This window comes from Noviherbaspirillum saxi, assembly GCF_003591035.1.
Lineage (GTDB): Bacteria > Pseudomonadota > Gammaproteobacteria > Burkholderiales > Burkholderiaceae_D > Noviherbaspirillum > Noviherbaspirillum saxi.
Map to the genome: position 1 here is coordinate 230,527 of NZ_QYUO01000003.1, position 461,373 is coordinate 691,899.

Sequence of the window (461,373 nt, forward strand, 5' to 3'; positions counted from 1 at the left end):
TTGGCCGCTACGGCCACTCACAGCGTAATACGTCCGGACATACTGGTTCGATTGCGTCAGGACAGGCTTCTGCTTACCGGATCACAGATTGCGCCGTACATATTTTCGCTAAAGAGTTTTTTCTCATGCCTACTTCACCTGCCATTTCCGCTCCGGATAGCTCGGCTGCATTCTCCCCTGCACGAGGCAACAACGCATCTCATGACCCGCACACCATTTCCCATGCATCCACCTCTGACGCGATATCCGGGATAGCGCAAAGAAACCGGCGACGCGGTTCGTTGCCCTCTGCCGCCAGTAATGCACACTCAAGGGCCAGCGACCAGGATAGTCCAACCGAATCCAGCGTAATCCACGTCGAGTCCCTTAGACCTGATGGGGTAAGTGACAGTATCCTGCCAATACCGGATTGCCGAGGGCCGGCAACTCTTCGTATCCTCAAATTACTGGACGGGCCGCGGCCCCGTTTGACTATGCCCTTTGAGATGGATGGCGTAAAGACTACGCCTTTTGTCTGGGCGGCAATCGAAGGAAGTGTCAGCGTTCTCCAATTGCTACTTGAGAAAATAGGAAACCCGGATCTCTACGAACTGCAGAATGCAGTAACTGAAGCAGCTGAAAACGGCCATGCCAACGTCATTCGATTCATATATAACGCTAATTTGATTCCGCCCTATCAAACGAACGCGTGGACTAATACGTTGAATGGATGGACTGACGCTTTTCTTGCGGCCGTCAACGAGGGCCATTCCGACATAGTCCACTTTTTCATTGAGGAAGCAGGCATCGGCCCGGGCTGTCTGCACAACCTTCACTCACCGATTTTTCATTTTGCGGATAACAACAAAGGCGATAAACAGCTTGTGAAGTATCTTCTCAAGAACGCGTATGTCGGACTGGACAGCCCTGAACTCACAGCTAGAGTTCGCCTGGAGCACTTACAGAATATCCTGCCTTCGCTATATGACAACACGTGGTTCGATGACTATGAATATCTGGCAGGCGCTAAAACGCAATTCATCAATCAACTCGCCAACGCCAAATATCATGGATTAAACGAGACAGGTAGGGCAGAGTTGGCTGCGCGCTCCTTCTTCAAGTGCACCGACGTATATCCCTTCGCGCAAATCCCCGAAGATTTTCAGTTAACGACAAGAGAATCCCAATTCATCTTGCTGGCGAACGTGCTGACCCATGCCCGTTGGCAACCTCCTGGCTTTCTTTCAGGCCTTCGCGATTACTTTCATACCATTGAACTCGGTGCTCAAGAGCGGTTGGACTGGTTACATGCGGCCATTAAAGGAGAGGAATATTCAGGCCACGCGTCTGAAGGGCCTCCCGGGCATGCAGATGCTTTTCTTTTAAACGAACCTGAAAGGGCCGCTCTTGCAGCGCAGATGTGCGAACAACGGCTCGGACAAAAAGTGATAATCCATGCGTTGGATTTGTTCGCGCTACATGACGAAAAGAATCGACAGACAGCGGCGCTTGCTTATGTCAAGGAAGATCCATCCTTCCTTATGGAAGTACGAAAGGCTTTCGGGATTACCAATGAGAACTATCTATCCGAGCTTGCGGAAGAAGCATATTGTCAGATGGAAGCCGAGGGATTTTGGAGCAACGTACATGAATGGGCATTGACGGAAGAGATCGTCATCAAGTGCGCGGCGTTCTCGATCAAACGGGAAATGGAACGCTCTTCTTTAAGTCTGGACGACTCGGACGTCTCCAGCGACTCGGATGTTTCCGAGGACTCGGACGAACTGGAATACTTGGATAACCCGGATCAGCGGCTTTGGGAAGCCCTGGAATGCATCACCAAAAATCTTCCCTCTCTTATCAAATCCAGTGATTCAGGCGATGACTTTGGTGGAGTGGATAAGATCGTCAGTAAGTTACACGAGAAAGATTCCTCTGACTGCGAGATTTGGCGCCGCCAACGTAATATCTTGCGCGATCCGGAACTGAAAATGCAACTTGTTCAGGTCCAGTTGTATTTAAGCGCACGTGTCGGGCCAATCAGCGATGAAAAGACATGGGCAAAACTGGCGCCCTTATTCAAATCACTGGCGCGCTTGCACCCGTTCCCGGTGAGTCGGCAGGCTTGCGAAATATTCGCACATCGTGGTGTGAAGGACGGCACGATAACGACGGCGTTGAACAGCTTGCTTCAGCACTTTGACCGTTCTCATATGGGCCTATTTGCGATATTCGCTCTTCCGCTCTGTACAGAACAGGAAGGTCCCGGGGAATATAAAGTTCCCGAGAAAGTCCAGAACCTGGCCAAAATCCTGCGACAGGTTTATTTCAAGGATGCGGCTCGTGCAAAGGGCATCATCACCGCCTTGCGACAGATTGCAAGCATTCAAGGCATCCCAACCAAACTTCGTCTTCTTAACGCTGCCACTCCCCTGCTCGAAGACCCCAGCAAGTGCAGTCCGGAGGATCAAGAAAATCTGGTTAGTAACTTCGCTATGCTTGGATCTCTTATAGTCGTCGCAAATTTGAATACGGAAGCTGCTCTCGACTGGGAAGATGCAGACGAAGGAAAATGGAATCTTGAAAAACTGTATACCGTCGACACCCAGGCAAAGATCGCCAATGCATTTACAGACGTATTTGACCAGATATTTTCACCGGGTATTGGCGCGGCGAAATTGTCAAACCTGTTCACCGCGTATCGATCGACCGCACGCGACCCGGACGCACTGATCGTGTACGGAAACACAATCCATGGACTCAAAGATGATAGTTTGAAGCCTGCCCTCAGAAAGCTGGCTCGCCTGTTACTGCTCCCCGATGAAAGAACGGATTTTGCCAGATCGAGATATGCCCCCGACGCATCCGGGCATATTATGCATGCTTTACGCCGCGCTTCACCTGAGGTGGCGGACCTTTGGCGTCAAAGCGTATTCATCCCACAGAAAGCGATGGATGCATTGAATGCAGAAGGCGCATCAAAGCAGGTCGATGTTGCCCCCTATCTGAAACAAAAAATTGTTGATGATAGACACGTAGCCGAGAATACATTCCCGATCCTCGATGCAGCGTGAAGCGACAATGGCAACGATGGAATGGATCTTCAGCAAACGACTAAGCCAGCCAATGCCGCAGCGGAGCAAGCGCTACTAAAGTTGCTGGAGACGATAGATCCGTCGCAGCAGTTAAGAGACATCAAATCGGCCCTGCAGGCTTTGCCCGGCGATCAGGAATTCAATCAGTTGCGCGCGGACCTGAAAGACCTGCGTGCGCTGATTTCCAATGGCGGGAAGTCGCACAAGAGCACAGTCTGGAAAATCGTCGATACCGATGACGTCGAAGAGCTGTTCCTATGTGGAACCGTGGTGGCAGGCAGCTGTCAGCATACCAACGGCGACGGCACTTTCAACAGGGCATTGCTTGGGTACGTTCTGGATCCGAAATACCGCATGACAGCGGTCAAAAACGGGAATGGCATCACTGTCGCACGCCAGATGCTTCGGCTGCTGTGGGACGACTGCAATCCACAGAGCCCTCATGCGGTATTGCAGCTCGAACGGTATTATGAACGCGCAGGAACGCCGGCAGGCGCGAAAGATGCATTGCTCGAAGCGGCGAAAGCGAAAGCACGTCAACTCGGTGTGCCGCTGGTGACGGCTGAAAGCATCGAGAAGATGGCCGATAAGCTGGAAATATACCCCAACCCGCTTCAGTCATTGGCCAGCGTTGTTCCGTATGAGTATGTCGACGCGCTTCATGGTATCCAGAGCGAAAGTTACACATTGCATCAACCATATAGTGTCCCGCTATGTTGATACGCGCAGGCCTGCAAAAGTCTTTCTCGTAGTGCAGGCATGGAAGCCTGCACTACCGGCGCCATCACAACGTCAAACGACTTCCGATCGGCCTGCCTGTTCTGTTATAGCTGCTCCAGTGGAATCGCAATGCCAATCATATTGTTCTCGTTGGAGAAACTGCCCCGACGAGTCGCTTTTCCAGTGGATAGATTGATGCTGTACAAGGACGAGGCTCCACTTGCTTCCCTCAATGAAGCAAGCCCTCGCACGTCAACGGCAATGCCATCGCGCACCGTACTGTAAATATCGAATCCGGTGGAAGCGGTCGCGTCCGTACCGAGTTTTCCCGTGCCGGCCAGCGTTCCATCATTGGGCGGAGATTGCAGTGCGACCTGATCGAGGTTTGTGTCAATTGCATAGAGGGTGGTCGCCGTCGATGCGTCCAGATCGTTGTTGGTATAAGCGGAAGCCGTCACGCCGGTCGCGTTTGGACCAATACTGTTGAGCGACGTAGCCGGCGGATAATCAAGCGGATCGTCGACCAGCGTGACTCCTGCCGCATTGATGTTATGCCGCAAATTCTGCCCTGTATCGCTGACTACCCGCAGGCGGTCGGCGGCAGGGTTAAAGTCAACGCCGAAAGAACCGCCTTCCATCGCCACGGTGAGCTGGCTGACCTTTGTTGCACTGGCATTGCCGGTGTCAAGCATATAGATGCCACCGGTCTTGCTGACGCCATACAATTTTCCGTCCTGCACGCGATAGTCGATACCGACCAGCATATCCCCCGACATCAACCCGGTAACCGTGCCGATGCTGTGTGCCTTTTCCGGGCTTTTTTCGTTAAAGGAAATCAGGCGCTGATCTTCGGTCAATCCGATGACTTCCAGAGAACGGGTTTTTTGCTCGTGCGATTCGGATTTATTGCCCGTCGCTTCGGTCGCCTGAACAGAAAATACCGTGGCGAGTAATGTGACAATCGCTGCCGGACGCAAATATTTATTCATGACTATGCTCCTGTAGAGATACTGCGGTACCAATATCAATGCCACTGGATTACCGCTAGCTTATTGAATTGAACTGCATACCCTTGTCGAGGCCTCCAGCGCCGTTTGCGAGCAGTATGGCGAATCGACGGTAGTACTACACAGGAGAGGTCGTATTGGATGCAGCTGGAAGAAAAATAAGAAAAGCAGTGTAGTGTTTCACGTAGATTGAGACTTATAAAAGTGATGGATTTCGCGGCGAATCGAGGCGCACACCGCAGCAATTGCGAGCTATTGCGAGGATTTGCAACGAAGAGTCGGCGTGAAAGACGCACTTTTATGTCTCAAGAAGAGTGAAACACTACACTAGATCATTGCGACGATAGAAAGGATGTTCCCGCGTGCACTGTCATAGGGGCACTGCTTTCCCAAGCGCGAGGATCGGGCCGGTAGGACGATTAACCGGCGACCCGGACTCGGGTTCCAGCGTGACCTCGAACAGTTGGTTGGTGCTTATTCCCGGCAGCAGGCGTACAGACAATACCGTGCTTTGATCAGGCATTACCAGGCCTAGCGATGTCGGCCCTGCCGCACCTTCGGGCTTGGTCCAGAACTGAAGCGACTTACCGGCAGGAACAGACGTTTTTGTTAAGGGACGCAGGCGCAAGGTCTGGTCATTGATTTCTACGATCCAGGAAGCAGCGGCATCGCTTCCTTGCAGCACCGCGACGTAGGTCGGAGCACGGGAATCGGGCTGCATGGTGAGCAAGCTGAGGGCAAGCACAGCTGACGCGATCATGCCACCCATACTGCTGATCCGCCAAAAAGACAGACTGCTCCATATTCCATCGCCCCGGTGACTGCTCGTCTTTCTCGGCAAGTCGCGTTCGATACGCTGCCAGAGTCCCGTCGATGGTTCAACCGGCTTCGACGGTGGAGAAAGCACCAGCAAACGGTCATTCCAGTCTGCGACAGCGGCGGCCAAGCTGGGGTTACGCCGGAGTTCGCTCTCGAATACCGATTTTTCCTCAGGCGGCATCACGCCCAGCGCATACTCACCCGCCAGGATTTGCATCTCGTTCGAGTCGGAAAAGTTCATGACAAACATTCCCGAAGAAGGAGCAGCGCACGTCTTGTCCAGGCTTTCACCGTGCCTAATGGCCGCTGCAGGTGTGCAGCGATCTGCGCGTGCGTGTAGCCATCGACATATGCCAGCAAGATACAGGTACGCTTGTCGGTATCCAGATTATTCAAGCAGTGATGCAGAGCACTGGCGGCACGATGCTGCGCCAAGATCTCCAACGGGCCGGAAGCGTCTTCGACGATGTCGTCCATCATCGTTTCAGAGGCGGGAACCTCATGATGCGAATCGCGTATTGTGTTGAGTGCGCGATGACGCACAACACTGTAAATCCAGCCGCGTGCCGACCCCAGCGAAGGATTATAAGTCGATGCCTTGCTCCAGATTTGAAGAAAGGCATCATGCAACACCTCATCGGCTATTTCGCGCCGTCGGACAATGCGCAGAGCGACACCCATCAGCCAGCGGGCTTCACGATCATACAGGCGACGCAATGCCGCGCGTTCTCCACGGGCGCACGCCAGAAGTTGCGCTTCATAATCAAAATCCTCATTAGGCATAGTGATGCATGCGTCGCTTCCACTGCTGAGTTATCTACGCCGCCGCATTCGAAGTTCAGGCGTATGCGGTCACGCTTCGCCAGGATCAGGCTGCCTCAGACTAAGGCAGGCGCGTCAATGCTTAATTGATGGAAATCAATTTTGTGTCGGTTGCCTGTCTGCGCTATTGTTTATTGGCATGTGCTCTGAGTTCAGAGCTGCTCCCGAGCTGTCCGCGCGGCACAGGTCTTCTCCTCGATATCGGTCAGATCAGCGTGCGAGATCTCGAACACCTACATGTCGGCGAAACACACTGTCAAGCGCAGCGAGCGATTAAAAATTATAGGCTATGTTGACACCGCCACCCCAGTCGGGACTGCCGTCGGAAAAGCCCTTGGTTGCATACGCCTGCAGCTTGTATCCGCCGCCGAGTTTGCGTGAGTAAAAGCCCGTCAGCTCGCGCTGCGCGAAACCAATGTCGGTCGACCTGCTGCGATAGTCCAGCATCGCGCCAACACTTGCCTGTTGGTCCAGCTTATACGACAGGCCTGCATTGGCGCTGACGACGTCATTGAGCTTCAATGTTTCGGACGATCCCAGCATGCCATAACCGATGCCGCCGAACCAAGTCACATTGCCCATCTTGGTGTACGGGTCGATCAGAATCCAGTAATCGTTCTCGCCGGTGCCCAGACCTTTATCGCTGTCGGCGGTGCCGAACTTGATTTTCGCGGTGACGTCGATGCCGAACTGAGACTTTGGGTCGATCATGAACGAGTAGGTCGCGCTCGTCGCAAGATCGCCCATGCCGGAATCCGTGCGCACAGTGGCGGAGGTCTGTCGTACCGCGCCCACGCCGGCGACCACGTTGTCCGAACCCGTGATGCGCACATACGGAATGGACGCCTTTAATGTCCAGTTGCCAGTCTCGTAGGTACCGATGAACGGGATCGCTGTAATTTCAGTGTCGGTGTTCGTTCCATACTTGCCTGTGGTGTAGTCGTACCCCGTCTTCAAGGTGACATTGCTTTCGGCGAGCGCAGCCTGGGACAGGAGTACAGCTGCGAGGAGAGTCAGTTTTTTCATTCTAATAACAATCGTTGTTCCAATAAAAAACCGGGCAACGCTTGTTGCCCGGCTGGTGGGGAGGAAATGCTTAGTTTCGGCGCGTCTTCTCTATTTTTTCGGGCCGCTCGATTTTTTCAATCTTTGCGATCTTTTCCACCCTCTCCACCTTCTCTACCTTTTCCACTTTCTCTACCTTGTCGATCTTTTCGACTTTCTCCACCTTATCGACCTTGACTGGCTTTTCCGTCTTGAACACCGCGAGGGCTTCACGTTTTTCCGCCACTGCTGCGCGCTTCTCGGCGGCACGTGCCTGGCCAGCCTGTGCTGATTCAGGTAATACGACAGTGGCTCCATTGGCCTTCGCTGTTACGCCGTCGGGCACCGTTGTGCCGGGCTTGTAGACGGTTGCACCTTTCCTGGCAGTCGTCGTTGTGGCTGTATTCGGCGGCGTCACTGTTGTGGTGGTGGCCGGTGTCGCGGAAACCGTTGTCGTCGTTGTGCCAGGCGCCACATCCGTGGTTGTAGTGGCGGTCACTTGCGTAGTCGTTGACGGCGTTGCGGTGGCTGCTATGGGTGTCGAAGTTGCCGTGGTTGTCGTGACGGTAGCGTCCGTCGCGGAGGTTGTTTGTGCATAGGCGGCGCCAGTGGACAGCAGGGCTGTTGCGAGCGCGCTCAGGATGAGGGCTGGACTTGCAATCTTGGTACGTTTCATAGTGGTCTCCAAAAGGCAGATATCAGGTAGTCATTGCCAGGAGCATATTACGTACGGATCACCGAAACAGGATCGCGCGCAGGTGTATCACCTGTAAGCGAATGTTAGCCCAAAGCGACCCGGTCCACGAGGAGTGTCACTGGCGAGCAGGCAGGTCATTGGCGCAGACTCGCTACGAGTCATTGAAATTCTTAACTCAAATTCCTTCCCCGGCGATCCGCGCGCCGCAGGCAATCTACTACGCGCGCCACATCTGCGGACGGCGTCAGATGGCCGATGTAAGGCGCCGCACAGGTCTTTTCCGCGATATCGATCAGCTCAGCCTGCGAAATGTCGAACACCCGCATGTCGGCAAAGCGTACCGGCAAGCCGAGCGAATGGCAAAACAAGGCGTGACTGCGTACTTCCTCTTCCGGACGGTTTTCGGCAATCAGCTGAACGATGGTGCCAAAGGCGACCAGCTCGCCGTGCAGGAATGTACTTAATACCGGATGCGCAGTGAAGCCGCGCGTCAATGCATGCGACAGCGACAAGCCGCCGCTTTCGAACCCGAGCCCGCTCAGCAATACCGATGCTTCGACCGCGCGCTCGACCGCCTCGTTCGGCGCCGCATGCGCACGCACTTGTTCCACCGCCTGTCTGCCGAATTCGAGAATCGTTTCATAGCAGCGATCGGCAAGCAACCGGGCCGTCGCGAGCGAGGGCGTGCCAAAGAAATTCTTGCCGCCTGCAATATGGCATTGCTGCGCTTCGAACTTCTTGCTCAGCGCATCGCCGAGTCCCGCCGCAAAAAACCGGACCGGTGCGCGCGCAATGATGTCGGTATCCACCAGGACAACATCCGGATTGCGCACCATGACTTCGACCCCGGCAACCATGTGCTGTTCGTTGTACAGCACGATCAGCCGGCTGGTCGGCGAGTCGTTGGAGGCAATCGACGGCAGGATCATCAGGCGGCAACCCAGCGCCTTGGCGACACCTTTCGCGGTATCGATGGTCTTGCCGCCGCCGAAGCCGATGACCATGTCGGCACCGGCCGCCTCCGCTGCCAGTCCATCGATTGCCGCTTTCGTGCATTCGCCGGCGAAGCGCAAATGTCGTCCGGTGATGCCGGCCGATCCCAGCGCTTCCTGCAATTGCTGGCCGGCTGCCTGCCGCACGATGTCGTCCATGACGATCGCCGGAGAGGAGCTGCCGAATTCCTTGAGCAAGCCGCCGAGTTCACGTATCGCGCCGGGGCCTTGCACGTACCTGCCGGGAAAGCCGATTGTCTTGATCGCCATCTTCGATATCCTTTCAATTACCCCAATAAAAATCCCGCCTGCCACCATCCATGCAGACCAGTTCGCCATTGATGAAGCCGGCCTGCGTCGAGCATAGGAAGGTGACCAGTGCCGCCACCTCGGACGGACGACAGGTGCGGCCCGCCGGGTTCTGCCTGCAGAGACGTTCGCGCATTTCTTCCGAAAACTGAGCGATCAATTCGGTTTCGACATAGCCCGGCGCAATCGCATTGGCAGTGATGCCAAAGGGCCCGACTTCCTTGGCAAGCGTTTGCGTAAAGCCCAGTATGCCGGCCTTTGCCGCTGCATAGTGGGCTACTCCCGGCCGGCCGCCGCCGGTGAAGTTCATCGACGACATGTTGACAATGCGCCCAAACCCTCTCGCCTTCATCATTCCTACGGCCTCGCGCGACCAGAGGAAAGTGCTTCGCATGTGCACATGGATCATTCTGTCCCAGACGTCAACCGGCATGTCCTGCACCTGGTAAGCCGGCTTGACGCCGACGCCGGCATTGTTGACCAGGATATCCAGACGGCCATATCGCTGAAAGACTCGGTTCACGGTGTCCCGCGCCACATTCTCGTCGGCGGCATCGCCAACGAAAAACGTGGCGTCGATGCCGCTCTGCTGAAGCGATTCCACCGCATCGGCGGCGGCCGCTTCGTCAACCTCGTTGATGACCACGGTTGCTCCTTCCGCACCGAGCGCCTGCGCATCGCAGAAGCCGATTCCGCGCCCCCCGCCTGTGATCAACGCCACCTTCCCCGTCAATCCGAAATCCATGGCTATCCTTTCAGTGCGCCGGCCGCCAGGCCCTTGATGAAGTAGCGGCTAAGGAACATGAACATGATGAACAACGGCAATGCAATCAGCGTCGCCCCCGCCATCAGTTCGCCCCAGCGCGCATCGAAGGTGCCCAGCACCGATGCCAGTCCGACAGGCAATGTCTTGTTCGCATCGCTGTTGACCAGCACGAAGGAAAACACATAATCGGTCCACGACAGCAAGAAGGAAAATATCGCGACGGTGATGATGCCCGGCGCCGACAGTGGCAGCACCATTCTGAAAAATGCACCGGCGCGCGAGCATCCATCCACCATCGCGGCTTCCTCCAGGTCGAAGGGCATGGCCTTGAAAAACCCCCACAGCATCCAGACGCCCAACGGGATGCTGAGCGTGCAGTGTGCGAACACCACGGCGATCAGATGATCCGAAAAACCCATGCGTGCAAAAATGGACAGCAGCGGAATTGCCAGCAGCAAGGGCGGGAACATATACGCATACAGCATGCTGCCGATGATCGCGGTCTTGCCGGGCACCTTGTAGCGCGTGACGACATAGGCGATAACCACCGAAATCAGGAGCGTGATCACCACCACCGCCAGCGCCACCACCACACTGTTGGCGAACTGCACCGGGTAATCGGTCAGTTCCAGCAGATTGCGATAGGCGCTGAATTTCCAGTCTATGGTTTTGGGGATCAGCGTCGGCGGCGCGAACAGGTCGCGTTCGGGTCGCAGGCTGGACACGATCATCCAGTAAATCGGGAAGAAGGACCACAGGCCGAGAAGTGCGGCGGCAACCAGAGTAAGCGCACGCAACGGAAGAGACCGCTTGTTCATTTATTGCCCTCCTTGCCGTCGAGCGGATAGAAATAGAAGTACACCAGAATCAGTAGCGACAGTACGGCGAAGGACAGCGTGGCGACGGCGGCGCCGCCGCCGACGTCGTACTGCATGAACGCACGTCTATACGCCATGACCGGCAGGTGTTCGGTCGCCGACAGCGGTCCGCCTTTGGTCATCAGCCAGATGATGTCGAACTTGTTGAACATCCAGATGCTGCGCAGCAGGACGATGACCATCAGCATCGGTACCAGCATCGGAATCGTGACATGCCAGAAGCGGTTCCATGAACCCGCTCCATCGACACGTGCCGCTTCATACAAGGACTTCGGAATGGTCTGCAGCGCGGCCAGGAAGGAAATGGTCACGAAGGGCGTCCAGGTCCATACGCTGGCGATCACCACGACGACCATCGCCATCACCGGATCTTCGAACCATGCCGGCCGGCCGAGACCAAGCTCTTCGGCCCAGATGGTGAACAAGCCGAGACTGCCGTCCAGGAGCCACTGAAAAGCGACTGCGACAACCACGGTGGGCAAGAGATACGGCAGCACCGCCAAGCCACGGATTACCGGCCGGCCGAAGAAGGGCTGGTCCAGCAGCAATGCGCAGCCTATGCCCAACGCAACCTGCAACACGATGGTCAGCACGCTGAAGGTGACGCCGATGCCGAAGGCGCGCCAGAAGCCGGATTCCTGCAGCACTCGCAGGTAGTTTCCGGCGCCGATCCAGGTGCGTTCGGAGACGAAGGATTCGGACTGGTAAAAACTCAGCTGGATCGCGTGAACGACCGGGAACAAAATGAGCAGCAAGGTGATCGCGACGCTGGCGATGAATGCGCCAAGCAAGAACTTATCGCTGTTTGTACGAAAGGAAAGCATAGGCCTGTCTGGACGTGGGCAATCATGAGAGGGTGTCACCCGGCCTTCATGCTCAGGCCGGGCGGAACTTCGTTACAACACCGTGCGGTATTTCGCCGCCATGATGTCGACCGCTTCTGCCGGCGGCATGCCCTTGTACAGTACGTTCTGGATCGCGTCGCAAATCGCGAAGGTCTCGAACATCTTGCCGGGACGCAGGTCCACTCCCGGCCCTTCTGTGTCGATCGAGCGGATCGCCACATCCTTGCGGGTGAGCATGCTCTTCATGAAGTCAACGAGTTCCGCATGCTTTTCGATCAGCGGGTGGGCGCGCCAGCGGATGTCGTCATAGACATCCATGCGCGGCGGTTGCATATGCAGCGGCGCCGAGTGCAGGAAGTTGATGTAATGGTTGTCGACGAACCACTCCATGAACTTCAGGGATTCGTCGCGCATGGGCGTGTTCAGCACGACCCAGCCGTCATAGCCATGGTTGACCGCCTGTCCGCTTCCGGCGCTGTCCGGGTACATGAAGAAGCCGGTCTTGGCGACCAGGTCGGGTGCCTTGTCCTCAATCACTTCGATCAGCCGGCCTGCATACGGCGCATGCGCGATCTGGCCACCCGAGTATTGGCCGAGCACGGTGCCGAACAACGCCTGGGTCATCCCGGACGGCATGCTCGGTCCCATCTTCTTCATGAAGTCGAGGTAGCGCGTCACCTTTGGCTTCATCTCCGCATTATCGACGATGAGCTTGAAGTTATTGTCGAGCAGGCGCACGCCGTCGGCCCACATATAGCCGAGCGACATCCACTGCGCCGCCGCGTTCGCCCCCACCGGATGGCCGACGCCGAACTTGCCGCCTTCGGTCAGCGCCTTGCAGTTTTCCGCCATCTGGTCCCAGGTGGTCGGCACCTTCAAGCCCTTTTGCTGGTACAGGTCCTTGCGGTAATACATCCAGCAAAAGTTGTAATCGTAGGGATACCAGTAGTTTTCGTCCTTGATCGGGAACAGCACGTTCGGGCCCCATTTGTGCCGCTGGACCAGCTTGGTGAGGGGGACCAGCTTGCCTGCCTGCGCCAGCAGCAGTACGTGGCCGGCGAAAGCCAGCGTGCCTACGTCGTAAGGCGTGCCCGCCGCAATCGAACTCTGGATCTTGTTATAGGCATCGTCAGGCGGCACCGTGTCGATCACGACTTTCACGCCGAATTTCTTTTCATATTCGGCGGCGGCCACGCGCAGCGCGCGCACCGAGTCGCGCCCCGGTTCCGCATTCAGGAAGCGCAACGTTTTTCCCTGCGCCAGCACGGATGGTGCGCCAACGGCCATCAGCGCCGCCCCGGCGACCACCGACTTCAACACATCGCGCCGTCCCACCGCCGGCTTCGTTTGCGCAAGCAACGCTTCCTGTGCCAATACATCGTCTTTGTCAAACTGGTTCATGTCAGTCTCCTTCGAGTTATTGTGAATCGGAGTTGCCTTGTGATTGCCGTTACGACAGCTTCAGATTGACGCCGGATTCGGCGTCGAATAAATGGATGCGGGACATGTCGAGCGTCAGCCTGACGCGGTCTCCCACCCCGACGTCGTTGCGCCGGCCGGTCAGTACGCGCACGCGGGTTGCGGCGGATTGCTCGGAACCCTTGCCATGGTCGAGTTCCAGTACCGACAGGGTCTGCGCACCCAGCTGTTCGACCAGCACCACCGTGGCGGCGGCAATACCGTCGCTTGCCATGCCCGCATGCTCGGGACGGATGCCCAGCACGATCTCCTTCCCTGCCCTGACGCCTGCGGGAATCGGCGCGGGCAAGCCGAGCGACATGCCGGGCGCCACGAACATCAAGCGGCCACCCTGATCCTGTACATTGCCCCTGACCAGATTCATCTCCGGTGCGCCGATGAAACCGGCCACGAACAGGTTGGCCGGCGCATCGTAGACATCCAGCGGCCGCCCTATCTGCTGCACCTGCCCCTGATTCATGATCACGATCCGGTCGCCCAGCGTCATCGCTTCCACCTGGTCATGCGTGACATAGACCATGTTGGTTCCGACCCGCTTGTGCAGCTGTGCGATTTCTTCGCGCATGCGAATGCGCAGCTTGGCATCGAGGTTAGACAGCGGCTCGTCCAGCAGAAAGACTTCGGGTGAGCGCACCAGTGCGCGCCCGAGCGATACGCGCTGCATCTGTCCGCCGGAAAGCTGGCGCGGCTTGCGCGGCAGTAGTGCGTCGATGCTGAGCATTTGCGCGGCCCAGCGCACCTTGCTTTCGATTTCCGCCGCCGGCACCTTGCGCATGCGCAGCCCGAAAGCCAGGTTTTCGTAGACCGTCTTGTGCGGATACAGCGCGTAGTTCTGGAACACCATCGCGATGTTGCGTTCGCCGGGCTGCAGCATCGTCACATCGCGGCCGCCGATATGGATGGTGCCGCTGCTGACATCCTCCAGGCCCGCCAGCATGCGCAGTGTGGTCGATTTGCCGCAGCCGGACGGGCCGACCAGCACGACAAATTCGCCGTCGGCCATGTCCAGGTCAAGACTGTTCACCACCGGCTGTTCGCCATATCGCTTGCTGACCTGGGATAGAACAATATTCGTCATCGTGTTTATCCCGTAATGCGTGACAGTGCATGATTGACTTGCGCGAGACCGGCCTGCGCATCCTTGTACACCGCGAACAGCTTGTCGTAGAACGCGACGCTGGCGGGATCGGGTAGCGAACGGTCGACCACGCGCGCGCACAGTTTTGCAGCGGAGAGTTCGTCGGTGAACACTCCCACGCCCACACCTGCCAGCAAGGCCGCACCAAACGACGCGTCGGTGGTTTCCGGCAGCAGGATTTCGACATTCAGCACATCGGCCACGATCTGACGCCAGATCGCGCTCTTCGAGCCGCCGCCAATGATGCGCGCGGTCTTGACCTGCATATCCTGTGCACGGAACTGCTCCAGCACATCGCGCAATGAAAACGCGATGCCTTCATAGATCGCGCGGGAGAAATGCGCGATGTCATGGCGGAAGGTCATGCCCACGAAATCGGCGCGCAGCATCGGATCCCAGTACGGCGCGCGCTCGCCTTGCAGGTAAGGATGGAACAGCAACCCCTCGGCCCCGGCCGGAACGGTGCCGACCAGCCGGTCCATCTCGGCAAAAGCTTCACTGCCGCTTCTGCCCGGCGTCATCAGAAAGCGGTCGCGGAACCAGCGATGCGCCGACGCGCAGCTATTGGTGCCGGTGATGGTGTACCAGAGACCGGGCACCGCCAGCGGATAGTTGATCAAGGTCGGATGAACCCGCGGCTCGCGGCTGACGACGCTGACCGTACCGGCGGTCGCCAGCTTGATCGTTCCATCGTCGGGCGCGACGGAACCCGCGCCGAAGGTTTCGATCGAGGTGTCCGAGGTGCCACACACCACTGGCGTGCCTTCGGCCAAGCCGGTCGCCCTGGCGGCAGCTGCCGTGACTTTGCCGACGATGGATGTCGGCGTCACCAGCGGCGGCAAGGTGGCGATATCCCATTGCGCCAGATCGCACAGTTCGGGCGACCATTGGTCGCGCGCCGGATCGAACAGGAGCGTGCCGACCGCTTCTGTGCGGTCGGTTTCCCAAGTGCCGGTCAGCCGCGAACGCAGCCAGTCCTTCGCGACATAGACGCGAGCGGTGCGCCTGACCGCTTCCGGCTCATGACGCGCCAGCCATAGAAATTGGGGCAGCGTCCAGGTCGGCGCGGGCCGGTTCAGCCCTAGCTTTAGAATGCGTTCACCATACTTGTCCTGCAGTTCGCGCGATTCTTCGCCGCTGCGCTGGTCGTTCCAGAGAATGGCAGGTCGCACCAGATTACCCTGCGCATCTTCCAGCACCGGCGTATGCGCGCCGGCACTGAAGGAAATGCCGGCGATATCGGCGGCGGCAATGCCTGCTTCTTTCAGTGCGAGCGGCACGGTCGTGCAGACGGCCTTCCACCAATCCATCGGATCCTGCTCGCTCCAGCGCGGCTTCGGTGAATGCGTCGCGATGTCACTCGCAGCGCTGCCGCAGACCTTGCCGCTGCTGTCGATGATCATGGTCTTGAGACTGCCGGCACCGATGTCGATACCCATCAGCCAGGTGCGAGCTGCGCCGCCGCTCATGCCGGAGTTCCTTCTGCTAGCGCTGCGTCGAGGGCGACGGGAATGTTCAGCCCATAGGTGCAATGACCGATGCTGGCGTTCGCTGCGGCCCGGCGACCGAGGGCCGCGCGGGTGTCTTCATCCATCGGCAGGCGTTTCTTCAAAACCGCAAGGGTGATCAGCGACAGCGCCGACGGCGTCTGCGACTCGATCTGCACATCCTCGTTTGCCGCATAGCTGGGGCGGCAGGTATTGGGACAGTAGGCGCAGATCGTCAATGCATTGATATATTCGCTCATGCCGATTCCTTCATTTGCCAAGTTGAGCCGGTCGGCTGGCGCAGGGCGAGCTTTCCGGGGTTGATCAGATTGTCCGGATCCAGTCCATCCTTGAGGATCTGCAGCATGTTGAGCCCTTCGTTCAACTCGACACGCACCCAGGGATTGCGGAACAGTCCGGCGCCATGGTGGTGCGCAACCGACCCGCCCATTTCCAGACAGAGACGCTCAATCGTATCCCACGCCTGCTGATGCAGCAGGATCGCGTCTTGTTCAGGCATCGGCGGCAACCGCACGGTCATGTACTGGCAGGCGCCTTCGGGATAGATATGGGACCAGTGTGCGCCGAAGTGCATCTCTGGATGAATGGCCTGGGCCGCCACGCGCATGGCGGTGTACATGTCCAGCAGATGGGTCCAGGTGCCGGTGACCTCAATCGTATCCATGTAGTGGCCATCGCTTTGCCACTTGGTCGAGTACGAGTGGAAGCGCGTGGCTTCCCAGTGTTCGTAAGGAGCGAGCCCGGCAAGAACGGCGTCGTGCTTGCGGCAGATCGCCAGCGACATGTCGCGTTCGACCGTCGCAAGCTGTTCCTTGCCGGAGAACTTCATGATGCACAGGATAGGACGGTCGGCAAATTCGAGCATGCCTTCGGTCCGCTGGGCGCTTTCCTTTTCATCGTACAAGCGAATGACTTCCGGGCGCAGCTCGCTTTGCATGACTTCGCGCAAGGCCTGGAAGCCGCTTTCAATTGTCCGGAAAGCCAGTACCAAAGGCGTTGCATATTCCGGCTGGCGCCATACCCGCAAGGTGACTTCGGTGATGAAACCAAGCACCCCTTCGGAGCCGACAAACAAGTCCTTGATGCTGGGCCCTACCGCGCGCCGCGCGACTGGACGGACCTCGACCTTTTTCCCGTTCGGCAGCACCGCCTTCAGCCCGAGCACCATGTCTTCGATCTTGCCGTAGCGCGACGAGGCCTGGCCGGCGCCTCGGCAGGCGACCCAACCGCCCACCGTCGACATCGCGATGGATTGCGGCAGATGGCCGGCGGTAAAGCCGCGCTGCGCCAGTTCCTGCTCGAATTGCATGCCGTTCATGCCAGCCTGGACCGTGACGGTGCCGTCAACCGTATTCAGGTCGACGATGCGGTTAAGACGCTTGAGATCGACCATGACCTCGTCCACCAGCGGCACCGTGCCACCCAGGACGCCCGAACCGGCGCCGAACGGTATCAGCCTCAGCTTGCGCTGCCGCGCGTAGTCGACCACCGCCTGCACTTCGTCGGCGTCGCGTGGCGACACGATCGCCCCCGGCAGAGTGCCTGGCAAGCTGTCGGCGCGAAGTTTGAACAAGCCGTAGGGCATCCGGTCCCGGCTGTAGGCATAACGATCAGCCTTTCCTGTCAAGACATTCTCATTGCCGACGATTGCGGAAAAGCCTGCCAGAGTCTCATCGCTGAGCTCTGGCACAGAGCCTTCCGAAAATACGGGAGTTGCTAGATTTGCCATTGCATTCCTTTGCCACCACGTTAATTGAACATGAACAAACGATTGTTCATATTGTGCAAAAGAGTTTTTTGGCTGTCAATTGGTTTTTTACACTGTAAGTTACGAGAAAGAAATTATTAACCTTCCCGTAACCTATGATGGCTGACCTAAACGGCAATGGTTGCTGGCAAGTGCGGAGTGCAACACGTTTGAACTCCATTCACTTCATTCCGCGGTTATCTACGGGTACGGATTTTTGCCTCCAAGATTTTCACGGACAAGCTGTTCCAGGAGTTGTGGAAGGCTATCGACGCCGATAACTATGTCGATACACAGCAGTTGGTCGATGCGCTTGTACATGTGTTACGAGGAAACCAGATCTTGGCAATTAGCGCGATAAGGGAACTGATTGGCTTCGCACAAAGACGAAAATGTCAGCCGGAGATCGTACAAGCACTCACTCGGTTGCCCGGTTTTGAAACGTCCATCATGCCAATCCAGATGTGTTGATATCGTTCCCGTCACCTTCAGCTGCCAGTCATTTCGAAACACATCAAAAGAGCAAGATTCGTCTGTCGGCTGCTCATATCCGACAGCTGTGTATAGTCTTCACCTATGTCGCAGCTATGTTAATGCGCGTCGCAGTTCGGCCAAGAGCGACGCTTCTATTTCCCCGTCCAGGCGGTTCAAATGCATTGTTTGCGATGCTCACAACTGACCAATCGTTGCGGATGCTAATTCTTGCAGGTGGCGTTGAAACTGAAGCGCAGGCTCTCTTCCTGATGGAACAACACGGAGCCATACGGGCCATCGCCAAAGCCATAACCTGTGGATGGGTGCTGAGGTACCACTAGGAATCGCCGACATGCGCATGGCCGAGGTATGCCGACAGCACTGGCAGGCGCCGTTCGACGTCCTGACCTGAGCGATACCACCCGAGCAGGGTCTCGACTGCGAATCGATGGCGAAAATCGTTGGATCAACCTGGAGAAGTTGTCATGCCTTCTTGGTGTTGAGCCGGTCAGATTGAAGTCGATTTTTCCAGACCGGACCGTTTTAACCCTCGCCGGTCAACGACATACGTCCGAGTATCGACCGCGTTTCTGCATTGAGTGCATTGAGTGCCTTAAGCTTGGCTTTCATTGCAGTCTTTATGACCTTAGCACTGTTCTTACCTGTCTAGTTCATAATTCATTCTTTTCGACAGGATGCACGGGATGCGGCACAGCTAATTGCCTCAGTCGGCATGCGCAAGAAGGCAATCTATTACGTCAACCGGGAGTTCGATGCAAACACCACCCTATTCCCACTGCGATGTTTTCCCTCGCTGAGACGCCCCCTGCAGAAAGCTTCTTAAGCTATGTAAATGAGAAATGCACAGAACTCGTCGATTGGTGGGACGCCGTAACATCGGCATGTAAAGGTCAAGAGCGATTGTTACGCGGAATCTTTCATTTTGGCGCTAACTCAAAGAGGTAAGCCCCCGGATTTTCCGGGGGACTCACCAAGGTTTGAGCTTTACGACGGTCTGCGTGAATTTCTGATCTCTGCCAAGAGAAAGAGAATTCACAATGAAAGAGTATCAGAGCCTGAACCATACGAGATAGGACTGCAAATATCACGTGGTATTCATACCGAAGCGGCGAACGAAACGGATATCGGAGTGCTGCGCCGGCATTCGGGTGAAATATTTCACGAGCTGGTCTCGCACAAGGAGGCGAGGATAGTGGAAGGCCACATGATGGAAGACTACGTGCATATGTGCATCAGCATTCCACCGAAGTACGCGGTGTCAAGGACGGGCACATGGTGCGTGCATACATCCGCAATCAGGAAGACGAGAATGAGCGGTATGACCAGATGAAGCTCGAAATGGGGTAAGCCGCCAAGGGCGGCTCACGGTTTCATAAGCGCCTTTGAGGCGCTCACAATATCAAGCCACCGGCTTTGCCGGTGGTATTTGACTGTGGAATGCGATTGCTACCAGAAATACCAGACCCGTCGCGGCCTGTCGCGATCTGGGGACCGGTATGGCCCGACATCGTGAATGGAGGGGAGGGCGACGAGGCGGCAATCGTTGCCCCGCCGCTGGAGCTGGTCAGGCGACGCGGTTGACTAGCGATCCAATGCCAGGGATGCGGATCTCAACCGTGTCGCCCGGGTGGATCGGCTTGACGCCAAGTGAGGTGCCACAGGCAATGACGTCGCCGGGACGCAGGGTCATGGTGCGCGACAATTCCGCGACGATCTGGTGCGGATTGAAGGCCAGGTCGGTGACAGGGTAATCCTGGCAGCGGTCGCCATTGATGTACGACTCGATGCGCAAGGTCAGCGGGTCAACATCGGTTTCCACGCATGGGCCAAACACGCTGAAGGTGTCGTAACCCTTGCCCCGGCTGTACTGCGGAAAGGTGGAATCACGGCCCACAACGTCTTGCGCGGTAACGTCGTTGATCACCGTATAGCCGAAGATGCAATCGCCCGCTTCCTGCTCGGTCGCACCCTTGCAGCGGCGGCCGATAACAATGCCAAGCTCGCCTTCCAACACCACACGTTGGGCTTCGCCGCCCGGGATGACGATGGTGTCGCCGTCGGTGATGAAACTGCTGGCTGGCTTGAGGAACCACAGCGCCTCTTTCGGCGTTTCCCGCTTGAGCTCGGCGATCTGCTGTTTCGAGTTGTTCCATAACGCAATCATCGCACCAGGATTGGTCGGCGGCAGCAGTTTGATCTCGGCCCTTACGACTGTGACATCAGTCTCGTTACAGTCGGCAAACATGTCTCCTTTATACACCCGGACACGATCGTCGCCGTCCATCACGCCAAACCCAACAGCGCCGTTGTATTCAAATCGAACGAATTTCATTCCTATTCTCCCTTTCAGATGATTGCTTTACCGATGAGGGAGCCGCCGCTGGCGACGAGAATGGCTCCCACGAATTTCAACATTGTTTCTTTTGATATATTCAGATGGACCTTGTTGCCGAGGTACAGACCGGCCATCATCGGCAGCAACGCGGCGGCGATGGCAATCTGGGTCTCTCGCGCCAACAACAGGCCGGTGACCGCGAACAGAGTCAGGCGCAGGCCGCCGTCAATCACGAACAGCCAGGAGAACGTGGCGCGGATAGCGGTCTTGTCTTGCAGGCGGTGCGTGAGATAGATGATGTACGGCGGTCCACTGGTACCAAACAACGCTCCGGCGGTGCTGCCGATCAGGCCGGCCGGCAGCGCCCACAGCGCCGATACATGGCCTTGCGGCTGGATGCCCAACACGTTGCGCATGCCGAAGTACATCACGAATATCCCCATCGCCAGCAGCACGACGACGGAAGGAAAGCGGATCAGCGCGAACACGCCGAACGCAGCACCAATCGCGCCAAATGGCAGAAGGCGCTTGATTTCCGTCCAGTCTGCCTGCTTGGCCGATGCGCTGCCGAGCAGGAACGACGCGATGAAGTCCATGGCCAAAATCAGCGGCACCACCATTTGCAGCGGATAAGAAAAGGCCAGCAACGGCACGGCGATCAGGCCCGAGCCGAACCCAGTGACGCCGCGGATGAAATAGGCGCTGACAATGACAGCAAGCAGCAGCGCGTGTTGGGAAACGAATTCGAAAGTCATAAAAGGAGAGAGCAGGTTGAACAACTAGAATAAGGGTGACGTCAGGAAGTCCCATCGGCGTTGGCGATCATCGTCTCGACCCGGTTGGCCCAAAGGACGTCCTCGATTGGCCTCGGCCGCGAGATCAGATAGCCTTGCGCGTAGTCAACGCCGATTTTCTTGAGCATGCCGAGCGTGGTGTCGTTCTCAACCCACTCGGCGATCGTCTTGATGCCCATCACGTGACCGATGTCGCTGATCGCCTGCACCATCGCCGCGTCAATTGGGTCGTCCGCCATGTCCCGCACAAAACTGCCGTCGATCTTGAGGTAATCGACCGGCAGGTTTTTCAGGTAGGCGAACGAAGACAACCCGCTGCCGAAGTCGTCGAGCGAGAAACTGCAGCCCATTGCCTTGAGTTCCTTCATCAGCGCGACCGCGTGGGTCAGGTTGGCAATCGCCGCCGTCTCGGTGACCTCAAAACAGATGTCGCGCGGGCGCACCTTGCGGCGCGCAAACTGCTGACGCAAGAAGGCCAGCAGGTTTTCGTCGGACAGCGAAATGCCCGACAGATTGATGGACACGGTGATCGGATTGTCGCGGGCATGCTGCTCCGGCCGCCTCTCCAGCGCGTCGAACACCATCGCGATGACTTTGCGATCGATGGCATGCATCATGTTGTAGCGCTCGGCGGCCGGGATGAACGCCATTGGCAGCACCAGATTGTCGTCATCATCTAGCATGCGCAGCAACACTTCGCAGTGGCGCCGCCCCCCTTTGATCGGCGCAATGTCCTGGCAGTACAGCACCAGGCGGTCCTGTTCCAGCGCATTGGTCAGCTTGGATACCCACAGCATTTCGCTGCGCCGATGCGCCATCTCCTTGTCGTGCGGCGCGGCCTCTACCCGATTGCGGCCGTTGTCCTTGGCCTGGTAACAAGCCGCATCCGCCAGAGCCAGGATGTCTGCAGGGTTGTTGCCGTCGCCCTTGATCGCCACCACGCCGATGGAAACCCCGACGGTAAACAACTTGTCTTGCCAGGCGAACCGGAATTCGGAAACGGTGGCACGCAGGATCTCGGCCAGATCCATCGCCTGCTTGACTTTGCAATCCTTGAGCAGCACGCCGAACTCGTCGCCGCCCAATCGCGCGAGGGTGTCGGAAGTCCGGACCCGGTTGTTGAGCAGGGCGCTTAACTGGCGCAGCAGTTCGTCGCCGGCGAGATGGCCACAGGTATCATTGACGATTTTGAACTGATCCAGATCCATATACAGCAGCGCGTGCTCGCGACCTTCCTGCTCGGCCGAATCGACCATCGCATCGAGGATGCGGGCGAATTCGCGTCGGTTCACCAGCGAGGTGAGTGCGTCGTGCGTGGCTTGCCAAGTCAACTGGCGCGCCATACTGTGCGACGTGCTGACGTCGCGAAATACCAGTACCGCCCCGATCACCTGGTTGTTGCGGTCGGAGATGGAGGCTCCGGTAAGCTGGATCGGGATCTGTCCGCCCGCACTCGACACCAGCACCGCATCCTCCCGCACGCCATCGCTCGATGGATCGCGCACCAGTTTGTCGATCGAATTTTCGATCGGTTCGCCGGTCGCCTCGATGACGGGCCGGAACACCGTGCCAAGCAGCTTGCCATGGGCCTGGCGCGACGACCAGCCGAGCAGCTTCTCAGCGACCGGATTGAGGAATTCAACGTTGCCCTTGGTGTCGGTGGTGATCACCGCGTCTGCGATCGAAGCCAACGTGACTTGCGCACGCTCAGTTTCCTTGAACAGCGCCTCCTCGGCCTGCTTCTGGCGGGTGATATCGCGGATCACGATGATCTCGCCCATGTGCACGCCGTGTCCGTCATACAGCGGGGAGGTATTGGCGAAGATGTCGAGGACGCCGCCGTCCTTGGCGCGATGGCGGACCTCGATCGACCGGGATTGGTTCGCATCGTCTGACACCAGACTGCCGCCGGTCCCAGGTGGCATCAGCATGTCGGTCGATCGGCCGATCGCTTCCTCGGCCGTCCATCGGTAGAGTTCGGTGGCAGCGGCGTTCCAGCTGGTGATCATGCCGTGGCGGTCGGTGGTGATGATCGCCACGCTGGACTGTTCGACGATCAGCGCCAGCATTTTGTTACGGGCATCGGTCTCGCTGACTGAGCGCAGCAGAGTTTCGATGTTTTCCGCCATGCTGTTGAACGCCTGCACGCACGCAATCATCTCCGGCGGGCCGGATGGCGTCATGCGTACCGAGTGGTCGCCTTGGCCAAAACGCCGCGCCGCCGCGCCGAGCGCATACAGCGGCCGCAGCGCATTGCCGACGGTCGCGAGGGTGATCGCAAACAGCATACCGATGCACAGCAGCAGGACTTCAAGCTTGTCCTGCAGCGATGCCCAGACGTTGTTAATAGCCGGCACCGCGGTCAGGCGCAGTTCCACGCGGCCGTAGGTCTGTCCGCCAACGACGATATCTTCGGACTGCTCGACCGGCGGCAGATTCAACCAACTCTGGAACCACGGTGGCGCTTTCAGTCGCACGTCGTCCTCGGCACTTTCTATGCGGTTACCGCGGTTGTCGACCCAGTTGATGCGAACGATGTGGGGCTGCCTGACGCGCACGTCGAGCATTTGCTGGATCAGGCTGTAGTCGCCCACGACGGCCGGCTCGGCCAACGCCGGCGTCATGAATTTGATTTCGTAATTCAGCCGGTCTTGCAGGTCGCTGCTGTGGAACTTGATCTCGCTTTGGATCACCAGTGTGAAATAGGTGGCGCCCAGCATCGTCAGCACCAGTCCCGAAAGCAGCATCAGACGCGCGGACAGGGTGAGCCTTTGCCACAGGCGAAACTGTTTTGGATTGACCCACAGGCTCATTGGCGGCTCTCTTCTACCGGGCTGGTACGATAGAGTCGACGCACGTTATTAAATTCAGCGTCGCGCGCGGCGACGAAGCCGAATGGCGATTCCAAGTGAAACAGGCGAGCGGCTTCTGCCAAAATCTTGCGGCCCTCGGGGTCATCGGACATCGAAATCAACGCGTCCCGCACCGCGTTCACTTTGTCCTTGGGTATGCCCGGATGTGCCGACAGCGGTATATCCAGGTACTCTTCCGACCGCCACAGCACGCGATAGTTGATGTTCTGTCGCTTGGCGTAGGCCTGGGCGACCTGCGAGTTCACCCCAGCGGCCACCGCGCGGCCCGAGACCATTTGCGCAATTGCCCCTTCTTGGGTACCGGCGAAGAGCGGGTTGACCTTGACGCCGGCGCGTACGAGCATGTCCATCGGTACGGTATAGCCGACGAAAGCGACTTGCGACGGGAAGACGACTTCTCTGCTTCGCAGGTCTGCCACATCGCGAATCGGCGAGTCGGCCAGCACGATGATCTCGCCGCGGATAGCCGGCTGGTTCGGGCGGGCGAACACCGAATAGCCAACACGGTCGTTCTGGCGGGTGAAATTATGGTTCGAATAGATGAAAGAGTACTCGCCTCGGTGAACCATTTCCGCATGTTCGGGGCCGGTCTTGGCAAGTTTCAGCTCCAGCGGCACGCCGCTGCGCTTGCCGATGTAGTGCAGGATCGGGTTCCAGAATTGGGCTGCCAGCAGCGGGCTGCGCTGGCTGATTACACCAAACGACAGCGGCGTAGAGTCTGCCGCCCAAGCCGGTGCCCCAAGACAAGTAGCGAATAATAGCGACACGACTTTACAATTTGATAATTTCTTCAAAGGATCTCTCCAAACGCCTTTGCGGTGTATTTTAGCTATTTTCATTTCAGCAATTCTATACTTATCAGCAACAATTGCTTATCCTCCATTTCAGTGTAGTGCTTCGCAACTGTTGAAACCATCTAAGCGAGTCTTTGCGCGCCATACGTCGTTGCAAATCCTCGCAATAGGCTGGCTATTGCTGTGGTTTGCGCGCGGCCGGCGAGGCCTAGTCTGTCGCACAAATCCTGTGCTTCTATGGTTCCACCAATTACGAAGCACTACACTCGCCTCCGCGAGGACGACGGGGGAAGTATGCAGCATGACCAACCAGCACCAATACCCGCCCGCGAACGCATGTTGCAAAGATATGTGCATACCATAGCCCTATGAGGAGGAAGGAGTCCTACCGAGAATCGCGATCACAAGCCTGACTCGCACACTTGTGGGTAAAGATCAGGGCGATTAATGCACGGAATAAGATTAATTCACTGGTTCTTTCGGCAAGAATGGTCCGTTGTATGCTTCCTGCACACGTGGCATCAACCGACTTGTCGGAAATCAGAAGATGAAATTTTTGAGGATATTTTTGAGGATATGTACGCGAGTTGAGAGGCGCAGATATGAGATGCCCATGCCGGCCGGCATGGGCATTCTGGCGTTGACAATGACTTGACTAACTGGGATCGCCAGTCTTGGGCGACTCGGTACAAGCGGCCGAGTCCTCCAAACCCTGCGACCTTGGGTCCACCGCACTGGCCGACCCAATCAACATGGCAAATGCAACAATTGCAAACAGGAAGCGCTTCATATGTCCTCCGATATGGAATTTCGACCTATCAGTATAGGCACCACCTGACCGCTTGCAAAACGTTGCTTACTGCATAGGTGGAAGGAGGTGTCATAGCCAGCTATGGCGACGACGAGCAACGCTGCAGCGCGCCCGTTACAGCCAGAAAAATTATGCAAATTATCCCGGCGCAACTCCGGACCCGGCATCAAACATTCTGATATTTTCGTCTGGAACCGGTCGGCCCGATCTGCTTTTCTATAAGCTCAAGCATCGCTTGCGCAGCGATCGACAGTGACTGGCCTTTGCGTTTGGCAATCAGGATAGGACGCATCAAATCCTTTGCGTCCAAAGGGATCGCAACGAGATCGAGTTGCCGGAACTGGAATAAAGTGAGTTCAGGTACCAAGGTAATGCCTAAGCCCTGTTCGACCAGACCGGCTACGGTCGCCAGGTGCTCGACTTCAAAACCTGAATGCACCGTCTGCACATCGCGCAGCAGGATGTCCACATGCTGCCGCACACTGGACGATTTGGCTAAATGGATGATCTCGTGTCCAGCCAGTTTGTTGACGTGAACAATACGCTTTTTCGCAAGAGGATGGTCGCGTCGGCACACCACATAGAACGGGTCGCTGCAGAGTGTTTTCGAGTCGAATTCCAGGAAGTTCGCGCCCGGAGCGGTGAGCACCAGATCGACCTTGCCTTGCCGAAGCAGTGACAGACACTGGTCGGACAGCGCGTCGTAAAGCGTCACCGCCACCCCTGGATATAACTTTTTGTATTCAGCAATCACGGCCGGCAAACCATTGGCCGCCAACGAAGGCAGAGCCGCGACCGATACGCGCCCGCGGCGTCTTGCGACGTAATCCGACATGTCATCGAATGCGGATTCGATTTCCGATACAAGCGAGCGCGCCACTTCGGCAAACAATTCCCCTTCCGGCGTCAGCGTGACATTGCGCGTGTCCCGCTCGAACAGCTTTGCACCGACGGCCGCTTCCAGCTTTTGGATCATGACGCTAAAAGCTGACTGGGAGGTATGGCAGCGCTCGGCTGCGCGAGTGAAATGTTTCAAATCATCGAGGGCGATGAAAGCATAAAGCAGGCGGGTGGAAATATTGGCGTTCATCCGTGGCCCTTTAGCATGGCAGACATTAATCTTGAAAACAGATTAATCCATCGCAAATATGCATTTTACTAAATTATTCGAGCACGCCACAATTCATTCATCGAATCCGCATTTTCAGTGATGCCCACCCAGGAGTTTCAATGAAGCAAGTCAGAATAGGATCCGGCGCAGGTTATTCCGGTGATCGCATTGAACCTGCGGTTGAACTCGCTGAACGAGGCGAGCTTGATTACCTGATTTTTGAATGCCTGGCAGAACGCACTATCGCCATTGCTCAGCGCGCCAAGATGAAGGACCCGGAAGCAGGCTACGATCCGCTGTTGGTGGATCGCATGCGGGCGGTCCTGCGTCCGTGCAGCGAAAAAGGTATCCGGATAATCACCAACATGGGGGCAGCCAATCCTCTGGCGGCTGCCGCAAAGGTGAGGGAAATCGCGCAGTCGATGAATCTGCGCAAGCTCAGGATCGCTGCTGTGCTTGGCGACGATGTGTTGGGCATATTGCAGACCGGCGATTACACCGACGATACCGGGCTTCCGCTCAATCGCCTTGGCAACCGTCTGCTGTCGGCCAACGCTTATCTGGGTGCGCAAGCTCTGGTCGAAGCGTTGGCGCAAGGCGCCGACATAGTTATTACCGGGCGCGCCGCCGATCCCTCGTTGGTGATTGCACCGCTTATTCACGAGTTCGGCTGGGCCATGGACGACTGGCATCGCTTGGGCCAGGGCACCTTGGTCGGCCATCTGCTGGAATGCGCAGGACAAATTACAGGCGGCTATTTCGCAGATCCTGGTTACAAGGATGTCGCCGGACTCGCCCGTCTTGGATTTCCAATCGGAGAAGTGTCGGAAGACGGCACGGTCGTCATTACCAAAGTGCAAGGAAGTGGCGGCCAGGTGACGGCAGCAACCTGCAAGGAACAGATGCTGTATGAAATCCATGATCCAGCCGCATATTTCACGCCGGACGTGGTGGCGGATTTTTCAGCAGTCGAGATCGTCGAGCTTGCGCCAGATCGGGTTCGGGTCAGCGGAGCCACGGGACGTCCAAGGCCGGAAACCTTGAAAGTCTCCATTGGCTATATCGACAGCTATATCGGTGAAGGCCAGATGTCCTACGCAGGTCCCGGCGCGCTCGTGCGCGCGCGTCTCGCACTCGACATTGTTGCGGAGCGGCTGAAGATGACCGCTGTGCAGGCGAGCGAACTCCGCTATGACATTCTGGGTGTCAATGCGATGCATGGCGACGCATTAGCCGCTTCGCATTCCGAGCCGTATGAAGTGCGTATCCGTGTGGCTGGACGCACCGACAACCTGCGCGAAGCTGAACGCATCGCCAATGAAGTGGAAAGCCTGTATACCTGCGGCCCGGCCGGTGGCGGCGGCGCGACGAAGTCTGCAAAGGATATCGTCGCGGTACTCTCGACCTTCCTGCCGCGCAGCGAAATAAAAACCTCTATTCAATTCGAGGAGTCCCGACATGCTGTTACGTGACATTGCGCATTCGCGGGCCGGCGACAAAGGGAATATTTCGAATATTTCTGTCATCGCCTACGATCCGAAAGATTATCCGCTACTCGAAAAGTACCTGACTGCAGAACGTGTAAAGGAACATTTCTCGCAGATCGTGCAGGGACAGGTGCGCCGCTATGCCCTTCCGACGATAGGCGCGTTGAACTTCGTTCTGGAGCAGGCGCTGACAGGCGGGGTCACCCGATCGTTGGCACTGGATGCGCACGGCAAATCCTTAAGCTCGGCCATGTTAAGCCTGGACATTCCGGACGCGGACAAGGGGTAATCCTTCTTTGAACGTTCCGCGCTCTGCAGCACAGGCCAATTCGCAATCTATTTACCATTTATCCCAAGGAGACATGCAATGAATTATAAAAAGCTACCCAATCTTTTCCTGCTCGCCGCATGCGCGGTGGTCGCCACCGGTGCGTCGGCCCAATCGCAATTTCCTGAAAAGCCGATCCGGTTCGTCGTCCCCTTCGCTTCCGGCACAGCTACGGATCAGCTTGCACGTGCATTGGGACAAGCGGTGACACAAGAAACCAAACACCAGGTTATTGTCGACAATAAGCCGGGCGGTAACGGTTTCATCGGCGCCAGCGAGGCGGCGCGCGCCGCGCCGGACGGATACACCGTGTTCATCACGACGAATACCACCCATGCGGCGGCCGAGCATTTGTACAAAAAGCTGCCTTATGATCCGGTAAAGGACTTTGCACCGATCACGGGTCTTGGCAAAGGTGGCCAGATCATGGTAGTCAATAGTCAGTTCCCGTCTGCGACCGTGAAAGATTTCATCGCACTGGCAAAAAAGGATCCGGGCAAACTGACTTTCGGCAGCGGCAGTTCATCCAGCCGGATTGCGGGCGAACTGTTCCAGCAACTGGCTGGCGTGCAACTGCTCCACGTTCCCTACAAGAGCAATACTTTCGCCGTCACCGATCTTCTTGGCGGCCAGATCCAGATGATGATTACCGATTCGGCGACAGGTATGCCACACGTCAAGAGCGGTAAACTGCGTGCATTGGGATACTCGGCCAAGACACGTTCGCCTCTTGCACCAGACGTTCCTACGATCGAAGAAGCCGGCGTGAAGGGTTATGACATCGGTTACTGGTTCGCCGCTTATGCGCCAGCAAAAACGCCGCAGCCCATCATCGCCCGGCTCAATGAACTGCTGACCAAGGCGGCAAAGAGCCCCGCCGCGAACAGTGCATTCTATGCGACCAGCGGAACCGAAGTGTTTGTCACGTCACCGGAAGAGCTGGCGAAGTTTCAATCTTCCGAGTCCAGGAAATGGGGTGAGATCATCCAGAAGGCCGGGATTGAAAAGGAATAATTACACCTGGCAGGAGCTTGTTCTGATCATCCGCGATTCAAGCAGACAACCTCATTCCCGGCGACGGGCGGTTCACCGCAGTGGGTAGTTCAGGGTACCCGTCCTGGCGATGGCCGTTTTGTTGTTCATTGCACGCTCCTGTTCTGCTTCGCTACCGGTCACGCCGGTCCAACCAGCTTCCGGCTAATCATGCCGCTCGTCAGCATCTCCGGCTTGGCCGGTGCGGGCGTGACGTCATATTCTGCCGGTGGCTGGTGATTCGTTGCCTCCACCCGGAACACACTGACTGCGCATGCCAGCAAGCCGGCTTCCTCGCGCATGCGCTCCGCCGCAGCCGCTGCTTCCTCAACCAGCGCTGCATTCTGGTTGGTCGCCTCGTCGATCTGCGTGAACGCCTGGTTGATCTGTTCAATATCGGTGCTCTGCTCGGCGCTGGCCGCTGAAATCTCCACGATGATGTCGGTGACACGCTGCACGCTCGTCACTACCTCGTCCATCGTCGTGCCCGCCTGCCCCACCAGCTTGCTGCCGGCGTTCACCCGGTCGACCGAATCGCCGATCAATTGCTTGATTTCCTTCGCCGCGCCGGCGCTGCGCTGTGCCAGACTGCGCACTTCAGCTGCGACCACCGCAAAACCACGGCCCTGCTCGCCGGCACGCGCCGCTTCCACCGCCGCATTCAGCGCAAGGATATTGGTCTGGAACGCAATGCCGTCGATCACGCTAATGATGTCGACAATCTTGCGTGCGGATTCATTGATCGATTCCATCGTCTCGACCACCTGCCCCACTACGTCACCGCCCTTTGTCGCTACTTGCGACGCGGTGGCCGCAAGCTGGTTCGCCTGGCGCGCATTGTCAGCATTTTGCTTGACCGTCGAAGTCAGCCCCTCCATCGAGGCGACGGTACGTTCCACCGAACCGGCCTGCTGTTCCGTGCGCGACGCGAGATCCATATTACCGGTGGCAATCTCGGCGGACGCAATGCTGATGGCCTCGATGCCGGTACGGACATCGGCGACAATGCGTGCAAGGCTTTCGTTCATCTCCTTCAGCGACTGGACCAGCATGCCGGTTTCATCCTGGCTCGTCACTTCGATGGTCGCAGTCAGATCGCCGGCGGCCACGCGCTTGGCCAGTTCCACTGCCTGGCGCAAGGGCCGCGTGATGCTGCGTGTGACGAACAGGCCGATCATCACCGCCAGGACACAAGCGCCGCCTGCCAGCGCGATCATGACAATGACCGAACGCTTGGCGTCATCTATCGCAGTCCGGCTGCTGCTGACCATTGCATCGGCATGGTAGGTAATCAACTGATTCAAGGCCTGGAAATAGGCGACCTGCGCCGTTTGCACAGTGGTATAGAGAATGTCCTTGGCCTGATCCCTGTCACCCGCCTTGACGAGCTGTTTGAAGCGCTCCAGTTCCGATGTGAACTTATCCCGCGCGTCCACGAGACCTTTCTTCATCTCGAGTTCGTCGGGGGACGCGGCGGGTTTCTGGTTGAGTTCACCGATGCTCTTGTCGACGAACTCCATCGACTGCTCAACGCCCGAGAGATAAGTTTTGATTTCTTCCTGGTCGGTTGCAAACAGGATGTCGCGCATGGTTTGCACCGCGTCGAACAGATCTGACTTGATGCCGTTGGCCAACGCCGTCTGCGGGTAACGTTCATTGACCATCACCTCGACATTCCGGTTGATATGTACCAGCTTGACGGCACCGAACAGGATCACCACCACCATGACGGCAATTGCCATGCCAAAGCCGATTGTGAGCCGTTGTCCGATTTTCAGGTTTTTCAGTTTCATGTTTTCCCCTCTCCTCGTGGCTGCTCTTGATATTGCTGACCGCCGGCCAGGCCGGCGGTGGTCGCTTTTTTATGTACGCAGTGCAGCGTTGTAAGCCTTCAGGCGCGTTTTGCCTCCTGTACGACTTGTTCTACAGCTTCTCCCTGGCTTTGCGCCGCGACATTGCCAACGCCGCGCAACAGGAAGTGCGACAGCGCCGGAATCAACACCAGGGCGCCCACCATGTTCCAGATGAACATGAAGGTCAGCAAAATGCCCATGTCAGCCTGGAACTTGATCGGCGACCAGGCCCAGGTGATCACACCCGCAGCCAGCGTCACACCGACCAGCGCCACCACCTTGCCGGTAAAGCGCAATGCATGGCGATACGCATCAGCCAGCGTTGCGCCCGCGCGCTGCTGCTGCAACTGGATCGAGAGCAGATACAACGCATAGTCGACGCCGATGCCGACACCCAAGGCGATTACCGGCAAGGTCGCGACCTTCACGCCCATGCCCAGCGCTACCATCAGCGCTTCGCACAGGATCGAGGTAATCACCAGCGGCACCACTGCCACCACCACCGCGCGCCAGCTGCGGAAGGTGATGAAGCACAGCAGGATCACCGCCGCATAGACGTATAGCAACATCGTGACATTGGCCTGCTTGACCACGATGTTCGTGGCTGCTTCGATGCCGGCGCTACCTGCGGCCAGCAGGAACTGGCGCTCCGGCGTGCTGTGTTCTTTGGCGAACTGGTCCGCTGCCTTCACTATCCGGTCCAAGGTCTCGGCCTTGTGATCGGCGAGATAGGCGACCACCGGCATGACCGAGCATTCGTTGTTGAACAGGTCCGGGTTGCTGGTGGACGCGGTACGCGCTGCATAGTTCAGCACATCCTGGTTCGGCGAGATGGCCAGCCACTTGCTGCTGCCCTCGAAAGTGCCGGCAGTGATCTTGCGCACCGCATCGGGCAAGGACACCGTGGTTTGCACACCAGGAACTTGCTGCAGCATCCAGCCCAAACGGTCGGTTTCCATCAGCGTGGCGTATTCCAGGCAGCCTTCCGGTTTCGTCTTGACGATCACCGCGAACTGGTCGTTGGACAAGGAATACTTGCCGGTGATGTAGGCATTGTCGAGGTTGTAGCGCGAGTTCGGGCGCAGTTCCGATGCGCCAGGATCGAGGTCGCCGATCTTCAGGTTCAGGCTGACGACAAAGCCGGCCACCCCAATCAAGAGCGAGACGGCGATGGCACCTATGGCCCAGCGCCGCTCGGTAAAGCGTTCCAGCCATTTCCAGATGCCGCCTTCTTCGCGTTGTTCAGCCTGCAAGGCACGCTCGGCCGCCTTCTTGCTCACGCCGGTATACGACAGCAATACCGGCAGCAGCACGAGATTGGTGAACACGAGCAAGGCCACCCCCAGGCTGGCAGTAATTGCCAGATCCTGAATCACTGGAATATCGATCAACATCAATACGGCAAACCCGACCGCATCGGCCGCCAGGGCAGTCAAACCAGCGAGGAACAAGCGGCGGAACGTGTAACGTGCGGCGACCAGCTTATGCGTGCCGCGGCCGACATCCTGCATGATACCGTTCATCTTTTGCGCGCCGTGCGACACACCAATCGCAAACACCAGGAACGGTACCAGGATCGAGTACGGATCGAGCTCGTAACCGAGTGTCGTCACCAAGCCCAATTGCCACAACACCGCCACCAGCGAACAAAGCAAGACGAGGGTCGTACTGCGCGTGCAGCGCGTCCACCAGAAGATGATGGCAGCGGCGATCACAGCAGCCACACCGAAATAAATCATCATCTGCTGCAAGCCGGCCAAGAGGTCACCCACCACCTTGGCAAAGCCGACGATACGGATCTCGATCTCGGCCCCTTCGGCTTGCGCATACTTGGCGCGGATGTCTTCCAGTCGCTTGGACAGTTCTTGGTAATCGAGCGCAGCACCCGTACGCACGTCCTTGTCCATCAGCGGCACGAAAATCATGCTGGACTTGTAATCGGTACCGACCAGGCTGCCGTAGATCTGCGCGCGGGCGATGTTCTGGCGCAATTGCTCGGTGTGCTTGGGCGAACCGTCGTAGTTGTCCGGCATCACGGGGCCGCCGCTGAAACCCTCTTCGGTTACCTCGTTCCAGCGTACCACTGGCATCCACAGCGATTTGACGTTGGCGCGGTCGACACCCGGCGTCAGGAACAGTTCATCGTTGATCTGCTTCAACGCCTGCAGATACGCAGGGTCGAAAATGTCACCGTTCTTATTCTCGACTACGATGCGCAGCGCATTGCCCAAACCCTTCAGCTCATTGCGGTTCTCGAGGAAGTTCTTGATGTACGGCTGGTTGTGCGGGATCGTCTTTTCGAAGGCCGCATTCAGCGTCAGCTTGGTGGCCTGGAAGCCCAGCACCACTGTGGTCAGCACACAGGCGAGAATCACCAGCAGGCGGTTGTTGAAAATCAGCCGCTCGAAACGGCTGCCGGAGTTGCGGTCGAAATCCTTCAACTCGCGGATGGGCGGCATGTCGTCGATGTTGTTCGTTAGCATTGCATTCTTTCTTTGTTTTACTTCAGCGCTTCGACACGCACGCCACCCATGCCGGCCAGCGCAATCGCGCCGTTGCTGGCTTCAGACACAGCAAATGCCGGGCCCGTCGTCGCGACTTTCACGCGGTTGAAGCTGGTGCCGTTATCGCTGGACAGCAGCACGTGGCCTGCCTGGCTAACCAGGACGACAGAACCATCCGAGCGTACGAGGCCGCTTGCCAAACCTGCATTGACACCGGTGTCGACCTTGGTCCAGGAAGCACCGCCATCGTTGCTTCGGTACGCATTGCCACGCAAGCCGTACACCAGCACCAAATCCGCCGTACCGGCAACGCCAAACAGCGTGCCTTGATACGGCAGGTCTACGTGCGTAAAACGCCGCTGCACACGGTCGAATTTGAGCACCAAGCCTTGTTCGCCGGCGATGAACAGCGTGCCGCCGGCCGGGCGGATCGCATACAAGTGCAAGCCCTTCGGGTTGTCGACACGATCCAACCATGGCATCCAGCTCTGGCCGCCATCTTCGGTACGCAGAATCAGGTTGAATGCGCCGATGACGAAACCTCTCTTATCGTCTTCGAACCAGACATCGAGGAAGGGTTTATCGGCGCCTTGTGCGGCGAACGCCTCGGCGTCCTGCTGCAGGCGTTGTGCGACAGGATCGTTCGGATTGGCCGGCTTGCCATACTGCTTGACCAGCAAGTCGGCGGCCTGCTTGCCATCGAGTTGCTTGGTCCAGGTGGCACCGCCATCGGTGGTATGCAGGATCACGCCTTCATGGCCGACCGCCCAGCCCTTCTGCGCACTTGGGAAATACAGAGCCGTGAGGTCGGAACTGAGCGGCACTTCGGCCTGCGTCCAGTTCTGGCCGTCATCGGAATACAGGATGTGGCCGCGCTGGCCCGCTGTAACGAGGCGCTTGCCCGCCAGCGCCAATGCATTGAGCGGCGCGCGCAGCGCCAGAGAACTCTTGGCTGCCGGTAGTGCCAGCGGCGTGTGAAAGATGGGTTCAGCAGCAGCCGAACCTGCAATAATGGCAGCCCCCAGCACAAGCGGGGGCAATAAAGTTTTGTACTGCACGTCTCGCTCCGTCCAATGTTAATTCGATGTGGGCGCCCCGAGGGTGTTACACGCTCTTGGGGCGATACACGCTCTCGGGAGCGTTTGAATTTATTTGCGGCACCGAAAAGTCCGGTGCCGCACACGCATTGACTAAATTGTCTTAGCGTACGCCTGCGCCGCTGAGGCTATCCGCAGTCCAGCTACTGTCCGGCGTGAACTTGTCCGACACTTTCACACCGCCCTTACCCGGCCAGACGTTGATGCAATACGTGCCGGCGATGAGGTCGTAGTGGCCTGCAGCCGTGCTGTAAGCGCCGGATGCATCGTAATTCGGTGTGATGTAGTTGAAACCTGGACGCCACATTTGTCCACGGCCGTCATACTGGTCGGAGGCAAGCGCAGCCCAGCTATCCTCGTCCACGTAGAAGGTCCGTTTCGAATAGATGTGACGCTTGCCTTCCTTCAAAGTCGCCTCGACCACCCATACACGATGCAATTCCCAGCGCACGGACGCTGGATTGATGACCTTCGACCCGAATACCTCTTCCGGATTCGCGGCATAGGCGAAGCGGTAGGCGTTGTACGGCACATAGAATTCCTTCTTGCCGACCAGCTTGAAGTCGAAGCGGTCCATCTTTCCATTGAACAGATTGATGTCGTCGATTGTCGACATGCCGGAGGTACTGGCGTTGGGCGTGTCGTAGGCCAAGTCCGGCGCGAGGCGCACGCGGCGCTGACCCGGCAGGTACTGCCACCTGCGGCTTCCTTTTTCCGCATCAACATGGTCGTATGACAGGATTGCCTCCCCGGCACGGCGCGCCGGTCCACTGTAATTGGCGCGCGCACGCGTGAAGAGGACGGCGTCACCATCCTTCGACTCGTCATAGTATGGCGCCTCCTGCGTCCATGTACCCTGGGTGGAGACGAAGAGCTTGCCGGAAGAGTCGACGTTATACGCCGTATATTTCGGCACGACAAAACCCACACCCTGAAAACGCGTAATGTGGTTGGTCATCACTTCATTACCGTTCTTCGGGATCGGGAACGGAACGCCGGCACGCGCGCCCTGCAAGGAGAGACCGTCTTCAGAGAGCTTGGCCCGGGTCGCATTCTTTACCGAATTTTCCTGCAAGGACTTCGGGAGCGATACGGTGCGATGCGTCTTGAAGACATCGATGCGAAAGTCCGGATAGGCCTTCATCAACGCCTTGGTGCCTTCGGTCAGCTTGTCCGCGTACTGGGCCATATTCTTCGCGTCGATCGAGAACAGCGGCTTCTCGCTCGCGAAGGGATCGGGACGCACCCCGTTGGACTTGTCGAAGCCGGCGGGAGCGGTGGTCAGGCCGCCGGTGTATTCGGGAATCGAGCCATCCTTGTTGCCGGCCTTTTCCGCGCCGGTCATGGTCAGCGTGGTGCCCAACTTCTTGGCGTCCTCCGCACTTACCGCGGCATGGGCGATGCCCATTGACGCGGACAACAGGCCCGCGCCGATCAATGCTGCTGCTAATTTCTTCATGGTGTGTCTCCGTTATTTAGAACGAGGTCTTGAATGTGGCATAAAGTGCGCCGCGATCGTTCAGCAGCGCCCCTGCGCCCGCAGATGCAGCAACCGCGCCGGTCGCCGAATTCACCGTGTAATGACCGAATGCGTCAACGTACTTCAGGTCAAAGCGGTATTTGCTGTACAAGTCCAGGGCCAGGCCCACCGACCAGCTGCCCGCGTACTTGTTGCCGCCGGACGACACTGTCGAGTTACCCGACAGGCCGCGCGAGTAGTTGACCGGCATCGACAGATCCGCCCCTGGGAATATCTGGAACCAGGTCGGCGTGAAGCCCAGCGACACCCCGAAGAAGTCCTTGCTGACACGGTCGATTGCGGTGTAGCCGGTGCGGCCCTTGAACACGTTGTTGGGGTCGTTGGTTACCGACAGCAGACGGCTCCAGGCAAGTTCTGCGTTCCAGGACGCACTGTCGAACATCGGTGTGGAATTCACCGTGCCAATCACATTGAACACGCCATGCAGCGTTTCGCCGCGCGCACCCAGGACATCGCCGTGTGCCGGCAGACGCGCGAGCGAAGTAATCACGATCGAATCGCTGGCCAGCGGCATGTTCTTGCGATAGTTCAGGTCCATACCGAAGCTGACGCCAGCAATGTTTCTGGTCAGGCTGACGCCGTACATGTCGATGTCGTCTGCGTAGTTCAGGAAGTACTGGCGCGGAGCGGCCCCCATCAGGATCGTCTGGGGCAGGATGTCGGAGAAATTACGCGCATAGAAACCCAGCGTGCCGTCCAGCCATTCCGGGCTCCAGCGCGCTGCCAGGCCCCAGTCGCCACGTCCCTTGGGCCCAATGTCCCGACCATGGAGTGCGCGCACGCCCGGCGCCAGAATGAGTGACTCGCCACCGCGCTGCAGGAGGTCTGCGGCGCCGTAATAGGTGCCTGCTTCCGGCAGACGGGCCGCTTCCCACTTGAAGAAATATTGACCGGCGATCGACAGATCCGACGTAGCCTGCAGTTGTCCGGAAAGCTGTGCGCGCGGACGAGCCAATTCCTTGACTTCGACGCCAGGCGTTGCCTGGGCTTTGGCCAGATCGAGTGGCGCTTGGCCGTAATTGATGCCATGCACGGGGTTAGCCAGGGCTTCGCCCCAGTACACGTTATGGCGGCCGGCACGCACCGTCAGTGGCATGTTGCCGAGGTCCACTGTCCCGAACACGAAAGCGTCGAGCCATTCGCCGGACAAGCCGTTGTAGTAGCGGTTGGCATAGTTGCTCAAGCCGAAGGCGGGCGCGCCATTGACCAAGTGGTTGGAGGTAGCGAGGCTGGTGTTGTCGAAGTTGCCCGAGTAGGCCCGGTCGTACCAGGAGGCGGCGGACACGCGCGCGCCGAATTTTTTCTGGTAGACGACGTCGAGCTCGGATAGCAAGTCGACACGGTTCATCACGATGCTGTGGCGCTTGAAATTGCGATCACCATCATCGTTATTTGGATTCGCAAGAACGGCAGGATCCTGCTTTTCCACGCGATAGCCGAGGTTGTAGCGCACGGTGTTATCGAAGCGCACCTGCATGTCGTCATTGCCCGTATCGACCTCGAATGCGTTCGCGCCTGCGCACACACCCATGCATGCGGCAGCCACGGCAGCAGCGAGCGCCGTGCGCCGAAGGCCGCTGGACTGGGCTTGTTTGGGGTTGGTCATATTAAATCTCCTCAATCTTGGTTTTTTCCACAAATTTTTATAGGTGAGCGCATAAATGCGTCATCCCTCCCTCAAGCGCGCTCTCAACTCCGCATGTCGCCTCCCCCCATCGTCATACCCCTCTTGATTTCGTTGATTTATTTATCGGGTCGATGCAGATTGCGCAGGCATGGAATCAAGTCTTTGCCGTGTACTTCTTGCCAGTGGCAAAGATGCAGATGTAAACCAGGAATTGCACATGTGAACCATTGGAAAAATGAAACCCGCCAGGCGCCAGGCATCTGTTCACGGATCGGCCCGCAAACCTCAAAACGAGGGTAAACGACCAAAACTCCTCGCCGCCCCTCCCAAATTGGCTAGTGAGGAGGGGGCATGGTGTTTTGAGAAGGAAAACGTGAGGTCAAAATGCGGAACCACGGCGGCAGGCAGGAAGACGGCACAGAACGCGCAAGGGCCGGTTTATCGAGCTCGGTTCGGCACCCTTCTCCCGCAAGCGGGAGAAGGGGCCGTGCTCCGTGTCAAAAAAATTTTGATAACTTGCTTAGTAATGAATGTGCGATCAGCGATCCCTAACCCAATCGTTCAGGACGGCCTCGTTATCCTCGCCACGACGCGGAATGCGTCGCGGTTGTGCCAACGGCGTACCGGAAAAGCGCGGCGCCGGATTGGCCTGCAGCACACCGTCAATGTTGGTGTATATGCCGCGCGCCGCCATGTGCGGATGCGCTGCCGCCTCGTCCACGTTCAATACCGGTGCAAAGCAGGCGTCGCTTCCTTCCAGCAGCGCACACCATTCGTCGCGGGTGCGGCTGGCAAACAAGGTGACGAGGCGCTCCTGCAATGCCGGCCAGACCTTCGAATCATTTTTTTTTGCGAAATCCGGGTCGTCGGCCAGTCCTAGCTTTTCCAGCAAGATGCGGTAGAACCTTGGTTCCAGCGAGCCGACCGTGATGAATGTGCCATCGGCGCAGCGATAGCTGCGATACCAGTGCGGTCCGTCGAGCAGGCTCTGGCCACGTTCATTAACGAACTGACCCGTTGCTTTCATGCCCAACATCAGGTTCATCATGTGGGCACTGCCATCCAAGATCGCGGCATCCACCACTTGCCCCTTGCCGGTTGCACGCGCGTTCATGACACCCGCCAGCACGCCGACCGCCAGATACATCGCACCGCCGCCGACATCGCCAATCATGCCGGGCGGCGCCATCGGCGGCTCTCCGGGCAAGCTGGCATACCAGAGCGCGCCAGAAAGGCCGATGTAATTGATATCATGGCCGGCGGCATGCGCCAATGGTCCGTGCTGTCCCCAGCCGGTCATGCGGCCAAACACCAGCTTGGGATTGCGTTCCAGGCACACGTCTGGCCCGAGGCCCAGGCGCTCCATCACGCCGGGACGCATGCCTTCAAGCAGAATATCGGCGCTCTCCACCAGGCGCAGGACGGTTTTCACGCCTTCATCGGTTTTGAGATCGACGGCGATCGAGCGCTTTCCGCGGTTCTGGACCGCGTACTTGCCGAAATCAAGATCTTCCGGACCGGCCTTCAGGCGATCAACCAGTACGACATCGGCGCCCAAATCCGCCAACAGCATGCCGCAGAACGGTGCCGGTCCGAGTCCGGCAATTTCCAGAACCCGTAATCCCTTCAGCGGGCCGCTTCCATTTCGAGTCATTTCTTTCCTCATGATGAACGTCGAATGAAAAAAACGCCGCACCCTGCATCAAGCAAAGCGCGGCGTGATTCTTCGCCTCCGGTGGGCGAGCATGGGCAATAAGCGCTGCCCATTCGGAACGCACGATCAGCCCTTCAGACCCTTCATGGCGGTTTCGAAGAAGGCCGCCACTTGCTGGTTGGCGTCTTCACGCGGCACTGCCGTGCTCCAGTCGCTGATCTGCCCGAATTGCGCTGCCACGGTATCGGGCGTCAGTTCGCCGCCGAGGTACACCGGCGCCGTCTCGACCAGGCGCACCGACGAGAACACCCCGGCGCCCGCCCCCAGAATCACCTTGCTCGGCGCACCCTCGCTCACCAGGTACAGCGCACCCGGCGTCACTTGTTCCGGACGCACTGCCTTGAGCAGCGCTTCCGGCATCACGTCTTCGGTCATGCGGGTGGCCGCGATCGGCGCCAGCGTGTTGACCCGGATGTCGTTCTTCTTGCCTTCGATGGCCAGCATGTTCATCAGCCCCGCTACCGCCATCTTCGCCGCCCCGTAGTTGGCCTGGCCGAAGTTGCCGAACAGACCCGCCGCCGAGGTCGTCATCAGGATGCGGCCATAGTTCTGTTCGCGCATCGTGTCCCACACCGCCTTGGTGCAGTAAGCCGAACCCATCAGGTGCACATCGACCACCGCGCGGAAGTCGGCCATGTCCATCTTCGACAGGGTCTTGTCGCGCAGGATGCCGGCATTGTTGATCAGGATGTCGACGCGGCCGAACTCGGCTTTGGCCTGCTCGACCATCGCGCTGACTTGCTCGAAGTCCGCCACGTTGGCGCCATTGGCAATCGCCGCCCCGCCCAGCGCCTTGATTTCTTCGACCACGGCCAGCGCCGCGTCCGACGAACTGCCGCCACTCTTGCCGTCGCGGCTGCCGCCGAAGTCGTTGATCACCAACCTGGCGCCAAGCTTGGCCAATTCCAGCGCGTGCACGCGGCCCAGGCCGTTGCCGGCACCCGTCACAATGGCCACACGGCCGTCAAAGCGAATTGTCATATTCTTTTCTCCTGAAATTACTCGATACGGTTTAAGGCTACGCTGAATAAGTCCCGTGATGGCGCGCGCCTGGTTTCGGGATGGGGCGCAAGGCGCAAACCGCAGACATGGCGGGCCATGGCGAGGATTTGCAACGCCGCGCACCGCCCGAAGCCAGGATGCGCGACGCGCGAGGACTTGTTCTGCGTAGCCTTAAGCAAATTGACGCAGGATCGATTCGGCGACGCACACCGGCTTGGAGGCGCCTTCCATTTCTATGGTCATTTCGACGATCACCTGCGCGCCATTGCTTTCAATCGGTTCGAACGATTGCAGCTTGAATTGCGCGCGCAGGCGGCTATTGACCGGAACCGGTTTCAGGAAGCGCACCTTGTTCAAGCCATAATTCACACCCATCTTGACGTTACGGATTTCGAAGGCATTCGGGAGGAAGTGCGACAGCAGGGAGAGGGTCAAAAATCCGTGCGCAATCGGCCCGCCGAACGGGCCTTTGGCAGCACGCTCGGGATCGACGTGGATCCACTGATGGTCGCCTGTGGCATCCGCAAAGGTGTTGATGCGGTTCTGGTCGATCACCAACCAGTCGCTGGTGCCGAGTACTTCGCCTACGAGAGATTGCAATTCGGCCAGGGTTTCGTAACTTTTCATGTGTTTATCCAAATGGTTTGCTAATAAATCCGTGCAAGGCTATGCACGCAATTCCGCTTGCAGCGCTGCCGCACACGCCGCTTCGTGGCGGTCGCTGCTGCCCAACAGCAGATCAGCCACGATGGCACGTTTGAAATAATGGCCGATGACGTACTCTTCGGTCATACCGATGCCGCCGTGTAACTGGATGCCTTGTCCGCACACGAATTTCGCTGCGCGGCAGATCAGCATCTTGGCTTCCGACAGTGTCTTTTGCCGATTCGCTTCATCGTCGTTTTCCACCGATGCCAGTGCGACGTGCAGCATCGAACGCGCCACTTCCATCTCGGCTGCCATGTCGGCGATGCGGTGTTGCAGCGCCTGGAAGGTACCGATCGGCACGCCGAACTGCTGGCGTGTTTTCAGGTATTCGGCTGTGATTTCAATGGTCTTTTCCATCGTGCCGATGAGTTCGGCGCAGAGTGCGACGATCCCGTGCGCCAAACCAGCCTTCAATGCTGCAGAACCACCGGCCAGCACGGCATCGCCACCCACTTGCACACCATCAAAGTTGAGTTCCTCGACCCAGGTACCATCATGCAGCGGCAACGCCTGCCGCTTCAGGCCGGTGCTGTTGGCATCGACCAGAAGCAGCGTGATGTCTTTCGCGCCTGTCACTTGTGCGGACACAATGAAGGCATCTGCGCCGACCGCACCCAGCACCAGCGACTTGCGTCCTTGCAGCACATAGCCGTCGCCCTGCTTTTCCGCGCGCAGCGATACCGGGCCCGGCATGCCACGCGACTCGGGTTCGCTGTAGGCCAACGCGATACGCTTCGAACCGTCGGCGAGTTGCGGCAACAAACGCTCCTTTTGCGCTGCCGTGCCGCCGGCTACCATTGTCTGCGCTGCCAGCACCGCGCAGCCGAGATAGGGGTCCAGCACCAGACCGCGGCCAAGCTCCTGCGCAATGATCGCGGTGTCGATCAAGTTGCCGCCCAGGCCGCCGTATTCTTCGGGCAAAGCGGCCATCAGCCAGCCGTTCTCGGCAAAGCTACCCCAGGTGGCGTTGCTGCCGCCCTTGCCTCCCTTCACAAGCGCGGTACGCGCTTCAAGGCTATATGCCTTGCCGACGTAGCGGCGCACGCTGTCCTGCAACAGCTGTTGTTCCGAATTCAGATTGAAATCCATACGTGTCCTCGGTTGCTAGAGCGCTTTGATTGTCAGTGCAATGGAGGCAAGGTTGCGTCGAGGAGCGCAGGCGTACGCAAGTACGCCGAGCACCACAGACGCAAGATTGACCCATTTCACTGACAAGCAATGCGCTCTAAAGTTGGAACTGCATCTTGGCGATGATGCCTCGCTGCACCTCGCTGGTGCCGCCATAGATGGTCGACGCACGACGCAGGAACATGTCGTTGGCGATGCCACGTGCCAAATCCTGCAGCGGATAAGCTTGGTCAGACGCCGGCTCGTGCGGATGCGGATAGCAGACGGCGCCGTAGTCGCCCAGTGCCTCGATCTGGGTTTCGGTGATTCTCTGCTGCAGTTCGGTCGCGCGAATCTTCAGCATCGAGCCCAGCACGTGCGATGCGGGATTGTGTTCCTGGTCCAACTTGGCCACGCGCTGCACCAGCATGCCGATCGCCTGCAATTCAGCGTCCAGGCGTGCGAGCTTCAAGGCAAACTCCGGACGGTCGATCAGCCGCTCACCACCCGCGCGCAGTTTGGTCGCGAATTGACGCAGCTCGCGCATATAGCGATTGAGCTCCGGCAGGTCAGCGGTGGTTGCATGTTCATTGTTGAGCAGGAACTTGGTGATGCCCCACCCTGCTCCTTCGGCGCCGATCAGGTTCTTCACCGGCACGCGGACGTTGTCGAAGAAAGTTTCGTTCAGGTGATGCGCATCGTCGATTGAGCGGATCGGACGCACGGTAACGCCTGGCGACTTCATGTCCACCAGCAGGAAACTGATGCCGGCCTGCTTCTTCACTTCCGGATTGGTGCGCACCAACAGGAAGATCCAGTCTGCATGATGCGCATAGCTGGTCCAGATCTTTTGCCCGTTGACCACGTAGTGATCTCCATCGCCGCTTTTGACCAACTCGGCGCGCGTGCGCAGCGAGGCCAGATCGGAGCCGGCCCCCGGTTCCGAGAAGCCCTGGCACCACAGGCGCTCGCCACTGAAGATGGCCGGCATATGCTCGGCCTTCTGCTCGGGCGTGGCGAATGCGTTGAGCACCGGACCAAGCATCTTTTGGACAAAACCGTCCTGTGTCGGCGCGCCGGCAGCAGTACATTCGTCATCGAATACCAGGATCTGCGGCACCGACCAGCCGGTGCCGCCGTGTTCCTTGGCCCAGTACGGTGCGCCCCATCCTTGGGCATCCAGAATCTTTTGCCAGCGCATGATCTGTTCGCGCGGCGAGCGCGTGCAGCGCTGCAGCCCTTTCAGATCGGCCGGCACCTTCGTTTGCAGAAATTGCCGGACTTCCTGACGAAACGATTCCAGCCCTGGATCAGGTTGAAAATCCATTCCCCGATCCTCTGTTAAGTACGATACATGGTGACGACCGCGGCACCACCAATACCAACGTTGTGCTGCACGGCGATGCGCGCACCTTCAACCTGGCGCTTTTCGGCCTGGCCGCGCAGTTGCTGCACGAGTTCCGTGCATTGCGCGAGACCAGTGGCACCGATCGGATGGCCCTTCGACAGCAGGCCACCGGACGGGTTGACCACATATTTTCCGCCGTAGGTGTTGTCGCCGTCGTCGATGAACTTCGCCGCACCGCCTTCCGGGCACAGGCCGAGTGCTTCATAGGTCAGCAGCTCGTTCTGCGCGAAGCAGTCGTGCAGTTCGACCACATTGACGTCTTCGGCGCCGATGCCGGCTTGCTCGTACACCTTGTTGGCCGCAGCGCGCGACATGCCGAAACCGGCGAGGTGGCGCATGTCGCCGGAATTGAACGTTTCGGGACCATCGGTGGTCAGCGCCTGGCCGGCAATCCACACGCGGGAATCGAGGCCATGCTTCTTCGCATAGGCTTCGCTGCACAGCACTGCCGCAGCCGCACCGCAGGTCGGCGGGCACGCCATCAGACGCGTCATCACGCCCGGCCACATGACCTTGTCGTTCATCACGTCTTCGGTCGTGACGATATTGCGGAACACGGCGTAGGGATTGTTGGCGGCATGGCGGCTGGCCTTGGCGCGGATCTTGGCGAACGATTCCAGCGGCGTGCCGAAGCGCTTCATGTGTTCCTGGGCCGCAACGCCGAACAAACGCAGCGCCGGCGGCACTTCCGCGGGAACCACGCTGGCGCACTGCTCCTGGAACAATCCGAGCGGGGACGGCCGGTCAGTGTACATATCGCCCAGCGCGCCTGGAGTCATCTGTTCGAAGCCGAATGCCAGCGCGACATCCACCATGCCGCTGGCAATCGCCTGATTCGCCAGAAAGAGGGCCGAGGAGCCGCTGGCACAGTTGTTGTGAACGTTAATGACGGGGATGCCGGTCATGCCGACGTCGTACAGCACGCGCTGGCCACCGGTCGAATCGCCGAAGATGTAGCTGGCATAGGCTTGCTGGACCGATTCATAGCCGACCTTGGCGTCCGCCAAGGCCAGGCGTACCGCCTGCGCTCCCATGACCGGGTAGGTTTCGCTCTGGCCCGGCTTCTTGAATGGAATCATGCCGACACCGGCAACGACGACTTTTTGCGACATATCTTTCTCCTTTGATTTTAGAAAACTTACTGGCAAGAACGACTACCCCGTTCTTGCTGAGCACGATGTACCTCTTGCACTGTTGAGCTTACGAGTATCAACAATATGCGTGCGTGCCATGGATCCGCCCCTCCCCAATAGGGAGGAGGGGTAACGACCGAAAAGCTGTCCTAAACAGGCACGCAAAAGTTTTTTGGACACGGTAATGAGACCGTCCCCTCCCCTTCAAGGGGAGGGACAGGGTGGGGATGGGTTAAATGCCTCTGCTGAAACCCATCCCCACCCCCAACCCTCCCATTGAAGGGGAGGGAGCTGGAACGCACCCCGTGTTAAAAAACTTATGCGTGCCTGCTTAAAGCGGTTTGACGTCGCATGCAAGGGAGCCGAGGTCGGGTCGAGAAGCCCTTGCTACACCAACCGTACGTGAGGTACGGTGAGCATCGCAGGCCCGAGATCGGTCCCTTTCATGCGACGGCAAACTGCTCTAATCAAAAGAGGCGGTCCGAACCGGGGTAAAGCGGCGCTTCTTTCGAGAGGAAGCGGTTCAACGACTCGGCGTGATAGTTGCTGCCTGCGCAAAGTCCCTGAAATGCCGCTTCCAGTTGCGTCAGCGCATGCCGGTCGGTCTCGAACGAACGATTCAGGATGCCCTTGGCCATGCCCAAGACATGGGTCGGCGCATTGTCAAAGCGTTGCGCAAACTCGATGGCAGTCTCGCGCAAGCGTTCGGCCGGGACCACGGCCTGAACCAGTCCCATAGCCAGCGCCTCATCCGCCGCAATATCACGCGCGGAAAAAACGATTTCCTTGGCACGCGGCAGGCCAACCAGCCTGGGCAGGATGTATAGCAGCGTCAAATCCGGAACGAAACCCATGCGCGGGAAGCTCGACACAAGCCGCGCACGCTCGGACGCGATGACGAAATCCGCGGCCAGGGCGAGCGACAGGCCCGCACCAAGCGCGTAACCGTCGACGGCGGCGATGACCGGCTTTTCAAGGTCCATCAATTCTGAGTGCCAGCGATGGGCGTCGAGCAGCAAGTCGCGGACGGCGAATGACTTTTCATCATCGTCCGACTCCTTGTTTTTCAGGTCCGCTCCGGAACAAAAGTGACCACCAGCGCCCGTCAGCACCACCGAACGCACCGAGCGATCCTGCCGTACAGCTTTGATGGCGGCAGCCAATGCGTCCTTGATGGAATCATCGAGCGCATTTCTTCTTTGCGGCCGATTCAGCGTGATGACCGCCGTCTTGCCGACTTTCTCGAATACGACTGGGCTGTCACTCATGTCAATTTCTCCTTGTGCGATGAGGCCCTACCCCTGCAGGGCGATTTGCTGCCTAAAAGCCAAAAACAATGTTTATCAATAGATTTTCGAATTCACCACGAATGGACGAAATCGGCCTTTTGCCAGCCTATGGTAGGTATGCACGCGTGATGCTCACACCTCCCTTTTTGTCAGGGGAGCCATCCGCAAAGGGTGGAAAAACAGCGACAAGCCGGGCCACGCGGCTGCACTGCCACAGCCGCCCTCTCTTTGCGGGAGGGGACGAAGGCGAAAGCGCATTCCTACACTCGGTGCACCGGACCCCGAATTAGAGAAATTAGAGAAATTAGAGAAACCACGGAGACTATGATGAAATTGAACTTCGCCCGAGTCATGGGCCAGGCTGCCCTGTGCTATGCCAATCAGGATGCCCTCGTAAATATCGAGCGCAATCGGCGATACACCTTCCGCGAACTACACCTGCTGACCAATCGCATTGCCAACATGATGCGGACGCGCTTGAATCTGCGCCGCGGCGATGTCTCTCTTTGCATTCTTGAAAACGATAATCTGTCATTGATGCACGCATGGACGGCCTTCAAGGGCGATGCCGTAGTGGCCCATACGAACTTTCGCGACTCCATTGATGAGCACCGTTGGCAGGTCGAGTTCATCCGTCCGAAGGTTGTCTTCATCGAGACTGCGCTGCTGGAACGCTATGGCGACATGCTGCACCAGTACGGCACTACCGTCGTATGCATGGACCCATTGCCGGCCGCGCACGAAGGCGCACTGTACTTCTGGGATCTGCTGGAAGGCGTATCCGATACAGATCCCGACATCGAGTCCGATACGCAGACCGACATACTTATCTATCGCTTCACGGGCGGCACCACCGGCAAGAGCAAATGCGCGCAGTACACCATAGACAACTGGCTGGCGGCGCGCGATTCGATGTACGCGGATAGCGAGCAAAGCGCCGCACTGAACGACAAGACGCGCTATCTGCACATCGCTCCGATCAGCCATGGCTCCGGCCTGTCTTTGCTGCCTACGCTGTTTCGCGGTGGTTGCACTGTCACGCAGAACGCGGCCGACCTCAAGGCCTGGTGCCGCAATGTGGAAGCGGAAAAGATCACCACCTGCCTGATGGTACCCACCCTGGTGAACTGGTTGCTGGACCTGCCGGAAGCGTCCCGGCACGACTTGTCCAGCTTGCAAACTCTCTACTACGGCGCTGCGCCGATGAGCCCGGCCAAGCTCAAGCAGGCGCAGGAGCGCTTCGGCAACATCTTCTTCCAGCTCTACGGCTCGACCGAATGCGCGCAGGCCGTGTGCACGCTGACCAAGACCGATCACCTGACCGCAGTGGAAACCGGCCGCCTCGCATCGGCAGGGCGTCCCGCTATCGGCATCGAAATGAAGATTGTCGACGAAGCGGGCAACGAAGTTCCGATCGGCAGTACAGGCGAGATCTGGTTGCGCGGTCGCGGAACCATTTCCGGCTATTACAAGAATCCGGAAGGCACAGCGTCCGAGTTCGCCAATGGTTTCTGGAAGTCAGGCGACCTCGGCTATCTCGACGAGGCAGGCTATCTCTTCATCGTCGACCGCAAGAAGGACATGATCATCACCGGCGGCTTCAATGTTTACGCGGTCGAAGTGGAGGGAGCGCTCAACGCGCATCCTGCGGTATCCATGTCTGCTGTCGTTGGCGTGCCTGACGATAAGTGGGGCGAAGCGGTGCATGCCGAAGTCGTGCTCAAGCCCGGCGCGTCGGTCGATACCGACGCCCTGATTGAGCATGCCAAGGAGCGCCTTGGTCGCTTCAAGGCACCCAAGACCGTGAAGATCGTTGAAGCGCTTCCGGTCAGTGCCGTCGGCAAGGTCCTGCGCCGCCAGGTGCGTGAAAAATACTGGTCGGATCAGATGCGGCGAGTGTCCTGACGAGCGCTGCGCTCTTTCAAATTTGCTCCGGCTATACACCGGAGCTTTTTCTTTGCCTATTACCGGAGAAAAGTCCGAAAAAAATCCCGCTTCCCTTGCGGGTCGCGGGCAAAGTCAATCACACTTGGATTGGGGAGACAAAATGGCTATTAGATAAAGAGGCTGATGCCGGCTCAAGCGCGCGCGAATATCCCGACGTGTTCGGTGGATTCCTCGACACGCCACAAGCCGCCGCCATTGCCCTGCAGCGCAATGCGCGCCCCGTCGACCTGGCGCTTGCCGCAGTTGCCGCGCAACTGCTCGACCAGCTCGAAGATCTGGCCGATGCCGGTGGCGCCGATCGGATGCCCCTTCGATTCCAGGCCGCCCGACGGATTGACCGGCAGCTTGCCGCCGAGGGCGCTGTCGCCGCGCTCGGCCATCACCCCCGACTGCCCCGGCGCGCACAGGCCCAGCGCTTCGATCGACAGCAGCTCGCCGATCGCGGTCGCATCGTGCACTTCGGCCACGTCGACATCCTTGGGACTGATGCCGGCTTGTTCGAATGCCGCCTTGCCCGCCAGATGGGTGCAGCCCTGGTCGAAGTCATCGGCCGCGCGCGCCGAGGCCGACCGCACCACGGAGGCCAGCACCTTGATCGCGCGGCGCTTGTCGAAACCATATTTCTCCAGCGCCGACTCGGTGCACACGATCGCGGCCGCCGCGCCGTCGGAGATCGGCGAACACATCGGCAGCGTGATCGGATAGGTGATCGGCGGCGCGGCCAGGATTTCCTCGATGCTCATCGCGTTGCGGTATTGCGAACGCGCGTTGTGCACCGAATGGCCGTGGTTCTTCGACGACACGGCTGCCAGCTGGCGCTGGGTGATGCCGAAGCGCTCCATCAGGCCGCCACGGCCCAGGGCCGCATACACGTCCATGAACGGGCTGTACGGCTTGGGCGACTGCGAACCCTCCGGCGGCACGATGCTCTTGCCCATCGCCGCCAGGTAATGCTTGTTGTCTTCGAAGGTTTCGATGTCCCACGCCGATTCGAAGGCCGAGAACATCTTGGCCTTGTCGCTGTAGAACATCTTTTCCGCACCGACGGCAATCGCCACGTCGGCCGCACCGGCCTTGAGCTGGGTGACGGCCAGGTTGAACGCGTGGCTGGACGAGGCGCAGGCGCCTTCGAGGTTGTAGATCGGGATGCCGTCCAGGCCCAGCGGCAACAGCGCCACCTGGCCGCGGATCATGTGCTGGCCATCGAAGTGGCCTTGTGTGCAGTTGCCGTAGAACGCAGCCTGGATGTGCTTGCGGTCGCAGCGGGCATCCTGCAAGGCGTCTTCCACCGCCCAGGCGGTCAGTTGCTTGACAGTCTTGTCGGTGTGGCGGCCGAACGGCGTCATGCCGACGCCGACGATGTAAATGTTTTCCATAATGAGTCCTTGAAAAAGTTGGGACTCCCCTCTCCCGCAGGCGGGAGAGGGGTGGGGGGTGAGGGTGTTTGCAAGGGAGACTGGCTTGACAAGCCCCCTCATCCCCAACCCTTCTCCCGCCTGCGGGAGAAGGGAGCAAGAATCAATAGCCCTTGAAGTCGGGCGTGCGCTTTTCGGCGAACGCGCGCAAGCCTTCGGCCATGTCGTACGAGCGCTGGTGGTTGCGCAGCGCCAGCACTTCGTGGCGCAGCGCATCGGCCACCGACTTGTCGGCCGCTTCATTGGCCACTTTCTTCATGTTGCGCAACACCAGCGGGCTCTTCCTGGCCAGCTTGTCGCCAATCGCCTGCACGCGATCAACCAGTTCGCCATCGGCCACCACTTCGCTGACCAGGCCATAGGTTTTCATGTCCGCCGCCGGCAAGGCATCGCCGGTGAACAGCAGGTACATCGCGATGTTGTGCGGGATCTTGCGCGGCAGCACGGCCGCGCCGCCACCGCCCGGGAACACGCCGAAGTTCGAATGCGCATCGCCGAACTTGGCGCTGTGCGCCGCGATCACGAAATCGCAGCACAGCACCGCTTCCATGCCGCCAGCCAGCGCCAGGCCGTTGACGGCCGCGATCACCGGCTTGGGGAATGCGCACAGCAGGTCGAAGAACACCACGATGGTGTCCAGGAAATCCGGTTCGCCCGGCTGCGGCGCACCGCCGGCGGCTTTGAGGTCGGCGCCGGCGCAAAAGGCCGGGCCGGTGCCAGTCAGCACCACCACGCGCACGGCCTCGTCGTCTTGCCAGTTGCGCAACTGCGCAGTCATGTCGACGAACATGTCGCGGCTCAAGGCATTCATCGCCTTGGGGCGGGTCAGCGTGATCCAGCCAACCTGGCCCTTCACCTCGAAAGATACGTTTTCGCTCATTTTTCTCCTCAATCAAAATGCAGATGGCGTGTTTGTTCGGATCCCAAGGTACGCCAAGCCATCCCACCAATTCCCCTCCCCTTGCGGACGAGTAAAACCTCCGGTTCGCTTGCGGATTTATTCGGGCTGACACCGAGGTGTTGAGCTTGGGCAGAGCGAAGCGACGCGTAAGGGCGCCGATGAAAGATCTGCGGGAAGAATGAAATCAAGCCAATGGTCGACACCTTATCGATAAGGCACATTGACTCTGCACTGGGATTTTTAAGCCGACCTCAGCCCACAAGGTTTCTGATACCACCACATGCAGGTGTCCAATGCCTTGCCACTTGGCAAAGACGGTGAGTCACAGGACCACCTCGGGATAACTGATACCAATCCCATGCCATAACGCGCCATGACATTGCGTCTTTTTGCGTCTGGCGGCGTTGCACTCGTCGTCAATAGCTCGCTATTGACTCCTCTTGCGCCTTGCCAGTCGAAAAAATCCATCAATGTCATCCGGCACCTTATGGCATGGGATTGGTATGAGGCATTCCGGTCACTCTGGAATATGAAGCGCTTGGGAAGTAGACTGGATTCATTCGGAATCCTTTAAACAAACACATTGAAGGAGATCGTCGTGAACATGACCGAAACTGACACTCAAGCAGCTATCTCGGCACTCAACAAGATTCTTGAAACCGAGCTGGCCGGGGTTGTGCGCTACACACACTACGCCTTGATGGTTTATGGTTACAACCGCATTCCCATAGTCTCATGGTTAAAAGGCAATGCGGATGAAAGTCTTATGCACGCTCAACGCGCTGGTGAATTGGTCACCTTGCTCGGTGGCCACCCGTCGCTCAAGATCGGCTCATTGCTTGAAACAGAACAGCACAACATTGGCGACATCTTGCGCGAAAGCTTGGCGCACGAACAAGCTGCCTTAGTCGCCTACTACGAACTCCTTAATATTGCAGCGGGAAAAACAGTCTTGCTGGAAGAATTTGCTCGAGAAATGATCGTGCAAGAAGAACTTCACCAGGATGAGGTGAATAAGATGCTCAGATCGCCAGGCGCAATTGAACCATTCAAGCAGTGACCGCACCATAAAAGGTTGTTTTGCGGGCGGTCATTTCTGTCTCGCAACCAAGCCCAGGAAGGCGGACGCGCCCGCCTTCCTGCTCAGTTTGACCACTCTCTGAATCGGAAATTTACGCCGATTCAGACTGCACGACACCGACTGAGGCATGACGTGCCACTGCACGTTTCACTAACAAGGCAGCTGCCGAGGCCAGCACAACGCCCATCATGATGGTAAACACCGTGCTGAAGCTGAAATTTTCCTTCAACATCAGGGCGCCGGCGATCGGACCAGCGATGCCGCCGAACCGGCCCATGCCTTGCATCCACGAGATGCCAGTCGAGCGGCCGCTGGTTGGGTAGAACGCGGCAGCAAGAAAGGCCATCGAGCCTATGGCGCCGCTGATGCCAATACCTGCAATGAATATGCATGCGGCCAGCCAGGCAAGGTTGCCTGCCTGGTGCCCGGCAATCCAGACTCCTAACCCGCCCAATGCAAACGCTGCGGCGATGACGACATCCCTGTCAAAGCGTCCCATCAGCCAACCGAGCCCGAACGTGCCGATGATGCCGCCCGCTGCCAGGAGGGTGGTGACGAGCGTTGCCTGCTGCAAGGTTGCGCCCGTCCCCTGGATCAGGGTCGGCATCCATCCCAGCATGAGGTAGTAGGCCGTAGCGGCAAAGAAGTAGGAACTCCACAGCATCAAAGTGCCGGCCCTGAAACGCTTCGACAGCACCACCGATACACCAGTCTGCTGCTGCGTCTGCGGTTCTTCCGAGAGCACGAAGCGTGTATCGTCAAACGATTTGCCAGGTGCAATGCGCCGCAGTACAGCGGCGATTCGATCCGACGGCCAGCCGCGTTGCACCATGAAGCGCAGCGGCTGAGGCGTGGCGAGCAGCATGAACACGGCAAGCACGATCGGGAAAACCCCGCCGATGATGAAAATGCTTTCCCAGCCGTAGGTCGGAACCAGGGCCGCCGAAATCAATCCGCAGGCCGTTGCACCGACCAAGGCGCCGCAACCTATCGCATTGACGAGAAGCGCATTCATGCGCGCCGGCGCATATTCGAACATCAGCGTCGCCGCGCCCGGCAACGCCGCGCCCAGGCCGATTCCCGTCAAAAGACGCCATATGCCAAGCGAGGTGAGCGAGTCGGCAGTCATGGTGCCGATACTGCACACGCCAAACATGAACATCGACCAAACGATCACCGTTTTCGGACTAATGCGATCGAATAGAGGTCCGGCTATCAATGCGCCGATCGCCAACCCGAATACTGCCGCGCTCATCACCGGACCGAATGCTGCTTTCGATACACCCCACTCTTGCGCAAGGACCGGCACAACAAAACCGACTGCCACAGCGTCGTAGACGTCAATCGCGACGAGCAGAAAGCAGGATATGAGGATGCGCCATTGATACGGCGTGAAGCGTTGTTCATCGATGAATTGTTGCACGTTGAGCGTGTGGGATGTGCTCGTCATGGTGTCTCCTGAATAGGGAATAGTTTGAAATCTTTATCGCCTGCCGCAGATTGCATCGGAGGCTTATCAGTGCATTCTCATGTCTGTATGTTCTCTTAGTTCCTCATCACTTTCTTCCCTTGTTGAAATCGGTTAATTGAACATCCGGGCTAATGCGTTTTCACCAACCGGAAGCCCAGGTGCGACATGCTGTTGTACGGGTCGGTCCCGCGCCGCGCACTGGGCCGGTAACTCAGGCAGTAGTCTTCATTACAGAGAAAAGAGCCGCCGCGCGTCACGCGCCGCGGCGCGTTCTCCGGCACGCCGGGCTCACTCGGGTCCCATGAACCCGATGGCCCTGCCGGGTTGTCGAGTGTTTTGCGCGCACGCGCGTCGCGTTGGAATTGATCGGCGCGATACCAGTCGGCCACCCATTGCCAGGCGTTGCCGGTCATGTCATACAAGCCATAACCATTGGCCGGAAAGGTGCCGACCGGGCTGGTGCCCAAGGCGCCGCCGGCCTTGGGACTGATCACGGGAAAGGCTTGCGCCTGTTGTCCCTGCCAGACATTGGCCATTTGCTTGCCGCCCGGCGCGAACTGGTCGCCCCAGGCGTAGGTCGCCTGCTCCAGTCCGCCGCGTGCGGCGTATTCCCACTCCGCTTCGGTGGGCAGGCGCTTGCCGATCCACTGCGCGTAAGCCTGTGCATCCTCATACGACACTTGCACCACCGGATGATCGTCCTTGCCGTCGATGGAACTGCCGGGACCGTTCGGATGGCGCCAGTCCGCACCTGGCACATAGCGCCACCATTGTGAATAATCCTGCAGGGGCACCGGACGGGCGGTGCCGACGAACACCATCGCGCCGGCCACCAGCGCACTGTCCGGCGGCTGCAGCGTACCGGGCGGCAGCTGGGCTTTCAAGGTTTCCCAGTCCGGCTTCCTTTCCGCCGTGGTGACATAGCCGGTGGCGTCGACAAACTGGCGGAACTCGGCATTGGTGACATGATGCCGGTCCATCCAGAAGCCGTGCACGCGTACCTTATGGGCGGGACGCTCATTGGGCTGCGCAAGCTGATGGTCGCTGCCCATGCGGAACTCGCCGGCAGGAATGTAGACCATGCCTTTCAGACCGTGGATGCCATCGCCCAGCACGACCACAGGAGGATGCGTCTGCGCGGATTCAGCGTGCCAAGAGAAGAAGGCAAGCCCCCCCGCCCCTGTGCCGCATGCCAGCAGCGCCGCCAATACGCCGCGCCGGAAGCGGGACGCTCGACGCGCTTGAGGAGGTATTTTTGCTTCCATGGGCAATGACTTTTGCCTGCGTTGATGGCGCTCCATCGTTCTCCTTCGCATAAGGCGCTCCTTGTTTGTCATTTGGACTGGAACCGCAATGCGGCTGTGCCGATATCCAGGAATTCCTGCGCGTGCGCAGCCACGTCATTCCTGCTTGCGCCTTATTCCCTGCAAGAATTCCTGAACCAGGTTCGAGCGATCGAACGACTTCGAGCCTTGTACCGGCGGATAGTCCGCCAGCGACTTCAAGTGCGTGCCGATAATCTCGCCCATCGGTCCGCCCAGCCAGGCCGCCTTCTGGATCAGATGGCCGTAGGAGTCCTTGCTGTCATAGCTTTCGAACGGATCGCTGCGCAGGTTGAACAGGAGCGGCATGGTGCGCGGCACCAGGTTGGCGTAGTAGTCTTCCTTGGTCGAGAAGTGGAACTTCCATGGTCCCATCCGAATCGCGGTCAACTTGTTTTCGAAGTAGTACAGGATGTGGCTGCGCGCGCTTTCCGGCGACTTGCCCGTCCAGTAGTCGAGATTGTTCACGCCGTCGATGACTTGCTTCTTCTCCGTCTTCATCCGTTCGACCACTTCCGGCACGCCCGCGGCGGCGGAAAAAGTGGTGAACATATCCTGATGCCCCTGGATGCCGTTCTTGATCTGGCCGGACTTGATGGCGCCGGGCCAGCGCAGCATCGACGGTACCCGCACCCCGCCTTCGTAGGTCGTCATCTTCTCGCCGCGGAATGGGGTCGTGGCGCCGTGCGGCCATGAGGCATGTTCGGGACCGTTGTCGGTGGAGTACCAGACGATGGTGTTCTTGTCGAGGCCGTTCTGCTTGAGGAAATCCAGCACCAGCCCGATATCGTGATCGTGCTGTAGCATGCCGCTGCCCTGGGTGTCGTCCTCATGCGTGTGCTTCGCCGCGGCGTTGCGCCACTTGTCGTTGAGGTGGGTGTACAAGTGCATGCGCGTCGTATTCAGCCAGACGAAGAAGGGCTTGCCTTCCTTCTTGGACTGCCGCATGAAGTCGGTTGCCCTGGGAATCAGCTCCGCCGCATCGAAATCTTCCATCCGCTTCATGGTGAGTGGACCGGTATCCTCGATCGTCTGCTTGCCGATACGCCCGAAGCGCGGATCGACCGTCGGGTCGTCCTTGTCAGTCGCAAACGAATGCAACACGCCACGGGTTGCGAATTTCTGTGCGAACGCTTTGGGACCGCCGGGATACTTTTCGGCGTACGACTTGTAGTCCTGGTACTCGTGCATTTCCTCGGTGTTGAGGTGATAGAGGTTGCCGTAGAACTCGTCGAAGCCGTGCACGGTCGGCAGGTTGGGATTGTTATCCCCCAGGTGGTTCTTGCCGAACTGGCCGGTGCGGTAGCCGACCTTCTTCAATACTTCCGCCAAACTCGGCGAAGCGGCCTGGATGCCGAGCTTGTCGCCAGGCTGCCCGACGGTGGTCATGCCGGAACGGATCGGATACTGGCCAGTGATGAACGCAGCGCGGCCGGCCGTGCACGATGGTTGCGCGTAATGATCGGTGAAGCGGATGCCTTCCGTCCCGATTTTGTCGATATTGGGCGTGGTGTAGCCCATCACCCCCATGCCATAGGCGCTCACGTTTTGCCAGCCGATGTCGTCGCCCCAGATGACGAGGATGTTCGGCTTGTCCTGCTGGGCAGCATGTGCCGACAGCGGCGCTGCAAGCACGATGGCTGTTCCGAGCAGGGTCAGCATGCGTTTCATTTGCTTGATCATGGTGTCTTCCTTGATCTGTTAAACCGTGTTGGTTGCCAGTGGCGCAAGCGCTGCGCGCATTACCTCCGTCAAGGAGGCAGGGCGGCGCGTTTCGCGATCGACGTAGACGTGCACAAAGTGCCCTTGTGCCGCCGCTTCGGTCTCGCCTTCGCGGAACAGTCCGATGTCGTAGCGCACGCTCGACGAACCGAGTCGCGTCACACGCAGTCCGGCATCGATACGCTCCGGAAAAGCGATCGAAGAAAAATAATTGCATTGCGTCTCGACCACCAGACCGATCGTCGGGCTGTTGCCAAAATCGAGTACGTCGTTGCGCAGCAGGTACTCGTTGACGACGGTGTCGAAGTAGCTGTAATAGACGACGTTGTTGACGTGGGCATAGACATCGTTGTCCATCCAGCGCGTCGCGATCTGCAGGAAATGGGGGTATGCGTCGCGCAGCGCCGCTTCTGATTTTTTCATTTGCAATTACCTGTCACGTTTTCTGTCGATGTAAGGCGGGCACGCAGTGCCCTCCTTACACTTGCTAACTCCGGTCCTCAGGCCGCCTTCTTCTTGCCGTAGCGACGCACGCGGATGTCCGCCTGCTCCTTGTGGCCGGCAAAACCTTCAATCGCGCACAGGCGCGAGCAGTATTCGCCGATCATGGCCGACGCCTCATCGGTCGTCACGCGCTGATAGGTGCAGGTCTTGATGAACTTGCCGACCCACAGGCCGCCGGTGTAGCGCGCCGCCTTACCGGTAGGCAGCGTGTGGTTGGTGCCGATGACCTTGTCGCCGTACGACACGTTGGTGCGATGGCCGAGGAACAGCGCGCCATAGTTCGTCATGTTGTGCAGGAAGTAGTCCGGGTCCTTGGTCATCACTTGCACGTGCTCGGACGCGATGCGATCCGCCTCTTTCACCATTTCTTCGTACGAATCGCACAGGATGATTTCGCCGTACTCTTCCCATGCCACGCGGGCGATCGGCGCCGTCGGCAGCTTTGCCAGCTGGCGCTCGATTTCGGCGGGTACCGTCTCGGCCAGCGCACGGCTGTTGGTCAAGAGGATGGCGGGCGAATTCGGGCCGTGCTCAGCCTGACCCAGGAGGTCGGCCACCGCCAGTTCGGCGTCGCAGGTGTCGTCGGCAATGATCAGCGTCTCGGTCGGACCGGCCAGCAGGTCGATGCCGACGCGGCCGAACAACTGGCGCTTGGCTTCCGCGACGAAAGCATTGCCCGGACCGACGATCATGTCGACCGGTTCGATTTGCTCGGTGCCCAGCGCCATCGCAGCGATGGCTTGCACGCCACCCATGCAATAGATTTCATCGGCGCCGGCCAGGTGCATCGCGGCGACAATCGCCGGCGAGGGTTTGCCTTCGAATGGCGGCGCAGCGGCGATCACGCGCTTGACGCCGGCGACCTTGGCGGTCAGCACGCTCATGTGGGCCGACGCGACCAGCGGATACTTGCCGCCCGGGATGTAGCAACCCACGCTGTTGACCGGCAGGTTCTTGTGGCCGAGCACCACGCCCGGCAAGGTTTCGATCTCGATGTCGCGCAGCGCGCTTTTCTGGATCTGTGCGAAGCGCTTGATCTGCTCCTGCGCGAAGCGGATGTCGATCAACGCCTCTTCCGACAGCGAAGCGATGCAGGCGTCGATTTCTTCCTTGGAGAGACGAAAGCTGGCCGGGGTCCACTTGTCGAACTTGGTCGAATAATCGCGCACGGCCGCGTCGCCGCGCTTGGCGATATCGTCCAGGATGTTGGTGACGGTGTCGCGCACCTGGGCGTTGATTTCCGCTTTCACTTCTTGCGGCTTCGATGTTTTCAGATAGATAGCCATGTGGTTTCCTTTGGTGTTTTTGGAAGAATGTCTAATGGTGGTTTCAATGGCGGTCTAGGCGGAGCCGCGCAAGATGAGTTGTCCCGGCACTTCCTGCAGCACCGCGTGAATGCTGCCCGGCCGGTGCCCGGTGCGCAGCAGGCCGATCGCGAGATCGATCATCTCTCCCACGGGCTGACGCACCGTGGTCAGGTTGTATTCCGGATAGCTGGCGGCGCGGATGTCGTCGAAGCCGACCACGGCGACATCTTTGGGGACGTCGAGCGAAGTGTTCTGGCGCAGGTAGCCAAGCACGCCGAGGGCCATGATGTCGTTGGCGCAGAAAACCGCATCCACGAGAGGTTTACCTTTCGCAAAGAGTTCGCCGGCAGCAGCAAAGCCGCCATCATAGGTGTAACCACCCTGCACGTTTGCCAGCAGCTTCTGGCCATTTGCTGCCAAGCCGCGCTCGAATCCGCGCAAGCGGTCGACGGTAGTGGAGATGTTCATGTCACCGGCGATAAAGGCGCAGACCTTTCGATCTTTCTTGACCAGATATTCCGCGACCATGACGCCCATGCTCTCGTTGTTGCAGCACACGGACCAGACCATGGGGTCATCGACGCGCCGGTTCATGAAAACTACCGGAATCCCCTGGCGCGCGCACAGCTCGGATGTGCGCGACGACAGCTTCGCCGCAGTTACCACAATGGCATCCACCTGGTACTGCAAGACCTGCGGCATCACATCGTCCGCCTCGCCGCCCTTAGGCACGACGAACAGCAGCAACTGCCGGTGGGCCTGCTGCAGTCGCAGCGAAAACTCCTCCAGCGCTTCCGGATAAAACGGATTCGCCATATCGCCCATGACCAGCGCCACGATGCCGGAGCGCTGCTGATTCAGCGAGCGCGCAATGGCGTTCGGGCGATAGCCCATTTCATCGGCAAGGCTGATGATGCGCTGTCGCAAATCGTCTGAAATGCGCGAACCGCTATCGAAGGCGCGCGACACCGTCGAGGTCGCCACGCCCAATCGCACGGCCAAGTCTTTTGCCGTGACGCGCACACGGCCGATCGCCGGAGGATTTGCCGTTGGAGATGTATTGCGAACCATGGCGCTTTAATAGAGTGATAGGCAAGAAGGGCAACAGGATTGCGCACGGGGGCGGACAGTGCAGTCGTATGCACCTTCAAGTATTTACCTTGAGAATTTGATGACTTTATTTGTGCATACGTGTGCACACCCTGAGCAGATAGTAGTGGCCGGCGGCACGAGTTTCCCCCTCTCTTTTTGGGGGGGTATCTCGCGGGCGGCGGGTGACGCAGGCGATTAACCCTGGCCGACGGCAGTTTCTGGAGTTAGGAGCCGGCGCCGACATCGGCATGTTCGGATGACCGCAATAGCACCGCTATTGACGCCTCCTGCGCCTTACCAGGCGAAAGAATCCATCGATTTCCTCTGTCACGTTGCAGGCCGGGACTGGTATTAATCCGGAGTCGTCAACAGCGCATGCAGCATGCGGGCGAGCAGGAGCGGTGTGTCCGGCTCGCCCAGATATTCGGGCTTCATCAGACCCATCGCACGCGGCAGAGCCAAAATGGTCTGGTAGACCAGAAACCGTGCCTTTTCACGGTTGCGCACCAGGATCTCGTCAGGAAATCGCTCCATCAAGGCATTCGTTGCCACGGACGTCCAGGTGAATTCCGGCTTGACGAGATCCAGGCGGACCAATTCCTCGTAATGGGAAGAACGGGTGAAAAATTCCCGGTCGACCTGCGACCATTTGTGCAGCAGCGCAATGCCGATCTGCATGATCAATAGGACGCCGTCGAACAGCTTTGCCGAGGGCGGCAGCGCCCTAAGCTCTTCCACCAGCCGACGGCGTGCTTGCCCGCGGTAGTCCTCGAAGATCGCGGTGATCAGCGCTTCTATGGTCGGGAAGTATTCGTAGATGGAGCTGACTGCTACGCCGGAACGCAGCGATAGACGATCCAGCGACAAGGCATCGCGCCCTTCTTTCTCCAGGATGTCCCATCCCGTTTTCTTGAGGGCATCCACCAGCATGACCGAACGTTCCTGGCGCGGACGCTTGCGCGGCTTGGCAGGCAATTCGATATGCAGGATGTCATCGCCTGCAGGTTTTTTTCGGATGTACTTGGTCATGAGTCTTTATGCATGAATACAAGCAGCAAGAATAATCGAAGACAGACCAGAGAAACCTGGCTTGCCGATGTGCAATGCTGAAAATCAAATACGGAGATATGCCTTGAGCCATAGGCGAAAATTCGCAATTTCCTTTTTTATTCAAGTACTTGAGTGCTCTCCAAGCGAAGACCGAATCCGGAGAGAAATTTGCGCTTTCGCTCTCTATACTGACCTCGCAAAAACACGTTGCCGCTACGACGGCAACGACGCTGCTCTATGCCCATGCCGGCACGTCTGTTGATTGCCGGGATATCCACCACTTCGATTAGCGAGTTACCCATGTCCCTTGCGGAAATGTCAATCGAGAAAAAAGCCGAACTGCTGCTGAACAATCCGATAGCGCTGGCCGACTATAACTACCGCACCTGGCAACACTTACCGCGCGCCGAGCTTGATGCCGTCAAGCTCGAAGCCTTGAAGCAGCGCTTTGCCGCACTGCGCAACCGCATTCCGGTCCTGAAAAAACTCGCCGATGGCGAAGGCATCGAACAGATAGAGAAGTTCGACGATGTAGTGCCGCTCTTGTTCGAGCACACGGTCTTCAAATCCTATCCGCCCTCCCTGTTGGAAAAAAAGAACTTCACGCAGATCAACAAGTGGATCGGCAAGCTGGTGACGCCGGAGTATGCCGAAGCCATCGCCGCCGCCGACGTCAGCAGCTGCAAGGGGCTGGACGATTGGTTCGACACGATGGACCAGGCAGTGCCGCAAGTGCGCATCTGCCATACCTCCGGCACTTCCGGCACTCTGTCCTTCCTGCCCAACAGCGTGCGCGAATGGGAAAAGGCATGCGACGTGCGCAAGCTGTTCGTGTGGAAGATGGAGGGCCCGAACACGCCGCAACCGGACCTGCATACCGTCTACCCGTATTACCGCAAAGGCTATCTCTCTCACGTGCGCGCCAACGACTTCATGATTCAGGCGTTGCTGCCCGACGAATCGAATTTCCATGCCGCCTACCCGGCGACGCTCTCTTCCGACGTGCTGCACCTGGGCGCGAAACTGCGCGCCGCGCATGCCAAGGGTACGCTGGATCGTCTGGACATCAGCCCGGAAATGATCGAGAAGAAAAAGGCGTTCGACAAGCTGCAGGCCGAGATGCCGAAGCATCTGGCAGGCTTCTTCGAAGAGATGGCGACCAAGCTCAAGGGCAAGCGCGTGTATATCGGCGCGACCTGGAACCTGCTGCACAACATGGCCAAGGCCGGCCTCGAGCGCGGCCTGGAAGGCGTGTTCCACCCCGACTCCTACATCACCACCACCGGCGGCGCCAAGGGCGTGGTGCAGCCGGAGGGCTGGCGCGAGGATGTGATGCGCTTCACCGGCGTCAAGACGCTCAACGAGACCTACGCGATGTCGGAACTGGTGAGCGGTTCGAACCCGCGTTGCGAGCACGGCCACTTCCATTTCACGCCGACCGTGATCCCCTTCCTGCTCGACCCGGAAACCAGCAAGCCGCTGCCGCGCGAAGGCCGCGTCACCGGCCGCGCCGCTTTCTACGACTTGGGCGCCGACATCCACTGGGGCGGCTTCATCACCGGCGACGAAATCACGGTCGAATGGGATAAACCTTGCGCATGCGGCCGCCCGAGCGCCTATGTGGCCGGTCCGATCCAGCGCTATAGCGAAAAGAACGGCGGCGACGACAAGATCACCTGCGCCGCGACCGAAGGTTCGCACCGCGAGGCCATGGACTTCCTGAACAATATCGAAGGCTAAATACCATGACAAAACCCATTGCGCCGATGATCATCCGCGGCAAAGTCATCACCGACAACCTGATCGAAGTCGGCGGCCGCGGCGGTGACATCTCTTTCCTGACGCCGGATGCGCACAAGTACATCGACAAGCTACCGCTGGGCAATCCGGCCAAGCTGGCCGACCTGTACCAGCTCAGCTTCGACGACATCCTCGATTACGCGGTCGAACTGGGCAAGCATCTGGACTTCAGCAAGAACAAGTACCTGCAAGAAGCTTGCGAGCTGTCCTACCTGACCGCGCCGACCACGCCGACCATCGTCAAGGCGTCCTATATGGGCCTGCACAACATGCTGTCGCGCGAGTTCATCACCGAGATGGCGGAAAAGACGGTCGGCATCAAGTACCTGGAAGGCTGGGTCAAGGAGAAGCTGCTCGACGGCACCGAACTCGAAGTACGCTGCTTCGGCGCGCGCACCCTGCACATCGTGGCCGGCAATGCTGTCAGCCTGTCGCTCTGGACCATCATCCGCAACATGGTGCTGCGCAGCGACGCCATCATCAAGGCGCCGTCCAACGATCCGTTCACCGCGCTCGCGATTGCCCGCACCATGATCGACATGGCGCCGGACCATCCGATCACCAAGCACTTGAGCGTGGCTTACTGGAAGGGCGGCGACCAGGCCTTCGAACAGCGCTTGTACCAGCCGCAGAACCTGGAGAAGATCGTGGCCTGGGGCGGCTTCGCGGCGATGAAGCACGTTACCCAGTACATCCAGCCCGGCCTGGAACTGATCTCCCTCGATCCGAAACGCAGCGCCAGCATCATCGGCAAGGACACCTTCGACAGCGAAACGTCCATGCGCGAAGCCGCGGTGCGCCTGGCCGCCGACATCGGCGCCATCAACCAGAAGGGTTGCGTATGCGCACGCGTGATCTACGTGCAGAGCGGCACCGATGAGGAAGGCCTGGAAAAGCTGAACACCTTCGGTCGCTACGTCTACGACGCCATGATGGCCCTGCCGAATGTCCTGTCCACCAAGCCCAAGCGCTACGACCAGAAACTGAAAGCAGAAGTAGACGCGCTGCGCCTGGACGACGAGTGGTACAAGGTCATCGGCGGCAAGGATGGTGAAGGTGCCATCATCTGTTCTCAGATTCCGGAGGCCGTATCCTTCGCCGCCAGCCTGGACGATCGCACTGCCAACCTGGTGCCGGTGGATTCGCTCGACGAGATGATGGCTGCGGTCGATGCTTATACACAAACCGTCGGCGTCTATCCGGAGAGCGTAAAGGATGAACTGAAAGACATCCTGCCCTTGTACGGCGCACAGCGCATTGTGTCGCTGGGTTACGCGGCTGCGATGAAGTTTGCAGCCCCGCAGGATTCGATCGAGCCGATGCGCCGCATGGGCAAGTGGATCTCCAACCAGATTGCATCGCCGGAAACCACGGCGGCGCCCTGGTTGCGCCAGTCGATCGAGATGTAACGATCCGCTTTTATCCCTCCTCGCGCTAGCGAGCACTTTTGTTCAATTTTCCACCTCTCTCACCCCCGTCATCCCCGCGAAGGCGGGGATCCATACGGAGTTTGCTATATCCTCCGGCTTTTGGATCCCCGCCTGCGCGGGGATGACGGGGAAATTAATGTGAGAAATCGACCTCGGCTACCCGCCTCAACATTATTCAAGGATCAATCACATGACCACCTGCACAGCCTATGGCGCTTGCGAAGCGCACGCCGATCTCACCCAGATGCACATCGAGCGCCGCGCCCTGCGTCCCGACGATGTCGCCATCTCCATCGCCTACTGCGGCGTCTGCCACTCCGACGCGCACCAGGTCCACAACGACTGGGGCAACACCGTCTACCCCTGCGTGCCCGGTCATGAAATCATCGGCCACGTCACCGCCGTCGGCCCGCAGGTAACGAAATACAAGGTGGGCGACCGCGTCGCGGTCGGTTGCATGGTCGACAGCTGCCAGCATTGCGCGCCCTGCGAAGACGGCCAGGAACAGAATTGCGTCAATGGCTTGACCGCCACCTATAACGGCAAGGATCGCCACACCGGCGCAATCACGTACGGCGGCTACTCGGAAAGCATCGTGGTGCGCGAAAAGTTCGTGCTGCGCGTGCCGGACGCGCTTGACCCGCGCTATGCCGGTCCGCTCTTGTGCGCCGGCATCACGGTGTGGACACCGATGCGCAAGCACGGGGTGCGCAAAGGTTCAAAAGTGGCGGTCGTCGGCTTGGGCGGCTTGGGCCACATGGGTGTCAAACTTGCCGTCGCGCTGGGCGCCGAAGTCACCGTCATCACGACTTCGCCGAGCAAGGCCGACGATGCGCGTGCACTGGGTGCGCATCATGTGCTGCTGTCGAGCGATCCCAAGGCGATGATGACCGCGGCCAATGCCTTCGACTTTATCCTCGATACCATCCCGACCAAGCATAACGTCAACCCGTATCTGATGCTGCTGGGGCGCAACGGCGTGCTAGTGCTGGTCGGTGCCATCGAGCCGCTGGAGCCGATCCATGGCGGACTGTTGATGCGCAACAACCGCTCCATCGCCGGTTCGCTGATTGGCGGCATCGAAGATACTCAAGAGCTGCTGGACTTCTGCGCCGAGCACAATGTGTTGCCCAATTGCGAGATGGTCGATATCCGCGACATCAACACGGCGTTCAAGCGTATGCAGGCCAACGATGTGAAATACCGTTTCGTGATCGATATGACATCGCTGGGGGAAGCCGCGTCTGCCTGATGCGGCCGCGTAGCGCATGCGTTTGCCCTGTGCAAACGTCTCGGGCGATTGCCCCTCTCCAAAAGAGGGGCGCAACTGCAAGCAGGCATATATACCTTGTGATGAAATGGCCGCGAGGCGCGGTCCACATTATCAAGTCACTATCAAGAGAGATATCACAATGACACGAGACGCCATTCGCGCCGGTGTTGCCTTGTCCGCCCGCAATACCATCCTGGCAACGGCACTGGTTTTCATTTTCGGGGCCAACGCCGTTGCGGACAATGTCCCTGCGCCGCAAATGCAAACCAAGCCAGCCAGCACCTCCACCGCTGCCAGGAATGCCGCCGTATTGCAGCAGTTGCCATTCGCCGACCGCGAAGATTACGAATCGGTCAAGCGTGGCTTGATTGCATCGTACAAGGGCGAGATCAAGGCTGCCGATGGCCGCGTCGTGTGGAACATGCAGGCATACGATTTCCTTCAGGCTGACAAGAGCCCAGATACGGTGAATCCCAGTTTGTGGCGCCAGGCCCAACTGAATGCGAATGCCGGATTGTTTCAGGTCACCGATCGCCTCTATCAGGTGCGCGGACTCGACCTGGCGAACATGACCATCATCGAAGGCAGCAAGGGCTTAATCATCATCGATCCTCTGATGACGACGGAAACCGCGCGCGCGGCGCTCGAGCTCTATTACCAGCATCGGCCGAAAAAACCGGTGGTCGCGGTGATCTATTCGCACAGCCACATCGACCATTTCGGCGGCGTGCGCGGCGTGGTGGACGAAGCCGATGTCAAGGCCGGCAAGGTCAAGATCTATGCGCCGGCCGGCTTCATGGAAGAAGCAGTCAGCGAGAACGTGTTTGCGGGCACCGCGATGCTGCGCCGCGGGCAGTATCAGGGTGGCTCCCTGCTGCCGCGCGGCGAGCACGCTCACGTGGACACCGGCATCGGCAAGGGCACGCCGCAGGGCGGAACCGTCACTCTGATCGCGCCGACCGTGCTGCTGACCAAGCATTATGAAACGCATCGCATCGACGGTCTCGATATCGAGTTCCAGTTGACGCCCGGCACCGAAGCGCCAGCGGAAATGAACCTGTACCTGCCGCAGCTCAAGGCCCTGTGCATGGCCGAGAACGCCACCCACACGATGCACAATATCCTGACGCCGCGCGGCGCGCTGGTGCGCGACGCCAAGGCCTGGGGCAAGTACATCGATGACAGCCTGGTGCGCTACGGTGACAAGGCCACGGTGCTGTTTGCCCAGCACAACTGGCCGACCTGGGGCGGCGAACGCATCCGCACAATGCTGGCCGACCAGCGCGACATGTACACCTTCCTGAACGACCGCACGCTGCACCTGTTGAACCAGGGTCTCACGCCGATGGAAATCGCCGAGGCAATGCAGAAACTGCCGGGCGAGCTGGAAACCAAGTGGAGCACACGCGGCTACTACGGCACGCTCAGCCACAATTCGCGCGCGGTGTATCAGCGCTATCTGGGCTTTTATGACGCCAATCCAGCCAGCCTCAATCCTCTGTCACCGGTCGAAGCCGGCAAGCGCTATGTGGAAGCATTGGGCGGCGCGGCCAACGTGCTCAAACTGATGCGTAGCGCGATGGACAAGGGCGACTACCGCTGGGCCGTGCAGCTGGGCAATCACCTGGTTTTCGCCGAACCTGAGAACAGGGAGGCGCGTGCAGCACAAGCCGACACGCTGGAGCAGTTGGGCTATCAAGCCGAGAGCTCGCTGTGGCGCAACATCTATCTAAGCGGCGCGGCAGAACTGCGCAACGGCGTGCAGGCACAGAAAGGCATGCGCAGCACCGTCGACCTGGTCAAAGCACTGGAGCCGGGCATGTTCTTCGACTTCATGGCAGTGCGCCTGGATTCCAATAAGGCGGTGGGCCATGACATGGCGCTCAACTGGGTGTTCTCCGACCTGAAGAAGCCGTTCGCACTGACCTTGCGCAATGGCGTGCTGACCTATCGCGAGGGTAGCAAGCATGCAAAGGCTGATGCAACAATCACCATGAGCAAGGCCACGCTCGATCGCATCAACCTGCGCCAGATCGACTTGCCCGCAGCGATCAAGCAAGGCGAGATCAAGATCGAGGGCAACGGACAGAAACTGGGCGAGCTAATGGGCATGCTCGCCACGTTCAGTCCGTCCTTCAATATCGTCACGCCGTAAATTACTCCTCCTCTTTTGTCCTCCCCGCACTCCGAGTTCGGCTACGCAGCCCCTCCCTTAAGGAGGGGGGCCGCGGGGAGGGTCCACCTATATCGTTCATTCACACTTTCCGAGGTTTTTCGACCTCAGGAAACGTGCCGTCTGAATCTCGGCCCCATCCGGATGACCGAGCCAGAAGACCATAACAAGAACAAGAATAATTTTTCCAACTCAAGAGGAGCAACATGAGTCAAATCGAGCAGCTTTCGCCAGCGGCGGCGCATGCCCCAGCAACAGCAGCAGAAAACGTTTATCGCAAAGTCACCTGGCGGCTGATGCCCTATCTGCTTCTCGCCTGCGCGATCAATGCCATCGATCGCATGAATATTTCCTTCGCCAAGCTGCGCATGGCCGAGGACATCGCGTTGACCGACGCCGCTTTCGGTCTTGGCGCCGGCATCTTTTATCTCGGCTACATCCTCTTCGAAGTACCCAGCAATCTGTTTATGCAACGTATCGGTGCGCGTGCCACGCTGACGCGAATCATGATGTTGTGGGGGGCGGTCACGGTGGCAACCGCCTTCGTCACTACACCGAATCAATTGATCGTTGCGCGTTTTTTCCTCGGCATGGCCGAGGCCGGCTTCTTCCCGGGCGTGATCCTGTATCTGACCTACTGGTTTCCTGCTGCGATGCGCGGCCGCATCACCGCGGTTTTCGTGATGGCAGGGGTTGTTGCCGGCGTCGTCAGCGGTCCGCTGGCGGGCTGGATCATGACCCACTTCCAGGGCTGGATGGGGCTGCGCGACTGGCAGGTGCTGTTCATATTCGAAGGTATCCCAGCCATCGTGCTCGGTGTCTTCGGCTGGTTCTGGCTCACCGACAAGCCGGCGCAGGCTGCCTGGCTGAACGACTCGGAAAAAGAAACCATCGCTGCGGCACTGGCCGCCGAGTCGGGCAAAAGCGCAGCACACGGCGGTTTTGGCGAAGTGCTGCGCGATCCGAGGCTGTACATCGCCGGGCTGGTGTGCTTTTGCGTCTACAGCGGCATGAACACGGCCTCCTACTGGATGCCGACGCTACTGCGCAGCTTCGGCCTGGAAAGCTTGAAAACCATCGGCATGGTGTCCAGCCTGCCCTACCTCGGTGCCCTGATCGGCATGTACCTGCTCGGGCGCAGTTCCGACAAGCGCCAAGAGCGTCGCTGGCATCTTGCGTTGACCCTCCTGACGGGCGCGACCTGCTTCTTCCTGCTCGGCTTTGCACAAGGCAATGTGCCGCTGTCGATATTCCTGCTGTGTCTCGGCACTGCGGGCGCGCTGTGCGGCATTTCGCTGTTCTGGACCATTCCTCCCGCCCTGCTCAGTCCTACCAAGGCGGCCGCCGGCATCGCTGTGATCAGCAGTATCGGCAACCTGGCTGCCGCGCTCAGCCAGTTCATGGTCGGCGCCATCAAATCGGCAACGGGAAGTTTGTACCTGGCCTTCGATGTGATTGCGGCCGTGCTGGTAATCGGTGCCATCGTGCTGCTGCTCGCGATTCCGGCGCGGCATTTGCGCGAGCGCGAGCATTAACGCCAGACTGCGGCGTGCACTGATTCATTGTTTTTGTAATTTTTAATCGGGAGGAGTGAGATGCAAATAACAAAATTCACGGCATCACTATTGGCGGCGGCCGTCCTGGCCGGATGCGGTGGTGACAATACGCCGCACTTCAGTTCGATGGTGACGTTCGGGGATAGCTTGAGCGACGTCGGCAGCTACGCCGTCGGCAACATCAAGACACTGGGCGGCGGCAAGTTTACGGTGAATGCGCCCGACGCCCAGAACTGGACGGAAGTCATGGCGAACCGATTGCACGCGCTGGCCCAGTGCGCCGCGCAAACAGGTCTCGAAGGCGACGCGGCGCTGGGCTATGCGGCTCCGATCACCAATCACCCTAACTGCACCAACTATGCGCAGGGCGGCGCCCGCGTGACCAACCCGATCGGATCCGGCAACAAGGCGACGGGGACCGCCAGCCCGGTTCGCGGCATGACGGTTCCCGTAGTCACGCAGATCCAGAACCACCTTGCAAAAAATAACGGAAGTTTTAACGGATCGGAAATCGTTTTCGTGCACGCCGGCGGCAATGACGTTGGCGCCGCCCTCGTGTCGCTTGCTGCCGGAACCGCGCCAGCGACTGTGCTAACGGCGGTGGGAACCGCGGGCGCGGAACTGGCAGGCTATGTCAAGAACCAGATTGTCGGCAAAGGTGCGAAGTACGTTGTCGTCATTAATGTACCGGACGTCAGCAAGTTCCCGTTTGGCTTGGTGCAAAGCGCGCAGGCGCAAGGGTTGATGAATACCTTAGTCACCACATTCAACGCGCAATTGCAGGCCGGACTGGCTGGCACCGATGTGGTTCAGGTAGATTTCTATTCCATCAGCCGCGATCAAGCTGCCAATCCGGCGAAATATGGGATTACGAGCGCGACAACGCCAGCCTGTGACCTGTCCCCGGCGAAAAACCCGCTGGGCCATGTGCTCGTCTGCACCAAGGCAAATGTCATCCCCGGTGCAATCGACAACCTCCTGTTCGCCGACGCTGGGCATTACACGCCGTTCGGCTACAAGCTGATGGCGGACATGGTATCGGCAGAACTGGCGAAGCGCGACTTGATGTAAAGGCTATTCCTTATTGAGACGATCGGCGCACTTCAGTGTTCGGCACCGAAGCGCAAATCTTCTCCTTAACCTCCACACTCCCCCCTTTTTCGGGAGGGGCATGATTGCACACAGCCAATGAAGCCCCCTTGCACACACGGCCGTCTGCGACGGGCGGCCACATTGGAGACAAATATGCCGACAGTTAAAAAAGGAAGTACCGCAATTTTCGCCGCCATCCTCGTTGCGATGACAGGCTCATCCGTGTTCGCCCGCGAAGAAACGCTACCTTTCGGCAAAGTGCCGATGGAGGGCAATCTGCCTGCGCGCAGCGCCATTCCTCAGTTGTTTAACGAATTGGATTTTCAGCAGGCGACGCAAGCGTATCTGTGGGCGATACCTCTTGTCTCCTATGCGCAGTGGCAGAAAGAGACCTACGAGAAGTTTGGCGCGAAACCCAACGACCTGGTGATCTATACGACGTGGAAAGACAAGCTCGGCATTCTGACAGCCAATGCGACAACGCCCTACATCATCGGCTTTGCGGAACTGGACAAGTCCGGCCCGCTCGTCCTCGAATTGCCAGCGGGAGCCACCGCGGGCGGTGTCGGCGATTTCTGGCAGCGATCCGTCGTGGCCCTTGGCCAGAGTGGGCCCGACAAAGGCGCGGGCGGCAAGTACCTGATCGTCCCTCCCGGCAGCGAACCGCCGGCTGACACCAATGGTTACTACGTTGCGCAAGCCACGACCAATAACGTGCTGATGGGTTTTCGCGTGTTGGACCCGGACCCGGAAAAAGGCAAGGCCATTATCAGCAAGGTCAAGGTCTATCCCTACAACCAGCGCGCCAACGCTGCCCCGGTACGCATTCTGACTCCTGGCGGCAAGGACTGGTCCGGTACACAACCGGATGGCATGGCCTATTGGCAGCGCCTGCACGAGATCATTCAACGCGAACCGGTCGACGAGCGCGACCGCTTCTACATGGCCATGCTCGCCAGCCTGGGAATTGAAAAAGGCAAGCCATTCAATCCCGACGAGCGGCAGCGCAAGGCCTTGGAGCAAGGCGCTACCGCCGGCAAATTGCTGGCACAGTCCAACACCTTCGCCAAGCGCTTTTCCAACGTCAGGCATTGGCCGGACCGGCATTGGGAGTATGCGTTGTTCATCAAAGACTCATCACAGCGCCTGGAAAGCGTCGATCAGCTATGGGAACGAACCTCATGGTTCTATGAGGCGGTCGGCAACAGCAAGGGCATGACTTCGTCCACACCCGGACTCGGGCAAGCCTTTCTAGGCGCCTGCACCGACAAGAATGATGCATGGCTCGATGGCAGCAAGAACTATCGGTTGCGTGTCGCAGCCAATCCGCCGGCCAAACAATTCTGGTCAGTCACACTGTATGACACCGACACGCGCCGCTTTGTCGAAAATTCGAAGCAGAAGTCTGATGTATCCAGCCGCGAAAACCTGCAGAAAAACAGTGATGGCTCGGTCGACCTCTATTTCGGTCCCACGGCGCCGGCGGGGAAAGAAAGCAATTGGGTACAGACCGTACCGGGAAAACACTGGTTTGCTTACCTACGTCTCTATGCGCCCACGGAAACGTATTTCAACAAAAGCTGGAAAATGGATGACATCGAGGCTTTGCATTGAGACGCTTCGGCATTCATCCCAAAACGAAGCCTGCAAATCCGCCCTGATGTAGCGCATCGAAACAGCAGCACAACTCCAATACTTGCTTGTTTTCCCTACCCCTCCCATTGGGGGAGGGGCGTGCTCGCGCTTGACCCGCCTAGTGTTCTCCTTAGAGAGAGACTTAAGGCGACAAAGCGTTATTGGTTTCATTGACGACTTGACCGGCGCCACAAGAATCAACGCTACGCCACAGGAGGACGCCTATGTAAAGTCATTACGCCATTAACGCTGGAACTTCAATAAAACAAACCAACTTCCAATGGAGGGACTTATGAGAAAAATTACTCACTTCTTTCAGCCAACGACCCCGTCGCCTCGGCTGGCGCTTCGCCGAAGCGGCGCGCGGCATGCCTTCGCGCTAGTCGCTGCGGTTGCGCTTTCCACTACAGGCGCTCTCTACGCGCCGTCGGCCGACGCCGCCAACGGGCCGTTCACCACCACATACAGCGGCCGAACTTCGGGGGACTCCTGCAACACCTCGCGGCAGATCGTCTACTACGCACCGTCTACAGGCACAGCACCCTTCCCGCTGGTCACATGGACCCACGGCACATTGGGGATCTATAATGACGCCGCGACCCACGAGTACCTGCAGTACATGGCGGACGCGGGCTTCGTTGCAGCGTCAATCCAGTACGACAACGACACCGACGTCTCTGGGTCGGAGTTGGTGCAAAAGGCCAGATGCATCTTTGATGCCGCGAACCCGAACTCCGCCATCAATAAACTCGATGCGCTGGCTGTGGTCGATGTCTCCAAGGGTATCTTCGCGTCTGGGCTCAGCCAGGGATCCTTGATGGCGCACCTTTCTCGCAACTTTCATTCTCAAGTGCGCGGCGCTTGGCTCAGCGGAACGGGGGACACGGGGCTCTTTTCCGTGCACCTCACGGAGCTCCACTACACGAATACGGCTCTCGTGAACATCCGAGCCACGAATGGTCAGCAAGACGCGGTTTTCGGTCCAGGCTACTGCCCCGGGAATTATGCGGCCGGCAACGCCCAGCAATTGAAGCACGCGACAGGTGTGGGTTATGGCAGCGCATGCTCTGTAGCGACCTCGCATCCCAACAACACGGCCAACGTGTCTTGGTACGTCGTCCCTGGGTATATGCATACGACCGATTTCGGATTCTGGAACAAGCATGGTCAGTGCTCAGACCCGTGGAGCCGCTGCGCCGTCAAGGACTGGGCGAAGACGCTCGTGACTCCCTGATCGCGGCCGCATTGCACCGGTGGGAAATGGGGACATTGCCCATTTCCCACCCTTGCGCAATGATCTCAATGCTCGTGTCCCGAACGAGGAACGCCATGGGCGTAGCGGACATACTCAACCCGAAGTATCCGGATCAAAGCCGAGTCGGCGGTACGGTCCTACGCCAGCGATTAACATGGGCGTACAGTTGGAATAAGTCTTCCTGCTTTGATAAGCATCCTTCGCCCGGGAAGCTCATGATTTCTCGGGCGGCATTACACCAGCCTGAATCTGTTGCAGGATTTTTCAGGACAGAAAAAAGAATGGCAACCGATTGTAAATCGAGATCGATAGCCGACAAGAGGCTGACATGAAACTCAAGACAGCGCATGTAGCAGGTGGCATGGCCGCCATCTTTGTTGGCGTGGCGTGGTTCGCGCACGAAGACGAGGCGCCCGCCGCCAAGGTGGTGGTGGAAGAGAACCTATTTGCCTTCGTGCGCCCGATGGATGGCATGCAACTCGAGGCTCGGCCCAAGCCGGACGCAGCCAGGACGGTCGAAGTCCAGGCGCTGGTGGTCAATACTGATTTGCGACAACTGTTCGACCATTTCCTGGCGGAGCAAGGAGAAAAGAGCTTGAATGAGGTGCGGGCCGAAGCGGAACGCGAAATCGAGCAGCGCCTGCAACCCGGCCCGGCCGCTGAAGCCAAGCGCCTGTTGGGGCGCTACCTGGATTACCAGCGCGCGCTGGAAGACGCGGATAAGGAAGCGCTACCGGCAGACGGCACGATTGCAACCCTGCATGCGCAGGCGGAAGCGATGCGGTATAGGCGGGCCCGGTTTCTCAGCACCCAGGAAGTGCAAGGCTTGTTTGGTCCATATGACCCCTTGGGGCCGCATGCCTTGGCGAAGCTGGAACTCTATCAGGATCCCGCCTTGAGCAACGAGCAAAAGGCGGAAAAGATCGCGGCGCTGGAGGCGGACTTGCAGAAAACCGGGGAAGCGGCGCCTGACGAAGATGCTCAGGTGGAAGCCAGCAGCAAAGTGCGGTGGCAAAATCTTGCAGACGATGCGCATACGCCTTGAAGAACCTTGGGCTGTAACTGACAAGAGGCCCGAATGAAAATAACGAAATCTCTTGGTTGGTCTTTGGCGGCGGCAATTTGCGCCGCCGTTTTTTTCGGCGCAACGCGCCTTTGGCAGAGTGATGAGGTGAATACGAATGCAAGAGCGGAGCCCGACATGTTCGCCTTCGTGCGTGCAATGGAAGGCACGCATCGCCACTTACCTGGCCGAACGCAGCAAGTTGCTTAATGCCGGCGGCACGGAAGCGGATCGCCAGGCTGTCATCCAGCAATTGCGCCAATTGCGTTTTAGCCCGCAGGAGCAATTGCGTGTGCCGGTCTACGAATAAGAACATATTTCAAGATGAAAAGCGTGCGCGAAGGTGATCCGGGCCGCCACTGGTTTGCCTTCCTCCGCCTCTATGCGCCAGCAGAAGCGTATTTCGACAAGAGCTGGAAGATGGATAACATCGAAGTTATACGTTGAGCATCGACATTCTTCAGCATGGGGGCAGTTGCAGTAATCCCAGTCTGGCCTGCCAACCAGAAAAATATTGCACTTGTATTCTCTCGTGCGACACTGGATGCAGTCGGGGCGAGGACCGCTTCGCGTCGCCGGGCTGGCGTATTCGATAGTCAATAGTAAGCTTTATCTATAGATCTCGTTCCGAACATATTCAGGACCGGTGTCAATTTCTTGATCTGCTGCACCGTTGTATGGCGTTGAAACAGTAGAGTGGTCTGAACACCTCATCTGAGAAGCGGGTATTTCAGGAGACATGCCATGGCAAGCAAAATATGCATCGCACTGTTTGTCGTGCTCGCAGCAATCGCTCTGCCAAGCTGTGGCGGAAGCGACGATGCGGCGCCGGCTGCATGCCAGACACACCCACCTCTCCCCGTCGTAAAGGTTTCCTACCCGAATGATTCGGCTCCTGTCGGGGCGAATGTCAATGTTGCGCCGTCGATTGATGTAACGGCAGGCGATGGCTTGGATGGCGCGATACTGCGATTCGACCTTATCGGCGGCACACTCCCCAGCGGTCTTTCGCTCAATCCGACCACGGGGCGAATATCCGGAAGAGTCGCCGGATTTCCAGGTAGCTTCTCCTACACTGTCCGCGTGTCCGCAGATTGTTTTACTGGCTCGGTTACCACCAGTGCAGTTTTCTTTGTCAGATGAATGTACACAGCAGTGGCGGTTCTCACTTAAAGCTATTTCCCGCGAGGGACAGAGTCGATTGGTATGCCAAAAATGCCGATTCCTCTTGATTGAGCGATTCTTTCCATTGTGGCGTATTCGAATGGGGCATCAAACAAGGCAGGGTTACGGACGCCCAGCCACTCCGGTGCATTCAGCCGCGCAAGTCTTCATTCCGTTTAGGCGTTCGTTTTGTTCTGCGATTTCGAATGTGTCATCGACGGTGAATTTAGGTCCGCTGGCGGCCAGCTGACCATGGAGTGCTCGTTTTTCGGCCGGGTCCACGATCACCCAATCGATCTGGGCTGGAGCGTTCTATCGGCAGCAACGAAATAAGGGCGCTGCGCATGGGGGTTGCTGTTCGTGCGTTACCGTCCAAGTGGATCCGAATTCTTTACAAAGTCTGGAAAACAAGACAGCCATACAATGAAGCGACTTACCTGGATACATTGAAACGCCACGGCTCGCCGTTGATCGCGGTGGCCAAGTAAGCCACACAATCCCTTGACAAGTGACTCAGGGCGAAAAGCGGACAGTCGAAACAATTCTCAAAAAGAGACATTTTTGTTCTTTTTTAGTGGTGCGCCCGTCACCGCTTAGTTGCCTTGTAGACTGCTTTTGGGGTTTGAAGCACGAGATGCGTAAATTTTCTGTCTGTCTGAATCAGCAAAACACGCGATTGGCTAACCCGTAGCTCCAGATCTGATCCATCGAATTTGCACGGTCTGGCTTCAATTGCCGGCTCATTCATCTGCTGCCAATAGATTTTTCCGTCCTTGCCGCTAATTGAGAATACCAATCCTTCAACGTCGCCGTCATACGCGCCGGAGATTGCTGATGTGGTCTCGGGACTGAGCATAATCGGCTTGCGGGTAAAAACGATGTCGGGGACACCTTCTGCTAATGCCAGAGATACCGATCCGACTTCGTCGTTATCATCAATGACAAATCTTGTTTTGATTCTTTCGCTCCAATCGGAGGCGATCCATTCAAAGGTGTTCAGCACTTGGTGATTCAGCTCAGACCAAGGCATGCTCCCGACGGTACAACCATATAGCTTGCCGTTTTCCAGCTTGACGGCGAAATCCGGATATCCAGGAGAGGTATACGTGCCAGTGTACGCCTCAAGTGGATGAGACATTGGCGTCGATCCTTGACTTGCTTCGATGGAAACCAGATTTCCTTTTCCAGCTGCCGCGAAAATGGGGGCATATGTCTGATGAAACCTGGCCGACCAGTCCTGGCTTGGCAACCCGCGAGCTCGATCCATTGCCTCTCTGAGCAGAATGTGGGGGATCTGAGGTGCGTAAGCGTTCGTTAGAACAATAACGCCAATTTTCGACTCTGGAACAAAACCAACAATTGCACAGTGACCTTCAATAGTGCCGTCATGGGAAATCATCGTCCCCGCCGCATATGGATATGGGCGGATCATCCATCCTAAACCATAAGCAGACATCGTCAGGCCGGACATTGCATATCCCATGTCATTGGTAGGGATCATCATTTGCGGCATATGCATCTGCTTGAGATTTGCCTTGGAGACGAGCCGAACGTCCCCGAATTTGCCGTCACCGAGGTGTACTTTCAACCACTTGATCATGTCGGTTAACGTGGAATACAGCGCGCCAGCTGCTCCGGGAGACAGTTCCGTGTATCTGTTAAATGGTAACTGTGTCCATCGGTTGAATTTGCCTTCATCATCGCGCTCGATACGATGCCCTTTGGCCAGCGGAACGTCGGTGCCACTGAAGGCCGGACCGAAATTCGACGCTGTCATGCCCAACGGTGAAAAGATACGTTCAGCAATGAACTCGTCCCAACGCTGACCTGCGATCTTCTCAATGAGATAACCCGCTGCGTAGTACATGATATTGGTGTATTGCGCTTTCTCGCGAAATGTCGCACTAGGCTTCAGAAAGCGCATGCGCTTGATGAATTCGCTAACCGGCAAATTCAACCTCCAGGAGGCAAAATCATACCGGGGAAGGCCGGTGCGATGACTTAACATGTCGCGCACCGTGACATGGCGGGTCGCGTACGCATCATCCAGGATAAATTCCGGCATGTAGTGGAGCACCGGTTTGTCCCAGTCAAGCAATCCATCGTCCACAAGCAAGGCCGCGCTCATGGCAGTTATCGACTTCGTTACAGAGCCGAGAGGGAAGCGTGTCTCTTCAGTCAAAGGCAGTCTTTTTTCTGTATCGCGCAAGCCGAATGCCCGCTGATAAATCACCTCATCTTCTCTAATGATACAAATGGATGCGCCAGGACAATGCCACGAATCCATTGTGCTTTTAACGTAGCGGTCAAACTTATCGGTATCCATTTTGTTCTTCCAAGTCGTTTAGCGGTTTTAGGTTTGAACCGACAATTGCCGAAGACTAAGGGCCGGCCCGGTACAGATGAAAGGCGGGGCGGCGAGTTTAACAAAAAAATAACAAAATGGTAAGTTGATGCGGGCGTGCAGATTTATGGCGCTCTTGGAAGGACAGAATGGTACGTACTTCATCTACAGGAAAACCAAGAATCTGCGTGCGGTCCAGCTTCTGCTGAGTCGCACGAAGCTGGAGAGTACGGTGAGATACCTTGGCATCGAAGTTGATGATGCGCTTGAAGTCATCGAAGGGATCGAGGTCTGATGCACTGCCGGTAGGTGCTCAGGGCGATGGGCGCTGACCGGGTCAGCACCTCCCATATATATGATATTGATTTAATAACCGCCTCGAAGCAGCATACCTCGCTTTGACCTAGGATCCTGGATCATGCGAGGATTATGTTTAATGAAACGGACGGCCGACATCGTTAGGAAAGTATGTTGGATCGTTGGCAGTCTTTATGCCTTGGTAGGGATAGCAACGCCTTCACTTGCGAATGGCGCGCGTCCCTCCTGGTTGCAGGAATGTCGACTGCCCGGTTTCAAGGATCCTACCTTATGTGGCCACCATTCCGTCTTCGAAAACCGATCGGAAAAAGGTCGCCGGATCGAATTGAAGGTCGTTGTAGTGCCGGCGAAGTCCCCTAATCCGGCACCCGATCCGGTGTTTCTTATCACTGGCGGACCTGGACAGGCAGCAACAGACCTCGCACGATTCGCTAATCGGTCCCCTTTGGGCAGCCAACGTGACATCGTTCTTATCGATCAACGAGGGACTCGTGGGTCCAACCCACTTATCTGCGATTTGCCCGACTCTGATCGCAATCTTCAGTCCTATTTCGAAGATGTGTTCGAGGTTTCGACGTTTTCCCGATGCAGGGACGCGCTGGCAGATCGGGCCGACGTACGGTACTACACAACCATACAGGCAATCCAGGATCTCGATGAAGTGCGTGAGGCGCTTCAATACAGGCAGGTCAATTTATTGGGATGGTCGTACGGTACGCGGGTCGCGCTTCAATACGCACAGGCTTATCCTGAAAGGGTAAGAACGCTCATTCTAAACGGCACTGTGCCGGTCAATTTCAGGAACCCTCTTCCCCACGCAAGAAGTGCACAACAGAGTATAGATGCGATCTTCGCAGCGTGCGCTCAGGATACTGCCTGCAACAAAGCCTTTCCAAACCTTAACCAGAAATTTCAGCAAGTGCTGGCGCGCCTGAATCAGGCTGCTGCCGGAACCATCGTAAGGCACCCGGTATCCGGCGAACCGGAAAATGTCCTGATCACCAAACCTACTTTTGTCGAAGCGCTCAGAATGAGTTCGTATCATTACGATCAAATACCCTTGATCCCAAAACTCATCAACGATGCGTATCAAGGCAACTTCGCACTGTTAGCCGAAATCATCATGAAGAGAAACCGTTCAAGAGCCAAGTTCCCATGGGGAATGCTGTTGGCGGTTACCTGTTCTGAAGACGTTAGCCGCATTGCAGATGATGAGGTTGAATCGGCCACAGCCAATACTGCTCTCGGCGATTATCGAATTCGCCGGCAGATGAAAGTGTGCTCCGTCTGGCCGAAAACAACGCTGCCTGATAGCTACACACACACCGTTGCATTACCTGTTCCCGCACTCATCCTATCCGGCATCCAAGACCCGGTCACACCGACCGAATGGGGAGAGGAAGTTCGAAAAATTCTGCCCAATTCCCTACACATCGTGGTACCAGGTGGCCATATTGTTGGAGGAGGGTGTCTTACATCGGTCCAACAGGCGTTTCTTGAGGCGCAAACGGTGGACCAGCTGGACATCAGTTGCACTAGGAGCGTGAAATTGCTTGATTTTGCTGTTCTGGATTGAACGTAAGGTTTGCCATGGACATAGCGGCAGCCAGCCAACGAATTCGGGCGGTTCTAGTTTTTCTCGCCGCATGAGTCGCCGACCGTCCGCTCACGGAAAGAGCCAGCGGCCGGTTCGGGTCACGGGACATCTGACACACCTGATTGATATAGTCCCAACTTATACACGTCAGTTCACTGCCGAAATGCCGCCATCGATTGCCAAGACCTGACCAGTCACGTGTTTGTCGGCATACGATGCAAACAGCAATGCCGCACCTTTCAAGTCCTCGTCATCGCCGATGCGCTGCAGCGGCGTGCGCCGGGCGATATCGTCCTCGCCCATTTTTTCCAGCGTGTCCTTGGTCATCTTGCACGGGAAGAAGCCTGGCGCCAGCGCGTTCACCGTGATGCCGTAACGACCCCACTCCCCCACCAGCGTACGGGTGAAATTGAATAAGTCGGTTGTCTTTTCCGGGGCGGCGTGAACCTTTTTCAAACGCGTCTGTATCGATGGAAAACCGATCGCTGGCCGCTGCACGAGAAGACGACAAAACGGCTTTCCCCATCATGTGGCGCAAAACCGGATACCTCCTCATGCAATTCCCAATCGTTGCTTTGTACGATTGCCAAGGTACGACAACCTATCCCCCTCTTCACCTCCCCTTGCGGACGAGGAGGTCTGAAGCGAAGCGCGTCACCGGCCAGCGTCGCTGGAGGCACTCCGCACCCTCGCTTTTGGAGGGGGGCGTGGTAGCGTCCTCGCAGACTAGTCTTTGCATCTGGAATGAAAAGAAATGCAGGGACAATCAAATGAAAACCGTAATGAAACTGGCAGATTCTGGTTTGCTAAAGAATCGTGCATTTATTGATGGCGCATGGGTAGCGGCAGATGACGGGGCCACTTTCCCGGTGACCGATCCGGCGACCGGCGAGGTGCTGGCCAATGTGGCATCGCTCGGTGTTGCCGAAACCCGGCGCGCGATTGCAGCGGCGGAGACCGCGCAGCGGAAATGGCAGAGTAAATCTGGCAAGGAGCGCGCCAATATACTTCGCGCCTGGTATGACGCGATCATCGCCAATCTGGAAGACCTTGCAATTCTGATGACACATGAACAAGGCAAGCCGCTGGCGGAATCGCGTGGCGAAATCCAGTACGCGGCATCTTTCGTCGAATGGTTCGCTGAGGAAGCCAAGCGCATTACCGGCGACGTCTCACATCATCCACAGGCGGATAAGCGCATTATCGTGCTGAAGCAGCCTGTCGGCGTGTGCGCCGCGATCACGCCATGGAACTTCCCGGCCGCGATGATCACGCGCAAAGTAGCACCCGCACTTGCTGCCGGTTGCTCCATCATCGTCAAGCCTGCTTCTCAGACGCCGTTGTCCGCGTTGGCATTGGCAGCGCTCGCAGAGCGTGCCGGCGTTCCGCATGGCGTGATCCAGGTACTTACCGGAAACGCCCGCATGATCGGCGGCGAGCTGACTGCGAGTCCCGTCGTTCGCAAACTGTCCTTCACCGGCTCGACCGAGATTGGCCGCACACTCATGGAGCAATCGGCGCCGACCATCAAGCGTTTGTCGCTGGAGCTTGGTGGCAATGCACCCTTCATCGTCTTCGACGACGCCGACCTGCACAATGCGGTCGAAGGCGCTGTCGCCGCTAAATATCGCAACAGCGGTCAGACCTGCGTGTGCGCCAACCGCATCCTGGTACAAGACGGAATTTACGACGCCTTTGTGGACGCACTCGCGGCACGCGTCAGCAAACTTCAAGTTGGCAACGGCCTCGATCCGCAGACTGTGCAAGGACCGTTGATCGACGAAGCCGCGGTAGCCAAAGTGGAAGAGCTGATTGCTGACGCTACAGCGCTCGGCGCACGCGTGGTAACCGGCGGCAAACCGCACGCGCTCGGCGGAACCTTCTATCAACCGACTGTGCTCGCCAATGCAAGCGCGCACATGCGCGTCGCCCGCGAAGAAATCTTCGGTCCGGTTGCGCCGGTCTTCCGCTTCCATGACGAAGCCGATGCCATTACGCAAGCCAACGATACCGAGTTCGGCCTCGCTGCATACTTGTACACCCGCGACATCAGCCGATCCTGGCGTATCGCCGAGGCTCTGGAGTGCGGCATGGTCGGCCTCAATACCGGCCTGATCTCCAATGAGGTCGCACCCTTCGGCGGCATCAAGCATTCCGGCTTCGGACGTGAGGGCTCACGCTATGGCATAGACGAGTATCTCGAACTCAAATATATCTGCACGCAGTTATGATTCGGAGGTAGAGCATCATGACCGCATTCGAATTCAGCACCGTCCCCTCGATCATCGCCGAATATGGTGCTATGCGCCGTTTCGGCGTCATTCTGCGCGAACGTTTTGCACAGGAGCGCTTGTGCCTGATCACCGACCGATTCTTGCGGGACAGCGGGCTGCTTGCGCCGGCGCTCGCGAGCCTGCATGGAACCGGTTGGAAGGTGACCATCATCGACGATGTGGTTGCCGATCCTCCGGAAGAGGTCGTGCTGGCTGCGGCCGAACGTGCGCTTGCATCCGGTGCGGAACTCATCGTCGGCTTCGGCGGCGGCTCGTCGATGGACGTGGCGAAATTGATCGCCGCGCTTCTCGGATCAAACCAGTCACTACAAACGATGTATGGTGTCGGCAACATCACCGGCCCTCGACTTCCCCTCGTGCAGGTACCGACCACCGCAGGTACCGGCTCCGAAGTCACGCCGATTTCGATTGTCACCACTGGCGCAACCACCAAGGCGGGCGTCGTGTCGCCCATGCTGTACGCGGACCTGACGGTGCTCGATGCCGAACTGACCGTTGGCTTGCCGCCGCATGTGACCGCAGCCACCGGAATCGATGCGATCGTGCATGCGATCGAGGCCTATACCTCCAGGCACAAGAAGAATCCGCTATCGGACATGCTGGCGCGCGAAGCTCTTCGATTGCTCTCCACCAATCTGCTGCCAGTCTTCCGAAATGGCAGCGACCGCAAGGCACGCGAAGCGATGCTGCTGGGTGCGATGCTTGCGGGCCAGGCATTTGCCAATGCGCCGGTCGCCGCAGTGCACGCGCTCGCCTATCCGATCGGCGGCATCTTTCATGTTCCGCATGGATTGTCGAATTCGCTGGTACTGCCCCACGTGCTGCGCTTCAATGCGCCGGCCGCAAGCGCGCTTTATAGTGAGCTGGCAGAGATCGTGGTGCCCAATTGCAGCGGTAGCGATGAAGCGCGCTGCCATGCACTGATTCAAGCCCTCGAAGGACTCGCGGCCGCGACGGGTATCGAGCGCAAGTTGCGCGAGGTCGGCATCAGCGACGCGGACCTGCCACGCTTGGCCTCCGATGCGATGCTTCAAACGCGCCTCCTGGTCAATAATCCCCGCGAGGTAAGCGAAGTGGATGCCCTCGCCATTTATCTGGCCGCGTACTAATACTACTGCGTCACAAAATTTCGTCGTAAGGTTCCCTCCCCCATGCAGGGGGAGGGCTAGGGGCGCCCGGCGTAGGGTGGGGGTAGTACGGTTGAGTTATTGCAGTGATATCTCGAGCACCCTACCCCTGCGCGGGCCGCCCCATCCCAACCTTCCCCCTACGCCGGGCGCCCCTGCAAGGGGGAAGGAGCCTGACAGCGATGGACTTATGACGCAGTAGTACTAATGTCCGGCACCGAAGCGCAAAGTTTGAGACGGCAATTCGCCGAAAAACTGCCGGTAGTCGTTCGAGAAACTTCCCAGATGGAAGAAGCCCCAACGTGCCGCTGCTTCGCTGATTGTCATTTGAGAAGCGGGGATCGAGCGTAAAAGGCGCCTCACGCTGCCCAGGCGTATCTTGCGCAGATAGGAAGAAGGCGACATGCCCATGATGTGCGTGAAACTCGTTTGCAGCGTGCGCCGGCACACGCGAAGTTCCGTACATAGATCGAGTACCGAGGGCGGATCTTCAGGATTGCCCAGTACCAGGTCCTGGCTACGTTTCACGATATCGTTGTAAGTCTGGCGCGTCAGATTGGGACGCCCAGCCACTTCCGCTTCCTGCAGGGCGCAGAAGATCGCATCGAGCAACTGCTTGCGCAGCATGGCGCGCACCTGCTCGCGGTCGAGGTGCTCGACATGATTTTTCAATTCATCAATGCCCAAACGCAGTACAGAAAATGCATGACTGTCGTGCATGAACTTAATGTGCCGGCTGGCGTTTCGCTTTGTTGCGAATCCTAAAGGTTCAACAAGCCGATCGAATTCCGCAGCCGACATGGTGATGCCAGACACCTCCATGCCGCCAGCCACGCGGTACATCCAATCCCCTCCGCCGCGCTTGAATCCGGAATGCACGTGGCTGCCGTTGTTTCGGTCGCTTGCGTCCAAAGAATGCGCAGGAACGGTCCATGCCAACACGACGGCACTCGGTAAAACACCGCCGCACTGGACGATGTCGCAATTGGTGCGCTCGTGGAAGGCATGGATACCGTCGAGATCGATTTGCTGCAGGGTGCTTTGGAAACGACCCTTGTCGATTTGAAAATAATCCTGAGTGAGATTGACGACACTTCTTCCGTGCTCATTCGCATCAGAAAAACACTGCACTGAATAGTAAGTTTTCATTTCTGCATCTCGTTTGGGACTCGCCGCAGTACTTGCGTCCATGCAAAGACGGATTGAGGGTCTATACGCGGGAGTCTACACAATCTTGTGCCAAGTGCACACCGCGTCCACTCTTACACCGAACGGCTTGCCAATTTCTGATAAAGGGTTTTGCGTCCCCTGCCCTATGCTCGTTGCATCGTCCATTGAGAACTGAAACGAGAGGCAAACATGCAAGACAAAGAGCAAAACAGCAACACGCCGTTGGATTTCAATCGGCGCGACTTCATGCGCCGCGCAGGTGCAAGCGCAGGCGCGGTGGCTGCTGGCGGTGTCCTCGGCACAGCTTCCTCGGCGGCGAATGCAGGCGGTGCGCAACGCAAGGCAAAGACCAAGGGCGTCGACTACGACGTGATCGTGCTGGGCGGCGGTTTTGCCGGCGTGACGGCAGCACGCGACAGTTCCAAGAATGGTTACAAGACGCTGCTGCTGGAAGCGCGCGACCGTCTGGGCGGGCGCACCTTCACCAGCGAGTTCGCCGGTCACAAAGTTGAACTTGGCGGCACCTGGATTCACTGGACCCAGCCGTTCGTCTGGGCCGAAGTGCAGCGCTACCAGCTCGACGTGGTCGAGACGCCCAAAGGCAAGATCGTTGAGCCGGGCACGACGCTCAAGGTACTGGTCGACGGGCGCTGCGAGACGCTGGACAAGCCGGAGCAGCTCGGCCCGGTGTTTGGCGCGTTCAACAAGTATTTCGCCGATGCCAGCGCGATCTGGGAGCGTCCGTACGACACAGCATTTTGCTTGCCGGAGGTCCTCAAGCACGAAAAGCTGAGCGCGCTGGATGCTGCGCAAAAGATGAACCTCACACCGGTGCAGCGGGTCGTGCTGGAAGCTTATCTAATGGGCTTGTCGCACGGCCCGGCCAGCCAGGCAGCGTATGTCGAAGTCAGCCGCTGGTGGGCTCTGCCGGGCGGCAATATGAAAGCGCTCTTCGATGCGGGCGGCCGCTACACCTTCAAGGATGGCACGGTCAGCCTGATCAACAAGATGATCGAGGATGGCAAGTTCGAGATGCGTCTGAAGACGCCGGTCAAGTCAGTCGATGACCGTGGCGATCATGTGGTCGTAACCACGGTGAACGGACAGCGTTATACAGCCGCTGCCGTGATCGTGGGCCTGCCGATGAACGTGGTGCACAACGTCCAGTTCACGCCGGCGCTGGACCCGCGGGTGGTCGAGGCCGGGCGCGAGAAGCATGTGGGCTGCGGCATCAAACTGATGATCAAGGTCAAGGGACGTCTGGCGAAAAACAAGGTGACTGCGCTGGGCCCCGCATCGCATCCGCTGCCGATCGTCTCGACCTATGTGGCTGAAGACGACTACACCATCATGACGATGTTCGGCTCCGATCCCAAACGCATCGACTACCGCGACAAGGCGGCGGTGCAGGCCGCGCTGCGCGATTACTTCCCGGAGGCGGTCGTCGAGCAAGTCCATTTCAATCCGTGGACGGACGATCCCTACAGCCAGGGCACCTGGTGCGACTACAAGCCGGGCTGGTTCGAAAAATACCTTCCTCATTTCCAGAAGGATCGCGGCCGGGTGGTCTTCGGCCAGGGCGATCACGGCGAGGGATGGCGCGGCTTCATCGATGGCGCGATCGGTGCCGGCATGGGCGCGGCCGTTCGCGTCAAGGCACGGCTCGGCTGATTCGATCTTCATGATCTGTGCTCCTTACCCGTGCAAGGCATGGGTAGCTACACATCTCCAGGCTTTGCTCGCAGGCGGGCGCTTGAGTTGAATTTTTCTGTATTTCTACCCCCGTCGTCCCCGAGAAATCGGGGACCCATGGTGAGTTCGCGGTTCAGCGCTGGTATGGAAGGAAACGGATTCTGCAACCGGCTTATGGGTTCCCGTTTTCACGGGAACGACGGGGCTAGGTTGGTAAAAAAAATACACACAGTCACCCGCACGCGAGCGAAGGATGGAGATGTGTAGATACCCATGCCTGCAAGGTTGACGCGGCGACGGCAGTAAAGGGAGGAATTCAGTACACAACATTAGGAAAACCAGCAGGATGCCCAGCCGCATCCACGCGGCAGACAAAAACAATCCACAAGCAATTCCAGGGAGACGTGAATGAACAACAAAAAACAAGTCCGATTCGGCACACTTCGCCGCACCGCCCTCGTCATGGCGGCAGCTGCACTGTGCGCCGGCGTGTGCGGCAGCGCCGCCGCCTTCCAGATCGATACCGGCAACGAGGACTTCCAGGTCCACTGGGACAACACGGTCCGCTACAACTTCGGCAAGCGCGTCGAAGCGCAAGACCCAGCGATTCTGGCAAATCCGAACAAGGATGACGGCAACCGCAATTTCGGCAAGGGCAGCGCGGTCACCAACCGCCTCGATCTGCTGACCGAACTCGATATCGTGTACAAGGAGAATTTTGGCGCGCGCGTGTCGGCCGCAGGCTGGTATGACCAGGCGTATTCGGGCGGGTTCGACAACACCAGCGTCGCCACTTCCAACCACTTGCTCAACGGCGCGCCGGCCCTGGGTTTGTCCAACTATACCAAGCGCTATTTCAAGGGACCGTCCGGCGAATGGCTCGATGCCTTCCTGTTCGGATCCTTCGATCTCGGCACCATGCCGATGACCGTGCGCGCGGGACGGCATACGGTGTACTGGGGCGAGAGCCTGCTGGACCCGGTGAACGGCATCGCCTACGGACAGGCGCCGCTGGACCTGGGCAAGGGCCTGTCCACCCCCGGGGTCGAGGCCAAGGAATTGTTCCGCCCCATCACACAGATTTCCGGCACGCTGCAGGCCACGCCGACACTGTCACTGGCCGGCCAATATTTCCTCAAGTGGGAAGAAAACCGGTTTCCGGAATCCGGCAGCTATTTGATGGACATCGATCCGCTGCTGCGTGGCGGGGAATCGTACATTCTCGGACCAGGATTCTCGCTGACGCAAGGAAAGACCATCGAGCCGAAGAACCGCGGCGAATGGGGCCTGGCAGCACGCTGGAGTCCGCAATGGCTGGACGGCACGGCGGGCTTCTACGTGCGCCGCTTCGCCGACAAGATGCCGCAACTCATTGTGAATATGGCCACCGGCGAGTACCTGACCAACTATGCCGCAGATGTCGACATGGTTGGCTTCAGCCTGTCCAAGCAGATCGCCGGTGTGAGCGTCGGCATGGACCTGAACTACCGCAAGAACATGCCGCTCAATAACGAGGGCGCACTCGTCTTCTCGAATGCGGAACTGCCTGCACTGGGCCAAACGCTTGCTCCGCGCGGCAAGACGCTGCACGGCGTGTTGAATGCACTTGGTTCGATCAAGCAAACACCGGTGTTCGATAGCGCGAGCTGGATCGCCGAACTTTCCTGGACCCGCTTGCTGTCGGTGACGAGCGATCCGCAAGACATCTTTACCGGCCGCGCCGCATACACGGATATCGACAGGGCAACCAAGGATTATGTGGGGATCGGCCTGAAGTTCACACCGAAGTGGTACCAAGTGTTCCCGGGTGCGGATTTGTCGATGCCGATCGCCTATTCGCGCGGCTTGTCGGGTAATTCGGTGGTACTCGGTGGCGGCAACAAGGATAGCGGCAGCTATTCGATCGGGCTGGGTCTGGACGTCTACAGCAAGTACCGCTTCGACCTGCAGTATGCCGATTACTTCGGACCGTACCGGACGGAAGACGGCGCAGTCGTCACCGCCAGCGGCAATGCCGCCGTCAAGGACCGCGGCACGGTTTACCTGACATTCAAGACCACATTCTAAGGGACGAGAACATGACGAAATTAACTAAAGCAATGCTTGCTGCCGGCTTGCTGGCGGCGCAGATGGATGCCGTGCACGCTGCCGTGACTGCGGAGGAAGCGAAGAAGCTGGGTACTACGCTCACGCTTGTCGGCGCAGAAAAAGCGGGCAACAAGGACGGCACCATTCCGGAATACACTGGCGGCCTGACCACAGCACCAGCCGGCTTCACCAAAGGCAGCGCCGTGCGCCCCGATCCATTCGCCGGCGAAAAGCCCTTGTTCTCGATCGATGCGAAGAATATGGCGCAGTATGCCGACAAGCTCACCGAAGGCACGAAAGCCTTGATGAAGACCCACTCTGGCTATCGCGTCGACGTCTACAAGACGCACCGTACCGCGGCACTCCCGAAGTGGGTTCTCGATAACACGGCCAAGAACGCGACTCGCGCCAAGAGCTCCGACGATGGCCTTTCCATGCATGGCGCACAAGCCGGCGTTCCATTCCCGATCCCGAAGAACGGCAATGAAGTCATGCATAACTATCTGTCAAGCTTCCAGGGCACGGCGATCGTGATTCCGAAGTTCAGCGCCTGGAACGTCGACAGCGCCGGCAAAACCATTCTGTCCGCACAAGGCGTATGGACACAGGATTTCCCGTACTACGATCAAAAGGCGGAAGACCGCTCGGTGCTTTATCGGGCGCGTGTCACTTACACTGGACCGGCGCGCCGTAACGGCGAGGGGCTGATGATGGTGGAGCCGTTGGACTACACGGCCAACCAGTCTCGTGCCTGGGCCTATTTGCCGGGCCAGCGTCGGGTGCGCCTGGCGCCGGATCTTGCCTACGACGCGCCCAATTCGAGCACGGCCGGCATGTCGACCATCGACGACGTCAACCTGTTCAACGGCAAGCAGGACCGCTACGACTTCAATCTGGTCGGCAAGAAGGAAATGTACGTGCCGTACAACACCTATCGCTTGACCTACACCGACAAGCCGGAAGACGTTTTGCAGGCCAAGTTCATCAACCCGGATATGGTGCGTTGGGAATTGCACCGGGTGTGGGTGGTCGATGCGAAACTGAAGGAAGGACAACGCCATATTTATTCGCGCCGCACGTTCTATGTGGATGAGGACAGCTGGAACATCATCGCCGTAGATCAGTATGACGGGCGCGGCCAATTGTGGCGCCCGGGCTTTGCGTACCAGGTCCAGAACTATGACGTGCCGGCCCCGAGCAACATGACCGCAGGCCATTACGACCTTATCGCCGGCAGCTACTACCTCAACACTTGGCCCGGCGCGGGCGGCATGAGGATTGGAGACATGCTGCAACCGGCATCGTCCTGGAGTCCCGATAACCTGGCGGGCAAGGGTATCCGCTAAAACGCTGCGGCATGAAGTAACGCAAAGTAACGCAAGGTGCGTTCCGCGCGCTGGTGCTCTATGGCATCAGTGCGCGGAACGCACTTTTGCACTATGTTTTATTCCAATTCCCGGCTCGGCCGGCAACACAAGTGCACGAGGAGATAACGATGAAGGATACTCAAACTGTGAAGGCGTCCGCCGGTGGCATCCTGGCCAAACTGGTCTCTGCCGCATTGCTGGCAACAAGCACGCTTCAGGCTGCCCCCGTATCGGCGCAGCCACAGCAGAAACCTAACATCCTGTTCATCCTCGTCGATAACCTCGGCTACGGCGAACTGGGCGTCTATGGCGGCGGCGCCACGCGCGGCGCGCCGACTCCGCGCATCGACAAGTTCGCCGGCGAAGGTTTGCGCCTGACCAACATGAACATGGAGCCGCAATGCACGCCCAGCCGCTCTTCCATGCTGACCGGGCGCCACGCAATTCGCTCCGGCACGTATGCCGTGCCTTACGGCGGCATGGCAGAAGGCCTGACGCAATGGGAAGTGACGATGGCCGAGTCGCTGTCGGACGCCGGGTATGCGACCGCGCTGTATGGCAAATGGCATCTCGGCAGCGAGAACGGCCGTCTGCCGAACGACCAGGGCTTCGATGAATGGTATGGCATCCCGCGCACCACGCATGAGGTGTTGTACGCGACTACGCCCGCTTATTCGCCGCAGATCACGCCGGGGCAACCGATCCTGGAAGGACGCAAGGGCGAGAAGAGCAATGAGGTGAGGGTCTATGACGTGGAGCAGCGCCGGCTGATGGACGGCGACCTCGCGCGGCGTTCGATCGCCTTCATGGAACGGCAGGCAAAGGCGAAAAAGCCGTTCTTTGCCTTTGCCTCGCTGACGCAACCGCATATGCCGACGCTGCCCAATCCCAAGTTCGCCGGCAAGACCGGCCACGGCGACTGGGCCGACATGCTGGCCGAGATGGACGACAACGTTGGACAGATGCTCGATGCCGTGGATCGCCTGGGGATTCGCGACAACACGATTGTGATTTTTGCCAGCGACAACGGCGCGGAATTCATGAAGCCGTGGGATGGTTGGTCCGGTCCGTGGCGCGGCAATTATTTCACCGCATGGGAAGGCGGCATCCGCGTGCCCTTCATGATTCGTTGGCCCGGCAAGATTCCGGCTGCGCGCGTGTCCGACGAGATCGTGCACGGGGTCGACCTGTTCCCGACGCTGGCCAGGATTACCGGCGCCAGGCTGCCGGACGACCGTCCGATCGACGGCATGGATCAGTCGGCTTTCTTTATGGGCAAGATCGGCAAATCAGCGCGCGAAGGTATCCTGATCTGGGTCGATAACCGCCTGCAGGCGGTGAAGTGGCGCAACTACAAGCTGCATTTCTATCAACAGGACACGATGGTCTCGCCTGCCGCCAAGCTGTCCGTACCGCTCCTGGTGGACTTGTACACCAATCCGCAAGAAGACGAGAACAAGCGTGATATGGCTGCGGGCTGGGCGACGCGCCCCATGCTCAAGATGATCGGCGCCTTCGAAGCCAGCGTGAAGAAATATCCATTGATTCCAATGGGGACGCCCGATCCATATCAACCGCCTCAATCGCCTCAACCGCCTGCCACGAAGCCGTGATATCGAATTGTCGCGCCACACGATTTGCCGATTTTGAATGTCGCGTGGCGCAGACTGACACTACCAATTCTTTGACTGATCGACGCAGGCAGGCGGTCGGCACCCCCGGAAAAAGGCGCGATGTCGTGTCATGTCAAGTTATGGGTTGGGATTGGTATAAGCTGCTTCGGTACATGGTCCGGCTGAACGCAGGCAATGGCTTCCAGCGAACATGCATGCCGATGTGACGTCATGGGGGGTGCGTATTCAAAACAAATGCGTGATACCGATGGCAACAGCGCCCTGTGTCACGCCCAAGCCCTCCGCGGCGTTCGTCTTGCGCGCGAAATTGGCGCCGTTGCTCCAGTCGCTGCGATCGAGCTCGGCATATAGACTGGTTCGCTTGGATAGTGCATAGCGGGCGACAAGAACACCGACGTCGACTTTTTCCTTGCCGTCGGGCCGGAACACCGGCAGCGCCACCGTGGACAATTTCACCCGGTAATACGCGCCGGTCAGCGAGAACGCCGGCGAGAAGTGATAGGTCACGCCTGCCCATCCGCCCTTGATCGTGGTGTCGCCACCGATCGTGTCGGCCTTGTGTTCCGCGTAGCCGACGGCGAGCCGCCACGGGCCGCGGTTGTAGGCGCCGCCGAAACTGTAGTCGATCTTGTCGGCATCCAGTGCAATACCCGGGTAGTTCGGGAATGCCGGCAGATTCGGGGGGATGGCGTTGCCGGCCTTCTGTTTCGTGTAAGTGGCGCCGATCAAGAACGGACTCTGCGCGTAGTTGACGCCGATGCCGGCTGCGCTGCCCGTCTTTTCGCTGCCCGGCGCCTCGCCGAATGCGTATTCGGCACGCAGCGTCAAACCGCCGAACACGCCGGTGTATTGGATGTCGTTATCGAAGCGCGCGCAAGCGCCGGCCGTAATGGGCCGGCAACCCGGCGTCGTGCCGCCGGGCGCCAGAAAAACGGTGGGATTGACGGCAGGCAACCTGGCGCTCAGTGCATCGTAGGGTGCCATGGTCTTGTACCCAGCGCTGTATTGGTGGCCGATGTCGACCGTGCCCCAGGGGCCGCCGAAGCCCACCGTCGCGCTACGGTTGAACAAGCGACCGGCGGCATTGTCCAGCGAGCCAGTATCAGGGACGAATCCTGCTTCAAGATTGAAGCGGGCGTTCAATCCGCCACCCAGATCTTCCACACCCCTGAAACCAAGACGGTTGATGTAGTCGTAACCGGTCACCATGGCCGTCGCGGATCCGACCGGGGTGCCGAGGTCGGGCGGCGCGACCACATTGGTCTGGTGGCGCACGGCGAGATCGACGCTGCCATAAACGGAAATGGTCGTTTGGGCGCAAGCGGCACCGGTAAACGTTCCGAGAATGGCAACTACAGAAATCGACTCTTTCATTTGTTCTGTCTTTCAAGAATATTTCGTAAATTGCGGTAGGGGTAGGGACAAATGTTACCCCCCCGAAACGGAGGTAGCCGTCCAGATGATTTGATTTTATGTTAACGCCATATTTATTCATGACGCCTTGATGCATTCGCCGCCACTGGTGCAGGCGAAAGGTATGGGATAACCGTGGTAGAAAAAACGTTGTTGCATGTTAGCAACTGTTTTAATTTCAGCAAAGAAATGAAAAATTCAGTCATCCAAACAATCCTCGTATCACTGCTTGGATGCATCCTTTCTCCGCTTACCGGTTTTGCCGAAGACATCAACAACGACGAACGCCTGCTCACATTGCGCGGTTTCGGCACGATCGGCGCTCTCTATAACACTGTTGACGATGCCGATTACGTGCGGACCCTCTTGCAGCCGGAAGGCGCGGGGCGGACGCGCAGGCTGGATCTGGGAACCGACTCCATCCTTGGGGTACAGCTGGACGCCGCTCCCGAGCGCGACCTGAGCGGCATGCTGCAGATCGTCGCCCACCGCCGTATGGACAAGTCCTACCGGCCGGAAGTGACTTGGGCGTTCGCGAAGTTCAGGCACGACGAGCATACGGAAGCGCGCGTCGGACGGCTAGGGTTCGATGTATACATGCTGGCCGATTCCCGCAACGTCGGCTATTCCTACCTGTGGGTGCGTCCACCGGTCGATTTCTTCAGTCCCTGGGCACTTACCTACTTCGACGGTGCGGACCTGGTTTTCAAACACGCCTTTCACGGCGCCGAAGCAAAGGTCAAGGTCTATGCAGGCCGCCCCAAGGAAAAGTTGCTGGGCGAGACTGGAAGCTACGACTGGAGCAAGACGCAGCTGTTCGGCGTCCACGCCGAGTATCAGTCCGACAAGTGGCGTTATCGCCTCGGGTACGCGCAGATCAAGATCACGGAGGAAGCCCCCGGCGGCGACGCGATTCTGGCCATTCTGAGATCGCCGATTGCGAACGCCCTGAGCGGTTCGGCAAGCAGTGCGTTTGCCGACGACATCGCGTTGACCGGCAAGTCGATCCGGTTCCTGTCCGCCGGTGCCGTGTACGAGGATGGGCCGTGGCAGGCACAGGGGATGGTTTCGCGCATCAGGGCGGTGAGCAGCGCCTATCCCGACCTTAAGGCGGGATACATCACGCTGGGTTATCGCAAGGGCGACTGGACGCCTTATTTCACCTTGTCAGCGATTTCTCCCAGCGGCAGCCCGCGTAGCAGCGGCCTGCCGCCGGCAGGCGCGTTTGCGCCGCTCGTCGCCTGGCTCGACCGCCTGCATCCGAGCCTTGCGGCCTCGCAGACGACACAGGCTGTTGGTGTCCGCTACGACTTCGCGCGCAACGCCGCCTTCAAGGTGCAGCTGGACAGTGTTCATGTGCGCAACAACACACTGTGGACCAATGCCCAACCGGCCGACTGGCGCGGCCGGGCCACCCTGTTCAGCGTTGCTGTGGACTTTATCTTCTAGGGCCGGCGATGCGAGTATTTTTTTCCTTCCTTCTCTGCATCGCAGCCCTGGATAGCGGCTTTGCCGCGGCCGCGGATTACGTCATTATCGTCAACCCCAACAGCGGGGTGGAAAGACTGAGCAAGGACGAAGTCATCAGCATCTTCATGGGCAGGCAACGCAAGCTCACGTCGGGCGTGACGGCACTTCCCGTCGACTTGGCCGGGCCGCCAGCCGCCAAGGAACAGTTCTATGCGTCCTTGGTGGGGAAAAAGCTCTCCGAAGTCAATTCGTACTGGGCACGGGTAATGTTTTCCGGCCAGGGATCGCCGCCGCGCCAGGCCGAAAGCGAAGATGAGGTCGTCGAGATCGTCGCCTCCAGCAAGGGGGCCATCGGTTACATCGACCGGAAGAAGCTGAATAAGCAAGTCAAGGCCGTGTTCAACCTGACCAACTGAGCGGAGGATGCCGATGCTGCAATTGTTCCGCACGAGCCTGGTGTTCCGTACCACGGTGAGCGTGGTGCTGGTCGTGCTGCTGGTTGGCGTCTTCTTCACCGTCGTCGCGCTGTCCTTGCTCAATGACCGCGAGCGGTTGCAGACAGCAGCGCACCTGGACGAACTCCTCAAGACCGTAGAAAGCACGGTCAGCATCAGCTGCTTCCTGCAGGACAAGAACTTGGCATCGGAAGTGAGCCGCGGTCTGATGAAGAACCGGGTGGTCAAGAGCGTCATCATCGTGGAAGAAGGAACGGTGCTGGCGCAGGAAGGCCGACCGTCGGGCACCAGCGGTCTGCGTCGCACGATCACCTCGCCATTCGATGCCTCAAAGCCGATCTGCCAGATCGTGATGGAGCCCAACGAGGCGGTCATCGAAGAACAGGTGTCGCGAAGTTCACGCCTGATCGTCTACTTGCTCCTGATGCAGGCCGCGGCCGTGGGCCTGACGGTGGTGATCGGCGTGTGGAAATGGGTCATTGAGCCGATTAAGACCATCTCCGACCAGCTGCACCGCCTGCCGGTGGAAGCCGGGGCCAGACTGCAACTGTCGCGCAAGTATGCCAAGGACGAAATTGCGCGCATGGTCGGCGATGTCAATGCGCTCATCACCAGCCTCGTCAAGACCCTGCACCAGGAGCGGGAGTTGCGCATATGGCGCGAGCGCGAGGAAAAGCGATTCCGCACGATCTTCGAGAATGCCGAAACGGGCATCTTCGTCATCGACAAGAACGGCTATATTTTTTCGTATAACCCCGCTTTCGTACGTACCTTGGGTATCCAGGAAGGAGACCTGTCCGACAGAACAAAGACCTCGCTTCCCGTCCTGTTGGGTATGTCGATGGAAAGCGGCAATGCAATCATTGCCAGGTCGCTCACCGAGAACCGCGTGGTTGCCGAGGACGTGCGCATCGATTCCGGAGGGCGCGAGCCGAGATGGATCAGCCTGGTGCTCAACCCCGTGGAAGAAGGAATGCTGCAGGGCCTGATCAACGACATTAGCGAGCGGAAAAAGTCGGAAGAATCGGCCAACCGGCTCGCCATGACCGACCGACTGACCGGGATTGCGAACCGGCTCGCCTTCGAAACGAAGCTGGCGGACCTGGCCGAGAGGGCAGCACTGGATAGTGGCGAACCCTATATCCTGATGCTGATGGATCTGGACGGATTCAAGCAGGTGAATGACACGCATGGCCATGATGCTGGCGACGCGGTACTGCGCCATTTCGCCGGGCTGCTCGAGAGCACGGTCCGGAAATCGGATTTTATCGGCCGGCTTGGCGGCGACGAGTTTGTCATCCTCCTTGAATCGCCGATACCGCGGGAGGGCGTCGAGCGCATTGCGCAGAAGATCATCGCCTCGCTGGCTGCGCCTATCCGTATCGGCCGCGACGTCGAGGCGAAGGTCGGCGCCAGCATAGGAATCGCCTTCTCGCGAGAGGCAGCGGACAAGGACGCCGTGTTCAAGCTAGCCGATGAGGCGATGTATCGCGCGAAGCGGGCGGGGAAGAATACCTATCGCATGCATCCGGAGGATGCCGATGCCGATGCGATCGTTGGCTCGGAGTGACTAGGGCGTGTCATCAATTGATGACACGCCCTAGATATGTTCAGGTTACGTTCAGGTGTATCAGAGGCTGCGCGAAATGATCAGCTTCTGGATATGGCTGGTGCCTTCGTAGATCTTGGTTACGCGCACATCGCGGTAATACCGCTCGACCGGGAAGTCATTGACGTAACCGTAGCCACCATGGACTTGCAGCGCATCCGAGCACACTTCTTCCGCCATTTCGCTGGCAAACAGTTTCGCCATCGAGGCTTCCTTGCCGCAGGGAATGCCAGCCTCGCACAGGCGCGCCGCATGGATCATGAACTGGCGTGCCACTTCGACTTTAGTTGCCATCCCGGCGAGATCGAAAGCCACGCCTTGCAACTTGATGATCGGCGCACCGTAGGCTTCGCGCTCCTTTGCGTATTGCACCGCGGCGTCCAACGCCGCACGCGCGGTGCCGATAGCTACTGCGGCAATCGCCACACGGCCCTCGGACAAGCCACTCATGATTTTCTTGTAGCCGCTGCCCTCTTCGCCGACCAGGTTCTCCACCGGCACGCGGAAGTCTTCCAGCTGAATTGCGGCAACATGTGCCGAACGCTGGCCCAGCTTGTGTTCCACACGCGTCACGGTGTAACCCGGCTCGCTCGGATCGATGATGAACATGCTGGCGCCGTTTTTGCCGGCGGCCTTGTCGGTGACCGACAGCACGATGCCGACGCCGGCGTGGTTGCCGTTGGAGATGAATTGCTTGCTGCCATTCAAAACGTAGTGGGAACCGTCGCGCCGCGCCGTGGTGCGGAAGGCGGCGGTATCCGAGCCGGCATGCGGCTCGGTCAGCAGGAAGGCGCCGATCTTTTCGCCGGAAGCCAGTGTCGGCAGGTACTTGCGCTTCTGTTCCTCGGTGCCGTCCTTGGCGATGGCAAAGCCGGCGGAATTGTGCACGTGGATGAGCGTGGCAAAGCCGGTATCGACAGCAGCGAATTCTTCGATGGCAAGGCAATACTCGACGAAGCTTGCACCGGCGCCGCCATATTCTTCCGGAATCAACATGCCGAGGAAGCCGAGTTCGGCCACGGCGTTCAATTCGTCGCGCGGCCATTCGCCGGTGCGGTCGCGTTCGGCGGCGGTCGGCGCCACCACTTCCATCGCCACTTTGCGGGCGGAATCGCGAATCATGACTTCCTGTTCGCTCAGGAATGCTGCTGTTGTATCACTCATTCTTTCCTCTTAAATCGGGCTAATCGCATCAAGCATGGCGGTTCTCTGCGCGAGCCTGCGCCCCTCTCTTTGGGAGGGACAAGCTAATCCACTCGCTGCAGCGCAGGCCTCTTCCATTCGCCGTTCAATGCCTCAGCCTTGGGCCAATAAAGACGCAGTGCAGTGAAAAACGGTGCATTCGGTGTAGGCAGCCAGTTTGATTCCTTATCCGCGCCGGGCGACTCGTGCTGAATGTAGACCGTGATTCCGCCGTCTGCATCGCGTTTCAGGTCAGGCAGCATCGGCGAATTGATCAGGTAACGATTGAGCGGATTAGCGACAAGCCGCCGCGCCGGTAGCTCATACATGGTGAGCGACCAGAATGCGTTTGCGGGTGGCAATTGTCCCGGCGCAAAGCGCAACTTATAACGATTACTCCCACCATTGAGCTTTTGGCCTGCGGAATCGACGTAATAGATCGGATAGATAGCTTCTTCTTTCGACAAGCCCCAGATGCCGCCATGGGTCGCTCGCATGCGATAAAGATAATTGTTCTTCAGATGCGCGCGCGACCCAAAGATATCGCCACTGGTCAATTCACCAGAGTTAATCTGTTTATCCACTTCCGCAATGGCAAGCCATGCATCGGCAATACCGTCTTCGATCGCCTTGCGCGTTTCTGGCGCGAACGCTTGCGCATCGAACTTCTTGCCTGCACCGATGCCAAGTTGGGCGAAGCGTTCCATGAGCGCTTTTTCGGAGGGATGCGTCGTCGGATAGAACTGCAGGACGAAGTTCAGAATGTCAAAAAATTCGAGCGAGTTACGCTGCTGCTCCTTAGTGAGCGGCTTCATGAAATCAATTGGACGCGCAGCTGCCGGAGCAGGCTTGCCGAGGAAAGCGGAAAGCGGCTGGACCTTGTAGCCGGCCTGGACTTTCTTCACATTCTCGATGTCATCCGGCTTGAAAAGCTGAGTCCGGTAAAAAACGTAGGTCAGTTCCGTTTCGGACCGGATCACGGCCTTGATGCCTTTTGGCATCTTTCCTTTCCAGTTCGGCCCCGCGACCAGGAAATTGCCAGCGCCGTTACCGGTGGTGCGCGTACCGATATAACCGGCGATGTGGGTAAAGAGGTCATTGACTTGAAGCGTGTAGTAGCGGTTTTGTTCGACGGCAGGCACGGACAACACCATCGGTTCCGTCCGCAAATCCAGACCGAGATTCGAATAAGGCGTATCCGCGTTCGGCGATTGCATCGCCTTGTCATCAGGCGTGAACACGCGCGCATTGTTGTAGATCGTGTTCCACCCGCCCTTGTATTCAGGATCGTTGCGATCGACGAAATAGGAGTACAGGATGCGATAGCTGTCCACCGGCGAGTACCCGTAGCTATAGGCTTCCTTCGCAATGGCGCGCGCCTCGGCGGGTGTGAGCGCAACAGACTTCGATTCTGCGGAGGTGAGCTTGGTCGCGGGAGTCATTGCACTGGCGGTCGAGCCCATGACCAGACCGATGCCGGCCAGCGATGCAGAGATGGCCAGGCGGATTGCCTTGCTTGCGATGGAGCGTTGTTTGATTTTCATGCGAGCGTGTCTCCTAATTTACGATCGGTGGTGTCGTGCTACTGCTTGAAAAATGCAACGATGCACGGCCGCTGGGGAAAAACTGATCGCCAGCGGCCATGACGGACGATAGGCTCGTCAGCGTACACCTGCTCCTGCAAGGCCTTCCGGCGACCAGGCCGAATCAGGCTGGCGTTCGTCGGCGATCTTCACGCCACCCGAGCCTGGCCACAGGTTGATGTAATACGTACCGGCGATCAGGTCGAAATGACCTACCATGGTCGCAGTCGAAGCCAACATATCGTAAGACTGCGTCAAGTACGCAAAACCCGGACGCCATAGTTGTCCGCGGCCGTCGTACTGGTCGCTGGCAAGAGCAATCCAGCTATCCTCGTCCACGTAGAAGGTGCGTTTCGAGTAGATGTGGCGCTTGCCTTCCTTCAGCGTCGCCTCCACCACCCAAACGCGATGCAGTTCCCAGCGCACCATCGCCGGATTGACGAACTTGGGGCCGAAGACGTCTTCCGCCTTGTCGGTGTAGGTCAGCTTGTAGGTGTTGTACGGGACGTACATTTCCTTCTTGCCGACCAGCTTCCAATCGAAGCGGTCCATTTTGCCGGCGAACAGATTGATATCGTCGATGGTCGACATGCCGGAGGTACTCGGATTCGGTGCGTCATAGGCAAGATCCGGCGCCAGGCGCACGCGGCGCTGCCCCGGCAGGTACTGCCATCTGCGGCTCCCCTTGTCGCCGTAGACGAGCATTTCCTGAGACAGGATCGCTTCGCCTGCACGGCGCGCCGGCCCGGTGTAGGACACCTTGGCCCGGGCGAGCAGGGTGGGATCCCCTGCCTTCGATTCATCATAGTAAACGCTTTCCTGTGTCCAGACGCCCTGGGTCGACAGCACCGCCTTGCCTGAGCTGTCGACGTTGTAGGCGCGGTACTTTGGAATCGTGAACCCCTGTCCCTTATAGGCCGTAAGGAAGTTCGTCATTACCTCGGCGCCGGTTTTCGGAATCGGGAATGGGATGCCCGCGCGTGCGCCGTGCGGATCCAGATTCGCGTCCAGGCTCGCCTTGGTCGCGTTCTTTACCGTATTGTCGAGCACGGACTTCGGGTAGGCCGCAGTACGATGTGTCTTGTACACGTCGATACGATAGTCGGCATTTCCCTTCATCAAAGCCTTCGTGCCATCGGTCAGCTTGTCGGCATACTGGGCCATGTTTTTCGCATCGATCGAGAACAGCGGCTTTTCGCTGGCGAACGGGTCGGGGCGCACACCGCTCCCCTTGACGAAGCCTGCCGGCGGTGTGGTCAGACCGCCTGTGTATTCGGGAATCGTACCGTCCTTGTTACCGGCTTTTTCCGCACCGACCAGGGTCAGCGTGGTGCCCAGTTTCTTCGCTTCGTCTGCACTCACGGCTGCGTGGAGTGCTCCTGCTTGGGCAGCCAGCAAGCCGGCTGCGATCATTGCCTTTACCAAGTGCTTCATATTGCTAACTATTTCCTTTTTTGTGGTTCAACTTCAAAACTGCTTCTAAACTTGTTTCATGAGATTTTTGGCGCGACTGACTTTTTCCGGCTCACTTGGAAGGGCGTCGAATAGGACTGCATCGAGTGGTAGATAGGCGTGTCCGGAAACGCATTCGCCCATAAGGAGAGAAAACAGAAGAGCGAACTCATGCCGGTAAGGGACATGCCGGCATGAAGCGCCGCGAAGGAAGAACATTGCACATGATGATGCATGGCCTCCACACGTCTTTATTACAAAGAACGGTTAAGCAGGTTGACAGATATTCTTTGACCCGCGTCAAATGCGCCTCCCCCTCTCTCGCAGGGGGGAGGGGGCGCCCGGCGTAGGGGTGAGGGTGCTTGCAAGAGCGCGTCCCTTGACAAACACCCTCATCCCCACCCCTTCTCCCGCTTGCGGGAGAAGGGAGCACTGCGGGCGCAGTCCAGCCCATTACGGCAAGGGCTACAGAACGCCTACGAGACGCGACGCGCCCTGTCCTTCCAGTACTTTTCACGCACCTCGCGGCGCAGCACCTTGCCGACTACGCTGACAGGCAGCGCATCGACAAACACGACGGTCTTGGGCGCCTTGAAACGGCCGAGTATGCCTTTGACGTGTTCGATCAAGGCTTCGGCGGTCACTTCCTCGCCGACCTTGAGCTTCACCTCGGCGTGCAAGGCCTCACCCCATTCATCATGCGGTACACCGACCACCGCCGACATCGATACGGCTGGATGCGAGCTAAGTGCGGCTTCCACTTCGATCGCGTAGACATTGAAGCCACCCGTGATGATCATGTCCTTCTTGCGGTCGACCAGATAGACGAAGCCTTCCTTGTCGAGGTGACCAAGATCGCCCGATTTCCAGAAACCGTTCTCGAATTCTGCGGCGGTGCCTTCCGGGTTGTTGTAATAGCCGGAGATGACGCCGCGGCAGCGGACCCAGATCTCGCCGGTGACGCCGGATGGCACTTCTTTTCCCGCATCGTCGACGATCATCATTTCCACGCCCGGCTGGATTCGGCCAGCAGACCCAAGCTGATGTTCGGTCGCTGTGAGGTGATCGCTCTTGCCGAGCAGACCGATGGTCTGAAGACATTCGGTCGAACCGTAGAATTGCAGGAATATGTTGCCGAAGCGTTCTTGCGCTTGCCTGAGCTTGGTCGGGCTCATCGGCGCACCGCCGTAGGCAATGCTGCGCAGTGAAGAAAGATCGTACTTGGTCGCCTCCGGCATTTCGAGCAGGCGATACACCAGCGTCGGCAGCAGCAAAGTCATCGTGATCTTCTCCGCCTCGATGTTCTTGCACATCAACGCTAGATCCGGGATGTTCTGCGTGACGGTGCATGCGCCGCGGAACAGGGTTGCCAGCACCCCGAATCCGGAGCCGTGGCTGATCGGTGCCATGTGCAGAAAGCGCGTGTCCGGAAGCTGGAACTGATCGGGCTCCATGAACATGGAATCCCGGCATGCCAGCCAGTTGTCCATCGAGTATTGGGCACACTTGCCCTTGCCGGTCGTACCGCCGGTGAAGCGATACACCAGAATGTCGTTGCGCGTATCGCTTTCGACATCGGGATTGGCGTCCGATACGCCTTCCAGCAGATCCCAGAAGTACAGCAAGCCTTCGCGCTCGGCCGGAGGCGGATCCATGCACACCACCGTGGCGCCTTGTGCGCGCAGCCTGTCGTAATACCGATCGAGCAGCGCGGTCTCGATAAACACCACCTTGGGACGCATGTACTCGGCCTGGCGGCAGTGTTCCTCAAATGAATCGCGGAAATTGGTGTAGGCGACGGCAGCCTCGCCTTTGAGAGCGGTCCAGACATGCATCAGGGACATGTTGTCGTTCTCAAGGATACAAAGGTAAATATCGCCGCGGCGCAATTGCAAACGCTCGCGCATCATGTTCACGATGCGATTGGTGACCGACTGGAATTCGCGGTAGGTATAGCGGCGATTGCGCTCGATATTGACCAGTGCCTCGCAGTCGCCGAAACGTAGGGCGAGATTGCCCATCATGCGTGCGAAATTCGTTTTCATCCAAGTCTCCTTCCTGTATTTCCCGTCGGGCACTCCGCCCATGTTATAAGAGTAAAACCATGCCATGGTACGGATCAATGCCAATCATGCGCCCTCCCATTGTGGACGCCAAGAATATCCCTTAGTCCGAAGCTGAGGCGGCGCACCGTCGTTGTGCACCTTTCCCCGCTCTTTAAGTCGATACGCACCCGGCACCTCTGTCGCGCGAATCCCGGCCCACGCTGAAAGCCGGGATTCCAAAGCCTTACTCACCACTGATCTACATCGGCGAATATCTCAAGCCTTCAGGCCCTTCATGGCGGTTTCGAAGAAGGCCGCCACTTGCTGGTTGGCATCGTCGCGCGGCACCGCCGTGCTCCAGTCGCTGATCTGCGCGAAATGCGCTGCCACGGTATCGGGCGTCAGTTCGCCGCCAAGGTACACCGGCGCCGTCTCGACCAGGCGCACCGACGAGAACACGCCGGCGCCCGCCCCCAGAATCACCTTGCTCGGCGCATCCTCGCTCACCAGGTACAGCGCACCCGGCGTCACTTGTTCCGGACGCACTGCCTTGAGCAGCGCTTCCGGCATCACGTCTTCGGTCATGCGGGTGGCCGCGATCGGCGCCAGCGTGTTGACCCGGATGTCGTTCTTCTTGCCTTCGATGGCCAGCATGTTCATCAGCCCCGCTACCGCCATCTTCGCCGCGCCATAGTTGGCCTGGCCGAAGTTGCCGAACAGACCCGCCGCCGAGGTCGTCATCAGGATGCGGCCATAGTTCTGTTCGCGCATCGTGTCCCATACCGCCTTGGTGCAGTAGGCCGAGCCCATCAGGTGCACATCGACCACCGCGCGGAAGTCGGCCATGTCCATCTTCGACAGGGTCTTGTCGCGCAGGATGCCGGCGTTGTTGATCAGGATGTCGACGCGGCCGAACTCGGCCTTGGCCTGCTCGACCATCGCGCTGACTTGCTCGAAGTCCGCCACGTTGGCGCCATTGGCAATCGCCGCCCCGCCCAGCGCCTTGATTTCCTCGACCACGGCCAGCGCCGCCTCCGACGAACTGCCGCCGCTCTTGCCGTCGCGGCTGCCGCCGAAGTCGTTGATCACCAGCCTGGCACCAAGCTTGGCCAATTCCAGCGCATGCACGCGGCCCAGGCCGTTGCCGGCACCCGTCACAATGGCCACACGGCCGTCAAAGCGAATTGTCATGGTATTACCCTCAAAAAAATTTCGAATTGAAATCATCACGGGCGACCGCTAGTGGCCGCCCGTGCTCAAGCTTGCTTAAGCCTTTGCAAATATCCCGACGTGTTCGGTGGATTCCTCGACGCGCCACAAGCCGCCGCCATTGCCCTGCAGCGCAATGCGCGCGCCGTCGACCTGGCGCTTGCCGCAGTTGCCGCGCAACTGCTCGACCAGTTCGAAGATCTGGCCGATGCCGGTGGCGCCGATCGGATGCCCCTTCGATTCCAGGCCGCCCGACGGATTGACCGGCAGCTTGCCGCCGAGGGCGCTGTCGCCGCGCTCGGCCATCACCCCGGACTGCCCCGGCGCGCACAGGCCCAGCGCTTCGATCGACAGCAGCTCGCCGATCGCGGTCGCATCGTGCACTTCGGCCACGTCGACATCCTTGGGACTGATGCCGGCTTGTTCGAATGCCGCCTTGCCCGCCAGATGGGTGCAGCCCTGGTCGAAGTCATCGGCCGCGCGCGCCGAGGCCGACCGCACCACCGAGGCCAGCACCTTGATCGCGCGGCGCTTGTCGAAACCGTATTTCTCCAGCGCCGACTCGGTGCACACGATCGCCGCCGCCGCGCCGTCGGAAATCGGCGAACACATCGGCAGCGTGATCGGATAGGTGATCGGCGGCGCCGCCAGGATTTCCTCGATGCCCATCGCGTTGCGGTATTGCGAACGCGCGTTGTGCACCGAATGGCCATGGTTCTTCGACGACACGGCCGCCAGCTGGCGCTGGGTGATGCCGAAGCGCTCCATCAGGCCGCCACGGCCCAGGGCCGCATACACGTCCATGAACGGGCTGTACGGCTTGGGCGACTGCGACCCCTCCGGCGGCACGATGCTCTTGCCCATCGCCGCCAGGTAATGCTTGTTGTCTTCGAAGGTTTCGATGTCCCACGCCGATTCGAAGGCCGAGAACATCTTGGCCTTGTCGCTGTAGAACATTTTTTCCGCACCGACGGCAATCGCCACGTCGGCCGCACCCGCCTTGAGCTGGGTGACGGCCAGGTTGAACGCGTGGCTGGACGAGGCGCACGCGCCTTCGAGGTTGTAGATCGGGATGCCGTCCAGGCCCAGCGGCAACAGCGCCACCTGGCCGCGGATCATGTGCTGGCCGTCGAAGTGGCCTTGCGTGCAGTTGCCGTAGAACGCGGCCTGGATGTGCTTGCGGTCGCAGCCGGCATCCTGCAAGGCGTCTTCCACCGCCCAGGCGGTCAGTTGCTTGACGGTCTTGTCGGTGTGGCGGCCGAACAGCGTCATGCCGACGCCGACGATGTAAATGTTTTCCATGAATGAGTCCTTGTCTTGAGAATCGGTGTACTCCCTTCTCCCGCCTGCGGGAGAGGGGAGTAAGAATCAATAGCCCTTGAAATCGGGCGCGCGCTTTTCGGCGAACGCGCGCAAGCCTTCGGCCATGTCGTACGAGCGCTGGTGGTTGCGCAGCGCCAGCACTTCGTGGCGCAGCGCATCGGCCACCGACTTGTCAGCCGCTTCGTTGGCCACTTTCTTCATGTTGCGCAACACCAGCGGGCTCTTCCTGGCCAGCTTGTCGCCAATCGCCTGCACGCGATCAACCAGTTCGCCATCGGCCACCACTTCGCTGACCAGGCCATAGGTCTTCATGTCCGCCGCCGGCAAGGCATCGCCGGTGAACAGCAGGTACATCGCGATGTTGTGCGGGATCTTGCGCGGCAGCACGGCGGCGCCGCCACCGCCCGGGAACACGCCGAAGTTCGAATGCGCATCGCCGAACTTGGCGCTGTGCGCCGCGATCACGAAGTCGCAGCACAACACCGCTTCCATGCCGCCGGCCAGCGCCAGGCCGTTGACGGCCGCGATCACCGGCTTGGGGAATGCGCGCAGCAAGTCGAAGAACACCACGATGGTGTCCAGGAAATCCGGTTCGCCCGGCTGCGGCGCACCGCCGGCGGCTTTGAGGTCGGCGCCGGCGCAAAAGGCGGGGCCGGTGCCGGTCAGCACCACCACGCGCACCGCCTCGTCGTCTTGCCAGTTGCGCAACTGCGCAGTCATGTCTTCGAACATGTCGCGGCTCAAGGCATTCATCGCCTTGGGGCGGGTCAAGGTGATCCAGCCAACCTGGCCCTTCACCTCGAAAGAAACGTTTTCGCTCAACTTCTTCTCCTCAATCAAAATCACATGCCGTGTTGCTACCCAAGCCAAGGTACGACAAGCCATCCCTACCATGCCCCTCCCCTTGCGGACGGTCTGCCTGCTAGGTCATTTCGAGCGGACAATGCAGTGCTTAATTGCATGGTTACGTGCTAGGATAAAAAAGCGTTCCGTGTTCTTTCCTTCGAAAATTGCAATGCGATAAACAGTGCAGATGCGCACGTAACTTTTGTTGGTGTACGCAAATTAGCGCAATGCAACTCCGAGTCAGCGCCATAAGCACAAGGGCTGAAAATCCATGCAAACGTCTGTAATGAATCCCAAGAATCTTCTCGTCGCGACGAAATTTTCGCCGCCGCGCATCAATGCCCGCCATATTCCGCGTACCCGCCTGCTTGCCCGCTTGCGTGAGGCACAGCATTACACTGCTGCCTTTATCACTGGAGGTGCCGGCTTCGGAAAAACCATTTTGCTCGCGCAATGGCGGCAAGAACTCATGCGGGCGGGCATCGAAGTCGCGTGGCTGTCGCTAAGCCACGACGACAAGCAGTTCCCAAGTTTCTGCTCCTACCTGCTAGCTGCCTTGCAGCGTCTTGGCATCGACGGCGAAGGCGACATGCTGCATACGGGAGGCAGCGCCCAGTCGATGGATGCCGTGGTTGCCATCGTGGCCAGCGCTGCGGAAAAAAACGGCAAGGAGCTCTATCTTCTGATCGATGACTACCAGCATGTCGAGGCCCCGTCCTCGCACAAGTTGATGCAAAAACTGCTCGATCATTGTCCTGCCAACCTGCATATCGTTATTTCCTCGCGTACCACGCCGCCGCTCAGCCTTGGTCGCCTGCGCATGCAGGGACAAGTCGAAGAAATCGAATTCGCGGAATTGCCTTTCGAATTGGAAGAAACGCGCGCATTCTTTGAACAAAACCTCAGCACGCTGAAGCTGACTGCGGACGAGGTGCGATTGATCCACGACCTGACCAATGGCTGGCCGGCCAGCCTTCAGCCGATCGCCACCATGTTGCGGATCCGTCCGGCGAAACGTTCAAAGCTGCGCTCTCTCCTGTGGAAATCAACGGACCTGCAATCGTACCTGGCCGAGGACGTCGTTGCTTACCTGCCACCGGAACTGGTCGAATTCATGGAGCAGATCTCGATCTTCCGTCGCTTCAATGCAGACCTCGCGGAATTCGTCACGGAGAATGCGCACGCCGCCGAACTGATCAAGCGTGCAGAGGACGAGAACCTTCTGATATACCGCGTCGATTCCGACGATAGCACGCCGTGGTATCGCTTCCATCCGCTGTTCGGCGAATTTCTTGCACAACGCTTATCCCAACGAGGACAAGCCGCGGTCGACGCTATCCACCGGCGTGCCAGCCAGTGGTTTGCGGAGCACGATCTTCTTGTCGAATCCATTCGCCACGCCAATTTGGGCGGCGATCTTGATTATGCGGCCAATGCCATGGAACAAGCCGCCTCGGGAACCTGGGGCTTCGCGTATATCAGCCCCATGCTGCATCTGCTCGACCGCTTGCCGCAGGAGACATTGTTTTCCCATCCCAAACTCTTTTTTCTTGGATGCCTGACTTACGCGTTTACCGGTAGAGCCGATACGGCGGAACGATGGCTCGAGCAGATTCGGAAAACGGACGCGGCAAAAAATCCGGCCATTTCCTCCAAATTCGCCTTGATGGATGCTGCAATCGCGGTGCAACGCGAGGACATGGAGCGGGTGATTGATTTGCTCGAACCCGCCCACAAGGTGCCGCTCGAAAATCAGACCATGCGCTACGCCAGTCTGGCGGGACTCGCGACAGCATACCTATCGCTTGGCCGCTATGAAGATGCGTGCAAGCTTTACGACGACAATCCGATCAATCCCGAAAATCGCGAAAACGATATGGCATTGGTCTTCGCAAGCGTTCGCGCGCAGATGTGTTTGACGGAAGGGAATGTCAAGGAAGCCGAACGCATCGGCTCAAGCATTCTCGCCCGTTCGGAAGAAACGTTTGGACGCGTGTCAGTCCCTGCGAACATCTGCGCCGCCGCAGTCTGCGATGCGTACTATGAGCTTGATCGAATCGACGACGCACTCGAAGTCCTTGCCAATCGCACGGGCACTCTTCGGTCTTCAAACCCGGATGTGATGGGACGCGCCTCGATCTGCCGCGCACGGATTGACGTCTTGCAGGGGGCGCCAAAGGCGGCCTTCGCTTTCCTGGAAACGCAGGCAGCCCATTTCAATATTCTCGGCCTGGATCGTCCCATGGCGTATATGTTCGCCGAGCAGGTGAAGATTCTTCTTGCGATGGGCGACCATATCCTCGCCGCCGAGCGGGTGGCGAAACTCAATGCGCTTAGTTCCATTTATCGCGACGCGACCGGTTTTCTTGCCGAGATACCTGCCATTGCGGCGTTTGCGCGCGCACGGCTCGCCCTCGTTGACTGCAATCCCAAGGAAGCGCTGGAGGCGCTGTCCGAAGCGCGTCGTTTTGCCGAAAAGTACGGGCGCGGCAGAACCATGGTCAGCGCGAATCTGCTCACGGCAATCGCGCACGACAGCCTCAAGCAAGATGAAGAGACAAGCAGGTGCCTGGTTCAAGCCTTGCAAACGGGAGCAAGGCTTGGTCTTGTCCGGACCATTCTCGATGAGTGGGAACACGTTGGAGATTTGCTCGCGGGCCTCCGGGATGCAGCAAGCCTGGATCGCCCGGTTGCGCGATATCTAACTGAACTGCTGGAAAGAACTGCCCATACCAGCTTGTCGCAGGATGCAGCACCTGCGGCTCGCGGCAACCTTGACATTCAGCGAGGAACGTTGACACCGCGCGAATTGGAAATCCTTGGCCTGATGGCGCAAGCGATGTCAAACAAGCGCATCGCGCTGACGCTTAACATCACCTTTGGAACGGTGAAATGGAATGTGAAGAATATTCTGGCAAAACTGGGCGTATCGAGCCGGTACGATGCAATTGCCGTGGCCCGGCAGCGGGGATTTCTCAAATAGTAGCTCGCGCGGCCCCCTGCAAGCATGCCGTGCGACGATCAGCGTAGCCGGTTGGCCACCACGCTAGCCGGTGACGTAGTTCGATCCCGGGATGCAGAACAGATAGATGGAACCGGCTGCTTCTTCCAGCCTGCCTTGGCAGCCCCATTCCTTGGCCAGCGTTTGTGTCGCGATCCATGTACGGCGAAACCAAAGCCATAGGCTTCGCCGAGATCGAATCCCAATGCATCGTTACAGGTTGCGCGCAATGATCACTTTTTGAATGTGGCTTGTGCCTTCATAAATCTTGGTCACACGCACATCACGGCAATACCGCTCGACCGGGAAGTCGTTCAGATAACCGTAGCCGCCGTGGATTTGCAAGGCATCGGAGCACACCTTTTCCGCCATCTCGCTGGCGAACAGCTTGGCCATCGACGCTTCCTTTGCGCAGGGTACGCCCGCTGCATGAAGACGTGCCGCATGCAACACGAATTGGTGCGCGACCTCAACTTGCGTTGCCATGTCGGCCAAGTCGAAAGCGACACCTTGCAGTTTGATGATCGGAGCGCCATAAGCTTCACGCTCCTTGGCGTACTGCACCGCCGCTTCCAGTGCTGCCCGAGCCGCGCCGACTGCCACGGCAGCGATGCCGATGCGACCTTCGGACAGCGTGGCCAACAGGCGCGCATAGGCAGTGCCCTCTTCGCCGATGATGTTCTCGACAGGTACGCGGCAGTTGTCCAGCTGGATCGCCGCAACATGGGCGGAACGCTGGCCCATCTTGTTCTCGACGCGCGTCACGTTATAGCCGGGCGTGCGCGGATCGATGATGATCATGCTGGCGCCCTTCTTGCCTTCGGGCGTTTCGGTGTGCGCGGCGATAGCGAAGGCGATGCCGGCTTCGTTGCCGTTAGAAATGAACTGCTTGCTGCCGTTCAGAACATAATGCGATCCTTCGCGGCGTGCAGTGGTGCGGAATGCCCCCGTATCCGAACCTGCCTGCGGTTCGGTCAAAAGGCCCGCGGCAATCGTCTCGCCCGATGTCATGCCGCGCAGATATTGACGCTTTTGCTCTTCGGTTCCGACACGGTGCACCATGTCGGCCATGCCGTTGTGAACATGCAAGATGGTGGCAAAGCCGGCATCCGCATAAGCGAATTCTTCAATGGCCAGGCAGTATTCGACAAAGCTGAGGCCGGAACCGCCAAATTCCTCCGGAACGTGCATGCCGAGAAAACCGAGTTCGGCGGCTGCCCTCAACTCATCGCGCGGCCATGCCGCGGTGCGATCGCGCTCTGCTGCCGTCGCCGCTACCACTTCCCTCGCCACCTTCCTGGCAGCGTCGCGAATCATGACTTCCTGCTCGCTCAGGAAGACTGCTGATGTATCACTCATTTTTCTCCTCTTAATAGACCGGACATTCGATGGAATTACGGGGGTGATATGACTATGTTTCAACAGCCTGCTGAAGCGCGACCTGATCGCCAAGCAACGGGCCAGCACAGGCCTGACGATGCGCCCTTGCCTTCGCCATATCACAACGTCTCAAGCATGAGCCTCGTCATATGGATTTCGCGCCTCCCGTCTTGGGAGGGGGAACGCTAGCTCCTTCGTTGTCGATTTACAAAGGATGAATCGCGTGCGTTGACAAGCGGACGACAGAAAGAGAGTGATGTCAGCGACGAATATCGCCATCCCGGGAAAGAAACACCAAGTCGACGTAACGTGTCCCTGAATGGTCGTTCTTGCTGTAGTTGACACTATAGCCATCGAAGTCGATTCTTCCCATGGTTTCGAGCGTGTGCATGTATCGCTCGCGCGTCAAATCCCGACCGGTGCGGCGCAAGCCTTCGACGAGGAACTTGGCGTAGAGGAATCCCGCCATCGATTCCTCGGAATATTTCAGTCCACGCTGGCGCATCAGCTTCTGGTATTCCATCACCACCCTACTGGTCGCGGAGTACGGATACGGCACAATCTCTGTCGCAACCATGCCAGCACCGTCCTTACCCAAGGCCTTGCCGATGACGTGCAATCCCAATGTGCTAGTGCCAAAATACTGAGCACCGGGCGAACGTCGGTTGTAGGTCTTCACGAAATCGATGGTTTGCCTGCCAGCGGTCAGCAGGAGAACGGCTTTGGGCGCCGACTTGGCGATATACGCGCTCACCTCGTCCGTGTCAGCCCCGTTAGCCTCCAGGCTGCTCTTCGCGGTGATGGCGATCTTGTTCGCCGCAAGCGCTCGTTCGGCGAGCGCCAAACCTTCCTCCCCAAACGCGCCATTCATGTACACGACGCCTACCTTGTCGATGCCTCGGACAGCCATGTGCTCGGCAAGCTTATTGACCTCGTCCGCCATGCCGCACATGACATGAAAGACATACCGGTTGAAGGGCTTGCGTAATGCCTCCGAGGAACTTAGCGGTGCGATACTTGGGATCCCCGCGTCGGCCAGCAAGGGCATGATCGCCATATTGGCTGCTGCGCCGGCGACACCGAACAGGGCAAAGACCTTGTCCTTCTCGATCAAGCGCTTGACGTTGGCGACAGCGCGTCCGGGATCGTAGGCGTCGTCGAGCTCGAGCAGGACTATCTTGCGATCATTCACACCTCCCTGCATGTTGATATGGTCCAAATAGACGCCAACGCCGGTGAATACCTCATTCGCAATGGATGTTATCGGGCCGGACATCGGACGCGAAGTTCCCAGCAACACTTGATCGGATGTCACGCCCTGGGCAAACGCGCCCAAATGAAAACCAGTAGCCAGGACGAGCACAGCCAAGTAACGCCAAACCCCTGTCATTCCCATTCGTTCCTCCAATTTCCCATTGTGTTTGAAAACGCGAATAAGAAAAACTTTGCCTTCTCGATTGCCATCAACCGCACGAGGGCTGTCCTTGCCAGATGCGCTCCCGGTGATCGACGCACAACAATAACCATATGACAACGATGTCTCCACCTCTCCATTTGGGAGGGAAGGCGACGCGCCGGCTGATGTGAAATTCCCAACGACCACGGTGGAAACCTTGCCAGCCAGACCACTGCGACTCCCACACCCTAACCCTCCCATATCCATACCCCCCCGGAAGGTGGGGAGTCGCCGCTGTTTTGCCGCGGTACATTTACACTCTTCGCCGAAGCGGCCGCTCTGATTGGGGTTATATCCCTTGCTGGGGTTATCTCCCTTGCGCGTTTCGCTTGGTGACACCATGCCGGCAACGACCGGCTCAATCAGTTTGTGGAGAGCATGGGAATGAAAGTACTCGTACCGGTCAAACGCGTGTTGGACTTCAACGTAAAGGCGCGCGTGAAATCCGATGGCAGCGGCGTCGAGCTGGGCAATGCCAAGATGTCGATGAACCCGTTTGATGAGATCGCCGTGGAAGAAGCCGTGCGGCTGAAGGAAGCCGGCGTTGCCACCGAAGTGGTGGTCGTGTCGTGCGGCGTCAACGCCTGCCAGGAAACCCTGCGCACGGCGCTGGCAATCGGTGCCGACCGCGCAATCCTGGTGGAGTCGGATGCCGAGTTGCAGCCACTGGCCGTGGCCAAGCTATTGAAAGCCATCGCCGACAAGGAACAACCTGCCCTCGTCATCGCCGGCAAGCAAGCCATTGACGACGATGCCAACCAGGTTGGCCAGATGCTGGCCGGCTTGATGCGCCGCCCGCAAGCAACCTTCGCCAGCAAGATTGAAGTCGCCGCCGACAAGGCCAGCGCGACCGTCACGCGCGAAATCGACGGTGGTCTCGAAACCCTATCGATCCAACTGCCTGCGGTGGTCACGAGCGACCTGCGCCTGAACGAACCGCGCTATGTGACTCTACCGAACATCATGAAGGCGAAGAAGAAGCCGCTGGACGTGGTCAAGGCGGTCGATCTGGGTGTCGATATCGCAGCGCGCCTGAAGACCTTGAAAGTCAGCGAACCGCCACAGCGCAGTGCCGGCATTGTCGTGCCGGACGTGAAGACGCTGGTGGAAAAACTAAAGAACACGGCCAAGGTGCTGTAAGCGACCCGGAGAAGATGACATGACGACCCTCGTAATTGCTGAACACGACAATCAACAACTGAAGGTGGCGACGCTGAATACGGTAACCGCAGCAACACGCTGCGGCGGCGAAGTCCACGTGCTGGTCGCCGGTGCCAATTGTGCTGCCGTGGCCCAAGCCGCATCGAAGATTGCGGGCGTAGCCAAGGTGCTGTGCGCCGATGCGCCGCATCTGGGCAATGGGCTTGCGGAGAATGTCGCCGAACAAGTCCTGGCACTGGCCGGCAACTACAGCCATATCCTGGCGCCGGCAACTGCCTCCGGCAAGAACGTGCAGCCACGCGTGGCGGCCGCACTGGACGTGGCGCAGATTTCCGATATCACGCGCGTGGATGCCCCCGACACATTCGAACGTCCGATCTATGCCGGCAATGTCTTGGCGGTAGTGCAGTCGTCCGACATCGTGAAGGTGATCACGGTGCGCGGCACGGGCTTTGACACTGCCGATGCCACCAGCGGTGCGGCCACAGTTGAACAAGTTACGCCGGCCGCCGATGTTGGCCTCTCGCAATTCGTGTCCCGCGAAGTGACGAAATCGGATCGTCCGGAACTGACTGCCGCCAAGATCATCGTTTCCGGCGGACGCGGTGTCGGTTCAGGCGAGAACTTCACCATGGTGCTGGAGCCCTTGGCTGACAAGTTGGGCGCGGCACTCGGTGCGTCGCGCGCTGCCGTCGACGCGGGCTTTGTGCCGAACGATTATCAGGTCGGACAGACCGGCAAGGTGGTGGCACCCCAACTGTATATCGCCACCGGCATCTCCGGCGCGATTCAGCATTTGGCCGGCATGAAGGACTCGAAAGTGATCGTCGCGATCAACAAGGATCCCGAAGCACCGATCTTCTCGGTCGCGGACTATGGAATTGTGGGGAACCTCTTCACGTTAGTACCGGAACTCGTGGCTGAACTGGGGTAAGGCTGGGGTAGTGTTGGGGAAAGACCGGCGGCGGGTGCAACACAAGCGTGCCCGCCGACCGGCCGGTCTGGCTCTTTCAGAGGAGCCGCCCGGATTTTCAATTCGAACTGAAGAGAGCTTCAATGCTGACAGAGCAAAAGCCGACCAAGGAACAGGTTCGGCGGTACATGGAACAGCGCAAGGCCGAGCACACACCGCCTCCATCCCTGGAAGAGATTCGAAAGCGTCTTGATTGGATATATCAAAAGGACTCCAAGTGAGCCAATATCAGCCTCCTTTGAGCGACATCCGCTTCTTGCTGGACAATGTCTTCCCGCTCGCCACCCATGTGCGTGATTGCAACATGGATCTGGAGCTCGATACCGCGCTGGCAGTGGTCGAAGAAGCGGGCAAGCTGGCCGCTGATTGCCTCGATCCGATCAATCGCAGCGGCGATATGGAACACGCACAGTGGGTCGATTCGCAAGTCGCGACACCTTCCGGCTTCAAGGACGCCTACCGCGCTTTCTGTGAAGGAGGCTGGAACGGCCTGAAGTTCCCCGCTCCCTATGGCGGGCAGGAACTGCCCAAAGTGGTAGCCACTTTGGTAGAAGAGATGTGGTTTGCCACCAATCTGAGCTTTGCGATGTGCCCGTCATTGACGAATGGCGCCATCGAGGCATTGCTGATCGCGGGAAGCGAAGAACTCAAAGCGCGCTATCTCCCCAAGCTCGTGAGCGGTGAGTGGAGCGGCACGATGAACTTGACAGAACCGCAGGCCGGCTCTGATTTAGCCGCCATCAAGACCAAAGCGATGCCGCAAGCGGACGGCACCTATCGTCTCTTCGGCCAAAAGATTTTCATTTCCTTTGGCGAACATGATTTGACGGACAACATCATCCATCTGGTGTTGGCCCGCACGCCTGACGCGCCACCGGGGGTCAAGGGAATTTCGCTGTTCGTTGCGCCGAAGTTTTTGGTCAATGCAGACGGCTCGCCCGGTTCGCGCAACGATGTGCGCTGCGGATCCATCGAGCACAAGATGGGCATTCGCGCCAGTCCGACCGCAGTCATGTTGTATGGGGAAACCGATGGCGCAGTCGGGCATCTTGTTGGCGAGGAAAACCGCGGCATCGAATACATGTTCATCATGATGAACGATGCGCGCTTCGCGGTCGGTTTGCAGGGCTTGGCAATTTCAGAGCGTGCCTACCAGCACGCGTTGTCGTACGCGGAAGAGCGGGTGCAGGGCAAGCCCGTCAACGAAGATGGCAGTCTTGGCACCACCATCCTGCGCCATCCCGATGTACGCCGCTTGCTCCTGTCAATGAAGAGCCACATCGAAGCCATGCGCAGCCTGGCCATGTATGTCGCGATGCAGAAGGATATCGCGCACAGCGCTCTCTCTGCCGAAGCCCGCCGCGCGGCGCAGGAGCGGATCGAGTTGCTCACCCCGGTCATGAAAGGCTGGCTCACGGAAACGGCCCAATGCGTCACCTATGACGCGCTGCAGGTCTTTGGCGGGATGGGCTTTATCGAAGAAACCGGTGCAGCACAATACTATCGGGACGCACGCATCATCACGATCTATGAAGGTACCACGGCCATCCAGGCCAATGACATCGTGGGACGCAAAACGATTCGTGACAAAGGAGCGGCCGCATCTTCTCTGCTCGATGAAATCCTGGAAACCAGTCGCAAGTTGCAGTTGCTCGGAAGGCCGTCGGCTTCGCGCTTGGCAGATCGCCTCGTCAGCGGCTGCGCCTCTTTGCGCACTGCCATCAAATGGTTACTTGACGAGAACACCAAGAACCCGCGTGCGGTATACGCAAGCGCCGTGCCGTATCTCGAACTGTGGGGCGTTGTCTGTGGTGGCTGGATGCATGGCTTGCGACTCGTCGGCATCAACAAGGGCAAGATGCAGTCAGACGAGATAGCAGCGCGAGAAGCTTCGGCGGAATTCTTCAGCGAGCATGTGCTAGTGGGCGCCACGGCACTGGAAACGACGATTCTGCACGGTGCGAGCGCAGCGGTGGATTATCCCGATACGCAGTGGCGACGGTGATCGGTGTACGAGAGGGCGTATCGCCAGCCAAGGCGGGGTTCTGTCGCATTGAGCTGCATGACTGTCGGCATCGAGGTACAGTCAGGATAAAACTGCTCTAGCGGTTGGGATGAACTAGTACCCGCCCGTTAGGAAACCTGCGAGCCCTGCCGATGGTCGCGGACCCATTCGAGGAAGGCCGGCCCGTCGAGCGGCGGGGACAGCAGATAGCCCTGCAAGGCCCAGCAGTTCATGGCTTCAAGCGTATTTCGTTGAAGCTCGGTTTCCACGCCTTCCGCCACCACATCCAGCCCCATGTACCGGCTTATCTCTATGATCGTCCGGATCATGTGCAGGTCGCGTCCATCCGCACCGAGGTTGCGCACGAACGCTTGGTCGATCTTCAATTCCTGCACAGGCAGCCGACGCAGGTAGGACAGGGACGAGTAGCCGGTGCCGAAATCGTCAATGCTGAAACGGACGCCGAATGCATGCAAGGAGTTGATCTTTTCGATTGCGTCTTCCATGTCGCCGATAAACGCACTTTCGGTAATCTCAAGCGTCAGCCGGGATGGATTGATACCGGTATCCAGAACCTGGCGCCTGACACTCTGTTCATAATCCGTTTGCATGAACTGGCTGGCGCTGACATTGACCGATACATGCCCCGTAAATTCGGGGACGACGCGGTTGAAGGTGGCGATGTACTCGCATGCCTGCTTCAGAACCCACTCCCCGATCGGCCGGATCAGGCCGCAACGCTCAGCCAGCGGTACAAAGACGGCCGGCGGGATAAAGCGGCCCTGCTCGTCTTTCCAACGCAGCAACACCTCGGCGCCGACCACCTCGCCCGATGCCGCTACCTGCGGCTGAAAGTACACGGCGAATTCGCTGTTCTGTTGCGCCTGTTGCAGGGCTCTTTCCATGCGCATCCGCGCGGTCATCTCTACCTGCATGCTCATGTCATACATCTGTACTTCTCCAGGGCCGGCACGTTTGGCATGCTGTAGCGCGAGGTCGGCACGCCGCAAGATATCCACCTCGGTGTCGCTCGCGACAGGGAAAATCACGATGCCGATGCCGACCGTGATCTCGACGATATCCGCGTTCAGCACAAAGGGAATCGCCAGTGAGCGCATGACACCGGCCGCCGCTTGCCGTGCCCCTTTGGCCGCGTAGTCATGCTCCTGACCGAGTTTTGGCATGAGCAAGGCAAAGTCGTCGCTTCCAAGGCGGATGGCGATGCTGTCGTGACACGCAGCACTCAGGCGGAACGCCACCTCCTTCAGAATCCGATCGCCGATCCGGTGGCCGAGCGTGTCGTTAATGGTCTTGAAATTGTCCAGGCCGATTTGCAACAGCGCGCCTTTCACGTCGCTTCCGTTGTTCCGTCTGGACAGCAAGACTGCCAGACGCTCTTCGAGGTCGGCACGATTCGGTAGGCCGGTCAGGTAGTCGCGGAATGCGAGGGAATGGATGTGACGGTTGCGGTCGCGCAACTCGAGGCCAAGTCCGATGGTCATCAACAGAACCAGGCCGAGAAAGGAGAACCCGGTGAAGTAGAAGATGCGCAGGATACCCAGGTCGACCAGGACGCCGATGATGAGCACCACGACCATGAGCCCAAGCGAAGCGCCGAGAAAACCCGCAGTTCGCCGGTCACCGCGCCGGTAGACGCCGGCTGCCGTGTACAGCCCCCACGTCAGGACAAGCCCGGCATACAGGCGGACTATGGCACTCGTAACCGTCATCTTCTGGCCGGCGATCATGCCCGGCAGCCTTAGTACATCGTCGAGCGCCGGTTCGAGAACGCCCTGGCCGAACAGCGTCATGGCACTCACCGCGATCAGAACTGCGAGCCATTTCGTGTAACGCCTCCCCTGCCCTGGATGTGCGTACTGCACGATGAACCAGAATAGCGCGGGAATCAGCGACAGGCTCTGCAGCGGACGCCAGTGGACGACCTCGCGCGCGTCCTGCATTGTTGCCTGTGTGTAATACAGGTACTCGGACAGGGGAAAGGTGGATGCAAGCAGGCACAGGATGCCAAAGCTCAGGTATAACTGCCGCCGATGGCCGACCGCTGCAAGAATGAATGCTTGAATCGATGTAAAGACAACGAACCCGCTACACAAGAGGAGTGCAATCAAGGTCACGTTGGTCGGGGTCGCACTCATGTCAGGCAACGGCCGCGGGTGCACTGTTCATCGTTCAAGTATAGACATTGCAAACAAACCTGTATTGGAAGCCAGCTTTGTTGCACCACTGATATACGCGGATACGCGGCTAAGCGAAGCGCGGACGTGAGTAGTAGAGATGCAGCCGTGATTTTTTAAGCGCACCTATATGAAGCGGTTAGGTATTCTTGCCGAGTGGTACTCATGGGCCAAGTCGTTTTAATTTCGCTTCGGAACTTTAATTCACATATAGAGTTGGCGACAATGATGTTGAAAGGCAGCTGATTGATCACACTCAATTATTAAAAAAATGGCAATAGTAGAGTGTGAGAAATTCAATCGATGGAGCCCGCTTTGAACTCATCTTGTCCCCAACGCGTTTCCGGATTGCTCATTTTGCTCATCAGCAGCCTGAGCGGATGCGGCGGCGGAAGCGAACCATCCTCAGGACAGAAAGCATCTTCCTCCGCGCAGGCGCCCGAAACTTATGTCGAAAGCTGGACCAAGTGCGCGGACGAATACGGTACCTGCGTTGTGCCTGAGACGACACAGGTGCGTTACGGCCTCAACGGCACCTATGCAACGCGTCAGGTCAGTGGTTCAATCGCTTGCAGCAACGAGGTGTTTGGCGACCCCTTACCCGGTGCGGACAAGATCTGCGAGTATCGGAGCCTGACTCCTGTGCCAGCTCCAAGTCCGACACCGACACCGACTCCAACGCCTGCCCCCACGCCGACTCCGACTCCGACTCCGACTCCGACTCCGACTCCGACTCCAACGCCGACCCCGACGCCGACACCCACTCCGTCGCCTGCGCCTACGGTCTGGACCAAATGCGCCGATGAGTACGGCACCTGCACCGTTCCGGGAACAAGGCAGGTGCGCTACGGTTTGAACGGAAGCTATGCGGTGCGCACGGCAACCGGCTCAATCGCCTGTACCAACGACGTATTCGGCGACCCCTTGCCGGGAGCGGACAAGATCTGCGAATACGCTTCGTCGACTCCAACCCCTTCACCGACACCCACACCGACACCAACACCAACGCCAACACCAACGCCGACACCGACACCAACACCGACTCCTACGCCAACGCCGTCACCGGCAATTCCTGCGCCAGTCCCGTCATCGACGCCGATGACGATGTCTTGCGTCGGCGGCGCCAGTGTCCAATGCAGCGGCCCCAGCGTGATCAGGATCGACAACGGTATCGCGCTTTCCAGATCCGGCGTGCAAGTCTACGGAAAATCGACAAACGATCTCGTCAAGCCGATAGCCAATCCCTCGACGGCTTTCGGGCTTGCGCCGGCTTCCGGCGGCGTGGCGGAGATTCGCGTGACCAAGGCCGGCAACGGCACGATATCATCACCGGCCATCTTGCTGAGCAACCTCGGTATTTCATGGGATGGCAAAGTCGAACGGCCTCTGATCATCGAGACCTTCCGTACGACACAAGGCCGTGTTCAGCGCGACGCCAACGGTGCGCTTGTGTTTGGATCGCTGCCGGCCAGTTCCAACCTCGCCTTCTACGATTTCGGCACTAAAGGCTCTGCCGGCACGCAGGGCAACTACGCCAACAACCGCTATTTCCCGCGTAGCGGCAATCCGTCACGCTGCGCTCCCGACATGAATCCGTGTCCGACTACGGAAACCAGCGGCATACAGTTCCATGCCGGCACCTGGCGCACCAGCGGTATCAATCCCGATATCACCACGGCCAGTCGCCTGCATGGCGACGGCGACGTGCACGCGGGCGATGGTCCGCCGGATGCCAATGGCAACCCGACAATACTGCCGGGCGGGAATGGTATTGGTGTGCCCTTCCCCGGTTCCAAGGGATACCGTCACTTTTCCAACTGGGGCTACCAGTATGGCAACCTCGGCGCATGGCTAACCCAGGATACGGTGGACATCGTCGAATGGACCGGCGGCGCGGGCACCGATGAACATAACCAAAGTCGCAGCGGCATGGTCGCCTATGGCAATGTGACCGATCCAGCCACCGTGCCAGGCACGGGGACGGCCAGTTATTACGGCTTTGCCTATGGCTGGTATGTACCAAATGGTAGTTCGGAAGCATCGTTCTACTACGGCACTGCCACGATGAGCGTCAATTTCAGTAACCGTCAGGTCACGATATCGATTCAGAATACCCAGACCTACGACGCCGCAGCGACGCCAGTACCGGCAACCATCAACGCCATGACCTACATGGGTGCGAGCAGCAGCAATGTCGCTGGTTACCTGACCGGCGCAACGAACAATGGCATATTGAGCGGAGGCGTGAGCGGGCGTTATTTCGGACCGGTTGTGTCCGGCGGCTTGAGCGGTCCCAGCCCGGCCGAACTCGGCGGCGCGTATACGCTGTCAAGTTCGGGGAGCGGAGCAACGGTCGTGGGCGGTTTCCTTGCACGCAGGCAGTAGCCGCTAAGAGAGTCCTTAGTCTAGCGTGACACCGGTTTGCTTGACGATCTTGGACCAGCGCGCCAGTTCCGATTTCACATAGGCGCCATATTCGGCCGGCGTGGAGCCGAGTGGAATCGCGCCTTGCGCCGCAAGCTTTTTCTGCACGTCGGGATTTTGCAAAGCCTTGGACATCTCTTCATTGAGGCGCTTGATGACAGGCTCGGGAGTTTTCGCCGGCACCATCAATCCTTGCCAGGCGCTGACCTCCAGACCTGGAAAGCCGGCCTCGGCGAGCGTAGGTACATCCGGAAACAGTTCAATACGCTTTGGCGTGGTGACCGCAAGCAGGCGCATACGCTTGTCGCGCACGAAACTGGCGACCGAATTAACGGTGTCGGTCATGAACTGGATCTGGCCGCTGACGAGGTCGGCGTCGGCCGGCGCGCTGCCCTTGTAGGGAACGTGCATCGCGTCGATGCCATTGGCTTGCAGAAGCTGGTATGCGCCGAGATGCGTGATGTTGCCACTGCCTGCGGAGCCATAGGACAGCTTACCCGGATTCGTCTTGGCGTAGGCAATGAATTCCTTGGCGTTGTTGACCGGCAGCGAAGGATGGACCACCAGGCCGAGCGGCACGGTAGCGCTCAGCCCCACCGGCGCCAGATCACGCTGGACGTCATAGGTCAGGCTTTTATACAGCGACGGACTCAGCACGATCGATGAAGTGTTATACAGCACCGTATAGCCATCGGGCTGCGCCTTTGCTACCAGGGCCGAGCCGATATTGCCGTTTGCTCCGCCACGATTGTCAACGATGATTTGCTGACCCATTTGCTCCCCCATCTTTTGCGCGAGTACGCGCGCCACAAGATCGGTGGGCCCGCCTGGCGGGAACGGCACGATCAGCGTGATCGGCTTGCTGGGATAGGCCGTCTGCGCCTGGACCAGCGGTGCGACCAATGTTGCCAGGCCTATCGTCGCAGCGATGCAGGCTTGCGCGAAACGCGAGCGAAACGGATGTAATACCAATCCCATGCCATAACGCGCCATGACATGGGATTGGTATAAGCGAAATGATTTCATGCGAAGTCTCCTTTGATTAATATGTGTGGCCTTGTGAGGCGATCGACTGCGATGCTGCCTTGAAACCGGGGTTGCCGTATCTATTCCTGTTTTGCGTTTTTTCCGTCGCGAAGTCAGCCGGCCTGGTCGCGGCCGGCCAGCATCCGGCGTGCGGTATAGGTCATCACGATTTCTTCGCGCTGGTTGAATACGGTGATGGTGGAGTCGACAATCGCCCGGCCACCCTTAGAGGTGGGTCGAATACCGTCGACTTCGACAATCGCATGGATGCTATCGCCGACGAGCACGGGCGCATGGATCTTTTGCGTCAGTTCGAGCATCGCAAGGCCGGTGCCCTGAATCATGCTTTGCAATAGCAAGCCTTCGATCAGCGTGTAGGTAAGTGCCGCCGGCACCGGACGACCGGCTATGCCGCCGGCCAGCGGCTCGCTATCGATGAACATGACTTCCAGCATGCCGGTCACGCCAATGAAGCCGACCAGATCCGCTTCCGTGACGGTGCGGCGAAAGGTCTTGAAGCGTTGGCCGGGTTCCAGTTCCTGCCAGTAGTAGCCTTGTCCGAGCTGACGGATTGCTTGTGTATTGCTCATGTTGCCCTTTCATTCCTCAATTGGTGGAGCGCTTGGCGGATGAGAGACCCGCCAGGACTTCTTCGGTGTGCTCGCCGAGACGCGGCGCCATGTGCACAGGCGGACGTTCGCCGTTGAACTTCACCGGCACGCCAGGAAAGGTAAGCGCCCCCATCCCGGGATCGACAATCGTTTCAAAGAAACCGGTCTGGCGCAGATGTTCATCCTGTTGCAGTTCTTCCAGCCTGCGCATCGGCGATGCGGGAATCTCGAGCCGACTGAATGTCTGCAGCCATTCGTCGGTACTGCGGCCGGCAATGATGTCGGCCGCAATTTCGTAGAGCGCAACAATATGGCTGGTGCGGGCAGCGATGTTGGTAAAGCGTGCATCGCTGGCAAGGACCGGCCTGCCGGCTTCGATGAAGAAACGCGACCAGTGCGCATCGGTATACGGCATCGCGCAGATGTACCCGTCGGTCGTGCGGTAAGGCCGCCGCCATTGATTGAGCACGCGCGGATATCCGGGATCAGCCAGCGGCGGATCGAAGTGCCGGCCGTAAAAATGTTCGACCAGGTTGAAGGCAACCATGGACTCCAGCATCGGCACTTCGACATACGCACCCTCGCCGGTACGCTCGCGCTTGAAGAGCGCCGCGAGGATCGCATGGGCCGCGACCAGCGCACAGGTCTTGTCGCCGGCGATGGTCGGAAAATACTGCGGCGTGCCAGTCTGCTTTTCCATCAAGGCGGCACATCCGGACAAGCCCTGGATAATGTCATCGTAGGCCGGCATGCCCCCATAGGGACCGTCCTCGCTGAAGCCGAGCAGTCCGACATATACCAGGCGCGGATTGCGCGCGCGTATGACGTCGGGGTCCAGCCCGATGGCGGCCAGCTTTTGCGGCCGGATACTATGGATCAGCACGTCCGCGGTATCGACTAGCTGGAGCAGCGCTTCACGGGCTGCCGGTGTTTTCAGGTCCAGCACGACGCTGCGCTTGCCGCGATTGACGCCCAGGAAGATCGCGCTCATGCCGGGCTCGTTGGCAGGTCCTGTCTTGCGGGTCGAATCGCCTTCCGGCGTTTCGATCTTGATGACGTCGGCGCCGTAATCGGCAAGGATCTGGCTGGCATAAGGGCCGAACACCACGGTGCTCAGGTCAAGTACACGAATGCCGTTCAAAGGAAGCATCAGTTCTCCAGAATCTGTGTAGTGCTGCAAGAGGCGCAAGCCTGTCTTGCCAAAACCACCTTGCCGATGACGCCACCGTCTTCCACCAGCGCGTGCGCCTTGCGAAGATTGTCGGCAGTCATGCCGTCAAGGCAGACCTGCGTAGTGCTGCGCAGCCGACCTGCATCGACCAGCGCTGCAACACGTTCGAGTATGCGGTGCTGTTCGATCATGTCGGGGGTCGCATGCAGGGAACGGGTAAACATGCCCTCCCAGCTGAACGATGCGCTCTTGCCGCGCAATTCATTCATCGGCAACGGCGACGCACTTTCGACCAACGCACAGATATGCCCGTGCGGCTTGATCAGCCTGGCCATCGTGCTGAAGTACCGATCGGTATCGGACAGGCAAAGGATGTAATCGACGCCCGGAATATCCTTGCCTGCCAGCTGGGGAACAAGATCGGTACGATGGTCAATGATTAGTTCAGCGCCAAGCTCGCTGCACCATGCCTGCGACGCAGGACGCGATGCCGTGGCGATGACGCGCAGGCGCCCGACAATGCTGGCCAGCTGAATTGCCATGGACCCCACGCCGCCCGCGCCACCGATCACAAGCAAGGTCTTGCCCGCATCGCTGCCGGTTGTTGAAATATGCATGCGCTCGAACAATGCTTCCCATGCCGCCAGCGACGCCACCGGCAAGGCCGCGGCTTGCGCGAAGTCCAGCGAAGCCGGCATCCTGGCAACCAGACGCTGATCCGCGAGATGCAGTTCGGCATTGCTGCCTGTCCGCGTGATGCTTCCCGCATAGTAGACACGGTCACCGGGCGCGAACAGCGTTACCTCGGGACCGGTGTCGATAACGATACCGGCTGCATCCCAGCCGAGGATGCGGGGCCGGCCATCGGCTTGCGGCCGGGCGCCGCGCATTTTGATATCGATCGGATTGACCGATACCGCCTGTACGCTGACCAGTATGTCTTGCCCGCGGGCGACCGGCGCTGCGAGCTCAAGGTCGGCCAGGGCCGCCGCGTCGTGACCGGAACTTCCGGCAGGGATCCCGATCGCCTTCATGCTTATTGCTGCTCGACTTTCGCTTTGACCGCGATCTGTTTCCACAACTCGATCTCGGTCGCCTGGAAACGACGCATTTCCTCGGCACCGCCGCTCATCACTTCGGCTCCCTGGCGTTCATAGAACTCGCGGGTTTCCGGCAGGCGGGCAATCTGGGTCAGGAGGGAAGACAGTTTTTCCGTTTCCGCCTTCGGCGTCTTGGCCGAAACCATCGCACCCACCCAGACATAAGCCTGGTATCCGGGCAACCCGGCTTCAGCGGTGGTCGGTACCTCCGGCAGTGCCGGGGCACGCCGCTCGGAAGCCACGGCGAGTGCGCGCACCTTGCCGCCCTTGATCAAACCCTGTGCCGCGGTAATGTCTGCAAAGGTCAGGTCGACGGTACCGGTGGCGACGCCGGCCAGCGCTTCCGAAGCGCCCTTGTAAGGCACATGCACGGTGCTGACGCCGGCAATATCATTAAAGAGTTCGGCCATCAACTGATAGCCGGCGGAGCCGGACGCGTAGTTCAGCTTGCCCGGCTGTGCCTTGGCAGCTTTCACCAGGTCCGATACCGATTTGTAGGGCGAAGCGGGCGGCACCGCAAGGACGGCCGGCGCACGCATCATCATCGACAGCGGAGCGAAGTCGGTTTGCGGGTTGTAGGGCAGTTTCTTGAACAGCGCGACATTGACCGCCAGCGTGGAATTGCTGCCGACGAATACCGTGTAACCATCCGCGGGCGCCGACAATACGTTCTGCACCCCGATAAAGCCGTTCCCGCCCGGGCGGTTTTCCACCACGACTGGCTGTCCCGTCAGTTCGGACAGTTTCTTGCCGAAGAAGCGTGCGGAAGTATCGGTGCCGCTGCCTGGCGGAAAAGGCACGACGAACTTGATCGGGCGGGATGGAAAATCCTGCGCAACCGCCTGCAGCGCCGGCAGCAAGGCAGCGCCACATACGACAGCAGCCGAAAACATCAATCTACGATGTGACTTGTTTATCATTTTCAGTCTCCTCTGGGCGTTATCGCCCTGTAGTGAATAAGCGATGGTCAAACACTAGCCGAACGCACGAAATCAACGATCCGGTCTTGTCCGGACTGCAGCAAACTGCGCCCGACAATCTGGTTCCAGTGCGCTTCCGAACCATGCGCGATGCGCCATTCATGCAGGCGGCGGGTCAGCAACTGGAGGTCGTATTCCTCGGTTACGCCGATCGCGCCATGCACCGCATGGGAAATCGATGCAACCAGTACCGCAGCTTCGCTGGTACGCGCCTTGGCGATCGCACTTGCAAGCGGCGGCGGCGTCGGCACACCGGCAGGGAATGCCGCTTCGGCGGCGATCAGCGACGCCGCCACATGCTCGGCCATCACGCTGATCTGGTGCTGGATAGCCTGGAATTTTCCGATCGACTTGCCGAACTGGGAGCGGTCGTTGGCATATTGCAGCGTCATGTCGAATACCCGGCGCATCGCGCCTGCCAGCAATGCCGCATGCAGCGCGGCACCGAAAGCGGACAATGTGCCTGCGGCCAGGTCGGTGTGAATGCTGTCGGCGTCGATCTGCCAGCTCATCGTGGCGACCATGCTGCCGTGTACTCCGGTCGCTGTCCTTGTCGCGCTCGCGCCGGGCAGAAGCAGCAGGCGGCCTTCATCCTGCGCCAGGACATGATCGGCTATCGTGCCGAACGGCACGACCGGACATACGAGACGGCCATCGTTGAGGCGGCGCAATCCCGGCGCGAAGGTCAGCATGCCTTCCGGGATCGTCATCCTGTCCGCCAGCAGCGCGCGTGCGGCAACGCTTTGCGCCAGCGGCACGGGTATCGCGTAGCCGCCCAGCGCAATCAGAACCGGAAACAATTCAGCCAGCGACAACGCGGCGCCGCCGTCGTTTTCGGAGGCGAGCAACTCCAGGAAGCCGGCATCACTTATCGCGTTCCACAACACGGCCGGCGATCCACCGGCTTCGATGGCACGCACCACTGCCGGTGTACATTGGTCTTTCAGGATTTCTTCGATCGCTTCTGCAAACATAATGGGTTCCTTTAGCGCAAACCGAGTCCGCGCGCGATCATGCCACGCAGGATTTCACGCGTGCCGCCGCGCAGCGAATACGTCGGGGCCACTTGGCTGACATAGGCAACCGTGCGGTACAGATCGGCATCCACGACGGCCAGCGGATCGGCGGCAATCGCGGCTTCGATGACGGCCGGAATGCTTTGCTCGAATTCGGTACCGATATCCTTGACCAGTGCTGCTTCGACCACCGGGCTCGCGCCCTGCACTAGCTGGCTGGTGACCGTCACCGACATGTTGCGCAGCGTCGCTAGATGCGTGGCGAAACGGCCAATGACCGCGACATGGGCTTCGGCGTCTCCGCTGCGGCGCAGGCAATCGATCCAGTGATCCAGCAGCATGATGCTGGAGTACAGCCGTTCGGGTCCGCTACGCTCGAACGCAAGCTCGGCTGTCACCTGCTCCCAGCCGCCGCCTTCCTGACCGATTAATGCATCGTCGGCCAGTTCCACATCGTCGAAGAACACTTCCGAAAAGTGGGCGTCGCCGGCCAGATCGCGAATCGGCCGTATGGTCACGCCCGGCAGCGACAGGTCGACAATGAATTGCGACAGGCCGCGCTGACGATCTTCCGGCTTGCCCGAGGTACGTACCAGCGCAATCATGTATTGGCAGCGCGGTGCATTGGTGGTCCAAATCTTGCGGCCGCTCAGCCGCCAACCCTTGTCAGTGCGAGTGGCGCGCGTGCCGACGCTGGCCAGATCCGAACCCGAATTGGGTTCGCTCATGCCGATGCAAAAAAATGCCTGGGCAGCGCAAATCTTCGGCAGGTAAAAACGGCGTTGCGCATCGGTGCCGTATTTCAGGATCAGCGGACCGCTCTGGCGATCGGCGATCCAGTGCGCGGAAACCGGCGCGCCGGCAACCAGCAATTCTTCCACCAGCACGAAGCGTGAGAAAGCATTCAGGCTGGCGCCGCCATACTCCTGCGGCAAGGTCATGCCGACCCAGCCGCGTTCGGCCATGGCGCGGCTGAATTCGGCGGAAAAGCCCATCCAGGAACGTGCACGCACATCGGGCGGCGAATCAGGCATGTGGCTGGCGAGGAAGTCTTTGACTTCCTCGCGAAACGCTTCAGCTTCAGGCGGAAGACTGGCCAGCCGGAAATGATTGAGCAGAGCGGTCATCGCGGCGCTTTCCTTTTATGAATGGCTAACTGCATGCTGTGGTCCTTAGGCGCGGTGTATTAGCTTGTCGGGGCATCAGACGACGCCTTGTTCTTTCAGTTCGGCGATGCGTTCCGGCGACAGGCCCAAGCGCGTGCCGAGCACTTCATCGGTGTGTTCGCCCAGCGTCGGGGCGGCACGTTTATACCGGATCGGCGTATCGGAAAAGCGGATCGGATTGGCAAGGTTGGGGACCTCTCTGCCGACAGGATGCGGCAGCGACAACTTCATCTGGCGATGCTGCACATGCGGATCTTCAAATACCTGCTGCATGTTGTTGATCGGCCCACAAGGTACATTGGCCGCTTCCATTTTTTGCACCCATTCGCTCATGCTGCATGCGAGCATGGCTTCCGCGATGTGAGGAATCAAGGCGTGGCGGTTGACGTTGCGCAGCCCCACCGTGGTAAAGCGCGGATCGACCGCCAGATCGGGTCGCCCGATCACTTCGCAAAAAGCGCGATACTGCGAGTCATTGCCGACCGCCACGATCACTTCCCCTTCGCTGCAGCGAAACACCTGGTACGGCACCATGTTGGGATGGGCATTGCCCATGCGCTGAGGGATCTTGCCGGACATGAAGTAATTGAGCGCCTGGTAGCCGTTGATCGCAACGATGCAATCGAGCAGGGCCATGTCGATGTATTGCCCCTTGCCGCTCACATGGCGATGTTCGAGCGCGGCCAGAATGGCGGTCGTCGCATACATGCCGGTCAACAGATCGGAAATGGCGATGCCGCTCTTGACGGGACCGCCGCCCGGTTCGCCGTCGGCTTGTCCGGTAATGCTCATCAGCCCGCCCATGCCCTGGAACACAAAATCGTAACCCGGCAGCGACGCATAGGGGCCGGTCTGGCCGAAACCGGTGATCGAGCAATAGACCAGGCGCGGGTTGAGTGCCTGCAAGTCTTCGTATGCAAGGCCATACCGCGCCAGGGTGCCTACCTTGTAGTTTTCCACCAGGACGTCGGCGTCGCGCGCCAGTTCGCGCACGATGCGCTGGCCTTCGGCGGAAGCGAGATCGACGGTGATCGACTTCTTGCCGCGGTTCGTGCTCAGGTAATACGCCGCATCGCTGGTGTCGCGCCCTTCCGCATCTTTCAGGAACGGCGGCCCCCAGCCTCGCGTGTCATCGCCCGCGCCGGGTCGTTCCACCTTGATGACCTCCGCGCCCATATCGGCCAGATTCTGGGTCGCCCATGGACCGGCGAGAACGCGGGTAAGGTCGAGCACTTTCAGATGTCCCAAAGCCGTCTTCATTAATGTTCCCTGTATCGTTGCGCTGCTGAAAGCCGCACTGCCAATGTGCAAAGAATAGTGCTGACGCGAACCGTCAGTCCAATATTAATTTTCTGTAAATTGATATTGAATCGGTATCAAGTCTGTGTGCCATGCTGCGAAGCAGCATGATTATTTGCCGCTATATAAAGAAGCGAGCAATATCTGATCAGTATCGGATGAATCGTTTTTGATATTGGACATTCCTATCCGCCTTCAATAATCTTGTTTCCCATCCAATACCAACAGGAGATATGCATGGCCGAATTTTTACGCTACGAACAAGATGGACATATCGTTACCCTGACGATGAACGAACCGGACCGTCGCAATCCACTGACCGGCAATACCGCAGTGCCTGAGTTTCTTGCCGCAATCGCGCGCATCGAAAACGACCGCAGCGTGCGTGCAGTGATTCTTACCGGCGCCGGCAAAGCCTTTTCTTCCGGCGGCGACATCAAGGATATGGAGCGGCAGGCTTCCGGCCAAGTCACCGGCATGCAGATACGCCAGGAATACCGCCAGGGCATTCAGCGTTTGCCGCTGGCGCTGTTCAACCTGGAAGTGCCGGTGATTGCCGCGGTCAATGGTGCAGCCATCGGCGCGGGGCTTGACCTTGCCTGCATGTGCGATATCCGTATTGCATCCGGACATGCCAAGTTCGCCGAAAGCTTTGTCAAACTGGGGATCATCCCCGGCGATGGCGGCGCCTGGCTGTTGCCGCGCCTGATCGGCCTGTCACGTGCAGCGGAAATGACCTTCACCGGCCAGGTGATCGATGCCGAACAGGCGCTCGCGTGGAATCTGGTATCCCGGGTGGTCGCGCCAGAAGACTTGTTGCCGATTGCGCGCACGTTGGCTGAGCAGATCGCCGCCAATCCGCCGCATGCGGTGCGCATGGCCAAGCGCCTCCTGCGCGAAGGCATTCATGCGCGCCTCGATACGCTGCTGGAAATGTCGGCCGCGTTCCAGGCGTTGTCGCACCAGACGAGCGACCACAGAGAAGCAGTGGCTGCCTTTCTGGAAAAGCGCGAACCGGTGTTCAAGGGCTGACGCAGATTCGATGCGCGATCCTGTGGCACAGGGCAAAGCGGTTATACTGCGGGCCTACGAGAATGCCCCGACCATGGATCTGCGCCGTATCCGTCACTTTGTCGTCCTTGCCGAGACGCTGAACTTCCGGCGCGCCGCGGAAAGGCTGCACATGGCCCAGCCGCCGCTGTCCGTCTCCATCCAAAAGCTGGAAGCGGAACTCGGCACCAAGCTCTTCGTTCGCGCCCCCAACGGCGTCAGCCTGACGCCCAGCGGGGAAGCCGCCTTGGCCGAAGCGCGGCGCCTGCTGTTCCATGGCAGCCAGTTCGCGCAGATCGCCCAGAGCGCGTCCGACGGCACCGGCGGCACGCTGCAGGTCGGCTTCGTCGGTTCCACTACTTTCGGCATGCTGCAAAAGCTGGTGCCCCTGTTCCGCGCCGAATATCCCGGCGTGGAATTGATCTTGCGGGAAGCAACCTCAGCCCGCATCGTCCAGATGGTGGAAGAGGATTCGCTCGACGTGGGCCTGGTGCGCACCCCCTTGCTGCGCAGCTCGGCCGCCACTCTGGTGCCGCTGGAACGCGATCAATTCATCGCTGCGCTGCCGCGCTCCAATCGTCTGGTCAACAAGGGCCTGCTTGCCCTCGGCGACCTTGCCGAAGAATCCTTCATCATGTACGCCCGGACCGAAGCGGCCGGCCTGCATGGCGCCGCGATGCTGGCCTGCCAGCAGGCCGGCTTCCTTCCCCGCATCACGCAGGAAGCGGTGCAGGTGCAAACCGTGCTCGCGCTGGTGGAAAGCGGCCTGGGTGTCGCGCTTGTACCTTCAGTGATGCAACGCTTCGTCAATGACAAGATCGTGTACCGTGCGTTGACGGATTTTCCCGCATCGGCCGAGATCGGCCTGGCCCTGATCTATCTGCCGCAACGCGAAACCCCTGCGGCACGGCACTTCCGCATGCTTGCCTGCCGCGAGTTTCCGGTACCAGGCAGAGGGATGTGACGAACCGAACAGATGCAATGGACAGGAAAGCTGGCGGTTTGGGCTGCGGTCGCTTCGTAGCGGCGTTCATTGCTCCCTTATCCAGACCAGTTTGGTACTTGCCCCGTTGCGTTCGATCAGGGCCTGCACCTCTAGTGCAGACCGGTTCATGCGCACCTTGCTGTGGACCAGAAAATACTCGGATGCCACCGCAAGTTCGCCGCTCGACAGCTTGGCAGCCCGTCCGGGCAGGCGTTGGGAAATATCGGCTAGATCGCGAAAGCTGGCCGTCTTGCGAGCGGTGAGCAGCACATACGCGTCCGCAACAGAGAGTGTGTCAATTCTCGCAGCCAGCACCTCGGCGGATGCGGTGTTGGCATTCACCGGGGTCACGCGCGGCAGGAATACGACGAACTCCCTTAACTTGATGATCATGTCCGGCGTAAATCCCGGTACCACGAGCAGATCGTCGATCTGCCCCAGCGGCATGGGATGCGGCACGCCGCCCGCAGCCGCGCCGACCGCAGGCTTACGCTGCGAGGCAGCCATCGCCTCGGCGGTCGCCATCGCCAGCGCCGGGCTGACCTGCAGGTTGCCCAGCAGCCGCTCGAACACCGCGACCTCCTTGCGGTTGATCGACCCGCCCACCGACAGATTGGAGAGGTTATAACGGGACTGCGCATCGACGATGTTTCCCGACAAGGTAGCGCCGGACGCATCGGTGTCGGCCTTGCCGTTTTCCACGAATTGATCAAGCCGGGTCGCTGTCAGTGGCACCGCCCAAGGCTCATCGAGGGTGTCGGCCTTGGAATACCTTGCATCCTCGTGCAGAATCAACTCGGCCCAGTCCAGCGCGCCGCGCAACATCCACTGTTTTTGCAGTTGCAGCCTCTGGTTCTCAATGAAGCGCACCTGCACCTGCTGTTGCCAGAACAGGTTAGCGACAACGGTCATGGCCAGCGTCGTGAGCAGCAGCGCAGTGACCACAGCGACGCCGCGCTGACGCACGCTGCGCAGGCCCGGCTCCCGCATGCGATTGGTCCGACGCCTGACGCAGCACGAAGCGCTTTGCTTCATGGATGTCTCCTGCTGCGGAAATGAAGACCATGCCTGGAACTGCCCTTGTGCGCATTACAGGCTTCCCGAAAGGCGCAAATGGGTGAGCTGGTAACAGCCGCCCCTTATATCAATCCGGACCTTAGGGAGCGACTGCCCTAGTAAAAACTGCCTCCTTTGCCGTGGCGGGTATCGGCCACGGCGGGTAAGCCAGAGTCAAAATCAACAGAGAGGAAACGGAAATGGATTTAATGAGCACTGGGCAGGACCGTTGAACGGACGGGATTGGCCTGCGCACTGCGCCGTACAAAATGCGTTTCTGTCAGCTTCACTCATGGCTAGACAGTTGTCAAAGCAGGCATAGATGCCGAAGTCTTGCGGGTTGGGAAAAGTCGTGCATTGGCAGAATATATGATTCAGCGTAGTGCAAGCCCCGTCAGAACATATCCCGTAACAACACGTTCCATTGCAAAGCGTCGCGCCGGACGGGCATCCGCAAGCTCCGCTGATACAGGGTTGTCCCGAGGGGCAGCATGTTTGGCCACAACCCGTTTCGCCACTATTGCAACAAATGTTATTACTGCATACCTTGCCACTGGCACAGCATGTCCCGCTGCAGCAGGCAATGCCTGCGTTACAGTAGGAAGCGCCGCAGCAGGCAGCACCGCTCGGGGCACAAACAAATGCGCCGAACTGGCCGCAGATTCGATTGGTGTCGCCATTGCACTGCAGGCAGACATTCATGCATTGTTGCCGACTCCTTGGGTTGGTGGAGTTCCTGGAGCAGAAATTGCTGCAGGCTTGGTTAGCACTTCCGCCGCCGCTTCCGCCTCCACCTGGCGTTCCGGGCGGCTTGGCACCGTATCCTACGAGCGGTGTGCCGAGCAGCATGCCGCCCACTATCCCACTCAGCCATCGCAGCGCCTCACGCCGCGTCTGTTCCGTTGCCATGGCTTTGGCAACGACATCAAATTTGTGGTCCATGATGCATCTCCTGTGAAATGGACCACTCCCTGCCAATTGTTCTTTGGATCGATCTATGCTGTGCGGGCTACCTCGCGAATCACTGGCTCGCTAGCCTTCTTCAGTAAGGCCAGGATCGGCTCCACGCCCGTAGCCACGTCGCTGGCAATCACGCCATGTTCATCGATCAGGTAGCCAAGCGGCGTGGCAAACATCGCGTACAGCCTGGAAATCTCCCACTGCTTTTGCAGCACGATAGGAAACTGCAAGCCATGCTCCTTGGCCTTGGCCAGATTCGCTTCCTTGTCGCCGCGACTGACCATCAGAATCTGCACCGCCGATTTCGGCGACCACACCTCTTTCAACCGCGCCGACAACTGCTGGCACGGCCCGCATCCGGGATCGGAAAAGATCAGCAGCACCTTGCGGCCTCGGAACTCATCCAGCGCCAGTTCGCCGCCATCGAGCTGGGGTAGCCGGAACCTTGGTGCCGGTGTGCCAGCCGACAAGCCATCGCGCTTGATCTTGCTATGGGTAAGCTCGTGTCCGACCTTGGGCGCAGCCTTGCCGGCATGCGTTTGCCCAGCGTGTGACTGCGCCGCCAACTCCAGCAACGCCGCAGCGCCCGTCGCCATGTCGCTGGCGATGTTGCTCTGTTCATCGATGAGGTAACCGATGGGCGTGCCGGAGACGCGGTATTGCGACGCGACTTCCATCTGCTGTTGCAGCAGCACCGGGCAGCGGATGCTATGTTCCTCGACCATCCTGCGGTTGTCTTCTGCACTGCCGGTACTCACCAGCAAAGGCATGGGCTTGCTGTTGTCGTCCAATGGCATGGCGGCAATATCCAGAGCCATCTGTCGGCAAAAGCCGCAACCGGGATTGAAGAAGATCAATAGCAAGTGGCGGCCACGCCATGTCGACAGGCTGTGCTGCTGACCGGAGAGGTCTGGCAATGTCAAGGCAGGGGCCGGTGTACCGATCGGCAGACCAGCAGGCATGGAGGGCGCGGCTTGTGGAGCAGCGATTGCTGGCGCGGGCCGGTTTTTCAGTTCGGCCAGTTGCTGCTCCAGCGATTCCAGGTGCAGCAGGATGCGGCCATTTTGCTTGACCAACAGGTACCCGATCCAGCAGCCAATGCCGACGATGGCCCACGCCAGAACAACGAGCACCTCCATGGTGCACCTTCTTTCCCACTGGCTTCTTCGTGCCGGGGAGCCCGCAGTTGCTTTCCATCGGCTTCTGGCGGCTGGCCGAAGAAGCTGCCCATAACAGTCTATGAGCGTGATCACGCGAAACAAGAGAAGCGCAATGTATTTGTCTGCTAAATGAAAGCTTGGTTGAGCTTCCTCAAAGTTGGAAATACCGAAGTTTGCTGTAAAAGGACCCTTTTTCTGTGTTGAGTCATAGCGCAGTCACGCCTCATCCGGCACCTCTTTATGCTGGCTGGCCATGCGCTGCTGCATGCCAGGCGGTACAGGGTCGTAGTGACTGAAGCTGACGGTATAACTGCCGCGTCCGGCGGTACTGGAATGCAGCTGCGACTGGTAACCGTTGAGTTCGGACAGCGGAATCTGGCCGCTGACGATCGTCGCGTCGCCATGGCCCTTGCGCATGCCACTGATCTGTCCGCGCCGCGCCGACAAATCGGATGTCACGTCGCCCATCTTTTCTTCCGGCACCGATACTTCGATGTTCACGATCGGTTCCAGTAGCAATGGACGCGCCTTCAGCACCGCATCCCGAAAAGCCTTGCGCCCGGCCACCATGAAAGCGATGTCTTTCGAATCGACGGGGTGACTCTTTCCATCGTGCACCGTGACCCGTACATCCTGCATCGGAAAGCCCGCAACCGGTCCGCTTTCCATCGCCTGCAGCACGCCTTTTTCAACGGCAGGAAGAAATTGGCGGGGGATCACGCCCCCCTTGACCGCATCGACAAACTCGAAACCCGCGCTACGCGGCAGGGATTCAACTTTCAGAAACACTTCTCCGAATTGCCCGGCGCCGCCGCTTTGTTTTTTGTGGCGGTAATGTCCCTCGCCGCCCGCGGCAATCGTCTCGCGATAGGCGATCTTGGGCGGATGGGTGTCGACTTCGGTCTTGTAAATTTCGGTCAGACGATCAAGCACGCTGCGCAAATGGAGTTCGCCCAAACCGGACATGACAGTTTCGCCGGTGCTCATCAACCTGTCCACACGCAGGCACGGATCTTCGGCGCACAGCTTTTGCAGAATGTCCCACAGGCGCTGCTCGTCGCCGCGCTTGCACGCCTCGATGGACAAGCCATAGATGGGCTGAGGAAGAGGAGGCGGTTCAAGATGGATGTGTGCATCCTCTGCGGCATCATGCAATATGGAATCGTAGGAGATATCCTCGATTCTGGTTACCGCGCAGATATCACCCGGCACGCCTTCCGCGATTTCAATCTGTTCCTTGCCTTGCAAGCGATAAAGATGGGCAACACGAAAGGGTTTGCGGATATCGCCGATATAGAGCGTGCCGTCGCGCCGGACCGTTCCTTGATGGATGCGGAATACACTCAGTTTGCCGACATACGGGTCCATTACGGTCTTGAACACATGCGCCAGGACATGGCGCGCCGGATCTTGCACTGCCTTGATGGTCGTATGCTTGTGCGCCGCATCGGGTTCTTCCTGGTAGAAGAGCGGCGGATTGCCTTCCGTCGGGTTTGGCATCAGCCTGATGAAGATATCGAGCAATTGCGCAATGCCTGCGCCGTTGCGTGCGGAGACAAAGCAGATCGGGATCAGGTGCCCTTCCCGCAAGGCTTGTTCAAAAGGGGCATGCAGTACCTCCGGCGCAATGTCGCCCTGTTCGAGATAAGTCTCCATGAATGCGGGATCGACCTCCACTACCTGGTCGATCAGGGCCCTATGCACCAATGCCACACTGGAAAAGTCGGCGTCGCCATCCGGATTAAAGAAGCAGTCGATCACCTCGCTGCCACCAGCGGCCGGCAAATTGATCGGGAGACATTCCTTGCCGAACACTTCCTGAATACCTTTGACCAGCCCCGGCAAGTCGATATCAGGCGCATCGATCTTGTTGACGATGATCAACCTGCACATTGCGCGTTCCCGAGCCAGCTCCATCATGCGCAGGGTAATCATTTCGATGCCGTTTTGGGCGTCGATGACCACTGCCGCAGTATCGGCGGCAGGCAGCGCGCTGATCGCCTGTCCGATGAAATCCGGATAGCCCGGCGTATCCGCCAGATAAATGCGCGTATCGCGATGATCGATATGGAGCAGGGAAGAGTACAGTGAATGCTGGTATGTGCGCTCGAGCGGGTCGTAATCGGACACGGTGCTTCCACGTTCCACGCTTCCCTGAGAGGCAATCATTCCTGATGCATGCAGCAATGCTTCCGACAGTGCCGTCTTGCCACTGCCACTATGCCCGACCAGGGCAATATTACGTATTTCTTCTGTGCGGTAAGGCATAAGCAGAATCCTCCTGTGAATGACTTTCGTGCCGCTGAACCGGACTTCATCTATTATGGTTCGGGAATCGGGAACGGCAAAGGAGAAAACCGACGCCAATGCTGTAGCGAAAAACCTTAAAAAGCGAAATTGCCCTATGCGGCTCAGCCAAAATTAAACGAGGAAAATGTGCCAGAGCAAAATTCTGTCGTAGGCCGCCAAGAGTTAGCAACTGGCGATCGCTGGTTAGGGCAATTGACCTACAGCAAGGATATCGAGGCAGAAGAATGAAGGGCTAACCATTTGGTGGACTCTTCTCTTTTTCGGAAGGACAGCGTTGATAGTAAGTAGCCGCGGTGGCCGCTTACTGGTGCTTACAGGTCAACGCGCTGCATGGCAGCTACGGTACACAGAGGGGGAAGTTCCCTCCCAGCGCTTGAATGCTCGCCGGAAGTTGGCCAGATCGGAATAACCTAATAAGTAGGCAATTTCTTGTATAGTCAGATGGTCCGATTTCAAATGCCCGACTGCTATCGTATGCCGTACCTCTTCAAGAATGTCTTTGAAGGACGTGCCCTCCTCTAACAGACGGCGATGCAAGGTGCGCGGCGTCAAATGGAACAAACGGGCGACAACGCTGAGCGAAGGGAAACCGTTCTTTTTTTCCAGCATGACTCTCTGCACCTTCGCACCCAACGTATCGTTCTTCGCCAACTTGTCGAGCTCTCGCTGACAGATAGATGCTGCCTCTTTGAACGTCGTCGAATCAGCCATTTTCAGCGGCAAGTCAACCATCTCCAATGGCACCGAGAAACCGGTCCAGGGCTGGCTGAAGCGCACATCGGATTTGAAAACATCTGCCGCCAATGCAGCATAACTGGTTCTCTCGAACGGGAATGCCACCTCGCTAACCCGGCACGCCCCCATGGTCACGTAATCCAGCACGTTTTTAATAGTGAGCACCACGGCTTCAAGTACAGGGCGACGGATATCCCCCAAGGGATGTGGCTCCTCGAATTTAACCCGAAATTGCGTACCGTCGACCTCGTGGCAAATAGAGACTAGCGGCGTACGCACAGCGACATAACGCTCAAACAATTCGACTGTTTGACGTACCGTACCGCTGCTGATGGCCGCATAGCCGAGAATGCCGTGCGCATTCACCAGAAGCCGTTCTCCCACCAGCAGCCCGAATGCCGGTTCCTGCGTCATTGCCATGGCATCTAATATCAGCTTCCGGAAAGTCGCGTAAGGAAGGCGCAACTGCGCATCATCCAGTTGCGTTTCACGGACTTGATTCCCTTCCAGCCAGCGCTGCATATCACCGCCCATATCTCGGATCTGATCTGCAACTTGGCGCAAGTAGTACACCGGCACTGTGAAATCCGAGTTGTGCATTTGATATTTGTACGCTGTTGCTTGCAATAAGGAATCATGAGTGGCGCGCTGATTGTCAATAAATGACCCATGAATGTCAACTGCGGCTCTGTTTGAGATTTGATCCGCTCTGCAAACTCGAGCTCTCACAAAAAAACAAAAATTTCATCTATTCGATACAGGAGATCATATGTTGGCACTTCTCTCTCGTAGAAAGGCGACAACCGCACATATCAACCTGCGGCCAGTCACAGTCAACCCAAAGGAGACCTTGTTGCAGGCGGCGCTACGCGAAGGAATTCCCTTTCCTAATAGTTGCCGTGTAGGAGGATGTGCCACCTGCAAATGCAAGCTTGTCCGCGGCAAGGTCAAGGAACTGACCGAGTCGGGCTATATCCTTTCCGATGAAGAAGTCAGGGAGGGCTATATCCTGGCATGCCAAAGCGTGCCGCAAACTGATGTCAGCATCGATGTTGAGCTTCTTCGTCCCGCGTCGCATCGCAAGACGAGCGGACGTGTCATTGGTCAGGAAAAGCTGACGCACGATATTACCCGCCTGCGTGTGCAACTGGACGCTCCCCTTCAATACAGGGCAGGTCAATTTGCCGATATTGGTATTGCCTCTTTGCCTGGCATCAGCCGAAGTTACTCTTTTGCCGCCCCCACTCGCTCCGACGGTCAGGTCAGCTTTTTTGTCCGCAAGGTCGCGGGAGGTGAGTTTTCTTCCCTGATTAACGACAGTAAGGTTATCGGCCAGTCCGTGCTTCTGGATGGTCCTTCGGGAGATTTTTGGTTACGTCCTGGGGAAGCCCCGTTATTGCTGGTGGCGGGGGGAAGCGGCCTCGCGCCAGTGCTGGCATTGCTTCAGGAGGCGGCAGCGAACGGCGTATCGCGATCCGTCATTTTGCTTTTTGGCGCACGCGAGGAAAAGGACCTTTACGCGCTCGAGGAAATCAATCGCATCGCAAGTCAATGGCGGGGGACGTTTCGGTTTGTTCCAGTGCTTTCCGATACTCCTGCAGAGTCGACGTGGGCAGGCGAACGCGGCCTGGTTGTCGACAAGATTCCAGAGTTGCTGGAAGCCGGTTCTCATGCATACCTCTGCGGTCCGCCGCCCATGATCGATCGCGGCATTGCGCTGCTTGAAGAACACGGCATCGCACGCGAGCACATTCATGCGGATCGTTTTCTCACTCGGCACGATGCCCCCGCCGCTGTAGCAAAGGTAGCAAAGGCTTCTTCCGCGCGAGTCCTTCAACACGCTTCTACGAGTGCAGGCGTACTGCATTACCTGAAGTACTTCCTGTTCCATGCCATTGGACTGATCGCACTGGCAGCGACACTCGCAGGCGGGTCTTTTATTACCGCAGGGCTGGCGGCCATCCTTGCGATTTATCTGCTGGGAGACGCGGTGCTCGGTGATGACACCTCCACGCCGCAGTTCCGGCACCCTGGCATCTTGACCGCGCAACTATGGCTGGCCTTGCCGCTGCTGGCATTGATCGTTTTTGCGGCGGTATGGCACGTCAGTCCAGGCGATCCATTCGGCTTTGGGAACTGGATTGCGCATCTCACCGGCTATGACGTCATTGCCGCTCGCGACGCAACGTCTTTTGGCGCGCACGTGTCCTTGACCTTCCTTACAGGGCTGATGATCGGAATGGTCGGCACCATACCCGCACACGAATTGACACACCGCACCTGGGATCCCGTGTCGATGTTGATTGGGCGCTGCTTGTTGGCATTCAGCTTTGACACCGTCTTCTCCATCGAGCATGTGTATGGCCACCACCGTTACGTCTCTACCGAGGAAGATCCTGCGACTGCCCCGCGCGGACGAAACGTGTACCACCATGTCGTCGCCTCTACCGTCAAGGGCAATATCAGTGCGTGGAACATTGAACAAAAGCGTCTGGCGCGTAAAGGCTTGCGATTGTTCTCCTGGCGTAATGCGGTCATCAGAGGGCACCTGATGAGCCTGCTGCTGGTCGTCGCTGCCTGGGCAGCCGGCGGATGGCAGGCAGCGGTGTACTTTACGCTGTTCGGCCTGTGGGGAAAAAGCCTTCTGGAGATCGTGAACTATATGGAACACTATGGAATGGTGCGTAACCCGCAAGTGCCCGTGCAGCCGCGCCACTCCTGGAACACGAACAAACGCATCAGCTCCTGGACCATGTTCAACCTGACGCGGCATTCCCATCACCACGCGCAAGGCGAGGTTCCCTATCAGGATCTCAAGCCGTTTCCCGACGCGCCAATAATGATCGGCGGTTACCTGACAACCATCGTCGTCGCGATGATTCCACCGCTCTGGCACAAGTTGATGACGCCGAAAGTACTCGCCTGGGACCGCGACTTTGCCAACGCCGAAGAGCGCCAGTTGGTCGCCCGTGCCAATGCCCGAAGCGACATCCCGGCCTTTCAGCGGGTAATCAAATGACGAACATGTTTCGTATGCGAGAAGACAGGGCACAGGAGGAGTTGACTGACGCACTGACCAGGCAGCGCGACGCCCAGCGACAAGAGCCGCTGCCGACGTGGGAGGTAAGAGCCGATCGCCTTCGCCGTCTTCGTGCATTGGTCAAGGAAAGCCGTGCAAGCATTGCCGCAGCCATTCATCGTGACTTCTCCCATCGGCCGCAGGCCGAAACCGATCTGCTGGAGATATTCCCGTCGATAGGCGGCATCGACCACGCGCTGCGCCACGGGAAGAAATGGATGAAGCCGCGCCGGCGTCAAACCGGTTTGTGGTTCAAGCCTGCACGGTCGGTACTGCTCCCCCAGCCATTGGGTGTGATCGGCATCATCGTTCCATGGAACTATCCGTTGTTCCTGGCCGTGGGGCCGCTAACATGTGCGCTGGCAGCGGGAAATCGGGCGATGGTGAAACTGTCCGAGCTAACGCCTGAATTCGCCGCGCTTTTTGCGGAGCTTATCCGCGCACATTTTGATCCGGCCGAAGCTACCGTCCTCAATGGCGATGCGGATGTCGCACGCGCCTTCAGCAGCCTGCCGTTTGATCACCTGCTGTTTACTGGTTCAACCCGCATCGGACGAGACGTAATGCGTGCGGCCAGTGCGAACTTGACGCCAGTTACGCTGGAGCTCGGTGGGAAATCCCCGGCTGTCATCGGCACCAACGCTGATTTCGATGCAGCTGTAACGTCCATTTTGCGTGGCAAGCTGTTCAATGCGGGACAGACCTGTATCGCGCCTGACTATGTGCTGCTGCCCAAAGGTAAAGAAGCAAGATTCATTGAAACCGCGCGAAGAGTCTTTGACAAGCTGTATCCGCCCAGCCGGCAATTCCAGGACTACGCGAGCATCATTACCGAGCGGCACCGCAATCGTCTGTTGTCGCTTATCGATGACGCCGCTCAAGCCGGCGCTACGGTTCATCCGCTGGCGGCAAGCAGCGAACCTCCGAGCGGGCGCTGCTTGCCTCCGGTGCTGATAACGGGCGTCGCCGACAACATGGCAGTCATGCAGGAAGAAATCTTTGGGCCGATTCTGCCGGTATTGAGTTATGCCTCGCTCGATGAAGCAGTCCATTACATCAACACACGGCCGCGCCCGCTGGCGCTCTACATGTTCGATCGCGATCGCGGCAGCATTGATCGCATGATCACGCAGACCGTAGCCGGCGGCGTAACGGTCAACGATACGTTGCTGCACATTGCACAGGACGACCTTCCGTTTGGTGGAGCCGGCGACAGCGGCATGGGGGCATACCATGGAAAGGACGGCTTCGACACGTTTTCAAAACTCAAGCCGGTCGTCTACCAATCGCGCCTGAACGGCATGTGGCTGATCCAGCCCCCATATGGCAAGCGCTTCAAGCAGATGATGCGACTGATGCTCCCATAACCCGCCGACGCATGCCAACAAGACCGGCTGATAAAAAGACCGGAAATCCGAAAAACATAAGGAGACATATGTCAAAAGCTCTTTCTCGCCGATCCTTCCTGAAGGTCGGTGTTGTCGGCGGATTGGCGCTCGCTACGGCAGGCAGCATTTACCGCCTTGTTCGAGACCCCGAGACGCCACGTCGTTTTGTTCTCGATGAGCGCACGCGCAACGTTCTGGCAGCGGTCGCTCCGGTGATCCTCACGGGTGCGCTTCATCCGGGATCAGACGACGTGCAGGCCGTGATCGAGCGCATTGAGGGGGCGATCCAGCAATTACCCCTGAAGGTGCAAAAGGAAATCCAGGATCTGTTCGCGTTGCTCACGCTGGCACCCACCCGCCGCTTCCTGGCAGGCCTGCCTGATGACTGGCGTATTGCGAAGCAGGAAGAGATCGCCGCTTTTCTGCAAAGCTGGCGACTGCACCGCATCGGCATGTTGCAAACCGCATATCACGCGCTGCATGACCTCGTCGTTGGCCCCTGGTATGCCGACGAATCGACATGGGCATCCATTGGTTACCCCGGCCCGATCAAGGAACTCAGCTGAGAAAAACAATGACAACGACGATGACAACGACAATCATGAACACGAACCCCATTCCCGATCCGATCCAGGCCGGTCTTGCCTCCGGCTGGAATGTCATCGATGCGTCCGCACTCGACGCCAACCGTCAATTCGAAGTGGATGTCGCGATCATCGGCACCGGTGCCGGTGGCGGCGTGACCGCGGAAATCCTCAGCATGGCAGGCTTGAAGATTCTTCTGATCGAGGAGGGACCGTTAAAGTCGTCGAAGGACTTCAAGATGCGCGAAGCGCAAGCCTACCCGGAGCTGTACCAGGAGTCGGCTGCGCGCAAGACCAAGGACAAGGCGATCAACATCATGCAGGGACGCAGCGTCGGCGGGTCGACGACGGTCAACTGGACCTCAAGCTTTCGTACACCGGAGGACACCCTGCACTACTGGCAAAAGAACTTTGGCCTTCAGGATTATGCTCCTCAGGCGTTAGCGCCGTGGTTCGACCAAATGGAGCGGCGCTTGCATGTCACCCCCTGGGCTGCCGCGCCGAACGAAAACAACGACCTGTTGCGACGTGGTGCAGAAAAACTGGGAATTTCTACTGCCGTCATTCCTCGCAATGTGAACGGGTGCTGGAACCTTGGCTACTGTGGCATGGGTTGTCCGACCAATGCCAAGCAATCGATGCTGGTGACCACGATCCCCGCGGCACTGTCGCGCGGAGCGGTCCTGCTTACACGCACCCGCGCTGAAAAGCTGAACTTCAAGGGCGACAGAGTCGACAGCCTGTCGTGCGTGGCGATAAGCGCAGACGGCCTTGCTCCGTCCGGCAAGACGATTACTGTGCGTGCCCGTCATTATGTCGTGTCCGGCGGTGCCATCAATTCGCCCGGCCTTCTCCTGCGCTCCAATGCGCCGGACCCGCACCGAATTCTTGGCAAGCGCACCGTCCTGCACCCGGTCGTGCTGTCGGCAGCACTCTACGACCACAAGGTCGACAGTTTCGCCGGTGCGCCGCAGTCGATCTATTCCGACCATTTCCTGAACACTGATGCGATCGACGGGCCGATCGGCTACAAACTGGAGGTGCCACCGCTGCATCCGCTACTGATCTCCGCCACGCTCAGTGGCTTCGGTGAACATCACTCACACCTCATGAAGCGGTTCGCGAACCTGCATGCAATCATTGCGTTGCTGCGCGATGGCTTTCACGAACAATCGGTCGGCGGCACGGTGGAACTGCGTGACGGCGGTTCTCCGGTACTGGATTACCCGATCACCGACTTTGTTTGGGACGGTATCCGACGCGCGCTACTCACGATGGTGGAAATCCAGTTCGCCGCCGGCGCAAAGATCGTGTATCCGGTACACGAATTGGCGGATGGCTATACCAGTTGGTCCAGCGCGAAAAAGGCGATCGAGGCGCTGCCATACAAGCCGCTGTTCACGCGCGTCGTTTCCGCACATGTGATGGGTGGCTGCACCATGTCCGACGACACGAAGCTTGGTGTGGTGTCGTCCACGGGGCGCTACCATGGCGTGAGCAACCTCTCCGTGCACGATGGCTCGCTATTCCCGACGTCTATCGGCGCCAACCCGCAATTATCGATCTACGGCATCACCTGTCGTCTGGCCAGCATGCTGGCGCAGCAGTTGACTGGCAAGCCGGCGCCGGTGCTGTGATCCGCATAGTCAGCGAAACACTCATCGGTGGGAATCCTCGTCGCGAATCATCGCCGCCGAGGGGCCCGGTTTGTTGCTCGAACAGGCGCTGGGCAATGACTGGAAAGGAAAGACGTCGCTGCTTCTCTATGTCGCAGGCGTCGTTGTATCGTTCTGGCTCCATTGGCTTTCGCAGGCAATCACGTATTCGTTGCGCTGATATGGCTTATTCCAGACTGCCCGATCGAGCGCGCTTTGGCGCAACGAGAGACATGAACTGATTCTTGCGCAGTCCGGTAAGGCGGAAAGACGGAGCGCCTTCCGCCAGCCAGCTATGTGACCATACCCGGCCTTTCAAATTTGATCTGCCAAGGGGTAAAGCTCTTGGTTCTCTTTTTGTATCCGTTCGTGCAAGGCCTTGAACAAATTGTTTGCCTCTTCCTTGAAGCCCTCCGGATTACTGGACACTTTTGATCCTATCGTCCACTTGCCTGCAAATTCCATGTATGCAGCAGCGATGCCTCCCATCTCCTGCTGAAACCGTTCGCCGACCTTTGCGACAGCGGGGTTCTGTGATTTTGCAAGTGCGGGATAAAGCACACGGTCTTCAGCCGCAAGATGAAGTTTGATCACGGAGCTCATGGTTCTGATTTGCTGGGCAATCGCATCTGCATTTTTCGCAATGCCTGCTTGGGTTATTGTCCTGAGTTCGGCCACGAGCGCCAGAATCTCGTTGTGATCCTTCTTGAATTTTTCAACATTCATAAACTCCCCTCTCTCGTCGATTTTATTCAAACTGTTCCTGTCGCGATTGCACTGATTACTCAGTGGCTGATCGCGCGAAATCTATAGTACTACTATGCCACAAGACAACATCCTTGGACGATCTTCGTCATATCGAACGCCGTGCGGGGTTTCAAACCGTAGCATTTCCGGCACCAATCCGAAATCCGCTGCATTGCTAAAGACTAAAGATCTTGGTAGCAAGCTGTGCGCCGGCTTCCGTCAGGCTGACGTGGCCCCTGCCCTCCTCCACAAGATGGACTTCGACCAATCCAATCGACTGCAATTGCGTCAGCGCGCGGCGCAGTATACTCATCGGCAGGCCTGCGCGCTTGGTGAGCTTGGCGAGTGACCATGGTGTGCTGCGGGCGTCGTGGCGGGCCTCCCACAGGACCCGCATTACTTCCGGGATGGATGGGTCGATTTCAAGGTCTTGCATCGTCTTGCCTAGCGCCCCGCCGGCTGCGCGCGAGCAAAGACTCCGCCAGCTTTCCCAGCGTTTGCACAGCGGCCTCAATCTCCGGCGACCAGTCCGCACTATAGTTCAGTCGGATGCAATGCCCGTACGTGAACCCGGGCGCAAACATATGTCCAGGAGCAACGGTAATGCGGCGTTCCAGTGCCGCATGGTATAGCTCCATGGCGTCAACCCCCTCCGGCAATTGCACCCAGAGGACATATCCGCCGGCTGGCCGCGAAGTAGTCGTGCCCTTGGGGAAAAAGCGGCGCACTGCAGCGACCATGATGTTGGCCTGCTGCGCGTATGCCTTTCGTACCCGTCTCAGGTGAAAGTCGTAGCCATCGTTCTTGAGGAACTCCGCAATAGCCCGCTGTGGGATTGTTGCGGTGGTTAGTGTGTTAAGAAACTTTAGTCGCTCCACCTGCCCGTGGTAGCGACCCGGCAACGCCCAACCGATCCGATAGGCGTTTGTCAGTGTCTTGGAGAATGAAGCGCAGTGCAGGACGATTCCGGCTGTATCGTATGCTTTGAGGGAGCTCGGATGGGCGTCGCCGTAATAGAGTTCGCCGTAGACATCGTTCTCGATGACCGGGATATTTTTCTCCGTCAGTAGCGCTACAAGCTTGCGCTTCTTTTCATCGGACATCTGAAAGCCCAGCGGATTCTGGAAGTTAGGCATCACCATGCAAGCAGCGATTCCCTTTTCATCGATAAGGCGCGCCAAGGCGTCGATATCGATGCCCTCCACCGGGTCAGTCGCAACTTCGATCACGCGCATGCCGAGCCGCTCGATGGCATGCAGCATGGCATAGTAAGTCGGTGACTCTACTGCGATGGTATCGCCCGGCTTGGCCACCGCCTGCAGGCATAGGTTGATGGCCTCGGTGGCTCCGATGGTGACAATCACTTCGTTCGGGTCAATGGCATAGCCGTTCTCGAGGTACCGGCGCGAGATCTGCCGAATCAGATCCGGACTCCCTGGGGGCAGATCATCCAGCACGTTCCAATTGGCGTAGCGCCGGGCGATGTTGGCAGCATATTGGCTGATGCGCTGCCACGGAAACAGCGACGAATCAGGATAGGGAGAGCCGAGCGGGATGGCCTCACCTGAGCGGATCGAGCGCAACGTGGACAGCACCAAGGCACTGACATCGACGGCCGATGGCTTCGGACTCGGCCGGGACGGGCGGAGCTCGATCGCGGACTCGCCAGGCCGAGCGCGCACAAAATATCCGGATTGCGGCCGGCTTTCGATAACGCCGCGGCTCTCAAGCAGGACGTAGGCGCGGACCACCGTGGTGGTGCTCAATCTGTGATGCTGGCTGGTTTGCCGCACGGAGGGGATGCGCTCGCCCGGCAGCAAGACGCCCTGCTGCACCAGTGCCGCGATGTCTGCCGCCAATTTTTCATACAATTTCACGCCGCATCCCCCTTGCGAATCTTTTCATGCTTGGAGCGCGGACATCATGGCCCTGCGCCGCAAAGAGTAGCGTAACACCCACAAAGCCAGTTGCCTGTCCTAAGCAGGTCCTTAAAAGTTATTTGACAATATGCGAACCAGCTTTTCGTCGCTTGCGGGCTATTGTCTGCAAGCCTCCTCAAATTTTCCCCGTCATTCCCGCGAAGGCGCTAACCTATGCCCACATCTTTGCAAGTTTCCAGCCCTGCACGATGCTGTCGAAGCGCTGTAATCCGTGCAGCATAGTGACAGGGCCGGGTTTGGCTTCGCTGGCATATCCCATCCAGCCACCCAGGCGTGCAATTGTCCAGGCCGCCCAGGCCATAACATGACGTGGATACGGGTTCTTCTGCTTGTCCGTCTTGCCTTCAAGCTTGCCTTGCAACTGCTCCAGCACCGTGATCTCGTCGCCGTCAAACGCATCGCTGGCGCGTTGCTGTGACTGGCCGTCCCGTGCGTTGACCAACTGCAGTGTGCGAGCGGCTACCAGCACGGCCATGCTGGCCAGCTTGAGCAGGGCGCCGGCGTCTTCCAGCTGGCTGGCCTCCAGGCCAAGCCCCTGCCGCTTCAACGTGCGAAACAGCTGTTCGATTTGCCAGCGCTGCCGGTACCAGTCCACCAACCGCAGTGCGTCTTGTACGTCGGCGACCGCATGCGTACTCAGCAACCGCCAGTGCACCGGCTGCTCGCCTGGCACCACCGTATGCGTCAATTCCAGCACGTCCACTACCGACAGCTCGATGCTTGGCTGCCGGGCCCGACAGTGCTGGGGCCGGGTAATGCGTACCTGCCCAAAGCGCACTTCCATGTGGGCACAATGGGCCGTGCGTGCAGCAGAACGCGCGCCATCGGTGCTTTTGTATGGACGGCCGGCTGCGCGCGCGGGCACCTCCAATGCGAAACAGGCCACTGCCGACTGGGCAGCGAGCCATCTGCACAAGCTCCCACCCTCGGCCAGCTTGCGGTCAAAGTGCGACCGGGTGAGCAGGTGGGTGTGGCCATTCGGGATGCGGTCCCATTGCTCATAGAGGTCGCTCTCACGGTCGGCAATCACGGTCACCTCGGCGGCCTGCTCCAGACATTGCTTGGCAGCTTGTGCCGCCTGCAGCCAGCGGTACGATTCCTTCTCTTCGATGGGCAGAAGGTCATAATTGCGGGCCGCTGTCTTGGTGCGTACCCATGCCTGTTGGTGCGCGATGCCCAGACAGTCCCGATTGTCGGCATCGATGGCCAGAACCGGATGGATGAACAGCCCCGCCCCTTGCTGTTGCTGATCTTACCCAAGCCTTCGGTACGCCGCCCGTGACCGGTGTAATCGAGTTCGCTGGTGTCCTGAATGGCCAGCACATGCCGGCCGGCTGCGGCGGCAGCAGTCCTGCTGCTGCCATGGCGGATGATTTCCTGAGGTGTCACGTCGGGATGCTCCAGCAAGCGGTCGAATCGCTTCTGCGTGGCACGGTCGTCGGCCAAATGGCGAATGCAGACCGTGCCCCGTTCCAGCATTCGACCGTAAAGCAGCTTGCCGGTTTTGCAAAGACGCTTGTCGCCGAATTCCCCGATGCAATACTCATCGCCCAGCACCAGTGTTTCCTCCATGGTTGCCTCCTGCTCTCGGTCGATTCACCACCAACTACAGAATAGCCGTTGGAAAAGTTGCAAAGATATGGGCACAGGTTAGCGCGAAGGCGGGAATCCATGCTGAGGTAATGAGAGCACATGCAGTGGCTTTTCAAACTCACTACGGATTCCCGCCTTCGCGGGAATGACGAAAATTTGAGACATGATGGCTCAATACTGTCAAAAAACTTTTGCGGACCTGCTTAGCGCGGGTTCGCGGGACTGTCCTGCCCCAGGCTTGTATAGTCCACGTACCCGTCCTTGCGGCAAAAGCTGAGCAAGCGCAGGCCAGCCAGTTCTGCGATCTGAATAGCAAGCGACGTCGGGGCCGAGATGGTGGCCAGCAACTGGATATTCATGCGGGCTGCCTTGCGCACCAGCTCATAGCTGGCGCGGCTGGACAAGAAAACAAAGCCATTATCCAAGGATACGCGGCGCATCATCAGGTAGCCGACGAGCTTGTCAAGGCCGTTGTGCCGGCCGACGTCCTCGAAGACGTGCATGACCTCTCCGCTGGCATTGCACCAGGCGGCGGCATGAACTCCCCCAGTAGCCTGCATCAGCCGTTGGTGCGACGGCAATGAGGCTGCCGCGCGCTCGATCATGTCACGCGATGGCGACAGCCTGACGACGGGTTCCGGCATTCGCCTGGGCACAAGGTCGAGTAACTCAATGCTCTCGATGCCGCATACGCCGCAACCCGTCCTCCCCGCGAGAGCACGCCGCCGTTCCTTCATCGCCGCAAAGGCGCGTTGGCTGATCTCCAACTGTACTTCGGCACTGTTCTTGAGGAGGGAAACTTCCACCTCGTAAATCTCGGAAGAGTGACTTACGATGCCTTCAGTCAGCGTGAAGCCTACTGCGAATTCCTCCAGATCCAGCGGAGTAGCCATCATCACGGCGTGCGAGATGCCGTTGTAAACAAGAGCAACCGGCGTTTCCTCGGCCACGCTGTCAGTCGTAATCTGTTCGGCACCGGCCTTGTGCCGGACGATCTTGCGCGCTTGATAACCTGTGTGCTCTACCGGAACGCTGCAAAGCATGTCAACCTCACTAAGATATTTTGGAAGCATCAGGCCGCAGCCGGCGGCTGCACCGTGGACAGCCGCAGCAACACCGGTACCGACTTGGAGGTTGGCGTTCCGCAACCGTCACCAGTGCTCTCAAGGGGAACCAACGGATTGGTTTCGGGATAATATGCCCCGAGACAGCCCTGCGGGATGTCATACTCGACCAGCAGGAAATCCTCCACATGACGTTCCACGGCGTCGCCCCAGACACTGGTGATATCCACCCGCTGTCCTGCCGTGAAGCCCAGCCGAGCCAGGTCGGCCGCATTGATGAAGACCACCCGGCGCAGCCCGAATACACCACGATAGCGGTCGTCCAGGCCGTAGATCGTGGTGTTGTACTGGTCGTGGGAGCGCATCGTCATCATGACCATCAGCTTGTCGCCATATTTTTCACGGGCGCGGCGGATGGGCGACTCTTTGTCGATAGGGTTGACCAGGAACTCCGCCTTACCCGATGCAGTCTTCCACACACGCTTGCGTGACGCGGGTGTCAAGTGGAATCCGCCCGGGATCGACACGCGCTCGTTATAGTTGTCAAAGCCGTCCAGCACCTTCTCGATGGCGTCGCGAATGCGCGAATAGTCCTGCGCATACCATAGCCAATCGATCTTTTCCGATCCAAGCGTGGCAGCAGCCATGCGTGCAACGATCGCAGTCTCGGAGAGCAAGTGCGGCGACGCCGGCTCGTTCATGCCATAGGAGATATGCACCATGCATACCGAATCTTCCACCGTGACTCCCTGGGCCACGCCATTCTGCAAGTCAATTTCGGTGCGGCCCAGCGTAGGCAGAATCAACGATTCCTTCCCGTGTACGAGATGGCTGCGGTTGAGCTTGGTTGCTATATTCACCGTAAGCTCGCATTGGCGCAACGCTTGAGATGTGCGCGGGGTATCGGGTGTCGCAACGGAGAAGTTCCCGCCCAGGCCGATAAACATCTTGACCTTGCCATCCAGCATGGCGGAAATCGTGTTGACTACGTCATAACCGTGTTCTCGCGGCGGTTCAAAGCCGAAACTTGCCTGCAGGCGATCGAGGAATTCCGCATCCGGTCTTTCCTCGATGCCAACCGTGCGATCGCCCTGCACATTGGAATGCCCCCGCACCGGCAGCAGACCGGCGCCTTCGCGGCCGATGTTCCCGCGCATCATCATCAGATTGGACAGCAGCTGCACGGTTGACACCGAGTGTTTGTGCTGCGTCAGGCCCATTCCCCAACACGCGATTACCCGCTTCCCCTTCGCGTACACCTCAGTTAATGCGTGGATATCTTCGCGCGTGATCCCTGACTCGCCGACGATATCCGCCCAACTCTCCGCGCGGAGGTCATTCGCAAAGTCCTCGTAACCGTTGGTATGCTCGCGCACGAAATCAATGTCGATCAGGCGGGCCTCGCCGTGCATTACCGCTGCGTCATCCAGCTCGAGCAGCTGCTTCGCCACACCTTTGATCAATGCGAAGTCGCCGCCCAGCTTCGGCTGCACGAACATCGAGGCGATTTTCGTGCTGCTTGCGGTCAGCATCTCGACCGGGTGCTGCGGGCTCGTGAAGCGCTCCAGACCACGCTCACGCAATGGATTGATGGACACAATCGTCGCTCCGCGCCTGGCGCATTCGCGCAGTTCGCCCAGCATTCGGGGGTGATTGGTTGCCGCGTTGTGCCCGAAGATCAGGATGGTGTCGGCGTGCTCGAAATCGTCAAGCACGACCGTGGCCTTGCCGACGCCGACGGTCAGCGGCAAGCCCCGGCTGGTGGCCTCGTGGCACATGTTCGAGCAATCCGGAAAGTTATTTGTCCCGTATGCTCGCACGAACAACTGATAGAGGAATGCAGCTTCGTTGCTGGCCCGGCCTGAAGTATAAAAGCTGGCTTGATTCGGATCGTCAAGCGTTTTGAGGTGGCGCCCGATGAGCGCAAACGCCTCGCCCCACTCGATGGGATGATACTTGTCAGTCGTCCCATCGTAGACCATCGGATGCGTCAACCGACCGTGTTGCTCCAGCTCGAAGTCGGTTTGCGTCATCAGGGACGTGACAGTGTGCTCTGCAAAGAATTCCGGCGTGACCCGCTTGCTGGTCGCTTCTGCCGCTACCGCTTTGACGCCGTTCTCGCAGAACTCGAAGGTCGACGCATGTTGCCGATCCGGCCATGCGCAACCCGGACAGTCGAAGCCGTCAGCCTGGTTCTGCTTGAACAGAAGTTTGCACTTGCCTGCGGCAACTTTCTCTTTGATGAGATTGATGGCGACGTATTTCAGTGCCCCCCAGCCGGCGGCGGGGCGGGTATAAGGTGCAACGTGGCCCTTCTCGGGCGTCGGAGGATTCATGGCGTAAGTTCCTATGAAAATCGCATCGGCTCCGGCCTGCCTCGGGATGAAGCCCGGCACGCGGCGTACGCGTATATATAACGCTGATAGATTAGGTTCAGCGAGGCCGCTCAAGCACATACAGATGGCTGCATGACCGAGGAGTACAGTCTTCCGCATGGACCGTTGTTCTGGCATGGCTGGGAGCGTATGAACTGTATTCCCCAGCAGTACAGCGGACTGTACGCTGCGCGACCCTCGTCTGAGCCTACAGTTGACCTGCCGTGGCGCGTGGGTCCCTCCAGCCTCCTCAGGTTGTTCCCTGATGGCTCTTTGCACCCGCCCGCGGCACTTGTGTCCAAGGCCGGGCTGAGCGGAAAGCGACTTGCCTGCGCTCGTTTGCCACGGGCTCCCTTTCAACGGACTACGCAATGAAACTCGCTCTGAAGTCCTTTGCGGGTGTTCGTGAAGCCGTCAGATCTGGTGAGGAGATCCTCTTCGTTCCGGAGTCCGTTGAAACGGTAATCGATCTGCGCTTTTATATCGCAAATCGTGGTGGCTGAATCGCGGAGGCACGGGATACCGGAGATCGCTCAGCGCCGCAATTAACCAGATGGGAATATATCCTTTGAAATGTAATGACTATATGAATCATACGCAGTGGCTTGAACTGCAGGTGAAGGAGTGTAAGACTCTTCTACGTGACAGTCATCTCGAAACCATCTTCGCGCTCATGCGAGCATCACTCTTCAAGGACGAGGAGACTGGAGCGCACGTTCACCGGATCAGCCATTACAGTGCCCACCTGGCGACTGCTCTCGGCATGGATGCCAACTTTGTCGATACCATCTTTTTCGCCAGCGCTATGCACGACATCGGCAAGATCGGCGTCCCGGATGGAATCCTGCTCAAGCCTGGTCCGCATACTGCAGAAGAGGCCGCCGTCATGCAACGTCATCCGATCATTGGAGCAACGATCCTCGGGAAGAGCGGGTCACCTTTCGTTGCGATGGGCGCCGAGATCGCCCTGCGTCATCATGAGCGCTGGGACGGCAGCGGCTATCCGGATGGTCAAGCTGGCGAAGCGATCCCGCTGGCGGGCCGCATCATGGCCGTTTGCGATGTGTATGACGCGCTTCGATCGCGCCGTTCTTACAAAGACTCGATGACCCACACCGCAGCGGTACGCGTGATTGCCGAAGGGGATGGCCGGACAAGTCCCGCGCATTTCGATCCGGCGGTTCTTGCCGCATTTGTTCGCGATGCAGAATACTTCGAAGAAATTTTTGAGGAACATCACGACGATCCGTCAACTGCTGATTGGTTACCACGCATTCCCTGAAGGCTCTCAGCGCGATCAGTTTGTGGAAGTGCATGTCGTTGAAGACCTTGGCGAGATCCGGGTACCGCGTGCCGTTGGCGTGTACGGCGTCGACAAACTGATGAACCGCAAGACCGGACATAGCCAGCTGATGGGCGGCATCGTATGGGGCATCAGTCTGGCGCTGATGGAAAAGACGATCATGGGTACCCGGACCGGGCGCGCCGTCAATGGCAATCTTGCGGAATACCGTCTACCAGTCAATGCAGATATCGGCACAATTGACGTGTCGGTAGCGGATGAAGACGATCCGCACGTCAATCCGCTCGGTGCGAAGGGAATCGGTGACATCGGCATCACCGGCGTTGGCGCGGCGATTGCCAATGCCGTATTTCCTGCGACCGGCAAGCGGATCAGGAGTGTGCCCATCACATTTGACCAATTGCTATAACATGCTGTTGAAAACCACTCGGCCAGCCGATCTTGGGGTTTGCGGTGTTCTGCGTACATGCGTATGCGTACGCTTCTCTATTCCAACCTGCTCGCGGCCCCGTCTGAGTAGAAATCGCATCAGCGTTGAAAACTAAGTATTGCCTAAACGACTTTTAAAAAATACCTCTGCATAGAGATGCGTAAATCGCCTATTCCTTTCATCGCCGTCCTTTTAACTTTACTATTTGCATTAACAGCAACGTATGAACTCTGGAGAAACGCACGCGTTTCCGCAGACAAGTATCTTGCGGCTGAATTCGATTTCCGGGTACGCGACACGCTCACGCAAATCGTGCAAAGAATGCGTACCTATGAGCAAGTGCTGCGAGGCACGAAGGCCTTCTTGCAAGGCGCGCCGCATAAAGCGCGGAACGAGTTTCATGTCTATATCAATACGCTGCAACTGACCGAGCAATTTCCAGGCATCCAAGGAATCGGCATATCCGAAATCATTCCTCATGCGCGCTTGACCTCGCACATCGCGGAAGTTCGTCAGGAAGGATTTCCCAACTACACAGTATGGCCTCCCGGCGAACGTGACATTCTGACGTCCATTACGCAGATTGAGCCGTTTGACGAGCGTAACCAACGTGCGTTCGGATTCGATATGTACAGTCAACCTGTGCGACGAACCGCCATGGCGCAGGCGCGCGACTCCGGCAGGGCTGCATTATCGGGAAAGATCACGTTGGTACAGGAAAGCGGGACAGGCATCCAGCCCGGTTTTCTCATGTACCTCGCGGTATATCGCGCCGGCATGGATACTCATACGGTCGAGCAACGTCGTAACAGTATTGTAGGCTGGGTCTATGCTCCATTCCGTATCGCGGACTTTTTGCAGGGCCTCGGCGGTGAACGCTCCTCCGACCTGACCATACGTATCTATGATGGACCAGTGAAGTCGGAAGCAGCATGCCTGTACGGCTGCACCTCGGCGAACTCCACGCCGGCTCTGATGCATGTAACTGAATCCATACATATTGCAGGTCGCCCCTGGCTCCTGGAGATACAGTCATCACCTGCTTTGGAGCGCCGACTTTCGACAACGGCGCCAGAACTGATCGCTCTGAGCGGCGTAGTGGTCGCAGCACTGCTGTCGCTACTGGCGTGGAGCCTGGCAACGAGGCGAGCCCGGGCAACCGATCTGGCCGAAACCATGACCCGGGAACTAAAAGCATCGCATGACCGGCTTGAGGTTGAGCAAGACCGTATGAAAGTCATCCTGGAGAATTCTCACGAAGCTTTTATTGCTATTGACGAGCAAGGCGTCATTACCGACTGGAACAGGCAAGCCGAGCGCACCTTTGGCTGGACTGCTGCCCAGGCTATCGGTCGGAATCTTGCAAAAACCATTATCCCCGAAGACCAGCGAGACGCGCATAACGCCGGCTTTCAACGCTTCCTCAAGACCGGAACGGGACCGGTTATCAATCGCCGCATCGAGGTCAGCGCACTGCATCGCAACGGAACAGTTGTTCCAATCGAGTTGGCAATTGCTGCAGTCAGGAGTGAAAACGGCTACACGGCCAATGCCTTTATCAGGGACCTGACCCAGCGCAAACTGGCTGAAGCGCACGAAGCCGAGCGACAGAAAACCTTGGATGAGACCCGGCAAGCGCTGCAGCAGGCGCAAAAAATGGAAGCGGTGGGCAAACTCACCGGCGGCGTGGCACATGACTTCAACAATGTTCTGCAAATCATTTCAGGAAACATCCAGATGCTATTGTATGGCGGTGGTACCAAGGAACAGCACGAGAAGCGGCTACACGATGTAATGGGCGCCGTCGATAAAGCCGCCAATTTGTCCTCTCAGCTCCTGGCATTCGCACGACGTCAGCCATTGCAGCCTCGTGTGGTCAATGTCTGCACACTACTTGGCGCAATGGATGACATGGTGCGGCGGGTATTGGGAGCGGAAATAACGGTCGAGACGATGGTGATCGACAGCCGTTGCAATACGCTGGTCGATCCCAATCAGCTGGAGAACGTTATTCTCAACCTCGTCATCAATGCGCGAGACGCAATGAACGGCCGTGGAACGCTGACCATCGAAGTCGATCATGTCGAGATGGGCAATGACGATGTAGAGCCCTTTCCCGATCTACTGCCTGGACACTATGTACTGCTCGCGATTTCGGATACCGGCGTGGGAATGAACGCCGACGTGATGGCGCAGGCATTTGAACCTTTCTTTACGACCAAACCGGTAGGGGAAGGCACAGGCCTGGGCTTAAGCATGGTCTATGGATTTGTCAAGCAGAGCGGCGGCCACATTAAAATCTATAGCGAGATCGGACAAGGTACGTCGGTAAAAATTTACTTGCCAAGTTCGAATGAGCTGGAACAGCACACATCCGGCCCGGCGCCCAAAGATGTTGTGATTGGTGGAAACGAAACCATCCTGCTCGTGGAAGACGATCTCGATATCCAGTCCTCGGTCGGCGATATGCTGCTTGAACTTGGTTATCACGTGGTCACCGCGAATGATGGCGCAAGCGCGCTTGGCATCCTTAACCGGGGCGCAGCCATAGACTTACTGTTTACCGATGTCGTCATGCCGGGTCCTGTAAGCAGCACAGCATTGGTCGAACAGGCGAAACGGATTGCTCCCCAGATCGCCGTTCTCTTTACGTCAGGCTATACGCAGAATGCCATCGTTCATGGCGGTCGGCTTGATCCGGGAGTGCATTTACTAAGTAAACCCTATCATCGGGACCAGATGGCCCGCATGGTACGCCAGATCCTGGATCAAAGAACGACTGCACGGGCGTAACGATGCGCAAGTCTTATCAGCATGATTGCATGCCGGACCAGACAGGTGCCAATCCTGTGAATTCGCGTTCGATTGGACGAGCTCTTGAAAGCCGGGATAACTATAGGTAACTCCCATACGCGCCGGTACTATAGTGCGCTTTGGCATAAACGTTTTATGCCAGCGACAAATCGGCGAAACACCTGTCAACATCAATAAATAGCGTTGCGTGCGCGCTTTTATGTGCTAGTATTTTTCATGTTACTGACGAGTAAATAGATTTCCAAAAGTTGCAGCATGTCCGTAGTTTGTATAAAAACGAGGAGACGGCTTTGCATGCAGGAGACAACCCCATACTTGAGGTTGAGGGCGTCACGCTCGCGTTTGGCGGGATCAAGGCGCTCAACGAGGTCAGCTTTCGTGTTGCGGAAGGTTCGATTACTTCCGTGATTGGCCCGAACGGGGCCGGCAAGACGTCGGTATTCAATACCATTTCCGGTTTTTACAAGCCTGCGTCGGGCGATATCCGCTTTCGCGGACGCAGTCTGGCCGGCGTGCCGCCGCCGAAGCGCGCAGCGCTGGGACTGGCGCGCAGCTTTCAGAATATTGCGCTGTTCCGTGGCATGACCGTGCTGGATAACATCAAGCTGGGACGGCATAGCCATCTGAAGACCGGGCCGCTCGCTGCCCTGTTCTTCACGCCGGCCGCGCGGCGCGAGGAAGAACAGCTGCGGCAGGAAATCGAAGAGCGCATCATCGACTTTCTTGAAATCGACCATATCCGCAAGGCGCCTGTCGCTTCCCTCTCCTACGGTCTGCAAAAGCGCGTCGAACTGGCGCGCGCACTGGCGATGAAACCGCAGATCCTGCTGCTCGATGAGCCGGTTGCCGGCATGAATCGCGAAGAGACCGAAGACATGGCGCGCTTTATTCTCGAAGTGCGGCGCGAATGGGGCATCACGATTCTGATGGTCGAGCATGACATGGGGATGGTGATGGATCTGTCGGACCATGTGATCGTATTGAATTTCGGCCAGGTAATTGCCGACGGCAGGCCGGCGGAAGTGCAGGCCAATCCCGAGGTCATCAAGGCGTATCTGGGCTCCGGCGATGTGCTCGCGCTGCGCGCACGTTTCAGCGCTGCCGCACGCAAGGCCGAAGGTGCAACCATGCGGACCGCGGCATGAATGTCGACTGGCTGTTCTTCCTCGAGATTTCGCTGGCCGGCCTGGGCACCGGCGGTCTGTATGCGCTGACCGGCCTGGCCTTTGTCATCATTTACAAGGCGACCAGGGTGGTCAATCTGGCGATCGGCGACATGCTGATGATCGGCGCCTATCTGTTCTTTGCCTTCTCGGCCGGACTGGGATTGCCGCTCTGGATCTCGGTGCCGGCGGCACTGCTCGGCGTGGCTGCGCTGGGGGCATTGATCGAACGCACGATGATACGTCCGATGCTGGGCGAATCGCCGATTTCTTCCTTCATGGTGACAGTGGGCTTGTCGTCGATTCTGGTCGGACTGGTCGAATTGATCTGGACCGCGGATCAACGACGCTTGCCCGAGTTCCTGCCCACGACGCCGATCCAGATTGGCGAAGCCTTCCTGCCGCCGAAAATTTTCTATGGCTTCTGGATCGCCGTGTCGCTGATTGCGCTGGTGCTGCTGACCTTCCGCTTCTGGCGCGGCGGCATCGCGCTGCGTGCGACCGCATCCGACCAGGCGGCAGCCTATTCGATGGGCATCAATGTGCCGCGCGTGTTTTCGCTGTCGTGGTGCTTCGCAGCCCTGATTGCCGGCGTGGCGGGTATCGTGGTCGGTACGATCGGCGGGCTGTCGTCGACGATGGGGGTATTTGGCCTGTCGGTATTGGTCGTGGTGATTTTCGGCGGGCTGGACAGTGTGTTGGGCGCCTTGGTCGGCGGCTTGTTCGTGGGCTTGATCGAGGCCTGGGCCGGCACCTATCTCGGCGGCGAGTACAAACTGCTCGCCACATTCAGCCTGCTGGTGCTGATCCTGCTGGTCCGGCCCTACGGCCTGTTCGGCACCCACGAAATCGAGAGGCTGTAATGCGCATCGGCTCCGCCAAACAAAGCTATCGGGTCGATGAAGCCCTGTTCGACAGCACGACACAACAGACGTGGTTCGGCGTGCTGGTACTGATGCTCGCGGCCTTTCCCTTCGTGGCCAACGATTACTGGCTGTATCTGGCATGCCTGGTGTCGATCAATATCGCCAGCACCATAGGCTTGAATATCCTCACCGGCTATACCGGTCTTGTGAGCCTCGGCCAAGCCGCCTTCATGGGACTTGGCGCTTATACCGTGGCCATTTTACAGATCCGATATGGCACGCCATTTCTGCTGAACCTGCTCGCGGGCGGCGTGGTCGCGATGATAGGCGGCATCGTGGTCGGCCTGCCCTCGCTGCGTGTCAAAGGGCTGTATCTGGCCATCGCTACCATCGCCGCCGGGTTCATGACGCACTTCCTGTTTTCACACTGGGCAAGCCTGACCGGCGGCACCGGCGGGTTGACGGTGCCGCCCGCCACGTTTCTCGGCAATGAGCTTGATACCTCGTTCCGCATCTACTGGTTCGTGGTTCCCATTACCGTGCTGATGCTGTTCGGTGCTGCCAACCTGTTCCGTACCCGTATCGGACGCGCCTTCATCGCGATCCGCGACCGCGATATCTCGGCGGCCGTGCTCGGCATTCCCTTGCTGCGCTACAAACTCATGTCATTTGCCTTGTCCTCGTTCTATGCAGGCGTGGCGGGCGGCATGTTTGCCTATTTCTTCCGGCTGGTGACGCCGGAAAGCTTCCCTCTCATCATGTCGATCTTTTTTCTTGCAGCGGTCATCGTCGGTGGCATGGGCACCATTCTCGGCAGCGTGCTGGGAGCGGTTTTCATGACTCTAGTGCCGGAACTGCTGAAGCTGATTGTCGGCTGGCTGCCGCTGGGCGGCAATGCGACGCTGGTGCTGTCGCCGGTGCGCACCATTGTTTTCGGTTTGATGATCGTGCTGTTTCTGATCCTTGAACCGCATGGTTTGGCGGAGATCTGGCGACGCATCCGCCGCGTGTTCCACCTATGGCCATTCCGGACATAGGCCCTGACAAGAGGAGACGACAAGATGTTTGGCATGCAAATGAAAAAATGGATCACCGCATTGACGGCGGCCAGCGCCATGACGATGGCCGCCTCGGCCTCGGCCCAACAGGAAGACATCGTGCTCGGCGGTTCGATCCCGATGACCGGCGTATTTGCCTTTGCCGGCATTGCGATCGACCAAGGGATCAAGGACTACGTCAAGATGCTCAACGATGCAGGCGGCATCAAGGGACGCAAGGTGCTCTACGTGCCGGAAGACACTGCGTACAAGGTCGATCAATCCATGGCGGCATATAAGAAGATCACCAGCCAGCACAAGGTCAATCTGTATTATGCCGACTCGACCGGCTTTTCCAAGACCGTCAATCCCGAAATCGAAAGAGCGGGATCAATCCTGATGACTGGTGCTTCGTTCGGCAAGGAAATCAACGATCCCAAAAAATATCCGTCGCAATTCATGGTCGGTCCCGACTACACGGAAATGGTCAGCATCCTGTTGAACTACATTGCCAAAACCAAGCCGGGTGCGAAGGTCGCATTGGTCTACTCGGATACAGAATTCGGCCGCGATCCGGTGGACGAGGCGCGCGACACCGCCAAGAAGCTCAACCTGAATATGGTGGCGGAAATCGTCACGCCGCCCACCAGCGTCGACGTGTCGGCAGAAGTGATCAAGCTGCGTCGTGCCGCGCCGGATTACACGATCTTCCATGGCTATGTGCTGGCACCGATTCCGGAGTTCATCAACCAGGCCAAGTCCTTGGGCATGAAGACTGAATTCATGGGCACCTTCTGGAGCATGGACCATCAGACCGTGATGCGCATGGGCGACAATGCCGATGGTTTCATGGGTGTGATGCCATATCGCTATTACTACGATACCGAGGGCAAGTCGCCGATGCTGGAAAAGATCCGCCAACTGCGTCCGGAATACCAGACCACCGGCTATACCCAGGGCTTCCTGGCCGCGATGCTGCTGACCGAAGCGGCCAAGCGTACGCTGGATGCGGGCAAGCCACTGACCGGTTCGAACATGAAAACCGCGCTCAATTCGATCAGCAACTTCGACACTGGCGGTCTCATCGGCACACCGATTTCCATCAAGGGCAATTCCATCCCGGTCGGGCGCGTCTACAAGGCTGACATGAAGCAAAAGAAGATGGTGCCCGCATCCGATTGGATCACCCTGAAATAGCGAGGGAAGACGTGAGCGCAAGCGACGGCATGGTCCTCGAAGTCAACAACATCGAGGTGGTCTACAATAAGGCAGTGCAAGTGCTGCGGGGCCTGTCGCTGGCAGTCCCGCGCGGCAAGATCGTCGCACTGCTGGGCAGCAATGGCGCGGGCAAATCGACGATGCTCAAGGCCGTGTCCAATCTGCTGCCGCTGGAAGACGGCGCCATGACGCGCGGCGAAGTCAGTTTCGATGGCAAGGCGACCACCGGCAGCAGTCCGCACCAACTGGTGCGGTCCGGGCTGTTCCATGTGATGGAAGGACGGCGCGTGTTTGAAGACTTGAGCATCGAGGAAAACCTGGTCGCCGCCGGCTATGCGCTCACTGATGGAAGGAAACCGGATTTCGATCTGGTGTATGAATATTTCCCACGCCTGTATGAGCGGCGCAAGGGCCTGGCCGGTTATCTGTCCGGCGGCGAACAGCAGATGCTTGCGATCGGACGCGCGCTAGTCGCACAGCCGAAACTGATCCTGCTCGATGAACCGTCGCTGGGCTTGTCGCCGGTGCTGGTCGAAACCATTTTCACCATCATTGCCCGCATCAATGCCGAGCGCGGCGTGTCGATGTTGCTGGTCGAGCAGAATGCCTCCGTCGCGCTGGCTGTGGCGGACTATGGCTACATCATGGAAACCGGCAAGATCGTGATCGATGGCAGCGCCGAAAAACTGGCAGCCGATCCCGATGTGCGCGAGTTTTATCTCGGTGTCGGCACGGAAGGCGGTGCAAAGAGTTTCCGCGAACTTAAACATTACAAGCGCCGCAAGCGCTGGCTTTCCTGATATGAACACGCTCGCCGCATCCTTTGACAAGACCCAGGCGCAGATGCTGCGCCAGCAAGCGCAACTGCGTCCGGACGCACTGGCCATTCGCCAGAAGGAATATGGGATCTGGCGCCCGGTGAGCTGGTCCGCTTACTATCGACGCGCGCGGCATGTCGGGCTCGGTTACCATGCGCTCGGCCTGCGCGCCGGCGCGCATATCGGCATTCTTTCGGAAAACCGGATCGAGTGGGTGTTGTCCCAACTCGGCGCCGGACTGGTCGGCATGGTCACGGTCGGCGTCTATCCAACCAGTCCGGCCAATGAAATCGCCTATGTGCTCAACCATGCCGACGCGGAACTGGTGATATGCGAAGACCAGGAGCAGGCGGACAAGGTGCTTGCGTCGCTGGATCAACTGCCGTTGCTGAAGAAAATCGTCGTGATGGAACGCAAGGGATTCGCTGAAACCCAGGCGCTCGATCCGACGCGCATCATCGGCTTTGGCGAACTCGAAGAACTGGGTGCCGCGCATGAGCACCACTACCTGCGCTTGATCGATGACTGCCTCGATGCGCAAACGCTGGAAGACATCGCCCTCATCATCTATACCTCGGGCTCGACCGGCAAGCCCAAGGGCGCCATGATCAGCTACGGCAATATTGCTGCCATGGCGCCCGGCGTGATCGATCGCCTTGGACTGGACGGACATACCGCTCACCTCTCTTATCTGCCGCTTTGCCATGTCGCGGAGCAGATGCTCACGACTTTCGTGCCGCTGTACCTTGGTTCGCGCGTCGATTTCGGCGAATCCATTCGTACCGTGCAGGAAGACTTGCGTGAAGTGGCGCCGACCATGTTCCTTGGCGTGCCGCGCATCTGGGAAAAGCTGCACTCGGCGATCCTGATCAAGATGCAGGAAACCGGAGCTTTGCAGCGGTGGCTGTTTGCACAGGCCATGCGCGCCTGCGACGGTTTTTCCGACAAGGCAACGCATCAGCGTTCGGCATCCGAGAAGATGCTTTTTACGTTCTGGTACCTGCTGGTATTTCGCGCGTTGCAAAATTTCATCGGTTTGCGCGCCGCGCGAATCGCGCTGACCGGCGCCGCACCGATCTCGCCCGGTATCGTCCGATTCTTTCGCACGATGGGTATTCCTTTGGTCGAAGTTTATGGAATGACGGAAACCAGCGGCATGGTGCTCGGACAGAAAGTCGATGCTGCGCGTCCCGGCAATGTCGGTGTACCGACGCTGGGCGTTGACTACCGGCTCTCCCCACAGGGAGAGTTGCAGATCAAGGGTCCGGTCGTCTTCAAAGGGTATTACAAGACTCCCGAAGCCACATCGTCGACCATCGTTGACGGATGGCTGCATACCGGCGATGTGGTGGCGGAAGAATCCGGCATGCTCAAGATCGTCGATCGGTTGAAGGACATCATGATCACCGCCGGCGGCAAGAACCTGACGCCATCCGAAATCGAAAACACGATGAAGTCCAGCCGTTTCATCAAGGAATGCATCGTCATCGCGGAAGCGCGGAAATATGTATCGGCGCTGATCCAGATCGATTACGAAGCTGTCGCGCAGTGGGCGGAAGCGCGTAATATCGCATTCACGCATTTTCGGTCGCTGGTCGAGTCGCCCGAAGTACTCAAGCTGATCCAGGCCGAAGTCGATGCCGGCAATAGCCGTCTGGCGCAGGTATCGCAGATCCGGAAATTTCATTTGCTGGTCAAGGAACTCGACCATGACGATGGCGAAGTCACGGCAACGATGAAAGTACGCCGTGCGAGCATCTACAAAACTTATGCAATGGAAATTGAAGCGATGTATCGCTAAGCCGCAATCTTTTTATGAAGCGTTAACCAATGGCATCCAAAACCAGCCCGCCGGCAAAAGCGGCGGCCAAGTCATCTGCAAAAACCGCAACACGTTCCCGCGCAACGTCGCCCTCGCTGCCGTCGCCATGGAGCAAGACACGCGACATCGAGCGCGAACGGGAAGCCAAGCGCGATGCCGTGCTGCGTACTGCAGCGCAAATCTTCAATGAAAAGGGTTTTCATGCCACCTCGCTCGATGAAGTCGCGGAAAGACTGCAGATCACCAAGCCCACGCTCTACTACTACGTCAAGAACAAGGACGACATCCTGTTTCAGTGCGTCAGCCGCGGCCTCGACATGATGCAGGAAGCGATCCGCCTTACAGGCCAGTCCGGCGGCACCGCGCGGGATAAGCTGGTGGCGGCGATGCGGCAATACGCCGAAATCGTCACGATGGATTTCGGCATGTGCGTGATCCGGGTGGGTGAAGATCCGTTGCCGCCCGAAAGCCGCAAGAAGCTGCGCCAGATGAAAGGCGCCATCGATCTTGAGTTTCGCGAACTGATCCGGCAGGGCATAGAAGAAGGCACGATGGTGAAATGCGATCCGAAAATGGCGGCCTTTGCGATTGCCGGCGCACTCAGTTGGATAGGACGCTGGTACCGTTCGGACGGCCCACAAGGACCGCAGGAAATCGCCGATCAATTCATCAATCTGCTTGAGTGCGGACTGTGCAGCAATCAAAACAGCGGCAGCCAAAAGACTGCGATCGCTGATGTACCCAAGCGCACGACGCGCAGCCGGAAGACCGCCCCGGCATAGTTGACCAATCAGAAGCGAGCCCGCCATGACCGAATCCGAAACACCCGTTCTATTGCGCCGCGAGGGCGCGGTAGCCTGGATCATCCTGAACCGCCCGGCCAATCTGAATGCGCTGGATGTTCCGGCCGCCGAGGCCCTGCGCGCCTGTTGCGCCGAACTTGCCGCCGATTCCGGCGTGCGCGCCGTAGTGCTCAAAGGCGCCGGCAAGGCGTTCGGCGTAGGCGGCGACCTGTCAGCCTTGCGTACCGATTCTTCCGCCACCGCCGCCGCCCTGATCGAACCGCTGCACCAGGCGGTCCGTTTGCTCGCCGAAATGAATGCGCCGGTGATTGTCAGTCTACACGGCGCGGTCGCGGGAGGCAGCCTCAGTCTGTCCATGGCTTGCGATCTCGCACTCGCCGCCGATACTGCAAAGTTCAACCTGGCCTACGTCAATGTCGCGGCCAATTGCGATGTGTCGGGTTCGTGGAATCTGCCGCGGCTGGTCGGTCTGCGCAACGCGATGGCGATCGCCCTGCTCGGGGAAAGCTTCGATGCCCAGGAAGCATTGCGCCTTGGCTTGGTCAATCGTGTGGTGCCGGCCGCTGAACTGGATGCGGCGACCGATGCGTTGGCAAAACGTCTGGCTGACGGCCCGACGCTGGCCATTGGCCGCATGAAGCGACTGATGCGCCAATCGTTTGATAACGATCTCGCTACGCAACTCGACCTGGAGCGCGAAAACTTTCGCGCCAGCGCCGCCACGGAAGATTTCGCCGAAGCGCTGGATGCCTTCTTTTCCAAGCGGCCGGCCCGTTTTCACGGTCGTTAACAGCTTGCCTACCTACTCAGATTGAAAGAAATTGCCATGGCCGAAGCCGTTATTCTTGATGCAATCCGTACTCCCTTTGGACGTCGCAAGGGCGGTTTGCGCGACATTCGCCCGGATAGCTTGCTTGCCGGTGTCCTGCAGCAGCTCATGCAACGCAACAAGCTGGCGCCCGAGAAGCTGGACGATGTCGTGACCGGCTGCGTCAGCCAGGCTGGTGAGCAAGGCGCCAATGTGGGGCGCCTTGCAGTGCTGCTTGCCGGCCTGCCCTATACAGTCCCGGCCGTCAGCCTGAACCGCATGTGCGGTTCCAGCCAGCAAGCCGTGCACTTCGCGGCACAGGCCATCGCTGCCGGCGACAACCGCTACGCCATAGGCTGCGGCGTCGAAAGCATGACGCGCGTGCCCATGTTCCTGGACCTGACCTTGGGCAGCAATGAATTCCGAGGTTTTGCCGAACTCAATCCGGCACTGCGCGAAGCCTATCCGCTGATTCATCAGGTCGAAAGCGCGGAACGGATCGCGGACCACTGGCAATTGTCTCGCGCCGAACTGGACGCCTATGCGAAGGAAAGCCATCGCCGCGCGCACGCTGCCGCGGCCGCCGGCCTCAATCGGGAAATTGTTGCGGCCCAAGGCATCGACGCGGATGGCGCTTCGACACTGCTGTCGCATGACGAAGGTATACGCGCCGTCATCGATGACGCAAAGATGGCGTCGATGGCACCGGTATTCCGGCCGATGAATGAAGGTGTCGTCACCGCCGCCAACGCCAGCCAGATTGCCGATGGCGCGGCTGCCGTGCTACTGGCCGACGAAGCGACGGCGCGCGCCGATGGGATGCGGCCGCGCGCCCGTTTTCGCAGCCGAGTCGCCTGCGGCTCCGACCCGGTGATGCAATTGACCGGCGTGATACCTGCCACGCGCATGGCCCTGGAGCGCGCCGGCTTGTCCATCGCAGACCTTGACTGGATCGAAATCAACGAAGCGTTTGCCAGTGTCGTCGTGTCATGGGCGCGCGAGCTGCGTCCTGATATGGCCAAGGTCAATCCCTGGGGCGGGGCGATCGCTCACGGGCATCCCTTGGGCGCGACCGGCGCGGCCTTGATGGGCAAGATGCTGAACGGGCTGGAAGCCACCGATGGAGAATTCGGATTGCAGGTGATGTGCATCGGACACGGGATGGCGACCGCGACGGTTATTCAGCGCATCTGAAGTCAGTGGACTTCAAGTCCTCCTAGCGCAGAGCGCGCATCGGTGTCTATAGCGTCTGGCCATTTTCAACCTTGACGATCTGGCCGGTCATCGATTCGGCGGTAAGCAAGAGCAGTACCGTTTCAGCGATGTCGGCCGGGGTGGAAATGCGGTTAAGCGCAAGATTACCTGCGAGTGCTCTCATTTTCTCTTCCTTTCCGCTCCACCAGCGGGTCTGTACCGCACCCGGAGCCAGGCAGTTGACCCTGATCTCGGGCGCAAGGGCACGCGCAAGCGATCTGGTCAGGCCGTGCATCGCTGCCTTCGAGACGGCATACGGTAACGAGGACCCGTAGCCGGTTTCCCCAGCGATGCTGCCAATATTGACGATCGCACTACCGGTGTGCTTCTTCAGGTGAGGCGCAGCCGCCCGGCTGCAATGGAAGGCGCCCTTGACGTTCACCGCATACAGCGTGTCCCATGCCTCATCGCTTATTGCATCAAGGTCCTCAAATGTCATTTGGTGAGTAATCCCGGCATTGTTGACCAAGTAATCGATCCTTCCAAATTTGTGCAAGACCTCGTCAATCATGCTGGCGACCTCGTCATCGGCGGCAACATTTGCCCGGATGGCAATTGCCTCGCCGCCAGCCGCATCCACCTGGCGGACCGTGTCCTGGGCGTCTTGTGCGCTTCGCGAGTAGATCACTGCAACCATCGCTCCTTGCGAGGCGAGCAATAGACTTACCGCACGTCCGATGCCCGTACCGCCGCCGGTAACAATCGCAACTTTGCCTTTCACCGTCGTGCCCATTCACTTACTCCCGATATCAGTGTCGATAAGCTCCCGAATATCGCCGAACAGGACATCCCGCGATATCTCGGCAAGCTTGGGTGCGACTCGTCCCAAGTCGAGCAGCCTTCCACCATTTACTGTGTTCATTCTTCTCTCCAGGTCTCATTGACCTGATCATCCTAATGGCGGATGATGATTTCGAAAATCAGAAACTTTTTAAGAGACACTTTTGAAAATCAGGACGATAAATGCGAAAAGTTAACTTCGATCTTGATGCCCTGCGTAGCTTTGCCACTGGTATTGAACTGGGAAGCTTTGCGAAGGCGGCCGACAGGGCCGGACGTTCTGCTTCGGCCGTCAGCGCGCAATTGAAAAAACTCGAGGAGCAGGCCGGCAGGCCGTTGCTGCAGAAATCAGGACGCGGAATGGTACTGACGAACGCGGGCGAAATCCTTCTCAGTTACGCTCGCCGCATGTTGAGCCTTAATGATGAAGCGGCACTGGCGATTGCCGGCCATGAGATCGAGGGCTCCGTTCGCCTCGGACTGCAGGAAGATTTTAGCGAGCATCTACTGCCTGCAGTGTTAGGCGAGTTCGCTCGCAGCCATCCTGGCGTGCGGATCGAAGTCAGGGTGGCCAGGAATGCCGAACTCCTGGCGGGAATAGTAGATGGGCATCTCGATCTCGCTCTTGCATGGCACACCGGGGCCAATACCCTTCACATGTCGATATTGGGAAGCTATCCGTTACGCTGGATCGGGCCGGCAGATACAGCCGGACCCGCCTGGCCGGGACCGTCAGCCTTGCTGCCTCTGGTCACCTTCGAGTCGCCCTGCCAGTTGCGCACGGCGGCTACACAGGCGCTTGATGGCGCCGCGATTCCATGGCGTATTGTCTATTCGAGCCCAAGCTTGAGCGGCGTCTGGGCAGCTATCACCGCGGGTCTGGGCGTGACTGTCCGTACCGAATTCGGACTGCCCGCTACTCTGACTCCGTTGCTACCGTCCGCGGCCGGCTTGCCGGAATTACCGAGCATCGGTCTAGCGCTTCACCGATCACAAGCGGAACTAACGCCAGCTTCCTGGCGCCTTCATGAGGTTATTAAGGAACGTCTCACAACACATCAAATGCGGAAATAATACCAATCCTAATCCATAACGTGACAAATGAAATCGACGGATTTTTTCGACTGGCAAGGCGCAGGAGGAGTCAATAGCGGGCTATTGACGACGAGTGCAACGCAGGCAGGCGGCTCGGCGCCCCCAGAAAAAGACGCGATTTCATGTCACGTTATGGGTTGGGATTGGTATAAGGCTGGGCATGCCCGAATCGATGGCAGGCCTTGGGGGCAATTGCAAGCCATTAAAAGCAACTTCTTTCTCTTGGCTCGAGTAGGAAAGCCGAATGGCTGAAAACAAGCAGCTTGAACCTATCCACCAAAGACCAGTGCCCAGTATCCGACTTTTGACATGCTGTGCTGAACGAGCTTTCTTCGCCTGGAGCAATTCCCATCTAATCACGCAAGGCAGACAAAAAAGCCTGCATTCATGCAAAGGCAACGAGATTGACAGCGGAGGAAGCAATGCCTTGCCGAACCGAACCACGCCCCCTTACAAGACAGGGAACGTTATACATGCCTAGGGTAACGCGTCCCGTCGCCACGCCGCGCTGACCGCTCAACAGACAAACTGACATTGCGAGGCCGGCGTCCGGGTATCCATATTGCGTCCCCGGTTCAGATGATCGTCGATTTCGGCCGCTCCACCGATCATGCGCGCATAGAGGAACGCAGTAAATGCCGCATTCTCGATGGCTGCCTCGGTAAGCAGTCCACCTCGATAGGAATGCCAGAGTATCTTCAGCAGCAATGCTGCGATCACCGCATCAATATTGACGCAATATACGTTGCGTGACAGCCCTTGCTCGAACAGCGCCTTGACGAGCTCATGGTAATACTCGTGGAATACGTTGTAGTCGCCCCGCTGGTCAAGCAACTGCTTCAAGTGGCGTTCCCGCGGATCGTAATTGACCGGCTGGCCTTTGAACACCGGGTGATTCACGCCGGGAATCTTGCTGATGTCGGCGTCGCCCAACAGCTTTTTATCCGCCTTGTACAGTCCATACTTCCGGACATATTCGCCTGCCAGTTTTTCCAGATCGATCCCGTGCCTGGGATCTGTCGGGTCAAGCATGCCGGTATCCTGGAACTGTTCGATAAGAAACTTGATTCCCTCGTAGCCGTTGCCGCCATGCGTAAACCCGGAGTGCGTCAGGAAGCCAACCATGGCCTTGTTCAGTTGTACCCGCTCCGGGTTTTCCGGACCGTCGGCCGACACCGCGCCTTTCGCGCCTTGCGCGGAGATCGTTCCTGGGCCGTTAGTCAACAGCAGGCCGATCAATGCCTGGAACGCAAAGAGGTTTTCCGATGAAGGCGTGTTCCCGAGCAAGGCGACATAGCAGATCTCGCCTAGCGACAATCGATCCAGCATGTCTTTCTGCCTGAATCCGCAGAACTCATCCTTTTTATGACGGGCCGGATCGACCGAAGCGCCGATCATGACGCCGAACAAACGGATCCACCATGGCAGGGATGCGACGGTAAGACGCGATATCCGTTTTTGCGATAGCGGTTCCCAGGCGATCGAGGTCGTGATGGCGGCCAGAACGGCATCTGCTGTCAGCGAACCGCCCAAAGTCTGCAGGAAGCGGACAAATACCGGTTTGCTTGCTCTGGCTTCCAGCGCACTTAGCATGGCTTCCGCCTGCTCATCGGGTCGCTCTGTCACAACCAGGCGGCGCAACTGCGAATCAACGACAATCTGGTCGAACGCACATGTCTCGTCGAAGCCGTTTCGTAGCGGAGTTCTGGCAAACACTTCCATCAGGCGGAGGGAAATCGCTTTCGCACGCTCGCTGCGACCGGGCCCCAGGATGCTGCAGGCGGTCGCCAAAACGCTGTTTGGCGCGTTGCCGGCAGATCGCGCTGCGTCGACCGCGGACAGGACAGGATCTCCATACAGGTTAATTTGTGACGCGACCGCCAAACTGATCAGGCCGCATTCGGGTTCGGTACCCGGTGTACGCAGCAAGGCCAGACATATATTCGCTTCGACCGAGTACTGCGCGGCGTCGAGTACCGACACGCCATGCAAGAAGGAAATCTGGGTCTTCGCATCCATTTGCGATGCGCCTGACGCATCTTTCAACGCCTGTCGCGGAAAGACCGCGCCCAACTGCTTGTTCAGTTCAAAGATCTGGCGATCGTACGGCGCGGAAGCGGTTGCCACCGCCACATCGAGATCCACGGGCAACCGCAAACCCTGATTTGATCCGAACCAGGGTTTGAGCGCCATGTTTCCTTCCGGTGGAAAATCCGATTGTGTATCGTTCTGCCGCATCACCGCAGTCAATGCCGATGCGATATGCGCGATATTCGTCACTACCGCACCCTTTGCGGAAAAAATCGGCCGTTCCGGCGTGTATATGCCATCCACGCCAAACTTTTCCATGAACCAGCATTCCTTGGACTCTGCATCGTCACTTCCGCCTGACATTGCCCCGGCATGGCCCACGGCACGCGTGAGTTTGGACTTCCATCGCCCGACGACGCAGGCGATTACCGGCTTTGTGAAATCGGCATCCTTTTCATAGAAACCACCCGGCTCGACATAGAGCACCGCCGCCTTGCTGCGCTCGTCGGTCGACAGCGCGTAGGCAAATTCGGGCGCCGCATAGTGAATGTAGACATCCTTGCCGCTAGAAACCAAGGTAGTCGTTCCCCAGCCCATGAGCCGCAGATAGGCTGCAATGGTCGTTGTAAAACCGCCGGAATTCGAGAGAATCGCGATAGAGCCTTTTCGAAGTACGTCTTCCGGCGCATCGCCACCCAGGGCGCCGCCTATCCGCACCCGGTTCCAGGAATCCGCGACGCCGAGGCAGTTCGCGCCGAAAATATCGATGCCGTTGATCTGACCCATGGCGCGAATTTCGCGTGCATCATGCACGGAGATTTTTTCGGTGACGATGAATATTTTTTTCAACTCCGAGTTGAGCCGGATAAGCTCAGCCACTCCGTCACGCGCTCCGCTAGGCGGAAGATATACAACACCGCAATTGAATCGATGCCCATCGGCGATTCCCTCAAGGACGTTGTTGTACACAGGGATATTCCCGACCGGTGTCGCGAGCACCTGGCCGCCTCGCCCTGGTGAAGTGCCGAAAACGACATTGCCGCCCGAATACGCATGGCCAACCGGCGTTACTTCGCTTGATTCCGCGCCGAGGATGTTGAGTACGCATACGCGATCTTCCCGTGTCGCAATATCCGACAGCGACCGCATGCCTACGTAATATTTGAACTTTTCAATACCTTGCTTATACATGTGATTCTCCCGGTTTCGCGGCGATTCATGGCCGCACATCCTGTTTCCTCAAAAATTTACACCAGTCCCAACCTGTAGCGTGACAAATGCAATCGATGAATTTTTTTCGGCTGGCAAGGCGCAGGCGCAGTCAATAGCGGCGCTATTGACGACGAGTGCAAAGCGGGCAGGCGGCTCGGCGCCCCCGGAAAAAAACGCGATGTCATGTCACGTTATGGGTCAGGATCGGTATTAGCCAATCACCGTGCTTCGCTTGAGTCGCGCAGCCAATTGTTCCCTGCCTTCCGCCTTCATCCATGCATTGACCTGCTTTGCGTAGCCGACGACCTCACTCATATCGGAGTCAAAGCCGAAGATGCGATAGGGAATACCCAGACTTTCCAGGGTGTCGCGCATCGCTCCCATCCCGCGCACCAGGTTCGGACCGCCGCGGCCGATGACGACATGGAGCGGCGTGGGTCCGTACTCGCTGAAATTCTCGCGCAATGCGTCAGCCATCGCACGGAAGGTCTCATAAATATCCGTGTTATTCGACTTGCCGCCGATGATAAAAAGAACATTGGCCTGCCTTAGCCAGTGTTTGAAGCAGATTGCTGCAACCTCTTTCATTTTCCGGTAGGGAGGATTGCCGCCGAAATCGGATGAAATAATCGCGTCATCGCCAAGCAGTTCGGTAACCAGCGAATTCGCACCGCCGCCAAAGGTTGGCGCAAGGATGGTTCCTTCCGGATTGATGACGTAGACATCGCTCTGTCCCTGATGGGTCCGGAGCTGATTGATTTCATGCTCGAAATCCGAATAGTTGACTGCGAACAGATGCGCCGGCAGATTCAGTCGTTGCCACCGTGGATCATCGCGGTCAAAGGAACATTTGAAATCGCATGCGACCGGTGTCAGTCGCCCATTTTCGGCCGGACGCATGCGGATCGGATTGAGTTCGAGCGTGGTCATGCCGTAGTTGTGATACAGCTCCCACAGTTTGGGTAAATGTTGTACCAGAGGGGATATGATTTCCTTCGGTGCATCAAGCTGGGAAAGCGCATTGGCGACGACAAAGGCTTTCAACCCGGTGAGACATTCAAACGGCACCTGCACGACTTTGCTCTTGTCGAGTTCTTCAATATCCACACCGCCGAGGTGACTGAGCGTCATCGTCGGCGCGCGGTAGCGCGTAGAGTCGGTAATTGAAAAATAGACCTCATGGGTTGCGGGCACTGCGCCTTCGAAGGTGACGCCATTCGATTTCGCAAACTGGAAGCCATGCCGATGCTCGGCGAAATACAGCCGTTCTTTCTCCGTTAATGCCGTGCTTAGATTGTATGCACGTCCGACTAATCCGGCCTTTCCTTTCTTGCCTATGCCTCCTTTGAAAACGGGCTTTACGAATACTGAGCCATGATGATCGATCAAGCGTTTGATCTGGTCTTCACCTGCGCCAGGACCAAGCACTTCCGCCGCCGGGAATCCGACAAAACTTAACAGCTGCGATCCATACAGCATGCCGGTAATCTGCATATTCTTCCTTCGCGTAAGGTTCGAATGAAATTTGATGGCCAAAACGGAATAAAACAATACAACGCAAGGCCGAAATGTCTGATCAATTGCATGCACACAGCGTCAGCAAAGCTGTCGTCAGCGTCGGCTCTTTGTATTGGTATACGATACCTCGTATTTATCAATGAAACAATAAATTGGCGGCATGAAAGCATTAATAATCGCTTTGTATGACATATATCTATTGGGACACATGCATATAGAAAAATTCGATATGCATGTTTCATCGATTAAGCTCATATAAGCGAATATCTACTGAGCGTTCAGGATATAGATGACATTAGGGTTTCAGGCCAGCCTGCTTCCAAAACGATGCTATCAATCCGACGCGACGCTGCATAGATTTCAGGCGACCGCAGGCGAATGCCTTGACCTCGCCAATCGTGTTGCGACATAAGTTGCCTAGTTCCCGTTGCTTCATATAGGCCCAGATGTATTCAGAGGGATTGAGTTCAGGTGCGTAGCCAGGCAAATAGTCAACCACGACCTTTCCCGATGTTGACTTCAGATAATCGGCAACGAGCCTGCTTTTATGCTGAGGCAGACCATCCCAAATAACCAGCAGTTTCCGATGAAGCTTCTTGTGCAGCGTCTTCAGAAAATGCACGAGCTCAGGTTTTTCAATCGGCCCGTACACGAATCGGAAATAGAAATTGCGCACACCCAGCGCAGCAATCACCGTCAGCTGCTTCCAGTTGAAACTGTGCCGCAGTACCGGTGTGCATCCCACCGGTGCCCATGTCTTGATTCGAGTAGGCCTCTCACTCAAGCCGCTCTCGTCGATGAAGAGCAGGATTCTTCTCTCCCGGCGGGCTTTTTTTTGAGCATCGGCCAGCGTTTGAGTCGCCACTGCCGTATCGCCTCTTCATTGCGCTGGCTCGCACGCCCCGCAGGACGTTGACAGGAAAAACCCATTGCCTTCATCAACAACCAGATATTTGTCTTTCCATACGCGATGCCGAACTCCTGCTCGATCAGTTGCCCAATCCGACGCAGTGTCCAGGCATCATTGGGAAATCCGTTCGCTTGCGCTCCCCTGGCGAGAAGCTTGCACAGCCACCGTCGTTGCGCCGGATTCAGGCCAGGGCATGAGCCCAATGGTTTGCGACGCCATCCTTCCTTGTCGACGGCCTGCGCTTTAGCCCAGACAGACACGCTTTGCCGGCTTACATGAAGTTCACGGGCCACCTGCGCCTGCTTCATCCCTTTCGCGAGAAGCTTCGCTGCAATCTTGCGACGTTGCTCCAGTGCTTCAAAATCCCGTTTATACCGTTTCTTTGCCATGAGATAACCTCCTGCAGCAAGGTCATCCTTCTTTATACGCCATTTGCCTGTCACCTACCATCTGAACGCTCAGTAAGCAGGTATACAAAAGTCTTTTGGCAGTATTTGACCCCTCGCCTCTCAAATCATCGTTTTTCCCGCGAAGGCGGGAAAGACGGGCGAAGGGAATTTCTCATCCAACAGCCAAGCCCGCTTGCGACTTCACATCTTTGTCAAAAACTTTTGTACACCTGCTTAGTCATCGTAGTGAGCGTCATGCAGCTCTCTTTGAATGGATGATGGTGACAACGATTCGTACCGGGACCTTGACTAAAAACACTTTCCAAAATGACGATGGCAAGGCATGCCGGCGAAGACAGTACGGACGTTCGGCAAGGAGGCTTCGGCGGCCCCGCACAACGGAGAAAGCGGCATTTTTGATATGTGCACTTAGTAAGCGCTTGACGCAGAAGCTAAAGATTAGCTGGCTAGTTACATGCTAGTTGCATGCCTCAACTACGTATGTGCATCAGCTTTTGCTCAATCTGATATCGTCAATAAACCTCGCGGGCAAAAAAAACCCAGAAGGCCGAAACCTTCTGGGAAACGAGGTGCTTACCACCCCAGGAGACAACCTTTTCAAGCGGATATCCCTGCTTGATACTGCTCCATCAGCGCATCAGTTTTCCATTTTTGAGCACAATCGCCAATTCCGCATATCTTGACCCCGTATGATTCGACGGCGAGAAATCGATAATCACCCCGCCCGCATCGAAATACTTTATTGAGTTAAGTGCAGAGCATATTTTCTTTCGCGTCGGCTTTGGTCCGGCAACGCGTAACGCTTCTACCAAAACCTTCGCCGACAGATAACCTTCGACCACCGTCTGATCAATTGCAATCTCCGCCGGGCCGAATTTCTCCACATATTTGTGCAACTCTCTCACCAGCGGTATCGTCGTATTTGTCGCATCGGGTACGACTTGTGTCACGATCAAACCCTTTGCCGACGCGGGTCCTATCCGCTTGACCACTTCAGCGCTATCCACCGTTGAGAGTGCAAGGACCTGCGCGTTTTTCTCAATTTGTCGGTATTCCCTATAGAATTCCGCTGTGGCTGCGCTATTCGCGACTGCAATCACTCCTTGCGACTTGGTCATTGCGAGATTCTTCGCCGCTTCCCGTACGTCGGTGGTACCAGGTTCGTACGTCGCCTGCCCGGCGAGTTGCATTGCCGGCTTGTTCTTAATAATCCGTTGCACCAAGCCCATTCCTTCCTTTCCGAAGGAACTGTTTTCATAAAACACGCTGACCCGATTAAAGCCGATCGTGGTTAGCTGAGTTAATATCTTTTCAATCTCACCTGCATAACTGGTACGGATATGAAACAGGTATGGATTGGTCGGCTTGTGTAGCGAGACCGCACCTGTTCTGATTCCGACAACCGGCAGCCCCGATTCTGCCAACAGACCGCTCGCCACCAGCTCTTCCATCGGCCCGGTACCAACCAGTCCGAGAAGCGCGAGAGGCTCCGTCTCCTGCACCAGTTTTCGCGTCGTCGTTACAGTTTCTCCATTTCTGAGCCCACGATCTCTGGAGACCAGTTTCAATGTCATTCCGTGAACCCCACCCGCTCTGTTTATCGCGTCGAAATACACCTGTGCCCCAAGACGCAACTGGTTACCCGGAGATCCTGGAGCGCCCAGCGGCGCTACCTGACCTACCACGACGGTCTCTCCCAAAGCCCCGCCGACCATACACATTGCGGTTACAAGCGCCATTGCTCGAAACACATTCAGCCGCATATTCAATCCCCCAATTTCATTGCGTGAGCTTGCTACCGGGTTCCGAACTTCCTTTACTGCACGCCGTACCTGTAATACCTTCCTTCTGGCAGAAGCAACATTCTGTGACGCTATTTCAGATTTCTCGCGCCGATCCATATGCACGCAAAAGCCCAATAACGGAAGTAAGGCAGGCCTAGTTTCGTTAACCAGCATTCCAAGCACGATGGCCTTGCTGAAACAACAGCCCGCCGTGTGCTACATGCAGGAAGGGAGCCGGATCACGACCCGGCATTTCAATCCCTTCCTCGCCCTCAGGTTTTAGAAGTTATGCTGAATACCTGCGCTAACGACGCGAATCTTGTTGTTGGCAACATTGCTGTTCGGGTCTTGAACGTCAGCCAGCGCATACAGCGAAGTCCGCTTGCTCATGCCATGAGAAACACCAAACTGGAGCCGCTTCAGCTTGCCGTTTCTGTCGCTCTGCACATCTTTTTGCATGTAGTTAGCAATCACGCGGTTGTTGCCACCAAACGGAGCACTCACACCGACCAGCCAATAGTCAACCGAGCTGCGGCGTGTCGGCGTAGTGACGTGGTGGTTGTCATGCCCATAGAACCCGTAGGTATTGATGAATCCGAAGTCATAAGAAGCGACGGCCTGCCATTTGTTCTTGAAGTCGTTAGCCAGGAATCCGGCGCTCTTGGAGTCCTTGCCGTAACCGATTCCTGCCGTGAACGGGCCTTGCTCATAGTTCAGGCCGATATCGAACTGTTTCATGTCATCTTCTTGTGCAACGCCAGGGATGGCTGCGGGAGCGGCACCGGACAGGTAATAACGCGCACGCACATTGAATCCGCCATAAGTCGGCGACATGTAGCCGAACGCATTCGATACCCGGTTGCGAGCACGCAGCACGCTGGTACCGATCGCTGTAGCGCCTGCATCGTGAACTACGAAGTCGACATTCTTCGTTACTTGCGAATAGAGCGGCGACCCGGTCGGGTTGGCGGAGTCAAGACGGCCGAATGCGACCGCACCAAAACCACCAGTGAAGCCAACATAAGTATTGCGGAATGGATTGGTTGCGGTGGAGAACGCACCGGTGCCTGCATCGAATCCGTACTCGGCGCCAAATACCGCCTTAAAACCGCTGCCCAGATCTTCCACACCTTTGAAACCCAGACGCGAAGCGTTGTCGGCCTGCTCGGTCAGACTGCTACGTCCCTGTGTTTTTTCATGGTCAATGCTCACATCAAGGCGACCGTAGACAGTAACGCTTGTTTGCGCAAATGCAAATGCTGGCAGCAAGGCTCCTGCTACTGTAAGAATCATCAATGACTTTTTCACTTATACTCTCCCTCAAGTTTGAATCGATCCGTTACCTGTTCGGTTAAACGAAAATTTTTATACGCACCTTGGTCCTCGTCATTCAATGACTGGCCGCGATCGCGTTCCATTGCCGTTTTTTCGGCGTACAGAGGCCCCTGGCACAGGTAGCGCCATATCTGCACTCTTGTTTGATGGTCACGGCATCAAAGCATCTTCATGTCACCTCCATTGCTAAATTCCTGGTCTTGCTATTCACATTCTTCGAGTACCTGACAACTCCAATCTTGTCGTCATCGTGAGCAGTGGATTGCCGCTGCAGGTCGACTAAGGCTGCAATCGCAGATAAATTAATATCGCGCGAGACATCCTCAAGCGCACCCTTGGACTGGGCTTGGAGAAATTCCGGTATTTTTTCTGACGTATCGCGCAAGCTCGGCCAGGAACAACAAGAGGTCGAATTTCAATTTTTCAAAGCCTGCTGTTTTCTCGAAATTACTTTCGTTCATATACAGTGAACGGTTAAATTCGATTTGCAGACAATGGCGTCCGGCCGAAGGATTGCCATATTGCGTGACGATATGGCCGCCCAGGTAAGGAGAATTAATGGATACGGCATATCCGAGCCCTTTAAATCTTCCAGCGACCCATTGGGTAAATGCAGGGTCGCACGAGGTACCTTGGCGATCGCTCACAACAATGTCAGGGCGGGGACTGCCGTTGTCCACATTCATTGCATTGCCGACCGATTTCATCGAATGGCAATCGATGTGCCAGACTGCCCCAAAATCCTGATGCGCTGTATCGAGAAGTTTGCGAAGTACCCTATGATATTCGTCGTAATACTGGGAGATTCGTTGTCTGACTTCGCTTGCCGACAGTGCGTCTTTGTACATGGGAACACCTGGAAGCGCATAACGGCGAACCAGACCCATTCCGCGTTTCGAACGCTCGGTAGGAAAAAGTGGTTCATGCCATGCGTCCGCCAGCAAATCAGGATCTATATCAAGCGGGCTTCGATTCGGATCTATATAAGCACGCGGAAAGCGGGCCGCGAGTATCGAAGCGCCCACCGATGGCGCCGCACTCCACAGTTCATCTACGTAGGCATCCCAAGTCGAACGCAAGGCTGCTGCGGGCGCAACGATACCCGAATTGAGCGGATATACCGTTCCGCTATGAGGCGAATCGAACACCAATGGAATAACTGCCTCTGACGAGGCGGGCTGATGTAAGGAGTAAATCTGATTAATGGCGCGATTCATCTTAGTATTCGCTGGATAGGCTTAAATTAAAGCGCTAATCGTTCAAATGGCATGCCGAAAAATGCATCGGCGCTATTTCCTTTAACGCCGGTCTTTCTTCCTTGCATCGGCTGGTTGCATTCTGACAACGAGGATGAAACGGGCAGCCGGCTGGCGGATTCAATGGGCTTGGCAATTCCCCTTGAATTGGACGATGCTCGGCAACTTTGGCATCAAGCCGTGGTGCATCGGCGATGAGCGCCTGGGTATAGGGATGATTAGCCGATTTGAAGATCGTCTTGGTGTCGGTAATCTCGACAATCCGACCGAGATACATAATTGCCACGCGGTCGGCAATATACTCGACGACAGCGAGGTTATGGCTGATGAATAAATAGGTCAGGCCTTTGGATTCGCGCAGATCCATGAACAGGTTAAGGATCTGGGCCTGTACCGACACGTCAAGCGCGGATACGGCCTCGTCACACACCACGAATTTCGGATTCAGCGACAGTGCGCGTGCAATGGCGATACGCTGACGCTGGCCGCCTGAGAACTGGTGCGGATACCGGTTGGCATACGAAGGGTCGAGTCCTACCTGTTGCAATAGACTCGCTACGAACTGAGGCGCGTCGGCCGGTTTCAATATCCCGTGGTACTGCGCAGCTTCGCTAATCAGCTGATCTACACGCAGGCGTGGATTGAGCGAGGCATAGGGGTTCTGAAAAACCATTTGCACATTCAGATGATTTTCCACGCTTGCCCGAGTGGCGTTCTTTCCTTCAAAAGTAATCGAGCCGTTTGTCGGCGGAAGAATTCCTGCGACCATCCGTCCAAAGGTCGACTTGCCGCAGCCGGATTCACCCACGAGTCCGAGGACTTCACCAGGTTTCACGCTGAGGGACACGTTGTCAACGGCGTGGACCTTTTTCTGATTGTCCTTTGCCAGCCCTACCGCGCTTGCCGCGCGTGCGAAGGTGCTGCGCTTTAAGCCGAAGCTTTTGCTAAGGTTTCGAGTTTCGAGCATCGCATTCATAATGTATCTATCGGGTGGAAGCAACGATGCGCGCGCGCATCATCAGCGAAAACTGGGGGCACGGTGTTGCATCGGCTTGTCGCGCGAGTACATCGCGGAGAAAATGCACATCCAGCCGGCAAGGAAAGCAAAGGCGGTGTCGATCCCGGTATCGAATACAGTCGCTTGCCTCGCGTTCCCGCGTGAGGCAAAGAATCAATCAATCCCCTGGTGTAAGGATGACGTGGATTTTCAATGATTTCATCCACTGGTCCTTGCTCGACAATGCGTCCGGCATACATGACACAAATATCGTCTGCCAGATCCTTTACAACGCTCAGGTCATGCGTGATCCAGATTAATGCGGTTCCGCTTTCGCGCGTGAGGCAGCGCATCTCGTAAAGAATTTGTGCCTGTATCGTTACATCGAGCGCAGTGGTAGGCTCGTCCGCAATGATCAGATCCGGCTGATTGACGATAGCATTCGCAATGGCGACCCTTTGACGCATGCCTCCGGACAGCTCATGCGGATATGCGCGCATCCGCTCTACAGGTGCAGGAATGCCCACCCGCTTCAATGCATTTTCCACAATTTTTTCTGCAGAACTGCGTTTTGAGCGATGATGAATGAGCAACGTCTCCGAAAGCTGATCGCCGATCTTCATCACGGGGTTAAGGGACATCATAGGGTCCTGGAACACCATCGCAATGCGGTCGCCTCTGAGCTCGTTCCAGCGTTGCTTCGAGGCTGCTCTCAAGTTTTCGCCTTTGAACCACACTTCACCGCCCGCAATGTGGCCCGGTGGATCGACTAGATTCATCAGTGAATATGCGGTTACCGATTTTCCCGAACCGGATTCGCCGACAATGCCGAGAACCTTTCCCGCCCCTAGCGAAAACGAGATGTGATCGACTGCCTTCGCTGTTCCACTAGGCGTTCGAAATTCAGTGACCAGATTTTTTACTTCCAACAGTCCCATCGACATCACTCCTCCTACGATTCCAGCTTTGGATTAAGTACGGTTCTTAAATGGTCGCCAATCAGATTGATCGAGATGACGAGGATGACGAGCGCCACACCAGGAAACATGCTGATCCAGTATTTGTTTGAAAACATGTACTCGAAACCATTTGAGATCAGGAGGCCGAGAGAAGGCTTTGTCTGCGGAAGACCAATGCCGAGAAAACTCATGGTGGCTTCCAGCGTAATTGCATGTCCCATTTGCAGGGTCGCCGTAACAACCAGTGGTGCGATACAGTTGGGGAGAATGTGCCTGAACATGATCCTGGACGAAGGCAGTCCCTGTCCTATCGCCGCTTCGACATATTCTTTCTGGCGTTCCACAAGTGCCGCGCCGCGTACATTTCTGGCGAAGTATGCCCATTGGACGATAACCAGTGCGAAAAGTGTTTTGTCTACGCCCTGCCCTAACGCTGCAAGGAGAACAAGTGCAACCAGAATTGCCGGCAAACTCAACTGAAGATCCACAAGGCGCATGATGATCGCATCGATCTTGCCACCAAAATGCGCCGCGACCAGACCTACGCATGTACCCAGCAACAGAGCAAATATCGCGCTTGCGACACCGATGCCGATACTGATTCTCAAGCCGTACAGAATCGCACTCAGCATGTCGCGTCCGGCACCATCAGTTCCAAGCAAATAGCTTGTGTCGCTACCGGCGCTCGCTATCCCAGGTGGGATTTCTGCGTCCAAGATCGAAACCGAGGCAAGATCATATGGATCCTGGGGAGCGATGACAGGTGCCGCCAACGCCACAACGACGAGTAGCGCCAAGGTCAATAATGCAATGGCTGCGATCCGACTCTTCAGGTACTGTCTTACCAACCGGCGCCAAGGCGCCTCGGGTAGCGGTATCGCGGTAGCGTCGTTTACGATGGCGACGCGAGGAGTTGTATCGTTCATGGCGTCACTGTGTAACGTGATTGGTATGGCATTCTGTTTCATGATCCTGGGTGTCCCCAACGTCTTAGGGTTATCAAACGTCGGCTACGTTTACTTTCGTTCGGCGCCGTATCGTTTCACTTATGTGAATTTTTCCGCATTAAATATCGGTCTCACTTCGCAGTAGAGCGAAGACGTGGATCGAGCAACAGATACAGAACATCGACTACAAAGTTGATGAATACAAAAATCAGAAGTGTAATCATCAGGTATGCGACGACGACAGGTCTGTCGAGGTGCAGCACCGAGTCTATGATGAGCTTCCCCATACCCGGCCACGCAAATATCGACTCTGTAACTAATGAGAATGCAATCAGATGTCCAAGCTCAAGGCCCAATGCTGTAACGATCGGAATTAATACGTTCGGAGCAATGTGCTTGAGCATCAGACGCGAACCATGCACACCCTTGGCACGCGCAAATTTGATGTATTCCTGCATCGACACTTCACGAGTTCCGGCCTCGGTCAGGCGGATTACCAAGGCAATCTTGAAGAGGGACAGCGTAAGCGCGGGCAGAATAAGATATTTGAGGCCTTCCCAGCTAGTGAAACTAACGTCGATGCCAAGTACCGATGTTGTCGGCCCGCGACCTCCAGAAGGAAACCAGCCGAGGTTAACCGAGAATACGAGGATGAAAATCAAGCCGATCCAGAAAGTCGGGGCGGTGACGCCTGCGATCGAGCAACCCATAATGGCTCGGCGGATCCGGCTTTTTGGCATGAGACCGGCAATCATGCCAAGCGGGATGCCGATAACGACGGAAAAGAATAAGGCAGTGAAGGCAAGTTCAAGTGTTGCCGGAATACGTTCGATAATGAGAGAAACCGCCGGCTGGTTGAATACAAACGATTTTCCCAAGTCCCCATGGAATGCGTTAACGAGGAAACGCCAGTATTGTTCGTACGCCGGAAGATGCAGCCCAAGTGAGCGGGCCGCTTCTTCAATTTCTTGCTGCGAAGCGGTCGGACTCACCAGCAAGTAAATGGGATCACCGACCAGGTTGATTCCGGCAAAGGCAAGGAGTGACATCAGCAGAATGACAGCCGCACTTTGCAGTATCCGCTTCGTTAGCATTTCAATCATGATTTTGGCTCGTACAATTCGGGTTAGTTCTTACTTGGCACTGCTGCTTTCACGAATACCCATCGCAAGGGTGAAGCCGTCGCTACGCGGCTTGACAGTCAGCCCTTTTCGATAAGCCCAGGTCGACTTCAGGAAGAACAGCGGAACAATTCCAACATCGTCGATGACGGCCTTGGCTGCTGCTTTTTGCAGATCTTCCCGTGCTTTTTCATTCATGGTGACGGAAGCCTTGATAACGAGCGCATCGACTTCTTTGCTGCTGTAGCGACCCCGATTGTTGGCCCCCAAACCAGCTGCCTTATCGTGACTGTGTGCAACGGCAAGCAGAGGCTCGAGGGAGTCGCCGGTAACAGCGCCAATCCCGAACATGAAGAGGCTGAATTCAGGCTCGCCGGACGCTCCGCCAGCAGTCGCACGGCCGGCATAAACAGCGAACGGCATTGTCGCCACTTCTGTTTTGATGCCGATTTGGCTGAATACCTGGCCGAGCGCTTCACATACTTTCGCGTCATTAAGGTACCGGTCGTTGGAGCAATGCATGGTCATGCGGAATCCGTTCGGGTAACCAGCTTCCGCGAGCAAGGCCTTGGCCTTCGCCAAGTCATGCGCCGGAACCTTCAGTGCCGGGTCATTGCCGAAAAATCCTGCCGGAACGAACTGGCTTGCGGCTTCGGCATCGCCTTTCATCAGGCGATTAACAATGCCTTCGCGATTTACTGCCGCCATCAGCGCTTGCCGGACCTTAATGTCATTGAAGGGATTTTTCGCGAGAGGCGCACCTTCGTTGCTCTTGAGATAAGGCGAGTTGTCACGAAAACGATCGAGCTGGAGGTAGTTCAACATGTACGAGGTGGTCGAAACCACATCGATCTTGTTGGATGACTTGAAGCTATCCATTACGTTCGCAGTTGCCGCATCAATCAAATCCACCGACCCGGATAGCAAAGCGGATGCTCGGGCCGGCTCGCGCGGAATGAATTGAAACGTGACGTTGTCCCATGGCTCTTTCTCGCCCCAATAGGCGCTATTTTTTGCCAGTGATACGCGTTGACCATGCGCCCATGACACAAACTTGTAGGGACCAGTTCCGAACGTCGTTTTTCCAGTGGCGAAGTCTTCTTCGGACGCCTTGTCGCCAATCGTTTTAGGCAGGATCGCAATCAAACCGAGACTGTCGGGCAGTGTCGGGCTTGGCCCCTTGGTTTTGATGGTTACCGTGCCCGGACCGGTAACGGTAACTGACTGAACAGCTTTGAGATAGGTTCGAAATGTGCGCGGGCCAGACAGGTTCATGGCGCGCTCAATGGAAAACTTGACGTCTTCCGCGGTCATCGTTGCACCGTTGTGGAATGTGACGTTAGGCCGGAGTTTGAACTCCCATGTCGTGGAATCCACGTTCCGCCATGAAGTGGCCAGCGCAGGCTTGGCTTTAAGGTTTTCGTCTTGCGCAACAAGGGATTCGTACACGTGCACCCAGACGTTCCGGTTGTTCCCGTTCAGGACGTGGGGATCAGCAGACGTCACTTCTGCCTTGAAGCCGATCTTGAGATCGGCGGCATGTACCGTGTATGCAGGAACGGCAAGTATCAGTGCCGAGGTAACGAAATTGATTTTTGCTAGAAGTCTCCACAACATAGCGCTCTCCATTTTTGGCCACTTAGGTTATGTTTCAATGAATGATACGTCATTTCGATTGATGATACACGATATTGTTGTTGGAAACAAACTGACACAAAATTTTTTGGATGCTCATTGGGGTGCCGCAATGAACGTAGACAAGAAGCCACAGCTAAAGCACGGACGTGCTTTACTGGGAATTATCTTTGCCTGCTTAAGACGCACATCAGGCGCGGCTCTTTAACTGGAATCCCCTGGCGGATTTGTCACGCAAGCGGTTTCTTCAGAAGAGAAATATGGGCGCAACAGTTCGAAGAGGAAGCGCATCACGAACTCAGCTTTGCGGAAAACGACGCCGCTCCAGATGGACAGCCGGAGACGAAGCCGAAAACGACATCGACGTAAATGCTGGGTAAGACAAGGGGAGAAAAAGCTGCAGTGCTGGTTAGACCAGACGAGAATTAACAGCGAGGACGACCAAGCCGGCATCGCCAATATGATTAAAGGCGGCCCTTCGCTTGGACCTTGCATGCAGACTCGCCGCACAATCGCGAGCCTGAGCGGTGCCGGATACCGCCTGCCGGCTAGAACAGCCGGCTCTTATGATATTTGTGCGAATTTGCGCTTAGCCTGGCAGCGCCCGATCCAGGCCCGTTGCAATTTGGATTGATACCGGATTTAATACCGGATCATTCAGGACTATTCAATGTAGCCGAGTTCGCGTGAAAGACGACGTGCACCATCCAGAATGGTGTCAGTCAGTTTGGGCAGAATTTCTTCGCGCATTCGGGTACTCGGGCCGGTAATACTGATTGCTGCAATTACCTCTCCGGAGACGTCTCTGACGGGAGCGGCGATCGAAACGGTATCCGATGTTCTTTCGGCGAACGAGACCGCGTAGCCCTGCGTCAGGATTTTTGAAAGCTCTTTTTTTAATTTGGTCGGTGACGTAATGGTGTTAGGCGTGAATTTCTCCATGTCACCTTGCAGTACTTTTGTTTGCACATCGGCCGGTGCATAGGCGAGAAGAAGTTTTCCGGATGCGCCGACGTACAAAGGCCGTCGATTGCCGATCTCGGAATGGATGCGTACTGCGTGCGTCGAATCCCAGCGGGCGATTGACACGGTTTCCAACCCATCGCGAATCCGAATCAGGACGGTTTCATTGCTGCATGATCCAATTTCTTCAAGATGGCGCTTTGCGAGACGCGCCAGGCTCAGCTGCTCGCTGGCAGCGGCGCCAAGATAGAAGGCTTTGTAACCCAAAATGTAGGTAGCATTCCCCAATTCACGCTGTACCAGACCACCCTGCTCGAGAGTCTCTAGCAGTCGGAAAGCTCTTGCTTTGGTATTGCCCGAGCGCTTCGCTAGTTCGGTAACGCCTAATCCAGGTTGTTGTGCCACGAGAAAAAGTAATCCCAATGCCTTGTCAACCGCGTCAACGGTGTAATCCGCCATAAAACCAACCTCGTCCTTCTACGCAATCATTTTCGTTCAACCTGCCATATGCCCGGTTGCCGGCAATGAATTCAATTATACGGTGGATGCCTTCATGCAGAATGCTATGCATACGGATGCTTCAGGAAGGCAGCATGACCGGCAACGCGCTTTCCGATTCTGCAGCGGTTTGCCGGTCTGGCAGCATACATCAGCTTTTGCATGCTTCATTCACATTTACTGTTTTTTTTGTAAATATCCGCCGACTTTTCGGAGAATGCATTGCCCCGGTAATGGCAACAGCAGCGCGCACCGGGCCTACAATACTCCTTATCCCAGACGGCAAATATCTTCTTCGTCTGCGGCCGGCTCCGACGCACGCGGAACCGGTTCCATGCGTACGATATCGGACCGTAGCCCCTCCGTCTCACGCACGTGCGGTGAAAGCGAGGCTTCAAGTTCCAGCAGCCTCGCATGCTTCTGATCTTCTGGGATATGCGTACTCAAATTGATTTCAAGGCACGCAAGCAAGACCTGTTCATAGGTGCCGTCGGCGGGAAACAGGCATCGATTTCGGATCGGTTAAAAATGGCGTATCGCAGGTCGCGCAGCGTTTGCAGTTGCGTACGCAGACTGGCAACATCCTGCTCGCCGTCGATAGCAGTTTGGATAGAAATCATCCGGGCTTTGTACTGGAGATATTTCTCTAGCAGCGCCCGCGATTGCGCCATCTTCGTCGGCGCCAGCTGTCGTGCGAGTTCCTGTTCAAGCTGCTGCCCGAGTTCAGTGGTGTCAAGCCCGCCGGAGAGAATGAACACGCGGTCGAACAGGCGTCTGGACGGTGGCATCGTTTCGCCGACGGCTTCAGGAAGACCGACAGTCGGTTCTGGCACACTGATATCCGGCAAAGGACGCACGCTGCATGCGACCGCCGCGCATAAGACAGCCGCCATCCTGACCAAAATCATGGCTCTGTTCTTCATTGATTGTGTCTCTATTGATATTGGCAATTTGCCAAATATTGTGGCTCTGCGGTCACTCGTTCGTATTTGATAAAATGCATGACCTACGGCAAGAGCTGTCCGTCAAACCGCGCACACGCGGCCGTCCTATCAAGAGCGAGACGGGCCAGGCAGAAATTCGCGACGGAGATTGTCAATGCGACAGAAGCCGCATACGGCGAAACCGGTTACCACGCGCTTTCACCGGCAACATTACGCTGGACATGATCAAGGATGCGATGCTGCGCCTCATGGCATGCACGCTTGCGCCGTCGGGCTCGCTTATACAAATTCTCGCTTCGGTCCAGTCTCGTTCAACACCCTGAACAATGGCCAATGACGGCATAGCCGTCAATCGTTCTTCTGCGTAAACGCAACTTAGTGCAGACAAACTCCTCTAAGCTGAAAGTATCCAACGATTTCGGCGCGAATGAATACGATTACCAAACGTTTGCTTGCAGCGGCCCTGGGCGTAGCCGGTTCGACATGGCTGGGCGTACTGGCCACACTGACGGCGCGACAGCACAGATTCATTTTCAATCCGCTCTCCAGCCAGGTACCGCGACCCAGAAGTAACGGTCATCGTTGTCGTCCGGTCGTGCTGCGCAGCAGCGATGGCACCAGGTTATGTGGTTGGCTGTTGACACCGAGGTCTCCGGGCAGGCATCCGGCCGCCATTTACTTCGGCGGCCGCTCGGAAGAAGTATCCTGGGTGATCGGCGCGGCCGAAACCATGTTCCCCGACATGGCGGTGCTCGCAGTGAATTATCGCGGTTATGGCGACTCGCATGGACAACCTAGCGAACGGCACCTGATCGGCGATGCGCAAATGCTGTTCGACTGGTTTGCAGGACACAGTCGCATCAATGCCGAAAAGATTGCCATCATCGGCCGCAGCCTGGGGTCCGGCGTTGCGCTGCAACTGGCGGCGCAACGCCCGGTGGCGGCGATCGCGCTTCTCACGCCTTACGATTCGATTCTCGCGATCGCCCAAAGGCGTTTTCGTTCGATGCCGATTTCACTGGTGCTCAAGCATCGTTTCGAATCAATCAAGGTTGCGGAAAAAATTTCCGCACCTGTGCTGGTGCTGCGCGCGGAAAGTGACGACGTGGTGCCGCGCGCCCATACCGACGCACTGGTAGCCAAGCTGCATACTGTGCGGATCGATCAGACGATTCCGGAGTCGAACCATTTCAACATACCTTTTTTGCCGGCGACGCAACAGCGCGTCGCTTCGTATCTGACCGACCTGCTGTTCGCCAGCGAAATCGAGGTGCCGCAACCGGCAACAGCATTGGCGACCGCAGCATTTGAATGAGTGCTGCGCAAACCGGGTCATAGCCCGAGATACGAACGGCGCACTCTTTCTCCTTGCAGCAGTTCGGGGCCGGAGCCGTCCGCCACGACCTGACCCTGCTCCAGAATGTAAGCGTGGTCGCATACGGAAAGCGCCTGCCGTACATTCTGTTCGACCAGCAGGACACCGGTTCCGGCGTCGCAGATCTGCCGCAGGATGCGAAACAGCTCAGTCACCATCTTCGGCGCCAGACCGAGCGAAGGCTCATCGAGCAGCATGCACTTCGGTTTGCCCATCAGCGCCCGTCCGACCGCAACCATTTGCTGCTCGCCGCCGCTCATGGTGCCGGCCAGCTGCTTTCTGCGTTCTGCCAGACGCGGAAACAGGGCAAGCACCTGATCCAGCAAAGCACGGCGTTCAGATTGTTTGAGCAGATAGCCGCCCAGTTCAAGGTTTTCTTCCACCGTCATCTGGGCAAACAGATGGCGCCCTTCGGGAACCAGCACCAAACCGTTCGCCACGCGCCTCGATACGCCAAGAGAATTGACTTGCGTGCCAGCCAGCGTAACGCTACCGCCGGAAATCGGGATGATTCCCACCAATGCCCGCATCAGCGTCGTCTTGCCCGCGCCGTTCGGGCCGACGACGACCGTCAGCTGTCGTTCCGGCACACGCACGCTGATATCGCGGATGATTTGAAGCCGGCCATAGCCGGCGCATAGTTGACTGGCTTGCAGCAGTGTCGTCATTGCGTGACCTCGTCGCCCAGATAGGCGCTGATGACCTTGGGATCTGCCGTGACTTCGGCCGGCGCGCCATCAGCGAGCAGTTGGCCGAAATGCAGGACCGCGACGCGGTCCACGGTCCGCATCAGGGTGCGTACCGCATGTTCGATCCAGACCACCGTTAATTGATACTGGTCTCGCAGTCGCAGGATAAGCCGTGCCACTTCGTCGACTTCGCCCTCGGTCAAGCCAGCAGCGACTTCATCGAGAAGCAACAGACGCGGCGCGGTGGCCAGCGCCATCGCGATTTCGAGCTGGCGTTGACGTGCCGGCGGCAATTCGCCCGCAAGTTCCTGTCGCAACGAACCGATATGTACTTCGTCAATGACCTCATCGATCAGGCTTGCATCTCCACCGCGATTGCCGAAAGTGAATGCAAAGCGCACATTGTCATGTACCGTCATGTCCGAAAACACGCGCGGCGTCTGGAACGTGCGGGCAACACCCGCCTTGCAAAATGCATCGGCGCTCTTTCCCTGAAACTCGGCACCGTCAATGCGCACCTTGCCGCTGGTAGGCAGATAGATACCGCTGACGGCATGAAAGAATGTGGTCTTTCCCGCGCCATTCGGACCAATAATGCCAAGGAACTCGCCGCGCTCGACCTTCATCGTGACCTCGGACAAGGCCTTGAGCCCGCCGAATTGCATGCCGAGATTTTCTACCGATAGCATAGGCTGTTGCGTCATGCCGTTCCCTTCTTTCCGGAGAATACCGTACGCCATTTGATGCTGGCGATACCATTCGGAATGAACAGCACGCATACGATCAACAGGACACCCAGCAAGATCAGGTAGGCATATGGCAGATTGAGTCGCAATGCATCCGACAGCAGGCTGAGTACCACTGCGGCGATAACCGGGCCACGCCATGTCGTCGCGCCGCCGACCATTGCGATCAGCACCGTCTGAAAACCGATCAAGGGATTAAAGGCGGAATGCGGATCGATATAGGTCCATCGCACCGCCATCGTCGCACCCACTGCGCCGGCGAACCAGGCGCTCAATGCAAATCCGATCAATTTGACGGTTTTGGGATTGACCCCAAAGGTAGCCGCTCGTTGCTCGTCCGCGCCGATGCCGCGCATCGCCAAGCCGAGCCTGGATACCGATACGAACTTGTACGTCACTACCGACAACAAGGCTAGCAGCAACATGGTCCAGTACAGCAGATTGTTGGACGGCACCTCGGTCAATACGCGCCCTACCGTCCCGAATAGGCTTTTTTCGGAATACGTGACCGAATGCCGCACCAACTCGCCCAAACCAAAGGTCAATACCGCAAAGTAGGTGCCGCGCAAATGCATGACCGCCGCACCGGCAATCAACGCAAACAGGGAGGCAACCAAACCGCCCGCGAAAATCAGCACCGGCCAGGGCAAATGCTGCATCGCCATGGCAGTCGTGTAAGTGCCCAAGCCGAACAATGCGGATGTCGCCAGCGACAGATAGCGTGTCGCCCCGCTGAACATGGACCAGCTCACCGCAAGCGCGGAATACATCATGCAGGTCATCGCGAGCGATAACCAGAAGTCGGACAGCACCCACGGACCGGCTGCGAGCAATACGCCAACGGCCCCGATCGACAATAAGAATTTTTTCATTTGGCGAACAGTCCTCTCGGCCGAGTCATCAGAATGATCACGAAGATGCCATAGCTCAGCAGCATCTTGAGCGAGGGATTGGTAAAGTGCGTGCCGAAGCTTTCCACCAGCCCGAGCAGCATTGCCGCCGCAAAGCTTCCGCCTATACTGCCAAGACCGCCGAGCGTGATGACAATGAGCGCCATCACCGTGTAGGACTCACCGATGGACGGCGATACTTCATAGATCATGCTCAACAATGCGCCGGCCAGACCGGCCATCGCGATGCCGAGTGCAAACACGAAGGGATGGAGCCGTTGTGTATCGATGCCGACCAGCCATGCTCCCAGCGGAGATTGCAGCATGCCGCGCACGGCCTTGCCGAGTAGCGTACGCTGCAGCAGCAGTATCAGCCCGACGCTGGCAACCATGGCGAGAAACAATACCAGCAGGCGGTTCTGCGTAACGATCACACCTGCATACTTGACCGGTTCGCTCATGAAGTCATAGCCGCGCAGATCGGCGCCCCAGATCAGCGACGCCATGTTCTGCAGGATAAACATCAGGCCAAAGCCGACGATCAGGCTGCGTTCTTCCACCTGGTCGAGCGATTTTGACGTGGCCGACAAACGCTTGAATACCAGCCTGTGGAGCATCAGGCCGCAGGCAAAACTGATCAATACGACCACCGGCAAAAACAGCAAGGGATTGATGCCGGTGGTCGTATGCAGCGTAAACATCAGAAACGCGCCTATCATCAGAAACTCGCCATGGGCTATGTTGAGTATCCGCATCAGGCCGTATTGCATGTTCAAGCCGATCGCAATGACGGCATAGATGCCGCCGATTACCAATCCGTTGACCACCAGATCGGCAAACAAGGAAAAATCCATTTTAGTTATCCGTGACGTGAACCCGCGATGCGATTATTTCCACGCCGGCTTGGCGACCAGCTTGGCCGTGGCGCGCTGTTCCGGCCAGACCACCTCAAATTCGCCACCCTGCCACTGGCCCACCGTGCCGGGAACGCTCGCATTCTCGCCACGTTCGAAACGAAGCTTGCCCAGGATCGTATTGAATTCATTGCTAGCGATGTGATCGCGCAAAGCCTTGCGTTCGAGACCGACCTTATCGACCGCCTGTTGCAGGATTTCCAGGCCGGCCCAGGCATGGCCGCTGGCCCAGCGATCGGGTTCCTTCTTCAGCTGCGCCGCATGGGCATCGAAATACGCTTTGGCTCCGGCAGACACCTTGGGATTCCACGAACCCATGCCAAGCACGCCTTCGGTATTCGCCGCGAGCCGCTGCTTATAGAGCGGAAATGCCGTGCCGACCGATGCATAAAAGAATTTCGGATTGAATTCGATTTCGCGCGCCTGCGTGGAAGCCAGAATCGTGTCGGGCGGATAGGTGATGCCGATGAAGGCATCGGGATTCATGCTCTTGATCGATTTGAGCACCGGCGACAAATCCTTCACGCCGAGCGGATAGCTCTTGCTTTCGACGATCTGGATATTCTTGCCGCGCAATGCCAGGCGCAATGACGCGATGTTTTCAATGCCGAACAAGTCATCCATATAGATGACGGCGACCGTCTTGACGTTGTTTGCCGCCAGCATGTCGGCCAGCGCGCCCATCATCTTGTCTGGCTGCTGCAGCAGCGAGAAATAATACGGCAGCTGCATATCGATCAGTTTGCGCGACAAGGCAGTCGGCGCCAGGAAGGGGTAACCGTAGCGATTGGCCAGCGGCGCGACCGCGAAGTTCATCGCCGAACCCCATGGCGGAAGAATCAGATCGACCTTGTCGCTGCCCATCAGCTTTTCATAGGTACGCACGGCGGTTTCGATTTCGCTGCGGTCGTCGTATCCGATCAATTCGATCTTGCGCTTCTGGCCCTTGACCGACAGGCCGCCGGCCGCATTGAGCTGTTGCGCCCATAGCAGATAATTCGGTTCCTGCGATACCTGTGCGCCGGACGCATAGGGACCGGTGCGCGACATCGTGTAACCAATGCGAACCGGCTTGTCGGCGGACTGCGCGAAGCCGATAGCCGGCGCGACCATGGCGACGCCGATTGCGGCGGCAAGCGTTCTGCGTTTGGCATTGAAATCCTGTTTCATCATGTCTCCTTCTTCTTATGAATGGGCGTGACCGTTGTTTGTTTTTTGCCGATCGTTCAGAACGGGTAAGCGTTGGCTTTGTCCTGGATCGTGATCCACTGCCATTGCGTGAACTCTTCCCAGTTCGCGGGCCCGCCGTGCCGCCCGCCATTGCCGGACGCGCCCGAACCGCCGAAAGGAATCCAGGGTTCGTCGCCTACGGTCTGATCGTTGATGTGCACCTTGCCGGTATTGACCCGGTGCGCGACATACATTGCCCGCTCGAGCGATTTCGTCAGAATGCCGCAGGAGAGTCCATACTCGGTCGCATTGTTGAGCGCAATGGCTTCATCCTCATTCTCGAATGTCACCACCGACGTGACCGGGCCGAACACTTCCTCGTCGAATGAACGCATGCCGGGCTTGACATCGGTGAGCACGGTGGGCCGGTAGAACAGGTTCTCGTACTTGCCGCCGGCGCGCAGGCTTGCGCCCGCCGCGACCGTATCCTTGACGATACCGTCGATGCGCTGCAACTGTTTCTGGTTGATCACGGGGCCGAGCGCGACTTGCCCGGTGGCTGGATTACCGACCGGCAGATGCTCTGCCTTGTCGGCAAGACGCTTGATGAATTCTTCGGCAATGCTTTTTTGCACCAATACCCGGCCGGTCGTCATGCAAATCTGGCCCTGATGCAGGTAGCTGCCCCAGGCAACGTTGGATGCGGCGATATCAAGATCGGCATCGTCGAAAACGATCATGGAATTCTTGCCGCCCAACTCCAATGTGACTTTCTTCAGATGACGGCTCGCCAGTTCGCCGACACGGCGGCCAGCCTGCGTCGAGCCGGTAAACGAAATCATTGCCACATTCGGATCGGTTACCAGCGCTTCGCCCGCGTCGACGCCGCCGGGCAAAATGAACAGGCAATCCTGCGGCAAGCCCGCTTCCAGCAGTGCCGCGGCCACTGCATAACCGCCGGCATAACTGGTTTGCGGATCCGGCTTCAGTACGACCGTATTCCCTACCGCAAGCGCGGGTGCGACGGCGCGGGTCGACAAGGCCATTGGTGCATTGAAAGGCGCGATCACACCGACCACGCCATGCGGAATACGGCGCCCTATGCTCATGCGTTGCATGGTGCTCGGCAACAGCAATCCATGCGGTTGTGTCAGCATGGCGGCCGCTTCGCGCAGCATGCCTTCGGCCAGGCCGAGTTCGAAATCGACCTTGGGCGGAACGCTGCCGGTCTCGCGCACGAAGCGCGGCTTGATGGTCTCGGCATTCGCGCGCAGGATGTCGGCGGCGCGACGCAGGATCGCGGCACGCTCTTCAAACGGTGTTGCGGCCCAGCGCGGCTGCGCTTTCTTTGCCAGCAGCGCCGCTTCCGCGATGTCTTGCGGATTGGCGATGGCGATGGTGTGCAGCGCTTCTCCGGTCGCAGGTTCAAGCACCTGGTGCACGCCGCCGCCGGTTGCGCGCCAGCCATTGAACAGCGCCTTGCCTTCCCAGATCGTTGTATCGGCAAAATTATTCGTCGTCATGTCGGTTCTCCTGAAGAACGGTGTAGGTGATAGGCCAGCGGGGTGTCAGCAAATCAGTCAAGCTTGATATTGGCTTGCTTGATGATCTGGTCCCACTTGCTGCGCTCGCTCTTGATGAAACGGTCAAATTCGGCGGGCGAATTACCGACCGCACGCGTACCCAGCGAAGCCAGCTTTTGCTCGACTTCCGGTTCATGCACGGCCTTGGCGGTTTCCTTGCTCAAGCGCTCGATGATGTCGGGCGGCGTTTTGGCCGGTGCGACGATGCCGAACCAGGAAAGCACTTCGGCATTGGCAATGCCGGCTTCAGTCGTGGTCGGAACATCGGGCATCTGCGCGAGGCGGCGCGGTCCTGCGATTGCAAGGGCGCGCAGTTTCCCGGATTTCATCTGATTGATGACCGAGGGTGGCGTTTCGATTGCGCCGGTGACTTGCCCTGCAACGATGCTATTCAGCGATTCCGCGCCGCTCTTGTATGGCACATGGGTGATCTTGATATTGGCTGCCCGCTGCAGCAATTCGAGACCGAGATGCGGGGTGGTGCCGTTCCCCGGCGAGCTGAAGAAGACCTTGCCTTCATTCTTCCTGGCGTAGGTAACGAATTCCGGCAAGGTCTTTGCCTCGACAGCTGAATTCACCACCAGCACCATCGGCATATCCGCCACCAGCGATACCGGAGCAAAGCTGTTGGCCGGATCGAAACTCAGTTTCGGGTAGAGACTGCCGTTGATGGTCAGAATACCTGCCGAAGTCATCAGCAAGGTATAACCGTCAGGCTCAGCTTTCGCTACGACGTCGGCTCCGATGTTGCCGCCTGCACCTGGACGATTTTCGACGATGACGGGCGTGCCGAGCGACTTGGATAATTTATCGCCGACCAGCCGGGCCATCACATCGGCGACGCCGCCCGGCGCGAAGGGTGCGATCAGCTTGATCGGCTTGGACGGATAGTTCTGGGCCGATGCGGGTGCAACGCTGAGACTGCCCAGCGCGAATGCCGCAAGCGTCAGGGCAGCTTTCAGTTTTGTTTTCATGCTTGTCTCCTATGGTAATTTGGCCGGATGCTTCTGCGCGAAGCTCCGGCTATGCAATCAGGCTACTTCAATTTCCACCAGCATCGGTCCGGGCGAGCGCAATGCGCTGACCAAGGTCTCGCGCAACGCATCCGCCCGATCAATACGTACCGCATCGCATCCCTGCCCTTTCGCCAGCGCGACAAAATCGATATCCGGCAAATCGGTGCCCTCCAGTCTGGCATCCGGCGCGAAACCGAATACCGTAGCGAACTCTTGCAGGGCCGCATAGCGACGATTCTTCAAGATCAGGATCGTCATCGGCAGCTTCAGCTGGGCCGCACTCCACAAGGCTTGGATCGAATACATGCTCGATCCATCGCCAATCAAGCCGATCACCCTGGACGACCGCTTCGCCATCGCGACGCCGACCGCGGCGGGCAAGCCATAGCCAAGACCCCCGCTGCACATCGTATAAAAAGTTTCGCTTTGCAGGATGGGCAGATATTTGTGCATCACCGGACGCGAGCTTGGCGCTTCTTCCACAATGATGTCGGCCGGATCGCGCGTTTCGGCAAGCGTTTGCAAGACATACGCCACCGACATGCGCTCTCCTGGCGATGGCGGATCGGCGCGCGGCTGTTCGCTGCGCAATACGGGTTGCGCACGCCGCTTCGGCTCGGGCCGCGCAAGCAAGTCTTCGACGCCCAACCGGATGCTGCCGACCGCCGAGGTGCCGGTCGGCGTCCATGCAGCAATGGCCGGATCATCGATCAACTGACCCAAGGTGGCACCGGCCGGGATGTGCGGCCCCTTGCCCTCGATGTGATAGGTGAAAGCCGGCGCGCCGATCGCGAAGATGAAATCATGGCCATCAAGCAGACCGACGATCTTCTCTCTCATCGCCGGCAAAAAACCGGCAAACAAAGGATGATCCTCCGGAAAACCGCAGCGGCCAGACATGGGGGCGACAAAGACGCGGGCATTGTGCCGCTCCGCCAGGCTTACTACCGCGTTCCAGGCATCGCCCCGGTCCACCGCCGCGCCGACGACAAAGGCAGGCCGTTCGCTCGCATCCAGCGCGTCGCCGATCGTATTCAATACCGAAGGTTCGGGCCGGTAGCCGCTGCTCACGAGACGTGGCTCCACCGGTGCGGCAGGCCGGTCCCAGTCGTCCGCGGGAATCGATACCAGCACCGGCCCGCGCGGCTCTTGCATCGCGATGTAATAGGCCCGGGCAATCGCCAGCGGAACGTCTTCCGCGCGAGCGGGTTCGCAACTCCATTTGACGTAGGGCTTGGGCAGTTCGGTTGCCTGACCCGAAAACAGGAAGGGATCGAACGGCAGAATGGCCCTGGCCTGCTGACCTGCGGTAATGACCATCGGCGTGCGGTTTTTGTGCGCGGTGAAGATATTGCCCATTGCGTGGCCGACGCCGGCGGCGGAATGGAGATTGACAAAGGAAGCATTACGCGTGGCCTGCGCATAACCGTCCGCCATGCCGACGACAACCGATTCCTGCAGCCCAAGCACATAGCGAAAATCTTCCGGAAAATCCAGAAACAGTGGCAACTCGGTCGAACCCGGATTGCCAAAGATCGACGTCATGCCCAGTTTACGTAGCAGGTCGATCACCACGTCGCGTACGGTCGCGGCAGGTTGGATTGCAGGCTTGCTCTCTTCCATGGTGTTGCTTAACGACATTAACCCTCTCCTGAATCAATAAACGGCAGATATTGGCCTACCTGCGCGTTAAACCAAGCCAGCAGTATTAACAATTTTTCCTTGCCTTAGAATTGATTTTTTCGCCGCAAGTCATTACATTTCGTTATGACTTTCGACGGACGACAACTTGCTGCCTTTCTCGCCATAGTCCAGCACGGTAGCTTGGGCCGTGCGGCCGAGGAATTGCACATCACCCAACCGGGCTTGAGCCGGACCATCAAGCGGCTGGAAGAACAGCTGGGTGCACCGCTGTTCGAGCGCAATTCCAAGGGCATGCTGCTCACGCCGATCGGCGAAGCGCTGCTGCCGCGAGCCACGCTGCTCCAGCAGGAATCCGCGCATGCGATAGAAGAAATCAATGCCATGCGGGGTCTTGCAAAAGGCACCATCAAGGTGGGATCGATCGGCAGCGTCGCGAGCCATATCCTGCCCATGGCGATCGACCGCGTGCTCAATCGCTGGCCCAACCTGCGGGTGTATGTGATTGAAGGCGTGTGGGACAGGCTGGCCGAAGGCTTGAACAAGCACGAAATCGACATTGCGCTGGGCGTGGCAATGGAGGACAGCGATGACATCGTCGCCATCGCGGACTGCCGCTGGGAAGACAACAGCTACATCGTCGCGTCGCCGGCCCATCCTTTACACGCGCAAACGACTGTCAGCCTGGCGGATACCCTGCATCATCGCTGGGCCACCATGCCGCGCGGGACGGCGCCGTTCAATCACATGCGCGATATTTTTCGGGCGCATGGCATCACACCGCCCAATGTCGTGGTCGAAACGCGTTCCGTGGTCATGCTCAAGAGCCTGGTCAGCGAAGCGGGATTTCTCAGCTGGATGTCGGGGACAATGTATGAAGCGGAAAGCAAGGCCGGGCTGATCGAAGCCCTGCCGATCAAGAATATCAAAGCAACACGGAGTCTGACCGCGTTCCGGCGCCGCAAAGGGATTCTTCCGAAACCGGCGGTGAAGTTGATTGAGGAGTTGCGCTTGATTGCGGCCGGTGGGTAGTGTCGTTCACGCCTGTGAGACCATTGCGCATGCCGCCAGAAGTTCTCCCGGCGTCATCCCCATCTGTTCGCGAAAGGCGGCGATGAACGCAGACATGCTCTCATAGCCGCACGCCAGCGCCACGTCCGTCACGCGGTCTCCCCGCTCAAGCAGCGGCAAGGCACTCAGTATGCGTGCACGCTGTCGCCACAGTCTGAAGCTGAGGCCGGTCTGCTGCCGGAACAAGCGGCTCAGCGTTCTTTCGGAAAGATGAAGCCGCGCGCCATAATCGGCGAGGCTCGCGCCGCCGTCCGGCTTCGCGTTCATTTCCGTGCATATGTGCCGAAGACGCGCATCCTGGGGCCAGGGCAGTGACAAACCCAGCTCCGGTGCGCAAGCGAGCTGATCCAGCAACACCTGCACCAGCCTGCCTTCCGTTCCCTGTTCGTCATATTCCGCCGGAAATTCACTAAACGTGCGAATCAGTTCACGCGTCAACGGCGTCACTGCCAACACGCGGCATTCGGAAGCATGACGTGGCACGGCAGCCGATTCGATATAAAGGCTTCTGATTTCCGTATGCGGCGCACACCGTACCGCATGCGGCACCCTGGCAGGAATCCAGATTGCCCGAAGCGGAGGAGCCACAAATCGCCCGGTCGACGTTACCACTTCGATCACACCGTGCAGCGCATAGGACAACTGCACCCAGGAATGCGTATGCCGATGCCCGATGGGGCGATTCGGCAACCCGCGGATATGTCCGTAGACGGGACGCGGCAAGGTTCGCAGTGAGTTCAGCTCTGACTGCGGTGCCGTGAAAATGTCCGATGGGCGATGTTTCATATCCGTTTAGCGACAAACCTCATGAAAGCAACACGGTAATGTATCTCCAATCAGCCTGCAAGCAAGTCCGTTGACAAGCTCGCCGTGTTGTTGATGTTCAGTTATCAGCAAGCCGGCGGAATACAAATCATCTCTGGACCAATAACATGATGCGAGATGTCGAGATTCTCCCCGTGCACGCCAGGAACCCGGTCGAAAGCCTGTTCTTGCATCATCGACATATCCAGGCCATCAGGACAGCGAAACGTCCAGTCTTGTTGACGGATTCCGAACGCAGTCATGCTTATCGGAAAATCTTGGTCCCCGTCGACTTTACCGAAACAGCAAAAACGGCGGCGCAATTTGTGCTGGATTGCTATCCCTATGCGCAAATGGTTTTTCTTCATGCCTTGCCTGTCACTGACTACAAACTGCATGACGCTGATCTGCGATCAAAAGCTGCCCTTCCCTGCAAGGTTCAGGCATGGCAGTCCTCAAGAGAAAACTTGCGTCGCTTTATCGACGAACTCAATCCCGGTCAACAGTTGCTGTCGGGCGTAGTGCATTCCGGATCTTCGCTCACTGTCATCAGCGATTATGCGGTGCGGATGCGAGCCGATCTGATCGTTATTGGCATTGAAAGATCTTCCTGGATCGAAGCCCTTGTTCTGGGAAGCGCCGCATGGCGTCTTGCGAAAACCTTGGATACCGATGTGCTGGCCGTGCCCGCTTGCTACCGTCGGCACAACTCGGCAATATCTAAGCAAGCTGTACCAATGTTGAAGAATTCCACCTGTTTTTCGTCTGGCCGCTAAGGAATGTGTACGGAATAAGTTACCGATTTGGACGCGTCCGACGGGATGCGCTGCAAGGGGCCCGCCGAGGGGCGCGAGAAGGAGTCATAGCGAGCTATGGCGACGCCGAGCAACGCTGCAGCGCGCCCGTCAGACGTGAACCAAATCGGGAAATTATTTCGTACACATTCCTTAATACCAATCCCAACCCATAGCGTGACCAATGAAATCGATGGATTTTTTTGACTGGCAAGGCGCAGGAGGAATCGAGCGGTCGAGTTGACGAAATATCTGAAGTGTATATACTCGACTCAAACAAACCTCCCGTCATCCAAGCAATCCCGTGAACAAGATCTGCATCCTCGCGAATCGCAACTGTTCCTCCCTGGTTAAGGGAGTGTCGGCTATTGCTGGATCGATCACCCGCATTCGTCTTCAGGACCGTTCATCGTATGGCTATTCTGCCCTGAATATCTGTCGTGTCCAGTTGTCCAACCGAGACCTCGCCTGCCTTTCTTAGGCTCGGTGAGGCCAGGAAGAACCTAGCCGTTCTCTCCATCCTCCCGAGCCACGCTCTCCCGAGATTTGAATGACTTGCCGGTGCGCTGCTGCGCCTGACAAGCCTTGTCTTTTTCCATTACCGGCCATGCCTTCATCATCGGCCGAGGGGAATCTTTTGCCATGAGAACCGAACGCGTGTTGGCCGGCATTGCCGCAGTACCCATTCCTTATGGTTGTGTGCAGCACGTTGAAATTGTCGATGTGCGTGCCGCAATCCGTTGAAGTTCCAACGCATCTGGACGCAACTCCATATCAATGCATTTGCTATTGGAATCACAATAATGAAACCATCTATCACCGTATCACTGCACGACCTGGAACGCCTTGAATTATTATTGGATACGCTGCCTTCCACAGCCGGGGAAAGCAAACGTGCACTACTCGATGAACTGACCCGGGCGCACATCGTCGAATCCACGGACATTCCTTCTTCAGTAGTGGCGATGCATTCCAAAGTGCGCTTCGACATCGCGGCCACAAGAGAAGAATTTTGCCTGACGCTTGTATATCCGAAAGAAACACACACCGCGCCTGACACCATTTCAGTCCTCACGCCGATCGGCACTGCGCTATTGGGCATGTCCGTCGGAAGCAGTATTGAGTGGCCGCGACGCGACGGCCAAATGCTGACGCTCAAGGTACTGGAGATCATTTCCCGTTCCGAGCGGGAGGAAGAAAATAAGCGTTGATGGTCAACCATGAAGCACTAAACTTGTCATGATGAATACAAATACTTTTGCATATCGAGCGATTGAAATCAGCGATATACCCGACATCCTCCATATTCAGGCGGAAAACTACCCCATATCGATGCAAGAAGATGAAGGTATTGTCAGAAGCCGGATTCTTGCCGCACCGGATACCTCGCTGCTCGTGCTCGACCATCATGGCGTCTGCGGATATCTATTCGCCTATCCATCATTATTGGGGCGTGTGGCCGCCCTCAATCGGCCATTCGTCATTGCCAGGAAAGCCGACACCCTGTATCTGCATGATTTAGCCATCTCCAGGCGGGTCACCGGGGCGGGATTGGGAAAATCATTGGTCAGCGTGGCAACCGAGCTGGGCAAAATGAAAGGGTTTACCTATTCCTCTTTGATGTCGGTGCAGGATTCGCTTGGATTCTGGAAAAAGCTTGGATATCAGGTACGACCTTCGATTGACCATGCTTCTACTGCGGCCCTGCATTCCTATCCGGACAATGCGGTCTATATGGTGAAGCCGTTGGTTGTCTAAACTTGGCGTTGAGGATGTGCAAAAAGTCATACAGATCAATTACGGCTACGTCACGACGGCCGTGCCCGGACACTTACACATAGGCGTTAAACGCATCCGCTTCCGCGTCAATACGGCTCAGACCTGACCCAATACTGTTCCTGACCATTGAATTTTTCAAGGGCTTGAGAAGCCGGCTTGAACCGGATGAACAGTGAGTCATCACGTTTCAAGGGGACGGGGACAGACCACTATTAAGCTTTCGAAAACCGTGGTCTGCCCCTCTATTACGGGCTGCGCCTGCTGGGGCTTGCAGGAACCGGGAGCGGGTAAAACGACTTTGCCCAACTCAGCGATGAGTCAGTCAGACCGCGACTTTTTCAGCGCGTTTCTCGACAAAATCGCTTAATCGGCTTTGCACTTCGTCGCCGGTCTGCACCAAGGCGGCAATCAACGACTCGGTGAACAAGCCGTCCGTGGCGGACATGTCCCACACTTTGTTGATCCCCGACACAATCGCGTAGTTCGACAATGGCGCATTGGTCGCAATCTTTTGTGCCAGCGCGATGGCTTTTGCCAGCGCGCCGCCGGTCGGCGTGAGGTAATGCAGCAGACCGGTGCGCAGGCCTTCTTCGCAATCCATGACGCGGCCAGTGAGCATCATTTCGATCATGCGGTTCGGCGTGATGATGCGCGCCGTGCGGACTGTCGCGCCACCGCCGGTAAAGATGCCGCGCTGTCCTTCCGGCAGCGCGAAATAGGATGTCTGGTCGCCGACCCGGATATGGGCTGCCGTGGCAAGCTCAAGTCCGCCGCCGACCACGGCACCCTGTAACGCGGCGATCACCGGAATGCCGCCATGCTGGATACGGTCGAAGGCGCGGTGCCATCCCTGGCACACACGCATGAATTCAGCCGCTGATCGCGCCTTGACGTAATGCTCTTTCAAATCCAGCCCGGCGCAGAAGTGCGAACCCTGTGCTGCCAGCACGATCGCGCGGACCTGTTTTGGTACGGATGAAAAATAGTGTTCGATCTCGGCCACGGCTGCTTCGTCCAAGGCATTGCGCCTGTCTGGACGGTTCAGCGTGACGACGGCAATCGGGCCTTCCATTTTCAATTCGAGAGACGAATAGTTCATGAGCGCTCCATGCGTAAGCAAACAATTAGGCAGACAATAATTACCTAACCCGGCCACTGCTTGCCGTGGCCGGGCGATGTTGAAACCCTGTACCTATTCAGGTATTTACGGGTAAAGTATAGGTACCGGATCAGGGACGAGAACGCACTTTGCGCCAACTTATATGCATAACGCGCCATAATTATTTCGATGATCGAGAACCCACATCAGGTCTCCGCAACCGTGTCTGCGCATTTTCTGCATGCGATGCTGCGTCCTGTACGGCAGGTGCGCAATCATGCGGCGGTGATGGGCATACTGAGCGAAGCCCGGATAGCGCCGGAGTTGCTTGATCGACCCGGCGCCAGGATTACGCGCGAACAATTTGTGTTGCTCTACAAGCGGATTGCGTTTGAATTGGACGATGAAATGCTTGGCCTGTGGTCCAGGCCAGTACGCGGGGGAACGCTCAAATACCTGTGTCTCAGCTTGCTGGATGCACCAACGATCCTGATCGCGTTAAATCGCTTTCTTCGTTTCTGGAACCTCATCCTCGACGATTACCGTTTGCACATGTCGCGGCAAAACGGCCTGGTGCGCATCAGTCTGGCGCCACGCCATCCAGCAGTACCCGTGACGATGCTGGGCCATGAACTGATGATGAAGTTGATACATGGAATCGTGTCATGGCTGCTGGCCAAGGAGATTGCGATTGAACGCGTGGAGTTCGCATTCGATCGTCCGGCGCACGCCGCCGATTACATTTTTTTGTACCCTGGAGAAGTTACTTATTCCGCCAGAGAGTCGTGCGTCTGGCTCGCCGATGCCTACTGCCAGATGTCATTCAAGCGCGAAAAGCACCAGCTCTGGGCATTCCTGAAAAGAGCGCCGGAAGACTGGGCATTCACCATGTTTAATCGTGGCTCGATCAGTGCGCGCACACGCGAGTATCTGGAAACTCGCCTCGATCAAGCGGTGGACATCCAACACGTCGCCGACGCCTTCCATTTATCGGTGCGCACCCTGACCCGTAAATTTACCGACGAAGGTGTCACGTTTCAGTCGGTTAAGGATGCATTGCGGCGCGACGTCGCGGTACAACGCCTGAGCAAATCGACGACGTCCATTGCCGCCATCGCGATGGACCTGGGGTATGCCAATGCGGCGGCATTCTGCCGCGCGTTCAAGCAATGGACTGGGAGCACGCCGACCGCTTATCGGCGCGGCGATGATCGTCATGAAGTGTCGTGAAGGTCGAGAGAGGTGTGCCCTTATCCTGGACTCCGGGCAAACTGCGATTCCTCCATGCTGATCACGCGCCGGATTTCATCGGTCTTGAAACCAAGCGCCATCGGGCGGCGGATGTTCGGCAGCGCCACTACGTCGTACAGTTCTTCGACCACGCCTTCCATGCGAAGCCAGTGCACCACGTCGCCGGTGCGTAGGTCGATGACCTGAATCCCGCAGCGCGGCTCGGCGTTGCGTCCCCTCAGATTGCCGTCCAGCGCCAGACCGCTGAAGGTCTTGTTGTGGCGCGGCTTCGACAAGCCGACCAGCGCGAAGTCGCCATGAAAACTCAAGCCGCGCAGATAGCCGGGGCAGAAGCGCGCTGGCACGAAGCGTCCGGCAGCTAAGCAGGTGTACAAAAGTTTTTTGACAAAGATGTGAAGTCGCAAGCGGGCTTGGCCGTCGGATGAGAAATTCCCTTCGCCCGTCTTTCCCGCGAAGGCGGGAATCCATACTGAGGTTGGTCCGAGTGACTCCCTATGGATTCCCGCCGTCGCGGGAAAGACGATGATTTGAGCGGCGAGGGGTCAAATACTGCCAAAAGACTTTTGTATACCTGCTTATGGGGTCACACCCAGTATGGGGTCAGATACCGTCTTTAAAGTCAATCGCCATGCCAGGTCTTGTAAGCCAACATATGCATGATTGCAAGACCTCATCCTTCTTTCTCATCTCGGCTTCGGCGGCAATGACCTAATTACACCGCCACTACCTCCGAGATCTGCCAACGATGCATCGTTATATGCCCCTTGTGATTCGGTTCGCCCCATTGGATCAGAGTCAACATTACTTAAAAACTCATCCATCTCGATCTGTTTGGCTGCGTAATTCGATCCCCCCTTGAACACGACGGACCCGATAAACGGCATCGCCCCCGGCTCGGTGGCATTCCTCTCCCGAATCTCGGATTGTCGGAACGTGGTCAGCTCGCTTTCCTGCTGACTTCCCCTGCCGATGCCATCCACGATGGAATTCCCCAGTGCATTGCCGAACGCATTCGGCCCGACGTGAAGTCGTAGCCGCATGCCCCGCGCACGCAGAGTCGGCGCGGGTTTCGGCGGAGTGGCGTAGGCAAACATCCGGGCATTTTAACTTTTTGGCCCCGATGTGCAGTTTTCGGCCGCGCAGCGGCCGGCAGGTGGTCACGGATTGTGACCGCCTCGATGCCGGTGTTTGAGGTCACAGTCTGTGACCTCAAACCGACCAACGGCGGCTAAGGGAAGATCGCGCCGTCGCCGGCCGCCGCTCCGTCAAGGCCGCGCAGCGCCCGCAGGGCTTGGCCTTGACGGCGATGGATAAAGACACGCTGGCAAGTGCGGTGCAAGGCGGGTTGATGCCTTGCACCGCTTGCCGAACGCGGGGTTGCGTTGTTGTTGATGTGCGGCGCAGCCGCCTGACATGGGGAGCCCCTGCGGGGCGGACGGGAAGGCAGGCCCGTCCCACGGGGAACGAGCAACGCAGTGCGAGCCCGTGGGACGGGCCTGCCTGGGTGGGCGGGGGCTGGTGGTCGTTGTGATTGCGCGATAGCGCCTGACTGAAACAGATGTGCCGGCGGTACGCGGGCACACAAGCCATGCAGCTGAGCACGGCGTGGGCCTGGCCGTGCGTTGTTGTTGCGTACCCTCTGACTGCCGGCGCAGCGCGGCCGCAAGCGAGGCACGAGCGCGCACCGTAACCCTGACCAATCCCTGCGCGCTCCAGCGCACATGCCAGGGGGTGCAGCCGTGGAGGGGCGCCAGACATAACGCCCCGTTCTGCGAACCCGCAGGGCGCGAAGCGGTCGTTGCACCGAGCGCAACGAAGTGGAGCGAATGCAGCAACTTTGCAGAATGCGGCGTTATGTTAACTGCCGCAGGCAGTTACCCCGGAACGGCTGTGCCTTTGACCTTGCGTTGCTCTTGTCTGGCTAACGGCGAAGCGCGGCGGCAAGCGACGCAGGAGCGCGCTTCGTTCCCCTGACTCTGGTTTCTCGTGCGGTTCCGGTGCCACCGGCCATCGCACACCACCGGCGTCCAGCCTGGCGCGCGCCATGCCGTGCCCTGACTTTCCCCTTGCACGCCTGGCATGGCGCGTGACAGGCGGGTTAACGTCTTGCGACGTTCGCGCTTGCCTCTGATCTCAACGCGGCGCAATCCCTCGTTCCGCCAGCGCCGCGCGCACCTTCTCGCCGGCGTCCTGCATGTCGTATGCCTCTTGCTCGCTGACCGCCAGCTGCCGGTAATCGCTGTAGCCGGCGCGTTTCAGGAACTCGGCCAAGGCCCACGCCAATTCATCCGGCAGGTTCACTTCGATCAGCATGCATCCTCCTCGTCGGCTTCCGCGTCCAGCGCAGCCAACAGCGCGTCTGCGGCGTTTTCCGCATCGGGTTGAGACGTGGAGCCGTCCACGGTCATTTGATCGCCTCTGACGCGCCGTAATGCACCCGGATGCGTGCTCGCATGCACCAGTTGCAATTGCCGGATCGCCACTTGCGCGTAAATCTGCGTGGTCGACAGCTCCGCATGCCCCAGCATCGCCTGAATGAAGCGGATGTCGGCTCCGCCTTCGAGCATCAGGGTCGCCATCGTGTGCCGAAACAAATGGCAGCCGCCGTGCTTGCCCAGCTCCGCCCGCTTGACGTAGGACGCCACATGCGTGGATAGCCAGGTCGGCGACAACGCCATGCCTTCCTGCCCGAGAAACAAGGTGCTGTCCTGCTGGTTCCACGCCAGCAGCGGCCGGCTCTTGTCGAGATATTCCTGCACCCAGTGCAGCGCGCGCTCGCCCAGCGGAATCAAGCGGTCTTTTCGGCCTTTTCCCTCGCGGATCAGCACTACGCACTTGTCGGCATCGATGTCACCGATTTCCAGCTTGGCGATTTCCATTCTCCGCATACCGGTCGCATACAGCACTTCCATCATCGCGCGGTCACGCAAGCCGATCAGGCTCGCCGTGTCGGCGAGCGCCAACACGCGCTCGGTTTCATCGACGCTGAGCACATGGCGCGGCAGCCGCCGTATCGCCTTGGGCAGCTCGATTTCGGAGGCAGGATTGGCCGGAATCTGTCCGGTCTTGGTCAGCCACTTGAAGAAGCTTTTAAGCGGCGTGATCTTGCTGCGCCGGCTCGCCACCGACAGCGGCGCACCGTCCTTCTTGCGGTAGTGGTGCAGCCAGCGCTGATAGCGTTCGAGCACCGCTTGCGTCACATGTTCGGGATGCGTGACGGCCCGCGCATCGGCCCACACGATGAAGTCGCGGAGGTAACGCTCCATGCTCCACAACCCCGATTCCGTGCTGCCGATCATGGTGCGGTAGTCGATGAAGCGGCGCATCGCCGCAGTCAGGCCGCGCGCGTCGCGCGGGTCGCCTACCGGGCTATTGAACTGCCGCTTGCCGCGCGTGCGGAACGGTTGAACGCCAGCACGCATGTTCAGCCTCCCGCTACGACAGGACCGGCACCGTTCGCATGGTGTAGTGCATTTGGCGCAAACACACCGCTTTGCACGGCATCATCGTCCGCAGAGCCGCATGGAGGCTCGCTTTGCGCGTTCGGCACCATACCCCGACCGGCCCCCGACACCAAGCCGACCAAGGGCCGACCGAACCCCGACCGATGCTCATTGCCCCCGACCGCTCGCCGTCGTAGCCGTGCATCTCGCCCAATGCCGCCACGTCGATCAAGCCGCACAGGTGCTTGCCTTCATCTTTGCCGTCATACAGCAGCTCGTAATCGAATGTCGTGCCGCGCCGATGCACGGCCAGGTATTCGAGATCGACCAGCCGGCCCAGATGCAGCTTCAGTTGCGTATCGCCCCATTGCAAGGCGTCGCGCACCTGCTTGCGGGTGAAGCGGAACTCACGCGGCGGCAGTTTCTGCGCCATCGCTTCCTGATCGACCCACGCATGGAGCTGCGTCAACAAGCGGCGCGTCTGCGGCGGCAGCTCGTCCAGCGTCCTGCCCAGCACGTCGTGCGCGATGCGGTTGGCCAACGCAATGTCGGCCTTGGTCGCCTCGATATAGGCCAGCGTGCGCCCGCGATGCGCGACCGTTTTAACCGGCCGCTGGTGCTGGTGGATCAGCGCAATGGCACGAATCAGCGTCAGATACTTCATGTGGTCGCGCCGGGTGCGCGTCTTGTCGTCGAGGAATGTCAATTTGTCGGCATACGGGTTCACCACCAGCACCGGCTTCAACAGCCGTTGCGCATTCTGGTGCAAGGCAATGATCGCCTCTTTCTCGCTCGATGCCAGCAACCCTTCGAGGGTCTGCTTCATGCGCTGGCGTGCATGAATCGCCCGCGTCTGCTCGCGCGATTCGTTCACGCTCAAGACCAGGCAGCGGTTCATCAGCTCTTCGTCGATGTCGATCGCAGTCGTCGTCATCATCAGCATCACCGGCCCCTTGACCTTGTACTGTTTCGTCACGAGATTGCCGGTCGTCTCGTCCTTGCCGGTCGAGGCCATCGTCAATTCGCCGTCGGACTGCAGCAGCTTCAACGCATACGCGCCTGCCGCACGCCTTCTTCTTCCGCAATCGCGAGGATCTTGTGCTGCATGTCGTCTCGCCCAGGTAGAACAGGGATTGCCCCGTCATCGCGCTGTACTGGACGCGCTCTTCGGGCGGCACCATCGCCAGCACCGCCTCCATCAGGCTGCTTTTGCCGGCTGCGCTCGAACTCTGAATCAGGATCGCCAGCGGCGTGTCGAGTTTGCGCGAGACGGCGGCCAGATACCCGGCCAGGCAATTGTTCGACTCGCCCACCATGCCGCAGCGCTCCATGTCGGCCACGATGCGCGCGATCAGGTCGGGCGCTTGCAACAATGCCAGGGCGGTTTTTTCATCCTCGGCCGACATCAGCGGCACCGTGCTTTTCGGCTTGGTGTTTTGACGGATCGCTTCGTCCTGCAGCGTTTCCAGCTTCAACAGCACATGGCCCATATCTCTCTTGATCGTGTCGTCGGGCAACCCCAGCTCGATCGCCGCTTGCCGGATGTATGCAGCGCGGGCGCGCGCCGCGTACAGGTCGAGCGTGTCGACGTGGTAGCCGCCCGCCTCCTCCGGCGTGCGCCGCACTTGCAGGTTCACGCGCATCTGCTCGGGCGACAGGTTCTTTTTCCAGCCGCGCACCGCGCCATTGCCTATCCCCCTGCACGATCAGCAGTTCATCGCCGGCCGACTCGATCGGCGGCTCGGCGTCGGCATCGTCCGCCATAGCGGCTAAAGGAACGGCCAACGGTGCAGCGGGCGGCGGCATGGGGAAGTCTTGCGCAGCGGCGGGCACAGCCGGCACGGCGTCCGGTTGCCGCCCGCGCCCGATCCATTCGGCCTGCCGCAGCACCAGGCCCAGGCTATGGGCGGCCGGCGTCAATTTCAATGCATAACTGTTCGCGTCCATCCCTTTGGGGAACAGTACGCGCAAACACTCGATGCCTTGCTCCATCAATTGCGCCGCCAGCTTCTCGGCGGCGCGGTTGCCGGCGTCGTCGCGGTCATACGCGATCAGCACGCGCTCGGTGCCGTATTTCCTGAACGCGGCCAGGTGGTCGTCGGTGAAGCCCTCCACGCCATAGGCAGCAGTGACATTCGTAAAACCGGCGCACCAGAACGTCATCGCATCGATCAACGCTTCGCACAGGATGATTTCCTTGTTTTCCGCTAGCGCCTGCTCGTTCCACACGCCGCGATGCGGCCCCGGCAGGTACAGGTGCAACGGCGTTCCCTTGCGCAAATCGTCGCGGATTTTGCGGCCATACACCTCGGTGACGTTACCGGCGTCGTCCAGCACCGGCACCACCAGCGAGCCGTTGAAGTGTTCATGGCCGCTCTCGCGGTAGATGCCGATCTTTTGCAGGCGCGTGCGAATGTCAGCGCCGGACAGACGATTCTTTTCCGGCAGGCGCAGACCCAGCGTGCGGTTCGCATAACCCAGCACGAAACGCTCGACCAGCTCCGGGTGGTCCAGCCCGCGTGCCTTCAGATAGGCCAGCGCTTCCGGCGACTGCTTTAGCGTCTCGTGGTAGTAGCTGACGGATTGGTTCAATAATGCCTGGTCATCGGCGTCGAACGTGACCGGCGACGGCAAGGCGCGTACCGTCGCACGCTTGACTGGCGCATCGCCCTGCGCGGCTAAAGAAGGATCGGCCTTCAGCAATTCGACCGCATGACGAAATGACACCCCCTTGAATTTCATCACCCAGTCGAGCGGCCCGCCGCCGATCTGGCAACCGAAGCAGTGCCACAGGTTCTTGGCCGGCGTCACCACCAGCGACGGTTCGCTGTCGTCGTGGAACGGACAAGTGCCGATCCTGTCCTTGCCGGACTTCTTCAGCGCAATCCCGGCCGCCTCCACTAGGCACTCGACCGACACGTCGCTTTTTAGCTGCTCGATCTCCGCTGCTGGTATCCGTGCCATAAATCGCCTTTCGCTCCGAAACCTGTCAAGATACTTAACGTATATTATTATGGTATCGTATACTATACTTTCGTCAACCCCCTCCGAAACAAGGAGCTAGCATCATGGCCTGTCTTCATCACTGGTTATCCACCATGAGTTTCTCTGCAAGAGTGATCGGGCTGCGCAAGCAGAAGGGTTTGACCCAGCAAAGCCTGGCCGATGCCTCCGGCATCCACGTCCAGCAAATTAAGCGCTACGAGGCCGGTAGCGCCCAGCCTACGGCCGAAGCCTTGAAGAAGCTCGCGCTCGCACTGCATGTCACGGCCGATTTCCTGCTGTTCGAGGAAGGCGAGCGCGAGCTCGACGACGATCTGAAGCTGCGCTTCGAGGCGATCGCGGCAATGCCGTCAGAAGAACAGGCGATCGCCAAGGCCGTGCTCGATGCGATGATCGTCAAGAATCAGGTCGCCGGCGCATTGGAGCGCGTGGGTAGGCCGGCACCGGCGGCTAAAGAGAAGAAAGCAACGGCGGGAAGGAACAAGGCATGAGCAAACCTTCGACCCCACCCATCCACATTGAGCGCCGCATCCTCGTCATGCGCGGCCACCGGGTGATGATCGACGCCGATCTAGCGCGCTCTACGGCGTCACCACCAGCGCCCTGGTGCAGGCCGTCAAGCGCAATCTCGACCGATTCCCGGAAGATTTCATGTTCCAGCTCGATGCTGCCGAGTGGGATGTTTTGAGATCACAATCTGTGACCTCAAACACCGGCCGCGGCGGCCGGCGCTATGCGCCCTATGCCTTCACGGAACAAGGCGTGGCAATGCTGTCTTCCGTGCTCAACAGTGCGCAGGCGATTGCGGTCAATATCGAGATCATGCGCGCCTTCGTGCGCCTGCGCGAAGTGATCGTGTCGAACAAGGAACTGGCGCTGCGTCTGGATGAGCTGAGAACAAGGCCGAGCTGATGGAGTTAAAGCACGATACGTTTTCGCACAACACCCGCGTGCAATTGAAACAGGTGTTCGACGCCATCCGCGAATTGATGACGCCGCCGGCACCATCGCCGAAACGACCGATCGGCTTCGTTGCCCCGGAGGAGAAACCAAACAAACCGAAGGCAATCAAGAAGCGCTGATGCCGCAGTCGGCATCACCGTTCTTTAGCAGCTAAAAAGAAGCCGCTCCATCACCCATGCAGCTAGTGGGGTTGGGAGCGGCTTTCTTATTTCAAGGAAGAGAAGAAGAACGGTATATGACTTGGCCTACCGTTGCACTGACTTTGGATCGACGTCATTGCGCAGACGGAAGCTCATCGTCACTTCGTAACGCATCGTCCGGCGCTGCTCTTCGGTCAAATTACTGCCGCCGAATTCGGCAACCTTGGATACCCCAATCTCGAAGATCGCATGCTTGCCAGCATAGACACCGACGAATGCTTCAGTTGCGCCACTTTCCACTTAGTATTTCTCATTGCCGCCGGCAGCCTCTTGCGCAAACTTGGCATCCGCTTCTTCGAGCGTCCGAAGCATGTCCATGTCTTGTTGTGACTTGCGCCATTGCTTTCCACCGATCTTTTGCAATTCCGGCTCGCTGGCATTACGGTAGAAATCGCGCAGGTTCTGCACCTGCGGATTCTGCTGCTCCAGGCGGCGCATGATCTCGGTTGCCCGCTGCAAGGCCGGTTTCCAGTCGTTCAGCGGCTGGTCGCACAGCTTGATGCCGATGAAGGCCGCGCCCGGGAAGCGTGCATTGCCGTATATTCGTCGTGAATGCGCATCCCACGTCCAGCTTGATGTCGCCGTCGTCGTAATGCACGTCCAGCTTCGTCATCAGCGGTAGTCGCAATTCCTCTTGGTCGTTCAGCTTGAATTGCTTCAGATACGGATTGCGTGCCATCAGCCGCGTCGCGGTATCGCCCACCCCACATGCAGCGGCTGCGCCGGTTGGGTGTCGTCGCCCAGAATCATCCCGTTCATGTCTTTCCTCAATTTTCCATGCTCGCCCTGCGGCTGGCAGGCCGCCAACCCGGATATAGCGACGAGCACCAATCCCATCCATAGCTTGTTCATCCGCACCCCCATTTAGAACCCGAGCCGGCGGCGGACATCGAATGCCTCCGTTACACCATACGTATTTTGCAGAACATTAAACTGTTCTTGGTAAATACGTTGCGATCCGCTCAGCCAATCGCCCGAACTGCCGCTACTGTAGGTCCGCATCAGGTTGCCGGCGAGCGAATAGACGAACGGCATGCGCGCTGCTTCACGTTGCCCACGTCGTTGCCGGTGAAACTGAGCGACTGGCCGTTGATCGTCACCGTCGACATGCGCTCCGCATAGCTTTGAGCAATGCTGTCCGGCCCAATGCTCGCCATGCCCTGGATGGCTTGCCGCAGCGTCTTCGTCACCGGCTTGCCGAGCCAGTCGTTCGCGGTGTACTTGGTATCGTAATACTGCTGCAACACGACGCGCTGCTCGAAGTCGGCGGACGATTTCAGCGACTGGCCCAGCAACTGTTCACCGCGTCCAGTCTGCCCGTTCCGGAAGGCGTCCTTGGCCTGATCGCGCAACTCGAAGCTTTGAACAAGGGCATCGCTATATTCCCTGTTGTCACGATTCCAGCTTGCCCCAAAGCTCCGTGAATCGATATTCACCATCGACCGTATCGCATCGGTTCCGCCGGCCTGGTAGAACTGTTCGGCCGTGAACATACTCATGAAGATCGCGCGGTTGCCTTCCTGGAAGGCGGAACGAATGATACCCGCATCGGCCCGGCCCATGAACCGAACGTGTTGAGCTGCTGGTAAGTCTCGCCGACCTTCGACGTGGCATACGGCGCCAGGCCGAACCATCGCCGTCCGGTCTTCTCCGAACACCTTGTGATACGCCATGCCCGTGGTCAGGCTCGTCTCTTCCGGCGTCAGGTTCGTCGGCAGCCAGGTGCGGCTGTTGTCCATCGCGATACCGTAGAGCCGGCGCATTGCTTGCTCATCGGCGCGCACCGCTGGATCGCGCAGCGCGTACAACTCCTGCGGCACCATCGTCAGCTTGGCGTTGCCCGAGCTTCGCGATACGCCGCCGGCTGCGGCAACCACGCCGTCGTTTTCAAACGGATCGCCGAAATCGTAGACCGGGCGCGTGCCGTCTGCCTTGATCTCCGGAGTGAACTCGGCTGCTCTCGACAGCAGCGGATTCATCGCCTTGCGCAGCCCATATCGCCGGCGAATGTGCTGCCCAGCCCAATCTCCCGTTCGCAACAGCATCCGCATTCATCGCGCGATCTCAGCCTGCCGGAACGACGTTAGCGCGCTTTCCTGCTGGCTACCGCCCCAATCGCCGTAAGCGATGCTGTTACCCAATGCATTGCCGAACGCATTCGGCCCGACGTGAAGTCGTAGCCGCATGCCCCGCGCACGCAGAGTCGGCGCGGGTTTCGGCGGAGTGGCGTAGGCAAATCCGGGCATTTTAACTTTTTGGCCCCGATGTGCAGTTTTCGGCCGCGCAGCGGCCGGCAGGTGGTCACGGATTGTGACCGCCTCGATGCCGGTGTTTGAGGTCACAGTCTGTGACCTCAAACCGACCAACGGCGGCTAAGGGAAGATCGCGCCGTCGCCGGCCGCCGCTCCGTCAAGGCCGCGCAGCGCCCGCAGGGCTTGGCCTTGACGGCGATGGATAAAGACACGCTGGCAAGTGCGGTGCAAGGCGGGTTGATGCCTTGCACCGCTTGCCGAACGCGGGGTTGCGTTTGTTGTTGATGTGCGGCGCAGCCGCCTGACATGGGGAGCCCCTGCGGGGCGGACGGGAAGGCAGGCCCGTCCCACGGGGAACGAGCAACGCAGTGCGAGCCCGTGGGACGGGCCTGCCTGGGTGGGCGGGGGCTGGTGGTCGTTGTGATTGCGCGATAGCGCCTGACTGAAACAGATGTGCCGGCGGTACGCGGGCACACAAGCCATGCAGCTGAGCACGGCGTGGGCCTGGCCGTGCGTTGTTGTTGCGTACCCTCTGACTGCCGGCGCAGCGCGGCCGCAAGCGAGGCACGAGCGCGCACCGTAACCCTGACCAATCCCTGCGCGCTCCAGCGCACATGCCAGGGGGTGCAGCCGTGGAGGGGCGCCAGACATAACGCCCCGTTCTGCGAACCCGCAGGGCGCGAAGCGGTCGTTGCACCGAGCGCAACGAAGTGGAGCGAATGCAGCAACTTTGCAGAATGCGGCGTTATGTTAACTGCCGCAGGCAGTTACCCCGGAACGGCTGTGCCTTTGACCTTGCGTTGCTCTTGTCTGGCTAACGGCGAAGCGCGGCGGCAAGCGACGCAGGAGCGCGCTTCGTTCCCTGACTCTGGTTTCTCGTGCGGTTCCGGTGCCACCGGCCATCGCACACCACCGGCGTCCAGCCTGGCGCGCGCCATGCCGTGCCCTGACTTTCCCCTTGCACGCCTGGCATGGCGCGTGACAGGCGGGTTAACGTCTTGCGACGTTCGCGCTTGCCTCTGATCTCAACGCGGCGCAATCCCTCGTTCCGCCAGCGCCGCGCGCACCTTCTCGCCGGCGTCCTGCATGTCGTATGCCTCTTGCTCGCTGACCGCCAGCTGCCGGTAATCGCTGTAGCCGGCGCGTTTCAGGAACTCGGCCAAGGCCCACGCCAATTCATCCGGCAGGTTCACTTCGATCAGCATGCATCCTCCTCGTCGGCTTCCGCGTCCAGCGCAGCCAACAGCGCGTCTGCGGCGTTTTCCGCATCGGGTTGAGACGTGGAGCCGTCCACGGTCATTTGATCGCCTCTGACGCGCCGTAATGCACCCGGATGCGTGCTCGCATGCACCAGTTGCAATTGCCGGATCGCCACTTGCGCGTAAATCTGCGTGGTCGACAGCTCCGCATGCCCCAGCATCGCCTGAATGAAGCGGATGTCGGCTCCGCCTTCGAGCATCAGGGTCGCCATCGTGTGCCGAAACAAATGGCAGCCGCCGTGCTTGCCCAGCTCCGCCCGCTTGACGTAGGACGCCACATGCGGGATAGCCAGGTCGGCGACAACGCCATGCCTTCCTGCCCGAGAACAAGGTGCTGTCCTGCTGGTTCCCGCCAGCAGCGGCCGGCTCTTGTCGAGATATTCCTGCACCCAGTGCAGCGCGCGCTCGCCCAGCGGAATCAAGCGGTCTTTTCGGCCTTTTCCCTCGGATCAGCACTACGCACTTGTCGGCATCGATGTCACCGATTTCCAGCTTGGCGATTTCCATTCTCCGCATACCGGTCGCATACAGCTTCCATCATCGCGCGGTCACGCAAGCCGATCAGGCTCGCCGTGTCGGCGAGCGCCAACACGCGCTCGGTTTCATCGACGCTGAGCACATGGCGCGGCAGCCGCCGTATCGCCTTGGGCAGCTCGATTTCGGAGGCAGGATTGGCCGGAATCTGTCCGGTCTTGGTCAGCCACTTGAAGAAGCTTTTAAGCGGCGTGATCTTGCTGCGCCGGCTCGCCACCGACAGCGGCGCACCGTCCTTCTTGCGGTAGTGGTGCAGCCAGCGCTGATAGCGTTCGAGCACCGCTTGCGTCACATGTTCGGGATGCGTGACGGCCCGCGCATCGGCCCACACGATGAAGTCGCGGAGGTAACGCTCCATGCTCCACAACCCCGATTCCGTGCTGCCGATCATGGTGCGGTAGTCGATGAAGCGGCGCATCGCCGCAGTCAGGCCGCGCGCGTCGCGCGGGTCGCCTACCGGGCTATTGAACTGCCGCTTGCCGCGCGTGCGGAACGGTTGAACGCCAGCACGCATGTTCAGCCTCCCGCTACGACAGGACCGGCACCGTTCGCATGGTGTAGTGCATTTGGCGCAAACACACCGCTTTGCACGGCATCATCGTCCGCAGAGCCGCATGGAGGCTCGCTTTGCGCGTTCGGCACCATACCCCGACCGGCCCCCGACACCAAGCCGACCAAGGGCCGACCGAACCCCGACCGATGCTCATTGCCCCCCGACCGCTCGCCGTCGTAGCCGTGCATCTCGCCCAATGCCGCCACGTCGATCAAGCCGCACAGGTGCTTGCCTTCATCTTTGCCGTCATACAGCAGCTCGTAATCGAATGTCGTGCCGCGCCGATGCACGGCCAGGTATTCGAGATCGACCAGCCGGCCCAGATGCAGCTTCAGTTGCGTATCGCCCCATTGCAAGGCGTCGCGCACCTGCTTGCGGGTGAAGCGGAACTCACGCGGCGGCAGTTTCTGCGCCATCGCTTCCTGATCGACCCACGCATGGAGCTGCGTCAACAAGCGGCGCGTCTGCGGCGGCAGCTCGTCCAGCGTCCTGCCCAGCACGTCGTGCGCGATGCGGTTGGCCAACGCAATGTCGGCCTTGGTCGCCTCGATATAGGCCAGCGTGCGCCGCGATGCGCGACCGTTTTAACCGGCCGCTGGTGCTGGTGGATCAGCGCAATGGCACGAATCAGCGTCAGATACTTCATGTGGTCGCGCCGGGTGCGCGTCTTGTCGTCGAGGAATGTCAATTTGTCGGCATACGGGTTCACCACCAGCACCGGCTTCAACAGCCGTTGCGCATTCTGGTGCAAGGCAATGATCGCCTCTTTCTCGCTCGATGCCAGCAACCCTTCGAGGGTCTGCTTCATGCGCTGGCGTGCATGAATCGCCCGCGTCTGCTCGCGCGATTCGTTCACGCTCAAGACCAGGCAGCGGTTCATCAGCTCTTCGTCGATGTCGATCGCAGTCGTCGTCATCATCAGCATCACCGGCCCCTTGACCTTGTACTGTTTCGTCACGAGATTGCCGGTCGTCTCGTCCTTGCCGGTCGAGGCCATCGTCAATTCGCCGTCGGACTGCAGCAGCTTCAACGCATACGCCGCCTGCCGCACGCCTTCTTCTTCCGCAATCGCGAGGATCTTGTGCTGCATGTCGGTCTCGCCCAGGTAGAACAGGGATTGCCCCGTCATCGCGCTGTACTGGACGCGCTCTTCGGGCGGCACCATCGCCAGCACCGCCTCCATCAGGCTGCTTTTGCCGGCTGCGCTCGAACTCTGAATCAGGATCGCCAGCGGCGTGTCGAGTTTGCGCGAGACGGCGGCCAGATACCCGGCCAGGCAATTGTTCGACTCGCCCACCATGCCGCAGCGCTCCATGTCGGCCACGATGCGCGCGATCAGGTCGGGCGCTTGCAACAATGCCAGGGCGGTTTTTTCATCCTCGGCCGACATCAGCGGCACCGTGCTTTTCGGCTTGGTGTTTTGACGGATCGCTTCGTCCTGCAGCGTTTCCAGCTTCAACAGCACATGGCCCATATCTCTCTTGATCGTGTCGTCGGGCAACCCCAGCTCGATCGCCGCTTGCCGGATGTATGCAGCGCGGGCGCGCGCCGCGTACAGGTCGAGCGTGTCGACGTGGTAGCCGCCCGCCTCCTCCGGCGTGCGCCGCACTTGCAGGTTCACGCGCATCTGCTCGGGCGACAGGTTCTTTTTCCAGCGCGCACGCGCCATTGCCTATCCCCCTGCACGATCAGCAGTTCATCGCCGGCCGACTCGATCGGCGGCTCGGCGTCGGCATCGTCCGCCATAGCGGCTAAAGGAACGGCCAACGGTGCAGCGGGCGGCGGGGGAAGTCTTGCGCAGCGGGGCACAGCCGGCACGGCGTCCGGTTGCCGCCCGCGCCCGATCCATTCGGCCTGCCGCAGCACCAGGCCCAGGCTATGGGCGGCCGGCGTCAATTTCAATGCATAACTGTTCGCGTCCATCCCTTTGGGGAACAGTACGCGCAAACACTCGATGCCTTGCTCCATCAATTGCGCCGCCAGCTTCTCGGCGGCGCGGTTGCCGGCGTCGTCGCGGTCATACGCGATCAGCACGCGCTCGGTGCCGTATTTCCTGAACGCGGCCAGGTGGTCGTCGGTGAAGCCCTCCACGCCATAGGCAGCAGTGACATTCGTAAAACCGGCGCACCAGAACGTCATCGCATCGATCAACGCTTCGCACAGGATGATTTCCTTGTTTTCCGCTAGCGCCTGCTCGTTCCACACGCCGCGATGCGGCCCCGGCAGGTACAGGTGCAACGGCGTTCCCTTGCGCAAATCGTCGCGGATTTTGCGGCCATACACCTCGGTGACGTTACCGGCGTCGTCCAGCACCGGCACCACCAGCGAGCCGTTGAAGTGTTCATGGCCGCTCTCGCGGTAGATGCCGATCTTTTGCAGGCGCGTGCGAATGTCAGCGCCGGACAGACGATTCTTTTCCGGCAGGCGCAGACCCAGCGTGCGGTTCGCATAACCCAGCACGAAAACGCTCGACCAGCTCCGGGTGGTCCAGCCCGCGTGCCTTCAGATAGGCCAGCGCTTCCGGCGACTGCTTTAGCGTCTCGTGGTAGTAGCTGACGGATTGGTTCAATAATGCCTGGTCATCGGCGTCGAACGTGACCGGCGACGGCAAGGCGCGTACCGTCGCACGCTTGACTGGCGCATCGCCCTGCGCGGCTAAAGAAGGATCGGCCTTCAGCAATTCGACCGCATGACGAAATGACACCCCCTTGAATTTCATCACCCAGTCGAGCGGCCCGCCGCCGATCTGGCAACCGAAGCAGTGCCACAGGTTCTTGGCCGGCGTCACCACCAGCGACGGTTCGCTGTCGTCGTGGAACGGACAAGTGCCGATCCTGTCCTTGCCGGACTTCTTCAGCGCAATCCCGGCCGCCTCCACTAGGCACTCGACCGACACGTCGCTTTTTAGCTGCTCGATCTCCGCTGCTGGTATCCGTGCCATAAATCGCCTTTCGCTCCGAAACCTGTCAAGATACTTAACGTATATTATTATGGTATCGTATACTATACTTTCGTCAACCCCCTCCGAAACAAGGAGCTAGCATCATGGCCTGTCTTCATCACTGGTTATCCACCATGAGTTTCTCTGCAAGAGTGATCGGGCTGCGCAAGCAGAAGGGTTTGACCCAGCAAAGCCTGGCCGATGCCTCCGGCATCCACGTCCAGCAAATTAAGCGCTACGAGGCCGGTAGCGCCCAGCCTACGGCCGAAGCCTTGAAGAAGCTCGCGCTCGCACTGCATGTCACGGCCGATTTCCTGCTGTTCGAGGAAGGCGAGCGCGAGCTCGACGACGATCTGAAGCTGCGCTTCGAGGCGATCGCGGCAATGCCGTCAGAAGAACAGGCGATCGCCAAGGCCGTGCTCGATGCGATGATCGTCAAGAATCAGGTCGCCGGCGCATTGGAGCGCGTGGGTAGGCCGGCACCGGCGGCTAAAGAGAAGAAAGCAACGGCGGGAAGGAAAGGCATGAGCAAACCTTCGACCCACCCATCCACATTGAGCGCCGCATCCTCGTCATGCGCGGCCACCGGGTGATGATCGACGCCGATCTAGCCGCGCTCTACGGCGTCCACCAGCGCCCTGGTGCAGGCCGTCAAGCGCAATCTCGACCGATTCCCGGAAGATTTCATGTTCCAGCTCGATGCTGCCGAGTGGGATGTTTTGAGATCACAATCTGTGACCTCAAACACCGGCCGCGGCGGCCGGCGCTATGCGCCCTATGCCTTCACGGAACAAGGCGTGGCAATGCTGTCTTCCGTGCTCAACAGTGCGCAGGCGATTGCGGTCAATATCGAGATCATGCGCGCCTTCGTGCCCTGCGCGAAGTGATCGTGTCGAACAAGGAACTGGCGCTGCGTCTGGATGAGCTGGAGAACAAGGCCGAGCTGATGGAGTTAAAGCACGATACGTTTTCGCACAACACCCGCGTGCAATTGAAACAGGTGTTCGACGCCATCCGCGAATTGATGACGCCGCCGGCACCATCGCCGAAACCCGATCGGCTTCGTTGCCCCGGAGAGAAACCAAACAAACCGAAGGCAATCAAGAAGCGCTGATGCCGCAGTCGGCATCACCGTTCTTTAGCAGCTAAAAAGAAGCCGCTCCATCACCCCATGCAGCTAGTGGGGTTGGGAGCGGCTTTCTTATTTCAAGGAAGAGAAGAAGAACGGTATATGACTTGGCCTACCGTTGCACTGACTTTGGATCGACGTCATTGCGCAGACGGAAGCTCATCGTCACTTCGTAACGCATCGTCCGGCGCTGCTCTTCGGTCAAATTACTGCCCCGAATTCGGCAACCTTGGATACCCCAATCTCGAAGATCGCATGCTTGCCAGCATAGACACCGACGAATGCTTCAGTGTTGCGCCACTTTCCACTTAGTATTTCCTCATTGCCGCCGGCAGCCTCTTGCGCAAACTTGGCATCCGCTTCTTCGAGCGTCCGAAGCATGTCCATGTCTTGTTGTGACTTGCGCCATTGCTTTCCACCGATCTTTTGCAATTCCGGCTCGCTGGCATTACGGTAGAAATCGCGCAGGTTCTGCACCTGGATTCTGCTGCTCCAGGCGGCGCATGATCTCGGTTGCCCGCTGCAAGGCCGGTTTCCAGTCGTTCAGCGGCTGGTCGCACAGCTTGATGCCGATGAAGGCCGCGCCCGGGAAGCGTGCATTGCCGTCGATATTCGTCGTGAATGCGCATCCCACGTCCAGCTTGATGTCGCCGTCGTCGTAATGCACGTCCAGCTTCGTCATCAGCGGTAGTCGCAATTCCTCTTGGTCGTTCAGCTTGAATTGCTTCAGATACGGATTGCGTGCCATCAGCCGCGTCGCGGTATCGCCCACCCCCACATGCAGCGGCTGCGCCGGTTGGGTGTCGTCGCCCAGAATCATCCCGTTCATGTCTTTCCTCAATTTTCCATGCTCGCCCTGCGGCTGGCAGGCCGCCAACCCGGATATAGCGACGAGCACCAATCCCATCCATAGCTTGTTCATCCGCACCCCCATTTAGAACCCGAGCCGGCGGCGGACATCGAATGCCTCCGTTACACCATACGTATTTTGCAGAACATTAAACTGTTCTTTAAATACGTTGCGATCGCTCAGCCAATCGCCCGAACTGCCGCTACTGTAGGTCCGCATCAGGTTGCCGGCGAGCGAATAGACGAACGGCATGCGCTGCTTCACGTTGCCACGTCGTTGCCGGTGAAACTGAGCGACTGGCCGTTGATCGTCACCGTCGACATGCGCTCCGCATAGCTTTGAGCAATGCTGTCCGGCCCAATGCTCGCCATGCCCTGGATGGCTTGCCGCAGCGTCTTCGTCACCGGCTTGCCGAGCCAGTCGTTCGCGGTGTACTTGGTATCGTAATACTGCTGCAACACGACGCGCTGCTCGAAGTCGGCGGACGATTTCAGCGACTGGCCCAGCAACTGTTCACCGCGTCCAGTCTGCCCGTTCCGGAAGGCGTCCTTGGCCTGATCGCGCAACTCGAAGCTTTGAACAAGGGCATCGCTATATTCCCTGTTGTCACGATTCCAGCTTGCCCCAAAGCTCCGTGAATCGATATTCACCATCGACCGTATCGCATCGGTTCCGCCGGCCTGGTAGAACTGTTCGGCCGTGAACATACTCATGAAGATCGCGCGGTTGCCTTCCTGGAAGGCGGAACGAATGATACCCGCATCGGCCCGGCCCATGAACCCGAACGTGTTGAGCTGCTGGTAAGTCTCGCCGACCTTCGACGTGGCATACGGCGCCAGGCCGAACCAGATCGCCGTCCGGTCTTCTCCGAACACCTTGTGATACGCCATGCCCGTGGTCAGGCTCGTCTCTTCCGGCGTCAGGTTCGTCGGCAGCCAGGTGCGGCTGTTGTCCATCGCGATACCGTAGAGCCGGCGCATTGCTTGCTCATCGGCGCGCACCGCTGGATCGCGCAGCGCGTACAACTCCTGCGGCACCATCGTCAGCTTGGCGTTGCCCGAGCTTCGCGATACGCCGCCGGCTGCGGCAACCACGCCGTCGTTTTCAAACGGATCGCCGAAATCGTAGACCGGGCGCGTGCCGTCTGCCTTGATCTCCGGAGTGAACTCGGCTGCTCTCGACAGCAGCGGATTCATCGCCTTGCGCAGCCCCATATCGCCGGCGAATGTGCTGCCCAGCCCAATCTCCCCGTTCGCAACAGCATCCGCATTCATCGCCGCGATCTCAGCCTGCCGGAACGACGTTAGCGCGCTTTCCTGCTGGCTACCGCCCCAATCGCCGTAAGCGATGCTGTTACCCAATGCATTGCCGAACGCATTCGGCCCGACGTGAAGTCGTAGCCGCATGCCCGCGCACGCAGAGTCGGCGCGGGTTTCGGCGGAGTGGCGTAGGCAAACATCCGGGCATTTTAACTTTTTGGCCCCGATGTGCAGTTTTCGGCCGCGCAGCGGCCGGCAGGTGGTCACGGATTGTGACCGCCTCGATGCCGGTGTTTGAGGTCACAGTCTGTGACCTCAAACCGACCAACGGCGGCTAAGGGAAGATCGCGCCGTCGCCGGCCGCCGCTCCGTCAAGGCCGCGCAGCGCCCGCAGGGCTTGGCCTTGACGGCGATGGATAAAGACACGCTGGCAAGTGCGGTGCAAGGCGGGTTGATGCCTTGCACCGCTTGCCGAACGCGGGTTGCGTTGTTGTTGATGTGCGGCGCAGCCGCCTGACATGGGAGCCCCTGCGGGGCGGACGGGAAGGCAGGCCCGTCCCACGGGGAACGAGCAACGCAGTGCGAGCCCGTGGGACGGGCCTGCCTGGGTGGCGGGGGCTGGTGGTCGTTGTGATTGCGCGATAGCGCCTGACTGAAACAGATGTGCCGGCGGTACGCGGGCACACAAGCCATGCAGCTGAGCACGGCGTGGGCCTGGCCGTGCGTTGTTGTTGCGTACCCTCTGACTGCCGGCGCAGCGCGGCCGCAAGCGAGGCACGAGCGCGCACCGTAACCCTGACCAATCCCTGCGCGCTCCAGCGCACATGCCAGGGGGTGCAGCCGTGGAGGGGCGCCAGACATAACGCCCGTTCTGCGAACCCAGGGCGCGAAGCGGTCGTTGCACCGAGCGCAACGAAGTGGAGCGAATGCAGCAACTTTGCAGAATGCGGCGTTATGTTAACTGCCGCAGGCAGTTACCCCGGAACGGCTGTGCCTTTGACCTTGCGTTGCTCTTGTCTGGCTAACGGCGAAGCGCGGCGGCAAGCGACGCAGGAGCGCGCTTCGTTCCCCTGACTCTGGTTTCTCGTCCGGTGCCACCGGCCATCGCACACCACCGGCGTCCAGCCTGGCGCGCGCCATGCCGTGCCCTGACTTTCCCCTTGCACGCCTGGCATGGCGCGTGACAGGCGGGTTAACGTCTTGCGACGTTCGCGCTTGCCTCTGATCTCAACGCGGCGCAATCCCTCGTTCCGCCAGCGCCGCGCGCACCTTCTCGCCGGCGTCCTGCATGTCGTATGCCTCTTGCTCGCTGACCGCCAGCTGCCGGTAATCGCTGTAGCCGGCGTTTCAGGAACTCGGCCAAGGCCCACGCCAATTCATCCGGCAGGTTCACTTCGATCAGCATGCATCCTCCTCGTCGGCTTCCGCGTCCAGCGCAGCCAACAGCGCGTCTGCGGCGTTTTCCGCATCGGGTTGAGACGTGGAGCCGTCCACGGTCATTTGATCGCCTCTGACGCGCCGTAATGCACCCGGATGCTCGCATGCACCAGTTGCAATTGCCGGATCGCCACTTGCGCGTAAATCTGCGTGGTCGACAGCTCCGCATGCCCCAGCATCGCCTGAATGAAGCGGATGTCGGCTCCGCCTTCGAGCATCAGGGTCGCCATCGTGTGCCGAAACAAATGGCAGCCGCCGTGCTTGCCCAGCTCCGCCCGCTTGACGTAGGACGCCACATGCGTGGATAGCCAGGTCGGCGACAACGCCATGCCTTCCTGCCCGAGAAACAAGGTGCTGTCCTGCTGGTTCCACGCCAGCAGCGGCCGGCTCTTGTCGAGATATTCCTGCACCCAGTGCAGCGCGCGCTCGCCCAGCGGAATCAAGCGGTCTTTTCGGCCTTTTCCCTCGCGGATCAGCACTACGCACTTGTCGGCATCGATGTCACCGATTTCCAGCTTGGCGATTTCCATTCTCCGCATACCGGTCGCATACAGCACTTCCATCATCGCGCGGTCACGCAAGCCGATCAGGCTCGCCGTGTCGGCGAGCGCCAACACGCGCTCGGTTTCATCGACGCTGAGCACATGGCGCGGCAGCCGCCGTATCGCCTTGGGCAGCTCGATTTCGGAGGCAGGATTGGCCGGAATCTGTCCGGTCTTGGTCAGCCACTTGAAGAAGCTTTTAAGCGGCGTGATCTTGCTGCGCCGGCTCGCCACCGACAGCGGCGCACCGTCCTTCTTGCGGTAGTGGTGCAGCCAGCGCTGATAGCGTTCGAGCACCGCTTGCGTCACATGTTCGGGATGCGTGACGGCCCGCGCATCGGCCCACACGATGAAGTCGCGGAGGTAACGCTCCATGCTCCACAACCCCGATTCCGTGCTGCCGATCATGGTGCGGTAGTCGATGAAGCGGCGCATCGCCGCAGTCAGGCCGCGCGCGTCGCGCGGGTCGCCTACCTATTGAACTGCCGCTTGCCGCGCGTGCGGAACGGTTGAACGCCAGCACGCATGTTCAGCCTCCCGCTACGACAGGACCGGCACCGTTCGCATGGTGTAGTGCATTTGGCGCAAACACACCGCTTTGCACGGCATCATCGTCCGCAGAGCCGCATGGAGGCTCGCTTTGCGCGTTCGGCACCATACCCCGACCGGCCCCCGACACCAAGCCGACCAAGGGCCGACCGAACCCCGACCGATGCTCATTGCCCCCCGACCGCTCGCCGTCGTAGCCGTGCATCTCGCCCAATGCCGCCACGTCGATCAAGCCGCACAGGTGCTTGCCTTCATCTTTGCCGTCATACAGCAGCTCGTAATCGAATGTCGTGCCGCGCCGATGCACGGCCAGGTATTCGAGATCGACCAGCCGGCCCAGATGCAGCTTCAGTTGCGTATCGCCCCATTGCAAGGCGTCGCGCACCTGCTTGCGGGTGAAGCGGAACTCACGCGGCGGCAGTTTCTGCGCCATCGCTTCCTGATCGACCCACGCATGGAGCTGCGTCAACAAGCGGCGCGTCTGCGGCGGCAGCTCGTCCAGCGTCCTGCCCAGCACGTCGTGCGCGATGCGGTTGGCCAACGCAATGTCGGCCTTGGTCGCCTCGATATAGGCCAGCGTGCGCCCGCGATGCGCGACCGTTTTAACCGGCCGCTGGTGCTGGTGGATCAGCGCAATGGCACGAATCAGCGTCAGATACTTCATGTGGTCGCGCCGGGTGCGCGTCTTGTCGTCGAGGAATGTCAATTTGTCGGCATACGGGTTCACCACCAGCACCGGCTTCAACAGCCGTTGCGCATTCTGGTGCAAGGCAATGATCGCCTCTTTCTCGCTCGATGCCAGCAACCCTTCGAGGGTCTGCTTCATGCGCTGGCGTGCATGAATCGCCCGCTGCTCGCGCGATTCGTTCACGCTCAAGACCAGGCAGCGGTTCATCAGCTCTTCGTCGATGTCGATCGCAGTCGTCGTCATCATCAGCATCACCGGCCCCTTGACCTTGTACTGTTTCGTCACGAGATTGCCGGTCGTCTCGTCCTTGCCGGTCGAGGCCATCGTCAATTCGCCGTCGGACTGCAGCAGCTTCAACGCATACGCCGCCTGCCGCACGCCTTCTTCTTCCGCAATCGCGAGGATCTTGTGCTGCATGTCGGTCTCGCCCAGGTAGAACAGGGATTGCCCCGTCATCGCGCTGTACTGGACGCGCTCTTCGGGCGGCACCATCGCCAGCACCGCCTCCATCAGGCTGCTTTTGCCGGCTGCGCTCGAACTCTGAATCAGGATCGCCAGCGGCGTGTCGAGTTTGCGCGAGACGGCGGCCAGATACCCGGCCAGGCAATTGTTCGACTCGCCCACCATGCCAGCGCTCCATGTCGGCCACGATGCGCGCGATCAGGTCGGGCGCTTGCAACAATGCCAGGGCGGTTTTTTCATCCTCGGCCGACATCAGGGCACCGTGCTTTTCGGCTTGGTGTTTGACGGATCGCTTCGTCCTGCAGCGTTTCCAGCTTCAACAGCACATGGCCCATATCTCTCTTGATCGTGTCGTCGGGCAACCCCAGCTCGATCGCCGCTTGCCGGATGTATGCAGCGCGGGCGCGCGCCGCGTACAGGTCGAGCGTGTCGACGTGGTAGCCGCCCGCCTCCTCCGGCGTGCGCCGCACTTGCAGGTTCACGCGCATCTGCTCGGGCGACAGGTTCTTTTTCCAGCCGCGCACGCGCCATTGCCTATCCCCCTGCACGATCAGCAGTTCATCGCCGGCCGACTCGATCGGCGGCTCGGCGTCGGCATCGTCCGCCATAGCGGCTAAAGGAACGGCCAACGGTGCAGCGGGCGGCGGCATGGGGAAGTCTTGCGCAGCGGCGGGCACAGCCGGCACGGCGTCCGGTTGCCGCCCGCGCCCGATCCATTCGGCCTGCCGCAGCACCAGGCCCAGGCTATGGGCGGCCGGCGTCAATTTCAATGCATAACTGTTCGCGTCCATCCCTTTGGGGAACAGTACGCGCAAACACTCGATGCCTTGCTCCATCAATTGCGCCGCCAGCTTCTCGGCGCGCGGGTTGCCGGCGTCGTCGCGGTCATACGCGATCAGCACGCGCTCGGTGCCGTATTTCCTGAACGCGGCCAGGTGGTCGTCGGTGAAGCCCTCCACGCCATAGGCAGCAGTGACATTCGTAAAACCGGCGCACCAGAACGTCATCGCATCGATCAACGCTTCGCACAGGATGATTTCCTTGTTTTCCGCTAGCGCCTGCTCGTTCCACACGCCGCGATGCGGCCCCGGCAGGTACAGGTGCAACGGCGTTCCCTTGCGCAAATCGTCGCGGATTTTGCGGCCATACACCTCGGTGACGTTACCGGCGTCGTCCAGCACCGGCACCACCAGCGAGCCGTTGAAGTGTTCATGGCCGCTCTCGCGGTAGATGCCGATCTTTTGCAGGCGCGTGCGAATGTCAGCGCCGGACAGACGATTCTTTCCGGCAGGCGCAGACCCAGCGTGCGGTTCGCATAACCCAGCACGAAACGCTCGACCAGCTCCGGGTGGTCCAGCCCGCGTGCCTTCAGATAGGCCAGCGCTTCCGGCGACTGCTTTAGCGTCTCGTGGTAGTAGCTGACGGATTGGTTCAATAATGCCTGGTCATCGGCGTCGAACGTGACCGGCGACGGCAAGGCGCGTACCGTCGCACGCTTGACTGGCGCATCGCCCTGCGCGGCTAAAGAAGGATCGGCCTTCAGCAATTCGACCGCATGACGAAATGACACCCCCTTGAATTTCATCACCCAGTCGAGCGGCCCGCCGCCGATCTGGCAACCGAAGCAGTGCCACAGGTTCTTGGCCGGCGTCACCACCAGCGACGGTTCGCTGTCGTCGTGGAACGGACAAGTGCCGATCCTGTCCTTGCCGGACTTCTTCAGCGCAATCCCGGCCGCCTCCACTAGGCACTCGACCGACACGTCGCTTTTTAGCTGCTCGATCTCCGCTGCTGGTATCCGTGCCATAAATCGCCTTTCGCTCCGAAACCTGTCAAGATACTTAACGTATATTATTATGGTATCGTATACTATACTTTCGTCAACCCCCTCCGAAACAAGGAGCTAGCATCATGGCCTGTCTTCATCACTGGTTATCCACCATGAGTTTCTCTGCAAGAGTGATCGGGCTGCGCAAGCAGAAGGGTTTGACCCAGCAAAGCCTGGCCGATGCCTCCGGCATCCACGTCCAGCAAATTAAGCGCTACGAGGCCGGTAGCGCCCAGCCTACGGCCGAAGCCTTGAAGAAGCTCGCGCTCGCACTGCATGTCACGGCCGATTTCCTGCTGTTCGAGGAAGGCGAGCGCGAGCTCGACGACGATCTGAAGCTGCGCTTCGAGGCGATCGCGGCAATGCCGTCAGAAGAACAGGCGATCGCCAAGGCCGTGCTCGATGCGATGATCGTCAAGAATCAGGTCGCCGGCGCATTGGGAGCGCGTGGGTAGGCCGGCACCGGGCTAAAGAGAAGAAAGCAACGGCGGGAAGGAACAAGGCATGAGCAAACCTTCGACCCCACCCATCCACATTGAGCGCCGCATCCTCGTCATGCGCGGCCACCGGGTGATGATCGACGCCGATCTAGCCGCGCTCTACGGCGTCACCACCAGCGCCCTGGTGCAGGCCGTCAAGCGCAATCTCGACCGATTCCCGGAAGATTTCATGTTCCAGCTCGATGCTGCCGAGTGGGATGTTTTGAGATCACAATCTGTGACCTCAAACACCGGCCGCGGCGGCCGGCGCTATGCGCCCTATGCCTTCACGGAACAAGGCGTGGCAATGCTGTCTTCCGTGCTCAACAGTGCGCAGGCGATTGCGGTCAATATCGAGATCATGCGCGCCTTCGTGCGCCTGCGCGAAGTGATCGTGTCGAACAAGGAACTGGCGCTGCGTCTGGATGAGCTGGAGAACAAGGCCGAGCTGATGGAGTTAAAGCACGATACGTTTTCGCACAACACCCGCGTGCAATTGAAACAGGTGTTCGACGCCATCCGCGAATTGATGACGCCGCCGGCACCATCGCCGAAACGACCGATCGGCTTCGTTGCCCCGGAGGAGAAACCAAACAAACCGAAGGCAATCAAGAAGCGCTGATGCCGCAGTCGGCATCACCGTTCTTTAGCAGCTAAAAAGAAGCCGCTCCATCACCCCATGCAGCTAGTGGGGTTGGGAGCGGCTTTCTTATTTCAAGGAAGAGAAGAAGAACGGTATATGACTTGGCCTACCGTTGCACTGACTTTGGATCGACGTCATTGCGCAGACGGAAGCTCATCGTCACTTCGTAACGCATCGTCCGGCGCTGCTCTTCGGTCAAATTACTGCCGCCGAATTCGGCAACCTTGGATACCCCAATCTCGAAGATCGCATGCTTGCCAGCATAGACACCGACGAATGCTTCAGTGTTGCGCCACTTTCCACTTAGTATTTCCTCATTGCCGCCGGCAGCCTCTTGCGCAAACTTGGCATCCGCTTCTTCGAGCGTCCGAAGCATGTCCATGTCTTGTTGTGACTTGCGCCATTGCTTTCCACCGATCTTTTGCAATTCCGGCTCGCTGGCATTACGGTAGAAATCGCGCAGGTTCTGCACCTGCGGATTCTGCTGCTCCAGGCGGCGCATGATCTCGGTTGCCCGCTGCAAGGCCGGTTTCCAGTCGTTCAGCGGCTGGTCGCACAGCTTGATGCCGATGAAGGCCGCGCCCGGGAAGCGTGCATTGCCGTCGATATTCGTCGTGAATGCGCATCCCACGTCCAGCTTGATGTCGCCGTCGTCGTAATGCACGTCCAGCTTCGTCATCAGCGGTAGTCGCAATTCCTCTTGGTCGTTCAGCTTGAATTGCTTCAGATACGGATTGCGTGCCATCAGCCGCGTCGCGGTATCGCCCACCCCCACATGCAGCGGCTGCGCCGGTTGGGTGTCGTCGCCCAGAATCATCCCGTTCATGTCTTTCCTCAATTTTCCATGCTCGCCCTGCGGCTGGCAGGCCGCCAACCCGGATATAGCGACGAGCACCAATCCCATCCATAGCTTGTTCATCCGCACCCCCATTTAGAACCCGAGCCGGCGGCGGACATCGAATGCCTCCGTTACACCATACGTATTTTGCAGAACATTAAACTGTTCTTGGTAAATACGTTGCGATCCGCTCAGCCAATCGCCCGAACTGCCGCTACTGTAGGTCCGCATCAGGTTGCCGGCGAGCGAATAGACGAACGGCATGCGCTGCTTCACGTTGCCCACGTCGTTGCCGGTGAAACTGAGCGACTGGCCGTTGATCGTCACCGTCGACATGCGCTCCGCATAGCTTTGAGCAATGCTGTCCGGCCCAATGCTCGCCATGCCCTGGATGGCTTGCCGCAGCGTCTTCGTCACCGGCTTGCCGAGCCAGTCGTTCGCGGTGTACTTGGTATCGTAATACTGCTGCAACACGACGCGCTGCTCGAAGTCGGCGGACGATTTCAGCGACTGGCCCAGCAACTGTTCACCGCGTCCAGTCTGCCCGTTCCGGAAGGCGTCCTTGGCCTGATCGCGCAACTCGAAGCTTTGAACAAGGGCATCGCTATATTCCCTGTTGTCACGATTCCAGCTTGCCCCAAAGCTCCGTGAATCGATATTCACCATCGACCGTATCGCATCGGTTCCGCCGGCCTGGTAGAACTGTTCGGCCGTGAACATACTCATGAAGATCGCGCGGTTGCCTTCCTGGAAGGCGGAACGAATGATACCCGCATCGGCCCGGCCCATGAACCCGAACGTGTTGAGCTGCTGGTAAGTCTCGCCGACCTTCGACGTGGCATACGGCGCCAGGCCGAACCAGATCGCCGTCCGGTCTTCTCCGAACACCTTGTGATACGCCATGCCCGTGGTCAGGCTCGTCTCTTCCGGCGTCAGGTTCGTCGGCAGCCAGGTGCGGCTGTTGTCCATCGCGATACCGTAGAGCCGGCGCATTGCTTGCTCATCGGCGCGCACCGCTGGATCGCGCAGCGCGTACAACTCCTGCGGCACCATCGTCAGCTTGGCGTTGCCCGAGCTTCGCGATACGCCGCCGGCTGCGGCAACCACGCCGTCGTTTTCAAACGGATCGCCGAAATCGTAGACCGGGCGCGTGCCGTCTGCCTTGATCTCCGGAGTGAACTCGGCTGCTCTCGACAGCAGCGGATTCATCGCCTTGCGCAGCCCCATATCGCCGGCGAATGTGCTGCCCAGCCCAATCTCCCCGTTCGCAACAGCATCCGCATTCATCGCCGCGATCTCAGCCTGCCGGAACGACGTTAGCGCGCTTTCCTGCTGGCTACCGCCCCAATCGCCGTAAGCGATGCTGTTACCCAATGCATTGCCGAACGCATTCGGCCCGACGTGAAGTCGTAGCCGCATGCCCCGCGCACGCAGAGTCGGCGCGGGTTTCGGCGGAGTGGCGTAGGCAAACATCCGGGCATTTTAACTTTTTGGCCCCGATGTGCAGTTTTCGGCCGCGCAGCGGCCGGCAGGTGGTCACGGATTGTGACCGCCTCGATGCCGGTGTTTGAGGTCACAGTCTGTGACCTCAAACCGACCAACGGCGGCTAAGGGAAGATCGCGCCGTCGCCGGCCGCCGCTCCGTCAAGGCCGCGCAGCGCCCGCAGGGCTTGGCCTTGACGGCGATGGATAAAGACACGCTGGCAAGTGCGGTGCAAGGCGGGTTGATGCCTTGCACCGCTTGCCGAACGCGGGGTTGCGTTGTTGTTGATGTGCGGCGCAGCCGCCTGACATGGGGAGCCCCTGCGGGGCGGACGGGAAGGCAGGCCCGTCCCACGGGGAACGAGCAACGCAGTGCGAGCCCGTGGGACGGGCCTGCCTGGGTGGGCGGGGGCTGGTGGTCGTTGTGATTGCGCGATAGCGCCTGACTGAAACAGATGTGCCGGCGGTACGCGGGCACACAAGCCATGCAGCTGAGCACGGCGTGGGCCTGGCCGTGCGTTGTTGTTGCGTACCCTCTGACTGCCGGCGCAGCGCGGCCGCAAGCGAGGCACGAGCGCGCACCGTAACCCTGACCAATCCCTGCGCGCTCCAGCGCACATGCCAGGGGGTGCAGCCGTGGAGGGGCGCCAGACATAACGCCCCGTTCTGCGAACCCGCAGGGCGCGAAGCGGTCGTTGCACCGAGCGCAACGAAGTGGAGCGAATGCAGCAACTTTGCAGAATGCGGCGTTATGTTAACTGCCGCAGGCAGTTACCCCGGAACGGCTGTGCCTTTGACCTTGCGTTGCTCTTGTCTGGCTAACGGCGAAGCGCGGCGGCAAGCGACGCAGGAGCGCGCTTCGTTCCCCTGACTCTGGTTTCTCGTGCGGTTCCGGTGCCACCGGCCATCGCACACCACCGGCGTCCAGCCTGGCGCGCGCCATGCCGTGCCCTGACTTTCCCCTTGCACGCCTGGCATGGCGCGTGACAGGCGGGTTAACGTCTTGCGACGTTCGCGCTTGCCTCTGATCTCAACGCGGCGCAATCCCTCGTTCCGCCAGCGCCGCGCGCACCTTCTCGCCGGCGTCCTGCATGTCGTATGCCTCTTGCTCGCTGACCGCCAGCTGCCGGTAATCGCTGTAGCCGGCGCGTTTCAGGAACTCGGCCAAGGCCCACGCCAATTCATCCGGCAGGTTCACTTCGATCAGCATGCATCCTCCTCGTCGGCTTCCGCGTCCAGCGCAGCCAACAGCGCGTCTGCGGCGTTTTCCGCATCGGGTTGAGACGTGGAGCCGTCCACGGTCATTTGATCGCCTCTGACGCGCCGTAATGCACCCGGATGCGTGCTCGCATGCACCAGTTGCAATTGCCGGATCGCCACTTGCGCGTAAATCTGCGTGGTCGACAGCTCCGCATGCCCCAGCATCGCCTGAATGAAGCGGATGTCGGCTCCGCCTTCGAGCATCAGGGTCGCCATCGTGTGCCGAAACAAATGGCAGCCGCCGTGCTTGCCCAGCTCCGCCCGCTTGACGTAGGACGCCACATGCGTGGATAGCCAGGTCGGCGACAACGCCATGCCTTCCTGCCCGAGAAACAAGGTGCTGTCCTGCTGGTTCCACGCCAGCAGCGGCCGGCTCTTGTCGAGATATTCCTGCACCCAGTGCAGCGCGCGCTCGCCCAGCGGAATCAAGCGGTCTTTTCGGCCTTTTCCCTCGCGGATCAGCACTACGCACTTGTCGGCATCGATGTCACCGATTTCCAGCTTGGCGATTTCCATTCTCCGCATACCGGTCGCATACAGCACTTCCATCATCGCGCGGTCACGCAAGCCGATCAGGCTCGCCGTGTCGGCGAGCGCCAACACGCGCTCGGTTTCATCGACGCTGAGCACATGGCGCGGCAGCCGCCGTATCGCCTTGGGCAGCTCGATTTCGGAGGCAGGATTGGCCGGAATCTGTCCGGTCTTGGTCAGCCACTTGAAGAAGCTTTTAAGCGGCGTGATCTTGCTGCGCCGGCTCGCCACCGACAGCGGCGCACCGTCCTTCTTGCGGTAGTGGTGCAGCCAGCGCTGATAGCGTTCGAGCACCGCTTGCGTCACATGTTCGGGATGCGTGACGGCCCGCGCATCGGCCCACACGATGAAGTCGCGGAGGTAACGCTCCATGCTCCACAACCCCGATTCCGTGCTGCCGATCATGGTGCGGTAGTCGATGAAGCGGCGCATCGCCGCAGTCAGGCCGCGCGCGTCGCGCGGGTCGCCTACCGGGCTATTGAACTGCCGCTTGCCGCGCGTGCGGAACGGTTGAACGCCAGCACGCATGTTCAGCCTCCCGCTACGACAGGACCGGCACCGTTCGCATGGTGTAGTGCATTTGGCGCAAACACACCGCTTTGCACGGCATCATCGTCCGCAGAGCCGCATGGAGGCTCGCTTTGCGCGTTCGGCACCATACCCCGACCGGCCCCCGACACCAAGCCGACCAAGGGCCGACCGAACCCCGACCGATGCTCATTGCCCCCCGACCGCTCGCCGTCGTAGCCGTGCATCTCGCCCAATGCCGCCACGTCGATCAAGCCGCACAGGTGCTTGCCTTCATCTTTGCCGTCATACAGCAGCTCGTAATCGAATGTCGTGCCGCGCCGATGCACGGCCAGGTATTCGAGATCGACCAGCCGGCCCAGATGCAGCTTCAGTTGCGTATCGCCCCATTGCAAGGCGTCGCGCACCTGCTTGCGGGTGAAGCGGAACTCACGCGGCGGCAGTTTCTGCGCCATCGCTTCCTGATCGACCCACGCATGGAGCTGCGTCAACAAGCGGCGCGTCTGCGGCGGCAGCTCGTCCAGCGTCCTGCCCAGCACGTCGTGCGCGATGCGGTTGGCCAACGCAATGTCGGCCTTGGTCGCCTCGATATAGGCCAGCGTGCGCCCGCGATGCGCGACCGTTTTAACCGGCCGCTGGTGCTGGTGGATCAGCGCAATGGCACGAATCAGCGTCAGATACTTCATGTGGTCGCGCCGGGTGCGCGTCTTGTCGTCGAGGAATGTCAATTTGTCGGCATACGGGTTCACCACCAGCACCGGCTTCAACAGCCGTTGCGCATTCTGGTGCAAGGCAATGATCGCCTCTTTCTCGCTCGATGCCAGCAACCCTTCGAGGGTCTGCTTCATGCGCTGGCGTGCATGAATCGCCCGCGTCTGCTCGCGCGATTCGTTCACGCTCAAGACCAGGCAGCGGTTCATCAGCTCTTCGTCGATGTCGATCGCAGTCGTCGTCATCATCAGCATCACCGGCCCCTTGACCTTGTACTGTTTCGTCACGAGATTGCCGGTCGTCTCGTCCTTGCCGGTCGAGGCCATCGTCAATTCGCCGTCGGACTGCAGCAGCTTCAACGCATACGCCGCCTGCCGCACGCCTTCTTCTTCCGCAATCGCGAGGATCTTGTGCTGCATGTCGGTCTCGCCCAGGTAGAACAGGGATTGCCCCGTCATCGCGCTGTACTGGACGCGCTCTTCGGGCGGCACCATCGCCAGCACCGCCTCCATCAGGCTGCTTTTGCCGGCTGCGCTCGAACTCTGAATCAGGATCGCCAGCGGCGTGTCGAGTTTGCGCGAGACGGCGGCCAGATACCCGGCCAGGCAATTGTTCGACTCGCCCACCATGCCGCAGCGCTCCATGTCGGCCACGATGCGCGCGATCAGGTCGGGCGCTTGCAACAATGCCAGGGCGGTTTTTTCATCCTCGGCCGACATCAGCGGCACCGTGCTTTTCGGCTTGGTGTTTTGACGGATCGCTTCGTCCTGCAGCGTTTCCAGCTTCAACAGCACATGGCCCATATCTCTCTTGATCGTGTCGTCGGGCAACCCCAGCTCGATCGCCGCTTGCCGGATGTATGCAGCGCGGGCGCGCGCCGCGTACAGGTCGAGCGTGTCGACGTGGTAGCCGCCCGCCTCCTCCGGCGTGCGCCGCACTTGCAGGTTCACGCGCATCTGCTCGGGCGACAGGTTCTTTTTCCAGCCGCGCACGCGCCATTGCCTATCCCCCTGCACGATCAGCAGTTCATCGCCGGCCGACTCGATCGGCGGCTCGGCGTCGGCATCGTCCGCCATAGCGGCTAAAGGAACGGCCAACGGTGCAGCGGGCGGCGGCATGGGGAAGTCTTGCGCAGCGGCGGGCACAGCCGGCACGGCGTCCGGTTGCCGCCCGCGCCCGATCCATTCGGCCTGCCGCAGCACCAGGCCCAGGCTATGGGCGGCCGGCGTCAATTTCAATGCATAACTGTTCGCGTCCATCCCTTTGGGGAACAGTACGCGCAAACACTCGATGCCTTGCTCCATCAATTGCGCCGCCAGCTTCTCGGCGGCGCGGTTGCCGGCGTCGTCGCGGTCATACGCGATCAGCACGCGCTCGGTGCCGTATTTCCTGAACGCGGCCAGGTGGTCGTCGGTGAAGCCCTCCACGCCATAGGCAGCAGTGACATTCGTAAAACCGGCGCACCAGAACGTCATCGCATCGATCAACGCTTCGCACAGGATGATTTCCTTGTTTTCCGCTAGCGCCTGCTCGTTCCACACGCCGCGATGCGGCCCCGGCAGGTACAGGTGCAACGGCGTTCCCTTGCGCAAATCGTCGCGGATTTTGCGGCCATACACCTCGGTGACGTTACCGGCGTCGTCCAGCACCGGCACCACCAGCGAGCCGTTGAAGTGTTCATGGCCGCTCTCGCGGTAGATGCCGATCTTTTGCAGGCGCGTGCGAATGTCAGCGCCGGACAGACGATTCTTTTCCGGCAGGCGCAGACCCAGCGTGCGGTTCGCATAACCCAGCACGAAACGCTCGACCAGCTCCGGGTGGTCCAGCCCGCGTGCCTTCAGATAGGCCAGCGCTTCCGGCGACTGCTTTAGCGTCTCGTGGTAGTAGCTGACGGATTGGTTCAATAATGCCTGGTCATCGGCGTCGAACGTGACCGGCGACGGCAAGGCGCGTACCGTCGCACGCTTGACTGGCGCATCGCCCTGCGCGGCTAAAGAAGGATCGGCCTTCAGCAATTCGACCGCATGACGAAATGACACCCCCTTGAATTTCATCACCCAGTCGAGCGGCCCGCCGCCGATCTGGCAACCGAAGCAGTGCCACAGGTTCTTGGCCGGCGTCACCACCAGCGACGGTTCGCTGTCGTCGTGGAACGGACAAGTGCCGATCCTGTCCTTGCCGGACTTCTTCAGCGCAATCCCGGCCGCCTCCACTAGGCACTCGACCGACACGTCGCTTTTTAGCTGCTCGATCTCCGCTGCTGGTATCCGTGCCATAAATCGCCTTTCGCTCCGAAACCTGTCAAGATACTTAACGTATATTATTATGGTATCGTATACTATACTTTCGTCAACCCCCTCCGAAACAAGGAGCTAGCATCATGGCCTGTCTTCATCACTGGTTATCCACCATGAGTTTCTCTGCAAGAGTGATCGGGCTGCGCAAGCAGAAGGGTTTGACCCAGCAAAGCCTGGCCGATGCCTCCGGCATCCACGTCCAGCAAATTAAGCGCTACGAGGCCGGTAGCGCCCAGCCTACGGCCGAAGCCTTGAAGAAGCTCGCGCTCGCACTGCATGTCACGGCCGATTTCCTGCTGTTCGAGGAAGGCGAGCGCGAGCTCGACGACGATCTGAAGCTGCGCTTCGAGGCGATCGCGGCAATGCCGTCAGAAGAACAGGCGATCGCCAAGGCCGTGCTCGATGCGATGATCGTCAAGAATCAGGTCGCCGGCGCATTGGAGCGCGTGGGTAGGCCGGCACCGGCGGCTAAAGAGAAGAAAGCAACGGCGGGAAGGAACAAGGCATGAGCAAACCTTCGACCCCACCCATCCACATTGAGCGCCGCATCCTCGTCATGCGCGGCCACCGGGTGATGATCGACGCCGATCTAGCCGCGCTCTACGGCGTCACCACCAGCGCCCTGGTGCAGGCCGTCAAGCGCAATCTCGACCGATTCCCGGAAGATTTCATGTTCCAGCTCGATGCTGCCGAGTGGGATGTTTTGAGATCACAATCTGTGACCTCAAACACCGGCCGCGGCGGCCGGCGCTATGCGCCCTATGCCTTCACGGAACAAGGCGTGGCAATGCTGTCTTCCGTGCTCAACAGTGCGCAGGCGATTGCGGTCAATATCGAGATCATGCGCGCCTTCGTGCGCCTGCGCGAAGTGATCGTGTCGAACAAGGAACTGGCGCTGCGTCTGGATGAGCTGGAGAACAAGGCCGAGCTGATGGAGTTAAAGCACGATACGTTTTCGCACAACACCCGCGTGCAATTGAAACAGGTGTTCGACGCCATCCGCGAATTGATGACGCCGCCGGCACCATCGCCGAAACGACCGATCGGCTTCGTTGCCCCGGAGGAGAAACCAAACAAACCGAAGGCAATCAAGAAGCGCTGATGCCGCAGTCGGCATCACCGTTCTTTAGCAGCTAAAAAGAAGCCGCTCCATCACCCCATGCAGCTAGTGGGGTTGGGAGCGGCTTTCTTATTTCAAGGAAGAGAAGAAGAACGGTATATGACTTGGCCTACCGTTGCACTGACTTTGGATCGACGTCATTGCGCAGACGGAAGCTCATCGTCACTTCGTAACGCATCGTCCGGCGCTGCTCTTCGGTCAAATTACTGCCGCCGAATTCGGCAACCTTGGATACCCCAATCTCGAAGATCGCATGCTTGCCAGCATAGACACCGACGAATGCTTCAGTGTTGCGCCACTTTCCACTTAGTATTTCCTCATTGCCGCCGGCAGCCTCTTGCGCAAACTTGGCATCCGCTTCTTCGAGCGTCCGAAGCATGTCCATGTCTTGTTGTGACTTGCGCCATTGCTTTCCACCGATCTTTTGCAATTCCGGCTCGCTGGCATTACGGTAGAAATCGCGCAGGTTCTGCACCTGCGGATTCTGCTGCTCCAGGCGGCGCATGATCTCGGTTGCCCGCTGCAAGGCCGGTTTCCAGTCGTTCAGCGGCTGGTCGCACAGCTTGATGCCGATGAAGGCCGCGCCCGGGAAGCGTGCATTGCCGTCGATATTCGTCGTGAATGCGCATCCCACGTCCAGCTTGATGTCGCCGTCGTCGTAATGCACGTCCAGCTTCGTCATCAGCGGTAGTCGCAATTCCTCTTGGTCGTTCAGCTTGAATTGCTTCAGATACGGATTGCGTGCCATCAGCCGCGTCGCGGTATCGCCCACCCCCACATGCAGCGGCTGCGCCGGTTGGGTGTCGTCGCCCAGAATCATCCCGTTCATGTCTTTCCTCAATTTTCCATGCTCGCCCTGCGGCTGGCAGGCCGCCAACCCGGATATAGCGACGAGCACCAATCCCATCCATAGCTTGTTCATCCGCACCCCCATTTAGAACCCGAGCCGGCGGCGGACATCGAATGCCTCCGTTACACCATACGTATTTTGCAGAACATTAAACTGTTCTTGGTAAATACGTTGCGATCCGCTCAGCCAATCGCCCGAACTGCCGCTACTGTAGGTCCGCATCAGGTTGCCGGCGAGCGAATAGACGAACGGCATGCGCTGCTTCACGTTGCCCACGTCGTTGCCGGTGAAACTGAGCGACTGGCCGTTGATCGTCACCGTCGACATGCGCTCCGCATAGCTTTGAGCAATGCTGTCCGGCCCAATGCTCGCCATGCCCTGGATGGCTTGCCGCAGCGTCTTCGTCACCGGCTTGCCGAGCCAGTCGTTCGCGGTGTACTTGGTATCGTAATACTGCTGCAACACGACGCGCTGCTCGAAGTCGGCGGACGATTTCAGCGACTGGCCCAGCAACTGTTCACCGCGTCCAGTCTGCCCGTTCCGGAAGGCGTCCTTGGCCTGATCGCGCAACTCGAAGCTTTGAACAAGGGCATCGCTATATTCCCTGTTGTCACGATTCCAGCTTGCCCCAAAGCTCCGTGAATCGATATTCACCATCGACCGTATCGCATCGGTTCCGCCGGCCTGGTAGAACTGTTCGGCCGTGAACATACTCATGAAGATCGCGCGGTTGCCTTCCTGGAAGGCGGAACGAATGATACCCGCATCGGCCCGGCCCATGAACCCGAACGTGTTGAGCTGCTGGTAAGTCTCGCCGACCTTCGACGTGGCATACGGCGCCAGGCCGAACCAGATCGCCGTCCGGTCTTCTCCGAACACCTTGTGATACGCCATGCCCGTGGTCAGGCTCGTCTCTTCCGGCGTCAGGTTCGTCGGCAGCCAGGTGCGGCTGTTGTCCATCGCGATACCGTAGAGCCGGCGCATTGCTTGCTCATCGGCGCGCACCGCTGGATCGCGCAGCGCGTACAACTCCTGCGGCACCATCGTCAGCTTGGCGTTGCCCGAGCTTCGCGATACGCCGCCGGCTGCGGCAACCACGCCGTCGTTTTCAAACGGATCGCCGAAATCGTAGACCGGGCGCGTGCCGTCTGCCTTGATCTCCGGAGTGAACTCGGCTGCTCTCGACAGCAGCGGATTCATCGCCTTGCGCAGCCCCATATCGCCGGCGAATGTGCTGCCCAGCCCAATCTCCCCGTTCGCAACAGCATCCGCATTCATCGCCGCGATCTCAGCCTGCCGGAACGACGTTAGCGCGCTTTCCTGCTGGCTACCGCCCCAATCGCCGTAAGCGATGCTGTTACCCAATGCATTGCCGAACGCATTCGGCCCGACGTGAAGTCGTAGCCGCATGCCCCGCGCACGCAGAGTCGGCGCGGGTTTCGGCGGAGTGGCGTAGGCAAACATCCGGGCATTTTAACTTTTTGGCCCCGATGTGCAGTTTTCGGCCGCGCAGCGGCCGGCAGGTGGTCACGGATTGTGACCGCCTCGATGCCGGTGTTTGAGGTCACAGTCTGTGACCTCAAACCGACCAACGGCGGCTAAGGGAAGATCGCGCCGTCGCCGGCCGCCGCTCCGTCAAGGCCGCGCAGCGCCCGCAGGGCTTGGCCTTGACGGCGATGGATAAAGACACGCTGGCAAGTGCGGTGCAAGGCGGGTTGATGCCTTGCACCGCTTGCCGAACGCGGGGTTGCGTTGTTGTTGATGTGCGGCGCAGCCGCCTGACATGGGGAGCCCCTGCGGGGCGGACGGGAAGGCAGGCCCGTCCCACGGGGAACGAGCAACGCAGTGCGAGCCCGTGGGACGGGCCTGCCTGGGTGGGCGGGGGCTGGTGGTCGTTGTGATTGCGCGATAGCGCCTGACTGAAACAGATGTGCCGGCGGTACGCGGGCACACAAGCCATGCAGCTGAGCACGGCGTGGGCCTGGCCGTGCGTTGTTGTTGCGTACCCTCTGACTGCCGGCGCAGCGCGGCCGCAAGCGAGGCACGAGCGCGCACCGTAACCCTGACCAATCCCTGCGCGCTCCAGCGCACATGCCAGGGGGTGCAGCCGTGGAGGGGCGCCAGACATAACGCCCCGTTCTGCGAACCCGCAGGGCGCGAAGCGGTCGTTGCACCGAGCGCAACGAAGTGGAGCGAATGCAGCAACTTTGCAGAATGCGGCGTTATGTTAACTGCCGCAGGCAGTTACCCCGGAACGGCTGTGCCTTTGACCTTGCGTTGCTCTTGTCTGGCTAACGGCGAAGCGCGGCGGCAAGCGACGCAGGAGCGCGCTTCGTTCCCCTGACTCTGGTTTCTCGTGCGGTTCCGGTGCCACCGGCCATCGCACACCACCGGCGTCCAGCCTGGCGCGCGCCATGCCGTGCCCTGACTTTCCCCTTGCACGCCTGGCATGGCGCGTGACAGGCGGGTTAACGTCTTGCGACGTTCGCGCTTGCCTCTGATCTCAACGCGGCGCAATCCCTCGTTCCGCCAGCGCCGCGCGCACCTTCTCGCCGGCGTCCTGCATGTCGTATGCCTCTTGCTCGCTGACCGCCAGCTGCCGGTAATCGCTGTAGCCGGCGCGTTTCAGGAACTCGGCCAAGGCCCACGCCAATTCATCCGGCAGGTTCACTTCGATCAGCATGCATCCTCCTCGTCGGCTTCCGCGTCCAGCGCAGCCAACAGCGCGTCTGCGGCGTTTTCCGCATCGGGTTGAGACGTGGAGCCGTCCACGGTCATTTGATCGCCTCTGACGCGCCGTAATGCACCCGGATGCGTGCTCGCATGCACCAGTTGCAATTGCCGGATCGCCACTTGCGCGTAAATCTGCGTGGTCGACAGCTCCGCATGCCCCAGCATCGCCTGAATGAAGCGGATGTCGGCTCCGCCTTCGAGCATCAGGGTCGCCATCGTGTGCCGAAACAAATGGCAGCCGCCGTGCTTGCCCAGCTCCGCCCGCTTGACGTAGGACGCCACATGCGTGGATAGCCAGGTCGGCGACAACGCCATGCCTTCCTGCCCGAGAAACAAGGTGCTGTCCTGCTGGTTCCACGCCAGCAGCGGCCGGCTCTTGTCGAGATATTCCTGCACCCAGTGCAGCGCGCGCTCGCCCAGCGGAATCAAGCGGTCTTTTCGGCCTTTTCCCTCGCGGATCAGCACTACGCACTTGTCGGCATCGATGTCACCGATTTCCAGCTTGGCGATTTCCATTCTCCGCATACCGGTCGCATACAGCACTTCCATCATCGCGCGGTCACGCAAGCCGATCAGGCTCGCCGTGTCGGCGAGCGCCAACACGCGCTCGGTTTCATCGACGCTGAGCACATGGCGCGGCAGCCGCCGTATCGCCTTGGGCAGCTCGATTTCGGAGGCAGGATTGGCCGGAATCTGTCCGGTCTTGGTCAGCCACTTGAAGAAGCTTTTAAGCGGCGTGATCTTGCTGCGCCGGCTCGCCACCGACAGCGGCGCACCGTCCTTCTTGCGGTAGTGGTGCAGCCAGCGCTGATAGCGTTCGAGCACCGCTTGCGTCACATGTTCGGGATGCGTGACGGCCCGCGCATCGGCCCACACGATGAAGTCGCGGAGGTAACGCTCCATGCTCCACAACCCCGATTCCGTGCTGCCGATCATGGTGCGGTAGTCGATGAAGCGGCGCATCGCCGCAGTCAGGCCGCGCGCGTCGCGCGGGTCGCCTACCGGGCTATTGAACTGCCGCTTGCCGCGCGTGCGGAACGGTTGAACGCCAGCACGCATGTTCAGCCTCCCGCTACGACAGGACCGGCACCGTTCGCATGGTGTAGTGCATTTGGCGCAAACACACCGCTTTGCACGGCATCATCGTCCGCAGAGCCGCATGGAGGCTCGCTTTGCGCGTTCGGCACCATACCCCGACCGGCCCCCGACACCAAGCCGACCAAGGGCCGACCGAACCCCGACCGATGCTCATTGCCCCCCGACCGCTCGCCGTCGTAGCCGTGCATCTCGCCCAATGCCGCCACGTCGATCAAGCCGCACAGGTGCTTGCCTTCATCTTTGCCGTCATACAGCAGCTCGTAATCGAATGTCGTGCCGCGCCGATGCACGGCCAGGTATTCGAGATCGACCAGCCGGCCCAGATGCAGCTTCAGTTGCGTATCGCCCCATTGCAAGGCGTCGCGCACCTGCTTGCGGGTGAAGCGGAACTCACGCGGCGGCAGTTTCTGCGCCATCGCTTCCTGATCGACCCACGCATGGAGCTGCGTCAACAAGCGGCGCGTCTGCGGCGGCAGCTCGTCCAGCGTCCTGCCCAGCACGTCGTGCGCGATGCGGTTGGCCAACGCAATGTCGGCCTTGGTCGCCTCGATATAGGCCAGCGTGCGCCCGCGATGCGCGACCGTTTTAACCGGCCGCTGGTGCTGGTGGATCAGCGCAATGGCACGAATCAGCGTCAGATACTTCATGTGGTCGCGCCGGGTGCGCGTCTTGTCGTCGAGGAATGTCAATTTGTCGGCATACGGGTTCACCACCAGCACCGGCTTCAACAGCCGTTGCGCATTCTGGTGCAAGGCAATGATCGCCTCTTTCTCGCTCGATGCCAGCAACCCTTCGAGGGTCTGCTTCATGCGCTGGCGTGCATGAATCGCCCGCGTCTGCTCGCGCGATTCGTTCACGCTCAAGACCAGGCAGCGGTTCATCAGCTCTTCGTCGATGTCGATCGCAGTCGTCGTCATCATCAGCATCACCGGCCCCTTGACCTTGTACTGTTTCGTCACGAGATGCCGGTCGTCTCGTCCTTGCCGGTCGAGGCCATCGTCAATTCGCCGTCGGACTGCAGCAGCTTCAACGCATACGCCGCCTGCCGCACGCCTTCTTCTCCGCAATCGCGAGGATCTTGTGCTGCATGTCGGTCTCGCCCAGGTAGAACAGGGATTGCCCCGTCATCGCGCTGTATGGACGCGCTCTTCGGGCGGCACCATCGCCAGCACCGCCTCCATCAGGCTGCTTTTGCCGGCTGCGCTCGAACTCTGAATCAGGATCGCCAGCGGCGTGTCGAGTTTGCGCGAGACGGCGGCCAGATACCCGGCCAGGCAATTGTTCGACTCGCCCACCATGCCGCAGCGCTCCATGTCGGCCACGATGCGCGCGATCAGGTCGGGCGCTTGCAACAATGCCAGGGCGGTTTTTTCATCCTCGGCCGACATCAGCGGCACCGTGCTTTTCGGCTTGGTGTTTTGACGGATCGCTTCGTCCTGCAGCGTTTCCAGCTTCAACAGCACATGGCCCATATCTCTCTTGATCGTGTCGTCGGGCAACCCCAGCTCGATCGCCGCTTGCCGGATGTATGCAGCGCGGGCGCGCGCCGCGTACAGGTCGAGCGTGTCGACGTGGTAGCCGCCCGCCTCCTCCGGCGTGCGCCGCACTTGCAGGTTCACGCGCATCTGCTCGGGCGACAGGTTCTTTTTCCAGCCGCGCACGCGCCATTGCCTATCCCCTGCACGATCAGCAGTTCATCGCCGGCCGACTCGATCGGCGGCTCGGCGTCGGCATCGTCCGCCATAGCGGCTAAAGGAACGGCCAACGGTGCAGCGGGCGGCGGCATGGGGAAGTCTTGCGCAGCGGCGGGCACAGCCGGCACGGCGTCCGGTTGCCGCCCGCGCCCGATCCATTCGGCCTGCCGCAGCACCAGGCCCAGGCTATGGGCGGCCGGCGTCAATTTCAATGCATAACTGTTCGCGTCCATCCCTTTGGGGAACAGTACGCGCAAACACTCGATGCCTTGCTCCATCAATTGCGCCGCCAGCTTCTCGGCGGCGCGGTTGCCGGCGTCGTCGCGGTCATACGCGATCAGCACGCGCTCGGTGCCGTATTTCCTGAACGCGGCCAGGTGGTCGTCGGTGAAGCCCTCCACGCCATAGGCAGCAGTGACATTCGTAAAACCGGCGCACCAGAACGTCATCGCATCGATCAACGCTTCGCACAGGATGATTCCTTGTTTTCCGCTAGCGCCTGCTCGTTCCACACGCCGCGATGCGGCCCCGGCAGGTACAGGTGCAACGGCGTTCCCTTGCGCAAATCGTCGCGGATTTTGCGGCCATACACCTCGGTGACGTTACCGGCGTCGTCCAGCACCGGCACCACCAGCGAGCCGTTGAAGTGTTCATGGCCGCTCTCGCGGTAGATGCCGATCTTTTGCAGGCGCGTGCGAATGTCAGCGCCGGACAGACGATTCTTTTCCGGCAGGCGCAGACCCAGCGTGCGGTTCGCATAACCCAGCACGAAACGCTCGACCAGCTCCGGGTGGTCCAGCCCGCGTGCCTTCAGATAGGCCAGCGCTTCCGGCGACTGCTTTAGCGTCTCGTGGTAGTAGCTGACGGATTGGTTCAATAATGCCTGGTCATCGGCGTCGAACGTGACCGGCGACGGCAAGGCGCGTACCGTCGCACGCTTGACTGGCGCATCGCCCTGCGCGGCTAAAGAAGGATCGGCCTTCAGCAATTCGACCGCATGACGAAATGACACCCCTTGAATTTCATCACCCAGTCGAGCGGCCCGCCGCCGATCTGGCAACCGAAGCAGTGCCACAGGTTCTTGGCCGGCGTCACCACCAGCGACGGTTCGCTGTCGTCGTGGAACGGACAAGTGCCGATCCTGTCCTTGCCGGACTTCTTCAGCGCAATCCCGGCCGCCTCCACTAGGCACTCGACCGACACGTCGCTTTTTAGCTGCTCGATCTCCGCTGCTGGTATCCGTGCCATAAATCGCCTTTCGCTCCGAAACCTGTCAAGATACTTAACGTATATTATTATGGTATCGTATACTATACTTTCGTCAACCCCCTCCGAAACAAGGAGCTAGCATCATGGCCTGTCTTCATCACTGGTTATCCACCATGAGTTTCTCTGCAAGAGTGATCGGGCTGCGCAAGCAGAAGGGTTTGACCCAGCAAAGCCTGGCCGATGCCTCCGGCATCCACGTCCAGCAAATTAAGCGCTACGAGGCCGGTAGCGCCCAGCCTACGGCCGAAGCCTTGAAGAAGCTCGCGCTCGCACTGCATGTCACGGCCGATTTCCTGCTGTTCGAGGAAGGCGAGCGCGAGCTCGACGACGATCTGAAGCTGCGCTTCGAGGCGATCGCGGCAATGCCGTCAGAAGAACAGGCGATCGCCAAGGCCGTGCTCGATGCGATGATCGTCAAGAATCAGGTCGCCGGCGCATTGGAGCGCGTGGGTAGGCCGGCACCGGCGGCTAAAGAGAAGAAAGCAACGGCGGGAAGGAACAAGGCATGAGCAAACCTTCGACCCCACCCATCCACATTGAGCGCCGCATCCTCGTCATGCGCGGCCACCGGGTGATGATCGACGCCGATCTAGCCGCGCTCTACGGCGTCACCACCAGCGCCCTGGTGCAGGCCGTCAAGCGCAATCTCGACCGATTCCCGGAAGATTTCATGTTCCAGCTCGATGCTGCCGAGTGGGATGTTTTGAGATCACAATCTGTGACCTCAAACACCGGCCGCGGCGGCCGGCGCTATGCGCCCTATGCCTTCACGGAACAAGGCGTGGCAATGCTGTCTTCCGTGCTCAACAGTGCGCAGGCGATTGCGGTCAATATCGAGATCATGCGCGCCTTCGTGCGCCTGCGCGAAGTGATCGTGTCGAACAAGGAACTGGCGCTGCGTCTGGATGAGCTGGAGAACAAGGCCGAGCTGATGGAGTTAAAGCACGATACGTTTTCGCACAACACCCGCGTGCAATTGAAACAGGTGTTCGACGCCATCCGCGAATTGATGACGCCGCCGGCACCATCGCCGAAACGACCGATCGGCTTCGTTGCCCCGGAGGAGAAACCAAACAAACCGAAGGCAATCAAGAAGCGCTGATGCCGCAGTCGGCATCACCGTTCTTTAGCAGCTAAAAAGAAGCCGCTCCATCACCCCATGCAGCTAGTGGGGTTGGGAGCGGCTTTCTTATTTCAAGGAAGAGAAGAAGAACGGTATATGACTTGGCCTACCGTTGCACTGACTTTGGATCGACGTCATTGCGCAGACGGAAGCTCATCGTCACTTCGTAACGCATCGTCCGGCGCTGCTCTTCGGTCAAATTACTGCCGCCGAATTCGGCAACCTTGGATACCCCAATCTCGAAGATCGCATGCTTGCCAGCATAGACACCGACGAATGCTTCAGTGTTGCGCCACTTTCCACTTAGTATTTCCTCATTGCCGCCGGCAGCCTCTTGCGCAAACTTGGCATCCGCTTCTTCGAGCGTCCGAAGCATGTCCATGTCTTGTTGTGACTTGCGCCATTGCTTTCCACCGATCTTTTGCAATTCCGGCTCGCTGGCATTACGGTAGAAATCGCGCAGGTTCTGCACCTGCGGATTCTGCTGCTCCAGGCGGCGCATGATCTCGGTTGCCCGCTGCAAGGCCGGTTTCCAGTCGTTCAGCGGCTGGTCGCACAGCTTGATGCCGATGAAGGCCGCGCCCGGGAAGCGTGCATTGCCGTCGATATTCGTCGTGAATGCGCATCCCACGTCCAGCTTGATGTCGCCGTCGTCGTAATGCACGTCCAGCTTCGTCATCAGCGGTAGTCGCAATTCCTCTTGGTCGTTCAGCTTGAATTGCTTCAGATACGGATTGCGTGCCATCAGCCGCGTCGCGGTATCGCCCACCCCCACATGCAGCGGCTGCGCCGGTTGGGTGTCGTCGCCCAGAATCATCCCGTTCATGTCTTTCCTCAATTTTCCATGCTCGCCCTGCGGCTGGCAGGCCGCCAACCCGGATATAGCGACGAGCACCAATCCCATCCATAGCTTGTTCATCCGCACCCCCATTTAGAACCCGAGCCGGCGGCGGACATCGAATGCCTCCGTTACACCATACGTATTTTGCAGAACATTAAACTGTTCTTGGTAAATACGTTGCGATCCGCTCAGCCAATCGCCCGAACTGCCGCTACTGTAGGTCCGCATCAGGTTGCCGGCGAGCGAATAGACGAACGGCATGCGCTGCTTCACGTTGCCCACGTCGTTGCCGGTGAAACTGAGCGACTGGCCGTTGATCGTCACCGTCGACATGCGCTCCGCATAGCTTTGAGCAATGCTGTCCGGCCCAATGCTCGCCATGCCCTGGATGGCTTGCCGCAGCGTCTTCGTCACCGGCTTGCCGAGCCAGTCGTTCGCGGTGTACTTGGTATCGTAATACTGCTGCAACACGACGCGCTGCTCGAAGTCGGCGGACGATTTCAGCGACTGGCCCAGCAACTGTTCACCGCGTCCAGTCTGCCCGTTCCGGAAGGCGTCCTTGGCCTGATCGCGCAACTCGAAGCTTTGAACAAGGGCATCGCTATATTCCCTGTTGTCACGATTCCAGCTTGCCCCAAAGCTCCGTGAATCGATATTCACCATCGACCGTATCGCATCGGTTCCGCCGGCCTGGTAGAACTGTTCGGCCGTGAACATACTCATGAAGATCGCGCGGTTGCCTTCCTGGAAGGCGGAACGAATGATACCCGCATCGGCCCGGCCCATGAACCCGAACGTGTTGAGCTGCTGGTAAGTCTCGCCGACCTTCGACGTGGCATACGGCGCCAGGCCGAACCAGATCGCCGTCCGGTCTTCTCCGAACACCTTGTGATACGCCATGCCCGTGGTCAGGCTCGTCTCTTCCGGCGTCAGGTTCGTCGGCAGCCAGGTGCGGCTGTTGTCCATCGCGATACCGTAGAGCCGGCGCATTGCTTGCTCATCGGCGCGCACCGCTGGATCGCGCAGCGCGTACAACTCCTGCGGCACCATCGTCAGCTTGGCGTTGCCCGAGCTTCGCGATACGCCGCCGGCTGCGGCAACCACGCCGTCGTTTTCAAACGGATCGCCGAAATCGTAGACCGGGCGCGTGCCGTCTGCCTTGATCTCCGGAGTGAACTCGGCTGCTCTCGACAGCAGCGGATTCATCGCCTTGCGCAGCCCCATATCGCCGGCGAATGTGCTGCCCAGCCCAATCTCCCCGTTCGCAACAGCATCCGCATTCATCGCCGCGATCTCAGCCTGCCGGAACGACGTTAGCGCGCTTTCCTGCTGGCTACCGCCCCAATCGCCGTAAGCGATGCTGTTACCCAATGCATTGCCGAACGCATCTGTTGCAACTGTGTTCCCATCAGGTCATACACATATTGAAGAACTTCCTGCTTCTGGTCTCTGGTTTTGGCATGCCGTCACAAACCTGCATGTGCCAGGTCGTAGACGTAGATCGTGAGGTCAACGCATCTTGGTTCTTGGCTTTAAAAGAACGGATAGGCTCAAGTCACTTTCTTCACCGTTGGTACAGATCGCAACGTAGTAGAACGACTGAAAACAACTGCTTCCGCCGCAGTCGAGCAAGTCCTGCATCTGAGACGCCGGATACTGCCTGACCCGATACAGGACATCGCCGAAGTAGTCGTCGGGAGTGATGCCATGCGGCCTGCATGTCACTAGCGGACGACCCAAGAGCGGCAAGGAGCGGACTGCCTAGCTGCTAACCTCGTGTCACTTTTTTACGTTGGTACTTTAGGAGACGTGTACGGGTACTGCTATTTTTTGTCTATAACGCCGCTGCGTGGCCGCGCAATCCCTGTCGATGGAACTTCTTTTACGGCCGGAATCTCACTCCAATATTACGGCATGTGAGCAGCCAGCGCCCAGACCGTCATTCTCTTTTCCGGGAATTCTTGAGTCACTTTGCCACCTCTCGCATTGCACAAGCATCCGGTTTCTTATAGCTTATGAATTATGGATATGCATTCCTCCTTACCGTTCGCTTCGCAACCGCTGGCTGCCGTCAAGGCAACGCATGTGAAACTGTCGAAGCACTTGACCGTGGCGCAAGCGTTTCAGGAAATCGCAACGAACTGTCTCGCACAGATCCGGGCGAATGAAGCCGCCGTCGCGCAGACGCATCACGAAGAGAGTTTGCATCAGATGCGTGTTGGCTTGCGTCGCTTGCGCTCTCTACTTGGATTGTTCAACAGCATGTTGCAACTGCCTGATGAAGTGCAACACGAGATAAATTGGCTTGCCGAAGAACTCGGTATTGCGCGAGACTGGGATGTGCTGGCGGGGTCTACTCTGCCAGTGGCGGCTTCCATCGCTGCGGAAATCGAATTTGAGCCTGTCAGGCTGGCGACAAAAGCAAACGCACAGGAAAGGCATGAAGCAGTCGCGGCCGTAGTCCGATCAGACCGTTATTTCCAACTGGTTCTTTTCTTAACGAACTGGGTTCAGACCCGCAGCTGGCGTGAAGCGATCTCTCCATCGAATCGCAAGCGCATGAAGACTCCGATCATCCGCTTCGCGAAAATCTCCCTGAAGCACGCGCAACGGCGTCTGCACAAGCGCGGCAGACGGTTGAAGGAAGCGACGCCCGAGGCGCGCCACCGCGTACGCATTGCCGCAAAGAAGGCACGCTACGCCACCGAATTCTTCCAATCACTCTATCCGACCAGAAAGACCAAACCCTATGTGCGTGCACTGTCGCAACTGCAGAATGAACTTGGCTGGATGAATGACGTGGCCGTAGGCGATCGGTTACTGAAGGAATTACAAGAGGAACAAGATACCCTCGCTGGCACGGCGGCATACATTCGTGGCTACCTGGCCGGAAGTGTGGAAGCCGACAAAAAGCAGCTTGAAAAGCTCTGGAAAAAATTCAAGGTCATGAAGCTCCCTGTTTAGTTTTCGGGACCTGCGCTTCTATGCTTCAATATTTTTTCCTCCATGGTCTATAGCTTTGCCTTGATCTGTTGCTGGAGCGTCAGATAAGTTGCCAGACGCGGCCCTCCCAGCGCCACCGCCTTACTGATTGCCGCCATCGCCTCGCGATGCTGGCCCTGATCGAAAAGCACCTGTGCCAGATTATTCCATCCATCGGCAAATCCAGGATGCGACTTCACCAGCGTTTGATATGCCTGTGTCGCTTCGGTGATCTTTCCCAGCGTGTACGCGCTATTGCCGGCGCCCAATTGCAAGATTGGGTCGGCAGGCCATCGCTTGAGTGCAGTGTTGTAGGCGGTATGCGCAGCCCTGGCCGAACTGCGCTCGAGCACGGCGATCGATCTTGCATAGCCGTCTGCTTCCGCTGTGGCAGGCAGGCGGTCTGGCGGCATCGCCAGCATTGCCCACCGGTCTGCACGCTGCCAGGTGCGTTCAAAGGTATAAAGCGACATCTCCATGCGTTCGGTACGGCCGGAATGCAGGACAATGGTATTGCGATCGCGGTCGAATCCGATCACAACCGCGTAATGCCACAATGGCGCGAACTGAAAAGACAGGTTCTGCAATACGATCACAGGATGGCCGGCCGCAACTTCCCGCAGCAATGTTTCCGTATCGGGTTTGATCCGGTGTGAGACCAGCGCCAGGCGTCTGCCGGTGGCGAGCATTTCCAGCTGTAGCGAGCCTTGTCTGGCAGGCAGATACACCTGATCGACCAGTTGCTCGGGCAATACCGGCACCCCTGCAGCACTGGCCACCATCGCGAGCGCCGCAGGTCCGCACTGATAATCGCTTTGCGGGTAGAAAGGAACGCTGCCTATCATGGCAGCAGGCAATAGCGAGTCGGGCCAGCTCTGCTGCAATGTGGATACCTGGGGTGTTGCGCACCCGACCAATGCCAGTACCACAGCCGACAACACGGCCATACGCATCGATTCGCGCCAGCGGAAACTGCCTGGCCTCATCGAACCGATCGGGTAAACGGAAATACCTTCGTCAAGCCAAGGATGTCGGTAACCAGCAAGACGATGAATATCGTAAACAACACGCCCAGAATGTCACCGCCGGCCGGCAACTGGTCGATGCGACCGGCCAGCTGCTGCACTTCCTCATCGGACATTGCCTGTACGCGATCGATGGCTTCGCGGGGATCAACGCCTTGCGCTTCAATCGACTTGCGCACCTCTTCGCGCGACAAAAATCCGATTACCCGGTCCCGTTCGGCACTTGCAGCCGGTGCGGCAGCCTCCTGCGTGCCGACAATGGCTGCGCTTGCCTGCATCGGCAAGCTTGCGCCGGTCATGCAGACGACGAGCAGGGAGGCAATGAGTCGTTTGGGTCCGTTCATGTTTTTCTCCTATATTGGTAGAAGCGGCTCATGGCAGCATGCTGATGCGATGCGCGGGCACGCCCTTCCATTACTTCTACTGTATTCTGTTCGTACGGAATTGATAGCCCTCAATGGACAGCCAGCGAATACAGTACCGTGGCTTAGGATAGACACAATCTGGCCGATTTGGCCGAGGCTCATTGAACATCCAACAAAGTTAACAATGCCCTTCATCGCAGGAGAAAACGACATGCAGATCGCACTCGATCACACCATTGTTCCTTCGCGTCATCAGATTGCTTCAGCGAAGCTTTTGGGCGAGCTTCTCGGCGTGCCTTGGGAAGAAGCAGGAATTGGCCCGTTCTCGCCAGTCTATGTGAATGACGGCCTCACTCTCGATTTCATCGAGACCGCCGAGGCATATCCCGTCTACCACTTTTGCTTTCGCGTCAGCCAGGAAGACTTCGACACAATCCTCGGGCGCATCAAAGCGGCTGGCATTCCGTATCGGAGTTCGGTGCGCGGGCCGATGGATATGCAGATCAATACCGATTACGGCGGAAACTTGATCTACTGGAACGAGCCGGATGGCCACCAGTGGGAGATGCTGACTGTCAGTTATGCGCGTCAGCCTGCCTAAGAAATGCAACTGCGGTACCTGACGATGCCACCGCGTTCGGAGTAGATGAAACGACCAAAAGTTTGGCCGGTTGCCTTTTTTATCTTGGCTACCCTTCGAAGCTAGGCTGAACTGAGTGCGATAAAATGCAGGAATGCGAATGACTCGGTGCACAAGATTTCTGACGGCGTGGATGGCAATGTTTGCCATCCTGCTGGTCGCACTTGTGCCATCGATTTCTCATGCACTCGCATTAAAAAATGCCTCTTCGCCAAGGTTGACAGAAGTATGCACGTCATTTGGTATCAAGCAGCTTAAATTGCCTGCAGAAGAGGCGACCAAGCCGTTTTCGACGGTCAAACATGACCAGCACTTCGAGGATTGCCCGTTTTGCAGAATCGACGGAGATACCCCAGTGCTGCCTCCTGTAAGTGCTTTGGTCAGGCTTACAACTATTGCATCATTTCCACAGCCATTCCTCTTCTATCAGGCCCCTCAGCGATTGTTCGCATGGACGCCCGCGCAGTCTCGCGCTCCACCGGCACATTCTTAACTCCCTTGTTTATCGCTGCCATCCTGCTCATGTCGGGACGGGCAATTACACCTTTCGTGACCACAAGGTGTTTGTAAGCGGGACTTCCTGACCAATTTCTAGGCGCTGAATGCACTGCACCTGCACCTGCGTGTGCAGGTGCATGTACGCGCCGCTGTAAGCGTTTCTCAAAATTTAAGATTATGAAAAAACTAATATTTGCACTGTTATTTACGGTGGGTGCTTCAAGCGCATTTGCTGAAGTTTCCATTACAGATGCCTGGGCACGAGCGACCGTCCCAGGGCAACCGGTCGGCGCCATCTACATGAAAATTAGCAGTTCAACTGCGACTCGCATGGTTAGCGCGGAGACAGACGCAGCCAAGCAGGTCCAAGTCCACGATATGCATATGCATGACGGCGTCATGAGAATGCGGGAACACGGGCAGCTAGACGTAACGCCCGGTCAAACGGTCGAGCTTGCACCAGGCGGAAAGCATTTGATGCTGATGGGCCTGACGAAGCCCTTGGTAGCAGGGGAATCTGTGACAGTGAAAATGACATTCGAAGATGCCAAAAATAAGAAAAGCACATCTATTGTCACTGTTCCTATCCGCGCTCTGAGGAAATAAGCAATGAACACGACTATAAAAACTTTTCGCTACCTCGCAGCCTTGTTTGTTGTGTCGGCGGCCTTATTAGGGTGTGAGAAAGCGGGCACGTCAGCGCAGAAGTTCGGCACAGTGGATATCACGGGAGGTTCGTGGGGTGCCAACTTTCAGTTGACCGACCACAATGGTCAACCGCGGACGATCGCTGATTTCAAAGAGAAAGCCGTCTTGCTTTTCTTTGGCTATACCAATTGTCCTGACGTGTGTCCAACCACAATGGTCAAGCTTGCATCGGTCATGGAAAAACTCGGGAAGGACGCCGAGCGGGTACAGGTGCTAATGGTGACGTTGGACCCCAAACGAGATACTCCTGACGTCTTGAAGACATACGTACCTTCGTTCCATCCATCGTTTCTCGGCCTTCTGGGCTCCGAGCAGCAGGTAGAGAACACGGTAAAGGAATTCAAGGTAATTCGTGCCATTCAGACATCGGACCAAAACGGTTTTTATACGGTGGACCACTCAGGCGGCACGTATGCATTTGACCCGCAAGGACGCCTTCGCTTGTTAATTAGCGACTCTCATTCCGTGGACCTTATTGCGCAGGACCTGAAAAGCCTGCTTAAAACATGATGGCAAATTCTGTGGACTCAGCTAAAACGCCCGGGTGGGCTCTCCTATTCGCTTGCTGGCTTTTAGCTACTATTTCTTCCCTTGGCGCGCTGTTTTTAGGAGAGGTCATGGGGCTGACACCATGCGTATTGTGCTGGTATCAGCGTATTTGCATGTTCCCGCTCGTTCTCATTCTTGCGGCAAGCCTGTTCCCCTTAGACGTCAAGGTCGTACGTTACGCTTTTCCGTTGGCAGTCACCGGACTGGGAATTGCAATATTTCATCTGCTGGTTGCTCAGGGTTTGATTGCTGAGACTCTTAGCCCTTGCACGCAAGGAGTCCCATGCTCAGCGGAACAGATTGAATGGTTCGGATTTTTGACCATTCCCATGCTCTCTGTCGGGGCCTTCGCATTCATAACTGCATTGCTTATTACTACCCAACTCAAGGCATCCAAGTGAAACAAAAAACGCTCTTTATCGCGACCACCGTCATACTGGCAGTTGCATTCGCTCTCGGCATCAGTCTCTATAAGAGCCGGAAGGTCGAGCAAGTTACGCAGGCGACTTCGCAAAACAGTGAGGCCCTTGTGCGGTTTCATTCGCCATCGCTAGGCAACGCAAGTGCACCGGTACATATCGTCGAGTTTCTCGACCCGGCTTGCGAAGCATGTCGTGCGTTTTATCCTTTTGTAAAAGAGTTGATGGCCGCACATCCTGAGAAAATCCGACTTTCCATTCGCTATGCGCCTTTTCATCAAGGCGCAGATCAGGTCGTGAAGGTTCTTGAGGCGAGCAGGAAACAAGGCAAATACTGGCAAGCGCTCGAAGCCTTGCTTGTTGCGCAGCCACAATGGGCACCAGACCATTCCGCACATCTGGATTTAGTTTGGCCCCACCTGGAAGGATTGGGGCTGGATATGTCGCGCCTGAAGGAGGACATGAAGTCCCAAGAATTGGTGCAACTGATCGAGCAAGACCTACAAGACGTAAAAACGCTGAACGTCAAGGGGACACCGGAATTTTACGTGAACGGAAAGCCACTGCCGTCTTTCGGGCCAGAACAGCTCCAGAAGTTAGTCGAACAAGAACTTGCAAGTACCGGCACGGCAAAATAATAGAGCCCCACGCATCATATAGACGGAGCCTACGTCCGACCAGAGCGTCCCCAAAGAGTTACGGAAAAACATTCACAATAAATTTCGCGTAACTACTTGGCAGCTGTCACTCACATGCTCGATTTGCTCTGCAACGAATAGATCGCCGAATAACTCGCACTGAAATTTGGCGGCAACTCTATCGTTCCCGCTTTCACACGTGCATGGCGCGCCGGTTCGCCGCGTACCATGCGATTGCGATGCCGGCTGTCGATCACCGGCGCCATATAGGCAAACGCATCCGCTGCAGCAGTCGGATACGCAGCGACATTGAAAATGGCGCTGCATGAAACGATATGTTCACGGTGATCTTAACGTGAGCGTCGACGTAGGGATAAACATCTTCAGGCCGGGATCCCTGCGGGTACGCCTGAAGTGAATTGTTCCTGCCATCGAAGCACCGTCACGGATTGTCCGGCGACGCCCCAGTTGTCGGTATCGACTTCGTCGATGATGACAAAGGTAGTCGCCGGATTTTTATTCAACACGCGCACCAGCAGCTCGGTAGCCCCCTTGATGAGTTCGGCCTTCTGCTCGGGCGTGGCGCCTTCGCGGGTGATTTGGATATTCACATATGGCATGACAAGAATTCCTTATCGCTTTTCGTGTTGGATTTCGGTAGAAGGCGGGACGTGGGTAAACAGCTTGTTGACAATCAGCCATCGGCCCTCCTGACGAACCAGGGCGAGATAGTCGAAGTAGTTAAACCCCAGCATCTGGCAATGGGTTTTGGCATAGGCGATGTTGTCCAACACCTCGACCGCCAGGGTTTTCATGCGAAAGGACTCGCCCGATGCTTGCGGGGACTGGCGGTTTTCAACTGCGTTCAAATAGTCGGCGAGCAGCTTGAGGTAAGGCTGGCCGTTGATCTCGCCGAACAAGATGGCTTGAGGATGAAACGCGCCTTTCAGTTGCGGGACATCGCCCCTGTAGATGGCGTCGAAATAGCGATTGAGTACATCGTGGATTTCCTGATGATTGTTCATGTTTTTTCCTCGGATGAATGAGTCCACTGCTTACCACTTCCCGGAGCTCATGCCGCCATCGACCGGAAGCACGACGCCAGTGGTGAATTCCGCATCGGTGAGGTAGAGCACCGCATCGACCACCTCCCTGGTTGTTCCTATCCGTCCCACCGGTTGCATGGTGTTCAGGAAGCCGTGCATGTCGCTGGTATATAACGGCGTGTCGATGATGCCGGGGGCGACTGCGGTCACTTTGATGTTGTGCGGGGCAAGTTCGAGCGCGAGGGCCTTGGTCGCATGGTTGATGCCGCCCTTGATCAGAATAGGAAGCGCAGCGGGCACGCTCGCATTGGGCTGCAACGCGATACTTGCGGTGATGCTGACGATGTGGCCTTGCTTGTGCTGCGCCATGTGGGCAGCCGCCTGCTGGCTCGCGTGGAAGAAGCCTTTCAGATTGGTATTGACCAGACTGTCGAGTTCTGTCTCCGTGTATTCGGTAAACGGCTTGGCGTTGAAGATGCCAGCATTGTTGACCAGGATATCGACTTTCCCGAATGCGGCGACGGCGCGCTCGAACAGCTTTTTCGCGGTCGCCTTTTCAGCGATATCGCCTTCGACCAACAGAAAATTCTCGGGATTGCCGAGCTTGGCGGCTGCATGCATCAACCGCTCATGGGTGCGTGCGTTGCCAACGACATTGAAGCCGCGCTGAAGATACGCCTCGGCCAAAGCGAGTCCGATACCGCTGGATGCGCCGGTGACAATCACGGTTCTGCTGTTGCGTTCCATAGTGGAAGTCCTTTCCGATGGTGTTGATATGAATGTTTTCCACAGGCGAACAAGGCACCAATTGCCGGATTCGCCAAATGCGAAATGCAGTTTATTGATGAGCCGGGAATCAATAAATGGCTTACCATTCAAATTTGCTGATACATGATGTAATAAATTATGGCCAGACAGTTCGACGATGTTTTACTCGGCAGCATCGAGCTTTTTTGTTCAGCAGCGGAGTTGGGAAGCTTTACCGCTGCAGCGACGATGGCTGGAATAACGCCTGCAGCGGTCAGCCGTTCAATTCTCCGGCTGGAAGCCAGATTGGGCGTGCGGCTGTTCGTGCGCACGACCAGGAGCATCAAGTTGACGGAGCCCGGTCGCGCTTACTTTGAACAGTGTCGGCAAGCGCTGAATCAACTGGCCGATGCGGAGCGTGCAGTGACCGGTCAACAGAGCGTGCCTGCGGGCATGTTGCGCATCAGTTTGCCCACGCCCTATGGACACTATCGAGTCTTGCCCCTGCTACCGGAATTCGGCGCGCGCTATCCGGAGGTGCAGATAGAGGTCCATTTAAGTAACAGGAACATCGACTTTGCCGAAGAAGGCTATGACCTCGCGATACGCGCCCGTACGCCGTCCGACTCAAGCATGATCGTCCGTAAGCTGGAAGATGCGGCACTGGTCGTGGTGGCCACACCTGCTTATCTGCAGCAGGCAGGCATCCCGGAATCGCTCGAGGCCTTGCGCGATCACACTTGCATACAGTTTCTGCTGCCAAGCAACGGCCGGCAAATTCCATGGCTGTTCAGAAAAAACGGCAAAGACCTGGAAGTGACAACAGAGGGCGGCTACCGCTGCGCAGAGGATGTGTTGGGTGGCGTCACATTGGCACGCAGCGGCGCAGGACTGTTCCAGACTTACCGGTTTATTGTGGAGGATGATTTACGGCACGGGAAATTGGTCGAAGTTTTGCAGCCGTTCGCTGGTCGCTCGCGTCCATTCTCATTGCTTTATCCACATGCAAGGCTTGTCCCGCTACGGGTACGGACCTTCGTTGATTTTTTACTTGACGCGCTTGGAAACGGGCATTCCGTTCCAGCGACATGAATGGACGGCCTACAACTTTCCACAGGACCTGTTGCAAGTACGCCGGAAATCGGTGTAGGTCCGGCCCGATTTGTCCTATGTCAAATGCACCGTACGGAATCGGTAGCAAATTGAATACGTAGAGAAAGTAAGCTTGCATGTCTGCTCGCCATGAATCCTGCTTATGGCGAGCATGAAGAACCGGGACCTGTCGGATGTTTCACTGCGCATCTTGATGACGGCCCCGTTTGAAATGGTTCAAGCCGTCATGAAAACAAGTGATGATCGCGTTGCCTTTCCATTTGACAGCGAAGCGCCGGGCGGTCTGCGATTGCGCCTGAAGCCTTCAAGACCTGGTTCACGCCATTTTCCGGAAGGTGCTCAGCATTTCAGCAAGCCGCCGCGCAGCGCTTTCCGCACGGACCACGTGTCTGTACAGCCAGCATCAGCATCGCCGACGCTGCCGTCTCCCTTGAGCGAACGGAGCGCCCTCGGCTTCGAAAGCCCGGCGGCCTTTTTACGCAAGCATCTTTTTGTGATCCTGAGCATATGTGCTGCGGCTTCCGTTGTTGGCGCGGCGATGGGATTTTATTTTGCCTGGTCATTGCTTCCCCTGCCGATGCAAGCCGGTTCCACCGAAGCAGAACATGACCGTCCTGCTACTGCCCGGCCGTCTCCATCCGACACCATCGCGATCAGGATCGCTGAAATGCGGAGGATCGCATCCGAAGATTCAGAGACGCCTGCGGATCAGGAGCAATTAACGACGCCGGGTAATAGCTCCGCTTTAACGCCGCTGCAAAACAACGGTTCGCCCCAGGATGCCTCGGCGCTGCGGATGCCGGCAATTCCTGCACCCGATCGGCCCTGCACGGCTGCCTCCATGGCGCTGGCCCTGTGTGGAAAAAGTCCGCCTTGAAGACCCGCGTGCGTCAGATGCTGACTGCTGAGGATGAATTCACGGCTACCAAGGCGAGGAATCGAGATTTGCGGAACAGAAAACAGAAACTGAAAGAATGAAGAATGACAGAACCGGAAAGTTCTGATATCGACGAGAAGGGAGGCGGTCCGTGAGATACATCCAATTTGTCCTTTGCCTGTTCCTGCTTCCAGTGGTGACGGCCTATTCCCAAACCGACTACAAGATTGTCACCGCATCAGAACGTGGTACCTATATTCAGATCGGCCGGGACCTGGCGAAATGGGTGGCGCCGCCAGCAATGATCAATCTTGAAGTTCTGCCCTCGAACGGCTCGGCGGAAAACGTCAAGCGCCTGCGTTACGAAGCCGGAGTCAAGCTCGCGCTGGTGCAATCCGACGTGTACCAGGCATTTGTCGACCAGGCTGCGGCGGGTAATGCAGCCGCCGGTACGCTGATCAATCCGCTGCGCGTCGTGCTGCCGCTATACGATGAAGAAATCTATTTTGTCACGCGCGCAGATTCTCCCCTGACGTACATCCACGAACTCAAAGGCAAGAAGATCAACGTCGGCCCGGTCGGCAGTGGCACCGCGCTCAGTGCAACGACGCTCTACCGTCTGATGTTTTCGACGCCATTACCCGAATCCGATGCAAGTTATCTGTCCAATGAAGAGGCGTTGCTGAAACTGACCAATGACAAGACGCTCGATGCGGTGGTCATCGTTGCAGGACAGCCGGCGAAACTGTTTTCGGAAATGGCACCGGAAGCGCGTCAGTACATCAAGCTTTTGCGCCGGGACGACAAGGCGCCCGAAATAGCGCGGGCGGTGACAACCTACTATCCGGCCAACATACGCAGTAAAAGTTATCCATCGTGGATGACCGAGGACGTGCCCACGCTGTCGGTAAAGGCATTCCTGGTCACCTACAACTATGGTAAGGAATCGACGCAAAGCAGCCTGAAAATGTTCGCGGAATCCTTATGCGCCAACTTCGATCAGTTGCAAACCCAGGGACATCCGAAGTGGCTGGAGGTGCAATTGCAAATGCCGGTCCTGGGTAAGGGCTGGAAGTATTACCCGACCATGGAACGCGTCCTGCGCTCCTGCATCGCCAACAAGTCCCGGCCTTCCCAGGCGACCTCGCCTTCGCCGGTTATAAGGAACTGCAGCCAGCAAGAGAAGGTGCTTGGATTGTGCCGCATGTAGCCGGCATGGATGGGAAGTGCTGGCGATGACAGAGACGTTTGCGTTAAACCATGTCGTAAGCAAGGGTCTTCCATGTGATACCGAGCTGGACGTCGGTCTTGAGGTGAACCAGGTCCCGCGACAGAAACAGAAGCTCTTTTTCCTTGCGCAAGGTCTCGCCGATCCTGTCTTTCAGGATACCTGCCCCGGCCATGATGCCATCCAGGTCGCCGTAAGACTGGACGAGTTTGGCTGCCTTTTTTACACCGATGCCCGTTACACCGGGTACACCATCCGTATCGTCGCCACAAAGAGCCAGCAAGTCCGGCATGTGCAATGGAGGTACGCCATACTTTTCCTGTACCCAAGCCTGGTCGCGCCATTCGCCGGTAAAGTATTCATAGAAGAGCGCACCCTGCGCCATCAGTATGTAGGTGTCCTTGTCATTTGCGACCACCACCGCTGCGCCGCGATCTTCGCGCAGCCAGCGGGATATCACGGTCGCGATCACGTCATCTGCTTCGACGCCCGGTTGAGAGACGACATGAAGCCCCAGTTCATGGAGTCGCTCATACAGCATGGGCAACGCATCCTTCAGCGCTTGGGGCATGGGTGCGCGGTTTTCGCGGTACCGTGGATGAATTTCATTGCGCCAGGTGGTACCGCCAAAATCAAAGGCAGGCAGGACGTGGGTGGGCTGGTGCATGGACAAGAGCTTGCGCATGGCGGCAACGGTATTGCGCACCGCGGCCTCGGCCTTTTCAGGTGAGTCCGGGTCTTTATTGGCCTCGTACATTCGACGTGTGATGTACAGCCCATCTATCGCCAGCAATTTGCGCATTCCTGCCGCCCTTCTCCGTTACACTTTTTCCCTCACCATTGTAGTCGGGCGCGCTGCAGAGCATCAAGCTTTGCAAGGCGATCGCTCTCACCCGGCGATTAATACCAATCCCAACCCATAACGTGCCATGAAACCGCGTCTTTTTCTGGGGGCGCCGAGCCGCCTGGCGGCGTTGCACTCGTCGTCAATAGCACGGCTATTGACTCCTCCTGCGCCTTGCCAGACGAAAAAATCCATCGATTTCATTTGTCACGTTACAGGTCGGGATTGGTATAACTCAAACAATTTCGGATAATGCGCGACGGCACCGGAAGGTAGTACTTGCAGCGTGCCCGCATAGCCCACCGTCGGGGCTTCATATGCATACTCGGTCGCTCCGATCCGGTGATAGGTTTGCGGCAGTGTTACAAACCGCATGCCGGGAAATTTCAAATAGGCTGCCGGCGCGTCGGCGTATTCACCAACTGCCAAAGCAAGCCGGTTTAGTACAATCAGATTGGTCGACGGCGTAAATCCGAGATCGACATCGACACAACCTGTAAGGTTTTTTTGTATGTCGTCACCAACTCTCCATTGTCTGTTTCGGACTGCAGCGGCTGCGGCAATTTTTAGCCTGATTTCTTTATTACCCAGATAACCCGATACTGCGGCGCGACGCGTTCGCCACGCCGTATCCACAACAACTTCATACTGAAAGTGACATGGTCGGTTGTCCTCGTGGAACACGGCGGCGCCGGCGAGCCGCCATCCATTAGGCAGTCTGAACAGGCGGCAACTGTCGTGGCCAGGACCATCCAGCTTCCTCCAGAAAAAAGATCCTGCGGGTTTCATGTCGCCTCCGCTGTCGTAATGCCTTCTCGGTTCGTTTGCAGCGTTTGTTCTGCGATCAAGTCCACGGCTGCCATGCTGATGCGGCATATGGCGTTGCACTTATCGGCAACGCCGGCCTCAACATCCTAAGGTCGCTGCCAGGTCAACGATGCTGGAAGCGTGAAACGTGTTCTCCTGGTTCGGCGATACGTCCTTTTTCTGCGTCGCCCCCAGTTCATAAGGTCGTTCTATGTAGGCTGTCTTCAAGCCCGCAGCCCGCGCTCCGGCCAGATCGTCCTGATGCGCCGCGACCAGCATGACTTCTTCCGGCGCGACATCGAATATCTTGGCGACGCCAAGGTAGGTCGCAGGATCCGGCTTGTATTTCCCGAAGACTTCGGCCGAGAGTATGCAATCCCAGGGCAGTCCTGCATTCTTGGCCATGTTGGTCAACAATCCGATATTGCCGTTCGACAAGGTGCAGATAGTGAACCTGGACTTCAACCGCGTTAAGCCTTCTACCGAATCAGGCCATGCGTCGAGACGATGCCATACCTTGTTCAGGTGCCGTTTCTGTGATTCATCCAGGCTTGAAATGGCATACTTCGCCAGCAGCTCATCCAGCACCATGCGGTGCAAGTCATCGATCAAGGTCCAGCCGAGTTCGCCCGACATCACCCGCTTCATGGCTGGCTGATAGCCGGCTCGCCATGCCAGCGCAAACTCATTGCCATCGACGCCCAGTTGCATGCGGTCGATTTCACGCGCAATGCTGGAATGCCAATCTACTACCGTGCCGAATACATCGAAAGCCAATATTTTTATTTGCATTGATGTGTCTCCTTATGTTGAGATGAATCGGATCAGGCGCGATGCGCGAAATTCAGTTCGATTCCATTGTCCATCGGATCACGCAAAAATAGTTACCGCTGCCTGACGAGTGGAACTTCGGACAGGCGATAGCCGATTTCAAGAGATTTGAGCCAGCTTTTCATTGCATCGAAGTTTTCACAAGAAGAGGCGACATGGTCGAGGATACTCTGAGCCGCTTCGCCGCGTTGATCTGCTTCCCGTGCAATGGACAGTCTAGCGTAACGGGCTCGCCGGAGGCGGGCTCAAGTTAGCGCTCTTGTCAGGATTGCGTGCGGCGCGGTTCAATCTGTATGCGATCGACGCGCAAATCACAACCATGACAAGCACCAATCCGTACAAACTCAATCTGATATTAAGCGGCATAGGTAGTGGCTCCCATAGCCTCAAGGCATCATTTATCAAGAGAACATTGCCTATAACAATAACGCCTGTCGTTCGATAGTATTTTTTGCCGTTCTTATTTATTGAGAAGAGCGACAAAGCGAGGGCCAACAGCGCAAGCACTACACCAAACAGAGAAATAGCGCCAGGTACCAGGTTAGGGGCGATTGCGAATAACGCCACTGTGACCGCCATCCTTCCAGCCCATCTGCTCATGTTGTTGAATCCTGAGGACACGTTATATCGATCGCTGATAGTGTAAACAGCGCATTCTTTCTTAGTGCCGGTGAAATTCAATTGGCCCAGCCATTTTCGGGGTCAATATAAAGTGTGTAGGAGTCGTCATTCCATAGATGCATATCTCCCCGTTATACGGACAGACAAGAAACCGGGAAACAAGGAGAGCATGAAAGCACGACGAATTCAGAGCATTTCTATAAATCTCAAGCATCATCGATCGGAAAGCGCGAGATTGGCACCCAAGCCGGCAAACGCAGCAGCGAAACTGCGGCGTAGCCAGGTTTGAACGCGCGCCGACTCGATGACGAATTTACGAAAAGCATGTGCAAGGACCGCGTACACGACAAACACTGCGAACGTCATCGCCATGAAAACACTGCTTAATAGCAGCAGTTGCGCGAGCGGAGATGCGGCTGCAGGTTCGACGAACTGCGGCAGGAAAGCCAGGAAAAAGATCGTGAGCTTTGGATTGAGTATATTGAGAAGAAAGGCCTTGATGATGATATTTGCTGCTGTACGGGTCGGCGCCGTTCCATCGATGGAAAAAGCAGCTTTATCTTTCCATGTCATATAGGCCACATAGAATAAGTAAGCGACGCCGGCAAACTTGAGCACCTGGAAGGCGATCGCGCTCGTATGGAGCAGCGCCGCCAACCCAAGTATGGTGGCAATCAGGTGGGGCACGATACCGGCGGTGCAACCAAGCGCGGCGAATACGCCGGCTTTACGCCCTTGAATGAGGCCTGCCGACACGGTGAATACCACGCCCGTGCCAGGGATCAAAACCACAATGAGAGAAGTGATGATGAATTCCAGACTGACCATGAATGTTTTCTCCGATAGGTAGACCGAACGAATTGGCGGTCAAGATAAGATGCTTTACATGACTGTCAGGCAGCTTTTGTCCGTGCGTGACTATCGATTTTACCGAGCAGCCACTGCAGTCCCGACAAATGCTGCTGATCGTGACTACATAGGTAATGCATGAGACCTTTGACCGTAAGCCGTCCGTATCCCTCGAAATAACCGCTGCGTGCGAGTTGCTCAGGGGTTAAGTTCTGCAGCAGTTGCACGGTTTCCCTGCGGGCTGCCCGGATCTCTTCAAACATCTTGGCAGGATCGGCATCGGCATAACGCCGTTCTTTGGCCAATGCATACCCATCAATGGAATCAAGCGTCGGATTGGATTCGCTCAACAGGCGACGAAAACGGACATGGTAGCCATCGATCTCAATGTCGCGCACATGGCATACCTGCTCAATGGCTGTAAATGATTCACTAGGAATGCCGTCCCAGGATTCCGGTGCCCAGTTCCAGTGGCTTTTCGGTATCGCGAGAAAAAACTGTTCGAACTGTGCGGGAAATGCTTCCAGGGCGGATATGGTTGCCTGGTTCATGTTCCAATCTCCCTAGCGTTGGTTAATGTCAGATTGAGCTGCCTGCTGAACAGGATGGTACATCCGTTTCCCTTTGCGTTGCCATGCTTGACTTTATACGTCCCGCGACGGCACTGGGGGTGACAAAATCAAGCGGCTGGAAAACAGACGGCGAAACGCACACCTTTGCCGTCAGGTCCGGTATCGAGCTCTATCCGGGCATGATGCGCAACGGCGATGTCGTGCACGATCGCGAGGCCGAGGCCGGTTCCATTGATTTTGTCATCCAGGCGGACGAAACGCTGGAAAACTTTTTCCCGGTCTTCGAGCGCTATGCCGGGTCCCGAATCCTCGACAATGAGATGTACGTCGCCGGCGATTTCCAGACATCTGACCGTGATGCGACCATCGACAAAGCTGTAGCGGATGGCGTTGTCGACAAGGTTGTCCACCAAATCGCGCAACAAAAAACGATCGCCCATGACGCGCGCGGGTTGCAGGTCGAAACCGATGTCGATGCGTTTCTTGTCCGCTTCCTGTACGAAGTGCTGTATCGACTCGGTGACAAGCTTGTCGATCTCGACGGGTGCGAGCCGCTTGCTCTCGAATTGAGCGGGTTCCGCACGCGCTAGCGAAAGCAGCTGGTTGGTCTGGCGAATCATCCGCTCCACCGATGAACTGATGAGGCGGGTCGATTGCTCCATCTCTGCGGTTAGGCGCTGGCCGGACTGCAACAGCTCAAGCTGTGCGCTGATGCCTGCCAGCGGCGTACGCAACTGGTGCGCGATATCGGCCAGAAACGATTGACGCGCGCGACTGTCTTCCTGGGCTCTGGCCAGCAAGCCGTTGATGGCGCGCGCCAGCGGGCGCAACTCCGCCGGCATGCCCTCTTCTTCGGTCGGCGACAGATCGTTCGCATTGCGCGTATCGAGTCGCTTGCGCATTGTCTGCAGCGGAAACAAGCCTTCTGTCACGGCGAACCAGACGATCGCCAGCGATGCGACAACCAGCAGGGCTTCCAGTCCGAGCAGCGCCAGCAGGATGCGCGACTGGATCTGCCGTCGCGCCGAGAGGGTTTCTGCGGCACCGATCCATACGGCTTCCGTGCCGACCACAGTCTTCATCGCGACGATCCGGATATGATATTCGCGCAGATTGCCCATATAGGCGATGACTTCATTGTTCTTACCGCCGTACACGAGAAACGATGGAAAATCCGGGTCGCCAGCAATGAGCTTACCGGACTGATTCCGGACCGCATAAAACACCGAATCGGTCAGGTTGAAGCGCAGCATCCGATCGGCCTGATCCGAGAAATCCAAACGGACCGTGCCGTCCACCACCTTGAGGTGAGCGCGCATGTCGTACACGGCTTCTGCCAATTTCTGGTCAAGCGCATCCTGCGCCGGGGCCCAGGCCAGCATATAGATCAGCAGCGCGCCGATAAGATTGATGACCACCAGCGGCGCAATCAGCCATTTCAGGAGGTCCGAGCGTATGCTTGCCGTCATTCCTTGCTCGCTTCGAGCATGTAGCCGAAGCCGCGGATCGTGCGGATGGCAATCCCGGCGCCCGCGATCTTGATCCGGATGCGGGATACATAGACTTCGACGGCATTGAGTGTGATTTCTTCACCCCACGGCAGGATGGCGTCCAGTATCTGCTCCTTGGACACCACGCGCGAAGCCTGCTGCAACAGGTATTCGAGTACTGCCCATTCGCGTGCCGACAGTTCCACCACATTGCCATTGACGCGCGCGCGCTTGGCATGCATGTCGAGCGACAGGCCCATCATCTGCAGTTCGGCGGGACGAGGACTGCTGCGGCGTACCAGCGCGCGGATACGCGCGGCCAGCTCCGGTGCGGCGAACGGCTTGACCAGATAATCGTCGGCGCCGAGTTCAAGGCCGCGCACCCGGTCCTCGACGGCGTCGCGCGCGGTGAGGAGCAATACCGGCACATTACTGCCTCTTGCGCGCAAGCGGCGCACCACCTCGAATCCATCGATGCCCGGCAAGCCGATATCCAGCACCACGACCGCAAGTTCACTGCGCTTGAGAATCGCATCCGCTTCCGATCCATTCGACGTGACGTCGACCACCATCCCGTAACCTTTCAGGATGCGGGATATGCCGTCGGCGAGCACGGCATCGTCTTCTACCAAGAGTACATGCATGGGTCTTCAATGAGCAGGGTTTGCGGTTCGGCCGCGACGCATTTGCACGCCGCGACCTTGACAGCCTTCAATGGTATTGGAAAAGCGACTCCAATGCCGCCGGCAGACAAGATTTTCGGGCGATCGGGCACATGTGTTGTCAGCTTATTGTCAGGAATTCTTCAGCTTCGCGACAGGAGTGGGCCATATAGTCGCCACATCTTTAATAGCGATCCTTATCAATATCTGATGCAGGATCGATAACAATGGAGACTGTCGTGCCAAACTTCATCCGTAACCCGCAGGATTTCTGGTCGGGTTTTATCTTTCTATTTGTCGGCCTGGCCGCGGTGCTGATCGGCCGCGACTATGCCATGGGCAGCGCAGGACGCATGGGCCCGGCTTATTTCCCCACCATGCTGGGCGCGCTGCTCAGCCTCATCGGCGCCATGTCGGTTGCTCGTTCCATGTTTCGTTCAGGCGAGGCAATAGGACGTATTGCGTTGAAAAACCTGCTCCTGATCATCGGAGCCGTGATCCTGTTCGGCATTCTCGTCCGTGGCGCAGGCTTGGTCGTTGCCGTCATTTTCCTGGTCATGGCAAGCGGCTTTGCCAGCACCAAATTCAAGGCATTGCCCTTCCTTGCCGTCGCCATCGGTCTGGCGGTATTCAGCGCGCTGGTGTTCGTCGTCGCGCTGGGATTGCCGATGCCGGTATTCGGCCCTTGGTTCGGCTTTTAAGGAGACAACATGGAAATCCTCGGCTATCTGTCTCTCGGTTTCGATACCGCTCTTTCGCTGAACAATCTTCTTTATTGTCTGATCGGCGTTTTCCTCGGTACCGCCATCGGCGTGCTGCCCGGTCTGGGACCGGTGGCCACCATCGCCATGCTGCTGCCGGCTACCTTCGCACTGCCCCCGATCTCGTCGCTGATCATGCTGTCGGGGATCTATTACGGTGCACAGTACGGCGGCTCGACCACCGCGATCCTGGTCAACCTGCCCGGCGAATCGTCGTCGGTGGTGACCGCGATCGACGGCTACCAGATGGCGCGCAACGGCAATGCCGGCAAGGCGCTGGCGACCGCCGGAATCGGCTCGTTCTTCGCCGGCACGGTGGCCACGCTGCTGCTGGCGCTGTTCGCCCCGCCCCTGGCCGAACTGGCGCTGAAGTTTGGTCCGGCCGAATACTTTTCGCTGATGGTGCTGGGTCTGGTCGCCTCGGTGGTGCTGGCGCATGGCTCGCTGCTGCGCGCCATCGGCATGATCATCCTCGGCTTGTTACTGGGCCTGGTCGGCACCGACGTGAACTCCGGCACGCCGCGCTATACCTTCGATCTGCCGCAACTGGCCGATGGCATCAACTTCGTCGTGGTCGCGATGGGCATGTTCGGCCTGGGGGAAATCATTGCCAACCTCGACCACGAAGAGACGCGCTCGCTGCTGTCGATGAAGGTAGGCCGCCTCATGCCTGACAAGGATGATCTCAAGCGCATCGTCGCGCCAATCCTGCGCGGCACCGCGCTGGGGTCCATGCTGGGCATTTTGCCGGGCGGCGGCGCGATGCTATCGTCGTTTGCCGCGTATTCGATCGAAAAGAAGATTTCGAAGAATTCGGCCCAGTTCGGCAAGGGCGCGATCGAAGGTGTGGCGGCCCCCGAATCGGCTAACAATGCCGGTGCGCAAACTTCGTTCATCCCGATGCTGACCCTGGGCATTCCGTCCAATCCGGTGATGGCGCTGATGATCGGCGCGATGATCATCCAGGGCATCCAGCCGGGACCGGCGGTCATGACGGAACAGCCGGCGCTGTTCTGGGGCATCATCGCGTCGATGTGGATCGGCAACTTCTTTTTGATCGTGCTGAACCTGCCGATGATTGGCTTGTGGGTGCGCATGATCATGGTGCCGTACCACTACCTGTATCCAGGCATCCTGGTGTTCTGCGCGATTGGGGTGTTCAGCCTGAATAACAGCGAATTCGACGTGTTCCTGATGGCGGGCTTCGGTCTGTTCGGCTACGTCTGCAGCAAGCTGAAAATGGAAGCGGCGCCGATGCTGCTGGGTTTCATCATCGGACCGATGATGGAAGAGTATCTGCGTCGTGCGCTGCTGTTGTCGCGCAGCGATCCGATGGTGTTTTTGCAGCGCCCGATCAGCGCGACGATGCTGATTCTGGCAGCACTGGCCATGGCGGTAGTGCTGCTGCCAGCCTTGCGCAAGAAACGCGAAGAAGCCTTCGTCGAGTAAACAGCTGCGCCGGCGCAGCATCGTCGATCCAACGCCGGTATCCCGGGGTTGGATCGATAGTTCTTCGCAAGAGTGTGCGACTCTTGACTACGGTTTGAGCTGTACCCGAATCTCTCCCGCCGGGTATGCGACGCTGTGAACATTGATATACAGATTGCCGGCTTTGTAATCTGCAAACTGGGCGTCCGTCAGTTTTGCGCTGGCCGGTACGGAAAACACCTTATCCGAAGTCTTTGTCAACGGAATGATAACGGGGCCGTTTTCGCTCTTGGATCCCCGATGGATATGAGCGGCCGTTGCGCTCAGGTCGTCGATGATGACCGATCCGCTGACGGTTCTGTCGTCGGCAACGGTGATCGTACTTTTTCCCGATGCCTTGGTTGTAATCGGTGGCACCTCGTTGGCCCCGCTCAACGTCGTGGTGGGTTTGGAGCCGCCAAGACCGACCTTTTCCATCATGCCGCAGCCGCTGGACCATACTGCGATACCGGCAACGATGACGGCAGCAGCCACACGCCGGGCAGCACTATATTCTGAACGCTTCATTATTGTCTCCTTAAGCTGCAGGTTGGAATCGGTGCAGTATTGTTCTGCGGAACAGTGCATCGCAATCGCTGCATATTGAGCTTAGAAGAATGCGTTACGCGTGAACTTAAGTAATCAATAAGAATTGATTCAAATCAAGTCGTGCCGGAGAGAAGAGATATTCGCCCAACTGCAGTTCGCGTCGTAGGTGCCCTGCGCGAGTCTGCGTATTGCCTCGTTGAATGAAAACCGGGATTTTTTATTGCTTCAAGCGCACGACTCGCGCGCATCGTTAACTTTCCGGGCGTGGGCGGCATGCCCGCGACCACGCCCGATAATAGGTCTGGACCGCAGCGTCCTTAGTGGTGGCTTCCCCCATTCAAAGGTCCGGGATTCCTACTGCCGTCGTTTCCATTTCCTCCAGAGCCTATGACCGTATGATGGAGATCGTGTATCTCTCCGTCGCTTAAAGGCTCGCCAATCTTGATGGAAACATCCCCGGAACCGTCAGAATTTTCTCCTACTATGCGGCCATTTTCGATCCTAAGTCTACCACCCGAGTTTTTAACAATTTCTTCGGCATCTTTTTGGGTGAGTATTTCTCCCGGAGTAAATTCGTCCTGACTAAGGCTAACGTTGGGCAAAGTGAAAGAGACACCGGACATAGCTATTCTCCCTATAAGTATTGAAAGTCCCCAAGCACCCCATGATGCTCGCGATAGACTTAATACGTGAGTGGATCGAGCCGGAAAAATAGTTCCTATCGCTGCGGATAACACATCAAAAAAACGGTTGGGACTTGCAGCCTGCATCCCGCCACCGCATAGCTGGTGCAGTGGATGCCAGACTATCTGGCCGCTTCGGTGACAAATGCGATTTTGGTAATGCCGACGCTTTGCGCGATGGCCATCACTTCGGCAAGCTGCTCATAGTGCGTGCGGCGGTCGGCGCGCAAGTGCATTTCGGGTGACGGCGCACCCTGGGCCAATGTTCCTTTCAAGTGTCCCGCCAACGAAGCATTGCCAACTTCTTCACCGCCGACAAATATCCGGTTCCGGGCATCCAGTGAGACCTGGACCGTAAGCGCCTGATCGTTCATGCGCGTAGCGTCTACCTTGGGCAGGTCCACCGGCACCGCCTGGTTCAGCAAAGGTGCCGTGATGATGAAGATGACCAGCAACACGAGCATCACATCGACCAGCGGCGTGGTGTTGATCTCGACCATAGGTTGGCTGTGACCGCTCTTGCTGCCGTTGTAGTTGAATCCCATCGTTGCCCCCGGGTTAGCTCGCTGCGCGCAGAGCCGTCACCGCGACCGCTCTGGCCTGACCGTCGACGCGCACCCCTGCCACCAGATAGGCATGCAGGCTATTCGCAAAGCCATCCAGCTGGGCCAGCACGAGGCGATTTCCGCGGGTGAATGCGTTATACGCCAGCACAGCCGGAATCGCGACAAACAGGCCGGCGGCCGTCATGATCAGTGCCTCACCGACCGGCCCCGCCACCTTGTCGAGTACGACTTGCGTCGCTCCCGACAATCCGACCAGCGCGTGGTAAATGCCCCAGACGGTGCCGAACAGGCCGACAAACGGCGCGGTCGAACCGACCGAAGCGAGAAACGTCAACCCACGTTCGACGCGCGCCTGGGCAAGCACGGTCGACTGTTGCAAGGTGCGTCCGATAAACTCGCTTGCATCCACGCCGGCTCCGATGCCGCCCGATGACTTTTCTTCCCATGCCTGGGCGGCCAGAATCGCATCGGTGGCAAGGAGGGCAAACACGCCGGTTTTGTCCTGTGCCCGGATGGTGTCGAGCGCCTGCGCACGCGAACTCGCATTCCAGAATACGGTCATGGCGGCAGAGATGATTGAGCGATTACGCCACTGCGCGAACGCCTTGCCGATGATGATGTACCAGCTGGCAACCGACATCAGCAGCAACATGACGGCGACGGCATACGACACCGCATCGCCTTGGGCCAGGAAGTGCGCCAGTCCGAGTTTGTCATTCATGGGAAGACTCCTTGTTCAACGAGGTTGATTGTCAAAAGATCAGGCCGTCGCGGGCTTGCGCATGCGCCAATGCAGCAGCAATTCGGTAATCAGCACCAAGCCTGCCGACAGCCCCAACAAGGGCATTGCCATGCTCAGGATGATGGCCGTCACCCATGTCGCGGGAGAGGCCGATGTCCATGCGCCGGGTAGCAGGCGCGGCAGCCCGAGCGCACCGCTTTGCCGGCGCTTGAAGTACATCACCCATCCGGATACGAGCGAGAACAGGATGCCGAGTCCGAACATCAGCAGCACTGCCTGATTCCACCAGCCGAATTCGCCGCGATGGAAGGGAATGCCGATCGCCGTTGCCTTGCCAAACGCCGTTTGCCTGTCCCATCCCGCGTAGTAGAGACTGTTGCCACTGTACGCATCCAGTACCAGGTCGAACTTCTTTTCCGGCTGCCTGCGGTCGAAGCTGGCTGCGCGCCAGACGCCGTGTGCTCCTCGCGGCGCCGTCAGTTGCATTGACACATCCGGAGCCTGCCGGCGCGCGGCATCCCATGCTGATTGCCAGTTCATCGGCGTCGCGCCTTCGATCGCCGCGGATTTCAGATTCCGCGGCGCTTGCGGCGGTGCCTGCCCCGCCAGATCGCGTGCACCCCGTATCTGTTCGCCCGCGTACTTGCTCCATGTCAGTCCGGTTGCCACCATGATCAGGCTGATCAGGCTCAGCGCGATACCGATGAAGGCATGCCATTGCCTCCAGGCCGGGCGCCCTTGCGTTCCCTTTTGCGGCAACGCGTTCTGCTTCTTCGATGGCCACCACAACACGATGCCGGTGATCAGCATGATCATTAGCCAGCTCGCGGCAAGCTCGATCATCCAGCGCCAGCCGTCGCCTTGCAGCAGACTGGAGTGCAGTTTTCTCGACCAGTTGCCGAAACGCTCCGCCTCCACTTGACTACCCAGCACTTCCGCCGTGTACGGGTTGACGTACATGACCGTGGGCCGCGCCGAAATGCTGTCGGCGGCAGGCCCGTGGTCATGTCCTTCGTGTCCGGGCCTGGTGCCGACCGGTGCGAAATAAACCTTCACGCTATCGCGCTCGTTATAGGCGGGCACGACGGAGCGCAACATCAGGCCCTCCGGCATTGCGGCATTTGCCGCAGCAACTGCATCGTCGAGCGGCCGCATGGCCCCGGCAGGAACGACCCGATCCATTTTGCCGTACAACGCGCTTTCGATCTGCGGTGTGAAGATGTACAGGATGCCCGTGAATGCCGCAACCAGTGCAAATGGCGAGGCGATCAGCGCCGCCCAGAAATGGATACGCCAGAACAGGCTCCTGCGCTGGGCCTCCAGTAATTTCTCATTATTGACGGTGCTTATCCTGGTTCGAATCATGCATGCTCTCCTGATGATCAACGCCTGCCGTCTCACATACTGAACTTCAGCTCAGCGACGACAGTGCGCTGGGTATACGGATGGAAGGCCCAGTACTTGTAGTTGTTGAGGTTGTCGATGCCCAGCGCCAGGCTCCACTGCCTGGCGACGCGGTAGTGCATGCGCACATCGGCTACCAGGAACTTGCTGACGCCGGTGTAGCTGAAGCCGTTCGGATCGCTGTTGTCCAGCGTGCCGTACTGCCTTCCGCTATAGCGCAGGCCGAGCGTGTGGGTCCATTTTTCATTGGCGCGATAAGTGGCCAGCAGGTTGGCGCGCCATTTCGGCACGCGCGGCTGCCATTTGCCCACGCTCGCCGGGAACTTGGCATTCTTCGCTATCGTCGAATCGGCATAGGTCAGGCTGCTGTTCAGGTCCAGGCCGCGCAAGCCGATGTCATTGGCCTGGTAGGCCAGCTCCAGGCCGGAAGTGTGGATCTCGTCCACGTTCTGGATATTGGTCAGGCTCGGCGTGACCGTGACGTTCGTTTGCGAATACAGCGCGTCGCGCGTGTTTTCATGGAACAGCGTGGCGCGCATCAAACCGTTGCCTAAGTCGCGTTCCACGGTCCATTCGCTGGTCCAGGATTTCTCCGGCCTCAGGTTCGGATCGTTGTTGACGATGGTGCCGGTAGAAATGCTGCCCTGGTACAGTTCGGCGACCGTCGGCATGCGCACCGCGCGTCCCAACGATGCCTTCAGCGCCAGTTCGGACGATACCTGGTAGGCGATCGCCGCCTTCGGCGAAAAATGGGTTTCCTTGCGTTCCACGAACGGCAACACCGAACTTGCGTTCGCGATCTCGCCGCCATAGGCATGCCATTCTTCGAGGCGTCCACCCAGCGTAGCGCGCCATGCTGGCGCGAAGCGCCAAGTGTCTTGCAGATACAGGCTTTGCAGTGCACTGTTGCCATTGAAAGCGGAGAAGCGGGCCGCCGCGCCGCCATTGAGCCAGTCCGGCGTATCGGACACCAGCGTGCGCAGCTTGTAGTTCTCGCGCTGGTAGCCCATATCGACAATGTGCGCGCCCGCCGCGCCATCCGGACGCCAGGTGCCTTTCAGCGACAGCGCATGCCAGCCAGTGCCGCCCATGTCGGTGATGCGGCCGGCGCTGGCCGCCGGCAATGCGGTGGTCGGCGTGCGTACCTGGTCCTTTGCATAATCGTAGAGACTGGCCGCGACTTCCCAATCCCAGACACCCTGGATATTGCTCTTCACCGACAAGCCATGCATCACATGTTCCAGCTTGCCGTTGCTCGGCGCGAAGTCGGCCGGCGTCAATGCAAACTGGCGGCCGCCGATATTGACGTTGCCGCTGTAGACAGGCTTGCCGGCCGCGTCATGCAAATAGGTTTGGGAGGTGCGCTTTGCTTCGTTCTGCCACCAGCCGAGCGTATAGCTGGCGCGCAAGGTTGGTGAAAAATCATAGGCAAGCTTGGCTTTCGCATGGTCCTGGATGGTGTGCACCTGGTTCGTGGCGCCGAGAATCCACCAGTCCCGGTTTTGCGGATTCTTGTCCGCGATCGCCCCCGTCACGGGCGTGCCGGCGCCGCTCGCCGTGCCGGCACTGACCAGCCTGGTCGCGAAAACGAGCGGCTGGCCGTCGCTGTCGAGCCGGTTGACGTTCAGCCACCAGAACCAGTTGCCGTTCCTGTTGCCCAGCGACGCGCTGGCCTGGTGTCCGGAATAGGTGTCATCGGCGCCATATTGCTGGAAGCTTTGGGTGAAGCCGGTCAGCTTGGCATGGCCTTCGAATTTCGTCGGCATACGCGTCAGATAGTCCACCACGGCGCCGACCGAGTTGCCCGGATAGGCTGCCGAGAACGGACCGTACAACACATCCACGCGCTCGATCTCTTCCGGCGTTACCAATCCCCAGCGCGGCGTAAAGGAAGCGCCGTTGCCCAGCAGGTTGGACAGCAGGATGCCGTCCGCATAGACCAGCGAGCGTGCGCTGTTGCCGGTTCCCGATGCGCGGCTGGCCAGGACCGCATGGTCGTAGTCGCCGATGTAGCGCTTGCGCACCAGCAGGCTCGGCAGGTATTTCAGCGCATCTTCGCTGTCGGTTGCATTGATCGTATCCTCGACCTGTTCACCGGTCACGCCTTCGATGGTGGTCGGGATCTGCGTCGGCAGGGAAGTCGGACGCCCGCCGGTGACCGTGACCGTGCCCAAGGTCTTGACCGGACCGCCGGATACCTGCTGGGCCGATGCGCCGGTAGCCAGGGCGGCAAGCAAGGCAGCGTATAGCAGGCGGTAGCTGGATTTCATTCTTGTGTTCCCCCCTTTGTTGTTTTAAATGGCCGTATTGGCCTAACCTTCCAGTCGGAAAACAATCGGTACCATTACGTTTGCAGCCACTGTTTCTTCGCCGCGGCGCGCCGGTACGAAGCGCCAGCGCTGCACGGTATCGACAGCCGCCTCGTCCAGACGCGGAATGCCGCTGCTTTGCTTGATCTGTATCTGTTCGGGCAGGCCTGCCGTGCTTACCCGGACCTGCAGCAATACCTTGCCCTCTTCGCGCTTGCGGCGCGAAATCGACGGATAGGCAGGCGCAGGGTTTTGCAGGTAGTCCGCGTCGAACCGTGGCCCCTGTACTACTACCGGTGCGGGTGCCGGCGTAGCGGCCGGACCAGGAGCCGCAGGGAGCCCGGCTTCACTGCTCGGTGCGGTCGGCGCAGCCGGGAACATGGGCGATACCGGCTCTGCGCTTGGTACTGCTGCAAGCATCGGCTTCTGCGCTGGTACTTGTGCGTTGCGCTTCACTGACGTCGCAGCCGCCGGCAGCGGTGCAGGGGGAGTCGTCACGGATGTCGGGGGTTCAGGCAATGAAGGCGACGGGATCTCGATGGTGCGCGTTTCCAAGCGCAGCACAACTGGCTCTATCGTGTTGTGTGCCTGCGCAGACATCAGGCAGGCAATCAGTCCGGCGTGCAAACCTACGACCGCGGCAAACTGCGATGCACGTTGCGCCAGCGGACGGTGCTCCTGAGGTTCATCGGAAAACGCAGCAGTTGTCATAGGTGGATGAGATGTTTCAACGGGCCATGGAACAATCCGGGTTCGGCAGAGAATTCTCCTTTTGTCCGATATTGAGTGGCGCCTGCGAAGCGATGGTTCCAGAACGAACGAATTTTTAATCTGCTCTACAACCTGTCACTTGCAAGCGGATGCACTGGCCAGGCAGTAGATATCGAAGGAGCGGCTTCGAGAATGGGGCCACCTACGTTGATGCCGTGGCCATGAGCGATGATGATCGCGGTGACGGTCGCGCGATCTCTATCTTGATATGGTTGACCTGGGCTAAAAACGAGAACAAAACCGCATCCTGCAGGAACCTTTTGCGTTCTACTTCCACTTAGTCCACGCACAAAGACGTGACTGGCGTCGCTTGAACACGTCAGTGGCAATTCGACGCCAAAAGACGGGGCGATGACCGTCGCACCAGCCGGTTTCGTTCGGTGTATCCATGACCAGAATTCTTCCAGCGCCCTCTTCTTCGTATCACTCAGCTGACAATGGATGCGTGAAAATCAGCGAGATGCGCTCTGTCGGCAATCTGCGGCTCGATGATGTTAGTCATTTGTTACGCACTCCAGACAACGCCCACCAGGTCGGTTGTCCAGAGCCTACATCATCCCCATGCCCACCGGCCCTCGGCGGCACGCCGACACTAGATACGGTCATCAAGCAGTGGCACGACGAACAGCACGCCACTTTTAATATAGCCGTTGCACTTCAAGCAGTGCGCTGTCTCAAAAAGCAGAGTGCACGATCGAACTTCAACAACAGCAAAGAAATGGAAGAGCGTCTCCAGCAATGGCAGAATATCCCGCCAGCCTTAACGGAAACAGCGGGAACGACCGCCGGTTTATGGCCAGGATGGGACGAGCTGCGTGAAAGCATTCCGGGAATCCTGATGTCGCAGCTCGTCCCGTCCTGGTTAGAACCGGCGACATCCGATATTGCTGTGGTCGTCTCCGATATTACGTCGACCTTGAGGCAGACTGAGTGGGTGCCGCGACTTGACCAGCGTATCTCTCAAGCTCCGTGTTTTCGGGAGATCCGGAATCAATATGCGGACGTCTCGCTTGCGCTACAGCGGGCGCTGGCTGAGTTCATTTCTGCGCGCGCAGAAGTGCTTATGGCGGTACGAAAAGGGAAAGTTGAAAAAAGCACGATAGACTTATACCGGGCTAGTCATGAGACGCTCACACACTATATCGATACTGCGGGGGCGGCTCGCGTCGCGCATCAGAAAGCAGCGGGCATAGTGCGGCACCGTCTCGAGGACAACCGTGCATCGACCACAGTCAAAATTATTAGGGCAGGCGCCGCCGCAACGGCGGCGAACGTACTATCGCCTCTGTTTGAAGCTGCGCAAATGGTGGCGAGAAATAGTGATCGGGCGCGCGCTAACCGCGTCATCGACGAGTTAAACATGCGCTTTGCCGACATCCTGAATGACGGTTGTGAAGCCAAGGCTGCCAGTCAATTGAAAGAGACGGATATCGACGCGCGAAAATTGCGAAAGCAGTGGAAAGGTCCGATGGAGTCGCGGTTGGAATTGGTAGCGGAAGCGCTGGACTACGAGGCGAAGCAAGAATGCAACGAGCGGGCGCATCGACTTCTCGTTCTGCAACGGGATCTGGTGATGAAGGGGGATCTGGGCGGACTCGGTCACCAATCACGTGCGGCCGAATTGCTGGTAAATGACAGTGACCTACTTCGGGCAGCACTGAAGGCAAGACTGCTAGGCGACGGGGCAGTTGCTCGTTTAAGCAAGGCGTACTGCACGCGGGCACTGTCCGATACGCTGGGCATAGTCTCCGAGGAGGCTTCATCGGCGCTTCTCGATGGGCTCTGCAGCGATCAGGTCATCGATGCCGCAGCGTCCGCCGCCACGGCCGCCGAGACGTCACTCGTCATGGGTTCTGGCGTCATGGCGAGGCAGATCGAGCCTTCGGCATCGCATTTGGAGCGTAGACATGTGAGTACGTTAAGCTACCTCGGGCAGCTTACCAAGGTCGGGACAAGGCTGTACAAGAATACCGTTGCGACTGCGAGATCGATTCCGCAAATGTGGCATAACGCCCGCGATGGCATACATGGGGCGCAACAGGGATCTGCGATCGACAGAGACCTCGCTCAGGCGCGCGTAATGATGGCGGAGGGAATAATAGGGGCCTGTGTTGGTGACGTGATGACTGCCGCAAAATCGGATAGCGAGGTCAAGGTACAGAATAGTTTTGACGTCCTGATGCCTCTGCTATATGGCTTAAAAGGAAAAGGCCATGATTGGCATCGAAACAGGCTCAAGGACGCTAAATTAAAGATAACAACGTACATTCCAATTGCCGATGTCGGCCGCGTCAAAGAGGTCGAACAGAACAACGAAACGGTACTGCTATTGCTCAAAACCGAGAAAGCGAACCTCGTTTTTTTCAAGGGATTGAAACACCGTGGCAGCGATGCATGGTATCAAATCGATGACGATGGTTTGAATTTGCGCCATGTACCTACGATGCCACTGTCCGAGCTCATGAAGGGCCTGGAAGGTACTGTTGTGGAGGTACTGGTTGCGAGCCGGACTCTGCACGGAGAAGCTACCGATCGCCCAAAGCAGCATCTTGGGAAAGATTGCCGTCCTCTCTCTGCTTCGCTCCGATTACGGCCTGTTCTTCACCAGCGTTAGCTGCGCAGCTTTGGGGCGCAGTTATAGCCTGAAGCTGAATCGCATGGTCGAACGCTTGACATGCAATTCGACTGCTGAATTTCTTTTTTCTTACCTTGCTTAAAGTGGTCATAGCGCCATCTCGCATCATCGAGATGGCGCTATCACTTCTTAGCATTGCCTCGGCAATGATCTTTGCCTTCAAAACCACTTACTTTCCGGAAGGCTTATCGCCAAGCCAATCAGTTATGCTAATTGCAAGATTTTTAACTGGCTCAGTAAGAATTTCGACATTATCCGCGTGCCATTTCAATAGTTTTTCTATCGCCTTCTGTCGCTTCTTGTTGTTGTCCGGATCGGTGGGCATTTGGCTGAGGATATTTTGAATGATGGTCAAAGTCTCTTCTTGAAGATCGCTATCCAAAGCATGTCCGACTACCAAATCTCTTAATCGGCTTAAACATGTTCCCACCGAAGCCCAGGAAACTTCGGGCTGTGCGGTGCTGCACATGGATTCCTTGACCAAATGCGAAATCACATGCAAGGCTTCTTTTTTCTCGGCTTTATCGGTAATTTGTACAGGGACACCTGCCGCTACCTGGGTGCCTAACAAAGCGTTAACAAGGAATAGCATCACTGAATCATTTTTCACGATGGTATGCTGGCTACATTTCTTACGTAGAGCAGCTAATGCTTCACTTAATTTGGCATCTTGTTTTACGCGGCCGCTCATTTGATCAATGAACTTCTCAACAGTGGCCACTCTGTCTGTGCTGATGCGTTTCCCGCCCATCTCTTCTTGCGCATGAACCGCATATATATCACTAACTATCTGCAGGACCGTAGCGTCGTCGTACCAATCGATAGGTTGATCTTGGTTACTTAGTTCATGCTCGATTCGAGAGATAAATTTCGAGACGACTTCTTTGATAACTCGACCTCCCGGATTCCGTTTGATATCCTCATTAACGATATGCTCACGTCAATGATCGAAGACATTCTGTACCTTTCCTGCAAATTCATCGCCATGTTGAGTCTTGATTCGTTCGATGATGACGCTGAATTTCTCTGATGCCGCAGCAATTTTTTGATCCTCGGTTAGTGCCTGGAAAGTGATGATTGGAAAACGTTGGGCCAGGGCGGCGTCTTTCACAACGTCGTTTGAGGCGAAGATCAAATTGATACGGTTGAGCGGTATTTTGATATTGCAGCTTGGGACGTTTAATACGGGTGACGCCTGTAACAAAAATTTCATATACGAGGCCATGTTATTGGCGTTCAAGTTGGCTTCATCAAAAAATACCAATGGATTACTGACACCAGAACGAACAATCTCAAGCGCTAATTTTCCGACAAGCTCTTCCAAGTCCTGCTTCCCCTGTTTTACCTGGCCGGATTTTTGTTCGCCCTGAAGTTTAGCAAGCGTCGTGGAAGACATATCAATCTTGATGAAGAGAACACCAAGAAGCTCCGCAATCTTCTCAACCATTGTTGTCTTGCCAGTGCCTCCGTATCCACCCAAATAAGCAACTGCCGTCGACTCAGGAGTGTTATTCGGATTCGAATTGTGTACGGCAACCGATATGAAGTTCCCTATCGCTCCTTGAATGGCAGTATCGTATCCACTTAGAGTTTTCTGGAATTCCTGGTAAGCAGATGAGTTGAAAAGCGAGGCTGCAATATGTTTAGGAGGGCTGTTAGTACAAATGAGCCATACATAACGTAGAAAAAACGGGCGGTAGATGTCAATATGAGCTGCTGTTACGTTTTCATCTTTGTTGAATTCACCTATGCCATATTGAATGGTATTGCCAATTGCAACAGCCGTCTCTTTAACATCGTCATGGCACTCCTTTAATCGCGGAGCTAAAAAATCTTCGATACGACTCCCTGGGTCGGCACCATACTCTCGATTAGGTCCTGAACTGCTCGTTGGGTAGCAGCATTGCTATACATTTTTGATCCTTTCTATTTTGATACACATGTTCCCGATTCTGTCGCCGTCCTACGCAAAGGCGATAGTCGCTGTACTTGCGTTCAGGTTTCCCGGATACGGTTGGCCCGGAGAACATTTCTTCAAGTTGACTTAGGCGACGGCTGTACGGACGTATTTGACCGAACGAGCGCCCCGCACTTACCAAACCGTTTGCAGGCGCTGTAACACTCTTGGCTTCCGGTGGGTAGCATCGTTCGGGATTGAAGTCGTCGCTTGAACCGACTTGAAAACTGCGCTGGCGAATCAATCCCGCAGTGTTTCGGCTTTCTGCAAACGGTTTGAATTGGGTTGGTGGTGCTGACTGACAGACCGGTTCCTGCATCTGTCAGTTCTGCGGGGTATTTTTTACTTCATTGCTTGGGTTGATAGCGCCAAGTATGGGCGAAACGGTTGTCGATTACGCTGTGTTCGCTTGGTGGAAAATCATGAATTTAATACCCCTCGGCGCATCAGCAAATAAGCCGCCGGCACCACCAGCATCGACAGCAACGGTGCCGTTATCATCCCTCCCACCATCGGCGCGACGATGCGCTGCATCACCTCCGAACCAGTTCCCGAACCCGCCATGATTGGCACCAATCCCGCGATGATGACCGCCACTGTCATGGCCTTGGGACGCACCCGCAGCACGGCTCCGTCGCGTATTGCGTCGAGCAGGTCGGCATCCGACACCAGGCCGCGCATACGTTTTTCCTCCCATGCGTTCTTGATATACAGCAGCATGACCACCCCGAACTCCGCCGCGACACCGGCCAACGCAATGAAGCCGACGCTGCCGGCGACGGACAGATGATGCCCGAGCAGCCATAGCAGCCAGACGCCGCCGCAGCATGCGAAGGGCAATGCCGACATGATCAGCAGGGCTTCGTCGGTTCGCTTGAACAGGAAGAACAGCAGGATGAAAATGATGAGCAGCGTCGCCGGCACCACCAGTGCAAGTTTCGCCTGCGCCCGCTCCAGGTATTCGAACTGTCCCGACCAGGACACCGAATAACCAGCGGGCAGCGCGACCTGCGCGGCAACCGCCGCCTGCATCTCCCGCACGGCGGAACGCAGGTCGCGTTCGCGGATATCGACGTAGACCCATCCTGACAGGCGCGCATTCTCGCTCCTGAGCATGGGCGGGCCGCTGCTGATGCGGATGGTCGCGAGATCACCCAGGCGCACCTGCGCGCCGCGCTCGGTCAGGACAGGTAACTGGCGCAGCTTCTCGACCGAATCGCGCACTTCGCGCGGATAACGCACGTTGATCGGGAAGCGCTGCAAGCCCTCGACGGTTTCTCCGATATTGTCGCCGCCGATCCCGGCCGACACGAGGCTTTGCACATCGTCGACATTCATGCCGTAACGGGCGGCCGCATCGCGGTCGATGTTGACGTCGATGTAGCGTCCGCCGCTCAGCCGTTCCGCGAGCGCCGATGACACGCCCGGCAGCGTCTTGACCAGCCGTTCGATGTCGGCAGTGATGCGGTCAATTTCCTTCAGGCTGCTCCCGGCGACCTTGATGCCGACCGGGCTCTTGATGCCGGTGGCGAGCATGTCGATCCGGTTGCGGATCGGCGGCACCCAGATGTTGGACAGCCCGGGAACCTTGACCGTGCGGTCCAGCTCTTCGACCAGCTTGGTGGGCGTCATGCCCGCTCGCCATTGGTCGCGCGGCTTGAAGCGGATGGTCGTTTCCAGCATTTCCAGCGGCGCGGGATCGGTCGCGGTTTCGGCGCGGCCTGCCTTGCCGAATACGCTTTCCACTTCCGGCACAGTTTTGATCAGGCGGTCGGTTTGCTGCAGCAATTCCGCTGCCTTGCCCGCGGACAGTCCCGGCAATGCAGAGGGCATGTACAACAGATCGCCTTCATCGAGTGGCGGCATGAATTCGCTGCCGAGGCGGGACAAGGGCCACAGTGTGACGATGACGATGCACGCTGCGATGCACAAGGTCGCCTTCGGATGACGCAGCACACGCTCAAGCACCGGGCGATACAGCACGATCAGCGCACGGTTGAGCGGGTTGGCCTGCTCGTCCGGAATGCGCCCGCGAATCAGGTAGCCCATCAATACCGGAATCAGCGTGATGGCGAGCCCGGCCGCTGCGGCCATGGCATAGGTTTTGGTGAAGGCCAGCGGCGCGAATAGCTTTCCCTCCTGCGCTTCGAGCGTAAACACCGGTACGAAGGACAGGACGACGATCAGCAGCGACATGAATAAGGCCGGTCCGACTTCCACTGCGGCGTCGCCGATGACGCGCCAGTGTTCGTCACCTCGCAACTCTTCACTTGGATGGGCATGACGCCATGCCTCGATATGCTTGTGGGCGTTTTCGATCATTACCACGGCCGCATCGACCATCGCGCCGACGGCAATGGCGATACCGCCGAGCGACATGATGTTGGCATTGACGCCCTGGTAATGCATGACGATGAAGGCCGTCAGTATGCCGATCGGCAGTGTGGCGATCGCCACCAGCGACGAGCGCACATGAAACAGGAATAACCCGCACACCAGCGCCACGACGATGAATTCCTCGATCAGCTTTTCCACCAGGTTCCTGATCGCGCTCTTGATCAGTACCGAGCGATCATAGACCGGGACGATCTCCACACCCTGCGGCAATCCCGGCTTCAACATCTCGAGACGGGCTTTCACGGCATCGATGGTGTCGAGCGCGTTCTTGCCGGATCGCATGACGATGATGCCGCCAGCAACTTCTCCTTCGCCATTCAATTCCGCGATGCCGCGCCGCATTTCCGGACCCACCTGTATGCGCGCCACATCGCCGAGCCGCACCGGCACGCCCGCATCGCTGGCCGCCAGCGGAATGCGCCGAAAATCGTCCAGCGACGCCAGGTATCCGGACGCGCGCACCATATACTCCGCTTCGCCCAGTTCGAGCACCGAGCCGCCGGTTTCCTGGTTCGCCTTGCGCACCGCCTCGATCACCTTGCCATGCGTGATGCGATAGGCACGCATCTTGTCCGGATCGAGCACGATCTGGTATTGACGCACCATGCCGCCGATGCTGGCCACCTCGGCCACATTCGGTACCGCCTTCAGTTCGTATTTGAGGAACCAGTCCTGCAAGGCGCGCAGTTGCGACACATCCATCCTGCCGCTGCGGTCGACCAGCGCGTATTCGTAGATCCACCCGACGCCCGTCGCGTCCGGTCCGAGCGATGCCTTTGCCTGTGCCGGCAGGCGCGACTGCACCTGGTTTAAATACTCCAGCACGCGCGAGCGCGCCCAGTACAGATCGGTGCCATCCTCGAACAATACATACACAAACGAATCGCCGAAGAAGGAATATCCTCGCACCGCTTTCGCGCCCGGCACCGACAGCATGGTGGTGGTCAGCGGATAGGTAACCTGGTTCTCCACGATCTGCGGCGCCTGCCCGGGATACGTGGTGCGAATGATCACTTGCACATCCGAGAGATCGGGAATCGCATCGAGCGGCGCGCGCAGCAGCGCCCAGCTTCCCCATAGCGTGAGCAACAGCGCGCTTATCAGCACCAGCAGCCGATTGGCGATGGACCAGCGGATCAGCCGGGCCATCAACTGGCGCCTGCTGCTTTTCGGCCACCCGAACCGGATGCGGTCGCGCGCGAAATCGTGGTGATCTGGTACACGCCTTCTTTGGGCATGCTGAACTCGAACACGACCTTGTCACCGACGGCGATCCCTTTCGGCATGCCGCCTGCGGGCAAGGCGAACTCCATCGTCATCTCTCCCCATTTGAGCGCGGGAATTGGCGCATGTGAAATGGTGGCTTCCTCCTTGCTAATGTCCTCGACCTTGCCCTCGGTGCGATAGGTGCGGTGAGTGGCCTGCGTGACTGCGTTCATGCGCGTCGCGGTGCCTTTCAGGCTGGCTTCCGAATCGATCAGGAACTGGCCGGAAACGACCACGGTTTGTCCGGCTTCGACGCCTTTCCGGATTTCGGTCCAGCCATTGGCTTCGATGCCGGCCTGCACATCGACCGGCTTGAATGTGCCGCCTTCTTGCATCAGGATCACGACTTGCCGTTCTCCGGTCTGAATCACCGCTTCGCTCGGGACGGCAAGCACCGCCGCGCGCGGCGCGGAAGCGAGGCTGACGGTGGCAAACATGCCCGGCGTCAGTTCGCCGGAGGCATTCGCCAGCTCAATGCGTGCCTTGCGCGTGCGGGTGGCCGGATCGATCTCGGGCAACAGCTCGCTGACCTTGCCTTTGAAAACCATCCCCGGCATGGAGGAAACCTGGGCTTCGACCGCCGTACCGGCCCGCACCTGGACCGACATGTTTTCCGGGAGGTCTGCGTTGAGCCAGACGGTGCCAGTGCCGTTGAGCCGAAATAAGCTCATCCCGGGCGCGACGGTCATGCCTTCCCTGGCGGCGAGTTCCGTGACCACGCCGTCGACGGGGGCCGTCACCGCTTGGTGCGGCTGGACGTTGCCGCGCGCTTCCACCGTGCGGATCTGGTCTTCGGACATGCCGGCCAGACGCATGCGCTGCCGCGCCGCTTTGGCCAGCCCGTTCAGTCCGGTTCCGCCGCCCACGCGCCGCGCTGCCAGGTATTCCTCCTGCGCGGCAATCCACTCCGGCACATACAACTCCGCCAATGCTTGTCCCTTGTGTACCCGGGCTAGCGGTGCGCGCACATGAAGACCTTCGACGAATCCGTTGCTGCGCGCCTGTATCAGCACAACATCGCGCTCGTTATAGGCAATGCTGCCCACAGCGCTCACCACCGGCGCCAACTCCTTCCTTGCGACTTCGGTGGTGCGTATTCCCAGATTCTGCTGTACGCGCGGGTTGATGCCGACCTTGCCGTCGTCGCCCGCCGCGCCAGCCTCATCCGCGTAGACCGGCACCAATTGCATGTCCATGAATGGCGACTTGCCCGGTTTGTCGAAACGCGGGCCGGGAACCATCGGATCATGCCAATACAGCACTTTCTTTTCCGGCGCCCCGATACCCGCTTCGCGGCTCGACGTATCCTCTCCCTGCGTCATGATCACCCGGTAAAGGCCGTAGCCCGAAGCAGTGCCAAGGCTCACCGCCGCTAACGCGACCGCAATCAGTCCGCGATTCATTGCATGTTCCCCGGACCGCCGGTTGCAGCATGCGGCGCCGGGTCGGACTGGGCTGTGTAGAAGCGCAGCTGCACCCACAAGCGGGCGATGTCTGCTTCCAGTTGCAGCGCTTGGAGACGTACGTCAATTTCATTGCGGCGTGCCGCCAACACATCGGCCAACATCACCTTGCCGCCTCTATAGGCCGCCAGCGATGCCTGGGTACGTTGCTTCGCCAGCGGCAACAATTCTCGCTCGAAGCGCAGGTGGCGCTCACGGCCATTTTCCCATTCGGCCGCAGTGTTGCGGACTTCCGCAGTGACAGCCCGCAAGGCTTCTTCCCGCTCGGCCGCCGCTTGCGCACCCTTTGCGATACTGGCCGAGATTTCACGGTCCTGGCGATTCTTCGGATCGATCTGAAAAGGGATGGAGAGGCCGACCGACAGCATGTTGCCCTGCATGGAACCGCGCTGGCTGTAGGCCAGTTCCACGCTCCAGTCGGAAGATTTGTTCGCTTGCGCAAGCTGTATTTCAGTCGTACTGATTTTTTCCTGCCTGGCCAGCAACGCAATTTGCGGATGCTCATCCAGCTGGCGAAGAATTGTGGACACATCGACCGGCACGAGGTCAACGGAAGGCCGTTCCGCCAGCGGCCGGCTCGCCGCCTCGCCTATCCAGCGTGCCAGCATGGTCCTCGCGCTCCGGATCCTGCGCGCGGTCTCGCTGGCGCGGTTGTCGACCTCAGCCAGTCCGCTTTTGGCGGCAAGAATATCCGCCTGGCTACCAGTCCCGCCACGATAACTGCTTTCGGCAGCCACGATCTCCGCCTTCGCCTGCTCGCGCTGACTTGCGATGACGCTTGCCATCGTCTCGGCGTAGTAAACATCGAACCAGACAAGCGCCGTATCCCGCTCGATCGCGGCGGCCGCGAGGTCCTTTTCGGCCAGCATCTTTTCGGATTCGCGCGTGAAACGGTCCGCGCGCAAACGGCGTTTGTCGCTACCGGTGAATTCCTGCGAGACACCGATCCGACGCATTGTCATTGCGTCGCCGGTCAGGCTGAACCGATCCGCTCCGCTCACGGGAAGATTTTCGATACCGCCCCTGAGAACAGGATCGGGCAATTGACGTGCGGCGGTTGCCATTTCCAGCGATGCGGACGCCGAGCGATCCTGTGCGACGAGCTGAAGCGACCGGGCGGTCGCGTGGCGTAATGCCTCGGCCAGAGTGAGTCCGCTCGAGGTCGTGCCGACGCGCCGGCTCCTGATCTCCGGCTCCATGGGATAGCCGGCGTTGAAGCTCGTGCCGGGTGCCGGAAGGGCCGGTAGAGACGAGGGCAGCGCCGCGACATGACGCTTATCCTCCGCTCGCAGCAACGCAAACTCGGGGCGAAATGCCGGCTTGCGATTGGGATCAGGCGGCGGCACGGGGCCGGCCATGACGGGCAGGCGCTGCGCGGGATGCCCTGCCTGGAGGGCGGTATCGCCAACGCGTGCCGTCTCGGTCTGCGTCCGCCTGGCTCCGGGGACGTAGGCGATCCCGCGGTGAAGAATCAGATCGGGCAATACATCGTCTCCGGTCTCGGCGCGTCGGTCCGGAGCCGGCGGAGGAACACGCGCGGCATGCGGCTGGTTCCGCGCCTTCGCATGCGCAGCCTTCGGTGTGTAGGCAATTCCCGCGCGCAGGACGAGATCCGGCACACGACCGTCGTCAACACCCACCGTCCTCTCTTCCAAACGCGGCGCAGTCTGGTATCCACGGTCTTGCGAATCCGACGCAGCGGCAAGGGACATCACCGACAGCAGCATCGCCGCGCTGAGTGGCATCGGCAGACAAGCACGACCATCCGCTCTGATCTCCGTTGCTAGTAGAGTCGCGCCTGCCAATCGATATCCAAACATCCTCATCTCAACGGGTTCCTGAAAAAGACGTGATTCGCTACGTTGCGATTCCCTCTGATGTTCATCCTCTGAAGCAGCCGCGACCTGGATGCAAGCCGCATCGCCAACACTTCAGCATTAAACGTGCCATGCGCCATTTTTCGCACATGCCTCAAGCAGCCATCGTGGTCTGGCGAAAGACATGGAGCGAGGCTATTGCAGACTTGCATAGAGCGCAGCGACCTTATCTTGCGGCCCTGCCCTGCAAGATTTCGTGGACCGACAGATCGGGGGCCGAATGCCTGAACTGCAGCACGCTCACGCTGAAACGAACCTGATCTGTGGATATTGAGTGACCTGGATTGTCATGATGGTTCCATCCTGCGCGGAGGCGGCTTGCCCCAGCCTGCGCGCACGGGAACATCCTGCCGAGCAAAGTGCGTGATGCCTCATCGGGCACAGCTTCAGCCAGAGAAGTCGCCGATCAGCTTGGGCAGGGAAGATGCAAGCAATGCGATGCCGGATGCGGTCAACAGACCGAGGACCAGTTTTCGAAAGTTCGTCTCGCTCATGCCGATATACAGCCGTGCACCGAGGAGTGAAGGAATGAGCATCGCAGGCCCGACAATCACAAACATGGGAATCATGTCTGCGTTCACCACACCAGTGCTGACATAAATGAGCATCGTCACGAACAAAACGGCCAAGTTGAAATTCTGGATAACGGAACGCTGCTCGCTCTTGTCGAATCTCTTCAGGGTGCACCACAGCGTGGGGATGGTGCCGCTAAAGCCGCCCAGGCCACCCATCATGCCCCCCAGGACGCCAACGATTCCATTGGCGAGCGATCCCCCGGCTTCGATACGCCGCAGGCGATGCGCGAACAGCATGATGGGGCACCAGACGACAAGGATCGTTCCCAATGTTGCCTTGAACAGTTGAATGTTCAGGTGCGGCAGGATACCTACCCCGATCGGGATGCCGACCAGGCCGCCGAGGATAAAGGGAAGCAGAAGCTTTAGATCCATGCGGCGTCGCACCGTGAACACGGCCACGATCTGCCCGGTCAGTCCGCCGAAGACGGCCATTGCGGCGGCCAGCCTGGGATCGATGGCCCAGGCCCAGAACGACATCGCCACCAGTCCGAACGCGAAGCCGGAAAGGCCTTGAACGAAGCCGGCGACCACTGCGCCGAGTATTACGATCAAAATTGTTATATCCATGCGGTGTGCATTTTCAATCTGTGGTGCGGTAATGAATAGGTCCGTGGATGACGGTCGATGGCTGCCGCGCACGCGGTGCCGGTCCGATTTAGCGCGCCAGCACCAGCTTTCGCGTGGCCTCGGTGGGCTGCAGCAGATGTCCCAATGGCAGAACGTTGGTCTGCTTTATTCTCTTGAGCGTGATATTCGACTTTACGTTGACCACACCCGGTGCGCGCAGCAGGCTGCTCATCAGAAATGCCGAAAAAGACGCCAGGTCGGGCACCACAATCCTGAGGATGTAATCCGCTTCGCCGGTAACCGACAGGCACTCGAGAACTTCCGGCATGTCGGAAACCGCCCGTTCGAAAGTGTCGCTGCGTGCTTCCCCATGGCGTTCCAGCGTGACCGAGGTAAACGCCATCACGCTCAGGCCGACGATGTCGGGATCGAGCATCGCTGCATAGTGACTGATCACCTTTGCTTCTTCCAGCCGCTGTATGCGTCGGCTGACTTGCGACGTGGACAGATGAATTTTCTCGCCCAGGGTACCGTTGGTTGTCCTTCCGTCCTGCTGCAATTCGTCCAAAATCTCCAAATCATACCGATCGACATTTATCGTAGTCATTCTATTCAATCTCCGCCATAAATTTGCACACTTTGTGCATGTTGACCTTTAAATACTACACATAACGCGCACAAATTGCATGCTTCGCGCATTAGACTTTGCCTATTGTCACTAGATTACGCCGTCCGGCCAATGTGATCGATTGGCGGATTCCCGGCACTGTTTCACAGGCAGCGGATCTGAACAACAGGTGTCCGTCACTACTCTGCTCCACTCTTTTTCAGGAATACATCATGGCTGATTTGTTTGAAAACCCGATGGGCCTCATGGGCTTCGAATTTGTTGAATTCGCGTCGCCGACGCCGGGAGTGCTGGAGCCGATGTTCGAGACGATGGGCTTTACCAAGGTGGCGCGCCATCGTTCCAAGAATGTGGTGTTGTACCGCCAGGGCGGCATCAATTTCATCATCAACAGCGAACCCCACAGCATCGCCTCTTACTTTGCCGCCGAGCATGGCCCGTCCGCCTGCGGCATGGCTTTCCGCGTCAAGGATGCGCACAAGGCCTATGCGCGCGCGCTGGAGCTCGGCGCGCAACCGGTCGACATCCCGACCGGACCGATGGAATTGCGTCTTCCCGCCATCAAGGGCATCGGCGGCGCTCCGCTGTATCTGATCGACCGCTTCGAAGAAGGCAAGTCGATCTACGATATCGACTTTGAATTTATCGAAGGCGTCGACCGCAATCCTCAAGGCGCCGGCCTGAAGCTGATCGATCACCTGACCCACAACGTCTATCGTGGCCGCATGTCTTACTGGGCTGCCTTCTATGAGCGCCTGTTCAACTTCCGCGAAATTCGCTACTTCGACATCCAGGGCGAATATACCGGCCTGACCTCCAAGGCGATGACCGCGCCCGATGGCATGATCCGCATTCCGCTCAATGAAGAATCGAAGAAGGGCTCCGGCCAGATCGAAGAATTCCTGATGCAGTTCAACGGCGAAGGCATCCAGCACATCGCACTCTATACCGATGACCTGATTTCGACCCTGGACCAGTTGAAGATGGCGGGTGTCGACTTCATGCCGTCGCCGCCCGAAACGTACTACGAAATGCTGTCTGAAAGACTGCCGGGACATGGCGAAAACGTCAGCGAATTGCAGACACGCGGCATCCTGCTCGACGGCTCGACCAACGGCGGTGAAAAGCGTTTGCTGCTGCAGATCTTTTCCAAGACCGTGTTTGGCCCCGTCTTCTTCGAATTCATCCAGCGCAAGGGCGACGATGGCTTTGGCGAAGGCAACTTCAAGGCATTGTTCGAATCCATCGAACGGGATCAGGTGCGTCGCGGCGTACTGCAAACCGCTTAAGGCATAGGAACCGGCAGGCGGCATTTCTCAACGATTGAGCAACGACACACGAGCAGCGCTGTCATCCGGCTTCTGGGTTGTCGAATGAAAACATCGCGGTTGACGACAGCCCGGTGTGCGTTGCGCTATTCCCTGAACGTCTTCGCAATCACGGTACGCAACCATTGGTTGCCACTGTCCTGGTTGAAACGGCGGTGCCAGAAAATGCTTGTCTGCAGCGGCGGCAGTTTCAGCGGCGGGTAGATGAAGGCGAGCCCGAAGGGCGCGGCGGCTCGCTGTGCCAGCTTTTCCGGCACGGTCACCACCATGTCGGTGCTGCTGACGATATAGGGTACGGATGTAAAGTGCGGTACATGGAATTGCGCCCTGCTCGCCACGCCTGCCTTCTCCAGCCTGTCATTAATCACGTCATACGGGTTCTCGCGCGACGAGACGATGAGATGTCTTGCCTGAAGGAATTCGGCAAGACTGACTTTGCCGTTCGCAAAGACATGATCCTTGCGAAACATCGTGACATACTTCTGACTAAATAAGCTGCGGTGGTAGAGGCTTTCCGATGCATCGGTAAACGCCCCGATCACCAGGTCGATCTGGCCTGTCTCGATACCTTCACGCCAGTCCACCGTGTTCACCCGCACGGCACTAATCCGGACATGCGGTGCGATTTTGTTACATTGTTCCAGTAGCGTCGGCATGAAATGGATCTCGCCCACGTCGGTCATCGCGATCACGAACTGGCGGTCGCTACTCAGCGGCTCGAACTGCTGCTGCCGATTCAGCGCGCGGGAAACGTTTGCCAATGCGTTGGTAATCGGCTCGGCAATATCCTGCGCATAAGGCGTGGGCTGCATGCCCTGTGCGGTACGGACGAACAACTCATCATCGAAGGTCTTGCGTAGTCGCGCAAGCGCATTACTGATCGTAGGCTGAGACAGGCCGAGACGTTCCGCGACCAGCGATACTTGCCGCTGCTGAAATAGTTCATGGAAGATCACGAGCAGATTAAGATCGATATCGGAGGGATTACGCATTATTGATTATCTAAATATCCGAAATTTGTGTATTTGTATTTTAATTCATCGAGTATGGTCCTATAGTCGTTGCTGTCATTCTTTCGTTTCCGGTATTCCGGCACGAATTTGCCATTTATCGTTCGCACAGGAACATTTTCATGACAACCATCGACGATCTCGCCAAAGCGCCTGGTCTAACCATCAACAAGGCACGCTACCAGTCTGGTTTTGCCAATGAATTTGCAAGCGAAGCCTTGCCCGGCGCCTTGCCTATCGGACAGAATTCCCCGCAGCGTGCGCCGTATGGCCTGTACGCCGAGCAAATTTCGGGTACCGCATTCACTGCTCCGCGTAGCCATAACAGACGTTCGTGGCTGTATCGCATCCGGCCAGCCGCAGTGCATCAGCCCTTCAAGTTGGTCGAGTCGAGCACCATCGTGTCCGATTTTGCTAGCGTGCCGCCGACCCCACCGAATCAGCTGCGCTGGAATCCCCTGCCAATGCCCACCACGCCAACGGACTTCATCGAAGGCTGGGTCACTATGGCCGGTAACGGCTCACCGGACGCCATGGCCGGATGCGCAATTCATCTGTATGCCGCCAACAAAACAATGGAAGGCCGCTACTTCTATAACGCTGACGGCGAATTACTGATCGTGCCGCAGCAGGGCCGGCTTCAGATTGCAACCGAAATGGGGATGCTGGAAATCGAGCCTCAGGAAATCGCCGTCATTCCGCGCGGCGTGCGTTTCCGCGTTGCACTGCCGGACGCTCAGGCGCGCGGTTATATCTGCGAAAACTTTGGCGCGCTGTTCCGGTTGCCCGATCTGGGCATCATCGGTTCCAACGGTCTCGCCAATCCGCGCGACTTCCTGACGCCGCATGCGGCCTATGAAGACGTGGAAGGAGAGTTCGAACTGCTGGCCAAGTTCAACGGCCACTTGTGGAGCGCCGCGATCAGCCATTCGCCGCTGGACGTCGTGGCATGGCACGGCAACTACGCGCCGTACAAATACGACCTGCGCCGCTTCAATACCATCGGTTCGATCAGCTACGATCATCCTGATCCGTCGATTTTCCTGGTGCTGCAGTCGCCGAGCGACACGCCGGGTGTTGATACCATCGACTTCGTGATCTTTCCACCGCGCTGGCTCGCCGCGGAAAACACGTTCCGGCCGCCCTGGTTCCACCGCAACATCGCGAGTGAATTCATGGGCCTGATTCATGGCGAGTACGATGCCAAGGCAGAAGGTTTCGTCCCCGGCGGCGCCAGCCTGCACAACTGCATGTCGGGGCACGGCCCGGACGGCGAAACTTATGAAAAGGCATCCCGCATCGACACCACCGCGCCCAACAAGGTGGCCGACACCATGGCTTTCATGTTCGAGACACCGACTGTGATCAAGCCGACGCGGTTCGCGCTGGAGACCTCGCAGTTGCAGAACGAATACTTTCAATGCTGGCAGACCATCAAGAAAAATTTCAATCCGAACGCAAAATGAATACATCAGATATGACAACCGCGCCCGATCTCAAGAGCTGGGTGGAAAGTGCGAATGCCGCCGACAATGAATTTCCGATCCAAAACCTCCCGTTCGGACGCTTTCGCCGCGACAGCAATAGCGACTGGCTGATCGGCGTCGCCATCGGCGACCAGGTGCTGGACTTGCGCAAGGCAAAGCTGATCGACACCATCGACATGAATCACTTGATGGCGTCAACCAGCGACGAGCGCCGTCGCCTGCGCCTGGCGATTTCCGAAGGCCTGCGACATGGCAGTGCACAGCAGGCGGCATTCGCTTCTGCACTTGTGCCGCAAGACCAGGTGGAACTCGGCCTGCCCTGCCAGATCGGCGACTACACGGATTTCTATACCGGCATTCATCATGCGACAACCGTCGGCAAGCTGTTCCGCCCCGACAATCCGCTGATGCCGAACTACAAATGGGTGCCGATCGGTTATCACGGCCGCGCATCGTCCATCGGCGCCAGCGGGCAGCAATTCCATCGTCCGCGCGGCCAGACTAAAGGACCGGACGATCCGGCGCCGTCGCTCGGGCCGTCGCGCAGAATGGATTACGAACTGGAACTGGGCATTTTCGTCGCACGGCAAAACGCATTGGGCGATCCGGTCACGATGGAACAAGCGGAAGAGCATGTGTTCGGCCTGGCCTTGCTCAACGACTGGAGCGCGCGCGATATCCAGGCTTGGGAGTACCAGCCGCTAGGACCGTTCCTGGCAAAAAACTTCGCGACCACCGTATCGCCATGGATCGTAACGATGGAAGCGCTGGCACCATTCCGTATTCCATTCCAGCGCCCTGCGGGCGATCCGGCACCCTTGCCTTACCTCGATTCGGCATTGAACCGTGCAGCTGGTGGCATCGACATCAAGCTGGAAGTATGGCTGCAAACCGAAGCGATGCAGAAATCCAAGCTCGCGCCGCAACTGCTGACGACCTCCAATTACAGCGATGCCTACTGGACCGTGGCACAACTGATTGCGCATCACACCGTGAATGGCTGCAACCTGCAAAGCGGCGACCTGCTTGGTTCCGGAACATTGTCGGGTGCTGCAGCCGATCAGGGCGGTTCGCTGCTGGAGTTGACGCTCGGCGGCAAACAGGCACTGACGCTGTCCAATGGCGAAAAACGCACCTTCCTGGAAGATGGCGACACGGTGATCCTGCGCGGGTATTGTGAAAAACCGGGGGCAAGACGGATTGGTTTTGGCGAGTGTCGCGGTACCTTGCAGGGCGTAAGGAAGTAGTGAGATCGATGATGCCAACTGGCGTTGCATTGATGTGCGACGCCAGCCGATCATGTTGGCTCAGGAAACATTGCGAAATTGCAGAAATACAATGTCGACCTGCTGCCCATTGGATCGCCTGTACTCAATCCAGCGCAGCAAGTCTGGCAACCACTGCGCGACCGACGCTTGGCCAATCGGTGCTACGACAGCTACGCGCAAATCGTCGACGCCTGTTGCCGAGGCTGGAATCAATTCACACACATCCCCGGCGCCATTCGTTCGCTATGCACGCGGAGATGGACCAGCCTGACATCCGAGTTCAAGACCGGATAAAGTGGGATTGGTAGTAGCCGGTCAGGGCGATCAAGCCCATGGCCACGGTTTGCGCGAATGCGCGACGCTCATGAGCAACCTCGTCACCGTTCATTTCTGGCAGTCCTATATCGATAATCGCGATATCTGATAATTCCGCACGGGTGATCTGAATGCCGATTCTTCCGTCCGCATTTGCAACTTGGAAACAATATTGATGTTATGATAAACCGCTTCCTGAAGTACCTTCTCAAGAAGCAAGCCTATGTCCTTGATTTAGAAGCCGGATCCGCGTTGTTATTTTTTCATCACCATGCGTCCAGATTAAGCGCAAATTATGGAGACTTCGGTTCCCGACATCCAGCATCGCCTGATGGCTGCAAGCCTGCCTGCGTTACCGCAAGTGCTGGTGCAGCTGATCAGCCATTGCGAGTCGGAGGAGGGCGGCATGGCGGCGCTTGCCGAACTCCTTTCCAGGGATGCGGCACTCGCCATGAAAGTGCTGCGCGTCGCGGCCAGCCCCGTCTATCGCCGCGGTCCGGTGCCGGCGAATCTCGAGCAGGCACTGACGGCCATCGGCATCGACATGGTGCGCACCCTACTCCTCACCGAATCGGTCTACCAGACCTTCAACGGCTTTGCGGCCACGCGCGGCATTGACCTTCGGCCCTTCTGGGCGCATGCCATTGCAACCGCGATTTCTGCGCGTGCCATCGCCGACAAGCTCGGCTATGCGCAGGTCGAAGAAGCCTATCTCGCCGGACTGCTCCACGATATCGGCCGGCTGGCGCTGGTCACCGCCGCACCGGACGAGTACGCGGCCAACTTCCATGCGGAAGACGACGACGCACTGTGTGCGACGGAAGAACGCACGCTGGAAATCACGCACCCTGAGGCGGGCGCACTGCTCATCGAAGGATTGGCACTGGACTCCTTCCTCGCCGACAGCATCCGGTATCACCACGAACCGCTGGAACGCTTGCAGACATCGCATCCCTTGGTGCGCCTGACCGCCCTTGCCGATGCCTTCGCGACGCACGCCGGCAGCGCGGACGGGATCCCGCCCGCGGTGGCGCGCATGGCCGGCTTCTCGCAGGAGGAGGCGCGCGAGCACGCACAGACGCTTGCGGAGCAGATCGCGCATCTGGCGGCCTCGCTGGGCATCGAAGTGGCGAAGGAGACGCGCCCCGCATTGCTGGCCCGGCGCACCGGCCTAGCGGCAACAGCGATCCTCGGCGGTGACCGGCTCAATGAAAAGGTGCGCGATCTCATCCTCGTGTCGAAAACGGCGGAGGAACTCCGCAAGTTCCACGACGCGAACGCGTGCACCCGCGCCATCGTGAAGTCGTCGGTCGTCCTGTTCGGCTTCTCCGACGCAATCGTGCTGTCCGGATCGGCCGGCAGCGACATCCTCACGCCCGCTGCGCTGGAAGACGGCCGGATGCGCCTGTCCGGATTGTCGCTGCCGCTGGACGAAGGCAACATTGCCGGCATGGCGGCGCTGCACGGTATCGCGGCTTTCCATATTCCCCCGCGCGTGGCTTCGGTGGTCGAGGATCAGCTGCTCCGCTTTTTCAAGACGAATGCACTCGTTGCGCTGCGCCTTTCCCCCTCGGCGGAAGAGCCGGTGGTCTTGCTCGGCGCGATGAGCGCGGGGCAGGCGCAGCTCTTGCGGAACCGACAGCACCTGCTCGGCGACTTCGGCCGCCAGTCCGGCGCCATCCTCGGCCAGACGGTGCAACATAACGATAAAGCGGGCTTTCCGGATGCGGCCCTCGCCAGTGAATTCCAGCTTGCCGCGCGGCGTGTCGCGCATGAAGTCAACAACCCGCTGTCGATTATCAAAAACTATCTCGCGTTGTTGGATCGCAAGGCCGACAACAAGCAAGCGTTCGGCGACGATTTATCGGTCGTGACCGAAGAGGTTGACAGGGTGGCACAAATCGTCAATGACTTCGCCCAGGAGCACCAGGCGCGGCCGGACGACAGTGCCGACGTCAATGGCGCACTCGCGCACGCCGCCCGCATGTTTTCCGAGAGCGGTTCGTTGCATCCGGAGGTACGCATCGCGCATCACGCCTCGCGCGAACCGGTCCGCGCCGCCATCGATTCGCGCGTCTTCAACCAGATCCTGATCAACCTGGTGAAGAATGCCAATGAAGCGATGGCCAACGGCGGACGGATCGATTTGCGCAACGCCGGACTGGTTCCGCGTGACGGCCGGCACTGGATCGCCGTCAGCGTGATCGACACCGGTCCCGGCATTCCGGACACCTTGATGCCCCGGCTGTTCTCGCCGATAGCCAGTGCGAAAGACGGCCCCAACCGTGGCCTCGGCCTGTCCATCGTGCACGACCTGGTGACCAAGGCGGGCGGGCAGATCAGCTGCCGCAGCAGCAATGCCGGCACGGTGTTCGACATTCTCCTGCGCCATGCGCCCTTTCATGCCCAGCCCGAACCTGGAGAACGCGGATGAACCTACAGAAAGCACCGATCTTCGTTCCCGATTTCACCGGCCGGAATGACACGCCGGCCATCGCACCCGTCGCACCGCGCTTGCTGCTGGTGGACGACGAACCGCGTCTCCTGTCCAGCCTGGCCGCCCTGCTCGACGGCAACGGCTACGAACTGACCACCGTCGGCGGCGGGCACGAGGCGATCACCATGCTCGCACGCCGGCATTTCGACCTCGTGCTGCTCGACCTGCGCATGCCCGGCGTGAGCGGTCACGACGTCATGGACTTCATCAACGAGCGCGGCATCGACACCGATGTCATCGTGCTGAGCGGGGACAGCGGGATCGAGGCGGCGATCGGCGCCATCAACCGGCGCGCCTACGGCTACCTGCGCAAGCCCTACCGGCACGATGAACTGCTCAGCCTCGTCGGCAACGCGCTTGAGCGCCGCAGGCTGGCTGCGGAAAACCGCGACTTCGCCTGGCGGCTCGAATGCTCGGAAAAGCTGTACCGCTTCCTCATCGACAGCTCTCCCGACATCATCTATACCCTCGACCCCGAAGGCCGCTTCACGTACGTCAACCGCCGTGTGACCGAACTGCTCGGCTTCGACCGCAACGAATTGATAGGCGCCTCGTATACCGCCATCGTGCACGACGACGACCTCGAGCGCGCACGTTACGTCTTCAACGAACGCCGGGTCGGGGAGCGCGCCACGCGCAACGTGGAACTGCGGCTGAAATGCGCGGACCCGATGAAGGCACGTACTTTCGAAACCTCGCTGCGCACCATCTCGTTCAACTCCATCGGCATGTACCTGAACAACGGCAAACAAGGCACGGTCGAGTACACCGGCACTTACGGCATCGCGCGCGACGTCACCGAAAAGCGCCGCACCGAAGAGGTCATCGCCTACCAGGCTTACCACGACATCCTCACGGACCTCCCGAACCGGGCGCTGTTTCGCGACCGGCTGGAGCTGGCCATCGTCCAGACCCGGCGCAAGGAAGAGGAACTTGCTCTGATGTTCGTCGACCTCGACCGCTTCAAGACGGTGAACGATTCGCTCGGCCATCTGAAGGGGGACGAACTCCTGCGGCAAGTCGCCGTGCGCCTGAAGAGCTGCATTCGCAAGGGCGATACCCTGGCGCGCATCGGCGGCGACGAATTCGTGGTGCTCATGCCGGAGTTGCGCGAACGCTCGTCCGCCTCCGTGGTCGCGCAAAAATTCCTGCAGGTGCTGGCAGCGCCGTTCATTCTCGATGACACGACGCTCCATATCTCCGCCAGCATCGGCATCGCGGTGTTCCCCGAGGACGGCGACAAGATCGACGACCTGATTCGCCACGCGGACATGGCGATGTACAAGGTTAAAGGAGAAGGAAAGAACGGGTTCAGCTTCTACGACCGTTCACTGCTCGACGCCGCGCATGATAAGGTCCTGCTGGAGCAGGACCTGCGGCGCGGCTTCAAGGCCGGCGAACTCGAAATGTATTACCAGCCGCAGATCGATGCCAGGACCGGCGCAGTGGTCGGCGCCGAGGCCGTCATGCGCTGGAATCATCCCCAGCGCGGCGTGCTTCCAGCGGGCGAATTCCTGCCGCTGGCCGAGGAAGTCGGCTTGATGGTGCCGTTCAGCGACTGGATGGTGGACAGCGTGTGCCGCGACCTCCGGCGCCTGCGCGATGAAGGCAAGGAGGCCGTGCGGGTGTCGATCAATCTGTCGCCGACCTGCCTCATGCGGGACAACTTCTTCCGGACATTGACGAGCGCGCTCGAAGCGTACCGGATACCGGCGACGCAACTGGAAGTCGAGATCACCGAAAACATATGCATCCGCGATCCTGAAACCGCCATCAAGCATCTGAAAAAGCTGAGCAGCTTCGGTGTGCGCATCGCGATCGACGATTTCGGCACCGGCTATTCCTCGCTGGCCTATCTGCAACGCTTCCCCGTCAACACGCTTAAGATCGACCAAGCCTTCATCCGCGAGATCGGCCATGCCGACGGCCATTTCCCTGTCGTGCTCGCCGTCATTGCCATTGCGCGGGGTCTGAAACTCGATCTGATTGCGGAGGGCGTGGAATCGGAGTTGCAGGCGCGCTATCTCGAACAGGCCGGGTGCAGGATCATGCAGGGCTTCCTGTACCACAAGCCGCTTCGGCTGGAACGGTTCAGTGAACTGCTGCATGTGCAGGCGTCCACGCCCAGGCTAGGAGCGGGTTGATGGAAACCGCGGCGACAGCTGACCGGGTCGAGGCTTCGGCGCAGAGCGGCACGCCGGAAGCGCAGTTTGCGCTCGCGCTCATGTACCTGATCGGGCGCGGCGTGCCGCGCGACGAGCAACAGGGCATCGCATGGCTGGAGAAAGCTGCCACGCAGGGCCACGCCGAGGCGCAGTTCCATCTCGGTGCGCGCCATGCGACGAGCCAGGGCATTCACGGCATTAAGCAGGACATCGACAAGGCGATCGCCTGGTACCGCAAGTCCGCGGGTCAAGGACACGCCAAGGCCCAGTACAACCTTGGCCTGCTGCTGTATGGCCGGAAAGGCGCGAACGCCGAAGAGAAACGAGAGGCCATCGACTGGTTTGAGAAAGCGGCGAGCGGCGGCCACGCCGGCGCGCAGAACAACCTCGGCCTGGTCTACGCGAATGGCGTCGAGGCGCCCCGCGACTACCGCAAGGCGATCGACTTGTTCGCCCGGGCCGCGGCGCAGGGCGACGCGGCCGGACAGAACAACCTTGGCATCCTGTACAGCAGCGGCAAAGGCGTGCCGCAGAATCAGATGCAAGCCGCCGGCTGGTACGCGAAGGCGGCGGCGCTCGGTCACGCCGCAGCCCAGTACAACCTGGCGAACCTGTATGAAACGGGCAAAGGCGTCAGCCAGAACATGGACGTTGCAGCCAGGTGGTACCGCAAGGCAGCCGAACAAGGCCACCTGAAGGCCCAGCTCAGCCTGGCGCAAATCCTGGCCCGGGGCAGCCACCTGCCGAAGGACATGGTTGAAGCCATGTCCTGGTATCGCAAGGCAGCCGAGCGGGGCCATGCGGAAGCCCAGTTGCAAGTGGCGAAGATCCTGGACGCAGGTGACGGCGTCGAACGGGACACCCGGGAAGCGCTGCGCTTCTATGAGCTCGCCGCGCACCAGGATGTGGTGGAAGCCCAGTTCCGCCTCGGGATGTTCTACGACTGCGGCGTCGATGTCGATAAGAACGACGAAATGGCCTTGCACTGGTATGGCAAGGCAGCCGAGCAGGGCATCGCGCGCGCGCAATATAACCTTGGACTGATGCTTGCCTATGAACAGGGCACGCCGGCCGATCCGGTGAAGGCCTGGCAATGGCTTAACCTCGCCGAAGCCGCCGGACTGCAGCGGGCGGCCCGTCATCGCCGTGCCGTCGAAACGCGTCTTTCAGGACAGGAACTCGCTGCTGCAAAGAGTGCGGTGGCCGAATGGATGCCGCGGCACAAAAGGCAGCGTGATCGATGACCCGCGGGCGTTCCCATCGCCTGGACGTGAGCGAGGCATTTTTCTGGCGGGTAGTAGCGATCGAATATCGCTAGAACTTGGTACGGATTGACGGCGCGCACAGCCATCGACATGCGTTACCCCCCGCACGGACTTACTTCCCCGGCGCGAGCAATGCCGAATTCCTTTGTATCGCCCCTGGCGTCACCCCGGTAACACGCTTGAACGCACGATTGAAGGCCGCCTCGGATTTGTAGCCGACCCGGCTGGCGATATGCGCGAGCCGCTCATCACGTTCCTTGAGAGAGGCAAGCGCAAGGTTTATTCTCCAGCGCGCGAGGTATTGCATCGCGGGCATGCCCACCAGTTCGGTGAAGCGGGCGGCAAACGCCGAGCGCGACATGGCGACTTCACTCGCCAGCATGCTCAGCGTCCATGCGCGTGCAGGATCGCCATGGATCAGCGAGATTGCGCGTCCGATCTGCCTGTCCTTGAGTGCGCCAAGCCAGCCGGTCTGCGCCGCCGGGTCATGGTCGATCCATGAGCGTATCGCCTGGATCACCAGGATATCGGCAAGCCGCGTCATCACGGTTTCTCCACCCGGTCGCATATCGCGTGCTTCCGATGCCATCAGGCGTAGCGTGCCCTGCATCCAGTCGCTATACCGTACACCGGATGTCTCGACCACAATGGCCGGCGGCAGCAGCGAGATTAGCTGCCGTGCAACCGGATGATCGAACCGAACCACTGCACAAACAAGCGTGGTCGCCGCCCCAGTGCCGCCATGACGGATGATTTCGTAACGCTCACTGAGGGCTTCGCGCGGCAGATCAAAGAGCTCGACAGCATCGGCGCCGGTATCGCTTGTCAGCCGATGCCCTGCTCCATGCGGCACCAACGCCAGATCACCGAGCTGTAACACCTGCGCCGGCAATCCTTCGACTTCCAGCCAACAGCGCCCCGAGATGATGACATGAAACATCATGCAATCCGGAAACGGCGGTAGTGCAATACCCCAAGGTGCCGTTAATTCCGCGTGACTATAGAAAGTCCCGCTCATGCGAAGAAAATGCAGCGCTTCGCCAAGCGGATCCGTGGTGCCCCAAGTGTGGATGTCAATCATTCCTCATTTTAGCGGCTGGAGATTTTTATCGTCCAGCGGTTCTGGACGAATGAGCAATACATCGCGACTTCCAGTCATTGATAGTCCTATCTTCATACGCCACACTGGACCTCATGCAAGTTCACTCTCAACCGCACGATAAAGGAGATCGACATGAAAGTACTAGTGATTGGCGCAACCGGCGGATCGGGGATCGCCGCTGTCAAGGCATTGCTGTCTGCCGGCCATGAAGTGACCGCGTTTTCCAGGCATCCGGAAAAGCTGAAGGAGTTAGGCAACAGGATTGCCATGGTAGCCGGCGATGCCTCGAGCTTGGCCGACGTTGATCGTGCAGTCCAGGGAAAAGACGCCGTCGTCGTGACGCTAGGCATCAGCGAAAGCGCGCTGCGTGTACGCCTGTTCGGAAGCCGGAATACACCGATCAATATCCGATCAGCCGGAACTGCCAATGCCATTACGGCAATGCACAGGCACGGCCTGCGGAAACTGGTAGTGCAGACCAGTTTTGGTGTGGGCGAGTCGCGTGCAAAATTGCCGCTGTTGTACCGGTTGATATTCAAGCTGCTGCTTGCCCCGCAAATTGCGGATACTGAAGAACAAGAGCGGCTAGTACGCAATAGCAGGCTGGACTGGGTTATTGCCCAACCCGTCAATTTGACCGATACCCTTGAAGACGGATATCCGCTCGCATCGCCGGAGGGCGAAGTTAATGCCATGAAAGTGTCGCGCAAGCAAGTCGGAAGTTTTCTGGCAAACGCCATTGATACCTCGGCTTACCTGCACCGGTCGGTTGCGCTGTCAGGACAGTAATGCCGTCGCTTTGGGATGCTGATACTTATGCCGGCATTGCGCGGAAAGCACCGTTTTTAAGCGGCGCTTTCCGAAAGTGTTTGCTACTTCGGGAGTCTCAGTCAATTCCCAGTACCCGCAAGAGCACTGGCACTGCCATGGCGCTGCATGTCGGTCAGCCTTAAAGAACCAGCGGACCGTCTGGTCCGCTATCAGAATGTCAGTCGATGGCCATGCCGGACTGTTTGACCAGCGTCGCATATTTCACCATTTCGGACTGGAACAAGCCTGCCGTCACATCAGGCGTGCTGCCCACGGCGGAGAACCCTTGAGCGGCCAGGGAATCCTGGACTTCCTTGGTGGCCAGCAGAGCCTTGGTGTCGGAATACAGCTTGGACACGGTGGCCGGCGGCATGCCGGCAGGACCGATCAACGCGATCCATCCCTGCATGCTGTAATTCGGCACACCCTGCTGGGACAGCGGCAACACGTTCGGCAGAATCGATGAAGGCGTCGTCGTCGACACCCCGATCGCCTTCAGCTTACCCGACTTGATGTGCTGGGCAGCGCCGGTCACGCCCAGAAAGCCGAGCTGGATCTGGCCTCCGAGCAGGTCGGTCGTCATCTGGCCAGTGCCCTTGTACGGGATATGTTTAAGCTTGATGCCGGCCTCGTGCTGCAACGCTTCTGCGGCAAGATGCAGGATGGTGCCGTTACCGGAAGAGCCGTAGGTCAGGTCGTCGGGCTTGGCCTTGGCAAGCGCGATGAGTTCCTTCAAATCCTTGGCCGGAACCGATGGATGTGCCACCAGTACAAACGGCGATCCGGCCACGATGGTGATCGGCGTAATGTCCTTGATCGAATCGAAGGGCATCGATTTGTACAAGCTCGGGTTGACCACATGGTTATTCGATACCATGCCCAGCGCCGTGCCATCCTTGGGCGCTCGCACCAGCTGGCCGGTGCCGGGCACGCCGCCGGCGCCCGGCAGGTTTTCTATCACGATAGGACTGCCGATCGCCTTCGACAGCGGGTTACCCACGGTCCGCGCGAGCGCGTCGACACTCGAACCGGGTGCGTTCGGGACAATCATCCGGACCGGCTTGTCGGTTTGCGCCGCAGCGGGCAGAAAAGGTGTCGCCAATGCCAGCGCAACGATGGCAAGTACGGCACGGCGGGTGTTTGATGCGTGATTCATGCTGGTCTCCAATGGTTATATCGGCGGCCGTTACATGCCGGGCCGCCTTCCGTAAAATCAGGTTCAGCCAATCCGGACGAGGCGTTCCTTGAAGTCGGCGCCGCGTTCCACATAGCCGGCTGTGTTCTTGTGCATGCTCGCGATGGCGTCCGCACTCAGTTCGCGTAGTACCTTGGCCGGCGATCCCAATATCAGCGAATTGTCCGGGAATTCTTTTCCTTCGGTGATGACCGCCCCGGCCGCAACCAGGCAATTCTTTCCGATCACTGCGCCATTCAGGATCACGGCCTGGATCCCGATCAGCGATCCTTCCTTCACGGTACAGCCGTGCAGCATCGCCTGGTGCCCGATCGTCACATTGCTTTCCACCGTCAGAGGGAAGCCCGGGTCGGCGTGCAATACCGCGCCTTCCTGTACATTGCTTCCACGGCCGATCGAGATGGGCTCATTGTCGCCGCGCAGTACGGCCGATGGCCACACGCTGGTGTTTTCCTGTAGCCCGACATCGCCGATGACGGTCGCTGTCTCGGCCACGAATGCCGAGACATGAATCTCCGGCGTCTGGTTTCCGATCTTGTATATCGCCACGCTGCTCTCCTTTGACTGTGTTACACCGCTGCCGTGGCAGGCGCTGCCTGCAGCGCTGCGATCTGTTCGTCGCTGTAGCCAAGTGCAAGCAGCACGTCGCGCGTGTCCTCGCCGATCTTTGGAATGGCGCGACGCGGTTTCAGGCGTTCGCCGTTCAGTGAGATCGGCAGCAGCGGCATATCGGTTTGCGAGCCGTCATCGAGCGTGAGCCTGGTCAAGCCGCCGCTGGCTTTCAGGTGCGGATCGTCGAACAGCTGCTCCGGACGGACGATGGAAGCGAAAGGAACATTGCGTGCTTCCAGTTGCGCCGCGAGCGTCTTGGCATCGATATGTTGCAGGGTCTCGCGCAGCGTCGACAGCAGCCACGGGCGCACGACGACGCGCTGATTGTTGGTTGCGAGCTTGGGGTCAGTCAGCAGGTCCGGCCTGCCGATCAGTTCGCACAGGGCGCGCCACTGGCCGTCGCCAGTCGCGGCGATGAAGAGTTGTTCCTGGTTCGCCATTTCAAACACGTCATACACTGACCAGGCGCTGATGCGTTCCGGCATGGGCGCGGCGGCTTCGCCGGTAACGACATACTGCTGCATATGCTGGGCAGAGAGCAGCACGCAGTTTTCAAACAGGGCGCTTTGGACTTCCTTGCCGGCACCGGTGGTCCAGCGCTCGTTGAGCGCGGCAAGCACGCCGATCGCGCCGAACATGCCGCCCATGATGTCGTTGACCGAGCTGCCCGCGCGCAGCGGGCGGCCGACCGGACCGGTCATGTAGGCCAGGCCGGCCATCATCTGCACGACTTCATCAAGCGCCAGGCGGTTTTCGTAAGGGCCGCTCAGGAAACCCTTGTGCGACACATAGATCAGGCGCGGATTGAGCTTGCTGAGCGTCGCATAATCCAGGCCGAGATCCTTCATGCGGCCGGGCTTGAAATTTTCGACAAACACGTCGGCGGTCGCCGCCAGCTTGCGCAGCGCGTCGCGCCCTTCTTCAGTCTCGGTATCGAGCGCCACGCTTTTCTTGTTGCGGTTGAAGGTGCGGAAGAAACCCGCGCCTGCGCCGAGCAGGCGGCGTGTTCCATCGCCCTTGGGCGGCTCGACCTTGATGACTTCGGCGCCGAGATCTCCCAGAATCATCCCGCAGGTCGGGCCCATCACCATATGCGATACCTCGACGACACGGATGCCGCTCAGCGGCAAACGGGCGTTCTGATCGCTTTTCAATTCTTTAGTCATACAACAGCCTTTTCGATGTTCGATTGCTTGGAATAAGCTTTGGGCAGTCCGGCGTGTGCCAAAGAGCCATACATCACTGCCTGCGGAAGCGCCTGCTGGATGATCGAGCGTGCATCGAGCAGCTGCTGCACATCGATTCCGGTGTGATAGCCCAGGCTTTCGAGCATGAACACCAAATCTTCCGTGGCGACATTGCCGGTCGCTCCCGGCGCGTGCGGGCATCCGCCGAGACCGGCCAGCGATGCATCGAATTCATGAATCCCATGCTGCAAGGCGATCATGGTGTTCGGCAGCGCCATGCCGCGCGTGTCATGGAAATGCGCGATCGTAAGTTTTCCCTGTGCCTGTGGAATCAAGGCATCGAAGAAACGGTCGACCTGGCCGGGCGTAGCATGTCCGGTCGTGTCGGCCAAGGCGACGATGTCGCTGCCGGCATCGAGTACGCGCAAGACGATATCCTGTACATCTTCAAGCGGCACCTCACCCTGCAGCGTGCAGCCGAATACGGTGGACAGACCGGCGATCAGTTTGGTGCGTCCAACCTTGTCCATGTCGTCGCGCAGTTCGCGGATGCGGCGAAATTCTTCGACCATGTCGGCCGGTGTTTTTCTGACGTTTGCCATGCTGTGCGCAACGCTCACCGAGATCGGCGCGACGATGCGATGAACACCGGCGGCCAGTGCCTTTTCCGCACCCTTCAAATTAGGAACCAGCGCGGTCACCGTCAGGTCGCCATAGGTCAGTGCATGCGCGACCACTTCATCCGCATCGGCCATTTGCGGCAGCAGCTTGGCGGGCACATAAGAGGCCACTTCCATATAACGCACGCCGGCAACATAGGCCGCGTCGATCCAGCGCTTCTTGTCGTGCGTGGGCATGATGCCGGACACGCTTTGCAAGCCGTCCCGCATTCCCACTTCCTGCACCGTCGCATGTCTTTTCTGCATCATCAGACTCTTTCCTGGTTGCACACGCTGATAAAAATCGCGTTGTTTACATTGGCTCGAGAGGGAGAATAGCGATCAAACAACATCTTAAAAAGCGGTATTTCGGAACGCTATCCATCGCGGATGACGATGGCAGGAGATGGATAGAGATGCGGAAGAATCTTAATCAACGGAATCCGTAGGCAATACGCAATATGAATGCGGCAAAACGCATTTACCTGCGCCGGCGATCCCGATGGAGTAATCCTCATTCCCTTCCCGACGTGCGTCTAGCTGAGCGCTGGATTGCAATCATTGCTCCTGCCAATCGTTCCAAATGAGCGGACAACGAGGCAGATTCCGATGGTTGAAACCCAACTGTAAGTTGCGACTCGTCCACAAAAACCGCATCCAAGGCCCTCCGCATGTACATAACATACCGATTTTTTAAAAATCTTAGATCCTTGATTAAGTGGCACAACCTTTGCAGCCTTTATGCATCAGCAAGGACGTTCTTGCGAACACCATCATTGAGGAGAATACAAATGAGCACTACTGTCATCAAGCATCTGGCTAACAGCCGTGAGTTAACCGCTGAAGGTCGAGACGTTCGGACACGGTTGGGTACGACGTTGATACTGATCGTGTCGCTGGCGGTGCTGATTGCGCCTGCAAGGGCGACCGATCTTGGCGCGGAAGTGAAGCTTCATGACAGAGCCGGCAACCAGGTGGGAAAAGCGAGGCTTGCTCAGCAAGGGGACGGTAATGTAGTTGTCCAGGTACACGTCCATGACCTCCCCCCAGGCTTCCACGGGTTCCATGTGCATGCAGTCGGCGAATGCGTCCCGCCTTTCATCTCGGCCGGTGGTCACTTCGATCGGGATGGACATAGTCATAAAAGTCACACCGGTGACCTGCCCGTTTTGCTGGTGAATACCGACGGTACGGCGAATGCGAAGCTCGATACGGATCGCTTCGCGGTCGCCGATCTCTTCGATGCGGATGGCAGTACGATCATCATCCATGCGAACCCGGACAACTACGCAAATATCCCGAATCGGTATGTCGCCGCGCCGGACGCGACGACACTGGCGACGGGTGATGCTGGAGACAGGATCGCGTGTGGAGTGGTAGAAAAGGTGGTGGAAAGATAAGCGCTTTGGAGAAAGTTATATGACCGGTTAGGGTGGGGATCCGCATGCCAGTAGCTCGATTGAACGATCGTTTCCCTCTCCTTACCGGACATTAAAGAGCCTCACCGTTAGGCCAGCCGAACGCTTACGCCATCATTCAAAGATATGCATCACGCCGGTTTTAATCACCTATGCGCTGTTTTAATGCGGAATCCTCACGGTCCCATGCACGGTAATGCCAGGCTCCACAACGATAGCAGGAGACGCTGGCATATAGATCGGGGCCTGTTGCAAACCACCGTGTCGAGATCCCTTACATTTACGTTCCTCTTCATATTCGCCATTCTTGGCTTGCTTGCGTTTTACTTTGCAGTCCCCGTCCCGATATTCCTCTTGGTACTCTCTGCGTTCCGCGTGATATCCGCTGCGCAGAGGCCGGCATTTCCGCTCTTCCTCGTACTCGCCGTTCTTGTCCTGTTTGCGCTTGACCTTGCAGTTCCCGTCCCAATACTCTTCCTTGTATTCGCGACGCTCATGCCCTCGGCCTTTTCCTTGGCCGCTTTCATCGTCCCAAGAATCTGCCATGGCAATGAGTGGCAAAGCGAGTAGCAATGTCGGCAATAAAAGCGCGCCTACCTTTTTCACGGCGTTTCTCCATGTTCATATGACGAAATTTTCTTTTCGGCTCAGAACTTAACAGCTAAACCACAAAGCAGCTGTAAGAAGATGTTTCGGAGATGGCTGCCCGCGATTGCTGCAGATGAAGCATGACGTCGATGCTGCGATTTCCCGGATGATTGTCACTGTCGCCAACGCCACTCTATGGCGGCATCTGGTTGAAGAAAACAGGATTCAATGGCGTGGATCAGACCCACTGCGCATGCAATTGGCGCAAGCGCAGACGTTTCCTACGAGACAAATACCTTGGCCCAGGGTCATACCGTCGGGATGGAATCACAGGAAAGCCATACGTTTTATCGTGTGCCGCACACGCTTTAACTTTTATATTCCTCTCGCACATTGTTCCACACCACCTATACTAAATTTACCAGCTGTTTGAACAAATGGCGGCGTCCGGTAAATTTAACGAGCGTACGTCTTGTTTTCGCATCTGTCAGGTGCAGTCTCATTTACGGAGGCAATATGTACCGCTCTATTCTGGTGGCGTACAACGGAACCCCTGAAAGCCGTTCGGCATTGCATGAATGCATTCGGCTCACTCCCCCATCTTCTACACAAGTCCATCTGCTTGCCGTGATTCACCCGCACGATCCGCTGGTGGACGGTGAATACGGCGCAAGAGCCGCTTACAGTACACAGGAAATGATGCAGGAAGAGCAGGCAAAAATGGAGAGGGAGCTTGCCGAGGGTTGCAGGATGCTGCAGGAAGCCGGCCTCAATACAGATATTTTCCTTGAGACAGGAGAGCCGGCGGACATCATCAGCAATATGGCCGCCAAACTCGGCGCCGATCTCGTCATCGTCGGGCATCCGCGCCACAGGTCATGGGTGCAGCGCTGGTGGCGTGGCTCGACCGATGCCTTGCTGCTGGGAAAAGTGCATTGCACGCTGATGATCGCGCCTGAACGGGCAGAAGCGGCGTAGCTGCCAGCCCGGATCACTCCGTCGCCGGCCAGTGACATGAGCCTGCCTTGGTCGGGCTATGCCTGGTCCTATGCCTGGTCCTATGCCTGGTCTATTGCGCAACCTTGCCAATGAAGTCGACAAACAAGCGCGTCGGCATCGGCAATGCTTCGTAATCGCGCATGCAAATGACAAAGCGCCGGTGCGCCCATGGATCGGTCAGGGGAATGACCCGCAAGTCCAATGCGGTCTGGTATGGCGCGATCGCTTCGGCCGGAATGATGCTCATGGCGAGATTGGCGCGAACGATGCGACATGCCGCTTCAAAGGTCGCGACATGGATACGGTTGAATACCGTTTTACCGGTATCGGCCGCGACACGGCGCAGGAACAGGTTCATCAGGCTTTCAGGCTGTTGTCCGACATGGTCGTATTGCAGCGTTTCCTCGAATGACACCGACTCGCGTTTGGCCAATGGATGATCGGGATGGACTACCGCGGTCAGATGATCGGTCTTGTAGGGAATGACCTGCAGTCCGCGGGTATCGGCAAAGTCCCAGCAGACGCCGATGGCTGCGCTGTTTTCCTCGACCGCGCGGATCACCTGATTGCTGACGCGCTCCTCCATGTCGACCTTGATATTGTCGTGCTGCGCGAGGAAGGCGCTGATGTCGTCCGGCAGGAATTCGACAACGGCCGAGACGCTGGCATAGATATGGATATGGCCGCGAACGCCGCTGGCATACTCGCTCAGTTCCGCCTGCATTTTTTCGGCACCGCGCAACAACAGGCGTGCGTGCTGCAGCAAGGCTTCGCCCGCCGGTGTAGGCGTGACGCCGGAACGATGTCTCAGCAGCAGCGGCGTGCCGATGACGTCTTCTATATCGGTGATGCGTTTGCTGACCGCGGACGCCACGATAGCCTCGCGCTCGGCAGCATGCGCGATGCTGGCTTCTTCGCACACGGCGACAAAAAGACGCAGGGTGATGAAGTCGACCTGCCACAATCGTTTTTTGGCGGGTTTCATGACGCTTCCTTGTAATCGGATGAATTTGGCATCGCTTTCTGCATGCATGGACTAGGCATTGCCGATGTCATTCAACAGGCTCACGAGTTTGGCGATATCGACAGGTTTGACGAAATAGTGGTCGAATCCCGCTCCCTGGCTGCTATGCTGATGCCGATCCTGACCGTAGCCGGTAACGGCGACCAGGATTGTTCCGACATTTTCCGGCTGGATGCGCAGGCGGCGTGCCAGTTCGTTGCCATCCATATCGGGCATGCCGATATCGAGCAGGCAGACATCGGGATTTTCCATTCGCGCCCGCTCCAGCGCTTTGTGCGCGCTGTGCTCGACGCACGCCTGATGGCCGACGGCCTCGACAAACATTGCGAGCATATCCGCGGCATCGGCATTGTCATCGACAACCATGACTTTCAAAACCCTGCGCGGCGTGGCTTCTGGCTGTGCAGGTTGCTCAATCGCGGCGCTGCCGGTTCCTTCATCCAGGTGCGGCAGCCTTACCGTGAACGTGCTGCCTGTTCCCATGCCTTCGCTATGGGCGGTAACGCTACCGCCGTGCAAATCGATCAGGCTTTTTACCAATGCCAGCCCGATTCCCAGACCGCCTTGCGCGCGATCGGGTGTTCGCTCAGCCTGTGCGAACAGTTCAAACGCCCGCTCCTTCACATCGGGCGACATACCGATGCCATTGTCGGTGACACTGATCCATACCTGATCGTCGTATACGTCCATATTCAAGACGATGTCGCCGCCTGCAGGTGTGTACTTTGCGGCGTTGTTCAACAGATTGCTCATCACTTGCACCAGACGTTTCTTATCGCCCAGGACAAACGTCGATTCGGGCGGCGTACGAACGGTCAGCCTGTGTCTCCTGGATTCGATCAACGGCCGCACCTGCTCGACCGCGTCGGAGACGATGTGTTTTGCATCCAGCTTCGCTTTTTCCAGCGACACGAGCCCGCGTGTGACACGCGATACGTCGACCAAGTCGTCCACCAGGCCAATCATGTGCGCGACCTGACGCGAGATGGTGGCGCTGGTCTGCTTCAGCCGTTCTGCGCTGGGCTGACTCAGGGTCAACAGATCGGCGGCGGTGGAAATGGGCGCCAGCAGATTCCGCAGTTCATGGGCCAGCATTGCACGAAATTCATCATTTCTGCGATCGGCCTGTCTTAGTGCTTCTTCAGCCCTCACCCGGTTGGTGATATCCATTTGCGCGACCACCGCACCGACGACCCGTCCATCATCATCCTTGATGGGCGCCCCCGTATTGAACACGATCCGGCGTACGGGCGGTGCGTCAAACGATTCGATTTCTATTATGTCTTCGAGCGCTTCCTCGCCGCGCAAGATACGGGCGGTCGTCCATTCCGACGGCTGAAGGGGCAGACCTGTCCTTGCCGATCCGTCCGCCCACCAGCCTTTCCATGCGCTGAAGTCTTCTATGTGCTCACTGATCGGATGTCGTTCGCCCCACAAGCGCCGGTTGCTTGCATTGGCGAGCCGGATTGCGCCACTTGCATCGCTCACTACGATCCCTACCGGTACTGCTTCCAGTACTGCGTTCAGGCGATGCCGTTCGGCTTCGGCTTCACGCGCGGCCGCAAGTGCCTGATGCCGGCTGTGGAGTAATTCTTCGTCCGCTCTTCTTTGCTCGGAAATATCCTTGAAAAGAACGCCGACCTGTTTGCTGTCTGCAGCATCGAGGCGAAACGCGTAAACGTCGAACCACCGGTCAAGCGCCTTTGCCTCGCTCTTGAAGCGAACAGGCTCACCGGTCTTTGCCACCTTGCCGTAGATCTCGATCCAATGGGTTTCATGGAGCGGCGCGAGCTCGCGGATGGTTTTTCCTATCGAGTTCCGCAGGCCGGTCTGTTGTTCGAACATGGGGTTGACTTCACAGAACCGGTAATCGCAGGCTTGTTCGTCCTGGTCGTACAGCATTTCAATGACACAGAAGCCTTCATCGATCGATTCAAAAAGGCTACGGTATTTTTCTTCGCTTTTCTTCAAAGCGCTTTCGGCCACCTTGAGATCATGCACATCGGTGGACGTGCCGAACCAGCGCCTGATTTCACCTGTCTGCGAATCGCGGTAGGGTTCCGCCCGGACACGCTCGGTTACATTGCGGAAGTAGATGGAAATACCGACCGTTGCAGGATAAGCATGAGCTTCATACCAGCGGTCATGGTCAGGATAATACGAAATGACTGTAGTGCCGACTTGTTCACTTGCAGCTTTGTGATAGGCCTTTGCTTGGCGATTCACATAGGTGAATTCCCAGTTCTTGTCTACGAAGCAAGACGCATCTGTGATGCTTTCCAGAATAGTAGTCGCGTCGCCAGCCTTATCCTTTAAGGAATCGTTAGTTGAGTGCACGTCTCTTTCCCTAGCCAATGTGACTTGTTGCCAGATTATAAGGCGTACCGATTTGGGCTACCTGGTCGCGCCGTACCTGGAGTGGTTTGTGCCCGGACGGGCAATTTGCTTGGCCTACACCCACTTTGCGACTGTCATCACGCCTGCAGCATGTTCATATTTTCAGGAAACGAATCACGCGGCAGGGGTTGCCGACGGCGACGACATCTTCGGGGAGATCCCTGGTTACGACGCTGCCAGCCCCAATGATGGATCTTGCGCCGACAGTCACGCCAGGGCAAAGAATGGCGCCGCCGCCGATCCAGACATCGGCCCCGATGACAACGGGTTTGCCGCCTTCCAGGCCTTGGCGCCGCTCGGCCGCATTTTCGGGATGGGTTGCGGTATATATCTGCACAGCCGGCCCAAACAATACGAAGTCCCCAATATGCACCGGCGCCACGTCGAGAATGACGCAATTGAAGTTCATGAAAACCTTCTTTCCCAGGGCGATATTGGTCCCATAATCGCAGAAAAACGGCGGCTGGATAAAGGCATCGGTTTTGGCTGCTACGAGTTCGCTGATCAGCCTGGTCCGCGTTTCCACATCGTCGTCGGCCAGCGCATTCAATCTTCCAAGCAAGTCTCTCGCACGAAGTCTTTCCGCCACGAGCTGCGCATCGTTGGGATCGTAAAGTTCTCCCGCGATCATTTTTTGCTTTTCGGTTTTCATGACATGACGGCGTGATCGAGGACGCAGGAAAAATATACATTCACGCGTCAACAGAATGTTGCGCTTAGGCGCCCCGGCCCGCAGGGCTGAAGTATAGGGTCATTCACATGTATTCAATCTTCTTTTCCGCTTGCTTTCAAGCCGGATCAATATCAGGAACTTATAGAAGAACCCTGTCTCCAATTTTTCCAAATAAGCATTGTTTTCATTCATTGTTTTTCATTAACGGGAGTAACTATGGGCGTCCTTAGCAATATCTTCAGCAAGATCTTTCCGTCCTCTCATGCAGCACCGGCACAAGCACCAACGAATACTGCGCCAGCTCCGGAAGCCACTGCGGCAAATCAAGCGGCCGCACCGGGGGTGCCGCCTTCCGCCGCCGCTCCAGCCATGAGCGAAGTCGATGTGGAAGCGGTCCTCAACGGACTCGCGCAAAAAAATCCGCAAAAGCTGAACTGGCGCAGTTCAATTGTGGATTTGTTGAAGCTGCTCGATCTGGACAACAGCCTCGCGGCTCGCAAAGAACTCGCGCAAGAACTTAATTACACCGGTGATATGAGCGATTCCGCGACGATGAATATCTGGCTGCATAAACAAGTGATGAACAAGCTTGCCGCAAATGGCGGCAGGGTGCCGGCGGATTTGAAGGATTAGGCAGAACGTTAGAGCCGTTTCGCGAAAGGCAGCGAGGTCGTTTACCACGGCCGCGACCGTCATGTCCGCGCGATGGCTTTTATCTTGCGCTTCTTGTGCAAAACCTTGAAGTTCAGCTTTTGCGCATCCCTTTCTACCGCGTATAGCTGCTCTTCATGTCTCCGCTTCATGTCGTCGACGCGCTTCCTTATCAAATAACGAATGTTTCCCTGATTCCCAATTAGAACAGTCGCTCCACCGATAAAGCTTCGCCTTCCGTCATTGCGTTCTTGTGTGACTTCGGCGACAAGTTGACTGCGATACATGCCGTCGGACATGGCTTGGTGTGCAAGCCGAATCGACTCGACCACGACAGGACCGTAGCGCTGCCCGGGCTCGTGTAATCCGAACACGGCCAAACGTTCCGGCGACGCGGTAACGTATCGGCCGAGAGCATGTGCGCGTCGCTCATATTCGCTGGCGTTCGCGCGTTCGATTCCCGTATCCGTGAATCGCAGCAGGCTGAAACGTAAGGCATCGACAGGCGGCAAGTCGAGGTCCGGCGCTTTCCAGCGCAATGAATCTTCACTGAGGTCGACAACATGGTCCAGTGCAATATCGCGTCTGCGGAACGCCTTGATCAATGCATCGCGGTAGCCAAGGCGGTCGTTGGCGACGATATCATGGTCAGCAGTAATCAGGGCTCGCAGGTATTCGCCGAAACGGATATCCACCGGCGGACAATAATCGATTGCGCGTATGCAGATACTGAGGAAATGCGCGGCGAGTTTGCCGACTTCGCTTGCCAGCAGCTGAAGCAGTTCAGCGGACATCTGTGTGCCTGTCTCGGCGCCGGTAAGCCTGGCAATTTTGAAAAACGGCTTTGCCTTGCGCTGATATACGCTCAGGAAGGCTTCGAAAATGGCGGATACCAGGATCGAGCCGCGATCATGCGATTCGGTGCAATGCGGGTCGGAATATTTGACCAGCTTGTCGCTCGGGGTATCGGGGCTCTCTTCCCGTTTCAATGCGCGCCGCAAGGCGCCGCCGATTTCCCCATTGATGGCTTCGCCGAATTGCTTTCCCATTTCGAGCAGCAAGTCGACATTCAAGCCGCGCGTCGATTCTTCCAATGCCTGCACGACCAGTTCTTCGCGTGAAAAATGCATCAGCATCGCGATGATATCGGCAAAGCCTTCATGGAATGCGCCAACATCGATGTGGGTGTCATGGACGAATTGCGCGCGCATGCCGTCCAGCAAGGCGTGGCTTAGTTCATGCGCAATGATGTCGCGCGAAAGTGCGGTAAAGACCAGTCCGCCGGGCAGTACATAAGGGGACGATGTCTTTTCCGCATGAAAGAATCCGAACTCCAGCGTGCCCGCTACCGGATCGTAATAGGCGTTGGTATCACGGAAGGCCTGTGGCTTGAGGATGAGCGCAGTCGGTTTGCGGTCCGCAACGCGTTGCGCCGCCCATGGTCCCCAGGACGGATTGCGGCCAAGTGCCTTGCGAAACACGCCGTAGACTTCCTGACAAACCGCATACGTCATCTGCGCCGCGAAACGCGGATCGCCGGTGGAAGGCAGCAGTCCGGCGTTGAGCGCCATGGACAGTTCATTCAGGTCGAGCGGATGCGCAGCATAGCGTTCAGCCCGGCTGGGCATCCAGTCCATCGCCTGCACCAGGTCCGGATGCAGGGCACCGCCCGCCACCGCGAACAAGGCACCGCTCGGCCCCGGCAGCAGGCGCTCGTACGGCACCGCGATTTTCAGGACAGGTTCCCTGAGCCCGACGGTGGCCGGGTCCAGCGCATAGATCCATAACGATCGCGTTGCCGGTTCGCTTTCCGAGCTTGCATAGGGGGCAATGTAAGCCGGAAGCGTGACGCGCGGACCCAGCGTATAAGGCAATGCCATGTGCGCTCCTTGTTGTGTGCTCCGTGTCGTGCGCTCTACAGCCTGTCGATTTTTTCATCCAGCCTGTCCAGCCGTCGTGACAGTTCGCGCAAGGCTGTCACTACCGGTGCCATATTGCCGTCGTCCGGATTGGCAAGCAGTCCGTTTTCGGGAAAGGCGATTCCGCCCTTCATCATCGATGCGCCGCCCTGTGCTACACCATGCCTGAACAAGAGCTTGCCGCTTTTCAGCGCGGGATCGTTCAACCCCGGACTCTGTAGCGCATTGCCGCTGAATGCCCTGGCGATAGTGGCGGCCAGTTCGGCATAGCTGCTTGGCCTTTGACGGGCCGCTGCCAGCGCCTTGACCAGCTCGACCGTAAAGTCGCCGCGTCCGCCGTGCTCATAAGCGGATTGCTGATCGTTACAGGCCGCATAATGAAGCTCCCAGCCGGATACAGTGCCGATGCCCCGTCTGGAAATCTTGCGGATGGCGCGGCCGCCAACGATCTGATCCGCGTTGGTGTACTTTGCCAGAAATGCCTGCATCAGGTTATCGGGCACTTTCATGTAACGGCTGTTTCTATCGCGCTGCGGCTGTTGCCTGTCAAACGCCGCGCGTGTAATGGTGCCGCAATGACAGCAGTCGGTGAACAGCACCAGTTCCAGGTTGCGATCGCGATACTGGTCCAATAGGCTGCCCACTTCATCGTCGAGAATGAATTCGCCGTTGTTGTAATCATACGGAACAAGCACTTCGTTATAGCCATCCGGTTCATCCGGATTAGGAAACTGGGTTCCATGGCCGGCATACTGGATCACGACCATGTCGCCGCTTCCTGCGCTATCCAGCAAAGCGGCAATGCGTGCAAGGATTGCGGCCCTCGTCGCGTCGCGATCAAGCAGCAATTCAACAGTAAAGCCCCATTCTTCCAGCGCCACGGCGGACGCGCGCGCATCGGCGACGCAGCCCGAGAGCGGCTGCGTGCTATAGGAATCGATGCCTATGCACAGCGCGCGTCCGCCCCGGCCCGCAAGCTCCGACGATACAGGCTTCGGGGCAAGGGAAGCGATGTTCATCGCCGACGCACGCTTTATTTCCCGCTCTCCGTCGCCCAAATGCGGAACGGGAATGGCGTCCGTGTCATTCAGACGAAGAATTCTACGGATGACGGAATTCATTGTCGGCGCATCATTGTCGAAGTCTCCGTGCGCATAGGCGCGGCTGGCGCTTCGACCGGAGATCTGCACGCTCGGACTCCAGATGACTTCGGCCTGTCGCGCATTACCGGATATGCCGAAGAATTCGTTCAGATGAGGATCGGCGCGGATCGACTCTTCCAGCCCAAGGATGGGTGTCGCATACGGCGGCGTCTCGCAGGCATTGCGCACGAAGTACAACAGTGACTTGCGATACAAACCGATCACATCGTCCCGCAGCTCTTCATGTTGATACATGGTAAACATGGACAACTCGCCGATGCTCTTGCCGACCTGGTCCAGTAGCGTCGCCTTGAACAAGTCGATGCGTGCGGCCGGCGCCAGCAGGTTGACGGTTTTGATCGCCGGCGCCGCTGCCTGATCATTCACGGCTTCCGCATGGAGCTGTGCCAGCAGGGTCAACAAATGACAGTGAAAGATCGCGCCCGCGCTATGCCCAATCGCATGCACTTCTACCTGCTTGTGTTGCCTGTCCTTGAAATGCCGGATCCACCGGACCAGCTTGTGCGCCATCAGCGCCGCCCCGCCCGCCTGGCCCGTTGCGCCTGCCGGCAGCGAAGCCATGAAGGCACTCGCCTTGATGCCGTCCCAGGTCGGTCGCCCGATAGTCGGGCCAAGCGTTGCTTCAAGAAACGGATCGGTAAAAAACTCGCGTCGCTGCAATGCGAGTTCGCGCCTCGAACCCTGCAGCAGCACTTCAATAAATCCGGTCTCCCATACGAAAAAAACAGGATAGACGCCGTTGCCCAGCCACCACTGGTAATCCCTCAGACACATGCTCAGGCCTACCGGCTCGTCCACCAGGCCGCCATGGGCAATCAGGGCAATACGGGGCGTCGCGCCCACTGTCAGTGCCCATGCATCCAGATCGGCGATCAGGCGGTCCAGGTCGTGTTCCGAGGTCTGGTACCAGCCCCCCGATGAGAGATGCCCGCCCTGGAGGTTGACGACATGGCGGCGAAAAACTTCCATGTCGCCCGGAGTAAAACCTTCACGGGCATCGCGGCCGCCGGTTGCACCTCCGGTCCATGCATAGGACGCCTGACGCAGATCGTTAGGCGGCTCAGCATTCTGCATCGGTATCCAGCCAGTGCCGTCCTGCGGCATGCCGAAGTGCGAAGCATAGGCACGCGCATGACTGGAAGGCGATCGACCGGCCGGTGCATCTTGCGCCTGCAAGCGTCCCCTGATTTTGCTTCTGAGAAGCTCCGCATTCAGGCCAGATCCCGGCGACGACCGGCCCGATATCATCTCGCTAGGGAACCTGATAGTTTCTGCACCAAGCAGAAACCCCGTGCAGATTTCCGCGAGGACTTGATGCAAGACGGCTTCCTGCTTGCCGCACAAGGTATCACGACCATGGTCGAAATCGCCTACCAGCGCGACTGCCATCGGCCCGTCCTGCAAGTCGCCATTGTGTCCGGCTACGCTCGCGGGAGGGCAGTCGAGATTGCGCGCGGTCCAGATCGAACCATCCGGTCCGAGATACAAATGCGCGGGCGCAGCTTGCCAGCCGAGAACGTCGCCATGGAATCGATCGATGGCGTGCATGGTTGCGGCGCCGGCCCAGTGCGATTGGCTGGGTCGCCAGGTGTGATGAAGATGGATTGCGTTGATGCGCCTTGTCCAGCCTCGGCGCAGTAATAGTCTGAGCTGCTCGATATCGATTTGCTGTACGTGGCCAATCATCATTTCTCCTTTCGCGCGGGCGCAAGGCCGCGATACTTCCGGCAATGGCAGAAGGCATCACGATACGGTTCGGGCGACGTCACGAGGAGGGGCGTGTCACCGAGCCGTTCATAAAGGCTAGATTCCACGCAGACGAATCTCTATCCCATAAATATGGTGATAGGGGGATGCCGTGCGATATGTCAAACCGCATTGCCTGCAAAGAGTTTTGTAAAAGTAAAGACGGATCGCGCCGTCGGAGCATGAGCCGACCTTGCGCAGGAAAAAGACAAGTTATGCAGCAGTCGTTCCAAACATTGTCATGGCTCCACAAATTCGTCTTTTCTGTCGCAGGATGTGCGGCTGGATCAGGCATTCACGGATGGCAGCTGCGCGAGGATTTAATTTTTTAATGGCTCTTTGGTGAATCAATTCCACCATTAAGCAGTCTTACGCTTATTAGAACGGACACTAGTACATTTTCCGGATTATCTGTTACGCTTCATGCGTTGTCGGCAATCAGATCCATATTGCCCGGCTCATTATCCCTTGAGACAGGCTATCCAAAATCACTTTGGGCATTAAAGGAAACGATTTCCTTGATGCGGCTTCACACTTTATACAATTATTATTTTTACATGACCAACAAAGCTGAAAAGTCTGTTGCGGTGGCGGTTATTAAATGGACCGATGAGGAATGGACGGCGATCGCAAGGCAGCTCCATTCGACCATGGGCTCGGCGCTTCTCGCATCCGAACATCTGGAAGAAGTTAAGGCGAAGGATGTCTTTACCGCGCAGGAAACGGCCTTGCCGGAGCACCGGCATCGCAAGTTAATCTCGATTTCGCAGGGTTTTCAGGCGATACGTCAAAAGCTCAAAAACATCCTGTCGGAAACAACGTCGGAGCCGCCGGCACATGCCGGAACGCAGGAACAGCTTTTTACACAGCCCGTCCCGCCCACTGCCCGATCCGGATCCGACAGCGAGGAGGATATCGCCGGCGAAAGCGCCATTGCAATGAACGATATACCTTCCCATTCGACGCATTCCCAGCCCGCAACTGTGCACTCGGCAGCAGCGCAACCTGCCTCGGTCCAGCCTTCAGGCAACGCCGATGACATCCTGGATACATCGCATGCGCACGAATCCGGTTCCGGCAGCGAGACCGGCATGTCCGGGAAAGTTAACGAAGAACATCCGGCCACGCGTGACACCGGCCCAAGTGCGGCTGCCATGGCAAAGCCGCACGCTGCAACCTCGCCGGTCAGGCAGAACAACACCAGACCAGCCGTTGCGCCGCGCGGAGCACATCGTAACGAAGAACGCGTTGAGCCGGCGTCAGGCGCCAATCTGGTTGAAATCGCCCGTCCTTTCGTCGCCATGGTATGCCAGGAACTCGCTCGCGCCCTGGTCGATGCGCTGGCACAGTCGAAGAGCCCGGGCACTTTATCGGCCCTCGTACAGCAAGCCGTGGCGCAGGCCGGATCGGGCCAGCCGCCTTCACAGATGCCGGCGGACGTCAGGCCGATGCACCACGCAGCTTCAACCGATGAAGACGACACCGGCGTTGCAGAGAGCGAAGTCCAGCCGCTGTTCGATCCCAAGCTGCCGCCATCGGCCAATAGCAGCTTCAAGCCCACGGTGGGCGTGGTCGGCGCGAATGCGCATGATTTTGACGAATTGCAGCAGATGTATCCGCAGTTGCTATTGACTGCGGTCGCAGTGGACGATGTGCCGCATGCCAATTCACTGCGTCAATGTCAGCGCATCATCGGCTTGCGCGAGGACGTGCCCGCAAAAACCGATGAAATCCTGAGGCGTATTTTCAGAAACCGCTATCTGCGTCTGACCGGCGGCATGGAGCGCGTTCGGGAACAGCTGGATGCTTGGCTGGACAAACCGGGATCGATTGATGCCGGCCGGCCAACTCCCCGGAAGCCGCGTAAGCCGGGCAATGGCCCAAAGAAACGGCATGGTAACTATCCGCCGCGTACGCCGCGTTAAATAGCTCATTTAGCCACTCCTCCATCAATCAGATATTCACGCAAGAAGGCACGTGCCCGGTGCAAACGGCTTTTTGCGGCTTCCCGGGTGATACCAATGCGCCGGGACGCCTCGTGAATGGTGAGTTCTTCAAGATCCCGCAGAATAATGATTTCACGGTATGGCGCGGGCAGCGACTCGATTGCACGTACCAGATCGAGCCGCAAATCATCGTTCGGCACGCTGGCAAGATATCGGGTCTCGTCTACGGCTGTCAGCTCCTCGGCGCCGCGCATCAGCATCAGTGCCGGCAGCATGCAGAGACGGGTGATCATCGTGATGAGCCAGCCGGCAAGCGCGGCGGGAGTGCGTACGCTGCCCACGCGCCGGTAAATCACGATGAGCGCTTCCTGGACCACATCTTCGATGACGGAAGAGCGGTGGCATTGCCGCCGGGCGTAGCGCCGTATGTCCGGCTTGAGCTGCAACAGTAGCTGGTTCAGCGCGTCGGGGTCTCCTGCTTGCGCGGCTTCGAAAAGGCTGCTGGATATCTGCATCGGTTTATCGTCCTATGGGTTTGCGCCCTGCAGCGGCGCAGGCAGGACAATACCCGAACATCGCCGTCAACACACTGACGGCGCCCGCGCCGGCAAGCAAGAGGCCCAGCAGCGAAGCCTGCAGGCCGAACAAGCCGCAAAGAATCATTGCCACGCCCGCTAGCAGTCGGCCCATACGCTCTTTTCCGCTTACATTTTTACGATAGATCATCGAGATTCCCTTGTTTAAACACACAGGATTGGTGTGCAAACGGTAAGAGGAAGGGAAATTGATAAAGGATTCGCGGGATCGGTTTTTTTATTTGCCGTGAGCAGAATGTTTCACGGCAGCTGAATTTAATTATAAAAATTGCAATTAAGTCCATTTGTTGAAATGTTATTAAAACAAATGTCGTTCTATGGAGATCGCGGATAAGGATTCCCCGTTGGCAAGCAAATAATTACAAGGATACAACTGCGCCATTTATTTGGCGCAGTTCTGCAAACTGCGCCATAATTACGCCACCTCATGTGACGAACTGCGCCACCCACCTTATGTCGTCCACTTCCAGATTATTAAAGACAGTCCAGGAATCACCAGCCGGCTTGACGCTGGCTGAACTGCTGACCGCCCATCCGGACCTGCCGCGCCGTACTGCCCAGCGGTGGATCAGCCAGTTGATTGGGAACGGCGATATTACGGCAGTCGGCGAGGGGCGCGCCCGTCGGTATTTCATCGCTCGGTCGATGTCGCCTGGTACTCGGCAAGACATCTTCCCGACTTACATTCCCCTATCCGCCGATAGCCGAGATATCGTTCACTATATCGACCAGCCGCTTGAGGCGCGCAAACCTGTCGGTTACCAGCCTGACTTCCTCAACGCCTACCAACCGAACAAGACCTGGTATCTGCCCGAGCCGTTGCGGCGCCAGCTGCACAAGATGGGCAAGACCGCGCAAGCCGATGCCCCGGCCGGCACCTACAGCCGTGCGATCCTGAATCGTTTGCTGATCGATTTGTCGTGGGCATCAAGTCATCTGGAAGGCAATACGTATTCGCGCCTCGATACGCGCGAACTGATCGAACATGGCACGGCGGCGCATGGCAAGGCGGCGATTGAAACGCAGATGATCCTCAACCATAAGACCGCAATAGAGCTACTGGTAGAGAATATCGGAACCGCGGAATTCAACCGCTATACCCTGATGAATCTGCATAGCGCCCTGTCGGAAAACCTGCTTCCCAATCCCGCGGATGAAGGTCGCATTCGCCAGCATGCGGTGGATATCGGCAAGAGCGTATATCGTCCGCTATCGGCGCCGCAGCAGATCGATGAAGCACTCGATGTGGTTCTCGCCAAGGCTAACCACATCGTCGACCCGTTCGAGCAATCCTTTTTCGTGCTGGTGCATCTGCCCTATCTGCAGCCGTTCGCTGACATCAACAAGCGCACTTCACGCCTGGCCGCCAATCTTCCACTGTTTCGCGCCAACTTTTGCCCGCTCACCTTTCTTGACGTACCGGAGCAGGCATACAGCCGCGCAGTTCTCGGCCTCTACGAAATGACGCGGATTGAACTGCTGCGCGATCTTTATGTATGGGCCTATGAGCGATCGACCCAAGAGTACCTGGCCATCAAACAGGACCTTGCGGAGCCGGACCCCGCCCGGCTTGCCTATCGAGACATCATCAAGCAGACGATACGCGACGTTGTCACGCGACCGGAAACGGACGCCCTGTCGCTGATCCGGCAGGCAGTAAAATCTGCCGTACCCGATCCCGATCGCGACAATGTACAGGCCCTGATCGTCGAGGAACTGCGACGTCTGCATGAAGGCGTACTTGCCCGTTATGGCTTGCGACCTTCCGAACTCGCGGCGTGGAAATCGCAGCAAGCGTCGGAGATGTCTAATGACCGATAAGCTACCCTCCTTGATCAATCAACGTCCCTTTGCTGCACAATCAACGTCCCTTTGCTGCAACTAGAGCAGATTGATACCGCAATCCGGTAGGCACCAAAGCGACGCGCATGCCGCATACGCTCACAATATCCGCATCAGTTAATTGCATTACTCGCGATGAAAAAAACGGCATGAGTCATGACGAAAAAGGATGCGCGTGTCGCACTCATCGATCCACTACCACCGATCTCGGAGCCAATGGAGAGCACTTGCACAACTCACTATTCGTAACAACTTCTACCGATGAAGTTGGCATATCGGCTATTGATAGCGCGATGTTGACGTGCTGAAATGCAAGACCTTTATGTTTTCAGTCTGATGCCCGTGCGGTTATCGGCATAGCCCAAGCAATGATCAAACTCTTATCCCCTACACGTTCAGCAGCACGTTTCATCATCGTGGCATCATCTTGTCTGGGTTTGGTCGCTTGCGGCGGCGGTTCCTCCACATCAACCACGTCGGAGGCGGCAACAGAAACGACGACAGCAAGCGCCGCAACATCAGCAACGCCCACGAATATCGCGGCGCCACAAGGGGCCTCGTCATCGGATGCTGCGAGCCCCTCCCCGTCATCGCCCGCATCCGCGACATCGCCAACGGTCACAATCCCAGCGACACCAATCCAGGTTGCGCCACAAGGCTTGCCCATCCTTCCAATGCCAAGCGGTATCGCGAACGGCGCGACGCTCGATCTGCAATGCGGCAGGACCTATCATGGCACGCTCGACCTGAAGGGAAAGTCGGACATCACGGCAAGAACCGTAGGTGACTGCGGAAACGCCGTGCTCACGCCTGGTCAGGTTATTGCCGGATGGACTCGATACCAGGGGAATGTCTTTTCCGCGCCGGTGCCGTTCGAAGTGGCACAGGTCATTATCGCGGACCAGCCGCTCACTCGCGCGCATTGGCCATCGCGCGCGCAGACATGGGCAAAGGCCAGCGCCTCCGATGCAGGAAGCCTCACTTATGCAATGCCGAATTCGGACCTGGTCGGCGCCACGCTCGTCTTCAAGCCGTATGAGTGGGCCGTGGAGGCACGAAAGATAACGGCATATTCCGCTTCCGGAATGACGTTGACGTCCACCGGTGACATCAACTTCGATGGATACACGCTCAATGGCGCGGTAGACTTTTATGTCGAAGGCAAACTATGGATGCTGGACGAACCGGGCGAGTGGGCGCTCAGTAACGGACGCCTGTATGTCTGGGCACCCGATGGCCAGTCTCCGGAAGGCCGGGTCTGGGTATCGCCGAACAAAGACGGAATTGATGCGACGAATGCCAAAAACATCACGCTTGAAAATCTCAGCATCTACGGTGCTGCCAATGGGATCAATGCGCTCGGTGCAAGCAACCTGAGCGTAAACAAAACGCACATCATCCACTCTTCCGCGAATGGCATTCTCAATTCCGGCGGCACGCATCTTTCGGTTGACGCAACCACAATTCGCAATTCACGCCATGATGCGATCGCGGTGAAATGGGGCGGCGGAAATGAAGTGATTAGGAATTCGACCATCGATGCATCGGGCACGATCGGCATGCCGACCAATGCGCATGCGGCGATCAACCTCACTGCCGGTCGCGGTGCGCTCGTGCAAAACAATCAGGTGACCAATTCCGGATACATCGGCATTCGCGTATTCCGCGATGCAAAGGTAAACAGCAACACCGTCGACGGCGCCTGCCAGGTGCTGACCGACTGCGGCGGCATATTCACATCGGCGCCGGACCGAGCCGCGCTCAATACCAGCATTGCCAACAACGTCATCCGTAACGTCGGTAAAGCCCAGAGGCTGGCATGGGCAATTTATCTGGGCGACTATGCAAACGGCACGTCGGTGACCGGGAATACCGTCTCCGACAGCGGAAACGGGATGGAAATCTTGAATGGTTACAACAATCTGATCGACGGCAACAATTTCTCGTCCAGCACGCAATCGCATATACAGATTGTGGAAGCAGGCACTACGGCGACCGTACGCGACAACATCTTCTCCAATAATCGATTCACCATGACCGGTAGCCAGGAGGCATACCGCATCAGCAGCGATCTCGGTGTGAATGCCGTGGCACGGTTTGCAAGCTACGCATCGAACACCTACCAGAGCTCGTCGTCCATCTTTGCGAACTATAACGGCGAGGCGCTTAACTACGCGCAGTGGAAACAACGCACGGGACAGGACGGCAGTTCGACGTTCGGTACGCCTTAGTCGATGCGAAGCAAAGTCATCATGCTGGTCATGATTGTCTCCGAACATGCGAATTGACGGCCACGCGCGGGCACGCGGCGGCCGGCATCTTACTAAAATTGCATGTTTGCACTCTCCAGGAACAGGCTGATGCAATCGAGACGGGGGCTTGCGCTTTCACAGCCTGCCGCTTGATAGTATTCTTCTGACATAAGCGCGAAAACAACAGACCCGATGCCAAACTTTGTAGATCTCTTGCTCGACGCGGTATTCCTGGTGGATGTTCACGGGCGCATTGTGTACGTCAGTGCGGCCTGCGAGCGCATCCTGGGTTATACGCCGGAAGAGATGATTGGCAAGACAATGATCGATTTCATCTCGCCCGAAGATCGCGCAAGGACCCGCGAAGAGGCAAGCCATGTGATGGCAGGACATCCGAGGATAGGCTTCGAGAACCGCTATATTCGCAAAGATGGCAGTCTCGCCAATATCATGTGGTCCGCGCGCTGGTCTGAAGTTGACCAATTGCGCGTTGGCGTTGCGCGCGACATCACGGAACGAAAACGCGCAGACGCACAGCAAGCGGCAATATATGCAATCTCTGAAGCTGCGCACTCTGCTCTTGATCTGACTGCCTTGTTCCGGGAAATTCATCAAATCATAGCGCAGCTGATCCCAGCGGACGGTTTTGCCGTTGGGATGTGCGATGAAGACAGCGATCTGCTCGGTTTTCCGTACCAGCTTGGCGGCCATGGCGACGGATCCCTCATACCCGAAGGTATCGTATTGCGGATCTGTGCTGAAGTTATCCGTGGCAGAAAATCGATGGTGATACGGCGCGAGCCATCGGCTTCGATCGCCGGTGCTGAGGTATCTCCGAGTATCGATGCATCCTGGCTGGCCGTACCGCTTTTCTCGCAAAAAGCCACAATGGGTGCGCTGATTATGAAAAGCACCCCAGGAACGTCTTATACCGAGAAAGACAAGGAATTGCTGGAGTTCGTTTCCAAGCAGGCGGCTGCGGCCATCGAGCGCAAGCAGCTACATGCGGAGTTGGTGAAGATAGCGCAGTTCGACGAACTGACCGGTTTGCCCAACCGGCGCATACTGCATGACCGGATGAAGATCGCGCTTGCTCGATCCCGCCGGGAAGAGGGCCGGACGGCCGTGCTCTATATCGATCTCGACGATTTCAAGCAAGTCAATGACACGCTCGGACATGCGGCCGGCGATCTGTTGCTGCAGGAGGTTGCGCGGCGATTGAAGCAATGCGTGCGCGAGGAAGATACGGTCGCGCGCCTGAGTGGAGACGAATTTGTGGTACTAATCGAGCGCATTCACCAATCCGAAGACGCCTTCACCGCCGCGCACAAGATCCGCACCGTGGTCCATGAATCGGTAACGATAGATGGCAAATCGCTGCGCATGATGCCGAGTGTAGGAATCGCGTTCTACCCCGATCATGGCGATCACGCGGAACAACTCATGAAGCATGCCGACCAGGCCATGTACCTTGCGAAGAAACAAGGTAAAGTTTCCGCAGCGAATTGATCCTGGCAATGGAATCCATTGGAATCCATTGGATTCATATAAGATAGTTTCACCTTAGGTTTTTAGAATTACTGTTTGATAAGTCGACCACATCGGCAACCCGAACGCCACCATCTTGCGAAGGATGAAGCAATCAGGCAGAGTGCCGGTTTATCAATCGGAACTTTCCGTATCAATGCAGCCATGCAAAACAAGTCTGTCAAATACTTGCATCTGAGGTCGGGCGATTCTCTGCCGACCATGAGCGAAATCTCTCCTTTCAAGGCCATCGTCATCATCGAGGAGGACGTGTCTGAATTCTGGCAATGGGATGTCAGTCGTTGGCTTGTCTCTTCCGGTTGCCGATACATGCTCGCCTGGGGAACGGAATGCACTTCCTGGGACGAATCCGTCGACGAGGCCGGTCTGGAAGCATTCGACTATGAGGACATTCCAGAAGACCAACGCGTGATGACCACATCGCACGACGACGAAGAATTGAGCGAGGCATTCTGGTTTGCGAAGCACCGCGCGCATCATCCTGCGCAAGAGCTGCGGGATACGATTATCCTGCATATCGCTGAACAGGCACGGCAACAAGAACTGATTGAGATGTATGAGGATTCATGACATATCCGCACTGGCGGCGAGGTACACAGAATTTAAGGAGCCATAGGCTGCGATCTGCAGCTAAGCAGCTTTCGAGCAAGCATCAAAGGTGGTAACGATCTGGTTTTGCGACCGTAGGAATCTGATGACGTAAACGGCATACCGGCCTGGTGAAGAACCTGTAAATTCAAATGGCTTTCGAAGCCGCGGACATTTTTAAGGGTTACCAGGCGCGACTCTCATCGTGGCGCGGAGAATGTACTCCAATCAGACGCCGTATAGATTTGCGCAAGCCAACAACGTCAGCAATCCAGGGTTGCAAATCGGAGGGTGACCATAGATTTGAACTTAGCTACAACATTACGTGTAGGTCCCCAAGTCGAAATGCGTGATTCCAGCTCGCATCAATGCCTACTCATACAGTCTCACCAATCACGCTGAACCATTTTTCCTTTTTCCCCCTCCGCTTGATTCGCTCACGCAATATGGTACTGCATTGGTTCAACCGAGTCCGTCCGGAAACTCGCTCGGCATACCATCCTCGTCCGCTACGCAAGCAGTTTCGGTTCTTTCTGTCCCAGCTTGAGTGTCTCTTCGCGCGGCAGCCACTGCCCTGTTACTTCAAAGCGCCCCTGCATCACGAAACGCGGCTTGTTGCTGCCGCGCTGCTCCGCGGCCAGCTTGCACAGGCTCCCGATGTTGCCTTTCTTCAGGCGGTTGACCAGCAGGCCGACTTCGGTTTCCGGAAAGTCGCGCAGCATGTCATAGTCGCCGTCGCTGTCACCGGCCACGAAGATGGGCCCGTAGCCCTTGGTGGCGATGAGTTCGCTGCGGATCGTCAGGCTCTTGCCGGGTCCCCAATTCAGCGGCCAGTTCTTGCGGTACGCCGACTGGTAGACATCGCCATTCATGTCCAGCCGCAAGCCGATCACGTTTTCCGGCGCGACGTGATAACCGTACTTGGGCAGGCTGGCAAATACGCGCACCACGTCTTCGAGTGATGCGGTGCTGACGTAAATATCGATGCCATTGCGGCGCAGCACTTCCATCAGGTTCGCTATTTCCGGGGTCAGGCGCAGCCCGCGCGTGTGCGACACGCTGACCACGCCGGCCTTGCCGGGCAGGCTCTTGGCGCTGGCAAGCTTGAGTTTGGCGATCTGGTCGCTCAAGCCGTTGTCGTTCGATTCTTCCGCCAGTGCGGCCACTTCGGCGCGCGTCATGTTGGCGAAAAAATAGATCACCCAGGGATACCCGATGTTCGGACCGTGGGTGTCGTTGATGGCTTCGTACAGGTAATACAGCTTGGCGCGGAAATCGATGAAGTGATCGTCCGCGGTAATTTCTTCGAGCGTTTTGCTGCCTTTCATGCCACGGTAGTTCGCGTGCAGGTACGCGTAGTCCGCATCAAGGTCGGCGGTGATGGCGTCGAGCGTGACGGATTGACCTTCGGCATTCTTGTAGTCCGCGGCAAAGGCGCCGGCGGGAACGCCCTTGCGGATGATGGTGCCGAAATCTTCCGGCGTCAGGCGAAAGGCCAGCTTGTTGATCTGGTACATGAACAACGCTTCTTCGGTGTCGTTCATGATGCAGGTATTGTCCCAGTCGAACACTGCGTAGGGACGGCGGTTAGCCGTATAGCCAGCGCTGTGCTTGCCGTGGCGCGCGATCAGTGCTTCGATCGCCTGGCGCGTCGGAGCGCTCCATTTGGCGCGATCCAGTTCCACCGGCGCTGCCGCCACGTCCGGCGCGTTGGCTGCCAAGACCGACAGCGGCAGCGTTGCCGCCGCTGCAGTACCCACTCGACCCAAAAATAACCGACGATCCATGTTCTTTACTCCTTTTCTGGTTGTGATACATCTAAAGAATGATCGACTGCGGCCGATCTTCTGCCGTCCACCTTGCCGAGACCTCCGCTCAAAAACCAATGGCACATCGCATCCGGCCTTCCGGTAAAACGGATTACTTCGCCTTCTTTCCTGAAATCGTGATGGACTGCGCAGTCACCGTGCTGACTTCACCGTCCATGCTGGCGTGAATCGATGCACCCAACGCCCCCTCTTCCATCTGTGCGATCAACTGGCCCCGGTGTACGTAGTCGCCCTCACGCACGACCGGCGTAGCGGCAGCACCGATATGCTGACGCAAGGGCAAACTCACTTTTTCCGGCAGCCAGCCGTCCTCAATCAGCGGCGCGTCCTGGACGTATCGGGTAATGGCATTGCGATGAACGAGTCGTATCGACGGAATCAACCGATCCTCTGCCAGCACATCGAGCGGACGAAGATCACCAACGTAACGCGCGCCTTCGGCGCGGAGCTCGGCCTTGTACGCGATGTTCAGGCGCATCGGGGAAATGTCGACCGGACAGGCATAGGCTTCGCAGATCGCGCATTCGGAACAGGTCAGCGCGGCCAGCCGTACCAGCGGCGTACCGACATCGTTGAAATTGCTCGAGCGGACCAACAGGTGCGGAGGCAGTTCGTGGCCGATCATGTGGCGCGGGCATAGCTCGGTGCACAAGTTGCATTGCACGCAATTGGTTTCTGCCACCCGGCGAATCTGTTCCATGCTGGTGGTACGGCGCCTGATCAGGATATGGTCGGCCGGGAACACCAGCAAGCCGCCGGTGGTCTTGGTCACCGGCTGGTTGATGTCGTTGACCAGCTTGCCCATCATCGGCCCGCCATCCAAGTAGGCCGGATTGTCAATGGTGACGCCGCCCGCCATGGCCAGCACTTCCGCCATCGACGTGCCGATCGGCACCGTCACGGTCAGCGGCTTGCGCACCGCGCCGCTGACCGTGAGCGTGCGGGTAATCACCGGCATGTCCTGGTCCACCGCGCGCGCGACATTGATCAGCGTGAGCGGGTTGTTGACCACCACGCCAATGCTGATCGGGATCGCGCCCGGCGGCACCCGCCTGCCGGTGGCCATCCAGATGGTGATGACTTCATCGCCGGCCGGATAGACATCCTTGAGAATGTGGATGCGCATGCTGGACGGCAGCAGCGGTTCCAGCGCCGCGATCGCCGCCTTGTACTTGGCCTTGAGGCAGATCACGCCTTCCCTGGCGCCAGTGGCCGTCATGCCCAGTTCGATCCCGCGGATCAGCTCGCGCGGATACTTCGCCATCAATTGCTGGTCCACCTTCAGCATCGGCTCGCACTCGGCGCCGTTGACCAGAAAAATTTCTGCCTTGCTGGCGAACTTCACGTGCGTCGGAAATCCGGCTCCGCCGGATCCCACCACGCCCGCCGCCTTGATCTTTCCGGCAATCTCGTTGACTTGCATCGTCGTATCCGTTTCAGATAGTCATAAGGTCATGCTGCGACCGCTCTGTGTCACAGCAGGTGATTGACCATTTCCGCATGCGGCCGCGGAATCACGACGTACTGGACCAGCATTCCCTTGCTGCCGGCCAGCTCCGCGCCGACCTTGACCGCTGCCTCGACCGCAGCGACGTCGCCGGTGAACAGGCCGTAGCACTTGCCACCGATACCGAATGCGAGATGCAGGCGCAGGCAGGACACATCGGCCGCCTTGACCGCCGCATCGGCCGAATCGACCATGGCGGCGACCGAATACGTTTCAAGAATCCCGAGCGCGCTCATATGGTCGACCGAGGTCACGCCGCTGATGGCGGGTAAAATCGATGAATGGATGTTAGCGATGACGAACTTATCAACCAGCGTTGCTCCGCCCACTGCTTCGCCCCGCGCAACCGCCGCATCCACGGCGGCGACTTCGCCGCCAATCATTACAATGTATTTACCGGGGCAAATCGTTTTCGCGGCGAGGATGGTGACGTTGGCCGTCTTGGCCATGGCGTCGCCGACCTCGATACCTTTTGCGATACTGCTCGTTTCTATTAATCCAATGGAATGCATGATTTCCTCCTTATCTGGTAATCGTGATGGTCTGTGAAGTCACGGCCGTGACTTCACCTTCTATGCTGGCGTGGATCGGCACGCCAAGCGCGCCCTCTTCCATGTCTGCGATCAACTGGCCCCGGTGTACGCGGTCGCCCGGGCGCACTACCGGCGTGGCGGGCGCGCCGATGTGCTGGCGCAACGGCAGCACCACGCTCGTCGGCCGCCAACCGTCTTCCTCCAGCGGCGCATCCATCACGTATTGGCCGACAGCGATGCGAGTGACCAGTCGCGGCGAAGGAATCAGACGATGCTCGGCCATCGGGTCGGCATCGTTAAGCTCGCCGACATAGCGCGAGCCTTCGGCGCGGAACTGGGATTTGAGCGCCATGTTCAGGCGCATCGGCGAAATGTCGACCGGGCAGGCATAGGCTTCGCAGATCGCACATTCGGAACAGGTCAGGGCCGACAGCAGCACCGAAGGCCGATTGACGTCGCCATAGTTCACCGCGCGCACGATCAGGCTGGGCGGCAGCTCATGGCCGATGAAGTGGCGCGGGCACATCTCGGTACACAAACCGCATTGATCGCAGGTGCTCTTCGCTACCTTCAGTATGTGTTCCATGCTGGTGGTGCGGCGCCTGATCAGGATATGGTCGGCCGGGAACACCAGCAAGCCGCCGGTGGTCTTGGTCACCGGCTGGTTGATGTCGTTCACCAGCTTGCCCATCATCGGTCCGCCATCCAGGTAGGCCGGATTGTCAATGGTGACGCCGCCCGCCATGGCCAGCACTTCCGTCATCGACGTGCCGATCGGCACCGTCACGGTCAGCGGCTTGCGCACCGCGCCGCTGACCGTGAGCGTGCGGGTAATCACCGGCATGTCCTGGTCCACCGCGCGCGCGACATTGATCAGGGTGAGCGGGTTGTTGACCACCACCCCAATGCTGATCGGGATCGCACCCGGCGGTACCCGCCTGCCGGTGGCCATCCAGATGGTGATGACTTCATCGCCGGCCGGATAGACATCCTTGAGAATGTGGATGCGCATGCTGGACGGCAGCAGCGGTTCCAGCGCCGCGATCGCCGCCTTGTACTTGGCCTTGAGGCAGATCACGCCTTCCCTGGCGCCAGTGGCCGTCATGCCCAGTTCGATCCCGCGGATCAGCTCGCGCGGATACTTCGCCATCAATTGCTGGTCCACCTTCAGCATCGGCTCGCACTCGGCGCCGTTGACCAGAAAAATTTCTGCCTTGCTGGCGAACTTCACGTGCGTCGGAAATCCGGCTCCGCCGGATCCCACCACGCCCGCCGCCTTGATCTTTCCGGCAATCTCGTTGACTTGCATCGTCGTATCCGTTTCAGATAGTCATAAGGTCATGCTGCGACCGACGACACGCGGAAGCGCTTGCCGGATCGTTCGATTTTTTGTTCGCGCTCCAGCCGGTTCAGCATTGTCCGCACCAGTTGAACGTTGGTCTTGAAATGAGCGGCCAGCACCGACACCGTGCATCCGCCCGGCGCGTCAGCCAGGAAAACCAGCAAGGTGCGTTCGCTCATGCCGTAGTCCTCATGCCCACCGGTTGATGGGGCCGGAGCTGCGGGTGCGGCAGACTGTGCTAAAACGATCGGAGCGGCCACCTTCTGTGCGGCGGAACGCTGTTCGCGAAGCAGTGCTTCAATCGCGATATCCGGTTTGCCTTTCACCAGCACACCCACCAGTGCATCCAAACCACGCGCCACCTCTGCGCCGGCCGTCACCGCGGCATCGCAAGCGCCGAGATCTCCTTCCACCACAATCGTGATCTGCGCGGGATCTCGTTGCATCTGCGCATACAGGCACACACTGCTGCTCTTGAGCATCGCGTCAGCGACCGCAATTGCGCAGGACAATCCTTTAACTTCGACAAAACCGAGTGATGTAATTCGGGCATTCATAGATAAACCGGCTGCTGCGCAACGCCCAGCACCCCTTTTGAAAATGCGTCGCAGGCGGCGCGACAGGATGCTTCATCGCCTGCAAGAACAGCCCCGCCGTAGTTCGTTTCGGAAGGCGGGGAAATGAATCTGGCAAGCTCGACTTCGGCCGCTTTCAATGCCGCATCCAGGCCGTACATTGCTTCCAGCGGCGGTGCGATCAGGTAAGCCAGCGGACGTCCGGCCGGCCCGCCGGCCAGCTCGGACAGATAGCTGCCGCAGCTCGAGACCACGTGGGCGAGAAACGCGATCGTGCCGGCATCATCGGCATGGCGAAATGCCGGCCCGCTTTCAATCGTGGCGATCATCCGGTCCAGTCCCGCCCGTACCTCGGATGGCGATGGACCGCCCAGCACGATGATCACTTCGCCGGCGGTAGGCGAGCAACTGTGGCTTGCCCCGGCATACAGAGAGTTCCCAAGATAGACTTCGACCTGCGCATGCTTGGTCGCTTCATCGGCGGCAATATAGGCGACATCGTCCGAGTCGGATGTCAGCAGGCCAAGGCTGTGCACATGGGCCGGCAATTTGAGCTGCTGCCGCAAGCCGGCATGCACCGACGGAATCAGGCGTACGGCCCGTACCGATGGTTTGACAATGTCGAGGATGGCCATGCCCGCTCTACCTGGTTGCGCCTGCGCTCTTGCCATCGCGCAGGAACTTCTTGGCAAGATCGACGATCACCGCTGCCGCTTCGATCGGCGGCGTGCCGGCCGCATGGATGTTGGAGATGCAGATGCGATCCGACTCCACCGTTTTCTCCACGGTGGGGCCGTAGACCATGTAGCAACTCAGGCTTTCCGATTGTCCCAAGCCCGGCCGTTCACCGATCAGCAGGATAACGACCTTCGCACCAAGGATTTCGCCGAGGTGATCCTGGACCTTGACCCGGCCGTGGCGGACAAAGACCGGCGTGCCAACATCGAGCCCGGCATTTTCCAGACCCTTGAGCAAGGGCGGAATGATTTCGTCGAAGTTCACCACCACCGCGTCGGTGGACAGGCCGTCGGACACCATGACCTGTACCTGCGGCTGCGGCTTGCAGCGGCTGATCGCGAGTTGCACGCTTTCCTTGCACAGGCGGCGGCCGAGATCCGGGCGCGTCAGGAATTGGTCCTTCTCTATGATTTCCGTACGCAGTTCGAGCAGCTTCGACTCCTCGACCCAGCTCATCGGAAAATCCTTGAGCACCGTGTCCTTCGAACGCGAGTGATCCGCCAGGAAGCGCAATACCGAGGTTGTGCGCGGGCGTGGGCCGGCGCGGCCAACCGCCACCCGCGCACCGGTGCTGTTCACCAGGTCCTGCAGCACTTCCGGCTTGTGCGGGTGCGGTACCGAAACCCGGCGGCGGAAAGTTTCTCCGCTCAGGTCGGGCAAAGCATCGCGCTCGTCCTCTGTCACAGACGACGGCGACGACGGCGACGACGGCGAAGTCGCGGCGGCAGCCGCATTGTCGCGGCTGATTTCGGCAATGACGGCCTGGACGATGTCATCGATAGTGTCGTGATTCATACCGGCTCCTGTCAGAAAAAGATTGATGCATCGCCTGCCTTGCGGGTCAGGCGGCCGTTTTCCATCACGCCTTGCTGCTCAAGCCAGGCCTCGAACTCCGCCGCCGGCCGCAGATTCAGCAATTGGCGGATCGTTGCGATATCGTGAAAGGCAAGCGTCTGATAATTCAGCATGATGTCGTCGCCCATCGCCATGTTGATCACGAAATTGCATCCCGCCGTGGCGAGCAGCACCGCCAGGTTTTCGTTCGAGTTCTGGTCCGCCTCGGCGTGATTGGTGTAGCAGCAATCGCATCCCATCGACAGGCCGGACAACTTGCCCATGAAGTGATCTTCGAGGCCAGCGCGAATAATCTGCCGGTCGTTGTACAGGTATTCAGGACCGATAAAGCCGACCACGGTGTTGACCATAAACGGGTCCCAACGCGCCGCCAAACCGTAGTTGCGCGCTTCCATCGTGGTCTGGTCGGCACCGTAGTGGGCATTGGCAGACAGCGCCGATCCCTGGCCGGTCTCGAAATACATCACATGCGGGCCCGAGATGCGGCTGTAGTGTTTGGCAACTTCGTAGGCTTCATCGATCAGTTCAACCGATATGCCGTATTCCTTAAGACCCTTTTCGCTGCCGCACAAGCTCTGAAAAATCAGTCCGGCGGGCGCGCCCTGGCGAATCGCTTCCATCTGGGTCGTGACGTGCGCCAGCACGCAGCCCTGGGTCGGGATCGCATACTTGTCGATCACCTCGTAGATCTGTCCGAGCATGCGCTTGCAGCTTTCCACATTGTCGGAAACCGGATTGATGCCGATCAGTGCGTCGCCGGCGCCATACGACAGGCCCTCGTAAATCTGCGCCCGGACGCTTTTCAGCTCGTCGCGCGTATCGTTGGGCTGCAGCCGGCTGCTGAAGGTGCCGGGACGGCCGAGCGTGGTGTTCGCGGTCTTGATCACCGGCATCTTCTTCGCGCCATAGATCAGGTCGGCGTTCGAGCACAGCTTGGCAACGGCGGCAATCATTTCGGCGGTCATGCCCTTGCGCGCAAATTCGATATCACTCACCGAGGTATCGTCGCACAACAGCCATTCCCGCAATTCCCCGACGGTCCAGTTTCTGATCTTTTCGTACGCGCTTCCGTTGACGGCATCCTGGATCACCCTGGTGACCGAATCCTGTTCGTAAGGCACCACCGGGTTGTTGCGCAGATCGGCGAGAGTCAGGTTGCTCAGCACCTGCTTGGCCGCGACACGTTCCTTGGCGGTCTGCGCCGCGACGCCGGCAAGGATGTCGCCCGAGCGCGCATTGCTGGCCTTGGCCATGACCTCCTTGACGTCCGCAAAACGGTAGAACTCTTTGAATAGATGGGTCGTCAACTTCATTGCAATCGTCCTATGATGGAAAGGCCAGCGACTTGACGGTCAACGGCACCACGGTGTCGCCGAACAGGCCTTTGCCGATATCGATGTAATCCCACTCGCGCGTCTCGACTTCGTCGATGACCGCCAGCTCGCGTTGCCGCATGCAAGGCTGCAATTCCATACCCAGCGCCATGCCGAAGTCCTGCCTGGATATGACAATCAGCGGATAGGACACATTCCTGCATTCGGCCATGAACAATTGCAGCGCCGCTGCGCACAGCTGCACCGAGCGGTAAGTCACAGGCAGCGCCAATGGAATCGCAAGGGCGTAGCATTCGACGTCGAGCGCGATGTCCTGCATCTGCGCATTGGCCTTCCATGCATGCACCAGATCTTCAGGTGCCTTCGTGGCGCTGTCCGACGCATGCAGTACCGGCACGTTGCGTATCGGCAGTGCCGCAAAATCCAGCCAGATCGTGCTGCCGGACAGGGACAGTGTGTGAGCGCCGGCGCCGATGACGGTGGCGCGTAGCGTATGACTGGGCCGCCGCACGGACATGGCACGCAATGCAGGATGGCGGCGCAGGGCCGCGGCAAGCCGGGGACCTATATCACCGTAATCCTGTTGCGCACTTTCGTCACTGTAAAAGCATTCGCCCACGCCGCCGGAGATGAAAACCGCATCCAGCGCAGCATGTGTATTCAGCGGCGGCGTCATCAACAGCAGGCTTGCCAGACCGGAAATGCGACCCTCGACCACTTCCACGATCAGTTCGGCCATGCGATTGACGGCGACCTCGACATGCTCGTTCGTCACACGCTCGGGTAGCGCCGAAAAGCAATCCTTCAAGACCATCCTGGCAGGCTGGTGCACGCGCAGCACTTCACCGCTATCGCCGGTTTCGATCAAATGCCCGCCGATGTTGAGGCAAGCCGTATCGGCCAGCTTCCCGGCCTCGAAGAGGGCGTAGTTCGAGGTGCCTCCGCCGATGTCGATATTCAGCACACGCGCCGAGTGTTTGCGCGAGTATTCCGCTGCCCCCGATCCATGGCCGGAAATGACCGATTCCAGGTGCGGCCCTGCGGTCGCCACCACGAAGTCACCGAGCCGCTCGGCGAGTTGCATCACGGTATCGCGCGCATTCGCCGCTTTCGACGTTTCTCCGGTCACGATGATGGCGCCACTTTCCACGTCGCTCATCGCGAGCCCCGCTGCACTGTATTGCGACACGATGAAATCCATCAACTCGGGGCTGCGGATGCGTCCCTCGAAGTCGACCGGCGTGAAGATCACCGGACTCAGATAGGTCACATCCCGCCGAGAAAATTCATAGCGCGGCACTTCCGATGCCGCAGCTGTGTTCAACAGCTCCAGCTGCGAAAAAATGATCTGGGTCGTTGTCGTTCCCACGTCGATTCCCACGCTGTTAATCCTCTTGGAAGCCATATGTGCTCTTCGATCGCCGCGCCAGGCACTTATATAATGCGGAAGTTATCTACCAGAACGCACCGCCTCAGGCGCACGAACGTCGCTGCGGACGTCACGCCTTCGCCGGTCGGAGTCGAGATGGTCATCGTGGTCCAGCCCTCCCCGCCGAACCCCAGCCCTGCGAGGCACGGTCCATTCTTCACGAAAATGCTGGTATTGATTTCGTTCGCCATGCGGTCCAGATTGTCGAGATCTCGGGAATGCATTGCGGCGGTATGCTTGCAGCCACCCTCCAGTGCCACCGCGATGTCGATCGCCTCGTCCGCATTGGCGGCGCGGATGACAGGGATCACCGGCATCATCAATTCGGTGACGGCGAACGGATGGTCGCGCTCTGTTTCAACGAACAGCAGGCGGGTATCTTCCGGCACGGTCACGCCGATTGCGGCCGCGATCTTGGCAGCATCCCTACCCACCCATTTGCGGCTGACGGTGCCTTTGCCGTCGGCGCCGATATTCGACAACAGCACGTCCTGCAACTGGCGCGCCTGGGCAGCGGTCAGTTCGACCGCCTTGTGCTTCTTCATCTCGGCTTTAAGCTTGTCGCATACCTGGTCGACCACGACGATTTCCTTCTCGTCGACGCAGATGATGTTGTTGTCGAATGACGCACCCCACACGATGTCACGTGCCGCACGCGGGATATCGGCCGTTTCGTCGACCACGACCGGGGGATTGCCGGCACCGGCCGCAATCAGGCGCTTGTCGGTGTGCTTGCGCGCTTCATGAATCACCGCTTCGCCGCCGGTGACCGTGAGCAGATTGATGCCTGGGTAGCGGAACAGGCGCTGTGCTGTCGCGATGTCCGGTTCGGCCACCGTGGTCAACAGATTGTCCGGCCCGCCCGCGGCGACGATCGCTGCATTCAGCAGGGTGATCGCGCGCTGCGATACTTTCTTGGCGGCGGGATGCGGTGCGAACACCACCGAATTACCGGCCGCAATCATGCTGATGGCGTTGTTGATGACAGTGGCCGCCGGATTGGTGGACGGCGTCACGGAAGCGATGACTCCCCATGCGGCATTTTCGATCAGCGTCAGGCCGTGGTCGCCGGTCAGTGCGCGCGCTTGCAGGCACTCCACGCCAGGCGTCAGTTTCGCCTGCGCGATGTTCTTGGCGGTCTTGTCGTCCACGCGGCCCATGCCCGTTTCGGCGACCGCCATTTCGGCCAACTCCTTCGCGTATTGCTGGCCGGCTTTGCGCATCGCCTCAACCGCCGTAATTCGCTCCGAGACCTTGCGAATCGCACGGCGTGCGCGATCGGCTTCGACGACCGCATCGTCGAGACTGGCAAACACGCCCTGCGCCAGCTTGCCGGACGAGTTTCCTGCGGCCGCCGGCACTTTGCCGCTTTCCTTGAGAACGGAGCGCACGATCCGCTCTATTTCTTTTGCATCGATATCCACAATGTTTTCCTTTGTTTCCAGACAGTGCTTGATGCTTCATCCGATCATTTGTGAAAGATGGCTTTGCCCTGGATCGTGACCTCGTCGACGATGCCGACAATGCTGAGGTCGATCGCGCCCTCCGCATTGGTTGCCAGACGAGCGGAACTTCCTTCCACCACCAGCACCCACTCGCCGTTGCCCGCCCCGATGGGGTCGGCCGCGACGTGTCGGTTACCGCACGGCTTGCCGTCGTTGTCGACGTAGTCGACAATCAACAACGGATCGCCGAACAGTGACTTGCACTTGACTGTCGATACGACCTGTCCTACAACAATCGCGAGCTTCATGCTGCCTCCTGACCTTGCATCGAAACGGTCTTGCCATGGCCTTGGCCGCGCTCAACCGCGACACCGACGGCTCAATCCTTGATGCCGCCGTCGGTCATCTTGATCGGGAAAATCGCTTCCAAATCGGCGTGGGGGCGCGGAATCACATGCACCGAAATCAGTTCGCCATATCGCTTGGCCGCCTCTGCACCGGCATCGGTTGCCGCCTTGCAAGCCGCCACGTCGCCGCGCACCATCGTGGTCACCAGTCCGCCGCCAATCTGCTTGTAGCCGACCAGCTTCACGCGCGCCGCCTTGACCATCGCATCAGATGCTTCGATCAACGCCACCAGACCCTTGGTCTCAATCATTCCCAGTGCTTCCATGACAATCTCCTTGAAAATTAATGCGTGCCTAGCCGGCGGTTGTTGCCGTTTTCAGCGCCTTGCTTCCCATGACGCCGGTACCTGCATTCCGGCCGTCATCCAAAGACATCTCGCGATGCCCTCCTTCACCACCAAAAGCCATCTTCATGGCCAACAGAGAAACCTCGACCATGTCCTGGGCACTGCAGCCGCGCGACAGATCGTGCATCGGCAAATCCAGTCCCTGGATCATCGGGCCGAGCGCAGAGAAACCACCCAGCCGTTCGGCGATCTTGTAGCCGATGTTTCCGGCTGCCAGCGACGGGAAGACGAATACGTTTGCACTGCCGGCAACCAGGCTACCCGGCACCTTGCGCGCCGCCACCGAGGGCACGAACGCCGCATCGAATTGCAGTTCGCCATCCACCTTCAGGTCGGGGCGACGCTCGCGCACCATGCGTACCGCCTCCTGCACCACCGTGACCGATGGATGCTTGACGCTGCCGACACTGGAAAAAGACAGCATCGCGATGCGCGCCTCGTCACCGGTGACGTTGCGGTAACTGTCTGCGGAACTGATGGCGATGTCTGCCAGCTGCTCCGTGGTTGGTTCCGGCACCACGCCGCAATCGGAAAAACCGAACACCCGCCCGTCTTCCGGCGAAATCATGAAAAACAGGCTGGAGACTGTCTTGATTCCTTCTGCCGCGCCGATTACCCGCAGCGCTGCTTTCAGCACCAACGATGTCGCCGACAAGTTTCCGGCCACGCAGCAATCGGTATCGCCGGCGCTCAGCATCATGGCGCCATACCAGAGCGGATCCTTCAGTTGCTGACGTGCCTCCTCAAGCGATACGCCTTTCTTGGCGAGGCGCTGGTGCAGAGCGCCGGCATAGGCATCCAGACGCGACGATGTAGCCGGATCGATGATCGGCACCGAGCCCAACGCGATGCCCTTGCCCAATGCAAGACTGTGAATCTCAAGCGGATTGCCCAGCAATACCGGGTGCATGCCGCCGCTTTCGGCAAGCGAGACAGCGGCGGAAATTGCACGTTCGTCCAGTGCATCGGGAAATACCACGTGCCGCGGTTGTTGGCGGCACCAGTCGGCGCAAGACTTGATGAGATTCATGAGATCGGTTTCCGTTATTTGGCTTGCCAGTCGGCCGGATAGGTGACGTACAAGAATCGGGTGGATGTCGGCGTGCCGAACTCGATGACGGACCCCTTGGGAATGAACACCACATCGCCCGCGCGGCAAATCACTTCCTGTCCTTCGCAACGGATATGCAGTTCGCCTTCCAGCACGACATCGATCTCGTCGTAACTCAGAGTCCAAGGGAAGAAGCACTCGCTCCATGCCATGAAGCCAGCCGCCATCGGGCTTCCATCGGCGGTATTCACCACATCGGCGATGCCAATGCTGTCACCAGTCGATACCTCATCGAGCTTGCCGAAATGGATGGACTGGCCGTCCACGCGCTTGATGCCGCCCGCGGTTTTCTGAAAGGTGTAATGCGCTGTTTTCTCATTTGTCGGCTGCACGGCTTTTGCTGTCGCGCGACCTTCCTTCATGACCTTGTCGACCAGCTGCCCTACCACTGCCTCGGATACGATTCCCGGCGGTAGTTTGGCGAGCACCTGGGCACGTACTTTTGCATGAAGGTCGTCGTCCGTTGCCACTGCCAATGCCACGGCTGTCTTGTTAGCAGCACCGCCGTTCGAGACGGTCGACGCAATCGATGCGGTGTCCGCATGTGCAGGCGACGTGGGAACCGCATCAATAAATTCCACGCCCAGCCTGGCCGCGACCGTGAGTGCCTCCGGCGTCACGATGCTGGTCGTCCTTGACGCGGCGATCCTGGTGCGCCCGGCGGCGTGCTCGCTCCGAACGACTTGTGCAGAAATCAGATGCTTCATGCTTTTTTCCTTTCGACGTCACCGCACGCATGCGGGCCATCGGATAATTCGCCAAACAGAAAGCGCTTCAGTGGGCCGACCGTTTCACGTACCCGGCTGGAGACCCGGAATATCGCGTCGTTCACGCCGTTTTCGCGCAGCAGCCGCTCCGCAAAATCGGGATCGCATTCCGGCATATCGATCTTGGTAATGGCGCCAACCACCCGCTTTCCTCCATACACGCGCAACATGCCCGGCGGCAGACGGCAGGTCCGGTCGGTGCCGTCATGCACGTATACGATGGTGCCCACATCCGATACGGTCTGAATCAATGCGTTGTACAGCCGTGGGTGGCTGAAAAATTCGCCGGGAGTATCCATTCCGCCGGTTTCGAAGACAACAGCCTGGGTCTTCAGCGCCGCTTCTTCCTTGTCGAACAAAACATTGAACAGGCTGCTCTTTCCGGCGCCTACCGCGCCTACCAGCACAAATGCATTCGAGCGGTCCATGTCATGTCCTTGTCATCGTGCAGATCGAGTATGAAAGCTGGCTTCCCAGCACCATGAGTACCTGTGCGAGCGACTCCTCGACGGCGCCCACCGAGCCGTAAATCACCAACGCGCCACTGAAGCGGTCGAGAAAGCCGATCTTCACTTCCGCTGCCTTGGTTGCGATATCGCCGGCGATCATCGCTGTCTCGCCTGGCGTCAAGGTCATGATCCCGAGCGCATCCGTGCCCGGCACACCCACCTTGCCGCTCAATTCTGCGGTGGGATGGGCAATCAAATGCGCCAGCGTGACCTGCTTGCCAGGAACAAATTCCTGGATCACGCGTTCCTTGGTCACGGCATTCATTTCAGTAGACATGGATCAGCTCCATCATCAAATATCAGCTCCATCATCAAATGAGATTACGAGGCGAATACCTACGCCAGCTCCTCGCTGGGCTCGAACACTTCATTCTGCGGTGGCGTTTCGCGCTGGCTCCGGGTCAACCGGAAATACACATAGCCAAGCATCAGGACACCGGCAAAGATCGCGGCTATCAGCGGATTGAAGTAGATCATCGTGCCCATGCAAACCAGCGCGCCGAACAATGCAAAGGCCGGGAAATACGGGTAAAACGGCGCCTGGAAAGAGCGCTCCATGCCGGGCTCGGCGCGGCGCAACTTGAACAGGGCGAGCATGCTGACGATGTACATCAGAATCGCGCCGAACACCGCCATCGTTACGATGTTCGCGGTCAGGGTCTGGCCGCCGATCTTGATCATCTCGTCGCTGAAGATGGCTGCGATACCGATTACGCCGCCGGCAAGAATGGCGCGATGCGGTGTCTTGAAGCGCGGATGCACCTTGGCGAAGTAATGCGGCAGATACCCTGAGCGAGCCAGTGCAAAGATCTGCCGCGAGTAGCCGAGGATGATGCCGTGGAAGGATGCGATCAGACCGAACAGTCCGAGCCAGACCAGCATATGCAACCAGCCGCTGTTGTCGCCTACAATGAACTTCATCGCCTTCGGCAAGGGATCGTTGATATTGGCAAGCGTCGTCCAGTCGCCCGAACCACCTGCAAAAACCATGACGCCGATGGCCAGCACCAGCAAGGTGAGAATGCCGGTGACATACGCGATGGGAATTGAACGCTTCGGATCCTTTGCTTCTTCAGCCGCCATCGCGACGCCTTCGATCGCCAGGAAGAACCAGATCGCAAACGGAATCGCCGCGAATATGCCGGGGATGGCGCCGAGGCTGAACACATCCTGCCCGGACCAGCCGCCTTTGGTGAAATTGGCTATCGAGAAGCCCGGCGCCACGACACCCATGAATACCATCAGCTCAAAGATCGCGATCACCGTTACCACCAGCTCGAATGTCGCCGCGATCGCGACGCCGATGATGTTGAGACCCATGAACAAAAGATAGGCGCCCAGTGCTGCATGCTTGGGATCGAGCGAGGGGAATTGCACATTCAGGTAAGCACCGATGGCTAGCGCGATGGCAGGCGGTGCAAATACGAATTCGACCAGCGTCGCAGCACCCGCGATATAGCCGCCGGTCGGACCAAACGCCCGTCTGGCATAGGCAAAAGGGCCGCCTGCGTGCGGGATGGAAGTTGTCAGCTCGGTGAAACTGAAAATGAAAGTCGTATACATCGCCGCGACAAACAACGACGTGATTACGAAGCCAAGCGTACCTGCAGCAGCCCAGCCGTAGCTCCAGCCGAAATATTCGCCGGAGATCACCAGGCCGACAGCGATTCCCCAAAGCTGCAGCGTGGAGAGCGTCTGCTTCAGCTCATACCTCTCGGCTTTATCTTCATGGCTTCCATGCTGCTTATTCATTGTGTCCCCTCATAAAAGCATTAATCAATCTTTGCGCTCGTATGAAGTATTGCCTTAGCGAAGCCGGTGCGATATCGGAATCTGGCAAACCAATATCAAGAATTGGCAAAGTTGCGGTCCGCTGCGTCAGAGTGCAGTCAAAGGAATGCGGGCAGCCAGGGGAACGAGAGAGAAGCTTGCACCGTCACGTCGCCGGGATCGACTTAAGGGAGCCTTGCGCCTGCGCAAGTGCACCCATGCCAATGGCACCAAAAAAAATCGCACGCGGTCAGGCGTGCGATAAAATCGGAGGCGAATTGGCTTAAATGGCGAAAACCCCATGACATGGCGACTTCAGTCACTTGGCCTAACTGACACTTGAAAAATAATTCACGTCTTACCGCATTGAGCCGCACGGTGCGCAGGAAATTCAATGGGGACATGCCGACCACCTCCTCGAAACAATATTGAAGGGTTCGTCGACTGACCTGGTTGGTGGATTCCAGGAATAGCTGCGTCTTGGTCAGCCATAGTTCAGTGATTTTTCCTGAAAATACGCCTGCTGAAAATTGGTCGTACTCTTGATTCCAGCGACTGAGGTTGCGGGCATGGTCGTCCGCATCGGAGGCCGTCGCTACGCGCAATTCATGGTGGTGTTGTACCGCGCGTGCGGCGATGCCGGTATGATCGGGACGGATGCTGATGTTGATGTCATGTGTCATTGGATACCCCGGTTTCCCTGCAGATGCCCGCAGAACAATCTCCGATTCCTCTTGCGCCACCGGCATCGTTAAGCGCATGCGGTGAACTGTATCAACTGAAATACACGGCGTCTTTCCCACCTGGCTGCGTTGCTCGTGATTGCATTAGTCGCTATGCGGGCTTTCCACCCTAGAGCGGTTTTCCTCCGCACGTACGGGGCCAATCTCGGGCCTGCGAGGCTCGTCGTACCATTCGTACGACTGGTGTAGCAGGGAATTCGGGCTGCATGCAGCCCGCCTGCGGAACGGCAAAGGCTTACAAGCCTTTGCGCGCCCTGCAAGGGCTTCTCGACCCGACCTTGTCTCCCGTACATGCGGAGGAAAACCGCTCTAGTCAGGTAAAAAAATCCGGCGACTTCTTCTCTGTTGATGCAGCAACACCGGCTAGAAGCGCCCTCGATCGAGCTTCAGCATCGCGCCCAGTCTGCCGAAGCGCGCCGTCACCTCCTCGAAGCGCTTCTGGCGCTGTTCGGGGGTCAGCTTTTCATTTTGCCAACTGCTGTGAAGCGCATTGAACCGTTCGATGTCGGCGATCGGATGAAGCTGCGCATTGTTGGATGCCTTGAACCCGGACAAGCCGAGGATATTGTTCAAGACTTTCATTTCGTTGACGTTATTTTCTTTGCCGTATCCGATGAAAAAATCCTGAATCTTCGCTTTAAGTGCCTTCGGCAAATCCGCGCGATACAGCAGTGGGTCATGAGGAACCAGCGGCGATTCCCAAAACACCCTGATTTTCTCGAACTGTTCAGGCATCTCTTGCTTGAAGCGCTCAAGGTCTTCCGTATTGTTTGTCGTAACATCCACTTCGCCACTTGCCACGGCGAGGAAATTACGTTTATGACTTCCCGATACAACGCTCTTGAAAATTTGCTCAGGCGTGGCTTTGTTTTTGGCAAAGGCGTAATAACCGGGAACAAGGAAACTGGAAGTCGAATTGGCATCGCCGTTGCTGAAGCTGTAGATACCGCGATTCAGCAGGACATCGTCCAGCTTATTGATAGGCTTTTTGGCAGATGTGATCAACACGGATTTATAACCACGGGAGCCGTCGAGCTTCACCATCTGCGAAAAAAGCGGAGCGAGTTCTGCGGGCCCCCGCCGGAGTCGAGCAGCGCAGGTTGCCCGTAGCGAAGCGAAGGGACCCGGACAGTCGGGTCGCCTTTCTTTTGGGTACTTTTCTTTGGCGACGCAAAGAAAAGTGCCTGCAAGCCGGGGCGAGACCCGGCTTGCAGGCAAACCACTGCCGCTCAAATCACCCGAGCGAATTGACTTCCCACCGCGAACCCGGAAGCGCCGCTGCCCCTTGCCCACTAAACTAGCCCCATGATTCGCTGGATGCTCGTGATTTTCCCGGCGCTGATCCTGATCAGCTGGTTCACACCCCTGCTGCACAAGCTCGGCTTCGGGGAACTGCCGGGCGACCTGCGCTTCAAACTGTTCGACCGGGAGTGGTTCATCCCGCTGACCACCACCATCGTGCTGAGCCTGGTGGCCAGCCTGGTCAGCAAGCTGATCTGATGGCGGGAGGACAGAAGATGCTCAGCGCACTTTTTGTCCGGTCGACACGTCCACCGCGGAGCCGTCGACCAGATTGATCCGGTAGAACTCGCGCAGCACATTGCCCGAGAACGCCAGTTCGACGATGGACACGTTCTGGAACGAGGTCGTTATGCCCTCAGGCAGTACCTTGTTGAATTCCGCGGCGACCTGGTTCATGTCGGCCTGCACCTGCGGCGTGAAGCGGGTCATGCTGTAAACCAGGGTGTTGTGCGGGTTGTGCGAGCGCAGTTCCTTGCCGTCCTTCATCACGTTCACGCCGCTCACACCCACGGTGCGCACCAGGTCCTTGCCGGCCTCGCCCATTTTGGCGAAGACCGGGCCGGTGACGCGCGGCAGCGGGCCGTCGCGCAGCGGTGCGAAAGCGACAGTGGCACGGGTGTTGAAAGTCATCATGTCTTCGTAGGCCTTGCCGGTCTTGACGATGCCCAGGTCGAGCCACCACGGATGGCCTGCGTCCTTGGCGGCCTCGGTGGTGTAGAAGTTCTTCAGCACCACGCCGTTGAGCGCCGGCGGCAGCGCGGGCAGCGCCTTCAGCATTTTCTGCGGCGTGGTCGGGTCGGCGCTGTGGATATGCACCACCGTGACGTGTGGCAGGTTGAAGGTCTGGACTTCGGCGTCCAGGCCCAGGCGCACCAGGTGCTGCTGCAGCGGGGTGGTGATTTTCGCTTCCATCACGTCCACCACGTCCCTGGGCAGACGGTAGACCAGGCCGTAAGTGCGGGTGTGCGCGCGAAAAGCGGGCTGCGCCAGCGCGCTATTGTCGATCGCCGCCGGGGCCTGTGCGGAGCTGGAGGCGCAGACGCCCAGCAGGACGAGGGACAGGGCCATCGACAGGGCGGCGCCCAGTTGGCGCCAGGAGGCGTGCTTGCTTGTGCGGTTCATGGTGTTTACTCCGGTTGTTGGTATGTCGATCATTGCATCCCCTCATAAAAGCGTTAATCAAGCTGTGCACTCGTATGAAGTATTGCCTTAGCGAAGCCGGTGCGATATCGGAATCTGGCAAACCAATATCAAGAATTGGCAAAGTTGCGGTCCGCTGCGTCAGAGTGCAGTCAAAGGAATGCGGGCAGCCAGGGGAACGAGAGAGAAGCTTGCACCGTCACGTCGCCGGGATCGACTTAAGGGGGCCTTGCGCCTGCGCAAGTGTACCCATGCCAATGGCACCAAAAAAATCGCACGCGGTCAGGCGTGCGATAAAGCCTTCCCTTGGACGGGAAGGGAGAGACAACAAACTTTCTGGTAAATCAGGAAACGCAACACTCGCGCTCGAGGCGTGGTGACCGATTACCACCGGATTGCTTAAATCATAGGCGACAGGTATGAAACGCGATATCTAAAACCGGCAAACGTCATCGTTCGCAACCAGCGTTGGAGTACGCATACTTCCCGCTTCGAAACTAGCGATACACGTTATGGCCGTTGGCAGCACTGGCACGCAAGGTATCGGAAGGGAGCATGCCGAATAACTTGCGGTAATCGGAGGCGAATTGGCTTAAATGGCGAAAACCCCATGACATGGCGACTTCAGTCACTTGGCCTAACTGACACTTGAAAAATAATTCACGTCTTACCGCATTGAGCCGCACGGTGCGCAGGAAATTCAATGGGGACATGCCGACCACCTCCTCGAAGCAATATTGAAGGGTTCGTCGACTGACGTGAAAGCGCCTGCAGAGATCGGGAATGGAAATGTCCTCACCTGGATTCTCAAGAATATATGCCCTCACCTCGTGCACAATGCGCTCCCGATTGAGCAATGTCGACGAAATGCGCTGCTCCTTCGAAGTCGCCGTCAACAGCAGCGGTACAAGATTCATCAGAATACGGTCTTGCAGCATTTCAGGGCTAAGCGAAAGCGCCGGTCTGTCCGGCGCGGCATCGGTCCCGGACAGGATGCGCAGCAGTGCTTCGCATACCTCGCGCTTGGCACGCAAATCGACGGCCAGCACTTCGCGCAGCCCAAGCAAGCCGTAGCAGTCCAAGTGCTCGACCTCCTGCACATACTGAGCGAAAGTGTCTTCATCGATCACGATGCCGAGTATATTGAAGTTCGCCGGAGTAACCAGTTTGAATTCAGTCCCTCCGCGTTTGACCGCTACCGACACATCGGGGATCTGGTTGCTGCCCATGGCGGCTTGCTGGCCGTTGGGAATCGGAATGCCGAACCACAGTGAACCCGGCCAGGCAGCGCAGGACTGATGCAGAACCTGGTTGGTGGATTCCAGGAATAGCTGCGTCTTGGTCAGCCATAGTTCAGTGATTCTTCCTGAAAATACGCCTGCTGAAAATTGGTCGTACTCTTGATTCCAGCGACTGAGGTTGCGGGCATGGTCATCCGCATCGGAGGCCGTCGCTACGCGCAATTCATGGTGGTGTTGTACCGCGCGTGCGGCGATGCCAGTATGATCGGGACGGATACTGATGTTGATGTCATGTGTCATTGGATACCCCGGTTTCCCTGCAGGCGTCTGCAGAACAATCTATACTGCCGCTCCACCTTAGCCATGCAAAAACATCGGCTAAAAGCGCTCTCGAAACGGACTCATCGCTCCAGGCAAAGACGCTGCCGCGAGTCGCCTTTTCCAATGCCGATCGCCGCACTTGAGCCGCTTGAACCCAGCTTGAATACTGCCACCGCCTTGACCAGGTTCTGCGCCTGATCCCGCAAGAGTGCTGCGGACACCGCACTTTCTTCCACTAAAGCGGCATTCTGCTGGGTGACCTGATCCATCTGGCCGACCGTTTGGGCCACCTGCACCACGCCTCGGCTTTGCTCGCTGCTCGCCGTACTGATTTCCGTCACGATCTGCGTAACGCGCTGAATGGAGGCAACCACACGTTGCATCGTCGCTCCAGCCTCGTTGACTAACAGGGTACCTTGCCCGACACGCTCCACACTGGTGCCGATGAGCGTCTTGATTTCCTGGGCGGCGTCAGCGCTCCGGTGTGCCAGACTACGTACCTCGCTGGCGACAACGGCGAAACCTCGTCCGTGCTGCCCCGCGCGCGCGGCCTCTACGGCGGCATTTAGCGCGAGGATGTTGGTCTGAAAGGCGATGCTGTCAATGACACCGAGGACTTCTGCGATTCTGTGGCTGCTTTCGTCAATGCCCTGCATCGTCTCGACGACACGGCCGACAGCTTCGCCACCCTGAATTGCGACATTGCTTGCATCAAACGCAAGGTTGTTAGCTGCGCGTGCACGGTCGGCAGTCTGCCTTACCGTCGCACTCAACTCTTCCATCGACGAAGCGGTTTGCTGGAGCGCGCCGGCCTGGTGCTCAGTGCGACTGGACAAGTCGTTGTTCCCCTGCGCGATCTGGGTGCTGGCAACTGCCAGACGCTCGGCGTTTTGCCTCACATTGGATACGACCTCGACAAGGCTTTCTTGCATTGCTTTCAAGGCGAGCAGCAGCTGCGCCGTCTCACTATTGCCGCGTGCATCGAAAGCCATGCTCAGGTTGCCCGAGGCCACGCTTTGCGCCACGTCAACCGCGCGCTTCAAGGGGCGAGTGATTGATCGGATAATCCCGACGGCAACCATCGCGGCGATGGCCAAAGCGAGCCCGAGCAAAGTCAGTGTACGCAAGAGCGCTTGCCGACTTGCCGCCTCCACATCGCGTGTCGCCACTTCCATCTGGTCGGCCTGCTGTTTGACCAGTTCGTCGACCGCGGCGATATAGGCCTGCTGCGTCGGTTCCAACACCTCAAATAGCAGCGTCTTGGCTTCGATCATGCGATCTCCACGTACCCGCTTCACCAATTCATCGCGTGGTACCGCGTAGGCCGCGTGCGCGGCAAGCAGCCTGGCCAACGCGGCTTGCCCTTCGCCATCGGTAATCGACTTGCGTAAAACGCCAAGGGCCTGATCGGTCGAGACGCTCGCTGCCTTGATGCGTTCATACTGAGCGCGTATTTGCGTCGAATCGGTAAGCACGAAGAGTCCGAGTAACGCACGTGCCACATTGCTGCTGTCGGCCTTGATCTGTTGCAGCGTCATCAGCTTGGGCATTCTGTCGCCCGTGATTACGCCGAACTGCGTCCGCGTCGCGTAGGTCTGTCCGATGAAGAGGCCCGCCATGAGGGCCATCAATGCCCCCGTGCATGCGAACCCCAGTACAAGGCGGGTCGAGATTTTCATATCGGAGATGTGCATGACGATCCTCGCATGTACGTCGAAGGCAGAATTGTTCACATTGCGATGCGTTATGTTTGCTTGCATCAGGCAAGTAGCACATTGTTACTTACGGCTTTGAGATCTGCGAAGACCGGATGCGTGCTCGCCTTTTTGTCGACTATTAGCGTATCTATTTCTTCCATGAGGCAAAAACCGATACGGCTTACCTGCCCGATCTTGCTGTGGTCAGCGAGGATCACCGTCCGCTTTGCCCGTTGCGCCATCGCCCTGGCGACCGCCGCTTCGTTATGGGCATAACTGGTAGCGCCGTACTTGGGATGTATTCCGACCGGTGACAGGAAGGCCCAATCGGTGAAGTGACGGTAGATTTCCGCAACCGTTGATTCGCCATAGGTAGCAGCGATACCGCTGCCGAGCTGTCCTCCAAGCATGATGACGTGGTGGCGCGGTTGCCCTTTCCCGTCGGCTGCAGCAAGTTTGAGCGCGACATCGAACGAATTGGTAATGATTGTCAGTCCGCTGAGCGAGGCTATTTCTTCGGCCAGTGCCAGGACTGTTGTGCTGCCGCCGTCGAGAAACAGGGTATCGCCTGGGGAAGGAAGTTTGGCTGCCACACCCGCGATGCGGCGCTTTTCCCTGAGCCGGACGTTCAAACGCTCGTCGATGGGCGGCTCGGGCTCCGGTCCGGTAGCAATTACGCCGCCATGCACGCGGCGCAGCTCTCCCAATGCTTCAAGTTCCAGCACGTCACGTCGTACTGTCTCACGGGATACACCGAGATCAGTTGCGATGCGATTGGTCTTGATCTGCCGGAGGCTGGACAGTATGGAGCGCAGTCGCTGAAGTCTTTCTTCTTGAAGCATGGTGTGCAAATTCCTTCTAAATAGTCAAATCAGATATCAAACCGTTGGTCGTGCCTTGCGGTTCGACAGTCCGTTCAACGTGATGGATGCAATACCGACGACGACCATGATACAAGTCGAAAACGCGGCGGCCTGCGAGGTAAAACCCGCTTCGTCGAGACGCATTACGGTGACGGCCGCCAGGTTGAGCGATGGCGTGATGAGGAAAATCACCGCGGAGAGCGTGACCATCGAACGCATGAAGAGGAACAAGCCTACTGCCCATAATGTGGGACGCAACACCGGCAGAAAAACATCGCGCAGTACTCGCCCGGCTCCGCCGCCCAGCACGGTGCAAGCCTCTTCCAGAGCGGTCGGCACGGCGCGCACGCCGGTGGCCATCGTCACGTAAGCCTGCGTATGATAATGATAGAAGTTGCATAGAGCCACGAGTAGGAGCGTGCCGTACAGCGCTCCCCAAGGCATCGTTGCCGTGTTGAACGCAAATACGTAGGCCAGGCCAAGCACCACTCCCGGGACACCGACAGGCAATGCCGACAACCACGCAATCCTGCGCGCTGCTTTCTCCGGCAGGCGCCGCACACTAATCGTCAGTGCTACCAACAGCAAGGTGCCCAGCACTGCAGTCAAGACCGACATGCCAAGCGAAGTCCATAGAGACGCGTGGCCTCCGGCTAGCGTAATGGCGTAGTGCTTGAACGTGAACTCCATCTTGTACGGCCACAGACGCATGAAGCTGCCCGATACGACGGTGACGATCACCGCCAGCAGGCTGCACGAAACAGTCATGCATACTGCAAAGAAGGCGCCGTCGCGCAGCAACTGGCGCTTAGGAACCGGCTGCACCGCCGATTCGGCTCCTAGTCCGGTCTGACGCTGTGCCGTCACCCGTTCGATCCACACCGAGAAGGCGGACGGCAGCAACAACAACAGCCCAACTACCGCCCCCATGCCGAACCGCATTTGCCCGAAGACCTGGTTGTATATTTCCGTGGCGAGTACGGGAAAATTCCCTCCAATGACAACCGCATTTCCGAAATCGGTAATGGTGACGGTGAAGACGACAAAAGCAGCACTCAGTGCACCGTAACGCATGCCCGGCAGGGTGATGTCGCGGAACTGTCTCCACGCCGACGCGCCAATCACCTCGGCTGCTTCATATTGACGCGAATCACCGAAACGCAACGAAGCCCGCAAAATCATTACCGCTTGCGGCAGCGCATACATGACATCGGCGATGAGCAGGCCCCAAAAGCCGTAAATTTCAATGCGGATGCCAAGCCACTGTCCAATGAGGCCGTTGCGGCCAAGGAGAAAGATGAGTCCCAAGCCCAACACCAGTGATGGCGCAAGCACGGGCAGCGAGAGGCACATCATGACGAAGCGTCGGCCCGGCATACGCGTGCGCTCCACGCCATACGCGAGCACAAAGCCGAGCAGCAGCGTAATCGCCATTGTTGAGAAGCCCAGCCACAGGCTATTGAAAAGTGCGCGCCACACTCCCGGCGAACGCCACAGGTCCAGGTAGTTGGAAAGCCCAATGCTGCCGTCAGTCAGTATGAAGCTGCGCCAGAAAATGGTACACATCGGCAGCGCAAAAAACAGTAGAAGCCCTGCCAAAGGCACCAGCAGAAACACGTGAAACAGCCACCGGTCGACGACGGTAACGGGCGCCGCCGCTACCAGATTGGTGGATGCGGCGCCGTTCATCCCTGCACCCATGCGCAGTCTTCAGCGTCGATATCAAGACGCACGGCATCGCCCGGCGCGATGGATTCTGTTGCGGACGAGAGTTCCGCCAGCAATTCACGGCCGCGCCATAGCACGCGTGCGCGGCGCACGCTTCCGAGGAAGTTCAGGTCGATTACGCGCGCATCCGCATCGGGGTCGGCTGATAGCGCCACGTATTCCGGACGAATGCAGGCCTCGATGAAATCCGTTCCGACCTCACGCGGTGCGTCACGTAGCAAATGCGGCGCCGCTTCACGCAACCAGTCCAAGGGTAACAGGTTGCTATGACCCATGAAGTCCGCGACGAAACGGGTGCGCGGTCTCAAGTAGAGGTCCTCCGGCGTACCCATCTGCTCGATGCGTCCGTGGTTCATGCAGACAATGACGTCGGCCAGCGCCATGGCCTCTTCCTGGTCATGAGTGACCATCAAGGTTGGAATGCCGAGGCGCCGCTGAAGCTCGCGCAGCTCACGCCGCAAGTCCGAACGCACTCGTGCATCGAGTGCTGACAGGGGCTCATCCAAGAGGATGAGCGACGGATCGACTGCCAGCGCGCGCGCAAGCGCTACACGTTGTTGCTGTCCGCCCGATAACTGCCCCGGAAAGCGTTCCGCGAAATCCGGAAGCTTGACGAGTGTGAGCAGTTCCCTTACCCGGGCCGCCCGTTTTTCAGCCGGGACGTTTCGAATACGCAGACCGTAGCCCACATTCTCCGCCACCGACATGTGCGGAAATAGCGAGTACGACTGAAACACGATGCCGAAGCCGCGTTCCCGCGCGGGTACCGAGACAAGGTCGCGACCGCCCAACGTCAAACTGCCACTGTCGGCCTCCAGCAACCCCGCGATGATACGTAACAAAGTCGTCTTGCCGCAGCCGCTCGGGCCCAGCAGGCAGACAAATTCGTTAGCTCCGATCGCGAGATCAATATCGTCCAGCGCGACGAACTCGCCAAAGGTCTTGCGGAGCTGACGAATATGCAGTGACATCGCGGCTTTCTCCTGATTTAACGGCCGATCTTTTTTTGCCAGGCCGCTAGCGCCGCATCACGCTCTTTGGCAGAAAGCGTAAAGTCCATCGGATAGAGTACCTGCGAGAGGTCCGCCGGCAATCCTGCAGTCTGGGCAGCTTTTGAACGAGGCGCACCGGGAGCGGTGACGATTTCCTTGTATTTTCCGTACAGCGCTGCAGCCGAAGGCGAGAGCGTCCAATCGAGGAAACGCTTTGCATCGGCTTTGTTCTTGGCGGTTTTCATCAACGCCGACGCCTCGATCTCATACCCGGCACTGTCGCTTGGAATTACCATCTTCACCGGAAAGCCTTCCTCAATGGACTGAATGGCGGCAAAGGCTAGTGACGCGCCAATCGCATATTCGCCTGCGCGTGCCGCCTTGCACGGACGCGAACCGGACTTGCTGTATTGCGCAACGTTCGCATCGATCGCCTTCAAGAGGTCCCATCCCTTCTCATTGCCAAGCGACTGCAGCATGGCTGCGATCTGAAGGTAGCCGGTGCCCGAAGATACCGGGTTTGGCATCACCACCTCGCCCTTGTAGACCGGCTTGGCGAGGTCCTTCCACGAAGTGGGCATCGGCAGGTGCTTGGCTTTCAACACTTCGGTGTTGACGCAAAAGGCGACCATAAAACCAGTCGCGGCGAACCATTTGTTGTCACTCGCTTTGTACGCTTTGGGAAGCTTGTCGATGCCCTTGGCGGCATAGGGTTCCATCATTGCCGTGATGCGGGAATCCAGCATATTGGTCACGGCCCAGCCCCAGATCACGTCGTGTTGCGGATTGGCCGCCTCTGCGAGCACGCGCGCACCCAGATCGCCCGTCGAGAGGCGCAGCACCTTTACATCTATATCGGGCATGTCCTTCTTCGCTGCGGCCAAGTATTCGGCGATCTCGTTTTCTTCGAGTGCTGTATAGGCAATGACGTTTCCCGCATGCGTGGCAGCGCCGACCATGGCAAGCAATGCGACCAAGACTGGCTTGAGAACGAAAGAACGGACAGTAGAAGGCATGACAGGCTCCAGTTCGTGGCATTTAAGAAAGTGCTGGGACGGGCGGTGGATAGCCGTGGCGCAACACAATGGCGCGCATTTGCAACTGCAGTTTATGCGTTTCGGTGTATTTGTGCAAGTATGTGCATTTGATCTAAAATTGCCTTCCAAGATCGTGCAAGTCCACACCCATCGAAAGGCTCGTCATGACCCAGACATCTCCCGCAAGCAAGGGCGCAAAAATGCGGTCCATCGCTGCCGACCTTCAGTCGGTCGTGCAACTGGCGCACTCGTTCGCAGATACTGCAGGCGCTATGTCAATGCAATGGTTCCGCACACGGCTGGATATCGATACGAAGGCAGACGCAAGCCCGGTGACCATCGTGGATCAAGAGGTCGAGCGCCTTTTGAGGGCAAGCATTGGCGAACACTTTCCGACGCATGGCATCCTGGGCGAAGAACATGGGCGCGACCGCATCGATGCCGAATACGTGTGGGTGGTCGATCCGATCGACGGCACACGGAGTTTCATTACCGGCTCGCCGCTTTGGGGCACGCTCCTGGCCTTGCTGCGGCAGGGCCGCCCGCAGGTAGGCATGATCGATATGCCGGCGCTTGAAGAACGTTGGGTTGGCTGTGCCGGGCAACCCACCCGGTTCAATGGCGTCGACTGCCACACGAGCGGGTGCACCAGGCTTGACCAAGCGCGTGTTTACGCCACATCACCTGACGCCTTCACAGCAACGGAATGGGCGGCCTTCGATGCCGTTAGCCGAGCGGCCCAGATGCGCCGCTTCGGTGGCGATTGCCATAGCTACGGTCTGCTTGCCTCGGGGCATGTGGACCTGGTGATCGAAGCAGAGCTGCAGCCCTACGACTATCTTGCCTTGGTCCCGATCGTCGAAGGGGCTGGCGGCGTCATTACTGATTGGAGAGGAAAGGCATTGAACATACGATCAGACGGTCGTGTCGTGGCAGCGGCGACACCAGAATTGCATCATCAGGTAATTTCGCAATTGGCTGAACCTCATAGAGGTTAGGGCCCGTCATCAGATAGAGCGCGATAGTGGTATCTCTCTTAAGAAACACCTCCTAACCGATTGATTTCCGATGAGTTTTTCAAGCGGCCTGTTCCAATGCGATGAGTTTCATGCCCATTTTTTCGGCACGCCGGGACATGTGCCGCAGCACCCGTTCGCGGTAACGTTCTTCGTAGTACTCCTGCCCCTGGTCGGTGTACTCCTCGCCCTTGGTCAGCATCGTGTAGATCAAGCGCGCCAGTTTATGCGCCGCCGCAGTCACTGCCTTGGGCTTGTCCATGCGCGCGCACATTCTGCGGAAGTACGCCCCCAGCGCCGACTGGCTGCTGCGCAGCGCCGCTGCGGCCAATCGCAACGCTTGCGCGGCGCGATTGGCGACGCGCTTGGTCTTGCCACTCATGACCTTGCCGCCCGTAATCTTGGTACCGGGGCACAAGCCCAGCCAACTCGTGAAGTGCCCCACCGAAGGGAAGCGCGACATGTCCGCGCCGGTTTCTGAGATCACCGCCAAGGCGGTCGTGACATCGATGCCGTCGATGCGCGTGAGGTCCACGCCGCAGACCTTGAACAACTGTGTGCGCAAGTCGAACTTCGGCGCGTTGCGGGCACGGCTGCGCTTCTTGCCACGGGCGGGCTCGCCGTCATGAGCCTGCAGGCTTTGCAGTTGCTGTTCGATTTCACGATCGCACTCGGCCAGTTGCATGCCGATGAAATCGAACATGTCCAGCGCCTGCTTAAGCGCAAACAAATGCTCGGGGCGCCAAGAGCCTTGCAGGCTCTTGGCGATTTCGGCAGTGCTGGCGCGAATGCGCACGTTCTTCATCGCCGCCAGCGCGTACGGATCGCGTTCGCCCTCAATGATGGCGCGCAGGATCTTCTGGCCGGTCTCGCCAGCCACGTCGGAGATGACGTTGGTCAACTGGATGTTCATCTGCGTGAGGGCCTTTTGCATGTGCTGCACCTGCCGCCCCTGGCCGCGCAAGAGCATACCGCGCTGGCGCCACAGCGAACGCAACACGCACACCGCGTCGGCGGGGCGAAATGCGCCGTGGAGCAAGCCGTAGGTCATGAGCTGCTGCAACCACTGGCAATCCAGCACATCGGACTTGCGGCCCGAGACGTTCTTGACATGCCGCGCGTTGACCAGCAGCACGGTGAAACCGCGCGACTCCAGCAGTTCAAACAAGGCAATCCAGTACACGCCGGTCGATTCCAGGGCCACCGTATCGACACCGCATGCCGTGAGCCAATCGGCCAAGGCGTGCAGGTCGGCAGTAAAGCTGGGAAACTCGCGCACCGGCTCGTCGTCCCGATCGGGCGGCACGGCCACATAGTGGCTCGCGCTGCCGATATCGATGCCGGCGGCATTGGGGTGGGTAATGGTCAGTGCGGCTCGGGACTTGCTCGGTTTGAGCGGGAGGGGGCGATTGCGTTTTACCATGGCTTGCTCCATCATCCAGTTTGGAATGTGGCGCCGCATCGGGTACGTCGTCTTGCTCACTCTCTTAAACGGGATATTGGCTTAGCGGCTGCGAACCGCCCATCCAATTCACCAATGTCGATGACGTCACCCAGGACCACGCTAACCCGCGGGCAATATGCACCATTGCTACATCGGTCTTCCGCTGCGCCGCATTCCACCTTGCCACAACGCAGCCGACTTGTGTTTCTTCGGCGCGATTTGCGGCATAAAGCCGATTACTTCGCTAACCCTTCCTTCCATCGAACGGCCTTGCTCCGGGAAGTTACTTATATCAAAAGTTGAAACCTTTGATTTTGTGATGTGGTCTATACGTGCATAATGCATATATGTGACATAAATTGATTTATGGCGTATATATGCGACATTCCTACGAATTTATTTCCACTGCCGCAACAGATGCTGCCAAGCGCCTCGGTGAGCGAATCCGCACGGCTCGCAAGGCTCGCCAGCTTACGTTGACGCAGTTGGAACACCAATGCAGGATACACCGCGCCACCTTGGGGCGGCTCGAAAAGGGAGATCCGAACGTGACATTTGCGGTCATCCTGTCGGTCCTCGAGGCGCTTGGCGAGCTATCAGAGCTTGAGCTCATCCTGAGCCGGCCGGAGGTACCGAAGCACAAACGCGAGACGCCGGCCATCGAACTGGATACCGACTTCTAAATGGAAAATTGTATCGTCTTTAACTATACTGACCCGGCCATGCCGGTTCCTGTGGCCCGTTTTGTATTGGACGCCAACGGCAATGGCTTACTTGCGTATGGCAAAAGCTATCGCGCAGTTGACAATCCCTTGCCGCTGGATCCGATTCACCTACCCGTTTCTTCGATCACCCATCATGTGCCACGCCATCCTGACGGCTCCTACGGTGTGATCTCCGATGCCGGACCCGATGCCTGGGACGTAAAGTTGACGGCGAGCATATGCCGCGTGACCAGGCAGCGGGTGCCAGAAACGCCGGTGGACTGGCTGCTGCGCTCCTGGCATTACGGCGCTGGGTGCTTGGGGTTCTCTGCTGGGGCAGATACGCCGCCGCGGCTAGGCGTGGCGCCAGAGTCCGTCAGCCGCCTGTCAGCACGCGTCGTAACGGCCATTGAGAAGCTATCAACGCGGGCCGACAATGACCTGGACCATGAGGCTATCCGCCTCGCTTTGCCGGGTGCCAGCTTGGGCGGTGTGAGGCCAAAGACAGTGGTCATGCATGGCGGCCGCGAATACATAGCCAAGTTTTCCAGGCAGGACGACCGGTTCGACGTACCGGCCGTCGAGTACGCTACTTTGATGCTCGCTTGTCGCGCCGGCGTGCATCTTCCTGAGTTCGAGCTCATGGAGATCGGTGGCAGGTCCGTGCTTCTGATCGAGCGCTTCGACCGCAAGGACGATGGCAAGCGCGTCCACTACATTAGCGCCAACTCGTTGATTGGGATCGGCTCCCTCACTGACAACGACTACAAGACCCGCTATTCCTATGGCGGAATTGCCGAGGCCATGCGTGGCATCAACGATGAGGTGGTGCCCGATAGCCATGAGTTGTTCCGTCGTATGGTGGTCCACATTTTGGTTGGCAATGTGGACCACCACATGCGCAACCATGGACTGATTCTGACTGAAAACAGCAAATACCGGCTCTCGCCGGCGTTCGATATCATTCCGCACCTTGACGCCGTAGTCATGCCCCAGTCAATTGGTGTTGGCGCCCTTGGCCGTGCGAGCACGATGGAAAACGCAATGTCCCAACGCGGCCGTTTCCAGCTCACTCACAATGAAGCCGTGGAAATCATTAAAGAGGTGCGCGCGGTGGCGGCTGGCTGGGTATCGATCTTCCGTGAGGCTGGCGTCTCCGATCGCGACATCATTCTGCTAAGACCCTGCTTCAGCGTAGCTGAAGAGGCGGATCGTCCTGTTATTGCAGTCGCACCACGGCAGGATGAGGATGACACATCCGAAAACGTCAAAATGCGCTAACGGACTTCCATTCGCGGACTACCGTAAGCGCCCTGGAGTTCGGCATGGATGGCGTGAATCACCGCCAGCATCTGATGATCCGTGGGTCGCTTGCTCTGGGCATCAATCCAGGCGTTACTTCACAGAACATCCTTCGCGAAGTACGCCGCTGCTTATTTATGATCTCGTTCTCCCGCTTCAGACGAGCATTCTCGGCACGCAGCCTGGAAAGTTCCATGTGCTCCAGCGTCGCCACTTTGGTGCCAACACCTTTGAGCTTGCCTTCTTTCGCTGCCTTGATCCAGTTGCGCAGCGCCTGGTTGTGAACTTGGCTTGAACACGCATCATCGGTTTTTAATCTGCACCGGAACATAGCGGAATGCCGGCTATGTCCCGGTGCATAGATCAGGCGTTCATCACCGCCACAGCGCGCACATTCAGATAAGCCTCCACCGCTTCCGGTCCGCCCTCGGAGCCGTAACCGGAATCCTTGATGCCGCCGAAGGGCATTTCCGCCGATGGCAGTGCGGGCATGTTTACCCACAGCATGCCGACCTCGACTTTACGCGCCAGCAGATCGGCATTCTTCAGCGAACGCGTGAAGGCATAGCCGGCCAAGCCGTAAGGCAGGCGATTGGATTCGGCGATCGCTTCTTCCAGCGTGTTGAAGCTGCGAATCGCTGCCATCGGGCCGAACGGTTCATCGTTGAAGACCTTGGCGTCCAGCGGCACGTCGGCCAGGATGGTGGGTTGCCAGAAGTTGCCGTCGGCGCCGATACGCTCGCCGCCGGCCAGCACCTTGGCGCCGCGCTCGACCGCATCCTGGGTGAACTCGGCCATGGCGGTCAGGCGGCGCGGATTGGCCAGCGGTCCCATCTGGGTGCCTTCGGCCAGGCCGTCGCCGATCTTCAACCCTTGCGCATGCTTGACCAGTGCTTGTTCGAAGTCGTTGCGGATGCTTTCATGCACCAGGAAGCGGGTCGGCGCAATGCAAACCTGTCCGGCGTTGCGGAACTTGGCGGCACCGGCCGACTTCACGGCGAGCGCAATGTCGGCATCGTCGGCAACGATCACCGGGGCATGACCGCCCAGCTCCATCGTCACGCGCTTCATGTGCTGGCCGGCCAGTGCGGCAAGCTGCTTGCCGACGGGGGTGGAACCGGTGAACGTGATCTTGCGGATCACGGGATGGGCAATCAGGTAGCTGGAAATTTCTGCCGGATTGCCATAGACCAATCCCAGCACGCCCGCCGGGATGCCCGCATCGGCGAAGGCTTGGATCAGCGCGGCTGGGCCCGCCGGCGTTTCTTCCGGCGCCTTGACCAGCATCGAGCAGCCGGCGGCCAGCGCCGCGCCGACTTTGCGCACCACCTGGTTGATCGGGAAGTTCCAGGGGGTAAAGGCGGCGACCGGGCCGACCGGATCCTTCAATACCATCTGGCGGATCGCCAGATTGTTACGCGACGGCACGATGCGGCCATACACGCGAAAGCCTTCTTCGGCGAACCATTCGATGATGTCGGCGGCGGCCAGGGCTTCGCCCTTGGCTTCGGCCAGCGGCTTGCCCTGTTCCTGGGTCAAGACGCGGCCGATGGCCTCGGCGCGCTCGCGCATCAGGCCGGCGGCCCGGCGCATGATCTTGCTGCGCTCGGCCGGCGTCATGTCGCGCCAGGTGTCGAAACCGTTCTGGGCGGCTTCCAGCGCCTGGTCCAGCTCGGCCCGGCCGGCGTGCGCGACGTGTCCGATTTCCTTGCCGGTGGCCGGGTTATGAACTGCAAGCGTGCGGCCATCGGCGGCGTCTTGCCACTGGCCATTGATAAATAACTGAGTGTTCGGATAAGTCATGGTGTGCTCACTTTGCCCAACGCAGGACGCATGGATCAAGCCGCCGCGCGGCGTCCGGCAGGCCTGCGCGAACTGCCGGATACATGAGTGCGAACGGGTGGTATGGCGCATTGCAGGCGATCAGCCGCCTGTTTCATCAACGCCGTGATCCTCGGATACGGCCTTGGCGAATCACATAGTTTATCAGCGACCACCAACCGGCGTACGACAGGCCATCGCCGCATCCCAAGGTCGCCTTGCATCGGGTCCGCCGTCCGGCCGTTGAACCGGCAACGTCATGCAGGCCGCAAATAGTGAAGCCTATGCTTCGATCGCGGAAAAACGCTGCGCCAATTTCGCTTCGCGAAAATGCGTAACAACGAAATCGACAAACGCGCGCGTCTTCGCCGGCATCAGATTCTGTGCGGGAAAATACAAGGCCAGCATGCCAGCATCGACATACCAGTCGGGAAGCACCCGTACCAGGGTACCTTTTTCCAGATACGGCAGCGCATGCGGCAGGCTCGTCAATGCGATGCCCAGACCCATTTCAGCGATACGGCAAACGGCATCCGGGTCACTCATCGTAATGTGCTGCCGCAGATCGATCGAAACCTGCTGACCGGCGCGGTTGCGCAGTGTCCAAGGGCGCACCCGTCCGGTCTGCGGTGAACGCACCAGAATACCATCGCACTCCGACAGCTCCGATGGCATGACGATAGCCGCGCGTTGTTCCAGATATCGGGTAGACGCCACCAATACCCTATGGGCCGGCCCGAGTTCCCGCGCCACCACACCGGGAGGGATATCAAAGCCGCCGCCGATTGCGGCATCGAAATTCTCGCTGATCAGGTCCACCGTACGGTTATCGAAATGCCAGTCCGGCGAGATGTGCGGGTAGCGTTGAAGGAAGCGCTCCAGCAAAGGCACGATATAGGTCATCCCGAACGCATTGCCCATACTCACACGTAGCGTTCCGGAAGGCTCGCCGTCGGCGTTGGAAAGATTGGCGATAGCGGCTTGAATGGTGCCAAGGCCACCGCTGACTTCGGCCAAAAAACGCTGCCCTGCCTCGGTCAGTGCGAGGGAGCGCGTACTGCGGTGAAACAGTCGCACGCCGGCCTGGGCTTCCAGTTTCGCGACATTCTTGCCAACGGCGGCGGGGGTCAAGCCCAAGCGGCGGGCTGCTTCAGAAAAGCTGCCCGCCTCCGCCGCACGCACAAAACATTCAATACTGTTGAGAGTTTCCATTTTTCACTTTAAACCGTTTGGATCAAATGATTAGAAGGATTATGGACTAGTTGTATGCGGTTCGAGCCTGGATACTGAGCGCCTCACTTACTTTTATGGAGGACATAACATGGTCAGCAGAGCAGACTTATCCGGCAAGGCGGCATTCATTCAAGGCGGCTCGCGCGGTATCGGCGCCGCCATCGCCCGGCGTCTGGCAGCCGATGGCGCCGCGGTTGCGCTTACGTACATCAACGCCGCCGACAAAGCGCAGGCGCTCGTCAGCGAGATCGAAGCCGCAGGCGGACGTGCGCTGGCATTGAAGGCCGACAGTGCCGACGCAGTCGCGCTGAAAAACGCCATACGTCACGCAGTCGAAAGACTGGGTCGTCTCGACATTCTGGTCAACAATGCCGGCGTACTGGCTCTGGCGCCTCTTGACGAATTCTCGCTTGATGATTTCGACCGCACGCTGGCAGTCAATGTCCGCAGCGTATTCGTCGCTACCCAGGAAGCGGCGCGTCACATGAACGATGGAGGCCGGGTAATCAACATCGGCAGCACCAATGCCGAACGCATGCCCTTTCCCGGCGGCGGCCCGTATGCGATGAGCAAATCCGCGCTGGTCGGCCTTACCCGCGGTCTCGCGCGCGATCTTGGTCCGCGCGGCATCACCGTCAACAACGTGCAGCCTGGCCCGGTCGACACCGATATGAATCCGGACAGCGGTGAATTCGCGCAAACATTGAAAGAGATGATGCCGTTGAACCGCTACGGGCACGCCGATGAGATCGCCGGCTTCGTCTCTTATCTCGCCAGCGCGGAAGCCGGTTATATCACTGGTGCCAGCCTGTCGATCGATGGCGGATTTTCAGCGTAGCAGAGACCCGGCATTCGTTGGCGGCACAATTGATCCCGGCATTTATTTTTGCGCCGCTCCGGGTTTTATCTGCATCCTGCTGCATCCAAAATCGGCATTGCTGCGTAGTGAATGTAGCAGCATCCAAGCTGCAGAAACTTGACCGTCAGATTAACTCTTGGAGAACCCTAATGAATGCCTCCCTCCACCCCTATCCCTTATGTGCTGCTGTCTGCGCAATCGCACTGCTGACCGCTTGCGGCACCATGTCATCAACGCCGAGGATGTACTCGCAAGACAGCTTGCCAGAATCCATCAAGGTCGCCGCCGGTAACAAGGTTGCGATGGAAACCGTCGGCACCGGTGAAATCATGTACGAATGCCGGGACAAGGCAAATACCGCGGGAGCGATGGAGTGGGTCTTTGTCGGACCAAAGGCTGTGCTCAGCGACCGCAGCGGCAAACAGGTGGGAACCTATTATGGTCCGCCAGCGACTTGGGAGGCGGCCGATGGCTCGAAAATTACCGGCACCCAACTGGCGGTCGCACCGTCCGGCACGGGAAATCTGCCGTACCAACTCGTCAAGGCGAATCCTGCGATGGGATCCGGCATGATGACCGGCGTGACTTTCATCCAGCGTGTTGCACTCAAAGGGGGTGTGGCTCCGGCTTCCGAATGCAGCGCAGCCACCAAAGGCAAGCGGGAAATAGTCAAATACCAGGCGGATTACATCTTCTGGAAAGCGGCCTGAATTCATCAAGATTCGCCAACGCAAGACCACTGTAGGATAAAGGCCGTGGAGTGGTGCATCTATTCCAGGCAAACCCACCATCGGTAATTCAATTTACTCGCCGGCCGCCGATGGACGGCGAGTAAAACCGCGGGCAGCGGGTTATACCAATCCTGACCCATGACGTGGCGCAGGAAATCGATGGCTTGTTTCGACTGGCAAGGCGCAGGAGGAGTCAATAGCGGGCGATTGACGACGAGTGCAACCCAGCCAAGCGGGGCTCGGCGCCCCCAGAAAAAGACGGGATTTCATGGCACGTTATGAGTTGGGATTGGTATTACACTCGGTGCGTCGGGACCATGCATTAATTTCAGCCCATTGCCGCCAATCAAAGAGCGGGTTTGAGCCATGGGTTATAATACGGACTCACTGGGCTGACTTCCCTCTGGTTGGGTTGGTCGTCAGTCTTCACACTTTCATCGTTCTGGTTCACACGCATTCAGAATGCTTTACGCGTGTCAATTCTTCTCCAACGTTTTTCTGCTGTGCAACAAGGGTACACGCTGATGTGCCCAGTCTAAGCGTGCTTTATCCCGCTTGCCATACCACAAGTGAGAAGCGCGGAATCATGCGATCGTGCCTGCGAACAGCAGGATTATTTTTACCGTCTGCAAGACAAGCTGACCCGGAATATGTCGCTTGCATCGGTTGCCTCGGCAACAGCATTCGTTTTTACATGAAATGAAATATGGCTAAAGAAGAACTTCTAGAAATGAACGGTCTTGTGGAAGAAGTACTTCCCGATTCCCGTTTCCGTGTTAACCTTGAAAATGGTCACCAGTTGGTTGCCTACACTTCAGGGAAGATGCGACAGCATCACATCCGCATCCTCGCTGGCGACAAGGTGACGATCGAAATGTCTCCATATGATTTGAGCAAGGGACGCATTACTTTCAGGCATCTCGAGAAACGCGGCCCCGTCAATCCAAATCAACATCGACGCCGTTACTAAGGCGAAGGAAGCAGTCATGGATCAGAACAGCAAAACCCAGTCTGATCGCCAAGCAGGTGCAGAAGCCATCTCCGCAAAGGCGGTGGTGATTGGTAGAGAGAATGGCATAGAAATTTCCAAGTGCGTCTGGGACTTGGGCAAAGATTTCTCGCTCCAACATGCGCATCAGCTAGAGCTCTCTACCGAAACAAAGACCGTGCGTCTCTACTTTCCCGATGTGGAACTTACCAGCACGGACAGCGGGAGCCGAACACGCCGAACCGAGGAGCGACTGCGCAGTGCTATTGCCCAATTATTGTCGCGCCCTCCCGCCGCGACGTATGCGTTCTGAAAGTTAGTGTTCATTCGTATCATGATTAATGGAAATGCCTTTCAGGCAGCAACAAAATAAACGCAAATAACATTAGGGGATTCCCGCTTTCACCTGTATATTGCGCTCTACACTTGCATCAAGTCGTCGTTATTGTTGGTCTCTTTCCCGTCTTGCTCTCTTCTGAGCCATTCCTGTTTGAATCCCTTCGGTTACCTATCTTGGTTTTGGGTGTGTCTGGGCATCGGCCCTAATTTTTCAACAAGGAAGTAACATGAGTATTCAAACTGGCACAGTAAAGTGGTTCAATGACGCCAAGGGTTTTGGCTTTATTACCCCGGACAACGGTGGCGCCGACCTGTTCGCCCACTTTCAGGACATCAAAGGAAACGGCTTCAAAAGCCTGGCAGAAAACCAGCGCGTCTCCTTCGAACGCGGTACCGGCCCGAAAGGCGAGAAGGCAAGCAATATCAGCCCCATTTAATCATGTCGCTGCCACAAACGGCGGCTGGCATATTCATCCCCAAGTCGGCGATACCGGTAATGCGGCTATCACCGACAAGCAGCGGAATCAGATCGGCTATAGATGACACCATGCAGATAGCATGGGTTGTCGAATGACCATAGCCAAGGGCACCACGCAGATAGCGCGGGTCTTTGGCGGTTACTCTGAGTAGTAAATTAAAGCTCGCCTCGGCGAGCTTTTTTCGTTTCCATAACCTGTCCTGAACTACATTGGCCTTTTCGTAAAGGCGTCAAATGCGAAGAACGGGCAAATCAAAAGACGATGATCATGCGTGCCAAAGAGGCCATCACGGCTGTACGGAAAGGATGCAACGCAGCAAGCGGACCTGATAGACGCCCCCGATTTAAGTAGTCATTGATATTTCCACTTTGCACATCAATGCCGTTACGGGTATGCGCGTCCATCCTATTGCGCTAATACACTTTGAAAAACTAATGTGCTTAGCAAGAGCGAGCCCTTCGGTGCTATTCGCACCATTCGTACGCGTCCGCGCACTTCCTTCTTCAACAGCCTGCTAAGTTTCCTTAGGCCAAAGCTATACATGCCTGTCCGTGCCAGGCCTCGCCCCTGTCCACACCGAAGGGGTGTATTGCTTTAGTCACGTAGAGCGCGCTGAAGCGCCAAGCCCATCTTGACCAGTTTTTCAATTACTTCTGCCTGACTCTCGACAGCCATTGCGTCTTTCAACTCGTGCAGTCCTTCACGCGTTTCTGCGGAAACAGGGACATTCATAAATAGCTTTGAGGATTTTGCGGTGTCATTGCGGCCTGGATTTTTGCGTTCCATGATTTTTCCGAAAGTGAATAAACACTTCTATCATACTACTGCAAGATCGGCGGATACATTGAAATAAACGCTTAGCGTTACTTGCATGTGCCACGCAGACTTAGCATGCAGGACCATATAAATGAACGCAAACAGGCAAGCCTAAGCTTGGGCATGCATCCAAAAAACAGGCGAGTCAGCACTGTTACAGTGCGCAAGCACACACTTACATAAACATCGGCTGCGACTCCGGCAAGCCGAAAGACCTTAGCCAGTCATGGCTTATCCTAAACCCGACCTCGATTCAATCGCACTTTACCTGATAGTGCGTGCTAGCCATAGTCGGTAATGAATTTTGCTTAAAACGCATATCAGAATGCGGCTTGTCGCGTTGCGCCTGCTTGCGCGTCAGTATGGCCTTCGACATCCTGCCTTGTTATCGCAGTTCTGATAGACGTCCTTCGTTTTCTTGGCAACGCATCGCCTCCTTGTTCTTTCGCAATTAGCCGACCTTATGCGACCGACTCATGTCAATCGCGCTCTTGCAACCGGAAAATAGAATAAATAAACAATCTGAAAATCCGCCTAAGGAGCTTGGATATGAGGTCTGTACGCCCGCCGGTGTTAAGCAGCTTACTCCTATCGATCCTAAGCGGATTAACAGCCTGCGGAGGCGGGACTACCGAATCAGACATCCATACCAGGCGTGCCGGAGCCGGCGCGTCACCACAGTTGGCACCCGAATTGGAAACCGTCGTTTGGACCAAATGCGCGGACGAGTATGGAACGTGTTCATTTTCAGGAACCACACAAGTAAGGTATGGACTAAACGGTACCTATGCCACACGTAGCGCGACGAGCAGCATAGGCTGCAGTAATGAAGTATTTGGTGACCCGCTGCCCGGTGCGGACAAGATCTGCGAATATGCGACGCCTACTCCGACGCCTACTCCGACGCCTACTCCGACACCTACTCCGACACCTACTCCCGGTTCCTGGACTAAGTGCGCTGACGAACACGGCGTATGCGTATTCACTGGCACGCGGGAAGTCCGTTATGGATTAAACGGTACTTATGCCACGAGGATCGCTTCCGGGTCAATCGGATGCAATAACAACGTATTTGGCGATCCGCTACCAGGCGCCAACAAGATTTGTGAATATGGGGCCGCCGCCCCGACTCCGACTCCGACTCCGACTCCGACTCCGACTCCGACTCCGACTCCGACTCCGACTCCGACTCCGACTCCGACTCCGACTCCGACTCCGACTCCGACTCCGACTCCGACTCCGACTCCGACTCCGACTCCGACTCCAACTCCAACTCCAACTCCAACTCCAACTCCAACTCCAACTCCAACTCCAGGGTCATGGACCAAATGTGCGGACGAGTATGGCGTATGTACGTTCTCCGGAACGCGCCAAGTGCGTTATGGTCTCAACGGTACCTATGCGATCTTGACGGCCACCGCATCGATCGGCTGTAACAATAGCGTGTTCGGCGACCCGCTGCCGGGCGCCAACAAGATATGCGAGTATGCGGCGACATCGCCAGCCCCCGCACCGACCCCCTCGCCGGGTACCGATTGCAATGCAATCATCGATCGCTGTTTCGATCTGACTGCGCCGCAGATAACGCGCTACAAGGGTAATAAGGATGCGGCCGCATCGTACACCTTCGACGATGGCTATACTTCGAGCGACAAGATTGCTGCGATATTCGAAAGCTTCGGCGTACGCGCGACCTTTTACATTGTCGCGAGCACCGTTCAGGATCTTACCGGCTGGACATTCTGGAAAGACCTGGCGAACAAAGGCCACGAGATCGGCAATCACTCGATGACACATGCCATTGAGATGGCGGACCCTAGCTTAAGTGATCAAACCCTGAATTCCGAAATCAATGGTGCGCAGCAAATGATCGAACAGCAGCTCGGTATCCGCCCATTAAGCTTTGCATTTCCCTGGCACCAGTACACCAGCAAAGCGCTCGCGATGGCCAATACCAGTCATCTTGCGGTGCGCAAGCTTGATATGGGGGAAAGCGCTTATGCCTTCGCATTTTTTGACCAGGACCACAGCTCCAGTTTGTCCGCAGCGCTAACCGAGGCGAACAATCAGCTGGCCAATATGGTGAGCGCCGGCGGATGGCTGGTCGCTGGCGGGCACGGCGTCGACGGCGACGGGTGGAGTCCGGTGACGTCGCAATTCCTTCGTGACCATCTTACTTATGCAAGCCAATTCTCTTCCAAACTCTGGATCGACACTTATGTGAACGTTGCGCGATACCGGTTGTGCCGCCCCCAGGTGACGCCTGCAATTACGTCGGCTTCATCGCGTCAAGCGATCGTTCAACTTGGCGGAAGCTATAACGCCTCGGTATGCATGACCCCGCTAACCGTTGGCATACCTGTGAAAGAAACGCTGAAAGGACAAGTTCGCGCGCGCAATGCGGCAGGCACCGCGATTCCCGCAACGATTTCAAACGGCAAACTAGTGTTCGACATGCGTCCTGGTGAAACGGTGACCGTCGAAGTCGCGCCGTAGAAGTGCGGAAAAATGGTCGAGAGAGTGCAGGCAGATCGGACAACGGCGATAGAAGTAGAATTGCATACTACCTTTGCACGCCAAGTTGGCGATCCGCAGCCATGGACAATCTTCTTAGAAAGCTCGACCTCACCTCGCTTCGTTTGTTCGTCGCGGTATGTCAGGAACGGAATATCGCCCGCGCTGCCGAACGCGAGTTCATTGCACCGTCTGCGGTAAGCCGCCGTATCGCGGATATAGAGGCGCTCATCGGCCTGCCAGTGATTCAGAGACAGTCGCGTGGCATCGTAGTTACTCCGGTCGGAGAGACATTGCTGCGGCATGCGCTTACCGTGATTGGGACCATCGAATCCCTCGGCGCAGAACTGTCTCAGTATTGTTCGGGGGCAAAGGGCAACGTGCGCATCGTTGCCAATCTGGCCTCGATTGTGCAGTTCCTGCCTGAAGATATCGCTGCCTTTCAGCGCCTTTTCCCCGATGTGAATATCGACATTGAAGAACACAACAGCGTCGAAGTGCTGCGCGTGCTTGAGGAACGAGGCGCCGATTTCGGTATCTGCAATGCGATCGAAGGCCTTGAACACTTTGAGCGCCTGCATTACCGCACCGACCGCCTGTCGCTCATGATTCCGCATGGACACGCACTGGCGGGGGCGACACAGATACATTTCGCAAGCCTGATGCAGGAAAATTTTGTCGGATTGCGTAGCCCGAGTGCCCTGACGATTTTGCTGGCCAGGGAAGCGAAAAAGCTGGGAGCAGACTTGAACATCAAGATCCGCGTCAGCAGCCTCGATGCGCTTTGTCGCATGGTGCACGCCGGGCTGGGTGTAGCCATAGTCCCGCACCAGGTCGGCGAGCTTTACCTGAACACCTTGAATGTGCAACTGATTCCACTCGCCGATGTCTGGGCAACGCGCGAGCTGGTCGTCGTGTTCAAGGAATTGGGTCAATTGAGCGCAACAGCACATACACTGGTGAACTTCCTTGCGCAAAACGGCTAACTCATTCCCATACACACCGGATGTCATCCTTTTTTCGCCATCGCAATTGGCGATTCCTGCCTTGCCAAAACAGCGGTTCATGTTCAGCAAGCGATGCATGATCATTTCATGAAATGAATCCTTTTGCTCATCACGCTTGAACAGATTGCCGAGAATGATAAATGACGATGCACGGTCGCCGAAAGGCCCCGTATCTCTGAACAATGACCAGGCGTTTTCTACTGCAGACTTGCATGACCGTTACATGGATACTCCGGGCCTGCGCTTGCAAGTAGCGAGATCCGGCCTCATTGCGCTGGCTGGGCAAAAACATTATTGCGGACAGATCGCAACCGTTTCTGGCATTGATGGGGTTCCTCCCCGCCTCACAGATATTCTGGCAGAGCCGGGCAACGAACGCGTGCTTGTTGTAGACGGAGGGGGGCCGGAGGCGGCGTGGGCCATATTAGGCGACCGCATGGCGATGCTTGGATTGCGCAACAATTGGGCTGGTATCATCATCCATGGCTATGTACGAGATCTGACAATCTTGCGAGATATCCCGCTCGGCATCCATGCATTGGGAAGCCTTCCCTCCAAGCCATGCTGGCCCGCCTCGGTACCGTGCGAACGCGAGATTTCTCTGGCATTTCAGCACATATCCTTTTGTCCTAACCATTGGCTATATGCCGACGAAGATGGAATCGTCGTCGCAGATCGCAAGCTGAGTTTATAGCGCGTCGCCGCATTTCGTTTCCTGATTGGAAAAAGGCTGCGACCCATCGCAAGTTGCGATGCCTGACACTGCCATCCAGCACTTCATCGTTGTGCGATCGATGTGTAGATTGCGTCTCAGGAGGTCAGCATGACAAAACTTTCGTTTTCCGGACGCATACTTTTCCTGAGCGCAGATCCTGAACTGGTTACAGCACAGCTGAGCGGTCGGGATCTGACGCTGGATGAAGCCGGGGCGCTACGCAATGATGTGTCCACCGATGAGATAACGCCCATCCCGGTGCTTGCCTACTACGACGAGCGGCTCGGCCGCTATCCCTATGTCGGATTCAAGGCCGGCGAAACCTTGCCGATCAGCAGGGATGCCGTGATGAATGGCGGGTTTTGCGTCACGGTTGCGGGCAAGCGTTTCGGCAAGGGCTCGTCGCGTGAGCACAGTCCGGTAGCCGAACGCACGGCTGGCATCCGTCTCGTGATTGCAGAAAGCTTCGAGCGCATCTATCGCCAAAACGCCGACAACGTTGGATTGTTCACATCCACCGATTTTGGACTGCTCGACCGTATACGACGCGGAGAAGCAATCGATATGGAAGAACTGGTTGCCTCACGCGATAAGGTCGCGGCAGCGATCTTGCGCAGCGGCGGATTGTTACGTTACGGCCAGCAACGGATGCGCAAGGTCGAAGTCGCTACGGCCGCTCATGACAGCAGTTCTGCGCAAACCCTGGCGCAAAAGATTCTCGCACGCCACCTGATCCGTACTGAAGATACCGACGGCACGCTGCTGGCGGGCAATGGTGGTTTTGTACGGGCGGACTGGCGCTTCATTCATGAGTACTACACCGGCATGTGCACTCACATGCTGCATGCGACATTCGGCAAACCGGTGACGCTGCATGATCCGCAATCGATCCTCGCATTCGAGGACCATCTCTCTTATTCGCATCGCAGCCCCGCACATTTGAATAACGGGTTGCTCAGTGACGTGCGCAATCTCTCCAACGCGCATCGCGCTTTCGTCAGCGATTATCAGGTGCGCAGCCATGGATATCTGGAAGGGCTGGACGGAATGGAAGGCGGGTCGCACGGAATATCGCATGCAATGATGGCCGAACTGTATGCCCTGCCCGGCCAAGTCGTGGTCGGTACCGATTCCCATACGCCGCATAGCGGCGCGGTCGGGTGCGTCGCATTCGGCGTAGGCACCACCGACATGGCAAACAGCATGGTGACGGGCGCCGTGCGGCTAACCGTACCGGAATCCTTGCGTATCGATTTTGCAGGGAAAATGCAAGCCGGCGTCACCGCCAAGGACTTGGTGCTTCATCTGCTCGCCGATGACAGGATCAAGGCTGGGGCGGGTGTCGGCAAGATATTTGAGTTCACCGGTCCGGTGATCGCAGGCTTGTCGACCGACGAGCGTGCGACATTGACCAACATGACTGCAGAGCTGGGCGGGTTTACCGGTATCGTCGCACCGGATGAAGAAACGGTACGCTTTCTGCGCGAGCGCCGTGGTATCGATTTCAGGCTTGAGCCATGGATGCGCAGCGACGAAGGCGCTCACTATGCGGATACCATCCGGATCGACTGCGACAAGATCGTTCCCATGGTCGCTGCGCCTGGCGATCCGGGGAACGGCATAGCGCTCGAAAAATTGAGCGAACGCGTCAAGTTCGACATTGCATATGGCGGCTCTTGCACTGCAGGCAAGCGCGAAGACTTTGACCACTATCACGAGGTGCTGCAATGGGCAGCGGAAAACGGTTTGCGCGTGCCGCCGAACGTGAAGTTGTATCTGCAGTTCGGTACCAGCGCGGTTCGGGATTACTGTATTGAACGCGGATACCTGAAGGCGTTTGAAGAAGTCGGTGCCGAAATGCTCCAACCCGCATGCGGTGCGTGCGCCAACTGCGGTCCCGGATCGTCGACCGATGCGGGGCAAGTCACCATCAGCGCGATCAACCGCAATTTTCCCGGCCGCTCCGGCCCCGGAAAGGTATGGCTGGCAAGCCCTCCCACCGTGGCCGCGAGCGCCATTGCCGGCGAGCTTGTGTCTTTTGCCGAACTGCGCAAACGCTTTCCCAACTAACTATCCACATTGATGGAGTGAAGGAGACATCATGACTATCCAATCGCCCAGGCGCCGTAGCACGATCGCCCTGCTCGCAGCTACACTCGCGTTGCCCACCCTCTCCCTTTCGGCGCAAGGACTGGGCGACAAACCCATCCGTCTGATCGTGCCGCTGACGGCGGGCTCGACCGTCGATGCGGTTGCACGGGTCATGGCCAACCAGTACGCAAAAACCGCAGGACGTGCGGTGATGGTGGAAAACCTGGTAGGCGCAGGTGGCGTCACCGGTACCACACAGTTGGTACGCGCACCGAAGGATGGCTCGACATTCGGCATGGTATCGTCCAATCACGTAATCAATCCCAGTATCTACAAATCAGTCCCGTTCGATGCCATCACGGACATTACGCCGATCTCGGTGATCGGCACGGTACCGCTGGTGCTGGTGGCGCACCCTTCGTTGCCGGCCAAGGACTTGAAGGAACTGCTTGCGTTGGCAAAAGCCAAGCCGGGTGAATTGAACTATGGATCGGCGGGAAACGGCAGCTCCCTGCATCTGGCCGGAGAAATGTTGAAAGCGGAGGCCGCCATTGATATCAGGCATGTGCCGTACCGCGGAACCGGACCACTAACCAACGATCTTCTCGGCGGGCAAGTACAGCTGGGTTTCGTCTCGGTGACTGCAGTCGCGGCGCATGTCAAAGCGGGGAAATTGCGCGCCATTGGCCTTTCGACCGCGAAGCGATCGGCCGTGCTGCCCGATGTGCCTACACTTGCGGAACAAGGCCTGGTCAACTACAGCTTCGATTCCTGGATTGCCGTGATCGGCCCGGCCGGATTGCCGGCTAGCGTCGTTGACAAGCTTCACAGCGACACCAAAACAGCCCTGTCGACAAAAGAGGCTCAGGAAGCGTTGTCGGCACAGGGAATCATGTTGATCGGTAGCTCACCGGAGGCAGCCACCCAATTCTTCAAGACCGAACTCGAAAAGCATGCAAAGCTCGTCAAGCAGTCCGGCGCACGTCTGGAGTAGATACGAAAAAAATAATAGTGTGTCCGTTTAACCGGTTGCACACAAAAAAAAGCCCGCCAATCTTTCGAGGGCGGGCTGAATCCAATTCAAGAAGAGTTGGAGGAGACGGGGTCACTATATCTTCCTGTCACCAAGTCGTCTTCTTTATTGTGGTGATTACAGTTATTCACCAACGTGATAGCACGTCGCGCGCCTTGCAGATCTTCCGAAAACGGTTGCGCAAACCGCCAAGCGAAACAAATGACGTGCAGAGGTAAAGAAAGTGGACAACCGTTCGATTCGTATGCTCAAATAAAAAATCGATAGGCAGCGAATAAAAACGAGCCCGGTTGGATGGAGACAAGCATGACGAATTTCCGGAATGCCTTAGCACCGCCGAAGAACCGTCCTTTTATGCGCTGGCGACGAGCATGTTAGCCGGTCGACTAACGACGCTTGATCGCCGATCTCAACGCCTGCGATCTTTCACTTTGCATTTCCCGTTTTTGATTATTCCACAGGTTTGAGTCGCGTACCGGCAACGTAACGCGAAGCCCGTGCTGTGGCGCGGTTTAACCAACTGATATCTGATATTGGTGAGGAATACGATGGAGCAAATTGGCAAGGCCGTGGTCTGGCGTGAAAAAAATCAACCGGTGGTCGTCGAGCGAGTGGTGGTCGAAGCACCGCGGCGTGGTGAAGTCATGATCAAGCTCGCGGCATGCGGTGTGTGTCACAGCGACTTGTCCGCAACCAATGGCACAATCCCTTTTACTCCCCCCGTCATCCTTGGGCATGAAGGCGCCGGCAGAGTGGTTGCGGTCGGCGAAGGCGTTGATGAATACAAGGTGGGCGATCACGTCCTCAGTTCTTTTGTCAGCATGTGCGGCAAGTGCCGCTATTGCCAGACCGGGCGTCCACAGCTGTGCGACCAGGCCGCCAGGACCACAACGACGCTGCCTGACAGGACTGTACGCACCCGTGACCTTGCGGGCCATGCGCTGAGCGTGTTTTCGGGATGCGGCGTGATGGCGGAATACGCGACACTCCATGTCGACAATGTCGTCAAGGTCGATGCCACCGTTCCATTGGAAAAGGCTGCCTTGATTGGATGCGGCGTCATGACGGGGGTCGGTGCAGCGATCAACACTGCCAAGGTCACCCCTGGTTCGACTGCGGTAGTGTTTGGCTGTGGCGGCGTTGGCCTGAATGCGATTCAAGGGTGTGCGATCGCCGGTGCGACAATGATTATCGCGATAGACACCTCGGATGCCAAGCTTGACATGGCCAGGCAGTTTGGCGCCACACATAGTGTGAATGCGACTGGTGTCGATAATATCGTCAAGGCGATCAATGCGCTCACCCGTGGCGGAGCCGATTATGCATTCGAATGCGTCGGCTCGGGCGACATCGCGGCGCAAGCATATGGCTGTCTCGGCAAGGGAGGGACGGCGGTCGTGGTGGGCGTTGCGCCGTTGACGGATCGGACATCGATCAAGACTGCGTCGCTGACCTTCGGTGAAAAGACTTTAACCGGAAGCTATTTCGGATCGGCCCGGCCAAGAGAAGACTTCCCTCGCCTGCTGCGGTTGTACCACACGCACCAGCTCAAGCTGGACGAACTCATTACCCGCACTTACACCATTGATGAAGCGCCACAGGCATTCGCCGACCTGAGCGCCGGACGTAATGCGCGTGGCGTCATTGTTTTTCCATCGCAGTAAAAGTACTGCGCTTCATTACCAATAAAAACGCCCGCTAACCAGTGAGGGTAAGCGGGCGAAAGGGACTCATTACTTGGGAGTGTTGCATATTTAGACTACCGAAGCGCGAAGGCGAGACTTTGGCATCTATCAATATGACAAGAGCTGCTTACAATTTTAGTGCGGTATCTGCACATGGTTATGCTCACATGGTGCTTCCTAACTCTGTTGTGCCAGTCCTTGCCTCAAATCATTATCATTGATCGCAAAATTCAGTGAAGAAAGCGCTTGATCCGCCATGTGGCAGCATATTGTCCTTAATAATCAATGCCTTGCACAAGGAAATTAATGCACTTGGGAATTTTACTTTAAATCGCTATTAGGAATTCTGTGGATCAAGGTATTTCATTTCACCCCGCGCCATGTCGCCGCTGATCGTGCCGGGTCTGGATAGTCGATCCCTGTGGAGTCTCACCTTTGATGATGACTTCAACGATAACTTCCTCGGCATGCAACTCTTATCCGACCTTGCCATACCTACCAGTAGCGGTAATACATAAAGGCAGAAAGTTGGTGCGGAACAAGATTCGCAACGGCGAGGTTGGGTCTGTTAAACAAAATCCTAGGGTGTATTGTTTCGGCCTGACTGTCGACGCCGGACGCTTTGCCTGGAGCATAGCGTTGCGGAGGCCGCCAATGCCTCCTTGTGATGGCACCGGCATGTTGTGTCGCTGTGCCTTGTTCCACCGGCAAACCGCCTTGAACTCGTCTGACCAGTCACACCGAAACTGCTCTCAGAATTGCGGCAACCTTCATTTGGTTAGCAGCGGGTGTTCTGGCCTTAGAAAGCGGCGTCTCTGCGGTACGAGAAGCGGTATCTGCGTACCGCGCATGATTAGTGACGAGCCGAGCTTGCCCTGCAGGAAGCTTACCGGATAAGGAACACTGATCGGTGCAGCATGAATGATTGCGTGGGGCTATAGGTATGCAGGCGGAAGATTGGAAATTGAGTGCGAATACGCTATGAATGCTCTCCCGAGCAATCAAATTCGCTAAGTCATTGATTTTAAAGCGGGTGATACTATCACACAGCTTTCCAGTCAGCCAGAAGACCAAAAGGGATCTGACAGCAGGCGGATATGAAAAGGCTTGCAGAGTTATTTGCACTTAAACCATAAGTCCGCTTCGGGATGATATGGTTTAAGTGCTTGGCCTACCCGCTTCACACTCAAGGGGATCGGCCATTCATGCACTACTTTTTGTAAGCCATTGAATTTAAAGCGAGTGATAGTATCACCTGCTCTAACCAACCCTATTTTCAGCGGCGAGCTTCTCAAGTACGTCCTGGATCATCTCTTGCGCAGCACTTGCTTCCTCTGCACTTTGAAACTGCAGCCGCAACACATTATTCGCACGACGCAGGTCGCAATAGGTAGTCTTTCCGCTCCGAATTCTGACCGGCTCGGACTTGATAACCATCCTCTTTACTGCACTATCTAGTGCTGCATAGCGCACTGCTTGCGCTTGGTCCAATTCGCCGGATGCTGCTTTTGCGATCGCTTCTATAACTTTTTCACTCTTGCCTTTTTTTGCCAGCACAGCAAGATCCTGTGCCGCATTCGCCCCTATCGCACCGGGCTTTTCCAAAAGGATTGCAATAGCTTCCTCCGGCAACTCATCAAATGCCATCAACTGCGACACGAATGAACGCGAGACTCCAGCGGCGCTAGCGATTTGGGTATGTGTCAACTGGGGGTGCTTACTCAAGATTTTTTTAAATCCGAGGTACTTTTCGAATGGCGGGAGATCGGGCTGAATCAGGTTTGCATAGAATGCATTGATCTCAGCCTGGTCATCGTCGCTTTCCAACAGTACGGCTGGGATATGCGTACGTCCCAGTTCGCGGAATACGGCGACGCGATTATTACCGGAAACAATTTCAAAACCGCCCTCTTCTCTTTTCCGGACTGTTACCGGAGTGACCAAAGGATTTTGTCGAAGATTTTCTTTGAGTTCGTTATATTGCTGTTCGGTCAGCTTCCGGCGCCGGCCAGCAACTTCATGCAAGGCATCGAGCGAAAGCTCCCGGCCAACTGCGGCGGCTTCCGCTTCTTTCAACCGCGCTTCGAGTTCTTCGACCTTGGTTTCCGCTGCATCAATGCGTTGCGCAGCGTTCAGGAACATGCCGGGAGCGGTACGCGGCGTTTTTTCGGTCGGCTTGTCGACGGTCCGTGCCTTGATTCCAGCGGTTTTTGCGCCGAGCTTATCGTAGATACTCATTATTGCCTCCAGCCGAGAGCGAGTTGGTCAAGAACATAATCGGCGAGTCGGTCCAAAGGATCCTTGTAGCGTCGATATGCTTCCGCACTGCCATCCGGCTTGCTGAGGTCATAGATGGTTTTCAATTGCGCCGATGCGGTTCGTGCCGCGGTACTGTCCGGAATTTCTATGCCATTGATATGTGTGCCATAGGCTTGTTTCATCCAGGTTTTAACCAGGCGAGAAATCTCGTTTGCCTGCACCTTTGTGTAAATGATCGATATGAAGTCGTAGCGCTTTTCTTTTGCGTCGGGCAATCCATCCACCAGCTCGGAGAAAATTCCCCAGAACTGGACGCTGGAAGCAAAATCCAGGGCGTCGGGCGGGCAGGGCATCAACAGGCCGTCTGCGGCGATCATCGCATTCACCGTGAGATGAGATAAGCTCGGAGAGGTATCGATCAGGATAAGATCGAAATCCTTGCGGAGTGGCGCTATACCTGTTTTGAGCATTTCCCAGAATCGGAAGCCGCGTTGCGACATGGCCTTGGCTGGAATAGCAAACTCGGCAGCGAGCAATCCGCTGGATGCCGGAATGACGGACAGGTTATGCCAATAACTCGATTGCACGGCATAGCGCAGATCCGGTTCGTCGCCATGGATATACGGCATGATGGTTTGTTCAATCTCGACATCCTGCTCCGGACTAATGCCAATCAGTTGCGTTGCTGTTCCCTGTCCATCGCAATCGATGACTAATACTTTCAATCCGCGCAGCGTCAATGCCTGAGCAATTGCAACGGTGGTGCTGGTCTTTGCCACGCCGCCCTTGTAATTGCAGACCGAAATCACCTTGCCGGATTTATCTTCGGGACGGGAAGGGCGTTTGCCGATTGTCATGACCCATGCGATCGCATCTTCAAGGCTGTATTCTTTGGCTTTCGAACCTTCGATCTTTTGGCCATTCGGCAGGTTATGTTTTTGAGCAAGGTACTTCACTTGCGTTTTATCGACTCCGCATAGGTCGGCGATCGCCGCACTACTGAAGGTCGGTGCAACTTTGCGCGGATGCGGCTCGACCATAGCATCGCGGACTTGCGCAAGGACATCCGCAGCAGTGCTCGCCAAATCGTCCAAGTCATGCATGCTGACTTGCGAAAGGCTTACCCCTTGGTTTTCCATCATTTCTCCATTTCTTGTGGAATGTTTCGCATTTGTGGCATGATATTACCAAATACGGAACCACGCGCATATTCGAGAAATAACTGCGAATACCGAATAGGGCGGAAAGGTGGATAGAGCGCCTCACCTCTAAAGAGGGAATATGTGCTCTACCACGGATATAGGTGAGCCTCTACGGGGATCAAATATCAAGCCTAAGCTTGATGACCCACATTACAAGGCTCTTCCAGGATGCATGGAGAGGCGAAAAGGGCAGGGGAGACGAAAAAACTGGGCATGGCATAAAAAAACAGCTTAAAACGCAAGCCTTCATCATCAAAGGTGAGCCTTTACAGGAAGCGATAATCAAAATGCTTCCTGTAATGCATTCCTGCACTGCGAAAGGTGAGGATATACGGGGACTGACTCCCTGTATATCCTCACCTTTGCACGTCTAAACGCCATCTCGCTAGCAGATTTCTGAGTAAATATCCGATCTCGGAACCATTCTTTAGACAAAGGTGAGGTTCTACGGGGATTAAAAGACAACTGATCCCTGTAGAACCTCACCTTTCTACAAGCAAATACATCGAGAAGGCGTCTTGCCTGTCTGGTAAAGGTGAGCTTTTACAGGCAGATGTCTATCACTCCCTGTGGAAGCTCACCTTAAACGCTTCAAACGATGAACACACAACGAAAGGTGAGATTCTACGGGGACTAAAATTCCTGTTGGTTCAATGAGTTACCATTTACAAGGCCCTAAAGACAGCTTCTGAGGCTTGCATAAGCATTCATGACCATGATGAAGTAAAAAACTGAATTCAGTCGAATAGGAGAATGCCTATCCAATGAAAGGTGAGGTTCTACAGGGATTAGAGGTTCTGTTGATTACTTGATTTGAGATTGATCGGCTTATGGAACTAGAAAAATTTATCTCCGATGTCACGATCCGCATGGGGAGGTTGATTTGCTTATTCTGTTATTCCCACGATGTTGCATTGAGAGATTAAAAAGTAAACACCTGTAAACCTTAAATACATTGAATTCCGCTGAAGCCAGTAACAGCAACCCTTTGCGGTGAAAATGGTGAGTCGCTACAGGGACTGAGGTGAGCTTTTACAGGGGCAAAGGTGAGTGGATACAGGTTCTTGTCGATGCAGCGGTGAGCTTTAGCAGGACCACCGGTGAGTGGATACGGGAACTGGAATACTCTAAAGGTGAGACTCTACAGGGAGCATGAATACGACGGATCCCCAGTCCGCGTTGTTGCGTGTCCAATGGCACCGTTGAATGGTGATTGCGATGCAATCACTTTTCGGGCAACATAGCATCGGTGAGTAAAGCTGGGCCACATCACCTCACTTTTCGCCATCATGACTGTTAAAAAAAAATCCGGAAAATCGGCAGCGCCTCCGAACGCCAACCTGAAAGAGTTCCGCAAGACGAATGAAGCGATCGGCTTGCGCGTGTCCGAAGGCCGTTTGTCTCTGTTGTCGAGGAAGATCTTCAATGTCATGGTGTATCACGCGCAGCGCATCCGGAATAAGGGGGAGAATGCGCCGATCGAGACGGAAGCCGCAAAAAACTACTATTGGATTCCATTGGCTGAACTCGCACGCGACGCAGCATACGACAGCAGGGATACCGAACTCTTCAAGGAACAGGTGCAGGAATTGCAGAACATCCGGATCTTTTCCGAAGACGCGATTCAATGGACCAGCGAACGACTGGTTTCATCTGTAAAGCTGGTCAACCCCAGAGGGCTCAAGAAGCAGGGCGGGATGTTATGGTTCGGATTTGCCTTTCCTCCGGAAGTCGAAAGCATGGTGATGGCACCAGGTTCCTATACCAAGCTGTCGGTGTACTATCAGGCGCTATTGCGCAGCGGCGCCAGCCTCGCCCTATATGAGATTTGCCGTCGTTATGCGACCAATCCCTCTAAGGTTACCAACCGGGCCGACTGGGAATGGTGGTACGGCGCACTGACTGGTAATCCGGTGACTGAAGCGATCCCGGAATACAAGTACTTCAAGCGCGATGTGCTCAAGTATGCGATCAGCGAAATCAACATGGTGACCGATATCAATGTCGAATTGATCGAACATAAGCAGGGCAGAAGGGTCGCCAGCCTGCAATTCCGTGTCGTTCCCGCCCAGCAGGAATCGCTGGCCTTGTCTGCACCGCCGGTCATCGACGGCATACTGGTTCAGCGCATGATGGCGCTGGGCTTGTCACAGGATGATGCGTGCAACATCCTCGCCACAACCGAGGATGGCAAGCTCAGGGCAACGCTGGACCTGACCGAGAGCCGCATACAGAATCCGAAAGCCGCCAAAATTGGTTCGCCCGCCGGTTACTTCAAGCAGGCACTGCGCGATGGCTATGCATCCAATACCGATATTGCGCGAAAGACGATCGAGAAAGCCGAACAAAAGCCGAGTATCGAAGCCTCCATCGAAGCGATCAAGGAACGTTACTTCGTCGAACGCGCCAAGGATGCGTTCGCGATGTACCACGAACTCGAAGAAGAAGAGCAGGAACAATGGCTGTCGCGCTTTCAGGATAGCGACAGTGCCAAAGGCATCAATCTCAGCCGAGGTCTGGCGACAACCAGCGCACGCACCGCGTTCAGCATGTGGTTTGCGCGGGAACAATGGAATGACCCGACTGATTCCGACCTGTTGCGTTTCGCTGCGGCCGGCAGCATGCGACCCAAGTAAAGCCGTACAGAAATCGTCGTCTCTTGGGCCAGGAGCGCAGGCCGAACCCGCTCAAATCGCTTCCGGGACTGGCGGCAGCACCGGATCTATAATCCTTGTTTTATTTGCAAAGGAAAGTCCATGAGCTCACGTCTGCGCCGCTTGCCTTCCATGTTCGGCCTCTCTCTTGCGATGCTGGCCGCGCCAGCGTTTGCTCAGATCAAGATTGGCGTCACGATTTCATCCACCGGACCTGCCGCCGCCATCGGCATACCCACCAAGAATGCGATGCTGTTGTGGCCCAAGGAAATCGCGGGACAAAAAGCCGAGTACATCATTCTTGACGATGCCTCCGACGTGACCAATGCAACCCGCAACATGCGGCGATTGACTGCAGAAGAAAAGGTCGATGCGGTCGTCGGGCCGGTCACTACACCCAATGCCTTGGCGATGCTGGATATCGCTGCGGAATCCGAGACACCGATGATTGCGCTGGCAGCTTCGTCGGCGATTGTGGAACCGATGGATGCCAAGCGGGCTTGGGCGTTCAAGATCCCGCAAAACGATTCGCATATGGCGACTATCATTACCCAGCATATGTCGGATAACGGAATCAAGACAGTCGGCTTCATCGGTTTTGCCGATGCCTATGGCGAAGGCTGGTGGCGCGAATTTTCCAAGGTCGCTGAAATCCGCAAGCTGAAGATTGTAGGCAGCGAGCGCTATGCGCGTACCGACACCAGCGTCACCGGCCAGATCCTGAAGTTGATGACGGCCCAGCCCGACGCGATCCTGGTTGCAGGATCGGCAACGCCGGCAGTACTGCCTCAGAAGACCCTCGTCGAGCGCGGCTACAAGGGGCGTATTTATCAGACCCATGGTATCGGTACGCTGGATTTCCTGCGTGTAGGCGGCAAGGATGTCGAAGGAACGTTCTTTCCCTCCGGCCCGGGCGTCGTCGCCAAGACACTACCTAACTCGAACGCGAATAAAAAAACCGCGATGGATTTTCTGCGACGTTATGAAGCCGCATATGGTCCGGATACGATGACACAATTTTCCGCCGATGCATGGGGTGCCTATCTGCTGATCGCCAACGCGGTGCCGCAGGCATTGAAGGCCGCGCAGCCCGGCACCAGGGAATTTCGCGCCGCGCTGCGCACTGCCATTGAAAACACAAAAAACTTGATGGTGCCGCAAGGCGTGATCACGATGAGCCCGAAAGATCATGTCGGTCTCGATCAACGCTCGCGCGTGATGGGCCGCATTGTCGGGAACAAGTTTACCTATGCGTACGGTGGGGAATAAGTCGGGTACTGTGAGCACGCGATGCACCTTTCATCGAGGAAAGGTGCATCGGAGAAGATGAGTTGTCCGAAACCGCGGCTATCGGACACGGCAAATGCGACGGCGATCGTCGCACTTACGTAAAGCTTATTTCGTGATCGCTGTGTGGCTGAGCCGGAAAACGCCTACGGCTTCCGCCAGCACACTCGCTCTTTCCTGCATCGTACCGGCAGCCGATGCGGCTTCTTCCACCAGCACGGCATTTTGTTGTGTGACCCTGTCCATTTCGGTAATGGCCTTGTTCACTTCTTCAATGCCGGCACTTTGTTCTTCGCTGGCCGACAAGATCTCGGCCATGATGTCGGTCACGCGCTTGACGCTGTTGACGACTTCGTCCATGGTGGCGCCCGCCTGATTGACCAGCTCGCTTCCGGAATCGACTTTGTTGACGGAATCGCCGATCAGGGTCTTGATCTCCTTGGCTGCAGAGGCCGAACGTTGGGCCAGGTTGCGCACCTCGGTAGCTACGACGGCGAATCCTCGTCCCTGTTCCCCGGCGCGGGCAGCTTCTACCGCCGCATTCAGCGCCAGGATGTTGGTCTGGAATGCGATGCCATCAATGACGCTGATGATGTCCACGATCTTGCGCGAGCTATCCTTGATCGAAGCCATCGTTTCGACCACATCGCCGACCACACGTCCACCGCGCGTTGCCACGGACGACGCAGATTGCACCAGCTGGTTCGCCTGGCGCGCATTTTCTGCGTTTTGCCGTACGGTGGACGTCAACTCTTCCATGGCGGACGCCGTCTCTTCAAGCGACCCGGCCTGCGATTCGGTGCGCGACGAGAGATCTGCATTATCGGCTGCAAGCTGCTGCGAAACGCTGCCGATCGTATCGGTTGTGCTGCGCACGTTGCCGATGATGGCATTCAGGCTGACATTCATTTTGCGCAATGCATCGAACAATTGTCCGATCTCATCGCGGTGTTGATCGTTGATATTCGAAGTCAGATCGCCGGCAGCGACTGTGCTGGCAAGGCTCACCGCCTGATTCAATGGGCCGGTAATGCTGCGTGTGACACGCCAGGAAATCAGGGCGCCGATCGCGACGGTGACCAGTGTCAGACCGATAAGCAGCATCATGAGAACGCGGTCAGCAGATTCCGAGTCGGATATCACCTTGCGTTCGGCCACGCGCTGAATGGTCAACAGCTTGTCGATCTCGGCGACCGACTTCAAGTTCATCGGGTCGATATATTTGGTGATGACAGAGGCAGCACCTTCGGAATTCATGTTCTGCGCCTGAACGATTGCGATCTTGTAGCGCGGCTCGATGCTTTTCTCAACCTTCACCAATTCGGCGAGGATTGCCTTTTCGGCATCGGTGAGAGGCATGCTGACAAGCTTGGCATGGGCCTCGGCGTACAGCTTGTTCTGTGCATCTACTCTTGCCTTTTGCTGGTCTACCGTGGAAATGTCGAGCATGTTACGCATTGCCACACCGCTTTGCAGCAACGCGCTTTTCATGTCTGCCACCAGCTCGCCCTTGAGATTGGCGACTTCCAGGCCTTTTTTCAGGGCATTCTTATTTTGCGTGACCAGCAGGGTACTCACTGCAACGACGACAGTCAAAAGTGCGAGGATGACGGCAAAGCCGATCCCCAGCCGGGTCCCAATACGCATTGCGCGCAAGTTCATCAGTATCTCCTTTGGGTGTTATTCATTTGCTTCGCGCTTTGCGCGCCCCCGTCAACCGTCCGGGCATTCGTATTTGCGCCAATGTCAGAACGGTCGTGCAGTTTTATTGTTCTATGGCAATATCTGCCGTCATCTTATTCCTTAATCGTCGTAGCCGCCACCTGCCGCGACCGCGTTACTAGTCTCCTGTTTCCTAATCGGACGCGGCCAACCGATTGGACCAAACCAGGCACCGCCCGCGATCGCACTTGCGTTTACCACGCCATACACGACCAGCGCCACGGCCTGCGCCAGAAAAACCAACGTCAGACCGCCGCCCCAACGCAACATGATCCAGCCACCGCCGGCCGCCACTGCCAGTCTCAGTACATTGCCGGCTACCGGCCACCACAGACGCCCCGCACCCTGTGATGCAAAATACAAGACCAGACCGAGGCCGAAAAAACCATACGCCGGTCCGACGACTTGTAGATAGCGGCTGCCCGCTTCCAGCATTGCGGGATCCGTATCGAATAGCGACAGCCATGCATGCGGGAAGAATGCGGCCAAAAGTCCGATCATTTCCGCCATCGCGAATGCAAGTGCCGCACCGGCCCAGGTCGCGCGAAGAGCTCGTTCCCGTTGTCCGGCGCCGATGCAGGTTCCTACCATGGCGACTAGCGGTGCGCCCAGCCCGAACACCAAGGGCACAAGCAGATATTCAAGGCGGGAGCCGGTGCCGTATCCGGCAATCGCTTCCGTACCAAATGAGCCGACCAGCGCGGTCGTAATACCAATCGCAAGGTTGGTGGCAACGGTGGAAACCATGCCGATCAAACCAATCCGGAGAATGTCGCGAAATAGCGGCCAGCGAAACCGCAGCTCTGCAAATGATGGGCGCAACAAGCTATTGCGGGACCACAGATAGGCAGCAAGAATGATGCTGCCAACCAGGTAATACATTAACAATGCTGCCGCACCGCCAGCGATCCCCATGCCCGGTATCGGTCCCCAGCCAAAGATCAGCAGCGGCGACATTGGAATCAGCACCACCATGCCTGCCACAGTGACAAAGGCGGGTACCGCCATGTTGCCGGTACCGCGCAGGATCGCCGACAGCGAATTGAAAATCCAGACGATGATTGCGCCGGCAAAGACCCAGTTGGAATAAATAAGCGCGGCATCGAGCGCTTCTCCTGTGCCCCCATTCGGGCATACATGTAAGGTCCGCCCAACAGCACTGCAGCCATGAATGCCAAACCAAAAACGACGGCAATCAGCAATGCATGCAATACCAATGCATCGGCATCGGCACGGCGGCGCGCGCCAAGTGCGCGCGCAATCGAGGAAGCAATGCCGCCTCCCATTGCTCCGGCCGAGGTCATCTGCATCAGCATCACGACGGGAAACACCAGCGCCATGCCGGCCAGTGCGTCGGTGCCAAGCTTTCCGACGAAATAAGTCTCGATCAGACCGACCGCCGCTTGCGCGAACATCACAAGGACATTGGGCGCGCCAAGCCGCAGCAGGGTCGGAATGATCGGCGCTTCGAGCAAACGCTGCGTTCTGGGGTCAAGTGTTGAACTGTCCATGGTTCGTGTAGTTATGCGAAGAAGCTACAGGTATTGGCAGGCTGTACCTGCCATGTCGATATCCGAAGGGATACGGCGCAGCGGGTGTCATCCCTCTTCAAGACCGTCGCCGGATGACAACAGTGCGAGCGACTCGTCGATCAGTGCGTGCAGTGCCTGTACGCGCTCGATGCCAAGCGTTTCATTAATCTTGTCTTGCGCGCTCTTCCAGTGGCGTCGTGCTTCATCGAGTTTGACGCGGCCGGCCGCAGTGATGGCGACGCTGCGGCTGCGTTCATCTGATCCGGCTTGGATGCATAGCCAGCCGGCGTCTACCAGCGGCTTAAGATTGCGGCTGAGGGTAGAGGCATCCATGCGCATCGACAGCGCCAGTTCCCCGGGTCGGATCGGTCCCAGCTTGTGAGCATGCACCAGCAAGGAGTATTGCGTCGCTTTCAATCCCGCTCTGGTGAGTTCCGCGTCGTAATGTTGCGACACCAGGCGCGCCAGTTGGCGAACCCTGAAACTGGTGCAGCCTTGCGGCTTCTTTTGTCGATCGGCGGCCATACGCGCTCCTCAATAATTTGTATATGCAAATATTGTATATGCAAATGAAAGGCGGCGTTGCGGTTATGTTTATGGCATTCCAAGCTATCCGATTTTTGACGTGTACCTCGACCCGATCGGACCTTGGCATCCATATAAATTCGCCGCTTGATTGAGTTCGTTGTACATGCTTCGATAAGGCAAGCATAGCGTCAAATTCACCGACATGACGCCAGACAACCGACCGCCGATGACAGACAACTGACCACCGCTCATTGTCTTGACTGCTCCAGGGTACGGTGCGATGATAATTTCCGACAATCAACAAAGAGAGGGTATGCAAATCCGGCCCAGCCTGGCATAGGTAGAGCCCAACGGCTTAGGTATCCTGCTGAAGCTGGCGGGGCCTTGAAACAGTAGCCGCCCTCGAATTGCCGGCTATTGTTTCAAGGCCCACCAGCTTTGCCAAGACACGCGTACGAGGCCTGGAAAATCTCCGAAGCAATGATAAGTGGAGAACTGCGCATTGGCTCTTGCGCGAGAATGCGAGGAGAAAAAATGAATAACCGGACTATCGGCCATTACGCCATTCGACGCGTGCAGCCAAAGCCTCACGCGGTTCTGCCAGCAAATGCAGGACGGAAAAACATGCTGCTGGCTTCCATCAAGTCGCTGGCCGTCGGTACGATCTTTATGGCAAGCGCACCATCGTATTCAAGCGACGACGACAATACGCAGATATTGCCGGAAGTAAGCGTCACCGGCATTCGCGCGTCGCTCCAGCAATCGCTTAATGCAAAGCGCGACGCCGATTCAATTGTCGAAACTGTCACGGCGGAAGACATCGGCAAAATGCCGGACAGGAATGTCGCCGATGCGATCCAGCGCGTGCCGGGCGTCAACACCAGTTCGTCGGCCGGTGGCGAGGGCGGTTTCGACGAAAACGATCGCGTCAGCATCCGCGGCACCAGTCCGAACCTGACGCAAACTCTGATCAACGGGCACGCGGTCGGCACTGGCGACTGGTTCATTCTCAACCAGGTTGGCAACGTCGGCCGCAGCGTCAGCTATTCGCTACTGCCATCCGAACTGGTAGGGCGTGTGACGGTACACAAGACTGCGCAAGCCGATCTGGTCGAGGGGGGCGTGGCCGGCACAGTCAACATCGAAACCCGCAAACCGCTGCAATTCAAGAAGCAGCTGACTACCGAGGCGACGCTGGAAGGTGTCTATTCCGATCTCGCGAGGAAAACCGGCCCGCAGCTGTCGGCGCTGATGAACTGGAAGAACGATGCCGATACCATGGGTGTCATGGTGCAAGCGTTTTCGCAAACGCGCCATCTGCGGCGCGACGGACAGGAGCTACTGGGCTACGGCGTCATCAACTCCGCCAATACGCCGGACGTGGTAGCGGCGCGGCCCGACCTGAATGGCGTCGCCTATCCGCAATTGATCGGATCCACTCTGTTCCAGCAAGAGCGCAAGCGCGAAGGCAGCGCCTTCGAAGTACAGATCAAGCCGAGCAATGATTTGACCCTGGGATTGAACGGCCTTTATTCCCGCCTCAGTGCGAAGAACTATAACAATAACTTTTTGGCTTGGCCCGACAATCTCTTGATCAACGGCGTGGCACCGGATGCCTATACCATAAATAACGGCACGCTGACCTCGGCAAGCTTTCCGGCGCAAGGCGAATATGCGGCCGGCGTGGTTGATGCCATTTACCGGCCCGGATCCCGCTCCGAAACCTGGTATCTCAATCTGGATGGAAAATGGCGCGCCAGCTCCCATCTGGTGGTGAGCGGCCAGATCGGCACCACCAGAGGTGTCGGCGAAACCGCGAAGGAAGTTGCCTTCGAGGGCAATATCAACAATACAGGCCTGAACTACAGCATGAATGGCCTGAGCCGCGCAACGACCGTGTCCTTCCCCGGCGCCAACGTCACGGACTTCGCCGGTACGTCCTTCGGCTGGGCATGGGGGTCGCAGATCAAATCGATTGATGCGGAGCGCTACGGTCAGCTCGACGGTGAACTGGCGATCGACAATAGTGTGATCCAGACCGTCAAGTTCGGAGTGCGGCTTGCCAACCACGAACGCCGGGTCGACTGGCCGGTTGCAGCAGGTCCCCTCAGTGATACGCCGGCGAGCTTGCCGGTATGGAGCGGCATGCGCTATCCAGGCAATTTTGGTCACGGCTTTGGCGGGGCGCTGAACAATATCTGGTTGCTGAGCCCGGCAGACATCGAAACCTGGGCCGATGCTAACCTGAACACCGATCCGGTGACGCGCCGCAACTGGACGGGCGAATTCAAAGTCAAGGAAGACACCACCGCCGGTTATGCGATGGCCAATCTGGCTAAAGACGCATGGCGCGGCAATGTCGGTCTGCGGCTCGTGCGTACCAGGCAGTCCACCACGTCCAACGTCGCCGGGGGCGCTGATCCGATCGTCGGTTCGGATTTCGGAGCCTACACGCCTCAGGTCATTCGGCATACCTACGTCGACATACTGCCGAGCGCCAATCTCAGTGTCGATGTATCGAAGGACCTGGTACTGCGCGCGGCAGTCGCACGCACCATGGCGCGTCCCGATTACAGTGCATTGGGCGGCGCTGTGACGCTGGACAACCTTCAGCGCACTGGCACTGGCGGCAACCCGAATCTCAAGCCGGTGCGTTCGACCAATGTCGATGCGGCGATCGAGTGGTATTTTGCACCCAAGTCGCTGCTGCAATTCGGCCTGTTTTACATGGATATGTCGTCGTATGTGTCTTTCGGTACCGCGCCTGCGCAGTATTTCAACGACCAGACGCGAAGAGTCGAGACCTACCAGATCACATCGCCGCTCAATGTCGCCGCCAAAAACAAGGGATTTGAACTCGGCTACCAGCAGCCGCTTGCCCGCAATTTCGGCGTGCTGGCCAACTATACGTATGCCGACGGCAAAGCGGCTGATGGCAGCGAGATGCTGGGTTCATCGAAAAACACCTGGAATCTGACCGGCTACTACGAGAACGAGCGCTTCAACGCGCGCCTGGCCTATACTTACCGCTCGGATTTTCTGGTCGGATTGGACCGCAGCTTCGCCCAGCACGCAGCGGGTGTTGGCAACCTCGCCGCGTCGCTTAGCTACAAGATCAGCGCCAACGCGATGCTGACCTTCGATGCGCTCAACCTGAACAATGCGACGCTGAAGTATTATGGTGAAAACAAGGATCAGCCGCGCGCGCTGTATTCGAACGGACGTCAATTTTATGTCGGCGTACGGGCCAGGATGTAGAACCGATATGCGCTCAGGTAGCTCGATCCCGCTTGCCGGTGTCGGTGAACTGCGCAATGAACAACGGACTCTACCCATTGGCAGGGAACGGAAGTAACCCACAGAAAGAACCAGGTCATGGCGTTCTCAATCCGTGCTTTGCTGCTTACGTCGGCTCTTATCACGCTTCCCGGATCGGCAACGGCCCAGCACGCCATCAATGCCGAAAAAGCGGTGCGGCAAAATCAAGTGCAAACCGATAACCAGCCGCATCAAATGTCGGAACGCGCCCGTCAATGGGACGAAGTCGTTCTGGCAGCGCAGCGAAATCCACAAGAAGTGCTCGCAGACGGCAACCGGATGCTCGAACGTGCCACACAGCAGAACGATAAAGCCGGTCAGTTGAAAGCATTACGCACATTGGTGATCGCCTACGGTGCGCTAGAAACCTATATCGGGCGTAAAGAGGAACTCGAATACGGCCTTGCACTTGCCCGTGAGCTCAATGATTTCGATTCTCAGTGCGAGTTCCTTGATTATCTTGCCTGGAAGGAATGGAGTGAGGGCCGTTCCGATGCGGCATCCAGAATCCTTGATGAAGAAACGCTCATTGCCGAAGCGCATCCTAAAGAATGCACGCTGGCCGAAATTTACGTCAGCCGATCGTTCATGGCGAAAGCGCGTGGAGCCGCGTCCGAGTCCATGTCGTGGCTTTCCAAGGCATACGCCGGGTTTGAACAGAAAGGAGACGAATTTGGCATGGCCAGAACGCTCCAGTACATTGGCACCGCATTCAGCAGCAATACCCGCAACATGGAGGATCAGGCCAAGGCCGCAGATTATTTTCATCGAGCGTTTGCTCTGTTCGATCCGAAAGATCATCAGCTGTTTGCGATTGAGAATAATGCACAGCTCGCGATGACGTATTACCACCGCAAGGATTATGCGAATGCCATGCGTTTTCTGGAGGTGGCCCATGCGATTGCGACCGAAATGAAACATCCCTTGATTGCGCAAGTTGAATATCGGCTTGGACAGGTGGAACTGGCAGCACATCGCTATGCCGCCGCGCTTGCGCATTTTGACCGTGCCTTTCCCGGCTTGTCCGGGATAAGCAGCGGAAATAAAACCGCCGTGGAAGTCCTGACGGGACGTGCTGTGGCGCTGGCACAGCTGGGTCGACGTGAAGAAAGCCTGGATACTCTGGCGGCTGCACGAAAAGCGCAGCGTGAGCTGGGCGACCGGACGCTGGACGTGATTTACTTCGCCGGATCGAATCAGATCCATGCCCATTTCAAAGACTATGAGTCCGCATATCGGGATTTGCTGCTATTGCAAGCCGCCGAGAGAGAAGCGATTGAAACGGCAAACGCAAAACACGACGAAGAACTCAAAGTGCGCTTCGACGTTAGGTTGCGGGAAAGCGAAAACGAACTGCTGCGCGTGCAACAAAAGGAGGCCGAAAGCAAACGGCAGGTGTACGCACTGGTGTCGCTGGTCAGCCTGCTTTTGCTTCTCGGTCTGGCCTTCTATCTAAGGCGGCGAGCCGTGGTTTCGAAAATCGAATTGCAGCACCAGAAAGCCTTGGCTGAAGCGGAAGCCAGCGCGAACCGGGCCAAGACGACGTTTCTTGCCAATATGAGCCACGAATTACGCTCTCCATTGAACGCGATTCTCGGATTTACCCGGCTACTGGCGCGCGAATCGAGTCTTCCAGCAGAGGCCCAAAGCGATCTGCGCATTGTGGTAAAGAGCAGCGAGCATTTGCATGGTTTGATCAACCAGGTGCTGGATTTGTCAAAAATCGAATCCGGTCATATTGCGCTCATTGACACCGATGTCGACCTCCATGCGCTACTGGATGATGTGGAGGATATGTTTTCGTTGTTGGCATACCAGAAGGGATTGCAGCTCATTGTCGATAGGCCTACGGACCTGCCGCGCTATATCCGGATCGATGCCGGCAAGCTGCGCCAGGTATTGATCAACCTGTTGAACAATGCATTGAAGTTCACAGCGCAAGGTAGCGTGACGCTGAGGGTCGGCAAAACTGACAGAAATGGCCGCCTGGCGTTCGAGGTTCTCGACACCGGTCCCGGTATCGCTTCGGACGAGCTGAGCAAACTCGGGCAGCCGTTCGTGCAGGCACAGGCAGGCCGGCAGGCCAATGAAGGAAGCGGACTTGGATTGACCATCAGCCGCGGCTTCGTGCAATTGATGGGGGGCAGCTTGAACATATCGAGCGAACCGGGTAAGGGCTCGACATTCGCGTTCGACATTAAGATACATGAGAACCAGGAAACGCATGCTGTAGAGTACCGCCGTGTGGCTGGCCTGGCGGGCGGGCAGCCGCGTTACCGTATTCTCGCGGTGGATGATCGCGAGGAGGGACGTCAGTTACTGGTACGCATGCTCACGTCGCTGGGATTCGAGGTGCGCGAAGCAAGCAATGGCGAAGAGGCGATTGCGATCTGGGCGAATTGGGAACCGCATGTCATCTGCATGGACTTGCGCATGCCTGTGATGGATGGACGCGAGGCGACACGACGCATCCGAGGGACTGAAAAAGGGAAAGCAACGGTCATCATCGCACTGACCGCGAGCAGCTTCGAGGATGGCCGGGAAGCAATTCTGGCCGACGGCTGCAACGACCTTGTGCATAAACCGTTTCGCGAACATGAACTATTCGATGCGCTGCACAGACATCTGGGTGTCGAGTTCGTTTATGAAAAAACGCACGACAGGATGGTCGCCGCATTACCTGACCCCAGACATTTGGAAGCACTGCCGCCGGAACTGCAGACTCGCCTGCGAGTGGCATTGCTCGGGCTGGATGTCGACGCGATCGCCAGCGCGATTGCGTCGATACGCGAGTATGATGCCGGCTTGGCCGATGCGCTGGCCGGCCTGGCAGCTAACTTCGACTATGAGAAGATTGGGACATTGCTGCCTGCTTCGAATGAAACAGGACACGAATGAGGGGCAACATCATCTCGTTCGGAGCCCGTTTGCCGGATGCACTGCCAGCACTGCGGAGCGATTTATGCCATGCATGATTTCCCTTCAGGATTCGGTTCAATATGCAGATGTCGCGCTTGATGATGGCCCCAAGTGCTATTGCACAGGCAATCAGATGGACATAAACCAGGGCCAGTCGAATGGCGCCTGCAGGTTCTAATATTCTCTTTCTCCATTGCTCGGAAACGCTGACGAATGAATCGTTGCCGATTTCAAACGGGCGTTGCTTTGCGCGCGCACTGAACGTCTACCGGGCGGGTGCGAGCGCAGGGCAGGTCGCGGCCGCCGGCATACTGGCGGAGGAAGTTTGCGCGATCTTTGTGCTGGAACGATAGCCGATACGAAAACCGCCCCAATGCCTGCCCCTGACATAAATCGGTACCGACAGGTCATGCATCACTTCACCGGTATCGCGTTTGTAAGTCTGCAGCAAAAAGGGTTTGGTATGCGCGCCGCAGCGCGACCCGGTACGGTCGGTAAAGATGCGCTTGGTGCGATTGTTGAGCAGGTCGCTATCGTAGTTGCCGGTGAGCGGCTGGGAAAATTTTCTGTTATGCGTCGGGAAGTAGCCGTTGTTGTCTACCGCGCCGGCGTAGGCGAGATGGGGGATTTGCTCCAGCAAGCGCTCTTGCACGGACGGTAGCGTCATATCCGTAAAGCCGTCGAACAGGGTCGTGTACTTGGGCGGGTTGGTATGCGGAATAGGCACATACTTGCGGTCGAACAGCGCGTCCTCGGTCAGACGGCCGTCGTCCAGTGCCTGCGTAAAGAGACGCTCGACGTCGCAGGACGCCGCAAGGGCGGCATCGCGTATCTCGTCGTGGGATGTAGGGACGTGCGCATTGGTGAGCGCCTCAAACACATTTTCCGCCCGTTCCGCCAGCTCCATCGCCGAGTTCGTTGCGCGCGGCAGTTCCGCCTCGGTCGAGAGCATGTTGTCGCGAATCTGGGAGATCGCATCGGTAATCACGCAGGTCGTGTCGACATGTTCACGCGACGCCCCAGCGATCTGTTGCACCTCGGCCTCCGACACGCCGGCCAGCTGCTCGATCCTGGACAAAAAGGTATGAACCTGTTCGACATTCTGTGCCGCTTCGGTGACCTTCCCGGCCAGCGCGGCCATGCCGCCGGCCGCATGCTCGGCTTCCTCATGAATTTCGCGCACCATGAGCGCGATGTCGTCGGTAGCGTCTTTGGTACGTTGCGCCAGCAGCTTGACTTCATGCGCGACGATGGCAAAACCGCGCCCGTGCAAGCCTGCATGGGCGGCCTCGATGGCGGCGTTGAGCGCCAGCAAATTGGTGCGGGAAGCGATTTCGGTGATCAGGTCGGTGATGCTTTGAATGCGTCGCGACTTTTCCTGCAGCGAAGCCATGGTGGCGCAAGTCGTCTGAGCGTCGCGTCGCGCATCGCTGATCAGGCGCAAACCACGGTCGACCTCGGCTCCTCCGGCGCGGCTTTCGTTGCGCACCTCGGCTGCTGCCTTAGAGGCGCGCTCCGCATTCTGTGCGATTTGCCGGGTGGTCACGGCGTTGTGTCTTGAACTGGCGACGATTTCGTTGGTTGCTTGCACATCTTGTTCAATCTTTTTCTTGATCGAGTCCACGAAATGCGAGGTTTCGGCCGCGCCGATCATCATGTGGTCGATCTCTTCGCCGATCTGGCGCAGACGATCGGCGGCCGCCTTATTGCCCGTGCAGCCAACCGAGGTCAGCGCAAGGACACTGCAGGCGCCGGCGACTATGGCCAAAAGGACAGGATCCATGGCCGGGCCCGCCAGCAGCTTCACCATGAGCGCCACAGCCGCACTGATGGAGGCCGCCACGGCGACAAGGATGAGCGTGCGATAGATAGGGTAGGACGGTCTCATTGATTTTCCTCTTGAACATATCGGACGACCGGCGATCCGGCCGTCGTTTTTATGGAAGCAATAGCACTCTTCATGCCAAGCGGCAGAGCAGACTGGAATGCGATCATCGCACTAGGGCCTGTTGACATTCAGTTTGGGAGATGCGTTCGAGCCAAAACGCGTGCTGGCGGTGGCGCGTGGCAACGCAAAGGCTGGACGCCTTTGCTAGCCATGCAACGCCGGTAGCGCGCGTTTTGGCTCGAACCCTTCGGGAAGGTGTCCTATGCGTCGCATGGCGTTGTTGCGGCTCCTTGCCGTAGCACTGCTACGTCGCGTCGCCGCGCCTAGCCCTACAACGCATAGGACACCTTCGCACTCCCAAACTGAATGTCAACAGGCCCTAGGTCAGCCAGCGACGGTCGACCGCGACAATGCAGGTACGAAAGAGTGACGCGCGAAGCGCCATGCAAATTCGAAAGAACATTGGCAGCCCGCAGCGAGTATCGAACCCGGCTCATGCGAACGGAACCGATCGACACCGATGTGCCACTCAGAGATGTCATCAGACCTTTTTCGGGAACGCAGTGCCATGTCTTCAACTAGTGACTTCACGGGCGAACCTTCTTTGCCCCGGATTCGACCGCCTGCCAATGCACTGGCGGAACTGGCCCGGCCGGATGGTAGCGCTACTCTGCCCGTAATAACTTATTCACGCTATGGCGATCTCATCTTGATGCACTTCAATTCTCGCTGGGACATCGGCCAAGGGTGCATGCAGATCTCCGATCCGGACTGGATAGCGCTTGACATAGCGCAGCAAATGATGGGGTGGATGCTGTTTAACGAACGACCGGCGCACATCGTGCAACTTGGCCTGGGTGCGGCAACCCTGACCAAGTTTTGTTATCGCCACTTTCCCGATGCGCGGGTGACTGCGGTTGAACTTAATCCGGCCGTCGTGGATGCGTGCCAGGCCGTATTTCAACTGCCCGCCGACAACCAGCGCCTGTCCGTCATCCTCATGGACGCGCTGGATTTTGTGTCTAATTCCTCGAATACAGGACAGATCGATGTACTGCAGGTCGACTTGTATGAAGAGAGTGCAGATGGGCCGGCACTCGACACGGCAGAATTCTATGCGGCCTGCGCGCAATGCCTTGCGCCGCAAGGAATCATGACGGTCAATCTGTGTGGCGTTTCCATCGACGACATTCGACAGCGCAATCTGGACGCGATGCGGGACTCGTTTGAAACGATCCTCTTTTTCAGGACATGCGGCAGCAATGTCGTCGCGATCGCATTCAAATCCGCACCGATCGTCGATGTGGAAGCCTTGGCCGAACGCGCATTATGCATTGAACGATGCACCCGCCTTCCGGCCGGAACGTGGCTGCCGGACATGATGCCGGCATGCGTTGAACAGGAACCGCGCCGCAACGTTTTTACTGCTCCCGCCACTTAGGCGATGCGCCGACCTGACAAAGATCGGCATCATCAGGCATTTTTGTCGTATGCGGCGGAATCGTATCAACGATTTACAAGGTGTTGTGTATGTTATGCATTGATCGAATGACATGTGGTTCCCTGGCCATACCGGCTGACTCCTCAACAGAAAAAAATCGACGCCTTCATAGGGAATCTTCAACGGGCATAACGTGACGGTTCAGATTCGTCCGCTCGAGTCTCTTCGTTCCGAAGTACGCAAAGTCGTATCCGGCGACTGTGTGCGCTTTCCATGTCAATCCAAGACATGAACGAAAATTTGTTTGGTGGCGCAGTCGCTGGAACAGGTGCCACTCCGCCGAAATGTATATTGAAATCCCTGAAACCATAAAGCGCGCATGCAGCGTGCGGAGATAGAAGAGATGGATCAAAAAAAGGACTTCCATAATCTCATGGCATCGTTGTGGAGGTACATGGATGTTGCGCTTCCGCTTGGGCAATGCAACGAGGTGTATACGGTCACCTTCGATAATCAGGTCGAAGTGCATTTCCTTAACACCCTCCCGGGCCGGCTCGACATGATTGCCGAAGCAGGAATCCTCAATAACAAACAGGCGGCGCAACCGCTATTGGATCTTCTGGAACTCAATCATCCGCCATACAACGTGAACGTAGATCAGGACACCGGTGCCGTCATGGTATGGACGCGTCAGGAACTTGCCACTCTCGACTGTAGTCAACTGATTGAGATTATCAGCGTGTTGATGGCACGCGTTCAGCAGGCCAAGCTCTGCATCGAGTATCGGCATGCGCAGAGCGTTCTCTCCCCGGCTCCGAATCATCACCGTATGATCCTCATCAAGGAAAGGAAAAAACATACTGATACCGGGTTGAGGAATTGAAGTCTTGACGGTAACTGATCATCGTCCAAAACGTTAACGCTGATACAAAATGACCTAGTCTGAGTACATCTTCTTTCAGATTCAACCAAGCGTCGAGTCGAAGTTATCAACTGCTTTGCGCTCGATCAATGTGAGACACATACCGAAGGAACTCCCGCTCCATGTACGCCACTCAACGGCCGTCAGCACACATCGTTGCTGTGTTTTTTGAGGGAGGCCCCATGCACGATATTCCAGTAGTTTTTGATAGCGGCTGCGTAGTGGCCGACTCCGTCCGTATTGCGCTTTCACCCGCGATGGCCGCGCAAGAGCGGATAGCGCCTTGCAATAAGCCAGGCACGTCGATGCCTGGCCATCCAAACGACGCCGTAAACAGGACGCGCAAGGAAAACGAGGCAGCGTTCGAGTCGAATGTCATGGGCGTCATGGTGATTCAGGGCGGTGTCGTCATGCGCAGTAACCAGAAATTGGCCCGCATGTACGGCTATACCCCGGAACATGTCATCGGTATGGACGTCGGTTGCTTTTTTCTGGCAATGGATTACCACGCAGCGCAGGCCGGCAGGCCAATGAACGTTATTCATCCCAGCCGCTCTTTTGAAGGCGAATCGTATGCGTTGCGTGACGATGGGACTGTCATATGGACCATGGCATACGTTCGTCCCCTGGACGATCCGGACAGCGATTCAAGTATATGTTTTGTGATCGACATTACAGAGAGCAAGCGTGTCGAGCTTTCACTGCGTAGAACGCGTGGCAACGAACGGCATCTGCAGGAAAAGATACGCGATCTGGAGTATGCCAATGCCCAGTTGGGGGAAAATCTGCATAAACTGGCCGAGACGGAGCAGAAAATGTGGTACGTCGCTCACCATGATCCTTTGACCGGGTTGGCAAACAGGATTTTGCTGACCGATCGTCTGTCGCATGCGATTCAGGTGTCGCGAAGAGAGCAGTGGGGCGTTGCCGTGATGTTTATCGACCTGGATGGATTCAAGCGCATTAACGACACACTGGGGCACGACGCAGGAGACAGAATCCTATCTGAAGTCGCGTTGCGCTTGCGGAAAGCCGTGCGCGAGTCTGACTTGGTGGTGCGCATGAGTGGTGACGAGTTCGTCATTTTGATGGAAAAGGTCACGCATGTGAAGGACGCCCGCTTGGTCGCGCGCAAGCTTCTGAACTCAGTGAAAGAGCCAGTAGAGGTCTCCGGCCAGGAAATACGTCCGGAAGCATCCATCGGAATCAGTCACTTTCCCGAACATGGCGGCGATAACAACACGCTTTTGTATCATGCTGATATCGCGATGTACCATGCGAAAAATAATAAGAGTTGTGACGGCATTGCCGTATATGATGCCAGCATGTGCGTTGGACGCACCGTTGATGAAGTCGATATGAAAAGACGGCGCCGACTCGATTGAAATTCGGACGCATGGCGGGACAATCCGGAAAAACCAAATCAACCAATTAACGATTTAAATAGTCCGGCAAATCTGTGCTGGATGCCACCCGTATTTTTCGATGCCCTGTATTGGATTGGAACGCGTTCATGCGGGGCCGCAATATCAATCTTGTGCACGGCAAAATCAACCGACACGATGTGTCGCGTCATCGAATTTTTCTCCATTAAATGCTGCCTCTCTCCTGTAAAAGTTAACAGGAATCGCTGTGAACGGCGAGTATATGGTTGACTGAGTGTATTGCGGCGACCATATTATGCATATGAAAGCACGTATGCGTGCTCGAACATCAGGCATACGTATTGACAATAGACCGCACACAATGAATTGAGAGGTAGCCAATGCAACTAAGTGCCAAGCGAGTTCAATTTAGCGACGCAAAACCGGATGTCAGCTGTCTGGCAGCGATTGAAGTTCTATCGGATGTCTTAATCGGAAGCGCGCATGCAGTGTCGCCGGTAGCCCAGCCTAACACGGTCGCAGCAAACGTCGGAAGGCTCGCGCAAGATTATGCGCAGGCGGCAAAGAAAATCCAGACACTTCTTAAGTCCTCTATTGAGAAAAGTTCTCCTCAAAGTGGGATGAAGCACTACTGCGAACCGACTGTGGACGAAATTTTATCCACCATTCAACGGATGAAAGACATCATGAGTGACATGCCGCCGGCAAGCTTTCGTCAATTGTAGCGTCTCATTTGCATCATTACGCGGCACACACCGGAGTGCGATTCCTAGCATTTATCCGGATAGTGGTGTTCGGAAGGTCGATGCTGGTTGCCAGTATTGCCGCGCAGATTCGCTATGCCGAGATTTTTCATCGAGAATCTGGGGTTCCTGATTCTCTTGATTGGTCATCCTATCGGCACATTTGGCAATGTCGGGAACTTCCTTGCTTTGAATATCGCATTCAGGCAAGCATTCCCAATACGGCCGCCTTTACGGCAGCCTGAGTCTTATTTGTTGTACCCAGTTTGGTCACAATATTGTTGATATGAAAATTAATCGTACGCTCCGAAATCGAAAGAATCTGGGAAATCTCATATGCTGTTTTCCCTTCTGCGGTCCAACGCAATACATCCCTCTCGCGTACAGTGAGCCTCACTTGCGTCTCAGGTACTAGTTTTGGAATCAATTTTTGCGCCATGGAAGCATGGACGAATTGCGTGAGCCAGGACATCGCCGCTTGATTTTCAGCCAGCTCAAGGGCGCTTAGAGGCTCCGCACTACGTGCGAGTGTAAGCAAACCGACTGTTCCTTGCATATCCCGCGTAGCCTGTGCCCAGCCATGCTTTAAGCCGTGGCCTCGCGCTTCGTCCCACAGGTCCGGCGCCGTTTCAAACAGGCGATTTGTCCACACAAGGGGACGCGTCGATTTGAATGCATGCTGCACAGTGGGATCAACCAGAAGGTAACCTCGTTCCTTATAGCGTTCCTGCCACTGTTCCGAATAGTTATTAAACATCGCCACGTGCGGTCTTGAAATCGGCACGGGTGTTTGGATACCATACGCGCAGTACTCGAAACCCATTGTCTTCGCCAGCTCGGCTGTCAGACTAAATAAAGCCTGCTCCGAGGGAGCCTGCAACAATGCATTAAACCGGTCTTCATTCCATGCTTCCATTGATCGAACTTTCTTTTTCGCTTATTCAAAAAAAATCGCGAACGCGGCCGTTAGCTGTGTATTGATGTGGCACGGCTTGCGTATGTCTGGCATTGATGACACCACAGACATTTCGATCGCATGCATCATTGATGCGCTGTTGAAAGATTTTAATGACGCTATCACTATATGTCCACAAACAAGAACGGTACAGAGGTCTTTCGCTTTATTGGAAAATATACCGGCGGGAGTAGATCGCACGTAAAGAGTGAACGACTAAGCATGCTTGGCGGATGAGATTTCGAAGGTATGCCGTCTGCCTCCATAACGACCGAGCCCTGCATGCTTTGATGTGTCCGGTGCGGTTGCAGAGTGTCGGAAGACCTCGGAATCAAGGCATTAGTTTTCGCGATCTGTCAGGTCTGATAGTGGTTTTCGGATACGAACGGTAACAACTTAATGTGTCGGTAAAAGCTTAAGCAATATACAAGATTCTGATATAAAGCTACACGTGCGAAGGTGGCACGCATATTGGGACGTGCGTTAGACGTGGAACGGAGCGATGCCAGGTCTGCCGGTCCCTCTGCAGCTTAGGCTGCATGGAATGCCCATGACAAGCACGTTTTACATTTGGTACAGACTTACATCGAAAGCCATACTTAATTGACGTGGAAACCTACTTGCAATTTCAATCCAGCCGAAATCAGGCGCCGGCAAAATCGCCTGATGGATATATTCGCTTGCGCCTGGCGAGTCTGAATGCGCTGTCATTCGTTCATCTGTTTTCGGAATGCGATACCGGCTTTCTGCGCGAACTCCAGGCTCAAACCATTCCCGCCATCGCAGCCGGTTTTTCGGAATGGAAAACGATGACCGACCCAGTGATCTCGATAGGTTGGGGCTGGTTCATTCATGGCGATTCCGAGTGTATGTTGCTGGCTCCGGATGGTGTGCGCAGTAATGTGATGCTGATCGATGCACACGGTTATGACCTTGGGTCGCAAAGAACCTCGACTCTGTTCGGTACATGGTTGAGCTCATTCGAATGGCAGTCAGTGGTAACTGTGGCGCTGAATGAGGTAATTACTCCCTGTTAAATTTAGCAGTTACTAAATATCGGTCGCAGCGTTGTAATGATGTCGAATAAACAACCTGTTTCGCGACCATGCAAACGATTATTGGCAGATCAAAAGAGTTTTCACCTGCACTTGAAAGGGCTCTCGCTGAATACAGACACAAGATATTTATCGAACGCTTAGGATGGCCGCTCCCGGTTGCAGACGGGGTCGAGCGAGATCAGTTCGATAACCCGGATACGGTTTATGTCATGACACGCGAGCCAGAAGGTGCGATTTGCGGATGTGCTCGGTTGCTGCCCACTACGGAGCCGTACCTGCTAAGCGATGTCTTTCCGCATTTGATGGGGGGTGTCCCGGTGCCACACTCTCCGGACGTATGGGAACTCTCGCGCTTTGCTGCGGCCGCAATCGATCCCGATTCGTCCTTTGATACTGCCGGGAACACGCGTAGCCTGCTTGCCGCCGCCGTGAAATGCGCTGCCGAGCGCGGAGCTAAGCGTCTGGTCACTGTATCGCCATTGGGAATCGAACGCTTGCTGCATCGAATGGGCGTGCATGCCCATCGCGCCGGTCCACCTATGCTTGCTGATAACAAGCCTATTTTTGCCTGTTGGATAGAAATTGACGAACGAACCCTTAACGCATTGGGAGTCGTAGTGGCAAAAGTAAAGCATGCGGATTATCAGGAAAGGATGATTGCCCCCATGCTGACAGCGAGAGCCAAAGTCATGATTGGATCTAGAGTCCTGTTTCCTCAATTCGTTGAATAAAAGACGACGACAGTTACGCCGATACGGTGTCAAAAATGCGCGCGAGGCATCGGCCTTGCTGTGCCTATTCCTTGTCTCGACACAATTTCGCCGCATTTATTGTTCAACAAATTCTCATGGGAGAATGTCGGCAAGTAATTTGCAGCCCTGATGCTGCACACAATAACAACAAGCGCATCGGAGAAAAACATCGGTGCAACTCTGGTCGTATTCGTGATGCATGACTCCACTAAGCTGTGTCGTGCTCAAATGTGTTCCTCATATTCCCTCCCTGCCAAAATAACTGATCCTGCATCGTCGAAGGATGCGGCGCCCTCGCGCCTGCCTGATGGCCTTCTGCTTACAAAAGGCATCTCTGTATCAGTAACATGTCTGATGTACCGCAATCCCCGTTCACGGCTTGCCCACGTTATTCCTGAAACTTCGTGAACGCCGACTATATTTAAATCTGATAAAAGCGTATTGAATTTTTCGCTTGAAACGATGCGTAAAACGACAGACGATGAATCATCGCCGTCTTGTGACGATTGCCGCTTGCTGCTCGCTTTTTGAACCGAACGCGTAGTCCGCATTATTCAGAAAGCCGCTTTAAGCCCTATGGAGAACGGATATGAAACGGATCGTGGTAGTGCTGGTATTGGCAGTTGTCGCCGGGTGCGCAGGAATGGATAGACCGCGTACTGCAAATGTCGATGACGGTATGGGAAGCAGCTATTATGGCCCCGGCAGGTTTGGCGGCAGCACCGAGTAACGTCATTTATCTGACGCCGCGCAACATCAGCGGGAAGTGGACGCGGCAGGCAGCGAAGCGGCCTGACGCGTTTCCTGAAGGTGGGTGCGAGACGCCAAGCATAGAAAGGCCGGCCCGCGCAAGGGCAATTCCCTGTCGAGCATTGGCAGCACCGAAATCGCCCCGGGTAACGCGGCAGAATCCATACACTGATACGTAATCTGCTCTAAGGTTTGGCCGTTCGGGGAGAGCGCACTGCAATCGGCGAACGTGCGATAGCCCGCCGCAGCGCCTGGCGTCGCTTATGTCGCTTGCTGTCGGCGGACTCCTCGTTCGGCGACGCAAAACCCATGGCATCGCAGGCGACCTCGAATACGATCTTTCGGCTCAGGTCGCTGCTGTAGGTGTACCAGACGCTTTGCAGGGCCGCCGCCGTTTCGGCAAACTGCATCGGCGACGGATTGGGCCGCAGCTTGCAGGTGAATTGACGTTCCAGATGACGGCGCACAACCTGGACGAGCGGAGGCTGTTTCGCGTCAAGGGCACCGGCAATGACTTGACGCAGAAAGCGGGCCTCGCTCGACGGTCCGTAAAAAAGTTTGGGCGACTCGGAGATCAATGCCTGCAGCAACATTCCCGACTGGTCGGAGGGATCTCTTAAATCTTGTAGCCGCAGCAGCGAGTTCCATACCATGTCGACCAATGGGGTGACGCATGTATCGTCACGCAGCATGCTGCCAGCCGGCTTGGCCGACATATCGACAGTTGCCGGATGGCGCCTCGCAGCTACCCGCAGGTGCGTGACCCGACTGGCCAACTGGTCAGCCGCCGTTTCAAAGCGCAGGCGTGCAAACGCCCGGGGCGCCGCGACGTTACGCGACAAAGGTTCCCGCATCATCAGCTCATGCAGGGACGACCAGCGTCGGTGTGCGCTCGACAGCGGCTTTTCAACCAAGCCGAGAATCGCCTTCATATTGAAACCGGTCCGATTATCGATAAAACTGCATACCTGTGCTTCGGTACTGCTTGCGGCAGCCTTTGCGTTTCCCGGCAAGAGAGTTGACCCGATTTCGGCCAGTGGACCCGGATCGCATTGAGACAGTTCGGGACAGGCAGCGGCGAGCAGCGCGACCGTCAATTCCGCGCCATGCGCTTCTCGCTCCGACTCGGTCGCATAGCGATAGAGGTAATAGTGATAGTCATTCTTTCTGGTGCCTGAAATCGCGTCCAAATGCGCGGTACTTAGTTCCAGCACTTCGCAACGATACTTTTCGTCGCTGGAAAGATGCGACAGGTCCATTCCCTGCGCCTCGCGCGAGCGGCACATGATGCCCATTTGTTCGGCGTGAATCGCTTCATGGAAAACCGTGACGATCAGATTGATCGTGCCCTTGGCAAATACTGCCGGGTAAAAGCGGATTCGCACCGGGTTCTGCGCCAGCGTATCGGCGTCGCGGTTATCTTGATCCTTGTCCAGTACGTCGGTTGCCGGAATAGGGATATCGAGCGCGGTACTTGCATGCTCTGTCATGCGTGCGACCAAGACCCGCCGTGCCGAAGCCGGCTGTGTCGAAAGCGCTTTTAGCGCCAAGACCACATCGCCATCGGTACGGAGCAGTGCGACATATCGTTTGGCAGCCGCATGCATCCAGGCGTTCCACAACGGATTGAACCGTCCATGGTATTGCAGTGCGTACAAGGGCCATGAGGGAACGATATTGCCGCCGAGTATCAGCTGACACAGTTTGCCGCGCGCCTTGGCGGATTGATTGCGCGTCCAGGCTGCCAGTTCTTCTTCAGCGAGATCCAGATGCGTGGGCTCGGGAAGATAAGGGCTGGGTTCAGGGATATCGTCCGCCTGTTCCGCCAATTGTGCCAGCACACGGAACTTGGCTTGGCCGCTTCCCGCTGCGGCCAGGCGGTCATTTAGCTGCCGCCAGAATGGCGGCAATGCGGCATTGATTTCCGCCTTGACGCGTCGCGTGCGATCAAGGGTAACCGGCGTTGGCGACCAGACCGGGAGGACAGGCGGGCGGCTGACAATGGGCGAAATAGAACTCATGAATCGGCTATAAAGTACGTTTAACAGGACGGTCGCCAGGCTCGATCAGATCGTCATAGGCGCGCGACAATTGCGTAAATATCCAAGGCCAGCAGGCTGGTTGTCACCGTCAGCAGGCTGATGCAACGGCTATGCAGCGCCTGCACCGCAAACACAGATGCCCCGCCAGCAAACCGGCGAATGCCGCGCGCGGTACCGGAAACAACATGCTGTCGGAAATCCATTGCGCCGCCGAAAAAACCAGCAGGCTGGCCAGGCATAACACTAGGTAAGTAGCGACAGGCACCTCGCCGGGATCGGTTTTCTGCCCCTGCATGACGTATTCGTTGCCTGAAATAGCCATATCTGCCTCGCTGAACAGGTCTTTCATTGATTATTTGGAAACCACCCATTGTTCAAGACTCACCGTTGAGTAGTCTGAGCACGAAATATGGTTCCACCTACTTTCAACATTTTGGCGTTTCCGCCGCTTTCCGTATCGATAACTGGAATCGATCTTCCATATTCGGTGGAAGGAAAGAACTATTTGTTACCAGTTGCTACTCAAGTGGCAGGGAAGGTCCAACCAAGTGATTAAGCAATGAGTGACAACATGCGCCAAAAAAACTCGATGACGGAAGACTCGATCGAAGCCTTGACGCAGGCGATGATGGGTGACGAGACAGAACAGGCACGCAACGTCTTCCGTGATGCGCTGCGTGCGCTGGTTGCGGTGGCCAAGGCCGAGTTGCGGGACATGCTCATCGTAAAAGATGCAGAGGCGCGTAATGGAAGCGCCAAAGAAGAGGCGGCATGACGGAGGCTAGCTTAGTGTACTGAACATCGCCGCCAAAGCATTCCGTGCCGCCCATACCCTATCTGCATTGATCTCAGTTTGGCGGTTCGGGGTCATGTTCTGGGCATCTTGCACACGAAAATCAAGCCCAATATTCTGATACCGCGTGGAACTTGAGCCTGGCCCTTCTCCACTTAACTCTCGACATATCAGAACCAGGCCGGCCAATGACGCCGGTCAGAACCAGTATTCAAGGAGAGAGTACATGTCGGCACACGAGTATCGCGGATTGGTAGAGGGGATTTGCGCACTGACGGGGATAGCCGATGCGGCATCCATGCTAGAAATGGCTAATTTCGAGGTGAATGGCATCCCGTTCACGCTCATGGATGGCAGCGAGATCGAAGATGGTACGGTCCTCTATTTTTGCGACTTTGGCGAAGTGCCGGGTGAACGCCGAGCGGATATTTTGCAAGAGCTGCTCGAAGCCAATCTCGCGATGTATGCGAAGGAATCACCATCCTTTTCGATCAATTTTTACACCAAGCATGTTGTGCTGACCGGACGGATCGCCATCAGAAACACCACTCCTGCAAAGCTGCTTGAAGAACTCGCCTGGCGGGCGCACCAGGCCACACAGTGGCGTCAAACCTGCTTGCTGTCCAGCCAGGCACCCTTGATACAAGACCCGTTGCAGAAAAAAACGGTAAATACCGTCAAGCGCAAGTCTCCATCGGCACAGTTTCGCGCGGACTAAAGGGTATCGGTCATGGGAGCAATCCACTCGCGCCTGTCGGACGGCGCTAATAATTTGGTAGGTCGTTATCAGTCGCCTCGACAGGCTCCAAAAACGACAGCAAGCCTGCCTGCTGGAATCGCGGTTAGTGAAGGTCGCCAACCCGTCGTAACGCTTGACATGCTTGAGCGCGGAGAAACGGCTTCACTGCGCGAACGCCCCGGTTTCTGGTCGCGCATCAATCAAAGCGCAGCACGTTATCTGAAAGCCGCCCTGACCCCGATAAAGGCCCGCTATCTGCCGGCTGGCCCCTCAAACATCGGTGAACTGCTGGTCGAACAGCGTAACGATTACCTGGGCGAAATGAACCGCCCTCTCGACCCTCAGTTGGCTGTAGACGCGTATCAGGCCTTGTATGCTGCAAAGACCGAGGAAGATACGGACCAGGCGGTACGGATGTATGCCAAGGCCATGGGGGCAGACTGGGACACAATGGAAGCCGGTTGGCGGGCGGCAGGCAGGGTAGCATCGGTTCGATCTTTTACGATGAATGCGATGAGCACTCTCTGGCCCATGGTTCTTTTGGGCGGCACATTCGTCGGGCCCCGGCTGAATTACTCCGCAGCCTATCTTGGTGGCCAGGTTCTCCATTCATTTGCACTCGGGCCATGGCTGTCCGGAATAATGCAAGTGTTTCTGGTGTCACGCTCGGACCTGTCGCGGCGCGATCAATCGGACCGGTGCGAAGATCTGAAGGCTCCGCCCTTTCCGAAAATTGTCAAGAATTTCGAAGCCGCGATGAAGCGGGCAGAAGCGGCGGAGCGCGTTTGGCGGAAAACAAAAGACGATTTTCCGGACGACATGGCGGCTCAAGAAAAAGCCTGGCTTGACGTCCAGGAAACCCTTCCGGCGCTTGAAACAGCGGTTAAACAGTATCTGACGCGGGCAGACGTCAATACAATCAACTATAAAAACCAATACTATCAAAGCATAGGAAAATATCTCAAGTTCCTTACCAATCTTGCGGCCGGCTGGGTTGGATATAGTGCTGGCAGGCAGGCACAGCTGGCAATACAAATTGCTGCCAATCTAAGTCAGATGGTCGCCCAGCAGATCACCGCACCTTGGGACGAAGTTGCCAAGCAAAAGTACACCTTGCTGGCAACGCTGCGCACAGGCGCTTTTCTCAAAGAGGAAAGTCGCAAGACGCCTCCGAATATGCTCACCGCCGATGATGTCGATACTGGCGCCTTGCGCAAACAGCTTCGCGGTCCGCTGGAGGTGCGCATGAGACAGGTCCAGGAGATATATGCGTATCAACGGAAAAAGATAGAGCAATCCATTGCTATTGCAATGGGAATGAATCCGACAAGCTGGCGCAAGTGGAAGGCGCTGGAACAAAAGACGGCTGCGCACGCGGCGCAAAAAGAGCCGGCGACGAAGTGGAAGGAGACTGAGAAGGAGGAATATGACAGGCTCGAGGAAAGAGCAAAGCAGGTAATCACTACCGAGGATGTACAGAGGCGGAAAGATCTTGCCCTGTTGGCGGAGATGCGCATCCCGGAAGGCCAATCTCAAGGCGACACGCTGGAAATCGAGCAAGAAATCGGGGAAGACAAGAAGCTCTGGAAGAAACTGAGCGAATCGATTGACGAGGACAAATTGGTTCGCGATGACAAGCTGCTCAAGCTGATCAATCTTGAGATAAGGAAGGCCGATTCGATCACCGTAGATGACTGGGACAAGGTACGCCAGCTAGGAAAACGGGAAAAAATATCGATATCGGAGCAGACGCTGCTTGCAGAACTCGATCGACGGATGGAGAAGCCGACCGATGCCCAAGAAGCAAAGCGCAGGGCTCTCGAGGCGAAGGCCAAGAATTCCCTGTCGCGCCATGAGCTGACCATGTTGGCTTCACTGCGTAAGCAAAAAAGACTCCTCAAGCAGAACGCGGCGACCCTGGCAACACTTGAGGCCAAGGACCATGAGAACAATCCTTGGGAGCCGGGCCTCTCCAGGCAAGAGATAGTGCAAATGACTCAACTTAGATTGACTGCTGAATCAGACAAGCAAAAGGCGGCACAGCTCAAGTATCTTGAAGCACGCCTGCCTGAATCCTTGACCCTGAAGGAGTGGGAAGAGCTAAAAAATCTTCGGGAACAGTCTCGTGAGCTTGACTCCGATGAGATGGTGGAAAGAAAAGATCTGAGCAAGAAACGGCGGTCCGGCTTAACGGATAGTGAAGCAGCGGACCTGCAGAGCGTCCGGGACAGGATGCCGAATTCTCTGAGCCTTCTCGATTGGAGCGAGCGGGACGCACTTTACAATAAACTGCCGGAGGAGAGTAGAGGCGAACTCGAAATGCTGATCGCTCTTATAAAGAAGCGCCAGGAAGATGCATCCAAAGGGGTATCGAAAAGCGGCAATCCGATCAACGCGCTAAGCAATGAGCAGCGATCGGAATACCAAAACTTGCTAGATAAAGAATCCCTGGTGTTCAGCAAAGAGGATGGCGAACACCTCCTGGCCTTGGAGCAGCAAGATCAAACATCCTTGAGCGATGCTGATGAAAATGAGAGAGAAGCGCTCGAAAATCGCCGGCCATTGAACTCGGCCGAGGAAAACAAGCTGTCGGATTACCGATCCCGTATACAAACGGGATTGACTATTGCAGAACGCAACGAGCTTATCGCCCTCAGAATGGAAGCCACGCGCGCAGGCGGTAATCCAGACAAGACGGTGATAGAAAATCTCGAAGCCGACCTGCGCGGCATCATTAAAGACCAGGAAGCGCGCAAGAATGGAAACTGGGCCGATATATCCGAGAACAACAAGCAGATTCTGCATCGAGCCTTAAACATCAGCCCCGACCAGGGGCATCTATGGTCACCGTCCCGTTGGACCTCAGAGATCACGTCTGAGTGGCGAACCGCATGGCACACTGGCATGACCAAGGCTGGACAGGAACTGTCGCAGCAAGTGTCCCAGCAATATGGAACAGGCTTTCAGATGGGTGTTGCCAACAATAACGCTCTTTTGCTTGGCGGAGCGGTTAACGGCTTAATTGGCGACTACCTACGGGCTTATAAAGATCCGGGTTATTCGACGCCTATCGCGACAAGAATCGGCATGACCTCCATGAGCCTTACCGTAGCGGGATACACGTCGTATTGTGCTTACCAGCTGCTCTCGGTAGGAGGAAGAGAATTCGGACTCACGGATTGGCTCTCCGTCATATTTGGCGCGCAAGGTCCTGCCGCGAGCGGCGCCTTGATCAACAACAAAATTAATTCCCGAGACAACGACAAACAATTGATGGCAAGTGGAGAACGGCCCTATGTCGGCACAGAAGCTTGGGTGTATGGCGGCAAGCTCAAACAGGCGCTCGCGGAGGCAGGATCGGCCATCTTGGTCTTGCATAGAGATAGTGGGGCAGCACGCCGTGCGACGTCTCTTTACAAGCGAGCGAAGCGCTTGCAGGACGCCAATAAAGCAGATGAAAAAGAATTCAAAAAAAAAGTGGCAGAACGTAACCGCATACAGTATTCACCATCGGTAACGAGAGAAGCGGACAAGCAGGATGAAAAAAAACCGAACAAAGATACAAGGCGTCGCACTGAATTACCTGAATATTTATTTCCAGAGAATGACTACGACGCGACGGACATTCTTACAGCCTCATATGCCGGCGGCATTCGCTGCCTTATTGAGGGAGCAGGATTAATCGAAGATGTATTTACGAATCTGGACGAGTCATATCGCGAATCAGGATTTTTCGAAAATTTTTCCAGGTTAGTGAAAATCTTTCGAACAGAACGTGGCGCTGTAGATATCAGATATGAAAGGGAATATCTCGATGATTTGATAGGAGCATGGGACAGCATGGAAGCTGTTGCGCGTGAAAGCGAAGAATGCCCTGCGCAGGTAAAGGAAATTTGCGACCAAGTCCGTAAGCAGACCGAGAAAATCAGCGCTATCGCGGTGGCCAGAATAGAAGCACTCAAGAAAAAACAGGAAACTCGGGTGCTTGGAGTCGCGGCCAATGCAATGAGAAATCCTGCCCTGCATTCGACAATGTCGGGTAATGGAGTTCGTACTGACATAGAAAAGCTTTCCCGGAATGATGCCGGCGACACGGACAATATAGAGAAGAATGTCGCCGCGATTTATGCACACCTGGACGCGATTCGGCAGCTTGATAATTTGCTTGCGGGGCGCGACGAGCAAACGCCGGACCAGTCACGTCAAAGTTTTGACGAAAGACTTCAGCAGGAAAGAAAGGTTCCTGAACGGTTGAACCGCTTTTCTAAGCAACAGCTTGTGGTAGCCGCAAGGAACTTCAACGATATGCTGAATCGAACGCATGAGCAAGGCCATTTAAATTTAGTATTGGCTGCGGAAAGAATTCAGAATGAACTGAATGCCACGCTTGACAGGATCGTTACTTCAATGCCGGCTGAAGAGAAGGCGGTGTTTCCGTACCACGAAAAGCAATCCGAGGACAGAAATTGTCTGCTGCATGCATTCAATCACGCGATCCATGCAATAACCGGAAAAGAACACGCAATTACCAGCGAAGTCTGGGATAAGCATACGGAGCAGACTAACACCGGCCAAGATGGCCTTGCCGATCTGCAGGCCGTTCTTGCCTACAAAGCCGAGGGCATTCCCGACTTCGCAGAAACGGTGATTTACCCATATAACGTCGACATGCTGGCTCAGGCATTGAATGGCGAACGACGCTGCGCGATTGTCTACCTGGGACCAACAGGAACTACGAAGCTTGAAGAGGGCGAGGCGCATCCGGTGGGGCACTATGTCACGCTCGTATGGCACAAAAATCCGGAACGGGATACCTGGGAAGCGTATAAGGTCGATTCAAATGAAGCCAAGCAGGAACTGATACCGGACGTCGCCCAGTACCTGAAAGATAAAATGCAAAACGGGGGCATGAACAGGGTCCAGCTTCTAGTGCCGAAGCATGACGGTGAACCGCTCTTCAGGTGGAAAATGGCGATGGAACAATCGAATAGGATTGAGAACGCCGCGTTGCTTTTAACGCGTGCGTTTCCAGAGCAGAGAGAAACGGTAGTCGTAAATCTTCAGAACTATCTGGACACGAAGACGATCGCGGCAACAGAAATCGATGCAAAGCATCTCAGAGATTTCGTGATTGGCAACGTCAACAGCAAGGTGAAGAATGAGCTTCTCGTTTTCAAAAGAGATGAAGACAGTCAGCCGACCGGGGCAACGAAAGCACCGTTCGAGAAGCTTCACGCCTCGCTGGAAAAAAATGGGCTGACGAGGGCCATTGCTGTGGTCGATACGGCGCCATTCTTTTATCTGATTGAAAAGGATAAAAACGATGAAGGCGGGACTTACACGATCACCTGCCCAAATCACTGCATGACTAGCAATCCAAACGCGATAAGACCCCGTGCATATGCGGACCTTCTCGGGAGCGAGTGTGCGGATGACGACGATTTGAAAGGCTTACAACAGGCTGATCGAATAGATATATTTTGCGTTTCCGCTGACGAAACCGAGATAAATCAGGATCTGCTTGCACGACTTGCGCCATCTGATCAAGTGCCATCAAACAAGGGAATTGATCGCGTCGACATTGAGAAAGAAGATTCTCGCGAATCCGCACGCATGCAGCTTCTGCGTTATATGGAAGAGAAAAAGATATCAGCAATGACTTTAGACACGTTCACGGCGCTGAATGACTGGAAAACGATCAACAAACAGAACGGCCAAGGAACGGAAAGAACGACGGCGGCGTTATTCGACGAGCTGCGCACGTCATTAGAGGGACCGCCAAGGATAGCAACAGCCATTCTGGAAATCGACGCTGCGCCATTCTTTTATTTGCTTGCGGAGAACGAGAAAGGGGAATACACGATTACCGACCCAAGTCAGGATAAGACTTGGCAATACAGCGCGTTGTCCGACGATGCATGCCACGAATTGAACGGTGTTAAAGACACAAACCAATTAAAGTTCCGTCCTTTTGACCGAGACTTATTTTTTGTCGTGAATCGATCTGCGATGGCGGACTACATCGAGACAGGGTATGAAGAGGAGGAAATCGGAGCGGGGCCGGATCCGGATAGAGTTAAACTGACTCTTGATTATGGTAATCAACGTGACGTACTTTGCGATAAGCTTGTCCCTCTGTTAGATCGGATATGTCGGGATGACAAAGAAAAGTGCAAAGATCAATGGCAATGGTTAAGCGAGCTAACCGCCGATAATGTGATAAGTCGTAGTTCGTCAGAGGACGAAGAAGCCATCAATCTGACAAAGTTAAATGCATTCTTGGCCAAGATCGCTAACGACCAGGTGGCGAATGAGATTCAGGTTGTCAAAAAGCAGATGGCTGAAATTGACGATAACGTGGTTGCACCGCCCTACGATAAACTTGTCAATTCACTAGCGGCGCAAAAGGTGACGAAAGCCCTTCTGTCGATTGACGCCGCGCCATTCTTTTACTTGTGCGAACGGGACGAAGGCGGGACGTACAGGTTTACCGAGTCCAAACATGATCCGGACTACCGCGAAGTAACTGGCGCTGACCAGGCAGCCGGAGATTCCACCGCTTCTTCAATCGATTCTTCCAGTGCTCCGAAGGCGAAAAAAGAAAAATCCTCAGCTGAATTTCCGCCTCAAACGGTGCTTGCCGCGCAAAATGAAATACGTGTTCTTGTTATTCAGAGAAGTGTAGAACCAGAACTACTAAATCATGAGGAGAAAAATATTGCTTCCGATGAAGCGGTAGTGCGGAAAAAGAGGAATCCGATACATAAGATCCAAAAAACTTTCAAAAAATGGGGTGGCCGTATTCAGGACATGATAAGGGACCGCAGTTAGACATGCAGATGCATATTCATGGTCAAGAAGAGACGGACCTAGAAAGTCAAGCCGAGGGATAAGTGGAATCCTTATCAAAATGACCGCCAAAATGACCCACACCAGATGCGAGTGAAAATGCCTCACCGGGTGTTTTCATGCTTGAAGACAATCGCCAATAACCGACCCGCAGCCACTTTGAGGCACACACGACATAAAAGCAGAAACGCCCTTGTGAAAATACAAGGGCGTTGGGGCATTACTAAAAACGTTCACTCAAGAACAGGTGTAGCTTGCCGCTGAAAACCGATCGTTGCCGGTGAAGACAGTCTTTTTGGGATACGTGTAGATTGGCTGGCTCTTATGCATCGGAGTGCGGGAGAAGGACTTCCCCCTCCGGCCACGACCCTCGTTTTTCACCTTACGCTGTAAGATCGCAAACTCTGTAGTCGCCTACTTCCTCATTGACACGTATAGCTCGCGGCCTGGAATAGGTCGCCGTTCACATACGTGATCTTTTTCGGATAGACGCACAGCGGCAGACTCTTGGCAACAGGCGACGATGAGCGGGAGGTCACCTGGAATGTGTCAGGCGCGACGCCTTTCTCCACCCAGTTCGTAAGCAGCGAATATATCTGTCCCTTGGCAAGAAGAGGTGGATTCGCTGTAGCGTTCGACGAACCGTTTGCAAACGATCCGTGCCCCCACCCTGGAACAAAAAAGAATCGATAAAACGGCTGCACTGCGGACACGCCGCCCATCTGGGCGAGAACGCGCTCGTAGTAATTGACAGACCCTCCAGTGGGGATATGTGTGTCGGCTCCGCCCACGGTGTGGATCAACTTACCTCCGCGAGCCTTGAAGGCCGAAAGGTCCGGATTATCGGTGTCGATGAAACTGAATTGCGGCTGAAGCGCGACGCCACGGTCGAACGCCTCCGACAGTTGTGCATAGGACAGCGACTTCCAGCCGTCCTGCCCATTGCCAGTCGCGTTCTTGAACGATGGCACAGCAATGCTGGAGTTCTGCAGTTCCAGTGCCACCTGATGGGCCGCGATGTCAAACGGCACAGGGCTCGCCAAGCCTAGAAGGCTTGTGCCTCGCATGAGACCATACCACTTGTGGGCGCCGGTGAGCGCTCCAGTGCCGTTGTCGACGGCCGGATCGGGGACGCTGCCATCGCTGGTCATTCCGTACCAGATCTTGTTGATGGCAAGCGCCTGCGTAGGTGTCACGCAAGCCGCCGTGTTGTTGTTCCCGCCGTTGGCGGCACAGAGCACGTTCGCATCCTTCGTGGGATCGTAGCGACAGCTCGCTGGGTCGAGGATGAAGCCAAGATGCTGCCCCCCACCACATCGCAGGCCGAGATGGCAGCATTCGACACCAAGTTAAGCTGGTCGGCCGACATGTAGTTGCCGCCCAAGTCCCGCTGAATGACGATCTGCGGATACAAGTCCGCGGTGATGAACTTGCTCCAGTTGATGGCAGGATTGCCGACGGCGATGCCGTCTACGTCTTCGGGATAACGCTGCGCAACCTTCAGTGCCTGCTGGCCACCCTTTGAAGCACCGTCCCAATACGTGTATTTTGGCGCCGAACCGTAGTAGGCCGTGGCCAGGGCCTTCGTCTTGACGATCTGTTGATGGATGGACCGTTCCGCAAAATCTTCCCACAGCCTGGTGTTGATCGTCCCGTCAGGATTCATGGCAAAGGATCCGCCCAAGACAATGGAGTCCGCCCCGCCGGTGTGCCCTGTGTCCGTGCTGGAAGCGACGGCACCTTCTTCAGCCGCGATGGTCGGAGCGGAACCCGCGGAGCCAGCAGTGAAAGACGAGATTTTCGTCACATCTGTTTCTTCGCTGCCGACCCAGCCGCCGCCTCCGATGGCATGCACTCTCCCGTTCCACTTCTCCTTCAAAGGTAGCCAGATCTCGATGCCGATGCCGGCTGACGTGGAAGGAGCGCCCACAGGGCCGGGTTTGCCTGGCCCCACCAACAGCTTCACCAGGCACAGGTCCGCCTTCGCCGCCATTTCCGCATTCGGGTTGCCGAGATTCTCAAGCGTCTGATTGGGGAACGCATCCCCCTTCTTGAAAGCTTTCACCAGCAACACCGTGGTATCGGCATCAGGCTTGAACCCGGTCTTGATGGAATCGTCGCAGCTTAAAGTAGTCTGCGATGCGAGTTGGTCCGGAGGCGGGTTGTCGCTGTCACTATTGCTGCCGCACCCCGCCAAGCTGGCTGCGCATAGCAATGTCGTAATCGCCGAGGCGACATGCGACGTTTTGACGTCTTTGGGAATCGTTTTCATGAGTGTCTCCAATGTAATCATGGTCTGTGTACGACGGTTGCTCAGTGCAGACTCACCGAAGTTTCCGTGTTGGGTCTGCTTGAGCGACGTTGATGAATCAAGTACAAGATGATGGTGCGAACCTCCAAATGATGCGTTATAGTGCAATCAATCCTTGATGGCTCGAGTGTAAAGCTGCACTATTTTGCAGTGTTCTAAAAACTTGCTCTCTTTCTCTGCGATCTTGCTGTTTTGAGATGGCGAAGAGAAAAGTCAGGATTTTCTTAATGGAAACTCAGCTATGACAACGCCGCAAATGAGCACATTGCGAAAAGAGCCCATCCAAGTAATGGTGGAAGGAAAGCTTGTGAAAATTGATCAGGCAAGAGAAGGTGGGGAAAGGACGGTCCCACAGCCGGTTCATCCTTGGCATGGGTTCCCGATGGAGTTTCATTCAGGCAGAGCCGAATGCCGTGAGACTGCTTCTCATTGCTTTCCGCAGACACTCATCTGGTATCAAAAACTTGGGCACACCCATGGCAGAATGACTTCCGGCTGCTACAGCTATGAAGCAGCCACTGGCCCTGGGGAATTTATCGTCATCCAAGAAAATTTTGAGTTTGATCGAGGGTTTTGTCAGACAACCGATACCGCTGGAATCGCGCTCGAGATCCGACCAGCGGTGTTGAACCAGTTGTTTCCTGATGAGATAAAAACGATCAATCTGTCCGGTTTTCGGATAAACCACGATAAAGCTCTGGAGAACCTGTTTGCCTTGATGGAGATGGAAATCCAAAATGGATGTCCTTCCGGCGGGCTTTATACGGAAAGCCTTTCGATTGCTTTGGTCACGTATCTGACGCAGGCCTACGCCAACGGCAAGCCGCTCAAAAGAATCGGCAATAAGCTGGCTGGGCAAAATCTGCAGACCGTCAAATCGTATGTCCGTGAAAATCTCGCAAACGAACTCAGTCTCGTTGAACTGGCAAATCTGGTGCATACGAGTCCGTATCACTTTGCCCGGCTGTTCAAGGCAACAATGGGCATGACGCCACATAGCTATGTTTTGGAACAGCGCATTGTGGAGGCGCAGCGCTTACTGAAATCGGGGCGTACGATTGCGGAAATTGCGACAGTGACCGGCTTTGCGTCGCCAACACACTTGGCAGATGTATTTCGTCGTCGATTTGGCGTCTCGCCGACCAATCTGCGCAAGCAGGCCAACCATAGTTAAGCTGTCATAGCTTGTTGAGTAAGCTTCTCTTTAGTGCCTTCATTCCCAACGCCCAGTGGCACACAATAAGCAGCCAGCCCCTGTCTACATTGGACACCATGCCCGTAATGACGATTGCATAGGCACGAGATGATTACGGTGCCGGAATGGGTACGTACGAGCTATTGAACTCAGTGAATACGAATTACCGAACGAAGTGCTGACGAGCGACCGACATTCCAGTTGCCTCTTCAAGAACTTTTGATTTTCATCCACCACTCAAGAATCAAGTCTGGCTCTATAAGGATGCATTCATCATGCATCAAGGTCGTCAGAAGTGGTACGACCCGGTGATTAACATGCTGCACGGCTGTATCGGACAGGCAGACGTTAATCAAGACCAAAGACAGCAAATTTCTATTCTTCCGAGCCGAAGTACTTGGAAGAAGATTGGACGGCAACCCAAAGTTTCATGGAATTCGCCGAATTGACACAGGACGCGACGGACAGATTGAATGCGCTTTTTGCAAGAAGTCGCATAGTGGAGGTGACGAACCCGGCTCTGTTTGAAAGCCTTAAACGGGCGATCGACACCATGGTGAAAGATCCGCGTTTTAAGTACGCGGCATATTGATGTTTTCATATCATGCATATTGCCGTGCGATACCTTATTGATGTGGCAACTCCATTCTGAAACGGCCTTGAAATTGCCATGCATGAACCCAGGAAACAGTCCTACAATACCGAGGAAATACAGCAGAGTAAGTACAGCGTAAGTTTCTTTGTTTAAGTTTACGTAAATAATAAAAAAATATTGGAGGCTATCCGCTGCTGCGTCGTCAAGTGAGCTTGCCCATGCTTTGACTGGCACGATGCAGCTGCTCTAAATGGGGTTGGAGTCAACATGGATATTGCACGCAGATTACGTCATCACGCACCGTTGCAACCGGGGCAGAACCTGATCGGGACCGAGGCTGGCGATCAGATCGATATTCGAACCTTGGGCCGTGGCACCCCTGCTTTGGCGCTGTCCGCAAATAGCGCGAATCCAACCTTGCAGCAGTTTCGCAGCAATGTCGCGCGATTGCTTAATGTCGAATCAAAAGCCGAGCGAGAGCGCAGCCGGAATCACGAGGCGCTTGTTCATGCCGGAAAAATGGCTGCTGTGGGACGGCTGGTCGCCAATGTCAATCACGAGATCAAACGTCCGCTGGCGAGCATGCATCTGCTGGTCGAGAATACGCTCGATCTGATCGAGCGCGGCGAAACCAAGGCGGCCGCCGAGAACCTGTCGATGCTGCTTCAGGCAACCGACCAGCTGGCCGAACTGTCGCGGCAGCTGGAAGGCTTTTCCCGAAAAACGGCGACCAACAAGATGGCGGTGTCGGTAGGACAGGCGGTGGAACGCGCACGCACGATCCTGTCACCCAAGATCAAGACCGGACAATACCGTTTGCAGGTCCAGGTCATCGACCAGCCAGTCGTCGCCGATGTCGACCGACTGGCGCTGGCCATCGTGAACCTGATCGACAATGCCATGGATGCGACTGCGAACACGGAGGACAAGCGCATTCACGTGGAGGCCGCGCAGGAAGGTGAGTTCCTTGCCATCCGCGTGCGCGACCATGGACCGGGAATTGCACCCGAAGCGATGGAAAAACTGTTCGAAGCCTTTTTCACAACCAAACCTGCGGGTAAGGGGATAGGACTCGGTCTGGCCTTATCCAATGAAGTCATTACCGAAATGGGCGGACACCTGGGTGCCCGCAATCACCCCGACGGCGGCGCGGAGTTCGTCATTCAGCTGCCACGGGCAAATGGAGAGACACATTGATTCAGCAAGCCGATGAAGTCAGCAGCGACTACAAGGTAGTGCTGATTGAAGACGATGATCTCCTCCGGCACAGCCTGAAGCAAGCTTTGAGCGGTGCCGGATTCGAAACATTCGCATTTGAACAATCGGATCTCGCGCTCGAGCAGTTACCGTCAATACAGCCGGATGTCGTATTGACGGACCTGTATCTGAGCGACAAGGACACGCTCGACGGACTCAAGGTGATCGAGCGGATCAGGGAGGTCGATCCGGAGCTTCCGACCGTACTGATGACGGCGCGCGGGAGCATTCCGATTGCAATCGACGCAACCCGCAAGGGCGCCTACGATTTTCTTGAAAAGCCGTTCGACAAGAATCATCTCATTACGGTCATACGCAGGGCAGCGGCCCAACGCCGGCTGACCGTCGAGAATCGCAATCTGTTGCAACGTCTCACGTTCGCGGCCGGCATTGAGCGCATCCTGATCGGACAAAGCGCCGCTATGCAGGCGCTGCGCAATCTGATCCTGCGCATCGCGCCGGCGCCGGCCAATGTGATCATTCTTGGCGAAACCGGTTCAGGCAAGGAAATGGTTGCACGCTGCGTGCATGAATTCAGCGGGCGGCAAGGAAACTTCGTGCCGATCAACTGTGCGGCCATTCCTGAGACGCTGTTCGAAAGCGAGTTGTTCGGGCATGAGGCGGGCGCCTATACCGGTGCTGCGAAGCAGCGCATCGGCAAGATCGAATACGCGAGCGGCGGGACGCTATTTCTTGATGAAATCGAAGCAATGCCGCTGCATCTGCAAGCCAAGCTGTTGCGCGTGCTGCAGGAGCGGCAAGTCGAGCGGCTGGGCCAAAACAAGGCATTGCCGGTCGATCTGCGCGTGGTCGCGGCAACCAAGGTCGACCTCAAGGATCACAGCGCCCAGGACAAGTTCCGCATCGACCTGTATTACCGGCTCAACGTCGCGACCCTGAAGATTCCGCCGCTGCGCGAACGGCGAGAAGATCTTACCCAACTGTTTGCCCATTTTCTGCATGAAGCGGCGCTGCGTTTCGGGCAGCCGCCGGCAATACCGGACCGTGAGATCCAGCAGCAGTTGCTGACCTACGACTGGCCGGGCAATGTACGCGAACTGCGGAATGTGGCAGAGCAGTTCCAGCTCGGAATACCCGTCTCGATCGGGCAGGCCGAAGCGCCGGTTGCACCGCAGTCGCTGGACGAGATCATTGCAGCGGTTGAAAAAGCCGTGATCGCGGAAACCCTCAAGCGCCATGACGGCGCCGCAACCAACGCCTGCAATGAGCTAAAAATCAATTATTCGACGCTGTATCGCAAAATGAAGCTCTACGACATGGACCTGTCGGATTACAAGAAACCCGCCGAACAATAAGCTTCTCGGCAGGGGAAAGCTCTTTTCCCTGCCTGCCCCGCCTTGCATGCAGCGCTGCAATCCCCTCTTCAGGACGGCATGCAACTTCGCACTACCCGATTCCCCACATCTCGACGGATATAAAAAATAGCGTTTATTTTCAAACGCTTACCTCTTCTTTGTCATTGCCTTCCCGCTGGCATGGCTCTCGCTAATAACGGTCTATCTGAACTCTGCAGGCACTGACGCTTGCAGTCGAATAACCATCAACCGGCCAAAGAAGATGTACAAGCTCTCAAGCGAAGAAATCGACTTGCCGCTGCCCTTGCAACGCTCTCTTACGACCAACAAGCTGGTCGGCCTGATGATTGTCCGCCAGGGCGTGGTCGGCCGTTGCAACAGTGAGGCCGGGAGGATATTCGGCTACAGCCCCGCCGACATGGAGGGAATGCCGTTATCCGCATTCTTCCCCGTCGTTAGCGAGGAATTGAAACAGGCGAGCGCGTCCGCACAGGCGCAGGCCAGCGTCGTGGTCACCGGAAAAATGCCGGCCACCGCTCGCAACGGCAAAGCGATCTGGGTGAGAACGATGGTGCATACCTCAGTGGTCGAAGGTGGCTCGGCCACGACGGTATGGGTCATCAAGGAATTTATTGAACGCAGGGATGACAAGGAGGAGCGGGTCCATACTGCGCAGGGAAATGCGCAGCTGCACCTTCCCTCCTCAACGGGTTCAGGCCAGGCGCCGGATACGCATCATGCGGCACATGCACGCATTACCGGACGTGCGCGGCTCGAAGAACAGTTCGGTCGGGTATTGCGTGAAGCGCAGGCGCGTAACCGGCACGTTGCCGTGTTGTTCATTGGTTTTCATCGGGTCAAGTTTATCTGTGACATGCTGGGGCGCGAAGCCGGCGAGCAGTTCATCGAACAGCTCGCGATCCGCATCCGGGAGTCCATCCGTCCTGCGGACCATTGCTGGCAGTCGAGCCGCGACGAATTTGTGGTATCGCTCAGCCATGTCGGCGATGCACATGCAGCAATGGAAGTCGCGCAGCGCATACTGGACCTGCTCTCGGCCCCGCTCTCCATTGGAGGCATTGCCCTGTATGTGACCGCGTCGATCGGCATCAGCCTGTTCCCTCAACACGGACGCGAAGCCGATACGCTGCTATGCAAGGCAGACCTGGCTCTCAACCGCAGCAACATGGAAAGTGGTAACAACCTGCGCATCTTCACGGAAGATATCGAGCACGCGGTCAAGCGCGCGTTCAATCTCGATCAGGATTTGCGCCGGGCCTTGTCGGGGAAGCAGTTTCAGCTTTCTTACCAGCCCATCGTCAATATCGATCACTTTGAGGTGTGTTCGCTGGAAGCGCTTCTGCGCTGGCAACTTCCGGACGGGACCATGGTGCCGCCGCAAGAGTTCATTCCTCTTGCCGAAAACAACGGTTTGATTATGCCTATCGGTCACTGGGTAATACGCGAGGCATGCAGGCAAATCGGCGCATGGCAACGAAGCCTGGGCACAGTGGTGCCGGTAGCCATCAATCTATCGCCGCAACAGTTTCAGGGCCCCGACCCGGCTGCATTGCTCCTGCGCGCCTTGCGCGAGGAAGAGATCGATCCGTCATTGCTGGAAATCGAGATCACCGAAACATCGCTGATGCAGAACATGGACGACATGATGAGGCAGCTGCGGCAACTTGCCGATGCAGGCGTGCGGCTCGCGATAGATGACTTTGGCACCGGCTACTCAAGCTTGAACTACCTGCGCAAGCTGCCAGTCCATGCAGTAAAGATCGACCGATCCTTCATTCGCGATCTTACCCATGATGTCAACGGCCAGCTGATCGTGCAGACGATCATCGATCTCGCCAACCAGCTGCATCTCGACACCATCGCGGAAGGCGTTGAAACGCCGGAACAGGTCGACATGCTGAGAAATTTCGGCTGCCGGCGTCTTCAAGGGTTTTACCTGTCCGAGCCGGCACCCGCGTCACAGATCGAGCGCTTGCTGAAGCAAGGCGCGCTTGGAGTGATTTAGCCGCGACTATACCGTCGATGTCGGACCAGCGCGGGTAGCGTTTTGATCAGAGACGGTTGTCCAACATGACGGCACATCGCACTAGCGAGGCGCCACAAACCTGTAGGGAGCTTATGCGGCACAAACAAACGGCGACCATCTGCATGATCCTGTTATTCGGTCAGGCGGGCTGCGGCGGAGGCAGCGGAAGCGACATTGAAACGCCGGCCCTGCCACCGCCGATCGTTGCACCGCAACCCGGGAACCCGCCCGGTGGAGAAGATGCGCCGCCGGTGCCGCCATTGGTGCCGACCACGCCGCCTGAAGCCATACCGACGCCGGGCGATACGATGCCGGCGGTGCAAGTGTCGAATGCTAAGCAACTGCAGAACGCCATCAACAACGCATCGGCGGGTGTCGTGATCCGGCTTGCCGACGGCAGCTATACCGGTCCGTTTACCATCACGCGCAAGAATGGCAGGTCGGGCAGCCCGATCACTATCGTCGCGGCAAATCCGGGCGGCGCGGTTATTTCAGGAAAAGCCGGTTTTGAATTCGAGAGCGCTTCTTACGTGACACTGCAAGGCTTGAAGTTTGTCAACCAGGGAACCGCAGTGTCGCTGTCTTCGGCCAGCCATCACGTCCGTGTTACCGGCAACACCTTCGCCCTGGCGAAGAACAGCGCGCCCACCAAATGGATCGTGATCGACGGTGCAGGCAGCGATTACAACCAGATCGATCACAATGATTTCGGCCCGCGTCAAGGAGTCGGTCAAATGATTGCGCTGGACCAAGTCAACGAACAAGTCCCGCGGCATACGCTGATCGAGAAAAACCATTTTCACGATGCCGTTCGACTGGCCGACAATGGCGGCGAGACGATACGCGTCGGCCTGTCCGTGGCATCGATGTCGGATGGATTCACTGTGATCCAGAACAACCTGTTCGTCCATTGCGACAGCGACCCCGAGGTGATATCGGTCAAGAGCGGCCGCAATACGGTTCGCTTCAATACCTTTATCCGGAACCAAGGGCAGGTGACCGCGCGGCACGGTCACAACAACAGCTTTTACGGCAACTATCTGTTGAATGACGGCGTCAAGAAGGATGTCGGCGGATTCCGGATCTACGGCAACGACCACAAGCTGTATAACAACTATCTGCACAAGCTGACCGGCAATGCGATCGTCCTCGATGCGGGGAGTTATGACGGCGGCGCCAACGGCTATACATCCACGCCGAACGAAGAGCAGCTGCGCATGCACTGGCGCATCTATCGCGCACTGGTGGTCAACAACACGATTGTGGGCAGCACGACCGGTATCGTGATCGGCGGGAGCAAGTCGCTTGCGCCGGTCGGCAGCATCGTCGCCAACAACATCGTCGTCAATACGACAGGAACGCTCTACGACGAAAACATGAAAAGCAATACCGTCTTTGCTGGCAATATCGGCTTCGGTGCCACGACCGGCAACGTCTCCAGAACGTCCGCTGAAATCCGAACCGTCGATCCGATGCTGGTGGAGGTCGACGGGTTGCGGAAGCTGTCGTCAAACGGGCCGGCGCACCATGCTGCGGTAGGCCATTATCCTTTCCTCACCGACGACATGGATGGACAGACGCGCACGCGCCACGATGTCGGCGCCGACGAGTACACAAGCTTGCCAGCTTTGAGAAAGCCGCTGACGGCTGAGGATGTCGGGCCGAATGCCACGGATGCCGGGACATAGCGCCGCTGAACGCTGCACGTGACAGCCGGCCGTTCTCGGTTTCCTTTAACTGCACATCAAAACGTATCCTGTTTTCATTGGAAAGCCGCAGATCGGCTTCTTCTTCCACGCTGGCCAGCGCAGCGGCACTCGCTGCGACCCGAACCAGCCACGCCAGCACTGCCGCGCGCAGGATCAGGCCAACGACGCGGTAGTAGCGATCGGGATGATTCGAGACCAATGGGAGTGCTTCATCGATGCGCGAAAGCGCGTCGGCATGGTTCAACGCCTGCGCATCGAATTCGGCCAGATCGAGCGCAGCGATACCGATCAGTCGGTCATAGTTGCGAATGGATGCCGCATAATTCTCGCGCGCAGGGTAGCTTTTTTTGCTCACAAGAAGCATCATCCAACAAACTTTCTTTTTCGCTGATGGTGAACAAGGCAATTATGTCCCCCAATGTCAATAAAATTGCGCCTAGTCCCCGCGCAAAGATCCTGATCGTGGATGACACCCCGGCCAATCTGCGCTTGCTGGTCCGTATGCTTTCCGAGCAAAACTATGCGGTCATGGCGGCCAACTCCGGCGCCGTCGCCTTGCAAGTCATGGAGACTGCCTTGCCAGACATCGTGCTTCTGGACGTCAAGATGCCGGAGATGGACGGCTACGAAGTTTGCCGGTGCCTGAAAGCGGATCCTCGCACCTGCGACATACCGGTCATCTTTATCAGCGCCCTGGACGCCGCCTGGGACAAGGTGCGCGCCTTTACCGTGGGCGGAGTCGATTACATCGTCAAACCTATCGAACCGGTCGAGGTGCTGGCACGCGTGGAGACGCATCTTTCCCTGAATGGCTTGCGCCGTCAACTCGAGCAGCGCGTGGAAGAGCGGACTGCGGACCTGCTCATGGCGAAAGAGGCGCTGTTCGAAAGCAAGGCGCTGCTGCAAGCTATCATCGACACCTCGACCACGATCATCTATGTCAAGGATCTCGATGGTTGTTACATGCTTGTCAACAGGCGGTTCGAGGAATTGTTCGGCGGGCCTGATCGTAATCTGCTGGGCCTGACCGATGACGAAATCTTCCCGCCGGAGATCGCGAAAGCCTTGCGCGCCATCGACGAACAAATCATCGCCAGCGGCGCAGGCCTGGAATGTGAAGAAGTTCTGCCGCATGGCGACGAGTTGCACACCTACATATTGGTGACGTCGCCACTACGCGATCTGACCGGCGAAGTGTATGCGATCTGCGCAATTGCGACCGATATTACCGACCGCCAGCGCGATGAAGAAATACTGCGCGAATTGAACGAGATGCTCGAGAGCCGTCTGGCCGAGCGGCATGCGGCAGATGAAGGCTCCGGGACCTGATGTCGCCGGCAATGTCCGACAGTTGGCATCTGGCAACGCACGGCTGACGATGGCATTACCGCTTTGACAGAGAGTGGAGTTGAAAAGTCGAACAAAGGCGGGAACCGGATTTGGTGTCGAGCCACTCAGCACCGGAGAATGCAGGTATCCGCAGCGCGACGCTCGTCTGGGAAAGTGCCTGCATGCGGACAGTAACGGGAAGTATGGCTGCTTGTCATACTCTCGACGACTTCTCCCGCATCCTAAATCTTCTTCGACCGGAGCCACCCAATGGGACAACACGCCAATCTCTTTGAAAAAATAATCGCGAACGTACGGCAAGGCGCATCGAATTCGCGCACGAACGTTTATCGCAACACGCCGAAAGAGGTAGTACGCTCCCTCCGATCGAATCACGCCCAGCAGCACGATGTTCATCGCCCAACAGATGAAGAGCATGAACCGGCGGCGCCGTCACACCAGCCATCGCCGCATATCGAGGGAAACGCGGCAGAAAATCCAGGGCAATGCGCGACGAGAGAAGGTTTGCATGCCGCCGAGAATAGCCATCTGGTCATCGGACGTGGCGTCAAGCTGGTCGGCGAAATCAGCAACTGCGAGACGCTGGTCGTCGATGGCGACGTCGAAGCGAAGAACGATAGCCGCATGCTCAAGATCGCCAGCAATGGTTCGTTCAAGGGAACCGTCAACGTCGATGTGGCGGAAATCTATGGTCGTTTTGAAGGCGAACTGGTGGCACGTCAAAAGTTGATCGTATACGCAACCGGCTCGGTGACCGGCCAAATCAGTTACGGCAAGCTGGTGGTTGAAGAAGGCGGGCGCGTGTCCGGCAGCGTCACCGTCGCACCCCCGGCTGCCGGCGCCGAGATGGCTGTTCAGCATCTACTTTGACTTATAAATTTTTTTCATTAACAAGAACGCCTATTTGAACCAGGATTTCGTTTGGTACCGTGGGGCCGGCCTTAAGAGCCAGATATTCGTTCAATTTGCTTAAATCGATTACATCGTTTTCTGGACTATCCTCCGGTATCACCCCATGCTTGCGTAACTCGGCCAATTTAGCCTCCACTCCATTCCCATTTTTTTCATCCGCCCGATCCAGCAATGTAGCAACATCCTTGCCGATATTCTCACGTTCAATAACGTAATCGACGCTGAACTCAACCGATAGCGTTTCGGTCTTTGGTATCTCATTTCCACTTGCAGTTTTTTGTATGCGCTTCAGCAATTCCAATTCGCTCAGCACCGGACGCATGCGGCGAACGTGGGCACGTTTGTGCGCGTCGAGTTCACCCGAGTTTGTGGCCGAGTCCTCTTCCATCTTCTGCGACGGTAGCGGGTCGGGAAACTTAAGATTTTTCTTTCTCTCTTGTTGCTTACGCAAAATATCGGTCTCTTCCTGTGTTATTTTGCGCTCTTGGGTAGCGTGAGCGGCAAGCTCCATATCTTCGTGAATATGTTGATCAAGAAAACGCCGCGCAAGCTTTACCTTTTCCATTAGGCCAGGACGCGTCGTTTTCGAGACATGGTCATATTGCGCTTCCATGAGGCGCTCTCGCAACTCGCGCAGTGAACTTGGCATGTAATGGCTAATATCTTTGTTCTCAATGAAGTGATTTTTCCCGAAGTCATTCGGCAATCCCAGTTCTTCCAGAACCGGACGCATTCGGGCAACGAAGGCCGCCATCCGTGGTGCAAGCTCACTGAATTCGGTCAACGCTTTTTCCCGTTGAGCTAGCCCGTCGGGATCCGTCCGGCCCGCAAACATGTTCAGCCGAGACCATATGTCGAACGCTAACGCAAAATCCTGTTCCCTCACGTTTTTGTCGGGCTGCGATTTTCCAAACGTCGATCCGGGAATGGAAAAGATTTCCGATAACAATTCATTGATGCGCTTTTCCGTTCCATGGAAGAAGCTTGCCCCCAGTTCTTTATATCTTTTGAGGCGCTGAGTAAGGTTTTCCTTCGATTTTTCCAATCGGCCCACCATTGCACCAAGCGCGCCTTTCAAGCCCTTATTTTGTTCTCCGGCGCTCCTCGTGATCAACGAGCCGATACGTGCGTCATGTTTTACCAATGTATCGATCATCATTTGAACGCGCCGTGCCACGGAAGCAGATTTTTTGGGAGCCAGATGCGTTTCGGAGAGAAGCGCCTCACCCTGTTCGATAAGCAGCTGGACATCAAGTTCGTCTTGCGAAAGAAGATGACCTGCAGATGACATTTGCCTGTTCACGTCTGCAGAGCTTAGCCTGATTATGATCGTAACAAAACTCTTCTGCAGGGCTGTCAGCTTTGTGTTCAAGCTAACTTTGGCGGTGTCCATGACATGCTGCGGCTGGTTCATCGCAACAGGATTCAGGCGCTGAATTAGCTGAGCGCAGTGCCGCCATGCCTGGAGCGCGGTGCGGTAATGCCAGCGGTGGGGAGCCAGCTTCAAGTCGATTGGCTTGTCGGATTCCGGCGTCTTGGACGGAGTCGGATTGAGCGCGATATTCAGATTCTTCTGCTGCAGAAGGAGGGCGCATACTTCGAAGACGATCGGGTGCAGATGTTCAGGCAGAGCCAAGAGTTCACGTATCTCGGCATTTGTTTTGCTGGCAATCGGGCGAAGATGCTCAGGCAGGTCCTTCTCGACGTTGGCAAGCTCGGACATCTTGCGTATCGCCATACTGGTGATGTTTTTACCTTGCTCGCCAAGCTCCTTCTCCAGCGATGCAACAGCTTCTTTCTCAAGAGGGTTGTTGTTCGGTTGTGGTGAAAGATTGGCAGCATCGTTCAGTTTGCCGAGCAAGTCGGCACAGGTTTTTATCAGCTCCCGGATCGTATCCGACGAGTGCTTGCCTTTAGTCGTCTGTGCTGCGGACTCCAGTTCGTACTTCACCTTCAACAGGTCCGCTTGGGTCGCAATCCAATAGATTGCCGGAGGCAGATTTGGCCGTTGGGGGAATTCAAGTGGATCCTGTTTAGCCGGCTTTTCCACCGGATCGAGCGAATCCATCATGTCTTTTATCAGGCTACGGGCCTCGTCATGGCTTATCACAGCGTCCTTGAAGAACATAAGATTCCTGGCCACGCGCGCATCGGGAGCTTGATCGGAATTGCTCTGCATCATTCTCATGGCGTCGGGATAGGCAAACCCACCGCTTCTTGCGGTATTGACATTGTTTTTAATATCAATGTAATGACCCGGGAGCCGTTCTTTCAGGCCAGTATACGGATTCGTGTGAGCTACATCTTTGCTATGCGCTACAAGTGTCAAGCCTTCGTTCGGCTGCCAGTTTCTGGCATGCTTGAAATTCCATTGCCCGTCCCATTCGTTGATAACGGTAGTAAGGTCAAATTCCATTGACTCCAATAGCGATGATGCGACGCAAAACACATCGAATTGCTCAGTACGGAGGATTCCCTTTTTACCTTCTCCAATCGCGCCCGGCGGCGCATAGGTGTGAGTTCCAGCATTGGCATGGACACCAAGCTCGCCGGAAATGCCGAAGTCGATAACTTTCAGGTCGCCGGTCTCACGGTCAAAGATGAAATTGTCAGGTTTGATATCGCCATGGATTAACCCTGCTTTTCCAAACAACTCTATGACCTGAAGCACCTGATATCCGATCCATTGCATTATGCCGTCAAACTGTCGTTTCTTAAGCTTGCCGCACGCGTACCGCAGCGATAATTCCTTTATCACCGCCAGGCCGCCAAATCCTTTTTCCATCAGAAGGAGTGGGGTGATGTCGGCGGCAGTCAACGGCGTGACATCCCCGCTCTTCCTGCGTTCGGCAACATCGGGTTTCAATACTCCGGCCATTCCGTAGATCTTGACTACGTTTTTTTGCATGGTCGCATAGGACGAATCCTCTTTATTTCGACCAGCCCACTCTTTTAAACGGCCATATATGTGACTTTCCTTGTGAAGCATCCTGTTGGCCGCCTCTAAAGCTTCTCCTTCCAGCCCCGAGGCTGATTTGGCAGCAAATTCGATGTGGTTTGGGTCTGGAGTTCTATAGATAGTGACGGTCCCGCAACCGCCGCTCCCTAATTCTTGGCCAGCCGGGCTTAATCTGGCAGGAAACTCTTGACCAGGAAACTCCTCGGCAGGAATAAAGGGATTGCTAAGCCAGTAGTAACCGTTTTCCGCCACGTTTGGCATTTGCGCCGGAGTGCTCGTTGACGTCGAGAGATCCTTGAACCTGACGTGTTTGACCGTAACGGATTCTGGGTTTTCCCCAGTTATTTTTGAATTTGGTGTTTGTGGCCCTGCGCTTTTTTTGTTAGTTCGTGAAATACCGGATACGACCGATCGGGAACGGGGCTGATGGCTCACTACCGGTTTCTGTGACACCTCTGCGGTACTTGGAACGTGAATTTCGCCAAGGCTGATGGAAGAAGTGCGCATTTTGGCCATATTTGGTTACGAAAGGTAACTTTGAGTGGGGGAAATGTTTTATAAGTTCCAAATTTCCGATAGATGCCCTATCTCATAATGGTCAAATCCGCAAGAAAACTTGATTCCTGTAAAGCAGCTTTTGATAAGCGATATTTAACGTGAGCTACAAGCGCCTCTAATGTCCGGCATCAAGGGATCTCACCTCTGCCTGGAGCGCGCGCTATATCATTTGCAGGGCACCATCTCATTCCTTATTCTTTATGCAAGCAATGCCGCTCGGAGCAACTCGCACACGCGCATTGCACCCGAATACCTAGCCTTGCAAGCTTGCAACACCTTTGGACCGCGTGCAGACCGCAACTGCGCGCTAAGCCAATAAACATCCCATTCCCTCGCAAAACTTTCCACCTGGCACGTCTGCTGCTAAAGAAGAAACAAGACCGCATCCGTGCGGCCGCTTGGCGAACCAAATTTTTTGAAATGCCACTTATTCCCCGCCTGTCGTGTTGATGCCTTTGCCTGGCGTCGAGCGACCCGGGACGGGCAGCGAGTGACCAGTGCCCAACGAACGAACGGTTGAGAGGTGCATATGAATAGAAAATTAGCGTTGCTAGTCGTGTCCATGCAGCTCGGGTTGCTGGTATCGGCGCACGCCGCATCGGACAAGCCTTCCGCAGGCGGCGTGACGACCGTCGGCACCACGCGCCCGCTCGATATCGTGCGCGGTTCCGGCACCGACGTGCCGCTGGCGCAGGCGCTCGCCGCGATCGTGCCGCGCGACTTCACGATCCGCACCACCGCCGTGTCGCCGACCATGCTGAACCAGCCGGCGTCGTGGACCGGCGGGCGGCCGTGGACCGATGCCTTGCTCGACATGCTGGAGCCGTACCCGGAACTGGTAGTGGATGTTTCGCTCGGCGCGCGCCTGGTCATCGTGCGGCAGGTGCCGCTTTCCCCGATGGCCGATAGCGCGCGTGAAGCGGTGATTCCGTCGATGCAGCAAGGCATGCCCAACAACGCGCGGCCGACGACGTATGCGCCGCCGCAGACTCAGCCGCTGTCGCGATCGGCAAGAGAGCCGGCGGTTTCCGTGGCGCCGCGTGCACCGGCGGCCACGATGCCTGCAACGATGCCGGCAAACGCATCGTTTGCGTCATCGGCGTTCACGCCCGCACCCGCTGCGGCACCGGCCGGCGCGCAAGCGGCCACCCAGGCCGCCATTCAGGCCGCCGCGCAGGCAGCGATTCAGTCCGCCACCCAGGCCGCCATTCAATCGGCGATACAGGCGGCCACCCAAGCCGCGACCCAGGCGGCCCAGGCGGCGCAGGCCGCCGAGAAGGAAGCGGCGAAGGCGGTCACTTGGGACATCAGGAGCACGGACAAGACGATCCGCTCGGCCCTGGCGCGCTGGGCGGCTTCCGCCGGCTGGCAGCTCTCGTGGGAGCTGTCGGTCGATTATCCAGTGTATGCCCAGGCTTCCTTTCCCGGCCAGTTTGAAAACGCGGTGGAATCAGTGGTGAAAAGTCTCGAGCACACGGAAGTACCTGTAAGGGCGGTGTTCTATCGCGGCAATCATGTGCTTCGACTCATTGCGAAAGGGGTTCAATAATGCGTCTCGCTACTCTTACGGCGCTTACCGCCTGTCTACTGCTGGCCGGATGCGCCGATCTGCCGGAAAAGATTACCGGTTCCTTTACCAACTCCGCGACGCGCAGCGACCGCCTCGTGAAATCGGTCGGACAGGTCGAGACGACGGTCAAAGCAGCATCGCCGGTGACGCATGAGAATGGCGTCTGGCTGGCATCCGCACCGATCAAGATCGACAAGCAGGCTATGCTGCCTGCGGCCTTTAACGCTTCCGCCACCTTCGACCGCTCGGTCGGTTCGCTGTCCGAATTTGCGGAGCGTATTACCCTGCGTTCCGGCATCGCAGCCAGGGTCACGCCCGACGCGCTTGCCGCTTCGGCGCGTGCCGTCGGCGGCAATACCGGTACTGTTGCAAGCCCGCCGCCGACCACCAACGGTTCGCGCGTGCCGCCGTTGTCGCCGCCATCCGGCTTGGCCGGCGGCTTCGGCGCGAACCATTCCGACATGCGCATCGTCTACCCGAGCGGAACGCTGAAAGGCTTGCTCGATACTGCCGCCGCGCGTTTCGGCGTGTCGTGGAAGTACGCCGACAACGCGATCCAGTTCTTCCATACCGATACCCGCACGTTCCAGATCAATGCGATTCCCGGCGATTCGGCTGTCTCGGCCACCGTCGCCAGCGGCTCGACTGCCGGCGAGGGCGGAGGGCAGGACGGGTCGGCCGCCGGCGGCGCCAATGCGAACAACAGCCAGAATACCGCCGTCAAGTCGCAACTGTCGGTGTTCGCCAGCATAGAAAAAACCATAGGCGCGATGCTGTCGTCCTACGGTAAGGTAGTCGCGTCGCCGGCGACGGGCTCCATCACCGTCACCGATACGCCGGACAGCCTGTCGCGCATCGCCCACTTCGTCGATACCGAAAACAAGGCCTTGTCGCGCCAGGTGATGATCAATGTCACGGTGCTGGGCGTGACGCTGGACGATAGCGACAGCTACGGCGTCAACTGGAACCTGGTCTACGGCGATCTGTCGCGCCGTTACGGCATCCAGAACTCGTTTGCCGGCACGCCGGGCAGCAATGCGTTTTCGGCGGCCATCCTCGCGACCGCCAGCAGCAAGCTGGCCGGTTCGTCGGTCGTGATCGAAGCACTGTCGCGCCAGGGCCGGGTGCGCCGCGAAACCACCGCATCGGTCGTCACGCTCAACAACCAGCCGGTGCCGGTTCAGGTGGCCAAGCAGACCAGCTATCTGAAATCGTCGCAGACCACGATCACCGCCAATGTCGGTTCGAGCACGACCTTGAATCCCGGTACCGTCACGTCGGGCTTCAACATGACCATCCTGCCGCATCTGCTGACAAACGGCACCGTGATGCTGCAGTTCTCGACCGATATATCCAGCCTGCGCCGCATGTCCGAAGTGTCGAGCAATAACAGCCTGATCCAGACGCCGGAACTCGATACGCGCAACTTCCTGCAGCGGGTGGCGATGCGTTCCGGCGAAACCCTGATCGTCAGCGGCTTCGAGCAAGTGGCCGACGATCTCGACCGCAACGGTGTCGGCACCCCGCGCAATTTCCTGCTCGGCGGCGGTTTCAAGGCCCAGGCCGCGAAGGAAGTGATCGTGATCCTGATCACCCCGATTGCGATGCCGGGCGCATAAAACACTGCGGAGCGATTCATGGCGATCCATATCATTCAGGACGGCAAAACCAGGCTGATCTGCGGGCTTTTCTGGCAGTCGCTGTCGCGCCCGCGCGATCTGCGCGCCGAAGCGCTCACGCTCGCCAAGAAGATCAATTTCGATCTGATGGTGTTGCGCCGCGACCAGGCCACGGCTCAGGCAGGTTATGCCAACAGCAAGGAAGGCGGGCAAAGCGGCATGATCTCGCTGGCCGCCGCTGCCGCCAGGACCATCGCCACCGAAGGCGCCTACTACGACGGGCGCCAGCAACCCGCGCAGAACTGGCTGGGCGCCTTTCAGCTGGCTGACGGCAAATGGGCTTACTTCGCGGTCCGGGATGGTAACTTCCTGCCCAACGGCGACTATGCCGGCACGCGCGAAGAGGTGCTGGAACGGCTGCATGGCGACTATGGCCTGGGCGGATGGAACGTGGTCATCGGCGAACCGGAACTGGAAAGCCAGGGTTTTCACAATTTCAATGCCAGGCGCATCAGCGAACTGGTACCGCGTAAGCATGGTGGACGGCTGTGGGCTCCGTCGGCGTATGCATTGCGCCCCGTCGCGCGTCAAGTGCCATGGAAGCTGGCGGCGGGCATGGCATTGGCGTCGGTCGTGCTGGGCAGTGCCGGCTATATCGGCTGGCGGCAATATCAACTCAAGAAAGAAGAAGAGGAACGCGCGCGCGCCATGGAAGAAATGCGCAGGCGCATCCAGGCCGGCCAGGCAGCGATAGAAGCGCCGCATCCGTGGCCGGCCAAACCCCTGCCGGAAAAGCTCGCGCGCGCCTGCGCGCCGGAGCTTGCGTTGATGTCGGCCGGCGGCTGGCAGCTCGACGAACTGCGGTGCACGCCAACGCAGATTGCTTATGCGTGGTCGCGCGGCAGCTCAAGCGTCGGCTATCTGCTTGAACAGGTGCCGCAGGCGATCGTCGATATCAGCGGCGCCAAGGCCAGCCTCGCCAAGCCGCTGTCGCTCGGCACCAGCAAGGACGAAGCCTTGCTCGAATCCAAGGGCTTGATCGACACCTTGCTCGCACGCCTGCAGTCGCTGGGCGTGACGCCAAAGATCGCGCTGCTGCCCCAGCAACTGCCGCCGCCGCCACCGCCTTCGCCGCCGGGCGTGGAGAACAAGCTGCCGCAGCCGCCAAGCTGGAAATCCTACAGTCTCACGATCAACGCCGGCAGCATGCCGCCGGCCGACGTGGCGTCGATTCTTATACAACCAGGCGTTCGCCTGGAACAACTGACCTATCGCGCAGGCGAATGGGTGATTGAAGGAGTGATCTATGCGAAATAGCCTGAAGCCCATCGTTTTCCTGTCATGCGCGCTATTGTCCGCGGCAGCGCCGGCGGAGAACACCGCTGACGATCTGATGCAGCTCGAAGCCGCGACGACGATACTGAAAGCGCGTGCCCGGAAAATCGAGGTACAGGCGCAGATCGCGTCCAAGCAGGCCGAAATCGACCGGCTCGCCGGCGTCGCCTACGGCGGCCATCCCACCGTGCGTGCGATCGAAGGCATAGGCGCGACGATGTACAGCACGCTGCAACTCGACAACGGTAGCACGATCGACGTCAAGCAGGGTGATGTCTTGCCCAATGGCCTGAAGGTGGTCGCTATCAACCGCAATGGCGTGACGGTGCAAGGCAAGGGCAGCAAGAGCTTTCGCCTGGCCAGCAGCGCGCCGGTCCAACGGCAGGCGCATTCGGCCGCCGCCATGCCGGCGATGCCGACGCTGTCGCTGCCGCCTGTGACGACAGGGGCCGCAAGATGAATACCGCGGCGACAAAGACGATCCCCGGCCCAGCCGTGCCCGATGGCCAGGCCGAGCAGGATACGATCGACTTTGCAGCGGTCAGCGTGCTGAGCCGCAATGGCGACTACTCTGCCAGCGCCGAAGAGAGAAAGTTCATCTGCCTGTTGTCCGATGGCCGGCTATTGATTGCCGACGGTCAGGTGATGAATCCGCATGTGCTGTCCTATTGCGCGCGGCTGGAGCGCATGAACCGGCCCTACCGCCGCATCTTCTGCAAGATCGACAAGATCAACCAGGCCTATCAGGCCGGAACGGCCGGCGGCGGCGCGCGCCTCGACCATTCCAGCATGCAGGTGACCGCGAAGGAATTGCTGACCCGTGCGTGCAAGGAGCGCGCATCGGACATTCATATCCGCGTAAAAAAACTCAGCACCGAAATCTATTTCCGCGTGCATAACGATCTGGTACGGGTGAGCGGCCATCCGCGCGACTTTGGCGAACGTCTGCTCGCCACCATGTACGGCGCGATGACCACGGTATCCGACAATGCCTATAAGCCGAGCGAGCGCCAGGACGCCAGCATCGGCGACCGCGACAAGCTGCCTGAAAAGCTCTACGGCGTGCGCATTGCGACCGCGCCCACCAGCGAAGGCAATGTGATGGTGCTGCGCCTGCTGTACAACGATGCCGGCGACGATATCGACGTCAGGCCACTCGGCTTTTCGGAAGAACATGCAACGATGCTGCAGCTGTTCAAGGAACAGCCGATCGGCATGAACATTATCAGCGGCCCTACCGGTTCGGGCAAGTCGACCACGCTGCAGCGGGTGCTGACCGGCGAGATCCTGGAATCCAAAGGCAAGATCCATGTGATCACCGTGGAAGACCCGGTCGAATATCCGATCGAAGGCGCGGTGCAGACGATGGTCACCAACGCCGGTACCGAGGAAGAGCGCTCGCGTCTGTTCTCGGCGGCGATCACCAATGCGATGCGGCTCGATCCCGACACCATCATGATCGGCGAAATCCGCGATCGCGCATCGGCGCAGACTGCGCTGCGCGCATCCATGACCGGCCATCAGGTATGGACTACCGTGCATGCCAACAATGCGATGGCGATCGTCGACCGCCTGGTCGATCTGGGCCTGCCGCTGCCCATGGTCGCCGATCATGGCGTGGTTACCGGTCTGGTCAGCCAGCGCCTGGTCAAGGTGTTGTGCCCGCACTGCAAGAAAAAACTCATCGAACACCGTCACGAGATCAGCGAAGCGCTGTTGATGCGTGTCGCACGTGTGCTGGGTGCCGACATCGTCAATGCCTGCATCGCCGGCGACGGCTGTGCCAAGTGCCGTCAGCAGGGAACCGTCGGGCGCACCGTGGTAGCAGAGGTGATTGCGCCGGATGCGCAATTCTTTGAATACATCCGGGCCGGCGAAAAGCTCCAGGCGCGGGAATACTGGCTCAATGAACTGGGCGGAAAGACGCTGGTGCAGCATGCGATCGACAAGGTCGCCGCCGGCATCATTGATCCGCAGATGGCCGAAAAAGCAGTCGGCCGCCTCACCATGGCCGATGCGCCGGGCAGCCGTTGCCTGACATTCCCGCAGGCGGGCGCCGCCGCGCTACAGCAGGCCACCGACGGCATGGCGCACATTGTGGAGGCAATGCATGCAAATTGATTTCAATCGCTGGTGGGCCAAGGCCCAGCTGACCGACGCATCGCGCCTGCGCCTGTATCGCAAGATCGCGAAGATGCTGTCCAATGGCCTGCCCTTGCTCAAGGTGCTGGAAGAGATGCAGTCGCGTGCCTCCGACGGCGGCCGCAATCCCAAGGAATCGCTGGCGATCGTGCTCGACGAATGGCGGCGTGCGGTGCAGAACGGCCTGATGCTGTCGGAAGGCATGGCGGGCTGGGTGCCGCAGTCGGAGCAGATGATCATCGCCGCCGGCGAACAGTCCGGCCATCTGGAAGATGCGCTGATCGCGGTAGTGAGCGTGGTGCAATCGGGCAAGCGCATCAAGAATGCCGTGTTTTCCGGGCTGGCCTATCCGGTCGCGATCCTGACCATGGTCATCATCTACATCTTTATCTTCGGCACGCGCGTCATTCCCGAATTCGCGCGCATGGTCGACCCGTCGCACTGGCGAGGAGCGGCACGCTCGCTTTATCTGATGTCGCAATTCGTACGCGGCTGGATGCCGCTCATCGTGGCGATCCTTGTGGCGTTGATTGCGACAGTCCTGATATCGATGCCGCGCTGGCGCGGCAATACGCGCGTCTTCCTCGACCGGCTTCCGCCGTATTCGATCTACCGGCTGGTGGTCGGCAGCGGTTTTCTGATGGCGTTCTCGGCATTGCAGTCCGCCGGCGTCACGGTCGAGAAAGCGCTGATGCGCATGTCCGACAACGCCAGCCCCTGGTTGCACGAGCGGCTCGACGGCGCCTTGCTCGGGGTGAAATCGGGCCTCAATTGCGGCGAAGCCTTGCGCAACGCCGAATATGGATTTCCTTCCAAGGAGATCGTCGATGACCTGTGCGTGTACGCCGAATACCGCGGCTTTTCCGAGGCGCTGAAGATGCTCGCCGACGAATGGCTGGACGACGGCGTCGAACGGATATCGGCGCAAATGCAAGTATTGAACGGCATTGCCATCGTCACGCTGGCGATCGTGATTGCCTGGCTGGTCACAGGATTCTTCGGCATTCAGCAGGAAATCGCCGCCCTCAGTCGCGTAGCTCGTTAATCGGATTTCACAGGAGATCATCATGCATGCACTTCGCCTCACCCCGTCTGTTTCAGTGTGCAACCTGCATCGCCAGCGCGGCGCTTCGCTGCTGGAAGGCATCGCCTATCTCGGCATCGCCGCGATCATCATCCTCGGCGCGGTCGCGCTGCTGACCAGCGCGTTCAGCGGCGCCAATACCAATCGCGGCTACGAGGAAGTGACGGCGATCCGCACGGGGGTCAAACGGCTATACATGGGGCAGTCGGCTTCCTACGGCACGGGTGATCTGACCGCGACGTTGATCAGCGCCAAGGTGTTTCCTACCTCGCTGTCAGTCAGCGGCGCCTCGGTCAAGAATACGTGGAACGGCGATGTCTCGGTGACCGGAGCGAGTGCGAATTTCACCATTTCGTATGGCAACGTTCCGAGCGATGTCTGTATCAACATGGTCAGCGGCAGCAGTGATTGGGTGTCGGTGAAAGTGGGCAGCGGCGCCGCGGCGGCGCCGCCGATTGCACCTGCGACCGCCAGTTCTGCATGCGGCACCGGCAGCAGCACTATTGTCTGGACCGGCAACTGAGCGGGAACGGCAATGCTGGACGCTACCAAGGTCGCACAACTGAGCTTCTCGGATGTCTATCTGGGACATCCGGTCCTGGGCGACCTGCTTGCCGATGTCCCCGGTGCCGGGCTCAATCCGCTGCGCGCGGGCGCTTCCCTCCGTGAAGACCTCGACCGTCTCACGCAGGTATGCAGGCAGACCCGAGATGCGTCCATTGCCGCACCCAGCTTCAAGGTCGCGCATGACGGTGCCGTGTACCGGGTGTCGGTGCTGCCCGCTGCCGGCGGCGAAGTCTTCGTGCTGCGCAGGATCGAAGACGCGATTCGCGGCCTGGCGGAAACCGGCATTCCGTCGGCTTACCTGCCGCGCCTGATGGACCGCGACCTGTCCGGCCTGTTCATCATTTCCGGTGCGGCCAAGGCAGGCAAGACCACGACCGCCTGCGCACTGATCAAGGCGCGCCTGCAGGAGTATGGCGGCATCGCGGTCACCGCAGAAGATCCGATCGAGCTGCCGCTGGAAGGCGCGCACCGCGACGGGGTCTGCTACCAGACCCCCGCCACGCGCGAAAACGGCGGCTATGCGGAAGCATTCCGGCGTTGCATGCGCTGGGGTGCCAAGACCATTTTCGTCGGCGAGATCGCGGAGCGCGAGATTGCTGCCGAAGTATTGCAGGCCAGCGTGAACGGCCGCCTGATCATCAGCACCATGCAGGCCGGCAGCGTGGTCAAGACCATCACCCGGCTGCAGGCGCTGGCCAACGAGCGGCTCGATCCGGGTTGCGCACAGGCGATGCTGGCCGACGGCCTGGCCGGCGTCTTGCATCAGCGCTTCGCCAGCAGCGCCAGCAAGAAGCTCGAAACCGAATTCCTGTACCTCAAAGATGCGACGGCGGCCAGGGCGAGCATACGCCAGGGTAGGTTCGAGGTACTGACATCCGAGATCCGCCAGCAGGTGGCCACGATGATCGTGGAAAACGCAACCTTCCGACACGTAGGCAAATGATATGTGGGCCATCTGGATCCTGTTCGCCATCGGTTCGGTCGCCGGCTACTTCACCGTCGCGCGCGACGTGCAGGATACGGTGCAGGTACAGGCCAGGGCCGAAGACCTGGCGATGAACATGGGGGTCTATCGCGCCGCGCTGGTGCGTTACGTCGCGGCCCATCCGGGTGTCAACGGCGTGGTGCAGGACAGCAGCATCGGCCTGCCGTCCTGGTATGTGCGCCATCCTTTGTGGAGCAATCATGTGGCCGGCGGCAAGATCACGGTGTATGCCAGCGCGATACCGCCGGTCAATATCACCAGGGAAATCGTGCGCCTGTCGCAGAACTCGATGCTGGCGGGCGAGGCCAACGCAGGCGCCGGCACGCTGCACTCGCCGATATTCGGAGACACCAACATTCCCCTGCCGAGTATCGTGCCGGATCGGGCGCCGGTGTGGATCGCAACAATCAACTGAACGGGACAGCCATGCGCAAGTTACATCGAGGATTTACGCTGGTCGAAGTGCTGGGCGCGCTCGCGGTCGCCAGCATGATGGCGGTGGGTGTGGCGGCCATGATCGGCGATTCGCTGGAAGACACCAAGGGCGAGCAGGCCGCGCTGTATCAGGCGCAGGTCGCCGAGGCTGCGAGCAAATACATCAACGACGGCACCAACTATGCCGCGCTGCTGACGGCAACCGGCGCATCCACGCCGGCCGTGATCAACCTTGCCACGCTCAAGGCCGCGCGCCATCTGTCGCAAAACTTCCAGGGCACCAACGCCTACGGGCAGATGCCGTGCGTACTGGTATTGCAGCCGGCCCCCGGCAGGCTGGACGCGCTGGTCGTCACGGAGGGCGGCACCGAGCTGCCGTCGAAAATGGCAGCCAGGATCGCCGCCAGTGCCGGGCCGGGCGGCGGCTATATTCCGTTCAACAACAGCACGGTCGCGCAAGGTGCCTTCAACTCCTGGTCGGTGCCGCTGGTGAACTACATCACGGCCAATTGTTCCGGCACTGCCGCCAACGCCAACCATCTTGCCAGCGCACTGTTCTTCGACGGCCCCGGCCAACTATCGCGCGAATTCGTCTATCGCAACGCCAGGCCGGGCCAGCCGGAACTGAACCAGATGACCACGCCGCTGAACATGCGCGCACGGGCGGTCGAGGGAACGTCGGACGCCCTGTGCATCGTCGGCGATGCCTCGACCTACGGACGCATTGCCGCCGATGCGAACGGTATGCTGCTGAGTTGCCAGGTCGGCGTGTGGAAAGGCACGAGCAACCACTGGAAGGATCCGGTCGCCTCGTTCGCCGCATTGCCGCTTACGGGCAATGCGATCGGTGACGTGCGCCTGACGATCGATACCGGTCGCGCTTTCAGCTGGAACGGCAGCGCATGGATGGCCCTGGCCGTCGACCAGAACGGCAACTTCAATGTACCCCAGCGTGTGACCGCCAACAATGTGCTTGTCAACCAGATCGTCACGCATCGCAGTGCGTGCAGTCCGGACGGCTTGCTCGGCCGGGACGCCGACGGCCTGCTCATGTCATGCCAGCGCGGCATCTGGCGCAAGTTCATCGACTCGGAAGTCACGACCGTCGTGTACAACCAGTATCGGAAGACCACGCCTGCCACGGGCGACATCGACATGATGATCGATCTCACCGCCCTGCCTGGCAGCAGGCCGCTGTACATCACCGGCGACCCGTGCTGCGTTTCCTTGGATGACAACCAATCGGTGATCCGCATCGAGTATTACGACGCCGTCGGCACTTTCCTTGGCTATGCCGGCGGCTGCGCCGCCCAAAGCGAGGCGGCCATGGGGCAGGTGAGCAGCGCCACGCCCATGGCGACCCTGAAAATCCCGGAGAACGCCACGCGCGTGCGGCTCTACATGCATGCGGTCGGCCACGCCGGCAACATGACCGAAGGAACCCTCACCATTTTCAATAGCCGTTGATACGACACGCAAGGACGAGGCAAAGACATGCGAACAGAGCACGGATTCTCGCTGGTGGAAATGCTCGGCGCTCTCGCGGTGGGCGCCATCATGACCGCCGGCGCCGCCGGGCTCGTGGATGGCTATCTGGAGGAGGGCAAGGGCCGGCAGGCGGCGCTGTACCAGAGCCGGGTGACGGAAGCGGCGCGCAAGTACATCAGCGCGAACACCGCCGCGCTGCAGACTGCGGCCGGCGCCACCACGCCGGCGGTGGTCGCACTGAGCGCCCTGAAAACGAAGGGCCACCTGGAATCCGACGTGCAGCCCGTCAATGCCTATGGCCAGACCCCATGCGTGCTGGTGGTCCAGCCGACGGCAGGCCGCCTGGAAGCTCTGGTCGTGACCGAAGGCGGCCGCGACATACCGGCCAAATATGTGGCGCAGGTGGCCGCGAGCGCGGGGCAGGGGGGCGGTTTCATTCCTTTCAATAATCCCACCATCGCACAGGGCGCCGCCAATGCATGGTCGGTGCCGCTGGCCGGTTTCGGCGGGGCTAGCTGTTCCGGCACGCCCGCCGCCGCCAACCACCTGGCAAGTGCGCTCTTCTTCGATGGCCCCGGCCAGCTCTCAACCGACTTCCTGCATCGACATGCCGTGCCGGGTCATCCGGAACTGAATGAGATGACTACGCCACTCAACATGCGTGCACAGGCCGTGGAAGATGCCTCGGATGCCTTGTGCGCGGCAGGCGACGCCTCGGGCTACGGCCGGATCGCGGTGGACGCGCAAGGCGCGGTGCTGAGTTGCAGGCAGGGCATATGGAAACGGCAAGGCGGTCAATGGAAAGACCCGGCGGCCAGTTTCGCAGCTTTGCCGGTCACCGGCAACAGCGTCGGCGACGTGCGATTGACCACCGACACGGGGCGTGCATTTTCTTGGAGCGGCAGTGCCTGGAGGGCGCTGGCCGTGGATGAAAACGGCAACTTGCAGGTAGAGGGACGAATGACCGCCAGCAACGTCATGCTCAATCAGATCGTCACGCCAGACAGTGCGTGCGGCACCAACGGCCTGCTCGCGCGGGACACCGACGGCATGCCGATGGCATGTCAGCTTGGCGCCTGGCGCAAGCTTGCACAGTTCGCGATAACCGGCACAGCGTTCAGCCAGAGCTATGTCAACACGCCGCCGACGGGCAACACCTTCAATGCCGACATTCCTCTCGCCAGCTTGCCCGGAACCCGGCCCTTGTTCATCACCGGCAGCGCCAGCTGCACCACATCGGACAGGTTCGACTCAAGAGTGCGCGTCAGCTTCGTCGATGCTGCCGGCGCCTATATGAGCTACGCCGGCGGCTGCATCACCGACAGCAGCAACGGCAAGGGGCGTGTCCACATGGGTACCTTCATTGCGTTGCAGGAAATTCCTGACGGCGCCGCCAGCGTGCATGTGTACATGCATACCAATGGCCTTGCAACCAACAACACACAATTGCAACTGGCGATCCTGAACAGCAGGTAATTTGATACCGGAGTCAAGCATGCGTACCTTATTGATTGCTGCAACGATCCTGATGTCCCAGTCCGCTTTCGCCTGCTGGAACGAAGTCGGACAGAAATACGGCATCAGCCCGTATCTGCTGCATGCGATCGCCAAGACCGAATCCGGTCTCAACCCCAAGGCCATCAACCGCAGCAACAGGAACGGCACCTACGACGTCGGTCTGATGCAGATCAACAGCAGCTGGCTGCCCACGCTGGCCCGCCACGGCATCAAGGAAGAACACCTGTACGAGCCCTGCGTGAGCATCGAGGTGGGTGCATGGATACTGGCGCAAAACATTCGCCGGCTGGGCTATTCGTGGGACGCGGTCGGTGCTTACAACTCGGGCAATCCGAATATTGGGCGCAAGTATGCGACCAAGGTGTATCGGAATCTGCCGCCGGAATTGATGGCGCGGAATTAATGGTGCCGTAGCGAACTTCCAGATGGAGCGTGGCGCCTTCACGCGCACGCATTGATGGACAATGTCGACACTGAAAGGAAATGCGATGTCGCCTTTAACCGGGACGAACGGGCCACTGCTTGGCTCCAATATAGAAAACCCGGGGGATCGTAACGAAAATAATAAAAATGCCGACACGATTATTCATGCATCGACCTCGGGTATTCAACCTACTGAGGAGAAGGCTTTCTCTCAAGCGAGACGATCATCGACTGTTTCTACTCTGAGCGCAAGGTTCTCCGGGGCGAGACGTCCATCGATTCTGTCTATGTTGAATGACAGATTTTCCCGCAGAGCTTCAATAAACCGTGACATGGGCAATGCAATTGAAGTCCCAATTCGGGATATTCAACGCAATGAGAGAGAAGGCTCCGTTCAGGAAAGCCTTTCATCCACCACTTCTATCCCGAACGTAAGGCAGTCTCGCAGAGAATCGATAAGCGCCGGCACGGCCACGGTATTCAAAGACCGTTTTCCCGACGCCATGTCGCGACTGGCAGCGAGTTTAAAAAAACTGACGGACCTGAATGGCAATTCCGCCGTGCAGGAAGAAGCCGAGACGTCGCTGGAGACAGGAACCTCATAGGCTGCCAAGCTTTCCTGCCATGCGCCAATCAATGAACGGTGCTATCTGACACGACATGAGTTGGCGAAAATGCTGCGGACCGGCAAGGCGGCGGAAAGTGCATCCGGCCTGGTCCTGTCGCATATCGAGGTACTCAAGGAGCTTGCCAAGGAACGCGATGTCGTTCTTGCTTTTCGCAAGGTGAATCCTCATGCAAAGCGCTGGATCGAAAAAAATATGCCGGTAAAAGGCTTGTCCAAAAAAACAAAGACCGAGAAACGGGGTCTGTTTGCCGGACTCATGGTGCGAGATAGCGGCGGAACTGACGGCGCCGTAAGCGAGCTGGATGGGCCTACTTACGCTCGTCTTCTGAAGGAGCTGATTGATGATGGAAGAGTGCATGTGCTTCAGGACGCGGGCGTGCACGAAACGGGCGGCGCGTCCAGTAGTCGATTGAAGAGCGTGGTGTTGCAGGACCTTGAGCATGACCGGTGCTACAAAATTAGTTACGACCCCGAAGGCGGCACTATCTCGGTATTCCGGAAGAAGAAAGACGGCATGTTCCGGCGCATGAAGTTCGAGGGACACGGAGGAAAACCTCTCACCGCCGACTATGATGCATTTGATTTTTATCCCCGACTGGTCAATGAAAACTTTGCAGGGTTCAAGGATATCGACATGAGCTCGCTGTATGACCCGGACAAGGCAGGAAGTTTTCGCAGGCTGGTTGAAATCATCATTCACCAGGTGCTGGAACTGCCTGAAGTCCGAAGCGCGAAAGCTGAACGTGGTCGATTGACTGCGTGGGATAACGATATCATCAACGCGGCGAACGCTCGTATCAAGAAAAACACCGGGTATACCTATGATGTTCTCATGCATGGCAAGGAAAAGCGCAACTCGCAATATCCGGAACTGTGTGACGAAGTGTTCTTTATCTTCCCTGACGGCATGACATTGATGTCCAAAATCTGGAATGAAACCCAGGCCGTCGATTATGCGATTCGGCAGGAAGGTTTCATTTCTACTGATAACCGCGTGTACAACAGAATGGCGGGAGAGTTTCCGCTCTTCCCGGATTTGACGAATACAGGTATCGATGGCGAGCCGCTTTTCACGCAGGGAAGCGGGAAAGTCATCCCATGGGATAGCAGGGCGGCGGCAAAAGGCCTATATGACCGGTACTTAGGAAAACCAGGATGCAACCGCCCGCTGATGCATTCGGGTTTGACCCGCACCAAATCAGACGCCAGTGTGAGATCCATGGCGAGCGTGGTAAGTGTGGTGCCGGACTGGCTTGAGGAAATTGTTGATCACCAGGGTAATGATGATCAGGCAGCAGTGCTTGATTCCTTGCGTCGGAACTCCGTGTCTGACAGACCGCCGAAAAATTCCTTGATACGTTCACCGAGGCGGTTTCTACGCAGGCTTTCCAAGCAGATTTCTTCCAATGGCGACGACGCGTAAGCGAGCACATGGTACGTCGTGATGAGATGAGATATTCATGCGGAACTAAAGATCCTGTGGCGTCCACCCAATTCTTTTTTGAGACACACATCAGCATGAAAAATATATATCAACGCGATCTTGCCTGTTCAATACATGCGTTTCATTGTGTCCCGGAACGTGAAGCAACGCGATCGGAGGTGCGCATGGCCCATATGGTCGATAGCGTTCTCTCCTTGACCATTCATCCTGCATCGCGGCGTATGGACCGGTCTGATACCGCAGTCAAGACCGTCCCCCGATCGAGAATCCCGACCGACCCCAGGAACGAAACGCCAGTAACGGGTGACTTGAACGCTGCTGCCATGTGCATACAGCGGATTTGGCGAGGCTATCGGATACGGAAGAACCTCGCCGGCCAGGCACAAGCGCGAACGCCGTATGCGAGCCCGGCTGACTATCGATGGGCCACCAACAGTTATGCTCCAGCGGTTCTAAAGAAACGACCTTTTGGTTCGGCGCTCAGGAATGCAGAGGCCGGCGTTTATTTCACAGCCCGAGACATCCCTTCCGGCCAGCGGGCGCTGCTGCACAGCTTCCAGCGCGAGAGCGATTTTTTGAATGGGGTGAAACTGATCAACCGAAGTAGCAAACCGCAGATCGGCACCAAGTACCGGCCATCTTCCTACGGGAAGCACGACATGCGTGTCAATGCAGCATGGTTGCTCGGCCTTGCTCATTTCGGTCGAGAGATCGTCATGACCACAAAGCTTGACGACCAGACTATCATAAGACGGTCTGCGGCAAAGGGACCGCAGGAGAAGCGGAATGTCAGACACAATTTGTCTGCTTACGCCAGGGAAGTGCATGGTCTGCTTCAGAATGATTATTTCACGGTCCAGTCCACGATTGCAGGATGTCAACTGCTGTCGCCCACGCCAGGTGTAAGGACGGCAACCATGGAAGGGCTGAAAACCCCGCGCGGTATGCCGAAAGAGGAGCTCCGGCGCTTCTTCGAGAAAAAGGGTATCGACGTCAGCGGCATCACGGCAGATTCCTCGCCCTCAGAGCCGGCCGACGCCGTGGTGCGTTCCCAGATAGACGATCTGAATGGGGAACTGGAAAACATCAAAACTGAACTGGCGACGTATCAACAAACATGGAAAGGTCACAGGAATGCGATCAAGGCGCGCCTGGAAGATCCATCGTCGGTGCCGGACAATGTTTTATCTTCTCTTGTAAAAGCAAACGGTGAATTGATGCATCGTGCGCAATCGCTACATGCGACTTTCCCTCATGGCGATTTGGATCATCTACCGGATGTGGCGGATGAATTGCAAAGTGCCACGGATACCCTGATTGACGATATTGCAGCGCAGGCAGGTGAAATCGATCGATTGGTACGAAAGAGATATCCTAAAAGCAGGTTTTGGAATGCTTCATGCTTTTGGGATAAACGCTTGCGCTGGATATCTGTGGAAATGGATGCCCTATGGGAAAGAACGACGTCGCTGGAAAAGCTGCTTGCGTCTCTCGACAACAGCAGGCCTGTGCTTTATCGGCATTTTTATCAGCAGGTGATGGAATTCACGAAATGTTGCCACGAACTGGATAAGGTTTTTGATGAAACGGGTGTCGTACCAGGAATCGGTAAAGACTACGGTGCATTGATCAATGAGTGGGATGCCTTGTACGAAAAGCTTGATGAACTCGGAGACAAATGCCTGGACGCCATCGAAAGCTTGATAAGCGAGAAGGTCATGGCTCATGCGGACACTGGGGTCATAAATTCATGAACAGAGGTCTTGAATGTTCCTGATAATTTTTCCAATAACTCAATCTGTAAATTGACCATGATAATTTCGGAGATCAATTCCAATATGTCGGTAGGCGGTAATGCCGGACGACCTCCTGCATGCGGCAACACGATAGAACACGCTGTTCGAAGTAGGGCGCCGGTTACGCGACATTCTCCAGCATGGGTCGCTGCTCGTATCGTTTGCCGCCCAACGTCGGATTCAAATGCAGAGTGCCGCCAGCTTCCCGATGTAGTTTGGGAAGGAATATTCCGACATCTGCCCCGGCCTGATTTTGTGAAGCTTTCAAACTGCCTGAATGTTTCCGCATACGATGCATTACGGCTTTTATCAAACCGCGAGCGGGTCCAGTATTTTGTCCCGCTCTTCGGACGTCAGAAAGATCTATTGAAAGATGCGCTTGATCCGAATGATCCGGATGCCGGACGCCTCGTGAAGCAATTTACGGAACAAGTCATGCATGACCTGGGCGGCGAGAAGGAGATCGTTGCGGATCTTCTGAAGGAAGCCGGCCTCGAAGAACCACGTGTTTTCCAGTTTTTTGCTGTTCTATCCGCGCTTCCGAGATTGAAGAATTATCCGGAATCCCTGGGCGTGAAATGCGTTGATTACCTGATTGCTTGCATGCGTGATATCACGAGCGAAACTACACCAGCGCCAGTTAATGATTCGAATGAGTTTCGATCACTGGTTAAAAGGCATTTGGCTTTGAAAGGGACGGATGATAGTCTGTTTTTAAATGTCATCACCTCAGTCATCAAAAATATGCCGGACCTGAACAGCGCAATTCAAAACAAGGAATTGGCGTTGGTAAAGGCTAGCAGGAATATCCTTGACGCTAACGCCTTGTGCGAGCTTGCGACAATAATGCCGAACCTGAAGGAGAATGTGCAGGTAGCGGCTTACGAAGCGTTTATGGATCTGGCCTGTGGGGCCGGGATGAATAGTGAACGGCAGGATTTAGTCATTTTCCTTTTAAAAAATTTCCATAACTTAAACTACGAAACACAAAAACTGGCGCTTGGAGAGTTTCCGCATCTTCCGCTCAATACGCCGGAAATTGTAAAGGCGTTTGTCGAGGCAATGCCAGGTGTCCACGCAGGTCTGCGTGACTACGCGGATGAATCGATCGAGACCGTCCTCGTGTCCCCGATGACGCAAAGTGAGACCGCGAACATAGGTGGTCTTTACCTGATTGAGCGTCTTTTGGATCGTGGGTTACCGCAACAGCGAAAGACATTGTCTCTGATCCGTGACAATGCAAGATTACAGACTCCGGAAATCTTGATTGCACTGATAAAAAAACTGCCGCATCTGAATCCCTCCCGTTGGAAGGGTGGAGCGGATATTCAAGGAAAAGCCTATACCGTGCTCAAGCGAGTTTTCCATGAACGAGAATTCAAGAGGTTTTCAATCGAGACGCAACTCCAGGTAATTATGGAATTGACACAGAACTACAGTCGCTTGAGCGACAGTCGCCGCGCGCCAGGAAATCGTGTATTCCCCCTTCTGATATCGGCGTATGCCACCATTCCGAGTTCGGCTCTGGTAGCCATTCTCGGCGCGGTGATTCTCGGCGGGGCAGGTGCCGGAATCGGTGCCGGTGCTGCTGGTGCAGCAGGCGTTGTCGCGGCCGGAATTGCGATGACAGTAGGCCCGCGCAGCGTACGGATAGCGGTGGGAGATCAGCTGCTGCAGGTTATGGAAAAGCTGGAAACGAATAGGCCCGTTCCCGGTTTGAGCCGGAGGAATGTGATGCTTGCGATCGCGCCTGCATGGACCGAGCTGGCATCAAAGGTGTATCCGAGCCTGTCGGAAAAATACAAGCTGAGATTCAGGAAATCCATTGAAAGCCTGTCCAGTAACTGGATCAAAACGATGGCGGAGGAAGGAAGCGATGCGGAAAGGCGAACGCTCCTTACAGCAACGGCACCGCTTTGGGAAGCGGTGTTGATCCATGTTTATCCCCGTCTTTCTAGTGCGATGAAAACCCGCGTGCGAACGGGAATTGTTGACGTATACAGTCAACATGGCGACAACGGACAGCAGTCGGACTTGGCTGCGGCTTCCCAGCGCGTGTTGCAGGCTCATGAAAGTGCAGAGTAAGTCATTCTGCCCTGAACAAAGCGTGGAAACATCCGCCGGCACGCAGGATGTTTCCATGCCAATGTCGCTGATAGTTTTGGATGAGGCCACGCTGGGATTCAGGAAGTTGCATTGCGTCATTCACCGGTGTGGACGAATGGGTGCCCCCGCCCCACTTCCGCGTGTGGACTATGCTTTGCAATACATTGGAACGCTTACGTGCGGGTACCAACAGCTGATTTGGCACGGTCTTTTCCCCGCCTCCGCGAGGATGACGGGGAAAGTATGCAACACGACCAACCACCAATATCCGCCCATGAACGCATGTTGCAATGATATGGGCATCCCTAGCCTGCACGCGGGAGAGGGGAGTTGCGCTGCGTGTCAAAAAAAATACTAATTTGCTTAGCATTAGCGGCAACCGCTTTGGCCGAGAGGCGAACGCCTACCGCGATGCCTCGCTCGCATGCACGATGAAAGGTAGTGCCATGTCGCTCCCAGGCTACGATGTTTCCGCGTCCGGACCCGGTGTCATCGCCATAGGGGACGACGGCAATTATGTCGAAGCCGTCAAGCCTGCCGTCTTTGCTCATGCAGTGACGCCGCTAGCGGTTATCGGTGAAGGAAAACATCCCGCGCTAGGGCGAGCCAGCGTCTTCCGTGCAGGGCGTTCGAACTCGCCATGGAAAAATACCTTTGCCTTACCGTTGATGCTATTTGTAGCAAACTTGCTATCGAAGGCCGGCGCCAATCCCGCGACCTACGGGACCGACCTCGTACCGGGAACACCCCTCGAAAATTTTCATGAAGGCGCGCTTGATCCTCGGGCAGCGAGCGAATATGGAATGCGAATGGTTGCCACAGCGGCTGTGCAAGACAATCTTGTCATCCACCAGCTCCCCGAGCAATTACACGTAGGTGATCAGGTATTCCATGTCAACCGGCGCAGCGGATATCTGGTTGCGATCAAGGACTTTCACAAGGCGGATATCCGCGTGCCGGACACCACCGCGTACCCATTGGATTGTGAAAAAATCGACCGTCCGTTTGGGCCGTCCACACAGGATTGTGAGGAGCACGGCAAGCTCACATGCGACGAATATCAAGACGCATTGCATGAAGAAATACGCAAGCGCGCCCCCGACACGCCGCGCCCCGCGGCCACACACCGATTTCCGCAATTCACCCTGCAGGAATGGTGGGACCGGCGCGACGACTTTCTTCCGCATGCCGACCTCGTGTTCAATGCCGGTTGGTATGACGTGAGCGGAAGAGTACATGGCAAGTATCCCTATCGCCGGCGACCCACGCCCTACCGCGAGGCATGCTCGGCGCCGAGCGGCATCATCGTCAGTAACGGCAAGAACTACACCATCACCAATAGCGACTACTCCGCCTATCATGTCTATTCCGGCGAACTCGATGGCCTGATCATTGAAACGGAAATCGACCGATCTGGAATCGCACGTCGCATCGCGAACGTGCATGTCATGACCGCAGAAGAGCTGCGGCAAACCTTTTTCCAGGGATCGATGCCGGTATCGGCCAACAACAGAAATACCGAAATATCGGCGGTATCCGGCGTTGTGATGATGAGAGACGGCATTCCGGTTGAAATGCACGGGCCTGGCGATCCGGCCGAAGTGGTCGCGCGCACCATCGTCGCGACCGGTAAACATGGTGAACTCTATGTGCTCGTGCTGCAGAACGGACGAGAAGCCTCGAAAAAAGCGTCTGTCGACATCGACGGAAAGACATGGCATTTCGCCGGTATCGATCTCCTGTCGGCGAGAACGTACTTGACAAGCCGGTATGCCAATATCCGCGACATGATCGCGCTGGATGGCTCGGGATCGAGCCAGCTCGTCGGCAAGATCGAACACTATGCGGATGCAAGCGGAATGCCGCCGGTATTCACTGACGCGACGGGTGAGTTAGCGGTCGGCACGATCTCAGGAAAGCGAGCCAGCGTCGTGGAAATTTCCATTACTCGCCGAGTTACCGCAGATAGCAACAGTATTCGTCCGTACATAAAAAATGGACGTGCGCATTTCTGCACACGTCCATGAACTACGCCCAGGTTGCCGAGTAAGTGATCTAAAGACCGCTTACTCAGTAGGGACCGAAAACGGTTACGCCGGCTGCTGCGCTTTACGCGGATTAATGTAGTTATTCTCGAGCAGGTGAGCCATGAACATGGTCAATACCAGTCCGACTTTTTCCATGTCACCAGCATTGAGATCGACTTCCTTCGACCGGTCGCCGCAAAGCGGGATGATGAAATCGGAGCCCGGACGATTGGTTGTCGCCATGGCGGCAGAGGTATTGTTCACCACCGCATCCTCGTCGGCCGCCACTTTAGCGACGGCCGGGAATGCGACCAGGTATTCCTGATTGTCGGTGTTCGTGTATCGCGTCACGACGTGTCGGTAATCCCATGTGCGGCCCGCGAACTCGCCGTCGCGAATTCTGTGGATTTTGACGCGTTCCTGCAGCATGTATGGCATCCCGGCAGCACCCCGATACTTCAGGCCTACCTCGCTCAAGGAGCTGTTCACGATCTGTTTGATCTTTTCGGGATCGTTCAGCATCGATCGCTTGATTGCACGGATGCCATCGCCTTTGCCGGTCCCGGACGGCTTGATCATGATCTCATCCGGGAAAACCTTGCCACCACTACCGTCGTCCAGGCCGTTCGTGAATACGTCCACGATATTTTCACACAACAAATCGGCGTCCGACTTGGTAAGACCGCCTTCGCCTGCCGGAACCCGCGTCACTTCCTTGAATGGGATGGTCCGGTCCATGCCGGGAACCAGCGCACCCATCGCATCGAGCTCTTCTTTCTTCTCCAGGATAAAGTTGTTCCACGCCTTCGCCATGGCAGCCTTGTCCTGGCCTTCCTTGTAGCAGGAGTTGATTACCCGGACATTCTTCATCTCTTTGTCTGGATTATTCGCGCTGACGTTGCCTGCGGTACGGTCGTTGACTATTGCGTCGACCTCCCGGCCAAACAATGTCGTTTTGCCGTCGTCATCGACTTCGATAAATTCGGAAAATTCCGAGGTGTAGCCGGGCACAGTCGTGGGACCTGGGTACTTGTCCCAGCTAAAATCTGAATTTTCCACATAGTCCTTGGCCTCCTGCACTGCCTGCTTGCAGTCGTTCCCCCATTTTTCGAAAAACACCGCAGTATCGGTGTAAAACTTTGTTTCAATGGTTTGTTTGTCGCTCTCGTATGTCTCTTTCAGTTGAGCGAGTTTGTCAGTTGGCGCTTTATTGCCTTCAGCTTCTTCGCGGGCCGCGTTGTAGTTCGTTTCGAGATCTTTCATCGCCGCCGCCTTCTCTTCCTTCGCGGGCTTGATGGCGGCTTCATATGTTTTATTTGCCGATTCGATGGCTTGGCGGTATTCAGGAGCGATCGCGTCAATCGTTAGGATATGGCTCGTCCCGGCGGCTTTAAAGACGCCATTAAACTCGTCCGCGATATACAACTTTTCGAACACCATCTTGTTATTTCCACCGGTTCCTTCACGCCCTGAGCATCCGACCAATACTAATGGAGGATGCTTTCCATTGAGCTCACGCAAGAGTTCCTTTGCCGTATCCATAAAGGTGTCAAGCATGACTTGCTGCATTTCTTTGGAAAGGTTCGTAGTGCCGGCGTATCCGGTGCCGTTGCCTTCGATCATCATGTAACACATCTGTCCATTGGCGTCGGTATACGCAAGCAGATCGAACGGCAGATACGAAAAGTCGGCATGTTTGAGTCCATCAGGAATAGGAACTGCCGAGTATTCCATCATGGCCTTGGCTAGTTCTGGGTTCTGGCCTTTGCGGATGGTCTGGCGGTCGTCAGCTTCGCCAATCAAAGATTGGGTTGCTTTCAGCATGTCGGGCGAGACGTGACGTAGCAGGCGGCGCGTTTTCTCTTCCTTTTTGAGCGGGATTCCTGACATTGGCACGTTGAATTTGACCGCCAAGTGGGTGAGGGGAGATGTTTTATTGGTGGCGCGAGAACGTCGAACCAGGTTTTTGAACTTCACAGTCGTGCGGGTTTTTTGCAGGGTGTGAGTAGGCTTCGCATGCGAAATATCGCTTGTCGTTCCCGGTACATTTGCCTTCAACGCGACGGTTGCTGATAAATGCCTCGATCCTGCTACGATGTTGCGATCGTTAGTTGAATGCGCAATCGAGTCTTGCATCGGGAGAGGGCTCGCAGGCCTGATACCATCGAATGAACTTCGTGTTGCACTGACCACTGTCATATGAAAATCCTTGCTTCTGAATATTGAGAACTACGTCGCGAACGACGCGCAAGGACAGCGACTGAAGAGCTTGCTTAACGGTACTCCACAGCACTGGCCAAATCCGATCACACGGAGAAGAGAAGGACGCGATCCATCCTCCCAAGAAACAGCCTGTGTGCGGATTTGATATATGAGTGGCAATTTCAACAGAACGAGTTCCGTGCTGTTGAAAAATGATGCTGTAGATGTTATGCGCAGCTTACTAAGTGCAGAAGCAATCGCGCGGGCGGAGCTAAGGACATTTTCTACATGTGTCAATGAAGTGAAGTAAATAGACTTCTCGTATTAAGTCCTAAGTGAGGACAAATTCGGTTGCGGTATTGAATGCATACCAGACTGACGATCATGAGGAGGTTATTTATCCCGGCGTTCTGCCTGAACATTTCTGCTTGCGCCGCGTGAGGTTAAAGTAATTTTGTTTACATGCTTAGTATGTACGCCATATCCCGCGCAACCCACGCAGCCATTTCCGCTAGCTGTGCTTCCGTCAGTCCGAGCATGCGCTCCACCTCCGGCATATCCAGCATGGGGACAACACAGTCAGCCCCGCGTATCCCCATCGCATCTTGCTGGTTGATGGAGGCGCTCACATTGTTTACTCGGCCTTGCCCCATATTCACTTTGGCGATCGTCGGTGCACAGACGAGATGGTCCTGACCATCGTTGATAACGACAAAACGTAGCTCAAAGGTCCGCCCGTGCATGGCGGTCCCCGGCGCGTTCACCACGCCAGGTTGCAACGCCTCCGCCACGGTAATCGGAAAGCCCGCGGTCAGATTGCCGAAGCAATCCGTATAACATTCATTGATCTCCCGCCACATGTCGGCCACGGTCTCGGCGATATCCGAGTCGCTCGCGCCGAGGTCGATGAAGCGAATGCCCTTGCCGTTGCCTGTGCCGCTGGGCTTGAGTACAACCGGAATACCTTGCTCGAGGAAAGCTTTTGCCTTGCCGGCGATGCCGTCAAAACCGTCCGCTTTGTCAACCTGCTCGAAGGTGATCGGCCGGCTGAGCAAGGGGAACGACGCGCCGAACCGGCTGTTGAACGCATTCGCATGACGGTAGGCGTCGCCCTTGTCCTGGCCGGATTGCCAGGTCGGGTTGAACGCCTTGAAGGATTCGAGATCGCATTTGTCGCCGTAAAGCGTGGCGAGGTTCTTGATGAGGCGGCCGTTATGAATACCGTCGACCTTGCGGCCGGTCAGCACAAGACTGCGATCGTTGTTGAGCTGAAGGGTGTCGATAAATTGCTGCGTGTAGCCGAGCACCACTGCCGGTGCGTCCTGGTCGATGGCATCCATCCCCGCAATGAGGTCTTGCAATGCATAGGTATGCACTTCACGTCCAAGCCTGCGTTCCAGCTCGCGAGCAATGACGACGGCTGTGGCGATCTTTTCATGGACCATTTTGTTGGGTCTTGGGTCTGCCTTATTTTCCATGCCGGAGACGGAAACCAGCACGAGCGGATTGTCCTCTTTGCCGAATGCCTGGGCCACGATGCGGCCGGTCGATTCCCAGATCATGGCTTGCACTTGCGGGCTGGCGCTGGTCGCGCCGATATAGCCGGTGTCGTTGTTTTCCAGAAGCTGGGCGTGCAATCGGCCGTCGACAGTGTGCGTCATGATGTCGAACGGCGCCAGGATGAAGGTAGTCGGCGCACCTTCCGGTATTGGTGTCCTTGAGGCAGCCAGCATCCTTTGGGTTGGCGCATCGTTTTGGCGAGCAGCGATTTTGCAGCGGCTGTCGTCGATGGTGTGGCCCAGCATGCCTGCCAGCGGGATGACAAATCGTTCGGGTAAATCCAGGCCTGGAACCAGGTCGGGCATCTTCGCCAGGATTTCCAGACGAGCCGCCATGGCCAGCATGTCGTTTTCGCAGGTGAACGGCGTGGATTCGTGATCGGCCGGAGCGTTGTGGAGTGCATGGCGCTTCAAGCCGGCAAGGATTCTTCCGGCTGCAAGCCGTGCTTCTTCAATGCCGCTTCGCACGCCCGCTGACGAACGATGCAAGAAACTCTTCATATTGGCAAACAAGATAGTCGATTCCCCTGGCGACGTGCATTGCTTTCAGACGTTTGCAGGATTGATGCCAAGCTGACGAGCCAGATAAACAGGCCGTGACATATCAAAAATGCGTGAAACCTCCCGGCCGTCGCGGGCGTATTTGCAAGGCTGCCGGTCCATTCCTTCGTCGCGCGCGCGCCGGAATGGATGCTCCCGCCGGTTGCCGTCAGAGATGGCTGCGGGCATGCCTATTGCCTCTGGACGTGCGTCTGCCTGGCGGTCCCGGCGACGAGGTTGTGACGAGGAGACGAAAATGATTCAAAAAATTCTCGGACTGGTCCCCGCAATCCTTTTGGGCGGGACCTTGTATGGCGGCGGCGCGGCCACCTGTGTACAGGGCGCCGCGCAAGCTGCCTCACCGGCATACGCACCGGCTTTGCCCCGGACGGATCAGCGAAACGGAAAACGTTCAACGTGCAGGGTTCGAGTTGTGTTCGTGTCGACGGCGGCGCAACTGCAGTCTGCCATCGACGATGCGTCGGCCGGTACGGTCATCTGGCTTATGGAGGGGGCATACCGCAGCCCGTTCACGGTCAATGGAAAGGATGAAAGGAAGGCGAAGGGCATTACCCTGGTTGCCGCCAATCGATCCCGCGCTGTCATTGCCGGCGCCCAGGGCGTTGCGTTCCAGCGTACATCCGATGTGGCCAGGCGCGGGCTCGGATCGAGCGATTGAATACTAGAGCAGATTGCATATCAGTGTATGGGTTCTGCCGCGTTTCCTGGGGCGATTGCGGCGTTGCCAATGCTCGACAGGGAACAGCCCTGCCTGCGCTTGGCGCCTTGCACTCATCCCCAGGAAACGCGGCAGACCGCTTCGCTACCCTCACACCGATACGCAATCTGCTCTAGCGCGGTCATATCCTCCTGCGGCCCTCGTCCTGTCGAAATGTGTAATTTAAGTGCAATTAAATCTTGATAATCGAGAACAAATGCTCTTGTTTTGACACTCAACGCGTGTGATGAGAATGAGCGCCGGCTTTTGCGGCATTTCCGAAATAAGTTGTAAGAACGCTCGAAAATTGTCCTGCCTTGAATTTGTTTTTGATTTACATAAGTTCCGTTAAAAATTTTTGCATCAGTCTTATAAGGAAATGACATGATCAGTGGAAGTGTGTCCCAGTCTCTTCAACCGTTGCCGCCTGTGACAGTGCAGCTTCTGGAACCGGATGCAGCCGGTGTCCGATCCGGCTTTTCGCTGGCCGCTTCGTCAATCGAGAGGCCGCTGTCGAGGGCCAGCATGTTGAGCATGCGCAGCTGGTCTGACGCGCAAAGCAACGTGGTGCCAAAAGTGTTTCATTGGTCATGGGCCGGCAAGCAGATTTCGGAAGATCATGTATTGAACATCGTTCAAGCCTTGATCCATAACCCGGAGATGCGCGGTGTTATTTGGACCGACAGCAAGCATTCGACCATCCGCGTTATCGAATCGCTGTGCGACGGGTTGAATGCAGAAATCTTTTTACGACGTAACGTGTCTTATCGTAAAGCGAAAGAAATTCTTGCCCTTCCCAAGCACGGACCTCTGCGAGCGAGACCGCGGCTGGAAATTCGGTCGCTTGACATGGAAGACCTCTTTTCTCCTCTTCAGGACGATCAGTCGTTTAAAGATCGCCTGGATACCGTATTCGAGTCAATCAATCAAACCGATATAGTTTGGTCTCTCAAAGCCCAAGCGGGTTCGGGCGAGTTTCGAGGAACAATAACGCCGGACATCGTGATGAGGGTTATCCTCGAAGAGAGGTCCGGCCATAGCGTTTTTGCAAACGATGCGGCCTCATCCGATGTCTCTCGTCTTCTGATTCTGGCTCTGCATCCGGGCACCTATATGGATTGCGACATCAGAACAAAAGCGGCCCTGCCGGACAACTACAGCGCAGCGCAAGGACTACGCCTTTTCTATGCGGAAGATAGCCATGGAAACACAGTCATCAGTAACAATATTCTGTCGGCGCCCGCTTATTCTCTGACGGTCGTTGAACTTATTGCTCACGCAATTTGCAATCATTTGTATCCCGATCACTTTGAGAAAGTGTTACAGGAAAAGCTGGACGATCTTATCTGCAGCGGCGCAAGCAACCTGCATCAATTTCAACATGACGAGTACAGCAAGAAAGCAGAAGAAGCAGAGGAAGCACTAAGAAATGCGGTGCAGCTTCGCGCAGGATTGCGTTTCAGGAAATCGGCAATAAGAGAACTGGACACGATGCTTGCAAAAGAAAATTCTGATTTCACGCAGTTCAAGGATATCTATCCAAAAACGCTCGACGCGTTACAACGGAAAAGGTTTGTGACGACACCGATCTACCAAGGCCTCGGTCCGCAAAATCTTCGAGCGCTCGGCACCATGCTGGCCACTGGCCCGAGCATGTATGCAAAATGCCTGATGACTATCGCTGGCGCCCCCTATTTCTATATCTACTACAACCAGGAAGACATGGGTATTCCTTTAGACTGCTTTGAACAGCCAGATGCACCGGGATCATGGGCGAAATCGCGTTCAACGTCAGTATCCACGCTACGTCGGCTCTCGTATCACGGATGTCAATCAGAGCAGAGAAAAACATAGCTCAGCCAAGCGGTATGGCGAGTAGCCGATGTCGCTGATATCGGCCTTGCCAGGATTTACTGAGCATTCATAGGCGGATGTTGCAGAGACCTTTAACCGGTGTTCACGGTCCACGCCGGGCCGCGATCATCGCCTGGCGCTTTATATAGGCATTATTGCTTTTCGCCTCCAAATTGATCGAGAGGCGGCCTTGATCGAACTGGAAAAATTTAGCGGAAACATCCTGGATCAAGATTTTCCAGCTTCCTGTTATCTTTGCAGAGTCATCCATGTTATCAAGGTACTTCGAACCCACTTGCGCTGTTTGCAGAAAAGCGAATCGGCTCGTTGAGCTCTGGTCATCCATTAAGAAATTTTTGAGTTCCGTGCAGTAAGCGCCGCATGCCTCAGGCGGCAAACTGAAGAAGATCCGATACATTTGCGAAGCAAATGCGGAAAACTCTTGTTGTGTTATTTCATTAAAACTGCGCGTTCCCTCTTGTACTTCAGAGAAAAACATCTTGGCTGAATGATGTTGTTGATACAGGGTCCATTGTGCGTGAAATTCCGGCGTTGCCAACAGATCTTGAGACGGAAGCGCATCGTTTGCAACCAGCATGTTTGCCAATTCAAATGAAGGTAATGGCTGATGTGAGGAAGCTTCGAAATCATAGTTCAATAAAAGGTAGTGCCACTCCTGGTCGCACCAGCTATTCCAGCTGCCCTCCGGCTCACCAGGCCGGGCATCGATGCGGGCATGCAGGATGGTGCTGGCGCATTCAGGCGAGATGCTGCTGGCAAATAGCGTTTGCCGCCACTCCGTCGAAGAATCCGTATCTCGCGTCGCGGCCAGAACGTCACAGAGATCAGCGTACCGATTACTGCCATAGGTATCGTCCACTTCATTCATGGTCTTGAGTGCTTTCAGGTACTCATTAAGAACATTGGCTGTCGCGCCGAACAGGGGATGAAATCCCTTGCCTGGATTCTTGAGACTACTCATGACAGCTGAATTTCCTTGGCACCATGCAAGTACGGCCTCAGACGTCAACCTTTTCATGGTTTGCTCAAGCAATTCCAGACACCCGTTGTCAGACGCATTGTCAATCGGACTTTGTCCGTTACCCGCGGCCTGGAACGGGTCCGCGCCAAGCATGAACGCACGTTCAAACCGTTCCGCCAAGGATACCGGCGGAACTGCGACGCCGGTGGAGGGATCGATTTCTGCCCATTGCGGACTTATGTCGGGCAGGTTTTCCGCCATCATATGCAAGCATGTTTTTCCTTCCGCATTCTCCTCCGTGATATCGCCGATACCGGCCTCATATACGGCGCAGGCGGCGTCAAAAGCCCGGCGTCGACCGTAGCACAGCGCAAGCGGGAGTGCTACGCCGAGTTCGTCCACGTCGTCTACACGAACGATGTTCATGAAATCCACCAGTACGTCTATCTGCTCTTCGTTCATCGTATCGCCCGTTTCACTGCGCCATTCCTGGCCGTTCGTGGCTACTTGAACATTGTCGCGGCTCCATTTCACCTCCGCGCTGGCGAGACGTTCCTGCCTGGAGCCTTGCGACGTATTCGACAATCGCGAAGATTGCCTGGAGTTGGACATGGGACGACTATCCACCAGGCTGGACGAGGCCGGGAATGCGGAAATAGGCGTCCGATGATCGACATGAACATGCTGTACGACAGCTAGACTCTCGTTGGAACGGCCGGCGTCCGACAGATGCCCAACTTGCGCCGATTCGTTTATAAATTTCCCCGATACGCAGCCCATTTTATTCTTCTCCACTTGAACGGCATGGCGACCGACTCGCCAGCCTCGGATCAATGAGTGGTCGAAAAATGTAAAAGCGTTGCATCTTTGTTGATTCCGATGGAGCGCCGGCGGAACCGTTATGCCGGACTAATGGATCAGGAATTTCTAGCTGCAGTGCGCGGTGATGATGCGCATATATCCCGGAATGCTTTTCAAAAAGCGGGAACTAAGATCACACATTTTTCACATAACGCGTGTACCTCATCTTCATTCCAACAGAATTTCACTACTGAGTATTCGTTATGATTCGCATGAAATTTTTCACGGCACTAATCATTAGTGCCGCATCTCTTTCTCAACAAATCGTCTTCGCGACGCAACCGAACGTAGTCGGCAGCGGATGGGTCGCGACCGGAGCGAACGCCGGGGGAAACTTCTCGCTCGGCTCCAATGGCAGCGCAACATCGTATGCGCAAAACCGCGAAGCCGCGACCGCGAAAGTAACGACGACGGCGGACAATACGCCTAAATACACGGTAGTGAATGCCGGGGTCATGGGTGCAACCACCACCGAAAGTTTCGGCAAAGCCTACAACCTCAGCAGCGGTTCGGGCACCGGCTCGGCGACGTCAGCCGGCATGGCGGATACCGGCGTGAACGGAAAAACAGGTATTCACGGCGTGAGCACCGGCTTCAATGGCGGGGAGGCTGGCACGCACACCAGCAACAAGGTCCAGGCCGGCGTCAATCAGGGAAGCTATGTGAGCGGCGAAACCAAAGCCGGTTTCGACACAAAGCTTCATTACGAAAAGAGCGGCGGGAAACATAGCGGGGCGACGCGCGTCTCCAGTTACGCAGATGGCTATGCCGGCGGCAAAAATCATACCGGTTCCCTCACAGGCTTGAACGCGGCCGGGATTGCCAGTATCGGTGCATCGGGCAAGTTCTTTGCGAAAGCGGGTTTGTCGACCGACATCGGTCCGGTCAAGGCGCCGTAATTCCATTTGAAGCAATCAAGGGGAGAAATCATGAAGATCAAAATCGTTTTTTGGCTTGCGGCCTTGTTGTACGTGAACGCGGCGTCCGCTGAGTGGATTACGCTACGTTCAAGCAAGGCAAGCGGCACACCGCAAGCGTCAAACTCGACATCGGCATCCAATTCAACGGCTACCGCGACCACGTCGTCGAAGGGCGGATCGGCGCTCGGTGTGGGCAGCCAAGGACAATCCTTGTCCATAGACAGCCACGCGGTCTACGAAGCCAGCCGCGCGGTGGCCTCGACGGCATTTGCGCCCGCGCTCACCAGCAGTAACGACACCTGCATGGGGTCGATCTCCATGGGCGCCAATGCGGTGTCGGTCGGCCTGAGCTTCGGCAGCACCTGGACCGACAACAACTGCCTGATGTTGAAGAACGCGCGCGAAATGTGGAACATGGGCTTCAAGGGCGCCGCGCTGGCGCGCATGTGCATGGATGATCTTAACCGGCAGGCGCTTGAGTCGACCGGAATCAATTGTTCGCATGGACGCGGTGTTTCAATCACCGAGGCGAAAAATACTGCCCGGATAGATTGAGGTGGTGCGGTTAATGTGCAACGGGAACGTCAATGCGAATACCACCATCATGCGTGCAGGCATGCGTTCCACCACCCGGCGGGACAAGAGATCACCGGCCGCAGGAGAAATCGTGAGACTGATCATTACATCCTTTTTGCTCGCTGCAGTCACGCAGGTTTGCGCGGCCGCGGACTACGCACCGATGTTTTTCGGCGAGGACTTTCAGGTCGAGCGCATGCCATTCGGATCGGGCACGCCGGCGTCCGGCTATACGATCGGATCGGAGGCGGCGGGACATGTCGTTGACGGCCTTTACCATATTCCGAATTATCTGCCCGGCCACCCGACAGCGGCTACCATCTGGCCGCGCGAGGTGCCGATCGAGTGCGAGCAGGACGCGGTGACCGGCGAACTGAAGTGCGGCGGCTATCGGGTGCATCCGGCGATCGGGCGCGGCGAGTATATCTTTATCCGACCGGTGTCCAAGGCGCAACAGACGCCAGTCGTGATCGAGCAGCGTCCCACACCGGCTTCCTGCGACTGCGTGGCCGACAGACCGGAGCCGCCAAAGCCGTTGCCGATGACACGGAAAAAGCCGCTGGGTTGACAACATGGTGGTCGTCAATCTGGCACTAGCGTCGATCTGTTTTGCCGGGAACTGCTTTCCGGCGCTGGTTGGCGATAATACTCCGGCAGGGACATTCAGTCTGTCCCATCAACAGATTCCCGATCCCGGTTATGGCGGCGACATCCTGGTCTACAAGGAAAATCGCAGGTATCTTTGGGCCATTCATCGGGTCTACACCCTCAATCCCGCGGAGCGTCGTATGGAGCGACTCAAATCCGCTCAGGCAGATGCGCGACGTTCCATCACCAATGGCTGCATCAACGTCATGCCGGACGTGTATCAGAAGCTGGTGGACTGTTGCAGCAGGGATGTGCTGGTCATTCTTTAGTTTTAGCAGGGAGACGTAGCGCGCGAGCGTTGCTGCCGGCTTGCGTTATCCACAGATCCTCATTCTTGAATAATAGTTTTTATAGCGCCGATCCGACATGACCTTGAATAGCGTGCAAGACACGAGTGTATCGCAAGCATTCTATGCCTCTCCGGAGCGGGGCGGCGGCGGTCGTCGTATAAGTTTCGCCCATGCGCCAACCAGCAAAGCGCCCGTGCAAGCCGCGCCGTTTCCCTCGTCGTCGTTGGCATGGCTGCTCAACGCGATGGATAAGGTAGTGCAGTCCGCGCCTATGGTTGTGCAGCACTACCTCGGAGTTGCCGGAAGATGTGAGCGAAAAATAAGTCGCGCAACGGATCTCGACCAGTTGTACGACGCCAATACGTTTTCAATCCTGAAGAGAACAGAAGCTGCGAAGCCATCACCCAGGACGAGCAAGACCTACACCTGGAAATCCGATACAGG

General features: G+C 57.8%; 380 protein-coding genes and 12 pseudogenes (1 of these 392 only partly in view). 163 read left to right on the forward strand and 229 right to left on the reverse strand.

Features of this window, described 5'->3' with window-relative positions; all coding sequences use genetic code 11:
• Nucleotides 1-485: 485 nt before the first annotated feature.
• Entirely contained in the window at nucleotides 486-3,053 is a 2,568-nt protein-coding gene (locus D3871_RS24335) for an ankyrin repeat domain-containing protein (RefSeq protein ID WP_147376888.1), read from the forward strand.
• A 21-nt stretch (nucleotides 3,054-3,074) separates the two neighbouring features.
• Entirely contained in the window at nucleotides 3,075-3,794 is a 720-nt protein-coding gene (locus D3871_RS24340; RefSeq protein ID WP_119771711.1) for a GNAT family N-acetyltransferase, read from the forward strand.
• 104 nt (nucleotides 3,795-3,898) lie between these two features.
• On the opposite strand, the gene D3871_RS24345 is transcribed toward D3871_RS24340, so the two are convergent.
• The 14 genes from D3871_RS24345 to D3871_RS24410 form a co-directional block, all read right to left on the reverse strand.
• Nucleotides 3,899-4,783, reverse strand: coding sequence for a DUF4394 domain-containing protein (locus D3871_RS24345; protein ID WP_119771712.1), 885 nt, complete (start codon nucleotides 4,781-4,783; stop codon nucleotides 3,899-3,901).
• Nucleotides 4,784-5,171: 388 nt separating this feature from the next.
• Nucleotides 5,172-5,861, reverse strand: a complete 690-nt coding sequence (locus D3871_RS24350) for an anti-sigma factor (RefSeq protein ID WP_158598039.1) — start codon at nucleotides 5,859-5,861, stop codon at nucleotides 5,172-5,174.
• Complete coding sequence (locus D3871_RS24355) at nucleotides 5,858-6,403, reverse strand: sigma-70 family RNA polymerase sigma factor (RefSeq protein ID WP_199724911.1); 546 nt, start codon at nucleotides 6,401-6,403, stop codon at nucleotides 5,858-5,860. Before D3871_RS24355 ends, D3871_RS24350 begins: the two co-directional genes overlap by 4 nt.
• A gap of 312 nt (nucleotides 6,404-6,715) precedes the next feature.
• Nucleotides 6,716-7,468, reverse strand: coding sequence for a transporter (locus tag D3871_RS24360; RefSeq protein WP_119771715.1), 753 nt, complete (start codon nucleotides 7,466-7,468; stop codon nucleotides 6,716-6,718).
• A 70-nt stretch (nucleotides 7,469-7,538) separates the two neighbouring features.
• The gene (locus D3871_RS24365; protein ID WP_119771716.1) at nucleotides 7,539-8,162 is read right to left on the reverse strand and encodes a hypothetical protein; all 624 of its coding nucleotides are present in this window, start codon (nucleotides 8,160-8,162) and stop codon (nucleotides 7,539-7,541) included.
• A 191-nt stretch (nucleotides 8,163-8,353) separates the two neighbouring features.
• On the reverse strand, nucleotides 8,354-9,445 hold the full coding sequence (locus D3871_RS24370) for a glycerol dehydrogenase (RefSeq protein WP_158598040.1): 1,092 nt from the start codon (nucleotides 9,443-9,445) through the stop codon (nucleotides 8,354-8,356).
• Between the two features lie 13 nt (nucleotides 9,446-9,458).
• Complete coding sequence (locus tag D3871_RS24375) at nucleotides 9,459-10,229, reverse strand: SDR family NAD(P)-dependent oxidoreductase (protein ID WP_119771718.1); 771 nt, start codon at nucleotides 10,227-10,229, stop codon at nucleotides 9,459-9,461.
• Nucleotides 10,230-10,231: 2 nt separating this feature from the next.
• Complete coding sequence (locus tag D3871_RS24380) at nucleotides 10,232-11,068, reverse strand: carbohydrate ABC transporter permease (protein WP_119771719.1); 837 nt, start codon at nucleotides 11,066-11,068, stop codon at nucleotides 10,232-10,234.
• Nucleotides 11,065-11,952: a carbohydrate ABC transporter permease gene (locus D3871_RS24385; RefSeq protein WP_119771720.1), complete on the reverse strand. Its 888-nt coding sequence runs from the start codon at nucleotides 11,950-11,952 to the stop codon at nucleotides 11,065-11,067. Before D3871_RS24385 ends, D3871_RS24380 begins: the two co-directional genes overlap by 4 nt.
• A 72-nt stretch (nucleotides 11,953-12,024) precedes the next feature.
• Entirely contained in the window at nucleotides 12,025-13,374 is a 1,350-nt protein-coding gene (locus D3871_RS24390; RefSeq protein ID WP_119771721.1) for an ABC transporter substrate-binding protein, read from the reverse strand.
• A 49-nt stretch (nucleotides 13,375-13,423) separates the two neighbouring features.
• Nucleotides 13,424-14,530, reverse strand: a complete 1,107-nt coding sequence (locus tag D3871_RS24395) for an ABC transporter ATP-binding protein (RefSeq protein ID WP_119771722.1) — start codon at nucleotides 14,528-14,530, stop codon at nucleotides 13,424-13,426.
• A 5-nt stretch (nucleotides 14,531-14,535) separates the two neighbouring features.
• Nucleotides 14,536-16,059, reverse strand: coding sequence for a xylulokinase (xylB, locus tag D3871_RS24400; RefSeq protein WP_119771723.1), 1,524 nt, complete (start codon nucleotides 16,057-16,059; stop codon nucleotides 14,536-14,538).
• Nucleotides 16,056-16,337, reverse strand: a complete 282-nt coding sequence (locus D3871_RS24405) for a hypothetical protein (RefSeq protein ID WP_119771724.1) — start codon at nucleotides 16,335-16,337, stop codon at nucleotides 16,056-16,058. Before D3871_RS24405 ends, xylB begins: the two co-directional genes overlap by 4 nt.
• A complete protein-coding gene (locus tag D3871_RS24410) occupies nucleotides 16,334-17,827 on the reverse strand; it encodes an FAD-binding oxidoreductase (RefSeq protein ID WP_119771725.1) in 1,494 nt (497 codons plus the stop codon). Before D3871_RS24410 ends, D3871_RS24405 begins: the two co-directional genes overlap by 4 nt.
• A 1,601-nt stretch (nucleotides 17,828-19,428) precedes the next feature.
• Here D3871_RS24410 and D3871_RS24420 point away from each other — a divergent pair.
• Together D3871_RS24420 and D3871_RS30370 are read left to right on the forward strand one after the other, a co-directional pair.
• A pseudogene (locus D3871_RS24420) lies at nucleotides 19,429-19,687 on the forward strand (transposase).
• A 90-nt stretch (nucleotides 19,688-19,777) separates the two neighbouring features.
• Nucleotides 19,778-19,921, forward strand: coding sequence for a hypothetical protein (locus D3871_RS30370; RefSeq protein ID WP_158598041.1), 144 nt, complete (start codon nucleotides 19,778-19,780; stop codon nucleotides 19,919-19,921).
• Here the strand turns inward: D3871_RS30370 and D3871_RS24425 are convergent.
• The 5 genes from D3871_RS24425 to D3871_RS24445 all read right to left on the reverse strand — a co-directional run bounded on the left by D3871_RS24425 (nucleotide 19,905) and on the right by D3871_RS24445 (nucleotide 27,037).
• On the reverse strand, nucleotides 19,905-20,672 hold the full coding sequence (locus D3871_RS24425; protein WP_119771726.1) for a fumarylacetoacetate hydrolase family protein: 768 nt from the start codon (nucleotides 20,670-20,672) through the stop codon (nucleotides 19,905-19,907). The genes D3871_RS30370 and D3871_RS24425 overlap by 17 nt on opposite strands.
• 14 nt (nucleotides 20,673-20,686) lie before the next feature.
• Nucleotides 20,687-21,454 (reverse strand): sulfite exporter TauE/SafE family protein, encoded by a 768-nt coding sequence (locus D3871_RS24430; RefSeq protein ID WP_199724912.1) that lies wholly within the window; start codon nucleotides 21,452-21,454, stop codon nucleotides 20,687-20,689.
• Nucleotides 21,455-21,471: 17 nt separating this feature from the next.
• Complete coding sequence (locus D3871_RS24435) at nucleotides 21,472-24,189, reverse strand: EAL domain-containing protein (protein WP_158598042.1); 2,718 nt, start codon at nucleotides 24,187-24,189, stop codon at nucleotides 21,472-21,474.
• A gap of 89 nt (nucleotides 24,190-24,278) precedes the next feature.
• Nucleotides 24,279-25,136 (reverse strand): phosphate/phosphite/phosphonate ABC transporter substrate-binding protein, encoded by an 858-nt coding sequence (locus D3871_RS24440; protein WP_158598043.1) that lies wholly within the window; start codon nucleotides 25,134-25,136, stop codon nucleotides 24,279-24,281.
• Nucleotides 25,137-26,113: 977 nt separating this feature from the next.
• The gene (locus tag D3871_RS24445) at nucleotides 26,114-27,037 is read right to left on the reverse strand and encodes a LysR family transcriptional regulator (protein ID WP_119771730.1); all 924 of its coding nucleotides are present in this window, start codon (nucleotides 27,035-27,037) and stop codon (nucleotides 26,114-26,116) included.
• A 140-nt stretch (nucleotides 27,038-27,177) separates the two neighbouring features.
• Between D3871_RS24445 and D3871_RS24450 the strand changes: the two genes are divergently transcribed.
• From D3871_RS24450 to D3871_RS24460, 3 genes are all read left to right on the forward strand, one after another.
• Nucleotides 27,178-28,530: an acyclic terpene utilization AtuA family protein gene (locus D3871_RS24450; RefSeq protein WP_119771731.1), complete on the forward strand. Its 1,353-nt coding sequence runs from the start codon at nucleotides 27,178-27,180 to the stop codon at nucleotides 28,528-28,530.
• Nucleotides 28,517-28,834 (forward strand): AtuA-related protein, encoded by a 318-nt coding sequence (locus tag D3871_RS24455; RefSeq protein ID WP_119771732.1) that lies wholly within the window; start codon nucleotides 28,517-28,519, stop codon nucleotides 28,832-28,834. Before D3871_RS24450 ends, D3871_RS24455 begins: the two co-directional genes overlap by 14 nt.
• Before the next feature lie 78 nt (nucleotides 28,835-28,912).
• Nucleotides 28,913-29,887: a Bug family tripartite tricarboxylate transporter substrate binding protein gene (locus D3871_RS24460; RefSeq protein WP_119771733.1), complete on the forward strand. Its 975-nt coding sequence runs from the start codon at nucleotides 28,913-28,915 to the stop codon at nucleotides 29,885-29,887.
• Between the two features lie 158 nt (nucleotides 29,888-30,045).
• Here D3871_RS24460 and D3871_RS31440 read toward each other — a convergent pair whose 3' ends face one another.
• The 12 genes from D3871_RS31440 to D3871_RS24520 form a co-directional block, all read right to left on the reverse strand.
• Nucleotides 30,046-31,698 (reverse strand): methyl-accepting chemotaxis protein, encoded by a 1,653-nt coding sequence (locus tag D3871_RS31440; protein ID WP_119771734.1) that lies wholly within the window; start codon nucleotides 31,696-31,698, stop codon nucleotides 30,046-30,048.
• A gap of 98 nt (nucleotides 31,699-31,796) precedes the next feature.
• On the reverse strand, nucleotides 31,797-34,241 hold the full coding sequence (locus tag D3871_RS24470; protein WP_119771735.1) for an efflux RND transporter permease subunit: 2,445 nt from the start codon (nucleotides 34,239-34,241) through the stop codon (nucleotides 31,797-31,799).
• 17 nt (nucleotides 34,242-34,258) lie between these two features.
• The gene (locus D3871_RS24475) at nucleotides 34,259-35,320 is read right to left on the reverse strand and encodes a WD40/YVTN/BNR-like repeat-containing protein (protein ID WP_119771736.1); all 1,062 of its coding nucleotides are present in this window, start codon (nucleotides 35,318-35,320) and stop codon (nucleotides 34,259-34,261) included.
• A 142-nt stretch (nucleotides 35,321-35,462) separates the two neighbouring features.
• Nucleotides 35,463-36,818, reverse strand: coding sequence for a DUF1329 domain-containing protein (locus tag D3871_RS24480; protein ID WP_119771737.1), 1,356 nt, complete (start codon nucleotides 36,816-36,818; stop codon nucleotides 35,463-35,465).
• Between the two features lie 16 nt (nucleotides 36,819-36,834).
• Nucleotides 36,835-38,505, reverse strand: a complete 1,671-nt coding sequence (locus D3871_RS24485; protein ID WP_119771738.1) for a DUF1302 domain-containing protein — start codon at nucleotides 38,503-38,505, stop codon at nucleotides 36,835-36,837.
• A 559-nt stretch (nucleotides 38,506-39,064) separates the two neighbouring features.
• On the reverse strand, nucleotides 39,065-40,180 hold the full coding sequence (locus D3871_RS24490; protein WP_119771739.1) for a CaiB/BaiF CoA transferase family protein: 1,116 nt from the start codon (nucleotides 40,178-40,180) through the stop codon (nucleotides 39,065-39,067).
• Nucleotides 40,181-40,306: 126 nt separating this feature from the next.
• Nucleotides 40,307-41,221 carry an SDR family NAD(P)-dependent oxidoreductase gene (locus D3871_RS24495; protein WP_119771740.1) on the reverse strand — a complete coding sequence of 305 codons (915 nt, stop codon included), beginning with the start codon at nucleotides 41,219-41,221 and terminating at the stop codon, nucleotides 40,307-40,309.
• Nucleotides 41,222-41,413: 192 nt separating this feature from the next.
• On the reverse strand, nucleotides 41,414-41,869 hold the full coding sequence (locus tag D3871_RS24500) for a MaoC family dehydratase (RefSeq protein WP_119771741.1): 456 nt from the start codon (nucleotides 41,867-41,869) through the stop codon (nucleotides 41,414-41,416).
• Between the two features lie 39 nt (nucleotides 41,870-41,908).
• Nucleotides 41,909-43,039, reverse strand: a complete 1,131-nt coding sequence (locus tag D3871_RS24505; RefSeq protein ID WP_119771742.1) for an acyl-CoA dehydrogenase family protein — start codon at nucleotides 43,037-43,039, stop codon at nucleotides 41,909-41,911.
• A gap of 136 nt (nucleotides 43,040-43,175) precedes the next feature.
• A complete protein-coding gene (locus D3871_RS24510; protein ID WP_119771743.1) occupies nucleotides 43,176-44,384 on the reverse strand; it encodes an acyl-CoA dehydrogenase family protein in 1,209 nt (402 codons plus the stop codon).
• 14 nt (nucleotides 44,385-44,398) lie between these two features.
• The gene (locus D3871_RS24515; protein ID WP_119771744.1) at nucleotides 44,399-45,577 is read right to left on the reverse strand and encodes a lipid-transfer protein; all 1,179 of its coding nucleotides are present in this window, start codon (nucleotides 45,575-45,577) and stop codon (nucleotides 44,399-44,401) included.
• 488 nt (nucleotides 45,578-46,065) lie between these two features.
• Entirely contained in the window at nucleotides 46,066-46,866 is an 801-nt protein-coding gene (locus D3871_RS24520; RefSeq protein ID WP_119771745.1) for an enoyl-CoA hydratase/isomerase family protein, read from the reverse strand.
• A gap of 345 nt (nucleotides 46,867-47,211) precedes the next feature.
• On the opposite strand from D3871_RS24520, the gene D3871_RS24525 reads away from it, so the two are divergent.
• Nucleotides 47,212-48,792 carry an AMP-binding protein gene (locus tag D3871_RS24525; protein ID WP_233575802.1) on the forward strand — a complete coding sequence of 527 codons (1,581 nt, stop codon included), beginning with the start codon at nucleotides 47,212-47,214 and terminating at the stop codon, nucleotides 48,790-48,792.
• A gap of 173 nt (nucleotides 48,793-48,965) precedes the next feature.
• On the opposite strand, the gene D3871_RS24530 is transcribed toward D3871_RS24525, so the two are convergent.
• Together D3871_RS24530 and D3871_RS24535 are read right to left on the reverse strand one after the other, a co-directional pair.
• Nucleotides 48,966-50,210: a thiolase family protein gene (locus tag D3871_RS24530; protein ID WP_119771747.1), complete on the reverse strand. Its 1,245-nt coding sequence runs from the start codon at nucleotides 50,208-50,210 to the stop codon at nucleotides 48,966-48,968.
• A gap of 142 nt (nucleotides 50,211-50,352) precedes the next feature.
• Complete coding sequence (locus D3871_RS24535; RefSeq protein ID WP_119771748.1) at nucleotides 50,353-51,129, reverse strand: enoyl-CoA hydratase/isomerase family protein; 777 nt, start codon at nucleotides 51,127-51,129, stop codon at nucleotides 50,353-50,355.
• Between the two features lie 625 nt (nucleotides 51,130-51,754).
• Between D3871_RS24535 and D3871_RS24540 the strand changes: the two genes are divergently transcribed.
• Nucleotides 51,755-52,210 carry a ferritin-like domain-containing protein gene (locus tag D3871_RS24540; protein WP_119771749.1) on the forward strand — a complete coding sequence of 152 codons (456 nt, stop codon included), beginning with the start codon at nucleotides 51,755-51,757 and terminating at the stop codon, nucleotides 52,208-52,210.
• Nucleotides 52,211-52,322: 112 nt separating this feature from the next.
• Here D3871_RS24540 and D3871_RS24545 read toward each other — a convergent pair whose 3' ends face one another.
• From D3871_RS24545 to D3871_RS24575, 7 genes are all read right to left on the reverse strand, one after another.
• Entirely contained in the window at nucleotides 52,323-53,681 is a 1,359-nt protein-coding gene (locus tag D3871_RS24545; protein ID WP_119771750.1) for an MFS transporter, read from the reverse strand.
• Nucleotides 53,682-53,830: 149 nt separating this feature from the next.
• Nucleotides 53,831-55,003, reverse strand: a complete 1,173-nt coding sequence (locus D3871_RS24550; RefSeq protein WP_233575803.1) for a formylglycine-generating enzyme family protein — start codon at nucleotides 55,001-55,003, stop codon at nucleotides 53,831-53,833.
• 99 nt (nucleotides 55,004-55,102) lie between these two features.
• A complete protein-coding gene (locus D3871_RS24555; RefSeq protein ID WP_199724913.1) occupies nucleotides 55,103-56,707 on the reverse strand; it encodes an arylsulfatase in 1,605 nt (534 codons plus the stop codon).
• Between the two features lie 18 nt (nucleotides 56,708-56,725).
• Entirely contained in the window at nucleotides 56,726-57,169 is a 444-nt protein-coding gene (locus D3871_RS24560; protein WP_119771751.1) for an acyl-CoA thioesterase, read from the reverse strand.
• Nucleotides 57,170-57,246: 77 nt separating this feature from the next.
• Nucleotides 57,247-58,536 (reverse strand): histidinol dehydrogenase, encoded by a 1,290-nt coding sequence (gene hisD, locus D3871_RS24565; RefSeq protein WP_119771752.1) that lies wholly within the window; start codon nucleotides 58,534-58,536, stop codon nucleotides 57,247-57,249.
• Between the two features lie 54 nt (nucleotides 58,537-58,590).
• Nucleotides 58,591-59,628 (reverse strand): LacI family DNA-binding transcriptional regulator, encoded by a 1,038-nt coding sequence (locus D3871_RS24570; RefSeq protein ID WP_119771753.1) that lies wholly within the window; start codon nucleotides 59,626-59,628, stop codon nucleotides 58,591-58,593.
• A gap of 372 nt (nucleotides 59,629-60,000) precedes the next feature.
• A complete protein-coding gene (locus tag D3871_RS24575; protein WP_119771754.1) occupies nucleotides 60,001-60,678 on the reverse strand; it encodes a TetR/AcrR family transcriptional regulator in 678 nt (225 codons plus the stop codon).
• A gap of 321 nt (nucleotides 60,679-60,999) precedes the next feature.
• Here D3871_RS24575 and D3871_RS24580 point away from each other — a divergent pair, with 321 nt between their 5' ends.
• The 11 genes from D3871_RS24580 (at nucleotide 61,000) to D3871_RS24630 (ending at nucleotide 75,119) form a co-directional block, all read left to right on the forward strand.
• Entirely contained in the window at nucleotides 61,000-62,439 is a 1,440-nt protein-coding gene (locus tag D3871_RS24580) for a phenylacetate--CoA ligase family protein (RefSeq protein WP_119772746.1), read from the forward strand.
• Between the two features lie 5 nt (nucleotides 62,440-62,444).
• Nucleotides 62,445-63,908, forward strand: coding sequence for an acyl-CoA reductase (locus D3871_RS24585; protein ID WP_119771755.1), 1,464 nt, complete (start codon nucleotides 62,445-62,447; stop codon nucleotides 63,906-63,908).
• 211 nt (nucleotides 63,909-64,119) lie between these two features.
• Nucleotides 64,120-65,181 carry an NAD(P)-dependent alcohol dehydrogenase gene (locus tag D3871_RS24590; RefSeq protein ID WP_119771756.1) on the forward strand — a complete coding sequence of 354 codons (1,062 nt, stop codon included), beginning with the start codon at nucleotides 64,120-64,122 and terminating at the stop codon, nucleotides 65,179-65,181.
• 160 nt (nucleotides 65,182-65,341) lie between these two features.
• Nucleotides 65,342-67,357, forward strand: a complete 2,016-nt coding sequence (locus D3871_RS24595) for an alkyl/aryl-sulfatase (RefSeq protein WP_199724914.1) — start codon at nucleotides 65,342-65,344, stop codon at nucleotides 67,355-67,357.
• 224 nt (nucleotides 67,358-67,581) lie between these two features.
• A complete protein-coding gene (locus tag D3871_RS24600) occupies nucleotides 67,582-68,910 on the forward strand; it encodes an MFS transporter (RefSeq protein ID WP_119771757.1) in 1,329 nt (442 codons plus the stop codon).
• Nucleotides 68,911-68,970: 60 nt separating this feature from the next.
• The gene (locus D3871_RS24605) at nucleotides 68,971-70,002 is read left to right on the forward strand and encodes an SGNH/GDSL hydrolase family protein (RefSeq protein WP_119771758.1); all 1,032 of its coding nucleotides are present in this window, start codon (nucleotides 68,971-68,973) and stop codon (nucleotides 70,000-70,002) included.
• A 174-nt stretch (nucleotides 70,003-70,176) separates the two neighbouring features.
• The gene (locus tag D3871_RS24610; RefSeq protein WP_199724915.1) at nucleotides 70,177-71,637 is read left to right on the forward strand and encodes a DUF1254 domain-containing protein; all 1,461 of its coding nucleotides are present in this window, start codon (nucleotides 70,177-70,179) and stop codon (nucleotides 71,635-71,637) included.
• Between the two features lie 313 nt (nucleotides 71,638-71,950).
• Entirely contained in the window at nucleotides 71,951-72,892 is a 942-nt protein-coding gene (locus D3871_RS24615) for a hypothetical protein (RefSeq protein WP_119771759.1), read from the forward strand.
• Between the two features lie 349 nt (nucleotides 72,893-73,241).
• Nucleotides 73,242-73,958, forward strand: coding sequence for a lipase secretion chaperone (locus tag D3871_RS24620; protein WP_119771760.1), 717 nt, complete (start codon nucleotides 73,242-73,244; stop codon nucleotides 73,956-73,958).
• Nucleotides 73,959-74,094: 136 nt separating this feature from the next.
• Nucleotides 74,095-74,286 (forward strand): lipase secretion chaperone, encoded by a 192-nt coding sequence (locus tag D3871_RS24625; RefSeq protein WP_119771761.1) that lies wholly within the window; start codon nucleotides 74,095-74,097, stop codon nucleotides 74,284-74,286.
• A 434-nt stretch (nucleotides 74,287-74,720) separates the two neighbouring features.
• On the forward strand, nucleotides 74,721-75,119 hold the full coding sequence (locus D3871_RS24630; RefSeq protein WP_119771762.1) for an Ig domain-containing protein: 399 nt from the start codon (nucleotides 74,721-74,723) through the stop codon (nucleotides 75,117-75,119).
• Nucleotides 75,120-75,726: 607 nt separating this feature from the next.
• Here D3871_RS24630 and D3871_RS24635 read toward each other — a convergent pair.
• Nucleotides 75,727-77,466 carry a serine hydrolase gene (locus D3871_RS24635; RefSeq protein WP_119771763.1) on the reverse strand — a complete coding sequence of 580 codons (1,740 nt, stop codon included), beginning with the start codon at nucleotides 77,464-77,466 and terminating at the stop codon, nucleotides 75,727-75,729.
• Nucleotides 77,467-77,647: 181 nt separating this feature from the next.
• Between D3871_RS24635 and D3871_RS30575 the strand changes: the two are divergent.
• Both D3871_RS30575 and D3871_RS24640 read left to right on the forward strand, forming a co-directional pair.
• Nucleotides 77,648-77,779, forward strand: a pseudogene (locus tag D3871_RS30575) (integrase); the annotation flags it as partial.
• A gap of 141 nt (nucleotides 77,780-77,920) precedes the next feature.
• Nucleotides 77,921-79,378, forward strand: coding sequence for an alpha/beta hydrolase (locus D3871_RS24640; RefSeq protein ID WP_158598044.1), 1,458 nt, complete (start codon nucleotides 77,921-77,923; stop codon nucleotides 79,376-79,378).
• Nucleotides 79,379-79,546: 168 nt separating this feature from the next.
• Here D3871_RS24640 and D3871_RS24645 read toward each other — a convergent pair.
• Nucleotides 79,547-79,810, reverse strand: a pseudogene (locus D3871_RS24645) (SDR family oxidoreductase); the annotation flags it as partial.
• 371 nt (nucleotides 79,811-80,181) lie between these two features.
• Between D3871_RS24645 and D3871_RS24650 the strand changes: the two are divergent.
• Nucleotides 80,182-81,630: an NAD-dependent succinate-semialdehyde dehydrogenase gene (locus D3871_RS24650; RefSeq protein ID WP_119771766.1), complete on the forward strand. Its 1,449-nt coding sequence runs from the start codon at nucleotides 80,182-80,184 to the stop codon at nucleotides 81,628-81,630.
• 17 nt (nucleotides 81,631-81,647) lie between these two features.
• The gene (locus tag D3871_RS24655) at nucleotides 81,648-82,802 is read left to right on the forward strand and encodes an iron-containing alcohol dehydrogenase (RefSeq protein WP_119771767.1); all 1,155 of its coding nucleotides are present in this window, start codon (nucleotides 81,648-81,650) and stop codon (nucleotides 82,800-82,802) included.
• A 222-nt stretch (nucleotides 82,803-83,024) separates the two neighbouring features.
• Here D3871_RS24655 and D3871_RS31445 read toward each other — a convergent pair whose 3' ends face one another.
• Complete coding sequence (locus tag D3871_RS31445) at nucleotides 83,025-83,969, reverse strand: helix-turn-helix domain-containing protein (protein WP_158598045.1); 945 nt, start codon at nucleotides 83,967-83,969, stop codon at nucleotides 83,025-83,027.
• 210 nt (nucleotides 83,970-84,179) lie between these two features.
• Between D3871_RS31445 and D3871_RS24665 the strand changes: the two genes are divergently transcribed.
• The 4 genes from D3871_RS24665 (at nucleotide 84,180) to D3871_RS24680 (ending at nucleotide 90,750) form a co-directional block, all read left to right on the forward strand.
• Complete coding sequence (locus D3871_RS24665; protein ID WP_119771769.1) at nucleotides 84,180-85,661, forward strand: flavin monoamine oxidase family protein; 1,482 nt, start codon at nucleotides 84,180-84,182, stop codon at nucleotides 85,659-85,661.
• A 429-nt stretch (nucleotides 85,662-86,090) separates the two neighbouring features.
• Entirely contained in the window at nucleotides 86,091-87,749 is a 1,659-nt protein-coding gene (locus tag D3871_RS24670; RefSeq protein ID WP_119771770.1) for a DUF1302 domain-containing protein, read from the forward strand.
• Nucleotides 87,750-87,760: 11 nt separating this feature from the next.
• Nucleotides 87,761-89,116: a DUF1329 domain-containing protein gene (locus D3871_RS24675; RefSeq protein WP_119771771.1), complete on the forward strand. Its 1,356-nt coding sequence runs from the start codon at nucleotides 87,761-87,763 to the stop codon at nucleotides 89,114-89,116.
• Between the two features lie 149 nt (nucleotides 89,117-89,265).
• A complete protein-coding gene (locus tag D3871_RS24680; protein ID WP_119771772.1) occupies nucleotides 89,266-90,750 on the forward strand; it encodes an arylsulfatase in 1,485 nt (494 codons plus the stop codon).
• Between the two features lie 246 nt (nucleotides 90,751-90,996).
• On the opposite strand, the gene D3871_RS24685 is transcribed toward D3871_RS24680, so the two are convergent.
• Complete coding sequence (locus D3871_RS24685) at nucleotides 90,997-92,145, reverse strand: porin (protein WP_119771773.1); 1,149 nt, start codon at nucleotides 92,143-92,145, stop codon at nucleotides 90,997-90,999.
• Between the two features lie 228 nt (nucleotides 92,146-92,373).
• On the opposite strand from D3871_RS24685, the gene D3871_RS24690 reads away from it, so the two are divergent.
• The 3 genes from D3871_RS24690 to D3871_RS24700 are packed head-to-tail and all read left to right on the forward strand — an operon-like array spanning nucleotide 92,374 to nucleotide 95,679.
• Nucleotides 92,374-93,633: a hypothetical protein gene (locus D3871_RS24690; RefSeq protein WP_119771774.1), complete on the forward strand. Its 1,260-nt coding sequence runs from the start codon at nucleotides 92,374-92,376 to the stop codon at nucleotides 93,631-93,633.
• A gap of 8 nt (nucleotides 93,634-93,641) precedes the next feature.
• Complete coding sequence (locus D3871_RS24695; protein ID WP_119771775.1) at nucleotides 93,642-94,070, forward strand: type 2 periplasmic-binding domain-containing protein; 429 nt, start codon at nucleotides 93,642-93,644, stop codon at nucleotides 94,068-94,070.
• 13 nt (nucleotides 94,071-94,083) lie between these two features.
• Nucleotides 94,084-95,679 (forward strand): sensor domain-containing diguanylate cyclase, encoded by a 1,596-nt coding sequence (locus D3871_RS24700; RefSeq protein WP_158598046.1) that lies wholly within the window; start codon nucleotides 94,084-94,086, stop codon nucleotides 95,677-95,679.
• A gap of 60 nt (nucleotides 95,680-95,739) precedes the next feature.
• On the opposite strand, the gene D3871_RS24705 is transcribed toward D3871_RS24700, so the two are convergent.
• The 7 genes from D3871_RS24705 to D3871_RS24735 form a co-directional block, all read right to left on the reverse strand.
• Nucleotides 95,740-96,882 carry an acyl-CoA dehydrogenase family protein gene (locus tag D3871_RS24705; protein WP_119771777.1) on the reverse strand — a complete coding sequence of 381 codons (1,143 nt, stop codon included), beginning with the start codon at nucleotides 96,880-96,882 and terminating at the stop codon, nucleotides 95,740-95,742.
• A gap of 83 nt (nucleotides 96,883-96,965) precedes the next feature.
• Entirely contained in the window at nucleotides 96,966-98,444 is a 1,479-nt protein-coding gene (locus tag D3871_RS24710) for a DUF1254 domain-containing protein (RefSeq protein ID WP_119771778.1), read from the reverse strand.
• Nucleotides 98,445-98,561: 117 nt separating this feature from the next.
• Complete coding sequence (locus D3871_RS24715) at nucleotides 98,562-99,917, reverse strand: DUF1329 domain-containing protein (protein ID WP_119771779.1); 1,356 nt, start codon at nucleotides 99,915-99,917, stop codon at nucleotides 98,562-98,564.
• 494 nt (nucleotides 99,918-100,411) lie between these two features.
• Entirely contained in the window at nucleotides 100,412-101,980 is a 1,569-nt protein-coding gene (locus D3871_RS24720; RefSeq protein ID WP_119771780.1) for a class I adenylate-forming enzyme family protein, read from the reverse strand.
• Nucleotides 101,981-102,256: 276 nt separating this feature from the next.
• A complete protein-coding gene (locus D3871_RS24725; protein ID WP_119771781.1) occupies nucleotides 102,257-103,171 on the reverse strand; it encodes an SDR family NAD(P)-dependent oxidoreductase in 915 nt (304 codons plus the stop codon).
• Nucleotides 103,172-103,246: 75 nt separating this feature from the next.
• On the reverse strand, nucleotides 103,247-104,491 hold the full coding sequence (locus D3871_RS24730) for a thiolase family protein (protein ID WP_119771782.1): 1,245 nt from the start codon (nucleotides 104,489-104,491) through the stop codon (nucleotides 103,247-103,249).
• A 66-nt stretch (nucleotides 104,492-104,557) separates the two neighbouring features.
• A complete protein-coding gene (locus D3871_RS24735) occupies nucleotides 104,558-105,334 on the reverse strand; it encodes an enoyl-CoA hydratase/isomerase family protein (protein WP_119771783.1) in 777 nt (258 codons plus the stop codon).
• A 295-nt stretch (nucleotides 105,335-105,629) separates the two neighbouring features.
• Between D3871_RS24735 and D3871_RS24740 the strand changes: the two genes are divergently transcribed.
• Nucleotides 105,630-108,341: a winged helix-turn-helix domain-containing protein gene (locus D3871_RS24740; RefSeq protein WP_233575804.1), complete on the forward strand. Its 2,712-nt coding sequence runs from the start codon at nucleotides 105,630-105,632 to the stop codon at nucleotides 108,339-108,341.
• A gap of 231 nt (nucleotides 108,342-108,572) precedes the next feature.
• On the opposite strand, the gene D3871_RS24745 is transcribed toward D3871_RS24740, so the two are convergent.
• Nucleotides 108,573-109,718: an acyl-CoA dehydrogenase family protein gene (locus D3871_RS24745; protein ID WP_119771785.1), complete on the reverse strand. Its 1,146-nt coding sequence runs from the start codon at nucleotides 109,716-109,718 to the stop codon at nucleotides 108,573-108,575.
• Between the two features lie 280 nt (nucleotides 109,719-109,998).
• Entirely contained in the window at nucleotides 109,999-111,102 is a 1,104-nt protein-coding gene (locus D3871_RS24750; protein WP_233575895.1) for an ABC transporter substrate-binding protein, read from the reverse strand.
• 477 nt (nucleotides 111,103-111,579) lie between these two features.
• Here D3871_RS24750 and D3871_RS24755 point away from each other — a divergent pair, with 477 nt between their 5' ends.
• The 3 genes from D3871_RS24755 (at nucleotide 111,580) to D3871_RS24770 (ending at nucleotide 115,334) form a co-directional block, all read left to right on the forward strand.
• The gene (locus D3871_RS24755; protein WP_119771787.1) at nucleotides 111,580-112,335 is read left to right on the forward strand and encodes an electron transfer flavoprotein subunit beta/FixA family protein; all 756 of its coding nucleotides are present in this window, start codon (nucleotides 111,580-111,582) and stop codon (nucleotides 112,333-112,335) included.
• 19 nt (nucleotides 112,336-112,354) lie between these two features.
• Nucleotides 112,355-113,290, forward strand: coding sequence for an electron transfer flavoprotein subunit alpha/FixB family protein (locus tag D3871_RS24760; protein ID WP_119771788.1), 936 nt, complete (start codon nucleotides 112,355-112,357; stop codon nucleotides 113,288-113,290).
• Nucleotides 113,291-113,546: 256 nt separating this feature from the next.
• Nucleotides 113,547-115,334, forward strand: a complete 1,788-nt coding sequence (locus tag D3871_RS24770) for an acyl-CoA dehydrogenase family protein (RefSeq protein ID WP_119771790.1) — start codon at nucleotides 113,547-113,549, stop codon at nucleotides 115,332-115,334.
• A gap of 128 nt (nucleotides 115,335-115,462) precedes the next feature.
• On the opposite strand, the gene D3871_RS24775 is transcribed toward D3871_RS24770, so the two are convergent.
• Together D3871_RS24775 and D3871_RS30580 are read right to left on the reverse strand one after the other, a co-directional pair.
• Nucleotides 115,463-117,490 (reverse strand): putative bifunctional diguanylate cyclase/phosphodiesterase, encoded by a 2,028-nt coding sequence (locus D3871_RS24775; protein ID WP_119771791.1) that lies wholly within the window; start codon nucleotides 117,488-117,490, stop codon nucleotides 115,463-115,465.
• A gap of 902 nt (nucleotides 117,491-118,392) precedes the next feature.
• The gene (locus D3871_RS30580) at nucleotides 118,393-118,695 is read right to left on the reverse strand and encodes a hypothetical protein (RefSeq protein ID WP_199724917.1); all 303 of its coding nucleotides are present in this window, start codon (nucleotides 118,693-118,695) and stop codon (nucleotides 118,393-118,395) included.
• Between D3871_RS30580 and D3871_RS30585 the strand changes: the two genes are divergently transcribed.
• Nucleotides 118,679-119,914, forward strand: a complete 1,236-nt coding sequence (locus tag D3871_RS30585) for a transferrin-binding protein-like solute binding protein (RefSeq protein WP_199724918.1) — start codon at nucleotides 118,679-118,681, stop codon at nucleotides 119,912-119,914. The two genes, D3871_RS30580 and D3871_RS30585, sit on opposite strands and share 17 nt — an antisense overlap.
• A gap of 15 nt (nucleotides 119,915-119,929) precedes the next feature.
• Here the strand turns inward: D3871_RS30585 and D3871_RS24785 are convergent, their stop codons facing one another.
• The 8 genes from D3871_RS24785 to D3871_RS24820 form a co-directional block, all read right to left on the reverse strand.
• On the reverse strand, nucleotides 119,930-120,931 hold the full coding sequence (locus D3871_RS24785; RefSeq protein WP_119772749.1) for a Bug family tripartite tricarboxylate transporter substrate binding protein: 1,002 nt from the start codon (nucleotides 120,929-120,931) through the stop codon (nucleotides 119,930-119,932).
• A 161-nt stretch (nucleotides 120,932-121,092) separates the two neighbouring features.
• On the reverse strand, nucleotides 121,093-121,569 hold the full coding sequence (locus tag D3871_RS24790) for a MaoC family dehydratase (protein WP_119771792.1): 477 nt from the start codon (nucleotides 121,567-121,569) through the stop codon (nucleotides 121,093-121,095).
• 16 nt (nucleotides 121,570-121,585) lie between these two features.
• Nucleotides 121,586-122,740, reverse strand: a complete 1,155-nt coding sequence (locus D3871_RS24795; protein WP_119771793.1) for a CaiB/BaiF CoA transferase family protein — start codon at nucleotides 122,738-122,740, stop codon at nucleotides 121,586-121,588.
• A complete protein-coding gene (locus D3871_RS24800) occupies nucleotides 122,740-123,795 on the reverse strand; it encodes a zinc-binding alcohol dehydrogenase family protein (protein WP_119771794.1) in 1,056 nt (351 codons plus the stop codon). The genes D3871_RS24795 and D3871_RS24800 overlap by 1 nt, the downstream gene beginning before the upstream one ends.
• Before the next feature lie 2 nt (nucleotides 123,796-123,797).
• On the reverse strand, nucleotides 123,798-124,781 hold the full coding sequence (locus D3871_RS24805) for a Bug family tripartite tricarboxylate transporter substrate binding protein (protein WP_119771795.1): 984 nt from the start codon (nucleotides 124,779-124,781) through the stop codon (nucleotides 123,798-123,800).
• Between the two features lie 47 nt (nucleotides 124,782-124,828).
• Nucleotides 124,829-125,815: an acyl-CoA dehydrogenase family protein gene (locus D3871_RS24810; protein ID WP_119771796.1), complete on the reverse strand. Its 987-nt coding sequence runs from the start codon at nucleotides 125,813-125,815 to the stop codon at nucleotides 124,829-124,831.
• An 11-nt stretch (nucleotides 125,816-125,826) separates the two neighbouring features.
• Entirely contained in the window at nucleotides 125,827-126,984 is a 1,158-nt protein-coding gene (locus tag D3871_RS24815) for an acyl-CoA dehydrogenase family protein (RefSeq protein ID WP_119771797.1), read from the reverse strand.
• Between the two features lie 75 nt (nucleotides 126,985-127,059).
• A complete protein-coding gene (locus tag D3871_RS24820; RefSeq protein ID WP_119771798.1) occupies nucleotides 127,060-128,283 on the reverse strand; it encodes a CaiB/BaiF CoA transferase family protein in 1,224 nt (407 codons plus the stop codon).
• Between the two features lie 276 nt (nucleotides 128,284-128,559).
• Between D3871_RS24820 and D3871_RS24825 the strand changes: the two genes are divergently transcribed.
• Together D3871_RS24825 and D3871_RS24830 are read left to right on the forward strand one after the other, a co-directional pair.
• Entirely contained in the window at nucleotides 128,560-129,354 is a 795-nt protein-coding gene (locus D3871_RS24825; RefSeq protein WP_119771799.1) for a crotonase/enoyl-CoA hydratase family protein, read from the forward strand.
• Nucleotides 129,355-129,427: 73 nt separating this feature from the next.
• Nucleotides 129,428-130,336, forward strand: a complete 909-nt coding sequence (locus D3871_RS24830; protein WP_119772750.1) for a LysR family transcriptional regulator — start codon at nucleotides 129,428-129,430, stop codon at nucleotides 130,334-130,336.
• A gap of 66 nt (nucleotides 130,337-130,402) precedes the next feature.
• Here the strand turns inward: D3871_RS24830 and gspK are convergent, their stop codons facing one another.
• The 4 genes from gspK to D3871_RS24850 form a co-directional block, all read right to left on the reverse strand.
• Entirely contained in the window at nucleotides 130,403-131,392 is a 990-nt protein-coding gene (gene gspK / locus D3871_RS24835; RefSeq protein ID WP_233575806.1) for a type II secretion system minor pseudopilin GspK, read from the reverse strand.
• A gap of 1,016 nt (nucleotides 131,393-132,408) precedes the next feature.
• Nucleotides 132,409-133,512 carry a peroxiredoxin family protein gene (locus tag D3871_RS24840; protein ID WP_119771800.1) on the reverse strand — a complete coding sequence of 368 codons (1,104 nt, stop codon included), beginning with the start codon at nucleotides 133,510-133,512 and terminating at the stop codon, nucleotides 132,409-132,411.
• Nucleotides 133,513-133,749: 237 nt separating this feature from the next.
• Nucleotides 133,750-135,801, reverse strand: coding sequence for an elongation factor G (gene fusA, locus D3871_RS24845; RefSeq protein WP_119771801.1), 2,052 nt, complete (start codon nucleotides 135,799-135,801; stop codon nucleotides 133,750-133,752).
• A 360-nt stretch (nucleotides 135,802-136,161) separates the two neighbouring features.
• Nucleotides 136,162-137,205, reverse strand: coding sequence for an AraC family transcriptional regulator (locus D3871_RS24850; protein ID WP_233575807.1), 1,044 nt, complete (start codon nucleotides 137,203-137,205; stop codon nucleotides 136,162-136,164).
• A 142-nt stretch (nucleotides 137,206-137,347) separates the two neighbouring features.
• On the opposite strand from D3871_RS24850, the gene D3871_RS24855 reads away from it, so the two are divergent.
• The 4 genes from D3871_RS24855 (at nucleotide 137,348) to D3871_RS24870 (ending at nucleotide 143,266) form a co-directional block, all read left to right on the forward strand.
• Nucleotides 137,348-139,597 carry a fatty acid desaturase gene (locus D3871_RS24855; RefSeq protein ID WP_119771803.1) on the forward strand — a complete coding sequence of 750 codons (2,250 nt, stop codon included), beginning with the start codon at nucleotides 137,348-137,350 and terminating at the stop codon, nucleotides 139,595-139,597.
• Nucleotides 139,598-139,611: 14 nt separating this feature from the next.
• Nucleotides 139,612-141,024, forward strand: a complete 1,413-nt coding sequence (locus D3871_RS24860; protein WP_119772752.1) for a coniferyl aldehyde dehydrogenase — start codon at nucleotides 139,612-139,614, stop codon at nucleotides 141,022-141,024.
• 68 nt (nucleotides 141,025-141,092) lie between these two features.
• Nucleotides 141,093-141,611 carry a hypothetical protein gene (locus D3871_RS24865; protein WP_119771804.1) on the forward strand — a complete coding sequence of 173 codons (519 nt, stop codon included), beginning with the start codon at nucleotides 141,093-141,095 and terminating at the stop codon, nucleotides 141,609-141,611.
• Nucleotides 141,612-141,646: 35 nt separating this feature from the next.
• Complete coding sequence (locus D3871_RS24870) at nucleotides 141,647-143,266, forward strand: GMC family oxidoreductase (RefSeq protein WP_119772754.1); 1,620 nt, start codon at nucleotides 141,647-141,649, stop codon at nucleotides 143,264-143,266.
• A 333-nt stretch (nucleotides 143,267-143,599) separates the two neighbouring features.
• On the opposite strand, the gene D3871_RS24875 is transcribed toward D3871_RS24870, so the two are convergent.
• The 6 genes from D3871_RS24875 to D3871_RS24900 form a co-directional block, all read right to left on the reverse strand.
• Nucleotides 143,600-144,040, reverse strand: a complete 441-nt coding sequence (locus D3871_RS24875) for a hemerythrin domain-containing protein (RefSeq protein ID WP_233575808.1) — start codon at nucleotides 144,038-144,040, stop codon at nucleotides 143,600-143,602.
• A 166-nt stretch (nucleotides 144,041-144,206) separates the two neighbouring features.
• Nucleotides 144,207-144,467, reverse strand: a complete 261-nt coding sequence (locus D3871_RS24880; RefSeq protein ID WP_119771806.1) for an eS19 family ribosomal protein — start codon at nucleotides 144,465-144,467, stop codon at nucleotides 144,207-144,209.
• Nucleotides 144,454-145,908, reverse strand: a complete 1,455-nt coding sequence (locus D3871_RS24885; protein WP_119771807.1) for an aminotransferase-like domain-containing protein — start codon at nucleotides 145,906-145,908, stop codon at nucleotides 144,454-144,456. The genes D3871_RS24880 and D3871_RS24885 overlap by 14 nt, the downstream gene beginning before the upstream one ends.
• Before the next feature lie 214 nt (nucleotides 145,909-146,122).
• Nucleotides 146,123-147,199 carry an IS4 family transposase gene (locus tag D3871_RS24890; protein WP_119771808.1) on the reverse strand — a complete coding sequence of 359 codons (1,077 nt, stop codon included), beginning with the start codon at nucleotides 147,197-147,199 and terminating at the stop codon, nucleotides 146,123-146,125.
• A gap of 568 nt (nucleotides 147,200-147,767) precedes the next feature.
• A complete protein-coding gene (gene fdhD / locus D3871_RS24895; protein WP_119771809.1) occupies nucleotides 147,768-148,607 on the reverse strand; it encodes a formate dehydrogenase accessory sulfurtransferase FdhD in 840 nt (279 codons plus the stop codon).
• Nucleotides 148,608-148,636: 29 nt separating this feature from the next.
• On the reverse strand, nucleotides 148,637-150,964 hold the full coding sequence (locus tag D3871_RS24900; RefSeq protein WP_119771810.1) for an FdhF/YdeP family oxidoreductase: 2,328 nt from the start codon (nucleotides 150,962-150,964) through the stop codon (nucleotides 148,637-148,639).
• Between the two features lie 410 nt (nucleotides 150,965-151,374).
• Between D3871_RS24900 and D3871_RS31450 the strand changes: the two genes are divergently transcribed.
• The 13 genes and pseudogenes from D3871_RS31450 (at nucleotide 151,375) to D3871_RS24960 (ending at nucleotide 165,279) form a co-directional block, all read left to right on the forward strand.
• Nucleotides 151,375-151,506 carry a hypothetical protein gene (locus D3871_RS31450; protein WP_274381782.1) on the forward strand — a complete coding sequence of 44 codons (132 nt, stop codon included), beginning with the start codon at nucleotides 151,375-151,377 and terminating at the stop codon, nucleotides 151,504-151,506.
• 83 nt (nucleotides 151,507-151,589) lie between these two features.
• Nucleotides 151,590-152,285, forward strand: coding sequence for an HD-GYP domain-containing protein (locus D3871_RS31095; RefSeq protein WP_233575809.1), 696 nt, complete (start codon nucleotides 151,590-151,592; stop codon nucleotides 152,283-152,285).
• A 19-nt stretch (nucleotides 152,286-152,304) separates the two neighbouring features.
• A pseudogene (locus D3871_RS24910) lies at nucleotides 152,305-152,715 on the forward strand (molybdopterin cofactor-binding domain-containing protein); the annotation flags it as partial.
• Between the two features lie 342 nt (nucleotides 152,716-153,057).
• A complete protein-coding gene (locus tag D3871_RS24915; protein WP_158598048.1) occupies nucleotides 153,058-155,529 on the forward strand; it encodes a CHASE domain-containing protein in 2,472 nt (823 codons plus the stop codon).
• Nucleotides 155,530-155,840: 311 nt separating this feature from the next.
• Entirely contained in the window at nucleotides 155,841-156,695 is an 855-nt protein-coding gene (locus tag D3871_RS24920) for an ABC transporter ATP-binding protein (RefSeq protein ID WP_119771814.1), read from the forward strand.
• Nucleotides 156,692-157,576, forward strand: coding sequence for a branched-chain amino acid ABC transporter permease (locus tag D3871_RS24925; RefSeq protein WP_119771815.1), 885 nt, complete (start codon nucleotides 156,692-156,694; stop codon nucleotides 157,574-157,576). Before D3871_RS24920 ends, D3871_RS24925 begins: the two co-directional genes overlap by 4 nt.
• Nucleotides 157,576-158,616, forward strand: a complete 1,041-nt coding sequence (locus tag D3871_RS24930) for a branched-chain amino acid ABC transporter permease (protein ID WP_119771816.1) — start codon at nucleotides 157,576-157,578, stop codon at nucleotides 158,614-158,616. Before D3871_RS24925 ends, D3871_RS24930 begins: the two co-directional genes overlap by 1 nt.
• 33 nt (nucleotides 158,617-158,649) lie before the next feature.
• Complete coding sequence (locus D3871_RS24935) at nucleotides 158,650-159,813, forward strand: ABC transporter substrate-binding protein (protein WP_420799692.1); 1,164 nt, start codon at nucleotides 158,650-158,652, stop codon at nucleotides 159,811-159,813.
• A gap of 29 nt (nucleotides 159,814-159,842) precedes the next feature.
• On the forward strand, nucleotides 159,843-160,634 hold the full coding sequence (locus D3871_RS24940) for an ABC transporter ATP-binding protein (protein WP_119771818.1): 792 nt from the start codon (nucleotides 159,843-159,845) through the stop codon (nucleotides 160,632-160,634).
• Nucleotide 160,635: 1 nt separating this feature from the next.
• Nucleotides 160,636-162,453, forward strand: coding sequence for an AMP-dependent synthetase/ligase (locus D3871_RS24945; protein ID WP_119771819.1), 1,818 nt, complete (start codon nucleotides 160,636-160,638; stop codon nucleotides 162,451-162,453).
• 29 nt (nucleotides 162,454-162,482) lie between these two features.
• Nucleotides 162,483-163,256, forward strand: a complete 774-nt coding sequence (locus tag D3871_RS24950; protein ID WP_119771820.1) for a TetR/AcrR family transcriptional regulator — start codon at nucleotides 162,483-162,485, stop codon at nucleotides 163,254-163,256.
• A gap of 25 nt (nucleotides 163,257-163,281) precedes the next feature.
• On the forward strand, nucleotides 163,282-164,067 hold the full coding sequence (locus D3871_RS24955; RefSeq protein ID WP_119771821.1) for an enoyl-CoA hydratase/isomerase family protein: 786 nt from the start codon (nucleotides 163,282-163,284) through the stop codon (nucleotides 164,065-164,067).
• Nucleotides 164,068-164,103: 36 nt separating this feature from the next.
• Complete coding sequence (locus D3871_RS24960; protein WP_119771822.1) at nucleotides 164,104-165,279, forward strand: thiolase family protein; 1,176 nt, start codon at nucleotides 164,104-164,106, stop codon at nucleotides 165,277-165,279.
• 46 nt (nucleotides 165,280-165,325) lie between these two features.
• Here D3871_RS24960 and D3871_RS24965 read toward each other — a convergent pair whose 3' ends face one another.
• Both D3871_RS24965 and D3871_RS31455 read right to left on the reverse strand, forming a co-directional pair.
• Complete coding sequence (locus D3871_RS24965; RefSeq protein ID WP_119771823.1) at nucleotides 165,326-166,072, reverse strand: SDR family NAD(P)-dependent oxidoreductase; 747 nt, start codon at nucleotides 166,070-166,072, stop codon at nucleotides 165,326-165,328.
• A complete protein-coding gene (locus D3871_RS31455; RefSeq protein WP_274381783.1) occupies nucleotides 166,073-166,201 on the reverse strand; it encodes a hypothetical protein in 129 nt (42 codons plus the stop codon).
• A gap of 101 nt (nucleotides 166,202-166,302) precedes the next feature.
• Here D3871_RS31455 and D3871_RS24970 point away from each other — a divergent pair, with 101 nt between their 5' ends.
• Nucleotides 166,303-167,193, forward strand: a complete 891-nt coding sequence (locus tag D3871_RS24970) for a LysR substrate-binding domain-containing protein (protein ID WP_119771824.1) — start codon at nucleotides 166,303-166,305, stop codon at nucleotides 167,191-167,193.
• Nucleotides 167,194-167,730: 537 nt separating this feature from the next.
• Here the strand turns inward: D3871_RS24970 and D3871_RS24975 are convergent.
• The 14 genes from D3871_RS24975 to D3871_RS25040 all read right to left on the reverse strand — a co-directional run bounded on the left by D3871_RS24975 (nucleotide 167,731) and on the right by D3871_RS25040 (nucleotide 185,713).
• A complete protein-coding gene (locus tag D3871_RS24975) occupies nucleotides 167,731-170,436 on the reverse strand; it encodes a CoA-binding protein (protein ID WP_119772756.1) in 2,706 nt (901 codons plus the stop codon).
• A gap of 231 nt (nucleotides 170,437-170,667) precedes the next feature.
• Nucleotides 170,668-171,951 (reverse strand): ATP citrate lyase citrate-binding domain-containing protein, encoded by a 1,284-nt coding sequence (locus tag D3871_RS24980; protein WP_119771825.1) that lies wholly within the window; start codon nucleotides 171,949-171,951, stop codon nucleotides 170,668-170,670.
• A gap of 319 nt (nucleotides 171,952-172,270) precedes the next feature.
• The gene (locus tag D3871_RS24985; protein ID WP_119771826.1) at nucleotides 172,271-172,840 is read right to left on the reverse strand and encodes an IS630 family transposase; all 570 of its coding nucleotides are present in this window, start codon (nucleotides 172,838-172,840) and stop codon (nucleotides 172,271-172,273) included.
• Nucleotides 172,756-173,274: a helix-turn-helix domain-containing protein gene (locus D3871_RS24990; RefSeq protein ID WP_119771827.1), complete on the reverse strand. Its 519-nt coding sequence runs from the start codon at nucleotides 173,272-173,274 to the stop codon at nucleotides 172,756-172,758. Before D3871_RS24990 ends, D3871_RS24985 begins: the two co-directional genes overlap by 85 nt.
• 650 nt (nucleotides 173,275-173,924) lie before the next feature.
• Entirely contained in the window at nucleotides 173,925-175,196 is a 1,272-nt protein-coding gene (locus D3871_RS24995; protein WP_158598049.1) for an ABC transporter substrate-binding protein, read from the reverse strand.
• A 162-nt stretch (nucleotides 175,197-175,358) separates the two neighbouring features.
• Complete coding sequence (locus tag D3871_RS25000; protein WP_119772758.1) at nucleotides 175,359-176,372, reverse strand: porin; 1,014 nt, start codon at nucleotides 176,370-176,372, stop codon at nucleotides 175,359-175,361.
• A gap of 365 nt (nucleotides 176,373-176,737) precedes the next feature.
• Nucleotides 176,738-177,631 (reverse strand): N-formylglutamate amidohydrolase, encoded by an 894-nt coding sequence (locus D3871_RS25005; RefSeq protein ID WP_119771829.1) that lies wholly within the window; start codon nucleotides 177,629-177,631, stop codon nucleotides 176,738-176,740.
• A 34-nt stretch (nucleotides 177,632-177,665) separates the two neighbouring features.
• On the reverse strand, nucleotides 177,666-178,646 hold the full coding sequence (locus D3871_RS25010; RefSeq protein ID WP_119771830.1) for an ABC transporter ATP-binding protein: 981 nt from the start codon (nucleotides 178,644-178,646) through the stop codon (nucleotides 177,666-177,668).
• Entirely contained in the window at nucleotides 178,643-179,605 is a 963-nt protein-coding gene (locus D3871_RS25015) for an ABC transporter ATP-binding protein (protein WP_119772760.1), read from the reverse strand. The genes D3871_RS25010 and D3871_RS25015 overlap by 4 nt, the downstream gene beginning before the upstream one ends.
• Nucleotides 179,606-179,619: 14 nt before the next feature.
• Complete coding sequence (locus tag D3871_RS25020) at nucleotides 179,620-180,552, reverse strand: ABC transporter permease (RefSeq protein WP_119772762.1); 933 nt, start codon at nucleotides 180,550-180,552, stop codon at nucleotides 179,620-179,622.
• A gap of 152 nt (nucleotides 180,553-180,704) precedes the next feature.
• A complete protein-coding gene (locus D3871_RS25025) occupies nucleotides 180,705-181,676 on the reverse strand; it encodes an ABC transporter permease (protein WP_119771831.1) in 972 nt (323 codons plus the stop codon).
• Nucleotides 181,677-181,706: 30 nt separating this feature from the next.
• Entirely contained in the window at nucleotides 181,707-183,323 is a 1,617-nt protein-coding gene (locus D3871_RS25030; RefSeq protein ID WP_338016868.1) for an ABC transporter substrate-binding protein, read from the reverse strand.
• A 669-nt stretch (nucleotides 183,324-183,992) separates the two neighbouring features.
• The gene (locus tag D3871_RS25035; protein WP_119771833.1) at nucleotides 183,993-184,751 is read right to left on the reverse strand and encodes an IclR family transcriptional regulator; all 759 of its coding nucleotides are present in this window, start codon (nucleotides 184,749-184,751) and stop codon (nucleotides 183,993-183,995) included.
• 482 nt (nucleotides 184,752-185,233) lie between these two features.
• A complete protein-coding gene (locus D3871_RS25040; RefSeq protein ID WP_119771834.1) occupies nucleotides 185,234-185,713 on the reverse strand; it encodes a lipase secretion chaperone in 480 nt (159 codons plus the stop codon).
• 448 nt (nucleotides 185,714-186,161) lie between these two features.
• Between D3871_RS25040 and D3871_RS25045 the strand changes: the two genes are divergently transcribed.
• The gene (locus tag D3871_RS25045; protein WP_119771835.1) at nucleotides 186,162-187,049 is read left to right on the forward strand and encodes an alpha/beta hydrolase; all 888 of its coding nucleotides are present in this window, start codon (nucleotides 186,162-186,164) and stop codon (nucleotides 187,047-187,049) included.
• Between the two features lie 17 nt (nucleotides 187,050-187,066).
• Here the strand turns inward: D3871_RS25045 and D3871_RS25050 are convergent, their stop codons facing one another.
• Genes D3871_RS25050 through mdlC form a run of 8 tightly spaced genes read right to left on the reverse strand, consistent with a single transcriptional unit; the run spans nucleotide 187,067 to nucleotide 195,740 of the window.
• Nucleotides 187,067-187,777, reverse strand: a complete 711-nt coding sequence (locus D3871_RS25050) for an ABC transporter ATP-binding protein (RefSeq protein WP_119771836.1) — start codon at nucleotides 187,775-187,777, stop codon at nucleotides 187,067-187,069.
• A complete protein-coding gene (locus tag D3871_RS25055; RefSeq protein WP_233575811.1) occupies nucleotides 187,774-188,502 on the reverse strand; it encodes an ABC transporter ATP-binding protein in 729 nt (242 codons plus the stop codon). Before D3871_RS25055 ends, D3871_RS25050 begins: the two co-directional genes overlap by 4 nt.
• The gene (locus tag D3871_RS25060) at nucleotides 188,499-189,416 is read right to left on the reverse strand and encodes a branched-chain amino acid ABC transporter permease (protein WP_119771837.1); all 918 of its coding nucleotides are present in this window, start codon (nucleotides 189,414-189,416) and stop codon (nucleotides 188,499-188,501) included. The genes D3871_RS25055 and D3871_RS25060 overlap by 4 nt, the downstream gene beginning before the upstream one ends.
• A complete protein-coding gene (locus D3871_RS25065) occupies nucleotides 189,413-190,288 on the reverse strand; it encodes a branched-chain amino acid ABC transporter permease (protein WP_119771838.1) in 876 nt (291 codons plus the stop codon). The genes D3871_RS25060 and D3871_RS25065 overlap by 4 nt, the downstream gene beginning before the upstream one ends.
• A 33-nt stretch (nucleotides 190,289-190,321) precedes the next feature.
• Complete coding sequence (locus D3871_RS25070; protein WP_119771839.1) at nucleotides 190,322-191,521, reverse strand: amino acid ABC transporter substrate-binding protein; 1,200 nt, start codon at nucleotides 191,519-191,521, stop codon at nucleotides 190,322-190,324.
• A 53-nt stretch (nucleotides 191,522-191,574) separates the two neighbouring features.
• Nucleotides 191,575-193,041: a benzaldehyde dehydrogenase gene (locus D3871_RS25075; RefSeq protein ID WP_119771840.1), complete on the reverse strand. Its 1,467-nt coding sequence runs from the start codon at nucleotides 193,039-193,041 to the stop codon at nucleotides 191,575-191,577.
• Between the two features lie 53 nt (nucleotides 193,042-193,094).
• Entirely contained in the window at nucleotides 193,095-194,075 is a 981-nt protein-coding gene (locus D3871_RS25080) for a Bug family tripartite tricarboxylate transporter substrate binding protein (RefSeq protein WP_119771841.1), read from the reverse strand.
• A 57-nt stretch (nucleotides 194,076-194,132) separates the two neighbouring features.
• Nucleotides 194,133-195,740, reverse strand: coding sequence for a benzoylformate decarboxylase (gene mdlC, locus D3871_RS25085; protein WP_119772766.1), 1,608 nt, complete (start codon nucleotides 195,738-195,740; stop codon nucleotides 194,133-194,135).
• A 144-nt stretch (nucleotides 195,741-195,884) separates the two neighbouring features.
• Here mdlC and D3871_RS25090 point away from each other — a divergent pair, with 144 nt between their 5' ends.
• Nucleotides 195,885-196,790: a LysR family transcriptional regulator gene (locus tag D3871_RS25090; protein ID WP_119771842.1), complete on the forward strand. Its 906-nt coding sequence runs from the start codon at nucleotides 195,885-195,887 to the stop codon at nucleotides 196,788-196,790.
• Nucleotides 196,791-196,796: 6 nt separating this feature from the next.
• Here the strand turns inward: D3871_RS25090 and D3871_RS25095 are convergent, their stop codons facing one another.
• Complete coding sequence (locus tag D3871_RS25095; protein WP_119771843.1) at nucleotides 196,797-197,615, reverse strand: AraC family transcriptional regulator; 819 nt, start codon at nucleotides 197,613-197,615, stop codon at nucleotides 196,797-196,799.
• 146 nt (nucleotides 197,616-197,761) lie between these two features.
• Between D3871_RS25095 and D3871_RS25100 the strand changes: the two genes are divergently transcribed.
• The 3 genes from D3871_RS25100 to D3871_RS25110 all read left to right on the forward strand — a co-directional run bounded on the left by D3871_RS25100 (nucleotide 197,762) and on the right by D3871_RS25110 (nucleotide 200,185).
• Nucleotides 197,762-198,409: a universal stress protein gene (locus D3871_RS25100; protein WP_119771844.1), complete on the forward strand. Its 648-nt coding sequence runs from the start codon at nucleotides 197,762-197,764 to the stop codon at nucleotides 198,407-198,409.
• 821 nt (nucleotides 198,410-199,230) lie between these two features.
• The gene (rnk, locus tag D3871_RS25105) at nucleotides 199,231-199,638 is read left to right on the forward strand and encodes a nucleoside diphosphate kinase regulator (RefSeq protein ID WP_119772768.1); all 408 of its coding nucleotides are present in this window, start codon (nucleotides 199,231-199,233) and stop codon (nucleotides 199,636-199,638) included.
• A 28-nt stretch (nucleotides 199,639-199,666) separates the two neighbouring features.
• Nucleotides 199,667-200,185 (forward strand): GNAT family N-acetyltransferase, encoded by a 519-nt coding sequence (locus D3871_RS25110; protein WP_119771845.1) that lies wholly within the window; start codon nucleotides 199,667-199,669, stop codon nucleotides 200,183-200,185.
• Between the two features lie 343 nt (nucleotides 200,186-200,528).
• Here the strand turns inward: D3871_RS25110 and D3871_RS25115 are convergent, their stop codons facing one another.
• Nucleotides 200,529-201,305, reverse strand: a complete 777-nt coding sequence (locus D3871_RS25115) for a crotonase/enoyl-CoA hydratase family protein (protein ID WP_119771846.1) — start codon at nucleotides 201,303-201,305, stop codon at nucleotides 200,529-200,531.
• Nucleotides 201,306-201,494: 189 nt separating this feature from the next.
• Between D3871_RS25115 and D3871_RS25120 the strand changes: the two genes are divergently transcribed.
• Nucleotides 201,495-202,535, forward strand: coding sequence for an AraC family transcriptional regulator (locus D3871_RS25120; RefSeq protein ID WP_119771847.1), 1,041 nt, complete (start codon nucleotides 201,495-201,497; stop codon nucleotides 202,533-202,535).
• Nucleotides 202,536-202,555: 20 nt separating this feature from the next.
• Here D3871_RS25120 and D3871_RS25125 read toward each other — a convergent pair whose 3' ends face one another.
• From D3871_RS25125 to D3871_RS30595, 5 genes are all read right to left on the reverse strand, one after another.
• Nucleotides 202,556-202,960, reverse strand: a complete 405-nt coding sequence (locus tag D3871_RS25125) for a DUF4915 domain-containing protein (protein WP_338016869.1) — start codon at nucleotides 202,958-202,960, stop codon at nucleotides 202,556-202,558.
• A gap of 1,729 nt (nucleotides 202,961-204,689) precedes the next feature.
• A complete protein-coding gene (locus D3871_RS25135) occupies nucleotides 204,690-204,869 on the reverse strand; it encodes a DUF7706 family protein (RefSeq protein WP_119771849.1) in 180 nt (59 codons plus the stop codon).
• Complete coding sequence (xerC, locus tag D3871_RS25140) at nucleotides 204,863-205,978, reverse strand: site-specific tyrosine recombinase XerC (RefSeq protein WP_119771850.1); 1,116 nt, start codon at nucleotides 205,976-205,978, stop codon at nucleotides 204,863-204,865. The genes D3871_RS25135 and xerC (D3871_RS25140) overlap by 7 nt, the downstream gene beginning before the upstream one ends.
• 13 nt (nucleotides 205,979-205,991) lie before the next feature.
• Entirely contained in the window at nucleotides 205,992-207,047 is a 1,056-nt protein-coding gene (locus D3871_RS30590) for a hypothetical protein (protein ID WP_199724920.1), read from the reverse strand.
• Nucleotides 207,048-207,388: 341 nt separating this feature from the next.
• On the reverse strand, nucleotides 207,389-208,963 hold the full coding sequence (locus D3871_RS30595; RefSeq protein ID WP_199724921.1) for a CHC2 zinc finger domain-containing protein: 1,575 nt from the start codon (nucleotides 208,961-208,963) through the stop codon (nucleotides 207,389-207,391).
• Between the two features lie 134 nt (nucleotides 208,964-209,097).
• Here D3871_RS30595 and D3871_RS25150 point away from each other — a divergent pair, with 134 nt between their 5' ends.
• The 3 genes from D3871_RS25150 (at nucleotide 209,098) to D3871_RS31105 (ending at nucleotide 210,084) form a co-directional block, all read left to right on the forward strand.
• Nucleotides 209,098-209,493, forward strand: coding sequence for an RstR family transcriptional repressor (locus tag D3871_RS25150; protein WP_199724967.1), 396 nt, complete (start codon nucleotides 209,098-209,100; stop codon nucleotides 209,491-209,493).
• A gap of 115 nt (nucleotides 209,494-209,608) precedes the next feature.
• A complete protein-coding gene (locus tag D3871_RS31100) occupies nucleotides 209,609-209,914 on the forward strand; it encodes an ORF6N domain-containing protein (RefSeq protein WP_233575813.1) in 306 nt (101 codons plus the stop codon).
• Nucleotides 209,914-210,084, forward strand: coding sequence for a hypothetical protein (locus D3871_RS31105; protein WP_233575814.1), 171 nt, complete (start codon nucleotides 209,914-209,916; stop codon nucleotides 210,082-210,084). Before D3871_RS31100 ends, D3871_RS31105 begins: the two co-directional genes overlap by 1 nt.
• Before the next feature lie 126 nt (nucleotides 210,085-210,210).
• Here the strand turns inward: D3871_RS31105 and D3871_RS25160 are convergent, their stop codons facing one another.
• The 12 genes and pseudogenes from D3871_RS25160 to D3871_RS31115 form a co-directional block, all read right to left on the reverse strand.
• Nucleotides 210,211-210,405: a hypothetical protein gene (locus D3871_RS25160; protein ID WP_119771852.1), complete on the reverse strand. Its 195-nt coding sequence runs from the start codon at nucleotides 210,403-210,405 to the stop codon at nucleotides 210,211-210,213.
• On the reverse strand, nucleotides 210,406-210,624 hold the full coding sequence (locus D3871_RS25165; protein ID WP_147376890.1) for a hypothetical protein: 219 nt from the start codon (nucleotides 210,622-210,624) through the stop codon (nucleotides 210,406-210,408).
• A 219-nt stretch (nucleotides 210,625-210,843) separates the two neighbouring features.
• The gene (locus D3871_RS30375; RefSeq protein ID WP_158598050.1) at nucleotides 210,844-211,017 is read right to left on the reverse strand and encodes a hypothetical protein; all 174 of its coding nucleotides are present in this window, start codon (nucleotides 211,015-211,017) and stop codon (nucleotides 210,844-210,846) included.
• 149 nt (nucleotides 211,018-211,166) lie between these two features.
• Nucleotides 211,167-212,210 carry a DUF2515 family protein gene (locus D3871_RS25180; protein WP_147376891.1) on the reverse strand — a complete coding sequence of 348 codons (1,044 nt, stop codon included), beginning with the start codon at nucleotides 212,208-212,210 and terminating at the stop codon, nucleotides 211,167-211,169.
• 6 nt (nucleotides 212,211-212,216) lie between these two features.
• Nucleotides 212,217-212,351, reverse strand: coding sequence for a hypothetical protein (locus D3871_RS31460; protein WP_274381785.1), 135 nt, complete (start codon nucleotides 212,349-212,351; stop codon nucleotides 212,217-212,219).
• A gap of 1,091 nt (nucleotides 212,352-213,442) precedes the next feature.
• A complete protein-coding gene (locus D3871_RS25190; protein ID WP_119771849.1) occupies nucleotides 213,443-213,622 on the reverse strand; it encodes a DUF7706 family protein in 180 nt (59 codons plus the stop codon).
• A pseudogene (locus D3871_RS25195) lies at nucleotides 213,616-214,110 on the reverse strand (tyrosine-type recombinase/integrase); the annotation flags it as partial. The pseudogene D3871_RS25195 and the gene D3871_RS25190, both read right to left, overlap by 7 nt.
• 44 nt (nucleotides 214,111-214,154) lie before the next feature.
• Entirely contained in the window at nucleotides 214,155-214,724 is a 570-nt protein-coding gene (locus tag D3871_RS25200; protein WP_119771859.1) for a site-specific integrase, read from the reverse strand.
• A gap of 2 nt (nucleotides 214,725-214,726) precedes the next feature.
• Entirely contained in the window at nucleotides 214,727-215,287 is a 561-nt protein-coding gene (locus D3871_RS30600) for a hypothetical protein (protein ID WP_199724922.1), read from the reverse strand.
• Entirely contained in the window at nucleotides 215,212-216,432 is a 1,221-nt protein-coding gene (locus D3871_RS30605) for a hypothetical protein (RefSeq protein WP_199724923.1), read from the reverse strand. Before D3871_RS30605 ends, D3871_RS30600 begins: the two co-directional genes overlap by 76 nt.
• Nucleotides 216,381-217,223 carry a toprim domain-containing protein gene (locus D3871_RS31110; RefSeq protein WP_233575815.1) on the reverse strand — a complete coding sequence of 281 codons (843 nt, stop codon included), beginning with the start codon at nucleotides 217,221-217,223 and terminating at the stop codon, nucleotides 216,381-216,383. Before D3871_RS31110 ends, D3871_RS30605 begins: the two co-directional genes overlap by 52 nt.
• On the reverse strand, nucleotides 217,156-217,704 hold the full coding sequence (locus D3871_RS31115; protein WP_233575816.1) for a CHC2 zinc finger domain-containing protein: 549 nt from the start codon (nucleotides 217,702-217,704) through the stop codon (nucleotides 217,156-217,158). The genes D3871_RS31110 and D3871_RS31115 overlap by 68 nt, the downstream gene beginning before the upstream one ends.
• 134 nt (nucleotides 217,705-217,838) lie before the next feature.
• Between D3871_RS31115 and D3871_RS31570 the strand changes: the two are divergent.
• The 3 genes and pseudogenes from D3871_RS31570 to D3871_RS31125 all read left to right on the forward strand — a co-directional run.
• A pseudogene (locus D3871_RS31570) lies at nucleotides 217,839-218,150 on the forward strand (helix-turn-helix domain-containing protein); the annotation flags it as partial.
• A gap of 240 nt (nucleotides 218,151-218,390) precedes the next feature.
• Entirely contained in the window at nucleotides 218,391-218,591 is a 201-nt protein-coding gene (locus D3871_RS31120) for an ORF6N domain-containing protein (protein ID WP_233575817.1), read from the forward strand.
• Between the two features lie 2 nt (nucleotides 218,592-218,593).
• Nucleotides 218,594-218,818 (forward strand): hypothetical protein, encoded by a 225-nt coding sequence (locus D3871_RS31125; protein ID WP_147376892.1) that lies wholly within the window; start codon nucleotides 218,594-218,596, stop codon nucleotides 218,816-218,818.
• 216 nt (nucleotides 218,819-219,034) lie between these two features.
• Here the strand turns inward: D3871_RS31125 and D3871_RS25225 are convergent, their stop codons facing one another.
• From D3871_RS25225 to D3871_RS31130, 9 genes and pseudogenes are all read right to left on the reverse strand, one after another.
• Nucleotides 219,035-219,310 (reverse strand): hypothetical protein, encoded by a 276-nt coding sequence (locus tag D3871_RS25225; RefSeq protein ID WP_119771862.1) that lies wholly within the window; start codon nucleotides 219,308-219,310, stop codon nucleotides 219,035-219,037.
• Nucleotides 219,282-219,755, reverse strand: coding sequence for a hypothetical protein (locus D3871_RS25230; protein WP_147376893.1), 474 nt, complete (start codon nucleotides 219,753-219,755; stop codon nucleotides 219,282-219,284). Before D3871_RS25230 ends, D3871_RS25225 begins: the two co-directional genes overlap by 29 nt.
• Before the next feature lie 12 nt (nucleotides 219,756-219,767).
• On the reverse strand, nucleotides 219,768-219,935 hold the full coding sequence (locus tag D3871_RS30380) for a hypothetical protein (protein ID WP_158598051.1): 168 nt from the start codon (nucleotides 219,933-219,935) through the stop codon (nucleotides 219,768-219,770).
• Nucleotides 219,936-219,943: 8 nt separating this feature from the next.
• Nucleotides 219,944-221,089: a DUF2515 family protein gene (locus D3871_RS25240; RefSeq protein WP_119771865.1), complete on the reverse strand. Its 1,146-nt coding sequence runs from the start codon at nucleotides 221,087-221,089 to the stop codon at nucleotides 219,944-219,946.
• Nucleotides 221,090-222,169: 1,080 nt separating this feature from the next.
• Nucleotides 222,170-222,274, reverse strand: a pseudogene (locus D3871_RS31780) (DUF7706 family protein); the annotation flags it as partial.
• Between the two features lie 164 nt (nucleotides 222,275-222,438).
• Nucleotides 222,439-223,377 (reverse strand): annotated as a pseudogene (gene xerC, locus D3871_RS25250) (site-specific tyrosine recombinase XerC); the annotation flags it as partial.
• Nucleotides 223,378-223,450: 73 nt separating this feature from the next.
• Nucleotides 223,451-224,785: a hypothetical protein gene (locus D3871_RS25255; RefSeq protein ID WP_199724924.1), complete on the reverse strand. Its 1,335-nt coding sequence runs from the start codon at nucleotides 224,783-224,785 to the stop codon at nucleotides 223,451-223,453.
• A 71-nt stretch (nucleotides 224,786-224,856) separates the two neighbouring features.
• Nucleotides 224,857-225,627 (reverse strand): toprim domain-containing protein, encoded by a 771-nt coding sequence (locus D3871_RS25260; RefSeq protein WP_233575898.1) that lies wholly within the window; start codon nucleotides 225,625-225,627, stop codon nucleotides 224,857-224,859.
• A gap of 44 nt (nucleotides 225,628-225,671) precedes the next feature.
• Entirely contained in the window at nucleotides 225,672-226,427 is a 756-nt protein-coding gene (locus D3871_RS31130) for a CHC2 zinc finger domain-containing protein (RefSeq protein ID WP_119771869.1), read from the reverse strand.
• 134 nt (nucleotides 226,428-226,561) lie between these two features.
• Between D3871_RS31130 and D3871_RS25270 the strand changes: the two genes are divergently transcribed.
• Nucleotides 226,562-226,903 (forward strand): RstR family transcriptional repressor, encoded by a 342-nt coding sequence (locus tag D3871_RS25270; RefSeq protein ID WP_199724969.1) that lies wholly within the window; start codon nucleotides 226,562-226,564, stop codon nucleotides 226,901-226,903.
• A 49-nt stretch (nucleotides 226,904-226,952) separates the two neighbouring features.
• Nucleotides 226,953-227,549, forward strand: coding sequence for an ORF6N domain-containing protein (locus D3871_RS25275; protein WP_119771871.1), 597 nt, complete (start codon nucleotides 226,953-226,955; stop codon nucleotides 227,547-227,549).
• A gap of 127 nt (nucleotides 227,550-227,676) precedes the next feature.
• Here D3871_RS25275 and D3871_RS25280 read toward each other — a convergent pair whose 3' ends face one another.
• The 5 genes from D3871_RS25280 to D3871_RS25300 form a co-directional block, all read right to left on the reverse strand.
• On the reverse strand, nucleotides 227,677-228,489 hold the full coding sequence (locus D3871_RS25280; protein ID WP_147376895.1) for a hypothetical protein: 813 nt from the start codon (nucleotides 228,487-228,489) through the stop codon (nucleotides 227,677-227,679).
• A gap of 12 nt (nucleotides 228,490-228,501) precedes the next feature.
• Nucleotides 228,502-229,827, reverse strand: coding sequence for a DUF2515 family protein (locus tag D3871_RS25285; RefSeq protein WP_147376896.1), 1,326 nt, complete (start codon nucleotides 229,825-229,827; stop codon nucleotides 228,502-228,504).
• A gap of 1,093 nt (nucleotides 229,828-230,920) precedes the next feature.
• On the reverse strand, nucleotides 230,921-231,100 hold the full coding sequence (locus D3871_RS25290; protein WP_119771849.1) for a DUF7706 family protein: 180 nt from the start codon (nucleotides 231,098-231,100) through the stop codon (nucleotides 230,921-230,923).
• Entirely contained in the window at nucleotides 231,094-232,209 is a 1,116-nt protein-coding gene (gene xerC, locus D3871_RS25295) for a site-specific tyrosine recombinase XerC (RefSeq protein WP_119771850.1), read from the reverse strand. The genes D3871_RS25290 and xerC (D3871_RS25295) overlap by 7 nt, the downstream gene beginning before the upstream one ends.
• 2 nt (nucleotides 232,210-232,211) lie before the next feature.
• The gene (locus tag D3871_RS25300; protein ID WP_119771874.1) at nucleotides 232,212-235,196 is read right to left on the reverse strand and encodes a CHC2 zinc finger domain-containing protein; all 2,985 of its coding nucleotides are present in this window, start codon (nucleotides 235,194-235,196) and stop codon (nucleotides 232,212-232,214) included.
• Nucleotides 235,197-235,330: 134 nt separating this feature from the next.
• Here D3871_RS25300 and D3871_RS25305 point away from each other — a divergent pair, with 134 nt between their 5' ends.
• Nucleotides 235,331-235,726, forward strand: a complete 396-nt coding sequence (locus D3871_RS25305) for an RstR family transcriptional repressor (protein WP_199724967.1) — start codon at nucleotides 235,331-235,333, stop codon at nucleotides 235,724-235,726.
• Nucleotides 235,723-236,319: an ORF6N domain-containing protein gene (locus tag D3871_RS25310; RefSeq protein WP_119771871.1), complete on the forward strand. Its 597-nt coding sequence runs from the start codon at nucleotides 235,723-235,725 to the stop codon at nucleotides 236,317-236,319. The genes D3871_RS25305 and D3871_RS25310 overlap by 4 nt, the downstream gene beginning before the upstream one ends.
• Before the next feature lie 127 nt (nucleotides 236,320-236,446).
• On the opposite strand, the gene D3871_RS25315 is transcribed toward D3871_RS25310, so the two are convergent.
• The 9 genes from D3871_RS25315 to D3871_RS30385 form a co-directional block, all read right to left on the reverse strand.
• A complete protein-coding gene (locus tag D3871_RS25315; RefSeq protein WP_147376895.1) occupies nucleotides 236,447-237,259 on the reverse strand; it encodes a hypothetical protein in 813 nt (270 codons plus the stop codon).
• Between the two features lie 12 nt (nucleotides 237,260-237,271).
• On the reverse strand, nucleotides 237,272-238,597 hold the full coding sequence (locus D3871_RS25320) for a DUF2515 family protein (protein ID WP_147376896.1): 1,326 nt from the start codon (nucleotides 238,595-238,597) through the stop codon (nucleotides 237,272-237,274).
• Nucleotides 238,598-239,690: 1,093 nt separating this feature from the next.
• The gene (locus tag D3871_RS25325) at nucleotides 239,691-239,870 is read right to left on the reverse strand and encodes a DUF7706 family protein (RefSeq protein WP_119771849.1); all 180 of its coding nucleotides are present in this window, start codon (nucleotides 239,868-239,870) and stop codon (nucleotides 239,691-239,693) included.
• Nucleotides 239,864-240,979: a site-specific tyrosine recombinase XerC gene (gene xerC, locus D3871_RS25330; RefSeq protein WP_119771850.1), complete on the reverse strand. Its 1,116-nt coding sequence runs from the start codon at nucleotides 240,977-240,979 to the stop codon at nucleotides 239,864-239,866. Before xerC (D3871_RS25330) ends, D3871_RS25325 begins: the two co-directional genes overlap by 7 nt.
• A gap of 2 nt (nucleotides 240,980-240,981) precedes the next feature.
• Nucleotides 240,982-241,977: a hypothetical protein gene (locus D3871_RS30620; protein ID WP_199724925.1), complete on the reverse strand. Its 996-nt coding sequence runs from the start codon at nucleotides 241,975-241,977 to the stop codon at nucleotides 240,982-240,984.
• Between the two features lie 165 nt (nucleotides 241,978-242,142).
• On the reverse strand, nucleotides 242,143-242,679 hold the full coding sequence (locus D3871_RS30625) for a hypothetical protein (RefSeq protein WP_199724926.1): 537 nt from the start codon (nucleotides 242,677-242,679) through the stop codon (nucleotides 242,143-242,145).
• Nucleotides 242,634-243,224 carry a toprim domain-containing protein gene (locus D3871_RS30630; RefSeq protein WP_199724927.1) on the reverse strand — a complete coding sequence of 197 codons (591 nt, stop codon included), beginning with the start codon at nucleotides 243,222-243,224 and terminating at the stop codon, nucleotides 242,634-242,636. Before D3871_RS30630 ends, D3871_RS30625 begins: the two co-directional genes overlap by 46 nt.
• Entirely contained in the window at nucleotides 243,170-243,724 is a 555-nt protein-coding gene (locus tag D3871_RS25340) for a hypothetical protein (protein ID WP_158598053.1), read from the reverse strand. The genes D3871_RS30630 and D3871_RS25340 overlap by 55 nt, the downstream gene beginning before the upstream one ends.
• Nucleotides 243,694-243,960: a CHC2 zinc finger domain-containing protein gene (locus D3871_RS30385; RefSeq protein ID WP_158598054.1), complete on the reverse strand. Its 267-nt coding sequence runs from the start codon at nucleotides 243,958-243,960 to the stop codon at nucleotides 243,694-243,696. The genes D3871_RS25340 and D3871_RS30385 overlap by 31 nt, the downstream gene beginning before the upstream one ends.
• 134 nt (nucleotides 243,961-244,094) lie before the next feature.
• On the opposite strand from D3871_RS30385, the gene D3871_RS25345 reads away from it, so the two are divergent.
• Nucleotides 244,095-244,490 carry an RstR family transcriptional repressor gene (locus D3871_RS25345; RefSeq protein ID WP_199724967.1) on the forward strand — a complete coding sequence of 132 codons (396 nt, stop codon included), beginning with the start codon at nucleotides 244,095-244,097 and terminating at the stop codon, nucleotides 244,488-244,490.
• On the forward strand, nucleotides 244,487-245,083 hold the full coding sequence (locus tag D3871_RS25350; protein ID WP_119771871.1) for an ORF6N domain-containing protein: 597 nt from the start codon (nucleotides 244,487-244,489) through the stop codon (nucleotides 245,081-245,083). Before D3871_RS25345 ends, D3871_RS25350 begins: the two co-directional genes overlap by 4 nt.
• 127 nt (nucleotides 245,084-245,210) lie before the next feature.
• Here D3871_RS25350 and D3871_RS25355 read toward each other — a convergent pair whose 3' ends face one another.
• Complete coding sequence (locus D3871_RS25355) at nucleotides 245,211-246,023, reverse strand: hypothetical protein (RefSeq protein WP_147376895.1); 813 nt, start codon at nucleotides 246,021-246,023, stop codon at nucleotides 245,211-245,213.
• A gap of 12 nt (nucleotides 246,024-246,035) precedes the next feature.
• Nucleotides 246,036-247,316 (reverse strand): DUF2515 family protein, encoded by a 1,281-nt coding sequence (locus D3871_RS25360; protein ID WP_119771876.1) that lies wholly within the window; start codon nucleotides 247,314-247,316, stop codon nucleotides 246,036-246,038.
• 657 nt (nucleotides 247,317-247,973) lie between these two features.
• Between D3871_RS25360 and D3871_RS25365 the strand changes: the two genes are divergently transcribed.
• Complete coding sequence (locus D3871_RS25365) at nucleotides 247,974-248,909, forward strand: CHAD domain-containing protein (protein WP_158598055.1); 936 nt, start codon at nucleotides 247,974-247,976, stop codon at nucleotides 248,907-248,909.
• Nucleotides 248,910-248,956: 47 nt separating this feature from the next.
• Here the strand turns inward: D3871_RS25365 and D3871_RS25370 are convergent, their stop codons facing one another.
• Entirely contained in the window at nucleotides 248,957-249,880 is a 924-nt protein-coding gene (locus D3871_RS25370) for a PA2778 family cysteine peptidase (RefSeq protein ID WP_158598056.1), read from the reverse strand.
• 29 nt (nucleotides 249,881-249,909) lie between these two features.
• Nucleotides 249,910-250,296: a PA2779 family protein gene (locus D3871_RS25375; protein ID WP_119771879.1), complete on the reverse strand. Its 387-nt coding sequence runs from the start codon at nucleotides 250,294-250,296 to the stop codon at nucleotides 249,910-249,912.
• A 232-nt stretch (nucleotides 250,297-250,528) separates the two neighbouring features.
• Between D3871_RS25375 and D3871_RS25380 the strand changes: the two genes are divergently transcribed.
• The 6 genes from D3871_RS25380 to D3871_RS25405 all read left to right on the forward strand — a co-directional run bounded on the left by D3871_RS25380 (nucleotide 250,529) and on the right by D3871_RS25405 (nucleotide 253,769).
• Nucleotides 250,529-250,918 (forward strand): VOC family protein, encoded by a 390-nt coding sequence (locus D3871_RS25380; protein ID WP_119771880.1) that lies wholly within the window; start codon nucleotides 250,529-250,531, stop codon nucleotides 250,916-250,918.
• 178 nt (nucleotides 250,919-251,096) lie between these two features.
• A complete protein-coding gene (locus D3871_RS25385) occupies nucleotides 251,097-251,450 on the forward strand; it encodes a DUF2946 domain-containing protein (protein WP_158598057.1) in 354 nt (117 codons plus the stop codon).
• A 182-nt stretch (nucleotides 251,451-251,632) separates the two neighbouring features.
• Nucleotides 251,633-252,061, forward strand: a complete 429-nt coding sequence (locus tag D3871_RS25390) for a copper chaperone PCu(A)C (protein WP_119771882.1) — start codon at nucleotides 251,633-251,635, stop codon at nucleotides 252,059-252,061.
• Nucleotides 252,062-252,064: 3 nt separating this feature from the next.
• Entirely contained in the window at nucleotides 252,065-252,673 is a 609-nt protein-coding gene (locus tag D3871_RS25395) for an SCO family protein (RefSeq protein ID WP_119771883.1), read from the forward strand.
• Nucleotides 252,673-253,113 (forward strand): disulfide bond formation protein B, encoded by a 441-nt coding sequence (locus D3871_RS25400; RefSeq protein WP_119772771.1) that lies wholly within the window; start codon nucleotides 252,673-252,675, stop codon nucleotides 253,111-253,113. Before D3871_RS25395 ends, D3871_RS25400 begins: the two co-directional genes overlap by 1 nt.
• Complete coding sequence (locus D3871_RS25405) at nucleotides 253,110-253,769, forward strand: DsbA family protein (protein ID WP_199724928.1); 660 nt, start codon at nucleotides 253,110-253,112, stop codon at nucleotides 253,767-253,769. Before D3871_RS25400 ends, D3871_RS25405 begins: the two co-directional genes overlap by 4 nt.
• A 383-nt stretch (nucleotides 253,770-254,152) precedes the next feature.
• Here D3871_RS25405 and D3871_RS25410 read toward each other — a convergent pair whose 3' ends face one another.
• Genes D3871_RS25410 through D3871_RS25420 form a run of 3 tightly spaced genes read right to left on the reverse strand, consistent with a single transcriptional unit; the run spans nucleotide 254,153 to nucleotide 255,562 of the window.
• Nucleotides 254,153-254,389: a tautomerase family protein gene (locus D3871_RS25410; protein ID WP_119771885.1), complete on the reverse strand. Its 237-nt coding sequence runs from the start codon at nucleotides 254,387-254,389 to the stop codon at nucleotides 254,153-254,155.
• A gap of 12 nt (nucleotides 254,390-254,401) precedes the next feature.
• Entirely contained in the window at nucleotides 254,402-254,794 is a 393-nt protein-coding gene (locus D3871_RS25415) for a nuclear transport factor 2 family protein (RefSeq protein WP_119771886.1), read from the reverse strand.
• Between the two features lie 30 nt (nucleotides 254,795-254,824).
• Nucleotides 254,825-255,562, reverse strand: a complete 738-nt coding sequence (locus D3871_RS25420) for an SDR family NAD(P)-dependent oxidoreductase (RefSeq protein ID WP_119771887.1) — start codon at nucleotides 255,560-255,562, stop codon at nucleotides 254,825-254,827.
• A gap of 159 nt (nucleotides 255,563-255,721) precedes the next feature.
• Between D3871_RS25420 and D3871_RS25425 the strand changes: the two genes are divergently transcribed.
• The 3 genes from D3871_RS25425 (at nucleotide 255,722) to D3871_RS25435 (ending at nucleotide 258,762) form a co-directional block, all read left to right on the forward strand.
• The gene (locus D3871_RS25425; RefSeq protein WP_119771888.1) at nucleotides 255,722-256,654 is read left to right on the forward strand and encodes a LysR family transcriptional regulator; all 933 of its coding nucleotides are present in this window, start codon (nucleotides 255,722-255,724) and stop codon (nucleotides 256,652-256,654) included.
• A 163-nt stretch (nucleotides 256,655-256,817) separates the two neighbouring features.
• Nucleotides 256,818-257,552, forward strand: a complete 735-nt coding sequence (locus D3871_RS25430; RefSeq protein ID WP_119771889.1) for a hypothetical protein — start codon at nucleotides 256,818-256,820, stop codon at nucleotides 257,550-257,552.
• A gap of 160 nt (nucleotides 257,553-257,712) precedes the next feature.
• Nucleotides 257,713-258,762, forward strand: a complete 1,050-nt coding sequence (locus D3871_RS25435; protein WP_233575900.1) for a TAXI family TRAP transporter solute-binding subunit — start codon at nucleotides 257,713-257,715, stop codon at nucleotides 258,760-258,762.
• Nucleotides 258,763-258,805: 43 nt separating this feature from the next.
• On the opposite strand, the gene D3871_RS25440 is transcribed toward D3871_RS25435, so the two are convergent.
• The 7 genes from D3871_RS25440 to D3871_RS25475 form a co-directional block, all read right to left on the reverse strand.
• Nucleotides 258,806-259,582 carry a 5'-3' exonuclease gene (locus D3871_RS25440; protein ID WP_119771891.1) on the reverse strand — a complete coding sequence of 259 codons (777 nt, stop codon included), beginning with the start codon at nucleotides 259,580-259,582 and terminating at the stop codon, nucleotides 258,806-258,808.
• Between the two features lie 249 nt (nucleotides 259,583-259,831).
• Nucleotides 259,832-260,413 (reverse strand): putative glycolipid-binding domain-containing protein, encoded by a 582-nt coding sequence (locus tag D3871_RS25445; protein WP_158598058.1) that lies wholly within the window; start codon nucleotides 260,411-260,413, stop codon nucleotides 259,832-259,834.
• Nucleotides 260,414-260,530: 117 nt separating this feature from the next.
• Complete coding sequence (locus D3871_RS25450; protein ID WP_119771893.1) at nucleotides 260,531-261,223, reverse strand: haloacid dehalogenase type II; 693 nt, start codon at nucleotides 261,221-261,223, stop codon at nucleotides 260,531-260,533.
• Between the two features lie 873 nt (nucleotides 261,224-262,096).
• Nucleotides 262,097-262,711: a LysE family translocator gene (locus tag D3871_RS25460; protein ID WP_119771895.1), complete on the reverse strand. Its 615-nt coding sequence runs from the start codon at nucleotides 262,709-262,711 to the stop codon at nucleotides 262,097-262,099.
• Nucleotides 262,712-262,776: 65 nt separating this feature from the next.
• On the reverse strand, nucleotides 262,777-263,283 hold the full coding sequence (locus D3871_RS25465; protein WP_119771896.1) for a DinB family protein: 507 nt from the start codon (nucleotides 263,281-263,283) through the stop codon (nucleotides 262,777-262,779).
• A 128-nt stretch (nucleotides 263,284-263,411) separates the two neighbouring features.
• Nucleotides 263,412-264,773 (reverse strand): sensor histidine kinase, encoded by a 1,362-nt coding sequence (locus D3871_RS25470; protein ID WP_119771897.1) that lies wholly within the window; start codon nucleotides 264,771-264,773, stop codon nucleotides 263,412-263,414.
• Complete coding sequence (locus D3871_RS25475; RefSeq protein WP_119771898.1) at nucleotides 264,770-265,438, reverse strand: response regulator transcription factor; 669 nt, start codon at nucleotides 265,436-265,438, stop codon at nucleotides 264,770-264,772. Before D3871_RS25475 ends, D3871_RS25470 begins: the two co-directional genes overlap by 4 nt.
• 257 nt (nucleotides 265,439-265,695) lie before the next feature.
• On the opposite strand from D3871_RS25475, the gene D3871_RS25480 reads away from it, so the two are divergent.
• Complete coding sequence (locus D3871_RS25480; RefSeq protein WP_119771899.1) at nucleotides 265,696-266,157, forward strand: tripartite tricarboxylate transporter TctB family protein; 462 nt, start codon at nucleotides 265,696-265,698, stop codon at nucleotides 266,155-266,157.
• A 9-nt stretch (nucleotides 266,158-266,166) separates the two neighbouring features.
• Nucleotides 266,167-267,666 (forward strand): tripartite tricarboxylate transporter permease, encoded by a 1,500-nt coding sequence (locus D3871_RS25485; protein ID WP_119771900.1) that lies wholly within the window; start codon nucleotides 266,167-266,169, stop codon nucleotides 267,664-267,666.
• A gap of 87 nt (nucleotides 267,667-267,753) precedes the next feature.
• On the opposite strand, the gene D3871_RS25490 is transcribed toward D3871_RS25485, so the two are convergent.
• The 7 genes from D3871_RS25490 to D3871_RS31465 form a co-directional block, all read right to left on the reverse strand.
• On the reverse strand, nucleotides 267,754-268,212 hold the full coding sequence (locus D3871_RS25490; RefSeq protein ID WP_233575818.1) for a CHRD domain-containing protein: 459 nt from the start codon (nucleotides 268,210-268,212) through the stop codon (nucleotides 267,754-267,756).
• A gap of 338 nt (nucleotides 268,213-268,550) precedes the next feature.
• Nucleotides 268,551-268,856 (reverse strand): hypothetical protein, encoded by a 306-nt coding sequence (locus D3871_RS30020; protein ID WP_147376897.1) that lies wholly within the window; start codon nucleotides 268,854-268,856, stop codon nucleotides 268,551-268,553.
• Nucleotides 268,857-269,038: 182 nt separating this feature from the next.
• The gene (locus D3871_RS25495) at nucleotides 269,039-269,461 is read right to left on the reverse strand and encodes an ExbD/TolR family protein (protein ID WP_119771901.1); all 423 of its coding nucleotides are present in this window, start codon (nucleotides 269,459-269,461) and stop codon (nucleotides 269,039-269,041) included.
• A 13-nt stretch (nucleotides 269,462-269,474) separates the two neighbouring features.
• Nucleotides 269,475-270,203, reverse strand: a complete 729-nt coding sequence (locus D3871_RS25500; RefSeq protein WP_119771902.1) for a MotA/TolQ/ExbB proton channel family protein — start codon at nucleotides 270,201-270,203, stop codon at nucleotides 269,475-269,477.
• Between the two features lie 39 nt (nucleotides 270,204-270,242).
• Nucleotides 270,243-271,589: a PepSY-associated TM helix domain-containing protein gene (locus D3871_RS25505; protein ID WP_119771903.1), complete on the reverse strand. Its 1,347-nt coding sequence runs from the start codon at nucleotides 271,587-271,589 to the stop codon at nucleotides 270,243-270,245.
• A 32-nt stretch (nucleotides 271,590-271,621) separates the two neighbouring features.
• Nucleotides 271,622-273,898: a TonB-dependent receptor gene (locus tag D3871_RS25510; RefSeq protein ID WP_119771904.1), complete on the reverse strand. Its 2,277-nt coding sequence runs from the start codon at nucleotides 273,896-273,898 to the stop codon at nucleotides 271,622-271,624.
• Nucleotides 273,899-273,940: 42 nt separating this feature from the next.
• Nucleotides 273,941-274,648, reverse strand: a complete 708-nt coding sequence (locus D3871_RS31465) for an energy transducer TonB (RefSeq protein WP_199724929.1) — start codon at nucleotides 274,646-274,648, stop codon at nucleotides 273,941-273,943.
• Nucleotides 274,649-275,096: 448 nt separating this feature from the next.
• Here D3871_RS31465 and D3871_RS25520 point away from each other — a divergent pair, with 448 nt between their 5' ends.
• Entirely contained in the window at nucleotides 275,097-277,322 is a 2,226-nt protein-coding gene (locus tag D3871_RS25520) for a hypothetical protein (RefSeq protein ID WP_147376898.1), read from the forward strand.
• Nucleotides 277,323-277,512: 190 nt separating this feature from the next.
• Here D3871_RS25520 and D3871_RS25525 read toward each other — a convergent pair whose 3' ends face one another.
• The 7 genes from D3871_RS25525 to D3871_RS25555 all read right to left on the reverse strand — a co-directional run bounded on the left by D3871_RS25525 (nucleotide 277,513) and on the right by D3871_RS25555 (nucleotide 288,055).
• Entirely contained in the window at nucleotides 277,513-278,064 is a 552-nt protein-coding gene (locus D3871_RS25525) for a hypothetical protein (protein WP_147376899.1), read from the reverse strand.
• A gap of 219 nt (nucleotides 278,065-278,283) precedes the next feature.
• Entirely contained in the window at nucleotides 278,284-278,823 is a 540-nt protein-coding gene (locus D3871_RS25530; RefSeq protein ID WP_274381786.1) for an AAA family ATPase, read from the reverse strand.
• Between the two features lie 897 nt (nucleotides 278,824-279,720).
• Complete coding sequence (locus D3871_RS25535; RefSeq protein ID WP_119771908.1) at nucleotides 279,721-282,849, reverse strand: efflux RND transporter permease subunit; 3,129 nt, start codon at nucleotides 282,847-282,849, stop codon at nucleotides 279,721-279,723.
• A complete protein-coding gene (locus tag D3871_RS25540; RefSeq protein WP_119771909.1) occupies nucleotides 282,846-284,366 on the reverse strand; it encodes an efflux RND transporter periplasmic adaptor subunit in 1,521 nt (506 codons plus the stop codon). Before D3871_RS25540 ends, D3871_RS25535 begins: the two co-directional genes overlap by 4 nt.
• Nucleotides 284,363-286,171, reverse strand: coding sequence for a TolC family protein (locus D3871_RS25545; RefSeq protein WP_233575819.1), 1,809 nt, complete (start codon nucleotides 286,169-286,171; stop codon nucleotides 284,363-284,365). Before D3871_RS25545 ends, D3871_RS25540 begins: the two co-directional genes overlap by 4 nt.
• A 518-nt stretch (nucleotides 286,172-286,689) precedes the next feature.
• Complete coding sequence (locus tag D3871_RS25550; RefSeq protein ID WP_119771910.1) at nucleotides 286,690-287,448, reverse strand: sulfite exporter TauE/SafE family protein; 759 nt, start codon at nucleotides 287,446-287,448, stop codon at nucleotides 286,690-286,692.
• Nucleotides 287,449-287,536: 88 nt separating this feature from the next.
• On the reverse strand, nucleotides 287,537-288,055 hold the full coding sequence (locus tag D3871_RS25555; protein ID WP_119771911.1) for an Lrp/AsnC family transcriptional regulator: 519 nt from the start codon (nucleotides 288,053-288,055) through the stop codon (nucleotides 287,537-287,539).
• 233 nt (nucleotides 288,056-288,288) lie between these two features.
• Between D3871_RS25555 and hppD the strand changes: the two genes are divergently transcribed.
• Nucleotides 288,289-289,365 (forward strand): 4-hydroxyphenylpyruvate dioxygenase, encoded by a 1,077-nt coding sequence (gene hppD / locus D3871_RS25560; RefSeq protein WP_119771912.1) that lies wholly within the window; start codon nucleotides 288,289-288,291, stop codon nucleotides 289,363-289,365.
• 125 nt (nucleotides 289,366-289,490) lie between these two features.
• Here the strand turns inward: hppD and D3871_RS25565 are convergent, their stop codons facing one another.
• Nucleotides 289,491-290,396 (reverse strand): LysR family transcriptional regulator, encoded by a 906-nt coding sequence (locus D3871_RS25565; RefSeq protein WP_119771913.1) that lies wholly within the window; start codon nucleotides 290,394-290,396, stop codon nucleotides 289,491-289,493.
• A 140-nt stretch (nucleotides 290,397-290,536) separates the two neighbouring features.
• Here D3871_RS25565 and hmgA point away from each other — a divergent pair, with 140 nt between their 5' ends.
• The 5 genes from hmgA to D3871_RS25595 all read left to right on the forward strand — a co-directional run bounded on the left by hmgA (nucleotide 290,537) and on the right by D3871_RS25595 (nucleotide 299,390).
• Nucleotides 290,537-291,880, forward strand: a complete 1,344-nt coding sequence (gene hmgA, locus D3871_RS25570; protein WP_119771914.1) for a homogentisate 1,2-dioxygenase — start codon at nucleotides 290,537-290,539, stop codon at nucleotides 291,878-291,880.
• Nucleotides 291,877-293,148 (forward strand): fumarylacetoacetase, encoded by a 1,272-nt coding sequence (fahA, locus tag D3871_RS25575; protein ID WP_119772780.1) that lies wholly within the window; start codon nucleotides 291,877-291,879, stop codon nucleotides 293,146-293,148. Before hmgA ends, fahA begins: the two co-directional genes overlap by 4 nt.
• A gap of 631 nt (nucleotides 293,149-293,779) precedes the next feature.
• On the forward strand, nucleotides 293,780-295,918 hold the full coding sequence (locus tag D3871_RS25585; RefSeq protein WP_119771916.1) for an HDOD domain-containing protein: 2,139 nt from the start codon (nucleotides 293,780-293,782) through the stop codon (nucleotides 295,916-295,918).
• Nucleotides 295,915-298,125 (forward strand): EAL domain-containing response regulator, encoded by a 2,211-nt coding sequence (locus D3871_RS25590; RefSeq protein WP_119771917.1) that lies wholly within the window; start codon nucleotides 295,915-295,917, stop codon nucleotides 298,123-298,125. The genes D3871_RS25585 and D3871_RS25590 overlap by 4 nt, the downstream gene beginning before the upstream one ends.
• Nucleotides 298,125-299,390 (forward strand): tetratricopeptide repeat protein, encoded by a 1,266-nt coding sequence (locus D3871_RS25595; RefSeq protein ID WP_119771918.1) that lies wholly within the window; start codon nucleotides 298,125-298,127, stop codon nucleotides 299,388-299,390. The genes D3871_RS25590 and D3871_RS25595 overlap by 1 nt, the downstream gene beginning before the upstream one ends.
• A 133-nt stretch (nucleotides 299,391-299,523) precedes the next feature.
• Here D3871_RS25595 and D3871_RS25600 read toward each other — a convergent pair whose 3' ends face one another.
• Nucleotides 299,524-300,492, reverse strand: a complete 969-nt coding sequence (locus tag D3871_RS25600; protein WP_119771919.1) for an AraC family transcriptional regulator — start codon at nucleotides 300,490-300,492, stop codon at nucleotides 299,524-299,526.
• Between the two features lie 153 nt (nucleotides 300,493-300,645).
• Between D3871_RS25600 and D3871_RS25605 the strand changes: the two genes are divergently transcribed.
• Entirely contained in the window at nucleotides 300,646-301,302 is a 657-nt protein-coding gene (locus D3871_RS25605) for an NAD(P)-dependent oxidoreductase (protein ID WP_119771920.1), read from the forward strand.
• A gap of 199 nt (nucleotides 301,303-301,501) precedes the next feature.
• Here the strand turns inward: D3871_RS25605 and D3871_RS25610 are convergent, their stop codons facing one another.
• From D3871_RS25610 to D3871_RS25625, 4 genes are all read right to left on the reverse strand, one after another.
• A complete protein-coding gene (locus D3871_RS25610; RefSeq protein WP_119771921.1) occupies nucleotides 301,502-302,479 on the reverse strand; it encodes a Bug family tripartite tricarboxylate transporter substrate binding protein in 978 nt (325 codons plus the stop codon).
• A gap of 63 nt (nucleotides 302,480-302,542) precedes the next feature.
• Nucleotides 302,543-303,067, reverse strand: a complete 525-nt coding sequence (locus tag D3871_RS25615) for a gamma carbonic anhydrase family protein (protein ID WP_119771922.1) — start codon at nucleotides 303,065-303,067, stop codon at nucleotides 302,543-302,545.
• A gap of 20 nt (nucleotides 303,068-303,087) precedes the next feature.
• A complete protein-coding gene (locus tag D3871_RS25620) occupies nucleotides 303,088-304,296 on the reverse strand; it encodes a CaiB/BaiF CoA transferase family protein (RefSeq protein WP_119771923.1) in 1,209 nt (402 codons plus the stop codon).
• The gene (locus D3871_RS25625; protein WP_119771924.1) at nucleotides 304,293-305,246 is read right to left on the reverse strand and encodes a hydroxymethylglutaryl-CoA lyase; all 954 of its coding nucleotides are present in this window, start codon (nucleotides 305,244-305,246) and stop codon (nucleotides 304,293-304,295) included. The genes D3871_RS25620 and D3871_RS25625 overlap by 4 nt, the downstream gene beginning before the upstream one ends.
• Nucleotides 305,247-305,767: 521 nt before the next feature.
• Here D3871_RS25625 and D3871_RS25630 point away from each other — a divergent pair.
• Nucleotides 305,768-306,376, forward strand: a complete 609-nt coding sequence (locus D3871_RS25630) for a superoxide dismutase family protein (RefSeq protein WP_119771925.1) — start codon at nucleotides 305,768-305,770, stop codon at nucleotides 306,374-306,376.
• A 180-nt stretch (nucleotides 306,377-306,556) separates the two neighbouring features.
• Here D3871_RS25630 and D3871_RS25635 read toward each other — a convergent pair whose 3' ends face one another.
• Nucleotides 306,557-307,000: a hypothetical protein gene (locus D3871_RS25635; RefSeq protein ID WP_199724984.1), complete on the reverse strand. Its 444-nt coding sequence runs from the start codon at nucleotides 306,998-307,000 to the stop codon at nucleotides 306,557-306,559.
• A 498-nt stretch (nucleotides 307,001-307,498) separates the two neighbouring features.
• On the opposite strand from D3871_RS25635, the gene D3871_RS25640 reads away from it, so the two are divergent.
• The gene (locus D3871_RS25640) at nucleotides 307,499-307,960 is read left to right on the forward strand and encodes a universal stress protein (RefSeq protein WP_119771926.1); all 462 of its coding nucleotides are present in this window, start codon (nucleotides 307,499-307,501) and stop codon (nucleotides 307,958-307,960) included.
• 91 nt (nucleotides 307,961-308,051) lie between these two features.
• On the opposite strand, the gene D3871_RS25645 is transcribed toward D3871_RS25640, so the two are convergent.
• The 3 genes from D3871_RS25645 to D3871_RS25655 form a co-directional block, all read right to left on the reverse strand.
• A complete protein-coding gene (locus D3871_RS25645) occupies nucleotides 308,052-308,966 on the reverse strand; it encodes a LysR substrate-binding domain-containing protein (protein ID WP_119772782.1) in 915 nt (304 codons plus the stop codon).
• A gap of 51 nt (nucleotides 308,967-309,017) precedes the next feature.
• Nucleotides 309,018-311,342: a PAS domain-containing hybrid sensor histidine kinase/response regulator gene (locus D3871_RS25650; protein ID WP_147376900.1), complete on the reverse strand. Its 2,325-nt coding sequence runs from the start codon at nucleotides 311,340-311,342 to the stop codon at nucleotides 309,018-309,020.
• Between the two features lie 154 nt (nucleotides 311,343-311,496).
• Entirely contained in the window at nucleotides 311,497-312,054 is a 558-nt protein-coding gene (locus tag D3871_RS25655) for a sugar O-acetyltransferase (protein WP_119771928.1), read from the reverse strand.
• A 237-nt stretch (nucleotides 312,055-312,291) separates the two neighbouring features.
• Between D3871_RS25655 and D3871_RS25660 the strand changes: the two genes are divergently transcribed.
• Nucleotides 312,292-312,708, forward strand: a complete 417-nt coding sequence (locus D3871_RS25660; RefSeq protein ID WP_119771929.1) for a DUF3597 domain-containing protein — start codon at nucleotides 312,292-312,294, stop codon at nucleotides 312,706-312,708.
• A gap of 59 nt (nucleotides 312,709-312,767) precedes the next feature.
• Here the strand turns inward: D3871_RS25660 and D3871_RS25665 are convergent, their stop codons facing one another.
• Both D3871_RS25665 and D3871_RS25670 read right to left on the reverse strand, forming a co-directional pair.
• Nucleotides 312,768-314,606, reverse strand: coding sequence for a gluzincin family metallopeptidase (locus D3871_RS25665; RefSeq protein ID WP_119771930.1), 1,839 nt, complete (start codon nucleotides 314,604-314,606; stop codon nucleotides 312,768-312,770).
• 35 nt (nucleotides 314,607-314,641) lie between these two features.
• Nucleotides 314,642-317,497 (reverse strand): caspase family protein, encoded by a 2,856-nt coding sequence (locus D3871_RS25670; protein ID WP_119771931.1) that lies wholly within the window; start codon nucleotides 317,495-317,497, stop codon nucleotides 314,642-314,644.
• Between the two features lie 614 nt (nucleotides 317,498-318,111).
• On the opposite strand from D3871_RS25670, the gene D3871_RS25675 reads away from it, so the two are divergent.
• The gene (locus D3871_RS25675) at nucleotides 318,112-319,479 is read left to right on the forward strand and encodes a hypothetical protein (protein WP_147376901.1); all 1,368 of its coding nucleotides are present in this window, start codon (nucleotides 318,112-318,114) and stop codon (nucleotides 319,477-319,479) included.
• Nucleotides 319,480-319,484: 5 nt separating this feature from the next.
• Here D3871_RS25675 and D3871_RS25680 read toward each other — a convergent pair whose 3' ends face one another.
• Together D3871_RS25680 and D3871_RS25685 are read right to left on the reverse strand one after the other, a co-directional pair.
• Nucleotides 319,485-320,015 carry an RNA polymerase sigma factor gene (locus tag D3871_RS25680; RefSeq protein ID WP_119771933.1) on the reverse strand — a complete coding sequence of 177 codons (531 nt, stop codon included), beginning with the start codon at nucleotides 320,013-320,015 and terminating at the stop codon, nucleotides 319,485-319,487.
• A 4-nt stretch (nucleotides 320,016-320,019) separates the two neighbouring features.
• On the reverse strand, nucleotides 320,020-320,226 hold the full coding sequence (locus D3871_RS25685) for a YgaP family membrane protein (RefSeq protein ID WP_119771934.1): 207 nt from the start codon (nucleotides 320,224-320,226) through the stop codon (nucleotides 320,020-320,022).
• A 323-nt stretch (nucleotides 320,227-320,549) separates the two neighbouring features.
• Between D3871_RS25685 and D3871_RS25690 the strand changes: the two genes are divergently transcribed.
• Nucleotides 320,550-321,917 carry a Fic family protein gene (locus D3871_RS25690; RefSeq protein WP_119771935.1) on the forward strand — a complete coding sequence of 456 codons (1,368 nt, stop codon included), beginning with the start codon at nucleotides 320,550-320,552 and terminating at the stop codon, nucleotides 321,915-321,917.
• Between the two features lie 349 nt (nucleotides 321,918-322,266).
• On the opposite strand, the gene D3871_RS30390 is transcribed toward D3871_RS25690, so the two are convergent.
• A complete protein-coding gene (locus D3871_RS30390) occupies nucleotides 322,267-322,605 on the reverse strand; it encodes a hypothetical protein (RefSeq protein WP_158598059.1) in 339 nt (112 codons plus the stop codon).
• A gap of 7 nt (nucleotides 322,606-322,612) precedes the next feature.
• Between D3871_RS30390 and D3871_RS25695 the strand changes: the two genes are divergently transcribed.
• From D3871_RS25695 to D3871_RS25705, 3 genes are all read left to right on the forward strand, one after another.
• Nucleotides 322,613-324,169 carry a right-handed parallel beta-helix repeat-containing protein gene (locus tag D3871_RS25695; protein ID WP_158598060.1) on the forward strand — a complete coding sequence of 519 codons (1,557 nt, stop codon included), beginning with the start codon at nucleotides 322,613-322,615 and terminating at the stop codon, nucleotides 324,167-324,169.
• 213 nt (nucleotides 324,170-324,382) lie between these two features.
• Nucleotides 324,383-325,699 (forward strand): diguanylate cyclase domain-containing protein, encoded by a 1,317-nt coding sequence (locus tag D3871_RS25700; protein ID WP_119771937.1) that lies wholly within the window; start codon nucleotides 324,383-324,385, stop codon nucleotides 325,697-325,699.
• A 183-nt stretch (nucleotides 325,700-325,882) separates the two neighbouring features.
• Nucleotides 325,883-326,308 (forward strand): DUF7684 family protein, encoded by a 426-nt coding sequence (locus D3871_RS25705; RefSeq protein ID WP_199724930.1) that lies wholly within the window; start codon nucleotides 325,883-325,885, stop codon nucleotides 326,306-326,308.
• Nucleotides 326,309-326,835: 527 nt separating this feature from the next.
• Here the strand turns inward: D3871_RS25705 and D3871_RS25710 are convergent.
• From D3871_RS25710 to phnD, 19 genes and pseudogenes are all read right to left on the reverse strand, one after another.
• Nucleotides 326,836-328,113, reverse strand: coding sequence for an HAD family hydrolase (locus D3871_RS25710; protein ID WP_119771938.1), 1,278 nt, complete (start codon nucleotides 328,111-328,113; stop codon nucleotides 326,836-326,838).
• Nucleotides 328,114-328,246: 133 nt separating this feature from the next.
• A complete protein-coding gene (locus tag D3871_RS25715) occupies nucleotides 328,247-329,578 on the reverse strand; it encodes a 4Fe-4S dicluster domain-containing protein (protein WP_119771939.1) in 1,332 nt (443 codons plus the stop codon).
• 50 nt (nucleotides 329,579-329,628) lie between these two features.
• A complete protein-coding gene (locus D3871_RS25720) occupies nucleotides 329,629-330,174 on the reverse strand; it encodes a BMC domain-containing protein (protein ID WP_233575821.1) in 546 nt (181 codons plus the stop codon).
• A 10-nt stretch (nucleotides 330,175-330,184) separates the two neighbouring features.
• Nucleotides 330,185-331,504: a 4Fe-4S dicluster domain-containing protein gene (locus D3871_RS25725; RefSeq protein WP_119771941.1), complete on the reverse strand. Its 1,320-nt coding sequence runs from the start codon at nucleotides 331,502-331,504 to the stop codon at nucleotides 330,185-330,187.
• Between the two features lie 29 nt (nucleotides 331,505-331,533).
• Complete coding sequence (locus tag D3871_RS25730; protein WP_119771942.1) at nucleotides 331,534-332,094, reverse strand: BMC domain-containing protein; 561 nt, start codon at nucleotides 332,092-332,094, stop codon at nucleotides 331,534-331,536.
• Nucleotides 332,091-332,747, reverse strand: a complete 657-nt coding sequence (eutL, locus tag D3871_RS25735) for an ethanolamine utilization microcompartment protein EutL (protein WP_119771943.1) — start codon at nucleotides 332,745-332,747, stop codon at nucleotides 332,091-332,093. Before eutL ends, D3871_RS25730 begins: the two co-directional genes overlap by 4 nt.
• Before the next feature lie 7 nt (nucleotides 332,748-332,754).
• The gene (gene eutC / locus D3871_RS25740) at nucleotides 332,755-333,645 is read right to left on the reverse strand and encodes an ethanolamine ammonia-lyase subunit EutC (RefSeq protein WP_119771944.1); all 891 of its coding nucleotides are present in this window, start codon (nucleotides 333,643-333,645) and stop codon (nucleotides 332,755-332,757) included.
• Nucleotides 333,646-333,656: 11 nt separating this feature from the next.
• Complete coding sequence (locus D3871_RS25745; protein WP_119771945.1) at nucleotides 333,657-335,018, reverse strand: ethanolamine ammonia-lyase subunit EutB; 1,362 nt, start codon at nucleotides 335,016-335,018, stop codon at nucleotides 333,657-333,659.
• 10 nt (nucleotides 335,019-335,028) lie between these two features.
• Nucleotides 335,029-336,444, reverse strand: a complete 1,416-nt coding sequence (locus D3871_RS25750; RefSeq protein ID WP_119771946.1) for an ethanolamine ammonia-lyase reactivating factor EutA — start codon at nucleotides 336,442-336,444, stop codon at nucleotides 335,029-335,031.
• Nucleotides 336,445-336,473: 29 nt separating this feature from the next.
• A complete protein-coding gene (locus D3871_RS25755; protein ID WP_199724931.1) occupies nucleotides 336,474-337,892 on the reverse strand; it encodes an aldehyde dehydrogenase family protein in 1,419 nt (472 codons plus the stop codon).
• A gap of 44 nt (nucleotides 337,893-337,936) precedes the next feature.
• On the reverse strand, nucleotides 337,937-338,221 hold the full coding sequence (locus D3871_RS25760; RefSeq protein ID WP_119771947.1) for a EutN/CcmL family microcompartment protein: 285 nt from the start codon (nucleotides 338,219-338,221) through the stop codon (nucleotides 337,937-337,939).
• A 71-nt stretch (nucleotides 338,222-338,292) separates the two neighbouring features.
• On the reverse strand, nucleotides 338,293-338,586 hold the full coding sequence (eutM, locus tag D3871_RS25765) for an ethanolamine utilization microcompartment protein EutM (protein ID WP_119771948.1): 294 nt from the start codon (nucleotides 338,584-338,586) through the stop codon (nucleotides 338,293-338,295).
• A 28-nt stretch (nucleotides 338,587-338,614) separates the two neighbouring features.
• The gene (gene pta / locus D3871_RS25770; protein WP_119771949.1) at nucleotides 338,615-339,697 is read right to left on the reverse strand and encodes a phosphate acetyltransferase; all 1,083 of its coding nucleotides are present in this window, start codon (nucleotides 339,695-339,697) and stop codon (nucleotides 338,615-338,617) included.
• 14 nt (nucleotides 339,698-339,711) lie between these two features.
• Entirely contained in the window at nucleotides 339,712-340,485 is a 774-nt protein-coding gene (gene eutQ / locus D3871_RS25775) for an ethanolamine utilization acetate kinase EutQ (protein WP_119771950.1), read from the reverse strand.
• On the reverse strand, nucleotides 340,482-340,973 hold the full coding sequence (locus D3871_RS25780; protein ID WP_119771951.1) for a EutP/PduV family microcompartment system protein: 492 nt from the start codon (nucleotides 340,971-340,973) through the stop codon (nucleotides 340,482-340,484). Before D3871_RS25780 ends, eutQ begins: the two co-directional genes overlap by 4 nt.
• Nucleotide 340,974: 1 nt before the next feature.
• The gene (eutS, locus tag D3871_RS25785; protein ID WP_199724932.1) at nucleotides 340,975-341,331 is read right to left on the reverse strand and encodes an ethanolamine utilization microcompartment protein EutS; all 357 of its coding nucleotides are present in this window, start codon (nucleotides 341,329-341,331) and stop codon (nucleotides 340,975-340,977) included.
• A 59-nt stretch (nucleotides 341,332-341,390) separates the two neighbouring features.
• Complete coding sequence (eat, locus tag D3871_RS25790; protein ID WP_119771952.1) at nucleotides 341,391-342,806, reverse strand: ethanolamine permease; 1,416 nt, start codon at nucleotides 342,804-342,806, stop codon at nucleotides 341,391-341,393.
• 203 nt (nucleotides 342,807-343,009) lie between these two features.
• Nucleotides 343,010-343,273: pseudogene (locus D3871_RS31140) on the reverse strand (helix-turn-helix domain-containing protein); the annotation flags it as partial.
• Nucleotides 343,274-343,930: 657 nt separating this feature from the next.
• Nucleotides 343,931-344,860: a phosphate/phosphite/phosphonate ABC transporter substrate-binding protein gene (phnD, locus tag D3871_RS25800; RefSeq protein WP_147376902.1), complete on the reverse strand. Its 930-nt coding sequence runs from the start codon at nucleotides 344,858-344,860 to the stop codon at nucleotides 343,931-343,933.
• 12 nt (nucleotides 344,861-344,872) lie between these two features.
• Here phnD and D3871_RS25805 point away from each other — a divergent pair, with 12 nt between their 5' ends.
• Nucleotides 344,873-345,067, forward strand: a complete 195-nt coding sequence (locus D3871_RS25805) for a DUF2905 domain-containing protein (protein WP_119771955.1) — start codon at nucleotides 344,873-344,875, stop codon at nucleotides 345,065-345,067.
• Nucleotides 345,068-345,088: 21 nt separating this feature from the next.
• Here D3871_RS25805 and D3871_RS25810 read toward each other — a convergent pair whose 3' ends face one another.
• The 7 genes from D3871_RS25810 to D3871_RS25840 form a co-directional block, all read right to left on the reverse strand.
• Nucleotides 345,089-345,991 (reverse strand): hypothetical protein, encoded by a 903-nt coding sequence (locus D3871_RS25810; protein ID WP_420799682.1) that lies wholly within the window; start codon nucleotides 345,989-345,991, stop codon nucleotides 345,089-345,091.
• Between the two features lie 515 nt (nucleotides 345,992-346,506).
• Nucleotides 346,507-347,550 carry a helix-turn-helix domain-containing protein gene (locus D3871_RS25815; protein WP_119771956.1) on the reverse strand — a complete coding sequence of 348 codons (1,044 nt, stop codon included), beginning with the start codon at nucleotides 347,548-347,550 and terminating at the stop codon, nucleotides 346,507-346,509.
• A gap of 101 nt (nucleotides 347,551-347,651) precedes the next feature.
• Complete coding sequence (locus D3871_RS25820) at nucleotides 347,652-349,265, reverse strand: methyl-accepting chemotaxis protein (protein ID WP_233575822.1); 1,614 nt, start codon at nucleotides 349,263-349,265, stop codon at nucleotides 347,652-347,654.
• Nucleotides 349,266-349,330: 65 nt separating this feature from the next.
• Nucleotides 349,331-350,110 carry a DeoR/GlpR family DNA-binding transcription regulator gene (locus D3871_RS25825; protein ID WP_119771957.1) on the reverse strand — a complete coding sequence of 260 codons (780 nt, stop codon included), beginning with the start codon at nucleotides 350,108-350,110 and terminating at the stop codon, nucleotides 349,331-349,333.
• 36 nt (nucleotides 350,111-350,146) lie between these two features.
• A complete protein-coding gene (locus tag D3871_RS25830) occupies nucleotides 350,147-351,832 on the reverse strand; it encodes an ABC transporter permease subunit (protein ID WP_233575823.1) in 1,686 nt (561 codons plus the stop codon).
• On the reverse strand, nucleotides 351,817-352,830 hold the full coding sequence (locus D3871_RS25835) for an ABC transporter ATP-binding protein (RefSeq protein ID WP_119771958.1): 1,014 nt from the start codon (nucleotides 352,828-352,830) through the stop codon (nucleotides 351,817-351,819). The genes D3871_RS25830 and D3871_RS25835 overlap by 16 nt, the downstream gene beginning before the upstream one ends.
• Before the next feature lie 17 nt (nucleotides 352,831-352,847).
• A complete protein-coding gene (locus D3871_RS25840; RefSeq protein WP_119771959.1) occupies nucleotides 352,848-353,867 on the reverse strand; it encodes an ABC transporter substrate-binding protein in 1,020 nt (339 codons plus the stop codon).
• Nucleotides 353,868-354,088: 221 nt separating this feature from the next.
• Between D3871_RS25840 and hisN the strand changes: the two genes are divergently transcribed.
• Nucleotides 354,089-354,886, forward strand: a complete 798-nt coding sequence (gene hisN, locus D3871_RS25845) for a histidinol-phosphatase (RefSeq protein ID WP_119772796.1) — start codon at nucleotides 354,089-354,091, stop codon at nucleotides 354,884-354,886.
• Nucleotides 354,887-354,965: 79 nt separating this feature from the next.
• Here hisN and D3871_RS25850 read toward each other — a convergent pair whose 3' ends face one another.
• The gene (locus tag D3871_RS25850) at nucleotides 354,966-356,327 is read right to left on the reverse strand and encodes an IS110 family RNA-guided transposase (protein ID WP_119771481.1); all 1,362 of its coding nucleotides are present in this window, start codon (nucleotides 356,325-356,327) and stop codon (nucleotides 354,966-354,968) included.
• A 398-nt stretch (nucleotides 356,328-356,725) separates the two neighbouring features.
• On the opposite strand from D3871_RS25850, the gene D3871_RS25855 reads away from it, so the two are divergent.
• Both D3871_RS25855 and D3871_RS25860 read left to right on the forward strand, forming a co-directional pair.
• Nucleotides 356,726-357,031, forward strand: a complete 306-nt coding sequence (locus tag D3871_RS25855; protein WP_119771960.1) for a helix-turn-helix domain-containing protein — start codon at nucleotides 356,726-356,728, stop codon at nucleotides 357,029-357,031.
• Nucleotides 357,032-358,333 (forward strand): type II toxin-antitoxin system HipA family toxin, encoded by a 1,302-nt coding sequence (locus tag D3871_RS25860; protein WP_119771961.1) that lies wholly within the window; start codon nucleotides 357,032-357,034, stop codon nucleotides 358,331-358,333. It abuts the gene before it with no gap.
• Nucleotides 358,334-358,431: 98 nt separating this feature from the next.
• Here D3871_RS25860 and D3871_RS31145 read toward each other — a convergent pair.
• The 3 genes and pseudogenes from D3871_RS31145 to D3871_RS25875 all read right to left on the reverse strand — a co-directional run.
• Nucleotides 358,432-358,631 (reverse strand): annotated as a pseudogene (locus tag D3871_RS31145) (IS3 family transposase); the annotation flags it as partial.
• 86 nt (nucleotides 358,632-358,717) lie between these two features.
• A complete protein-coding gene (locus D3871_RS25870; protein WP_119772798.1) occupies nucleotides 358,718-360,157 on the reverse strand; it encodes an NAD-dependent succinate-semialdehyde dehydrogenase in 1,440 nt (479 codons plus the stop codon).
• Nucleotides 360,158-360,457: 300 nt separating this feature from the next.
• Nucleotides 360,458-361,387 carry a LysR family transcriptional regulator gene (locus D3871_RS25875; RefSeq protein WP_119771963.1) on the reverse strand — a complete coding sequence of 310 codons (930 nt, stop codon included), beginning with the start codon at nucleotides 361,385-361,387 and terminating at the stop codon, nucleotides 360,458-360,460.
• A 109-nt stretch (nucleotides 361,388-361,496) separates the two neighbouring features.
• Here D3871_RS25875 and D3871_RS25880 point away from each other — a divergent pair, with 109 nt between their 5' ends.
• The 5 genes from D3871_RS25880 to D3871_RS25900 all read left to right on the forward strand — a co-directional run bounded on the left by D3871_RS25880 (nucleotide 361,497) and on the right by D3871_RS25900 (nucleotide 364,762).
• Complete coding sequence (locus tag D3871_RS25880) at nucleotides 361,497-362,246, forward strand: 3-oxoacyl-ACP reductase family protein (protein WP_119771964.1); 750 nt, start codon at nucleotides 361,497-361,499, stop codon at nucleotides 362,244-362,246.
• Nucleotides 362,247-362,416: 170 nt separating this feature from the next.
• Entirely contained in the window at nucleotides 362,417-362,977 is a 561-nt protein-coding gene (locus D3871_RS25885; RefSeq protein ID WP_119771965.1) for a DUF3455 domain-containing protein, read from the forward strand.
• A gap of 727 nt (nucleotides 362,978-363,704) precedes the next feature.
• Nucleotides 363,705-363,968, forward strand: a complete 264-nt coding sequence (gene infA, locus D3871_RS25890) for a translation initiation factor IF-1 (protein ID WP_119771966.1) — start codon at nucleotides 363,705-363,707, stop codon at nucleotides 363,966-363,968.
• 16 nt (nucleotides 363,969-363,984) lie between these two features.
• A complete protein-coding gene (locus D3871_RS25895) occupies nucleotides 363,985-364,299 on the forward strand; it encodes a hypothetical protein (protein WP_233575824.1) in 315 nt (104 codons plus the stop codon).
• A gap of 253 nt (nucleotides 364,300-364,552) precedes the next feature.
• Nucleotides 364,553-364,762 carry a cold-shock protein gene (locus D3871_RS25900; RefSeq protein WP_119771967.1) on the forward strand — a complete coding sequence of 70 codons (210 nt, stop codon included), beginning with the start codon at nucleotides 364,553-364,555 and terminating at the stop codon, nucleotides 364,760-364,762.
• 636 nt (nucleotides 364,763-365,398) lie between these two features.
• On the opposite strand, the gene D3871_RS25905 is transcribed toward D3871_RS25900, so the two are convergent.
• Nucleotides 365,399-365,590, reverse strand: a complete 192-nt coding sequence (locus D3871_RS25905; protein WP_119771968.1) for a hypothetical protein — start codon at nucleotides 365,588-365,590, stop codon at nucleotides 365,399-365,401.
• A 1,404-nt stretch (nucleotides 365,591-366,994) separates the two neighbouring features.
• Between D3871_RS25905 and D3871_RS31150 the strand changes: the two genes are divergently transcribed.
• From D3871_RS31150 to D3871_RS25945, 6 genes are all read left to right on the forward strand, one after another.
• Nucleotides 366,995-368,116: a polysaccharide deacetylase family protein gene (locus D3871_RS31150; protein WP_119771970.1), complete on the forward strand. Its 1,122-nt coding sequence runs from the start codon at nucleotides 366,995-366,997 to the stop codon at nucleotides 368,114-368,116.
• 101 nt (nucleotides 368,117-368,217) lie between these two features.
• Nucleotides 368,218-369,120, forward strand: a complete 903-nt coding sequence (locus tag D3871_RS25925) for a LysR family transcriptional regulator (protein WP_119771971.1) — start codon at nucleotides 368,218-368,220, stop codon at nucleotides 369,118-369,120.
• 154 nt (nucleotides 369,121-369,274) lie between these two features.
• Nucleotides 369,275-369,835 (forward strand): RraA family protein, encoded by a 561-nt coding sequence (locus tag D3871_RS25930; protein WP_119771972.1) that lies wholly within the window; start codon nucleotides 369,275-369,277, stop codon nucleotides 369,833-369,835.
• Nucleotides 369,836-369,964: 129 nt separating this feature from the next.
• A complete protein-coding gene (locus tag D3871_RS25935; protein WP_119771973.1) occupies nucleotides 369,965-371,926 on the forward strand; it encodes an aconitase family protein in 1,962 nt (653 codons plus the stop codon).
• A gap of 31 nt (nucleotides 371,927-371,957) precedes the next feature.
• Nucleotides 371,958-372,941 carry a tripartite tricarboxylate transporter substrate binding protein gene (locus tag D3871_RS25940; protein WP_119771974.1) on the forward strand — a complete coding sequence of 328 codons (984 nt, stop codon included), beginning with the start codon at nucleotides 371,958-371,960 and terminating at the stop codon, nucleotides 372,939-372,941.
• Nucleotides 372,942-373,528: 587 nt separating this feature from the next.
• Nucleotides 373,529-374,644: a zinc-binding dehydrogenase gene (locus D3871_RS25945; protein WP_119771975.1), complete on the forward strand. Its 1,116-nt coding sequence runs from the start codon at nucleotides 373,529-373,531 to the stop codon at nucleotides 374,642-374,644.
• A gap of 1,281 nt (nucleotides 374,645-375,925) precedes the next feature.
• Here the strand turns inward: D3871_RS25945 and D3871_RS25950 are convergent.
• Complete coding sequence (locus D3871_RS25950; RefSeq protein ID WP_119771976.1) at nucleotides 375,926-376,903, reverse strand: ParB/RepB/Spo0J family partition protein; 978 nt, start codon at nucleotides 376,901-376,903, stop codon at nucleotides 375,926-375,928.
• Nucleotides 376,903-378,066: a ParA family protein gene (locus tag D3871_RS25955; RefSeq protein ID WP_119771977.1), complete on the reverse strand. Its 1,164-nt coding sequence runs from the start codon at nucleotides 378,064-378,066 to the stop codon at nucleotides 376,903-376,905. Before D3871_RS25955 ends, D3871_RS25950 begins: the two co-directional genes overlap by 1 nt.
• A gap of 1,349 nt (nucleotides 378,067-379,415) precedes the next feature.
• Here D3871_RS25955 and D3871_RS25965 point away from each other — a divergent pair.
• Together D3871_RS25965 and D3871_RS25970 are read left to right on the forward strand one after the other, a co-directional pair.
• A complete protein-coding gene (locus D3871_RS25965; RefSeq protein WP_119771979.1) occupies nucleotides 379,416-380,762 on the forward strand; it encodes a replication initiation protein in 1,347 nt (448 codons plus the stop codon).
• Nucleotides 380,763-380,882: 120 nt separating this feature from the next.
• The gene (locus D3871_RS25970) at nucleotides 380,883-382,049 is read left to right on the forward strand and encodes an ABC transporter substrate-binding protein (RefSeq protein WP_119771980.1); all 1,167 of its coding nucleotides are present in this window, start codon (nucleotides 380,883-380,885) and stop codon (nucleotides 382,047-382,049) included.
• Nucleotides 382,050-382,175: 126 nt separating this feature from the next.
• Here D3871_RS25970 and D3871_RS31470 read toward each other — a convergent pair whose 3' ends face one another.
• The 3 genes and pseudogenes from D3871_RS31470 to D3871_RS25985 form a co-directional block, all read right to left on the reverse strand.
• Nucleotides 382,176-383,729, reverse strand: coding sequence for a methyl-accepting chemotaxis protein (locus D3871_RS31470; protein ID WP_119771981.1), 1,554 nt, complete (start codon nucleotides 383,727-383,729; stop codon nucleotides 382,176-382,178).
• A 141-nt stretch (nucleotides 383,730-383,870) separates the two neighbouring features.
• Nucleotides 383,871-385,300: pseudogene (locus D3871_RS25980) on the reverse strand (MATE family efflux transporter).
• A gap of 87 nt (nucleotides 385,301-385,387) precedes the next feature.
• Nucleotides 385,388-385,846, reverse strand: coding sequence for a MarR family winged helix-turn-helix transcriptional regulator (locus tag D3871_RS25985; protein WP_119771982.1), 459 nt, complete (start codon nucleotides 385,844-385,846; stop codon nucleotides 385,388-385,390).
• Between the two features lie 537 nt (nucleotides 385,847-386,383).
• Between D3871_RS25985 and D3871_RS25990 the strand changes: the two genes are divergently transcribed.
• A complete protein-coding gene (locus D3871_RS25990; protein ID WP_233575825.1) occupies nucleotides 386,384-389,107 on the forward strand; it encodes a TonB-dependent receptor in 2,724 nt (907 codons plus the stop codon).
• A 117-nt stretch (nucleotides 389,108-389,224) separates the two neighbouring features.
• The gene (locus tag D3871_RS25995) at nucleotides 389,225-392,065 is read left to right on the forward strand and encodes an ATP-binding response regulator (RefSeq protein ID WP_119771983.1); all 2,841 of its coding nucleotides are present in this window, start codon (nucleotides 389,225-389,227) and stop codon (nucleotides 392,063-392,065) included.
• Between the two features lie 286 nt (nucleotides 392,066-392,351).
• Here the strand turns inward: D3871_RS25995 and D3871_RS26005 are convergent, their stop codons facing one another.
• Nucleotides 392,352-393,974 carry a methyl-accepting chemotaxis protein gene (locus D3871_RS26005; protein ID WP_233575826.1) on the reverse strand — a complete coding sequence of 541 codons (1,623 nt, stop codon included), beginning with the start codon at nucleotides 393,972-393,974 and terminating at the stop codon, nucleotides 392,352-392,354.
• Between the two features lie 568 nt (nucleotides 393,975-394,542).
• On the opposite strand from D3871_RS26005, the gene D3871_RS26010 reads away from it, so the two are divergent.
• From D3871_RS26010 to D3871_RS26020, 3 genes are all read left to right on the forward strand, one after another.
• Complete coding sequence (locus tag D3871_RS26010) at nucleotides 394,543-395,415, forward strand: spermidine synthase (RefSeq protein ID WP_158598062.1); 873 nt, start codon at nucleotides 394,543-394,545, stop codon at nucleotides 395,413-395,415.
• Nucleotides 395,416-395,818: 403 nt separating this feature from the next.
• Nucleotides 395,819-396,298, forward strand: a complete 480-nt coding sequence (locus D3871_RS26015) for a CesT family type III secretion system chaperone (protein ID WP_158598063.1) — start codon at nucleotides 395,819-395,821, stop codon at nucleotides 396,296-396,298.
• A gap of 221 nt (nucleotides 396,299-396,519) precedes the next feature.
• Complete coding sequence (locus D3871_RS26020; protein ID WP_158598064.1) at nucleotides 396,520-397,722, forward strand: diguanylate cyclase domain-containing protein; 1,203 nt, start codon at nucleotides 396,520-396,522, stop codon at nucleotides 397,720-397,722.
• Nucleotides 397,723-397,760: 38 nt separating this feature from the next.
• Here the strand turns inward: D3871_RS26020 and D3871_RS30395 are convergent, their stop codons facing one another.
• A complete protein-coding gene (locus D3871_RS30395; protein WP_158598065.1) occupies nucleotides 397,761-397,928 on the reverse strand; it encodes a hypothetical protein in 168 nt (55 codons plus the stop codon).
• 174 nt (nucleotides 397,929-398,102) lie between these two features.
• Between D3871_RS30395 and D3871_RS26025 the strand changes: the two genes are divergently transcribed.
• Nucleotides 398,103-398,447 carry a hypothetical protein gene (locus D3871_RS26025; RefSeq protein ID WP_119771988.1) on the forward strand — a complete coding sequence of 115 codons (345 nt, stop codon included), beginning with the start codon at nucleotides 398,103-398,105 and terminating at the stop codon, nucleotides 398,445-398,447.
• Nucleotides 398,448-398,667: 220 nt separating this feature from the next.
• Here D3871_RS26025 and D3871_RS26030 read toward each other — a convergent pair whose 3' ends face one another.
• Complete coding sequence (locus D3871_RS26030) at nucleotides 398,668-399,381, reverse strand: autoinducer binding domain-containing protein (RefSeq protein WP_119771989.1); 714 nt, start codon at nucleotides 399,379-399,381, stop codon at nucleotides 398,668-398,670.
• A 659-nt stretch (nucleotides 399,382-400,040) separates the two neighbouring features.
• On the opposite strand from D3871_RS26030, the gene D3871_RS26035 reads away from it, so the two are divergent.
• From D3871_RS26035 to D3871_RS30400, 3 genes are all read left to right on the forward strand, one after another.
• On the forward strand, nucleotides 400,041-400,457 hold the full coding sequence (locus tag D3871_RS26035) for a DUF4902 domain-containing protein (protein WP_158598066.1): 417 nt from the start codon (nucleotides 400,041-400,043) through the stop codon (nucleotides 400,455-400,457).
• Between the two features lie 68 nt (nucleotides 400,458-400,525).
• Nucleotides 400,526-401,209, forward strand: a complete 684-nt coding sequence (locus D3871_RS26040) for an acyl-homoserine-lactone synthase (RefSeq protein WP_119771991.1) — start codon at nucleotides 400,526-400,528, stop codon at nucleotides 401,207-401,209.
• 610 nt (nucleotides 401,210-401,819) lie between these two features.
• Nucleotides 401,820-401,960, forward strand: coding sequence for a hypothetical protein (locus tag D3871_RS30400; protein WP_158598067.1), 141 nt, complete (start codon nucleotides 401,820-401,822; stop codon nucleotides 401,958-401,960).
• 205 nt (nucleotides 401,961-402,165) lie between these two features.
• Here the strand turns inward: D3871_RS30400 and D3871_RS26045 are convergent, their stop codons facing one another.
• Together D3871_RS26045 and D3871_RS30025 are read right to left on the reverse strand one after the other, a co-directional pair.
• Nucleotides 402,166-404,001 carry a hypothetical protein gene (locus D3871_RS26045; protein ID WP_119771992.1) on the reverse strand — a complete coding sequence of 612 codons (1,836 nt, stop codon included), beginning with the start codon at nucleotides 403,999-404,001 and terminating at the stop codon, nucleotides 402,166-402,168.
• A gap of 109 nt (nucleotides 404,002-404,110) precedes the next feature.
• The gene (locus tag D3871_RS30025; RefSeq protein ID WP_147376903.1) at nucleotides 404,111-404,371 is read right to left on the reverse strand and encodes a hypothetical protein; all 261 of its coding nucleotides are present in this window, start codon (nucleotides 404,369-404,371) and stop codon (nucleotides 404,111-404,113) included.
• 222 nt (nucleotides 404,372-404,593) lie between these two features.
• On the opposite strand from D3871_RS30025, the gene D3871_RS26055 reads away from it, so the two are divergent.
• The 3 genes from D3871_RS26055 to D3871_RS26065 all read left to right on the forward strand — a co-directional run bounded on the left by D3871_RS26055 (nucleotide 404,594) and on the right by D3871_RS26065 (nucleotide 412,385).
• Complete coding sequence (locus D3871_RS26055; RefSeq protein WP_119771994.1) at nucleotides 404,594-404,797, forward strand: hypothetical protein; 204 nt, start codon at nucleotides 404,594-404,596, stop codon at nucleotides 404,795-404,797.
• Nucleotides 404,798-405,041: 244 nt separating this feature from the next.
• Entirely contained in the window at nucleotides 405,042-405,533 is a 492-nt protein-coding gene (locus D3871_RS26060) for a CesT family type III secretion system chaperone (RefSeq protein ID WP_119771995.1), read from the forward strand.
• A gap of 12 nt (nucleotides 405,534-405,545) precedes the next feature.
• A complete protein-coding gene (locus D3871_RS26065; protein WP_147376904.1) occupies nucleotides 405,546-412,385 on the forward strand; it encodes a hypothetical protein in 6,840 nt (2,279 codons plus the stop codon).
• 440 nt (nucleotides 412,386-412,825) lie between these two features.
• Here D3871_RS26065 and D3871_RS31785 read toward each other — a convergent pair.
• Nucleotides 412,826-414,696, reverse strand: a pseudogene (locus D3871_RS31785) (tannase/feruloyl esterase family alpha/beta hydrolase).
• A gap of 259 nt (nucleotides 414,697-414,955) precedes the next feature.
• Here D3871_RS31785 and D3871_RS26075 point away from each other — a divergent pair.
• The 8 genes from D3871_RS26075 (at nucleotide 414,956) to D3871_RS26110 (ending at nucleotide 425,053) form a co-directional block, all read left to right on the forward strand.
• On the forward strand, nucleotides 414,956-415,888 hold the full coding sequence (locus D3871_RS26075) for a helix-turn-helix domain-containing protein (RefSeq protein ID WP_119771997.1): 933 nt from the start codon (nucleotides 414,956-414,958) through the stop codon (nucleotides 415,886-415,888).
• Nucleotides 415,889-416,306: 418 nt separating this feature from the next.
• On the forward strand, nucleotides 416,307-416,501 hold the full coding sequence (locus D3871_RS26080) for a hypothetical protein (RefSeq protein WP_119771998.1): 195 nt from the start codon (nucleotides 416,307-416,309) through the stop codon (nucleotides 416,499-416,501).
• 270 nt (nucleotides 416,502-416,771) lie between these two features.
• Complete coding sequence (locus tag D3871_RS26085; protein WP_119771999.1) at nucleotides 416,772-417,701, forward strand: sensor histidine kinase; 930 nt, start codon at nucleotides 416,772-416,774, stop codon at nucleotides 417,699-417,701.
• Nucleotides 417,698-419,077 carry a sigma-54-dependent transcriptional regulator gene (locus D3871_RS26090; protein WP_233575828.1) on the forward strand — a complete coding sequence of 460 codons (1,380 nt, stop codon included), beginning with the start codon at nucleotides 417,698-417,700 and terminating at the stop codon, nucleotides 419,075-419,077. The genes D3871_RS26085 and D3871_RS26090 overlap by 4 nt, the downstream gene beginning before the upstream one ends.
• A gap of 262 nt (nucleotides 419,078-419,339) precedes the next feature.
• Nucleotides 419,340-421,103, forward strand: a complete 1,764-nt coding sequence (locus tag D3871_RS26095; RefSeq protein ID WP_119772000.1) for a sensor domain-containing phosphodiesterase — start codon at nucleotides 419,340-419,342, stop codon at nucleotides 421,101-421,103.
• A 143-nt stretch (nucleotides 421,104-421,246) separates the two neighbouring features.
• Nucleotides 421,247-422,812 (forward strand): polysaccharide lyase 6 family protein, encoded by a 1,566-nt coding sequence (locus tag D3871_RS26100; protein WP_158598068.1) that lies wholly within the window; start codon nucleotides 421,247-421,249, stop codon nucleotides 422,810-422,812.
• A 483-nt stretch (nucleotides 422,813-423,295) separates the two neighbouring features.
• Entirely contained in the window at nucleotides 423,296-424,162 is an 867-nt protein-coding gene (locus tag D3871_RS26105; RefSeq protein ID WP_158598069.1) for a response regulator, read from the forward strand.
• Between the two features lie 270 nt (nucleotides 424,163-424,432).
• Nucleotides 424,433-425,053 (forward strand): bactofilin family protein, encoded by a 621-nt coding sequence (locus tag D3871_RS26110; RefSeq protein WP_119772003.1) that lies wholly within the window; start codon nucleotides 424,433-424,435, stop codon nucleotides 425,051-425,053.
• Nucleotide 425,054: 1 nt separating this feature from the next.
• Here the strand turns inward: D3871_RS26110 and D3871_RS26115 are convergent, their stop codons facing one another.
• On the reverse strand, nucleotides 425,055-428,570 hold the full coding sequence (locus D3871_RS26115) for a protein kinase domain-containing protein (RefSeq protein WP_119772004.1): 3,516 nt from the start codon (nucleotides 428,568-428,570) through the stop codon (nucleotides 425,055-425,057).
• Between the two features lie 571 nt (nucleotides 428,571-429,141).
• Here D3871_RS26115 and D3871_RS26120 point away from each other — a divergent pair.
• The 17 genes from D3871_RS26120 (at nucleotide 429,142) to D3871_RS26205 (ending at nucleotide 449,779) form a co-directional block, all read left to right on the forward strand.
• Nucleotides 429,142-430,161 (forward strand): toxin co-regulated pilus biosynthesis Q family protein, encoded by a 1,020-nt coding sequence (locus tag D3871_RS26120; RefSeq protein ID WP_147376906.1) that lies wholly within the window; start codon nucleotides 429,142-429,144, stop codon nucleotides 430,159-430,161.
• Nucleotides 430,161-431,801, forward strand: a complete 1,641-nt coding sequence (gene pilN / locus D3871_RS26125) for a PilN family type IVB pilus formation outer membrane protein (RefSeq protein WP_119772006.1) — start codon at nucleotides 430,161-430,163, stop codon at nucleotides 431,799-431,801. Before D3871_RS26120 ends, pilN begins: the two co-directional genes overlap by 1 nt.
• A gap of 18 nt (nucleotides 431,802-431,819) precedes the next feature.
• Nucleotides 431,820-433,118, forward strand: a complete 1,299-nt coding sequence (gene pilO2 / locus D3871_RS26130) for a type 4b pilus protein PilO2 (RefSeq protein ID WP_119772007.1) — start codon at nucleotides 431,820-431,822, stop codon at nucleotides 433,116-433,118.
• Nucleotides 433,108-433,596: a type IV pilus biogenesis protein PilP gene (gene pilP / locus D3871_RS26135; RefSeq protein WP_119772008.1), complete on the forward strand. Its 489-nt coding sequence runs from the start codon at nucleotides 433,108-433,110 to the stop codon at nucleotides 433,594-433,596. The genes pilO2 and pilP overlap by 11 nt, the downstream gene beginning before the upstream one ends.
• Nucleotides 433,593-435,257, forward strand: coding sequence for a GspE/PulE family protein (locus D3871_RS26140; RefSeq protein ID WP_119772009.1), 1,665 nt, complete (start codon nucleotides 433,593-433,595; stop codon nucleotides 435,255-435,257). Before pilP ends, D3871_RS26140 begins: the two co-directional genes overlap by 4 nt.
• The gene (locus tag D3871_RS26145) at nucleotides 435,247-436,323 is read left to right on the forward strand and encodes a type II secretion system F family protein (RefSeq protein ID WP_119772010.1); all 1,077 of its coding nucleotides are present in this window, start codon (nucleotides 435,247-435,249) and stop codon (nucleotides 436,321-436,323) included. Before D3871_RS26140 ends, D3871_RS26145 begins: the two co-directional genes overlap by 11 nt.
• Nucleotides 436,324-436,345: 22 nt before the next feature.
• Entirely contained in the window at nucleotides 436,346-436,885 is a 540-nt protein-coding gene (locus tag D3871_RS26150; protein ID WP_119772011.1) for a type 4 pilus major pilin, read from the forward strand.
• Between the two features lie 12 nt (nucleotides 436,886-436,897).
• Complete coding sequence (locus tag D3871_RS26155; RefSeq protein WP_119772012.1) at nucleotides 436,898-437,872, forward strand: ATPase, T2SS/T4P/T4SS family; 975 nt, start codon at nucleotides 436,898-436,900, stop codon at nucleotides 437,870-437,872.
• Nucleotide 437,873: 1 nt separating this feature from the next.
• A complete protein-coding gene (pilM, locus tag D3871_RS26160) occupies nucleotides 437,874-438,329 on the forward strand; it encodes a type IV pilus biogenesis protein PilM (RefSeq protein ID WP_119772013.1) in 456 nt (151 codons plus the stop codon).
• A gap of 11 nt (nucleotides 438,330-438,340) precedes the next feature.
• Nucleotides 438,341-439,816 (forward strand): shufflon system plasmid conjugative transfer pilus tip adhesin PilV, encoded by a 1,476-nt coding sequence (pilV, locus tag D3871_RS26165; RefSeq protein ID WP_119772807.1) that lies wholly within the window; start codon nucleotides 438,341-438,343, stop codon nucleotides 439,814-439,816.
• Between the two features lie 27 nt (nucleotides 439,817-439,843).
• Complete coding sequence (gene pilV, locus D3871_RS26170; RefSeq protein WP_119772809.1) at nucleotides 439,844-441,313, forward strand: shufflon system plasmid conjugative transfer pilus tip adhesin PilV; 1,470 nt, start codon at nucleotides 439,844-439,846, stop codon at nucleotides 441,311-441,313.
• A 19-nt stretch (nucleotides 441,314-441,332) separates the two neighbouring features.
• A complete protein-coding gene (locus tag D3871_RS26175; RefSeq protein WP_119772014.1) occupies nucleotides 441,333-441,758 on the forward strand; it encodes a lytic transglycosylase domain-containing protein in 426 nt (141 codons plus the stop codon).
• A 61-nt stretch (nucleotides 441,759-441,819) separates the two neighbouring features.
• Complete coding sequence (locus D3871_RS26180) at nucleotides 441,820-442,383, forward strand: hypothetical protein (protein ID WP_147376907.1); 564 nt, start codon at nucleotides 441,820-441,822, stop codon at nucleotides 442,381-442,383.
• A gap of 69 nt (nucleotides 442,384-442,452) precedes the next feature.
• Nucleotides 442,453-443,829 carry an anthrax toxin-like adenylyl cyclase domain-containing protein gene (locus tag D3871_RS26185; protein ID WP_119772016.1) on the forward strand — a complete coding sequence of 459 codons (1,377 nt, stop codon included), beginning with the start codon at nucleotides 442,453-442,455 and terminating at the stop codon, nucleotides 443,827-443,829.
• Nucleotides 443,830-444,014: 185 nt separating this feature from the next.
• Nucleotides 444,015-445,604, forward strand: coding sequence for a hypothetical protein (locus D3871_RS26190; RefSeq protein ID WP_158598070.1), 1,590 nt, complete (start codon nucleotides 444,015-444,017; stop codon nucleotides 445,602-445,604).
• Nucleotides 445,605-445,613: 9 nt separating this feature from the next.
• A complete protein-coding gene (locus tag D3871_RS26195; RefSeq protein WP_147376909.1) occupies nucleotides 445,614-447,731 on the forward strand; it encodes a hypothetical protein in 2,118 nt (705 codons plus the stop codon).
• Nucleotides 447,732-448,198: 467 nt separating this feature from the next.
• The gene (locus tag D3871_RS26205) at nucleotides 448,199-449,779 is read left to right on the forward strand and encodes a hypothetical protein (RefSeq protein WP_119772020.1); all 1,581 of its coding nucleotides are present in this window, start codon (nucleotides 448,199-448,201) and stop codon (nucleotides 449,777-449,779) included.
• A 63-nt stretch (nucleotides 449,780-449,842) separates the two neighbouring features.
• Here D3871_RS26205 and D3871_RS26210 read toward each other — a convergent pair whose 3' ends face one another.
• The 3 genes from D3871_RS26210 to D3871_RS26220 form a co-directional block, all read right to left on the reverse strand.
• Nucleotides 449,843-451,915 (reverse strand): hypothetical protein, encoded by a 2,073-nt coding sequence (locus tag D3871_RS26210; protein ID WP_147376910.1) that lies wholly within the window; start codon nucleotides 451,913-451,915, stop codon nucleotides 449,843-449,845.
• Nucleotides 451,916-452,439: 524 nt separating this feature from the next.
• Entirely contained in the window at nucleotides 452,440-453,954 is a 1,515-nt protein-coding gene (locus D3871_RS26215; protein WP_147376911.1) for a hypothetical protein, read from the reverse strand.
• Nucleotides 453,955-454,086: 132 nt separating this feature from the next.
• Entirely contained in the window at nucleotides 454,087-454,269 is a 183-nt protein-coding gene (locus D3871_RS26220; protein WP_119772023.1) for a hypothetical protein, read from the reverse strand.
• Between the two features lie 67 nt (nucleotides 454,270-454,336).
• Here D3871_RS26220 and D3871_RS26225 point away from each other — a divergent pair, with 67 nt between their 5' ends.
• A complete protein-coding gene (locus tag D3871_RS26225) occupies nucleotides 454,337-454,759 on the forward strand; it encodes a hypothetical protein (protein ID WP_119772024.1) in 423 nt (140 codons plus the stop codon).
• Nucleotides 454,760-455,182: 423 nt separating this feature from the next.
• Nucleotides 455,183-456,652 carry a hypothetical protein gene (locus tag D3871_RS26230; RefSeq protein WP_119772025.1) on the forward strand — a complete coding sequence of 490 codons (1,470 nt, stop codon included), beginning with the start codon at nucleotides 455,183-455,185 and terminating at the stop codon, nucleotides 456,650-456,652.
• A gap of 103 nt (nucleotides 456,653-456,755) precedes the next feature.
• Here D3871_RS26230 and D3871_RS26235 read toward each other — a convergent pair whose 3' ends face one another.
• On the reverse strand, nucleotides 456,756-458,429 hold the full coding sequence (locus D3871_RS26235) for a hypothetical protein (RefSeq protein ID WP_147376912.1): 1,674 nt from the start codon (nucleotides 458,427-458,429) through the stop codon (nucleotides 456,756-456,758).
• A 278-nt stretch (nucleotides 458,430-458,707) separates the two neighbouring features.
• Here D3871_RS26235 and D3871_RS26240 point away from each other — a divergent pair, with 278 nt between their 5' ends.
• The 5 genes from D3871_RS26240 to D3871_RS26260 form a co-directional block, all read left to right on the forward strand.
• Complete coding sequence (locus tag D3871_RS26240; RefSeq protein WP_147376913.1) at nucleotides 458,708-459,394, forward strand: hypothetical protein; 687 nt, start codon at nucleotides 458,708-458,710, stop codon at nucleotides 459,392-459,394.
• 30 nt (nucleotides 459,395-459,424) lie between these two features.
• The gene (locus tag D3871_RS26245; RefSeq protein WP_119772028.1) at nucleotides 459,425-459,970 is read left to right on the forward strand and encodes a hypothetical protein; all 546 of its coding nucleotides are present in this window, start codon (nucleotides 459,425-459,427) and stop codon (nucleotides 459,968-459,970) included.
• A gap of 112 nt (nucleotides 459,971-460,082) precedes the next feature.
• Entirely contained in the window at nucleotides 460,083-460,559 is a 477-nt protein-coding gene (locus D3871_RS26250; RefSeq protein WP_147376914.1) for a hypothetical protein, read from the forward strand.
• A 4-nt stretch (nucleotides 460,560-460,563) separates the two neighbouring features.
• Nucleotides 460,564-460,908 carry a murein L,D-transpeptidase gene (locus D3871_RS26255; protein WP_119772030.1) on the forward strand — a complete coding sequence of 115 codons (345 nt, stop codon included), beginning with the start codon at nucleotides 460,564-460,566 and terminating at the stop codon, nucleotides 460,906-460,908.
• Between the two features lie 97 nt (nucleotides 460,909-461,005).
• A protein-coding gene (locus D3871_RS26260; RefSeq protein WP_119772031.1) for a hypothetical protein crosses the window boundary here: on the forward strand, nucleotides 461,006-461,373 show its 5' end (the start). 520 nt of this gene lie beyond the right edge of the window; the window shows 368 of its 888 coding nt (coding positions 1-368); the start codon lies at nucleotides 461,006-461,008; the stop codon falls past the right edge of the window.

What these genes read in the sequence shown, in the direction of transcription:
- D3871_RS24335 (WP_147376888.1), top strand. Translation starts at nt 486, where the DNA reads ATGGATGGCGTAAAGACTACGCCTTTTGTCTGGGCGGCAATCGAAGGA.
- D3871_RS24340 (WP_119771711.1), top strand. Translation starts at nt 3,075, where the DNA reads ATGGATCTTCAGCAAACGACTAAGCCAGCCAATGCCGCAGCGGAGCAA.
- D3871_RS24345 (WP_119771712.1), bottom strand. Translation starts at nt 4,783, where the DNA reads ATGAATAAATATTTGCGTCCGGCAGCGATTGTCACATTACTCGCCACG.
- D3871_RS24350 (WP_158598039.1), bottom strand. Translation starts at nt 5,861, where the DNA reads ATGAACTTTTCCGACTCGAACGAGATGCAAATCCTGGCGGGTGAGTAT.
- D3871_RS24355 (WP_199724911.1), bottom strand. Translation starts at nt 6,403, where the DNA reads ATGCCTAATGAGGATTTTGATTATGAAGCGCAACTTCTGGCGTGCGCC.
- D3871_RS24360 (WP_119771715.1), bottom strand. Translation starts at nt 7,468, where the DNA reads ATGAAAAAACTGACTCTCCTCGCAGCTGTACTCCTGTCCCAGGCTGCG.
- D3871_RS24365 (WP_119771716.1), bottom strand. Translation starts at nt 8,162, where the DNA reads ATGAAACGTACCAAGATTGCAAGTCCAGCCCTCATCCTGAGCGCGCTC.
- D3871_RS24370 (WP_158598040.1), bottom strand. Translation starts at nt 9,445, where the DNA reads ATGGCGATCAAGACAATCGGCTTTCCCGGCAGGTACGTGCAAGGCCCC.
- D3871_RS24375 (WP_119771718.1), bottom strand. Translation starts at nt 10,229, where the DNA reads ATGGATTTCGGATTGACGGGGAAGGTGGCGTTGATCACAGGCGGGGGG.
- D3871_RS24380 (WP_119771719.1), bottom strand. Translation starts at nt 11,068, where the DNA reads ATGAACAAGCGGTCTCTTCCGTTGCGTGCGCTTACTCTGGTTGCCGCC.
- D3871_RS24385 (WP_119771720.1), bottom strand. Translation starts at nt 11,952, where the DNA reads ATGCTTTCCTTTCGTACAAACAGCGATAAGTTCTTGCTTGGCGCATTC.
- D3871_RS24390 (WP_119771721.1), bottom strand. Translation starts at nt 13,374, where the DNA reads ATGAACCAGTTTGACAAAGACGATGTATTGGCACAGGAAGCGTTGCTT.
- D3871_RS24395 (WP_119771722.1), bottom strand. Translation starts at nt 14,530, where the DNA reads ATGACGAATATTGTTCTATCCCAGGTCAGCAAGCGATATGGCGAACAG.
- xylB (WP_119771723.1), bottom strand. Translation starts at nt 16,059, where the DNA reads ATGAGCGGCGGCGCAGCTCGCACCTGGCTGATGGGTATCGACATCGGT.
- D3871_RS24405 (WP_119771724.1), bottom strand. Translation starts at nt 16,337, where the DNA reads ATGAGCGAATATATCAATGCATTGACGATCTGCGCCTACTGTCCCAAT.
- D3871_RS24410 (WP_119771725.1), bottom strand. Translation starts at nt 17,827, where the DNA reads ATGGCAAATCTAGCAACTCCCGTATTTTCGGAAGGCTCTGTGCCAGAG.
- D3871_RS30370 (WP_158598041.1), top strand. Translation starts at nt 19,778, where the DNA reads ATGCGATTGCTACCAGAAATACCAGACCCGTCGCGGCCTGTCGCGATC.
- D3871_RS24425 (WP_119771726.1), bottom strand. Translation starts at nt 20,672, where the DNA reads ATGAAATTCGTTCGATTTGAATACAACGGCGCTGTTGGGTTTGGCGTG.
- D3871_RS24435 (WP_158598042.1), bottom strand. Translation starts at nt 24,189, where the DNA reads ATGCTGGGCGCCACCTATTTCACACTGGTGATCCAAAGCGAGATCAAG.
- D3871_RS24445 (WP_119771730.1), bottom strand. Translation starts at nt 27,037, where the DNA reads ATGAACGCCAATATTTCCACCCGCCTGCTTTATGCTTTCATCGCCCTC.
- D3871_RS24450 (WP_119771731.1), top strand. Translation starts at nt 27,178, where the DNA reads ATGAAGCAAGTCAGAATAGGATCCGGCGCAGGTTATTCCGGTGATCGC.
- D3871_RS24455 (WP_119771732.1), top strand. Translation starts at nt 28,517, where the DNA reads ATGCTGTTACGTGACATTGCGCATTCGCGGGCCGGCGACAAAGGGAAT.
- D3871_RS24460 (WP_119771733.1), top strand. Translation starts at nt 28,913, where the DNA reads ATGAATTATAAAAAGCTACCCAATCTTTTCCTGCTCGCCGCATGCGCG.
- D3871_RS31440 (WP_119771734.1), bottom strand. Translation starts at nt 31,698, where the DNA reads ATGAAACTGAAAAACCTGAAAATCGGACAACGGCTCACAATCGGCTTT.
- D3871_RS24470 (WP_119771735.1), bottom strand. Translation starts at nt 34,241, where the DNA reads ATGCTAACGAACAACATCGACGACATGCCGCCCATCCGCGAGTTGAAG.
- D3871_RS24480 (WP_119771737.1), bottom strand. Translation starts at nt 36,818, where the DNA reads ATGAAGAAATTAGCAGCAGCATTGATCGGCGCGGGCCTGTTGTCCGCG.
- D3871_RS24485 (WP_119771738.1), bottom strand. Translation starts at nt 38,505, where the DNA reads ATGACCAACCCCAAACAAGCCCAGTCCAGCGGCCTTCGGCGCACGGCG.
- D3871_RS24490 (WP_119771739.1), bottom strand. Translation starts at nt 40,180, where the DNA reads ATGACTCGAAATGGAAGCGGCCCGCTGAAGGGATTACGGGTTCTGGAA.
- D3871_RS24495 (WP_119771740.1), bottom strand. Translation starts at nt 41,221, where the DNA reads ATGACAATTCGCTTTGACGGCCGTGTGGCCATTGTGACGGGTGCCGGC.
- D3871_RS24500 (WP_119771741.1), bottom strand. Translation starts at nt 41,869, where the DNA reads ATGAAAAGTTACGAAACCCTGGCCGAATTGCAATCTCTCGTAGGCGAA.
- D3871_RS24505 (WP_119771742.1), bottom strand. Translation starts at nt 43,039, where the DNA reads ATGGATTTCAATCTGAATTCGGAACAACAGCTGTTGCAGGACAGCGTG.
- D3871_RS24510 (WP_119771743.1), bottom strand. Translation starts at nt 44,384, where the DNA reads ATGGATTTTCAACCTGATCCAGGGCTGGAATCGTTTCGTCAGGAAGTC.
- D3871_RS24515 (WP_119771744.1), bottom strand. Translation starts at nt 45,577, where the DNA reads ATGTCGCAAAAAGTCGTCGTTGCCGGTGTCGGCATGATTCCATTCAAG.
- D3871_RS24520 (WP_119771745.1), bottom strand. Translation starts at nt 46,866, where the DNA reads ATGAGTGACAGCCCAGTCGTATTCGAGAAAGTCGGCAAGACGGCGGTC.
- D3871_RS24525 (WP_233575802.1), top strand. Translation starts at nt 47,212, where the DNA reads ATGATGAAATTGAACTTCGCCCGAGTCATGGGCCAGGCTGCCCTGTGC.
- D3871_RS24530 (WP_119771747.1), bottom strand. Translation starts at nt 50,210, where the DNA reads ATGGAAAACATTTACATCGTCGGCGTCGGCATGACGCCGTTCGGCCGC.
- D3871_RS24535 (WP_119771748.1), bottom strand. Translation starts at nt 51,129, where the DNA reads ATGAGCGAAAACGTATCTTTCGAGGTGAAGGGCCAGGTTGGCTGGATC.
- D3871_RS24540 (WP_119771749.1), top strand. Translation starts at nt 51,755, where the DNA reads ATGACCGAAACTGACACTCAAGCAGCTATCTCGGCACTCAACAAGATT.
- D3871_RS24545 (WP_119771750.1), bottom strand. Translation starts at nt 53,681, where the DNA reads ATGACGAGCACATCCCACACGCTCAACGTGCAACAATTCATCGATGAA.
- D3871_RS24550 (WP_233575803.1), bottom strand. Translation starts at nt 55,003, where the DNA reads ATGGAGCGCCATCAACGCAGGCAAAAGTCATTGCCCATGGAAGCAAAA.
- D3871_RS24555 (WP_199724913.1), bottom strand. Translation starts at nt 56,707, where the DNA reads ATGATCAAGCAAATGAAACGCATGCTGACCCTGCTCGGAACAGCCATC.
- D3871_RS24560 (WP_119771751.1), bottom strand. Translation starts at nt 57,169, where the DNA reads ATGAAAAAATCAGAAGCGGCGCTGCGCGACGCATACCCCCATTTCCTG.
- hisD (WP_119771752.1), bottom strand. Translation starts at nt 58,536, where the DNA reads ATGGCTATCTATCTGAAAACATCGAAGCCGCAAGAAGTGAAAGCGGAA.
- D3871_RS24570 (WP_119771753.1), bottom strand. Translation starts at nt 59,628, where the DNA reads ATGGTTCGCAATACATCTCCAACGGCAAATCCTCCGGCGATCGGCCGT.
- D3871_RS24575 (WP_119771754.1), bottom strand. Translation starts at nt 60,678, where the DNA reads ATGACCAAGTACATCCGAAAAAAACCTGCAGGCGATGACATCCTGCAT.
- D3871_RS24580 (WP_119772746.1), top strand. Translation starts at nt 61,000, where the DNA reads ATGTCCCTTGCGGAAATGTCAATCGAGAAAAAAGCCGAACTGCTGCTG.
- D3871_RS24585 (WP_119771755.1), top strand. Translation starts at nt 62,445, where the DNA reads ATGACAAAACCCATTGCGCCGATGATCATCCGCGGCAAAGTCATCACC.
- D3871_RS24590 (WP_119771756.1), top strand. Translation starts at nt 64,120, where the DNA reads ATGACCACCTGCACAGCCTATGGCGCTTGCGAAGCGCACGCCGATCTC.
- D3871_RS24595 (WP_199724914.1), top strand. Translation starts at nt 65,342, where the DNA reads ATGACACGAGACGCCATTCGCGCCGGTGTTGCCTTGTCCGCCCGCAAT.
- D3871_RS24600 (WP_119771757.1), top strand. Translation starts at nt 67,582, where the DNA reads ATGAGTCAAATCGAGCAGCTTTCGCCAGCGGCGGCGCATGCCCCAGCA.
- D3871_RS24605 (WP_119771758.1), top strand. Translation starts at nt 68,971, where the DNA reads ATGCAAATAACAAAATTCACGGCATCACTATTGGCGGCGGCCGTCCTG.
- D3871_RS24610 (WP_199724915.1), top strand. Translation starts at nt 70,177, where the DNA reads ATGCCGACAGTTAAAAAAGGAAGTACCGCAATTTTCGCCGCCATCCTC.
- D3871_RS24615 (WP_119771759.1), top strand. Translation starts at nt 71,951, where the DNA reads ATGAGAAAAATTACTCACTTCTTTCAGCCAACGACCCCGTCGCCTCGG.
- D3871_RS24620 (WP_119771760.1), top strand. Translation starts at nt 73,242, where the DNA reads ATGAAACTCAAGACAGCGCATGTAGCAGGTGGCATGGCCGCCATCTTT.
- D3871_RS24625 (WP_119771761.1), top strand. Translation starts at nt 74,095, where the DNA reads ATGCAAGAGCGGAGCCCGACATGTTCGCCTTCGTGCGTGCAATGGAAG.
- D3871_RS24630 (WP_119771762.1), top strand. Translation starts at nt 74,721, where the DNA reads ATGGCAAGCAAAATATGCATCGCACTGTTTGTCGTGCTCGCAGCAATC.
- D3871_RS24635 (WP_119771763.1), bottom strand. Translation starts at nt 77,466, where the DNA reads ATGGATACCGATAAGTTTGACCGCTACGTTAAAAGCACAATGGATTCG.
- D3871_RS24640 (WP_158598044.1), top strand. Translation starts at nt 77,921, where the DNA reads ATGAAACGGACGGCCGACATCGTTAGGAAAGTATGTTGGATCGTTGGC.
- D3871_RS24650 (WP_119771766.1), top strand. Translation starts at nt 80,182, where the DNA reads ATGAAACTGGCAGATTCTGGTTTGCTAAAGAATCGTGCATTTATTGAT.
- D3871_RS24655 (WP_119771767.1), top strand. Translation starts at nt 81,648, where the DNA reads ATGACCGCATTCGAATTCAGCACCGTCCCCTCGATCATCGCCGAATAT.
- D3871_RS31445 (WP_158598045.1), bottom strand. Translation starts at nt 83,969, where the DNA reads ATGAAAACTTACTATTCAGTGCAGTGTTTTTCTGATGCGAATGAGCAC.
- D3871_RS24665 (WP_119771769.1), top strand. Translation starts at nt 84,180, where the DNA reads ATGCAAGACAAAGAGCAAAACAGCAACACGCCGTTGGATTTCAATCGG.
- D3871_RS24670 (WP_119771770.1), top strand. Translation starts at nt 86,091, where the DNA reads ATGAACAACAAAAAACAAGTCCGATTCGGCACACTTCGCCGCACCGCC.
- D3871_RS24675 (WP_119771771.1), top strand. Translation starts at nt 87,761, where the DNA reads ATGACGAAATTAACTAAAGCAATGCTTGCTGCCGGCTTGCTGGCGGCG.
- D3871_RS24680 (WP_119771772.1), top strand. Translation starts at nt 89,266, where the DNA reads ATGAAGGATACTCAAACTGTGAAGGCGTCCGCCGGTGGCATCCTGGCC.
- D3871_RS24685 (WP_119771773.1), bottom strand. Translation starts at nt 92,145, where the DNA reads ATGAAAGAGTCGATTTCTGTAGTTGCCATTCTCGGAACGTTTACCGGT.
- D3871_RS24690 (WP_119771774.1), top strand. Translation starts at nt 92,374, where the DNA reads ATGAAAAATTCAGTCATCCAAACAATCCTCGTATCACTGCTTGGATGC.
- D3871_RS24695 (WP_119771775.1), top strand. Translation starts at nt 93,642, where the DNA reads ATGCGAGTATTTTTTTCCTTCCTTCTCTGCATCGCAGCCCTGGATAGC.
- D3871_RS24700 (WP_158598046.1), top strand. Translation starts at nt 94,084, where the DNA reads ATGCTGCAATTGTTCCGCACGAGCCTGGTGTTCCGTACCACGGTGAGC.
- D3871_RS24705 (WP_119771777.1), bottom strand. Translation starts at nt 96,882, where the DNA reads ATGAGTGATACAACAGCAGCATTCCTGAGCGAACAGGAAGTCATGATT.
- D3871_RS24710 (WP_119771778.1), bottom strand. Translation starts at nt 98,444, where the DNA reads ATGAAAATCAAACAACGCTCCATCGCAAGCAAGGCAATCCGCCTGGCC.
- D3871_RS24715 (WP_119771779.1), bottom strand. Translation starts at nt 99,917, where the DNA reads ATGAAGCACTTGGTAAAGGCAATGATCGCAGCCGGCTTGCTGGCTGCC.
- D3871_RS24720 (WP_119771780.1), bottom strand. Translation starts at nt 101,980, where the DNA reads ATGAAAACGAATTTCGCACGCATGATGGGCAATCTCGCCCTACGTTTC.
- D3871_RS24725 (WP_119771781.1), bottom strand. Translation starts at nt 103,171, where the DNA reads ATGACAATTCGCTTTGACGGCCGTGTGGCCATTGTGACGGGTGCCGGC.
- D3871_RS24730 (WP_119771782.1), bottom strand. Translation starts at nt 104,491, where the DNA reads ATGGAAAACATTTACATCGTCGGCGTCGGCATGACGCTGTTCGGCCGC.
- D3871_RS24740 (WP_233575804.1), top strand. Translation starts at nt 105,630, where the DNA reads ATGCAAACGTCTGTAATGAATCCCAAGAATCTTCTCGTCGCGACGAAA.
- D3871_RS24745 (WP_119771785.1), bottom strand. Translation starts at nt 109,718, where the DNA reads ATGAGTGATACATCAGCAGTCTTCCTGAGCGAGCAGGAAGTCATGATT.
- D3871_RS24755 (WP_119771787.1), top strand. Translation starts at nt 111,580, where the DNA reads ATGAAAGTACTCGTACCGGTCAAACGCGTGTTGGACTTCAACGTAAAG.
- D3871_RS24760 (WP_119771788.1), top strand. Translation starts at nt 112,355, where the DNA reads ATGACGACCCTCGTAATTGCTGAACACGACAATCAACAACTGAAGGTG.
- D3871_RS24775 (WP_119771791.1), bottom strand. Translation starts at nt 117,490, where the DNA reads ATGAGTGCGACCCCGACCAACGTGACCTTGATTGCACTCCTCTTGTGT.
- D3871_RS24785 (WP_119772749.1), bottom strand. Translation starts at nt 120,931, where the DNA reads ATGGGATTGGTATTACATCCGTTTCGCTCGCGTTTCGCGCAAGCCTGC.
- D3871_RS24790 (WP_119771792.1), bottom strand. Translation starts at nt 121,569, where the DNA reads ATGAGCAATACACAAGCAATCCGTCAGCTCGGACAAGGCTACTACTGG.
- D3871_RS24795 (WP_119771793.1), bottom strand. Translation starts at nt 122,740, where the DNA reads ATGCTTCCTTTGAACGGCATTCGTGTACTTGACCTGAGCACCGTGGTG.
- D3871_RS24800 (WP_119771794.1), bottom strand. Translation starts at nt 123,795, where the DNA reads ATGAAGGCGATCGGGATCCCTGCCGGAAGTTCCGGTCACGACGCGGCG.
- D3871_RS24805 (WP_119771795.1), bottom strand. Translation starts at nt 124,781, where the DNA reads ATGATAAACAAGTCACATCGTAGATTGATGTTTTCGGCTGCTGTCGTA.
- D3871_RS24810 (WP_119771796.1), bottom strand. Translation starts at nt 125,815, where the DNA reads ATGTTTGCAGAAGCGATCGAAGAAATCCTGAAAGACCAATGTACACCG.
- D3871_RS24815 (WP_119771797.1), bottom strand. Translation starts at nt 126,984, where the DNA reads ATGACCGCTCTGCTCAATCATTTCCGGCTGGCCAGTCTTCCGCCTGAA.
- D3871_RS24820 (WP_119771798.1), bottom strand. Translation starts at nt 128,283, where the DNA reads ATGAAGACGGCTTTGGGACATCTGAAAGTGCTCGACCTTACCCGCGTT.
- D3871_RS24825 (WP_119771799.1), top strand. Translation starts at nt 128,560, where the DNA reads ATGGCCGAATTTTTACGCTACGAACAAGATGGACATATCGTTACCCTG.
- D3871_RS24830 (WP_119772750.1), top strand. Translation starts at nt 129,428, where the DNA reads ATGGATCTGCGCCGTATCCGTCACTTTGTCGTCCTTGCCGAGACGCTG.
- gspK (WP_233575806.1), bottom strand. Translation starts at nt 131,392, where the DNA reads ATGAAGCAAAGCGCTTCGTGCTGCGTCAGGCGTCGGACCAATCGCATG.
- D3871_RS24840 (WP_119771800.1), bottom strand. Translation starts at nt 133,512, where the DNA reads ATGGAGGTGCTCGTTGTTCTGGCGTGGGCCATCGTCGGCATTGGCTGC.
- fusA (WP_119771801.1), bottom strand. Translation starts at nt 135,801, where the DNA reads ATGCCTTACCGCACAGAAGAAATACGTAATATTGCCCTGGTCGGGCAT.
- D3871_RS24855 (WP_119771803.1), top strand. Translation starts at nt 137,348, where the DNA reads ATGTTGGCACTTCTCTCTCGTAGAAAGGCGACAACCGCACATATCAAC.
- D3871_RS24860 (WP_119772752.1), top strand. Translation starts at nt 139,612, where the DNA reads ATGCGAGAAGACAGGGCACAGGAGGAGTTGACTGACGCACTGACCAGG.
- D3871_RS24865 (WP_119771804.1), top strand. Translation starts at nt 141,093, where the DNA reads ATGTCAAAAGCTCTTTCTCGCCGATCCTTCCTGAAGGTCGGTGTTGTC.
- D3871_RS24870 (WP_119772754.1), top strand. Translation starts at nt 141,647, where the DNA reads ATGAACACGAACCCCATTCCCGATCCGATCCAGGCCGGTCTTGCCTCC.
- D3871_RS24880 (WP_119771806.1), bottom strand. Translation starts at nt 144,467, where the DNA reads ATGCAAGACCTTGAAATCGACCCATCCATCCCGGAAGTAATGCGGGTC.
- fdhD (WP_119771809.1), bottom strand. Translation starts at nt 148,607, where the DNA reads ATGCTTTGCAGCGTTCCGGTAGAGCACACAGGTTATCAAGCGCGCAAG.
- D3871_RS24900 (WP_119771810.1), bottom strand. Translation starts at nt 150,964, where the DNA reads ATGAATCCTCCGACGCCCGAGAAGGGCCACGTTGCACCTTATACCCGC.
- D3871_RS31450 (WP_274381782.1), top strand. Translation starts at nt 151,375, where the DNA reads ATGAAACTCGCTCTGAAGTCCTTTGCGGGTGTTCGTGAAGCCGTCAGA.
- D3871_RS31095 (WP_233575809.1), top strand. Translation starts at nt 151,590, where the DNA reads ATGAATCATACGCAGTGGCTTGAACTGCAGGTGAAGGAGTGTAAGACT.
- D3871_RS24915 (WP_158598048.1), top strand. Translation starts at nt 153,058, where the DNA reads ATGCGTACCTATGAGCAAGTGCTGCGAGGCACGAAGGCCTTCTTGCAA.
- D3871_RS24925 (WP_119771815.1), top strand. Translation starts at nt 156,692, where the DNA reads ATGAATGTCGACTGGCTGTTCTTCCTCGAGATTTCGCTGGCCGGCCTG.
- D3871_RS24930 (WP_119771816.1), top strand. Translation starts at nt 157,576, where the DNA reads ATGCGCATCGGCTCCGCCAAACAAAGCTATCGGGTCGATGAAGCCCTG.
- D3871_RS24935 (WP_420799692.1), top strand. Translation starts at nt 158,650, where the DNA reads ATGCAAATGAAAAAATGGATCACCGCATTGACGGCGGCCAGCGCCATG.
- D3871_RS24940 (WP_119771818.1), top strand. Translation starts at nt 159,843, where the DNA reads ATGGTCCTCGAAGTCAACAACATCGAGGTGGTCTACAATAAGGCAGTG.
- D3871_RS24945 (WP_119771819.1), top strand. Translation starts at nt 160,636, where the DNA reads ATGAACACGCTCGCCGCATCCTTTGACAAGACCCAGGCGCAGATGCTG.
- D3871_RS24950 (WP_119771820.1), top strand. Translation starts at nt 162,483, where the DNA reads ATGGCATCCAAAACCAGCCCGCCGGCAAAAGCGGCGGCCAAGTCATCT.
- D3871_RS24955 (WP_119771821.1), top strand. Translation starts at nt 163,282, where the DNA reads ATGACCGAATCCGAAACACCCGTTCTATTGCGCCGCGAGGGCGCGGTA.
- D3871_RS24960 (WP_119771822.1), top strand. Translation starts at nt 164,104, where the DNA reads ATGGCCGAAGCCGTTATTCTTGATGCAATCCGTACTCCCTTTGGACGT.
- D3871_RS24965 (WP_119771823.1), bottom strand. Translation starts at nt 166,072, where the DNA reads ATGGGCACGACGGTGAAAGGCAAAGTTGCGATTGTTACCGGCGGCGGT.
- D3871_RS31455 (WP_274381783.1), bottom strand. Translation starts at nt 166,201, where the DNA reads ATGAACACAGTAAATGGTGGAAGGCTGCTCGACTTGGGACGAGTCGCA.
- D3871_RS24970 (WP_119771824.1), top strand. Translation starts at nt 166,303, where the DNA reads ATGCGAAAAGTTAACTTCGATCTTGATGCCCTGCGTAGCTTTGCCACT.
- D3871_RS24975 (WP_119772756.1), bottom strand. Translation starts at nt 170,436, where the DNA reads ATGTATAAGCAAGGTATTGAAAAGTTCAAATATTACGTAGGCATGCGG.
- D3871_RS24980 (WP_119771825.1), bottom strand. Translation starts at nt 171,951, where the DNA reads ATGCAGATTACCGGCATGCTGTATGGATCGCAGCTGTTAAGTTTTGTC.
- D3871_RS24990 (WP_119771827.1), bottom strand. Translation starts at nt 173,274, where the DNA reads ATGGCAAAGAAACGGTATAAACGGGATTTTGAAGCACTGGAGCAACGT.
- D3871_RS24995 (WP_158598049.1), bottom strand. Translation starts at nt 175,196, where the DNA reads ATGGATCGGCGCGAGAAATCTGAAATAGCGTCACAGAATGTTGCTTCT.
- D3871_RS25000 (WP_119772758.1), bottom strand. Translation starts at nt 176,372, where the DNA reads ATGATTCTTACAGTAGCAGGAGCCTTGCTGCCAGCATTTGCATTTGCG.
- D3871_RS25005 (WP_119771829.1), bottom strand. Translation starts at nt 177,631, where the DNA reads ATGAATCGCGCCATTAATCAGATTTACTCCTTACATCAGCCCGCCTCG.
- D3871_RS25010 (WP_119771830.1), bottom strand. Translation starts at nt 178,646, where the DNA reads ATGAATGCGATGCTCGAAACTCGAAACCTTAGCAAAAGCTTCGGCTTA.
- D3871_RS25015 (WP_119772760.1), bottom strand. Translation starts at nt 179,605, where the DNA reads ATGGGACTGTTGGAAGTAAAAAATCTGGTCACTGAATTTCGAACGCCT.
- D3871_RS25020 (WP_119772762.1), bottom strand. Translation starts at nt 180,552, where the DNA reads ATGAACGATACAACTCCTCGCGTCGCCATCGTAAACGACGCTACCGCG.
- D3871_RS25025 (WP_119771831.1), bottom strand. Translation starts at nt 181,676, where the DNA reads ATGATTGAAATGCTAACGAAGCGGATACTGCAAAGTGCGGCTGTCATT.
- D3871_RS25030 (WP_338016868.1), bottom strand. Translation starts at nt 183,323, where the DNA reads ATGGAGAGCGCTATGTTGTGGAGACTTCTAGCAAAAATCAATTTCGTT.
- D3871_RS25035 (WP_119771833.1), bottom strand. Translation starts at nt 184,751, where the DNA reads ATGGCGGATTACACCGTTGACGCGGTTGACAAGGCATTGGGATTACTT.
- D3871_RS25040 (WP_119771834.1), bottom strand. Translation starts at nt 185,713, where the DNA reads ATGAAGAACAGAGCCATGATTTTGGTCAGGATGGCGGCTGTCTTATGC.
- D3871_RS25045 (WP_119771835.1), top strand. Translation starts at nt 186,162, where the DNA reads ATGAATACGATTACCAAACGTTTGCTTGCAGCGGCCCTGGGCGTAGCC.
- D3871_RS25050 (WP_119771836.1), bottom strand. Translation starts at nt 187,777, where the DNA reads ATGACGACACTGCTGCAAGCCAGTCAACTATGCGCCGGCTATGGCCGG.
- D3871_RS25055 (WP_233575811.1), bottom strand. Translation starts at nt 188,502, where the DNA reads ATGACGCAACAGCCTATGCTATCGGTAGAAAATCTCGGCATGCAATTC.
- D3871_RS25060 (WP_119771837.1), bottom strand. Translation starts at nt 189,416, where the DNA reads ATGAAAAAATTCTTATTGTCGATCGGGGCCGTTGGCGTATTGCTCGCA.
- D3871_RS25065 (WP_119771838.1), bottom strand. Translation starts at nt 190,288, where the DNA reads ATGGATTTTTCCTTGTTTGCCGATCTGGTGGTCAACGGATTGGTAATC.
- D3871_RS25070 (WP_119771839.1), bottom strand. Translation starts at nt 191,521, where the DNA reads ATGATGAAACAGGATTTCAATGCCAAACGCAGAACGCTTGCCGCCGCA.
- D3871_RS25075 (WP_119771840.1), bottom strand. Translation starts at nt 193,041, where the DNA reads ATGACGACGAATAATTTTGCCGATACAACGATCTGGGAAGGCAAGGCG.
- D3871_RS25080 (WP_119771841.1), bottom strand. Translation starts at nt 194,075, where the DNA reads ATGAAAACAAAACTGAAAGCTGCCCTGACGCTTGCGGCATTCGCGCTG.
- mdlC (WP_119772766.1), bottom strand. Translation starts at nt 195,740, where the DNA reads ATGGAAGAGAGCAAGCCTGCAATCCAACCTGCCGCGACCGTACGCGAC.
- D3871_RS25090 (WP_119771842.1), top strand. Translation starts at nt 195,885, where the DNA reads ATGACTTTCGACGGACGACAACTTGCTGCCTTTCTCGCCATAGTCCAG.
- D3871_RS25095 (WP_119771843.1), bottom strand. Translation starts at nt 197,615, where the DNA reads ATGAAACATCGCCCATCGGACATTTTCACGGCACCGCAGTCAGAGCTG.
- D3871_RS25100 (WP_119771844.1), top strand. Translation starts at nt 197,762, where the DNA reads ATGATGCGAGATGTCGAGATTCTCCCCGTGCACGCCAGGAACCCGGTC.
- rnk (WP_119772768.1), top strand. Translation starts at nt 199,231, where the DNA reads ATGAAACCATCTATCACCGTATCACTGCACGACCTGGAACGCCTTGAA.
- D3871_RS25110 (WP_119771845.1), top strand. Translation starts at nt 199,667, where the DNA reads ATGATGAATACAAATACTTTTGCATATCGAGCGATTGAAATCAGCGAT.
- D3871_RS25115 (WP_119771846.1), bottom strand. Translation starts at nt 201,305, where the DNA reads ATGAACTATTCGTCTCTCGAATTGAAAATGGAAGGCCCGATTGCCGTC.
- D3871_RS25120 (WP_119771847.1), top strand. Translation starts at nt 201,495, where the DNA reads ATGATCGAGAACCCACATCAGGTCTCCGCAACCGTGTCTGCGCATTTT.
- D3871_RS25135 (WP_119771849.1), bottom strand. Translation starts at nt 204,869, where the DNA reads ATGCTGATCGAAGTGAACCTGCCGGATGAATTGGCGTGGGCCTTGGCC.
- xerC (WP_119771850.1), bottom strand. Translation starts at nt 205,978, where the DNA reads ATGCGTGCTGGCGTTCAACCGTTCCGCACGCGCGGCAAGCGGCAGTTC.
- D3871_RS30595 (WP_199724921.1), bottom strand. Translation starts at nt 208,963, where the DNA reads ATGGCACGGATACCAGCAGCGGAGATCGAGCAGCTAAAAAGCGACGTG.
- D3871_RS25150 (WP_199724967.1), top strand. Translation starts at nt 209,098, where the DNA reads ATGAGTTTCTCTGCAAGAGTGATCGGGCTGCGCAAGCAGAAGGGTTTG.
- D3871_RS31105 (WP_233575814.1), top strand. Translation starts at nt 209,914, where the DNA reads ATGGAGTTAAAGCACGATACGTTTTCGCACAACACCCGCGTGCAATTG.
- D3871_RS30375 (WP_158598050.1), bottom strand. Translation starts at nt 211,017, where the DNA reads ATGAACAAGCTATGGATGGGATTGGTGCTCGTCGCTATATCCGGGTTG.
- D3871_RS25180 (WP_147376891.1), bottom strand. Translation starts at nt 212,210, where the DNA reads ATGCTGTTGCGAACGGGAGATTGGGCTGGGCAGCACATTCGCCGGCGA.
- D3871_RS31460 (WP_274381785.1), bottom strand. Translation starts at nt 212,351, where the DNA reads ATGCGGCTACGACTTCACGTCGGGCCGAATGCGTTCGGCAATGCATTG.
- D3871_RS25190 (WP_119771849.1), bottom strand. Translation starts at nt 213,622, where the DNA reads ATGCTGATCGAAGTGAACCTGCCGGATGAATTGGCGTGGGCCTTGGCC.
- D3871_RS25200 (WP_119771859.1), bottom strand. Translation starts at nt 214,724, where the DNA reads ATGCGTGCTGGCGTTCAACCGTTCCGCACGCGCGGCAAGCGGCAGTTC.
- D3871_RS30605 (WP_199724923.1), bottom strand. Translation starts at nt 216,432, where the DNA reads ATGGCGCGTGCGCGCTGGAAAAAGAACCTGTCGCCCGAGCAGATGCGC.
- D3871_RS31115 (WP_233575816.1), bottom strand. Translation starts at nt 217,704, where the DNA reads ATGGCACGGATACCAGCAGCGGAGATCGAGCAGCTAAAAAGCGACGTG.
- D3871_RS31120 (WP_233575817.1), top strand. Translation starts at nt 218,391, where the DNA reads ATGTTCCAGCTCGATGCTGCCGAGTGGGATGTTTTGAGATCACAATCT.
- D3871_RS25230 (WP_147376893.1), bottom strand. Translation starts at nt 219,755, where the DNA reads ATGAACAAGCTATGGATGGGATTGGTGCTCGTCGCTATATCCGGGTTG.
- D3871_RS30380 (WP_158598051.1), bottom strand. Translation starts at nt 219,935, where the DNA reads ATGCCGTTCGTCTATTCGCTCGCCGGCAACCTGATGCGGACCTACAGT.
- D3871_RS25240 (WP_119771865.1), bottom strand. Translation starts at nt 221,089, where the DNA reads ATGCGGCTACGACTTCACGTCGGGCCGAATGCGTTCGGCAATGCATTG.
- D3871_RS25255 (WP_199724924.1), bottom strand. Translation starts at nt 224,785, where the DNA reads ATGGTGGGCGAGTCGAACAATTGCCTGGCCGGGTATCTGGCCGCCGTC.
- D3871_RS25260 (WP_233575898.1), bottom strand. Translation starts at nt 225,627, where the DNA reads ATGACGTTCTGGTGCGCCGGTTTTACGAATGTCACTGCTGCCTATGGC.
- D3871_RS31130 (WP_119771869.1), bottom strand. Translation starts at nt 226,427, where the DNA reads ATGGCACGGATACCAGCAGCGGAGATCGAGCAGCTAAAAAGCGACGTG.
- D3871_RS25270 (WP_199724969.1), top strand. Translation starts at nt 226,562, where the DNA reads ATGAGTTTCTCTGCAAGAGTGATCGGGCTGCGCAAGCAGAAGGGTTTG.
- D3871_RS25275 (WP_119771871.1), top strand. Translation starts at nt 226,953, where the DNA reads ATGAGCAAACCTTCGACCCCACCCATCCACATTGAGCGCCGCATCCTC.
- D3871_RS25280 (WP_147376895.1), bottom strand. Translation starts at nt 228,489, where the DNA reads ATGAACAAGCTATGGATGGGATTGGTGCTCGTCGCTATATCCGGGTTG.
- D3871_RS25285 (WP_147376896.1), bottom strand. Translation starts at nt 229,827, where the DNA reads ATGCGGCTACGACTTCACGTCGGGCCGAATGCGTTCGGCAATGCATTG.
- D3871_RS25290 (WP_119771849.1), bottom strand. Translation starts at nt 231,100, where the DNA reads ATGCTGATCGAAGTGAACCTGCCGGATGAATTGGCGTGGGCCTTGGCC.
- xerC (WP_119771850.1), bottom strand. Translation starts at nt 232,209, where the DNA reads ATGCGTGCTGGCGTTCAACCGTTCCGCACGCGCGGCAAGCGGCAGTTC.
- D3871_RS25300 (WP_119771874.1), bottom strand. Translation starts at nt 235,196, where the DNA reads ATGGCACGGATACCAGCAGCGGAGATCGAGCAGCTAAAAAGCGACGTG.
- D3871_RS25305 (WP_199724967.1), top strand. Translation starts at nt 235,331, where the DNA reads ATGAGTTTCTCTGCAAGAGTGATCGGGCTGCGCAAGCAGAAGGGTTTG.
- D3871_RS25310 (WP_119771871.1), top strand. Translation starts at nt 235,723, where the DNA reads ATGAGCAAACCTTCGACCCCACCCATCCACATTGAGCGCCGCATCCTC.
- D3871_RS25315 (WP_147376895.1), bottom strand. Translation starts at nt 237,259, where the DNA reads ATGAACAAGCTATGGATGGGATTGGTGCTCGTCGCTATATCCGGGTTG.
- D3871_RS25320 (WP_147376896.1), bottom strand. Translation starts at nt 238,597, where the DNA reads ATGCGGCTACGACTTCACGTCGGGCCGAATGCGTTCGGCAATGCATTG.
- D3871_RS25325 (WP_119771849.1), bottom strand. Translation starts at nt 239,870, where the DNA reads ATGCTGATCGAAGTGAACCTGCCGGATGAATTGGCGTGGGCCTTGGCC.
- xerC (WP_119771850.1), bottom strand. Translation starts at nt 240,979, where the DNA reads ATGCGTGCTGGCGTTCAACCGTTCCGCACGCGCGGCAAGCGGCAGTTC.
- D3871_RS30385 (WP_158598054.1), bottom strand. Translation starts at nt 243,960, where the DNA reads ATGGCACGGATACCAGCAGCGGAGATCGAGCAGCTAAAAAGCGACGTG.
- D3871_RS25345 (WP_199724967.1), top strand. Translation starts at nt 244,095, where the DNA reads ATGAGTTTCTCTGCAAGAGTGATCGGGCTGCGCAAGCAGAAGGGTTTG.
- D3871_RS25350 (WP_119771871.1), top strand. Translation starts at nt 244,487, where the DNA reads ATGAGCAAACCTTCGACCCCACCCATCCACATTGAGCGCCGCATCCTC.
- D3871_RS25355 (WP_147376895.1), bottom strand. Translation starts at nt 246,023, where the DNA reads ATGAACAAGCTATGGATGGGATTGGTGCTCGTCGCTATATCCGGGTTG.
- D3871_RS25365 (WP_158598055.1), top strand. Translation starts at nt 247,974, where the DNA reads ATGCATTCCTCCTTACCGTTCGCTTCGCAACCGCTGGCTGCCGTCAAG.
- D3871_RS25370 (WP_158598056.1), bottom strand. Translation starts at nt 249,880, where the DNA reads ATGCGTATGGCCGTGTTGTCGGCTGTGGTACTGGCATTGGTCGGGTGC.
- D3871_RS25375 (WP_119771879.1), bottom strand. Translation starts at nt 250,296, where the DNA reads ATGAACGGACCCAAACGACTCATTGCCTCCCTGCTCGTCGTCTGCATG.
- D3871_RS25380 (WP_119771880.1), top strand. Translation starts at nt 250,529, where the DNA reads ATGCAGATCGCACTCGATCACACCATTGTTCCTTCGCGTCATCAGATT.
- D3871_RS25385 (WP_158598057.1), top strand. Translation starts at nt 251,097, where the DNA reads ATGTTTGCCATCCTGCTGGTCGCACTTGTGCCATCGATTTCTCATGCA.
- D3871_RS25390 (WP_119771882.1), top strand. Translation starts at nt 251,633, where the DNA reads ATGAAAAAACTAATATTTGCACTGTTATTTACGGTGGGTGCTTCAAGC.
- D3871_RS25395 (WP_119771883.1), top strand. Translation starts at nt 252,065, where the DNA reads ATGAACACGACTATAAAAACTTTTCGCTACCTCGCAGCCTTGTTTGTT.
- D3871_RS25400 (WP_119772771.1), top strand. Translation starts at nt 252,673, where the DNA reads ATGGCAAATTCTGTGGACTCAGCTAAAACGCCCGGGTGGGCTCTCCTA.
- D3871_RS25410 (WP_119771885.1), bottom strand. Translation starts at nt 254,389, where the DNA reads ATGCCATATGTGAATATCCAAATCACCCGCGAAGGCGCCACGCCCGAG.
- D3871_RS25415 (WP_119771886.1), bottom strand. Translation starts at nt 254,794, where the DNA reads ATGAACAATCATCAGGAAATCCACGATGTACTCAATCGCTATTTCGAC.
- D3871_RS25420 (WP_119771887.1), bottom strand. Translation starts at nt 255,562, where the DNA reads ATGGAACGCAACAGCAGAACCGTGATTGTCACCGGCGCATCCAGCGGT.
- D3871_RS25425 (WP_119771888.1), top strand. Translation starts at nt 255,722, where the DNA reads ATGGCCAGACAGTTCGACGATGTTTTACTCGGCAGCATCGAGCTTTTT.
- D3871_RS25430 (WP_119771889.1), top strand. Translation starts at nt 256,818, where the DNA reads ATGGCGAGCATGAAGAACCGGGACCTGTCGGATGTTTCACTGCGCATC.
- D3871_RS25440 (WP_119771891.1), bottom strand. Translation starts at nt 259,582, where the DNA reads ATGCGCAAATTGCTGGCGATAGATGGGCTGTACATCACACGTCGAATG.
- D3871_RS25445 (WP_158598058.1), bottom strand. Translation starts at nt 260,413, where the DNA reads ATGAAACCCGCAGGATCTTTTTTCTGGAGGAAGCTGGATGGTCCTGGC.
- D3871_RS25450 (WP_119771893.1), bottom strand. Translation starts at nt 261,223, where the DNA reads ATGCAAATAAAAATATTGGCTTTCGATGTATTCGGCACGGTAGTAGAT.
- D3871_RS25460 (WP_119771895.1), bottom strand. Translation starts at nt 262,711, where the DNA reads ATGGTCAGTCTGGAATTCATCATCACTTCTCTCATTGTGGTTTTGATC.
- D3871_RS25465 (WP_119771896.1), bottom strand. Translation starts at nt 263,283, where the DNA reads ATGAACCAGGCAACCATATCCGCCCTGGAAGCATTTCCCGCACAGTTC.
- D3871_RS25470 (WP_119771897.1), bottom strand. Translation starts at nt 264,773, where the DNA reads ATGACGGCAAGCATACGCTCGGACCTCCTGAAATGGCTGATTGCGCCG.
- D3871_RS25475 (WP_119771898.1), bottom strand. Translation starts at nt 265,438, where the DNA reads ATGCATGTACTCTTGGTAGAAGACGATGCCGTGCTCGCCGACGGCATA.
- D3871_RS25485 (WP_119771900.1), top strand. Translation starts at nt 266,167, where the DNA reads ATGGAAATCCTCGGCTATCTGTCTCTCGGTTTCGATACCGCTCTTTCG.
- D3871_RS25490 (WP_233575818.1), bottom strand. Translation starts at nt 268,212, where the DNA reads ATGAAGCGTTCAGAATATAGTGCTGCCCGGCGTGTGGCTGCTGCCGTC.
- D3871_RS30020 (WP_147376897.1), bottom strand. Translation starts at nt 268,856, where the DNA reads ATGTCCGGTGTCTCTTTCACTTTGCCCAACGTTAGCCTTAGTCAGGAC.
- D3871_RS25495 (WP_119771901.1), bottom strand. Translation starts at nt 269,461, where the DNA reads ATGGGATTCAACTACAACGGCAGCAAGAGCGGTCACAGCCAACCTATG.
- D3871_RS25500 (WP_119771902.1), bottom strand. Translation starts at nt 270,203, where the DNA reads ATGAATGACAAACTCGGACTGGCGCACTTCCTGGCCCAAGGCGATGCG.
- D3871_RS25505 (WP_119771903.1), bottom strand. Translation starts at nt 271,589, where the DNA reads ATGATTCGAACCAGGATAAGCACCGTCAATAATGAGAAATTACTGGAG.
- D3871_RS25510 (WP_119771904.1), bottom strand. Translation starts at nt 273,898, where the DNA reads ATGAAATCCAGCTACCGCCTGCTATACGCTGCCTTGCTTGCCGCCCTG.
- D3871_RS31465 (WP_199724929.1), bottom strand. Translation starts at nt 274,648, where the DNA reads ATGACAACTGCTGCGTTTTCCGATGAACCTCAGGAGCACCGTCCGCTG.
- D3871_RS25520 (WP_147376898.1), top strand. Translation starts at nt 275,097, where the DNA reads ATGACCAGAATTCTTCCAGCGCCCTCTTCTTCGTATCACTCAGCTGAC.
- D3871_RS25540 (WP_119771909.1), bottom strand. Translation starts at nt 284,366, where the DNA reads ATGAATCGCGGACTGATTGCGGTCGCGTTAGCGGCGGTGAGCCTTGGC.
- D3871_RS25545 (WP_233575819.1), bottom strand. Translation starts at nt 286,171, where the DNA reads ATGCCACTCAGCGCGGCGATGCTGCTGTCGGTGATGTCCCTTGCCGCT.
- D3871_RS25550 (WP_119771910.1), bottom strand. Translation starts at nt 287,448, where the DNA reads ATGGATATAACAATTTTGATCGTAATACTCGGCGCAGTGGTCGCCGGC.
- D3871_RS25555 (WP_119771911.1), bottom strand. Translation starts at nt 288,055, where the DNA reads ATGACTACGATAAATGTCGATCGGTATGATTTGGAGATTTTGGACGAA.
- hppD (WP_119771912.1), top strand. Translation starts at nt 288,289, where the DNA reads ATGGCTGATTTGTTTGAAAACCCGATGGGCCTCATGGGCTTCGAATTT.
- D3871_RS25565 (WP_119771913.1), bottom strand. Translation starts at nt 290,396, where the DNA reads ATGCGTAATCCCTCCGATATCGATCTTAATCTGCTCGTGATCTTCCAT.
- hmgA (WP_119771914.1), top strand. Translation starts at nt 290,537, where the DNA reads ATGACAACCATCGACGATCTCGCCAAAGCGCCTGGTCTAACCATCAAC.
- fahA (WP_119772780.1), top strand. Translation starts at nt 291,877, where the DNA reads ATGAATACATCAGATATGACAACCGCGCCCGATCTCAAGAGCTGGGTG.
- D3871_RS25585 (WP_119771916.1), top strand. Translation starts at nt 293,780, where the DNA reads ATGGAGACTTCGGTTCCCGACATCCAGCATCGCCTGATGGCTGCAAGC.
- D3871_RS25590 (WP_119771917.1), top strand. Translation starts at nt 295,915, where the DNA reads ATGAACCTACAGAAAGCACCGATCTTCGTTCCCGATTTCACCGGCCGG.
- D3871_RS25595 (WP_119771918.1), top strand. Translation starts at nt 298,125, where the DNA reads ATGGAAACCGCGGCGACAGCTGACCGGGTCGAGGCTTCGGCGCAGAGC.
- D3871_RS25600 (WP_119771919.1), bottom strand. Translation starts at nt 300,492, where the DNA reads ATGATTGACATCCACACTTGGGGCACCACGGATCCGCTTGGCGAAGCG.
- D3871_RS25605 (WP_119771920.1), top strand. Translation starts at nt 300,646, where the DNA reads ATGAAAGTACTAGTGATTGGCGCAACCGGCGGATCGGGGATCGCCGCT.
- D3871_RS25610 (WP_119771921.1), bottom strand. Translation starts at nt 302,479, where the DNA reads ATGAATCACGCATCAAACACCCGCCGTGCCGTACTTGCCATCGTTGCG.
- D3871_RS25620 (WP_119771923.1), bottom strand. Translation starts at nt 304,296, where the DNA reads ATGACTAAAGAATTGAAAAGCGATCAGAACGCCCGTTTGCCGCTGAGC.
- D3871_RS25625 (WP_119771924.1), bottom strand. Translation starts at nt 305,246, where the DNA reads ATGATGCAGAAAAGACATGCGACGGTGCAGGAAGTGGGAATGCGGGAC.
- D3871_RS25630 (WP_119771925.1), top strand. Translation starts at nt 305,768, where the DNA reads ATGAGCACTACTGTCATCAAGCATCTGGCTAACAGCCGTGAGTTAACC.
- D3871_RS25640 (WP_119771926.1), top strand. Translation starts at nt 307,499, where the DNA reads ATGTACCGCTCTATTCTGGTGGCGTACAACGGAACCCCTGAAAGCCGT.
- D3871_RS25645 (WP_119772782.1), bottom strand. Translation starts at nt 308,966, where the DNA reads ATGAAACCCGCCAAAAAACGATTGTGGCAGGTCGACTTCATCACCCTG.
- D3871_RS25655 (WP_119771928.1), bottom strand. Translation starts at nt 312,054, where the DNA reads ATGAAAACCGAAAAGCAAAAAATGATCGCGGGAGAACTTTACGATCCC.
- D3871_RS25660 (WP_119771929.1), top strand. Translation starts at nt 312,292, where the DNA reads ATGGGCGTCCTTAGCAATATCTTCAGCAAGATCTTTCCGTCCTCTCAT.
- D3871_RS25665 (WP_119771930.1), bottom strand. Translation starts at nt 314,606, where the DNA reads ATGGCATTGCCTTATACGCTGGGTCCGCGCGTCACGCTTCCGGCTTAC.
- D3871_RS25670 (WP_119771931.1), bottom strand. Translation starts at nt 317,497, where the DNA reads ATGATGATTGGCCACGTACAGCAAATCGATATCGAGCAGCTCAGACTA.
- D3871_RS25675 (WP_147376901.1), top strand. Translation starts at nt 318,112, where the DNA reads ATGACCAACAAAGCTGAAAAGTCTGTTGCGGTGGCGGTTATTAAATGG.
- D3871_RS25680 (WP_119771933.1), bottom strand. Translation starts at nt 320,015, where the DNA reads ATGCAGATATCCAGCAGCCTTTTCGAAGCCGCGCAAGCAGGAGACCCC.
- D3871_RS25685 (WP_119771934.1), bottom strand. Translation starts at nt 320,226, where the DNA reads ATGATCTATCGTAAAAATGTAAGCGGAAAAGAGCGTATGGGCCGACTG.
- D3871_RS25690 (WP_119771935.1), top strand. Translation starts at nt 320,550, where the DNA reads ATGTCGTCCACTTCCAGATTATTAAAGACAGTCCAGGAATCACCAGCC.
- D3871_RS30390 (WP_158598059.1), bottom strand. Translation starts at nt 322,605, where the DNA reads ATGGGCAAGCCTTGTGGCGCAACCTGGATTGGTGTCGCTGGGATTGTG.
- D3871_RS25695 (WP_158598060.1), top strand. Translation starts at nt 322,613, where the DNA reads ATGCCAAGCGGTATCGCGAACGGCGCGACGCTCGATCTGCAATGCGGC.
- D3871_RS25700 (WP_119771937.1), top strand. Translation starts at nt 324,383, where the DNA reads ATGCCAAACTTTGTAGATCTCTTGCTCGACGCGGTATTCCTGGTGGAT.
- D3871_RS25705 (WP_199724930.1), top strand. Translation starts at nt 325,883, where the DNA reads ATGCAAAACAAGTCTGTCAAATACTTGCATCTGAGGTCGGGCGATTCT.
- D3871_RS25710 (WP_119771938.1), bottom strand. Translation starts at nt 328,113, where the DNA reads ATGGATCGTCGGTTATTTTTGGGTCGAGTGGGTACTGCAGCGGCGGCA.
- D3871_RS25715 (WP_119771939.1), bottom strand. Translation starts at nt 329,578, where the DNA reads ATGCAAGTCAACGAGATTGCCGGAAAGATCAAGGCGGCGGGCGTGGTG.
- D3871_RS25720 (WP_233575821.1), bottom strand. Translation starts at nt 330,174, where the DNA reads ATGCATTCCATTGGATTAATAGAAACGAGCAGTATCGCAAAAGGTATC.
- D3871_RS25725 (WP_119771941.1), bottom strand. Translation starts at nt 331,504, where the DNA reads ATGCAAGTCAACGAGATTGCCGGAAAGATCAAGGCGGCGGGCGTGGTG.
- D3871_RS25730 (WP_119771942.1), bottom strand. Translation starts at nt 332,094, where the DNA reads ATGAATGCCCGAATTACATCACTCGGTTTTGTCGAAGTTAAAGGATTG.
- eutL (WP_119771943.1), bottom strand. Translation starts at nt 332,747, where the DNA reads ATGGCCATCCTCGACATTGTCAAACCATCGGTACGGGCCGTACGCCTG.
- eutC (WP_119771944.1), bottom strand. Translation starts at nt 333,645, where the DNA reads ATGAATCACGACACTATCGATGACATCGTCCAGGCCGTCATTGCCGAA.
- D3871_RS25745 (WP_119771945.1), bottom strand. Translation starts at nt 335,018, where the DNA reads ATGAAGTTGACGACCCATCTATTCAAAGAGTTCTACCGTTTTGCGGAC.
- D3871_RS25750 (WP_119771946.1), bottom strand. Translation starts at nt 336,444, where the DNA reads ATGGCTTCCAAGAGGATTAACAGCGTGGGAATCGACGTGGGAACGACA.
- D3871_RS25760 (WP_119771947.1), bottom strand. Translation starts at nt 338,221, where the DNA reads ATGAAGCTCGCGATTGTTGTAGGACAGGTCGTATCGACAGTCAAGTGC.
- eutM (WP_119771948.1), bottom strand. Translation starts at nt 338,586, where the DNA reads ATGGAAGCACTGGGAATGATTGAGACCAAGGGTCTGGTGGCGTTGATC.
- pta (WP_119771949.1), bottom strand. Translation starts at nt 339,697, where the DNA reads ATGAATCTCATCAAGTCTTGCGCCGACTGGTGCCGCCAACAACCGCGG.
- eutQ (WP_119771950.1), bottom strand. Translation starts at nt 340,485, where the DNA reads ATGAAGCATCTGATTTCTGCACAAGTCGTTCGGAGCGAGCACGCCGCC.
- D3871_RS25780 (WP_119771951.1), bottom strand. Translation starts at nt 340,973, where the DNA reads ATGGACCGCTCGAATGCATTTGTGCTGGTAGGCGCGGTAGGCGCCGGA.
- eutS (WP_199724932.1), bottom strand. Translation starts at nt 341,331, where the DNA reads ATGTCTACTGAAATGAATGCCGTGACCAAGGAACGCGTGATCCAGGAA.
- eat (WP_119771952.1), bottom strand. Translation starts at nt 342,806, where the DNA reads ATGAATAAGCAGCATGGAAGCCATGAAGATAAAGCCGAGAGGTATGAG.
- D3871_RS25805 (WP_119771955.1), top strand. Translation starts at nt 344,873, where the DNA reads ATGATTCGCTGGATGCTCGTGATTTTCCCGGCGCTGATCCTGATCAGC.
- D3871_RS25810 (WP_420799682.1), bottom strand. Translation starts at nt 345,991, where the DNA reads ATGAACCGCACAAGCAAGCACGCCTCCTGGCGCCAACTGGGCGCCGCC.
- D3871_RS25815 (WP_119771956.1), bottom strand. Translation starts at nt 347,550, where the DNA reads ATGACACATGACATCAACATCAGTATCCGTCCCGATCATACTGGCATC.
- D3871_RS25820 (WP_233575822.1), bottom strand. Translation starts at nt 349,265, where the DNA reads ATGCACATCTCCGATATGAAAATCTCGACCCGCCTTGTACTGGGGTTC.
- D3871_RS25825 (WP_119771957.1), bottom strand. Translation starts at nt 350,110, where the DNA reads ATGCTTCAAGAAGAAAGACTTCAGCGACTGCGCTCCATACTGTCCAGC.
- D3871_RS25830 (WP_233575823.1), bottom strand. Translation starts at nt 351,832, where the DNA reads ATGGGTGCAGGGATGAACGGCGCCGCATCCACCAATCTGGTAGCGGCG.
- D3871_RS25835 (WP_119771958.1), bottom strand. Translation starts at nt 352,830, where the DNA reads ATGTCACTGCATATTCGTCAGCTCCGCAAGACCTTTGGCGAGTTCGTC.
- D3871_RS25840 (WP_119771959.1), bottom strand. Translation starts at nt 353,867, where the DNA reads ATGCCTTCTACTGTCCGTTCTTTCGTTCTCAAGCCAGTCTTGGTCGCA.
- hisN (WP_119772796.1), top strand. Translation starts at nt 354,089, where the DNA reads ATGCGGTCCATCGCTGCCGACCTTCAGTCGGTCGTGCAACTGGCGCAC.
- D3871_RS25850 (WP_119771481.1), bottom strand. Translation starts at nt 356,327, where the DNA reads ATGGTAAAACGCAATCGCCCCCTCCCGCTCAAACCGAGCAAGTCCCGA.
- D3871_RS25855 (WP_119771960.1), top strand. Translation starts at nt 356,726, where the DNA reads ATGCGACATTCCTACGAATTTATTTCCACTGCCGCAACAGATGCTGCC.
- D3871_RS25860 (WP_119771961.1), top strand. Translation starts at nt 357,032, where the DNA reads ATGGAAAATTGTATCGTCTTTAACTATACTGACCCGGCCATGCCGGTT.
- D3871_RS25870 (WP_119772798.1), bottom strand. Translation starts at nt 360,157, where the DNA reads ATGACTTATCCGAACACTCAGTTATTTATCAATGGCCAGTGGCAAGAC.
- D3871_RS25875 (WP_119771963.1), bottom strand. Translation starts at nt 361,387, where the DNA reads ATGGAAACTCTCAACAGTATTGAATGTTTTGTGCGTGCGGCGGAGGCG.
- D3871_RS25880 (WP_119771964.1), top strand. Translation starts at nt 361,497, where the DNA reads ATGGTCAGCAGAGCAGACTTATCCGGCAAGGCGGCATTCATTCAAGGC.
- D3871_RS25885 (WP_119771965.1), top strand. Translation starts at nt 362,417, where the DNA reads ATGAATGCCTCCCTCCACCCCTATCCCTTATGTGCTGCTGTCTGCGCA.
- infA (WP_119771966.1), top strand. Translation starts at nt 363,705, where the DNA reads ATGGCTAAAGAAGAACTTCTAGAAATGAACGGTCTTGTGGAAGAAGTA.
- D3871_RS25895 (WP_233575824.1), top strand. Translation starts at nt 363,985, where the DNA reads ATGGATCAGAACAGCAAAACCCAGTCTGATCGCCAAGCAGGTGCAGAA.
- D3871_RS25900 (WP_119771967.1), top strand. Translation starts at nt 364,553, where the DNA reads ATGAGTATTCAAACTGGCACAGTAAAGTGGTTCAATGACGCCAAGGGT.
- D3871_RS25905 (WP_119771968.1), bottom strand. Translation starts at nt 365,590, where the DNA reads ATGGAACGCAAAAATCCAGGCCGCAATGACACCGCAAAATCCTCAAAG.
- D3871_RS25925 (WP_119771971.1), top strand. Translation starts at nt 368,218, where the DNA reads ATGGACAATCTTCTTAGAAAGCTCGACCTCACCTCGCTTCGTTTGTTC.
- D3871_RS25930 (WP_119771972.1), top strand. Translation starts at nt 369,275, where the DNA reads ATGATAAATGACGATGCACGGTCGCCGAAAGGCCCCGTATCTCTGAAC.
- D3871_RS25935 (WP_119771973.1), top strand. Translation starts at nt 369,965, where the DNA reads ATGACAAAACTTTCGTTTTCCGGACGCATACTTTTCCTGAGCGCAGAT.
- D3871_RS25940 (WP_119771974.1), top strand. Translation starts at nt 371,958, where the DNA reads ATGACTATCCAATCGCCCAGGCGCCGTAGCACGATCGCCCTGCTCGCA.
- D3871_RS25945 (WP_119771975.1), top strand. Translation starts at nt 373,529, where the DNA reads ATGGAGCAAATTGGCAAGGCCGTGGTCTGGCGTGAAAAAAATCAACCG.
- D3871_RS25950 (WP_119771976.1), bottom strand. Translation starts at nt 376,903, where the DNA reads ATGAGTATCTACGATAAGCTCGGCGCAAAAACCGCTGGAATCAAGGCA.
- D3871_RS25955 (WP_119771977.1), bottom strand. Translation starts at nt 378,066, where the DNA reads ATGATGGAAAACCAAGGGGTAAGCCTTTCGCAAGTCAGCATGCATGAC.
- D3871_RS25965 (WP_119771979.1), top strand. Translation starts at nt 379,416, where the DNA reads ATGACTGTTAAAAAAAAATCCGGAAAATCGGCAGCGCCTCCGAACGCC.
- D3871_RS25970 (WP_119771980.1), top strand. Translation starts at nt 380,883, where the DNA reads ATGAGCTCACGTCTGCGCCGCTTGCCTTCCATGTTCGGCCTCTCTCTT.
- D3871_RS31470 (WP_119771981.1), bottom strand. Translation starts at nt 383,729, where the DNA reads ATGAACTTGCGCGCAATGCGTATTGGGACCCGGCTGGGGATCGGCTTT.
- D3871_RS25985 (WP_119771982.1), bottom strand. Translation starts at nt 385,846, where the DNA reads ATGGCCGCCGATCGACAAAAGAAGCCGCAAGGCTGCACCAGTTTCAGG.
- D3871_RS25990 (WP_233575825.1), top strand. Translation starts at nt 386,384, where the DNA reads ATGAATAACCGGACTATCGGCCATTACGCCATTCGACGCGTGCAGCCA.
- D3871_RS25995 (WP_119771983.1), top strand. Translation starts at nt 389,225, where the DNA reads ATGGCGTTCTCAATCCGTGCTTTGCTGCTTACGTCGGCTCTTATCACG.
- D3871_RS26005 (WP_233575826.1), bottom strand. Translation starts at nt 393,974, where the DNA reads ATGAGACCGTCCTACCCTATCTATCGCACGCTCATCCTTGTCGCCGTG.
- D3871_RS26010 (WP_158598062.1), top strand. Translation starts at nt 394,543, where the DNA reads ATGTCTTCAACTAGTGACTTCACGGGCGAACCTTCTTTGCCCCGGATT.
- D3871_RS26015 (WP_158598063.1), top strand. Translation starts at nt 395,819, where the DNA reads ATGGATCAAAAAAAGGACTTCCATAATCTCATGGCATCGTTGTGGAGG.
- D3871_RS26020 (WP_158598064.1), top strand. Translation starts at nt 396,520, where the DNA reads ATGCACGATATTCCAGTAGTTTTTGATAGCGGCTGCGTAGTGGCCGAC.
- D3871_RS30395 (WP_158598065.1), bottom strand. Translation starts at nt 397,928, where the DNA reads ATGGAGAAAAATTCGATGACGCGACACATCGTGTCGGTTGATTTTGCC.
- D3871_RS26025 (WP_119771988.1), top strand. Translation starts at nt 398,103, where the DNA reads ATGCAACTAAGTGCCAAGCGAGTTCAATTTAGCGACGCAAAACCGGAT.
- D3871_RS26030 (WP_119771989.1), bottom strand. Translation starts at nt 399,381, where the DNA reads ATGGAAGCATGGAATGAAGACCGGTTTAATGCATTGTTGCAGGCTCCC.
- D3871_RS26040 (WP_119771991.1), top strand. Translation starts at nt 400,526, where the DNA reads ATGCAAACGATTATTGGCAGATCAAAAGAGTTTTCACCTGCACTTGAA.
- D3871_RS30400 (WP_158598067.1), top strand. Translation starts at nt 401,820, where the DNA reads ATGAAACGGATCGTGGTAGTGCTGGTATTGGCAGTTGTCGCCGGGTGC.
- D3871_RS26045 (WP_119771992.1), bottom strand. Translation starts at nt 404,001, where the DNA reads ATGAGTTCTATTTCGCCCATTGTCAGCCGCCCGCCTGTCCTCCCGGTC.
- D3871_RS30025 (WP_147376903.1), bottom strand. Translation starts at nt 404,371, where the DNA reads ATGAAAGACCTGTTCAGCGAGGCAGATATGGCTATTTCAGGCAACGAA.
- D3871_RS26055 (WP_119771994.1), top strand. Translation starts at nt 404,594, where the DNA reads ATGCGCCAAAAAAACTCGATGACGGAAGACTCGATCGAAGCCTTGACG.
- D3871_RS26060 (WP_119771995.1), top strand. Translation starts at nt 405,042, where the DNA reads ATGTCGGCACACGAGTATCGCGGATTGGTAGAGGGGATTTGCGCACTG.
- D3871_RS26065 (WP_147376904.1), top strand. Translation starts at nt 405,546, where the DNA reads ATGGGAGCAATCCACTCGCGCCTGTCGGACGGCGCTAATAATTTGGTA.
- D3871_RS26075 (WP_119771997.1), top strand. Translation starts at nt 414,956, where the DNA reads ATGACAACGCCGCAAATGAGCACATTGCGAAAAGAGCCCATCCAAGTA.
- D3871_RS26085 (WP_119771999.1), top strand. Translation starts at nt 416,772, where the DNA reads ATGGATATTGCACGCAGATTACGTCATCACGCACCGTTGCAACCGGGG.
- D3871_RS26095 (WP_119772000.1), top strand. Translation starts at nt 419,340, where the DNA reads ATGTACAAGCTCTCAAGCGAAGAAATCGACTTGCCGCTGCCCTTGCAA.
- D3871_RS26100 (WP_158598068.1), top strand. Translation starts at nt 421,247, where the DNA reads ATGATCCTGTTATTCGGTCAGGCGGGCTGCGGCGGAGGCAGCGGAAGC.
- D3871_RS26110 (WP_119772003.1), top strand. Translation starts at nt 424,433, where the DNA reads ATGGGACAACACGCCAATCTCTTTGAAAAAATAATCGCGAACGTACGG.
- D3871_RS26115 (WP_119772004.1), bottom strand. Translation starts at nt 428,570, where the DNA reads ATGGCCAAAATGCGCACTTCTTCCATCAGCCTTGGCGAAATTCACGTT.
- D3871_RS26120 (WP_147376906.1), top strand. Translation starts at nt 429,142, where the DNA reads ATGAATAGAAAATTAGCGTTGCTAGTCGTGTCCATGCAGCTCGGGTTG.
- pilN (WP_119772006.1), top strand. Translation starts at nt 430,161, where the DNA reads ATGCGTCTCGCTACTCTTACGGCGCTTACCGCCTGTCTACTGCTGGCC.
- pilO2 (WP_119772007.1), top strand. Translation starts at nt 431,820, where the DNA reads ATGGCGATCCATATCATTCAGGACGGCAAAACCAGGCTGATCTGCGGG.
- pilP (WP_119772008.1), top strand. Translation starts at nt 433,108, where the DNA reads ATGCGAAATAGCCTGAAGCCCATCGTTTTCCTGTCATGCGCGCTATTG.
- D3871_RS26140 (WP_119772009.1), top strand. Translation starts at nt 433,593, where the DNA reads ATGAATACCGCGGCGACAAAGACGATCCCCGGCCCAGCCGTGCCCGAT.
- D3871_RS26145 (WP_119772010.1), top strand. Translation starts at nt 435,247, where the DNA reads ATGCAAATTGATTTCAATCGCTGGTGGGCCAAGGCCCAGCTGACCGAC.
- D3871_RS26150 (WP_119772011.1), top strand. Translation starts at nt 436,346, where the DNA reads ATGCATGCACTTCGCCTCACCCCGTCTGTTTCAGTGTGCAACCTGCAT.
- D3871_RS26155 (WP_119772012.1), top strand. Translation starts at nt 436,898, where the DNA reads ATGCTGGACGCTACCAAGGTCGCACAACTGAGCTTCTCGGATGTCTAT.
- pilM (WP_119772013.1), top strand. Translation starts at nt 437,874, where the DNA reads ATGTGGGCCATCTGGATCCTGTTCGCCATCGGTTCGGTCGCCGGCTAC.
- pilV (WP_119772807.1), top strand. Translation starts at nt 438,341, where the DNA reads ATGCGCAAGTTACATCGAGGATTTACGCTGGTCGAAGTGCTGGGCGCG.
- pilV (WP_119772809.1), top strand. Translation starts at nt 439,844, where the DNA reads ATGCGAACAGAGCACGGATTCTCGCTGGTGGAAATGCTCGGCGCTCTC.
- D3871_RS26175 (WP_119772014.1), top strand. Translation starts at nt 441,333, where the DNA reads ATGCGTACCTTATTGATTGCTGCAACGATCCTGATGTCCCAGTCCGCT.
- D3871_RS26180 (WP_147376907.1), top strand. Translation starts at nt 441,820, where the DNA reads ATGTCGACACTGAAAGGAAATGCGATGTCGCCTTTAACCGGGACGAAC.
- D3871_RS26185 (WP_119772016.1), top strand. Translation starts at nt 442,453, where the DNA reads ATGCTGCGGACCGGCAAGGCGGCGGAAAGTGCATCCGGCCTGGTCCTG.
- D3871_RS26190 (WP_158598070.1), top strand. Translation starts at nt 444,015, where the DNA reads ATGGCCCATATGGTCGATAGCGTTCTCTCCTTGACCATTCATCCTGCA.
- D3871_RS26205 (WP_119772020.1), top strand. Translation starts at nt 448,199, where the DNA reads ATGTCGCTCCCAGGCTACGATGTTTCCGCGTCCGGACCCGGTGTCATC.
- D3871_RS26210 (WP_147376910.1), bottom strand. Translation starts at nt 451,915, where the DNA reads ATGCAAGACTCGATTGCGCATTCAACTAACGATCGCAACATCGTAGCA.
- D3871_RS26220 (WP_119772023.1), bottom strand. Translation starts at nt 454,269, where the DNA reads ATGCCCGCAGCCATCTCTGACGGCAACCGGCGGGAGCATCCATTCCGG.
- D3871_RS26225 (WP_119772024.1), top strand. Translation starts at nt 454,337, where the DNA reads ATGATTCAAAAAATTCTCGGACTGGTCCCCGCAATCCTTTTGGGCGGG.
- D3871_RS26230 (WP_119772025.1), top strand. Translation starts at nt 455,183, where the DNA reads ATGATCAGTGGAAGTGTGTCCCAGTCTCTTCAACCGTTGCCGCCTGTG.
- D3871_RS26240 (WP_147376913.1), top strand. Translation starts at nt 458,708, where the DNA reads ATGAAATTTTTCACGGCACTAATCATTAGTGCCGCATCTCTTTCTCAA.
- D3871_RS26245 (WP_119772028.1), top strand. Translation starts at nt 459,425, where the DNA reads ATGAAGATCAAAATCGTTTTTTGGCTTGCGGCCTTGTTGTACGTGAAC.
- D3871_RS26255 (WP_119772030.1), top strand. Translation starts at nt 460,564, where the DNA reads ATGGTGGTCGTCAATCTGGCACTAGCGTCGATCTGTTTTGCCGGGAAC.